Below are 461,373 nucleotides of genomic sequence, written 5' to 3'. Positions count from 1 at the left end.
GGGGCGGGGCAGCAGCCCGTCCACCACACAGCCGACCCCGGCCTCTCACAATGGCCGCAGCTTCTCCAGGGGCTGCCCGTCATCCCGCGTCACGTACGGCTCAAGGGGAGCGACAGGGAGCGGTACCGCAGCGTGCTCATCCGCGCCTATCAAGCCGGAGGCACTGTCCGCGCGATCGGCTCGGTTCTGGGCCGCTCGTATGGCTTCGTGCACCGGATGCTCGAGGAAGGGGACGCGCTGCGCGGGCGTGGGCCGGCGGTGCTCCGAGGGGACTCGGCGGAAACCGAGCTCCGGGCCCGCATCGAGGACGGAACCTACGAGGTCGACGACAAGCTCCCGTCGGTCGCTTGCCTGGGCGAGGAACTCGGTGTCTCCCGTGAGGTGACCGACCGCGCTGTCAACCGGCTGGCGGCCGCTGGGATCCTCCTCCGAGTGCCCAGCCGGGGGATAGTGGTGACGGACCCACGAACGCCGCGCACCGGCACCAGTCTTCGCGTGCGCACGGGACCAGGGAAGTGGGAGACCTGGACGGTCCCGCCCCCAGGCACAACGAACGCCGATCACCTCAGAGCTGTGGTGACGAGCCGCGTAGCGGACGGCGCCTATGCTCCCGGCCGCAGAATCCCGAGACTTGCGCAACTTGCCGATGAGTTCGGCGTCGGCGTCCCCGCGGCCAGCCGCGCCCTCAAACCGCTCGGAGAGCGCGGACTCCTCATCCACGTCCAGGGTCAGCGCGGACTGTTCGTCCACCCCGACGCTCAACGCCGCCTCAGGGCGGCAGCGGGAAGCCCTGCCTACTCCCGGTCCTCCCCGCTCGTGCCCGGTGGCTCGGATGACGTCCGGCCGCCGGGCAGGCAGAGCTCCCGGAGCGGGGCCAGGCGGCGGCACCGGATCCAGTGTGGCGAGGAACAGCTCTGATCTTCGACCGCCAGCACATCCACCGCGGAGCGGAGGAGTCTCGTCCGGCCTACCTCTTCGCACCCGCCGCCGTGCGCACTGCACGCAACGGCTTCTCGTAACCAAGATCGCCGCTTCCCTAGGAGACGCAGTGATTCCGCACGTTGTCCTGACCTGGGTCACTACGGCCCGAGGAGGAGCTGAGAACTCCGTCATCGAACTGGCGGAGCATCTCGCCCAGATGGTGCCCGACGTGGATGTGGTGTGGTGGCGTCTGGGCGGCCCGCCCGCTGGCTACTGCACCGCCGCCCGCGTTCACGAGGTCGCGAACTGGCACGACTACCAGAAGGCGTTCACCCGCGTCTGCCAGGTAAGCGACGGCCAGCCCGTCGTGGTGATCTCGAGCCACCGCACCGCAGCCGCCGACGTGGTGCTCGCCCCGCACGCACGGGTTCTGCCGGTCGTCCGCCACGTCGTCAACGCCGACCAGGTGCTCCGGGTGATCGATCCGGCCGACGGAGCCTTGGTCGAAAGCACGATCGGTGATCTTCCATGGGAGGTGCTGTCTGCCGTGCCCGTCTGGGTGGGCATCTCGCACGCGTCGTCCGCCGCTCTGCGCGCTCACGCGCCCAAGGCGCGATACGTCACCATGATCCACAACGGGGTTTCCATTCCTGCCGTGGTTCCTCTCCGTTCCAGGCCGGCAACCGGTCGGCTGCTGGTCGCTGCAGTCGCCCGCACCGTGCCGTGGAAGCGGACGGACCACCTAGTGCGGGCGGTTGCCGACCCGCGCCTGTCCACCGCGGTGCGCCTGGACGTGTTCGGAGAAGCGGGCTCACAGCAGGCCGCGCTGGACGAACTGGCGCGCCAACTGGATGCACCAGTGCGTTTCCTCGGGTATGCCGACGACCTGCCCCGCCGCCTGGCCGGGTACGACCTTCTGGCCACCGCGTCGGTCCAGGAGGGTTTCGGGCGTGCTGTCATCGACGCCGCCGGCGCCGCGGTCCCCTCTCTGGTGCCCAACGCCGGCGCGAGCCCCGAGCTGGTCTTCGACGGGCTGACCGGCATGGTCTACGACCCGGACGACCCCGGCGACCTCGTGGCAGCCCTCGCCGATGCTCTTTTGGACCGCCCGGCGCTGGCCAGGATGGGCAGCGCCGCCCGCGTGCTGGCCGATGCCTGGTACACCCCGGGCCGCTGCGCCGCCCAGTACCTGACTCTGGTCATGGGCCAACGCCCAGCCTCCCGGACCCTGGAGACCGTCCAGTGAACGACGGCGGGCCCCTCTTAGGTGATGTGCTGCGCCTGGCCGACGATCCGTTCCTGAAGGAACTGGGTGCCGGCGTCCTGGACGATCAGCCCATCGCGTCCATCGGCGACGTGTCCGGCACCGTGTACGACCTGGTGTGCGCCTCGCTCGGCAACCGGCCACGCATGCATCCCGACGCCTACGTGTCCACGCTGGCGAACGTGGCCGACGACGTGGTGATCGGTCCGGGCGTGCGCATCCACGAGTACTCGACCGTGCGCGGGCGAACGGTGATCTCGTCCCACGTGCACATCGGATACGGGTGCGAGATCTCCCGCAGCCTGGTCGGCGAACACAGCATCCTGTCCCACCGGGCGACCGTGGGCTGTTGCGTCATCGGCCGCGGCTGCTACTTCTCCGCCGACCTGCTCACCGCGGCCTGCGTGATGACCAACGACGACATGCTCCGCCCGGACAAGCCCATCAGCTTCGCCCTGCCGGACGGCCGACGGATGAGTACCGGCGAACCGAAATGGTCAGCGGTGATCGGCGACGGCGTCCGCGCCGGTGCACGGGTCACCGTCGGCCCCGGCGCCGTCATCAACGCCCGATCGGTCCTGGCTCCGAGCACCACCGTCGCCACAGTGTGGATCCCCGCCGACAGCCAGGTGTCCGGGCCGCAGTCCGGAAGCCGGATCGCCACTCCTTGGGAAGGACATTCATGAGGTATGAGACCGTACGCAGGCACCTCGTCAGCGTGATCGACGACATGGTCGCCTGGCAGCTGCTCAACCCGGCCGGAGGAGCGGTGTCGGTGCGCATGCCGGACGGGAACATCCTGCTGTCCTGTACCCGGCTGGCGTTCGACCGCTGGAAGGTCAGCCCCCGAGACTTCATCGTCCTGGCCCCCGACGGGGCGATCGTCGAGCAGACCGGCGGCCTGGGCGCATCCGGCACTCCAGTGCACCTCGACCTGTACCGGATGCTGCCCCGCGCCGGAGCCGTCGTGCACACCCACGCCCCCTACAGCCTGGTCTACGCATCCCTGGGCCTGCCCGTGCCGAGCGTGACCAACCGCGCCGACACCTTCGGCGACATCCCCTGCCTCATAGCGGACGACAGCACCGTGAAGTCCGAGTTCCTCGCCAACCCCGTCCCGCTGGACCTGCCGGAGGGCATGGTGAACCGCCCCGACGTCGCCGCCGTCAGCCTTCTGGAGTACCGGCCGCAGCTGGAGAAAGTCATCGCCCCTCGCGCCGACGAACTGACGCGTCACGGCCTGGCCTTCACCCTTTACCGGCACGGTGCGTTCACCGTCGGCCGGCAGCTGGAGGAGAGCGTCGATCTGATGCTGCGCCTGGAGGAGACAGCGCGGACCGCGGTGCTGCAGCCGCAACTGACCGGCGGAGCCGTCTACCTCAACCGGGTGTACCAGCCCGAGAAGCGGGGCGCGGCGGTGCAACCATGACCACACCAGTATCGTCGTATCTCACGGGACGGGATTTGATCTATAGCCTGTAGTGATATTCCTCCCCAAATCGCTCACGAACTGGGACAGGAAACATCGCTGAATGAATAAATTGACCTCGCAGGAGCAGCCCATGGCCGCAGACCGGCACACCTACCGCATCACCGGCGGAGTACCGCTTCACGGCACGGTCGAAGCCTCCGGCGCGAAGAACGCCGTGACCAAGGAACTCGTCGCCACCCTGCTGACTGGCGAACCCTGCGTACTGCACGGCGTGCCCCGCATCCTCGAGGTCGACCTCGTCCTCGGCATGCTCGCCGAGCTGGGCACCGAGGTGTCCTGGCTCGGCGAGCACACCGTGCGCGTCCACACCCCTGAGGTGACCAGCACCTCGTTGTCCTCCATGTACTCCGGCGTCAACCGGATCCCGATCCTCATGATGGGACCCCTGTTGCACCGGCGCGGCGAGACGGTCGTCCCCCTGCCCGGTGGCTGCACCATCGGCAAACGGCCCATCGACTTTCACCTCCAAGGTCTCGCCCAGATGGGCGCCGACATCGTGGACCGGCCCGGCTCCGTCAAAGTCAGTGCCGACCGGCTCACCGGGGCACACGTCCATCTGCCGTTCCCCTCAGTCGGCGCCACCGAGAACCTGCTGCTGGCGGCTGTCCTCGCCAAGGGCACAACCGTCATCTCCAACGCGGCCGTCGAGCCCGAGATCGTAGACCTGGTGCTGATGCTCCAGAAGATGGGCGCCCTGATCACCATCGATACCGACCGCACGCTCACCATCTCCGGTGTCAGCGAACTCCGTGGCGTCGAGCACCACACCGTGGCCGACCGCATCGAGATCGCCTCCTTCGCGGCGGCAGCAGTCGCCACCGACGGCCGCATCGAGGTGCGCGGCGCACGCCAGGATCACCTGATCACCTTCCTCAACGTCCTGCGCCACGTCGGCGGCGAGTTCAAGGAGACCGAGCACGGCCTGGAGTTCTTCCGGGCCCGGCCGCTGACCGCCACCGACGTCGAGACCGGCGTCCACCCGGGCTTCATGACCGACTGGCAGCAGCCGATGACGGTCCTGCTCACCCAGGCGACCGGCACTTCCGTCGTCCACGAGACGATCTACGAAGACCGCTTCGGCTACGCCCAGCAGCTCAGCGACTCCATGGGTGCCGGCATCGAACTGACCACCCGGTGCCTGGGAGCCGCAGCCTGCCGCTGGCACAACCGCGACTTCCAGCACACCGCCAAGATCACCGGCCCGACCCCGCTCAAAGCCGCCGACCTCGTCATCCCCGACCTGCGCGCCGGCTTCGGCTATGTCCTCGCCGCCCTCGTCGCCGAAGGCACCAGCACCATCAGCGGCACCCGCTACCTCGAACGCGGCTACGAGGAACCCGTCGCCAAGCTCGCCGCCGTCGGCGCCCGCATCACCATCCAACCCGCCTGACAAAGCCGGTGCCGCCCGCCCACGGCCGGACGGGCGGCACCACCGGCCGGAAAGGACCCACTCGTGCGAACTGCCTTACCCCTCCTGCCTCCACAGCGGGTATGGGAGCCGGTCATCGACCAGCACGACACCTGGCTCGCGATCAACCCGGATCAGGGATGCCCCAAGGTCTGCGACTACTGCTACCTGCTCGACCGCGGCCAGACTCGCGTCAAACCGGCCCAACTGGCCACCCCCCAGCGAACCATCGACTTGCTCCTGTCCAGCCCCTACTACTACCCGCAAGCCGTCCTCGCCCTCTACACCTGCACCGACGCCCTCGCAACCCCCCGCAACCGCGCCCACCTTGTCGATTTCCTCGGTGAACTGGCCACCAAGGGCGTACACAACCCGGTGTGCCTGATCACGAAGTGCAAGGTCACCCAAGACGTCATCGACGCAATCCTCACGGCCACGGCCGCCAGCATCCCCGTGATCGTCTACCTCAGCTACTCCGGCCTCGGCCCCGACATCGAACGCGGCATCGACCACGATGCCCTCCGCGACAACTTCCCGCGCCTGCGCGAACACGGCATCCCGGTCATCCACTACTGGCGTCCCCTCATCCACGCGAACGCCGCCCCCGAGACGATCACCTACGTCCTGGACTGGGCCGCCCGCTACTCCACCTGCTCCGTAGCCGTCGGACTCAAGGTCAAACGCGGATCCCGGCAACAGATGGCTGACCTGTGGCCCGCGCTGGGCGACAAAACCCTGCCCCTCGAATCGGCCGACGCCGTGTGGCCGCGCGAGACCTGGGACCTCCTGGACGCTCTCCCCGCCCGTTACCCCGGCCACCCCATCTACCAGACGAACTCCTGCGCCCTCGCTCACGTTCTGCAACGCCCGGACAACCACCACGTCCACGCCACGCCCACCTGCACCGCCAACCACTGCCCGGCCAGTCAGCGCGAACGATGCGCCACCGCATCCCCGCCCCCGGTCACCGCGGACGCCATCCGAGACCAGCTCGTGTGGCTCGGCGTGCCCACGGTCCCCGCCCTCGACTGGGACGCGACGACACGCACCCTCACCATTCAGGGAGCCCTCAGCCTCCGTGACCGCAGCAACATCGCCCAACGACTCGGCATCGCCGTCCGAGCCGCACGCGGCAGCAACGAGCGGTACTGGTCCGGTCGGCTCGAAGGCCGACAGCCCCTCATCGTCGACTCGTAACAGCAGCCCCGAACCGGCGACGGAGCAAGGTACAGAGGACGCCGACGACAGAGGGGAGACATACGCCATTCGTTTCAAAACCGACCTGGCGCGCTCCCTGTTCAGCCTCCGGGAAGAGCGCGGCTGGTCGGTGTACGACCTTGAACTACGAACGGGTGTCAGTCGGTCGACGCTCTCACGGATCGAGCGAGCCGTGACCGAGCCAACGGTGACCGTTCTCGTTAAGGTCTGCTTGGCATACGGCTGCCCCGTGTCACATCTGTTGGCTGAAGTCGAGTCTCAGCTGCTCGGCCACAGCAGCGTCTTCGTCACGCCTCCAGGGCAAAGCGCAACCTGACAGCCAGAGTTGTCGGCGATGGCCAATAGGGTGAGTGGCATGAGCACACCCACTGAAGGGCTGACCCTGGGGGCTGTCAGCGACCTGATCGAACGCAAGATCCTCACCGACACCGTCCGTATCAGTAGGGTGGGCGAGCCGGTCTTCAACCCGGACACGGGCCAGTACGAGCCCGGCCCGCCCGTCATCATCTACGAAGGGCACGGCGGGATCTTCCCGAACGGTGATCCGGGGATCGTGCTGCACCTGGAAGGTCAGGCGTACGTCGACGACTCCACGTCGAAGTACAAGCTGATCACGCCCCTGGATGCCCCGGTCGCTTCGCGTGAGGACACGGTGAGCGTCGTCAACGCTGCCGATCCCGCGGCTGTCAGCCGTACGTGGCGCGTCCTCGACGTCGGGCAGACCTCCACCCTGGCCGTGGTCCGCACGACGTTCCTGGACCAGAACACCCAGTCCAGCACTTCGGCCAGCACCTCGTGAGCACGCCGATCGATACCGAGGCGGAACGGGAGAAGCTGGAGTCGACGCTGCTGGTGGACACAGTGCGTATCACTCGCCCAACGGGAACGCCCCAACTCGACCTCTCGACCGGTCTCCTGGGGCCGGTGCCAGCGGAAGTGGTCTACGAGGGACCGGGGGCTGTCCTGTCCGGCCATGGTCAGGTGACCGCGCAGCATGTGCTCGGGCGGGAGTGGCTGGACGACACGGTCAGCTGGTACCGGCTCCTCACGCCGATTTCGGCACCGGTTCCGGTGCGGTACGACCGTGTGGAGGTTGTGACCGCAGCGGGCGGGCACGCGGCGACAGCGAATCGGGTGTGGCAGGTCCTCGATCCGTCGGAGGCGTCCACGGTCGAGATCGTTCGGGTGACCCGCCTCGACGAGATCACCCCTCCGTAGGCGGCTGGCGAGCGGGATTGGCAAGGGATACCCGTAAGATCAGATAGGTGCCAACACATCAGGATTCGAAACCTATCTCTCCTGGAGGTGAGCCCCTCTCGGTGCGCGTCACTGGGCAGGGACATACCGCCGTCGTGGAGATCGGCGGTCACGACATCTCCCGGGACCTCGCTGCGTACTCGCTGGCCCACCGAGCGGGCGACGTACCGCAGATGGTGATCGAACTCTCCCCGAGATCCACTGCGGCCGGGGTGTTCGAGGGCCTCGCGCACCTCGTCATCGGCGACCCGCCGGACCCTGGACCGGCAGCGGCCGCCTTCCTGTCCGCGATCAGTCCCGCCGAACTGGAGAAGGCTGCGCTCGACCGCCACGACTTCATGGACGGCCGCCCCCACGAGCTGACCCGCGCCATGCTAGCTGTGCTGCGGGAATGGGCCCTCGGCCAGTGGGGCGAGCCGGAACCGGAAGGCGGGGAGTGAGCCATTGGCGTCCTCGCTGAATCCGCACCCCAACGCTCACCCGCTCTCGGGCGCCTACTCCAACGCGTTCCAGATCGCCGCGCAACTCGAGGCCAGGGCGGCACGCACTCTGCCCGAGGTAACAGCCATGGTCCAGCACTACGCGATGCTGCTGGAGACCCGGATCAAGGCCAAGGCCAGCGGCCGACCGGGCCCCAACGCGCCCACAGGCGACTACCGGCGCTCGTGGACGCACGAGGTGTCCACCGACGGGTATTCCGTCACAGCGGTCGTCGGCACGAACAAACCCCAGTCGCGACGCCTGGAGTACGGCTTCGTCGGCGCTGACACCTTGGGACGCGTCTACAACCAACCCCCGTACCCGCATGTGGGGCCAGCTGTGGAGGAGATCCGACCGCTGTTCATCGTCGCGCTCGGCGACACCATCGGCGGCGATCCGTGAAGGGCAGCGACGCCAAAGCTGACCTGCAGGTTGGCGTCGCAGGCGGACAGACCACCAACGAAGGGGAGTAGATGCCCGTCTCCGGTCGGCTGGTCTCGCTCGCGGTTCAGACGATGCTGGCTAGTGCGACAACTCGCTCCTGCGGTTATGGGACCGCCCCGACGTCATCAAGTACGCCCACCGGTGCCACGATCCCCTACAGCGTGCTGTACCCGTTGGGTATCACCACCTCTGGTCCGGCTTTCGGTGACGCCGACGCGGACGCACGGGTGCTGTTCCAGGTCACGTGTGTTGCCTCCACGGCGGAGCAGGCGGAGTGGATGGCCGACAAGGTCCGCGCCGCGATTCTCGGCCGCTCGGCCAAGGGCGACTTCGTCAACGCCGTCGTCGTCGCCGGATGCGCGGTGATCGGCAGGGAGTTGGACAAGGAGGAAGGCGTCACGGTCAGCGGTGGCGTATACAGTTACGTGCAGCGGTACGTGCTCACTGTGACCACTCTCGGGTCCTGACGTATCGGCTACCTCACCGCGGAGGCCCTGTCGCGGACGCCCGGCCACATCGGTACGGGCCGAATCCCTCTTTCGCATCATGCGATTCGTAGGGGATGGGCCTCCGGTGCACGCTCTCGGGGCCTGTCCTCGGAGAGCGAGAGTCAGTGGCCATCACGCAGCAGCGGTACATGCGCCGCGGCGTCACGAAGTTCCTCTTCCTCAAGGCCGTCAAGGCGCAGGACAACGTCCCCGTCCGGGCGGAGCTGGGCAGCCCCAACGCCACCGAACTGTCGGCGGCCATCAGCGACATCGAAGGCTGGGCGCTGGAGAACACCGCGATCGACACCCCGGACATGGCGAGCGAGTTCACGTCGAACATCCCCGGCGAGGACAAGGCGGACAACAGCTCGCTGACGTTCTACGAGGACAAGGTCGACGACACGCTGGAGTCGCTTCTGTCCAAGGGCGTCGAGGGGTACGTCGTCATCCTCCGCAAGGGCGACATCGCAGGCAGCAAGTCGATGGACGTCTTCCCCGTGCGGGTCGGCAGCCGTGCGGCTGCCTTCACGGCGAGCGCGGAGCCCGCGAAGTTCAAGGTCAGCTTCGCCATCACCGCCGAGCCCACCCTCGACGCCGCCGTGCCGGCCGCGGCTTGACCGGGCGGGGCTGTCACATGACTTCGAGCACGACACACGAACCGTCCGCGCAGGCTGTGGCGAGGGACCCGCACTGGTCGGCGAAGATGGCCCGGCTGCGGGGCCGGGAGCTGCCCCAGCGTCCGGTGACGTTCGTCGACGACCCGCGGTTGAAGACCGCCGTCAGCGAGGCGTCGCTCGGACTCGCCAAGGCCCGCACCACCGCCTCGGCGGAGTCGATCGAGCAGGGTGTGGCCGAGGAGCAGCGGGAGCAGTGGATCCAGGCGCATCCGATCGTGCTCGCTGCGGCCTCGGCGGTTGAGGCTGCGCAGGGTGCGCTGGAGGAGGGAACGATCCGGCTCACCTTCCGGGCGCTGCCCCGGCCGGTGTGGGCTCAGTTGCTGCGTGAGCATCCGCCGACGGAGGCCCAGGCGGACATGGGGCACGAGTACAACGTCGAGAGTTTTCCTGCGGCTTTGATCGCCGGCTGCTCGGTGGACGGCATGGGCGAGGGCGAGGCTCAGGAGCTCCTGGACAGCTGGAGCGACGCGGACGCCAAGGCGCTGTTCACCGCAGCTCTCCTGCCCAACCAGACCCTCCGGGCCGACCTGGGAAAAGGCTGACGGATGATCCGGGCTTCCGGGCCGAGATGGAGCTGTGCGCGCAGTACGGCATCCCGCACAGCCAGTTCACGGGGGCCGGCGACGGTCGCCGCTGGTCGGCCCTGGACCGGGCGAAGGCTCTGGCGTGGCTGGCGTTCACGCGCGCGGTGTGCGGCGGCTGCGGCACCCGGGCGGCCGAGTGGGACGAGACGCACGGCGGCGACCGGTTCGCCTACATCCCGGAGACGACTCGCTGTCCGGGGTGCGAGCTGATCGAGATGGAGCGGGACTTGGTGCCGGAGGGTCCGGAGGGGCGCGGGGTGAAGATCGGGCTTCGGCCCCGGAAGGACGAGTAGCCGTGACCGGCGCCTACAGCCTGTACGTCAACATGATGGCCAACTTCGGCAACCTGACGAGTGGCCTGCGTACGGGAGCGACCCAGCTCCGTGCGTTCGACGGGCAACTCGCCGGTGTCGACGGCCGACTCAACCAGGTCCAGACTGCCACCCGGCAGCTGGCCCGTGCGCAGGCGGCGGCTTCGGCGCAGATGGTGCGCTCGCATGCCCAGGTCTCGCAGGCTGCCCAGCGTGCCGCCTGGGCTCAGCAGGTAGCTGCCCGTGCGCAGGCGGTCGCCGCTCAGACGGCTGCCCGCGCGCAGGCTGCTGCCGCCGCTCAGGCCGCGGCGGGGGAGCGTGCGGCCCGTGCGCTGACGCTTGCGCAGACGATGGCTGCGCGAGCCGCCGCTGCCACCGGCCAGGGCGCGGCGGCCGCGGCGCGCACGTCGGCCGCGGCTCAGGTCGCTGCGACCCGTGCGGCACAGGACCAGGTGGCGGCTCAGGCCAGGACGACGGCCGTACAGGCGGCAGCCGCCCGTGCGGCCGGTGTTGTGGCGACTTCGGAAGTCCGTGCCCGCAACGCTGTGGCTGGGCGCGACGAGGCCCAGCGCGTCGCCGCCCGCAATGCGGCGGCCTCGGCGCAGAGCACCGCCCGGGCGGAAGCCGTGCTCGCAGCCGCCCGTACCCAGCGCGCAGTCTCCCTCGCGCAGACCGGGCTGATCATCAGCGCCGTCCTCGGCGTCGGCGTGGCAAACGCCATCGACCTGGAAAAGGCGATGGCGAACGTCTTGACGATCAGTCGGCAGATCACTGGTGACACGGTCGGCCAGTTCACCGACCAGATCGTCGAGCTGTCCACCGAGCTGCCGCAGACGGCCGAGCAACTCGCCGAGGGCCTCTACCAGGTCGTCAGTACGGGCTTCGACGGCGCCGAGGCGATGACGATCCTGGAAGTCTCGGCCCGAGGTGCTGCGGCCGGCCTGACCACGTCCGAGACGAGCGCCCGCGCGCTGCTGGGAGTTCTGAAGGCGTACGGCCTCGAGGCAGCGGATGCGACCGACGTCATGGACGTCATGTTCCAGACCGTCAACCTCGGCGTGATCAGCTACGAGGACTTGGCGCAGCAGCTCGGCGACGTGGTGCCGATGGCGGCCGCGGCCGGCGTGGAGTTCGACGATCTTTCTTCGGCGCTGGCCGCGATCACGCTGTCCGGTATCCCCGCCGCCGAGTCTGCGACGGCGCTGAACATGCTGATGACGCGGCTGATGAAGCCGACCCGGGAGCTGAAGGCAGCGATCCGGGAGCTGGGTTACGAGTCGACGGCGTCCGCCGTGGAGCAGGACGGCCTGTACGTGGTGGTCAACAAGCTGAACCAGGCCTCCGGCGGTTCGGCGGAGAACCTGGCGAACCTGTGGCATGACATCCGAGCGACCCGGGCCGCGCTGGCCCTCGCCGCGGCGGACGGCCAGAACTACGCGGACACGTACGCGGGCATCGCGAGCGAAGTCGAGCGGGCCGGGGCCACGCAGCGGGCCTACGACGTCCAGATGGACACCACTGCCGGACAGTGGCAGTTGTTCAGCAACCAGGCCCGCGCGGTCGGCATCGACTTGGGCCGTGCGATGCTGCCGGCGCTGCAGGCGGTCGGCGAAGCCCTGAATGTGTTCGCCGGGGCGGTCAACGAGCTTCCCGGGCCGGTGAAGTCCCTGGCGGCAGGGCTGGGGGTCCTCGTAGCCGCCACGCTGATCGCGAGGGCCGCGTTCACGAAGCTGAGCCTGCAGGTCACCGCGTTCCGCACCAACCTGGCTGCGACCCGGGCCGGCGGCGCGCTGCTGCCCACCGTCCTGTCCGGGGCGGGTCTGGCCGTATCCGGGCTGACCGCGCTGCTCGCTGTCGGGACCCTCGGGTACGCCGCCTACACGGCGTCGAAGCAGGAGGCGAAGGACGCGACGGAAGAGCTCGTCGAGGCGCTGAAGGCGGAGGGCGAGCAGGAGGGGAGCGGGCTGGCGCTGCGCAAGCTCGTCGAGCAGATCACGGGTGGGGACGACCTCGACACGCTGAAGGACGCGGGGGTGGACATCAACGACGCCATCGACGCGATCACCTCCGGCGGCGCGAAGCTGTCCGCGCTGAAGGCGAGGCTCGACCAGGACTCCCTGGAGTACAGCGGGAAGGTGCGGTCCGGAGAGGAGCCGGGCGGCGTGGAGAACATCACCAAGTTCTCCAAGGCGAAGAAGGCCCTCGACGAGCGGCGCAAGATCTGGAACGAGTCGATCAAGGACTACCAGGAGCAGCTGGAGCAAGAGCGCATCATCGGAGCGAAGATCCGGCAGCAGGCCACCACGAACGCGGCGTGGAACCTGGACCAGTTGATACCGCTCGACAAGAACGGCGCCCCCCAGTACACGGAGGAGATGAAGGCCCTGGCCACCGCGGTCGGGGACGCGGTCGACCCTTCGCGGGCATTCAAGGATGCCCAGACCCAGGCCGGCGAGGCGATGCGCAAGGCGGGCAAGGACGCGGCCGACGCGAAGGTGTCGCTTCGCGACTACATGAAGGAACTGCGGACCCAGGCCGAGGCTCAGCGCGACTTCCAGTCGAACCTTTCCGAGCTGGCCATCCAGGGCTACGGCGACCTGACGGGCCACTTTGCGGAACTCGGCGTCGACTCTGCGCCCATGCTCGCCGAGCTCGTGAAGAACCTGAAGGCCGGAAAGACGGAGATCGCCGACGAGATGCAGGCGATCGTCACCGAGGACGCGGCGCGGTCCACCGAGGCGTACAAGCAGGGCCTGGACCTTCTGCCCGCGATCGCCGCCCAGTACGGAGAGAAGATCGCCCGCGAGTGGGCGAAGGCGTCCGAGACGAACGATCCGGCGGCATTCGCGCGGGTCACCTCGAAGATGGCGTTCAGCCAGCTCGGCGAGGCCGCGAAGGCCAGCTCCGCAGACGCGCGGCAGGAGCTGGAACGCGGGATGGAACTGATCGCCGAGGTTGCCCGCCGCAAGGGGGCCGACTCGGCTGCGGCGTTCAAGAACGCCCTCCTCGACGGCCGTGTCGAGGAGGCCATGGGCACTCTGCAGGCGATCTGGGGTGCCGACGCCGACGTCAAGGCGCCCAACCTGGCGGGGGTGGTCGGAGCCTTCCGCACGGTGGGCAAGGACGCGCGAGAGGCATGGGCCGGAATGCTCGACCTGATCACGGTCGTCTCGCGCGAGAAGGGCTCGCAGGCCGCCGCGTCGCTCACGTCTGCGCTGCTCTCCGGAGACATGGCCGCAGTCCAGGCTCAGCTGGACGCCATCGGGGTCTCCGTGCAGAACATCCCCGGCAGCAAGACCGTCACCGTCAACGTGACTGCGAACCAGCCGCCGCCCGTGGTCGTACCGCTCGTGATCAAGCGGCAGGCGACGTCCTGGGACCGGGACGCCGACGGCGTCCCGGACTCGATCCAGGCGCCCAAGGCGCAGGCCGACGGCTCGGTCCTGGAGTTCTACGCCGACGGCGGCGTACGCAAGGAACGGCACGTGGCGCAGATCGCCCCGGCCGGAAGCATGCGGATCTGGGCGGAGAAGGAGACGGGAGGGGAGGCGTACGTACCCCTGGCGGAGTCGAAGCGGCCACGGAGCAAGGCGATCGTCGGCGAGGTCGTCCGGCGCTTCGGCGGACAGGTGGAGTGGTACGCCGGCGGCGGCCTGACCGACTGGTCGTACAACACACCCGAGCTGTTCAGCCTGTCCGGCATCGCGGGCGACTCCAAGGACAAGAAGGACCGCTTCAGCTCGTCCAAGTTCGTCACGAACCTCCACAAGTCCGTGACCGTGGCCCGCCGTTGGCGCAGCGACCTCGACACCGTGGCCCGCCGGGCCGGCCAGGACGTCGCCGACGCTCTCGCCGAGATGGGCGAGGACGGCGTCGACCTGACACGCAAGATGGCCACCGGCAGCTCCCAGTACGTCAAGGCGATGACGAAGGACCTGGAAGCCCTCGCGGCGACCGCCAAGGCGTCCCTGTCCTCGTACACCAGCCAGCTGAAGGCCGCGGTCAAGGATCAGCAGGCGTTCGAGAAGAACATCGCGAAGCTCGCCGCCATGGGCTACACCGACCTCGCCGGGATGCTGGCCGAGCAGGGCGACCAGGACGCCGAGGACCTGGCGGCCCAGGCGGTGAAGTCGCCGAAGAAGGCGAAGAACGCCAACACCGCGGCGAAGTCGTCCGGCGCGACGCTGCCGGACGAGGACCTGGCCGACCTCGTCAAGATCATCGGGGCCATCAAGTCGTCGAAGACGGGCATTCACGCCGTGGCCGAGGCGACCGAGCTGGACGAGGACCACATCATCGACGTCGCCAGCGCAGGCAGAGCCCGCATCAAGGGAGCCCTCGGCAAGAAGGCCGACACCTTCCTGTCCGACCTGGCGAAGGCGAACAAGCACTTGGCGTACGGATACGGCGGTGTTCTCACACCCGGCATCTACGCCACGTCGAACGGGGTCGTGAAGTTCGCCGAACCGGAGACGGGAGGCGAGGCGTTCGTCCCGCTCGGTGCCGACAGGCGCGCGGCGGCCACCGCGGTCCTCGGCGATGTCGCACGGCGGTTCGGCTACCAGCTCACCCCGAACGGGGTCACCGGACCGGTGAGCCTCGTCGACGCCCGGCCGGCGAGTTCCGTCCAGGTGATCGTCGTACGCGAGCAGCCCGCGGCACTCGTCGGCTCCATGCCGGTGACCGTCAACGGCACCGCCGACGCGAACACGGCCGACCGCGTCGGCACGGAGATCATGCGGCGGCTGCGGAATGCACAGCGGGGAGGCCGCATCTGATGGCGACGATCACTCAGGAGTGGCAAGTCGACTTCGCGGGCGTTCTCATGGGCCCCAAGACGCCGTACCCGATCAGCGACATCACCGGGCTAGGCACGCCAGAAGTCCGTGTTCAGGACGTCCAGCTGCCGACGGACGACGGTTCGTTCCCTGGGGTGGACTACTACAGCCCCCGCACGGTGACGATCGAGGCCGGCATCCGCACACCGGGCGACCCGCAGGCCGCCGCCGACGCGCTTGCCGCGCTCGACCAGGCCGCCGCCGACCCCGCCGCCCGCAAGAGCGCGGGAGCCTTGCAGGCCCTGCGGCTGTGGTGGCCGGGCCGCAGCAACCCCAAACGGCTGCACGGCAGGGTCCGCCGGGTGGAGGTCGTGACCCTGGCGCAGGCCGTCTACGGCTGGATCCCGATCACCCTGCAGTTCACCGCGACCTCTCCCGAGTGGCACGACGACGTCGAGCAGCGGACCACGCTGCCCCTCGCCCGCGACGACGACGAGGACGGCTTCACCGCTCCGGTGACCGCGCCGATCACGACGGGTGTCGCCAATCCTCAGGAGCGGCCTGGCTGGGTCACCAACGGCGGTGACCTGCCCGCCTGGCCCTCCTTGACGATCAGGGGCCCCGTCGTGAACCCGCGGATCTGGATCACGGAGACCGGCCGTGTCCTCGACCTCGCGCTGACGCTCGGCGAGAGCGACACCCTCCAGATCGACACCCGGCCCGGGACGCGCTGGGTGCTGCGCAACGGCGGCAACGCCGCGTACGCCCTGTCCGCCGAATCCCGCCTAGACCTGTTCCAGATCCCGCCCAACAAGACCAGCGAACTCCGGTGGACCGGTGCCGACTACACCAACTCCACCCGTCTCACGGTGTCGTGGCGCGACGCCTTCACCGCCCTATAGGAGAGAGCACCCCCGATGGCACTGATCCAGCCGCCCATGCTGACGCACGGCGGCAAACACCCCGCCCGCGCCTTCCGGATGATGGTCCGCGACCTCGCATCCGGGAACCAGGGCGTGACCGAAGGCAACGACCTGAAGGTCAGAGAGTGGGCCACCCCCGGCGCCGGCGTCCGCGTCGGCGACGGCTCGGCCGTCGTGACGGGCGCCGCGTGGGGCCAGGGCTCCTACACCCAGTACAACGTCGGCGACGCCCTCGTGCCGATCGCCCCCACGGGCTCCTCGGCCCGGTCCGACCTCATCTGCCTGCGGGTGGAGGATCCGGAGTACGAGGGCAACCGCGACCCGGCCGCCGACGACATCGGCTACTTCCATGTCGTCTCCGGCGTCTCCGCCACGACGAAGACGGTCCCGTCCGGCATGACGGCGATCCCGCTGGCCAGGCTCGACCTCCCCGCGAACACGGCCACGATCACCAGCGCCATGGTCACGGACCTGCGGCAGATCGCGAACCCACGGCGCGACCGCAAGCTGCACACCGCCTACCCGACCGCGCTGAGCGAGCTGAAGTACCAGGACAACAAATGGCACGCCTGGCCGACCGCCGCGAGCTGGTCGGTGCCCATCCCCGCCTGGGCCGTCTCGGCCAAGATCGTCGTCACCATCGCCGGGCTGCGCATGGCGCGCGCGGACGTGTTCGCCTCCATGCAGACGAAGTTCGGCTCCGACCTCGGCCAGACCACAGTCATCGACGACGACCAGGGCGCGGTCGTCCGCCGCCAGACCGTCGTCGTCGCCGACAACGTCCCCATCAGCGCGGCGCAGCGAGGCACCACCTCGACGCTGTCGCTGCAGACCTACATGTCAAAGGCCGAGACCGGTGACCTGTCGGTCGACGGGTCGACCTCGATCATTGCCGACGTCGAGTTCACGGAGAGCGTTCTGTGAATGAGACACCCTATTAGGGGTCATGGTTGGCGTCCGATCGGATTCAATCCGGAGATCGCGTCGTCCATTTTTGCGTAGAGGGGGAATATGTGAATGAGTCCTGTTATTTGAAACACTTTCAAGTAGTCTTCCCTGTGGGTGACCATGCGGAATTCTATGTCCTTGGAGCGGCTGCGTTTCAGTATTCCTACCAGGATGCCTAGGGCTATGGAGTTCAAGGGTGGTGCCGATGACGCGTCGAGAATCAGCTTCTCTGGCTCGTCTCGCTCGATCAGAATCAAGGCGGTGTCCCTCAGTTTCAGGAATTCGGGATCGACGTCTCCTCTCACATCGAGTATGGTCCAGCCGCCCCTGCGGTGAATGTGGACGCTTCCTGATGGGCCCATCATCGTTCCGTCATCGAGCGTGCGGCTTTGGCCGATGGCTGGAAGCCAATCTCGCGTAGGCGTTTGGGGAGAAAAGGATGTGCCTTGCTGGGGAGGCTCGTCATTCTCCATGTCCGACGCAGTGGGACTTTCTCCGCTTGGGCGGGAGAAGCGGTGCAACGAAAGCAAGTTATATGCTTCTCGTCTGCGCTCTGGATCTCGATGAAATGCGGCCATCAAGAATAGGATCAGATATGTGCAAAGCAGTACCCCGGCTATAGAGCTTGCGAGCCACAAGGGTGTGCTGGGTATGAAGTCCATGGCGTGATCGGTGACCTCCCTGCGTGGTTGCCTTTTACTTCCCGGGTGGCTGTGCTCCAGTCCTTGGGGTAATGGTCTCGAACGTGTTGCCCTCTGGATAGAGGAGGTGGGGCTTTGGTGCTTCTGTGAAGGGAATCGCCGTGTGGGATTGAACTGAGCGTTCTGGCGTGCTTGTTGAGTCTTTCGATGTTTGATTTTCAGTCAGGCGTGGGGGAGAAGTTGGAACAAGCCGGATGGCGTCGCCGTCTTACCGCTACCTCACCACTGACGCGCTCACCGACAAGGTCCTGGCCTGGGATCTGCCGCTGACGGGCGTCGAGTTCGGGCCCGCGCTGTCCGCGACCGGCAGCTTCACCGGGTCCGTCGAACCGAGGCTGGCTCACCTCGTGCGTGCCCAGCTCGACCCGGGCAACACCAAGATCTACGCCGAGCGCGACGGCCGGCTGCTGTGGGGCGGCCTGATCTGGAGAGCCGATCCCCAAGGCCAGCAGCTGACCATCGAGGCCTCAGGCTGGGGCTCATACCCCTACCGCCGCTATGACCTGCACGGCCATCTCAACGCGCGCGGTCCCTATACTTACGCCGACCCGTGCAGGGTGATCCGCGACGTGTGGACGTACTGCCAGGAGCAGCCGGACGGTCGGCTCGGTATCCAGGTCGACGGCACCACATCCAAGGTCACCGTGGGCACTCCCGAGGATCCCTACCGGATCGACTGGTGGGACACCCCCTCGCTCGGTGACGTCATCGCGGACATGACCGCCGTCGAAGGCGGCCCCGAGTGGACCGAGGACGTCTCCTGGCAGAACGGGACCCCGCAGGGCCGCGTCCGCATCGGCTGGCCCCGCCTTGGCCGCCGCCGCACGGACATCCACTTCGAGTCCGGCGTCAACATCATCAAGGCCGTCCCCGTCGAGTACGACGGCGACAACCTCGCCCAGGTCGTCATCGCCCTCGGCGCCGGCGAGGGCCGCAACCGGCGCCGCGCCGTGGACGCCGTGCGCAACGGACGGCTGCGCCTGGAACACCTCCTCGAGGTACCGGAGGAGAAGGCCAACGACCGGCTCGCCGCCCGCGCCCGCAAGGAACGCGTCTCCCGCCAGGTCATCGGCGAGGTCACCGAGATCACCGTCCGCGACCACCCCGCGGCCCGCCTGGGCTCCTGGCAGATCGGCGACGACGTACGGGCCCGGGTCCACGACCAGTGGACCGACTTCGACGCCTGGTGCCGCGTCGTCGGCTGGCAGATTCGGCCGGCCTCCGGCGAAGACCCCGAACAAGCCGTCGTCCAGCTTCAGCGCGCCGACCGCTTCATCTACGGGGGAGGCGCCGCGTGAGCAGCGAGATCGCCCGCCTGGCCGCCCGCGTCGCCGCCCTGGAGCGGCAGCTCGCCCGCACCACCCGCACCGCGCGCATGGCGTACTCGTCGATCGAGGACGGCGCGGTCGAGGTCTACGACCAGGACGGCACCCTGCGCGGCAGCCTCGGCCTCCAGGACGACGGAACCGTCGGCTTCGTCGCCCACAACGGACCGCCGCCCCCCACCCCGACGACACCGGTAGTCGACTCGGCCCTGTCCGGGCTCACCGTCACCTGGCCGGGAACCTGGACGGATGCGGAGACAGCGCCTCTGGACCTGGCCGAGGTCCAGGTCCACGTAGCGGCCACGGCGGACGCCGAGCCGGACACGACCCGGCCCATGGCCGCCTTCACCACGGCGGCAGGCGGCAGCGTCACCATCGCCACCGACACCTACGACACGGTGTGGGTGCGCCTGATCGCCCTCAACACCTCCGGCACGCCCGGACAGCCCTCTGCCCCAGCGCAGGGCCAGGCCCGCAAGGCAGTCCCGGACGACCTGGTCGACGCGATCATCGACGAGACCAAGCTCGCCGGCGGCGCGGTGACCGGCGCGGCACTCGCCCTCGGAGCCGTCCACTCGACCGCCCTCGCCGACGGCGCGGTGCTCGCCGAGAAGCTCGCCGCCAACTCCGTCACGCTGGGTAAGCTCGCCAGCGGTGCGGTGACCCTGAGCGTGCTCGGCGGTGCTCTTGCCGACTCCACCACGCAGCGCCTGGTCGACGCGATGGGCGAGGCCGCGGCCTGGCAGACCACCGACGGGGGAACCGGCGCGACCTGGACTCACCTCACCGGCGTCACGGACGCGCCCACCGGACAGACCGTCGGCGAGGCCCGCGGCTTCATCCGGCTGCGCGGCACAACCCTCGTGCCCTACGAGCCCAGTGTCCTCTACCGGATCAGCGCCCGAGTCCGAGCAACCGCCCAACTCGCCGCAGGAGCTGACTCGATGTACGTCGGCGTGCTCGGGGTCGGCGCGGACCAGACCACCCTCGTCAACCGCACCGGGGTCAACTCCGCCAACAGCCACTACTACGCGGCGACATCCGCGCGCCCGATGCCGACAACGGATGGCTGGGTGACCGTCGTCGGCTACCTGAAAGACCGGGCAGTCTCCGGCACCTCTGGATCGGCCGGCCCCAACAACGACCCTCGGCAGCCCGGGACCATACACGACGCCGTGCGGTACATCACCCCCTATCTGTGGCTCAACTACAGCTCGATGGGCGTCTCCAACTCCCCGGCCGTCATGCAGGTCGACGCCGTCGCCATCGAGGCGCTCAAGACCGGAGTGGTCGACTCCACCAACTTGATCAGCGGCTCCGTCACCGCGGCGGCGCTCGCCGCCGACTCGGTGATAGCCGGGAAGGTCGCCGCCGATGCAATCACCGGTCGCGAGATCGCCGCCAACTCGGTTACGGCATCCGAGATCGCGGCGGGGGCGATCTCGACTGACAAACTCGTCGTCGCCGGCGGGACCAACGCACTCAGCGACCCTAGCTTCGAGGGCGCCTACACCGCGGCGATCGCCAAGAACGAATGGTCCGTCGCTTCCGGGGGAAACGGGAGTGCGAAGTCCCTTCGAGTCGACGCGACCGCCACGACGGCCACCACGCGTTCCCTGGCTCTCACCTCCGTGCCGATCCTCAGCGGCGAACAGCTCTACCTCGCAGTCGACGCCAACGCCTCGGTCGACTGGGCCGGAGGAGCAGTCAGGTTCTACGCCCGGTGGCAGGACGGAACGGGAACGACTGTCGGCTTCGGCGTGGCCCAGGTCGATGCTCCGACCCGCGGCTCCTGGCAGCGGCTGTCCGCGACGGTCACGGCGCCGGCGAACACCACCGCGGCCACCGTCTGGCTGGAGTCGTACGAGTCGACTTCGGGCGCGGTCCTGTGGGACAACGCGGTCGTCCGCCCCGTCGTGCCGGGCGTGCAGATCGCAGACGGAGCGATCACCACGCCCAAACTCCTGGCCGGAGCGGTGACCGCCGACAAGATCCTGGCCCTGGCCGTCACGGCCGAGAAAATCGGTGCGCTCGCCGTCACCACCGACAAGCTCAACGTCTTGTCCGTCACCGCCGACAAGATCGCTGTCAACGCGGTCACGGCCACGAAGATTGCAGCGGGCTCGATCGAGGCCACCCACATCAAGGCCGGCGCGATCACCGCGGACAAGCTCGACGCCGACGCCGTCAACGGAAAGGTCGTCACCGGCGCGACCGTACGCACGGCGGCGACCGGCCGCCGACTCGTCCTGAACCCGTCCTCCGACTCCCAGCCCGCCCTGGAGATGTTCTCGGGCTCCTCGTCAGAGACGGCCCCCGGCCGAGTCCGCGCCTCGGTCATCGACCTGAGCACCTGGGTACAGCCCGAAGTGGTCCTGGAATCACCCCTCGTGGCCAGCTCCAGAGCCGACGTCACCCTCCGCTCCCCCGAGCTGAACGGCAAAGGCCTCGCACGACTGGAACCGTCCGACCAGCTCGACGGCTACGCGCACATCACCGCCCAGAACGGCGGACCCAACGACGACTCCGCCATCACTCTGTACGGCGCGCGCGGCAGCAACGCAGGCGGCGGCTACCACTCCATGATCATCAAGGGTGCCGGCATCACCTGGTACAGCAGCACCCGGCAGATGACCTTCACCGACGGCGTCCTGCGGGCCCCCAACATCGTCACCGGCGTAGTGACCATCACCCCCGTGGCGAACACACCCACATCTGTCACCGTCAGCGGGCTGAACGTCGCAGGCACCGTTCACCGCGCCTTCGTGACCGCCTCCTCGACCGTGCCCGGCACGGTGGTCGAGTGCACCGCCACCAGCGTCACAGCCGCTGGCCTGACCGTATGGATCAACCGCACGACCACCACTGCCACCAGCGTCTGGTACCTCATCGTCGGGAGCTGACCACCATGACCGAGCCCTACCCCACCGAGATCGCGGACTGGCCGTCCGCAACGCTCACTGCCGTGTGCCGCATACCGGGCTGCCGCGCCGAAGGGATCCCCTTCGAAGGCGTGTACTTCGAGAACCGTGAACCGCCCCTCTATCGAGGCCAATGCGGGCAGTGCGGACAACCGGTTACAGAATTCCGGACCAGCGACGACGGGGCTCATCACTGACCAGTCAGAAGGGGAGTTGGGGTGATTCCCGGCTCAGGCCAAGTCCTCCCACGTCCACAGAGAAGCCGCACTCCCATTGGGCTCCCGCCCGAATCGGAACCGGTTCCGGTGGTCACTGAGCTCGATGAACCGAGCGAACAGCCCCATGGCGGAGAGTCGTGCGCCCAGGGTGTCGATCTGCTCCTCTGCTCCGGCCACGTGCAGGCTGTTCAGCAGCGAGGCGACCGCTTTCGGGTTGTCGAGGTTGATGTGGGTGGCGGCCCATGTGGCCAGGGCGGCAGCCTGCCCCGCAGTTCCGGTCTTCCACATGCTGTTGAGCAGCTCGGCCACCGCGCGTGGGTCGTCGAGGGCGGCGTGGGCGGCGTGGTCGGCGGCTCGTGTGGCCAGGGTGGCAGCCTGCTCGTCCGCCTCAATCTTCCACAGGCTGTTCAGTAGCCACCTCACCGCGCGTGGGTCGTCGAGGGCGGCGTGGGTGGCGGCTCGTGTGGCTAGGGTGGCGGCTTGCTCGTCCGCTCCAGCCACGCGTAGGCAGTGCAGCAGCGTGGCCATCGTGTTCGGGTGGTCCGGGTCGTCGACGGCGGCGTGGTCGGCGGCTCGTGTGGCTAGGGTGGCGGCTTGCTTGTCTGCTCCGGCCCTGCGCAGGCTGTCTACTAGCCAGCCCACCGCGTACGGGTCGTCGACGGCGGCGTGGGCGGCGGCTCGTGTGGCCAGGGTGGCGGCTTGCTTGTCTGCTCCGGCCCTGCGCAGGCTGTCCAGTAGCCAGCCCACCGCGCGTGGGTCGTCGAGGGCGGCGTGGGTGGCGGCCCGTGTGGCCAGGGCAGTGGCCTGCTCGCTCGCCCCAGCCCTGCGCAGGCTGCTCAGCAGCGTGGCCACTGCGCGTGGGTTGTTGAGGGCGGTGTGGGTGGCGGCTCGTGTGGCTAGGGTGGCGGCTTGCTCGTCCGCTCCGGCCTTCCACAGGCTGTCCAGCAGCGTGGCCACGGCGTTCGGGTCGCCTAGGGCCGCGTGGGTGGCGGCCCGTGCGTTCAGGGTGGCGGCTTGCTCGTCCGCTCCGGCCTTCCGCAGGCTGTCCAGTAGCGCGGCTACCGTGCTTGGGTTGTTGAGGGAGGTGTGGTCGGCGGCTCGTGTGGCCAGGGTGGCAGCCTGCTCGTCCGCCTCAATCTTCCACAGGCTGTTCAGTAGCCAGCTCACCGTGCGTGGGTCGTCGAGGGCGGCGTGGGTGGCGGCTCGTGTGGCCAGGGCGGCAACCTGTTCGACCGCCCCCGTCTTCCACAGGCTCTCCAGCAACGCGGCCACCGCGTATGGGTCGTCGAGGGCGGCGTGGGTGGCGGCTCGTGTGGCCAGGGCGGCAACCTGCTCGTCCGCCCCGCTCCTGCGCAGGCCGTCGAGTAGCCGGACCACCGCGTTGGGGTCGTCGAGGGCGGCGTGGGTGGCGGCTCGTGTGGCTAGGGTGGCAACCAGCTCGTCCGCCCCGCTCCTGCGCAGGCTACCCAGCAGGTCGGCCACGGCGTCCGAGTCGTCGAGGGCGACGTGCGCAGCGGGGTCGCGGGCCAGCAGGGTGGCCGTCGGCTCGTCTGCGCCTGCTTCTTCCCGCAGGCTGTCGAGTAGCCGGGCCACCGCACCCGGGTCTTCGAGGGCGGCTTGCTCTGCTGCCCGTGCGTCGAGGGCGGCAGCCTGCTCGTCCGCCCTGACCCTCCGCAGGCCGTCGCGTAGCCAGCCCACCGCGTTCGGGTTGTCGAGGGCGACGTGGGTTGCGGCTCGTGTGGCCAGGATGGCGGTCTGCTCGTCTGCTCCAGCCGCACACAGGCTGTTCAGCAGCGTGGCCACCGCGTTTGGGTTGCCGAGGGCGGCGTGGGTGGCGGCTCGTGTGGCCAGGGCGGCAACCTGCTCGTCCGCCCCAGTTTTCCGCAGGGTGTCCAACAGCCCGGCCACCGCGTACGGGTTGTCGAGGGCGACGTGCGCGGAGGCGTGGCGGGCGGGGCAGTGGTCGGTCGGGTGCAGGGCGTGGAGCAGGCCGACGAGGGCGATTGCGGCATGAGGGTTGCCGTGGGTCGTGGCGCGTTTGAGGAGTTGGGCTGCATCTCGGTACAGGCCACGGGAGCGGGCGGCCTCGCCGAGTGCGTAAAGGTCGGCGGGGCGGGCGTGGATAGCGGCCGAGGCCCAGAAGTCGATCGGGGGGATTTGGTCGACGCGGTGGTGGCGACCGTACTGGTCGAGGTAGTCGGCCAGTTGGTACTGCTGCCCCTGGGCGGGCTGGTCGGCGGTAGGGCTGGTGGTGGTAGCCGGGCGGAGGTTGCGCTGGTTTCGGGGAGTGCCGGCCTTGATGGGGCTGAGGATGCCGGGCAAGCCGTTGCACTCCTGGGTGACGTAGGCGAGGGCCTGGGACAGCCAGTCGTCGCTGGCGGCGTTCCATTCGATGTCGGTGACGTAGCCGGGCGCGCTGTCGGCCAGCCAGGCCAGCGGGATGTGGGGGCCAGCGCCAAGGCGGCGGGCATCCATGGCGGCGTGGACCAGCGCCCGGGTGACCCCCTGGGCTGCGCGGTACCGGTCCATGAGCACAGGCACTCCGGCCAGGTACTGCGTGATCTGGGCGTCGTGTGCATGTTCGGCGGCCTCGGCGAGCCGGGGATCGGCGTCGGCGGTGCTGGCGAGTGCGATCAAATCGGTGCGTGTGAACGCGTCCGGAACGTCGATCTTGTGCCCGTCCAGCAGCTTGCGGGCGTGGGCGTGCTTGTCCGGGTCGGAGCGTGTGGTCAGCGTTTGCCAGTGATCAGGCCACAAGGTGGCCAGGACCAGAACCGGACCGCGCGTCGGATCGTGCAGCAGGTTCCGCAAGCCTGCGGCGACCTGTTCCCCGAGCGGATCAGCTCGCAGGTAGTGCTGGGCCTCGTTCAGCCACACCACGGTCTTGGGGGCGATGTCTGGTAGTTCAGCCAGGGCGGCATCGGGATGGGTGGGGCCGATGGGATGCCACAGCCGCCAAGGGGCGGGTAGCTTTCGGGCGGCTTCCCACAATGCGCGGGTCTTTCCCGTGGAGGAGCTCCCGACCAGGACCGCGATGCCGTTCTGCCCAGCTGCCGCCGCGGCTACCACTGCCTCCAGTTGAGTGTCATGGTTGCGCGGAATGTACGCGGGCAGGGCACCGATCCGGTCGCGGGCGGCATCGGTATCCAGGGCCCGGTGGACCTCCAGGTTGGCCAGGACGAGCCGGTCGTCGAACCTGTCGATTGGTTGCCCCGCGCCCGAGGTCATCCAGGCCGTAACCCACAGGTCGCGTACCCGCCCAGCCAGATCCTGCCCGTCCCACGCGGCCCGGCGGGCCAGCACCACAGCGATGGAGACGGTATCGGCCTGGCTGGGCGGCAGCACGGGGTCGCTGATGCAGCGGTGGACGGTGTCCTTGCTCGGCGCCCCTGCTAGACCGTCATCGTTGGCGATGTCATTTGCGATCTCAACCAGGCTCGGGGCCCCCGCAACCAGGTACGCCTCGTACAACAGGTCCTTCAGTTTGCTCAGCGAGCGGGGCCATCCGACCCGCGCTCGCTCCACCGTGCGCGGCCGCTTGACCGGGCCGCCCCCCGCGTCGCGACTCATCGCAGCATCATCCCCCATCCCTGCTTCCGACATGGGCTGAACAGCCCCGATACCGGCACCGGTTGGCGTCATGTCGCAACTGAGAGTCGATCTTCGCGCGGGGCCGAGCGTAGACAACAAGCCGGCCGGCTGCCCACCCCACTGACTACGACCTGTGGAGGTCCCATGTCCCGCACGCGTCTGACACGTCGCGAGCGTCTGGCCCTGGCCTGCGCCACCCTGAGCGGCCTCGTCTCCGGCACCGTTCGCGCTGTCATTGCCCAGCTCCTGGACGCATTCAACCTGTAGCCCTCATCCCGGAGCGTCCCGTGTGAGGTACGGGACGCTCCGGCTCAGGGCCGCAAAATGCCTCGTATGCCTGATCGCTGACCATCGGCTCGACCTGGACGGACCACCGACAACTGCCCCTAGAGCTTCGGCTCGGCCAGGCAAGGTCATCGACGAGGCGGAGAGCGTCGGGTTGCCGGCCACCGGGCCGAACGCAGCCAACTCGGACTGCAGCATGCCGATGTCTGCGAGACGCTCCCCATGCAGCGCAGTCGCCAGGGTCACGTCCAGCAGTTTCGATCACACCTCGGACGCCAGCCGACGCGAAAGCACGACACTAGAATTGGATCACGGCGCGGGGCCGCGATGGAGGACGACGCCGTGACCGAGCCGCAGGGCCAGGACCCCACACCGTGGGAACTGTTGCGGGCAATGCAGCACATGCGTGATGACCTGCGCGCCGACTTTGCCGCTCTCGGCGCGAGGCTCGCCGAGATGGTGACAAAGATCCAGTACGAGGCCGATCGGCGCGCGGATGAACTGAGGATCAAGTCTGTTGAAGACGACATTGTGGCCCTGAGGCTTGAGCGCGACGCTGAGCGTCAAGAGGCCCGCAGTGTAAGGCGATTGGCCGTCACAGCCCTGGTCGCCCCTGTAGTGGTTGGGGTAATTGTCGCAATCGTGACCGGCAGACTCGGACTGTAGGCTCAGAGCAGCAGGCGCGGGGGAGAACTGGGAACGCGCCATGCCTGATCTCTGGCTGCCTGGAGCCGAGCGGCACCCGCTCAGCGACACCGCACCCACCGATACGCAGTACGACCCACGCGTCATCTGGCACATCACCTGGGACAAGAACGCCACGGCCGCCAAGCCGGCTGACCTCGTCCCGTTCGACAAGCTCGTGCAGTACTTCACCGGCGGCGGCTCGGGAGCCGCACCGCATCTGCTCTGGGATCCCTTCACGGGCAGGACCGCCCAGTTCTATCCGGCGAACAGCCGGGCCAAGTCGGTCGTCGACCTCGCAGGCGGCACCCGCACCAACCGCACGGGACGGGTGTGTCTCCAGGTGGAGACGCTGTTCTTCCCCTACTGCCGTGTGAACGGGAAGTCGTACGCGACCGTCCGGGACACCCCGGCCAAGGGCCTCGACAAGATCCTGGCCTGGGCTCGGAGCTGGGGGGTGCCGGACACCTGGCCGATGGGCACCCCGACCTGGAAGGCGAACCGCAGCGAGCACACCTGGGAGACGGAGGGCGGGCACTACGGCCACGGCCAGACGCCCGAGAACCAGCACACCGACCCCGGCCCGATGCCGAAGTGGCCGAGCCCGTCGGCGTTCCCCGGCCGAAGCGCCTTCGGCCCCGGCAAGTCGAACGGGTCGATTCTCCTGCTGGGCCAGCAGCTCGTGCGCAAGGGCTACGGCAAGCACTACCGCGTCGGCCCGTCCCACGACTGGGGTGAGGCGGACCGCCTCAACGTCGCCGCCTTCCAGCGCGCCCAGAAGTGGACGGGTTCCGACGCCGACGGCTACCCCGGCCCGGAGACCTGGCGTCGTCTCTTCGCCTGATCCCCTCAACAGCCCAAGGAGCACATCCCCATGAACCTCTACGCCTCGCTGCTGCGCACGGGAGTACCAGCCGCGGTCGGCTGGCTCGTCGCGGTGGCCCTCCGCCACGGTCTCGATCTTGACGCCACGGCCGTCACGGGAGTCCTGACCCCGGTCGCCACCTTCTCCTACTACGGTGTCTTCCGGTTCGCCGAGGAGCACCTGTCGCCTCGGTTCGGCTGGCTGCTCGGCTATGCCGGCCCGCCGAAGTACGAGAGCACGTCGCTCACGCTGCCGCGCACCTGATCCGCGAGGAGGGACGTCGAGCAGCCCGACAGTCCGGCATGGAAGAAGACCCCCGTCTCACGACGGGGGTCTTCGACCTCTTGGAGACTCCACCCTATCGCCACTCTGACGGGTTCGGACTCTGCTTCCACGTTGGTTACAATCTATATGCGGATGTGCCGTGAGCTGGAGGCGATGGAGTGGCAGAGGACGAGAGGCCGGCGGGAAGGAAGCCGTACCTGGCCGGCGGAGCCGAGTTCGCCGCGCTGTACGGCGTGAAGCGGCTCCAGGTCAGCCAGTGGATCAGCCGGGACCGCACTCTGGACTACCGCTACGCCAAGGTCATCAGCGGGTCGCCGTACTGGCTCCTCCATTTCGTGAAGGGCTTCGGAGAGACGACCCCGCGCCCGAAGCACCTCAATGAGACGGAGCTTGAGCGGCTGAAAAAGGAGCAGGACCCCGGCTACTGGGTGAGGGAGGTTGAGCAACTCCCCCCGCTGGTAGGTCAGGCCGAGTTGGTGGCCCTGTTCCAGCTGACGTCCGGCGCGCTCCTTCGGAAGGCGATGAGTACGGGCCGGCTCCGGCCCGCTGACTACAGCCTGTCCGGATCGCCGATCTGGCTCCTGGAGCCGGTCGTTGCAGATGCACCCGCGCTACAGGCGGGTGCGCGCGAAGTGGACTGGGCGATCGACGAGAAGGTTTTGGCTGCCCTGCGCAAAGGCAGCTACGACGGGCCTGGATCCAGGATCGTTCCGCGAGGCAAGGCGGCGAACAAGGTCGCCGAATAAGACCAGGTCAGAGGGTTGCATGCCTTGATCTAACCCCTAATTGCATATAGAATGGAAGCGCATTCGGGGGGTGCGCTTCATTCGTTCAAGGGGGGATCGTGCAGCGACTCAGGGGGCCGCCGGAGAGTGATCGTCGATGTTGTCGATCGACAATGCCCCTGTCCAGAGATAGATTCCAACACTTCAACGTGTTGGGTCCATCTTTGAGGGGGGAGCCTTGCTGATCGAACAGCCGCCGTTGTTCGGCACCATCCAGCCCGTCCGCCACCCCGCCGATGTCGGCAACCTGACCATCCAGCAGCGATTCGAGGCGTTCCACGCTCTCAACCCCTGGGTTCTCAGGGCGCTGACCCGGATGACCGCCGACTGCGCGGAGAAGGGGTTCGGCCGCATCGGCATCGGGATGCTCTTCGAGCTCCTTCGCTACCAGTACGGCGCGGTGACCCGAGGTGACGAGTTCGCGCTGAACAACGACTACCGCTCCCGGTACGTACGGCTCCTGCTGGCCGAACACCCGGAGTGGACAGCCCTCTTCGAAGTTCGGGCCCTGCGCACGGACTGACCACGACCTCTTGGAGCCAGATCGTGAATGCACCAGCGGGCACCACGATGCCGCCCGCAGTCCAACTCAAAACACGCAAGCCGACGGGGATCGTCCCCTGGCCCCTCCTCCTCATCGAGGGCGAGGAGGGCGCGGGCAAGACCTACTCGGCCGCGCAGTTCTCCAGTAGCGACCGCATCGGCCAGATGTACTGGATCGACCTCGACGAGGGATCGGCCGACGAGTACGCGGCCATCGAGGGCGCCAACTATCTGATCATCGAGCACGACGGCACCTACCGAGACATTCTCGAACAGGTTGAGGCCGTGCACGCCGAGGCCAGGCGCGCGGCGGCAGCCGGAGAGCCTCCGGTCGTCCTGACCATCGACTCGGGATCCGCCCTGTGGCGGATGCTCACCAACTGGACCTACGAACGCGGTCGCCGGACGCGCAAGAACCGCGCCCTGCTCCAGGAGGACCCGGACGCCGCGTTCGACATCGGCCGGAATCTGTGGAATGACGCCACGGAACGGTGGAACAGGATCATCTACCTGCTGCGCACACTGCCCGGCATCGCCATCGTGCTGGCCCGCGGCAAGCAGGTCAGCGCCACGGACGACAACGGCCAGCCGATCCAGAACAAAAGCGAGTGGAAGGTCTCGGCTCAGAAAGACCTCGGCTTCGACTCGTCGTGCTGGGTGCGCATGAAGCGCAACACCGACCCGCAGGTCATCAAGGTCCGATCACTGCGGATGCGCGTCGAGCGGAACAAACCGCTGCCGCTGCGGGACTTCAGCATCGAGGACCTGGTCTTCAACAGGCTGGGCTGCTCTGTCGAGTCCCAACCGCGCATCATGCCCGCGCTCGTCGGCGATCTCGTACAGCCCTGGCTCGCTCGAATCGCCGGCCTGACGGACAAGAAGCTCCTTGAGGCGCTGTGGCGGGCCGTCCCAGATCCGGTGAACCGCCTGAGCCACGACGAGATCCTCACCATCCGGGCCGCTGCCGAGCAGCGCGCCGCCGAACTCGACAGCCCCCGGCGGGAGATGGGGGAGGGCCCACTGTCCGACGCCGACAAGCTCCGTGCCGCCGCCCAGCGCAAGGCCGACGAGCAGGACGCGGACGCCGAGCAGTGACCGCCCACGCTGACCTCTTGGAGAACTCCCCTATGTCCGTAGCCACCGTTGACGGCGTCGCACCATCCATCTGGGATGCCGCACACGACGTGGACGCCCGCCGCCCGCGCTCTCGTCAGACACAGCTCGGCGCATCCGACACCGTGTGCGGCCGACGCGCCGCCTACATCCTGCACGGCATCACACCGACCGATCACCCGGACAAGCGAGCGGCGATCCTCGGGACGTTCATCCATCACGGGCTGCTCGAGTCGGCGCGCACGGAGTACCGATGGTTGGTGGAGCGCAGCGTCCAGGATGACCTGATCCGGGGGCACGTCGACGTCGTACAGCTCGACGCGGCGACCGCCGCTCGCCTGCCCGCTCGTCACAGGCCAGCGATACCCGCCGACGTCCTCACCGTGGAGGACGTGAAGACCAAGTCCACCTATCTGTGGGACCGCGTTCTCCGCTACGGTGCCACGGCCGCCGAACTGCGGCAGGTCCAGCTGTACGCGGGCGCGCTGTTCGAGGTCGGGTTCGAGGACGTTCCCGGCCAGCGGTACCTGTCCCGCCTTGGGCCACTGGACATCGGTCGTATTCGCTTCCGGTTCATCAACCGGGACTCCGGCGCAGAGCACGTCCAGGAGATCGACTTCGACCCGCAGCGCGCGGCGGAGGCCCAGTGGTGGGTGGAACGTGTGCGCGAGACCGGCAACCCCGAGGAGATGCCCCGAGACTTCAACGGCCCTGGTCTGGACGCCATCTGCGACTACTGCCCGTTCCGCTCCCTGTGCTGGCCCGGGACAGCTCCCGGCGTGCCCGAGCAGACGGCGCTCATCCGCAACGACGCCGACCGCGAACAGGCGCTCATCGACTACGTGAACGGACACAAGCTCTTCAGCGAGGGCAAAAGGATCAAGGAGTTCGCACGCAAGAAGCTCGACCGATCCCCGGAGGGGATCTACGGCTCCAACAAGCTGTCCTGGGGCGGGGGCAACGACGAGGAGAAGGACGACGTGGAGGCGATGGTCGACCTGCATGAGGTCGCCGGAATCCCGGTCCCGATGACGCCGGACGTCAACCGCATGGTCAAGAACCTCAAGGACGCAGGACTGGCGATCCCCCGGCGGAAGACCGGTAAGAAGACGCCCGCGGTCATCAACATCGCGCCGGCCTGACCCGACTCCGATGAGTCTCAGCCCCGCCCGGGAGCGACCGGGCGGGGCACCCCGTCCTGCCGCCGTGCCTGTACCGCCCAAGGGGAACCGTGTCCATCCAACTGATGATCGCTGCGGCGTACTTGCCGCCTGACGTGCTCAGCCAGAGCCAGAAACTCGCCCTCATGAAGATCGCGGACAGCGCCGACGACGAGACGCGCCTCGCGCGCCCCGGCCTCACCCGCCTCGCAGCCTGGGTCGGCGTGACCGACAAGCGCGCCATCACCATCGTCACGGAGCTGATAGCCAAAGGGCTTGTCGAACGCGTGGAGACCGGCAAAGCGGGACGCGCGGCGGTCTACCGGGTCTTCCCGCTCGGGGTACCGCCCACGCCGACCACGCCGGAGCTCAAGGAGCGCCTGGAGGCCCGCAAAGCTGCCCCGAAGAACGCCAACAAGGCCCGCCCCGGAGTCACGCGTTCGGCCCCCGCCAAGCCTGCGATGACCTATCAGGACGTCGAAGACCGCGAGGCAGCTCGCCGAGAGAAGGCCGAATCGTCGCAGGTCGAGGCTGGGTTCCACGCGTGGAACCCGGGGGAGGGGCCAGGGTTCCACAAGGGGAACCCGGATGGGGAGGACGGCCGGGTTCCACCGGTGGAACCCGGTGAGTTTCATGGGGGGAACCCACTGGGTTCCAGCGATGGAACCCCTTCCTTTCCTGGTTCTTCCTCTGTCCTTCCTTCCCCCCCTACCCCCACGGCTGACGCCGCAGGGGAGCCCGCGTCCGCTCCACCAGACGGCTCCGCCCCGGAGCGCGGGGAGCCGCCAAGAGGCTGCACGAAGCACCGAGGACGCCCCGCCGCCTCCTGCCGTGGCTGCGGCACCAACCCGCGCGCAGGACGCCGGAGGGAGCAGGGGGAGGCCAAGGAGGAGGAACAGCGGGCGCACGGGCGTTTCTGGGACGACTGGTACGAGGACGCCGCCAGACGCCGACAACGGGTCGAGGAGCACCCGGAAGCGGCCGAAGATGCGCGCAAGGCCGCGCGTGAGGCCGTGCGGGCGCGCAAGAGCAGCAGCCAGCGAAAAACTTAGGCCCCCGAAAGAAAAATTCACCAGGAATATGGACACTCCTGGTAATGCATATAGAATAGAACCATGAAGAGGGGGGAGCCCCTCTCGATCGGAAGGACAGCATGAACTACCTACCCATCCTTCATCGCGGCCATAAAGGCGCGCTCACGCTCGACAGCAGTAGCGCCGCCCGCGAGCAGATCGGCTGCCTCGCAGACCTCTACCGCCAAGACCCCGAGGGTGTCGGTGACATGCTCATCAAGATCGCCGACCTGAAGGACCTGGCCGAGTGTGAGCGCAACCTCGGCGGGCTCGGGCTCGCCGAGCCGGTGCGCGACGAGATCGTCGGCGAACTCCTCGGCGACATCGGCGGCGCGGAAGTCCACCTCGACCACCGCGAGAACCACCAGGCGCTCATGCAGACCCGCGACCTCGCCCACCAGGCGCTGGACATCGCCGAGGTCGCGCATCAGCGCGCCGACGAGCTGGAAGTCCGGACCGCGCTCGCCCGACGGGCGCGAGAGGAGCGACGCAAGGCCCCCCGCCCCGTGTTCGTTACCCGTCTGCGGTGAGCGCGTCCAGGTGCATCAATTTAGATTGAGATAGATCCCAACTCTGTACTGTTGGCTGGCGCACGACCTTTTGGAGAAGGAACTGTGAGCAACGACCTGGCGCCGATGGCCCCGATGCCCGTGCACGACAACACCGACGACATGCTGTGGCGGACCCTGTGGAACGCGTACGAGCCCGTCATCACCGCACTGCGCCGCATCCCGCTCGTCACCGACGTCGAAATCTGCGGCGGGGAGTTCGGCATTCACGCCCAGCTCACTGACGGCTCGCACCTGTGGGTCGGCTCCCACGGCTCCCTGCCCATCGACCCGTCGGAGATGGAGGGCTTCCACGTCCGGCGCGCTCACCACGACAACCCGACCATCGACGAGCTGGTCTACGACTCCAGGGAAGGTGAGGAGCAGGCCGAGCACGGCAACAACGTCGTCCCCCTCATCAAGGCCATCGCGGCCTTCGTCGCCGAGCGACAACTCGCGCCTCGCGTCATCGAGATGGTTTCCGTCCGCCTTCAGGCCGTGACGGCGCAGCGCCAGCCGATGTCCAAGCTGCTCCATGGCCCCTTCGCCGACAACGACGCGGCCATCAAGGAGTACGGCAACGCTGCGCGCTTGCTGGCGGAAGAGGGCTGGACGTGCGTCCACGCACTGGGCGGTACGGACTGGCCGCTCACTGTGTGGGAGCTGAACGACGAGGTCGCCACCGTCTACCTCGCGCCCGTCGGGCAGGTGATCGTCTGATGGCGGGCACCGAAGCGATCCCGTCGAACTCGTCGGAAGGGGAGGGCAAGCGCCGCTGCGCCTGCATCATCGCCCACCCGCAGGACGACGACGAGCGAGCCCAGGTTCGAGTCGCGCTGGACAACGCACTCGCGACCAACGACGCCCACGCTGTGTTCGTCATCTGCATGCAGCTCCTGCCGCCCTGCCCGACTCGCTACGAGGTGGTGGCGCGGTGACCGTGACGTCCGCGTTGCTCGCTCTCGCCCTGGGCGTCGGTGCCGGCCTCGCCGCGCTCGTCGTCGAAGAACTCCGCTGGGAGGCCCGCAGGCGGGTCCTGCGCTGCATGACCTGCGGCGACGTCCACCACCGCCACGCCGCCCACCGCTGATCGCGCTGCCCGGCCCGACTCCGGGCCGGGCAGCCGCAGACCTCTTGGAGAACACCCCGTGGGAAATGACGTCTACATCCAGACCTCTGACGGCAAGAGAGCCGAAGGGGGCGGGAACTACTTCCGGTTCGCCTTCACCGCACTGCCGCGCACCCTCGACGCGATGAAGAACTTCGGGATGCTCGTCGAGCTGCCCGTCCCGTCATACCCGGAGTTGTCCGCCTACGGGCTGGCGGGCGTGGACCTCCGGCCCGGCGCCAAGTACGACGAGAGCACGGCGCACCGCCTCGCCGAATTTCGGACCGCCTACCAGGCTGTCAAGGACGCCTCCGAGACGGTGCCGACCGGCATACCCAGGTACAAGATCGATTCGAACGACGGCTTCCTCGTGACGGTCGCCGAGATCACCGCCGCCCTCGCCACCTATGACGCCCACCCGGGCGTGGCCATCGCAGAGATGCCCGTGGGTGATCCGACGTGGGGGATCTGGATCGCCTTCCTGCGCCACGCGCAGGCTCACGGCGGCCTCCGCACTCACTGATCTCGGCCGTTGCCCGGCCCCGCAATACGGGGCCGGGCGCGCAGGACCTCTTGGAGAACAACTACCCACATGGCCACCTGGATTGACCTTTTGTGTGGTGCTGGCGGCAGCAGCACTGGACTTGTCGAAGCCGGGCACGAGCTGTTGCTCGGCATCAACCACTGGCGGCTCGCGATCGAAACGCACGCCGCCAACCATCCCAACTGTGAGCACGCCGTCATGACGCTCAGCGACGGCTTCCCCATGCGCATGCTGCCCAAGGCCGACGCCCTGTGGGCATCCGTCATCTGCACCGAGATCAGCCCCGCGGGCGGCAAGCCCCGGGAAACCAACCAACTTGATCTCCTCGACCTGCTCGAAGAGGAACGCGACGAGTGGGAGTCCCTGACCAAGGACGCCTTCGAGGCGACCCGGGTAACCGCGTGGTGCGTGGTGCGAGCCGCTGAAGCGAAGCGGTTCAAGGCCATCGTCGTCGAGAACGTCGTCGAATTCGGCCTGGATTGGATTCTGTTCGCGACCTGGCTCCAAGCCATGGAGCTGCTCGGATACCAGTACCAGATCGTGTGCGTCAGCAGCGCCCACGTCGGCGACGAGGTCAACCTGCGCGCCCCGCAGTGGCGTGATCGGATGTACGTGGTCTTCACCCTCAAGACCATGCGCAAGCCCGACCTGGAGCCCAGGCCGCTCGCTCCCTGCGTCGACTGCGGTGAGGACGTGCACGCCGTCCAGTCGTGGACCAAGACCGATGGCCTGCGCATCGGGAAGTACCGGCGCGACTACATCTACCGCTGCCCCAACACCCGTTGCCGCCACGCCATGGTCGAGCCGTACGTTCGCCCGGCCAGCGACATCATCGACTTCAGCGACCTCGGGAAGCGGATTGGCGACCGCAAGAAGCCGCTCGCCGATACCACCATGGACCGAATCCGCGCAGGCCGCCGCAAGTTCCCCTGGCGCCCGTACTCGATCTCGCTAACCCACGGCAAGGACGGCGGGGACAGGGCGTACGCCGTCGAGGACCGGCCGATGCCCGTCCGGACGGTGAAGCAGGGCGATGCGCTTCTGGTGCCGACCGGCGGCTCGTGGAACACCGACGCCGTCCCCGTCGACGTGCCGATGCGTACTCGCACCACCCGCGAGAGCGAAGCCCTGCTGACGATGGACCCGTTCATCATCGAGTACCGCAACCACGCCACCGCCAGCCGCGCGAGCGACCCGCTCAGCGTCGTCACCGCCCAGGGCAACCACCACGGCCTTGTCACCCACGCCGGCACTGTGCCCGACCGAGTGCGGAACACCCTCGTCGTGCCGTACCGCAAGGCCGCGGTGAAGACGGCCGCCGAACCCGTCCACACCCTCTCCACCCGCGACTCGGCCGCTCTGGTGCAAAACGCCCCGGACATCAACGACTGCTACTTCCGGATGCTCAAGCCCCGCGAGCAGCTCGCTGGACAGCGGTTCCCTACGAAGTACGTCGTCTACGGCAACCAGGCCGAGCAGACCGCGCAGGCAGGCAACGCGGTCTCGGTCAACGTCGCCCGGTGGATCGGCCAGCGATTGGAGCCCGTCCTGTGACCGGATCACGAACCCTGATCGGCACCCACGTCACCTCTCACGCCCCGTGCTTCGGCGACGAGGACTTCGCCGTTGCCGACGACAGATGGAAGAACGGCATCGAACTGGTCGCCATCTGCGAACCCGTCCTCTACGTCTGCGGAGGCTGCCCCTATAGGGCCGCCTGCATCCGGCAAGTCGTCCCAGCCAAAAGCCTGTTCACCGGCATCTGCGGCGGTCGGATCTGGCTCAACGGCGTGATCATCCACGAGCTGCCGGACGTCGACCCCGCCGAGCTGCCAGTCCCGGTCATCCGCAAATCGTGCGGCACGGCCGCCGGATCGCGCGCCCACCGCCTGGCCGTAGAGCAGCAGTGCCCCCGGTGCCTTCCCCACTACCGCCCCGGACCGAACCCACTGGACGCGGAGGAGCAGGCCGCGCAGCAGCTTGAACTCCCCGACGCTCCCTGACCAACCGAGAGGAATCGCAGTGAAGCACCTGACCGCCATATGCACCGGCACGCCGGACGGCTACCGGATTCGAGTTCTGGACGAGGACCACGGTGCCTACTTGGTGCACCTCTTCTTCGACTGGGACAGCTTCCGCCCGGCCAGCGCCGGTCACCGGCTGATCGAGCACGGCTACATGATCCGACCCGACGCCCGAACCCCGGACGCGGTGAACGGCTGGAGAGAGGTCCCGGGCCAACCCGGAACCTGGTCTGTGCCGGTCATGCCGACGAACGGGGGCACCCCGGAGGCGCACCCGATGGAGATGCTGCTGGCAGCGACCGGTGAGGCAGTTCGCGCCGCCACTCCGGGGGCCGATCGATGACCAGCTCTGCCACCTACTCGTCCGACGGACTGCGCCACGATGTTGCCGACCCGGCGACATGGAGCGTCCGGATCTGCGCGGGGCGATGCGGCACGTGCATCTTCCGGCCGGGAAACCTGATGCACCTGGAAGAGGGGCGCGTGGCAGAGATGATCGCCAACGCCATCGCCGAGGAGGGGCACATCGTCTGCCACGCCACGCTCGGCACCGAGGCCCCCGCCATCTGCGCGGGCTTCGCCGCGCACCGGAACGGCCGTACCGCTTCCCTTGCCCTGCGCCTGGCCCGAGCCCGCGTCCTTCGTACCGTCTGGGTTCACGTCGACACCAGAAAGGTGGAGTCGTGACCAGCGTGCTCGCCCTGCTCGCCCTGCTCGCATGGGCAGCGGGAATCGTGGTCCTGGCGGACGCCTTCCGGAGGCTGCTCGCCCACGACCCGATCCTGAGACTGGTCTGCCAACTGCGGCCGGGCGCCGTCGCCTTGTACCTCGCGGTGGTCATCGTCGCGTGGCCGGCGGCGGTGGCGGCGAAGGCACTGTCGGATCTCGTCGACCGGGGCCGCAGGTGACCCATATCAAGCCCGGACGGATCTTCGCGGCCTGCGACCCGCGGGACAGCATCCGCATACGGATCGAGCAGTACAAGCCGGGGGACATGCGCGCCCTGGTCGCAGACGCCGCGACTGGCCGGAGGCGCCGCCTCATGCTGATCTCCGCCTTGCACGCGTCGGCCTTCACCAACGCCGGCGTGCCGCGTCGCAGCGGATACGCCCCCGATACAGCAGAGTTGGCAGCGCCCACAGCAGTTCCCCCGGTCGGTGTTCCGGGCGAGGAGGAACCAGACTGGTTCGAGGGGATGCCCGGTCGCCAGTTCAGGGTCGCGCTGCCACCCCGGCTGACGCTCCTGAACGCCAACCAGCGGCTCCACCACCACAAACGCGCGGAGATCACCAGGGTGCTGCGGCGCGCGGCCTGGGCCGCCTCGCGCGCAGTGCCACACCTGGAACGGGTCCACATCATCGGCGTCCTGCACCCCGAGGACAGACAGAGGAGAGACCCCGCCAACTGGTACCCCAGCTTCAAGGCGTGCATCGACGGGCTGGTGGACCAAGGCGTCCTGGACGACGACGACCACACGCGCGTCGTCGGCCCGGACATGCGCATGGGGCACGTGGTCGAGGGAGCGCGGCTCGTCCTCCACGTACGCGACCTCACCTCTGCGGACATGGCTGCTGGCCTGCGGAAATAAAGCCCCCGGTGATCAAGAAAATTCGCCGGAAATCTTTCCTCCCTCCCGAATGCATATAGAATAGAACCAGAAGAACGGGGAGCGACCCCCTTCTTGAACCGTCAGGAGAGACCGTGACAGACCCCTTCAGCCCCGAGGGCATCCGCCATCGCCTGAGCACCGAGCAGATCAGTCCCGCCCAAGCGGACCGGCTGGCCGAGGCAATCGCGGGTTCCCTCCGGCGGACCTGCAAGGAGTGGTTCCCCGGAACCGACTACGACAACTGGCGGCAGATGCTCCCCGAACCGCTGCTCGATGTCGTGATCCAACTCCTCACTTGGGATGGGGACGGTCAGATCGTGGCCGACCACATGCCCACGGCCGCAGCCGCCTGCATCTTCCTGGACCTGCAGAACTCCGCCATCCCCGTCGGCTGAGGGAGGAGGGCTTCTGTGAACCGCGAAGAGCAACTGAACAGTCGCCGTTGGAAGATCAGCTACACCTATCGCTGCACCTGCAACCCCCAGTGCTCCTGGACCAAGCTTCCCGGCCGTCACACGGGAGGGGCGGGGACCTTCCTGAACAACGGCGAGGAAGCCCTCGGTGCGGAGGCTGCCGCCGCGATCGTCGCCGATCAGTACCGACACGTGGACATCGCCGACATCCGCATGTGGCAGGAGAGCGCCGAGGAGCGCGACGCTCGCCTCGCGCTGCACCGCCGCCAGGAGGCAGACGAGAAGCGGGGCGTCCACTGGGCCATGGGCGGAGCCAACTAGCCCAACGATTTCGCCCGGCGGCCGGTGATCATCACATCCCGGCCGCTGGGCGACCCAACGCCAAGGAGGCACATGCAAGCGCAAGACCCCTGCCCGCTCGCGGACCGGCGGGTGTGTGAGGCCACTCGCAACCTCGCTCTCGCCGTACTGAGACGCATGGCCGTGACGGCAGTAGCGATCGAGCCGCGCATCAGGACTCTCGTCGCCACCCGCGACGACCCCGGGTATGCCCTGTGGCGTCTGCACGGCGATGACGGACGGCTCCTTCTCCGGTTCGACCTGCAAAAGCAGTCGGACCCGATCTGGGACAAGCTCACCGCTGATCTGTGCTTCCTCGCTCGGATCGCGGACCTGCGCACGCACCCGCCCGGCTACTACTACGTTCACCCGCTGGCCGACCCGCGTGACGTCGCGGTCCCTCTTCCTGCCAACCCTCGGGGCCTTCCCCCTCGCCGATTGGACTTCTCCAGTGATCGCCACGACACCCGCCCTGCTCGTCTCCCCGAATGGTGAAGTCGAAGAACTGTTGCTCGACTCGCGCCATGCCGACCAACTCCGCTGCATCGGCTTCTACGTCGAAGACCCTCGTGCACACCAACTCGGCCGCCGGGCGGTCGTCCACGCCGGACACGGCACCGAGTCGGTGAACGACGTCGCCCGGCAGGCGTGGATGAGCATCACCGGGGGAAGCCGGCCGCCCCTCCTGCGAGGCCCCGTCGTGATCACCGGTGCGACCAACCACGCCGGCGACCTCACGCCTCTGCCCGAACTCAGCGCCGAGGCAATCCAGCGTGCAGCGGGTCTGCTCTCCGGGGCGACGACCATCGGCTTCAAGGTGAGCGCGGTCCAGCACTGCGGCGGCCGGAACTACCAATGCGACTCTTACGCGATCAATCGGAACAAGAACACCGGCCGGTGGGCCTTCGCCGTCCTCGACGGAATCGGCGACAGGCTCGAAGTCCACCACTTCGCCCAAAGGTTCGCCCCCCTCATTGCCCGGGAGGCAGCCCGGCACGGCAGCCCCGCCCGCGCCCTCGCGGCGGCGCGAGTGCAGGCTCGCAACGAACTGCGGTGGGACTTCGACCCCCGCACCGACCCGAGCGCCGTCGCCGTCGTTGCCGTGGCCGACCATCGGTCGCCCCTCATCCACGTCGCCTGGTGCGGAGACGCGCGGGCCTACCGACTGGCCCCGATCGGCATATCCCAGCCCGTCACCCACGATCACAATTACGCCCAGGACCTGCGCAGCCGAGGGCGCACCCCCGGGCCGTACGACCGGAACTTCATCACCTCCTGCGTGATGAACGGCGACATCGGCGCGGCCACCATCGAGAGAGGTCACACACGCCGACTGCTGTTGTGCACCGACGGCGCGTACGCGCCGCTCGAAGAACGAGGTCAAGACGTCGGCGGCATCCTCGACCTCGCCGACGACGCGAAGGGCGCCGCCGCCCTGGTCGTCGACGACGCGATAGCCGCCAGCGCGGACGAGTTCCCCGACAACGCCACCGCGCTCGTCGTGGACATCGTTCAGGCCTGACCCTCCCCCTTGTCTGTCCGAGAAGTGGCCGCCCCCTACCTGGAATGCATATAGAAAAGAAGCATTCGGGGTGGCTCGCATCCCAACCGGAGGCACCCATGTCCGCCCGCCCCTCGATACCGACGCTCAACACACCCGAACACCACTTCGGCGCCATGTTCCTGATCCTCGTGACCCGCTCGCCGGACGACGAGACGCTGCGCGCTGCCCTGCGCCTCGCCGAAAACGCCGCCGTCGCCGCCTGGGCGCTGCGCCCGGAGGAGCTGATCACCCTCACCGTCGAGCAGTACCGGCAGCTCCTCGACTACACCGCCGCCTCCGAGGTCTTCGACCTGGCCCTGTTTCTAGGCGGCGACAGGAAGCAGATCCGAACCCTCATGGACTACATCGCCGGAGTCATGGCGGAGGTCCACGCGCGCTGCCCCTCCCCGAACCCCCAGCCATGACACGCCAGTTGGCCCCCGCAGTACCCCGAAGGAGAACCGTGACCAGTCCACCCGACCCGCAGTGGTGGGTCAACTACCACGAACCGACCCCCGCCGAGATGACCATCACCGCTGTCGAGCCCCCTCCCAGCGACGACGCCGCCCATGACAAACGGTGCGCCGAACTGGAGGCATCCGGTCAGCTCGCCTATGTCATCGCCGCGCCCGACCAAGACGCCGCCGCAGAGATCGCCGGCCGGATCTGGGCCGAAGGACTCGTCACCAACCCGGCCCGCCATGCCACCGCAGAGGCCTACCTCGCCGCCAACCAACGGCCCAACTAACCCCATTGGAGAATGACATGAACCCCGACATACTGAAGGACCTGTGCGCGAGCGTCGTGAGCCGCTTGAGCCTCCGCCCCACCACGGTCGAGGCCGCCCTACTGGTCATCCTTCACCATTTCAGCGGTGAATCCCACAACCCCGCCGTGGCCTACACCGGACTCACGCCCGATCAGTACGTCCTGCTGTCCCTCTCGACCCCCCGCTTCGAGGCCACCCTCGCGAGCGCCGCCCTCAAGGCCGAGGGCCGAGAAGCCGACGCCCGCCTGAACTGGGAGGCGTTCGTACAGCGGGAGCAGGAAACAGCCAGGCTTGCCCACGAGGCCATACCGAAGACGTCTCTCCTCGCCGACGCCGACGCTATCCACCGCATCGGTCGTCAGCTCGGCCTCTGCGCTGAATGCACGGACCAGCTCATCTCCGGCGTCGTGCTCACCCTGGCTCTTGGATACCCCTACCGCCTCGCTGATCAACGTCACCTCAGCCTCACGGACCTGCTCGCCCAGGTCACCACCGAGGAACTGACCGAGCTGTTGCGGCACGCCGCGCACTCGGCGACGGGTCGCACGGAAGAGGCCGCCGCCACGCTCCGGCGCATGCAGCGCGCAGCGCGCTGACCTTCATCCCGTGGCGGCCCGCGGGCCGCCACGGGCCGCCACGATCGATCTAGGAGACCGCATGAGCCAACTCGACCTGTTCGCCGACGCCGGCGAGCCCGAAGAACAGCCCGCCCCAGCCGTCCCCGCGACACCGCCCCGCAGATTCCTCACCGATCTGCTGCCAGCGCCCCAACCCGTCACGATCGCCACTCAGCCCCGCCCCGCGCTCGCCGCGGTCAAGCGCACGGGCCACTACCGCCCGTCACAGAGGAACCCGCACGCCCACGCCTTCGACCTGGCGGAAGGCGTCAGCTACGCCTGGCATCAGGCGTACGGGGGGAGCAGCATCGAAATCCCCATCGGCACGGTCGCCGCGCTCGCCCTGTGGCCCCTACGCGGTCCGGACGCGTACCTTGCCGCCGACTGGTGGCTCGGCCTCGACGACACCGAGCTGCTGGCCGCTTTCCGCGAGTGCTGGGCCCGCTGGTGGATCATGCGCCCTGACCTCATCGACCGGGCCACGCCCTTGCACAAGTGGGTCGACGACGAGAAGCCCGACGCTCGGCGAGCCGCTGCCGTACGAGCCGTCGTCGAGGCCGCGCTCACCAACGGGCTCCTGCACCTGACCACAAGCGATGACCCCGATCTCCGCTCCACCACCGACGTGATCGGAACCCTGCTTGCCGTCATGCGCTCCGAGGGTGCTCACGATGCACTCGCGGAGATACACACGCCGCCGGATGTCGCCTACCTGATGGCCAGAATGATGCTCGACGACATGCCGCTTGAGCCCGGCGTGAAGTTCGACGAGCCCGCGGGCGGGACCGGCGGCATGTATCGCGCCGCCGCACAGGTCATGCGCGAACGCGGCATCGACCCGCACCAGTTCGGATGGTCGCTGACGGACATCGACCCCCTCGCGGCGGCGGGCGCTGCCGTCAACGCGATCCTCTGGGACCTTGGCCCGCACGTGCTCATCGGGTGCGGAGACACCCTGCACGAGGGCAACGTGCAGGCGAGGGCTGCTCGGGAAGCGCGCGAGTCTCTGGAACGGCGCGATCGGCTTCACTCGCAGGCCGCCTTCCTCGCGGCCATCCAGAAGGTCGAAGCTCTGATACGCGACGTAGCGGCCTGAACTGCGGAAACTCTTCGAAATCTCTCTTAGGAGATCTTGAACCCTCCTTGAATGCATATAGAATAGAACCATCAGGGGAGTCATGGAAGAGCCACCGTTCACCTTCCCGTACTGCCGCAGCCGCGACGTCCGGTGCCAGATACAGGGCTGCGGCGCTTGCGCCTGCGACCACTGCTTCGACTGCGGAGCCTGCCCTACCGAGGCATGCGACCACGACGCCTAACAGGCGACCAGCAACGGCCCCGTCATTCGACGGGGCCAACCGGCGGCCCGCCACGACTTCCACAACACATCACGACTGGAGCGCAGATGACCTACAAGAAGGGCGACCGCATCGCCCTCGTGCACACCACCGACTCGCACACCGAACTCAAACCCGGCGACGAAGGCACCGTCCACCGGTTCGACGCCAGCCTCTCCATCCTCTCCGTGGACTGGGACAGCGGTTCCACCCTTTCGATGCTCCTCGACGACGGCGACGAAGTGCGCCCCGCCTAGCCCCACCGGGCCCGCCCCACAGGGGCGGGCCCGCCGCTTCACCCGCAGACCTCTTGGAGAACCACACATGCTCATCACCGACGCCGCAGTCCGAGAAGCCGCGGCCAACCTCGCCCAAAACCTCGGCGGAGACTGGGCGATCGACGCCGAAGCGCCCGCCGACGGCGCGGCCCACCTCATCTACAGCGACGGACGAGGCATCAGCTTCCGCCCCATCTTCGGCGGAACCACCGTCCAACTCTGGATCACCGGCAACGCCACGCCCGCGTTCCCCGAAGGTGCCACCGTCGCCGAACAAGCCACCTGCGAGGCCCAGTTCGCCCTGCGCCTCCCCGAAGGGCACCGTTACAACAAGTCGACCACCCTCGTCACCGAAACCGACGAAGACCCGGAACTCATCATCCTGCGCACCCTCGAAGACGACCTCCTCCCCGCCTTCGACTACAAACCCCGCTACGTCGGCCACCGGCCGTGGATAGACCTGTTCGACAGCGCACTCTCACAAGTGATGGGTGAAGCCCCGCCGGCCACGGGCACCTCGCTGCGCGACAGTGGCCCGGAAGCACACACGACGCCGCACGACGTCGGTCGGGAAGCCGAGCCCGCCATCGACACCGAAACTGGCCCTGCAGCCGACAGCGACCTGGCGATCGAGCACGATCCAACCCCAGTGCCTGGCAGCGATCAGCAGCCCGAAAGCCCCGCCGTTGACGAGGCCCAGGAGGGAGGCCCGGCACCCGCCGAAGAACTCGAACCCGCAGTCACGCGGCCTCCGAGTGTCGAGCCCGAACCCGACTCAGCTCCGGAGGCGAGTCCCGCCGACGAGAACAGCGGTGAAGCGGACGATCAGCCCACGGACGAGACCAGCCCCAGCACGAAGCGGCGCCCTCGCACTAGGAAGCGCCGGCCGAAGGCCAGCTCCACCTGACCACGTACGACTCGACCAGGGAGCGCGGCCTGCGCCGTGCTCCCTCCGGAGCGCCATGAGTAACGACACCGGAGCCATCGCCCGCCAATGCCACTACACCACCCTCCGAAACGCGGACAGGGAAGTCCTCCGCCGGACCTGGTCCATCGGATTCGCGGACCCCGGTTTCACCACCCAAGTCGGAACCCCCTACAGCCCAGAGCCCACTACATGGCAACATCAGTCGTCACACGTGCGTCCCTGCTGATGTGGGCGTGTCCTCCGTCGGCGGGGACCATGCCGTGTACTACAGCGGCAAGGTCCCCGAGGTTGGAACACCCCCGCGTCGGCGGGGACCACCGGAACAGCAGCTGGAATTCGGCGTCGAGTTTCGGAACACCCCCGCGTCGGCGGGGACCACGCGCAGGATGGCAGTGTCGAGCAGGCCGTCGACGGAACACCCCCGCGTCGGCAGGGACCACGAGTTGAGCAGGTCGAACAGCCGCACCCCGTACGGAACACCCCCGCGTCGGCAGGGACCACGATGTCGAAAGGCAGTTCGCTCCGCCACTCCTCGGAACACCCCCGCGTCGGCAGGGACCACCTGTGCATCGTCGGCGTGCTGCTGCTGATCGGCGGAACACCCCCGCGTCGGCAGGGACCACGCCGCACCGTCGACCGAGCCAGCCGCGCGCCGCGGAACACCCCCGCGTCGGCAGGGACCACGCGGTCGCCGTCGCCGCATCGGACGGACCGGACGGAACACCCCCGCGTCGGCAGGGACCACGACATGATCCTCGCCGGAACAAAAGGCAAGGGCGGAACACCCCCGCGTCGGCAGGGACCACGCAGCGCCGAACGACGCCGCCGTCGGGCTTGTCGGAACACCCCCGCGTCGGCAGGGACCACCTCGGCGCGGTGCCGTACCGCTCCTCGTACGCTGGAACACCCCCGCGTCGGCAGGGACCACGAGTGGCAGCCGGGCAAGGTCGACCCCCGCGGCGGAACACCCCCGCGTCGGCAGGGACCACGCGCAACCCCTGCCGGGCAAGCCATCCACCTGCGGAACACCCCCGCGTCGGCAGGGACCACGGGCTCGGGCGGCATGAGGGCGTCGAGGGCGGCGGAACACCCCCGCGTCGGCAGGGACCACTCCTGGAGCCGGGGCTGGGGCCACGACGGCGACGGAACACCCCCGCGTCGGCAGGGACCACACTTCCTGACCTGGCCTTCAATGGTTGCTTTGCCGTTCCTTTGCGGAAGATTCCCGCACCAGGACGTCCTTCCTCGGCTTCGAAGTGGGGCTGAAGCGATCTCTGCCCGGCGGATGTCAGTGGCCTGTGGTTGGGTCAACCGGTCGTGGGTGCGGTTGATGCAGGGGAGGAGCCTACCGTCATGGCAGCGCCGTTTGAGGGAGTGGATGAGTCGGCCTGGGGGAAGTCGCGGGGGCTCGATCCGTTGCTTCCGCCGTATCCGCTGGTGCGGCATCTTCTGGATGCGGCTGCGATGACGCTGTGCTTGTGGGATCGGTACCTCTCGGAGTCGCAGCGGCGTTGTATTGCCAAGGGGTTGGGCTTCGCGAGGGATCTCGGGCGGGCTCGTGCGGTGACGGCGCTCTGCGCCGGTCTGCATGATCTGGGGAAGCTGTCGGGCTTTCAGATGTGTGATGTTCGTGCCCGTGAGGGTTTGAGTGAGGCTCTGCGTCGGGATCCTGGACGTATCGGGGTGGAGCGGATGCCGCACGAGGTGGCGGGGATGCACGCTGCTGCGTCGGTTCTGGCCGTTCTGGGGTTCCGGGAGGACGGGGGGTCCGTCAACGGGGCGATGCGCCGGGTGGCGGAGATCATCGGTGGACATCACGGGCGGTTCCATGAGGCGGTGGACTTCCACCCGGCCCATATGGACTTGCTGGGTGGGCCGACGTGGGAGAGACAGCGGGAGGCCCACGCCCGTGTCGTGTTCGGTGTGCTGGGCGCGCCGGCGCCGCCGGAGTCGGTGGAGGGCGCGGCGGCGGTGCTGGTGACCGGTGTGGTGATTCTGGCGGACTGGCTGGTGAGCCAGGAGGAGTATCTGCGCCGTCGGCAGCGTCGGCTGGACGGCTCCTTGGCCGTGCACTTCGAGCAGTCGTGCGCGGACGCCGAGGGGCTGCTGCGCGGGGCGGGTCTGCTGCCGGTGGAGTTGGCGCGCAAAGGCTTCGCCGAGGCGTACGGCATCGACGGGGAGCCGAATCCGTTGCAGCGGTCGGTGGCTGAGGAACTCGCCGCCGCTGTCGCGGGGAGGGGGCCGGCGGGCTCGGGCGGGCCGAGCGGGGGGATTCTGCTGGTGACGGCGGCTCCGGGGGACGGCAAGAGCGAGACTGCGCTCGAGGGCGAGCGGGTGCTGGCGGAGCGGTTCGGCACGCGCGGGTTCGCCTTTCTGCTGCCGACGATGGCGACCAGCGACCAGATGTACGCGCGGGTGGCCGGCGTGGTGGCCCGGCAGGCGGGCGACGGGGCCGGGCTGACGCTCACGCACAGCATGGCCTGGCTGAACAGCGCCTACGCCGAAGACGCGGCCGACGTCGGCGGGTTGCGGGTGGTGACGTGCGAGGGGGAGGAGAACGGTGCGGGCGGGGTGGGGCGCAGGGAGGCGGACATGCGGCCGGTGCGCTGGCTGCGGGGTGCGAAACGGCCGCTGCTGGCTCAGTTCGCGGTGGGGACGGTGGATCAGGCGCTGATGGCGGTCCTGCCGGTGCGGCACAACGCGCTGCGGCTGCTGGCGTTGTCCGGGAAGACGTTCATTCTGGACGAGGCGCATGCCTACGACCCGTACATGCAGGTGCTGCTGGGCCGGCTGCTGAACTGGCTGGGCCGGTACGGGGTTCCAGTGGTGCTGCTGTCGGCGACCTTGCCGGCCTCGGTGAGCGACCGGCTGATCAAGGAGTACCTCAGGGGCGCGGGGCACACCAGGTCGCAGCTCAAGGGGCGGACCTTTGCTGCGCCGTATCCGGGCTGGCTGTATGTGGATGCGGCGGACGCGACGACCGCGCAGATCTCCCAGGCACGGCAGGAGGAGCAGGCCGGGGCACGGAGCATGAAGCTCGCGGTGCAGGTGGAGGCGGTGGTGCACGGCGCGGGCGGCGGCGAGCGCGATCGGCTCGCGGTGATCGAGCGGCTGCTTCAGCCGGTGATCGCAGACGAGGGCGGCTGCGCCCTGGTGGTGTGCAACACCGTCGCCGAGGCCCAGGGAACCTACGCGCACCTGCGCAGGCTGCTGCAAGAGCGCCGGGAGGCGGGCGGCGGCGATGAGGTGCAGCTGCTGCACGCGCGGTTCCCCGCCGAGGAGCGCGAGAGGCGGAGCGCGGTCGTCACGGACGGGCTGGGGCGCTCGGGGCCGCGCCCGCAGCGGCGGATCGTGGTGGCCACCCAGGTCGTCGAGCAGTCGCTCGATCTGGACGCGGACGTCGTCATCAGCGACCTGGCCCCGCTGGCGTTGCTCCTGCAGCGGGCGGGCCGGTGCTTCAGGCACGAGACGTGGTGGGCGCAGCACGGCCGGCCGCAGGGCCGACCGCGGCCGGCCTGGGCGACGGGTGCCCGGCTGGTGGTGCTGGATCCGTTGGCCGGCGGCCGGGCGGTTCCGGCGCAGTGGGGGGAGGTCTACGCGCCGTTTCTGCTGTCCGCCACCTCCGACGTCCTGGCCCGACAGGGCGGGCAGCCCATTGAAATCCCGGAGGGGGTGCAGGCTCTGGTCGAGGAGGTGCACGGCGACCGGGCGGACTGCTTTGCGTGGGACGACCCGGCCAAGTCATCCGCCTACACCGCCTACCGGGGCAAGGAACTTGCCGAACGCAGCGTCGGGGAAGTCCTCGTCGTCCCCCGGGCGGGCAGCGTGCCCGGGCTTCATGCCATGCATCACCTGACGGGCGCGGAGGATGAATGGGAGGCCGCGACACGGCTCGGCGCCGACGCCGTTCGCCTGCTGTGCGTCTACGTCCACGCCGACGGCGCCGTCACCCTGGACGAGGACGGCTCCCGTCCCCTGCCGGGAGCCGACGGCGGCACTCTCACGCCTGCCGACGTACGCGCCGTCATGGCACGCACCATCCCCGTCAACGCCGACTGGTTCAAAGGGGAGCTGGACCGCCACAGGGTCCCGGACCAGTGGAGTGAACACCCCCTGCTCGGTGATCTGGTGATGCTGCGCCAGCCGCTGTCCCGCGGACGGGTGCAGCCTGTGGCCGTGGGGGGCAAGAGCCTCTACCTGGACCCGGAGTTGGGCCTGGTTCGATGAGCCGGAGAGTCCGGCGCATCGAACTGGTCACCCCCGCGTCGGCGGGGACACCGTCGAGGAAGCAAGTCTGGCGGACCCCTCTATCGAAACACCCCCGCGTCGGCGAGGAGAAGTCGCAGCCGACTTGTGTTAAGCGGGCGCGGAACCCCGCCGGAGTCGACTGTGAGCGTCGGCGAGTGTTGCCAGGACTACACCACATGCTGTGGCGACGGAGGGGCTCGGCCGAAGGACCAGGATCACGACGATCAGAAGGATGAGCAGCGGGAGTGACCAGGGACGGGACCCAGGCGATAACGGGAGTTGAGACTTGCTCTGTGACAAGGCTGTCTCCTCGGTGCGGCGACGAGAACCGTGCGGACCCCTTCGACGATGCCTGGAGGAGACGCGTGATCACAAGAGGGCCATCAAGCCTGGCTGACTGCTTCTATCTTCCAGCTGGGCGACACCTCCATGTTGCTTTGACGGTTGGGGAGAGAAGTACTCAGGACGATCCTTTTCTGGGCACCACTGTCAGTGCTGGCTGTTTCACTGTGTCCACAGTCTCGGTCCTCATGGTTTGGGGAGTTGAGCTACGCACTACATGAGGTGGGCGAACACAATGGATGGGGGATAGCAAGGATGGCAGGAAACTTCGACTTACGGAATGAACCGTGGATTCCGGTTCGCTTGGCTGACGGCGCGTCCATGCGGGTGGGGCTGCGGGAGTTGTTCCTGCGTGCCCACGAGATCACCGATGTGGAGTTGCCGGTGCCGCCGGCGGCGTCCGGGCTGATGCGCCTGCTCGCGGTGATGACCGCGCGCATCGCCTGTGACGAGGAGGGTGTGCGCCTGGACGACGAGGACACGGCGGAGGAGGTCGCCGAGTGGATCGACCTGCGCAACCGGGTCCTGGCGGCGAGGCGCTTCGATCCCGTGGCCGTGGACGAGTACCTGGACATGAAGGCGCCGGCCGGGTCCTTCGATCTGTTCGATCCGGTGCGGCCCTTCCTGCAGGATCCGCGGCTGGTCGCGGAGTGCGTGGACGCGCAGGGCGGGCCGAACCCGTCGGGTGTGAACAAGCTGGTCTTCGGGCGGCCCACCGGCGTCAACGGGGCCGTGCTGTTCGGGCACTTCACGGACAGCGACCCGGTGAGCGTGCCGGCGGCGGAGGCGGCCTGGCATCTGCTCGCGCAGCTCTACTACGGGCCGGCGGGGCAGTGCACCCCGCGCCGTATCACCGAGGTGCGCACCGGCAGCACGGACGCGGGACCGCTGCGCAAGTCGGTCTCGTATCACGCCTGGGCCCCGGATCTGTTCACCAGCCTGGTCCTTGCCGTCCCCGTGCCGGACGGCGGCCTCGACGCGGAGGCGGCGGACGAGTGCCCGTGGGAGGCGAAAGACCTTCCCGACCCCCTCGCCCCTTCAGCCGAACTCACCTGGCCGGGACGGCTGTTGACTGGGAGGTTCCGGCAGGCGGTCCTGCTGGTGCCCTCCGAGGACCGCACCGCGGTCACCGACGCCTATCTCACGTGGTCCACCCACGAGCCCCGGCACACCGCGCGCGACCCGTACGTCATCCTCGACCGCGACAGGGAGGGCCAGCTGCACCTGCGGGAAGCGGACGGCGGGCGGGCGGTGTGGCGGGACGTGGACGCGCTGCTGCTGAAGGACGCCGGCCGACCCACGCTGAGGCCGCACAGCCTCAACAGCCTTCCACCACAGCTGCGTTCTTGTCTCTCGGTCCGGGCGTACGGCTTCCACCAGGACGGCAAGCAGACCGACACGACCTGGTTCGAGGCCACCACCCCGCCCGTCCTGCAGTGGCAGGAGGAGGCCGACCCGCGCATGGCCCGCCATCTGGCCCGCTGCCACCAGGCGGCCGAGGACGTCGGCGCACGCCTCGACTACGCCGCGCGCCTGGCCTGGAAACTCGCCACCGACACCGGCGCCATCGCCGCGCCCAAGGTCAGACTCGACCGGCGCAAGCCCGGCCCCTGGGCCGAGGCCGCGCTTCGCCGCTACTGGCCCGCTGCCGAGCGGGAGTTCTGGCAGATGGCAGTCCCGCAACGCTGCGACAGCCCGCCGCTGCCGCCGCTGATCCAGACCGCGCTCACGGCGCTCGACGACGCCATCGGCCCCGCAAACAGGGCCGACATCCGCGTCGCCCGCGCCCGCAACCGTGCCCGCGCGGCTGTACGCGCTCTGCTGCGCGCCGCTGCCTGACCACACCCGCTCCGTCTCCGCTTCGAGGAGTCCCCATATGAGTACTGCACCCCTCTCTGCGGCCTCCGCGCCGCCGGCCAAGGAGCCACGGCGGTCGGACGGGTTCGTCGCCTACGTCCTGTCGCTGTGCGAGAACAAGCGGGCCCAGGCGGACCTGCGCACCGGCCTGGGGCGGCCGGTGGACCGCTGCAACTACCTCCACCGTCACCTCGTGCGCTGCCTGCCCGAGCGGATGCACGGCGACTCCCGGCGCGCCCACTACGCGGTGGCCGCCCTGATCGCGGCCCGGCCCCGGTCGGCGCGCCTTGCGGAGGCGGAACGGGCCGAGGGCGTCGAGACCGCGCCGTCGTGGTTCGCGCGGCCGAACCTCGGCGCCAGCCTGGCCGCCGCGGTCAACGCCCAGGTCATCAAGCCCGATTCCGCCGAGGGCGACCTGCACCTGTTCGCCCGGCAGAGCAGCGACGCCCTGCACCTGCGCCTGCCCGCGCTCACCCGGCACCTGCTGGGCGGTGGCATCGCCGTCGACTGGGCGGTGCTGCTGGAAGACCTCGCCCGGTGGGACCGCGAGCGCGACCGGATCGCCACCAGCTGGCTGGAGAGATACTTCCGCACCCTCGGCCCCCAGGACGGCGACGCCCTCGGCGAGGACGACACCACCACTGCGACCTTCGACCTGCACGAGGAGAACATCTGATGTCCCTGTTCCTGGACCTGAGCGCCGTCCAGTCGGTACCGGCCGCCAACCTCAACCGCGACGACCTCGGCTCGCCCAAGACCGTCCGCTACGGCAACGCCTCCCGGGTCCGCGTCTCCAGCCAGTCCTGGAAACGCGTCATCCGCCACGGCGTCGAGGAGGACCTGGGGGAGAAGGCCGCCCGCACCCGGCAGGTGCCCGTCAAGGTCCGCCAGGCGCTCCAGGCACAGGGGTGGCCGGAGGAGCTGGCGGAGTTCGCCGGTGCGCAGGTCGCCGCGAGCGCCGGGAAGAAGGGCATCGGGACGGAGAAGGGCGGCCACACCTCGGTCCTGCTGTTCCTGCCGGAGAGCGGGCTGGAGGAACTCGTCGAGGTCTGCGTCGAGCACCGGGACGCCCTGGAGCAGAACCTGGGCAAGAAGAAGCCGCCGGCGCTGCTGCCGGCCGACCGCATCGAGGAGATCCTCAAGCGGCGCACCGCCTCCATCAGCCTGCTCGGGCGGATGCTGGCCGAACTGCCCGGCGCCAACGTCGACGGCGCGGCCCAGGTCGCCCACGCCTTCACCACGCACGCCGCCGAGCCGCAGCGCGACTACTTCACCGCCGTGGACGACTGGCTCGGCGCAGCCGACACCGGCAGCGGCCACCTTGACACCAGCGAGTTCAGCGCCGGCGTCTTCTACCGCTACGCCACCGTCAACGTCGACGACCTGCTCGCCAACCTCGGCGGCGACCGCAAGGCCGCCCGCACGGTCCTCGGCTCTTTCGCCGAGCACTTCCTGCTCTCCCTGCCGCAGGCGAAGAAGAACAGCACCGCCCCCCACACCGTGCCCGATCTCGCCTACCTCGCCGTGCGCACGCAGCGTCCCCTTTCCCTGGCCGCCGCCTTCGAGACCCCGGTCAAGGACAAGGACGGTCAAGGCGGCTTCGCGCGCGCCTCCCGCGCTGCGCTGGCCGCATACGCCGGCAGCCTCAACCGTCTCACCGGCGACCGGCATCGGCCCTTTCACGGCCACGCCGCCGTCGACGACCCCACCGCGGACCTGGCCGCTCTCGGGACGGCGCACGAGTCGTTCTACGGCCTGATCGACGCGGCACTCGACGCGGCCCTGCCCGCCGGGGGACAGGCGTGAGCGGGCTGGTCCTGCGGCTGGCCGGACCCTTGCAGTCCTGGGGCGAACGCTCGGCGTTCCTCCTGGACCGCGACACCGCCCCTTTCCCCACCCGCTCCGCCATGATCGGCATGTTCGCCGCCGCCGAAGGCGTCCCCCGCCACGACACCGCGGCTCTGGAACGCTACGAAGACCTGGAGTTCACCGTCCGCGTCGACCGGCCCGGGACCCGGCTCGTCGACTACCACACCGCCGGCGGCGGGAAGCCCAGGGACGAGACCGCGGCCACCAGCGGCGGCAGCAACAAAGGCGCCGCCGTCATCACCCACCGCCACTACCTGACCGACGCCGTCTTCGTCGTCGCCGTCACTGGCCCCGACACCACCACCGACCACATCGCCCAGGCGCTGCACCAGCCGCACTGGGCGCCCTACCTGGGCCGCCGCTCCTGCGTCCCCGACGAGCCCCTCCTCCTGCGCACCCGGGCAGACGACCCGGCCGCGGAACTGCTCCACCACGTCCCCCTGAGCCCGGACCCGGCACGGCCGGCACCCCACGACGGCACCGTCCCAATCGCCTTCCTCCGGGAACGCCCACCCCTGTCGGCACAGGACGAGGCCGACGTCGTCACCGTCCAGGACGTGCCCCGCAGCTTCGACCCCCACGGCCGCCGCCACGACCGGCGCCGCCTGCACCGCACCGTCGAACACCTCCCCGCCCGCCTCGCCGCCAGCCCCCACGCCCTCCACGACCGCCTGATCGACTACGCCACGAAGGAGACCGCCGCATGAACGCGCGCGCGGCCCTCGCCCGCATCCGCCTCAACCCCCAGCACCGAGCGGTCCAACGCGACCTGCGCGACGCCGCCGAGATGCACCGCACCCTGATGCGGCTCGTCCCCGACAACCTCGGCACGTCCCCCCGCCAGAGCGCCGCACTGCTCTACCGCCTCGACGAGACCGACACCACCAGCACCCTCCTCGTCCAAGCCGCCACCCTCGACCTCACCCACCTGCCCGACGGCTACGGCCACAGCGACGTCAAAGACCTCACCCCCATGTTCCACGCCCTCAAAAAGAACCTCGCCGTCCGCTACCGCATCACCGTCAACCCGGTCAAAACCCAACGCCTGCCCCTCGACCGCAAAGGCCAACGCGGACAGCGCATCCCCCTCACCGGCGCGGACGCCGACCAGTGGTGGACCCGCCGCGCAGCCGAAGCCGGACTCGCCCTCCACACCCTGCTCCCCACCCCCCTCACCCCCACACGCCACCACACCCAAGGCCACCAGCCCACGCACCACCACCTCGTGCGCTACGACGGCACCGCCGCCGTCACCGACCCCGACGCCCTCGCCCACGCCATCCTGACCGGCATCGGACGCGCCAAGTCCTACGGAGCCGGCCTCCTCAGCCTCGCCCCCGCCGCATGAACACGCCCGACACCGGCGGCCAGGCCCGCAGACGCCTGGCCGCCCCCACCCTCGCCATGCTCCCGCGCATCGCCGACTCCCTGTCCTTCCTGTACCTCGACATGGTCCGCATCGTCCAGGACGACACCGGCGTCTGCGCCCAGATCAAGACCGACGCCCACCGCACCGACACCGTCTACATCCCCACCGCCGCCCTCACCTGCCTCCTCCTGGGCCCCGGCGTCTCCATCACCACCCGCGCCCTGACCACCCTCGCCCGCCACGGCACCAGCGTCGTGTGCACCGGAGCCGGCGCAGTACGCGCCTACGCCGGCATCCTGCCCGACTCCCTCACCACCCACTGGCTCGAACAACAGGTCAACGCCTGGTCCGACCCCCGACGACGACTCGACGTCGCCACCCGCATGTACGAGAAACGCTTCGGGGAAGACACCGTCCCCGAGAACACCGCCCTCGCCCAACTACGCGGTATGGAGGGCCAACGCATGAAAGCCCTCTACAGACTCCTCGCCCAAAAACACGGCATCGGCCGCTTCCGCCGCAACTACCACCCCGACCAGTGGCACCAGCAAGACCCCGTCAACCTCGCCCTCTCCGCCGCCAACACCTGCCTCTACGGCATCGTCCACGCAGCCCTCCTCGCCCTGGGCTGCTCACCCGCCCTCGGCTTCGTCCACACAGGCACCCAGCACGCCTTCGTCTACGACATCGCCGACCTCTACAAAGCCGACACCACCCTCCCCCTCGCCTTCTCCCTCCACCAGTCAGCCCACCCCGAACAAGAAGCCCGCCGCAAATTCCGGGAGGACCTCCGCCTCATCCGGCTCCTGCCCCGCATCGTCCACGACATCCAAACCCTCCTCACCCCAGGCGCCGACAGCGACGACGACTCCAACGAACGCCAAGACGTCCGCCTCGTCCACCTCTGGGACCCCAAGACAGGCGTACTGCCCGCCGGCGTGAACTACGCACCGGGAGGAGGATGAGATGCCGTCCATGCTCGTCATCGCCACCACCGCCGTTCCCGATCACCTCCGCGGCGCTCTGAGCAGATGGACCACCGAAGTCGTCCCCGGCATCTTCGTCGGCACCGTCTCCGCCCGCGTACGCGACCAGCTCTGGGACAACGTCACCGACGTCGTCGGCGACGGGGCCGCCGTACTCATCCACCCCGCCCCCACGGAACAGGGCTACGCCCTGCGCACAGCAGGCACCCGTCGGCGCGTGCCCATGGACTTCGACGGCCTCACCCTCATTCGGATGACTGCGCTTGCCGAGCCGCCAATCACGGCAAAGAGAGGGCAAAGCGCGGACTAAAGTGCAGGTGGCGAAGTGTGGTCCCCGCCGACGCGGGGGTGAACCGTCCCTGGCCCTCACGTACTCGGTGGAGACGGTGTGGTCCCCGCCGACGCGGGGGTGAACCGGTCGGCAGTGCATTCAGCGCGGCCTGCTTCTCGTGGTCCCCGCCGACGCGGGGGTGAACCGTTCCCCGGGGCGTCGACCGCCTACTTCTACCAGTGGTCCCCGCCGACGCGGGGGTGAACCGATCTGGTCGAGGAACGCCTGGAACGAGATGGCGTGGTCCCCGCCGACGCGGGGGTGAACCGCGCGTGCGGGCCCTGCACCGGCAGGAGTACGAGTGGTCCCCGCCGACGCGGGGGTGAACCGTTCGGGGTGTCGAACGCTGAGACCCGGATCGTGTGGTCCCCGCCGACGCGGGGGTGAACCGGGCCAGTTCGTGATCGTGCCCGAGGACATGCTGTGGTCCCCGCCGACGCGGGGGTGAACCGTGATCGTGGTGCGGATCGGCGCCGTGTACCCCGTGGTCCCCGCCGACGCGGGGGTGAACCGGCCGCGGTATGAGCGCCCGTACTCCGGAGCCGGTGGTCCCCGCCGACGCGGGGGTGAACCGGCCTACGCCATCGAGCGCAAGGGCCAGCAGGCGTGGTCCCCGCCGACGCGGGGGTGAACCGGCCGAGGCCCAGGTCGCCAAGACGCTGTGCACGTGTGGTCCCCGCCGACGCGGGGGTGAACCGTAGGCGATGAACTCGATCGAGTCGCCGTACCACCGTGGACCTCGATCCGGCGCCGCTGAGGTGGTCCCCGCCGACGCGGGGGTGAACCGTTGATTTCTTCGGTCCACTCGGAGGGCTTGGCGTGGTCCCCGCCGACGCGGGGGTGAACCGGTGGCCGTCACCACCAGAGGGGCGAAGGCGAAGTGGTCCCCGCCGACGCGGGGGTGAACCGACTCTGGTCTCCCTCGCCGGGTACGCCGAGGGGTGGTCCCCGCCGACGCGGGGGTGAACCGTCCTGCTGGGTCATGTTGTGCTGGGCCTTGGAGTGGTCCCCGCCGACGCGGGGGTGAACCGTGGGTGATCGACTGGGGGTCGATGCCGAGGACGTGGTCCCCGCCGACGCGGGGGTGAACCGTGGGTGATCGACTGGGGGTCGATGCCGAGGACGTGGTCCCCGCCGACGCGGGGGTGAACCGGCGTAGCTCCCCTTCGGCCCGAACCCCCAGGTGTGGTCCCCGCCGACGCGGGGGTGAACCGTCTCGTCTTCGGGCTCTGCGACTGCGCACCGGGTGGTCCCCGCCGACGCGGGGGTGAACCGCCCAGCCGCGTCGCCGCGGCGCTCGCCCTCTCGTGGTCCCCGCCGACGCGGGGGTGAACCGGACTTGATGGCCCCGGCGAACTGCGTGAGCAGGTGGTCCCCGCCGACGCGGGGGTGAACCGACGTCCGACTGCTGCGCCTGCTCAGCATCGAAGTGGTCCCCGCCGACGCGGGGGTGAACCGTCGCCGCAGTAGGCGGCCATCAGCGCCGACACGTGGTCCCCGCCGACGCGGGGGTGAACCGGCGAGGCAGATGTCCGCGCCGAGCCGGACCATGTGGTCCCCGCCGACGCGGGGGTGAACCGACCACGGCCAGGGCTGTGAGCTGCGCATCGCCGTGGTCCCCGCCGACGCGGGGGTGAACCGGCCTTCTCGAGCGACGCGATCGCCACGTCCGGGTGGTCCCCGCCGACGCGGGGGTGAACCGCACTCGGACGGCTGGACAACCCCATCCTCCAAGTGGTCCCCGCCGACGCGGGGGTGAACCGCGTGGTGGGTCTTGCCGACGCCGACGGGCCCGGTGGTCCCCGCCGACGCGGGGGTGAACCGAACGTCGTCATCTCAATCTGCCCGGACCTCAGGTGGTCCCCGCCGACGCGGGGGTGAACCGGTGCCGCTCGGCATGTCAGGCCACCTCCTTCAGTGGTCCCCGCCGACGCGGGGGTGAACCGAAACTCCGATGAACGCCCAGCCTGCGGCGGTGGTGGTCCCCGCCGACGCGGGGGTGAACCGACGCTCCAGGGCATCGGCGGCGACACGGGCGTGTGGTCCCCGCCGACGCGGGGGTGAACCGTCGCCGTTCATCCGCTGCCTGGCCACCGAGGAGTGGTCCCCGCCGACGCGGGGGTGAACCGTGACCGAACTCCAGCCGGACACGGGCGAAGTGGTGGTCCCCGCCGACGCGGGGGTGAACCGCTGCGGTTCTCCATGCCCTTGGTGAAGTCGCTGTGGTCCCCGCCGACGCGGGGGTGAACCGTCCTTGGCTGCTGTCTACCGACACCGTCTGTCGTGGTCCCCGCCGACGCGGGGGTGAACCGAAGCGGAAGAAGACCAAGCCCGGCAAGCCCCGGTGGTCCCCGCCGACGCGGGGGTGAACCGGCGTAGCTCCCCTTCGGCCCGAACCCCCAGGTGTGGTCCCCGCCGACGCGGGGGTGAACCGCCGGGTGACCTGGATCCGTCGGCGGCCAGGTAGTGGTCCCCGCCGACGCGGGGGTGAACCGCCCCGTCTTCGCCACAGCGGCCCGCAGGCCCGGTGGTCCCCGCCGACGCGGGGGTGAACCGTCGTCGTAGCGGATCGCGTTGGTCGACTCGCCGTGGTCCCCGCCGACGCGGGGGTGAACCGACGTGACCACCACCGTGTACGTCACCCGAGGCGTGGTCCCCGCCGACGCGGGGGTGAACCGATGGTGGGGGGTAGTAACTACACCTCGCAGACGTGGTCCCCGCCGACGCGGGGGTGAACCGTCCGCAGGTCAAGGACCCGATCCGGTGCAGGCGTGGTCCCCGCCGACGCGGGGGTGAACCGGTCCGCGTCCTGTCCGGCGACCGCACCCGCCTGTGGTCCCCGCCGACGCGGGGGTGAACCGCAGGGCCAGTGAGGCGGCGGAAGAAACCGGGAGTGGTCCCCGCCGACGCGGGGGTGAACCGGTGCGGGGGATGCTTGCCAACCATGTGGAGATGTGGTCCCCGCCGACGCGGGGGTGAACCGCTCGCTGAACTCGACCTGGACGGCTTGTATAAGTGGTCCCCGCCGACGCGGGGGTGAACCGCCAGCCCGTGACGAAGAGGTGCGAGACAGGCTGTGGTCCCCGCCGACGCGGGGGTGAACCGGTGCGGGGGATGCTTGCCAACCATGTGGAGATGTGGTCCCCGCCGACGCGGGGGTGAACCGCTCGCTGAACTCGACCTGGACGGCTTGTATAAGTGGTCCCCGCCGACGCGGGGGTGAACCGCCAGCCCGTGACGAAGAGGTGCGAGACAGGCTGTGGTCCCCGCCGACGCGGGGGTGAACCGTCGTGGTGGAGGGGCCAGAGTTCGAAGCCGAGGTGGTCCCCGCCGACGCGGGGGTGAACCGCGGGTAGCTTCCACCGTGTGAGCACCGACTTCGTGGTCCCCGCCGACGCGGGGGTGAACCGACGACGTCCTGCCAGACCTCGGCCAGGCCGCCGTGGTCCCCGCCGACGCGGGGGTGAACCGCCCGGGACTTGGCCGCCGACGTCGTCAGCTTCGTGGTCCCCGCCGACGCGGGGGTGAACCGGTCCACCGGACCCTGAAGGCGGAAGGGCTGGCGTGGTCCCCGCCGACGCGGGGGTGAACCGACCTGAGAGGAGGTGACAGCAGATGACCACACGTGGTCCCCGCCGACGCGGGGGTGAACCGGTCCGCGACCTCGTCACCGGCCTGGTCACCACGTGGTCCCCGCCGACGCGGGGGTGAACCGACGATCGAGAACCGCGTCCAGCCCTGGCCCTAGTGGTCCCCGCCGACGCGGGGGTGAACCGTGGAGGCGCAGACCGTACGCGCCGAAGTCGCCATGGTCCCGCCGACGCGGGGGTGAACCGGTCTTCAACCGCGACGGTTGGGTCTGTTAGCTGTGGTCCCCGCCGACGCGGGGGTGAGCCGCTGATCACCGGGGAGTGGCCAGCGCCCCAGCTGTGGTCCCCGCCAACGCGGGGGTGCCTCTGTGCGTTGGAAGGGAAATCCGCTGCGTGTGGGTTCGAATCCCGTCCTTCAGCTGGCGCGATCGTCCTCCGTGCCTTCAGCGCCAGTCTGTCGGGCCTCATTGAGGCCGAGTTGAGGCCGCAAGGACAGGAACAGACTGACAAGGGCTGAGGAGCATCCACATGGGTAACCGCATCTGACCTGCGAAAACGCCAAGGATCAGCATGGATCGACAAGGACCGCCAAGATCCCCAAAGGACTCATAATCCGTCGGCCGTGGGTTCGAGTCCCACCCGCCCCACCTGCGCAGGCTCTGACCTGCGGAAACGTTCATTTTTGGGTGTCGGACCGTCAACTTTGCCTGAACGGACTGAATCCGCTGCTCGTGGGTTTGGAGTCGGGCGTTGCTCGGGGGAGCTCCGCCCCCTGACCTGCGGGTGAGTAGATGATCGAGGGTGTCGCTCGCGGCCTGGGCGACTGCCTTGAGGGCCGATGCCAGGACCCAGGGGCCGTACAGGGGCCGGGACGGCGCGGGCGTTTCCAGGCCGACGGTGTCTCCGGGGCGATTCGTTGTCCGTTTTACCGTTGCGTGGGCATCGGGTGGACATCCTTCGTACGGCCAGTCGAATGCCGGACCAGCGGAGAGGGCGGCGCGGCTGCCGGTACGTCTGGGTTCGCAGAAGAGGAAAGGGCACTGCAGGGTCGTCGGCGGCCTGTTTCCGGAGCCGTCCGCCCGGTGAGGCGGCCGGGGCCGCGCAGGAGGTCTGAACCAGCTGTCGCTGTGAACTGGCCCCCGCCCCGTGGACATGGCCCTCGGCGGTCCATGAGCCGATCATGTCCGTGTGAGGACATCGCAGACGGGTGAGTCAGTTCTGTCGTGGGCCGTGGATCGCGGTCCTTCGCCAACGGTGCGGCCGTCGGCCGTCGCGCGGGCGGCCGTGAAGAGCTCGTCGCGCGGGGCATCCTTGAGCAGTTGACCTGCGCCGCCTCGATCGTCGGCAGGGTCTCGAAGTCGGCGTCGAAGCCGACAATGGCGGGAACGACGTGGGGCCGTCCTTTCGGCGTGACGTTCTGGCCCCCGGGGAGCCACGCTCTCGTTCTCGCTGAACGCGGAGGCCGTCACGACACTTCGGCGAGGCTGTCGAGCACGCGCGAGTCGAAGTACTCCTCGATCCGTGCCACGAGCCCGTCGGAGTCGACCTCCAGCCGCATCATCGCCGGCATTCGGAACCGGCCTCCGGAGTGGAGCACCGCGGTCAGCGTGTACTGCAGGAACGCCTGCGAGCCGACTGTCGTGATGCGTCGGTCCTCGTAGCCCCGGCTCGTCGAGAGGGCACAGAGGTGACCGAGCATCGCAGCCATGGCATGGACGTCCTGCTCGATCTCGTCGAAGTTGTGCCAGGTGAGCGCGTCGGGTGCGAAGCAGCGGCGCACCTCGTCCATGTCGCCCTGCTCGATCGCGGTCAGCAAGGTGTTCACCACGCTGAAGTCCGTGGGGTCCGGTTCTTTGCCCGACATCTTTCCTCGGTTCTCTTGGCCGCGCGGTGCGGCAATGCGTCCTGGACTTGGGTCCAGCTCTTTATGGCTGGGGCTCAGCGCCGGGCCTCGGCCACCCGGCCTTTGCGGGCGCGTTCGGCGCGGTACCTGGCGAACCGCTGGAGTGCGGACGGATTGTCGGTCGAGCTGCGGTCGGCCACCTGCTCGATCTCGGTGCCCTCCAGGATGCGCTTGACCGGGACCTGGAGCTCTTCTTGCCGGTGATGGTGTGCGGGACCGCGCCTTGATCCTTCTCTGCACCATGCCGATGGAGCGAGCGCCTCCGGTATGTCGTCAGACGGCCTTCAGGAGCCGACGGGGCAACAGCGTGAGCCATGAGAACCCCCCCGGCGAAGGGTCTATGGGGCGATCAACTTCGGCTCTTCGCCGAGGGTCCCTTGTCTGGTCAGCTCACGCCGTGCTGATGCATCTTTGCTGCTGCCTCAGTCGGTGAGCTGCATCTGCATCTGCAGTTGCAGCAGTTCCTCGACGTGCCGGATCTCGACGATCCGGCCGTCGACCACACGCGCGAGATCGATGCCGGAGCAGGTCACGTCACGGCCGGTCGCGGGCAGTCCGAACCAAGGACCGGTATGGGTCGCTGTGATCACCCACTGGGAGACGACCCAGCCGTCGTCGGTCTCGGCCTGGTAGACGATCTCGTGGTGAGGGTTGGTGAACCCGTCGCGCATGGCGGCGACCATTGCCTTCATCCCCTCGATCGCCGAGGGAGCCCCTGGGGGCAGGTTGTGGTCGATGAGATCGGGCGAGACCAGGGTATCCAGCGCAGCCATATCTCCCGCGTCGAAGGCGGCGAATACGCGGGTAGGGACATCGCGGGCGGAGGTGGGTTGGCTGTTCATCAGGGGTTTTCCTCTCACTGCGGTGTGCCGGCTTTCGAAGTTGGTCAGGCTGTGGGGTTGGGGTAGAAGGCGTTGATCTCGGCCAGGACGCGGTCGGGTGCTTCGTGGAGGAGGAAGTGTCCGGCGCCGGGGACGTCGGCGGAGGTGGCGTGGGGGGCGGCGTCCTGGAGGGGCGGCAGGACCATGTCGGCGAGGCCGGCCTGGGTGATCATGCGCACCGGGATGGTCAGCGGGGTCTCCTGGAACTTGGTGTTGTCGGCCTCGTCCTGGGTCTCGGTCCGGTAGAGCTCGAAGCCGGCGTGCAGGACCTGGGGGCGGGAGTACAGCCGGACGAACTCGGCCATTTCGTCGGCGGAGATGTTCTCGCCGGCGGTCTTCATCCCCTGGAAGAAGTGGGTGAGGAAGGTCTCGACCCGGCCGGTGACCAGTTCCTCGGCGAGGGGACGCTGCTTGTTGAAGGAGAAGTGCCAGAACATCGACTCGATGGCGGCGAACTTCAGGTTCTTGCCGGTCAGGCCGTAGTCCATGAGGAACAGGCCTGCTATCTGCTCGCGGTACTGGGCGGCCAGCGGGTAGGCGACGCTGACGCCGAAGTCGTGGGCGACGACCTGCACGTTCTCGTGGTGGCCGAGGTGGACGAGCAGTTTGTGGACGTAGGTGGCCAGGACCGCCTTGGTCCTGGAGGACGGGTTCCCGGTCGAGTCGCCCAGGCCCGGCAGGTCGATGGCGATGACGGTGCGGCCGGGCAGCAGCGAGGGCATGACCTGGCGGTACTCGTACCAGCTCTGCGGCCAGCCGTGCAGCAGCACCATGACCTGCGGGCCGTCGCCGCCGATGACGTAGTGCATCTGTACGTCGTCGATGGTGGTGAAGCCGTGCCGGAAGAGCTTGTTGAACTCGGCGTCGTCCTTGGTCGCCGTGTCGTAGCCGGGGCTGAGCGGCTCCTCCGACCCGACGGTCAGGGCGGTCGTGGAAGCTGTGGTGGAAGCGTTCATGATGGTGCGTCCTTTGTGGTGGTGGGTGCCGTCATGCACGGCGATACGGCTGGAGGCCTCCGCTGGTCGAGAACTCTGCGCGGAGCGCGAGCGCCGGGACCTTCAGGGGGAGTGCGGCCGCCCGGGGTGGGCGGTCAGACGGCGATGCCGCCGTCGACGTTCCAGCTGGTTCCGGTGATGAAGTGGGCTTCGGGGCCGGCGAGATAGGCGACGGCGCTGGCGATGTCGGCGGGCTCGGCGAAGTGGTCGAGCGGCATGAGCTGTTTCAGGGATTCCGCGTACGGGCCTGAGTCAGGGGTCATGTCCGTGGTGGTGGGGCCGGGCTGCACGTTGTTGACGGTGATGCCGTGCGGACCGAGTTCGCGGGCCAGGCCGCGGGTGAGACCGGCGACAGCGGCTTTCGTCAGGGCGTAGACGGTTGCGCCGGGGAAGGGGACGCGGTCGACGATGACGCTGCCGATGGTGATGATGCGACCCCCTTGACCGAGGTGGGGAGCGGCGGCCTGGACGGCGCTGAACACGCCCCGGACGTTGACCGCGATGAGCCGGTCGAACTCCTCCAGGGGGAAGTCCTCGATCGGCGCGGCGTGGGAGATGCCGGCGTTGTTGACGAGGATGTCCAATCCGCCGAAATGCTCCGTGGTGCGGCTGACCGCGGCCCGGACGGCTTCGTGGTCCGCGTTGTCCGCCTGTACGGCCAGGGCGCCTGTCGCCTCGGCCATGGCGTCGGCCTGGTTCTCGGCGCTGGCGTAGGTGAAGGCGACCTGGGCGCCGTCGGCGGTCAGACGGCGCACGATCGCGGCGCCGATTCCCCGGGACCCGCCCGTGACCAGGGCGGTTTTGCCTTCGAGGGGCCGTACACCGGACTGGGTGGTTCCGGGGGCGAGCTGGGTGCCCATAAGGGTCTCCGATTCCTTCAACACGTCACTTGCGAACCGAACCGCTCGGTTACTATATGCATGATGACATTAACCTGAGCAAGCGCGGGATTCCTTCCGTGGCGGCGAACTTTTCTCAAGGAGGCTTCGATGCCCAGCACGGGACGGCCCCGGTCCTTCGACACCGACGAGGCGCTGGAGGTGGCGATGCGGGTGTTCTGGGCCGAGGGTTACGAGGGTGCCTCGCTCGCCGCGCTGACCGAGGCCATGGGGATCAACCGGCGCAGCATCTACGCCGCCTTCGGCAACAAGGAAGAGCTGTTCCGCAAGGCCGTCGATCGCTATGTGCAGGGCCCGGGAGCCTTTGTGGCCCCGGCTCTTGAGCTTCCCACCGCCCGGCAGGTGGCCGAGGCGATGCTGCACGGAGCCGTGGACGCCCACACCGCGCCCGGCTGCCCGCGCGGCTGCCTGCTGGTGCAGTCCGCGCTGGCCGCCGGCCCGGAAAGCGAACCGGTCCGCCGCGACCTGGCCGAACGCCGGGAAGCCGGAGTGGCCGCCCTGCGGAAACGGTTCGAACAAGCCCAGGCCGAGGGTGACCTGCCACTCACCGCCGACCCGGAAACCCTCGCCCGCTATGTGAACACCGTCGGGCAGGGCCTCGCCGTGCAGGCCGCCGGCGGCGCCAGCCGAGAAGACATGCACCGCGTCGCCGACCAAGCCCTCAGTACGTGGCCAAGCCCGTGATCGGCAAATTGAAGATCGTTGCTGAGTCCGGCGATGGGACCTACGTACTCGGCTGACCCGATTGACGCGCCGCTACCCAGGTCGATGCGCAGTTCGGTGGGCGGGATCGCCTCGTGACGTCAGGGATGATGCTCCACCCCGGTGGCCTGGGACGGAGCATCGTCGCGTCGGTAAGGGACTCCGCTGCACGAAGGGTTCCAGCCCCTCGGCTGAACAGGGCGGACGCGGCTGCTGCCGTGGCAAGCGTCCAACTTATCGACGCCCAGGGGACATTGAGGGGCCACAAGGACAGGAACAGGCCGACAAGCACTGCACAGGGCGACGCTGATCAGCACGTCTGACCTGCAAGAACGGCGTGAATCGGCAATGATCGGCAAGGGCCGCCAAGATCCTCAATGGACTCATAATCCGTCGGCCGTGGGTTCGAGTCCCACCCGCCCCACCTGCGCAGGCTTCTGACCTGCTGAAACGTTCGTTTTTGGGTGTCGGACCGTCAACTTTGCCTGAACGGACTGAATCCGCTGCTCGTGGGTTTGGAGTCCGGCGGCGCTCGGGGAAGTTTGAACCCCTCTGACCTGCGGTGGAGCAGGTGATCCAGGTTGTCGCTCGCGGTCCGGGCGACTGCCCTGAGGGCCGATGTCAAGCCCCAGGGGCCGTACAGGGGCCGGGGCGGCGGGTGCGCGAGCGAGAGTAGGGCGACGTCGGCTGTTCACCGTGCTGTGGAGACGCTGGCGCCTTCGTGTCGCTCGACCCGTGATGTCTCGTCCAGGAGTGTCGGCGGCCTGCTGGCTGATGGCGCACCTGGTCTTCCGTGGCGGCAGGCGGCTGCTGAGAGCGACCTGGCGGTGGCTGATGGAGCTAGGAAACGGCCCTAAGAGGAAACTGCCCCGATGGATTACTGGCCCCTTTTGCGTGGAGCCCTGCGGCTTGACTGGTCAGGCCGGCGGGGCAGTCACCCGCAGGCGGCACGATCGGCGGCCCGGTGTCGGTGAGCACGTCCAGGAGGACCTGGCGGCGTTCGGTGTACGGCACCCGGCAGCCAAGCTGTTGGGCAATCGGGTCGGTAGTGAGGGACGCAGAGCCCGGGGAGCTTGCGGGCAGCGGTCGGCGACGAGACGTTCCCGTGCCGCACGCCGGGCCCGGCGGGGCTGCGCGGTCAGGTCGGCACCCGCCCGGAGCGGGTCGAAAGCAACAAAGTGGGTCGGCCGCTGTTCGGCCGCATGGACGGTGACCGATGCACTGCGGTGAACGCGCTGCTGAAGACGCTCGTAGGCCAGCCGGTCCCTCCTCCCACGCCACATTGGTGTAGCTCAGCGCCATTCAGTGGAGGTTCAGTCACTGGGGCAGGTGTGGTGCTGTCGCTTGAAGGGGCGATAGATCAGCCTCCTCATTGAGGATGGGCCTCTCGGAGCCGCGGCGGTACTGCGTAACTGCGCGCCGACTGTGTGGGCGCTCACTTCATTCCCCCGGGGTCGGCTCATGTATGGGGACCAGCGAGTGGCTATGCAGACTGGGCCTGTTGGGCAGTCGATCGGTATATGGGACGCGATCCCTTCATGCCCTCCTGGAAGCCATCACCGGGCTGACGTGCCTGCTTGCCTTGGGGGCAGCAGGCGCTGGGCCCGGGTGCCTACAGGGCGAAGACGCGGCGGGCGTTGCCGGAGAGGAACAGCTCGCGTGCTTCCTCGTCGAGTTCCAGCCGGTCCAGGTGTTCCAGCGCCTGGATGGGGGTGATCATCGGATAGTTCGTGCCGAAGAGGACTTTTCGGCGTCCCCGGCCGCGCAGGTAGTCCACGAGTTCGGCCGGGTAGCGGCGGACGGTGTAGGCGCTGGTGTCGATGTGGACATTCTCGTGCTTGTCGGCGACGGCGATCATCTCCGTCGTCCACGGGTAGCCGATGTGCCCGCAGACGATGGTCAGTTCGGGGAAGTCCAGGGCCACCTGGTCGATGTAGGGGATGGGCCGCCCGGTCTCCGAGGGCTTGAGGGGGCCGGTGTGTCCGACTTGGGTGCAGAAGGGGATGCCCAGTTCGACGCAGGCCGCGTACAGCGGGTAGTACAGCCGGTCGGTCGGCGGCAGCTCCCACAGCCAGGGCACCACCCGCAGGGCCACGAACCCAAGCTCCCGAACCGCCCGCCGCAGCTCACGCACCGCCTCCACCGGCCGGGCCAGGTCGGCGCCCGCCACCCCGCGCAGCAGGCCTCCCGACCGGGCGACGAAGGCGGCCACCTCGTCATTGCTGATCAGCGCGCCCTGCGGCCCGTACCAGGCGGCGGACAGGCCGATCTCCACATCGGCCGCCTTCAGCGCGGCCACGGTGACCTCCACCGGCAGTGCGTCCTCCAGGAGCCCGCGCCCTGTCCACCGCCGCAAGGACTCGAACATCTCATGATTGGAGTGGCGCAACGTCGGATGCTGCATCCACGCGTCGATGACCGGCATGGTTCTGGCCCCTTCTCCCGGCCGCTGCGGGAAGCGCCTCCACCACAGCGTCTAAGCGATCGCTTAACCGGACTCTAGCGGGAGTCCGACCGGTGGGCTACCGGTCAGTAAGGATGGGTTGATACCGAGTGGCCGGGCCCTGTGAAGGCTTGGATCTGCCGGACTTTCGTTCCTCATCGCCGGCGTTACGGCGCGCTCACGCACGGCGCAGAGAACGACACCGGCACGCCCATCTGCTGAAGGTGCTGAAGGCCATCGCGCCGGTGAGCATGGATGGGTGCGAGGACCAGCCAGATTCCGGGCAAGAGCCTGTCCAGCGAGCCGAGCAGCGGGTCTACGGCGAGGAGGGCGCCGAGCAGGCGGTAGGCGACGGTGAAGGGCGAGCCGCTCGGCAGGCTTCAGCCCTTTCGAGCGGATGCCGGGCTGGACCGAGCCATGGAAGCGCCCTGCCGCTGCGGTCGTCCGGCGGCAGGGGCGAGGGCTTACGGCGCGGAGGTCAGCCGGTGGCCAAGGGCACCAGGGTGCCGCGGGCGAGGATGTGGCTGGTGATGGAGGCTCCCAGCAGTGCCGGGCTGGCAATGGCCGGGAGTTGGACTTTTTCGGTGTCCAGGGCGTACACGGTGATGAAGTACCGATGGGTCTGCCCGGCGGGTGGGGCCGCGCCGACGTAGCCGGCCACACCCGCGTCGTTCGGGGCCTGGACGGTTCCGGCCGGCAGTCTGGCGCCGCCCGGGACGCCTGCGCCGGTCTTGAGCGTGGTGGTGGAGGCGGGCAGGTTGTAGGCGGCCCAGTGCCAGAAGCCGGAGCCGGTGCCCGCATCCTGGTCATACATGCTCACCACAAAGCTCTTGGTGCCCTTGGGGAAGCCTGTCCAGGACAGCTGCGGAGAGGTGTTCCCCGAGGTCTGCGCCGTGCCGAGCTGCTTGCCGGTGGCCACGTCGGTGCTCTTCAGGCTGAAGGAGGGGACCTTCGGCAGTTTGGCGTACGGGGTGTCGGCCACCGTGCGGGAGACCTTCGGCGTCGCCGCCGGGTAGTGCGGTTGGGGGTGGCCGGGGGCGGCGGACGCGCCCTGGCTCAGGACGGCCACCGTCACCGCGGTGGTGGCCAGTGCCGCGGCGGTCAGGCCCGCCAGGCGTCCGCGGCGGTTGATCCGGTGCTTCACGGGGTGTCCTTCATGTCGGGTGCGGGAAAAGGCCGGGTTCACGCCTCGCCGCCCCAGGGGGTGATGATCGCGCGGGCCAGGGTGTGGCCGAGGAAGGAGAAGTTCAGCACTGCCGGGGTGGACTCGGCGCTGACGCCGAGGTCCTTCAGAGACGGCACGTCCAGGGCGTGCACGGCGATGAAGTACCGGTGCTTGCCGGTGCCGGGCGGGGGCATGGCGCCGGCGTAGAAGTCGAGCCGGGCGTCGTTGGGCACATGGAAGGCGCCCTCGGGCAGCGCCTGACCGCCGGGGGCTCCGGCACCGGTGGGCAGTTCGGTGACACCGGCCGGGATGTCGGCCAGCGCCCAGTGCCAGAAGCCCGACGGGGTCGGGGCGTCCGGGTCGTACACGGTGACGGCGAAGCTGCGGGTGCCGTCGGGGAAGCCGGACCAGGACAACTGGGGGGAGGCGTCGACGGCGCCCGGAATACCGGTCCTGGCGGAGTAGTGGGCGACCGGCAGCGGCTGGCCGTCCTTGACGTCGGTGCTGGTCAGCTCGAAGGACGGGACCTGCGGGAGGCGGTTGTAGGGACTCGTGGTCACGGAAGGCTCCTGGTGCCGGTGGGGTGATCGGGCGGTATGGCTCCGGGTCTCGGTCACCGGAGTGGCGCCCAACCAATGAAACACAGGATATTCGTCGATGCAACTCAGATTCGAAAGTTGTATCAGCTTTCGATGACGCGTTACCCTGCCGTTCATGGCAGCTTCTTCGTCCAAGCAGACCCGCACCGACGGCGTGCACGAGCGGTTGCGCGCGGACATCCTCAGCGGGGAGTTGCGCCCGGGGCAGCGGCTGAAGTTCCCCGATCTGGGCGCCCGCTACGAGGCCAGCGTCGGCGTGATCCGCGAGGCGCTGATCCGCCTCACCGAGCGTGGCCTGGTCCGTTCGGAGCCGCATCACGGATTCCAGGTAACCCCGCTGACCGACGCCGCGCACGCCGAGCTCACCGACGCCCGCACCGAACTGGAGGTCCTGGCGCTGCGCCGGGCCATCGCCGACGGCGACCTCGGCTGGGAGTCCAGGGCGGTCGCCGCCAACCATCGATACGAACAGACCCCGCGCACCGACCCCGCCCGGCCCGACCGCCCCACCGAGGAATGGCTGCACGCCCACGCCGAGTTCCACATCGCCCTCCTCGACGGCTGCGCCAACCGCCGCCTCCTGGAAGTGGCCGCGTCGCTGCGCGAGGAGGCCGAGCTCTATCGGCGCTGGTTGCACCACGATCCGCCCGGTCCGGGCGACCCGTCCCTCCCCGACGAGCACCGCGAACTCCTAGACGCCGCCCTCGCCCGCGACCCCGACCGCGCCGAAGCCGCCCTGCGCCACCTCGCCGGCCGCACCTCCCACCTCCGGCTCCTCGCCGGCATCGATACGGACGCGGACACCGCGTAATACGGGCCGGTTACCGTCTTGTACGGCGGAGGGTCGTGGGGGCTCAGTCGGGAGCGACCTATACCACCGCCCGCGTCGCGCAGGCTCCAGCCCGTCGTTGAATTGTGCGATGAAGCCGCACTGAGTGGTGGGACGAGTCGCCAGCCGCCCCACCCAAGCTGCCGGACGTGGGACATCCCGAGGTGCGCAGGTGGTAAGAGCCGGCGGATCGCGCACGACGGCGGGCAGGTCGTCGGTGACGGGGAAGCCGTCGGCGGCGAGCTGCTTGACAGCGGTGCCGATGCCGGTCGGCATCCGCGTCGGCCTGGACGCGCTGCAGCGGACGCTGTCGCTCGTCCTCGGCTGACCTGTCGACACGCTGCGGCCCAGGTTCATGCACAGTCTGGTGGACAAGTTCGCCTCTTGACGTGAGGAATGATGCTCCACCGCGATACCCGGGATGGAGCAACATCGCGTTGGAATGGGAATCCGCTGCGTGAAGGTTCTATCTCCTTGGCTGAACTGGGCGGACGGGCCTGCTGCTGTGGTAAGCGTCCAACTCATCGACCCCCAGGGGCCATTGAGGGGCTACAAGGACAGGAACAGGCCGACAAGCACTGAACAGGGCTGACACAGATCAGCACGTCTGACCTGCAAGAACGGCATGAATCGGCACTGATCGGCAAGGGCCGCCAAGATCCTCAAAGGACTCATAATCCGTCGGCCGTGGGTTCGAGTCCCACCCGCCCCACCTGTGCAGGCTTCTGACCTGCGGAAACGTTCATTTTGTCCTGTCGGGTCGTCAACTTCGCCTGGACGGACTGAATCCGCTGCTCGTGAGTTCGGAGTCCGGCGGCACTCGGGGGAGCTCTAACTCATCTGACCTGCGGCGGAGTAGGTGATCGAGGTTGGCTCCGGGTGTCCGAGAGGTTGTCTGGAGGCTCGATACCAAGATCCAGGGGCCGTACAGGGGCCGGGAGGGCGTGGCCGTGTCCAGGTTGACGGTGTCTCCGGGCCGATTCGTTGTCCTATTTGCCGGTTGCGCGGCGCGGGCAGGACGACGTCGGCCCGGTCGAGTTGGCCGCTCGTAGAGTTCCGCGGAACACCGGGTTGGATGACTCATGAGGTTCCTGTTTCTCGTGACGCTCGCCGTGCCCGGCGCGAGCTTCGCCGCCGTCGTCACGGGTATCGCGACCGCTTCGTCCGTCCCTGACCGCCGCCGCACCCATGGCCTGCTCCACCTCGCCGGCACCCTGCACTTCGACGGCACAAACGGCACGCTCCTCGCCGCCTGCCCGGCGTTCGGCTTCGCGGGCCTGACAGCTGCGAGTGCGGCGAGCCCCCCGCTGCCGCGCACGGGCCCGCGGGAGGCGGGGCCGGCCGTACCGCACGCGGCTGGAGCAGGGGTGGCCGGCAGACGTTTCCGGAACAGGGCAACCTCCAACGGTACCCAGGTTGTTGACGGCATGGAGGCGGTGGCCCCGCGATCGTGCGGAGTCGTCTGCCCTGTGTCCGAATGCCGAGCGACCGAAGGCTGCGTCCATGCGTTCCCACCGATCTGATGCGTCACCTCGCCGACGCGGGCCGCGCGCGCCGCTGACCGTGGCGGTGATCGCAGCCACGGTGGCCGCCGTGCTGCTGGCCGGCGTCCATTTCCTGGGAGGTCCGTCGACGGCGGAGACGGGCGGGTCGGCCTCTCCGGCGGTGAGCGGGCCGGACGGGTCCGGGACGGGCGAGCCGGGCCTGTCCGGGGAGAGCAAAGCGGTGTACTCGTACCAGAAGGCCGTGCGGGAGAGCGTCTGGGTCGGCACCGGACTCGACTCGGACGGCGACGGGAAGGAGGACCGGGTCGCCGTCGACATCGTGCGTCCGGGCGAACCCGCGGCGAAGGGCCGCAAGATCCCGGTCGTCATGGAGGCCAGCCCCTACTACTCGTGCTGCGGCCGCGGAAACGAGAGCCAGAAGAAGACGTACGACGCCAAGGGCCGTTTGATCCGGATGCCGCTGTTCTACGACAACTACTTCGTGCCCCGAGGCTATGCCTTCGTCGCCGTCGACCTCCCCGGCACCGGCCGCTCCGACGGCTGTACCGACGCTGGTGGACGTATCGACGTGCAGTCCGCCAAGGTCGTCATCGACTGGCTGAACGGACGTGCCCACGCCTACACCACCCGTACCGGATCCCAGCGTGCCGCCGCGTCCTGGACCAATGGCGCCACCGGCATGATCGGCAAGAGCTGGGACGGCTCCGTCGCCAACGGCGTCGCCGCCACCGGTGTACGCGGGCTGAAGACGATCGTCCCGATCAGCTCCATCTCCTCCTGGTACGACGCCTACTTCTCCCAGGGGGTCCAACTGGTCGGCAGCGCCCCGACCCCTAGCACGCTGATCCGCACGGTCGAGACCGACGCCACCGGCGCCCGCTGCGCCGCCGTGAACAAGCCGCTGGGCGACCAGGCGGCCCGGTCCGGTGACTGGTCGCCGATCTGGAGCGAACGGGACTACGTGGCCGCCGCGGACAAGGTCAGGGCGAGTGTCTTCGTCGTGCACGGTCTGCAGGACCTCGCCGTTCGTCCCAAGGAGTTCGGCCGGTGGTGGGACGCCCTCGCCAAGGCCGGGGTGCACCGGAAGATCTGGCTCAGCCAGACCGGGCACGTCGACCCCTTCGACTACCGTCGTGCGCAGTGGGTGGACACGCTGCACCGCTGGTTCGACCACGAACTCCTCGGCTACGACAACGGAATCGACCGCGCGCCGATGGCTGACGTGGAGCGCACCCCCGACCACTGGACCACGGACACCGTCTGGCCACCCAGGGCAGCCGCGTCCGTGACGCTGAGCCCCGGCAGGGGCGCGAAAGAAGGCGTGGGCACCCTCGGCACGTCACCCGGCACGGGGACCGCGACATTCACCGACGACCAGGGCCACAGCGAACTCGACTGGGCCGAGCAGGCCGCCACCTCGACCCCGGACAAGGCCGGCTTCCTCACCCAGCCGCTCGGCAAGGCCCTGCACCTGACGGGTTCACCCGAGCTGACCGTCACCGCCACCCCGACGACGCCCACCGCCAGCCTGTCGGCCGTCCTCGTCGACATCGGACCGGCGACCATCCGGCAGTACGGCTCCGGTGGCCTGGGCATCACCACGCTCGTCGGCCGGACCTGCTGGGGCGCGAGCACCACCGCGGACAGCGCCTGCTACAAGCAGACGGAGGCCGACACCACGCACGTCACCTCCACCGTCTTCAGCCGGGGCTGGGCCGCCCTGGGAACCTGTGCCGACGCCCACAAGGTCGCGGCGCTGGCGCCCGGCAAGCCCTGCACTCTGACTCTCGACCTCGCGGCCACCGACCACGTCGTCCCGGCAGGACACCGACTCGCCCTGATCATCGCGGGGACCGACCGCGGCTTCGCCCAGCGGGCCGCCGACCGGCCGACGATCACCCTCGACCTGGCCCGCACCTCCCTGCGGGCAGCGGCTGTCGGCGGATCCAAGGCCCTCACGGCGGCGCTAGGTTGATGGCGACCGGACAGTTCACTGTGCCCGAGCAGGCAACCGTTCGGCCACGCCGTGTGGTTGACGGGGTACGGGAGGGACGACGAGGGCAGGGGCGCGACGGAGTGAACCAATCGGCGGCGGACGGCGAGCCGGGATTCGAGGACTTCGTCGCCACCCGCGGGGACCGCTTGTACCGGGCCGCATGGCTCCTGACGGGCGAAGCGCACGCGGCGGAGGATCTTTTGCAGACGGTTCTGGCCCGGGTGTGGCCCAAGTGGTCGCGCATTGCGGGGGACAACCCGGAGGCGTACACGCGCCGGGCGCTGGTCAACACCTACGCGACCTGGTGGCGACGGCGCTGGCGGGGCGAGACACCCACGCGGGACCTCCCGGAGGTCTCCCCGGCCCGGGACGTCTTCGCCGACATCGATCTGGAGCAGTCGCTGGCCTCCGTGATCCGTCAACTGCCGCCACGGCAGCGGGCGGTGGTGGTACTGCGCTACTTCGAGGACCTGAGTGTGGAGGAGACCGCCCAGGTGCTGGGCTGCCGTCCCGGCACGGTCAAGAGCCAGGCCGCCAAAGCACTTCGGCTCCTGCGCCACCAGCTCACGCCGTCACATCTCCTGGAAGTCGGTGAACAGCCGTGACGCGTCCGGAAGAAGAGACGGCACAGGGGCCGGAAGAGGAACTGCTGCGTCTGATGCTGGCCCGGGCCACTCCGGCAGGCTCGAATCCCCGGCGGGTCCAGGAGATCCGGCAGCGGGTGACGGCGTACCGGCGCCGTCGTCGTATCTGGCTGGCGGGCGCCACCGCTGCAGTCGTCGTCGCGGCGGTCGGCGTGGTGGTGCAGACCTGGCCCTCCTCCCCGCCTCCGGAGCAAACTGCGGCAGCACCGCCGGCATCCTGGGCGCCGCCCGGGTTCACCGATATCCCGCGGGCCGGTCTGTCCCGGGAGCCGAGTCGGGGGTGGCAGGTCGTCCTGCCGGCGGGCGCCCGTTCAGGGGCCCGTGCCATCGTTTCGTTCAGTCCGGTTTCCCGGTCCCCGTTGACCCCTCTCAGCATGGGCGCGGTGCTGGTGTTCTACGTCCGAAGCGATGACACCGACGCACGCGTGACGGTGCGTCAGGTGTACCCGGTCGACGACTGGTGCGAACGGGCGGGAGGGAACCGGCAACTGGTCGCCGTCCGGCCGCGGGCCGACGACGGGGGAGAGACACGGGGCGGCTACGCCTGCCTGAACGACGCCTCGCGGGCGGTGATCGACCAGGCGAGCGAGATCCTCACCCGGACGTCCGCCACCGCGGTGGGCGCGAGCAGGAACTGAGTGCGGCCAGCAGCGGTGGCAGTGCAGACAACGGCACGGCGGGTGCACGTAGGGAGACGTCGGCTGTCGTCTGTGCTGTGGAGGACTATTGCTGTGGAGAGCGTCCCGGCGATGGCTGAGAGGCAAGGAAACCCCCGAAGAGGAAACAGCCCCGATGGGTACTCGACCCTCTCCTGTGGACATCTGCGGATGACCGGCGCGAGCCGCGTCTCCTGGGGAGACCTGGCTGAGGGTTTAGCCTTCACCGACGCTGAAAAGGATCAGATCCAGAAGGGGGCGCAGCCGATGGTCCTAGCCTCCCGTCTGCACCGTCTGCACCGTCTGCACCGTCTGCACCGTCTGCACCGTCTGCACCGTCTTGCCGAGTTGCGGAAGCGGCAGCACCACACAGGTCCAGGTTGCAGAAGCCATGGGCGTCACCCAGGTTCGCGTCTCGCGCATCGAGAAGGGGCAACTGGAGCGCAGCGAGGGTCGACGCCCTCGCCGCCTACGTCAAGGCGCTCGGCGGCAAGTTGAAGATTGTCGCTGACTTCGGTGATGAGGCCTACGTCCTCGGCTGATCCGATCGACACGCCGCGACCCAGGTCTATGCGCAGTCCCGTGGACAAACTCGCTTCTTGACGTCAGGGATGATGCTCCACCCCGGGACAAGGGGTGGAGCATCATCTCGTCGGTAAGGGAATCCGCTGTGCGAGGGTTCTATCCCCTCGGCTGAACTGGGTGGACGAGGCTGCTGCTGTGGTCGGCGTCCAACTCATCGACCTCCAGGGGCCATTGAGGGGCCACAAGGACAGGAACACATCGACAAACACCACACAGGGCTGACACGGATCAGCGCGTCTGACCTGGGAAAACGTCAAAAATGAACATTGATCGGCAAGGGCCGCCGAGATCCTCAAAGGACTCATAATCCGTCGGCCGTGGGTTCGAGTCCCACCCGCCCCACCTGAGCAGGCCTTTGACCTGCGGAAACGTCCCGGGCGGCCGGACAGAGGGCCCGCGGACGGTGGCCAGCAGACACCACCGAAACCCTGCGTCCCCAACACGTAGCTTCCGTACGGGACCGCTGACCGAGTTCGGCCGCACCTTCGAGGAGCCCGATCGCTCGGTAGAGGGGCTTGAGGGGCTGGTGTGCGTTGGGCGGAAACTGCCCGAACAGAAAACGGCCCGGTATGTCCGATGATTCGTTCGACCGCGGTGCCGGCGTCGCCGAAGGCTCGTGGGATCGCGGCGTTCATGAACAGCCCCGCGAGCATGACCCCCAGCAGCATCCGCCTGGTCCGCGGGTTCTCGGCCGGGACGAGGGTGACCGCCCAGGTGGTGTACGCCCACGCCGCGTAGACGGCGAGGTAGAGCACGAGCGCCGGGGCTGCGCCGGTCCAGGTGGGGTGCACGAGGAGCCGGTGCGAGAGCTGGCCGATCGCGAAGACGTAGACCAGGTCGAAGAACAACTTCAGCGGCGTGACCCCGGCGCGCCGGGTCGCTGGTCAGCTGCACGATGACTCTCCTCGGTGCGGGAGGCGTCCCGACTTTGTCGTGCCTCCTGTGGGGCCGGTGTCCGTGTGAACGGTCAGTCGGCGAGGAAGGCGCTCACCTGACGGGCGAAGTCCTTGGCGTGCTGGAAGAGGAAGGCGTGCCCGGCGTCGCTGTAGGCGACGAGGGTGGCGTCGGGGACGTACTGGACGGCGGTGTAGGACGCCAGGGCGGGGATCATCGCGTCCTTGATGCCGGTGGCGTACAGAACGGGCTGCCGGATGGTTGCCAGGTCCGCGCGCACCTGTTCGAAGGGGATCGACGCGTCCTTCTGGATCGCGGCGATCTGGCCCCTGGCCGCGGCCTCGGACACGTCGGGGCGTCCGGTGGCCAGCCGGGTGGCCACCCTGGCGAGGTGTTCGTACCCGGCGGCGCGGCCGGTGTCCGTCTCGGGGAAGAACAGGAACACCAGGTCGTCCCCGGTGGTCTCGGGCTTGGTCATGGTGGCCCGCACCTTCGGGTCCGGATCGGGAGCGCCGGGCACCGTGCCGCCGGGATTGGCGGCCGCCACGACCAGCTTGCGCACCAGGTCGGGCCGAAGGCGGGCGATGTGCTGGGCGGTGGTGCCGCCCAGAGTCCAGCCGAGCAGGTCCACCTGCGGCAGCCCGAGGGCCTCGATGAACTCGACGGTGCCGTCGGCCATCCCCTCGACCGAGTCGCGCGGGGCGCCGGTGGTGTAGCCGGTGCCGACGTTGTCGAACACGATCACGTCATGGCTGGCGGCGAGGTGGTCCAGGAACTCCGGGTCCCACCAGTCGAGGGTCCCCCGGACCCGGTTCAGCAGGACCAGCGGGACACCGCCCCGCGGGCCGATGCGCCGGTAGGTGAACGTCGCGGACGGACCTTCCACGGTGAGGTCCTCGGCCGCGTCTGCAATGTATGTGCTCATGGCGGGGTTCGCTTTCCTGTCGATGTGTCGTGGAGGTCTTCTGGGAGTCGTCAGGCGGGCAGGTGGTTGAGCTTGCGCAACTGCTGGTCGAACATGCGGGAGGGGACCATGCGGCGCATGGTGCGGACGCGTCCGGTCATGGCGCCGGCGGTGTAGCGCAGCTTGGGCTTGGCGTCGGTGGCCGCCGCGACGATCTCCTTGGCGACGACGGCGGGGTCGTCGCCGCCCTTGACCGCGCCGGCCATGTACTCCTCGAAGGCGAGCCGCCGCTTGGCGTAGACGTCCAGGGGCTGGTCGGGCCGCACGGTGGCCGCCTCGATCGCGGTGTTGGTCCAGGCGGGTTCGACGAGCAAGGACCGTACGCCGTACTCGCGTACCTCGTGGTCGACGGACTCCGAGTAGCCCTCGACGGCGTGCTTGGAGGCGGCGTAGACCGCCATGTAGGGCTGCGGGATGAACCCGACGATGGACGAGATGTTGATGATCCGTCCGCTGCGCTGGGCGCGCATGTGCGGCAGGACGGCGTTCGTCATGCGGATGACGCCGAAGACGTTGATGTCGAAGAGGCCCTGCGCCTGCGCGGCGGAGCTCTCCTCGGCGGCGCCCGCCGAGCCGATACCCGCGTTGTTGACCAGGACGTCGATCCGCCCGAACCGGTCGATCACCTCGCCGACCGCAACGGTCACCGAATCGTCGCTGGTCACGTCCAGGTCGAGGAAGGTCACGCCCTTCACAGGGGTGACGTGCACGGTGTTGCGGCTGGTGCCCACCACGTCGTAGCCCGCCGCGGCCAGCGCGAGCGCGGCTGCCTTTCCGATGCCGGAGGACGCACCCGTGATGAGGGCTACCGGTCGTGTCGTCGTTGCCATTTCGGACTCCTGACTCAGGGGATCGCGTGTGTCTTGCCGTGTAGGGGATCGCTTCCGGCGTCCCCTCAATCGGTTTCACCAATGTATCAGATTTACCTGTAGCGGCAACAGTAGAGCATCAATTAATCGGTTATCCGTAGCGTCAACGTATCCTCTACGGAGGGTCAACGGATGGGCTGACGCTGCCGGGCAGGGGTCGTTCCAAGGTGCCGCCGGCTCCATGAAGCAGACCCGCGGACGGCGGGCTGAGCTGCAACGACGTGTTGGGCCGGGCGGACACGCAGGCCGTCGCCATGACGGCCGGGACGACGCACCGACCCTTTCGCGGCCGGCACGCGCCGCCGGCCGCGGGGGCGCCTCAGTCGCCCATTGGGCCCATGCTTCGATGGCGGCGCAGATGTGAGCGAATGGTCTGGGGTGCGCAGTCGTGACGCGGAGGGCTGTGAGGGCGCCGGGGGGTCTCTGCGTGGCTCTGCCCCGCCGGAGGGGGCTCCGGCGGGGCAGGTGTGTTGATCGGCCGTCACCGTGTGCGGTGTCGGTGACCGTCTCGCGGTGATGGATTGATGGGTTGTCAGTGGTCGAGGAAGGTGTTCACCTCGGCGCCGAACTTGGCGGCGTACTGGAAGAGGAACCCGTGGCCGGCGTTCGGGTAGATGCTGAGCTGGGCGTTGGGGAGGTACTTGGCCAACAGGTGGGAGTTCTTGGGGGGCATCAGGATGTCACTGTCCCCGTCTGCGACCAGCGTGGGCTGGAGAGGGCGTTGAGCCGCACCAGCTTGGACTTGTCCGGGATGCCCCACTCCGACATCGCGGTGAGCTGCGCGTCGCGGGTCTGGAGGCTCGCGGGCGCGTCGTGGTCAGTGGTGCGCTGGCCGAGGCGCTGCAGGAACTCAGTTCCGGCGGCCTGGCTGGATGCGGTGTTCTTGAAGAACAGGAAGAGGAAGTCGGCAGGGCCGGGGTTGTCCGCCAACACGCTCCCCAGCACCTTGGGGTCGGACGCCCTCTGGTCGATCCCGCCCTGCGGGCCGGTGCCGGCCAGGACGACGCGACGGACCTGCCAGGGGCGCCGCAGGGCGACCTCCTGAGCCACCTGGCCGCCGAGGGAGAAGCCGAACACGTCGTAGCGGGGCAGCTTGAGGGCGTCGATGAAGTCGATGGCGTCCAGGCTCATCTGCTGGATGGTGCTGGGTGTGGTGCCGGTTGAGCCGCCGACGCCGACGTTGTCCACGAGGATGACCTCGCGCTTGGCGGCGATGGTGTCGATGAGCTTGGGGTCCCAGTTGTCGAGGGTGCCGCGGTAGTGCTGGAGGAAGATCAGGGGCACGCTGCCGGCGCTGGGGTTGCCGAAGCGCCGGTACTGGTAGGTGACGCCGTTGGCGGCCTTGACGCGCAGGTTGGGGGCGGTGGCGGCGCTCTGGGGGCTCTGCGTCTGTACGACCGCGTGACGGGTGACGCTGGAGCTGTCGCTCACTGCGCTCGCCACACTCGGCGCGGCGCCGGCGACGGCGGCGACGACCGACATGGTGGCCAGCGCGACTGCGGTGCGTCGGGAGACACGGGTGCGTAGCTTCGTTGTGGGCACGCCAATTCCTTGAGTCGGGCTCGGATGTCTCCTCCGGCAGGGGAGACGGGATACCGGTCGTGAGCGACGGTCGCGCAGATGCCCGCTCCGTCGGTGCGGCGCGATCCCTTAACAGTGTCACTAAGGTATCAACTATAGCCAGAGTTGAAACATCAGAGAATCAATTAATGAGATACCCGTAGCGTTCCTGTATCCTCTACAGGGGACCGGGTAGCGAACCAGACAGGAGACAGACATGGGCCGAGCACTGCGGGCAGATGCCGAGCGCAGTGTGCGCGCGATTCTGGAGGCGGCCGAGCAGGTCTTCGCCCAGGACGCCGGCGCCTCCATGGAACAGGTCGCCGAGGCGGCGGGACTGACCAGGATCACCGTTCACCGCCGCTTCGCGAACCGGCAGGCCCTCCTGGAGGCGCTCGCCGTCTCCGCCAAGCAGCAGCTCATCGACGCCATTGAGGAAGCCCGGCCGGACGCCGCTCCCGCACTCGTGGCGCTGCACCGAGTGACGGCGAACGTCCTACGGGTCAAGAACACCTGGCGCTTCACCCTCGGTCACGCCACCGCTCACACACCCGCCGCAGCCGCCCTCTGGGGCGAGATCAACACCCACACCGTCGATCTCATGAACCGGGCGCAGCGCGAGGGGCTACTCGCCCCGGACGCAGACCTGGAGTGGACGCGGCAGGTGTACTACGCCCTCCTCAGCGAAGCCATCAACAGGCCCGGCGCGGAGCAGGACCCTGCCGCGCAGGACCCGGACGCACTGGCCACGCTCGTCATCGACACCCTCCTGCACGGCGCAGGACCACGCGGCTGAGCCGCAACTGCTCGGCAGGCGCCGGAGCCACCGATCGGCTGCCGTCGCCAAACATGTCAGCGCCACTCACGCCTGGTGGCACTGCTCGGCCTTGACGGCCACGCGGACGCAATGTGGGAGCACCTCGGCCCTGCTCCCCGCATCGCAAGGTTTGGGCCCCTGCGTACGGCAGGGCCACCTGCGGCCACGGCCGCTGGAGGTCCGTCCCGAGGCTGGGTGGGAGCTGCTGTGCGATGGAAGGGGAATCCGCTGCGGGCAGGGTCGAAATCCCCCTCCGAGCTGGCGCGATCGCATGTTGGCCCCGTGCCATTTTTGCCGTGCGACGGAGTTGGGGACGCATTGGGGACGCAAGGACAGGAACAGACTGACAAAGGCCAAGGGTTGTCGACACAGGTCACCCCGTCTGACCTGCAAGAACGCCACGGATCGGCTTAGAAATGCAAGGACCGCCAAGATCCCCAAAGGGACTCATAATCCGTCGGCCGTGGGTTCGAGTCCCACCCGCCCCACCTCAGTAGCGCCCTGACCTGCGGAAACGTTCCTCGTGAGGTGTCGGAACGTCAACTTTCGCTCAACGGACTGAATCCGCTGCTCGCGAGTTTGGCGCCGGGTTCGACTGCGTCGACTGGTACCTCTTCTGACCTGCATGGACGCGTGCGGATGTGCGGCCAGTGAGACGGGTTTTGGTCTGCTCTGCTGCGACAGGGCGATGTGTTGAGGCCATCCTGAGGCCGGAGGCACCGGGGAATGCCTCGGATGTGTTCCGCTCCGGCGAGTCGTTTGCGCGTGGCTCAGGGCGTTTCATGTGGCGACCGTCTGCGGCTGCAGCTCTGCGCGGAGTACGCCTGGCTAGGGTCCTAAGGAGCCAAGGAAACGGCCCCAACAGAAAACGGCCCCCGAGGGGCACTCGACCTCCCGTGTGCTGTCCTGAAGACGGACGGGCTGGGCTGGGGCGCCGCCGAGCCTGCCGTCGTGCTCGGCGCGACGCGCGCCGACTCGTCGCTCGATGATCGCGAGGGGGGCGAGGTCGATCCAGGTCAGCTAGGCCGTTTCGTTTGGATCATCTGATCGTTGGTCCGGGTGTGCCGTTGACTGACGCGCAGTGGGCGCGGATCGAGCCGTTGCTCCCGGACCGAACGCCGAGGCGGGGTGGTCGGTGGCGTGACCACCGTGCGGTGATCGACGCGATCGCCTTCAAGTTCCAGACCGGAACCCAATGGGCCCACCTGCCGGAGAAATACGGCAACTGGCGAGGCATCTACAACCGGCTGCGAATGTGGGCAGTCGACGGCACCTGGGAGCGAGTGTTCACCGCGCTGATGGCTCAGGCCGACGCCGACGAAGACCTCAACTGGGTCGTCTCGGTGGACTCCACCATCGTGCGCGCTCACCAGCACGCGGCCGGGGCTCGCAAAAGGGGGCCCCGCTCGGCGAACCGGACGATCACGCCATCGGCCGGTCCCGCGGCGGACTGACCACGAAGATCCACCTGGTGGCCGACGGCCGCTGCCGGCCTCTGGCGTTCGTCCTGACCGCAGGGCAGGCCGGTGACGCGCCTGCCTTCGAGCAGGTCATGGCCCGCCTGCGAGTGCCCCGGCAGCGTGGTCGGCCTCGCACCACCCCCGACGTCGTCCTGGCCGACAAGGCGTACTCCTCCCGTGCCATCCGCAAGCACCTGCGCAAGCGCGGAATTCGTGCGGTCATCCCTGTCCCGGCCGATCAGCAGGCACACCGCCTTCGACGGGGCAGCCGGAGCGGCAGGCCGCCCGCCTTCGACCGCGAGACCTACAAGAACCGCAACACTGTCGAGCGGTGCATCAACCGCCCCAAGCAGTGGCGCGGCATCGCCACTCGCTACGAGAAGACAGCCACCATCTACCTGGCCGGACTCCACATCGCAGGCATCTTTCTTTGGTCCGCACGGTGATCCAAACGAAAGTCCCTAGGTGCGACTGGGCCAGCCGGAAGGCGACGTGGGGAGTGCCTGCGAGGTGACAGTGGACATGTCCGGCAGGCCGTTTTGTCACGCCTCGGCAAACCTAGCAAAAGGAGTGACGACTGTGTCGGGCACCTCTTGCTCCGTGCCGCGTTCGCCGAGCACGCACCTGGTCACCGGGAATGTCTCGAAGCGCGGTGAACTCCAGCCTCTGGCGGGCCGCGGACCGGGTCCGCTCCGCTCGGGGCGTGCGCCGGCGCTACGGGGCGGTGGGACGCGGGGCGGGTGAGGGCGAAGAGGTAGCCGCGTTCGTCGTCGAGACGCAGGGCGTGGGGGGCGGAGGCCAGGACGGCTTCGGAGAGGTGCGGGTGGCGGCCCTGCTCCAGGCGGGTGTAGTCGGTGGTGACACCCGCCAGGGGCGCGACCTCCTCACGGCTTGGGCACCCGGCGCGCCCCGCGCCCGGAGGCAGTCCGGCGGTGTCTGGGGTGAGGAGGGCGCGACGGGAGCGGAGAAAGTCGCCGAGTTCGCCGTTGTGCCCCATTCCTCAGGTATTGGAGGCGCGTGGGACTGTGTGCGGTGCGAGGTTGGCCCAGACGACGCTCAGGTGGCCGGTGCGGTAGAGGGCGGGGCCGTCGTCCCCCGGACCACGAGGTGTGGAGCGACCACCTGTTCCCCGGTACCGGTGTCGCGACCGTCCAGGCGCGCGATGGCCCGGTCCACGGCGAGGTGGGCGAGGCGGGGGATGTCCTGCCCGACGGTGGTGAGGTCGATATGGGCCAGGCGGGCCAGATGGCTGTCGTCGAAGCCGACGACGGAGATGGCGCCGGGGACGGGAACGCCGCTGCGGAGGAAGACATCGAGGACACCGGTCGCGCAGCGGTCGTTGAAGGCGAGGACCGCAGTGGGGCGCGGGTGGGAAGCGGCGAGAACCTGGGCGGCCTCGGCGCCCTCTGCCTCGGTGAGGCCCCCGGGCACGACGCGGATGTGCTCGGTGAGACCGTGGCGGCCCATGGCGGTGCGGTAGCCGCGTCGCCGGTCGGCTGCGCCGGGTGCCTTGCCGCCGTCGATGTGGGCGATGGCGCGGTGGCCCAGCGCCACGAGGTGGTCGACCGCCTGGCGGGCGCCCTTGTCGTCGGCGGTCCGTACGACCTCCAGGCCGGGGACGGATGGCCGCAGGTGGCGGGCCACAGAGACGACCGGCAATTGCCCGGCGAGCTCCGTCAGCCGTGAGGCGGGGGCCTGTGGGCCTAGCAGGATCAGCGCCTCGCAGCGGTCGTCGAGCAGGGTCTCGACGGCACGCTGCTCACCCCGTCCGGCGGTCACGGCGCTCAGCGCGATCTGGTATCCGGCTGGTTCGGCGGTGGCGTAGATGCCCTCCACCAGGTCGGCGTGGAACGGATGCTGGAGGCCGAACTGCACGCCGAGCAGGTGGGAGCGGTGGCTGCGCAGCAGTCTCGCCCGGGCGTCCGGGCGGTAGCCGATCTCCCGCGCGGCCTCCAGGACACGCTCGCGGGTGGCGGCGCTGGCCCCCTTCGCCCCGCGCATCACGATGGAGGCCAGCGCGGTGGACACACCTGCCCGCGTCGCCAGGTCGGCGAGCGTCGGCCGCTTCCCGTCCGGGACTGCCGGGGTCGCAGGCATCCTGTCCTCTCCTGGTCGGTCTCGTCTGCTGGGGACCGATTGTAGAACGTTCCATTTGGGCGTTGCTTCAGGAGGGGGCTCGGCAACGGCACGGTGACGTGAGAGGTACGACCCTGGCGGCGGCCGCTTGAGCTGGAGAAGGCGCCGCCGAGGCGGTGTGCGTGTGCTCGGTGCTACGGCCGCACTGTCACCGGGCTCTCCCTGACGTCACCCACGCTGACCGCACCGCCTGTGGCGATCGAACCGATCGCGGCGAGGGCGATGCCCAGCGCGGCCCGAGCGTCCTCGCCGGTCACCGACGGAGCACGCTTGTCCCGGACGCTGTCAGTGAACTCGGCCAGTTCGGCAACGTAGGCCGCGTGGAAGAGATCCTGGTCGTAGCTGACGCACTCGGCGGCAGCGCCAGCCGCACCGTAGGACGTGAGGTGGCTGCTGCGCAGGTCACCCAGGGTGAGCATGCCGGTCGAGCCCTTGACCTCACCGCGGACGTCATAGCCGTACACCGCCTGGAAGTTGGCCTCCGCCGTGGCGATGGCGCCGTTGTCGAAGCGGATCGTCACCACGGCCGTGTCGAGCAGTCCGTGGTCCTTGAAGTCGGGCCGGATCAGGGCGTCGGCCATGGCGAAGACCTCGACGGGCTCTGAGCCGGGGTTGAGGTAGCGCAGGACGTCGAAGTCGTGGATGAGCGTCTCCAGGAAGATCGTCCATGGCGGGATGCGCGACGGGTCGTGCAGTTTGGGGTCCCGGGTGAGGGAACGCAGCAGCTGCGGGGTACCGATGTCACCGGCGGTGATCTTCTCGTGGGCGGCGCGGAAGCCGACGTCGAAGCGGCGGTTGAAGCCCACCTGGAGCGCCACGCCCGCCTCATGTGCGGCGGTGATGGCGCGGTCGGCTTCGTCGAGGGTGATGGCCATCGGCTTCTCGCAGAAGACCGACTTGCCGGCGCGTGCTGCGGCCTCGATGAGTCCGGCGTGGGTGCGGGCGGGCGTGACGATCACGACCGCCTCGATCTCGGGGTCGTCGAGCAGGTCACCGATCTCCGTGTACATCTTGGGGCAGCCGAGACGATCGGCCAGAGCCTTCGCGGCCCCGGGTGCGGGATCGGCAATGGCGGCCAGCCGTACACCGGGGAGGCGGCGGGCCAGGGTCTCGGCGTGGAAGGAGCCCATGCGTCCGGCGCCGATGAGGCCGACCGCGAGGGACTGGGGGGAGGTCATGGCACATACTCCGTGATCTACGTCGTGGCTTCGGTGGTGGCGGCTGCCGTGGTGCGCGGACGCGAGGGCGGGGCAGATGTCCCGCGGCCGCTCCTGTCAGACGGTGAAGGCGGCCCGGAAGCGTTCCAGAGCGGCCTCGCTGTCGCTGGAGGCCCATGCCTCCATGGCGACGGTGCCGTCGTAGCCGATGTCTGCCAGGGTGCGGGCGATGGCCGGGTAGTTGATCTCTCCCGTGCCGGGTTCGCAGCGGCCCGGCACGTCCGCCACCTGGATCTCACCGATGAGTCCCGCGCCGTGGGCGCGGCGCACCAGCTCGATCAGATTCCCCTCGCCGATCTGGGCGTGGTACAGGTCCAGGTTCATGCGCAGACCGGGTCGGTTCACGGCGGCAACCAGCGTCAGGGTGTCGGCAGCCTTCGCGAAGGGCACCCCGGGGTGATCGACGGCGGTGTTGAGATTCTCCAGGGTGAAGGTGACCCCGGCGTTCTCGCCGAGCTCGGCGATCCGGGTGAGTGTGCGGTGCGCGGCCATCCACATCGCGCCGGTGGGCTCCCCGGGTACCGGCACCACGGGCAGCCCCTGGCCGTCCAGACCGGTTCCGTGGAGGTTCAGGCGAGTGCAGCCCAGGTGCTCGGCCGCCTTGAGTGACTCCTCGGCCGTGCGCAACAGTTCGGCGGCGCCGTCGTCATCGGTGAGGCTGCCGCTCACGTACCCCGTCATCGAGACGATCTCGGCGGACGAGCGGGCGAGGGCATCGAGATCGTGGTTCGTCCAGTCCCAGATCTCGACCTGGAAGCCGGCCTCGTGGATACGCCGCGCCCGCTCCTCGATCGGAAGGTCGCGGAAGACCATCTCCGCACAGACCGCCAGTGCGTACATCGTGGTTCTCCTCATCTCCGGACGATCCGGGAACTAGAACGTTCTATATACTCTGACCAGTACGCCAGTCACCATGAGCCGCTGTCAAGTGTCCGGTGGCCATGAAGCCTGTAACGTTCTAGAAGTCTCGCGCGGAAGCCGTGAGTACCGCATAGAAGCCCGCCACGGCGCGTCAACTGCGCCGGGGGTCTCCATGCGCCGGCCACCGCGCGAGCCGGTGGCTTGGTTACTTGGGGGCTCTGCTCGGCTGCTCGTCGGCAGGGAGCGTCAGCCTCGGGCGTCGGGTGCCGGTCAGGCCACAGGTGGCCAGGTGCTCGCGCGTGCTGACGGCGATGGGCAGCGGTACCTCGGGTGCGCAGGGGTAGAGGTCTTGTTCGACGATGACGAACAACTCGGCGTCGAGGGTGGCGAGTGCGGTGACGATGTCGGCGGGGTTGGGCACGCCGGCGGGCGGGGAGACGCACACCCCGCGCTTGACGGCCTCGCCGAAGGAGAGGTTTTCGGCGGCGACCTGGGCCAGGACGGCGGGGTCCATCTGCTTGATGTGGACGTAGCCGACGCGTTCGCCGAAGCGGCGGATGAGGTCGAGGTTGTCGCCGCCGCCGTAGGCGACGTGGCCGGTGTCCAGGCAGAGGTTGGTGTAGCGGGGGTCGGACTCGTTCAGCAGCCGTTCGATCTCGGGCTGGGTCTGGATGTGGCTGTCGGCGTGCGGATGGATGACGAGGCGTACGTCGTACTCGTCGAGCAGCAGCTTGCCGAGCCGGTCGGCGGCCCTGCCGAAGCCCGCCCACTGTTCGGCGGTCAGCTCGGGCGACTCGGTGAACGCGCCCGTCTTCTCGTCCCGGTACATGGGCGGGATGAAGACGAGGTGGTGGGCGTCGGCGGCGGCGGTCAGGCCGGCGATCTGCCGGACGTGGGCGAGCATGTCGTCCCAGGCGTCGGGGCGGTGCAGCGCACCGAAGACGGTGCCGCCGGAGACCTGCAGGCCGCGGGCGTCGAGTTCGTCCTTGAGGCGCTGCGGGTCGGTGGGGAGGTAGCCGTAGGGGCCGAGCTCCAGCCACTCGTAGCCGGCCTGGGCGAGTTCGTCGAGGAAGCGGGTGTACGGCACCTGGTGCTCGTCCTCGGGGAACCAGACGCCCCACGAGTCGGGGGCCGAGCCCAGGCAGAGGTTGCCCGCAGTGGTGCGGAAGGGAGGTGGCGCCGTTGCCATGGTGTGTCCTTCGGAGAGCGGCACAGAAACTCAGTTGGAGGTGGGGAAGTTGAAGCCCGCGCTGACCTGCTGCTTGGGCTGGGGCCAGCGAGTGGTGACGACCTTGGGGCGGGTGTAGAAGCGGATGCCTTCGGGGCCGTGGATGGGGGAGTCGCCGATGAGGGAGTCCTTCCAGCCGCCGAAGGAGTAGTAGGACATCGGCACGGGCACCGGCACGTTGATGCCGATCATGCCTACCTTGATGTGGCGCTGGAAGCGGCGGGCGGCTTCACCGGAGGCGGTGAACAGGGCGGTGCCGTTGCCGTAGGGGTTGGCGTTGATGACGTTGATCGCCTCGTCCAGGGTCTCGACTCGGAGGATCGCCAGCACCGGGCCGAAGAGTTCCTCCTTGTACGCCGCCATCTCGGTGGTGACGTGGTCCAGGAGGGAGGGGCCGGTGAAGAAGCCCTCGGCGTAGGCGGGGTCGTCGAGCTTGAGACCGCGGCCGTCGACGACGACGGTGGCGCCCTGCGTGGCGGCGACGCCGACCGCGTTCTCGACGCGCTCCTGGGCGGCCTTGGTGACCAGCGGCCCCACCTCGGTGCCGGGCTGGTCACCGGGGCCGACCTTCACCTCGCGGGCCTTGCGCTCCAGCACCTGCACGAGTCCGTCGGCGGCGTCGCCGACGGCGACGGCGACGGAGACGGCCATGCAGCGCTCGCCGGCGGAGCCGTAGGCGCCGGCGGTGATGTGGTTGGCGGCGAATTCGAGGTCGGCGTCGGGCAGGACGACGGCGTGGTTCTTGGCGCCGCCGAGGGCCTGGACGCGCTTGCCGTGCGCGGTGGCCTGTTCGTGCACGTACTTGGCGATCGGAGTCGACCCGACGAAGGAGACGGCCTCGATGCCGGGGTGGGTGAGGATCGCGTCGACCGCGTCCTTGCCACCGTGCACCACGTTGAAGACACCGTCGGGCAGGCCGGCCTTCTTGTACAGCTCGGCGACGAAGTTCGCGGCCGACGGGTCGCGCTCACTCGGCTTCAGGATGAAGGTGTTGCCGGTGGCGATGGCCATGGGGTGCATCCACAGCGGCACCATCGCGGGGAAGTTGAACGGGGTGATGCCGGCGACGACGCCGAGGGGCTGGCGGAAGTTGTGCACATCCACGCCACGCGAGACCTGGTCGGAGAAGGAGCCCTTGAGGATGTCGCCGAGGCCGCAGGCGAACTCGACGACCTCGCGGCCCCGGGTGATCTCGCCGCGGGCGTCGTCGACGGTCTTGCCGTGCTCGGCGGAGATGATCCGGCCCAGCTCCTCCTCGTGCTCGAGGAGCAGCTGGCGGAAGGCGAACATCACCTGCGTGCGCTGGGTGAGCGACGATTCCGACCAGGTCTCGAAGGCGGCAGAGGCAGCCTGGACGGCGGCGTCCACGTCGGCTGCGCCGCCGAGGACGACCCGGGCCTGCTCGGCGCCGGTGGCCGGATTGAAGACCGGCTGGGTGGCGGTGGCGGTGCCCTGGACGGGAGCGCCGTTGATCCAGTGCTGGATGGTGGTCACGGTGCGGGTTTCCTTTGCGGGTACGGGAGTTACAGGTAGTGCCGCTGGGCGCGCTTGTTCGCGGAGTACGTCTCGTGTGCGGTGCGGGTGCTCTCCAGGGCGGAGACTTCGCTGACCGGGACGTCCCACCAGCCGTGGCCGGGCGGGTTGGGGCCGTAGAGATCGGTCTCGACGTGCACGACGGTGGTGCGGGTGGCGGCCTTGGCCTTCTCCATCGCCGAACGGAACTCGCCGACGGTGGTGGCGTGCAGGACGTCGGCGCCGAGCGAGGAGGCGTTGGCGGCCAGGTCGACGGGCAGGACGTCGCCGTCGAGCTGGCCCGAATCGCCGTCCCGATAGCGGTACTTGGTGCCGAACCGCTGTGAGCCCAGCGACTCGGACAGGGCGCCGATGGAGGCGAAGCCGTGGTTCTGGACGAGCACGATGATGACCTTCAGGCCTTCGGAGACCATCGTGACGATCTCCTGAGCCATCATCAGATACGAGCCGTCACCGACCAGGACGACGACCTCACGCGACGGGTCGGCCATCTTGGCGCCGACGCCGGCGGCGACCTCGTAGCCCATGCAGGAGTAGGCGTACTCGACGTGGTAGGCCTTGGGATCGCGGGCCCGCCACAGCTGCTGGAGGTCACCGGGCATGGACCCGGCGGCGTTGATGACCACGGCCCGGTCGTCCAGGACGTCGTTGAGCGCGCCGAGGATCTGGGTCTGCGCAGGGAGCGGGCCGGTGTTGCGCTCGGGGGCGAAGCACTCCTCCTCGATCTCCCGGGTACGGCCGATGAGTTCACGCGTGCGGGCGCGGTAGGAAGCCTCGACCTCCCAGTCGGCGAGCGCCCCTGCCAGTGCCTCAATGCCGAGGCGGGCGTCCGCGACCAGCGGCTCGGCGGAGTGCTTGACGGCGTCCAGGCGGGCGACGTTGAGGTTGACGAAGGTGACGTCGGGGTTGCCGAACACGGTGTGGCTGGCGGTGGTGAAGTCGGAGTACCGGGTGCCGATACCGAGCACCACGTCGGCGTCCCTCGCCAGCTCGTTGGCCGCATACGCTCCCGTGGAGCCGATGCCGCCGACCGCGTACGGGTGGTCCCACGGCACCGCGCCCTTGCCGGCGTGGGTGTCGGCGACCGGGATCCCGGTGGCTTCGGCGAACGCCCGCAGCGCGGTCTCCGCGCCGGAGTAGACGGTGCCGCCACCCGCCACGATCAGCGGCTTGCGGGCATTGCGCAGCAGACGGGCGGCCCGCTCGACGGCGGCCGCTTCCGGCACCGGGCGGCCCACGTGCCACACCCGCCGCCGGAAGAACGACACCGGCCAGTCGTACGCCTCGGCCTGCACGTCCTGCGGCAACGCGAGGGTGACGGCACCTGTCTCGACCGGGTCGGTCAGCACCCGCATGGCCGCAAGGGCGGCCGGGATGAGCTGCTCGGGCCGCGAGATGCGGTCGAAGTACTTGGATACGGCGCGGAAGGCGTCGTTGACGGTGACGTCCCCGCCGCGGGTGTCCTCCAGCTGTTGCAGCACCGGGTCGGCGGCGCGGGTGGCGAACATGTCAGAGGGCAGCAGCAGGACCGGCAGCCGGTTCGTGGTGGCCAGCGCCGCGCCGGTGATCATGTTGGTGGAGCCGGGGCCGGTGGAGGCGGTGCAGGCGAAGGTGGCCAGCCGGTCGCGCATCTTGGCGTAGGCCACTGAGGCGTGGACCATGCCCTGCTCGTTGCGGGCGAGGTAGTAGGGCAGGTCGGCCTCGCCGGTCGTGGCCGCCTGCAGCAGCGCCTGGCCGATGCCGGCCACGTTGCCGTGCCCGAAGATGCCCCACACCCCGGGGATGAGGCGCTGCTCCTGGCCGTCGCGCTCGCTGTACTGGTTCGCCAGGAAACGCACCAGGGCCTGAGCGGTGGTCAGTCTGATCGTGTTCATCAGTGGTTCTCCTCGGCCGCGAACGGCAGCCGGTCATCGATGTCCCGGGCGTCCCAGGTCGAACGCACCCAGCCATGGGCGGGGTCGTCGCAGATCAGCCAGGCACGGTCTGGGCCAGGGCCGGCCATGACGTTGAGGTAGTACAGGTCGTAGCCGGGCGCGGCGATGGACGGCCCGTGCCAGCCGTGCGGGATCAGCACCGCGTCCCCGGAACGCGCCTCGGCCAGCACGTCGATCGGCCGCTCGGCGGTCCCGTACACCCTCCCCCACGCTCGGCTTCGCTCGCGCGGGGGCACCCCCAGGTAGCCGAAGCCGTTCTCGCCGCCGGAGACCTCGAAGTAATAGATCTCCTCCAGCTCCGACTCCTGGCCGGGCCGGGCCTGGTCGTGCTTGTGCGGCGGATACGACGACCAGTTGCCGCCGGGTGTGAGGACCTCGCAGACCAGCAGCTGCTCGGCCTCGAAGGTGCCCGGCAGGCAGTAGTTGTTCACCTGCCTTGAGCAGGCCCCGGCACCGCGCAGCTCCACGGGCACGTTCTCCTTGGACCCGTACCGGGCGGAGAGTGAGCTCCGCCCGGTACGGGCGCTGGGCAGTGCGAACCGGCCGCCGGCCGCACTGCTGATCAGGGCCTCCGACTCGCGGGGGAGGTAGGCGAAGTCGGTGACCGAGGCGAACACGCCTGTCCGACCGGTGAGTTCGAAGACGCTGCCGTCCGTGGTGACGGTGCAGGAGCCCGTCAGCGGCAGGACCAGGAACTCGGAGTCGCCGGTGGACACGGCGTGTGCCTCGCCCGGCTTGAGGGTCAGGATCCTCAGGCCGGAGTATCCCCAGCCCGCCGACTCCGGCGTGACCAGGAGGTCATAGGGGCCATCGGAAGAAGTCCCCGTCGGCAGGTGGTACTTACTCACAGCAGGCTCACCGCCTTGTCCACCGCACCGGCGACGTCACCGTTCGAGGGGTAGAGCAGAGACCGGCCCACGACGAGCCCCTGCGCGGTCGGCTGCTGCAACGCCTTGCCCCATGAGGCGAAGGCCGCGTCCGCGTCCTTGACCTCGCCGCCCAGCAGCAGCGCCGGGAGGGTGGAAGAGGCCAGCACCCGTCCCATGTCCTCCACCACCGGAAGCTTGAGCCAGGTGTAGGCGGTACGCCGGCCGAGCCCCGAGGCGATGGTGACGGACTTGACGACGGCATCGGTGGACAGATCGTTGCGGATCTTCCCGTCCTGCCAGGCGGACAGGAACGGCTCGACCATCGCGATGAGCTGACGGTCATTCAGCTCATCGATCGCTCGGGCACTGTTCTCCAGGACGGCCGGTGTGGCGGGGTCGCCCAGCGCGATGCGGGTGAGCATCTTGCCGCCGTCGAAGCCCATCGCGGCGATCGTGGCGGCGTCGTAGCCGGTGAACCGGTCATCGATCTCGAACACCGACCCGGCCAGGCCCGCCCGGTTCATGGAGCCGAAGACGCTCTTACCGTCCAGCACGCCGAGCAGCAGCAGGTCCTCGAGGATGTCCGCGGTTCCCAGGACACCGGTCACGCCGGGCCGTTCCATCGCGATGCACAGGCGCTCCAGCAGTTCGAACCGGTCCGCCATCGCATTCGGGTCCCCGCCGACGCCGTTGGCGCCGCGGGCAGGGTGGTCGGCGGCGATGATCATCGCCTTGCCGTGCTCGCCGAGCAGGGAGGGAGCCTTCACCCGGCGCGCAGCGGCGGCCGCGACGGCGCCGGGGTCGCCCACCCGGGCGTTCACGATCCGGCTCACATTCTCGGACAGCACGTCGTCACACCTCTTGCTGGGAGTCGTTGGTGGATGTTCCGGCCGCCTCGCCGAGCTTGGCGTCGACCTCGGCCTCGGTCGGCATCGCGTCGGAGCAGGAAAGTCGGCTCGCGACAATGGCGCCGGCGGCGTTGGCGAAGATCACGGTGCGGCGGGTGTCCCAGCCCGACAGCAGGCCGTGGCACAGCGCGCCGCCGAAGGCGTCTCCGGCGCCGAGCCCGTTGACGACCTCCACCGGAACCGGCGGGATCTCGGCGGTAGAACCGTCCCGGTCCATGGCCAGGACTCCCTTGGGGCCCTGCTTGACTATGGCCAGCTCCACTCCGGCGGCCAGTAGCGCCTTCGCCGCCGCATACGGCTCACGCTCGCCGGTGGCCACCTCGCACTCGTCGAGGTTGCCCACAGCAACCGTCGTGTGCCGCAGGGCCTGCGCGTAGAACCCACGCGCCTGGTTCGGGTCGGCCCAAAACATCGGCCGCCAGTCCAGGTCGAAGACCGTCGTCCCCGCCTTGGCCCGGTGAGCGAGGGCGGCCAGCGTGGCCGAGCGGCTCGGCTCCTCGCTGAGCCCGGTACCTGTCACCCAGAGGACCGCCGCGTCCCGTACTGCCCCCAGGTCCAGCTCACCAGCGGTGATGTCCAGGTCGGGGGCCTTTGGGAGCCGGTAGAAGTACAGCGGGAAGTCATCCGGTGGGAAGATCTCGCAGAAGGTCACCGGCGTCGGTGCGATGTCCGACGTACCGACGAACCGGCTGTCGACGCCGTAGCTCTCCAGTGCCTGCCGGACGAAGTCCCCGAACGGGTCCCTGCCCGTCTTTGTGATCACAGCCGAGGAGTGCCCGTACCGGGTCGCGGCCACCGCCACATTGGTCGGGCTACCCCCGAGATACTTGCCGAACGAGGTGACCTCCGCCAGCCCCACGCCGGTCTGAAGTGGATAAACATCCACTCCCACGCGGCCAATGGTCAGCACTTCGAACGGCATAACACTGATTTCCCTTCGCTCCGGAGACTCCGGGGGTGGAGAGGTGGACTTGGCGTCTCAGTTGGTTGCGCCCGTCGGTGGCGGAGACGTGTGGGCGGGGCCGGCCGCCACGGTTATCAGGAGGCGGCTTCCTTGGTGACTGCTACGGGTGCGGTGAGGTCGGCCTCTTCGGGGAGTTCCTCGACGTCGACGCCGCGGACCTGGGACAACTCGTGCTTGAGTGCGGCGAGTTCGGTGCCGCCGGCCATGTGGTTGGTCAGCTCCTCGAGCGTGATCTGGCTGCGCTCGGCGGAGAGTTCCATGGTGCCCAGGCGCAGCACGCTGAAGTGGTCGCCCACCATGTAGGCGTGGTGCGGGTTGTGGGTGATGAAGATGACGCCCAGGCCGCGGTCGCGGGCGGCGGCGATGTACTTCAGCACGACGCCGGACTGCTTGACTCCGAGGGCGGCGGTGGGCTCGTCCAGGATCAGCACGCGGGCGCCGAAGTAGACGGCGCGGGCGATCGCCACGCACTGGCGCTGGCCGCCCGACAGGGTGCCGATGGGCTGCTCCAGGTTGTCCAGGATGATGCCCATGTTGCGCAGCTCTTCGTCCGCGGTCTTCTTCATCTTCTCGATGTCGAGGCGGCGCACGGGCCAGGGGCCCTTGGTCATCTCGGAGCCGAGGAAGAAGTTGCGCCACACCGGCATCAGCGGGACCGTCGCCAGGTCCTGGTAGACGGTGGCGATGCCCTTGTCGAGCGCGTCGCGCGGGGTGGAGAAGCGCACCGGGGTGTTGTCGACGAGGAACTCGCCCTCGGTGTGCTGGTGCAGCCCGGAGATGATCTTGATGAGGGTGGACTTGCCGGCGCCGTTGTCGCCTAGCACGCAGGTGACCTGGCCGGGATGCACCGTCAGGCTCACGCCGTGCAGGGCACGGATGTTGCCGTACGCCTTGCCCGCGTTGCGCAGTTCGACGACCGGGGAGTCCTTCTCGGGGGCCCTGTCCGCGAGGACAGCGCCGTGGGTGCCGGTTTCGTTGGTTGTCATTCGGGTCACCTCCGGGTCGCTGTGCGCTGGACCCACAGATTGATCAGGACGGCGCCGAGGAGCATCACGCCGAGGAAGGCCTTGAACCAGTCGGGGTTCCAGCCGGCGTAGACGATGCCCTGCTGGACCATGCCGAACATGAACGCGCCGAAGACCGGGCCGATTGCGGAACCAGAGCCGCCGGTCAGCAGGCAGCCGCCGATCACCGCGCCGGAGATGTAGATCAGCTCGATGCCGACGCCCTCGCCGGACTGCACGGTGTTGAACGAGAACAGTTGGTGCATGCCGACGAACCAGGCGCCGACGCCGACCAGCATGAACAGCGAGATCTTCGTGAAGGCGACCGGGACGCCGACCGCGCGGGCCGACTCTTTGTTGCCGCCGACCGCGAAGATCCAGTTGCCGTACTTGGTGCGCAGCAGCACCCAGGTGGCGATCGCCGCGAACAGCAGCCACCAGAAGACGGTGATCTTCACCTGGACGCCGCCGATGTCGAAGCTGGAGGCGAAGACCTTCCTGGCCTGGTCGAAGCCGTCCATGTTGCTGATGTCGTCGGTGGCGACGTTGCCGGTGACCAGCTTGGTCACCGCGAGGTTGACCCCTTGCAGGATCAGAAAGCTGCCCAGGGTGACCAGGAAGCTCGGCAGTCCGGTCTTGACGACCATCCAGCCGTTGAAGAAGCCGATCGCCAGCGACACGATCAGGGCGGCGATGACGCCGACCCAGACGTTCATGCTCAGCTGGTAGGCGGTCATGCTCGCGGTCAGCGCCGAGGTGATCACCCCGACGCCGGCCGACAGGTCGAACTCGCCGCCGATCATCAGCAGTGCCACCGGGACGGTCACGATGCCCAGGGTGGAGGACTGGTAGAGGATGTTCGCCATCGAGCTGGCGTCGCGCACCGGCGGCGCCGCGATCAGGAAGAACACGTAGACGGCCACGGCACCGAGGAAGACGCCCACGTCGGGGCGGGCCAACAGCCTTACGATCATGGACCGTTCGGCGGTGCGCCCGTCGGTGTCCTTGGGGCCGGGGGCCGGCGGTGTGGTCACCGCCGGCTCGGCGTGCTGGATCATGCTCGTCACCGGGTTCCCTTTGCGGCGAAGGCGGCGACCTTGTCGACGTTGGACTTGTCGACGAAGGCCGGGCCGGTCAGCACGGGCTGCTCACCGCCGCCGCTGTAGTTGCCGTTGTTCTTGTAGAGCCACAGCGCGTCGACGGCCAGGTAGCCCTGGAGGTAGGGCTGCTGGTCGACGGCGAACTGGATGGAGTTCTCCTGGATGGCCTTGATGAGGTCCTTGTTGAGGTCGAAGGTGGCGACCTTCGCCTTGCTGCCGGCGTCCGAGACCGACTGCGTGGCGGTCAGCGCGATCGGCGCGGCAAGCGTGACCACCTCGTCGATGGACTTGTCTGCCGAGAGCTTGGCGGTGATCGTCGACTTCACCGACGGCATGTCGGTTCCGTTGACGTAGAGGACGTCGGTCTTGCCGGAGAAGGTCTTCTTCACGCCGTCGCAGCGCTGGGTCAGGGCGACGTTGCCCTGTTCCTGGACGACGCAGACGGCGTGCTTGGCGCCGATGTCATTGAGCTTCTTGCCGAACGCCTCGCCCGCCACGGTCTCGTCCTGGCCGAAGTACTCCAGGAGGCCCAGACTCTTCCACTGGCTCAGGCCGGCGTTGAGGCCGGTCACGGGTATGCCGGCCTGCTCCGCCTTGGCCAGGACGGACTTCATGGCGTCCGGCTTGGCCAGCGTGACGGCAATGCCGTCGACCTTCTGGTCGATCGCGTTCTGCACCAGGTTGGCCTGGTTGCCCGCGTTGGGGTCGGCGGAGTAGATAAGCTTGATGTTGTCCTTGGCCGCGGCGGCCTCGGCGCCCTTGCGGACGGTGTCCCAGAAGGTGTCGCCGGGGGCCTGGTGGGTGACCAGCGCGACGGTCATGCGGGGCGTGGTGGCCTTGCCCGCCGACGCGCCGTTCGCGGTCTCCTCGGACTTCTTGCCCCCTGAGCTGCTGGAGCAGCCGGTGGCGAGAAGAGCACCGGTGAGAACGGTGGCGGCCAGTGCGGCGGCTCTGTGGTGTCTGTGCATGTCCCTTGCACCTCGCTGTGCTGATCAGGGTGGGAATGGGGTTCCGGCCTCGGGAGGCCCGCGCCCGGCCGAGTGGCGCGGGCGAGCGGTTGATGAGAACGCCGTGTGCGGCGGAAGGTGTCGTCTGCGGCAGCCAATGGGTGTGTGCGGCTCGGCAGCCTATAGAACGTGCTACTAGTACGTTCTAGATGTCCGTACTATTGGATGCCCCGCTGGCGATGTCAAGAGGTTTGTCAGGACGTATCGACAACATGGACTGCCTGGCTGCCGACGTGATCTCGAGGATGTCGGGCGTTCGCTCCTCTTCCTGCCGCTCGATCCGGCGTCCGGAAAGGACCGCGCTGACGGACGAAGCATCCGTGGTGAACCTGATCAGCCATCTCATCGAGCGCAGAAGCTGTCCCCCACTCTGACCCGGGATGTCGTGGTCCAGCGGGATCACGGGTGCCGATGCCCAACGAGGTCGACCTGCCGGCCGATCTCTCGGCACCACGATGCCTCCGATGACAACGGTGGCGAAGCTTCCACGGACGCCGTCGCCAAGGTGGTTCAGCAGTGTGGTGCCCTCAACGGAGTACGAGGAGGCGCCGTCGAGGGTGACGATGCCGTACTCATAGGTCTGGTCGGCGACTTCCGAGACATCCGAAATCACCCGGTAGCCAGCGGAGTGATTCACGGTCGCGCCGTCCTAGGAGTAGAGCGTCTGGGGTCGCGACAGCTTCTCCACGCGTGCCGGCCGTACCAGGAACGTCACTTCGGCGCAGGCTAACTGCAGCTGGTATCCGGTTATGACGCCCATTGCTCCAGCTCCGACAAGCAGGACGTGGGGGACAGCGGAAAGCGACGCGTCGCAGGGCACAGGTGTTCCTCTTCGTGGGTGAGGGGAAGAAGCCCGGAGGCCAGCTCCGCGTGCGGCGCTGGCCTCCATGGAGGTTGGATTGACTTCAGAGGGTCATACGACGACGGTGCGGATCTGCTCACCCGCCTCCAACGCTCGAATGGCGTCGTTCACCTCGTGCAGTGGTACGCGGCGCGTGACCATCGACGCGAGATAGAGGCGCCCTGTCTCCGCCAACTCCACGATCAGCGGAATGTCCCGCCGGGCCTGCGTACCGCCGTAGAGGCTGCCGCACAGCCGTTTGTCGTCCGAGGCCAGGGAAAACGCGGGCATGGTGATCATTGCGTCGGCGGCCGGCATTCCGACGAGGGCGACCGTCCCGCCGCGGCGGGCGGTGTCCCACGCCTGGGTGATGGTCGTGGGGTTGCCCACCACTTCGAAGGTGTAGTCGGCGCCGCGTCCGCCGGTGAGACGCCGGACTTCGTCGACCAGGTCGGCGCTCGTGGGGTCGATCGTGTCCGTCGCGCCGGAACCGAGCGCGGCCGACCGCTTGTTCTCCAGGGGATCGACAGCGATGATCCGGGCGGCACCGGCGATCCGCGCGCCTTGGATCACCGCCTGACCGACACCGCCGGAGCCGATGACCACGACGCTCGAACCCGGCTTCACCTGAGCCGTGTTGAACACCGCCCCCAGGCCGGTGGTGATGGCGCATCCGATCAGCGCGAGCTGTTCGTCCGGCAGGTCCGTGGTCACGGGGACCACGCTTGCCTCGTGCACGGTCATCGCCTCGGCGAAGGTGCCGAGGCCGACGAAGGCTGGAACCTCCGTGCCGTCGGTCCTTTTGACGCGCGTCGCCGAGGTCATGGCCATGCTGTTGTCGCAGAGGTGGGTCATGTCGCGGACGCAGTACCAGCAGGTGCCGCACACAGCGCCCACGGTGCCGATGCCCCGGTCGCCGACGGCGACGGAGGTCACCTCGGAGCCGATCTCCGCCACCACTTCGGCGCCCTCGTGGCCGAGAAGGGCTTGAACCCGACGCGCCACTACAAGACGGTGCAGTCCGGCGAGCTGGGTTTCGGATTCGCGCTCGCCGTTGCCGGGTCTTCGAAGTCAAGCGGTGCGGAGGTGTCCGCGGGCTCGCCGTGTGGTGACGCAAGGTGTCGGTAGTCGCTGGCTGTCGGCGTTGCGGAAGCCGAACGCGTGGCGGGCGACGAGCTTGATCACGCGGTTGATGCCTTCGCTCTTGGCGTTGCTGTGTCCGGTGTTGATGAACGCCTCGATCTCGGGCCACCAGCGGTCGACGGTGGCGGCGAGGGTGCGGACTTCGGGGATGTCTGCGTCCGCGCACCAGGTGAGGAACTTCCAGCGGGCATGGCCCACTTGGCTGCGGTTCGCGTCGGTGCGGGCCAGGGCGAGGCTTTCCTTGGCGATCCACGCCGTCAGCAGTGTCTGCCCGATCTTCCCTTCGTCCAGCAGCGGGTTCCACATGCGCTCGAACTGCTCGTGGCTGAGGTCCTTGCGGTTGCGGAGCAGGCGGCGTCGGGCTTTCCACTCGGGGTCACTGGCTCGTCCGCGCCGACCGCGGAGCTCGGTGGTGGTGCGGCGCCGGACCAGGGAGAGCATCTTGTTCGCGAGCTGCACCACATGAAAGTGATCGACCACGACGGTGGCCTCGGGCAGGCCGGTGCGGATCGCGGCCCGGTAGGTGGCCGACATGTCGATGGCGACGTATCGGATGGCTTTCCTCCAGGTCAGGGGGGGAGAGCCAGGCCAGTACGTCGGCGACGGTGCGGCCCTCGACCTGCCCGAGCAGTCCGCCGGATCCGAGGTCGTCGACGAACCCGGTGTGCCAGCGGTCCCTGGTCATCTTCCACTTCCCGGTGTCCGGGTCCTGTTCCCAGCGGGGCTTGCCGCGCCTGGTCTCATCGATGCCCAGCACCTCGACCTCGGGCAGCGGAGCCTCGACGGCCTCGCGGGCGGCGGCGCGGAAGGCGTTCATCACGGTCGGCCAGGACAGGTGCAGATCACGGGCCGCCTGGATGACCGTGGAGCCGGCATCCCGCACACGCCGCCCGGACGCGGCCCGCAGCCGCCCGGTGATCCGGGCCCCGGCCGGTATCTGCTCGATCCGCTCGGTGAACGACCGCCGTGGACAGGCCGTCTCACGGCACCACCAGCGCCGCTTGTGCCAGACGAACTCCAGCCCGCCCTCCCCGTAGGGCAGATCACGTGGCCGGGGGGCCGCCCAGCCCTTCACGCAGGAGGCGAAGACCCCGCAGGCCGGGCAGGCCCGGGCCGAGGCATCCGCCGTGGCCAGATGGACCCGGCGCCCACCGCACTGAAGCCGCTCGACCCGCATGACGGACACCCCGTCGAGGTCCAGCAGCAACGTCGTATCGTTGACCAAGCCCGTGGCTCCCAGACGATCATTCTGCCTAGAGAACAGAAATGATCACCCAGGACCACGGGCGTCCTGCGTCCAGGGCCACCAACAGCCCACCCACCACCATGCAGTGACTGTCAGTCAGCGCACACGAAGGGCACGCCGCTCAAGTTCGAAGACCCAGATTAGCGAGAGAATTGAGACGAGGCTGAGAAGGCGATGGAGATCAGCTCAGACCGGCGGACGTGAGCCAGGCCTTGGCGACGTCGCTCATGTCGTCGAGCTTGGCGACCTTGCTGTTCAGCTCCATGAGTCCCTCGGTGGTCAGCGCCGCGGACACGGCGTTGAGGGTGCTGGTGACGGTGGGGGTGACCTTGTCCTTGTTGATGACGGGCAGGATGTTCTCGGCCAGGAAGAGGTTCTTGTCGTCCTTGAGGGTGACGAGCTTGTTCTTGGCGATGGCGGGGTCCGTGCTGGTCAGGTCACCGACCTGCACCTGGTTGTTGGTGATGGCGGCGAGGGTCAGCGGGCCTCCGGCGTCCAGCGAGACGAACTTCTTGAAGGACAACCCGTAGACGCTCTTCAGCCCGACCACGCCGTTGACCCGGGTCTTCCACTCCGGCGGTGCGCCCAGTGCCATCGTGCCGGCCACCGGGGCGAGGTCGGAGATGGTGGTGAGGTCGTGGGCGGTCGCCGTCTTCTGGGTGACGGCCAGCACGTCCTTGTCCTCCGCCGTGGACTGCTTGAGCGCGGAGATGCCAGAGGGCAGCGCCTTGGTCAGCGCGGCGGAGACCTCGGCCGGGCTGCTGGCCTTCGTCTTCGGGTCGAAGTACTGGAGCAGCGCGCCCGTGTACTCCGGGAGGAGATCGATCGAGCCGTCCTTGAGCGCGGGGATGTACGTCTCCCGGCTGCCGATGTTCAGCCGGGTCTTGACCTTGACGCCCTTGGCCTTCAGCGCCTCCGCGTAGATGGTGGCGAGGAGTTGGCTCTCCGTGAAGTTCGCCGACCCGACGGTGATGGTGTCGGCGGCGGACGAGGCGCCGGCCGTGGCGCTGGTGCTCATCGGGTCACCGCCGCTGCCGCACGCGGTGAGGACGAGGGCGCCGGTGGCGGTCAAGGCCGCGAGGCCGAGGAGCTTCTTGCTTCTTGTGGACGCGCTGTTCATGGGACTCTCTTCACTGTGCGGTGGCGGTGGCGGTGGCGGATGCCGGTACTGCGGGAGGGGAAGTGCGGCGGGAGACCCTGCGGGTGAGGCCGGGCGAGACGAGGAGCCTGGCCAGCCCGAGCAGGAGGAGTTCGACGGCCAGGGCGAGCGCGGCGACGAGGATCGCTCCGCCCGCCATCTGCGCGTAGTCGCTCTGGGCGAGGCCGTCGATGAGGAACCGGCCGAGACCGCCGAGCGAGACGTAAGCAGCCACGGTCGCGGTCGCGATGATCTGCAGCGCCGCGGCCCGGATCCCGGACAGGATCAGCGGCAGCGCGCACGGCAGTTGAACGCGCAGCAGGATGTCCCGGCCACGCCAGCCCATGCCGCGCGCGGCGTCGACGGCGGCGGCGTCCACCGCGAAGACACCCGCGTAGGTGTTGGTCAGGATCGGCGGCACCGCGAGCAGGACGAGCACGATCAGGCTCGGAATGGTGAACGCCAGGTCGGAGGCGATGTGCGGGGTGATCAGCAGCACCGCGATCATCAGCACACCCAGCGTCGGCAGGGCACGCAGCGCGTTGGCGAGGCCGCCGACCAGGAAGGCGCCGCGCCCGGTGTGACCGATCAGGAGGCCGACGGGCACGCCGATGACGAGGGCGATGGCCAGCGCCATGCCGGACAGTTCGAGGTGGGCCAGGGTCTGGGCGGGGATGCCGTCGGGACCGCTCCAGTTGACGGGATTGGTGAGCCAGCCGGTGATGCTCGTGCTCATCGGGCGGACCTCCTGGGCTGCCAAGGGGTGAGCGAGTGGCCGGCGAGCAGGATCAGCCCGTCCAGCACCAGCGCGATGACCAGGCTCAGTACGACGCCGGTGACGATCGGGGTGAAGAAGTGCAGCTGGAAGCCCTGCGTGAACAGCGAGCCGAGCTGCGGCACACCGAGCAGCGCAGCCATCGACACGATGCTGACGTTGGAGACCGCCGCGACCCGCAGCCCGGCGGCGATGACCGGTACGGCGATGGGCAGTTCGATCCGTATCAGCCGCTGGTGCGACCGGTAGCCCATGGCGTGGGCGGACTGGATGACGTCGGCGGGTACGGCCGCCAGCCCGTCGGCCACGACCCGCACCAGGAGCGCCGTTGTGTAGACGCTCAGCGCGATGACCACGTTGACCGGGTCGAGGATCCGGGTGCCGAGCAACTTCGGCAGCAGGATGAACAGAGCGAGGGAGGGCACCGTGTAGACCAGCCCGGCCAGCGCCACCAGCATCGGGTAGAGCCGGCGGCTGCGGTGGGCCAGCCGGCCCAGCGGCAGCGCGACCAACAGGCCGATGAGCAGCGGCAGTATGGACAGCCAGAGGTGCCATGCGGTGAGGTCGGCGATCTCTCCGGCGTTGTGGCGGAGCCATTCCGCGGCGGTCACAGGTGGCTCCCGGCGGGGGCCTCGGCGGCGGACCCGGCGGCGGGTTCGACGGACCCAGCGGTGGCCCCCGCGGCGGACTCGACGGCGGACCCAGCGATGGCCCCCGCAGGGGCGGTCACCGACGCGGCCTCTTCGATCGCGCGGGCCACGGCTGTCGGCGACACGGTCCCGGCCAGGTGTCCTTCGGCGTCGACCAGGACACCGCGACCGCTGGGAGAGGACAGTGCCGCGTCCAGCAGTTCGCGGAGGGTGCCGTCCGTACGGGCAGTGGTGGCGCTGAGGTTGAGGTCCTGCTCGGTGACCCGGTCGCCGTCGAGCCGGTCGAGCGCGGCCCAGCCGACCGGCTCACCGCCGGGGGCGGTGACCAGGATCCAGCCGTCCAGCGCCGCCGCCTCGGCCTCGGCGCGCGTCGCGCCGAGCATGACGGCAGGCTCGGCGGCGGGAATCACGCCGTCTCCCGTACCGGCGAAGCCCAGCGCCCGGTAGCCCCGGTCACGGCCGACGAAGCCCGCGACGAAGGCGTCGGCGGGCCGGGCCAGCAGCTCGGCCGGGGCCGCGGCCTGTGCGAGCCGCCCGCCCTCGCGGAGCACCGCGACCTGGTCGCCGAGCTTGAGCGCCTCGTCGATGTCATGGGTGACCAGCACGATCGTCTTGCCGATCTCGCGCTGGAGGCGGAGGAACTCCTCCTGCAACTGGGCGCGTACGACCGGGTCGACGGCGCTGAACGGCTCGTCCATCAGCAGGTAGGGCGGGTCGGCGGCCAGCGCGCGGGCGACACCGACGCGCTGCTGCTGGCCGCCGGACAACTGCCAGGGGTAGCGGTCGGCGAACTGCGGGCCGAGGCCGACCCGTTCCAGCAGTTCCAGGGCCCGGGTCCGGGCCTCGCGGCGGCCGAGCCCGAGGAGCCGGGGCAGCGCCATGACGTTGTCGGCGACGTTCTTGTGCGGGAAGAGGCCGGCGTGCTGGATGACGTAACCGATCTTCCGCCGCAGCTCGGTGGCGTCGGTCCCGGAGACCGGCTGTCCGCCCAGCGTGATGGTGCCGGAGGTGGGCTCGATCAGGCGGTTGACCATGCGCATGGAGGTCGTCTTGCCGCAGCCGGACGGCCCCACCAGAACGGTGATCTTCCCGGTCGGTGCCTCCAGACTGAGCCGGTCGACGGCGACCGTACCGTCCGGATATGCCTTGGTGACGTTGTCGAATCGGATCATGACATTCTCTCCGTTACGGTGCCGTATGTCGGCTGTGCCAGCTGTGCCGGCGGCGGTAGCTGCCCGCCGAGCGAACGCGACAGGTCGTGGGCCTCACCGGCGAGCCGGACCCCGATCCGTACGACCTTGTCGCCGCGCAGCCGGTAGTCGGGGACCACCACGCTCAGGGCGGCGATCACCCTGGACCCGGTGAGCAGTGGTGCCGCGATCGCGGTGACGTCGTTCTCGACGCCGTCCTCCACGACGACGTAACCCCGGGCCGGCGTCTCCCCCGCGAACACCGCCCCGACCGCGCTGGCGCGCCGGGGGATCGTCCGGCCCACCCAACTGGTGTGCCGGACCGAGTGAGTGCCCTCGGTGATCGCGATGTACAGGGCGGTGTCCTCGTGCGAGGGGATGCTCAGGTACACCGACTCCCGGGTCACCGCGACGATCCGTTCCATCGCCTCGCGGCAGTACGGCACCAGGGACTCGTGACTCAGGGCCCGTGCCCCGAACTGCACGATCCGGGTGCCGGGGCGGAACGATCCGTCGGCCTCGCGTCGTACGAAACCGCCGTTCTCCAGCGCGCGCAAGAGGCGCAGCGCGGTGCTGGCCGCCAGCCCGGTCTCCCGGGCGCTCTCCGCCAGGGTGATGGCCCCGTGCTCGCAGACCACGCCGAGCAGAGCCATCGCCCGCTCCGCAGTCCGTGTCGACGTTTCGCCCATGCCCCACCTCCTGAATAGGTGGCAACACTAGGGACGGTTCTTTTCGGATGTATTCAGTACGGTTTCTGTTGAGTGAATCCCGATTGCCACCAGACGGAATACGCGAAACGCATGGTGGCGACTTGCGCGCGAAGAGTCACTACCCAGCAGGGGAAATGCTCCTAGAAGGGCAGGATTGCACTGCCATAGATATGCGCGGAGCCCGAAAGAACATCCTGAGCAGGCCGCTCTGCCACCTGGTGGCAATCGGGTTTCATCGGGCAGAAACCTCGGCGAGTGAGACGCGAAACCGGGCGTCCATAGCGTCCGATTCCATACACACGCACCGCTGGGAAGGAATACCGTGAGTGATTCTCGGGAGCCGGTGGCCATCGGATCCACGCCGCTGTCCATTGACGACATCGTGGCGGTGGCGCGACACGGCGCCCCGGTGCTGCTCACCGAGGAAGCCGCCCTGGCGGTCAAGGGCATGCGCGTCCGGATGCTCGCGGGCCTGGACGCGGACGGACCGCCCGTCTACGGGCTCACCACGGGCGTCGGCGACCTCTACGACGTGTCGGTCGCCCCGGAGCACGTGTCGTCGGCCCAGCTGAAGATGCTCAAGAGCCATGCCTGCGGGGTGGGCGAGCCCTACCCGCCCGAAGTCATGCGCGCCATGATCCTCCTGATCGTGCGGGCGATGGCCCAGGGCCGCAGCGGAGTGGGCCTCGGTCTGGTCGAGACCCTCGTCGCGATGCTCAACCGAGGCGTCACCCCCTGGTCCCCCGGCCGCGGCTCGGTCGGCTATCTGATCGGCACCGCACACATCGGCCTGGTCACGGCCGGTCTCGGCCGGGCGTACTTCGAGGGCGAGCTGCTGCCCGGCGCCGAGGCGATGCGCCGCGCCGGTCTGCCCGTTCTCGAACTGGGCCCCCGCGAGGGTCACGCCCTGGTCAGCGGCACGTACGAGGTGACCGCGATGGCGGCGCTCGCCGTCCACGACGCCCGGCTGCTGACCGCCGCCGCCGACATAGCGGCGGCGATGAGCGTGGAGGCCCTGCGCGGCAACGACCGCGCCTTCGACCCCCGCGTCCAGCAGGTCCGCCCGCACCCCGGCCAGGCGGCCACCGCCGCGAACCTGCGCGCCCTGCTCGACGGCAGTGCGATCGTGGCGGCGCACCGTCACCACCGCCTCCAGGACCCGCTGAGCCTGCGCTGCGCGCCCCAGGTCCACGGCAGCGTGCGCGACGCGCTGGACTACGCCGAGCGCACGGTCACCATCGAGGCCAACTCGGTCACCGACAACCCGCTGTTCTCCGTCGCCGGCGACGAGCTCACCGCCCACACCGGCGGCAACGGCCACGGCGCCCCGGTCGCCATGGCGCTGGACGTCCTCGCCATCGCCGTCACCCACCTGCTCAACATCTCCGAGCGCCGCACCGACCGCCTCACCAACGCCCACTTCAGCGAACTGCCGGCCTTCCTCGCGGCCCCCGGCGGCGAGGACTCCGGCTTCATGATCCCGCAGTACGTCGCCGCCTCGCTGGCCGCCGAGGCCCGCGCACTCGCCCAGCCCGCCTCCGTGCACAACATCCCGACCTCGGCGATGCAGGAGGACCACGTCAGCATGGGCGTCCCCGCCGGCTGGCAGGCCCGGCAGGCGGTCGAGTACGCACAGCAGGGCCTCGGCATCGAGATCCTGGCGGCGGCGCAGGGGCTGGAGCACCACGGCACCCTGCGCCCGGGAGCCGGGACGGGGGCCGCGTACCGAGCGGTCCGGGAGCGGGTGGCCGCCCTGGAGGAGGACCGCGAGATGTACCCCGACCTCGCGGCGGCCCGGGAGCTGGTCGCGGACGGCAGCCTCGTGGCGGCCGTGGAAGCAGCAGTGGGAGGACTGGCCCGATGAAGAGCACGGTGACGAGCGAGAACAACGCAGATCAGGACCGCCCGCTGTCCGGCGTCAAGGTCCTCGACCTCTCCCGGGTCCTGGCCGGTCCGCTCTGCGGGGCGCTGCTCGGTGACCTCGGAGCCGAGGTCACCAAGGTCGAGATGCCCGGCGCCGGCGACGACTCCCGGCACTTCGCCCCGCACATCAACGGCGAGAGCTCGTACTTCATGATGCTCAACCGGGGCAAACGCGGCATCACCCTCAACCTGAAGTCCGATGAGGGCCGCGACCTGCTGCACCGCCTGGTGCGCGACACGGACATCCTGATCGAGAACTACCGGCCCGGCGTCACCGCCCGCCTCGGCATCGACTACGACACCCTGGCCGCCGTCAACCCGCGCCTGGTGTACGTCAGCATCTCCGGCTTCGGCCAGACCGGACCACTCGCCCACCGCCCCGCCTACGACCACATCATCCAGGCCATGGGCGGCATCATGAGCCTCACCGGCTGGCCCGGCACCGGCCCGACCCGCGTCGGCGAGTCCATCGGCGACGTCGTCGCCGGGATGTACGGCTCGTACGGTGCCCTGGCCGCGCTCCGGCAACGCGACGTCACCGGGCACGGGCAGCACGTGGATGTCGCCATGCTCGACTCCGTGCTGTCCCTGCTAGTCGTGTCGCTGTCCCAGTTCACCGCCGACGGCACCGAACCCGAGCGGATCGGCAACCGTCATCCGGTCTCCGCCCCCATGGACAGCTTCCCCGCCCGCGACGGACAGGTCGTCCTCGCGGTCGCCAACGACGCCCTCTTCGCCCGTCTGTGCAAGGAGACCGGCATGCCCGAACTCCTCGACGACCCCCGCTTCGCCACGGACGCCCAGCGCGCCCGCCACCACGCCGAACTCCGGGTACTGATCGAGAACTGGACGCGTGGCCTGACGGTCGACCAGGCCGTGAGCCGGCTGGAGGCGGCGGGCGTACCGGCAGGTCCCATCTGGAGCCTCAAGGAGGCCCTGGACAGCGACCACGCGCGGCAGCGACAGCTGCTGGGCACCGCACGGCACCCGGTGGCCGGCGAGGTCGCCGTGATGCGACAGCCCGTCCGCTTCTCCGGAGCGCAGCCCGCCGCCCCCGCACCCGCGCCGGTCCTCGGGCAGCACACGGACGAGGTGCTGGCCGCCGCGCTCGGGCTGAGCCCCGACGAGATCGCGGGCCTGCGCGCCCGTGGCGCGATCTGAGCCCCTGAATGGAGAGAGAGATGCCGGAGAAGAAACTGCCCACCGTGGCGGTGATCGGCGCCGGGACCATGGGCGCGGGCATCGCCCAGGTCTTCGCCCGAGCGGGCTGCCGGGTCGCCCTGTGGTCCCGCAGCGAAGCCACCCTGGACGCCGCGCGCGCTCTCGTCCCGGACGAGGTCCTCTGCACGCGTTCGCTGCCGGAGGCGCTGGACGGCGCGGACGTGGTGAGCGAGAACGTCGCCGAAGTGGTCGCCCTCAAGCAGGACGTCCTCGCCTCGATCGAGGCCGCGGTGACACCGGACTGCCTGCTCACCACCAACACCTCCAGCGTGCCGATCACCCTGCTGGGCACGGCACTTGACGATCCCGGCCGGTTCCTCGGCATGCACTGGTTCAATCCCGCGCCGGTCATGCCGCTCGTCGAACTCGTCGCCGGCGAGGCCACCACCGCGACGGCGATGGAGCGCGCCGAGTCGCTGACCCGGCGGCTCGGCAAGCTGCCCGTCGTCGTACGGGCGGATGTCCCCGGCTTCGTCGTCAACCGTATCCAGTACGCGGTGCTGCGCGAGGTGCTGCACCTGGTGGAGTCGGGCGTGACCTCCGTGGCGGACGCCGACCTGGCGGTCCGTACGACGCTCGCCCCACGCTGGGCGGCCTGCGGCCCACTGGAGCTGATGGACCTGGCCGGGCTGGACGTGGTCGAGCAGGTGTCGGCGATCCTGATGCCCGAGCTGAGCCGCTCGGCCGAAGTGCCGGAGTCCGTGAGGAAACTGGTGGCCGAAGGCGCTCTGGGCGCCAAGTCGGGACGCGGCTTCTACGAGTGGCCCGGCGAACGGGCCGACCGGGTCAAGGCCCACCGGGACGCCGTCGTCAGGCAGTTGACCCACGATGGCTGACGGCACCGGCACCATTCTGACCCGTACTGAGGACGCGGTCGGCCACGTCCGCCTCCACCGCCCCGAAGCGGCCAACGCGTTGAGCCGCGCCATGATGACGGCTCTGCTGGACGCCGTACGCGCCTGGGACGCCGACCCCGACGTCCGCTGCGTCGTCATCAGCGGCACGGAACGCCTCTTCGCGGCCGGCGCCGACATCGCCGACCTGGCGGAACTCTCGGAGTCCGGCCCGGTCGGCACGTACCTCGATGATTTCAGCGACCTGTGGGAGGCCCTGTACGCCACCCGCATCCCTCTCGTCGCGGCGGTCAACGGCCATGTCCTGGGCGGCGGCTGCGAACTCGCCATGATCTGCGACCTCGTCATCGCCTCGGACACCGCCCGCTTCGGCCAGCCCGAGCTGCGTCTCGGTGCGATCCCCGGTGCGGGCGGCACCCAACGCCTCGTCCGCGCGGTCGGCAAGGCCCTCGCGATGGACATGATCCTCACCGGCCGCACCATCACCGCCCCCGAAGCCCTCGCCGCCGGCCTCGTCAGCCGCGTCGTACCCCCCGACCAGCTCGACCGCACAGCCCACGACACGGCCCGCACCATCGCCGCCCACCCCGCGACCGCGGTCCGACTGGCGAAGGAGGCGGTGCTGACGGCCTTCGAGACGCCCCTCTCTGTCGGCATCCGCACCGAACGCCGCCTGGCCGCCCTCAACTCCTCCACCGACGACCACACCCAAGGCCTGCGGGCCTTCCTCGACAAGCGCCGGAGCAACGAACGATGACTGGAATTTCTGGACCGAGGACCGTGCGCGCTCCCCGCGGGAGCTCGCTCAGCGCGCAGGGCTGGCAGCAGGAGGCGGCGCTGCGGATGCTGCAGAACAACCTGGATCCGGAAGTCGCCGAGCACCCCGACAAGCTCGTCGTCTACGGCGGCACGGGAAAGGCGGCGCGGGACTGGCGGTCGTTCGACGCGATGGTCCGCACCCTGCGGACCCTGAAGCAGGACGAGACGATGCTGGTGCAGTCCGGCCGTCCGGTGGGGGTGATGCAGACCCACGAGTGGGCCCCGCGCGTCCTGATCGCCAACTCCAACCTCGTCGGCGACTGGGCCAACTGGGAGGAGTTCCGCCGTCTGGAGGCCCTCGGCCTGACCATGTACGGCCAGATGACCGCCGGCTCCTGGATCTACATCGGCACCCAGGGCATCCTCCAGGGCACCTACGAGACCTTCGCCGCCGTCGCCGCGAAGAAGTTCGGCGGCACCCTCGCGGGCACGATCACGCTGACGGCCGGCCTCGGCGGCATGGGCGGCGCCCAGCCCCTCGCCGTGACGATGAACGACGGCGTCGCGATCTGCATCGACGTCGACCCGCGCGCCATCGAGCGCCGTATCGAGCACCGCTACCTCGACGTGAAGGCCGACTCCCTGGAGCACGCCCTGCAGCTCGCCGTCGAGGCCCGCGACGCCCGCCGCCCGCTCTCCATCGGCCTGCTGGGCAACGCCGCCGAGCTGCTCCCGCGCATGCTCGCCGAAGGCGCCCCCATCGACATCGTGACCGACCAGACCTCGGCCCACGACCCCCTCGCCTACCTCCCCGTCGGCGTCGACTTCGACGACATGGCAGACGCGGCCGCCAAGGACCCGGCGGGCTTCACCACCCGCGCCCGTGAGTCCATGGCCAGGCACGTCGAGGCGATGGTCGGCTTCATGGACGCCGGCGCCGAGGTCTTCGACTACGGCAACTCGATCCGGGGCGAGGCCCAACTCGCCGGATACGGGCGGGCGTTCGCCTTCCCCGGCTTCGTGCCCGCCTACATCCGGCCGCTGTTCAGCGAGGGCAAGGGGCCCTTCCGCTGGGCCGCCCTGTCCGGTGAGGCCTCCGACATCCACAAGACCGACAAGGCGATCCTGGAGCTCTTCCCGGAGAACGAGTCCCTGCACCGCTGGATCAAGATGGCCGGCGAGCGCGTCCACTTCCAGGGCCTGCCCGCCCGTATCTGCTGGCTCGGCTACGGCGAGCGGGACAAGGCCGGCGAGCGGTTCAACGACATGGTCGCCAGTGGTGAGCTGGCCGCCCCGCTCGCCATCGGCCGCGACCACCTCGACTCGGGCTCCGTCGCCTCCCCGTACCGCGAGACCGAAGCCATGCTCGACGGCTCCGACGCGATCGCCGACTGGCCGCTGCTCAACGCCATGGTCAACGTGGCCTCCGGCGCGTCCTGGGTCTCCATCCACCACGGCGGCGGCGTCGGCATGGGGCGCTCCATCCACGCCGGCCAGGTCTCCGTCGCCGACGGCACCGCACTCGCCGGCGAGAAGCTGCGCCGCGTGCTGACCAACGACCCAGGCATGGGCGTCATCCGCCACGTCGACGCCGGCTACGACATCGCGGAGACGGTCGCCGACGAGCGGGGCGTCCGGGTGCCTATGCGCGAAGGCGTCTGATCCCCGGAACGCGCATCGCTCTCCCAGAACGCGCCGAGGTCACCGCCGCTCACTCCACGAACAGCCCGCGCGCCGCCTCCCCCGCGTCGAACTGCTCCAGCCGGGCCTGCGCGTCCGGCAGGTCGTCGCAGATCGCCTCCAGCAGCACCCGGCCCAGCAGCATCGGCGCGCAGGCGGTGTCGAAGGCGAGCCCGGTGCCGACGGCGGCCGGCAGCAGCAGGTCGGACACCTTGGCGACCGCCGCGAACGCGGAGTCGGCGACCCTGACGACGGTCAGTCCGGCCTCCTTCGCGTACGTCATCGTGTTCACGACCTCGCGGGGATGCCAGGGCAGCGCGAAGCACAGCAGCGTGGAGGCGCCCGCGCGGACGGCCGCGTCGGGGCCAGTCTTGCGGGCATGCAGGGTGAGTGGGCCGAGGACTTGGTCGGGCCGGATGTGTGGGAGACCTGCCGGGAGTTGATCCCGGTGGGGAGTGTGTTCGCGTTCCTGGCCGAGCACCGTGAGGTGCTGTTCCCGCCGGGGATGTTCGCGGACATGTATCCGTCGGCGAACGGGCGGCCGAGTCTGCCGCCGCAGGTGCTGGCCGCGACGGTGGTGCTGCAGAGCCTGCAGAACCTGCAGGGTCTGTCGGACTTCGAGACGGTCCAGGAACTGCGGTGTGACCTGCGGTGGAAGGCCGCTTGCGGGCTCGGGCTGTACGACACTGCGTTCGACCCGTCGCTGCTGACGTACTTCCGGCGCCGACTTCGCCACTCGGCCGATCCGACGCGGATCTTCACCAAGGTGAAGGAGGTCGTGGCCGCGACCGGTGTGCTCAAGGGCAGGCAGCGGCGCGCTTTGGACTCCACGGTGCTCGATGACGCGGTGGCCATCCAGGACACCGTCACCCAGATCGTCTCCGCGATCCGCCGGGTGATCCGCGAGGTCCCCGGCGCTCAGGAGACGGCCGCGGAGCACTGCCGGGCGCACGACTACACCGACCCGGGCAAACCGAAGATCGCCTGGGACGACGAGGCCGCCCGCGCCGCTCTGGTCGATGCGCTGGTCACCGACGCCCTCAGCCTGCTCGGGCACCTGCCAGAACGGAATCTGGGCGAGAAGGCGGCGAACGCGGTCGGCCCGCTTGCCCTGGTCGCCGGGCAGGACGTCGAGCCGGCAGAGGACTCCGACGGGCGCGACGGCCGCTGGCGCATCGCCCGGCGCACGGTGGCGGACCGGACCGTGTCCACCGTCGATGCCGATGCGCGCCACATCCACAAGAACCGCACCCGTCACCAGGACGGCTTCAAAGGGCATGCGTCGTTCGAGCCGGAGACCGGGCTGTTCACGGCCGTCGCCCTGACCGGCGGCTACGGCCCCGACAACCACGAGGCCGCCGTCGCCGCCGCTCTTCTGGCCGACGAAGACCAGGACGCGGAGTTAACCGTGCTCGGCGATTCCGCCTACGGAACCGGCGACCTGCGCGCACAGCTACAGGCCGACAGCCACACCCTGGTCATCAAGCCGCCACCGCCACCTGCCCTGCCGGAGACACCGCCAACCTCGGCCAGATCAAAGCGGACGGCGCCCGAACCGCCCAGTTCAAGCGCGTCTGCACCGGCTGCCCCCTGCGGGAACGCTGCACCACCTCCCGGACCGGACGCACCCTCAACGTCCACCCCCAGTACGAACTGCCGGCCGCCGCCCGGGCCCAGGCCGCCACCGACACCCTCTGGCAGGACGAGTACCGCCGATGGCGGCCACCCGTCGAACGCGCCATCGCCTGGCTCGTCGCCAAGGGCAACCGCCGGGTCCCCTACCGCGGCGTCATCGCCAACAACATCTGGCTCCACCACCGCGCCGCCGCCCTCAACCTCCGCCGACTGATCAACCTCGGACTCACCCGGACCAACACCAGCTGGCACCTCACCCCAGCCACCACATAGCGAAAAGGGCCGCCCGGCCCACGACCGGACAGCCCCACAACAAGATTTTCAGCAGTCTTCTAGCGTGGTACCTGGCTGGGCAGGCCCAATTTTGGGGGTGCATGACGCGTGCGGTGGGAGATCCGGGCGGTCGTGGAGAACGGCACTGCCGAAGTGGTCGACTTCTACCGATGGCTGCGGTCCGATGAGGGTCGGCCCGAGGCGCTGACTTTGGAATCACGAGCTCAGGCCGATGCCGACGGGCTGATGGGCCCGCTGGAGGTCGTCAGCCTCGCGCTTACTCACGCCGAGGCGGTGGCCAACCTCGTGATGCTCTACGCGAACTGGCGGCTTACGCCCGGCCCCCGGCCGACCGCCGCCTTCACTTTCCGGCGAGCTGCGGACGGCCTGTCCGTGACCGTTGACGGCGCCTCCGACGAGGATGTACGCCGACTGATGGCCGTGCTCTCCACCCCCTTACCCTCACCTCCTACTGTCCCGGCCCCGCCGTCGGCTCCGTTGCCGTGAAGTTGGCCGATCCCGAGAAGTCGTGCGCCGTACTGATTGGCGCCTCGGCGTACGGCGACCCCGGGCTGAATGAGCTCCCGGCCGTGACGAACAACGTCACTCGGCTCGGCGAATTATTGATGGACCACGACGTCTGGGGGCTGCCCGAGGAACGCTGCATCCGTGTGCCGGAGCCAAAGACGCTCGTGGAGTTGTTGGATCCGATCCACGAAGCCGCCCGAGCGGCGACGGACACCCTGTTCGTGTACTTCGCGGGACACGGACTCATCCACCCCACCGATATCAACACGTTGCTGCTCGCGCTGCCGACCACGAACCCGCCCCGCCCGTACACCGCTGTGGACTTCGCCCAAGTGCGGGCCGTGGTGCGGTCCTCTGCGCCTGACGTCAACCGACTGGTTGTGCTGGACTGCTGCTATGCCGGTCGTGCGTTTGACGGAGGCATGAACGGCTCCAGTGACGAAGTCATACTGGCTCAACAGGCTCGGATCGGCGGGCGTACCTGCTCACCGCATGCTCCGCCACCAGGCAAGCTCTAGCGCCGCCCGACGAGAGGTACACAGCTTTCACCGGCGAACTGATCCGCCTGCTGGAGCAAGGCCTGCCCGGCGCCAACCCTCTCATCGAGGTCATCGAGGTCATCGAGGTCATCGAGGTCATCGAGGCGTACGAGCACCTGTGCCGGGAATTGCGCGCGCAAAACAGGCCATTGCCACAGCAGCGGCTGGAAAACTCGGAGCGGAGCCTTGCCCCGGCCCGCAACCGGTATCGGCAGCTGGCGTCGTCGCCTCAGGCCTCCGAGCTACTGTGCGAGCAACCGCTAGCGGGCCGACCTCCCAGGCCGACCGAACCGGAGATCCCCACTGGGTTGAACGTCCCTACCGAGTGGGAGGAACTGCTCTGCAACAGGCCGCGGGACGTCATCGATGCCATTGCGCGCATGGAAAGCGAGGCCAGGTCGGAAGAAGCCCAAGAACTGCTGCTCTTTCTCAGCAGGTGGCGGCCCATACAGGAGGCCGCGATGCTGGTTGTCCTGCTGAATCGCAGAGACGGGCTGTCGCACCTCTCGCCGCTGCGGCGCATGCTCCACCGTCAGCCATACCTCTCGGACATGACCCGAGTGGTGGTGCAACGCGGTCCGGCCGCGGTCGTGGAGTACGTGAAGGCTCTAAGCGTAGTCAACGAGGATCGCGGAGAGGCTGTCCGAGCGTGCCGGATGACGGCGGTCGACCTCGACGTTGACGACGTGGCACAAACTGTGAAGGCCCTGAGGGCAGCGGAGTTCGGCACCGAGGCCGACAACGTCATCAGGGTCGCCGGTAAAGATCCGCAGGCTATCGGGCGCATCGTCCCGCTGGCCGGCGCGCTGTGGTCGGCCGGAATGGACGCTGACGCCGACCGTCTGCTGGAGATGGTGACGGGGAATTCCCCTGAACAGGCCCTGGAGTTGGCCGGAGAGATGCTGGCTCTCGGGCGCCACATGAAGGCTTTCGAGCTGTATCTGAAGGCGGCGGCGGTGATCGCACATCGGCCGGCCAGCGAGTCCGTGCGCATCCTGTCGGCGATGGACGAGGCCGGTCACGGCGACTTAGCGGAGCCCTCTTGCGAGCTCTCGTCGCGGCCGCTCTCGCGCCGACAAACATTTTCAGGCTCTGTGAGGAACTGTCAGCCGCGGGCATGGCGGACCGGGTGCTGATCGTCCTCGGCGAAGCGGCCGCACAGCAGTCCGTGGACGGCATCGTCGACCTGGCGGAGAGTCTGTGGACCGACGGCCGTGCAGAGTCCGCAATCCATCTGCTCGGTGCGGCAGCACAGGTACAACCCGTAGGGACGGCGACGCATCGGTTCTTTGACCTGCTGATGGAGTTCGGGCGGCCGACTGACGCAGTGCATCTACTCACCGGGCTGGTTGACCGGTCGGTGCCCGATGCCACGCTGCTGCTGGAGTCTCTGTGGCGATCGGAGCGGCACGACGACGTCGACCGGATGCGGACGGCCCTCGATCGTCGGCAGTGGCACCGCAACCAGATATACCGTGTTCTGCTGACCTCATCCGGTACGGACGAGGGACTCAAAGCCCGGATGGCGCGTATGCCGGAGCGGGACCTCGTCGCATTCCTGAGGGATCTGCAGACTTACCAGGACGCGAGTGGCCTGGTGTTGCTGCTGAAAATCGTCGCTGACGGCAACCCGGACGTCTGCGCCCGGCTCATCCTGCGACGTGCCCGGGCCGGGCTCGGCACCGAAGCGGTGGTCCTGGCCTGCGTGGCTCCCAACCTCGACGAAACGCGCCCACTAGCCGACAGACAAGGCAGCTGGGGCCCGGGAGCCGACGAGGTGCACAAGTTGCTGACCAGGCAGTGGCCGGACATGGAACTGCATGCCTACGTCCTGGCCGTCCTGTGCGCCGCCGGCCAGGAGGAGGCGGTACTGGAGTCGCTGGTCGGCTTCACTTGGGGACGCCGTGTCTCTCAAATCGTCTCGTTCACGAAGGCACTGGACCGACAGGGCCTCACCTCCTGCGCCCAGGCTGTGATCCGGGAGGTCGACACAAGGGAATGTTTCAAGCACCTTGTCCGACGCCTGTCCCAGGCCGACCTGCGTTCTTACGCGGTCCTCGCGCTCAATACCCACCCGGGCCTCGGCCCCGCGCCGCGGCGCTATCCCTCACAGGGGCAGGCAAAACACTACTGGTTGCCCGAAGCGGGCCGCCCGTCGATAACCGAACCGGACCCTGACTGCTGAATCCGTGGGCTTGCGAGCCCGTCGCGGACGACCCCGGCCCTGGTTTCCGGGCCGACGTCCCCCACACGCAAGGGCACCGATCCGACGTTAGATTTACACTCCCATATCCGGGGTGGAGCCTCTGGGCGTTGGAAAGGGACTCCGCTGAGCGCGGGTTCAAAGCTCGTCCTTGAGCTGGAGCGATCGCCCTCTATCTCTGCAGTGCGATCCTGCCGGGTCTCATCGAGGCCGAGTTGAGGCCACAAGGACTGGAACAGACCGACAAGGGCTGACGAGCCCCAACATGGATTACCGCATCTGACCTGCGAAAACGTCAGGGATGAGCGTTGATCGGCAAGGACCGCCAAGATCCTCAAAGGACTCATAATCCGTCGGCCGTGGGTTCGAGTCCCACCCGCCCCACCTGTGCAGGGTTCTGACCTGCGGAAACGTTTATTTTTGGGTGTCGGAGCGTCAACTCTGCCTGGACGGACTGGATCCGCTGCTCGTGCGTTTGGGGCTCGGCCGAGGTCGGGGGATCTCGATCCCCTCTGACCTGCGGCGGAGTAGGCGTTCGAGGTTGTCGATCGCCGTCCGGGCGACTGCCATGAGGTCCGATGTCAAGACCCAGGGGCCGTACAGGGGCCGGGACGGCGCGGCCGTGTCCAGGCCGATGGTTTCTCCGGGCCGACTCGTTGTCCCATCTGTGGGTTGCGCGACACGGGCTGCTGTCCCCAGCGCGGCAGTCGAGTACCGGGCCGACAGCGGAGGCAGTGCAGATACCGGCACGCCGGGTGTGGGGGCGCGGGTAGGGCGGCATCGGCTGTTCATCGTGCTGTGGAGACGGTTTGACTGTGCGCACCGCAATGAGTGGAATCAGCATCGCCAGGGCCTGTGGGGACGGCCGGGGGCCGCGGCCCGCCTGGGCCGCCCCCCGACCGTCCCCACACGGCTATCAGGGCACTTCCCCGTTTTCGTCCTGGCTCACTATGCGCTGGTCACGGGTGGTTGCTGCCCCATGGCATCGGCGTGGCGGGTGGGGCGGTCGTGGGCTCTCCGTCCGCGTCGCACGCTTCCGGATCCGACGGCGGGAGCAGCCTGTACATGCCGATCCGGTCGGTTCTGAACCGCACATCCTCGCTCCCGGTGGAGGCCGAGCGGCCGATCTCCTCGGGCAGTTCGGCCTCGGACAGACGCGCACCCGCGTACGCCGCCATGAGGACGCCGGTACAGGCGCCGCGTTCCCCGGCGGAAAGGCCGGGAGGGAAGCCGATGCCCCGGTCCTCGGTTCCGTCGGTGGCCAGCTGGTAGCGCAGCGCGGACGTCATGTCCGTCCCCGATGCCGTGGCGGTGAGCTCCCAGAACTCGACCTGCACGGTGACCGGTTCGCACAGCGGCCCGCCGTCGTCCGTGTCGCTCGGACGGATCACGACGGCCGCGGCCTCATCGCCCGCGCTCCCGTCAGCCGCGCTCCCGTCGGCCGTGGCCGCAGAGAACGACACGCTGGGGCGCAGCCACCGCGCCTCGTCCCTCGCCGACCAGCCGCTGTTCTCGCGGCAGCCGCCGGCCTCCGCGCTGTCGGCCGTTCCCGAACAGCCGGCCGTCAGCAGGGCGAGCGACGCTGCCAACGAGATCAACGACCCGTGTGCGACGTGGGTTGTGGACATGGTCTCCCTCGATCGGAGCGGGCGAGGCGTGGTGGCACCTCGCGGATTGTGCGGGGAGCAGTCTTCGCGGACCGTGCCGGCAACCGGGGGCCCGGGAACCTCATGTGTCCGACCTGTGACCAACAGAAGCCGCCGGTGTCCGGCGGCTTCCGAGCCGTCCGTCTCGTGGCAGGGACCTGGATGGGCTGGGCGAGAGACTGATTGCCAGGCATTCGACATGATTTCGGCGATTCGTTGCCGAATTCTCCAAACCGTTGAGCATTTGTCGTTCGCTCTTCACGCTTTCCCTGTCAAGTGCCCCGAGGTACGGCCTCGGGACTTCACCGCTTCAGAAGCGAGTCGAGCATGGTGAGTGTCCGTTCGTCCTTGGCGCAGTTGCCCCCCTACGTCCCTGGCCGCAAGCTGCCCGGTGCGGTCGTGCTGGCCAGCAACGAATCCCCTTACGGGCTGCTGCCCGGGGTTGCCGGAACGCTCTCGGAGCTGGCCGCAGGCGTGTCGCGGTACCCCGACATGAGCGCCACCTCACTCGTCCAGGTCCTGGCCGCGCACCACGGTGTCGAGCTGGAGCGGATCGCGGTGGGCGCCGGCTCCTCCGAGGTCTGCGGACAGCTGCTGCACTCGGTCGTCGGCCCCGGCGACGAGGTCGTCTTCGGCTGGCGGTCCTTCGAGGCGTACCCCATCCTCACGGCGGTCGCCGGCGGTACGGCGGTGCGGGTTCCGTTGCGGGACCACGCGCTGGACCTCGACGCCATGGCCACGGCGATCACCGGCCGGACCCGGCTGGTCTTCGTCTGCAACCCCAACAACCCCACCTCCACCGCGGTCGGCGAGCGCGCGCTCAGTGACTTCGCGGACCGGGTTCCGGACGACGTGCTGATCGTCGTCGACGAGGCCTACCGGGAGTACGCCGATCCGGCCCTGGTCCCCGACGCCCTCGCCCTGCTCGGCGACCGGCCGAACGTGGTGGTGCTGCGGACCTTCTCCAAGGCGTACGGCCTGGCGGGACTGCGCGTCGGCTACTGCGTGGCGCCGCCGGAGCTCACCGCCCATGTACGCAAGACCCAAGTGCCGTTCAGCGTCAGCGCGCTTGCCCAGGAGGCCGCCGTCGTCGCCCTCGGGGAGCGCGCGGAGGCAGCCCGCCGTGCGGCACTCACAGTCGCCGAACGGGAGCGCGTCACCCTGCGGTTGCGCGCGCTCGGCTTCGAAGTGCCGGACTCCCAGGCCAACTTCGTCTGGCTGCCGCTCGGAGACGACAGCGCGGACTTCGCCGTGCACTGCCTCGACGGGAAGGTCGTCGTCCGTCCGTTCCTCGGTGAAGGAGTCCGGGTGACCATCGGTCTGCCGGAGGAGAACGACGCCCTGCTCGCGCTGGCCGCTGCCTGGAGAGGCTGAAGGCCATGCGTCCCAGTCCCTATGAGCGGCATCGTGAGCTGCTACAGGAGGCCGTACGGGCCCTCGCGGCCGGTGAATGCCGTCGGCCCTTCACGGAGGCGACCGGGCAGGATGCCGCCGACGCGGGCATGAGATCGACGCGAACGGCGGGGAAGGTCTTCGGCTCCCTGCTGGGACGGCCTTTCGACCTCGACCAGCCCGGAGAACTCGGCCAGGTGGCCACCGAGTCCTCCCCGTACGGCACAGGCACGTACGGCATGGGCATCGGCTACCCGCGCTGCGACCCCGCGGCGCTGGTGGCGGCGGCCGGGCGGGCGGCGGCCGGATGGCGTGCCGCCGGGCCGTACCAACGTGCCGGGCTGGCCGTGGAGATACTGCGCCGGCTGAACACGCGCAGTCATGAGCTGGCCCTTGCGGTGCACCACACCACCGGCCAGCCGCCGGAGGCGGCGTTCCGGGCCGCCGGGCCGCGCGCCCAGGACCGCGCGCTGGAGGCTGTGGCCCATGCCTTCGCCGAGTCGGCGCGCGTCCCTGCGGACCTGAGTTGGGAGAGCCCCCGACGCAGGGGGCAACCGCCGGCGATGCGGGGCACCTGCACCCTGGTGCCCCGGGGAGTGTCGCTGCTCATCGGCTGCCCCGACTATCCGCTCTGGAACGGCTATCCGGGCCTGTTCGCCAGCCTGGTGACCGGAAATCCCGTGATCGTGGCCCCGCATCCGCGCTCCGTGCTGCCCCTGGCGATCACTGTTCGCGTCGCACGGCAGGTGCTGGCGGAGGCCGGGCACGCCCCGGACATCGTGACCCTGGCGGTGGCGGAACCGGAGGAACGGCTGCACCGGCGGCTGGCCACGGACCCGGCGGTGCGCATTGTCGACTTCACAGGCTCGGCGCGGTTCGCCGACTGGCTGGAGCAACACGCCCGCCAGGCCACCGTGTTCGCCAACCGGACCGGCCTGAACACCGTGATCGTCGACTCCACCGAGAACTACCGGGATCTGGTGCGAGGCCTCGCCCGTTCCCTGTGCCTGTGCAGCGGCACGTTCCGCACCACGCCGCAGAACATCCTGGTGCCGACGACGGGCATCGTGACCGACGAGGGGCACAGGAGCCTCAGGGATTTCGGCGCCGACATCCGCGAGGCCGTGGACCGGCTGCTCGGGCATCCGGCACGTGTGACGAGGCTGCTGGGCGCGATCACCGGCAACGAGGTGCGGGCCGCACTGGCGCAGGCCGCCCAGTACGGTGCGGTGCTGTCCGCGTCCCGGCCCCTGTACCACCCGGACCATCCCGGCGCCGATCTGCGCAGCCCGCTGCTCGTCCGGCTGGGAGCGCGGGACGAGCGGATCTACGCCAGGGAGTGGCCGGGTCCGGTCTCGTTCCTGGTGGGCACCGACTCGACCTCGCACAGCCTGGCGCTGTTCCGCTCCACCGTGGGACGCCACGGAGCACCGTACGCCGCGGTGCACTCGACCGACCCGCTGGTACTGGCGGTCGCCGAGTCGGCGGCGCTGGACGCCGGAGTGCATCTGGTGCAGAACCTCGCGGACGACTTTCCCGCCGATCCCTCCTCGGCCGGCGCGGACCTGCCCGCCGCGGGTGCCCACTTCGTCACGGGACGGTTCCGGGTGGTGCGGTCCCGGCGGCACGCCGCGCCGGCGGCCCCGGCTCCGGCTGCGGGGCCGACCCCGGTCCCGATCCGGGTGGCGGTCTCTGCGCCGGTCCTGATGGCGGAGCCGGCTCGCGTTCCGGTGCCGGACGTCGGCTCCGCCACCGAACTGCACGTCTGAGCGGCCCGGTGACTGTGCCCGTGCTGCGTCCCCGAGCCCGGGGCAGGCCGAGCCGAGTTCCGGGCCTGGGCCGAGCCGCGTCCCGGCTCCGGGCCCGACGGTCACGCCGTCCAGTCGGCTCCGCGGCCCCGCACCTCGTCGAAGACCAGCCAGGTGCGGGTCGAGCGCACCCCCGGCACCGCCTGGATGCTCTCCAGCACGACCCGGCGCAGCGCCAGGTTGTCCGGTGCACGGACCAGCACCAGGACGTCGAAGTCGCCCGTGACGAGGGCGACATGCTCGACGTACGGCATGTCGCGCAGCTCGCGCGAGATGTCACGCCAGGCGTTCTGCTCGATGGTCAGCGTCACGTAGGCGCTCGTGCCGAGTCCCGCCCGCTGTGGATTGAGCTGCGCGGTGAAGCCGGTGATGACCTCCTCGGCCACCAGTCGGCCGATGCGTGTGTACGCGTTGGCGCGTGAGATGTGCACGTCCTCCGCGAGCGCCCGGACCGAGACCCGGCCGTCCCTGAGCAGCCGGGCCAGGATCTGCCGGTCGATGTCGTCGAGCGGAACGGCAGTTCGTCCGGGCACCGACCCCGCCGGTGAGGTTTCCTCGGACACATTGCCCTCCTGGTGTGGCTCGGTTCGGCAGTTCATCGCCAGTTCGGCCGAAGTATTGAACACATATTCCGTTATGGCGACCATTCTCCTGTCAAGTGTCCAGAGAAAGCGAGTGCCCTCCATGTCCGTGAAGAGCCTCCGACAGACGGTCCAGGGCCTCCTGCCGTCCCTCACGCCGGTGCGGTTCGTGGCCGAGGACGGCACTCCGGTGGCCAAGGTGCCGGCCGGATACACCGAGCCCCCGGTCGAGACCCTCCGCGACGCCTACCGGCGGATGGTCCTGGGTCGCCGCTTCGACACCCAGGCGACCGCGCTCACCAAGCAGGGGCGGCTCGCGGTCTACCCGTCCAGCCGGGGCCAGGAGGCATGTCAGGTCGGTGCCGTGCTCGCGCTGCGCCCCGACGACTGGCTCTTCCCGACCTACCGGGACTCCATGGCCCTGGTCGCCCGTGGCATCGACCCCCTCGAGGTGCTGACGCTGCTGCGCGGCGACTGGCACTGCGGCTACGACCCGGCCGCCACCCGCGTCGCCCCCCAGTGCACCCCGCTGGCCACCCAGGTGCTGCACGCCACCGGCATGGCGGAGTCGTTGCGCCGGAAGGGCGGGGACGGCGTGGCGATGGCTCTCGTCGGGGACGGCGCCACCAGCGAGGGCGACTTCCACGAGGCGCTGAACTTCGCTGCCGTCTTCCGTGCGCCGGTCGTCTTCTTCGTCCAGAACAACAAGTACGCGATCTCCGTGCCGCTGGCCCGGCAGACCGCGGCGCCCGCCCTCGCGTACAAGGGAATCGGCCACGGTGTGCGCTGCGAGCAGGTCGACGGCAACGACCTGGTCGCCGTGCTGGCGGTGCTGACCGCGGCCGTCGAACATGCCCGCGCCGGGCACGGCCCCTTCCTGGTCGAGGCGCACACCTATCGCATGGACGCGCACACCAACGCCGACGACGCCACCCGCTACCGGGACGACGAGGAGGTCGAGCGGTGGAGCGCAGCCGACCCGCTCAGCCGGCTGGAGGCACTCCTGCGGGCCCGTGGCGCGCTCACCGACGAGGACGTCGCGGCGGTGCGGGAGGAGGCGGAGGCACTGGCCGCCGAACTGCGCGCCGGCATGAACGCGGAAACCGTCCCGGACCCACTGGAGCTCTTCGACCACGTCTACGCCGAGCCGACGCCGCAACTACGCGAACAGCGCGCCTTGTTGGCCGCCGAGCTGGCCGAGCTCGCCGAAGCCGACGAACCCACCACGTTTCAGACTCAGGAGGACTGACGGCCATGGCCAAGGTCACGATGGCGCAGGCGCTGAACACCGCTCTTCGCGACGCACTGCGCGAGGACGAGCGCGTACTCGTCTTCGGAGAGGACGTCGGCCCCCTCGGCGGTGTCTTCCGGATCACCGACGGACTGACACGCGACTTCGGCGAGCAGCGGTGCTTCGACACCCCGCTGGCCGAGGCCGGCATCGTCGGACTGGCCGTCGGCATGGCGATGGGCGGCTTCCGGCCCGTGGTGGAAATGCAGTTCGACGCCTTCGCGTACCCCGCCTTCGAGCAGATCGCCTCGCACGTCGCCAAGCTGCGCAACCGCACCCGGGGACGCCTCACGCTGCCGATGGTGATCCGCATCCCGTACGCGGGCGGCATCGGCGGAGTCGAGCACCACTGCGACTCCAGCGAGGCGTACTACGCGCACACGCCGGGACTGAAGGTCGTCACCCCGGCGACGGCCGAGGACGCGTACTGGCTGCTGCGCGACGCCGTGGCCGACCCCGACCCGGTCGTCTTCCTGGAGCCGAAGAAGCTGTACTGGTCGAGGGAGGACACCGACCTGGAACGGCGCGCCGCGCTGCCCTTCGGACGGGCGGCGATCCGGCGGGAGGGCCGTGACGCCACGGTCGTCGCGTACGGGCCGTCGGTTCCGGTGGCCCTGGCCGCCGCGGCAGCCGCCGCGGCCGAGGGCATCGAACTCGAGGTCGTGGACCTGCGGACCCTGGTGCCCTACGACGACGAGACGGTCACGGCATCGGTACGCCGGACCGGGCGCTGCCTGGTCGTCCAGGAGGCCCAGGGCTTCGCGGGCGTCGGGGCGGAGATCGCCGCACGCGTGCAGGAGCGCTGCTTCCACTCACTGGCCGCACCTGTCCTGAGGGTCGCCGGCTTCGACATCCCTTATCCGCCGCCGAAGTTGGAGCACGCGCACCTGCCCGGCGTCGACCGGATCCTCGACGCCGTCGACCGCCTCCAGCTCACCGACGAGCCGGACACCCGGCACCTGCTGAAGGGAGCGGTCGCATGACCACCGCACCGCTCCAGGAGCAGCTGTTCCGGCTGCCCGACCTCGGCGAAGGACTGGCCGAGGCCGAGATCGTCGAGTGGAAGGTCGCGGTCGGCGACACGGTGACGATCGACCAGATCGTCGTCGAGGTCGAGACCGCCAAGGCAGCGGTCGAGGTACCGGTCCCGTACGCGGGCACAGTGCTGCGACTGCACACGGAGGCGGGCACGGCGCTGGCGGTGGGGGAACCGCTGATCACGGTGGGCGCGGACCCCTCCGGCGGTGTCGGCGCCTCCGAGGGGTCGGGTGGCGGCCCCCGTCCCGAGGCGCCGGGGGCCGGTACGGCCGATGGCACCTCCGGTACGGCGCCGGGCGGGTCGGTTTCGGCCGAGGCGGCCGCGGAGCGTTACCGGGAGGAGGAACAGGCCGGTTCCGGCAACGTCCTGATCGGCTACGGCACCGGCCACGGCCCGGCGCTTTCGCGCCGCCGCCGTCGGCGTGCCGCCGTGGTGGTCCCGGGCGAGGCGTCCGGTGCCGCGAGCGTCTCGAGCGCCGGTGCCGCGGCTGCTGACGTCGAGGCCCTGACCGGCGTCGGAACACCGGCGCGCGACGGCCACCCCGCCCCGGCCGCGGCAGGATCGCCGCACCCACCCCGGGTGATCTCCCCCCTGGTACGGAGGGTGGCCCGGGACCACGGTGTCGACCTCGCCGGCCTGGCGCCGTCCGGTCCCGCCGGCGTCGTTCTGAGACGGGACGTGGAACAGGCCATCCTCCGGGCCGCCACGCAGGCGCCGACGGAACCCGTCCCCGCACCGAACACCCCGGTGCGGCAGGCATCGGCGCCCGCCCCGGAGGCACGAAGGGCCCCCGACGGTGCCGAGCGCATACCGCTGCGCGGAGTACGGGGTGCCATCGCGAACAAACTCTCCCGCAGCCGCACCGAGATCCCCGACGCCACCACCTGGGTCGACGTGGACGCGACCGGGCTGCTCCAGGCCAAGAAGGCGCTGGAGGCCGCCGAACCAGGCCGCCGCATAGGGCTGTTGGCCCTGCTGGCCCGTATATGCGTCTCCGGCCTCTGTCGCTACCCGGAACTGAACTCCACGGTGGACACCGAGCGGCGGGAGATCGTCCGCGTCAGTGAGGTGCACCTGGGTTTCGCCGCCCAGACCGAACGCGGCCTGGTCGTCCCCGTCGTCCGTGACGCCCACCGCCTGACGACCGTACAACTGGCCGCCGAACTCGCCCGGTTGACCGAGCTCGCCCGCAACGGGAGTCTGCCTCCCGACCGTCTGACCGGCGGAACCTTCACCCTCAACAACTACGGCGTGTTCGGCGTGGACGGCTCCACGCCCATCATCAACCACCCGGAGGCCGCCCTGCTCGGCGCGGGCCGCATCGTCGACAAACCCTGGGTGGTGGACGGCACGCTGGCCGTCCGCAAGGTCATGCAGCTCTCCCTCAGCTTCGACCACCGGGTCTGCGACGGGGGAGTGGCCGGAGGCTTCCTTCGTTTCGTGGCCGACTGCGTGGAGCGTCCGGCGATCCTGCTCGCCGACGTCTGATCCGGCCCCCCATTTCCCTTGTCTCCGCCTGGGTGCCCCGCACCCATCGACCTACCGAACGTTCGGCCAGGAGCCCCTCGTGTCCACTGACCCACACCCCGACTTCTTCGTACGCCATACGGATCTGCTTCACCAGGCCGTGGAGCGTGCCGCCGCCCGCGACTACTGGTCGCCATACCCGGAAAGGCCCAGCACCTCCGCGTACGGAGCCGGGGCACCCGAGGTGGGCGAGGCGGCCTTGCGCGGCCTCCTCGGCCAGCCCTTCCCCCTCGAAGGGCACCCCACGACCGGCACCGTGCCCGCCGCCGAGATCTCCCCCTACGGCTTCCCCCTCGGCATCAGCTACCCCTGCCTGGTGCCCGAGGTCGCCGTCGCGACGGCCAGGTCCGCCGCCGTGGCGTGGCGCGCCGCGAGCCCGGACACCCGGGCCGGCGTCGCGGCGGAGATCCTGGCCCGGCTGAACGCGGCGAGCTTCGAGATCGCGCACGCCGTGCAGCACACCACCGGCCAGCCCTTCGGCATGGCCTTTCAGGCAGGCGGTCCGCACGCCCAGGACCGCGGCCTCGAAGCGGTCGCGTACGCCTGGCAGGAGCAGCGGCGCCATCCGGCCACCGCCCGCTGGAGCAAGCCGCAGCGCAGAGGCGGCCCACTCGTCATGGACAAGACCTTCACCCCCGTCGGACGCGGGGTGGCGGTGCTGATCGCCTGCAACACCTTCCCCACCTGGAACGGCTATCCAGGGCTCTTCGCAAGCCTGGTCACCGGCAACCCCGTGATCGTCAAACCGCACCGGCGGGCCGTACTGCCGCTGGCGATCACCGTGCGCATCGCCCGCGAGGTCCTGGCGGAGGCAGGCTTCGACCCGGACGTGGTGCTGCTCGCCGCCGAGCGCGACGACGAGCGAACCGCGCCCGCACTCGCCACCCATCCCGACGTACGCATCGTCGACTTCACCGGCTCCAGCGAGTTCGGCGACTGGCTGGAGGTCAACGCCCGCCAGGCCGTCGTACACACGGAGAAGTCCGGGCTCAACACCGTCGTCGTCGACTCCACGGACGACTACGCGGGACTCCTGCGCAACCTCGCCTTCTCGCTCTCCCTCTACAGCGGCCAGATGTGCACCACGCCGCAGAACATCCTCGTACCCCGCGACGGCTTCCCGACCGACCAAGGGCCGCGTACGGCAGACGAGTTCGCCGCCGCCCTGGGTGCCGCCCTGGACAAGCTGCTCGGCGATCCCGGCCGCGCCGCGGCCACCCTCGGCGCGATCGTGAACGCCGGGGTACTGGGACGTCTGGAGGAGGCGGCGGCCCTGGGACGTACCGCCCACACCTCCCGCGAACTGGCCCACCCCGACCACCCGGACGCGGTCGTCCGCACACCGCTGGTGGCCCGGCTCGACGCCGAGGCGGACGAGAAGACGTACACCAGTGAGTGGTTCGGGCCGGTCTCCTTCGTCATCGGCACCGACTCCACCGCGCACAGCCTGCGGCTGCTGCACGACACCGTGCGGCGGCACGGCGCCCTGACCGCCTCCGTGTACTCGACCGACGACACCGTGCTGGACGTGGCGCGGGCCACGGCCCTGGAGGCGGGTGTCCACCTGTCCGAGAACCTGACCGGCGGCGTCTTCGTCAACCAGTCCGCCGCCTTCAGTGACTTCCACGGCACCGCGGCCAACCCTGCCGCCAACGCCGCCCTCACCGACCCGGCCTTCGTCACCGGCCGCTTCTCGGTCGTCCAGTCCCGCCGCCATGCGCCCGCTCCCGCCGAGGAGAACGCCGATGCCTGACGAGGTCTATCTGATAGACGGGGCCCGCACCCCGCAGGGCGGTTACGGCGGCGCACTGGCGTCCGTGCGCCCCGACGACCTGGCCGCCCTCGTCGTCGGCGAGGCGGTACGGCGCTCCGGGGTCCCGGCCGACGCCGTGGACGAGGTGATCCTCGGCGCCGCCAACCAGGCCGGTGAGGACAACCGGGACGTGGCCCGGATGGCCGTGCTGCTCGCCGGACTGCCGCACACCGTGCCCGGATACACCGTCAACCGGCTGTGCGCCTCCGGGCTGACGGCCGTCGCCTCGGCCGCCCAGGCGATACGGGCGGGGGAAGCCGACCTGGTCGTGACGGGCGGAGTGGAGTCGATGACCCGCGCCCCCTGGGTGATGGCCAAACCCGGCACGCCCTGGGCCCGGCCCGCCGAGGTCCACGACACCTCCATCGGCTGGCGCTTCACCAACCCCCGCTTCCCCGCCACGACCACCCTGTCGATGGGCGAGACGGCGGAGGAGGTCGCCGCCCTGGACGGCATCACCCGCCTGGACGCGGACGCCTTCGCGCTGCGCAGCCACCGGCGGGCGATCGCCGCCCAGCAGGCGGGCCGCTTCGAGAAGGAGATCGTCCCGGTGCCGGTCAAGGACGGCGAGGTGACCCAGGACGAGGGGCCCCGGCCGTCCACCTCGCTGGAGAAGCTGGGCGGACTGCGCGCCGTCTTCCGCGCCGACGGAATCGTCACCGCGGGCAACTCCTCGCCGCTGTCCGACGGGGCCGCAGCCCTGCTGGTGGCGAGCGGGGCGGCGGTCGAACGGTACGGGCTCACTCCCCGGGCCCGTGTCGTCACCGCCGTCTCGGCCGGGGTCGAGCCCCACCTGATGGGGCTCGGGCCCGTGCCGGCCACCGCCAAGGCACTGGACCGGGCCGGCTGGACGGCCGGCGACCTGGACGCGGTCGAGCTGAACGAGGCCTTCGCCGTCCAGGCGCTGGCGGTCGTCCGCCGGTTGAAACTCGACGAGGACCGCGTCAACGCCGACGGCGGCGCCATCGCCCTCGGCCACCCGCTGGGCTGCTCCGGCGCCCGCATCCTGCTCACCCTGCTCGGACGCATGGAACGCGAGGACGCCCGCCGGGGCCTGGCGACTCTCTGCGTCGGGGTCGGGCAGGGCGTGGCGATGCTCGTGGAGCGGCCATGAGCACGTCCACGAGTACGTCGTACGACACCTTGCTGGTCGAGGAGCGCGCGGACCGGGTCGTCGTCACCCTGCACCGCCCCGAGGCCCGCAACGCCATCAGCGGCCGCATGATCGCCGAACTGCACCGGGTCTGCGAGGACTTGGAGCGCGATCCCAGGCTGTTGCTGCTCACCGGGCACGGCGGGGTCTTCGCCGGCGGCGCCGACATCGCCGAACTTCTCGGGCGCGGTCGGGACGAGGCCCTCCAGGGCATCAACAGCCGCCTGTTCGATCGGGTGCGCAGGCTGCCCATGCCCACCGTGGCCGCCGTGGACGGCTGGGCGCTCGGCGGCGGCGCCGAACTGGCGTACGCCTGCGACATCCGTATCGCCGGACCGGACGCCGTCTTCGGCAACCCCGAACCGGGCCTGGGCATCCTTGCCGCCGCCGGGGCCTGCTGGCGGCTGGGGGAGCTGCTCGGCGAGTCGGTGGCCAAGCAGGTCCTGCTCGCCGGACGGAACCTCGACGCGACGGCCGCGCTCGCCTGCGGGCTGGTCATGGACGTCGTACCGGCCGACCGGCTGACAGCCCAAGCGCACGCCCTGCTGGACCGCATGGCCCGCTCCTCCGCACTCGCCCTGCGCCTGACCAAGCTCGTCACGAACGCTCCCGGTGCCCATCCGGTGGCCGACGACCTCGCCCAGGCCGTGCTGTTCGAGGGCCGCGACAAGGAGGAGCGCATGACGCGCTTCCTGGCGAAGAACGAGAAGAACGAGAAGAACGAGATGCACGAGAAGAACGGAGCCCGGGCATGACCTCGGCATCAGCACCACCCGCCGTCGTGGGGGTGATCGGCGGCGGCCGGATGGGCGCCGGTATCGCCCAGTCCTTCGCGGCCGCCGGGTCGTCCGTGGTCGTCGTGGAGCACGACGGCGCGGCCGCGGCCGTCGCCCTGGACCGGATCACCGCGGGGCTGCGGCGGGCCGCCGAGCGCGGGGGGCTCGGCGGACCTGTGGCCGGTGACGTACCGGACCGGGTCACCATCGTGACCTCGATCGCCGGACTGCCCCACGACGCCGATCTGGTCGTCGAGGCGGTACCGGAGGACGCCGCGCTCAAGGCCCGCCTGCTCGCCGCCGCCGAACAGGCCGTGGGGGAGCGGTGCGTGCTGGCCACCAACACCAGCTCCCTGCCGGTCACCGAACTCGCGGCGGCCCTGAAGCGGCCCGGACGCTTCCTGGGCATGCACTTCTTCAACCCCGTGCCCGTCTCCGCGCTGATCGAGCTGGTCCTCGCTCCCGACACCACCGGGCAGACCCTCACAGCGGCGGTCGGCTGGACGCACGCCCTCGGCAAACAGGAGGTCGTGGTCCAGGACTCCCCGGGATTCGCCAGCAGCCGCCTCGGCCTCGCCCTCGGTCTGGAGGCGATCCGCATGGTCGAGGAGGGGGCCGCCGACCCGGAGGCCATCGACACGGCCATGCGCCTGGGCTACCGGCACCCGATGGGGCCGCTGCGCCTCACCGACGTCGTGGGTCTCGACGTACGGCTGGCCATCGCCGAACACCTGCACGCGACGCTCGGGGAGCGGTTCGCGCCGCCCGGGCTGCTGCGGGCGAAGGTCGCCCGAGGCGAGCTGGGCCGCAAGGCCGGTCAGGGGTTCTACTCGTGGCACTGACCGACGGGACGGCCACCGAGACCCAGGCGGGCGGGTACTCCGCCCCGTACGGGGTGGCGTACGACGTCACCGACGCCGTGGCCGTCATCGAACTGCGCGGACCCGCGAGCGGCAACACCCTCGACGCGCACATGCGCAGCGCACTCCTCATGGCGGCACGGCGCCTGACCACGGACACCGCACGCGGCGTGCGAGCGGCCCTGATCACCGCCCGCGGCAAGCACTTCTGCGTCGGCCAGGACCTCAGGGAACACGCCCGGCTGCTGCGGACCGAGCCCGCCGCGGCCTTCGCGAACATTCCCAACGAGTACAACCCGCTGGTCAAGGAGTTGCACGCGCTGCCGGTCCCGCTCGTCGTGGCCGTCGAGGGAGCCTGCGTCGGGGCCGGACTCGGCATCGCCCTCTGTGCCGACGTGCGGGTTGCCGGTGAAGGTGCTCGCTTCGGGACCGCCTTCACCGGCATCGGGCTGGCCTCCGACTCCGGGGTCGCCCGCGCCCTCGCCCGCCAGCTGGGCCCCTCGCGGACCGCAGGACTCATGCTGCTCAACGACCAGTTCTCTGCGCGGGACGCCTCGCACTGGGGCCTGGTCCACCGTGTCGTACCGGACGGCTCGGCCACAGCCCAAGGGCTGGCCCTCGCCCGCTCCCTGGCCGACGGACCCACCGCCGCCCACCGGGAGACCAAGGCACTGCTGCGGGCCGCTGCAACCACGCCCCTGCCGGCGGCGCTGGAGCGCGAGGTTGTGATCCAGCGGCGGCTCGGCGCCACCGACGACCACCACGAGGCCGTCGCGGCCTTCCTCGAACGCCGCAGCCCCGCCTTCCGAGGCCACTGACCCACCCACACACCGAATACGAAGGGACACGGACACCATGAACACACCCGCCGCCACCGGCGCACCCCCGCAGCCCCGGAGCCTCGAGTCGGCCTTCGAGGACACCATTGCCCGCGACCAGCGCGTCGAGCCCCGGGACTGGATGCCGGACGGCTACCGCAAGACGCTCATCCGGCAGATCGCCCAGCACGCGCACTCGGAGATCATCGGTATGCAGCCGGAGGGCGAGTGGATCACGCGTGCGCCGTCGCTGCGCCGCAAGGCGATCCTCTTCGCGAAGGTGCAGGACGAGGCCGGGCATGGCCTGTATCTGTACTCGGCCGCCGAGACGCTCGGCGCCGACCGCGTGGACCTCACCGAGTGGCTCATCGAGGGTCGGCAGAAGTACTCGTCGATCTTCAACTACCCGACCCGCACCTTCGCCGACGTCGGCGTGATCGGCTGGTTCGTCGACGGCGCCGCGATCTGCAACCAGGTGCCCCTGTGCCGGAGTTCGTACGGGCCGTACGGACGCGCCATGGTCCGCGTCTGCAAGGAGGAGTCCTTCCACCAGCGGCAGGGATACGAACTGCTGCTGACGATGATGCGCGGTACGGAGGAACAGCGAGCCATGGTCCAGGACGCCGTCGACCGCTGGTGGTGGCCATCGCTGATGATGTTCGGCCCTCCCGACGACAACTCGCCCAACTCGGCCCGGTCCATGGCCTGGAGGATCAAGCGGCACACCAACGACGAACTGCGGCAGCGGTTCGTCGACATGACCGTCCCGCAGGCCGAGAAGCTCGGCGTGACCCTGCCCGACCCCGAGTTGCGCTGGAACGAGGAGCGAGGGCACCACGACTTCGGCACCCCCGACTGGGACGAGTTGAAGCGGGTGATCTCCGGTGACGGACCGTGCAACGCCGAACGGATCGCGCGACGCCGGGCCGCGCACGAGGAGGGCGCCTGGGTGCGCGAGGCGGCCACCGCCCACGCGGCCAAGCAGGCAGCACGCGCGAGTGAAGGGGCGGCGGCATGAGCGGGACGACCAGGCGCGACTGGCCCCTGTACGAGGTGTTCGTCCGCGGCAAGCGCGGCCTCAACCACGTACACGTGGGCTCGCTGCGCGCGGCCGACGACCGGATGGCCCTCACCCATGCCCGGGACCTGTACACCCGGCGCAACGAGGGCGTCAGTATCTGGGCCGTGCGCTCGGACACCATCGCCGCCTCCACCCCCAGCGAGAAGGACCCCTTCTTCGCGCCCAGCGCCGACAAGGTCTACCGCCACCCCACCTTCTACGACATCCCCGACGACGTCCCCCACATCTAGGACCCAGGAGCAGGCAATGAGCGAGGACGACCTGTTCGTCGACCACGACAACGCGCGGTGGGCGTTCGGCACCGGCTTCACCGACCCACTGCACGGCGCGGACCAGGCGGTACCGGACGGCGTCGACGCCGGGGACGTGGCGGCCTGCTGCCTGGCGCTGGGCGACGACGCCCTGGTGTCCGCCCAGCGGCTGGCCGAGTGGTGCACCCGCGCCCCGGAACTGGAGGAGGAACTGGCGCTCGCCAACATCGGCCTGGACCTGCTCGGCCAGGCCCGTCTGCTGTACGCCAGGACCGGCCGGGCCGACGGCACGGGCCGCGGCGAGGACGCGTACGCCTACTTCCGCGACCCGGCCGACTTCCGCAACGTACGGCTCGCCGAACTGCCGGGCGGCGACTTCGCGTTCACCATCGCCCGGCTGCTGGTCACGTCCACCTGGCGACTCGCCCAGTTCGAGGCGCTGACCGGGGCGCCGGACCCGGTGCTGGCCGCCATCGCCGCGAAGAGCATGAAGGAACTGGCCTACCACCGCCACTACGCCGCCGAATGGACCGTACGGCTCGGTGACGGGACCGCCGAGTCCCGGTGCCGCATGGAAACGGCCCTGCACGGGATCGCGCCCTGGCTGGGCGAACTGCTGGCCGACCGCACCGCGGTACACCTCGGCGCCGACCCCGCCACCGTCACCGACCGAACCCTGCTCCTGCTCGCCGATGTGCTCGTGAAGGCCGGGCTGAACCCGTCCGAGGCCCTGCCGCTCGGGCCCGTGTCCGTCTCCTCCGTCCCCGGCGCCGGACGGGGCGGGGACCACACGAGGCATCTGGCGCCGCTCCTCGCCGAACTGCAGAGCGTCGCCCGCGCACACCCGGAAGCGGCATGGTGACGGTTCCGGATCCCGTCGAGCGCCGCAGGGAAGCGGAGGAACAGGCCCGGCACATCGCCGCCCAGGTCCCCGACCCCGAACTGCCCATGCTGACCGTCGCGGATCTCGGCGTGCTCCGCGGCATCGAGGTGGAGCAGGACGGAACGGTCGTCGCGCGACTCACCCCCACCTACGCGGGCTGCCCCGCGATGGCGGAGATGCGCGCCGAGGTCGCCACCCGGCTGCGCGCGGCCGGCTTTCGCGCCGTCCGCGTGGTCACGGTGCTCGACCCGCCGTGGACCACCGAATGGATCACCGCCGAAGGCCGCCGCAAGCTGGCGGAACACGGCGTCGCGCCACCCGGTGCACGCCGGAACCCGAACTCCGCGCCGGGGCCGACCTGGCTGACCCTGACCCCCGCCCCGGCCGTCGTGCCCTGTCCCCGCTGCGCCTCGACCGACACCGAGGAGATATCGCGATTCGCCGCCACCGCCTGCACGGCACTCAGACGCTGCCGCGCCTGCCTGGACCCCTTCCCACACGTCAAGGACATCTGATGCCCCATCCCCGTACGCCGGTCGCGGCACGAGCCCGCCGCCGTCCGGCCTTCCACGCCCTGCGCGTCGCCGCCGTCGAGCCGCTGTGCCCCGACGCCGCCGCCCTCACCTTCGACATCCCCAACCGTCTGGCCGCGGAGTTCGCCTTCCTCCCCGGCCAGTGCCTCACCCTGCGCCGCGAGATAGACGGGCGCGACGAGCGCCGCTCGTACTCCATCTGCGCACCGGCCGGGACACCGCCCCGCATCGGCGTCCGCGTCGTACCGGGCGGGCTGTTCTCTTCGTGGCTCGTCCATGGCGTACGCCCCGGAGACACCCTGGAAGTCATGGGCCCGGCCGGCGCCTTCACCCCTGACCTCACCGATGCCGGACACTCTGGTCGCCCCGGCCACCATGTGCTCGTCGCCGCCGGATCCGGCATCACGCCGATGCTGTCCATCGCCGCGTCGGTCCTCGGCGCGGACGGCGCCTCCCGCGTCACCCTCCTGTACGGCAACCGGCGCACCGGCACCGTGATGTTCGCGGACGAACTCGCCGACCTGAAGGACGAGTACCCGGCCCGCTTCCAGCTCGCCCACGTCCTGTCCCGCGAGCCGCGCGAAGCGGAACTGCTCTCCGGCCGCCTCGACTCCGGACGGCTCACCGCGCTGCTCGACGCCCTCGTCGACATCCAGGACGTCGGACACTGGTGGCTGTGCGGCCCGCACGGCATGGTCCGCGACGCCCGCGCGATCCTCTTCGGCCTCGGCGTCCCGGCCGACCGCGTCCACCAGGAACTGTTCCACGCAGACGATGAGCCACCCTCGCCGCCCGCCCGGACAACGACCGATCGGGACGACGCCCTGGCCGACGTCCCGACGAGCGAGGTCACCGTGGTCCTCGACGGCCGGGCCACCACGTACTCCGCCCCGCATCACCGCAGCGTCCTCGACGGCGCCCAACAGGCCCGTCCCGACCTGCCGTTCGCATGCAAGGGCGGCGTCTGCGGCACCTGCCGTGCCCTCGTCACCCACGGCCGGGCCGACATGCGCCGCAACTACGCCCTGGAACCCGCCGAGGTCTCCGCAGGCTACGTCCTCACCTGCCAGACCTTCGCTGCCTCCGACACGCTCACCGTCGACTTCGACAGCTGAGGGACGACGCCGAACGGGCCGCTGACTGTGATCCCCCGTCATGGAGAGACAAAGCTGGGGGAAGTTGGTCGGCACGCTGGTCGCCGCCCGGGACCGGGGGTGGAGCATCGTCGCGTTGGTAGGAGAATCCGCTGTGCGAAGGTTCCATGCCCTCGGCTGAACAGGGCGGACGCGGCACCTGCTGTGGTAAGCGTCCAACCCATCGGCTTCCAGGGGCCATTGAGGGGCCACAAGGATAGGAACAGACCGACAAGCACTACACAGGGCTGACCCAGATCAGCGCGTCTGACCTGCAAGAACGGCGTGAATCGGCACTGATCGGCAAGGGCCGCCAAGATCCCCAAAGGACTCATAATCCGTCGGCCGTGGGTTCGAGTCCCACCCGCCCCACACCACGCAGTGGTCACGAAGAATCGTTCTGACCAGCATGTTTGTCGTCCGGGGCGAGTGTATGAGGGTCCTGGCGGCCCTGTTGTGATCATGATTTCATGGTCGTCTGGACAGATTCTGGACGCCGATTCCGGTCAAGTCGGTTATGGCGCTTACGGGATAGTTCGTGTCGGCGTCGAGCAGGCCCCCGCCGGCTCGTCTCGTAGCGGGAATAAGCCCAAGGGAACGCCCCGACAATCGGCGCGCTGCCCCCGGGGGGGTCTGTTTGTGGTCTATGGCCTGTGCTCAATGTTGGTGATGTATCCTAGGTGCATACATCGTGGATGTTGGAGGTGTCTGATGTCCGTCACGCAGATTGATCTCGACGACGAGGCGCTGGCCGAGGCCATGCGGCTCATGGGTGTCACGACGAAGAAGGAGACCGTCAATGCGGCCCTTCGGGACTACGTGGCGCGGATCAAGCGGCTTGAGGCTGCGGAGAAGCTGGCCGCGCGGGGTGCGCGTGGTGAGTTCGAGCAGGCCTCGGCGGCGCATGACGCGGAGAAGCGTGCGCGACGCGAGGTCTTCGAGTGATCACGTATCTGGTGGACACCTCGGCTCTGTGGCACCTGTTTCGCACCCCAGGTGCGTTGCGTCCCTGGGAGGGACACATTGCCGCCGGGGTGTTCCACCTCTGCGAGCCGACACGGGCCGAATTTCTCTACTCGGCAACCAGCCCGTCCCATCGGGATGAGCTCGCAGAGGAACTGGACGCGCTCTGCTTGCTCTCTCCGGTTCCGAAGAACGCCTGGCGTTGGGTCGACACCGCCCAGTACAAACTGACCCAGCGGGGCCAGCACCGCGCGGCTGGAGCGATCGACCTGTTGGTGTGTGCGACAGCTGTGCACCATGGGCACACTGTCCTCCACGTGGACAATGACTTCGCGACGGTGGCCGGAGTTCTCAAGGAAGTCCAGCAGCGAGACGCACGAGTCTGATCTTCTGGAGCCAGTTCACGCTGTCGGTCTGTAGGCCTCTCGATGATCGACGCCCCAAGTCATTGCCCCAGAGCTGTGAACCTGGTCGGTCCACCGTACTGCTTCGGCAAGTGTGGGGGCGAGGGCGGACAGGAGCTCGACGGCCTCGGTGATGTACCGGTAGACCGTGGTGGCGCCGATCCCGAATCCGGCGGCGCGCTGGGCGTAGGGCTGGCCGTTGCGGAGGTGGGCGAGGGGGAGCAGGGCCTGTCGGCCCGCGTTCAGGCGCCGCCATCGGGTTCCGAGAGCGCGGCGGTGTTCCCTCAGGCGGGCAGCGAGGAAGCGCAGGGCAGAGCTGGACACGTCGACGCCTTCATCACCGAACTTCCCCAGATGCCGGAACTCGCCGACATCGTCGGCACCGGCTTCGCCATCGACCGCGGACCCTTCTTCGACCGGCTCCGCGACTACCTGGACGCCGAAGCGCAGACCGGCACACTCGACTTCCGTTCGGCCGACGGACAGACACAGCAGACCTCCGCAGTGGCCGAACAGTTCCTCGGCATGATCTGCGGCCAGCTCCTGTGGCCTCAACTCGTACGGACCGACTTCGTCCCGCCCGACCCCACCGACACCACGATCGTGGACGAAGCCGTCGCCCTCATGCTCACCCGCTATCGCACCGGATCCTGAACCCCGGACCGCCATTCACGCTGCCAGGACCCCGATACGTCGCCCTGCCGGTACTTCTGACGGCGCGAGGGCGCGGAACGAGGGCCGTCCGGCAGTGGGGGCATCGCCGCGATACCGCCTCGGGTGGGCGATCGGCGAGAGGCTTGACGCCCGTCCGTGCGACCGCGCGGACTCTACTGCCTGAGGTCGATCATGCGGACCGGCTGCCCCGTCGTGCGAGCAATGGTTTCGAAGTCGCGGTCGAAGTGGAGCAGGGTGAGGCCTGCTTCTTCCGCGGCGGCGGCCACCAGGAGATCGACGGGGCCCGCACTGCGGTGTTCCCCTTTGGTGGCCAGTTGTTCCTGGACGATGCGGGAGCGGCGGTAGATGCCGTCAGGCATGGGGCGCCACACGTAGTGGGCGTCGAGCGCAGCCTTCAGTCGCGCGCGGTCCGCGGCTGAGCGGGCGGAGTAGAGGACCTCGAGTTCCGTGATGTCGCAGATCGCGACGAGGCCGGCGCCGATCCTGTCGTCCCAATCAGTTGTGGTCTGGCGGAGCAGGACGCGGGCGAGGGCGGAGGTGTCGATGAGGTAGTCGGCGACGGTCACGGCCGGTACTGGTTCTTGTTCAGGAGAATGTCGATGTCCAGGGCTCCGTCGGTCACCAGTTGCCGGGCGTCTTCGAGTGCGCGCAGGCGCCGGTAGCGGGCGGTGACCTCGCGCAGGGCGGTGTTGATGGTGTCGCGCTTGGTGGTGGTGCCGAGTTCCTTGGCGGCTTCTTCCAGTGCCTCGTCGTCGAGGTCGATCACGGTGCGGCTCAAGATGGCCTCCTCATGCACACTGCGGCGTATATCGATATACATGATCGATTGTATATTGATGGGCTCGCGCACCCCTGGGTGGTCTGTTTCTCAGATCTGTGGCCTTGCAGCGAGCGCGTCAGAAGAGGGGTGTGCGCCAGGGACTTTCCGGTGGGCTCCTTTCAGCGTTCGAACTTCCAGGTGAGGCGGGAGGTCGTCACTTTCGGCATGGTGATCCGGATGTCGACGGCGGTGCCGTCAGTGTGCTTGCCGCGACGGGTGAGAACGGTTCCGGCGACCGCCTTTAAGCCAGTCGGACAGGTTGAGCGAGGGGGTCGAGGTGGTGCCGGAGACCAGGGTGCGTGCCCAGCCCGCCCAGGCCGAGCACCGTGGCCGCGCCGCAGGCGACGCCGACGAGGAACTTGTTGTCCGGCATGACGTACTCCTGGACGTGTGCCTTCAGGGGCCCCGGATCAGTGTCGTGGATCCGGCTCGCCGCCTTGCTTGCGGTGTCGTCCGCCGATCTGCAGGTCGCGTACGGCACAGGCTTCAGCCTGTGACCACTGCCATAGAGGCTCTGCCTCAGCACCCGGGGAGAGCCTCCGCGCGGTTGGAAGGGGAGTCCGCTGCGGGCGGGTTGGAGATCCCCTCCCGAGCTGGGGCGCTGGGCTTGGCTCCCAGCCGGACCAGTCCATCCGGGACGCGTTCGGGACGCAGGTTGGACACAAGGATCGGAAAAGACTGACAAGGGTCGTGGTCGGCGACGGCACGGTCGTACTCGGGTCCGAAGCGGTGCTTCAGGCCGCGCCCTCCGCCGGCCGGATGCGTCCGCGTCCGACGATGCAGAGGATGGCCGCCGCGATGACGATCACGGCGATGAGCACGATGGTGAGCATGGCGGCCTTCTCCGGCTCTCGGCTCGTAGGCTGTTCGGCCTCATTGCCGTTCCCGTCACTTCCTGTGTGCTGATTCGGCGTTGGCCTGCCGAATGGCGTCCACGCGGCATGGGCGCCATCCGGGGCGTCTGCGGTCAGGGCCTGAAAGCGTCCTTGGCCTTGTCGCCCGACTGCTTCAGGTTTCCGGAGACCCGGTCGGTCCTGCCTTCGCGCTGCAGTCGCCTGTTACGGGTGGTCCGGCCGACGCGTTCGGTGATCCGGCCTTTGAACGCCTGGGCCTTGTGCTTGATCGTCTGTCCGACGCTCATGACTGTCCTCTGTTCGCTTGCTGGATGGGCTCCCGTGTGATTGCCGCACAGGCCGCCGTTCCCGCGGGTGGGAAGCACCTTGGGAGAGTGCGGGGTGTGGATCACCCGCGGCTGCGGCCGTACCGGCGGCTGCCACCGCTACGCCTGCCACCGCCGCGTCCGCGCATGGCGAAGCCGACGATCCAGACGACCAGCAGTACGGCGGCGACCCACCAGAGTGCCTGCATGGTGAAGCCGATGCCGAACACCACCAGGATCAGCAGAAAGAGAAGAATCCACAGGATCATTGCGTGCCTCCGGGTCGCGGAAAGTTCCTGAGTTCCGCGGGGTCCGGGCGAAGCGGGAAGGTGGAATGCGCCGACCGGGTGATCCGGAGTGGCATAGCCCTACACCGTGCTGTCAGTCAACGCCCGGCGACTTCCCTTGTCAACGTGGTGTCGACACGGACGAGCTCTGCGAGCTGGGCAGGGGCTGCTGGGGCGAACGGAACCTCGGCGGGAACCTCGACGAGAGCTTCGGCCGGTTCGGCCGGCGGCCTCGGCAGGATGCGGTCCTCCCACCAGGACAGGCCCATGACGGTGGCGAGGAGGACGAAGGGGAGTGCTGCCGGGACGATGAGTACGTACATGTGTGCCACCTGCGGTGGATGCCGTGCGACGCGGCGGGCGGCGGATCGTGCCCGTCTGGGGCGCATCAGGGCCGCGCCGGGACGGCGGGTGCGGGGAGCGGCCGTTGGGGGCGGGGTGGGTTCCGGCGCTGATGCGCGAGGTGCGCCCTCAAGGGAGCGCGAGAGGTGATCGACGCTGCCGGGGGCTGGGGCCGTACCGTGCACGCTAGCCCTCGCCGCAGTCCCTGAACAGACGGCAAGTGGCCATCCTGTCCTGGCGGAGGGCGCGGAGGGCGCGGAGGACGCGGAGGTTGCTGACGTGAGCGGCTTTCCGCAACCTCTGCGCAGGGCTACGCTGTTCGAACAGGCCCCAGCCCCCGGCGTGATGTCCTGCTCCGCTCAGGGGAGGCCCGCCGTGTTCGTCCTGCTTCTCATCGTCGCCGTGATCTTGTTCGGTTTCGGGTTCCTCAACCCCATCTGGTGGACGGCCGCGATCGTGGCCGTGGCCGTGGTGGACGGGTCCGATCCGGAGGACCGCAGGGAGCGGCAGGACCGCTGGGAACGTCTCTACAGCCGTCGGCGCCGGGCGCGTTGGAGGCGCGAGGACCGGCGGGTCCGCGAACGCCGTGGGTGACCGATGAAGTCGCCTGACATCCAGAGGTTCCGGGACGGCTTCGGCCACGCCGGACGTGCCGAGATCGTGGAGAGGCAGATGCCGTGCATCGCACAGCCATGCTTCCGGAGGACTGGTGGGATCTGACGGCCGAGGTCCTGGCAGAGGACCCGGCGGGTCAGGACGTCGTGGCGCTGCGCGCCCGGGTCGACCAGCTGCGGCGGGCGCTCGCCGGCCGCGCGGTCGTCGATCAGGCATGCGGCATGGTGATGGTTCTGGCCCCCTGCCGCCGGGGGCCGGCCGGCAGCCTGCTGGTGGACATCTCGCGGCAGTGCGACACCGGACTGCCTGATGTGGCAGCGGCCCTGGTCGCCGCCTGGGAGGGCGAGCCGCTCCCGTGGCGGATGCGGCGGGCGCTGCGGCGTGCCCTGCGGCGGCTCTACGCGGAGAACCGGGGATGCGACTCACCGCCTGCGGGTGAGCCGTCCGGAAGAGGAAGGCCATGATTCACGCGGCCGAGGTCCGGGAGTGGCGCGACCGCGACGTCGTCGCTACCCAGTCGCACAAGACCGGTGTGCTCGAAGCGGTCTGTGTGGACACCACCACTGATGAGCCGGCCATGGCCACGGTGCGGATCGGGCTGCCCACCCGTCACCGTCTGGTCGGCAACCGGCGCGCCGCTGGCCGACGATGGAAAGGATGGCTGCGCTGTGAGGTACGCACCATGCACCACGTGACCACGGCCCTTGAAGAACACCCTCGGTTGAGTGCTGTGTCTGAGGCGGGGGACGCGGCCCTGGCGGTCGAGGTCCTCGAACTGCGGGCCAGGAAAGAGCAGTTGGAGCAGGCGCTGGCGAGCCGTGCGGTGATCGACCAGGCGCGCGGCATGGTGATGGTCCTGGCGCCGTGTACCAGTGAGCGGGCCTGGGAGGTGCTGGTGCACGTGTCGCAGCACGGCAACGTCAAGCTCCGGGATGTGGCCGCGGCCCTGGTCGCCACGACGCGGGCTCAGGAACTTCCCGAGGCGATACAGCGCGAGTGGCGTCGCGCGCTGCGGCGTCTTCACGCGCTGGAGCGGCGGTGACGGCTCACGCGTTCACGGCTGTGCGGTGTGTTCCGTGATTCGGCGGCCGGGCGGGGATGGCGGCGGAGCAGGGAGATCGAACTGGGGCCGAGGTCGCTGGGCTTCGCGGCGCTCGGATTCCTCACGCTGGTTCCCCTGCTGATCGTCGTCTCCGCGGCCGATCCGGAGCACGGGCAGGGGTTCGCGCAGTGGCTGGGGGACGGGCTCGGTGTGTCGAGGGCCGCCAGGGACAAGGTCGGGCAGCTGTTCGCGCGGCCCGGCCAGGTGCTGCAGACCACGACCGCCTTCGGCCTTGCCGCCCTCGCCGTCTTCGGGCTGACCTTCGGGGCGGCGGTGCAGACCGGCTACGAGAAGATCTGGGACCTGCCTCCGGCCCGCTGGTACGCCAGATGGCGGCAGGTGCTGTGGCTCGCCGGGCTCGTCGGGTCCCTCTACCTGACCGCCACCACCACGCTGTGGAGGCATTCTCCGGCCGGCACGCTGGCCGCGACGCTGAGCGCCGTCCTGTTTTTCTGGTGGTCGCAACGGATGCTGCTCGGCGGGCGAATCGCCTGGAGCGCCCTGCTGCCGGGCGCGTTGGTGACGGCGCTGGGGCTGCTCGGTCTTCGGGTCTTCTCCCGTCTCGTCTTCTCACCGCTGATCGCATCCAGCGCCGTCACCTACGGTCCCTTCGGAACCGTCCTGGTCGTCCAGTCCTGGCTGGTCGGTGTGGGCGTCGTCGTCTTCGGCGGTGCGCTGGCGGGCCGCCTGCTGCACGAGGAACTCCCTCGCGTGGCACAGGCCCTGAAACAGCGGGTCGGGCAACGACGACCCCGGTGCCGGGACAACCTCGCCGGTGACGCCCCGGACGACGACCGGTGACCCGGCCGGTACCGCTCGGCCGTCGCTCGCCGAGTGCGCGCATCAAGCCCCCGGCCCGGGGCACTCGGGGGCGGTGGGCGCGTATCGCGCGCCCACACCATGGGGAGGACATCGTGACGTCGTCCAACACGCAAGGGCGCGGCCGGGCCGTGAAGTCCGCGGCCCGTGCCACCCAGAACGAGACGCTGACCGCCGCGGGGCGGGCGGGATTTGTCGCACGGGGCGTGGTGTACGTCCTCATCGGCGCCCTTGCCCTTCGGATCGCCCTCAGCAGAGGCGGCGGCGAGTCGGCTGACCGGCAGGGCGCGCTGGCCCAGGTCGCGGAGCAGCCGTTCGGGAAGATGATGCTGTGGGCGATGGTGGTCGGCTTCGCCTCCATGGCCTTGTGGCGAGGTTCCCGTGCCGTGCTCACCAGGGGGCCTCGACGGAAGGCGGGTTCGCGGGCCCTCGACGGCGGGCGGGCGGTCTTCTACGCCTTCGTCTGCTGGACCACGGCGGTGTACGCCGCCGGAGGCGGCCAGGGCTCCAGCGGCAACGCCCAGTCGCAGGACGGGACGGCATCGGTGCTCAAACTGTCGTACGGCCAGGTACTGGTGGGAGCCGCGGGCTGTCTCCTGATCGGCATCGGCGGGGTGCTCGCCGTCCGGGCGGCACTGCGGCGCTTCCTGAAGCAGCTGGACACCGCCACCATGAACCACCGTACGAAGCAGGTCGTCACCGCTCTCGGCGTGGGCGGAGGCATGGCGCGTGGCGTCGTGTTCGCCGCGGCCGGGATCTTCATCCTGGTGGCAGCCGTCCGCTTCGACCCGGACGAGGCCAAGGGCGTGGACGCCACGCTCCGCAGCTTCACGCAGACACCGGCCGGACCGTGGCTCCTGGTCGCCGTCGCGATCGGGCTGATCCTCTTCGGCGTCTTCTCCTTCGCCTCGGCCCGCTGGCGCCGACTGTAAAACGGTGGCCCAAGCCGGATCTGTCGGCTCCTCCTCCCGCAGGCTCGCCCTTGAGCCGGGCCGTCACCACGCGCTGGTCAACACCACAGAGGCGAACCGTCCCTCCCCTGGCACCGACCGCAATGTGGGCATATGGAACGGCGGTCCGCGATCTACCGCCATGCGTCAGTGGGCCGGGCGTCGACGGCGCGAGCGCGATACCGAGCGCACGAGCAGGTACACCACGGCGGCGATGAGGAGCAGCACGCCGATGGAGAGCAGATACAGCATGCCGTCGACGACAGCGCCGATGACGATCAGCGCGACGGCGCAGCCGAGAAGAACCAGGAAGAAGGCCATGGTGCTACGCCTCCCGGGGTTGTGGCGGATGGACGTATCAGAGGTCGTCCGCCCAGTGGCGCCGGTGCCCTCCGGTCTCGCCTCTACCTCAACTTCAGGGTAGCCGCAACGCCTGGCGGTGGCCTGCCGGGCAGAACGGCTCTACCGTGGCGGGAGGAAGCAGATCCCAGGAGCACGCCATGATCATCCTCGGACTCGTCATTCTCGTCGCCGCGGCTCTGCTCGGGCTGAGCCTGATTCTGACCGGTACACGCCGTACCCCTCGCCGCAGACGCCCTGCGCATCGCCGGGTCGAACCGTCTCCGCGCGGGTCTGCCGCAGCCGAACAGGCACGCGGTGGCCCGATCGACGAACGCGACACCGACCGCGCGCAGACGGCGCAGACGGAGAAGGACGAAGCGGACCCCGCCGGACCGGCCGACCACCTCCGCCGCAAGGACCACTGGTTCCGCCACCGGGCCGCTCACTGACGATCCCGGTCGGCGCCTGGCAACCTGTCGCGGCCCACAGACGGCTCTGGCGCAGCGGTCATGATCGGTTGGCTCCGGCACGGACCTCGGTGACCTGCCGGGCGCGGTGACGGTGGCACGCGGAGAGCGGGTGTTGCTCATGGAATGGCTGAGAAGGCTGCCTGTGATCGGGAAGCTGATGCGTACGCACGCCTGGCGGGCGTTCGAACGGCTGGATGCCGTCCACTGGGCCCGGCTCGCCGCGGCCATCACCTTCACCAGTTTCGTCGCGCTCTTTCCGCTGATCACCGTGGGCGCGGCGATCGGTGCCAAGCTGCTGAGCGACGATCAGCTGGGGAAACTCCAGGACAAGATCGCCGACCAGGCCCCGGGCCTCTCCGACCTGCTGGACCTGGACAGTCTCGTCACGCATGCCGGATCCGTCGGGCTGATCGCGGGCGCGCTGCTGCTCGTGATCGGCGTCAACTGGGTCAGCGCCCTGCGCGGCAGCCTGCGCGCGGTGTGGGAGAAGGAGCAGGACCCGGGCAATCCGTTCCTGCTCAAGTGCAAGGACTCCGTGGTGCTGGTCGGCCTCGGTACGGTCGGGCTGGTCGCGATCGGCAGTTCGGTCTTCGCCAACAGTGCCGTCGGCTGGGCCGCCGACAAGGCCGGAATCGAGGGCGGGGCGGGACGGGCCCTGCTGTTCTTCGCCGGCCTGGCCATCGCCCTGGTCGTCGACTTCCTGCTGCTGGTCTACCTGCTCACCCGGCTGCCGCGGGTGCATCCCGGCCGACGTGCGGTCGTGGTCGCCGGGCTGATCGGTGCGGTGGGCTTCGAACTGCTCAAGTGGTTGCTGACCGGCTACCTGCAGGGCGTTGCGGCGAAGAGCATGTACGGAGCCTTCGCGGTGCCGGTCGCCGTCGTGCTGTGGATCAATCTCATGGCCAGGCTGCTGCTGTACTGCGCCGCGTGGACAGCGACAGCAGCGGGGACGCCGGTGCGGTCCGGCGAGCCGGCCGAGGGCGAGGGCCCGGAGCCCGCGATCAGCCCGGCAGCCGACGGCGCACCACAGCGGGCGTCAGCCGGCAGCCGCGCATCAGCAGCTCCGCGCCTCCAGAAGCACGGCCCGTGATCCGAGCGTGGTTCTTCGTGCTCGGGCAGCTGCGTGCGGTCACCGCCTCGGCGACGGTGTCAGGCCGCCAGGCCGGGGAGGGGTTCGGAGTCGTCGATGAAGGCGCGGGCCACATCGGACAGGCGGCGGTTGTGGGCGCGGGCGTAGCCGCGCAGGGCGGTGAAGGCCCGTTCCATGTCGATGTTCTGGCGTTCGGCGAGTTTCCCCTTGGCCTGTTCGATCAGGACGCGGCTGTTCAGCGCGTTCTGCAGCTGTTCGTTGAGGACGGTGCTGCGTTGGGTGGAGCGTTGCTGCAGGAGGCTGATGGTGGCGACGTCGGCCAGGGCCTGGGCGACGAGGGTGCCGGCCGGGTCGAAGGGGCCGGGGGTGGTGTGGAAGAGGTTGAGGGCGCCGATGGTCTCGTCCCGCAGGCGCATGGGCAGTGCCTGGACGGCCCCGAAGCCGCTGCGGTGGGCCGCCGTGACGAAGCGCGGCCAGCGGTCGGCCTCCCGGGTCAGGTCGGGGACGATCATGGGTGTGCCTGCGCTGAAGCACTCCAGGCAGGGGCCCTCGTCGTTCTGGAGCTGGAAGAGCTCCAGCAGGCGCGCCTGTTCGTCGGAGGCGGCCATCACGCGCAGTTTGCCGTCCCGGTCGGCGAGGAGCACCCCGGCGGCGCTCGCGTCGAGCATGCTCACACAGCGGTCGGTGAGCAGGCGCAGGAAGTCGATCAGGTCGAAGTCGGCGACCAGGTTGTCGGCCAGCTCGACGAAGGTCTTGGCCAGGAGCTGCTGATTCATCATGCACACCCTCGATTGAGACTGGTCCCGCCGAGAGGGGGCGGGAAGTGCAGCACGTTCGTCGGCCGGAGCCGATGGGTCAGTTGCCGTCGTCGGTCCGTTTCGGTTCGCTGTCCGGGAAGAAGCGGAGCCGGTGGGCCACCACGTCGGCGGCCACGTCGGCGAGCCGGTGCCCTTGCACATAGGCGTGGGCGCGGAGCCGGACGAATGCTTCGTCGATACCGACGCCGAGCTGGACGGTGAGGATGCCGGTGGCCTGGTCGATCTCCGCCCGGTATCCGCCCAGGTCCTCGAAACCACGGTCCGCCAATGCTCTGTCGACCGGCGCGCCCGTCTCCTCGATCCGTGTGTCGAGCAGGAGCAGCGTCGCGAGATCTGCGAACGCCAGCGCGTCGGCCAGCTCCTCGGCGTCCAGCGCCGTCGGAACGTCGGCGTACAGGTCCAGGACTCCCGGACTGATCGCCCCTATCTGCAAAGGAAGCGCGAACACCGCACGTGCCCCGGCCTCCAGCGCAGCATCGGCGAACACGGACCAGCGGTCCTGCAGTGCGCCGGTGAGCAGATCTGGCGCCAGCACGGCCGAACCGTGGGTGAAAGCGTCCACGCACGGCCCCTCCCCCAGGGTGAGCTGGAGCTCCTCCAACTGCTCGCTGATGTCGTCGGTGCTGCACAGCGGATGGCTCGCGGCGGTCTTGGACATCGCTGACACCCCGGCTCCGCCGACCGGCAGTGCGGCCACCGCAGCGGTGCACACATCGAGCACACCGACCCGGGCGCCGCGTCGGGCCGCCTGCTCGGCGACCAGCACCTGGATGCGGGCCGATCGGCTGTCCGACCTCATCCGGGCCACCGCGTCCAGGCATCGTGGGCCAGGCCCTCCAGCCGCGCCGTGGTTCGTTCCCCGAGAGGGAACACCAGCGCACGGAACATGGTCGGGCCCGCCGGCCGCCACACCTCTCCCACGTCCAGCCATCCCCATGAGCGGAGCGACGCGAGGGCCGGGTGATCGTCCGGATCCACCAAGGTGGCGCCGAGCGACGCCTGGTGGTCGCTCAGCAGCCGCTCCTGCAAACGGCGGGCCACGTCCTGGTCCTGTTCGTGTGGCTGGACCAGGACGCTGGTGATCGCGAAGACGCCGCCGGACGCGCTGAGCTGCTCGATGCTCTGCGGCAGTGCTCCGTCGAACCCGAGCCACCAGAAGCCGTCACTGGCCACCGGGAACCCGAAGGCGCACCCCACCAGGTGGTCCGTCTCCGCGATCACCATGGCGAACCCCGGCCGCCGGATGTCGCCCGCAAGACAGTTCAGGAAGTCCAGGCGGCTGCGGCTGCGGTACGCCTCAGCGGCGGACGCCTCGCGGGAGTCGACGTACAGATCCGCAAGCTCCCCGCCCAGGCCCTGCGCCAGCCAGCGGTTCACGCGGCGCAACCGCACCGCGTCCATGAAGGACGACTCGCCTGCAAGGGGCTTGTGCGGCTGCCCCTGCCGCGGCTGGGCCTTCACCGCGCATCGCCCGAGAGGGCAGGCACCCGCGGAACACTCCGGTGCGGCAGGGCTTGGACTGTCGGGGCCAGGACGTCCCCGAGAGACGGTGGCAGATGCCCGAGCGGCAGGCCGACAAGCAGGAACCCGCAGCCGGTGAGATCGAGTATCCGCTCCAGTGACGGTGGCGGGTTGTACAGCCGTAGGATCCCGCCGGCGTCCGTGGTCCGCTGCGCGGCGTAGAGGAAGGCGTTGAGGCCGCTGCAGTCGCAGAAGGTCACAGGGGTGAGGTCGATCTCGACGATGCGGATGCCGTCGCTCAGGCATCGCGCCAGCGCCGCACGCAGCAGCAGTGCCGATTCCAGGTCGATCTCGCCGGCCAGGGTGATCAGTGCCCGTTTCCGTCGGTCATGACGGTAGACGGCGAGCTGTGGGAGGGGCATGACGCCTCGGTTCCAAAGACCATCCGGCAGCGAGATGAGAACGCCGGGCGGCCCGGCTCCTCTTGGTGCGCTGCCGGCAGGGGCGTACGTTCACGGAGGCGGAGCGACGGCCGGTCCAAGGGCCCGTGCAACAGGGCAGAGGACCCGTCCGGTTCTCTCCAGGGATGCGCCGGGTGACGGACGAGAGGTCCACTCCCCGCAGCCATCTGTGTCGCGAAACGACAAGCCGCCGGGGTCTGGGACGCCTGTACAGCAGCATAGTCCTGGCCGAGTGCGACAGACGGTCCGAAGCCGCCCTATCTCAGGATGTGGACGGTGTCGAACTGTGGCGGCGCGCTCGCATCCGGTGCCCTGCACGGTACTTGGGCCCATGACGGGAAGGCCGCGGCTCGCCTCGGACTGGGGGCCGGATCTCCTGCAAGGGCTGATGCAGGATGTTTCTGGCTGCAGCGGGCCGCCGGGCCACAGGACGGGACGATCTCCGTGCTCGGCCACGGGGCCCGGGCGGTCTCCGGGACCGGTCTGCCGTCACTGCAGTGCGTGGACCGCTGCTGAGAACAGCGGGGGCATGCGGGATGCTGCGGGGACGATGAAGCGGGTGGTGCCGGGACGGCGGCTCGCGGCCAGCAGGGCCCCGGTCAGCAGTCGGTGGCGGCGGGTCAGCCGGGCCCAGGTGCGCTCGTACGCGTCCGGCCGCCCGGCGGCCAGGCAGCGCACTGCGGCCCCGGCCGTCGCCAGCGCGAGGGCGATGCCCTCGCCGGTGAGGGCGTCCAGGTAGCCGGCGGCGTCGCCGACGAGCAGGACCCGGCCGGCGGTTCTGCGCCGCACCCGCTGCCGCAGTGGTCCGGCGCCGCGTACCTCCGTCGCGGCCGGGCCGCGCAGCGACGCGGTGAGAGCCGGGAAGGCGGCCAGGTGTTCGTCGTATCCGCGACGGCTGCGGCTGAGGATCGCGACGCCCACCAGGTCGTCGCCGACCGGTGTCACATAGGCTTCGCCGTGCCGGGACCAGTGGACCTCTACGAAGTCCGTCCACGGTTCGACTCGGTAGTGCCGGCGCAGTCCGTAGCGGCCGTGGGGGCGGTTCGGCAGTTCCAGCCCCAGGCTGCGGCGTACCGGGGAGTGCAGGCCGTCGGCGGCGATCAGCCAACGGGCTGTGGTTCCGGCGGCGGTGACCGTGTCCGCGTTCTGGCGCACCTCGCCGACCTTGCCCGGCAGCATGCGCACGCCGAGGTCGAGAGCGCGCTGGTGCAGTGCGGAGTGCAGCGTCGTACGGCGGATTCCCAGCCCGTTGTGGGCACGGAAGGACGCTTCGGCGCGGGCGGCGCCGTCGACGTAGCGGATGCCGCGCAGTTCGCGGCCACTGGCCTCGACGCCCAGTGCTCTTAGTGCGGCGACACCGCCAGGCATGACGCCCTCTCCGCAAGCCTTGTCCACGGGCGAGGTACGGGGTTCGACGACGACGGCTTCCAGGCCGGCGAGCGCGGCGTGGATGGCGGCGGCCAGTCCGGCGGGTCCGCCGCCGGCTACCAGGACGTCGATCACGCCGGAGCGAACGTGGTCGGCGTGGCGGCGGCCAGGGCCTGGTTCTCGCAGCGAATGCGGACGGTGAGCAGGACGGCGTTGAACACCGTGAACACGGCCGCGGTGACCCAGGCGGCGTGCACCATGGGCAGGGCCACGCCCTCGGCGACGACGGCCACGTAGTTCGGGTGCCGCAGCCACCGCCAGCGGTAGGGTCCGCCGGTCACCAGCGGCAGGCCGGGTACGACGATCACCCGGGTGTTCCACCGGGGTCCCAGGGTGTGGATGCACCACCACCGCAGCGCCTGGGCGCCCGCGAGCACGACCAGCATGGGCCAGGCCAGGGCGGGTACGAAGGGCCGGTCGGTCAGCCAGACCTCGGCAGGGCAGGCGATCAGCAGGCCGGTGTGGAGGGCGACCATGGCCGGGTAGTGGCCCTGCCCGGTCACGGTGGCGCCGCGGGCGGTGCTCCACCGCTCGTTGCGGCGGGCGACGACGAGTTCGGCGACGCGCTCGGCGGCGACGGCGGCCACCAGCAGTACGTACCAGATCATGTGACCCTATGTCCTTCGTGTCCTTCGTGTCCTTCGTGTCTTCGAGGGCCTGAACTACCAGCGCAGCAGGACGAGTTCGCAGGCGAAGCCGGGCCCCATGGCCAGCAGCACACCCGGCGTGCCCGGCGGTGGGCGGCGTTGGGCCAGGGTGTCGCGCAGTACGTGGAGCACCGATGACGAGGACAGGTTGCCGACGTCGGCCAGGTGACGCCAGGTCACATCGAGTGCGTCGTCGGGGAGGTCGAGGGCCTCGGTGACCGCTTGAAGGACCTTGGGGCCGCCCGGGTGGCACACCCAGGCGGTCACGTCCTTCGGCTTGATCCCGTGGTCGCCGAGGAACCCCTCGACGTCATCGGCGAGGTAACGACGCACGACATCGGGTACCTGCGGGTCGAGGACGACCTGGAAGCCGGTGTCCTTGATGTCCCAGCCCATGACGCGCCCGGTGTCCGGGTAGAGGTGGCTGCGGGTGTCCACGATCGTCGGGCCGGATGTCTCGTCCGGGCGGCCCGGGCGGTCCGCGCCGCAGGCGACGACCGCGGCGGCACCGTCGCCGAACAGTCCGGTGGCGACCAGGTTGGCCAGGGAGGCGTCGTTGCGCTGGAAGGTGAGCGAGCACAGTTCGACCGACAGCAGCACCGCCGCCTGGTCGGGCCGGCCCAGCAGGTAGTCGTGCACACGGGCCAGGCCGGCGGCGCCGCCGGCACAGCCCAGGCCGAACAGGGGCAGCCGTTTGACGTCCGGCCGCAGACCGAGGCGGCCGACCAGCCGCGCGTCGATCGAGGGGGTGGCGATGCCGGTGACGGAGGTGAAGATCAGCAGGTCCACGTCGGCGGCGGTCAGGCCGGCCGTGTGCAGAGCACCGCGGACGGCCTTGGCGCCCAGGTCGGTGGCGGCGGCGATGAAGACGTCGTTGGCGGCGCCGAATCCGTCCAGTTCCCCGTACCGTTCGAGCGGCAGCGTCATGTGGCGCGAGCGGACCTTCGCGCTGCGGTGCAGCCGGTCCAGGACCCGGCGGTCGGCACCCTCCGGCAGGCAGGTGCGGGCCACCATGTCGGTGATCTCTGACTGGGTCCGACGGTGCGGTGCGAGGGCACCGTGAACGGCGGCGATCCGCGTCATATGGTTCCCGTCCGGTTACCAACTCGGGTGAGTTGCTCTGCACGTGTTCCCCGGTCCGGGGCTTCGACACCATGAATCGCTCGTCCGGCCGTGCGCCCTGGGGGCGCGTGCTCCAGCCGGGTGGGGCCGGGGCCGCCTACGATCGGCCGGGTGGGCACTCCCGAGCAGTCGACGACCGGCGGCCCCGAGGCGAGTTGGGCCGTCCGGGTGGGTGGCCTGGCAGGGTCGTGCCACCCCGGGCCTGTCGTGGCGGTCACCGCCCTGATGGCCGCTCTCGCCGTCACCGCAGGCCAGAGTGGAGCGCGTTGCGTCCTGACCGCCGCCGCCGTGCTGACCGGTCAGCTGTCCGTCGGCTGGTGCAACGACGCGTTCGACGCGCCCCGGGACATCGCCGCCGGCCGCCATGGCAAACCCGTCGTCGACGGCACGGTCGGCGTGACGGAGGTGTGGGTGGCCGCGTACGCCGCGCTGGCGCTGTGCGTGCCGCTCTCGCTCGCCTGTGGCCTGTGGGCGGGCGCCGTTCACCTGGCCGGAGTGGCGGCAGCGTGGGCGTACGACCTGCGGCTCAAGGCGACGGCATGGTCCTGGGCGCCGTACGCGGTGGGCTTCGCCAGCCTCCCGGCGTTCGTGGCGCTGGGCCTGCCGGGGCAACCGTGGCCGGCCTGGTGGATCGTCACCGCCGGGGCGCTGCTGGGGGTCGGCGCCCATCTGGGCGATGTGCTGCCGGACATCCGAGGGGATCTGGCGACGGGCGTACGGGGATGGCCGCACCGGCTGGGCCCGGACGGCGCACGGCTGCTGCTGCCGGTGCCGTTGGTGGCCGCGTCCGCCGTTCTGGTGCTGGGGCCCGCCGGTCCACCCGGCAGGTGGGGATGGGCAGTGCTCGTGGTGACCGTCCTGGTCGTGGTGGCGGGGACGGTGCTGGGACGCCGATGGGAGCGGTTGGCGTTCGCGGCGGCGGTCGCGGTGGCGGTGGTGGACGTGGCGTTGCTGCTGCTGCGCGGCACCGGGATCGCCTGACCGCGCCGCCGATGAAGCTGCCGTTTACCCCGATGCTTTGGAGGTCGGTCGCGGGTGGTCAGACGATCAGGCCGTTGAGGGGTTCGGTGCCGTCGACGAAGGTGCGGGCGAGGTCGGACAGGCGATCACCTCAAGGACCCGCAGACCGTCTCCTGGGGAGATCTGGCCGAGGATTTCGCCTTCACCGATGCCGAAAAGGACCAGATCCAGAAGGGGGCGCAGGCGATGGTCCTGGCTTCCCGTGTGCACCGCCTCGCCGCGTTGCGGAAGCGGCAGCACACCACACAGGTCCAGGTTGCCGAAGCCATGGGCGTCACCCAGGCCCGCGTCTCACGCATCGAGAAGGGTCAGTTGGAGCGCAGCGAGGTCGACACCCTCGCTGCCTACGTCAAGGCGCTCGGCGGCAAGCTGAAGATCGTCGCTGACTTCGGCGATGAGAGCTACGTCCTCGGCTGATCCGATCGACGCGCCGCTGCCCAGGTCGATGCGCAGTCCGGTGGGCGGGATCGCCTCGTGATGTCAGGGATGATGCTCCACCCCGGTGCCTGGGGTGGAGCATCATCGCGTCGGTAAGGCACTCCGCTGTGCGCGGGTTCGATTCCCGTCCCAGTTCGAGCGGATCTGACCTGCATGTAAGTGCCCTGTCAGGCGGCCGGGAGCCGTCACGCGCGGTGGGTGCGTGCGGCTGCAGGCGAGCGGGTGCCGGCGGGCTGATACCGAGGCTCAGGCGTCAGGGGCCACGTGGACGCGTCGCCCTTCGACGAAGGTCTCCAGGACGTGGGTGGCGGCGATGTCCCCGGGCGGGCCCGCGAACGGGTCACGGTCGAGGACGACGAGATCGGCCGACTTGCCGACGGTGATGCTGCCGGTGGTGCCGTCGAGGCGGTTCACATAGGCGCTGCCCGCCGTGTATGCGGCGATGGCGGCCCCCAGGTCGAGGCGCTGCTCCAGGAGGAAGGCCGGGGTGCCCTCGGGTGCGTCGGGGGCGATCCGATTGACGGCGACATGGATGGCCTGGAGCGGATCGGGGCTGCTGACCGGCCAGTCGCTGCCCGCGGCCAGCGTCGCGCCCGCGCGCAGCAGATCGCCGAAGGGATACTGCCGTGCGCCGCGTTCGGCGCCGAGGAAGGGCAGGGTCAGTTCGTCCATCTGCGGTTCGTGGGCGGCCCACAGCATCTGCAGGTTGGCGCTCGCGCCCAGGGCGCGGAAACGGGGTACGTCGGGTGGCTGCACGACCTGGAGATGTGCGAGGTGGTGCCGCGTGTCACGGTGGCCGTTGGCCGTGCGGGCGGACTCCACGGCATCGAGCGCCTCGCGCACCGCGCGGTCGCCGAGCGCGTGGAAGTGGACCTGGAAGCCGAGCGCGTCGAGTTCGGTGACGTACTTCCTCAGCTCTCCCGGCTCGACGAAGCTGATGCCGCTGTTGTCCGAGGCGCAGCCGCAGCCGGTCAGATACGGGCCGAGCATGGCGGCGGTGTGGTTCTCGGTGATGCCGTCCTGCATGATCTTCACGGTGGTGGCGTGGAACCGGCCTCCGCTCAGCTCCTCGCGGCGGGCGGCGAGTTCCGGGATTTGTTCGGCGCCGCGCTCGCGGTCCCACCACAGGGCGCCGACGACGCGGGCGGTGAGCAGGCCCCGGTCCAGGGCCGCCAGGTAGGCGGGCGCCGGGTCGGTCAGGTTGGCGTAGGTACCGACGATGGCGTCCTGCCAGGCGGTGACGCCGTGGGAGTGCAGTACGGCCTGGGCGCGCAGCAGGGCGGTGAGCTGTTCCTCCGGTGTGGGGTCCGGCACCAGTCTGCCCACGAGGTGGACCGCGCCCTCCTGGAGCATCCCGGTGGGCTTTCCCTCGGCGTCGCGCTCGATTCGGCCGTCGGCGGGGTCGGGGGTGCGGGAGTCGATGCCCGCACGTTCCAGTGCCCGGCTGTTGACCCAGGCGCCGTGGTGGTCGCGGTTGGGCAGGAAGACGGGACGGTCCGGGACGATCGCGTCGAGGGCGGCGGCGGTGGGGGAGCCGCCTGGGAACGCCTCCAGGGACCAGCCCCCACCGGTGATCCACTCGATGTCCGGGTGTTCGTCCGCGTACGCCTTGATCCTGCGCAGGTAATCGGCCGGGTCCACGGTGCCGCCGAGATGGCACAGGCCGAGCTCGATGCCCGCGCCCTGCGGATGGACATGGGCGTCCTGGAAGCCCGGCAGCAGCAGCTTCCCGGCGAGGCCGACGACCTCGGTGCGCGGCCCGATCAGCTCATGTACCTCGTCGTGGCCGACGGCGGCGATCCGTCCGCCGCGCACGGCCACGGCCGTGGCTCGGCTGCGGGCGGGATCGACGGTGTGCACGGGGCCGCCCGTGAAGACGAGATCGGCCGGTCCCGTGACCCGGTGATACGACATAGGGGTGAACTCCATGGAGTGTTGGGGGGGTGTTGATCAGACCGCCGTGCGGTCCATCGGGAGGGCGAGGGTCTCGGCGTCGGTGCCGTTCCCCGTCGTGAAGTACGGCGAGTGCCGGACGTACTTGGCGACGGCCGCCATGCCGAGGCCGACGAGCACGATCACGGCGGGCAGCGAGAACATGAACCAGCCGTTGTCCGGGCTCAGTTCGAAGTGATCGCTCATGGTCAGGTACGAGTATCCGAGGTAGCCGCCCAGGCCCAGCAGGACCAGGCCGGACACGGTGGGCACACCGACGGCCAGCAACGCCTCGCGCGCTCCCTCGCGACGCGCGGAACGGAAACGCACGGCGCAGGCGAGCGCGGTGAGGCCGTAGTAGAGGGCGACGACCAGGCCGATGGCGTTGACGGCGGCCAGCAGCATGTCACTCAGCTTGGGAATCGCGACGGCGAGCAGTGCGATCACGGCGGCGACGGACATCACGACGACCGTGCCGGCGGCAGGCGTGCAGTAGCGCGGGTGGATCCGGGTCCACAGCTCTCCCATGGTGCGGTCGCGGCCCATGGCGAACAGTCCGCGTGCCGTGGGAATCAGGGTGGCCTGCACGGAGGCGACCGCGGAGAACATCAACGCGACCAAGGGCAGGGTGGCCCAGGGTTCTGCAGCGAGTTTCTCCCCGAGGTACGGGAGGGCCTGGGGGCCGTTCTGGACGAGTTCGGGCAAGCTCATCTCCCGCTGGAAGGCGACCGAGGCGAAGAGGAAGAGGCCGAGCATGGCGAAGAGGGCGATCAGACCTCCCCGGGCCGCGTCGCCAGGGCTCTTGGTCTCCTCGTTGACGCTGAAGGCCGCGTCCCAGCCCCAGAAGAAGAAGACCGCGAGGACCATGCCCTGGGCGAAGGCGGTGCCGCTGGAGATCTCGAAGGGGTTGAACCAGGAGAGGGACACGGCGTGGTGGCCGGTGACCAGGGCCCAGCCGCAGAAGCCCAGCAGAACCGTGTACTCGAACACCAGTAGGGCGAACTGGAATCGGGTGGCGGACCGCATCCCGGTGACGGCCAGGGCGGTGAGGGCGAGCAGGATCACCAGCCCGACCGCCGTGCTGACACCGGTGGACGCCGGATCGAGGGCGATGCCGGCGAGGGTGTGCAGGCCGGCTCTGTTGGCGAAGATCAGGACGACCGAGCCCATGATCGCGCTGGTGTAGGCGCAGAAGATGACCGAGGCGACCAAGGTGACCCATCCGGTCAGGAAGCCGGGCCAGGGGCCGAGGGACTTGCCGACCCAGACGTAACCGTTGCCGCAGTTCGGTTCCGAGCGGTTGAGACGGGCGTAGGCGGTGGCGATGCCGAGCACCGGCAGGAACGCCAGGAGCAGGAGCGCCGGCGCCTGAAGGCCCACGGTGGTCGCGATCGTGCCCATGCCGATGGCGATGCTCGTGGTGGCCGCGGTGCTGGATGCGGCGATGGCGACGCCGTCGACGACGCCGAGGGAACGTCGCAGGGCGGGGTGGGGCCCGGCGGACGGGTCCGGCGGGGAGGACGGGGGCGGGGCGGACGACATGAAGGGCTCCTCGGGGGAGGGATGGCGAGAAGAGCCGCGCGGGAATGCGATGGAACAACCTGCGTCCGCATTGCGTCAATCCTGTTGACGTAAGGCGGCTGAGGGCCGTTCACTGAGGGCGCGCAGTACCGGACCGGCGGTAGTCGGTAGGCGTAGGACGAGAGGAGCCCGGTCATGGCCACCCGTGTCCCGCAGGAGCGCAGACGCCGACGGCCCACCCGCTCCGGGGGCCTGCTGTCGGAGGACCTGATCGTGGAGACCGCCCTGCGGCTGATCGGCGAGCACGGTCCCGACGCGCTGAGTGTGCGACGGCTCGGCGCGGCACTCGGCTGCGACCCGACCGCTCTGTACCGCTACTTCCACGGCACCGACGACCTGGTGCTCGCCATCGCCGACCAGATCATCGGCGACACGATGGCGGGGTTCGTCCCCGGGGACGACTGGGTGGCGTCACTGCGCGAGATGGCCCTGCGGGTCCGCGCCGGATACCTCGCCCATCCCCGGGCGGCCGCCATGGCCGCGCACCGGGTGACCCGGCGCAAGCATGAAATCCAGGCCGTGGAGACAGGTGTCGGACTGCTGCTGTCCGCGGGCTTCGAGCCGGCCCAGGCCGCACGGCTCTATCTGGCCTTCATCGACACCGTTCTCAGCCACGCGGCCACGGAGGCGGCGTTCCGGGCGCTCCCGCGGCAGCAGCGCGAGGCCGATCAAGGGGCATGGAGGAACGTCTACCAGGACTTGGACCCGGTGGCGTACCCGGCGCTCACCGCGGCACGCCGTGAGCTGCCCGGGATGGCGGACAACTCCTTCGAGGAGGCGGTGGACCTGCTGCTGGAGGCGTTGGCTGCCCGCGCCCCGGCGAGGCGGGGTTCAGGCCGCTGAGGTCGGGACGCCGCCCTGTGCCGTAGGTGGACGACTCGTCGTGTAGAACAAGGGAAAGGCGCTCTCACCCGTTGAAGTCGGTCCGGTTGCGCCGCAGTTCCTCGGCGGCCTCGTTCTGTTCGCGTTCGTCGGCGCCTTCGTCGACCGCGGTGGAGAAACCAGGCGTGTGAGGGCGAAGTGGTGGTACGCCTCCGGGCCGAAGACGGCGTAGGCGGCCGCCGCCTCGCCGGGAGCGTACGGCTCGGTCCGCTTCGCCGGGTCCGGATCGGCGTGACGCGCCCGCGCCTGACGGACCGCCTGATCGCCGCGCTCCGTCAGCACGGGCAGCCGTAGCGCGGCGCGCTTGTCGTCCGGCATGGTGAGTCCCCGGGCGACCACGACCACTCCGCGCGCCGAAGCGACGGCGGAGGAGGTCGCGGCGGACAGGCGGCCATGGCACATACGTACATGGAATACGTACTCCTACCGACGTGCCCCTGACACCTGTGCCGTTTCCTTGCGTTCATGACGACACCGGGCGTGAAAGCGCAGATGCCGAAGAACGTCAGGCTGGCGACGGTGGGGGTATGGGTCCAGGCCGTGCTGAACCTGGCGGCCGGCGCCCTGTTGCTGGCCGTGGTGAACGACGCGGCGGACCACGGTCAGGACGAGGGGGCCGGGCTGCTGCGGTTCGTGGCGGTGTTGTCGCTGCTGATCGCGGGGGCGCTCCTGCTGTGCGGCGTTTTCGCGGGCCAGCGGTCCAACGGGATACGTGTCACAGTCATCGTCATCGAGGCGCTGAGCCTGCTGAGCGGTGTGCTGGGCCTGCTCCAGGGCGGCGTCTCGGTTCTCCCGGGCATCGCCCTCGCCCTGGTCGTGCTGCGGGGCTTCAGTTCCGCGGAAGCCAGGAACTGGTTCGACCAGTGAGGTACGTATCGCAGCGCACACCCGGGCCGAGACGTTCCGCCGTGCAGGTCGTCGCGGCCCTCGCCGTGGCCGTTCTGTTCACCGGGGGTGTTCGAGCGCCCAGGGCGCCTCCCTTTCCAGGCCCACCGCCGACCCGGCCGATGTACCCGCACCGGGCTCCCAGCCGACGGACCTCTACCCGACGCCCGACCACAGCTTCGACACCAGCGATATTCTCCGGCCCTGCCACAAGGACAGTCCGGCCGGACCGCCCGACCTCGTCTTGGGGGAATCACATGCGTATACACACTGCGGCCACCGTCCTTTCCGGCGCCGTCGTACTCTCGGCGTTCGTTCTTCCGGGCGCCGCCCAGGCAGCGGAGCACCCTGGGGCGGCGACGGATCTCAAGGCCTTCGCCTCGGAGAGCGTCCAGCCGCGGGACGCGCTGGGCGGCACCACCTTCAAGGACGGGGTCGTCAACAACGGCAAGGACATCGTTCTCGGCGTAACGGGCAAGAAGGCCGTTCCCGTCACGTTCACCGCCTTCGACGAGGAAGGCGTGGCCATCACCCAGGCCTTCCTGTGGCAGGGCACCGACAGTTCGAGCACGGACACCATCACCGGCGGCCTGGAGTCGGACGCATACCCCACCTGCACGGAGACGCCGGTCCAGGGCGGCTACAGCTACAGCTGCAAGACGGTCTTCACCATCGACCCGGCGGTCGCCTTCAAGGACGGCAACGGCACCGCGGGGACCTGGAAACTCTTCCTGGGCGCCTACGACCTCTACGCGAACGCCAGTTACGACGACGACGTCGCCAGGACCAAGATCAAGCGTGCCGCCAAGCTGACCGCCAACGCCTCCCCGGAGCCGGTGAGGAAGGGCAGGACCATCACGGTCACCGGCAAGCTGAGTCGCGCCAACTGGACGACGGGCAAGTACGCGGGATACGGGACCCAGCCGGTGCAGTTGCAGTTCCGCAAGAGGGGCAGCAGCACCTACACCACCCTCAAGACGGTCAAGACCAGCAGCACCGGCGCCTTGAGCACCACCACCAAGGCCGGCTCCGACGGCTACTACCGCTTCGTCTTCGCCGGCGCCACCACGACCGGCTCCGCGACGGCGCCCGGCGACTTCGTCGACGTCAGGTAGGCAGCTTCCCGGCCGAGACCGCGGTGGCCGGTTCGCAGAGGCTCACTGATCACCGCCGAGGGCCCCTGGACCACGCTCAGGCTGCTCCGTGCGGGCGTCCCCGAAACGGCTCCCGGTGCGGCGGCGGGCCATCAGCGTGGCCAGGGCGGTACGCGAGGAGACCCCGGTCTTGCGGAAGGTGCGGGAGACATGGGTCTCGACGGTACGCCGGCTGACGTAGAGCCGGTCCGCGATGGCCTGACTGGTGAGCCCCTGCGCCACCAGTTCGGCGATCTCCAGCTCCCGGGCGGTCAGGGTGGCCAGCCGCTCGGTGAGTTCGGCGCGGTCCGGGGAACCGTACGGAGCCTCGGAGTCGCCACCGGGCGGACGGGTGGCGTCGGCGAGGCCGACCAGCATTCCGCTGCCGCCCGCCTCGGCGAGCCGGCGCCCCCTGAGCCAGGCGTGCGTGCCGCCCCGGCTGCGGCCCGCCAGCGCTTCCAGCGGGGCGCCGAGCAGCAGGGAGTAGGCCTCCCAGAAGACCGCGCCGCAGCGGGCGCTCTCCGCCGCGGCCTCCGCGAACAGGTCCGCCGCCGCTGCCGTGTCCCCCTGCGCCAGCGGCAGATGGGCGGCGCTGCGCAGTGCGGACGCCCGCAGCATCGGCAGCCCCAGTTGTTCCGCCTCCTTGCGCGCCCGCTCGGCCCAGCTCCGGGCCTCCTCGGACCTGCCCGTCACCAGTGCGGCCGTGACCAGGATCTCCAGGTAGAGCGGCCGCATCGAGGGCTGGATCCGCTGCAGCTCGGGACCGCCCGCCTGGAGCATCGCGTCCCGGGCGCGGACCGGATCGCCGGCCATGAGCGCGGCCCAGCCGAAGATGCACCAGGCCGTGGAGGCCCACCAGTCGACCCCGGTGCCGGCCGCGGCCACCGCCTCCTCGGCGACGGCGAGAGGGCGTGGGTCGCCCGGCGGGCAGGCGGCGACGAGTGCCGCGGCCTTGCTCGCCAGGACGAACGCGAGCAACTGGTCGCTGCCGATCCCGCGGGCGATGTCCTCGGCCTGGTCGGCGAGTTCCAGCGCCGAGGAGATCCGGCAGGTCTGGACCCGGACATGGGACAGGCACAGCAGCAGATGGGGCACGACATAGAGCTGGCCGCTGCGGCGGGCGATGTCGAGGCCGCGCTCTGCGTGCCGCTCCGCGTCCGGGTAGTGCTCCAGGAAGGCCTCCGCCCAGCCGAGCCGGGCCAGTGGTTCGCACAGCGCGGTGAGGTCGTTGTCGGGCAGGGAGTCGACCAGGGCGGCGGCCTGCCGGGCGAGTCCGTGCGCCGCGCTCATGTTGCCCTCGTACGCCTCTCCCAGGGCGGCGACGGCGAGGACGCCCGCCTCCCCGACCTCGTCCCCCGTGGACCGGGCCGCCGCGAGCGCCGCCTCGACCTCGGTGCGCACCTGGGTGTACGAGGTGTCGCTGTCCTGGGGCGCGGCCGAGCCGAGCTCCAGGCCGAGCCGGACGACGTCGGCCGGTGCGGGGCCGCGGGCCAGCTCGCGGCGCAACAGCGCGACGGCCTCGGTGCAGCGCCCCAGATGACGCTCCACCAGCGCGCACAGGACGACCGCGCGCACTCTGAGGCCTTGGTCCTCGCCGGTGGTCGGGCCACCGGATGTCCGCCGCGGGGTGGCGATCAGCTCATGGAGCAGGTCGCGGCTCTCGCGCAGGCCACCGCACGCGGCCAGGGCGCGGGCCCGCCGCAAAACCAACTCACGCCGCCGGGCGGCGTGTTCGGGAGTGTGCGGAAGGTGGCGGAGTGCCACATCGAGCCAGTGGGCGCAGCTCGCCGGGGCCGTTCGGGCGGTTCGTGCGGCGGCCTCGTCGAGCACGGCCACCGCTGCCGGGTCCCAGGCCGTCAGCGACTGTTCCACATGGTGGGCCTGCTCGGCGGCGGAGGCGCCTGCGCGGGCCAGTTCCTGCGCGGCGAGCCGGTGGATCTCGACGCGCCTCAAGAAGGGCGTGCTTTCGTGGACGAGGGTTCGCACGACCGGATGGCGCAGGGTCAGCAGGCCCTGTGGGGCGGAGCGCAGCAGGTCGCGGCGGGTGAGAGCGTGGACGTCGACGGTGAACGCGGTGCCGGAGCGGCCGGTCACCCGGCTCACCATCGCCGGGGTGGCGTGCTCGCCCAGTACCGCCACGGCCTCGACGATGCCGCGCCGGGAGGGGGCGAGCACGGTCAGTTCGTCCAGCAGCAGGGTGCCGAGCCCGGGCGGCGCCGAGGACTCGGGCGTCGTACCTCCGCGGTGGGCCTGAAGGAGGGTCAGGAAGTAGAACGGGTTGCCCTCGCTCGCGGCGTACAGCGCGGCGGTCTCGGCGGGCGGCAGGCCGAGGCCGGCCAGTTCGGCGCAGTCGTGTGCGCTCAGTGGTCTCAGGCCGAGTCTGACGACCGTGCCGGCGTCGAGTCCTCGGGTGAGCCTGGCGGCGAGGGACTCGGGACTCTGGCGGTCACGGCGTGTCACGGCCAGGACGACGGGGGCGTGCACGGGATGGCGTACGAGATGGTCCAGCAGCTCCAGTGACGCCGGGTCCGCCCAGTGCAGGTCGTCGAGGGCCAGCAGCAGCCCGGACGGGGCGGCGAGCCGGGCGAGCAGGACGGCCGTGGACCGGTGCAGTCCGAAACGGTCGACCGCGCCGCTCCGCTGAAGGAGGGGCGCCACCGCGTCGGTCTCCTGGAAGTCGTCCAGGGTGTGCGGGTCGAGGTGGGCGAGCGCGTCGGTGAACACCTGGAACGGCACCTGCCGCTCGTACTCCGTTGCTCTGCCGCGCAGTACCGTCATTCCGCGTCGGTGCGCCCGTGCGCAGACCTCGCCCAGCAGCCGACTCTTGCCTATGCCGGCCTCACCGGTGATGTCGACGAGCCGGGAACGGCCGCTGTCACGGAACCCCTCGTCCCTCGCCGTGCCGCGCGCGTCGCCTGTCGCACGGTCGAGCAGCGCGTCGAGCCGGGCCAGTTCGACGGAGCGGCCCAGCAACGGAGTCCCGTTCCCGCCGTCCCCAACTACCCTGTCGGCTCCCACAGTTGCTCTCCTGTCTTTACATTCCCCTCACATGTCATTCTCTCCCGGTGATCGTCGTAAGCAGGCCGCTTTGTCGTGACTGGCACTGTCCTGGCCGTGCGGGCGCCCGTTGGGATGGGCGTGCTTCCGTCGGAGGGTGGAACGCGCAGAGTCCGCTGCCGCCGCTACTGAAAGGTCCTCGATGACGATGCCGCGCGCACGCTCGTTCGTGCAGGTCGACGTGTTCTTCACGAGCCCCTATTCCGGCAATCCGGTCGCCGTCCTTCTGGACGGGACGGACCTGGGCGATGAGGAGATGCAGAGCCTGGCGCGTTGGACGAATCTGTCCGAGACCACGTTCGTGCTGCCCCCCACCGTCCCGGAGGCGGACTACCGGCTGCGGATCTTCACTCCGCAGGGTGAGCTGCCGTTCGCCGGGCATCCCACCCTCGGTTCCGCGCACGCCTGGCTGGACGGTGGCGGCATGCCGCAGTACGGCGACCGCGTCGTGCAGGAGTGCGCCGCCGGCCTGGTCACCGTGCGCCGGGGCGAGGGGACTCTGTCCTTTGCCGCCCCTCCTCGTGTGCGCGAAGGCGCGCTCGACGACGACTGTCTGAACCAGATCGTGGCCGCGTTCGGCATCACGCGCGACCGAGTCCTCGCCCACCAGTGGGTCGACAACGGGCCCGGCTGGGCTGTGGTCCGGTTGTCCACGGCCGAGGAGGTCCTCGCCCTCGAACCCGACCTCTCCCTCATCCCGGACGCGATGGTCGGCGCGATCGGGGCCTACCCCCAAGGGTCCCCGTACCACTGGGAGATGCGCACCTTCGCCCCCGGCGTCGGCGTGCCCGAGGACCCCGCGTGCGGCAGCATGAACGCCGCCGTCGGGCAGTGGCTCACCGCCACCGGCGGCGCACCCTCCACCTACCGGGTCTCCCAGGGCGCGCGGCTGGGCCGGGCCGCACGTATCGAGATCACCGCCGATACGGACGGGACCGTCTGGGTCAGCGGCGCCGCCGCCGTCCGCATCCGCGGCACCATCACTCTCTGACCGCTCCTGACCGCACTCTCGAACGCGACCACGTCCGCGCGGGTGTGCCGCATCAGCCGCACACCGGCGAACACCCGCAGGCTGCGTCCGACCGCGGCGGGATCGATCAGCGCCCGGCGGTCGCCACAACATGATCGTGAACAATCGAACGAGCGTACGGAGGAGTTCGACCGCGGTAGTCGACTCTCTCGTCGCTGACGGTGCCGGGTGGATTCCGGGTCGGGTCAGCGGGCGCCCAGCAGGCTGGCGAGCAGTTGGAGACGCTCGGCGTCGGGGCTGCCCTCGACAGCGGTGTAGACGATCAGCATCGGGCCGGGAGTGCCCGGCAGCGGGTAGGCGTCCCAGTCCAGGTTCAGCTCCCCGGCCATGGGGTGGTTGACGCGCATCCGGCCGCGCGTCGTCTCCCCCACGTCGTGGCGGGCCCACAGCGTCGCGAACTCGTCGCAGCGGACCGCGAGTTCGCCGACCAGCTCCACGGCGCGCGGATGCCCCGGATCGGCGGCGACCTGGGCGCGCAGCATCGCGGTCAGCTCGGCGACGGTGGCGGACCGCTCCGGGCAGGTCTGGTCGGCCTCCGGATGCAGCAGGAGCGACAGCAGGTTCCGCTCCGTCACCGGGAGCCGGGTGAACTCGCCCAGCAGCGCGCCGGCCAGCGGGCTCCAGGCCAGTACGTCCAGGTAGCGGCCCACGACCAGCGCGGGCGAGGGCATCGTGCGCAGCAACCGCTGTGTGGTGTCCGGTACTTGCTCGGGTTCGTACCGGCGCGGGGCGCGAACCGGTGTGCGCGCGGCGGCGGCGAGGCTGTGCAGGTGCCGGCACTCCTCGGTGGAGAAGTTCAGGGCGCGGGCGAGGGCGTCCAGGACCTGTTCGGAAGGTCGCACGTCGCGTCCCTGCTCCATGCGCTGGTAGTAGTCCGAACTCACCCCCGCCAGCAGGGCCAGTTCCTCACGCCGCAGCCCGGCGACACGCCGCCTCGGGCCGGGTTCGAGGCCGACGTCCTCCGGCCGCAGCCGGGTCCGGCGGGTCCGCAGGAACTCGGCGAGTTCGCGTCGGGGATCGTCGCTCATGGCGAGGGAGTCGTCGGTCACGGCGCCAGTATGGCGCGGGCGCCGCTGGGGAGGGTGGGTCTGCCGGTCCCAGGAAAAGGCGAACGACCGTGATGCCGCGAGCAGGGACCAGTATCGGTTCCACACCAGCAGGCCACGGAAGGAACAGCGACATGAAGGCCGCTCAGATCACGAGCTTCGGTACACCGGACGTCCTGCGGATCAACGATGTCGACCGCCCCGCTCCCGGTGTCGGCGAGGTCCTGGTGTCGGTCGAGGCGTCCAGCGTGAACGGACACGACGTGATCGTCCGCGCCGGGGAGGTGAAGATGGTGTCGGGGCGCCGCTTCCCGATCGGTGCGGGGCTGGACTTCTCGGGCGTCGTCGCCGCGACCGGTGCCGATGTCGAGGGTTACCGGGCCGGGGACCGGGTGTGGGGCATGGTGCATCCCCGTCAGCGGCACGCCACCGCGGGGGCGGCCGAGTACGTCGTGGTCCCCGCGGACCGGATCGCGCCCGCCCCGGCGGGCCTCTCGCCGGTCGAGGCGGCCTCCCTGGTCGTGACGGGCGCGACGGCGCTCATCGCGCTGCGCGACAGCGTGCACATCGCGGGCGGGGAACGGGTCCTCGTGCGGGGCGCGGCCGGTGGAGTCGGCACAGCCGCCGTGCAACTGGCACACGCGATGGGCGGCCACGTCACCGCGCTGGCCCGCGACCGCCACGCCCGACTGCTCACCGACCTCGGTGCCGACGAAGTCCTCGACTACGGCTCCACCACCTCCGACCAGATCGGACCGTTCGACGTCATCGTCGACACCGTCGGCTCGGAACTGCACTGCTACCGAAGCCGGTTGGCCAAGGGCGGCCGGATGGTCACCGTCGGCCTGTCGGCTGGCGCCTTGGCCGCGATCGCCGCGTCCAGCGTGTACGGAGCCCGCCGGATCCGCACCTTCAGCGCCAACCCGGACAGCGCGGTGCTGCGCGATGTGGCCGACCATGTCACTTCGGGTGCGCTGCGCCCGGTGGTCGACAGCGTGTACCCGCTGGCGGACATCGCCGCAGCGCACGAGGCGTTCGAGCGCGGCGGCGTCATGGGCAAGCACGTGGTCGCGGTGTCCGCGTAGCGCCGTCGTTCTCCGCGCGCGTTCTCCGCCCGCGGGGCACTCAGGCCGCGCTCAGCCCTGGGCCTCGATCTCGGCGTCGGCGACGGCGATGGCGATGCCGAGTGCCGTGGCGATGTTGCCCGCTGCCGTCATGACGCGGGCGGTGCCCACGATGGGCGCGATGGCGACCAGGACGTCCTGCAGCTGCTCGGCGGTCAGGCCGGTCTTCAGGGCGGGGTCGATATGCGCCGCGTAGGAGATGGGCGGGGCGTCCGAGGCGGCGAGCGCCGCGATACGCGTGAGTATGAGCATGTCCGGGGGGAGCCCGCACCGCTCGAGCGAGTCGACCGTCATCGCGGCGAGGGTGTCCAGGACAGGGGTTTCCGATGCAGTGGACATGTCGCATGCCCTTCTGGTGAGTTCTGAGCCCGAGGGGGGTGTGAGGCGGAAGTTCCGCGCATGTGGGGTTTCCCTTCAACCGTAGAGCCCATCCGGGCCTCGCGCACGGGGGGCTCTCGTGGGCCGCGTCGGCAGATTCCGCCGGGTTCGGCGCCGGCGGCGCGGGTTCCGGCTCCCCGCCCGGCCATGAAGATGTCCGATCCCGTCCGCGGCCGCAGAATTGGCGTTGTGCCCTGTTTGTTCCGGATCGGAGGCGCCCATGAAGGACCTCAAGTTTGAGCAGAAGAGCTCGCTGTCACGCATGGAGGCGGCTGACCAGCTCACGGCACTCGCGGCTGCGCTGAGGAAAGGCGGGGACGCCGAACTGGAACTCGGTTCCGGGACCCTGAGCCTGCGGATCCCCGACGACCTTCGCGGTGAGATGGAGGTCGAGGTCGGCAACGGGGAGATCGAGCTGGAGATCGAGTTCAAGTGGCCGACCGCACCGACCCGGACAGCGCCCGCCGGGCCCGGTCGGAGCGGCACGGGCGCCGGCAGGGGCAGAAGCGCGAAGCGGTCCGCCACAAAGGCCCCCTGAGTCGTGCGACCGGCAAAGCGACACACGCGAGGCTTGCCACGCGGCCCGTAGCGCTTTCCAGCTGCTGGAAAGCGTCAAGCCCCTTCGTGTGAAGGGGCCTTCGTCGGCGGGGGACGCGGGCGGGTGCTCAGTCGCAGGAGCCGGTGAAGACGTCCACTTGGTCGCTGTTGCTGCTCGCCACCACGAGGTCCTGGGTGCCGTCGGCGGTGAGGTCGGCGGCTGCCGCTTCGTAGGCCCCGTCGGCCGCGAGTTCGGTCAGTTCGGTCATGCTGCCGCTCGACGTGCCCTGGAAGACGGTGACGGAGTTCCCCTTGAGGGAGGAGACGAGTACGTCCGTCACGTCGTCGCCGTCGACGTCCGCGGCGGAGACGGCCACCGGCAGGGCGGACGTGGTGGAGGAGACGGAGTCGTCGAACGTGCCGTCGCCGTTGCCCGTGAAGACCTCCAGGGTGTTGGAGCCGTTGCTGATGGTGGCCAGGTCGGTCGTGCCGTCGCCGTCGAAGTCGCCGTGGGCGATGGAGTACAGGCGGGCGACGCTGGCGTACTCCGTGACGTCGCCGAAGGTGCCGTCGCCGTTGCCGAGCACCACGCTGACGCCTCCGCCGGTGGCGACGCTGGCGGTGGCGATGTCCAGGTCGCCGTCGCCGTCGAAGTCGGTGAGGACCAGGCCGTGCGGCCGGGTCACGGTCACCGCCTCGACGTCGACCGTGAACGCCCCGTCGCCGTCGCCCAGTAACAGGCTGACGCCGCCGCCCTGTTCCTCGGCCACCGCCAGATCCAGGTCGCCGTCGCCGTCGAGGTCGCCGGGGACGAGGGAGCGGGCGCCCGCGCCGACGGTGTACTGGACGGAGGCGGCGAAGGCGCCGTCGCCGTTGCCGAGCAGGACGCTGACGGTGCCGCCGTTGAAGTCGGCGGTGGCGATGTCCGGGCTGTCGTCGCCGTCGAAGTCGGCGATGACGGACTGGTACGGGCCGTTGCCCACCGCGTAGTCGGTCGCCGTGGCGAAGGTGCCGTCGCCGTTGCCCAGCAGCACGGACAGCGAGTCGGCGTCGAGGTCGGCCGCGACGACGTCGGCGTTCCCGTCGCCGTCGAGGTCGCCGGTCACCACGTGCCGGGGGTTGTCGCCGACCGCGGCGGAGGTGTCCGACTGTGTGAAGACGAGGCCGGAGGAGCAGGCGGCGGCCGTTGTCGTGAGCGGTCCGGTCGCCGACGCCAGGGCGGCGACGCTCGCGCCCAGGGCGAGGGCGCCGACGGTGCCGAGGGTCAGGATGCGACGGGTCCTGCGCTTCTTGTGGTTGCTCATGATGGGGACGGATGTCCTTTCGCGGGTGGTGAGGGCCGGAGAGCCCTCGCCGTCATGACTGCTTTGGCATGACTGCTGTGGCATGACGGCTTCGTCATGGGTTTTGTTGTGTACATGTAAATCTAGGGGGCTCTGCTGTGATTCACGTGTTATGAGACCGTGGGTTCGCCCAGCACCCGACCCGCCCAGCGCCCGACCCGCACGGCCCGCCGACCCGCACGGCCCACCGTCACGCCACGGTCAGCGTGATCGCGCCGGTGTGGGTCTGCCCCGGGGTGAGGGCCGTCGTTTCCCCGTCCACCGTCATCGCCGCCGTGCCCCCGGCCGGGGCCGTCACCGCACAGTCCGCGTCCAGGGCCAGAACGCTGAGATACGACGTGCCGGTCACCGTCCATGTGGAACCGCCGGTCAGGGTGACGAGGACCCCGTTGTTGACGACGGGCCGGACGGTGTTGGCGACATGACCCAGCTCCGTGTACTGCGCGGAGCCGATGGAGTCGACGGCGTGCCGGGAGACGGAGGCGGACAGGACGCCCTCGACGCTCGACCGGTCGAAGGTCAGCGCCATGTTCTGCCCGCTGCGGCGCGCGTTGTAGAAGTCGCCCTGCACGGAGATGGAGGTGAAGGCCGCCGTGGTGTCCGCGCTGTGCACCGCTGTCACGTCGAAGCCGTCGTCGCGCACCGGGTCGCCGACGGGCTCGGTGTACACGCCGTTGACGGAGCCGGGGTTGTCGGTCTCCATCACCTGCAGGACGACCCCGTTGCCGGGGGTGATCCGGGCTCCCTGGGAGCCGTCGACCGTGATGGTGGCCCGGACGGCCTTGTCGAGGAAGGCCGTGTGCGCGGTGTCGAGCACCGTGGAGCCGTCGATGCGCAGGGTTCCGGCCCCGTGCCACAGCACGCCGAACCCCCGGGAGGCGATGCTGGTGCCGCGCACCGGCAGGGCGGCCAGTTCGGCGTCCGAGAGGCCCAGGCCCAGCTCGGCGTCGAGGGCGGCGACGGCCTCCTCGGTGCTGTCGCCGTAGTGCACCGTGGCGTTGGAGGCGCCGATGATCGTCGCGTATGTGCCCGCGTCGATCTCGCAGCCCAGGATGCGCTCCACGACGTTGCCGTCGGCGAAGGTGCCGTATCCCTCGTCGCCCAGGTTGGCGATGCGGCAGTTGACGACGGTGGCCCGCGAGTCGGACGTCGAGTCCACGGAGAAGGCGCCCCATGTCTCGGACTCGATCGACGAGGAGAGGTAGGTGGCCGTCGTGTTCGCGCCCAGCAGGTTGGTGGCCCGGACGTTGCCGGAGATGCCCAGCCGCCACGGCACGACCAGCATGTTCGCGCCGCCCGCGGGGACGTAGTCGGCGGGCAGGACCCCGTTCAGGCAGCGGATGCGGGAGTTCTTGACCACGAGGGAGCAGCCGTCCTCGGCGACGACGGCGCTGCGCACCACCCCCTGGTTCGCGATGGTCACCCCGTCCAGGAGCAGGGTCGTGCCCGGGCCGGTCGCGACCACGGCGGCGCCGTCCCCGACGAAGTCGCAGCGCCCGTTGCCGGTGAAGGCGATCCTCGACCGCCGCAGGGTGTACGCGCCGCCGTCCGCCACGTACACCCCGTCGAACGCCTCCCCGGTCGAGACGATCCCGACCGACTGGGCGCCGGAGTCCGTCACCCGGCCCCCGGTCACCGCAGACAGCACGGACCTGGCCGCCACGACCCCCGACGCGCCGACGTAGAGCGCCTGCCGGATCGGGAAGGTCACGTTCGCGAACGTCGCCGTGTGCTGCTCGGCCACGGTGAGCACGATGTCGCCCTGGTACGCGCCGGGCGCGATCGTCGTGCCGGTGGCCAGCGTCGCCGTGAGCACCGAGCCGGTCTCCACGCCGTCGACGGTCATCGTCAGGCTGTATCCGTCCGGTACGGCGAGCGTGCCGCCCTCGGCGAGCGAGAGCGAGGTCAGCCGGGTCGTCGCGCTCAGCACGTAGGTCTCGCCGGCGCCCACCGCGAGGGCGCCGGCGCTCGACGCCGCCCGGGCGGGTGCGGCGGGTAAGGCGAGGGCCGCGGCCCCGCCGACGAGGAGGGCCCGGACACGGGCCCTCATGGTCACACCATGGCTGTTGGCCTCTTCGTTTCCTTCTTTTTCTTCTTCTTCGGTCGGCTTCATGGACGCCTTCATAGTGTCGACACTATGGCGGAATCAAGGGCCTGAAAAGGTCTGCGTCATGATTTCGACCTTGACTGTCGACAGTATGAGGGTCGGCTGTAGGCTCAGTCGAGCTGGGTGTACACATGGATGGACCGGCTTTCCCGTGTGCTGCAGGCCGTCTTCACCTGCGGCCGACCCGAATACCACCCCCGTGTGACGGGCTTCCCCCCGAGGGCGTGAGCCTGCGGGGAATTCTTCTCGACAGCCTGGAGGGCTGAAGAAATGCTGTATCTGTTCATGGGAATCCTCGGCATGTACGCCGGTGTCCGGGCGCTCGGACTCCGCCGCCGGCAGCTGAGCGCGGCCGCCGCGCCCTCGCCGCAGCTGATCCTGCGCCCGGCGGTCCTCGCCGTTCTGGCCGGGATCGCCATCGTGGGCGGGGCGTTCCTGCTGGCGGGCGGAGTGGTCGTGCTGGTTCAGGGGTGAGCGGCGCGGGAGCCGGAGGCCGGGCTCGTGGCGGTCAACGTCCGCGCTCTGCACCGCCGTTGACCTGGATGATCTGGCCCGTGACCTGGCCGGCCCCCGCAGACGCCAGCCAGTGGACCGTCTCGGCGACGTCCTGCGGGGTGCCCGCCCGGCCGGTGGACGTCTGGCCGACGAGCGTGCGCTCGCGCTCCGCGGAGAGGTTTCCCCGGAAGAACTCCGTCTCGGCGATGTAGCCGGGGGCGACCACGTTGACGGTGACGCCCTGCCCGCCGAGCGCGGCCGCCAGATCGTAGGCGTACGGGTGCAGCGCGGCCTTGGCCCCGGCGTAGGAGCCGGAGCCCGAGCCACGGTAGGCGGCGATCGAGCTGAGCAGGACGATCCGTCCGCCGGGTGCGGTGAACAGGTCCCGCAGCGCCTCGGTGAGCAGCACCGTCGTCAGCACGTTGGACCGGAAGTTGGCGTCCCAGTGCGCCGCGGCCCGGGCGGCGGGACTGCCGTGTGCGGGCGAGGGGCCGAGCGCCGCGTTGCCGCCCGCGCTGTGCACCAGGACGTCGACCCGGCCGTACCGCTCGCCCAGGACGGCCCGGACTCTGTCGGCCTCGGCGGCCTCGGAGAGATCCGCGGCCAACGCCACCACCTTGGCGGGGGCGCCGGCGGCGGTGATCTCCGCCGCCGTACGGTCCAGTACGTCGGCCCGGCGGCCGACGACGACGACCTCCTCTCCGTCATGGGCGAACCTCTCGGCGACGGCCCGGCCTATGCCGGTACCGCCGCCACTGACCACGACCACGCGTGCCATACGACTCTCTTCTCCTAGGTGAAAGGGGGTGTTGTCGAATCCGCTAGCGTTCGAAGTCCCTCGCTGTGTCGTCCCAGCGGACGTTGCGCAGGCCGTGGTCGGCATCCTCGCCCGACGGGATGTCAGGAGTCGCCTGGAACCAGATGACGGTCAGCGCGGAGTGGTGCAGGACCGTGTCCAGGTCCGGATCGACCGGGTAGGAGGTGAACGACCCCACGCACGTCACGGCCGGCAGCAGTTCGACGGGGCCGAAGCCGCCGGCGGGAACGTCCGGCAACTCCCGGACCGGCGGGACCAGATGCACCGGACGGGAGGCGTGGTCCTTCTCGACGCTCCTCAACAGGCGCTCCACCTGGAGGTCGTTCCAGCGCCGGAAGGGATACCCCTCCAGCATCCCGCCGTGGGTCGAGGACAGTTGCACGGCCATGAGCTCGATCGACCGGCCGGAAGCGAGAACTATGTGCGCCAGTGCCATGGCGCCCAACCTAGACGACGGGACCTTCGGGCCGGGAGCGAGTTGTCTGTCGGCGGAGGCTCCGGCGTGCGGGGCGGTGCGGTCGGTGCTTCCTCGCGCCCGTGATCGTCACCCGGACGGCGGAGTCACCGGCGCCGGCCCCGCGCGACGCTGGCGGTGTCCGATGGTCGCCGTCTGGCGTGGAGGTATCGCCGTGACCACTGCATCCGCCGCTTCCGGGCCGGTCGGGCCGATCGAGGTCGGCCCGGGGGACGCGCGCTACGAGGCGCTGCGCCGGGGCTTCAACCAGCGCTGGATCGCCAGTCCCGACTACATCGTGGTGGCCTCCAGCACCGCCGACGTGGTCGCCGCCCTCGGCGCCTTCCTCACCCGCGCCGACGCCGGTTCGTCGTCGAGCCGTGTCTCCGTCCGTTCCGGCGGGCACTGCTACGAGGACTTCGTCTGCGCCGACGACGTGGCCGTCATCATCGACGTCAGCACCATGAACGGCGTCTACTACGACCCGGCGATGGACGCGTACTGCGTCGAGGCGGGCGCGACGAACTGGCACACCGTCACCCAGCTCTACCACCGCTCCGGCCTCGCCGTCCCCGGCGGCTCCTGCTACTCCGTCGGCGCGGGCGGCCACATCTCCGGCGGCGGCTTCGGCCTGCTCTCCCGGCTGCACGGCCTCACGGTCGACTATCTCCACGCCGTCGAGGTGGTCACCGTACGCGACCTGACGCACGCCGAGGTCACCGTGGCCCGCAAGGACTCGCCGGAGCCCGCGCTGCGCGACCTGTGGTGGGCGCACACCGGCGGCGGGGGCGGCAACTTCGGCGTGGTCACCCGGTACTGGTTCCGCGGCCTTCCCCAGCCGCCCGCCCAGGTGCTGACCAGGGCGCTGTCCTGGGAGTGGGGGATCTTCAAGGACGATCCGGGCAAGTTCAAGGACCTGGTGCGCCGCTACGGCGAGTTCTTCGAGGGCGAGCGCACGGGCGAAGGGCCGGAGCTGCTCCGCGAGTTCGACTTCCGCGACCTGTTCACCCTGCTCAAACTGACCAACCACACCGCGGGCAAGGTCGGTCTCGTCCTCCAGCTCGACGGCACCCGCGAGGACTCGATCGACCGCCTCAACCGCTTCCTGGACTGGCTCGCCCCCGAGGACGCCTACCCCCAGACGCCGTTCGACGTGCAGATGGGCGAGCACCAGGCGCTCTACGAGCACTACATCCCCACCCGGCTGCCCTGGCTCACCGCGACCCAGAACCTCAACGGCTCCGGGCCGAGCCGGTGCGGCAAGTACAAGTCCGCGTACCACACGGCGAACTTCACCGAGGACCAGCTCGACACGATCTTCGTCCGCCTCACCGACGAGGCGTACACGAACGATCAGGCCCTGCTCCAGGTGGATTCCTACGGCGGCCGGATCAACGACGTCGATCCGGCCGACACGGCGGTCCCACAGCGCTCGTCCGTGCTGAAGCTCCAGTACCAGTCGTACTGGACCTGGGGCGAGGACGCCAACCGCGACGGCGTGTACGACTACCAGGACGCCCTGGCCGACCCGGACATCGCCGAACCCCACCTGAACTGGATCCGCGGCTTCTACGAGGAGATGTACGGGGCCACCGGCGGCGTCCCCGTCGTTCCGGCCCCGGACCAGCCCGAGGAGCTCAACACCGACGGCTGCTACGTCAACTACCCGGACGTCGACCTCGGCGACCCCGACCTCAACACCTCGGGCCAGCCCTGGCATCACCTCTACTACGGGGCGAACTACCCGCGACTCCAGCACGCCAAGGCGTACTGGGACCCGCGGAACGTCTTCCGCCACGCACAGTCGATCCGCCTCCCGGGAACGGAACAGCCACGGAACAGCCAGGGAGCAGCCACGGACCAGCTAGGCAACAGCCGCCGCTCAGAGCCGTAGCAGCACCGCCGTGTCGACGCGGGGCAGGGAGACGGTGAGTTCGCCGGCGGCGGCGTTCCAGGTCGCGGAGGCGTCGGCGTCGACGGGGTAGAGCACCGTGGGGCGGATGTCCGTACCGCGCAGGTGGGGGATCGGGAGCGTGCGGGCGCCGCCCCCGTCGTATGCGCCGGCTCCCTCCCGCCGCCACACGGTGAGGAGCGTGCCGGCCGGACCGCGTAGGCCGTGGGCGAGCCAGGCGTCCTCCCAGGAGGGGAGGCCGAGCGGCCAGAACGGGAGGCCGTCGGCGATCTCCTGGCGGATGCTCCGGTAGACGGAGACGCCCGAGCGGACGAGTTCCAGCTCGGCCTCGCTCATGCGGTCGAGGAAACCGGACAGGTGGATACGGCCCAGCAGCGCGCCGGTGAGGGTGAAGGCGATCGCGTCGGGGCTGAAGCCGGGCTGGGGGTAGGCCCACACGGCGGCCTGTTCGGGGGCCGCGGCGGTGGCGGCCGCGGCGGCGATGGGCGGGTAGCGCAGGGGGTCCTGCTGGTCGCTGGTGGACTGCAGCTGCGCCACCGCCAACTGCGCGTAGTCCATGCGCAGTCCGCCCGAGGAGCAGTTCTCCAGGACGAGGTCGGGGTACCGGTCGAGGAGGGAGGCCATCCAGTCGAGGTGGGCACGATGGTGGCCGAGCAGGCCCGCGCCGGCGCTTTCGGCGCCGTTCTCCGTGCCGGGGCCGACGTTGACGTTGTAGTCGAGCTTCAGATAGCCCACGCCCCAGTCGCCGACGATCCGGTCCACGACCTGGTCGAGGTGGGCGCGGGCGGCCGGGTGGCGCAGGTCCAGGTGGTGGCGGCCGTGTTCGGTGACCCGTACTCCGCCCCGCCGGAAGAACGCCTCGGGCGGCAGCGTGCGGGCCAGCGGGCTGCGGACGCCGACCACTTCGGGCTCCAGCCACAGTCCCGGGGTCATCCCCTGCTTCCTGACCGCGTCCAGTACCTGCTGGATGCCGCCGGGGAAGCGCCGGTCGGAGGCGTCCCAGGCGCCGACGGCGTCCCACCAGCCCTGGGCGTCGTCGTCGTACCAGCCGGCGTCGATGACGAAGACCTCGGCGCCCGCCGATCCGGCCGCTTCGACGAGCGGCAGGAGCTTGTCGGTCGTGGGGTCGCCCATCAGGGTGTTCATGTAGTCGTTGTAGATCACCGGGAGGGCGGTGTGGTCCGGGTGGGCGCGGCGGATCCGGCGGCGGTAGGCGGTGAGTTCGCCGAACGCGGCGTCCAGCCCGCCGGTCTCGGCCCGTACGAGGACCGCCGGGACGGAGGTGAACTCCTCGCCCGGGGCCAGGGTCCGACGCCACTGGTGGTGGGCGTCGTCGGGGCCGAACAGCGCGAGGTAGGCGGCGCCCTCCCGCTCGCCGGTCTCGAAGCGCCAGCCCGCGCTGGACTCGATCTGCCACAGCCAGGCGCGACCGGTCCGGTCGGTGAGCGCGGCGATCGGCAGATGGCGGCCGGTGGACCAGCTGCCCTGCGAGTACCGCTCGAAGCAGCCGCGCCCCTCATGGCCGTGCGCGGCCCGGCTCAGCGGGACGATCCGGTCGCGGAACGCGGCCTGCCGCCAACGGCATTCGGCGAGCCAGTCGTTGTCCGCCCAGTGGACGGTCAGGTCGTCCAGACCGCCCGAGGCGTCCAGGACGCCGCCGAGGGCCAGGCTCGACACGCTCTCCAGCTGAAGCGTTTCACTTCCTTCGTTGACCAGGCGCACCTGTGAGCGGAGAAAGCCGGCGCCGGGGCGGGACCACAGGGTGATCTCGGCGACGAGGCCGGTCACCGGGTCCGCCAGCCGGATCGTCGTGCGCTGCCGGCCGCCTTCCTGCCCGTCCCCCTTCTGCCCGGTCTGCCCGGCCCTCTCCTGTCCGGCTCTCTCCTGCCCGTCCCCTTCCTGGACGGTCTCCTGGTCGCGGTAGACCAGGCGGGCGCCGATGGCGGTGTCGATGAAACGTTCCCCCGACCAGGTGCGGCCATGGCCGGTGGCCGTGACCTCGACGAGGGGGAGCAGCGAGTCCCAGTCCTGGCCCGGCGCCCCGAGCCTGACCGACCCGGCGGAATCCGCGATGGCGTGCAGTCCGAGGGACTCATGGGACCAGAGAAGAGAGCTCTCGGCTGCTTCGACAGCAGTAGTCAACGCGGTTTCCCTTCTGGGTGGGCGATCTTTCGTGCGCTGCGGACCGACGGCGGGCCGGCCGACGGCGGGCCGGCCGGCGAAGGACCGGCCCGGCACCGAGTCAGTCCTTCGCCCGACTCCGGGCCGGTACTTCGCCGACAGCGATCCAGTACGTCGCCGAGCAGCGCATATGCGGCTCTTGATGTGATCGCCAGGTAAATCCCCGGTTTCGATCTCTTGACGGCCAGCGTTGTGACCGCTCACAATCCTCGCATGTCTGTGACCGGTCACACAAGCTCCGGCGGCCACCAGGGACCTGAACAGGAACCGCAGAAGGCAGCCAGCATCCGCGATGTCGCCCAGGCGGCGGGCGTCTCCTACCAGACCGTTTCGAGGGTCATCAACGGCCACCCGAACGTCCGTGAGGAGACGCGCGAGCGCGTCGAGGCGGCCATCAAGACGCTGGGATTCAGGCGCAACGCCACCGCGTTCGCCCTGGCCAGCGGTGTGACCCGGTCCATCACGGTGCTCACGTCGAACACCACCCTCTTCGGCTATGCGGCCACCCTGCAAGGTCTGGAGGAAGCGGCCCGCGCCGCGGGCTACGCACTGGGCGTCAGAGTGCTGACGCCCGAGGACGACCTGGACCGCACGATCTCCGAGGCCGCCGCCACCGGCGGCGGACTGATGGTCATCGGCTTCGACCGGCTCGGCGCCTCGGCCCTGAGCCGGGTCCCGGCGAACGTGCCGTGCGCCGCGGTCGTGGAAGCGCCGCCGCAGGGCCGGACGCCTCCCCGTCCGGCCGTATGGGCCGACGACCGCGAGGCGGCCCGTGCCGCCACCGCGTATCTGCTGCAGCTCGGACACGACACCGTCCACTACATCGCGATCCCGACGTCGGCGGACACCCGCAGCACGGAGGGGCCGCGTGCCCAGGGCTGGCGCCAGGCCCTGGAAGCGGCCGGCATCACCCCGCCCGAGCCCCACGGCAAGGGCTGGGACGCACAGGCCGGTTACGACGCGGGACGCAAACTCGCCGACGACCCGAACGCCACGGCGATCCTGTGCGGCAACGACGACCTGGCGCTGGGCGTCCTGCGCGCCCTGCATCACGCCGGGCGGTCGGTGCCCGCGGACGTCAGCGTCGTCGGCTTCGACGACGCCCCGCACTCGGGCTTCGTCACACCGGCTCTCACCACGGTCCGCATGGACTTCCAGGGACTGGGCCGCGACGCCTTCGCGTTGCTGCGCGGCCAACTCGAGAGCGACTACGAGCCGCCCGCGCCGACCTTCGTCGGCACCGACCTCATCGTCCGTGAGAGCTCGCACGAGCTCTCACGTCCCAGCGCACGCGAAAGCCAGGGGGGCACGGGCTCATGACCCCGCCGGCGCGATTACGCCCCCGGTTCCCCTCAGCGATCACCCATCTCCACAGCATGGCTCCACCTACTCTCCTTCACCGCCAAGGACATCGCCATGAACAGAGTCGTTCCCGCCCTTGCCGCCGTGTGCGTCCTCGGGCTCGCCGCCACCGCCTGTAGCGACGCCAGCGGCGGCAGCACCGGCGCCGCGCCCACCTCTTCGGTCGACGCCACCGCCAGCCTCAAGGGCGTCAAGCTGACCATGTGGGTCGCCCAGAACAGCGTCGGCGAGCCCAAGCAGGCCATCGAGGCCTTCGAGAAGGCCACCGGAGCGACCGTCACCACCGAGGTCATACCCGACCCCTACGAGTCGAACGTCCCGACCAAGCTCGCCTCGGGCGTCAAGCCCGACCTGATGTTCTGGCAGCCCACCGGCAGCACCCTGCCCTTCATCCAGCCCGCGACGAACCTCCTGCAACTGGACAACGAGGACTGGGTGTCCAAGCTCGGCAAGACCGAGCAGAGCCTCGGCCAGGTCGACGGGCACCGCTACGCGGCGATCGTCACCAGCCCGGCTGTCCTCGGCGTCTACTACAACAAGGACGCCTTCGCCAAGGCCGGCATCACCACCATGCCCGCCAGCTACGACGAACTCCTCGCCGACGGCGCGAAGATCAAGGCGAAGGTCCCGGGCGTGGCCCCGTTCTTCGAGGTCGGCGGGGACAAGTGGCCCCTGCAGTGGCAGGTCCAGGCGCAGCTGACCGACCTGCCGCAGTCCTTCTGGGACGACCTCAACAAGAACAAGGAGAGCTGGACGAACAAGGTGATCGTGGACGCGATCACCAAGTACAAGACCAAGCTCCTGGACGCGGGTCTGGCCCAGAAGAACTACAAGACCGCCACCTTCGTGGACCAGGGCAAGGCCCTGATGGACGGCACCGCCGCGATGGCCCTGAACGTCACCTCGCTCCAGTCCGAGATCCAGGCCACCTCCGACACCGCGGAGATGGACAAGAAGCTGGGCTGGTTCCCCATCGCCAACAGCTCCGCGTCGGCCGAGTACTCTCCCGACCAGACCAACGGCGTCGTCGCCTTCAAGTCGGGCGACACCAAGCGGGAGAACGCCGCCCGCCAGTTCATGTCCTTCTGGCTCGGCCCGAACTACGCGAACTACATCAAGGCCAACAAGGTCGTCTCCGTCGAGCCGTCCGTCGCCAACCCCGCCGGTCTGCCGCAGACCGCGATCGCCCAGTCCAAGGCCCTCGCCACCGCGACCGGCGTCTTCCAGGTCAAGGCGCTGACCGCCCCCGACATGCACCTGGCCCTGGCCGACATGATCTACGGCAAGAAGACGCCCAAGCAGGTGGCGCAGGCCGCCGAGGACCAGTTCACCCAGGTCCTCAAGGCACGCGGCGTCGCCGGCTTCTGACCGACGCCCGCCTTCGCCAGCCCCGCCCCGGGTCCTTCTCGAAAGACGCGCCCGGGGCCACCTTCCCGGAGGTAAGAACGTGGCGGACACAGCCACCATCGGCGTCACCGACGCCACCGGCGCGAAGGAAGCGGACGGCCCCCAGCAGCCCGTCCGGCGCGCACGGTCTCGTAGCAAGCACAACCAGCCGTGGTGGTTCGCCCTGCCCGCGCTCGCCGTGTTCGGCCTGTTCTTCCTGCTGCCGAACCTGCTCAGCTTCGTCTACCCGTTCACGAACTGGTCGGCCTTCCACCCGGACATCAGGTTCGCCGGCCTGTCGAACTTCCGGAGCATCCTGCACGACGGCTCCATGGTCCGCGACATCCGCATCACCCTGGAGTACGCGGTCCTCGTCGCCCTCTTCCAGAACGGCTTCGGACTCGGTCTGGCGCTGCTGCTGGAGCGCGACACCCGGTTCAACCGCTTCTTCCGCGCGGTCTTCTTCCTCCCCGTGCTGATCTCCGCGCTCGCCGTCGGCTACATCTTCCGGGCGCTGCTCGCGCAGGACGGGGCGCTCAACGACGTGCTGTCCTCGCTGGCCGGGCACCCCGTGGACACGCCCTGGCTGGGGTCGACGACCTGGACGCTGGTCGTGGTGACGCTCATCCACGGCTGGAAGTGGATGGGGCTGGCCATGCTCATCTACCTCGCCGGTCTGAAGAGCATGCCCGGCGACGTCCTGGAGGCCGCCCGCATCGACGGCGCGGGCGCCTGGCGCACCTTCTGGTCGATCCGCTTCCCGCTGCTGGCGCCCGCGGTGACCTTCAACGTCACCACCGCCCTGATCGGCTCCATGAACACCTTCGACATCGTCCAGGCGACCACCGCGGGCGGGCCGGGCAGCGAGACGGAGGTCTTCAACATCTACATGTTCCGCGTCTTCGGCCAGGGGCTCTACGCCCAGGCGTCGGCGATGAGCCTGGTGCTCTTCCTGATCGTCGTCGTCCTCGCCGTGCCCGTGATCGTCGGCCTGCGCCGCAGGGAGGACAACCAGTGACAGCCCTCGTGACGGCCCGAGTCCCCGTGTCCGGGGGCGCCGCGCGCGGCCGCCTGCGCCCCGGGCGGATCGTCCGCCCCCTCGCCGTCCTGCTCATCGCCGCGCTCACCATCGGCGTGCCGCTCTGGCTGGTCGCGGTGACCTCGCTGAAGCCCCAGGCCGAGGCGATCAAACCCAACCTGGCCCTGCCGCACCACGTCCAGGCCGCCGACAACTACCAGCAGACCTTCGACCAGGGGAAGATCGTCCAGGGCTTCGTCAACAGCCTGCTGGTCGTCGTCCCCTCCGTCCTCGTCGTCCTGTTCCTCGGCGCCGGCGCGGCCTGGGTGTTCGCCCGCCGCAAGGGGCGGCTGGTCGGAGTCATGTACGCGCTGAGCATCAGCGGTCTGCTGCTGCCGCCCGCGGTGATCACCATCGTCATGGAGCTGCGCCAGCTCGGCCTGGCCGGCACCCAACTCGGCATGATCGCCGTCTACTCGGGGATGTACCTGTCCACGTCGATCTTCTTCATGACGGGGTTCATCCGTAACCTGCCCGAGGAACTGGAAGAAGCCGCGCGGATGGACGGCGCCGGCCCCCTGCGGGTCTTCCTGCAGATCATCCTGCCGCTGCTGCGCCCGGTCATCGCCACCGCGACGATCATGGTGATGCTGTTCGCCTGGAGCGACGTCTTCTACGCCTTCTTCGTGCTCGGCGGCGGCGACAAGGCCACCCTGCCGCTCAACCTCTATCAGATCGCCAACGCCCAGCTGTACCTGAACAACTGGCATCTGATCTTCGCCTACATCGTGATGATGAGCCTGCCGATGGTGCTCGTCTTCGTCGTCGCCCAGCGCCGCATCGTCTCCGGCATCACGAGCGGCGCCGTCAAGTAGCGGCCACCCCTCCCGTACGCCGGCCCCTCCCCGTAGGCCGCCTCTCCGCGCACGCCACCCCTCCCCGTACGCCACCCCTCCCCGTACGCCACCCCTCCCCGTACGCCACCCCTCCCCGTACGCCACCCCTCCCCGTACCCCCCCCCCCGCAGCACACCCCCCGGCAGTACCCCACGAGCCTCCCGCAACGGTGCGGGAGGAGGAGGACCCATGCCTCGAACACCTCGTAGATCCGGCCCTGTCCGCAGCCTCATCGGCGCGGGCGTGATCACGGCCACCCTCGTGGCCACCGCGCTGACCGTGCCCGTCGCGCAGGCCGCCACCCCGCAGCTGACCGTCGACCTCGGCCAGACCACCGGCGCGGTCATGCACGGAGCCAACGGCGCCCTGTACGGCCTCAGCGACGACGGAGTGCCCGGCGACAGCCTGGTCACGCCCCTGCACATGACGAGCATCGCCACCAAGGCGCCCGACGGCACCCAGCACCCCAACGGCGACGCGCTGGTCGTCCAGCCCGCCTTCGCCCGCGGTGGCGGCGGCGACAACCTGATCTACATGCAGGACATCTACGCCCAGTGGCCGTACGAGAACCTCGGGCTGACGGACTACCTGTCCAAGGTCGACACCATGGTCCGCAAGGTCGCCGTCAGGTCCGACGCGAGTACGTTCGTGTGGGTGCCGTTCAACGAGCCGGACGGCAACTGGTACACCGGCCTGGGCAGTTCCACCACCGCCACCTACAACAGCGCGCTCGCCGCCTTCGAGAGCGACTGGACGACCGTCTACAACAAGATCCGGTCGATCATCCCCAACGCCCGGATCGCCGGCCCCAACGAGACCCACTACGACGCCCGCCTCATGGGCGACTTCTACCCGTGGGCCAAGGCCAACAACGTCCTGCCGGACATGACCACCTGGCACGAGCTGGACCCCAGCTCCCTGTCCAACTTCGAGGGCAACCTCGCCGCCTACCGCACCATCGAGACCAACGCCGGCATCAGCCCCCGCCCGGTCAACATCAACGAGTACGGCGACCGCCGCGACCTCTCCGTCCCGGGCCAGATGGTCCAGTGGATGTCCATGTTCGAACGGAACAAGGTCTACGCCGACCAGGCGTACTGGGACATCGCGGGCAACCTGGACGGCAACGTCAGCCAGACCAACATCCCCAACGGCGACTGGTGGCTGCTGCGCTGGTACGCGGGCCTCACCGGCCAGACCGTCAAGACGACCCCGCCGCAGGCCAACGTCATCGACACCCTCCAGGGCATCGCGTCCCTCGACACCGGCCGCAAGCAGGCCCAGGTACTCCTCGGCGGCGGCACCTCAGGCTCGGCCAACACCGTCGTCCAGCACATCCCCGCGTCGTTCGGCAGCACCGTCAACGTCTCCGTGGAGCGCACCGCCTGGAGCGGCTACGAAGGAGCGGGCCCCGCGCCGACCGTCCTGGCCCGCAGCACCTACACCGTCGCCTCCGACGGCAGCATCACCGTGCCGCTGACCAACCTCGACCCGATGGCCGCCTACCGCATCGTCGTCAACCCGGCGGGCACCGGCACGCCCACCGCGGCGAGCGTGCCCTGGCAGGCGTCGTACGAGGCCGAGAGCGCGACCATCACCAGCGGCACCGTCTACACCCAGGGCTCCGTCTCCAACGCCTACGGCTATGCCACCTCGGGCACCAAGGACGTCGGCAGCCTGAACCAGACGGGCAGCAAGGTCGCCTTCAGCGTCAGCGTCCCGACCACCGGCACGTACAACCTCAACGTCTTCTACGGCAACCAGTCCGGCGCCCCGGCGACCCAGACCCTCACCGTCGACGGCGGCTCGTCCCAGACGGTCACCTACACCCCGACCCTGAACTGGACCTACCGCTCCACCGCCGGAGCCTCGGTCTCCCTGACCGCGGGCGCCCACACGATCACCCTGGCCAAGGGCGCCAACGAGGTCACCCTCGACAAGATCGACCTCACCGCGGCCTCCACCGCCGAGACCTCCTACCCGGCCACGTACGCCGACATCACCGGATCGCCCGCCTACAGCTACACCGCGTCCGGCACGACCGGCGCCGGCGCCCTGGCCCTGACCTCGGGCTCCTCGGCCGCCTTCGACGTCTACGCGCCGACCGACGGCTACTACACCGTCCACACCGACTACTCCTCCAACGGCTCCGGCACCCTCACCCTGGACGGCGCCACCGCCGTCACGCTGGCCTCCACGAGCGGCACGCTCACCGACAAGAGCTCACGCCTGTACCTGTCGGCGGGCAACAACCGCATCACGGCCGCCACTTCGGGCTCCACCACGCTGACGCTGCGCGACCTGCGCGTAGCCGCGAGCGGTGACACCACGGGCGTCACCTCCTACGAGGCCGAGAACGGCACCCGCGCCGGAACCGCCGTCGTCACCTCGGACACCTGGGCCTCCGGCGGCAGTTACGTCGGCTACGTCGGCAACGGCTCCGCCAACACCCTCACCCTCCAGGTGAGCGCGGCCAGCGCCGGGCGGTACGTCATGAACGTCCGCTACGCCAACAACCAGGTCTCCGGCTCCGGGAACTACAACACCAACGTCGTCTCCCGGGCGGCCCAGATCGCCGTCAACGGCACCGCGCAGACCGTCATGTTCCGCAACAACTACAGCTGGTCGAGCTACTGGGACCTCCCCGTCCCGGTCACCCTCACCGCCGGCGCCAACACGATCACCTTCGCCAACGCCAGCGCCTACACACCCAACATCGACCGGGTGACCGTGGCGCCACTGGTCGGCTGACCACCGACTCCCCAGGGGCCCGGCCCTCGCGCCGGGCCCCTCCCCTCCATTCACCACTTCGAACGGCAATCGAAATACCGAACATCGAACAGAAGGGCGGCCCGGTGGTGAACGCCGAGCACAGCGCACACACCCCTCCCGACACCTACGTCGTCGGGGTCGACTACGGGACCTTGTCCGGGCGGGCCGTGGTGGTCCGTGTCGCCGACGGCGCCGAACTGGCCGCCGCCGAGCACCCGTACACGCACGCGGTCCTCGACCGGCAGCTGCCCGACGGTACGCCGCTGCCGCCCGACTGGGCGTTGCAGGTGCCCGCGGACTACATCGACGTCCTGCGCATCGCCGTACCCGAGGCGCTGGCCCGCTCCGGTGTGCGGCCGGAGCAGGTGGTGGGCGTCGGCACGGACTTCACCGCGTGCACCGTCCTGCCGGTCCTCGCCGACGGCACGCCCCTGTGTGAACTCCCCGATCTCGCGTCCCGTCCGCATGCTTACGTCAAGCTCTGGCGTCACCACGCCGCGCAGGCCCAGGCCGACCGCATCACCGCCCTGGCCGAGGCGCGCAAGGAGCCGTGGCTGCGGCGGTACGGGGGGAAGATCTCCTCGGAGTGGGAGTTCGCCAAGGCGTTGCAGCTGCTCGAAGAAGATCCCGAGCTCTACGGGCTGACCGACCGCTGGGTGGAGGCGGCGGACTGGATCGTGTGGCGGCTGTGCGGGACCTACGTCCGCAACGCCTGCACCGCCGGTTACAAGGGCCAGCTCCAGGACGGCGTCTATCCCTCCTCCGGCTATCTCGCCGCGCTCGACCCCGGCTTCGCCGGCTTCGTGGCCGACAAGCTGGAGCAGCCGATCGGTCAGCTCGGGGATCTGGCGGGCGGGTTGACGGCGGAGGCGGCGGCGTGGACGGGGCTGCCGGAGGGCATCGCCGTCTGCGTCGGCAACGTGGACGCGCATGTGACGGCGCCCGCGGCCACCGCGGTGGAGCCGGGGCGGATGGTCGCCATCATGGGCACCTCGACCTGTCATGTGATGAGCAGCGACCGGTGGGCCGAGGTGCCGGGGATGTGCGGGGTCGTCGACGGCGGGATCCTGCCGGGGCTGTGGGGTTACGAGGCCGGGCAGAGCGGTGTCGGGGACGTCTTCGGCTGGTTCGTGCGCACCGGGTTCCCCGCGTCGTACGCCGAGCAGGCCGCCGCGCTCGGCCGCGACCCGCACGAGCACCTCACCGCCCTCGCGGCCGAACAGCGGGTGGGGGAGCACGGGCTGGTGGCGCTGGACTGGCAGAGCGGCAACCGTTCCGTGCTCGTCGACCACGACCTCAGCGGTGTGGTGGTGGGGCTGACGCTGTCGACCCGGCCGGAGGACGTCTACCGCGCTCTGCTGGAGGCGACCGCCTTCGGCACGCGGACGATCATCGAGGCGTTCGAGGCGTCGGGCGTGCCGGTGGGCGAGCTGATCGTCGCGGGCGGGCTGACGAAGAACGCGCTGCTGATGCAGATCTACGCCGACGTCATCCGTCGTCCCCTCGGCGTCATCGACTCGGCGCAGGGTCCCGCGCTGGGCGCGGCGATGCACGCGGCGGTCGCGGCCGGGGCGTATGCGGACATCCGGGCCGCAGCGCAGGCGATGGGCAAGGCCCGCCCGGCCGTCTATCAGCCGGACCCCGGGCGGGCCGCCGCCTACGACCGCCTCTACGCCGAATACCGGCTGCTGCACGACTACTTCGGCCGCGGGGCCAACGAGGTCATGCACCGGCTGCGCGCCCTGCGCACGGAAGCCTCCGCCTGAGCGGCGCCCGCCCGGCAGTCGACTCCCTCGAAAGGACAACCCTCATGGACACCAACGCCACGCCCTACCCGGAGCAGGAGATCTGGTTTCTCACCGGAAGCCAGGGCCTGTACGGCGACGACATCCTGCACCAGGTCGCCGAACAGTCCCGCAGCATCTCCGAGATCCTCGGCGGCCCCGGGAAGATCCCGGTCAAGATCGTGTGGAAGCCGGTCCTCACCGACGCCGACTCGATCCGGCGGCTGTGCCGGGAGGCGAGCTCCTCCGACGCCTGCGTGGGCGTGGTCGTGTGGATGCACACCTTCTCCCCGGCCAAGATGTGGATCGCCGGGCTCAGCGCGCTGGACCGGCCGTTGCTGCATCTGCACACCCAGTACAACCTGTCGCTGCCCTGGCCGAGCATCGACATGGACTTCATGAACCTCAACCAGGCCGCCCACGGCGACCGCGAGTTCGCCCACGTCGAGGCCCGCCTCGGCATCGACCGCAAGATCGTCGCCGGTCACGCCACCGACCCGAGGGTCGTCCGACGCGTCGCGGCCTGGGCGCGGGCCGCCGTCGGCCGGCACGCCTCGCGCACCCTGCGCCTGGCCCGCTTCGGCGACAACATGCGCGACGTCGCCGTCACCGAAGGCGACAAAGTCGAAGCCCAAATCCGCTTCGGCTACTCCGTGAACACCTACGCCGTCAACGACCTCGTGGCCGTCGTGGACGAGGTCGAGGACAAGGAGGCCGCCCGACTCGCCGCCGAATACGTCGAGTCGTACAACGTGGTCCCCGCGCTGCGGCCAGGCGGCATCCGCCACGACTCCCTCCTGTACGCGGCCCGCCAGGAGATCGGCCTGCGGACCTTCCTCACCGAGGGCGGCTTCACCGCCTTCACCACCAACTTCGAGGACCTCGGCGGCCTGCGCCAGCTCCCCGGCCTCGCCGTCCAGCGCCTGATGGCCGACGGCTACGGCTTCGGCGGCGAGGGCGACTGGAAGACCTCCGCCCTCCTGCGCACGATGAAGGTCATGGGCGCCGGACTCCCCGGCGGCACCTCCTTCATGGAGGACTACACCTACCACCTCGGCCCCGACTCCCCGCGCGTCCTGGGCGCCCACATGCTGGAGGTCTGCCCCACCCTCGCCGCCGACCGCCCCGCCTGCGAGATCCACCCCCTGTCCATCGGCGGCCGCGAGGACCCCGTCCGCCTGGTCTTCAACGCCGCCCCCGGCCCCGCCCTGGTCGTCGGCCTGTCCGACCTCGGCGACCGCTTCCGCCTCACCGCCAACACCGTCGACGTCGTGCCCCCCAGCGAACCCCTGCACCGGCTGCCGGTGGCCCGGGCGGTGTGGAAGCCGCGCCCCTCACTCGCCGAATCCGCCGAGAGCTGGCTGCTGGCCGGCGCCCCCCACCACACCGTCCTCAGCTCCGCCGTCGACACCGAGACCCTGACCGACTACGCCGCCATGACCGGCGTCGAGCTGCTCACCATCGACGAGACCACCCACACCGGGCAGTTCTCCAAGGAAATCCGCTGGAACGCCGCCTACCACCGCCTCGCCCAGGCCCTGTGACACCCGTGATCCCCACACAAGGAGAACACAGATGACCGCGCGAGTCCGGGACGGCCTGCGGCAAGAGGTACTCGACGCCAACCTGACCATCCCCCAGGTCGGACTGGCGACCCTGACCTGGGGCAACGTGAGCGGCGTCGACCGCGAGGCCGGGGTCTTCGTCATCAAGCCCTCCGGCGTCCCCTACGAGGACCTCACCCTCGACCACCTGGTGACCGTCCGCCTGTCCGACGGCAAGGTCGTCGACGGCCGTCTGCGCCCCTCCACGGACACCGAGACCCACCGCTGCCTCTACCTGGCGTTCCCCTCCGTCGGCGGCGTCACCCACACCCACTCCACCCACGCCGTCGCCTTCGCCCAGGCCCGCCGCGACATACCCGTCCTGGGCACCACCCACGCCGACACCTTCAACGGACCCGTCCCCTGCACCCCCGACCTCACCGCCGCCCAGTGCGCGACCGACTACGAGTACAACACCGGCCGCGTCATCGTCGACCTCCTGGAGAACGACGAGCGGCGGGCGGCCGAGGTCCCGGCCGCCCTCGTCGCCAACCACGGCCCGTTCACCTGGGGCCCCACCGCCCGCAAGTCCCTCGAACACGCCATCATCTGCGAAGCGGTCGCCGACATCGCGATCCACACCCTGGCCCTGTCCCCGACCGCCCCGCCACCCCCACACCTGCTGGCCCGCCACTACACCCGCAAACACGGCCCCGACGCCTACTACGGCAACCCGGAACCAGCCGTACACAAGTGAATGTTCGACATCCAACGACGCCCTGGCGGCGGCCGGCGAGAGGTCCGACGCCTCCCGCCGACACCGCCAAGGCGTTGGCCGAGGCCGTGCGCACCGGCAAGTCCGTGGAGATCGCCTCGTTACGCGCGGTCGGCCTGACTCTTTCCGGCGGAGGCTCGGCCCCGCTGGGGATTCACGCTCGAGGTGATCGACTCTCCGGAGCGCACCGAAAAGCAGCTCACCGAAAAGCAGTCCTTCGGTGTCTACGTGCAGTGGCCAGAGCTGACCGCACGGGGAGTGTAAATCTAACGGCGGATCCGACGATCATGGGAGAGACGTCAAGTGACTGACACCGCCGTGGAGTTGGAGACCGTGGAGCCTGTCGAGAGTGCCCAGTCGGGACTGCCTGCGCCCGTGTCCGACGAGCAGCTGGTCGCGATGCTGGTGGAGCGGGCCCGGTCGGAGGGGCTGCAGCTGACCGGGCAGGGCGGGCTGCTGCAGCAGCTGACCAAGCGGGTCTTGGAGTCTGCCCTGGAAGGTGAGATCACCGATCACCTCGGCTACGAGAAGCACGAAGCTGCTGGCCGGGGCAGCGGCAACTCCCGCAACGGAGGCCGGGCCAAGACCGTGCTGACCGACGTCGGGCCAGTCGAGGTCAAGGTGCCGCGTGACACCTCGGGCACGTTCGAGCCGCAGATCGTCAAGAAGCGGCAGCGACGCCTGACCGGCGTCGACGAGATGGTGTTGTCGCTGTCGGCGAAGGGGCTCACGCACGGCGAGATCTCGGCTCATCTGGCCGAGGTTTACGGCGCCGAGGTGTCCAAGCAGACCATCTCCACCATCACCGACAAGGTCATGGAAGGCATGGCCGAATGGCAGAACCGTCCCCTCGACCGCGTCTATCCGGTCCTGTTCGTGGACGCCGTCAACGTCAAGATCAGGGACGGGCAGGTCGCGAACCGCCCCATCTACGTGGTGATGGCGGTGACCGTGGACGGCACTCGCGACATCCTCGGCATCTGGGCCGGCGACGGCGGCGAGGGCGCGAAGTACTGGCTGCACGTGTTCACCGAGCTGAAGAACCGCGGCCTGGACGACGTGCTCATGCTGGTCTGCGACGGGCTCAAGGGCCTTCCCGAAGCCGTGGAGGCCATCTGGCCTCGCACGATTGTCCAGACGTGTGTGGTTCACCTGCTGCGGAATTCGTTCCGTTACGCCGCCCGGCAGGACTGGGACAAGGTCGCCAAGGCCCTCAAGCCCGTCTACACCGCACCCAGCGAGGATGCGGCGACGGAGCGGTTCCTCGAGTTCCAGGAGGCGTGGGGCCAGAAGTATCCGGCGATCGTGAAACTGTGGGAGAACGCCTGGGCCGAGTTCGTGCCCTTCCTCTCCTTCGATGTCGAGATACGCAAGGTCATCTGCAGCACGAACGCGATCGAGAGCGTCAACGCCCGCATCCGCAAGGCCGTCCGCGCCCGCGGACACTTCCCCAACGAGGCCGCCGCCCTCAAGTGCATCTACATGGCGCTGATGAGCCTGGACCCCACGGGCAAGGGCCGCAAGCGGTGGACCATGCGCTGGAAGGCACCCCTGAACGCGTTCCAGATCGCCTTCGAGGGCCGCCTCACGCCGAGCAACAACTGACCACTCAACAACCAAGATCAGCCGTTAAATTGACACACCCACCGCACGCGAAGCCCCGTCGGAACCGGCGGGGCTTGTGCATGGGACGGCGGCGGTGGGGGACGGCGACGGCGCTAGGGCGCGTATCGAGTCGCGATCAAGCGGTTCGCGTGAGGTCCTTGATCCAGATCATGGAGGCGCGGAGATGAAGGCCGGCGAGGTAGCTCTCGGGGGTCTTGTCGTAGCGGGTGGCGATACCCCGCCAGGCTTTCAGCTTGTTGATCAGGCGCTCGACGGTGTTCCTCTCCTTGTAGAGGTCGGCATCGTGATTCGGCGCTCGCCACGCACAGGCGGCCGGTCGATCGACGTGTAGGTGGGATCAGTTGTGCGTGGTGGCCGGTGGGCCGGCGATGGCGGTGAGCCGGAGCTTGGTCTCGTCCTCACTGCCGGGCACGGCGGTCATGATGACGATCTTGAGCTCGGAGTCGCCGTCGGCCAGGACGTCGCAGTCCACCGTGACCGGGCCCACCGACGGGTGGTCGATCGTCTTGTGGTCCTCGCGGTGCGCGGCCACCTCTCCGGTCGCCCATAGCTCGGCGAACCTCCTGTTGCCCGCGTTCAGATCGCGGATCAGCGCGGCCAAGCGGCTGTCCTGGGGGAAGCGGCCGGTGGCGCGGCGCAGGTCGGAGACGACGGCGGCGTCGGTGGTGTCGCGGTCCGCCTCGGTCACTGGCCACAGCGCGAGGTGGGCGGGGCCGGCGTCCACCGGGAACCTGTCGCGGGCGAAGTTGCGCAGCCGCGGTGGCGAGGCGGAGGGGTCGCCCAGCAGGGCGGCCCACCCGCGGTTCCACCACACCAGTTGCCAGTCCGCCGCGAACACGGCCACCGCCACGTCCCCGAGGCGGGCGAGCACCCGTTGCACGCCGGGCGGGAGATGGTCAGAGATCGTACCGTCCGCCGGTGGTGCGAGCTGGGCAAGCCGGTGCAGGTGGTCCCGCTCGGCGGTGGACAGCTGCAGGGCTCGCGCCAGGGACGCCACCACCGACGCTGAGGGTGTCGTGGCCCGCCCCTGTTCGAGGCGCACGATGTAGTCGACCGATACCCCGGCCAGGTCAGCCAGTTCTTCGCGTCGCAGCCCGGCCGCCCGGCGCCCGCGGGCCACCGGCAGCCCGGCGGCCGATGGGGGCAGCCGGTCCCGCCACGTGCGGATCATCGCGCCCAGTCCGGTTCCGGGTGTCGTCGACATGATCTCCATCCTCCTGCATCCCCGGTCGTGCGTGTGGGCGCAAGCGTGGTACTGGTCTTCCTACCGTCGAAGCGTCCCTGGTCCTCCTCCCTCGTCGGGATCAGAGTCGAACGCATGACGATCACCTTCATCACCGGAGCCAACAAGGGTCTCGGCCGCGAGACCGCCCGCCGCCTGATCGAGTGTGGCCACACCGTGCTCGTCGGAGCACGCAACCGCGAACAGGGCGAGGAGGCCGCCGCTGCGCTCGGTGCACGCTACGTCCCCATCGACGTGACTGACGACGCATCCGTGGCCGCCGCGGCCGCGGACGTCGCCGAACACGAGGGCGTGATCGACGTCCTGATCAACAACGCTGGTGTGCACGGTCCCGTCGGCGATCCCAGCGACCTCACCGCCGCCGAGGCCCGCACCGTCCTCGACGTCAACGTCATCGGCGTCATCCGCACCACCACCGCGTTCTTGCCGCTACTGCGCCGCTCGGACGACCCTGTGATCGTCAACGTCAGCAGCGGCATGGGCTCCCTCGCCCTCACCCACGACCACGGCCGGCCCGAGTCGCACGTCGTCGCGCCGCTGTACACCTCCTCGAAGGCGGCGCTGACGATGCTGACCACGCAGTACGCCAAGGGGCTCAAGGGCATCCGCGTCAACGCTGCCGACCCCGGCTACACCGCGACCGACCTCAACGGTCACAGCGGCCCCCAAACCGTCACCGAGGGCACGGACGCGATCGTCGCTCTCGCCACCGAGGAGCCCGGCGCCGGCAGCGGACGCTTCGTCTCCCGCCATGGCGAGATCGCCTGGTCCTGACACCGGCCGCGCCGGATCAGCCATTTCAGGCGACGAGGACATCGGGAAGTCGTTGCTGTATTCGGGGTGCTTGAGGGCGCAGCTCGCATCGTGATCGGTCTGCGGTTCGCCCTCCCGGCGGGGCCCGGACCGGTAGATCTTCTTGCATGACACGGGCGCAACTGACGGACGAGGAGTGGAAGTTCATCGGGCCGTACCTGCCTATCGGCAGGTACGGCCCGTATCCCGAGCGGCTTCGGCAGCAGTTCGAGGGCGTGATCTGGCGGTTCAAAACGGGCGGGCAATGGCGGGAGATGCCCGCGGAGTTCGGGGCCTGGCCCACTGTCCATAACCGCTTCCGGCAGTGGCGGGACGCCGGTGTCTTCGAGGCCCTGCTGGAGGGCCTGATCGCACAGGCCGCTGAGCGAGGCGAGGTGGACTTGTCCCTGGTCAGCGTGGACTCCACCACCGCCCGCGCCCACCACGACGCCGCCGGGATGCACCTTGATTACGACGTCCTCAACGCCCTGGAGAAGGCCGCCGCCGAGAAGGAGAAGGCACGACAAAAAGGGGCGTGTTGGAAGGACAAGCCGGGCAGGCCGCCGACAACGACCCCGCGCGGGAGGAGCGGCGCCGCATCCGGCGCCGACGCAGACTCCGGCTGAAGGTCGCCCTGCTCGGGCGCTCGCGCGGCGGGCAGATCAGCAAGATCCACCTTGCCGCCGACCGGAAGTGCCGCCCGCTCGCGCTCGTCCTGACCGCGGGGCAGGCCGCCGACAGCCCGCAGTTCATCCCCGTGCTGGCCAAGGTCCGGGTCCGCGGGCCGGTCGGCCGTCCCCGCACTCGGCCCGGCGCGGTCGCCGGAGACAAGGCGTACTCGTCCCGAGGAAACCGCGCCTACCTGCGCAAACGCCAGATCAAGGCGGTCATCCCGGAGAAGAAGGACCAGGCCGCGAACCGGAAGAAGAAAGGCAGCAGGGGCGGCCGACCCGTCGGGCACGATGCCGACCTCTACAAGGAGAGGAACACCGTCGAGCGCCTGATCAACAAGCTGAAAGCCTGGCGGGGTATCGCCACCTACGACAAGACCCCCGAGAGCTACCTCGCCGGCCTTCATCTCCGCGCCTCCATGATCTGGATCAAGGACCTCACGCGAACCGCTTGATCGCGACTCGATACGCGCCCTAGTTCAGGGTCGCGTAGACGATCAGGTTGTTCACCGGGTGGCCCTGGGCGTCGAAGTCGCCGTCGCAGGTGATCAGACGCAGGGCGCGGTCGCCGGTGGGGCCGTAGACCTTGGCGGTGGGGAACGCGGTCTTGCTGACGCTCTCCTTGCCCGTGACGGTGAAGTGCGCCGCTTCTCCCTGGTCGTCGGTGACGGTGATCTCCGCGCCCTTGACGATCTTCCTGAGGTCGTGGAAGACGGCCTTGCCGAGGTGGGTGTCGTTGTGGCCGATGATCACGGCGGCGCCCACGTCACCGGGCACGGCGCCGCCGGTGTACCAGCCTGCGGTCATGCCCTTCTCGGCCGGCGGGACCTCGACGGTGCCGTCGGCGTTGAGACCGAGTTCCATCAGGGAACTGGTGATCCCGATCGAGGGGATGGCGACTTCGGCCGGGGGCGCGGACTGCTCGGCCGCCGGAGCACCGGGCGAGGGGGCGCCGGCGGCGGCGGAGGAGCTCGGGGAGCTCACGGAGTTCGGTGAGTTCGGTGAGTTCGCGGAGGCGTGCGCGGCCGTGTCGGGGGCGGACGAACAGCCGGCGAGCACGGTGAGCACTATGAGGACCGCCGGCACGACGAGGCCGAGACGGGCGAGACGGGCCGGGCGGGGGAGGCGGGCAGGGGGCAAGGCGGACTCCAGAGCAGGGCGGGGCGAACGCACGAGCGGCACCGCCCCGCGAAGGGCGGCGCCACTGTGTGCCGGTGCTGGGTCGGACGGTGTGCCGGACGCCGGGTCAGGCGTTGTGTCGCCCGGCGGCGCGGCGGCGCAGCACGAAGGTGCCGGCGCCCGCGAGCAGCACGGCGCCGGCGGCCGAACCGGCCAGCGCGGCGGTGCTGTCGCCGGAGTCCGAGGCCGGGGCCTCGCCCGCGGCGACGCCGCCGCGCGGGAGATCCTTGCCGGCCTTGGCGGCCTCGGCCTTCTTGGCTTCCTGCGCCCGTGCTTCCTTGGCGTCCGCGATCTTCTTTTCGGCTGCGGTCAGGTCCTCGCCCGTCGAGGCCGACGGGGTCGGGTCGGCGGCGAAGGCCGCGCTGACCGGGGCGAGCAGCGCGCCGGCCGCGACGGCGGTCAGCACGGCGAGACGCAGGGTGTGATGGCGGGACATGTATGGCTCCAGTTCCAGCCCGGCCTTGGTGGTACCTGGGGGCCGAGCCGCACCAGGTTCCGGGCATGGCTCCACACTGGCGACCGCTTGTGAAGAAGCTGTCAGAACCTCATGGTGATCGCATCAGGGTCGATCGGGGATCTCTCCGGCTCCTTGGATCTCCTCGACCTCCTCGACCTCCTCGACCTCCTCGACCTCCTCGACCTCCTCGACCTCCTCGACCTCCTCGACCTCCTCGGTCTCCTTGGCTCCCGGCAGCCGCAGGCTGAAGACCGACCCCTGCCCCTCGGTGCTCACCACGCTCGCCGTGCCGCCATGGGCCTCGGCGAGCTTGAGGACGATGGCCAGGCCGAGGCCGCTGCCGCCGGTGCTCCGGTTGCGGGACTTCTCGGCCCGCCAGAAGCGGTCGAAGACGTGCGGGACGTCGTCGGCCGGGATGCCGCTGCCGGTGTCGGCCACCTCCATGACCACCTCGTTCCCGGCACCGGGAGCGGTACCGGTATCGGTATCGGCACCTGATTCCGTGACGTACGAGCGCAGGGTCACGCTGCCGCCGGGCGGTGTGTGGCGTACGGCGTTGGAGAGCAGGTTGCTCACGGCCTGACGCAGCCGTACGGGGTCGGCGTCGAGGAGAGGCCGGGGAGGGGCGCCGGGCGGTGTCGCGGCGACCGTCAGGGTGACGCCGGCGGTCTCGGCCAGCCCCTGGTGCGCCGCGGCGACCTGGCCGAGCAGCTCGTCGACGCGTACCGGCTCCAGGTGCAGACGCAGCGCGCCCACGTCGGCGGCCCCCAGGTCCTGCAGATCGTTGACGATGTGCTGAAGCTGCACCGCCTCCTCGTGCAGCGAGGCGACGAACGCCGGGTCCGGCTCGGCCAGTCCGTCCTGGGCCGCCTCCAGCCAGCCGCGGATGTTGCTCAGCGGGGTGCGCAGTTCGTGGGCGACGTCGCTGACCATCACCTTGCGCTGCTCCTCCAGCCGGGCCCGGTGCGCGGCCATGTCGTTGAAGGCCGCCGCCAGCCGTCCGATCTCGTTGTCCGGGCCGACCGGCACGGGCGCCGAGTCCAGGCCGTCCCGCATCCGCTGGGCGGCGCCGGTGAGCGCGTGCAACGGGCGTACGAGCCGGGCTCCGGCGAGCATCGACGCGCCGACGGTGAGGGCGAGGACGAGGGCCGTGACCCCGGCGATGCGTGCGGTGTTGGCCGGTGAGAGGTCGAAGCCGGGCACGCTGCCGGCGTCCGGGCTGTCGATGAACAGCAGCGCGGGCGCGGCGACGTAGGACGTGAGCTGCTCACGGCGGGCGCTGCCGACACAGGCGGCTATGGCCCGGTCGTACTTGCTGCTGCGCGCCGCGGCCGGTGCTTCGTCGGCCGCCCCGGCCTTGCGGGCGGCATCGGCCTTCAGCTTCTCGGCGAGTCTGGCTCGATCGCTGTCCGCCATGCCGTCAGTGCCGTCCGAGTAGTCGCCCGAGTAGTCGCCCGCGTGCCCCCGGTCCCAGGACAGATCCAGGTTCAGTTTCACGCCCGTGCGGCCCTGTCGCTTCAGGCAGGCGTCGGCGAGCTGGTTGAGCGCGGTGAGGGCTTTCTGCTCGGTCGGGGTGGGGCTGGCGGGGAAGGCCGCCAGACACTTCCCTTCCAGGGAACGGTCGGTCTCGTCGCTCACGAACTGGACGCGGGGCCGCCCGCTCGGGCTCTCGACGACGTCCGCGGCGATGCCCACCCTGCTCAGACACGCCACGCTCCCGGAGGTGGCCTTCCGCAGAGCCGTACGCTCCTTCGCGGGCAGCAGGAACGGCCCCACCGCGCGTGGATCGACACGGTCCGCGCCCGCGGCGGCGGCATCGGGCACCAGCACGGTGTCGACGGACAGCGGGTCGACGACCGCCGAGGCCTGCGGCGGCAGAGCGGCGCCGGCGGTGTCGGCGGTGCCGGCGGAGTCGAAGAGCGGCTGACGGTCCTGGGCGGTCAGCGCGATCCGGCGCTGGGACTCCCGGGCCAGCTTGCGTACGGTGGCGTCGACGCCCTCCCAGCCGGGATGGGTGGCCGCGTAACCCAGCAGGGTGTTGTAGATCTTGGCGTCGGCGCTGAGGTTCTGCCCCTGCTCCTGGCGGATCGCGCCGGAGGTCGTCTGCACGGCGAGCCAGGCGGTGGCGGCGACCGAGCACGAGGCCACCAGTGCCGACACGGTCAGCAGCCGGCCGAGCAGACTCCGGCGGAGCGGCAGCCGAGCCCGCCCGTCACGACGAGGCACGGTGCACGCCCCTCTTCTCCGTCTTCCCCTTCGCCTTCGCGGGATCCGTCAGCTTGTAGCCGACGCCGAAGACGGTGAGCAGCCGGGTCGGGCGTCGGGGGGCGGGCTCGATCTTCTTGCGCAGGTTACTGACGTGTACGTCGACGGTGCGGTCGCTGACGTACTTGTCGAAGCCGTGCAGCTCCTCCAGGAGCCGCTGCCGGGTGAAGACCCGGTCGGGCGCCGCCGCCATCGCGGCGAGGATACGGAACTCACCGGGCGTGCACACGACGGGCGTTCCCCCGACCGACACCTCGTGCCGTACCGGATCGACGGTGAGCGCACCCACCGACAGCGTCTCGTCCGAGACGGCGGCGGCCGTGGCATCAGTGCCTCCGGGAGCACCGGAGGCACCGGGAGCGGCTGAACCCCGGCTGCGACGCAGCAGCGTACGCACCCGCGCCACCAGCTCCCGAGGGCTGAACGGCTTGGTCATGTAGTCGTCCGCGCCGAGATCGAGGCCGAGCAGCAGATCGTCCTCGGTACTGCGGGCCGTCAGCATCAGCACCGGCAGCCCCCGGGACTCGGCGCGCAGGATCCGCACCACGTCGAGGCCGTCGGCCCGAGGCATCATCACGTCGAGAACGAGCAGATCGGGCTCCCGATGCCGCACCTCCTCCAGAGCCGTACGGCCGTCCCCGACGACCACGACCGTATGCCCCTCGTGCTCCAGATAACGGCGCACCAGCTCGGCCTGCTTCGCGTCGTCTTCGGCGACCATGATGTTTGCGCACACGCCGGTGATCGTAGCGAGCGCGGAGCCCGGGACGACGGTAAGTCGCTTTTCCCGGAAGGGAGTTACCGACTCCTAAAGCCCTGTCAGACCTGCTCCAGGGCCCGATGGGGCCCGCTGGGAAGCTCCGCCTCGATCGTGTCGCCGGGGCGCACCGTGCCGCCTTCCCTCACGATGCTCATGACTCCGGCCTTGCGCACGATGTTCCCGGCCTCGTCCCGGCCGACGACCTCCTTCAGGAGCCCGGCCTGGAAGTCGTCGATCTGCCGGCACGGATTCCGCAGTCCGGTCACCTCCACGACCGCCTCGTCACCGATCCGCAGCAGGGTGCCGACGGGCAGACCGAGCAGGTCGATCCCACGGGTGGTGATGTTCTCGCCCAGATCGCCGGCCGTCACCGCGAACCCCTCCTCGCCGACCTCGGCGAAGAGCTCCTCATGGATGAGATGAACCTGCCGCAGATTCGGCTGGGTCGCATCCCGCGCAACCCGCGAACGATGCTTGACCGTCACACCGGCGTGCACATCCCCCTCCACCCCGAGCCCGACGAGCAACGTGACGCTGTCCCGGTTCGGCTTGGTGAACGAGTACACGCCGTTACTGCTGACCGCCGTCACAATCCCGCTCATACTTCGGAACCCCCTTCGCAGCGACAATGATCAGCTCCGACCCTAACTCCCGGAGTCCGGGACGCGGCAGCCGCTTCTGCCTCAAAGAAAATTGCGCTCGGTGGCGCCGTGCGCTTCCGGCGGAGGGCAGTCGGGGTGGGGACCGGACAGCGCGGCGGAGTCGCAGACGTCGAGGATGACCAGACGGGGCGGGAAGCGCGTACGGGCGATCTGCACGCACAACTCCGCATAGTCGATGCACAGACCGCACAGACCGCCGCCGTCCTGGGGCAGGTGAACGCCGCCGATCGCGGACCAGTTCACACCGTCCTGTCTGTGACGGAACGCAGCCCTGAGCGCGCAGTCCAAAGCATCCTGCATCGCCAGGTATCCGCGGGCGGAGCGGATGCATGCGCCGAGGTTGGCGAGATGGGCGATGTCGTCGACCGTCAGTTCGTGGGCGTGGGGGACCCTATTGGGGAGAGGCTCATCCGGCATCAGAAGCAGGTTCTCCGGCGGGCGTGCCCTCGGAGGGCGGGGCGAGGGCGTCGGCGAGATCATGCAACGCGGCGGCGTGGCCCGGGCGGTGGCGTGCGAGGGCACGAAGGCGATTCGCGCCGGCGCCACGCTGGATTTCGGAGCCTTGCTCGGCGGCCTGGGCGATGAGTTCGGCGGGAGCCGGAGTGGAGGACTGGTTCTCGTCGGCCGACTGGGAGAACAACTGGTGTACGGCGAACAGGTAGGGCGTGACGAACGGCGTGTGGGTGAGGACGGGAGCGGCGAGCAGGAGCGGGTACACAGCCTCCGGCTGGCCTTGCTCGACAAAGCCCATCGCTGTGTCGACCGCCGTTGTGGGGTCGGTCACCGCGTCGTAGACGTCCGGGATCTCAAGCCGTTCGGTGAGTTCGAGGATGCCTAGGTGCTGGGACGACGCCACGTCCTCGGGGTTCGAGGTGAGCAACGCCCGGATGAGTGGATCGCTGGTGAGACCCGGGTGGTCGCGCAGGAACTGAAGGTCTTCGGGCCACGTGGGAGTGGCAAGCCACCGGCTCACCAGGTCGTAGGCGGTGTGCACTCTGCGGCGCTCGTCCAGGACTTGCTCAAGTCCGCGCTCTGAGGCCTCCTGCACGAGATCTGAGAGCCGGCTGAGCGCCGTCGTTTCGGGATACAAGGCCCGTACGACGTCCAGGGCGGCCTGTTCCTCTGGAGTGGCGAGAAGGGCGTACGTCTGCTGTAGGAAACTCTCCTGGTCGGGCCAGGATTGAGCGGACAACCAGCGGTTGAAGCGTTCGACGGACTGGTCTGGAAGTATCCCGACCGCCCAGGCGGGCAGGCCCGCTGCCGCTTGTTCCATGGCAGCGCTGGTTGTGGGGCTCTGGCGCACCATGTCGATGAATGCCCGAACCGCGCGGCGGGAGCGTCCGGCCCATGTGGGATCTGTCGTCCCGTCCGCGAATTGGGCGGCGGACATGAGATCTGCGACCGCTCCGGCGAGGTCGTCGTGCGTGAAGCGCCAGCGTGCGCGGGAGATGAGCAGTTCGGCTTGGGGACCGGGGGCGAATCCGGAGATCACCTCGTCAGATGTCAGAAGGCCACTTTGCTGCCCCCTGGAACTGCTCTGCCGGTTGGAGAGGTTGTTGAGGGACATGGCGAGGTCGGGGAGGTGGGCGGGGCCGTTGGGTCCTTGGGCGAGGGCGCGGTGAACGGTGACGGCTTCGGTGATGGAGGCGAGTGCCGCCTGCTGGTCCCCGGTGTCGTCCTGTCGGTTGGAGAGGTTGTTGAGGGAGTTGGCGAGGTCGGGGAGGTAGGCGGGGCCGTTGGGTCCCTGGGTGAGGGTGCGGCGAATGCTGACGGCTTCGGTGGCGGAGGCGAGTGCCGCCTGCTGGTCCCCGGTGCTGCTCTGTCGGTTGGAGAGGTTGTTGAGGGACATGGCGAGGTTGGGGAGGTGGGCGGGGCCGTTGGGTCCTTGGGTGAGGGTGCGGTAGTGGGCGACGGCCTCGGTGATGGAGGCGAGCGCGTTCTGCCAATCATCTGTGTCGTTTTGGCAGTTGGAGAGGTTGTTGAGGGAGCCGGCGAGGTTGGGGAGGTAGGCGGGGCCGTTGGGTCCTTGGGTGAGGGCGCGGTAGTGGGCGACGGCCTCGGTGATGGAGGCGAGCGCGTTCTGCCAATCGCCGGTGTTTCCCTGGCAGTTGGAGAGGTTGTTGAGGGACATGGCGAGGTCGGGGAGGTGGGCGGGGCCGTTGGGTCCTTGGGTGAGGGTGCGGTAGTGGGCGACGGCCTCGGTGATGGAGGCGAGCGCGTTCTGCCAATCATCTGTGTCGTTTTGGCAGTTGGAGAGGTTGTTGAGGGAGCTGGCGAGGTCGGGGAGGTAGGCGGGGCCGTTGGGTCCTTGGGTGAGGGCGCGGCGAATGCTGACGGCTTCGGTGGCGGAGGCGAGTGCCGCCTGCTGGTCCCCGGTGTTTGACTGGCAGTTGGAGAGGTTGTTGAGGGACATGGCGAGGTCGGGGAGGTAGGCGGGGCCGTTGGGTCCCTGGGTGAGGGTGCGGTAGTGGGCGACGGCCTCGGTGATGGAGGCGAGTGCCGCCTGCTGGTCTCCAGTATCGCCCTGCTGGTTGGAGAGGTTGTTCAGGGAGCTGGCGAGGTTGGGGAGGTAGGCGGGGCCGTTGGGTCCTTGGGCGAGGGTGCGGTAGTGGGCGACGGCCTCGGTGATGGAGGCGAGCGCGTTCTGCCAATCGCCGGTGCTGCTCTGCCGGTTGGAGAGGTTGTTGAGGGACATGGCGAGGTCGGGGAGGTAGGCGGGGCCGTTGGGTCCCTGGGTGAGGGTGCGGTAGTGGGCGACGGCCTCGATGGCGGACGCGAGTGCCGCCTGCTGGTCCCCGGTGTCGTCCTGCCGGTTGGAGAGGTTGTTGAGGGAGCCGGCGAGGTCGGGGAGGTAGGCGGGGCCGTTGGGTCCCTGGGCGAGGGTGCGGTAGCGGGCGACGGCCTCGGTGATGGAGGCGAGCGCGTTCTGCCAATCGCCGGTGCTCGCCTGGCAGTTGGAGAGGTTGTTGAGGGAGTTGGCGAGGTCGGGGAGGTAGGCGGGGCCGTTGGGTCCTTGGGTGAGGGTGCGGCGAATGCTGACGGCTTCGGTGGCGGAGGCGAGTGCGGCCTGTTGGTCCCCGGTCTCGCTCTGGCATCCGCAGAGGTTGTTGAGGGAGCCGGCGAGGTTGGGGAGGTGGGCGGGGCCGTTGGGTCCTTGGGTGAGGGTGCGGCGAATGCTGACGGCTTCGGTGGCGGAGGCGAGTGCGGCCTGTTGGTCCCCGGTCTCGCTCTGGCAGTTGGAGAGGTTGTTGAGGGACATGGCGAGGTCGGAGAGGTGGGCGGGGCCGTTGGGTCCCTGGGCGAGGGTGCGGTAGTGGGCGACGGCCTCGGTGATGGAGGCGAGCGCGTTCTGCCAATCGCCGGTGTTTGACTGGCAGTTGGAGAGGTTGTTGAGGGAGTTGGCGAGGTCGGGGAGGTAGGCGGGGCCGTTGGGTCCTTGGGTGAGGGTGCGGCGAATGCTGACGGCTTCGGTGGCGGAGGCGAGTGCGGCCTGTTGGTCCCCGGTCTCGCTCTGGCATCCGCAGAGGTTGTTGAGGGAGCCGGCGAGGTTGGGGAGGTGGGCGGGTCCGTTGGGTCCTTGGGTGAGGGTGCGGTAGTGGGCGACGGCCTCGGTGGCGAAGGCGAGTGCGGCCTGCTGGTCCCCGGTGTTGCTCAGGCAGTTGGAGAGGTTGTTGAGGGTAGTTGCGAGGTTGGGGAGGTGGGCGGGTCCGTTGGGTCCGTGGGCGAGGGCGCGGTAGTGGGTGACGGCTTCGGTGATTGATTCGAGTGCGGCCAGTTGGTCCCCGGTGTCGCTCTGCCGGATGGACAGGTTGTTGTACCAGCCGGCGAGTGTCGCCCGCGCTTCCTCATCGGATTCCGCAGTCTCGTCCGGCCGGGAACGCTCGGTCGCGATCAAGGCCAGGCCCCGCAGATTGCTGTGCCCCATCGGCAAGGTGACGGCAAGTGCGGCAAACGGCAGCGACGTGCTCTCGTCGGCGGCGAACCGCTCGAGCGCACCGACGAACGGACCTCCCTGGGCAGCCGCCACCGAGAGCGCCGCCGACCACAGTTCGGGCACTGCTTCGAGAGCCCTGCGGGCCATGGCGGCCGCCTCTGTGGGGCCGGTCACCGTGGAGAGCCGTGACACGCCCACGCAGGCGTTCAGTTGCTCGTCGGGATCTGCGGTTTCAAGGCACCTGCTCAGTAGGGGATGGTCCGTGTGAAACACGGTGGAAGCGAGGTGGCTCCCGATCGGGTCGGGCCGGACGGCGACGGTTCCGTCTTCGGGAGTCGTGGGCAGCAGATCCTCTAGCAGGGCGGTGACTTCGTCACGCCGCCTCGCGTCAGCGGCGAGTTCGGCAACGGCGTTGAGGACGGCGTTGAGGCGGTTCTCGCGTGGGGAGAGCAGGCTGACGCATGCACCGGCTTCGCGGAGCATCTGCAGGGTCCGCTTGGACGGTGGACCGATGTGTGATTTGTACGTGCGCACCCAGTACTTGAGTTCGTGTTTCAGGATCTCCTCGTAGAGGGCCGACTCGGAGGCGGGCGCGGTGCTGTCGCCGTTCTCCTCGTGTGCCCGGGCGGCGAGCCAGGCGAGCATGACCAGGTCGAGGGTGGTCCAGCGCCCGGAGTTCGGATCGGGCGGTGGGCTGCTGCTCATGGCCGTGGCGTCCGCAGTGCCGAAGGAGCGCAGCGCGTAGCGGTAGACGCCTGCCTGGCGATGGTGGCGGGGCGGCAGCGGCACCGGCCGGACGAGGGGCTTGAGACCGCCGTCGTCCTTGATCGCGTTGGCGACGTCCTCCCACCAGCCGCTGATGGAGCGGGCGGTCAGGAGCAGACAGGTGGGCGCCTCGCGGTCGTGCAGGGTGCGCAGCAGGTTGATGATGTCGGCTGACTTGTGGTCGTCGGCGTAGTCCACGACGACGAGCAGCGGGGAGGCGACCCGTCCCAGCCAGGCGCAGTCGTGCAGGTCCGGTTCACGTACCAGGAAGCCTGTGAACCAGGCTGTGCCGCTGAGGCGGCGGGCGAGTTCGGCGGCCAGACGGGTCTTTCCGGCGCCGCCGACTCCGTGCAGCAGCGCGATGCGGGTGCGGGGTCCTTGCGGGTCGGGGGCCTGGAACAGGTCCTGGAGGAAGTCGAGTTCGTCGCGGGGGTGGAAGCGGATGGTCTCGTGGCGCGCCCACAGCAGCTTCAGCGGCCCGCTGTCGGCGCTGTCGGCGCTGTCGTCGACGGGCAGGTAGGGCGGCGTGAGCACCTTGGTGCGGGGCTGGTCCGGCAGCGGAAGCGGTTCGCACTGCTCGTAGCCCAGGCCCACGTCGAGCGTGACGGCCAGGCGGTCCTCGGCGGCGGCCTGCCGCACCAGTTCGGCGCCGTACGCGACAGCCTCGGCCCAGGACTGCGGTCGGCGCCGCCGGGGGTCCGCGGCGTCGGATCGTGAGGCGGCACCGGTCACGTCGACGGCGAGGAACGCTCCGGGGGCGTCCTCGGCGTCGGCGAGCTGGTCGAGGAAGTCCGGGGGCAGGGTCTGCCAGCCGGCGTCGGTCTCGCGGGCGGGGTAGTCGCGGTGGGCGCGATTCGACCAGTTGCCGTCCAGCCATACGGAGACCAGGGCGTGGGCGGGACCGCCGCCGCTGCCGCCGGTGACCAGGAGCAGGGGGTGCAGTCCGGCGTCGAGGCACGCTCCGGCGAAGGTGACGGCGAGGTCGAGGCATGTGCCGTGGCGGGGCGAGGTCAGCACCTCGTACGGCGGCCGGACGGTCTGCCGCCCGGGGTCGCTGCTGGTCGGCTCGTCCGCGTAGACGATGTCCCGGTCGGCGAACGCCTCGTACAAGGCCTGAGCGCGGTCGATCGGCGGGGTGTCGCCGGGCGCCGGAAGTGCGGTGCCGAGAAGGTCGGCCGGTGTCCCGGGGGTGCTCTCGCCGTGGCGTTTGCGCTGGACGTACTCGATCAGGGCTTTCGGGTCGTTGCTCGGCCAGCGTCGCCACGCTGTGTTCACCCGCTCACCTGCCCGTCGCTCGGGACCTTGAGGTCGTCGACGTCCCCGCTGTCCCCACCGTCCCCGTTGTTCTCGATGTCTTCGACACGGACCACGCCCAGGACTTCCTGGGCGTGGAGTCGGCTGACGGTCGGCACCTGGGCGGCGGCCACTTCCACGGCGTACGTGCCAGGAGGCAGGGGTGGAAGGTCGGCCCGCCATCGGCCCTCGTCCACCCTCGGGCAGGGCTGCCACGGCGCGCCGCCGCCCTGTCCTCCGGCGAGGGGACGGGCCCGGATCTGTACGCGCGTACGCTCATCAGCGCCTACGCCGCACAGGGTCACGCTGACGGCGACCGGCCGGCCGGCCGGAACCGTCTCGTCCAGGTCGAGCCCGAGCCATGGCCGTTCGGGCTGGTCGCCGCGTACGGCGGCGAGTGAGTCGCCCGCGTATTCGGCCAGGACGTCGATCGCCACGGACGCGGATCCCAGGGCCATGTGCCGTTCCGTCACCGCCCTGCGGGCACGTACGTCTTCCTGCTCGATCGGGATCGCCGAGATGGCGGGGACCGTGCCGTCGCCGTGCCAGTCCATGTTCGGCAGCCAGGAGGCCGCGTGTTTCGTCACCGTGATGCCGGCCGACGACAGCGTCGCCTGCTGCAGCGTGCCGTGTCCGCGGCCGAACACGGCCGTCACCTCGGGGCAGTCCCTCCCCCCGTACAGCTCGTTCCAGGCCGACTCGATGTCCTCGTGGACGCTCCGCGCTTCCTTCGCCATCGCCGCGAACTGCGAAGTGACGGCCCCCGCGGCTCCCACCGCGAGTTCGTGCGGGGCCAGCGCCCCCGCACCGCTTTCGCCTCCTACCGCGGCATAGCGCGGGAGGAGTTCGTACGCCGACGGCCACTGCCGCAGCACATCGGTGAGCTTGGCCAGCCGTTTCGGGCCCACCGCCAGCCCGTTCACCAGGACGTCGAGGGCCTTCGGCGCGCCGCGATGCGGGGTGCCGAGCGTGATCAGGGCCGCGCAGTCGGCCGCGCCGCCGAGAGGGCCCAGCCAGTAGCGGGCCACCAGACCGCCCATGGAGTGCGCCACCACGATCACGCGCCTGTGCCGGGCCCCGGTGTGCTCGCCGCCCAGCCGAGCGCTGATCGCGTCATGGAGTCTGCGGGCGGCATGCTGCACGCTGTGCCGGAAGTCGTACGGGAAGAGCAGCACGTCCGCGCGCGTGTCCGGCGTGCCCCCGGACCGTGCGACATCGACCCGTACGTCGTCGAACCGGCTGCGGAGCTTGCGCACCAGGCCGTCGTACCCGGGCACGACCACGGGTCCGACGAGCGTGATGTCCGGCATCAACCCGACCGGAACCAGATTCGGATGAGCATCCAGGCCGAGTCGGTGCGGGCGCGTCGCCGCGGCGGCGAACCGCCTTCGGCGCTCGTCCCAGCGGGCGGCCCCCTCGGTTGTCCGCAGGACGCTCCCGCCGATTCCCGGCACGACGACGATGAGATGCCTGAGCTGAGCCACTGCTGTCCCCCGTACGGAATCGCCGCTCGGGCAGCACCGAGCTGACGGTTGATCAGGGAGACGACGGTAGCGCTCCCTCGCGCTGGTTCGGTGGTGAATGCCCCGATTGGCATGCCGGCAGGCGCGTCCGCGAGTCGGCCCGACCGGGACGAGCACGCGCTGCCCGCGCAGCTGAACTGGTGTGGAGAGGACGGAGCGGAGTCGGCCATCAGCTTCCAGTCCAACATGTCCGACTTCCACGGCTGTCACCGCGCCGCCGACGGTACGGCGTACGAGTACCGGGGTCGCCTCAACGGCAGCTGGGTGTTTCCGGAGGGCATCGGGGGCGCCTCCACCTCTGCCTCCCCCTCTGTTTCCGCCTCCTCATCCACCTCTGTCTCCGCCTCCGCCTCCGTGTCAGGACCGCACCGGTTCCGCACCGAGGAGGGGTGGGGCGGTGGCTGGCACTCCGCCCACGAGCTGCGGCTGCCGTGCTCCAGGCCGTGCCCGGCGACGTCGAGGTGGTCGACATGGGTCCTCGACGCATCCCATGACGGCCCCATCGGCTATCGCGGTACGCCGGTCCCCGCCCCCACGGGCTCCGCCCCCTCGGCGTCCAGCCTGGCCGCGGACCTGGACGCGGCCGTCCAGAGCCTGACCGACACCGCCCAGACCCTGGCCGGGCTGGCGGCGCGCCTGCGCAACGGCTGACGCACTCGCCGGGGGCATCCCCCCGACTCCCTCCGGCTCCCCCCGACTCCCTCCGGCTCCCCCGGCCTTCTCCCACTCCCGCTAGCCGATGCCGGAGTTCCAGTCCAGTTGGCGGATGAGTTCGTCGTCGCCGGGGCGGGAAGCGGGCGCACCTCCGGTGGGCCTCCCTCCGGCGGGCCTCCCTTCCGCGGGTCTGCCCCCGGAGGCCTGCGCGGGCGGTGGGGCGCTCACCCCTCGCGAGAGGTTGCCGCTGACCGTGGTGTTGTGTTCGACGCGCGGGCGGCGGAGCGTCTCGTAGAGAGGGAGCGCGGACTCGACGTCCGGCGAGTCCCGCAGGCACTTCGCGAGGATCACGGCGTCCTCGAGGGCCATGGAAGCGCCCTGCCCGGTCGCGGGGGAGGCCGCGTGGGCCGCGTCGCCGATGAGGAGCGTCCGGCCGGAGAGACCGGAGTCTCCGGAGCGTCCGGAGCGCCAAGGGGTGCCGTTGGGCATTTCGGTGGCGTTGGTGACCAGGACGGGGGCGGTGGTGGCCGCGACGATGTCCGCGGCGGGGGTGGGGTCCTTGCGCAGCAACGGGACGAGCAGGTCGCGCCACTGGGTGGGCGTGGCCTCGGAGATCTCGGCGGCGGTCAGCGGGGCGTCGGCGGCGACGCGGGCGAACCAGAACGTCTCCCCGTCGGGCGACGTCGTATGACCGAAGGCGGCCGTGCTGCCGCGCACCATCGTGATGCACGCGGCCTCGCCGTCCGTCGGCGCGGTGCCGGGGTCGGGTGCGGTGCCGGTGCAGCCGTAGAAGACGCGCTGGCCCGCGTAACCGGGACGGGCGGTGGGGGCGGTCGTCCGGCGGACGGTGGAGTTCAGGCCGTCGGCGCCGATCAGCAGGTCGCCCGTCGCCGTGCTGCCGTCGGTGAAGTGCGCGGTGACGCCCTCGGGGCCGTCCTGGACGGAGGCGAGCCGGGTGCCGTGGACGATCTCGACGCCCCGGCGCGCGGCCTCCGCCTGCAGGGCCGCGTTGAGCTCGCCGCGGCGCAGGCACCGGTACCGCAGCCGGGGGTCGTCGGCCTCGCCGAGCGGGACGCGCGCCACCTCCGCGCCCGTGTGGTCGACCACGCGCATCGAGGTGAGCGGGAACCCGATCGCGGTGACCGCGGGGGTGGCGTCGATCTGCGCGAGGGCCCGCAGGCCGTTGCTCGCGAGGGTGAGGAACGCGCCGATGTCCTCGGCGGAGTCGGGATGCGCCTCGTACACGGTGACGTCCCGGCCCGCCTTGCTCAGCGCCAGAGCCGCAGCCGTGCCGGCGATGCCGCCGCCGATGACCAGTAAGCGCGCCATACCCACCCCGCTCGTCCCTGTACGACGTCCCCATGGTCGTACGTGCAAGGGGGGAACGCCCGGACGGCGGCCCGGAGTTCCTGCCGAGCCGCCCCGTTCACACGTTCACCCGTTCGAGCGACCGAGCGCCCCCAGTACGGCCTCGAGCTGCCGGAGCGGTTCCGCGCCGACGATGCGCAGGACGACCGTGTCCGCGCCGGACGCGGCCAGCGCGGCGACGGCGTCCACGGCCTGCGCGGGGGTGCCGGAGACCGTGAACACCTCCTCCTGCGGGCGGCCGAGCCACGCGCCGTGGCCCTCGGTGTGCGGGTGCAGGGTCAGGGCCACCTGGTCCGGGTCGTCGCCCACGCAGGCGAAGGACAGCACCGTCAGGGTGTGGTCGGGACCGGCGCCGCCCTTCGCGGTCAGCTCCCGGGTGACCTCCAGATCACGCGGGCCGTGGCCCTCGGCGATCAGGGTCCCGTCCGCGACCCGGCCGGACAGTTCCAGCGAACGCGGGCGGACCACGCCCGCGACCACCGGCGGCGGTTCGGCCGGCGGATGCACCAACTGGACGCCGTCCAGCCGCACTTCACGACCGTCCAGCTCGACCCGTTCCCCGCGCAGCAGGGCCCGCACGGAGGTGATCGTCTCCTCCAGCAGGGCGAGCGGGGAGCGGGGCGCGACGCCGACCGAGGCCATCCACTCCCGCACCCCGTGCCCGATCCCGGCCACGAGCCGGCCCGGGAACACCCGGGCCAGCGTGGCCAGTTCCATCGCCAGCAGCGCCGGACTGCGCAGCGGAGCCGGTGTGATCCCGATGCCCACCCGCAGCCGCTCCGTCGCGCCCAGCGCCACGGCCGCCGCCGACACCCCGCCGTTCCAGCCGAGGTCCTCGACCACCCACAGGTCGTCCACGCCGAGCGCCTCGGCCGCCCGCGCGAAACCCGGCAACTCCTCCGGGGCCCAGTCGCGGTCGTACATCACACCGATTCGAACGTTCGCCGGGCTCGTCATGCGTCGGAACCTGTCTCCTGTGGCCTGTCGCCTGTGGGTGGAGGAAGGGGATCAGCCCTTGACCGGCTTGCCGCGGCCCCAGGCCCAGGCGAGGCGGTCGGCGCCGGACTGGTTGGTGGTGGCCAGCCAGGGGCGGGACGGCGGGCCGATCAGGGTCTGCAGCGAGTACGTGTCGTCGGTGCGCAGGCCCGGCCAGTACACGGAGCCCATCTTCAGCTCGCGGAAGGTGTCGGTGACGGCCTGGACGTAGTTGATGTAGTTGTTGTCCGGGGTCTTCACGTTGTAGTTCAGGCCGTCCGTCATCGGGGCGCCGAACTCGTCCGCCACGGTCCGGTTCGCACAGTCGCCGATGCGCACCTTGAGGTCGGCCACCCACTCGTCGTAGGTGGCGTACGACTTCCAGAACCCGTAGTGGTGCAGGGAGAGGTAGGTGCCCTTCAGGCGCGGGTCGGAGCAGACCGAGGTGACGTGGTCGTTGTAGCCGGCGCCGCTGACGAAGACCCGGTTGCGCGGGACCGACTTGTAGGTGTTCAGCCACTTCGCCGCGATGTCGGCCCACTCGGTCTCGGTGTACCCGTGCGGCTCGTTCATCGGCTCGAAGTAGACGCGCTTGTCGTTCTTGTACGCCTTGACGACGGTGTCCCACATCGGCCAGTAGGTGGCCTGGTCGTCGATGAAGCCGTCCTTCTGCGCGCCCGTCCCCTCCCAGTAGGAGACGATGACCTTGAAGCCCTGGTCGGACGCCGCGTCGATGACTCCGCGGTACGACTTCCAGTACGCGCCGTTCACCGTGTACGGGTTGATGGGCAGCCGCACGGTGTTGGCGCCGAGGTTCGCGCGGAAGGCCGCGATGATCCGGCTGGCCTTGGCGTAGGTCTGCTTGTAGGAGTCCGAGGTCGACAGTCCGGACAACTGCAGGAGATCGTCGGCGAAGTTGTCGCGCGGGTCGGCCCAGTTCACGCCCTTGAACTGGGTCGTGTCCTTGGCCAGTCCGGCGTCGGACGCGGAGCCCGCGGAAGCGGAGGCGGGGCTCCCGGCGAGGGTCGTACCGGTGACCGCGGCGAGGGCGAGCGCGACGAAGGCGGCGCGCAGGCGGGGGGCGGAGGAGGCTCTGGCGGGGGTCTTGCGCATGGACGTGCCCTTTCAGGAGAGGCGGCTCGCGGCGACCACCACGCGATGTTTGCGTAAACATCGAGGGCCGGAGGTGGCTGATGTTTGCGTAAACATGGCGGCGCCGGAATCGTGGCACCCGGCTGGGTGATCGTCAAGGTTTCCGGCGCGTAACGTCTGTTGGATCGTGTGGCCGATGTGGCCGATGCGGCCGATGCCGCTGGTGTCGCCTGCGTACGGCGGGTCGGCCGTCCGGGAGGGCGGCCGGGGCGTCGGCCGCGACCTCGACGCGGGTGACGTCCGGGCGGCGGGAGGCGGCGGCCAGGGCGCGGCGCAGCGCGGTGAGGAGGCGGCCGGCGGTCCGGTCGGGGACACGGTGGTCGACCGGGCCGGCGAACCGGGTGGACGGCTGGAAACGGGGTCGGGGAGGCGCGGGAGGCCGGTACGGGTCCAGGTACCTGGACCTGTACCGGTACCTGGACCTGGATCGGACGCGAAGAGCCCCAGAAGGACGAAGGGCGAAGGACGAACGACGAAGGCTGAAGGCCGAAGGCTGGAGGCCGTGGGACCTACGCGCCCAGTGGGCTCAGGGTCAGCGGCTCGATACGGCCCTCCAGCATCGCGCCCAGGCCCTGCGCGGCGCAGATGTCGGGCTGTTCGGCGATGTGCACCGGCATGCCGGTGGCGTTGCGCAGCATCTGGTCGAAGCCGGGCAGCAGGGCGGAGCCGCCGACCATCATGATCCCGCGGTCGGCGAGGTCGGCGACCAGGTCCGGCGGGCAGTCCCGCAGCACCCGGCCGATGCCGTCGAGCACGGCCGTCAACGGGGTCTCGATGGCGTCCCGTACGGCCGCGGTGTCGACCTGGACGGAACGGGCGAGGCCGGTGGCGACGTCCCGTCCGTGGATCTCCGTGGACGCCGGGCCGTGCGGGGTGAGGCCGTTGCCGGAGAGGGCCAGCTGCAGCGGTCGTACGGACTGGCTCGGGAGCATCAACTCGTGTTCGTGGCGCAGGTGTTGGACGATCGCGTGGTCGACGGCCTCGCCGCCCACCGGGATGCGTTCGGCGGTCACGATGGAGCCGAGGGAGAGGACGGCGACCTGGGTCGCGGCCGCCCCGCACACCATGATCATGGTGGCCTCGGGGCGCTCGACGGGCAGACCGCAGCCGACGGCGGCGGCGATCAGGGTGTCGACGAGCTCCACGCGGCTGGCGCCGAGCCCGACCAGGGTCTCGATCGCGGCCCGCTGGGCGAGCGGGTCGGCGTCGTGCGGGGTGCAGGCGGCGGCGCGCAGGAACGGTTTGCGGCGCAGTTGTCGGCGGATCTTGTCGCCGAGCAGATGGCGCAGCATGCGCTGGGCCATCTCGATGTCGACGACCGTGCCGCCGGAGACCGGGCGCACGACGCGGATGTAGTGCGGGGTGCGGCCCGTCATCTTCTCGGCGAACTCGCCGACCGCGATCAGCGCGCCGGTGCGGGTGTTCACGGCGGCGGCGGACGGCTGGTCGACGACGAGCCCGGCCCCCTTGACGTACACCCGCGTTCGCGCCGCTCCCAGGTCGACGGCGAAGTGGCAGCGGCGCAGCTGCTCCAGACTGGCGGTCATGGCAGGTCCTCCCGAGAGCGCAGACCGTGGGGGCCGCCGGGCGGCGGGCCTCTCGTGGGTGGGCCGCCGGGCGGTCGGCCTCCTTCGCATCGTGCGGGGGCGGGGCGGGGGCCGCCCTCTGGAGGGGGCCGGGTGGGGCGCGACCGAATGGGGGGGTTTGTACTATTAATGCCGATTGGGGCTCACATGAACAACGGGGGAGGGCCGGACTCGGGGCGGGGTTCTCAGAGCGTCCGTGCGGCTTCCAGCACGGGGGCGAGGGTGGCGACCGTGACCTCGCAGCCCGCCTCGCGCAGGCCCTGTTCGACCGTGGGATTGCGGGCGAGGCCGATGAAGCGCAGGCCGACCTGCTGGGCGGCGGTGAGCTCGGCGAGCGTGGAGCCGATCAGGACGCTGGTGAGGGCGGGCGTGCCGTGCGGACGCAGGGCGCGCAGCAGACAGTCGGGGTGCGGCATGAGTCTGCTGAGGTCGTTGCTGCGGCAGTGGACGCGGGTGAGGGGCAGGTGGTGGGACTCCAGATAGCGGTGGACGGCCTGCGCGCTGACGTCCGTGGCCACCCCGACCCGGCGGCCGCCGTCGTGCAGGGTGCGCACGAGCATGAGGGAGTGATGCGTCGTGGGCGCGTCCGGTACGGCCCTCAGCTCCAGTTTGTCGAGACGGTCCCGCAGGAGGGGGCCGACGGGGTCGTGGGCGAAGGCGCGCAGAACGTCCAGCGGATGCACGAACAGCGCGCGTGACCTCCCGCTGCCGAGGGGCCGGCCCGCCAGCGCGTCCTCGGGGCGGCGGTGCTCGGCGACCAGGGAGAGCAGGTCGAGGGCGGCCTCACGGGCGGTGTTCGCCGTGAACAGGCGGGCCAGCGGGCCGTCGAAGCCGAACAGCACGGTCTCGGCGTCGGTGAGCAGGTCCGCCAGCGGGCGACCGGAGGGGGCGGGCCGGCGTACCTCGGGCGGCGGGGCGTAGTCCGGCGCCAGCGTCACCGCGCAGGTCACGGCCAGCCCCGGCACCGGCCACCGGCCGAGCTGGGAGTTGACCTCCCGCTGTGCGCCCACCGCCCGGCGCACGGCGTGCCGCCGGGTGATCCCGGCCCCCGTGGCCAGCGCATGGGCCAGCAGCCGCTCGGCCACCTGCCCGGCCTGCCCGACCTCCGCGCGGACGAAGGCCACCGGGTCCTTGACCCGCCAGGTCAGCTCCACGGCGGCGGTGAAGGCGCCCTTGCCGGAGCTCGGCAGGGACGCCTGGCGGACGGCGTGGTGCGGGGTGAGGTCGACCTCGTAGTACGTCGCCGGGCGCGGCGGACGTCCGCCGTAGGGGACGGCGGGGTCGAGGAGGGTGAGGGGGGCGTCGGGGCGGGTGTGCACGACGGCGGTGCGGCCGGGAGCCGGTATCCCGAGCTGATGGAGATCCCTGGTGAGGAAGGGGCCCCGGACCAGGTCGCGTTCGGCCTCGTCCTCGGGGCGGGGCGCGGGCAGCGGGCAGTACCAGGCGAGCGGCGGGGCGTCGGGGGCGTCGCCGAACAGCGGGCGGAACCGGTGCGGGCCCGCGGCGGCGGAGCTCTCGGCGAAGGCGTCGTAGAGGCCGGGCGGGACGGTGAGCAGCACCTGGGCGGCCGCCTCCACCCCGGCGAGGCGGGGTACGGCGGACTCCGGGCGTGCGGCGGACTCCGGGCGTGCGGCGGGCTCCTGGCGTACGGCGGATTCCGTGCCGTCCCGGAACGTCACCCGCAGCGGCGGCGCCTCCGCCAACTCGGAGAGCGGGCCCGGGAGCCAGCGCAGGGCGGCGGCCAGGACGGGGAGGAGGTAGGCGTCGGGGTGGACCTGGACGACGTAGCCGTTCGTGCGGACCCGGATCTCGTACTGCTGGGGCGTCAGGTCGCCGCGGGAGAGCAGTTCGTGGACGGCGTATTCGAGGGTGATGCGGGTCTCGGGGCGCCGGGCGAGGTCGGCGTCGGTCTCGAAGAGGAGGGTGGGGTGGGCGGGGCGGGGCGTCGGCCGCGGTCCGTCGGGCGGCGGGCTCTGCTGCCCGATCAGCGGACGCAGCGTGTCCCCGCCCAGCCGCTCCACCGTCTCCTCGCTCACCGTCGCGAACGCCGGGCCCGCGCCGTTGCCGTCGGCGTGGCCGGCCTCCGCGCGGAACTCGCCGGCGGTGAAGCCCGCGCGGGCGTCGATCAATCCGCCGAGCTGGTCGAGGAGTTCGCGGGTGCGGCCGCGGGTCGTGCGGGGCAGGGTGCGCAGGAGGAGGTCGCGGACGCCGGGGCGGAAGTCGTAGGAGCCGGGCGGGCCCGGGACGGCGGTGAGCATGCCGCTGAGGATCACCTCGGCCAGGTGCTGCGGGCGCGGATCGCGGTCCACGGCGCGTTGGACGAGGCGCATCACCGGAACGGAGGGGACGGCGAGGGCCAGATGGCCGGCGAGCCGGAAGGCCTCCGGGGAGGCGGTGGCGCGGAAGCGCAGGACGAGGTCCTGGGCGGGGAGGGAGGAGGGTTCGGGGGTCGGTTCGGCGGGGTGCGGGGCGATGGGAACCGGGGTGAGCCAGGCGGCCGCGCCCGGGGTGCGGCCGCCGCCGGGGCCCGCCACCAGCGTGGCCCAGTGGGCGAGCCAGGGCGCGCCCGGTTCCAGGACGGGCAGGGGTACGGCCGCGTCGGGTCGGGGTGCGGCCTCGGGGTCGTACGGGGTGAAGGCGAGGGTGGAGAGCGGGGCCGCCGTCGTCGGGGCGGACAGCAGACCCGGCTCGGCCGGGAGGGCCGTGGTGGGCCAGAGGCGTTCCGGGAGCGGTTGGACCACGGCCACCGGCATCCGGGACGCCCACCGTCGCAGCGTGCCGAACCAGCGCTCGCCCGCCGCGCCGGGCCGCCACTGCGGGCCCATGCAGTCGCTGACGACCAGCGTGACGGTACGACCGTCCGTGGCCTCGGGGAGGTGCAGGGCGCCGCCGTCGGGGGTGGCCGGGTGCAGGGTGACCGTGCGGAAGACGCCCGACTGGGCCAGCACGGTGTGCAGTTCGCGGACGAGGGGCCGCCAGACCGGCATCGTCGGGCCCGTGTCGTGGACCAGGTTCAGGCGCAGCCAGCGGTCGCGTGCGGGACGCAGGACGGGCAGCCAGACGTCCGGGTGCGCGCCGAGCCGGGCGATGCGGTCGGCTGTCGCCCGCTCGTCGAGGAGCCGGGCGCGCGCCGACGGCACCGTGCGCTTCAGCGGGCGCAGGGCGCGCTGGAGGGCGAGGGGGTGGGGCAGCATCGGGGGCGCGGGGGCGAGGAGGGGGGTGCGGGCGGCTCCGCCGGGGCTGCCCGGGACGGTGGGGCCGCCGGTCTCTTCCGGGAGGCCGGGCGGGGCGGGGAGGTGCAGGGGGATGCGGTCGGCGGGGGACCGGGGCGCGGGCGGGGGCGGGGAGGACGGCGGGGGCGGGGCGGTGGCCGACTGGGCGGGCGGGCCGGTCGGGGGCGCGGCCGGGGCAGGGGGCGCCGGCCTCGTCGCACCCTCCGCCGGATCGCTCAACTGGCCTGCCAGCCACAGCAGTTCCGCCAGTTCGCGCGGGGTCGGCGCGGTGTCCGCGGCGGCGGTGAGGAGTGCGGTCAGCCGGTCGAGGGCGGAGGCGCCACCGGGCGGGGGCTCGGTCGTGGCGGGGGTCGGGTCGGAGGCGGGGGGCTCCATCGTGGCCGGGGTCCCGTCCGTGGCCGGTGACTCGATCGTGGCGGGGGTCCCGCCCATAGCCGGGGTCTCGTCCGTGGTCGGAGTTTCGTCCGTGGCGGCCGGGGTTTCGTCAGAAGCCATCGCCGTCCGCCGTCGTGCTCAGGTACGGCATCAGCTGTTCCGCGAGGGCGTCGCGGGACTCCGCGTCCAGGCCGGCGACTCCGGTGAGGTAGAGGGCGTTCAGGAGCTGGTCGGTGGCGAGTTCGCCGTCGGCGGCGCGGGTCAGGAAGCGGTTGATGAGGTGTTCCGCCTCGCCGGGCGGGGTGTCGAGGTGGGCGCGGACGATCTCGGTGAGCTGGGCGCGGTCGGGGCGGCGCAGCTTCAGGCGGACGCAGCGGCGCAGGAAGGCGGGCGGGAACTCGCGCTCGCCGTTGCTGGTCAGGACGACGAAGGGGAAGGCGCGGCAGCGGACCCGGCCGCGGGTGACGGCGACCGGGACGTCCGTGCCGTCGGCCAGCACCTCGGCGGTGTCCTGGACGCCCCGGTCGCGCTCGGCCGAGTGGCGGGCGGAGCGCAGGAGTTCGGGGATCTCGTACTGGCCCTCCTCCAGGACGTTCAGCAGGTCGTTGGGCAGGTCGAGGTCGCTCTTGTCGATCTCGTCGACCAGGAGGGCGCGGGGGTGTGCGTAGGGGAGCAGGGCCGTGCCGAGGGGGCCGAGACGCAGATGGTCCTCGACCCCGCCGGCCCGGCGGACGTCGTCCCCCGTCCGTGCCGCCTGCCGGGCCGCGTACAGGCGGGACAGCGGGTCGTACTGGTAGAGGCCGTCGGCCAGGGTGGTGCGGCTGGTGATGTTCCAGCGCAGCACCGGTCCCAGCCCCAGCTCCCGGGCCACCGCGTACGCCAGGGACGACTTGCCGGTGCCGGGCGGGCCGGTGACCAGCAGCGGGCGGCGCAGCACGAGGGCCGCGTTGACGAGTTGGACGCTCTCCGGGGTGGCGACGTAGGTGCGGGCGCGGTGGACGCGGTCGGGGGAGACGGCCGCCTCGTCGTCGGCGTCCCGGGGCGGGGACACCACGGGCTCGCCGTCGAACGCCCGCCAGGGCGGCGGCGCGGGCAGCCGCTCGATGCCGTCGTGCGGCTCGCTGTTCCCGGTGTAGACGGACCAGTGGGGCATGGTTCTCCGAAACTCGGCGTGGGGGCGGCGGGCCGGGTCAGGCCACGGGTGAGCGGACGTGGGCGGACGGGTCGCCGTGCGGGTCGGCGAAGACGCGCGGGTCGTCCCACACCAGCTGGATGTCGCGCGCCCAGTGACCGTCCTCCGCGTCGGCCTCCTCGCGCAACGCCAGGATCCGGCGCGGGAGTTCGGCGGGCGGTACGGCGGACACGCAGGCGTCGAGCTCGTCCAGGAACGTCTTGCCCGCGCAGCCGTCCCCGCCGGCGCAGGGTCCTGCGGGACCGTCCGCGCAGCCGCCGCGGGACCAGACGACCACCGGGGCGGGCGCGGTGAGCGAGGCGTCGAAGTGGGGGCGGGTGCGGGGCGCGGCCGGGGCGGTGGCGAAGCCCGCGAGACAGGCGTCGGGCTTGCGCAGCCGCATCCGCAGCCGCGGCGGCTCCTCGGGCGCGCCGCACTCGATGCGGTGCACGCGCACGCCCGGCAGCGTGTCGAGCCGGTTCCAGGCGCGGGTCAGCTGGTGCCGGGCGCCCGCTCTGCGCCGGGCCTGGTCGGTGACGACCAGCGGGTAGACGCAGCCCAGCGGGGTGTCGTCGTCGGGGGCGCTCGCCCAGCGGTCGACGGGCAGGTCGATCCAGTCGCGGGGCAGCGCGAACGCGATCAACTCGTCGCAGCCGGGCGTCAGATACCGGAAGGCGGCCTCGATCCGGTCCTGTACGTAGGCCCGCACCCGGGCCTGCGGGACGGTGTCGGAGCCGACCGGATGCCGGCGTCCCCCGCTGTACGCGGACACCTCGACCAGGACCTGTCCGTCGCCCGCGCCGCTGTGCTGGAGGTCGACGAGGATGGGCGACCAGTCGGGCGCGACGGCGGGCTCCCGCTCGGCGGCCGGCTCGTGCTCTGCGGGGGCCCTCAGCAACTCCTCCAGCAGACTCTCCAGCCGGTCGGCGAACCGGGCCACGGTCGCGGCCGCGTCCGCCCCGTCGATCTCGCACAGCACGAACAGGGCGGCCGACCACAGCGAGTCGAACCCCTCCTGTGGCGCCGACGGGTCCAACGGCCCGGCCGCGGCCGCGTACAGCCGTACGGGATCGCAGTCCAGGCCCGCGCGGACGGCCCGCTCGACGAGGGCGCGCAGCCGGGCGCGGTCGGCGGTGCGGTGGTCCGAGGTGGGCACCAGGCCCTCCAGGTCGGGCCAGTAGCGGGACATGACCTCGGTGGGCATCATCCGCCCGTTGTGCACGCCCTGGGCTCCGGCGGCCGCGGTGACCATGCCGACCACCTCGCCGGTGTCGACGAGGGTGACCGCCGCGCCGCTGAACCCGGGGGCGAGCGGCTGCCCGCCAGGCTGCCAGGCCTCCAGCTGGATCCACTCGTTGTTGAGCAACTGGGCCGAGGTGACCCGGAATTCGGCGAGGGTGCCCTCGTCGAAGCCGACCGGGAAGCCGTAGACGACGAGCTTGCGCGGCCGGTCGGCGCGGTCGCCGTGCGCCGCGTCCACGGGAGCGAGCGCGGCCGGGGCGACCGGCGCGTCGTGCGCCAACTCCAGTACGGCCAGGTCGCCGAGGTCGGTGACACGGCCGCCCCAGCCGCCGTCGGCGACCACCCGGGCCGGTACGGCGGGGGAGCCGGGGCGCTCGGTGAAGGTCACCGTCAGGGCGTCCGGCGCGCTTGCGCGCACGACATGGGCGCAGGTCAGCACCTTGCGCGGGGTGATGAGGAAGCCCGCCCCGGCGACCTGGCCGACGCTCTCGATCCGGGCGTGCCATGCGGCGCTGTTCGAGGCGTTGTGCGTGGCTCTGCTCGCGGGGCTCTTCATGAGGCGGCGGGCCCCGGCCCTCCCGCGGGCGACGGGGACCAGGTCAGTTTCACCACCAGATGGCCCTCCGCGGTGCCCTTGGCGATGATCGCGCCGGTCTCCGCCGAGAGCTTCACCCCGAACTCGATCTCCACCGCGTCGGGCCGTAACGAGCCGTCCCTGAACACCCGCAGTGCGGACTCGGCGGCCGCGCGCACCCCCTCCAGGGCGCCCTCGAAGGTACGGGCCGCCTGGACCGTACCGTCGCCGCGGGCCACCAGCCGCGACCCGGGCCGCCCTTCCGTGACCGCCTCGACGGAGACCACGGCCCCGTCGTCGGTCTTGAACTCCACCAGTCCGTCCACGGCGCCCCCGTAACCCCTTCCGTCGGTTCTGCGGCTCTGTGCACCCCCATTGTTACGGACGGTACTCGCGGTTGTCCTGTTCCTCCCCCCGTTTTCACGGCGTCCGCCGGTCCTCTGTCCGGATCACCCCCAGTTCGGCCAAGTCCTGTGGCCGGATACGGAGTCGGTTCGCGGTCTCCTCCGTCTCCTGCGGCGGGCGTTTGAGGATCGCGGCGGCCAGCTCCGGCGCGATGACGGAGAAGTAGCTGTCCGGCGTGGCCCAGGTGCGGCCGGGGGCGGCCAGCGCGAGCGCCCCGCCGGAGCCGCCCTCGCCGATCACCAGCGTGGTGAGCGGGGTGCGGGCGGTGGCGACCGCGCCGAACAGCTCGGCGATCGCCGCGCCCACGCCCTGCCGTTCCGCCTCGGCGTCGTTGGCCGCGCCCGGGGTGTCCACCAGGGTCAGCACCGGGATCCCGAGCCGGTCCGCGAGCCTGATCAGCCGGGTCGCGGTGCGGTATCCGGCGGGCCGGGTCGCCGCCCCGGTCTGGGCGGCGTACGCGACCGTACGGCCCCGGTGCTCGCCGAAGCCGCACAGCATCCCGTCGGGATCGGCGCCGCCGCACCGGTCGCCGGAGATCGCTACCCGGTGGGTGAAGTAGGCGTCCAAGTAGCGTGCCGCACGCGGCCGTCGAGGCGACCTGGCCCGCTGGACGGCGTCCCATCCGGAGGCGGGGAGGTCGGTGGCCCCGAGGGGTTCGGGCACCGGGGCGGGCTCGACGGCTGGTTCGACGGCTGGTTCGACGGCTGGTTCGGCGGCGGGTTTGCCGGCGGGCCGGCTTGTGGGCTCGCCCGACGGGCGGGCGAGCAGCCGCAGCCACCGCCCCAGCGTCTCCTTCAGCTCCTGCGGCCGGACGACCGCGTCCGCCGACCCCGCCGCGACCTGCGCCTCAGCCGTGTACGCGGCCGGGTCGGCGTCCGGCGGCCGGACCCGTGAGCCCGCGAAGCCGACCTGCGCGTCGGGCAGGGCGAGGACCACGTCGGCGCCCGCGCCCAGGGTGGCCCAGCCGCCGCCCGTCGTCGGGTCCCGCAGGACGGCGATCTGCGCCAGCCCGGCCTCCCGGGTGAGCGCCGACTGCCGTGCGACGCGCTGGAGTTGGGTGAGGGCGAGCATACCCTCCTGCATCCGGCTGCCGCCGGTGGCGACCAACGGGACGACCGGGAGCCGGTGTTCCCGGGCGTAGCTGTACGCAGCCTCCAGTCGGTCGCCGGTGCGCACGCCCAGTGAGCCGCCGAGGAAGCCGAACTCGAAGGCGATCAGCACGACGCGGACGCCTTCGATGCTCGCGGTGCCGCAGACGACGGACTCGGTCTCGTCGGTGCGCTCGGCGGCGCGGGCGCGCGAGGCGTCGTAGCCGGGCCAGCCGAGGGGACCGTCGGGCGGGAAGTCGCCTTCAGGTACGGGAAGTTCACTGAAGGAGACGAAGCAGCCGAAGGAGTCGGAGACGAGGTCGATGATCTCCCGCGCGCCGACGCGTGTCGTCGTCATGAAGGCAGCGCCCGCTTCATGATCTTCCCCATGTCGTTGCGGGGCAGCGCGTCGAGATAGCGCACCACCCGGGGCCGCTTGTGCGGAGCGAGCCGCCGGGCGACATGGTCGGCCAACTCGGCGCTGTCCGGCGGTGACTGGGGATCGTCCGCGACCACCCACGCGACGATCCGCTCGCCGAGATCGGGATCGGGCTCCCCGGTGACGGCGGCCTCGCGCACCCCCGGATGCTCCAGCAGCGCGTTCTCGATCTCACCGGCCCCGATCTTGTAACCGCCGCTCTTGATCAGGTCGGTGGCCATCCGCCCCACGATCCGGACGTACCCGTCGGGATCGCGTACGGCCACGTCCCCGGTGCGGAACCAGCCGTCGGCGGTGAAGGCGGCGGCGGTCGCCTCGGGCCGGTTGAGGTACTCGGTGAACAGGTTCGGCCCGCGCACCTGGATCTCCCCGACCGTCTCCCCGTCGCAGGCCTCGACGGCCGACCCGTCCTCCTCCACCAGCCGCAGCTCCACACCGGGCAGCGGCAGGCCGACCGTCCCCGCCCGGGCCTCGCCGTCGGCGCGCACGGAGGTGTTCATCAGCGTCTCCGTCATGCCGTACCGCTCGATCACCCGCCGCCCGGTCGCCGCCGCGATCCGCTCGTGGTCGTGCACGGGCAGCGCGGCGGAGCCGGAGACCAGCAGCCGAGCCCCGGCGAGCGCCTTGGCCAGCTCCGGGTCGGCGGGCAGCGCCTCGGCGAGGCGGTGGTACATCGTCGGCACCCCGAACAGCATGGTCGCGCCGTCGTTCAGCTCCCGCGCGACGCCCTCGGCGCTGAACCGTCCGAGGTGGCGCACGGCCCCGCCCCGCCGCAGCGGCCCGAGGACCCCCAGCACCAGACCGTGCACATGGAACAGCGGCAGACCGTGCACCAGCACGTCGTCGCCGGTCCACCGCCAGGCGTCGGCGAGCGCGTCCAGGGTCGTGGCGATCGCCCGCCGGGGGATGACCGCGCCCTTGGGCGGCCCGGTGGTCCCGGAGGTGTACACGACGAGGGCGGGTTCCCCGTCGTCCCCGGGCTCACCGGCGAGCGCCGGTCCGACCCCGTGCACGTCGACGTCGATCCGCTCGAACCCCCGCAGCGCGGCGGGCAGTTCGTCCCCCGGAGCCGCCAGCACCGCCCCCGGCCCGCTGTCGCCCAGAATGTGCCCGAGCTCCTTCTCCCCGGACTTCGGATTGAGCGGCACGGCGGCGACCCCGGCGAGCAGCGTCCCCACCACCCCGACCGCCGTCTCCAACGACGGCGTCGCCCATACGGCGACCCTCCCCACCCCCCGCACCCGCGCCCCGACAGCCCCGGCCGCCGCCGCGAGCTCCGCATATGTCAGGGACCGCTCACCGAACCGCAGGGCGAGGCGGTCGGACGGATCCTGCGTCAGGGCCGGGAAGAGTGAGGTCACGCGGGCGCTCCTTGGCTGTCTCGAATGCCGTCAGGCGACGACAGGAACGTTCCTACCGTTCCTAGGGACTGAGCGGGAGTGATTCCTGTTGCCAGGTCTCATGCTCGGCCGAACGCCCCGGACGGTGTTGGGCGTTCTGGTTGCCCGCGTTCGCTCCGCGTCCGGGCGGCACGGATCGTGTCCGTGGTCCGGGGATGCGGGGGCGGGTTCCCTCGCGCCCAGGGACGCCTGGTCCGGCCTGGACGGTCCGATGCCCCTGCTCGTCTCTCCGGTGAGCAGGGGGGCGGTGCCGTCCTCCCCCAGTGCCTTAAGGGCCTGGGAGGTACCCCCAGCCGGATCGGGTGTCCCTGGGCGCGCCTTCCGATCGCCACGGCGGCAGCGTCGTGGCGAGTGGTCTTGCGAGTCGTGCTGGTGAGGGGTTTCTGCCAGTGCTGGGCGCCCCACCGGCTGGTGTAGGCCGGGTCGACGGCGATGACCGCGATGCCTGTCTGGTCGGCCATCGAAGACAGCCGGGCGCGGAGTTTGCCGGTGGGCATGCCGGAGATGAGCTGGCGGAAGCGTTTGCGGCGGCCGTGTTTCTCGCGGGTCTTCTCCGCGGTGAAGTCCAGGTCCTCCACGGCGATCGCCTTCACGCCGCAGGTGCGGGCCCAGTGCAGGAGGCGGGTGAGGGCGTGGCGGACCTGGGCGTCGCGGTGTTCGGCGGTGCCGGTCAGGTCGTAGAAGAAGCGGCGCGGGCTGCCGGCCGGGTTGCCGTGGATGTCGAGGCGCCGGGCGGCGAGGTGATCGGCGTTCATGTCGACGCCGATCACACCGTGCGCGAGCGCCGCCTCGATGGGCAGGGTGGGAGTGGGCGGTATCTGCCAGGACGCGGTCAGATGCCAGCGGCCCCGGCCCGTGTCCAGTTGGATGCGGTAGGCGGTCGCCCGGTTGGCCGCGACCCTGTCGGCCCACTCGGCGCCCCGGTGCGCGAACGCGACCCGGCAGGCCAGGACGTACCGCCCGTGCGGGGCATTCGCCAGATGAGCCAGCGGGGCGGGCAGCTTGATACTCACCTCACCCTCGGGACTGACACGGATCGTCTCGTTGCCGTAGCGCTTGCCGGACTCCCCGTCCGCCTGGCAGAACCAGCGCTCCGCCTCCCAGCGCCCGCGCCACGCGGACTCGGTCAGCCCGGCCGCCTCCAGGTGATGGCGGGTGCGGGCCAGCCGTCTGCCGCCCCGCACGACGTGCACGACTCCGGCCTCACAGTCGGCCCGCGCGGCAGCCAGCCGGTCCTGCAGCACCCGCAGCCGCCGGGACTTCGCATGCCGTTCCCGCTGGGACCGGTAACCCCCGGGTGCCCTCTTCGTCCCCTTCTGCCCGACCGGCAGAGACAGCCGGCCCTCGATGGTGCGGATGCCGGCTTCCAGGTTCTGGATGTGCGCCGACTGGCCACGGCGGGCCAGCGCCCACTGGTCGTGCGTGGCCTTGGTGATACTGCCCGCCCACCGCGACGACGAGAGCGGCGTCAGCTCCCGCTTACGCACCGCCCACGCCTCACCGGAGTGTTCCAGGCCGTCCCGGCAGCGCGCCCTGAGGTCCCTCGAGGCCAGCGAACCCAGATGCGCGCCCACCAGCCGCAGCACCTTCTCATCGTCCGGCGTCAGCTGCTTGAGACGGGTCCGGACAGCCACACCACCCGGGCCGGACGCGACGAACGACGGCGCGATGCTCCTCAGCTCGCCCACCCCGTCACCCCCGCCCGGCCTCACCTGAAGATCTCGTCGCCATGGCAAACGAGCGTCGCCCATGAAGGTCACGCATTCGATGAAAGAACGTCAGTTCCCCACCGAGAACCAATCCCACCGCCGAGGCACGCGACACGACACTCAACACGCACGCTCACCCCCACTCACCAGAGCGCCCTTCAACGCACTCCAGCGGCAGCAGCTCCAAACCCCCTCTCAGGCCGCCGTCTCCACCACGTCCGCCACGACGCAGGTGACGTTGTCCGGGCCGCCGGCGTCATTCGCGGCGGTGACCAGGGAGCGGGCGGCTTCGTCGGGGGCCGGGGCGGCGGTGAGGAGGGTGCGGATGCCGGCGTCCGGGACCACGGCCGGGAGGCCGTCGGAGCACAGGAGGTAGCGGTCGCCGGGGCGGGCCTCCTGCAGCCGCAGGTCGGGGGCGGCGGGAGCGCCGCCGGACAGGGCCTTGAGGAGCAGGGCGGGCTGGGGGTGCGCGGCGGCCTCCTCCGGGGTCAGCCGGCCCTCGTCGAGCAGCGACTGGACGACCGTGTGGTCGTGGGTGATGCGGAACAGGCCGCCCTCGCGCAGCAGGTACGCCCGCGAGTCCCCGATATGGACCAGCGCGAGCTGCGAGCCCGTCCACAGCAGCGCGGTCAGCGTGGTGCCGACCTCGTCCGTGCCGTCGGCCACGTCCCGCACGGCGTCCGTCGCACCCCGTACCGCGTCCTCCAGCAGGTTGAGCACGCTCCCGGCCGGGGGTTCCTCGGCGTCGAGGAACTTCAGCGCCTCGACGGCGGCGCTGCTCGCGGGCCCGCCGGCCGGCCCGAACCCGTCGGCGACGGCCAGCAGCCGCGCCCCGGCGTACGCCGTGTCCTGGTTGGCGGGGCGGACGAGCCCGCGGTCGGAGTGGGCGGCGTAACGGAGTTCCAGCATGGCGGTGTCCTTTCGGGACAGGTCCGTTTCGGTGTTCGTGCCTGTGTGCGCGACTGTGTGTGTGCCTGGTCGTGTGCCTGTGTTCGCGGTCGAGAGGTGGTGCACGAGGAACGCGGCGAGATCCCGTCGTGCGGCCGTCTCCGCCTCCACCCGGGCCCAGTAGGCGCGGATCTCGCGGGCGGCGGCCGTGGGGTCGTCGAGGGCGCGGATCTCGCGGATCCGGGCCAGCGGCATCCCCAGTCGCCGCAGCCACGCCACCAGCCGGGCCTGCTCCAGCTGCTCGACGGCGTAGTAGCGGTATCCGGTGTCCGGGTCGACCCGGGCGGGTCGCAGCAGTTCCAGCTCGTCGTAGAGGCGCAGCGCCTTCGGCGACAGCCGGCAGGCCCGCGCGAAGGCCCCGATGGTCAGCATCCGCATGCCGTAGATGCTGCGGCTTCCCCGAAGGGGAAGGTCAAGCGCGGTGTCCGGGTCCCGGGGCGGCGGTTAGCCTGCTGGGTAGGAAAGACGCACAGATGTGCGATGGACGTACGAGAATGGAGTCCCGTAGTGGCCCGCATCGCACTTGCCACCTACGACCCCCGGCCGGAGCCCGGCAAGGACGACGATCTTCCCGTGCTGCTGCGGGCACTGGCGGCGGCCGGGGCCGAGGCGGACGGGGTGTTCTGGGACGACGTCGAGGTCGACTGGGCCTCCTACGACCTCGTCGTCATCCGCTCCACCTGGGACTACAGCTGGCGCGCGGAGGAGTTCACGGCCTGGGCGCAGAAGACCGGCGCGGTCACCCGGCTGGCCAACCCGGCCGCCGTCGTGCGCTGGAACGCCGACAAGCGGTACCTGGGCGAGCTGGCGGCGGCCGGGGTGCCGACCGTGCCGACGAGCTACCTCGCGCCCGGCGAGCCGGCCGGCCTCCCCGACGGCCACGAGTACGTCGTCAAGCCCACCTCCGGGGCCGGCGCGCGCTACGCCGCCCGCTACACGCCCGACCAGCACGACACGGCCGTACGGCATCTCGCGCGGATGCACGCGGAGGGGCTGACCGCGATGGTGCAGCCGTATGTGCGCGGCATCGACACCGCCGGTGAGCGGGCCCTGCAGTTCTTCGGCGGACGCCTGCTGCACGCCAGCCGCAAGCGCGCCGTGCTGGCTCCCGGCACGGCTTTCGACGCGGAGAAGGTCGCGCATCCCGGTCTGGAGCCCTGGACCCCGACCCCGGCCGAACTCGCCGTGGCCGAGCGCGCCCTGGCCGCCGTACCGGACGCGCCCGAGCTGCTGTACGCGCGGGTCGACCTGGTGGACGGGGACGACGGTCAGCCGCGGGTGATGGAACTGGAACTGGTCGAGCCGAACCTGTTCCTGTTCCTGCACCCGGGGTCGGTGCCGGCGGTGGTGGAGGCGATTCTCGCGGCGGCGGCCTCCCCCAGGGCCTGACCGCCGTCCGCTACGGCCTGACCGCCGTCCGCTACGGCCTGACCGCCGTCCGCTACGGCCTGACCGCCGTCGCCCAGGGTCTGATCTCCGTCCGCTGCAGCAGTCCCCAGGTGAACTCGGCGACGACCTCCCGCCGGGTCCCCCGTTCGTCCGGGGCCGTGAAGGTCAGGCCCCAGCGGGTGGGGGCCGTGCCTTCCAGGGGGCGGGCCGGGGCGAAGGCCTGGGCGGCCTCGTCGACCGTGCAGGACCAGGGGGTGAGGTCGGCCAGGGTGGTCAGGGGCGGCGGCGGGGTTCCGGGGGCGCGGACCAGCCATTCGTTCCAGACGGAGGCGTTCGGGGCGAGGAGCACCTCGAAGCGGAGGTCGGGCCACAGCGGCAGGGGCCAGAGCCAGGCCTCGCAGTCGAGGTCGCCGATGCGGCGGGGCGTCCTGGACTCCGGTTCGCCCAGGACGGAGCGGTAGCGGGCGGCGGCCCCCCGCCCGTGGGGGGAGTGGACCATGGCCTGCCAGCGCTTGTTGGACTCCCTCATGTCGGCGAGGGACAGGCCCAGTTCATGGCGGGCGTCCTCCACCAGGTCGGGGTTGTGGTCGGCCATGCGGCGCAGCAGCACGGACTGGAAGTCCACAGGCGTGAAGGAGCCGGCGAGGCGTTTCGGGGTCGGCATGCGTCCCATCGTCTCGCACCCGCGCATTTCACGACCATTGCCCGCCGCAGTGCCTTATGCATAGCCTGTGTTCGTCATGCCGATCGCCTGTTGAAATATCGAACACGGGCACCTGAGACGACTAAAGGGAGGGGGCCGGTCGTGGGACGACTCGTACCTGCCGTGACCCGAGCTCTCGACATTCTCGAGCTCTTCCTCGACGGGGACGGTTCGCTCTCCGCCCCCGACATAGTGCGCAGGCTCCAGCTGCCGCGTACCACCGTGCACGAGCTGGTGACCACGCTCGCCGCCCGGTCCTACATCGTCCCGGTGCCCGGACAGCCCGGACGCTACCGCCTCGGGGTACGGCCGTACCAGCTCGGCAGCCGATACGCCGAGCAGCTCGACCTCGCCGCCGAGGGCCAGCAGGTCGCCCGGACCGTCGCCGAGACCTGCGACGAGACGGTCCATGTGGCGATCCTGGAGGGCACGGACGTCATCTACATCGCCAAGGTCGACTCCACGCACGCGGTGCGCATGGTCTCCGCCGCCGGTCGCCGGCTCCCCGCCCACTGCACCTCCGTGGGCAAGATGCTGCTCGCCTCCCTCTCCCCGGCGGAGCTCAGCGCCCGGATCCCCGACGACGCCGACCTCGTGCGCATGACCCCGAACAGCATCACCGAGCCGGACGCGCTGCGCGAGGCCCTCGTGGAGATCCGGGAGCGGGGCGTCGCGGTCGAGAACCGCGAGTCCAACCCGGACGTCAGCTGCGTGGCGGCCCCGGTGCGCGACCGCACCGGGCAGGTCGTCGCCGCCCTCTCCATCTCCGTGCCCATGATCCGCTGGAGCGACGAGCGGCGCGTCGAGCTGGAGCAGCTCGCGGCCAAGGGCGCTGCCGAGCTGTCCGAGCTGCTGGGCTACCGGAGCGTGGCATGACGACGACCAGCACGGCGTACGAGGTGGCGGTGCGCGCCGAGGCGACCCTCGGCGAGGGGCCGACCTGGGACGCGGCGACCGGCCGGCTGCTCTGGCTCGACATCCTGGGCGCGCGCCTGCACGGCTACGACCCGTCGAGCGGCCGTCGTACGGTCCGGGTGACCGACCAGCATGTGGGCGCGGCCAAGCCCCGCGTCGGCGGCGGCCTGGTCCTCAACCTCCGTGACGGGGTGGGCCTGTTGGACCCCGACGACGGTTTCCGCTGGCTGCGCCACGAGCCCGTGCCGGGCCGCCGTGCCAACGACGCCGCCGTGGCCCCCGACGGCTCCCTGTGGGCCGGCACCATGCGCTACGACGAGGCCCCGGGCGGCGGCACCCTGTCCCGGCTCACCGGGGACGGCTCGGCCGAGGTGATACTCGACGACGTCGCGGTCAGCAACGGCACGGGCTGGAGCCCGGACCACTCGCTGATGTACTACATCGACTCCCCGACCCGTCGGGTGGACGTCTTCGACTACGACGCGCAGGGCCGGGTCTCGGGCCGCCGTCCCCTCGTCGAGATCGAGGACGGCGCCGGTTTCCCCGACGGCCTCACCGTCGACGCCGACGGCTGCGTGTGGGTGGCCCTGTGGGACGGGGGAGCGGTACGGCGCTACACGCCCGCGGGGGAGCTGGACCGGGTGATCTCCCTGCCGACGCCCCGCGTGACGGCCTGCGCCTTCGGCGGCCCCGACCTCACCGACCTCTACGTCACCACCGCCCGAGTCGGCCTGACCGCCCCCCACCCGGTGGCGGGCTCCCTCCTGGTGGTCCCGAACGCGGGCAAGGGCCTGCCCCAACCCGCGTTCAAGGGCTGAACGACTTCGGGCTGTCGATTCCGGGCTGTCGATTCCGGGCTGAGGAGCCCGCCGACCGGAACCGCCCCGCCAACTGGTTTGTGCCGCCAACCAATCTGCCCCGCCACCGGGTCGCCCCGCTGGCGGGGCTGTTCTGCCTGACCCGGCGGCTGGGCGGTTTCGTCGCCGGGGGCGTCCCCGGGCGTGGGCGTCTCGGCGGCCGGGGCGTCCCTCGACCGGACTACCCCGCCGCCCCGTGTCGTCCCTCGACCGGGTGGGGCTTCGCCCCGAGCCGTCCCCCGACCGGGTGCTGCCCAGCGGTCCGGTCGCCCGCTACTGCAACCCTGCCCGCTTGAGTTCCTCGACGGTCAGCGGTGGTGCGGTGAGCGGGGGTTTGAGGGGGCCCGCCGCCGCTGCCAGGAGGACGGACGGGGTCAGCAGGACCTCCGCTCCCCGTTCCAGGGAGGTCACGTCCGTCACGCGGCGGGCGATACGGCCGTTGCCGGTGGCGGTGAGCATGAGGCGGCCGACGTACGCGGAGACGAGGCGGTCGCGGAGCGTGGGGCCGTTCTCCGTCGCGCCCGGGTAGAAGACGTCCTGGCCGACCGCGAGGTCCCAGGCCGCGCCGACCGGCCGGGCCACCGCCTTCTGGAGCCGACGGGACAGCCCGGGCACGCCCCAGCCGTGCCGTCGTACGACGTCCCGCAGGGACAGGGCGCTCTGGGCGGCGACGGCGAGGCCGTGGCCGTAAAGCGGGTTGAAGGCGGCGAGGGCGTCGCCGAGGACGGTGAAGTTCTCGGGCCAGGCCGGCATCCGCTCGTAGAAGTGGCGGCGGTTGAGGGTGGTCCGGGTGTACGCCACGTCGGACAACGGCTCGGCCCGTTCGAGGAGTTCGCCGATGATCGGGTGGCGCAGCTCCTCGCGGGCGAAGCGGACGAAGTCGTCCTCGGCGGCGGAGGGCTCGCCGCCGCGGCTGCCGTTGAGGGTGACGATCCAGCGGCCGTCCTCGATGGGCAGCAGAAAGCCCGCCCGGCCCGGCCGGCCGTCCCGGGGGTCGGGCTGGACGTTGACGATCGGGTAGCCGGAGCGCGCCTGTTCGGGGGCGAGGTAGAGCCGACTCGCGTACGCCAGACCGGAGTCGACCTCGCGCCGCTCCACCGCAGGCAGCCCCAGCTCCGTCAGCCACCGGGACGCCCCGGAGCCCCGCCCCGTCGCGTCGACGACCAGCCCCGCCTCGACGACCCGGACACCGTCGTCGCCGACGCCGGACCCAGGGGCGTCCGTCGTGTGCCTACGGCTGCTGCGGACCCGTACGCCCGTCACCGCCCCCGCGTTCCCCTCCAGCCCCAACACCTCGACCCCGTCGAGCAGTTCGACCCGCTCGTCCGCGAGGACCTGCGCGCGGATCGTCGCGTCCAGCAGGTCCCGTCCGGCCAGGATCACGTGGTGGGACTCGGGCCAGCGGCGGAACCAGCCGCGGGAGCCCATGACGACCATGTCCGTGGTGACCGGCAGTCGGCGCGCCCCGACGTCCCGGAGCGCGTCGGCGACGCCCGGCAGCAGCTCCGTCACCGCCCGCACCCCGCCCGACCACAGCATGTGGGCGTGGCGCGCCTGCGGCAGGCCCTTGCGGGGCGCGGGGCCGTCGGGCAGTACGTCCCGCTCGACGACGACGACCCGGTCGGCGAGGCCGGACAGGGCCCGGGCCGCGAGCATGCCGGTGTGGGATCCCCCCAGGACTACGGCGGTTCTGGCGGGGGTGGGGTCTTCACTCATGCGCGGAGATGCTCTCTGCCGGGGCGGTCGCGCGGGCGCGGACCGCCTGGATGTCGTCGGGACGGCGAAGGACTTCGGACACGGCCTGGATCTCCCGCAGAAGGTAGGTGGTGTCCGGGCCGGACGGGGAGGCGGCGCGCTCGGAGTGCGAGGCTCCGTCCGCAGACCCTTCCCCGGCCCCTTCCGGCGGTCGTTTCCCGGTGGCGGCGACCCCGCCGACGGCTTGGGCGGCTTGGGCGGCCTGGGCGGTCTGGGCGGTCTTCACGGCCTCGGCCGCCGCGACCGCGTCCAGCAGCGTCACCGCCGCCGCGAGAGCCTGCGCCCGGCCGCGCTCGAAACCGAGGACGACGGCCGCGTCGTAGGACCGGGTGCGCAGGTCGTCGTCGAGGTGGCGGGCCAGTTGCAGAAGCGCGTCCCGGATGAACGTCTCGCGGCGGATCAGCCGCAGCTCCGGGGTGGCGCGCAGGCCGAACGGCTCGCGCCCGCCGGTGACGGTCCGCATCAGCCGGGACAGGGGCTTCAGACCGCGGTGCCGACAGCGGACGCGCCAGCGCTCCTGGAGGTACTGGCCGGCGTGCGGGACGATGAACCCGATCGCCACCAGGGTGGCGGCGATGCAGGCGGCCGACGGGGCGATGTTCGTGTTGAGCCAGTCCAGGTCGTGCCCGGTCCAACGGGCGGCCACGGCCGTGAGCTTGGCCGCGCTGAACACCAGGTTCGTGACATAGCCGGCCCCCAGGAACCTCAGCCCCCAGCGCAGCCAGGCGTCCAGGCCGTCGGTGCGGCTCCAGTTCCAGATGAGCCGGGCCGTCACCGAGCAGGCCACCGTGTGCGCGAGCAGGTAGAGCAGGATCTCCTCGCGCATGTACGGCGTGTTGGCGTAGTAGGTGTCCAGGTTGCGGATCTGTTCCACGGGCACGTCGGCGAGCGCGAACAGCACCCACAGCGCGACGACCACGCCCGCGTACACCGAGACGACCCACCGGGTCGCACGCCGGGTCTGCGCCGAACGCTCGCTGCGGCCGTTGCGCCAGGCGATGATCAGCAGCAGCCAGGACGCGGAGAGCGCGGTGAGCAGGGAGTACACCCAGGGAGCCGCGATGTTCGGGACGCCGGTGACCCGGTTGGTCCAGGCGATGGTCTTCGGGGCGGCGAAGACGAACACCGCGCAGGCGAACAGCAGCAGACCGCCGACGGCGCGCAGCAGCGGGTCCCGCCACAGCTTGAGGATGCTGGGCAGTTTGATCGCCAGGGCGGCGGCCAGCACCACGGTGGGGAGCCAGAAGGAGATGTACAGCCCGTGGGTCACCGCGCCGTGCCTCTGCGTCCGCGATAGCCGAGGGTGCGCTGCACCGGGGACGTCTCCGCGGAGGGCGCGGGCGCGGGGCCGGGCAGGTAGCGCCGGAAGGCGGCCGCGAGCCGGTGCCCGAAGTCGTCGGCCTCGGCCTCGTCGCTCTCCCGGGATCCGTTGCGGGCGGCGACGGTCAGCGCGATGTCGTCCCAACCGGGCTGTGCGGCGAGGACGCCCGCGGCAGCCGTGCCGACGCCGTGGTGGTGGTGCCGGTGCCCGGCGTGCAGATGCCACAACTCGTGGCCGAGGATGACCAGTTGCTGGACGGCCTCGGCCCGCTCCTCGACGATGACCAGGTCGAAGTCCTGGAACTCCACCCACAGTCCCGTCACGTCGAACTCGTCGGGGAACCGCTCGAACCGCAGCTCGACGGGGCGTCCGCCGCGCCGTGCGGCCATCTCCTCGCAGAGCGCGCGGCACACGTCCCGGACGCCGGCGGGGGGCCGGGGTCTGGCCCGCAGGGCGGCGGAGAGGTCGCCGGTCAGGTCGCGCATGGCCGGCCCGGTCCTCGAGCGCCGCAGCGCCGAGGCGATCCGGGCCGCACTCGCGCGCGCGCCCGCGATGTCCATCAGCTCCGTCCCCCTTCTCACCGCCCTACGGCAGCCGTTCGAGCCTACGCGGCTGGTTGTGTTCGCGTCACGTGAAGTCCTTGACGCGCAAAGCGCATCGAATTTAGCGTCCCGTTCGAAGCTACGAGCAGGATCCGGAATATCGAACACCGAGCCATGAATGTCGAACGTCGAAAGGCGCACATGCGAACCGCCCGCTTCACCCTCGACCCCGCCTTCACCGTCGGCCAGGTCAACCCCCGCCTTTTCGGCTCCTTCGTCGAACACCTCGGCCGCTGCGTCTACACCGGCGTCCACGAGCCCGGCCACCCCGCCGCGGACGCCGAAGGCCTCCGCACGGACGTCCTGGACCTGATCCGGGAACTGGGCGTGACCACGATCCGCTACCCCGGCGGCAACTTCGTCTCGGGCTACAAGTGGGAGGACTCGGTGGGCCCCGCCGAGGACCGCCCCCGCCGCCTCGACCTGGCCTGGCGCTCCACGGAGACGAACCGGTTCGGTCTCTCCGAGTACATCTCGTTCCTCAAGGAGGTCGGCCCGCAGGCCGAGCCGATGATGGCCGTGAACCTGGGCACGCGAGGCGTGGCGGAGGCCCTGGAGCTCCAGGAGTACGCCAACCACCCCGCCGGCACCGCGCTGTCGGACCTGCGGGTCGCGCACGGCGACAAGGACCCCTTCGGCATCCGGCTGTGGTGCCTGGGCAACGAGATGGACGGCCCCTGGCAGACCGGCCACAAGACCGCCGAGGAGTACGGCAGGCTCGCAGCCGAGACGGCCCGCGCGATGCGCCAGATCGACCAGGACGTCGAACTCGTCGCCTGCGGCAGCTCCAGCCAGTCGATGCCGACCTTCGCCGACTGGGAGGCGAAGGTCCTGACCGAGACCTACGACCTGGTCGACTACATCTCGCTGCACGCCTACTACCAGCCCCACGACGGCGACCTCGACTCCTTCCTGGCCTCGGCCGTCGACATGGAGTCATTCATCGAGAACGTCGTCGCCACCTGCGACCACATCGGCGCGAAGCTCAAGTCGAAGAAGAAGATCGACCTCTCCTTCGACGAGTGGAACGTCTGGTACACCACCCACTGGGAGGAGCAGACCCGCACCGCCGACCCGAGCGACTGGCCGGAGGCCCCCCGGCTCCTGGAGGACAACTACAGCGTCCTGGACGCCGTCGTCTTCGGCTCCCTCCTCATCGCCCTGCTCCGGCACGCCGACCGGGTGACGGTGGCCTGTCTGGCCCAGCTGGTCAACGTCATCGCGCCGATCCTCACCGAGCCGGGCGGCCCGGCCTGGCGGCAGACGACCTTCTTCCCGTTCGCCCAGGCCTCCCGGTACGGCCGGGGCGAGGTCCTCGACGTACGGGTGGACTCACCTACGTACGAGACGCGGAAGTACGGCGAGGCGGATCTGCTGCACGCCACGGCGGTGCGCGGCGCGGACGGCTCGGTCACGGTCTTCGCGGTCAACCGCAGCCGTACGGACTCCCTGCCCCTCGAAGTCGGGCTGAACGGGCTGGACCTGACGTCGGTCGTGGAGCACAGCGTGCTCGCCGACGCCGACCCGGACGCCCGCAACACCCTCGCCGAGCCCGAGCGGGTCGCCCCGCACACGGCGTCCGGCACGGCGCTCACGGACGACGGCACGCTGACGGCGACCCTGGAGCCGCTGTCCTGGAACGTGATCCGCCTGGCATAGACCCCACAATGGGCGCATGAGGATCTCGGCGCGCGCGGACTACGCGGTACGGGCGGTACTGGAACTCGCCGTACGGCAGGGCGGCGACCCCGTGAAGGCGGAGGCGATCGCCGCCGCGCAGGACATCCCGCACAAGTTCCTGGAAGGGATCCTCGGCGATCTGCGGCGCGCCGGGGTCGTCGACAGCCGGCGCGGCGGAGGCGGCGGCTACCGGCTCGCCCGGGACCCGGCGGCGATCACGGTCGCGGACGTGATCAGGGCGGTGGACGGCCCGATCGTCTCCGTACGCGGCGAACGCCCGACCGGTCTGACGTACACGGGCTCCGCGCAGCCGCTGCTGCCGCTGTGGATCGCGTTGCGGGCGAACGTGCGGCGGATCCTGGAGGGCGTCACGATCGCCGACATCGCGGCGGACGCCCTCCCCGAGCCGGTGCAGTCGCTGGCGGCGGAACCGGCGGCCTGGGAGAACCCGTAGAACCCGTAGAACCCGTAAGGCTTGCGATGTAGATCACATATCGGGAGTGGATGTCACACTCCGGGTGCCTGGAGCGCTCTCAGTTCGGAACACGTCCGCAACGGGGAGGCCCCACCTTGCCAGACTCTGTGACACAGACCTTCAACGCCCACCGTGAGCTGCTGTTCTCCATCGTCTACAACATGCTCGGCAGCATCGCCGACACCGAGGACGTGGTGCAGGAGACCTGGTTGTCGTGGACGGCCAGAAGCCGGAGGCCGGAAGACCAGGCGTCGAGCGTCGAGCCGATCGAGAACCCGCGCGCCTATCTCGTGCGGATCGCGGTCAACCGGGCTCTCGCCCATCAGGCCGCCATCAGCCGCCGCCGGGAGACCTACGTCGGGCCGTGGCTTCCTGAACCGCTGGTCTCCGACGTCGCCGATACGGCGGTGCGCGCCGAGTCGGTGTCGATGGCGCTGCTGGTGGTCCTGGAGACCCTGACCCCGCTGGAGCGCGGGGTGTTCGTCCTGCACGAGGTGTTCGGCTACGCGCACACCGAGATCGCGGAGATCCTCGGCCGCAGCCCCGCGGCGATCCGCCAGCTCGCCCACCGGGCCCGCGAGCACGTCCAGGCCCGACGCCCCCGCTACGAGCCCGCCCCGCACGTCCGGCAGCAGGTGACGGAACGTTTCCTGGCCGCCGCGCTCGGCGGCGACCTGGACGCCCTCCTGGAGATCCTGGCTCCGGACGTGACCCTGTGGAGCGACGGCGGAGGCAAGAGCCAGGCGGCGGGCCTGCGTCCGGTCCACGGCCGGGACAAGGTCGCCCGTCTGTTCGCCGCGCTCGCCCCCCGCTCCGGCAAGGGCCTCGACGTCGTCTACCGCAGGGTCAACGGCGACCCGTCGGCGCTGCTGTTCGCCGGCGGCACCCCCTACGCCGTCATGGTCCTCGACCTCACCCCGGACGGCGATCAGGTGTGCGGGATCTACACCGTCGCCAACCCCGACAAGCTCGCTCACGTCAACTGAGGACCGAGGCAATCCACATGGTGCGGAAAATAGCGTCCCTGCCCGGTGGCAGGGTGGCGAAGTGGGTCGTCCTCGCCCTCTGGGCGGCCCTGTTGGTCCCGGCCCTCATGCTGGCCGGGAAGCTCGGCGACGTGGAGCAGAACGACAACTCGGCCTGGCTGCCCGGCAACGCGGAGTCGACGAGCATCGTGGATCGGGCCGAGAAGTTCCAGCTCGCGGACACCCTGCCCGCGATCGTGATCTACGACCGGCCCGAGGGCGTCACCCCGGCCGACCTGACCAGGGCGCGGGCCGACGCGGAGGCCTTCCAGGGCATCGAGAACGTCGTGGGCCAGCCGCAGGGCCCGGTGAAGGCGCAGGACGGCAAGGCCGTCCAGACCGTGGTCCAGGTCCACAAGGACCAGAAGGGCTGGGAGGGGATCGGCAAGGTCGTCGACGCGATCAACGAGGTCGGCGAACGGAACGCCGAGGCCGGTCTGGGCTTCCATGTCACCGGACCGGCCGGTTACGCGTCGGACTCCATCAAGGCCTTCAGCGGAGGCGGCGGCCTGACGACGATCACCGCGTCGGTGGTGGTCCTCATCCTGCTGCTCACCTACCGCAGCCCGGTGCTTCCCCTGCTGCCGCTGCTGACCGCGGGCGGAGCCCTGGTCACCTCAGAGGCGGTGATCTACCTGCTGGCGAAGAACGCCGGCCTCGTCGTCAACAAGCAGACCAGCTTCATCCTGACGGTGCTGGTGTTCGGGGCCGCCACCGACTACGCGCTGCTGCTCACCTCGCGGTACCGGGAGGAGCTGCGCCGGCACGAGGACCGGCACGAGGCGATGGCGGAGGCTCTGCACCGCTCCGGCCCCGCGATCGTCGCCAGCGCCGCGACCGTCGCGGTCAGCCTGCTGCTGCTGATGCTGGCCACCCTCAACTCCACCCAGGGCCTCGGACCGGCCTGCGCCGTCGGCATCCTCGTCGGCCTGCTCGCCATGGTCACCCTGATGCCGGCCCTGCTGGTCGTCTGCGGCCGCTGGATCTTCTGGCCGGTGGCACCGTCGTACGGAACGGCCGAGAAGTCCGAGACCGAGGCCGAGACCGAGGGCGGAGTGTGGGCCCGGGTCGGCAGGGCCGTCTCCGCGCGGCCGCGGATCGTGTGGATCGGCACCGCGCTCGTCCTGGGCGTCATGGCGGTCGGGGCGTTCGGGCTCAAGGCCGACGGGCTCGCGAACAGGGACCAGTTCACGGGCACGCCGCCGATGGCCGTCGGCGAGGAGATCCAGTCCCGGCACTTCCCGGCCGGGTCGGGCGACCCCGTCTACGTCGTGGCGAAGGCGGCCTCGGCGGACCGGGTGAGGGCCGCGCTGTCCGGGGTGCCGGGAGTCGCAGACGTCTCGACGCCGATGGTCAAGGACGGGGAGGCCGTGATGCTCGGGGAGCTGAAGGACGACCCGAGCAGTACGGCCGCGATGCGCACCGTCGAGCGGGCCAGAACCGCGGTCCACGCGATCGAGGGCGCGGACGCCCAGGTCGGCGGCAGCACGGCGATCGTCGTCGACACGCAGAAGGCGGCCGCCCGCGACTCCAGGGTGATCATCCCGATCGTGCTGGTCACGGTGTTCCTCATCCTCGCGCTGCTGCTGCGGGCGGTCGTCGCGCCGCTGCTGCTCATGGCGACGGTCGTCCTGTCGTTCGGAGCGGCCCTCGGGGTGAGCGCTCTGATCTTCGACCATGTGTTCCACTTCGCCGGGGCGGAGGCCTCCTTCCCGCTCCTGACGTTCGTGTTCCTGGTCGCGCTGGGCATCGACTACAACATCTTCCTGGTCACCCGGGTGCGCGAGGAGGCGCTGCTGCACGGCACCCGGCGCGGCGCGCTGAGCGGCCTGTCCGCCACCGGAGGGGTGATCACCTCGGCGGGCCTCGTCCTGGCCGGCACCTTCGCGGCGATGGCCTCGCTGCCGCTGGTGTTCGCGGCGGAGCTCGGGTTCGCGGTGGCGTTCGGCGTACTGCTGGACACCATGGTCGTCCGGTCGGTGCTGGTCACGGCCCTGACCCTGGACGTGGGCCGCTGGATGTGGTGGCCGGGCGCGCTGTTCCGGCGACACGAGGACGGCACTGACGGCCCTGACAGCCCTGACGGCCCTCGGCCGCCGTCTGTGAGCGGCCCTCATCACACGTTCAGGGGGATCTCAGCTTGAGGGCCTAGCATCGCCTCCCGTTCATCCCTATCTAACCGGTGGGGAAGGCAGGAAACGGAACGGGAGTCCCATGCGCACGCTGATACTGCTCGCCCTCGCGGGCCTCGGAGCCCAGCTCGTGGACGGCAGCCTCGGCATGGCCTACGGGGTGACCTCGACGACCCTGCTGCTGGCCATGGGCACCAACCCGGCCGTCGCCTCGGCGACGGTGCATCTGGCCGAGATCGGCACGACGCTGATGTCGGGGGCCTCGCACTGGCGCTTCGGGAACGTCGACTGGAAGGTCGTGGCGAGGATCGGCGTCCCGGGCGCGGTGGGCTCCTTCCTGGGCGCGACGGTCCTCTCCCGGCTGTCGACCGAGGTCGCTGAGCCGGTGATGTCCCTGATCCTGCTGGGTCTGGGCCTGTACGTGATGTCCCGGTTCACCTTCCGGGGCCTGCCCAAGGACCGCCTCGGCCAGCCGCTCCGCCGCCGCTTCCTCACCCCGCTCGGCCTGGTCGCCGGCTTCCTGGACGCGACCGGCGGGGGCGGCTGGGGCCCGGTCGGCACTCCGGCGCTGCTGGCCAGCGGCCGGCTGGAGCCCCGTAAGGTGATCGGCTCGATCGACACGAGCGAGTTCCTGGTGGCGGTCGCCGCGAGCCTCGGCTTCCTCTTCTCGCTCGGGTCCCAGGGCCTGACCTGGACCTGGGTCCTCGCCTTCCTGCTCGGCGGTCTGGTCGCGGCCCCTGTCGCCGCCTGGCTGGTCCGCCTCCTCCCGCCGCGCGTGCTGGGCTCGGCGGTCGGCGGCGTCATCATCGTGACCAACGTCCGTACGCTCCTGAAGAGCGACTGGATCGCTGCGTCGGGGACCGTGAGCACGGTCGTCTACGTCGTGCTGTACGCGGTGTGGGCCGCCGCCCTGGCGTACTCGGTCCGGGCGCACCTGAAAGAGAAGGATTCCGCGACCGAGTCCGCCGAGGAGCGGCAGCCCGTCACCGCCTGAACAGCGGGGGTGGGATCAGGCGCTGTTGACGCCCACGGTCAGCGTCGCCTTGTAGCCGTCGGACACGCTGGAGCCGAGGGCGGTGAGGGTGAGCAGGCCGGAGGAGGCCCCTCCGTCGTCGTAGATGGAGTCGTCGGCGAGGGCCGTCTCCTTGGTGGTGTTGTCCGAGTACGGCGAGCTCGCCTGGACCTCCTCGTTGATGTCGGCGTCGAAGAAGAGCTGGCCGGTGTGGATGACCTCGCCGCCGGTGTACGAGTCGTCGGTGAGCGTCACCTCCGTGTGCACTCGCATATGGACGTGCACGGCGCGCGAGACGTAGTGGCCGGGCCAGATCGAGGTGATGCTGCACTGGCCGTTGGTGTCGGTCATCTGACCGCCGCGCAAAAACGTGCCGTTGTCGTCCTCGGTGTGGCCGTTGCCGCCCACGAATCCGGAGTACTCGCCGAGCGAGTCGCAGTGCCAGATCTCGACGAGGGCGTCGGCGAGCGGCTCGCAGTCGTTGGCCTGGTCGACGACGGTGAAGGTGTACTGGACCTCCACGCCCTCCTTGTCCTCCCGGATGTCCTCCCGGACGAGCGCACCGTCGAGGGAGTACGGGCCTTCGGTGACCTCGGCGTTCAGGGTGCAGACGCCGCTCGCGGTGGAGGCGGAGGAGCCGGCCTCGGCCTCCACGGCGGAGGTCGAGGACTCGCTGCTCGGGGTGTCCGCCGAGGCGAACCCCGCGACGGCGAGCCCGCCGACGGCCGCGACGGCGGTGCCGCCTATCAGCACCCGGCGGCGCTGGATGCTCTTGTCCCGCCGGTGTTTGCCCGGCTCCTGGTTGTCGTCGGAGTTGATGGTCTCGTTGTGCTCTGTGTTTCCCGTCATGTGCAAGAAGTTAGGAGCGCACCTGAGGAAATCCTTAATGTGCGGCTGTGAAGGACCTGGGGATCTGACGCCCAACTCCGCCGGAATGAACGGGAGTTCGGGCATAGCGGTGTGAACGGGCCGGGGTGAATGGCCGGAGTTCGGCCTGTCCTCGCCCCAGGGCTCTCCCTACGATTCCCTCGCCGCGGTGCTTCACAGGAAATTCATAGGTTCTCCACGCTTCAACGAAGAGGAGAGACCCCCCATGGCAAGTGGACTGCTCCTGGGCGGCGCGGTAGCCGCCCTCGTCACCGCGGCGGTGCCCGCGCACAACCCGTCGGGCGGGTTCGTCGACCCGCCCCCGGACAAGATCGTCATCGACGTCGCCACGGTGAACGGCTCCGGCTGCCGCCCCGGCACGGCGGCCGTCGCCGTCTCCGAGGACAACACCGCGTTCACGGTGACCTACAGCGAGTACCTCGCCCAGGTCGGCGGCAACTCCGACCCGACCGCCTTCCGCAAGAACTGTCAGCTCAGCCTGATCGTGCATGTCCCGTCGGGCTTCACGTACGCCATCGCGCAGGCGGACTACCGCGGCTTCGCCGCGCTCCAGTCCGGCTCGAACGCCGTGCAGCGGGCCTCGTACTACTTCCAGGGCTCGTCGCAGACGGTGTTCAAGAACCACGCCTTCAACGGCGCGCTCAACGACAACTGGCAGGCCACCGACACCACCGACTGGGCCAACCTGGTCTACGCGCCCTGCGGAGTCCAGCGCAACTTCAACATCAACACCGAGCTCCGCGTCAACGCCGGCACCTCCTCGCCGAGCAAGGTCAGCTTCATGACGATGGACTCGACCGACGGCGACATCAACACCGTCTACCACATGGCCTGGAAGGAGTGCCCGGGCAAGTAGGACGATCGACCGCCCGTGGTCCTACGGGGCCGCGGGCTGGTCCTCGTGGACGCGGTCGCCGCCCGCGGGGAGGCGGTGGACCGGGAGTCGCCGGGCAGGACCGTCCACGCCGAGGTCGACGTACCCCGCTGGCTCGCCCTCGCGAAGACGGCGTAGGCCCGGACGGACGACTGGACGCCGCCGCGGCTGCGGTGACGTCCAGTCGGACGGGAGTGACGGGAGTGACGGGGGGGGGGTTGGCGGGGTTGGCGGGGTTGACGGGGTCAGATCGTCAGCTCTGCTCCACCCCCAAGGTCAGCGTCCCGGCGTACCCGGCGGAGGTCGAGCTGCCCAGCGCCGTCAGGGTCAGCAGACCGCTCGCGGCTCCTCCGTCGTCGTAGATGGAGTCCTGGGCGAGGGTGGTGCGGGTGACCGTGTTGGTCGAGTACGGGGAGACCTTGGCGACCGCGGTCGTGATGGTCTCGTTGAAGAAGAGCTGGCCGGTGTGCAGTTCCTGGCCGCCGGTGAAGGAGCCGTTCGACGTCAGGGTGACGTTGGTGTGCACCTTGATGTGGATGTGGATGCAGCGGCCCCGGTACCAGCCGGGGTACACCGTGGTGATCGCGGCGACGCCGCTGGAGTTGGTGAGGACCCCGCCGCGCAGGAACGTGCCGCTGTCCGCCTCGCTGTGGCCGTTGCTGCCGACGAATCCGGAGTACTCGCCGAGGGCGTCGGCGTGCCAGATCTCGACCAGTGCGTTGCTGAGCGGCACGCAGGTGTCGTCGTCGACGACCGTGAGGGTGAGCTTGAGCGGGATGCCGGCCTTGCCCTCGGTGACGTCGGCGCGGACGTACTGCCCGTCCAGGTAGTAGGGGCCCTCGGTCATCTCCTTGGTGAGGGTGCAGACGGCCGCCGCGGCGACGGGAGCGGTGTCCGTCTGCGCGGCCGGCCCGGCCTTCCCGGTCGTGGCGACAGCGGCTCCGACGGCGAGGGTCGCGGCCGTGGCTCCGGTGGCGACCAGCACCGTGCGGCGCGCGACGGGGGTGGATGTGGGGGCGGGGGTGGGGGTTCCCGAAGTGTCTGTCATGAACACGGCACCGTAGGAACACTTTCTGTCGACACCCTGTCAGTCAGGTAAAGTGACACTTCGTCAAGTTCCTTGTCGGACAAGGTAAAACAGCAGGTCAGGCAAGGTGTCGTCGGTCGCTTTGCCCAACACTTCTGTTGACAGCTTTGCCTACAGTCGTGTCGGAGAGTCAGTGGCGGGGCGGAGGAGGAACGTCCGTGGAGTTGTCGCCGGAGGCGAAGGCGTTCGAGGAGTCGGCTCGGAGAGGCGGTGATCCGCGGGAAGTCGCGGTCGGCGTCTGTGTGGGGCTGGGGATCCCGCGGGGGGAGGCCGAGAGGCGGGTGCGGGAGCTTGAGTCGGTGTTCGCGGAGCTCGGGCCGGAGGAGGGCGAGCTCGCGTTCCTGCTCGATCTCGGGGATCTGTTCGTGGTGGACCGGCGGCTCGATGCCGACGAGGTGGTCATTCGGGACCTGCTGGTCCGGGCGGGCGAGGCCATGGGGGACGGCGTGCCCAGCGGCGTCGCCAAGGGTTTGTCGCGGTGGTTCCGTACGGGGGAGCTGGACCGGGCCTTCCTGCTGCTCGCCGACGAGCGGCGGCGGGTCAGGCCCGAGGGCGACCCCTCTGCCTACTGGGCCGCGCTGGTCGCCGCCGGTGAGCTGCTGCTGCCGGGCGGCGACCATCAGGGGGTCGGGGAGGCGCTGGCGTACTGCCGGCGGATGGCCGCGCAGTACCCCGCACCCGCACGTCCCGCCCCGCCTCTGCCTCACGTCACGGAGTACTGCTAGCCGACCTGTCCCATCCCCGCCGCGTTCGGCCAGCTCTGTGCGTTGGGCCAGCCGGAGGTGGCCGCGGGGGAGAGGCCGTTGGTGCCGCGGACCTGGGCGGCGGTGAGGCCGCCGCGGGCCGGGACGCCGGGCGGGGTCTGGGCGGGGGGCGCGGACGCCGGGCCCATGGCGGGGGCCATCGCGGCGGGGGCCATCGCGGCCGCGGCGGCGGGGTCCATCTGCGGGGCCATCGGAGCCATCTGCGGGACCATCTGGGGGGCCATCTGCGGAGCCATCGCGGCGGCCGGGGCCATCGGGGGCACCGCCATCGGGACCGGCGCCGGGGCCGGTGCCGGCGCGGGCACAGGCTGGGGGAAGACCTGTGCGGCGGCCGGCATCGGCATCCCGACGCCGTCGGACGGGGTCGCCTGCGCCATGGCGGGCGCGGGCATGGGCATGCCGACGGCCTGAGCGGCGAGGCCCGGCATGCCCGCCCCGTTGGTGGCACCGACCAGCCGGTCCACCGCCGCCGTGCCCGAGCTGTAGTTGGTCCCAGCGCTCAGCTCGGGTACGGCGGCTCCCCTCCTGGTCCCGTAGAGCACCTGTTCCAGGCCGGACACCAGGCGACGCACGTCGACCTGGGGGCGCACCACGAGCCGCAGGAAGCGGCTGGAGGAGCCGATCTTGTTGCCGCACTCGCGGACCAGGATCCGGTGCTCGGTGAGCATCCGGTCGCGGACCACGGTGCCCTCCGCGCCCACGGGAAGGCGGACGAAGAGGAAGTTGCCCTGGGAGGGGTAGACGGTCAGGCCGGGCAGCGCGGAGAGCTGGCTGGCCATGTCGAGCCGGTCCCGGCGCACCTGCATCAGGCTCTGCGCGTACTCGAGGCCGTGCTCCTTGAGCATGAACACCACGTACTCGGCGAAGGCGTTGAGGTTCCACTTGGGCAGCATCGAGCGGACCTTGCCGGCCAGGGAGGGGTTGGCGACCATGTAGCCGAACCGGATGCCGTGCAGACCGAAGTTCTTGCCGAGGCTGCGCAGCACGATGACGTTCGGCCGGATCATCGCCTCCTGCACGACGCTGGGCTCCTGCTCGGCGTCGGCGAACTCCAGGAACGACTCGTCGATGACGATCAGATCCAGGTCGGCCATCGCGTCCATGAACTGCACGAGCGCGCGCTTGTGCAGGAAGCCGCCGTCGGGGTTGTTCGGGTTGCAGATCACCGCGACCCGGGTGCCCCGGGTGCGGATGAAGTCGGCGTACTGCCCGAGGTCCAGGGCGAATCCGTTGGACTCCTGGAGCGGGAACATGTCGACCCGCTTGCCGGTCTCCATCGGCTGGTCGGTCCAGCGGCCGAAGGTGGGGACGGGCACGGCGAGCGACTCGCGGACCAGCAAGTGGTCGATCCAGGTGATCAGTTCGGTCGAGCCGTTGCCCATGGCCACGGCCTGCGCCGGGAGTTGGAGCAGATTGCACAGCTCGGCCGTGATGGTGTCGGCGCTGCTCGGGTAGTACGTGATGATGTCCCGCAGCCGCGCGGCCATGGTGTCCATCATGGCGGGGGTGGGGAAGTAGGGGTTGCAGGGGATGCAGAAGTCGACCGGACCGACCCCTTCGCCGCCCTCGCGCGTCAGCGCCGCCATCGAGGGGCTGTGCGCCGCGGTGTTGCGGAACAGCGAGGCGACGTTGTCGGCCATGGAACCTCCGTATGGGGCGGGTCCGGCGGGGACGACCGGGCCCGTCGTCTTTGGGTGGCCCGCGCGGGGGAGCACGGGCCGCCCCTACATACGGATGCCTGCGGGGCTCTGTTCAACCGATGTGAAAGAGGTGTGAGTACGGGAACCCCGGGCCCGTACTCACCGTCTTGCTGAGAACGACTCAACGCGTGAACGGCGAGTGGGCCGCGCGCCGAACCGGTGGACTACGCGCCGAACCGGTGGACTACGCGTCGAACGAGTGGATCGTCGTCGTCCGGTACGTCTGTCCCGGCCGCAGCACGGTCGAGGGGAAGGACGGCTGGTTCGGCGAGTCCGGGAAGTGCTGCGTCTCCAGGCAGAGGGCGTCGCCCTGGCGATAGGCGCGGCCCCCGGTGCCGACGAGGGTGCCGTCCAGGAAGTTGCCGGAGTAGAACTGCAGGCCGGGCTCGGTGGTGGAGATCCCGAGGGTGCGGCCCGAGGCCGGGTCCCGGAGCGTGGCCACCTGGACCGGTTGTGCCGTCACGCCCTTGTCGAGCACCCAGTTGTGGTCGAGGCCCTGGGCGTACCGGAGTTGCCGGTCGGCGGCCCGGATGTCCCGGCCGATCCGCTTGGTCTCGCGGAAGTCGAAGGGGGTGCCGGCGACCGAGGCCTGCTCGCCGGTGGGAATCAGCCCGGCGTCGACCGGCGTGTAGCGGGAGGCGGCGATGGACAGCTCGTGGTCCAGGGCCGAGCCGCTGCCCTCGCCGGCGAGGTTCCAGTACACGTGGCTCGTGAGGTTGACCACCGTGGTCCTGTCGGTGACGGCCTCGTAGTCGATCCGCCAGTCGCCGTCCCGGGTGAGGGTGTACGTCACCTTCACGTCGAGCGTGCCCGGGTGGCCCATCTCCCCGTCGGGGCTGGTGCGGGACAGGCGCAGGCCGACGTCCGGGCCCGTCGCGAACGGCTCGACGTCCCACACCCGCCGGTCGAAGCCCTGGGCGCCGCCGTGCAGGCTGTTCACGCCGTCGTTGACGTCGACCTGGTGGGCCGTTGCGTCGAGGGTGAACCGGCCCTGGTCGATCCGGTTGCCGTAGCGGCCGATCAGCGCGCCGAAGTAGGGGGACCCGGCGACGTAGTCCTCGATGGTGTCGAAACCGAGCGAGACGTTCGCGTACCGGCCGTCGCGGTCCGGGATCTCCAGGGACTGAACGATCCCGCCGTAGGAGAGGACCTTCAGGCGTGTCCCGCCGTTCTCCAGCGCCCAGCTGTGGATCTCCGTGCCGTCGGCGAGCTTGCCGAAGAGCGTCTTCACCGGCTTTCTGCCTCCTTCATGGGAAGGGCCCCGCCTTGCGGCGGGGCCCGATCCGGAACTGTGAAACCTACGAACCGGACTTGCGCTTGTTCCACACGTCGAACCCGACCGCGGCCAGCAGGGCCAGGCCCTTGATGACCTGCTGCCAGTCGGTGCCGACGCTGAGGAGGTTCATGCCGTTGTTCAGCACGCCGAGGACGAGACCACCGATGATCGCGCCGAGGACGGTGCCGACACCGCCGCTCATGGACGCGCCGCCGATGAACGACGAGGCGATCGCCTCGAGCTCGAAGCTCAGGCCCGCCTTCGGAGAGGCCGCGTTCAGACGGGCGGCGACCACCAGACCCGCCAGGGCCGCGAGCACGCCCATGTTGAGGAAGACGAGGAAGGTGACCTTCTTGTCCTTGACGCCGGACAGCTTCGCCGCCGGCAGGTTGCCGCCGATCGCGTAGATGTGCCGGCCGAAGACGGCGTTGCGCATGACGTAGCCGTAGCCGACCACCAGCAGGCCGAGGATGATCAGGATGATCGGCGCGCCCTTGTAGCTGGCGAGCAGCATGGTGACGGTGAGGATCGCGGCGACGATCGCGACGAGCTTGAGCAGGAAGAGGTTCCTCGGCACCACGTCGAGGGCGAACTCCTGCTGCCGCTTGCGGTCGCGGACCTCCTGGAGGACCACGAAGGCCAGCAGGACGAAGCCCAGCAGCAGCGTGAGGTTGTGGTAGTTGGTGGTCGGGCCGACCTCCGGCAGGAAGCCGTTGCCCATCTTCTGCAGGCCGTCCGGGAACGGGCCGAGGGTCTGGCCCTTCAGGAAGATCTCCGTCATGCCGCGGAAGAGCAGCATGCCCGCGAGGGTGACGATGAAAGACGGTATGCCGAGGTAGGCGATCAGGAAGCCCTGCAACGAGCCGGCGAGCGCGCCCACGATCAGGCACAGCACGAGCGCGACGGGCCACGCCACGTCGTGTTGCACCGTGAGGACGGCCGCGAAGGCGCCCGTGAACGCCGTCAGGGAGCCGACCGACAGGTCGATGTGGCCCGCGATGATCACCAGCATCATGCCGATCGCGAGGATCAGGATGTAGCTGTTCTGCAGGACCAGGTTGGAGACGTTGCGCGGCAGCAGCAGGTCGCCGCCGGTCCACACCTGGAACAGGATCACGAGCAGACCGAGAGCGATCAGCATGCCGTACTGGCGCATGTTGCGGCGCAGGCCGTCCAGCACCAGCTGCAGCAGCCCGCCGCCGGCAGCCGATCCACCGCTCTTGCCGGGCGGCGCGGCAGCCGGGGTCTTGGTCACTTCGGTGCTCATCGCGATACCTCTTTGTCCTTCGTCATCTGACGCATCAGCACTTCCTGGGTGGCTTCGACGCGCGAGAACTCGCCCGTGAGCCGCCCGGCGGCCATGGTGTAGATGCGGTCGCACATGCCGAGCAGTTCGGGCAGCTCGGAGGAGATGAAGACGACCGCCTTGCCCTGGGCGGCCAGTTGGTCGATGACCGTGTAGATCTCGAACTTCGCGCCGACGTCGATGCCGCGCGTGGGCTCGTCCAGGATCAGCACGTCCGGACCCGCGAAGATCCACTTGCTGAGGACGACCTTCTGCTGGTTGCCGCCGGAGAGCTTGCCCACCGGCTCGAAGACCGTGGGCGCCTTGATGTTCATCGACTTGCGGAAGCCCTCGGAGACCTGCCGCTCCTCCTGCTCGTCGACCACGCCCCGCTTGGAGACCTTGTTCAGGGCGGTCAGCGAGATGTTGCGGTTGATCGTGTCGATGAGGTTGAGGCCGTAGTGCTTGCGGTCCTCGGTGACGTACGCGATCCCGTGGGCGATCGCCTCCGCGACCGTCTTCGTACGGATCTCGGTGCCGTCCTTGAGGACCGTGCCGCCCGCGTACCGGCCGTAGGCGCGCCCGAAGACGCTCATCGCGAGCTCGGTGCGGCCCGCGCCCATGAGGCCGGCGATGCCGACGATCTCCCCGCGGCGCACCTGGATCGACACGTCGTCGACCACCTTGCGCTGCTGGTCGATCGGGTGGTGCACGGTCCAGTCCCGGATCTCCAGGGCCGGGGCCGCGCCCTTCTCCGTCTCGTGCGGGGTGCGCTCGGGGAAGCGGTGGTCGAGGTCGCGACCGACCATGCCGCTGATGATCCGGTCCTCGGTCGTCTCCGCGGACTTCACGTCGAGCGTCTCGATGGAGTGCCCGTCGCGGATGATCGTCACCGAGTCCGCCACCTTGCGGATCTCGTTGAGCTTGTGGGAGATGATGATCGAGGTGATGCCCTGCTTCTTCAACTCCAGGATGAGGTTGAGCAGTTTGCCGCTGTCCTCGTCGTTCAGCGCCGCCGTCGGCTCGTCCAGGATGAGCAGCTTCACCTTCTTGGACAGCGCCTTGGCGATCTCCACGAGCTGCTGCTTGCCCACGCCGATGTCGGCGACGCGGGTCTCCGGGTGGTCCTCGAGACCGACCCGGCGCAGCAGTTGCGTGGCGTGCCGCAGGGTCTCCCGCCAGTCGATGAACCCGCCCTTGGCGTGCTCGTTGCCGAGGAAGATGTTCTCCGCCAGCGAGAGGTACGGCGACAGCGCCAGCTCCTGGTGGATGATCACGATGCCGTGCTGTTCGCTCGCACGGATGTCCTTGAAGGAGACGACCTCACCCTCGAAGAGGATGTCGCCCCCGTAGGTTCCGTGCGGATGGACGCCGGAGAGCACCTTCATCAAGGTGGACTTGCCGGCGCCGTTCTCGCCGCAGATTGCGTGGACCTCGCCCTGGCGGACGGTCAGTGACACGTCCGACAGTGCTTTGACGCCGGGAAAGGTCTTGACGATCGAGCGCATTTCCAGGACGGGTCCCGCCATGGTCGTGCCTTCCAATCCGTAAGGTTCGACGCTTACTTGAGCTGGTCCGCCGTGTAGTAGCCGCCCTCGACGAGCTCCTTCTCGTAGTTGCTCTTGTCGACGCTGACCGGCTGGAGCAGGTAGGCGGGGACGACCTTGGTGCCGTTGTCGTACGACTTGGTGTCGTTGATCTCGGGCTTCTTGCCGTTGAGGGAGGCGTCGACCATGTCCGTGGCGACCTGGGCGAGCTTGCGCAGGTCCTTGTAGACGGTCATCGACTGCTCACCGGCGATGATCGACTTCACGGAGGCCAGCTCGGCGTCCTGACCGCTGATGACCGGCAGGGGCTTGCTGGCGGAGCCGTAGCCGTCCGACTTCAGCGCGGCGATGATGCCGATGGAGATGCCGTCGTAGGGCGAGAGCACCGCGTCGACCTTGCCGGACTTGTACGACGAGGTGAGGATGTCCTCCATGCGCTTCTGGGCGGTCGCGCCGTCCCAGCGCAGGGTGGTGACCTGGGTGAGCCCGGTCTGGCCGGACTTGACCACCAGCTTCTTGCTGTCGATGTACGGCTGGAGCACGCTCATCGCGCCGTTGAAGAAGTACTTGGTGTTGTTGTCGTCGTTGGAGCCGGCGAACAGCTCGATGTTGAACGGGCCCTTGCCGGACGCCAGGCCCAGCTTGTCGACGAGGTAGCCGGCCTGCAGCTCGCCGACCTTGGTGTTGTCGAAGGACGCGTAGTAGTCGACGTTCTTCGTGCCGAGGATCAGACGGTCGTAGGAGATGACCGGGATCTTCGCGTCGGCGGCCTGCTGGAGGACGTTGTTCAGGGACTTGTTGTCGATCGCGGCGACGATCAGCGCCTTGACGCCCTGCGTGATCAGGTTCTCGATCTGCGAGACCTGCTGGTCGGGGTCGTCCTCGCCGAAGACCAGCTTGGTCTTGTAGCCCTTGGCCTTGAGGTCCTTCTCGACGTTGGCGCCGTCGGTGATCCAGCGCTCGGAGGACTTGGTCGGCATCGCGATGCCGATCGTCCCGCCCTTGGCGCTGCCGGACTCGTCCGCCTTGCTGCCGCCTTCGCCGGACTGGCCGCAGGCGGAGAGGGTCAGGGCGAGGGAGGCGGCTCCGGCTATGGCGGCGAGGGCGGCTCTGCGGTTGCGCATGGTCATCATCCTTGATGTGTGTGCAGGGATCGGGCTCGCGGTGCGAACGGCGCTTCCGGCGGTGACGCCGGGAAGAGGTGAAGAACGTAAGGAACAGGTGTGTGGGATTCTGCGCGCCTGTGTCGTCTTCTGTGAAGCGGGGTTTCCGGAACGTTATGACTGAATGTCGAACCGGTTCAGTTCGCCGGGCAGTCGCGTGCCGAGAGGCGCCATGTCGCCGTCTGCGCCGTGGCGTGCGAGCAGGTCGAGGGCGAGCCGTCCGCGCCGCACCCGTTCCCGGGCCGTGGACAGCGTGAGGTCGCGCATGTGGTGGCCGTAGGGGTAGATCCCCGGGGCCTTGGACAGGCCGAACTTCAGATAGAGCGGTGCGCCGCGCCGGACCAGCTCGGCGACCTCGTACATCCGGATGTAGCCGCCGAGATCGTCGGGAGCCTCGATGTACATGTCCATGGGAGCGCCCGACACCCGCCGGATCTCGGTGAGGTGATCCAGCGTCAGATCGCTGGGCACGTTGACCGAGTCGGCGCCCAGCCGCTCGTACACCGCGTACGCGGCCGGGTTGACGGGGCCGATGAGTGCTGACACCTTGAGGGTCGTGTCGGCCGGGATGAGGCCGGTCTGGCGGGCCCGGTGCAGCGTCCACAGCACGCCCTCGTCGGCGACGAGCAGGCACTTGACGCCCAGTTCCGTGGCCCGGACGGCGTCTTCGACGCATCCGGCGACGGCGTCGTGCCCGCGGGCCCTCAGGCCCCCGCCGCGCGAGTCGGTCCGGGTGGAGCCGCCGATGTCCCAGGTGCCGCGCGGACCGGTGAACAGGCAGAGCTCGATGTCACGCTCGGCGGTCGCGTCGACCATCTCGGTGATCTCGGCGTCGGTCAGCATCCACACGCCGCTGCCCTGGCTGATCCGGTGGATCGGCACGTCGAGCCGCGAGGCTTCCTTCAGGATGACGGCCAGCGCTTCGGGGCCCTCGCACGAAGGGACCTCGGTGCGCCAGCGGCCACCGCCCGGGAAGGAGTGGGCGGAGGCGTCGGCGGGGTCGAGGGCGGGCGCGCCCAGGCCGAGCGCGGTGAGCGCCTGCTCACCGGGTCGACGGGCTGCCGTGGCGGAAGCGTCGGTCGTCACAAGCTGTCCTTCGTGTTCGGTATTTCGGACGAGGTTCGCGGCTCAGGGCATACGAGACTTGGGTGTACGCCGGTACGGGGACCGTCAGGTCGCCCCCGTACCGGCGTACGGCTAGGGGGTCGCGCCGGGCCGGAGCAGTACCTTGCCCACCTTCGGATCGCCGGATCCCACCAGCTCGATGGCCTCGGGGAACTCGGCGAGCGGCAGCTCGTGGGTGACCAGCGGCAGCGGATCCAGCAGACCGGCCCCGAACACCCGCACCGTGTGCGACCAGGCGTCCGGCGGCGCGCCGAAGACGGTGTGCACCTCCAGCTGCCGTACGACCAGGTCCGTCGGGTCGAGGCCGTCGGCGCCCGGCGCCGGGATCCCCGTCAGCACCAGGCGTCCGCCCCGCCTCAGCAGGGCGGCGGCCGTGCGGGCGGCGGACGCGGACCCGGCGGTCTCGATCACGACGTCGAAGTCGTCGGGGAGCGGCTGGTTCCGGGTGCGGAAGTCGGTGGCGCCGAACTGCCGGGAAAGCTGTTCCCGGTCGCCGCGCGTCCCGACCACCAGCAGCTCGGCGGGCGAGCCCGCCTTCAGGAACTGCACGGCGAACATGCCCAGCGTGCCGGTGCCGACCACGGCGACCCGCTCGCCCGGCAGTGCGTTCGCCTTGATCGCGGCGGCCGCGATGCAGGCGGCGGGCTCCAGGAGGGCGGCGGCGGTGAGGTCGGCGTCGTCCGGGAGGGGATGCAGCAGCCGGGCCGGGAGGGTGAGGGTCGCGGCCATCGCCCCGGGCTGGGTGAAGCCGGTCTCCTCGTAACCGTCCGTGCACAGCGTCGTCTCGCCCGTGTGGCAGCGGTCGCACACCTGGCAGTTGCGGAAGCCCTCGCCGACGACCTTGCGGCCGACCAGCGACGAGGGGACCCCGGCGCCGACCGTCTCGACCGTCCCGGACCACTCGTGGCCGGGGGTGAGGGGGTAGCGGACGTAGCCCTCGGGCCGGTTGCCCTGGTACACCTCGCGGTCGCTGCCGCAGATGCCGACGGCGTGGACGCGCACCAGCGCCTCGCCGGCCTCGGGCGGCCGCGGCTCGTGCGGGACGAGCCGGTGCTCGCCGGGCGCGTCGATGACGACGGCGGTGCTCGCCGCGCCCACCGCGCTGACCGGACTCACTTCTCGGCGCCCTTCGGCTTGCGCTGCTCCCAGCCCTCGGCCCACAGGTCGAAGCGGGCCTGCTGCTGGGGGAACTCGGCGGCCGCCTCGACGTCCAGCTCGACGCCGAGACCGGGCGCGTCGGAGAGGTGGAAGTAGCCGTCGATCACCTCGGGCGCGCCCTTGACGACCTTCTTGATCTCCGCGTCGGCGAAGTCGTTGAAGTGCTCGAGGATCTTGAAGTTGGGCGAGGTGAAGCCGACCTGGAGGGAGGCGGCGGTCAGGACCGGCCCGCCGACGTTGTGCGGGGCGACGAGCACGTAGTGCGCCTCGGCGGTCGCGGCGAGCTTCCTGGTCTCCCAGATGCCGCCGATATGGCCGACGTCCGGCTGGATGATGTCCACGGCCTGGCTCTCGAAGAGCTCGCGGAACTCGATGCGGTCGTGGATGCGCTCACCGGTGGCGACCGGGATGTCGACCTTGGCGGCGACCTTCTCCAGCGCCTTCAGGTTCTCCGGCGGGCAGGGCTCCTCCAGCCACGCGGGCTTGAACGGCGCGAGCTCCTTGGCCAGCCGGATGGCGGTGGCCGGGGAGAAGCGGCCGTGCATCTCCAGCATCAGCTCGGCGTCGGGCCCGATGGCGTCGCGCACGGCCTCGATGAGGGAGACGGCGTAGAGGGTCTGGTCGTGGTCCAGCTCGAAGTGCCCGGTGCCGAAGGGGTCGATCTTCAGCGCCTTGTACCCGCGCTCGATGACCCCCTGGGCGGCCTTGTGGTACGCCTCGGGCGTCCGCTCGGTGGTGTACCAGCCGTTGGCGTACGCCTTGACCTTGTCGGTCACCTTGCCGCCGAGCAGCTGCCAGACGGGCACCCCGAGGGCCTTGCCCTTGATGTCCCAGCAGGCCATCTCGACGACGGCGATGCCGGACATCACGATCTCGCCGGCCCGCCCGTAGTCGCCGTACTTCATGCGGCGGGTCAGGTCCTCGACAGCGAACGGGTCGGAGCCGAGAATATGGTTGGCCTCGGCCTCCTTCAGGTAGCCGATCAGCGCGTCGGTGTGGCCCAGCATGCGGGTCTCGCCGACACCCGTGATGCCCTCGTCGGTGTGCACAAGGACGTAGGTCAGGTTGCGCCACGGCGTCCCGACCACGTGTGTGCTGATTCCGGTGATGCGCACGGAAGCTACCCTTCAGCTGTTCGAGATTTCGTCACACGTTCGAAATGCTGGGCAGACAGTAAGGACGGCGTGAGGGGAGTGTCAATGGGTCGAACAGGTAACGGTTTCGACAGTTTCGAGACTCCTTTCGGAAATCAGATGCGGTGGTGTGTGCCAGGTCACTCGGCCGGCCGCACCGGTATGGCCGGTTTCCCACACAACTTTCACGGGCGGGCCCGTGAACACGCCCCTTTCGGAACCTAGTCTTCCCGCGTCATGGACTACTGCCACCCGTGCCGACGGCACCTCAACGGCGCCCTCGCCTGCCCTGGGTGCGGCGCCCCTGTCGAACAAGCGTTTGGCCACCCGCGCGACCCGTACGAGCCGGAGCCGTACGGCGCTTCCGGCGCATCCGGCGTTCCCGCCCATCACGGCGAACGCGACGAACACGATGAACACGACGGACATAACGAACGCGATGAACGCGACGAACACCGTGAAACACGGCGTGATGAGCGTGATGAGCGCGGTGAGCGCGGTGAGCCGCGGGGGCGCGCCGCGCGCCGTCGCGAGCAGGGCCGGGGCGGCACACGGCGTCCCGTGGGCGCAGCCGGCGCGTCGGACGCGAGTCGTCGCGATCGCAAGGCCACGGTCCACCGGCGGCGCCGCAGGCGCACGCTGCTGATCGCCGCCGGCTTCGTCCTGGCGGCGGGCGGTCTGAGCCTGGCCGAACTCGGTGTGGACGCACCGGGGTTCCCCTTCGCCCGGAACCCGGCGGTGGCCGGGGGCGAGTCGTCCGAGGCCGACGCCTCGACGGCGGAGCCGAGCGCGTCAGCCCGGCCCCTGGACGACAGGGAGGGCGAGACCTCGGCCTCCCCCAGCGGCTCCGCATCCGCATCCGCATCCCCGTCGGCATCGGCGTCGGCGTCCTCGGGCGACGAGGGCGACGCCACACGGTCCCCGGACGCGGAGGCCCAGTCGGCCACCCTTCCCGGCTCCCCCGGGGCGGCCACCGGCTCGACGGCCTCGTCGGGTTCCGGCTCCACCCCGACCGCCGACCCGACGTCGGACGCGTCCCCGCAGCCGTCTCCGTCGGAGACGTGCACGCGTTTTCTGTGGTGGTGCTCGTAGGTCTCCGGCCGGCGGACGGCTTTGTGGTCTCGCGGAAATCCCTTGGCGTGAGGCCGAGTCGGGCGCGTTCCGGGCGCCCTGGCCGTCGCCGCTCCGAGGCGCCCTCGGGGTCCCGGGACCCGGGCCGGACACGGCGCCGTGGCAGGCCGAGTTCCCAACTCCCGCCGCGGGGCGCGTTACTCAACCGTGACGACCTTCCGGTGCAGCCCTCTTGACCGCCGTGAATTGTTAGCGCTCACAATGACCTCCGCATTCACCAGTCAGTGGGCAGCGCCGACACGGGAGGTATGAGCCGTCATGCACGCAGTGCCCCAACTCGACCTCCAGGCCAGTTCCGTTGGGCTCTCAGGGGCCCTGGCGTGAAACCGTCGGCGGGGCATCGCCCGCCCACCACACAGGCCTTATCGGCAGACGGGCGCCAAGGAGGTGCGGCCGTGACACCTACCCGGCTTCGGCCGCCCACCATGGCGGACGTGGCGCGCCTGGCCGGCGTGTCCCACCAGACCGTGTCCCGTGTGCTGGGGGACCACCCCAACGTGCGGGACGAGACCCGGACCAGGGTGCTGCGCGCGATCGAGGAGATGGGCTACCGTCGCAACTCCTCCGCACGGGCCCTGGCGACCAGGCGGACCCGGACGTTGGGTGTGGTCGCCTCCGACACCACCCTCTTCGGACCGGCCAGTACGCTGTTCGCGCTGGAGGAGGCGGCACGGGCCGAGGGGTATCTCGTCTCGACGGTCAGTCTGCGCAGACTGACCGTCGAGGAACTGTCCGAGGCCCTGGACCACCTCAGCGAGGGCGGGGTGGAAGGAGTGGTCGCCATCGCCCCGCAACGGTCGGCGGTGGACGCTCTGGCCGAACTGCGTTACCCGTTCCCGGTGGTGGTCGTGGGCGGCGGGCCGGGCGGGGACATCCCCCACGTCGGCGTGGACCAGTCCCTGGGAGCGCGGCTGGCCACCGGTCATCTGCTGGCCGCCGGCCACCGCACGGTCTGGCACCTCGCCGGGCCCGAGGACTGGCAGGAGGCCGCCGAGAGGGCCGCCGGCTGGCGGGCGGTCCTCGAAGCGGCGGATGTCGAGCCGCCCGTGCTGCTGCGCGGGGACTGGAGTCCGCTGTCGGGCTACCGTGCGGGCCAGGAACTGGCCGGCTGGGTGGGCCGGGGGCTGACCGCCGTGTTCGTCGCCAACGACCAGATGGCACTGGGGGTGTTGCGGGCCCTGCGTGAGGCGGGGATCCGAACCCCCCAGGACGTCGCGGTGGTCGGCTTCGACGACATCCCGGAGTCGGAGTTCTTCGCTCCTCCTCTCACCACCGTCCGGCAGGACTTCTCGACGGTGGGGAAACGAGCCATCGCGCTGCTCCTGGAGCTGATCGAGGGCCGACCACCCGCCACCCCACCCCGGATCGCGATCGAGCCCCAACTCGTCGTCCGCGCCAGTACCTTCCCGTACGCCGCTCAACCGGAGGGCGTACCTCTCTGACGGACCGTCCGGCCGTTCTCTTCCACCCGTGCGGTCGGAGTCTCGAACGATGATCGACAGGCTGGACGCAGTGCGGCCGGTCCCCTTGAGTACCCGCAGGTCCGACCCCGGGCCGGCTCTTCAAAGGAGAAGAACATGCTCAACAGACGGAACTTCCTGACCGCAGCGGTCGGCGTGGCGGCCGCGGGCGGCCTGGCGGCCTGTGCCAAGAAGGACGACAGCTCCTCCGGCTCCTCCTCCTCGGGCGGCAGCAAGGCGATCACGCTCGGCTTCTCCCAGGTCGGTTCGGAGAGCGGCTGGCGCAGCGCCAACACCACCTCGGTGAAGGACGCGGCGAAGGAGGCGGGGTACACCCTCAAGTTCTCCGACGCCCAGCAGAAGCAGGAGAACCAGATCTCCGCGATCCGCAGCTACATCGCGCAGAAGGTGGACGTCATCGCCTTCTCGCCGGTCGTCGTCACCGGCTGGGACGCGGTGCTCAAGGAGGCCAAGACCGCGAAGATCCCGGTGGTCCTCACCGACCGCTCGGTGGAGACCTCCGACGACTCCCTGTACGTCACGCTGGTCGGTTCCGACTTCACCGACGAGGGCCGCCGCGCCGGCAAGATCCTGGAGAAGGTCCTGGAGAAGGCCGGCCACAAGGGCGCGGTGAAGATCGCCCAGCTGGAGGGCACCACCGGCGCCGCCCCCGCCATCGAGCGCGCCAAGGGCTTCAAGGAGGTCATGGACGCCGACCACGCGGACGACTGGAAGATCGTCGTCAGCCAGACCGGTGACTTCACCCGCGCCGGCGGCAAGCAGGTCATGGCGGCCTTCCTGCAGTCCAACCCGGACATCAACGTGCTCTTCGCGCACAACGACGACATGGCCATCGGCGCCATCCAGTCCATCGAGGCGGCGGGCAAGAAGCCCGGCACGGACATCCTGATCGTCTCGATCGACGGCGTGAAGGACGGCTTCGTGGCCATGTCCGAGGGCAAGATCAACGCCATCGTCGAGTGCAACCCGCTGCTCGGCCCGCAGCTGATGGACGTCGTGAAGAAGGTCAAGGACGGCGAGACGGTCGAGCGCTGGATCAAGACCAAGGAGGGCGACTTCCTGCAGGACCAGGCCAAGGCCGCGCTCCCCAGCCGCAAGTACTGACCGACCGCACCCACCGGCAGGGAGCCCCCGTCCGACCGAGCGCCATCGGTCCCCGGGGCTCCCTGCGGGCCTGAATTCCATGAGGAGCACTGCCATGGCAGAGCCGCGGCCCGTCCTGGAAATGACGGGCATAGTCAAAGAGTTTCCGGGGGTACGGGCTCTGTCGGACGTCGACTTCCGGCTCTTCCCCGGCGAGATCCACGCCCTGATGGGCGAGAACGGCGCGGGCAAGTCCACCCTCATCAAGGTGCTGACCGGGGTCTACTCCCTGGACGGCGGCACGATCACGCTGGACGGCGCGTCCGTGCGGTTCGGCAGCCCGCTGCAGGCCCAGCAGGCCGGCATCAACACCGTCTACCAGGAGGTCAACCTCTGCCCGAACCTGTCGGTGGCGGAGAACATCTTCATCGGGCGCGAACCGACCCGCCTGGGCCGCATCCAGTGGAAGCGGCTGCGCCAGGAGGCGGCGGAGCTGGTGGACCGGCTCGGCCTCGACATCGACGTCACCGCCCCGCTGTCCTCGTACCCGCTGGCCGTGCAGCAACTGGTCGCGATCGTACGGTCGGTGGGCACCGGCGACGGCGCGGGACCGGGCACCAAGGTGCTGATCCTCGACGAGCCGACCTCCAGCCTCGACCGGGACGAGGTCCTCGAACTGTTCGCCCTGATGCGCCGGCTGAAGGACGAGGGCGTCGCGATCCTGTTCGTCTCGCACTTCCTCGACCAGATCTACGAGGTCTGCGACCGGATGACCGTACTGCGCAACGGCGCCCTCGTCGGTGAGCACCTGGTCAGCGACCTCGACCAGGTCGGGCTCGTCCAGCTGATGCTGGGCAAGGCCATGGGCCAGCTGGAGGAGCTGCACGACCAGCATCTGCACTCCGACATCGGCGAGACCCTGCTCCAGGCGGACGGCCTCGGCAGGACCGGCGGCATCGCCCCGTTCGACCTGGAGATCAGGAAGGGCGAGGTGATCGGGCTCGCCGGCCTGCTCGGATCGGGCCGGACCGAACTCGCCCGGCTGCTCTTCGGCGCCGACCAGCCCGACAGCGGCAAGGTGACCATCGGCGGCAGTCAGGTCTCGATGAGCGCCCCGAACGACGCGATCGGCGCCGGGGTCGCGTTCTGCTCCGAGAACCGCAAGAGCGAGGGCCTGGTGCCCGATCTGACGGTGCGGGAGAACATCATCCTGGCCCTGCAGGCCTCGCGCGGCTGGATCCGGCCCATCCCGGCCGCCCAACGCGACGAACTCGTCGCCAAGTACATCAAGGCGCTGGACATCCGCCCCGCCAACCCCGAGGCCAGGGTCGGCCAGCTCAGCGGCGGCAACCAGCAGAAGGTGCTGCTGGCCCGCTGGCTGATCACCCAGCCGAAGCTGCTGATCCTGGACGAGCCCACGCGCGGCATCGACATCGGCGCGAAGGCGGAGATCCAGAAGCTCGTGGTCTCGCTCTCCGAGGACGGCATGTCCGTCCTGTACATCGCGGCCGAACTGGAGGAGGTTCTCCGGCTCAGTCACACCATCGGAGTGCTGCGCGACCGCCGGCTGGTGGCGCAGATCGCCAACGGGCCGGAGATCACCACGAGCCGGATCCTGGAGACCATCGCGAGCGGAGAGCACCAGTGACCACCTCCTCGACCACCTCGTCCCGGTGGCGGGGGCTGACCCGCCACCACCTGTTCTGGCCGGTGGCGGTCCTCGTCCTCCTGCTGCTCGTCAACGTTCCCTTCACCCCCGACTTCTTCTCCGTCCGGATGGCGGACGGCCATCTCTACGGCAGCCTCGTCTCGATCGTGCTGTTCGGATCGCCCCTCATCCTGGTGGCGGTCGGCATGACCCTGGTCATCGCCACCGGCGGCATCGACCTCTCCGTCGGCGCGGTGGTCGCCATCACCGGGGCCCTGACCTGCTCCTACATCAGCGACCAGGCCGACCAGGGCGCCCTGTCCGGAGTGCTGCTCGCCATGGGCCTGGGCCTGCTCGCCGCGGTCGTCTGCGGCCTGTGGAACGGCTTCCTGGTCGCCAGGATGGGCATCCAGCCGATCATCGCCACGCTGATCATCATGGTCGCCGGACGTGGGGTCGCCCAGCTGATCACCGACGGCCAGATCATCACCGTCAACAGCGAGCCGTACAAGCTGATCGGCGGCGGCTACTGGCTGACTCTGCCCTTCTCCATCTTCGTGGTGGCCGTGGTCGTGGCCGTCACGGTGGTGCTGACCCGCCGTACGGCGCTCGGGCTGCTGGTCGAGTCGGTCGGCGGCAACGCCGAGGCCAGCCGCCTGGTGGGCATCAGGTCCCGGCGCATCAAGATCATGGTCTACGTGTTCTGCGCGCTGTGCGCCGGTATCGCGGGCCTGATGATCAGCTCCAACACCTCGGCCGCGGACGGCAACAACGCGGGCCTGTGGATCGAGCTCGACGCGATCCTCGCCGTGGTGATCGGCGGCACCTCGCTCCTGGGCGGCCGGTTCTCCGTCGGCGGCACGGTGGTCGGCGCCCTCGTCATCCAGACCCTGACCACCACGATCTACACCATCGGCGTGCCGACCCAGACCAACCTGGTCTTCAAGGCCGCCGTCGTCATCGTCGTCTGCCTGCTGCAGTCCCCGAAGTTCCGCGCCAAGGTCTTCGGCGCGGCGTTCGGCGCCCGGTTCGGGGCGAAGGGCGGCGCCAAGCCGGCCGCGGCAGCGGCGGACACCGCCGCGGCGACCGAGGCCGCTCCCAAGATGGAGGTGTCGTGATGAGCGCGACCACCCAGACCCCCACGACCCCGGACACCCGTACCCCGTCCAGGGCCGCGCGGCTGCTCGGCGACCGGCGCCTGCCCGTCATGGCGACGGCCCTGCTCTTCCTCCTGATGTACGTCGGGGCCCTGGGCCGCTACCAGTACTACGGGTTCGCCGAACCGCAGGTCTTCCTGAACCTGTTCATCGACAACGGCTATCTGCTGGTCGCCGCCGTCGGCGTCACCTTCGTCATCCTGTCCGGCGGCATCGACCTGTCCGTCGGCTCGATGATCGGCTTCACGACGATGTTCACGGCCTGGCTGGTGGAGCGCCAGGGACTGCCGATCGTGGTCGTGATCCCCATGGCGCTGGCCGTGGGCGCCTTCGGCGGCTTCCTGATGGGCTACGTGATCCACAACTTCGAGATCCAGCCCTTCATCGTGACCCTCGCCGGCCTCTTCCTCTTCCGCGGCCTGTGTCTGGTGATCAGCAAGGAGTCGATCTCCATCGGCGACTCCACGGTGAGCACCATGGCCCAGGCGCAGGTGTCGCTGGGGATGGGATTCCTGTCGATCGGCGCGGTCGTCGCGCTGGTCGTCCTCGCCGTCGCGTTCTACGTCCTGCACTACACCCGCTTCGGGCGCCGGGTGTACGCCATCGGCGGCAACGAGCAGTCGGCCATGCTGATGGGTCTCCCGCAGGGCGGCACGAAGATCGCCGTGTACACGGTGAGCGGCTTCTGCTCGGCGCTCGCCGGCCTCCTCTTCACCCTGTACATCCAGTCCGGTGACCCGCTGCACGCGACCGGCATGGAACTCGACGCCATCGCCGCGGTCGTCATCGGCGGCACGCTGCTGACGGGTGGCTCCGGCTATGTGCTGGGAACCCTGTTCGGGGTGCTGGTACTGGGCCTGATCAAGAGCGTCATCCAGTTCGAGGGCACGCTCAGCTCCTGGTGGACGAAGATCGCCACCGGTGTGCTGCTGTGCGCGTTCATCCTGATCCAGCGCTTCATGACGACCCGTAAGAAGACCTGAGCCGAAGCGGGATGTCCCCGGCCCGGAGTGACCCGGAGCGGTCCGCTCCGGGTCAGGACGCCTCGGGGCAGCGGCGGTCCGTCTTGAAGGTCGTCCAGACCGTCTTGCCGACGACGTGTTCGGTGATGCCCATGTCGTCGGCGAGGGTCTGGGTGAGGTGGAGGCCTCGGCCTGAACAGGCGTCGAGGGGGAGGGGGGCGGGAGGGACGTGGTGGTCGCCGCTGTCGCGGACGCCCAGGCGCAGGACCTCGCCGTCGAGTTCGAGGCTCACGCAGTACTCCCGGCCGGGCGGGACCCCGTGCAACAGGGCGTTGGTCGCGAGTTCCGACGCGCACAGGGTCATGTCGTCCAGCCGGTCGGTGCACCCCCAGTCCGTCAGAACCTGTCGGACGAAGGCGCGGGCCTCCCGCACCGAGGCGCGTGAGCGGGGAAAACGACGTTGCCGTGACGAGGACACGGTGGGCCACCTCCGCGGTTCTGGGGCGTCCAGCAGTGATTCCAGCAGTGATCCACAGTACTGCTCTTCGCGAAAAGCAGTGAGGTGGTTCTGGAGGTTCGAGGCGGGTTCGAGGCGGGTTTCGAGGCGTGTTCGACGTACGGGCCAGGTAGTTCCAGGGGCGCTGAAGGGACTCGCGCGCCGTCGCCTACCGTGGAGGGCGGCACGGGCGAAGAAACGATCGGCCGTTGGGGAGGACCTCGTGGGTGCGAGCAGCTGGGTCAGCGCGTCGTTGCCGTATCTGACGCCGCGGGAGCAAGGGCGGGGCGACGCCTGGGCGGAGGAAGCCGCAGCCCAAGGGCGGCGCGGGACGCAGCGCATCGTGCACGCCGGCGAGACGCCGGCCCCCGCCGAGGTGGCGGAGCTGCTCGGGATCGCGGACGGCGAGCCCGTCGTCGTACGGCGGCGGCTGATCCTCCTCGACGACCTGCCGAACGAACTCACCGACACCTACTACCCCACCGCCATCGCCCGCGGCACCCCCCTCGCCCGCACCGCGAAGATCCCCGGCGGAGCCGTCACCTTCCTCGCCGAACTCGGGCATGTCGGCGCGCTCGTACGGGAGGACGTGACCGCCGGGGTGCCGGACGAGGAGGAGCGGAAAGCCCTGCGGACCGCCCCCGGCGAGCCGGTTCTGCGGCTCACCCGGCTGACCCTGGACCGCGCGGAGCGGCCGATCCAGGTCGACCGTATGGTGATGCCTGCCCTACGGCAGAGACTGCGCTACCAGATCAGGATCGGATGACCGTGCCCAAGGCAGAACCGGAAGCCGCCGACCGCCGCTCGCTTCACGAGAGGATCGCGGCCGATCTGCGCGACGACATCATGAGCGGCGAAGCGGCTCCCGGCACCCCTCTGCCGTCCACCGCACAGCTGAAGGAACGCTTCGACGCGGCGGCCGCCACGGTGCAGAAGGCCGTGCAACTCCTCAAGGACGAAGGTCTGGTGGTCAGCCGCGCGGGCGCCGCAGTCACGGTCCGCGAGCACCGTCAGCGCACCGTCGCCCCCGCCGCCCTCATGACGCCCGGCGGCCCCGGAGAGCCCTGCCGCTGGCTCACCGAGGCGGCCAAGCACGGCACGCACGCCCGCAGCGAGATCCTCGACGTCACGGAGTGCCGCCCGCCCGCCGACGTCCGGGCCGCCCTCGGCCTCCCCGGCGACGGCGCCGCCCTGCTCCGCTGCCAGATCCTGCTGATCGACGACGAGCCCGCCGAACTCGCCCAGTCCTACTACCCGTTGGACATCGCCCGCGGCACGCCCCTGACGGACCGCCGCCGCATCAAGGGCGGAACTCCCGCCCTGCTCACCGCACTCGGCCATCCACCGCGCCGCAGCGCCGACCGGGTCTCCGCCCGCGTCCCCACCCAGGAGCAGTACCGGGCCCTCCGCCTCAGGAGCAGCATGCCGGTCCTGCGCACCCTCCGCGTCGTCCACGACGCACGCAACCGTCCGGTCGAGGTCACCGTCATGGTGAAGGCGGGGCATCTCTACGAGTTGCAGTACGAGTTCACGGCGACAGCGACCGGGGCAGCGGACGAATCGGTGAACGAAGCAGAGGACCAAGCAGAGAACCAAGCAGAGAACGAAGCGGTGAACGAAGCAGTGAACGAGCAAGCAGAAGGCGGGGGACCGGCGTGATCGTGGTCGTTCTGGCAGGGGTCCTGGCGCTGGCCGTCGGAGGGTGCGTCTGCATCTGGTGGGCGTCGACGCGCGGCGGCCCGCGCTGGGTGCGGGTGATCGCCCTCGGGACGATGGCGGCGGGCGAACTGGTGCGCGGCGCGAGCCGCGGGGCCGGCAGGAACCGCAGTTCCGGCAGTAACCAGAACTCCGGCTCGGACGACTGACCTCAGCCCTTCCCGCCCCGGCCCTCCGCCTCCGCGGCCGCCTCGGCCCGCAGCATCCGCTGCAGCAGCCCCCGCAGCACCACCCGCTCCTCGTCCGACAGCCCGGCGAGCGGCGCGCGCGCGAACCGCAGCGACTCCCGCAGGCTACGGGCCACCCGGCGCCCCTCCTCGGTGGCCGCCGCGAGCTTCACGCGGCGGTCGGCGGGGTCCGGGCGGCGCTCGACCAGGCCCCGCGCCTCCAGCCGGTCCACGATGCCCGTGACGTTCGACGGCTCGCACTTCAGCTTCTGCGCCAGCTTGCGCATCGGCAGCGGCTCCAGGGACAGCAGGCTGAGCAGGCGCGCCTGCGCCCCGGTCAGCGTGTGATCGGCCGCCGCGTCCTCGTAGTCCTCGTAGAACCGCGCCACGACGTCGCCGATCAGCTCGACGACCTCCATGGTCAGCGGGTCGGGACGGCTCTTCTGCGGCGCGGGGAGGGGGGCGGGGACCGGCACGGACAAGGGCGTGGACATGGACTCCAGCGTACCCCTTTACTTGACATCCTGAAATATTAAGGCGCATGGTTGTTTCAGGTAGTGAAGCTTCTGGACGTGAAAGGCAAGGCACCCCCCATGACTGACTCCGCCCTCCCCACCACCAGCCGCGAATGGCGTCTGCTCAGCCGCCCCGTCGGCTGGCCGAAGTCCGAGGACTTCGAACTGGCCGAGGCGGAGATCCGGCAGCCCGGCCCCGGTGAGGTGCTGGTCCGCAACGCGTACGTCTCCGTCGACCCGTACATGCGCGGCCGCATGAGCGCCGCCAAGTCCTACGTCGCCCCCTTCGAGCTGGGCAAGGTCATGCAGGGCGGGGCCGTCGGCGAGGTCGTCGCCTCCGACGCCGAGGGCATCGCGGCCGGCGACCACGTCCTGCACTTCGGCGGCTGGCGCGAGTACGCCACCGTCGACGCCAAGCAGGCCGTCAAGGTCGACCCCGAGGCCGCGCCCCTGTCGACGTACCTCGGCGTCCTCGGCATGACCGGCCTCACCGCCTACGCCGGCCTGCTGCGCACCGCCGCCTTCAAGGAGGGCGACTCCGTCTTCGTGTCCGGCGCGGCCGGCGCCGTCGGCAGCCAGGTCGGGCAGATCGCCAAGCTCAAGGGCGCCTCCCGGGTCATCGGCTCGGCCGGCTCCGACGACAAGGTCAAGCTCCTCGTCGAGGAGTACGGCTTCGACGCGGCCTTCAACTACAAGAACGGCCCCGTCGCCGAGCAGCTGCGCGAGGCCGCCCCGGACGGCGTCGACGTCTACTTCGACAACGTCGGCGGCGACCACCTCGAGGCGGCCATCGGCTCCCTCAACCTCCACGGCCGGATCGCGATCTGCGGCATGATCTCGGTCTACAACAACACCGAGGCCGCCCCCGGCCCGAAGAACCTCGCCCGCCTCATCGCGACCCGCGGCCGCATCGAGGGCCTCCTGGTCGGCGACCACTACGACCTCCAGGCGCAGTTCGTGCAGGAGGTCGGCGCCTGGGTCCGCTCCGGCGAGCTGAAGTACCGCGAGACGGTCGTCGAAGGCATCGAGAACAACCTGGAGGCGTTCCTCGGGGTCCTGCGCGGCGACAACACCGGCAAGATGATCGTCAAGCTCTGACCCGGCACGCTCTGACCCGCACGCTCTGACCCGGCACGCCCTGACCTGGCGGCTCTGACGGTCGCTCGTGTACGCCGATGGCCGCACCCCTGGACGTGGGGTGCGGCCATCGCCGTGTGTGCCGCCGGTCAGACGGCCAGCGCCGCCCGGTGCACGGCCGCCGCCAGCCGGTTGTTCTCCGGCGCCGATCCGCCGGGGAAGACGAACCGGCGTCGCGTGTAGCCGTAGGCGAGCCCGCTGCGCGGGTCCGCGAACGCCTGGCTGCCCGCCGCCCCGCTGTGTCCGAACGCCCCGACGCCCAGGAACGGATGCCAGCTGTCCGCGGTCGCCTGGAACCCCAGCCCGTACGACTTGTGGGCGCGCGCCACCAGGTCGTACCCGGCGGAGTGGAACTGCCCGAACTCCGCCGCCGTGTCCTCCTTCAGCAGCGGCGCCTTCCCGTCGACCTCGCTGATCGCCGCCGCGTACAGCCCGGCCAGCCCGCGCGCGGACGCCACCCCGCCCACCGAGGCGGGGCCCTTGGCGCGGATCAGGGGGTCGTTCGGCAGGAGTTCGAGGTCGGTGGGCTCGGCCGCGTGCCGGTTGAAGGCGATCGCGGCGAGGGTGTGCGGCCCGCTCGGCAGGGAGTCCAGCAGAGCCTGCTGCTTGGCGTTCGGCTCCATCGGCAGCGCGGTGTGGAAGCGCGGCTCGTGCACCGCCGGCAGCCCCAGGAAGAAGTCCAGCCCGTACGGGGCGCGCACCCGCTCCTCGTACACATCCTGGAGCGTACGGCCGGTCGCCCGCCGTACGACCTCGCCGGTGAGCGCGCCGATGACCAGCGCGTGGTAGCCGAAGGCGGTGCCCGGACGCCAGAACGGCCGCTGGTCGGCGAGGCGTTCGGCGATCTGCCGGTCGTCGGCCAGCTCCTGCCGGGAGAACCCGGTGTCCGTGCCGACCACCCCGGCCCGGTGCGCGAGCAGCTCGCGCAGGGTCAGCGCGCCCTTGCCCTCGGCGGCGAACTCCGGCCAGTAGTAGGTGACTTTGCGGTCCAGCTCCAGAGTGCCCTCCTGGACCAGGAGAGCGACCACCAGATGCGCCGCGCCCTTGGTCGACGAGAACACGCCGTAGAGGGAGTCGGCGGCCACGCCGTCCCCGGCCCACAGGTCGACGACCGGCCTGCCGTGCACATACGCGCACAACTGGCCCTCGTAGTCGGGCTGTTCCCCCGCCACGAACGCGGCGAACTCCTCCCGCACCGCTTCGAAACCGTCGGCGACGGTGCCGTGGATCTCCTTCGTCATCCGAGTCATCCGCTCTCCTCAACCAGCCCACTGCTGCTTGCCTGTGCCATGGTGATCAACGCCTGTGCGACCTGGGGGAACTCCCCCTTCGGATGGTCCCGGAAGAGGGGTTCCGTGCCGAACAGGACAGCGTGCGGCCCGCTCACGACCGAGGGCCGACCGGCCGCGGCGGACGGCCCGCCCGAGCCGTCGGCCAGCGCCCGCCAGTGGCCGGAGACGAGCGGACTCCCGGCGGCGTACGCCTGCTCGACGCGCACCCCGGGGCCGAGATCGGTGAACCAGACCGGCGCGTAGACGAAGGAGTGGTCCGGGGCCCCGGCTGTCACCGGTCCGCCCCAATTCACCACCCGCACCACGCCGTTGGCGTCTCCGTTGCCCTCTACGGCCGTCACGTCCAGCAGCCCCGCGCCGACCCCGACCGCGGCCCCGTCGGCGCCCCGCCCGACCAGGCCGTGACCGGCGAGGAAGGCGTCGAGGGCACTGCGGGCGGAAGCGGTCAGGGCGGCCCGGTCGAGCCCGGCCGACACGAACAGCACGTCCGCCGTCGACCAGTCGAAGCCCGCGTTGAGGACGGCCGTGGAGACCGGGGCGACGTCGAAGCCCATCTCCCGCAGCGCGAACAGTTCACCGGCCGTCACCGCGGCGGCGACCCGGACCGGGCGCAGGGGAGCGACACCGGTGCCGGTGAGGTGTGTTGCCGAGGCCGCCGTGAAGGAGACGTCGTACGTCCGCGCGACCGCGACGGCCTTGGCCCGCGCCGACGCGGGCACGACGACACTCCCGTCGCCCTCCGCTGACCGCCGTACCGAAACCCCCTGCTTCAGCAGCGAGTTGAGGGCGGCCACCGCGTTCGGGTCGTCGAGGCGCAGGCGCAGGTCGCCGCGCGGGGCGACCGAGGCCACCGGCGCGGCCGCGGAGACCGGGCGCAGCGACAGCCCCGACAGACCGCCGCCCGGCACGGCCACGACCTCGGCTCCCCACAGCCGTCCCAGACTCCAGCCCGAGATGTCGTACATCACCGACACCTTGTCGCTGATGTCCCGCCCGTCGGCCAGCAGCACGTTCGCCAGACCCCGCTTGGGCTGACGCATGTCGACGACGTACGTGCCCCGGGGGTACGACCGTCCGCCGAGCCGGAAGGCGCGGGCGGCGCGGGTGACGCGGACGTCGTTGGCGAGGAGGTGGTCGACGAGGCGGGCGGTGGACGTCGTACCCGCCGGGAGGACGTAGGCGCGTGGGAAGGCGGTCGTGTAGACGTCCTCCGGGCCGATGCCCGGCACCCCCGGGACGCTCTGCGCCGACACCGGCACCTGGGCCGCGCCGACCGAGCCGCGCCGGAACACCTCGATCTGGTCGGCGACCAGGGAGGCGCGGTGGGCGCCGACGAAGTCGAGCGTGGCGCGCAGGGCGGCCCCGGCGACGGCCGTGTTGATCGCGGAGCGACGGCGCAGCTCCTCGACCGGGAGGGTGGTGTAGGCCGCGTTGTTGACCGTCAGCGGGATCTCCACGGTGTGCGCGGCGACCGTGCCGTGGAAGGCCGCGTACTGCGGGGTGAAGATCGGCGGCCAGTCGTCCCAGCCCTCGTCCTGGTCCCGGAAGGGGATCTGGGCGGGCTGCACGCCGTCCTTCGCGGGCGTGTAGCCCAGGCCGTTGACGGCCGCCTCCATGCCGAGGGCGTTGGCGTAGGTGTTCTTCAGGAAGAGGTCGTACTCGTAGTTCTCGCCGTGCGGGGGAGTGGTGGGCTCGATGAGGGTGCCGTTGACGTAGCCGTGCAGGTCCAGCATCACGGCAGGCTGCTTGTCGATCTCGATCTGCCGCATCGCCCGCGTCTCGGGCTGAGAGGCGGTGACGAAGTCCCGGTTCAGGTCGAAACCGTCGGCGTTCGCGCGGGTGCCGGCGATCCGGCCGTCCGGGTTGGCGGTGACGTTGAAGTACAGGCGACTGTGGGCGAGCAGGTCGCGGGTCCTGGCGTCGCCGGCGGTGGCGAGCTGCTCGATGAGCTTCAGGGACGCGTCCGTGCCCTCCCACTCGTTGCCGTGGATGTTGTTGTTGACGAAGACGGGCGTCTTGTAGTCCGCCTTGATCGTCCGGTCCTTGGCGGCCGCGGCGGGCGCGTTCTCGATGAGCTCGCGCATCCGTTCCTGGGCGCGGGCCTGACGGGCCGTCTCCGGAGCGGTGACGGTGACCAGAAAGAGCCGGCGCCCGCCCGCCGACGTCCCGGCGACCTCCACGCTCACCCGGTCGCCGAGCGCCTGGAGCGCGTTGAGCTTCGGGGCGATCGCGTGGTACGGGGTGAGGCCGAGCTTGAGGGACTTGTCGGCGGGGTTCTCGGGGTCGGGGGCGAGGCTCTGGCGCCGGGGATAGCCGCGGGTGTCGGTCCGCGCTGCCGCCGGGGCGATCAGCGCCCGACGCGCCGCGCTCTCGGGGGACTTGGCGGCACCGGTGTCGAGGGCCGAGCCCTCCCGGGTGTCCGCCCGGGTGACGGGCTTGGGGTCGGCGCCGGCGGTGTGGGGGGTGAGCAGGAGTGAGCCCGTCGCGGTGAGGGCGACGGCGGTGATCAGAACAGGTCTGGCAGGGGTGGTGGTCGTGTTGCGCACGCGTACCTCCTCTGGACTTGCCGAGATCGTTGCTTCCGGAGATCGGTACGGCGAGGTGTACCTGTTCGACTCAACTGCAACAAGAGGGTGTTGGTGTCACCGATACCCCGGATGGCCTAGGACCTCCCCTGGAGGGCCTGTCAGCGGCCTGTCAGCAGGGCGTCAGCGGGGGGACCGAACCCGACCGATAGAGTTCGGCCATGCGCGATCTTGGGGTGGGGTTCACGTATCTCCTGAAGGGCCAGCGATGGGTGGCCCGGCACGGCAAGCAGTACGGATTCGGGCTCCTGCCCGGCCTGATCACGCTCGTCCTCTACGCGGCGGCGCTGATCTCGCTCGCGGTGTGGGGCACGGACTTCGTCGGCTGGGCGACCCCCTTCGCCGACGACTGGTCCAGCCCCTGGCTCGGCCTCTTCCGCGGCCTCCTCACCGTCGTGCTGTTCGCCCTCGGCCTCCTCCTCTCCGTCCTGACCTTCACCGCGGTCACCCTCCTGGTCGGCCAGCCGTTCTACGAGAGCCTCTCCGAGAAGGTCGACCGGGACGTCTCGCCCGACGGCGCCGCCCCCGAGTCGGGCCTCCCGCTCTGGCGCGAACTGTGGGTCTCCGCCCGCGACAGCCTCCGCATCCTGGCCAGGGCGCTGGTCTGGGCCGTGCTGCTGTTCGCCCTCGGGTTCGTGCCGGTGCTCGGGCAGACGGCGATCCCGGTGATCGGCTTCGTCGTCACCGGCTTCTTCCTCACCGAGGAGCTCACCGCCGTCGCCCTCCAGCGCCGGGACGTCGACCTGCGCGCCCGCCTCGCCCTGCTCCGCTCCCGCAAGACCCTGGTCTGGGGCTTCGGCACCCCCCTGGGCCTGGCCTTCCTGGTGCCCTTCGTCGCGGTGTTCCTGATGCCGGGCGCGGTCGCGGGCGCGACCCTGATGGCCCGTGACCTGCTGGGCGAGGAGACCCGGGAGGCCGGCGAGGACGGGGAGGACGGCGACCCCGTCGACGCGCCGGAAGGCGAGACCGCGACCTCCTGACGCAGGCCCGAGCCCGAGGCCTGAGCCGCGAAGCCCGAGGCCCGAGGCCCGAGGCCCGGACAGGTCCTACGCGCCGGCCGCCACGCTCAGGATCGCCCGCACCTGCCCGATGATGTCCAGCCGGTTGCGGACGAACTCGGGGTCCGTCACCGTCCCCGTCGCCGGGTCGGTGTTGCCGGTCCCGAACTGCAGCACCGGCGTGTGCACATGCCCGCCCGGCAGACTGTCGTGCAGGCCGAACCGGTCGCGCAGCAGGGTCGCGCGGTAGGCGATCTCGTTGGACAGGTAGTTCCCGCCGCCCCCGGCCCGCGCCGTAGACCCGGAGGTGGGCCCGTCCGGCCGTACGACGGAGTCCGCGGCGCCCGCCGGGATCTCGGTCACGCTCGTGTTGTCGTACACCGGGAACCGTCCGGTGTCCGCGGCCACGATCGCGGCGTACGGCAGGGTCGTGGTCGTCCACTGCGGCTGCGAGGCGGGGTCGGTCACCGGGACGGTCTCCGTCCGGCCGATGTTGTCGTTGTCGGGGAAACCGCCCCGCCAGGCCCCGTTGGTGCGCTCCACGTCGAAGCGGCCGACCCGGCCCTGACTGACGGTCGTGAACAGGTCCACCTTCGGCAGATACGCCCGCAGCGTGCGCTCCACCGTCTGGTCCGTGAAGTCCTGCCAGCGCACCGGGAACACGGCCGTCTCCACCCGCGCCGGACCGTCCGCCGTCTCGATCACCGTGCCGTCGAGAGCGAGCGCGCTCGCGCCGGAGGGGTTGGAGATGCGGATGTCCCGGTCCAGGGTGAACGGGTCGAAACCGGTCACCAGGACGCGCTTGAGCCCCTTGGCGGCCTGCGGGTAGCCGATGTCGGTCTGGCCGCGCGAGGTGCGCTCCAGGGCGTCGAGCAGCGCGGCCCTCCGGCCGTCGGTGAGCCCGAACTCCGGTTCCCAGGTGCGGACTTCGCGGGTCATGCCGAGGCGCGCCCAGTACAGCGGCCGGTCGTCGTCCCGGCTCAGATCGCCGCCGGCCGGCCCCCGCCCCTGCGCCCGGTCCACCGCCCGCCGCCACAGGGCCGCACCCTCCCGGACGACGAGTCGGCGGGCCTGCGCGTAGGAGTGCGCGCAGGCGAGCGCGCGTGCCAACTCCGGTGCCACGGAGTCGAATCCGGAACGTTCGAGGATCTCCCGCGGTACGGCCTGCTCCAGCCGCTGTTCCTCGACGGTGGGGGCGGGCGCCGCCTCGGCCTCGGCCGCGCCGGCGGTCGAGGGGGCGGTGAGGCCGGCCAACAGGGCCAGCCCGAGGGCACCGACGCGAACTCGTACGCGAACTCGTATGGAATGCACGGGGGTTGAGGTCCTTCCGTCGCTGTGGGGAGCGTGCTGCGGGACGCCGGAAGTATCCCGTGACAGGAGTGGTCTACGCCACCGTGCCGGGCACGTCGGCCGCCGCCTCCCGCAGCGCGGCCACGAACCCCTCCACCGCCGCCGTGCGCGACCGCCCCCGAGCCGTCGCCGCGTACACCGCCCGCGCCGCAGCGCCCGCCTCCCGCACGGGCAGCAGCACCACGTCCTGCCGTACGCAGGCGGCGGCGAGCGCCGGGACCAGCGCGACGCCCAGCCCGGCCGCCACGTACCCCTGCTTGGCGGTCCACTCGGCGACGACATGCGCCACCCGCGGCCGGAAGCCCTCGCGCAGCGCCGCGTCGAGCAGGGTGCCCTCGGGGTGCGGGCCGCCGGAGATCCAGTCGGCGTCGGCGAATCGCCCCAGTCGTACCGGCCCGGCGTGCCCGGCCAGGGGATGGGCGGCCGGGACGGCGACGTACAGCGACTCGTCGAGGAGGTGGTGCAGGGCGTACGGCTCCAGCGGGGCGCGGCTCGTCGTCGAGACCACCGCCACGTCCAGGTGGCCGTCCGCGAGCCGGTCCAGCAGGCCGGGGGTCAGCCCCTGCTCCCAGGTGACCCGGACGCCGGGGTGCCGGTCCCGGAACCCGGCCAGGGCGCGCGGCACCAGCGCCGCGTCCGCCGTGGGGAACGCCCCGAACCGCAGCCGCCCGCCCAACCCCTCCCGCAGTGCGGCCAGTTCGCGCCGCGCTCCGCCCAACGCCTCGACGACGGACTCGGCGTAGGGCGCCAACACCCGCCCGGCCTCGGTCGGCCGCACCCCTCGCGGCAGCCGGTCGAACAGCGGCCCGCCGCCCAACGCCCCCTCCAGCGAGGAGACTTGCCGGGACACGGCGGACTGGGTCCAGCCCAGCGAGCGTGCGGCGCCCGTGAACGAGCCGTGCGGCATGCTGCCGCGAGCTTGACGGGGCCACCTGGTACCGCGGGCTTGGCGAGCCCCCGGCATCGAAGAGCCCCCGGGGGCTCGCCCCCGGACCCCATGTCGGCCTGAACGGCCTCGTCCTCAATCGCCGGACGGGCTGTGGTCGGCCATGCCGATGTCATCAACATCCGCACGTACCTCACGGACATCACCCGGCTCGCCGAATACGGGGCCGTACGCGGGGAGTTCCTCACCGGGACCCCGCCGACCAGCATGACCTTCGAGGTGTCCGGGCTGTTCCGGCCCGAGGCGCTGATCGAGGTCGAGGTGGTGGCGGTCAGTCCTCGCCCAGCAGTGTGAGGAAGTCCCGGAACGCCTCCGCCATGTCCACCGACTCCGGGTCCAGGAGCCACTGGTACTGGAGGCCGTCCAGCACGGCGACGAGGAGGGGGGCCGTGCGTTCGGGGGTGAGGCCGCTGGGGAGGCGGTCGCCGTACTTGGCGCGCAGCACCGCGGCCATGCTCTCGCGCACCTTGCGGTAGCGGTCGGTGAAGTAGCCGCGCGCCGGATGTCCCTCGGTGACGCTCTCGCCGAGCAGCGCCGAGAACGTCTGGATGATGCCGGGTCGCATGGCGTTGTACTCGACGAGCGAGACCAGCAGGTCGATCCGCCACTGGGGCTGCGGCCTGGAGTCCCACTGGTCCCGCTCCTGAAGCACCGCCACCAGCAGCGCCTCCTTGGTCGGGAAGTGGTGCAGCAGCCCCTGCTGGGTCAGCCCCACCCGTTCGGCCACCGCCGCCAGGCTCGCGCCCCGGTAGCCGCGCTCGGCGATCACCTCCAGGGCGGCCCGGACGATCTCGGTCCGCCGCTCCTGACTCCTGGTTCTGGGGCTCATGCCGTCACGGTACGTCATCCGGTCATGAAAAGTAACGTCAAGATAACGAAACCTACCGTTCTACAGGTAAACCGTGGACGATAGGGGACACGATGGGGGAACTGCACGCGCACTCAACGAGGAGGCATCCCGTGGCGGGAACGGAAGCGGACGTGGAGGCGGGCGTCGAAGTGGTCGTCGAGACGGGCGTCGAGACGGGCGTCGAGGCGGTCGTGGAGGCGGCGCTCCGCAAGCTCGACCTGGACGCCAAGACCCGGCTCCTGGCCGGCCAGGACATGTGGTCCCTGCCCGCCCTGCCGGAGATCGGCCTGAAGTCCCTCGTCATGTCCGACGGCCCGATCGGCGTCCGCGGCGTGCGCTGGACCGGCGGCGACCCGTCCATCGCGCTGCCCTCCCCGACCGCCCTCGCCGCCGCCTGGGACCCCGGCCTCGCCCACCGCGCCGGCACGCTCCTCGCCCAGGAGGCCCGCCGCAAGGGCGTCCACGTCCTCCTCGCCCCGACGGTCAACCTCCACCGCTCCCCGCTCGGGGGCCGCCACTTCGAGGCCTACAGCGAGGACCCCTACCTGACCGGCCGTATCGGCACCGGTTATGTGACGGGCGTCCAGGAGGGCGGCGTCGGCACCACCGTCAAGCACTTCGTCGCCAACGACGCCGAGACCGAGCGCTTCACCGTGAACAACGTGGTCGGCGCCCGCGCCCTGCGCGAGCTGTACCTGGCCCCCTTCGAGGCGATCGTCGAGAACGCCCGCCCCTGGGGCGTCATGACCGCCTACAACACGGTCAACGGCACGTCGATGACCGAGCACCGCGACCTCGTCAACGAGGTCCTGCGCGGAGAATGGGGCTTCGACGGCTACAACGTCTCCGACTGGATGGCCGCCCGCGACACCGTCGCCGCCATGGAGGGCGGCCTCGACGTCGCCATGCCCGGCCCCCGCACCGTCTACGGCGAGGCCCTCGCCCAGGCCGTGCGGGACGGCAGGGCCGAGGAGTCCACGGTCGACCAGGCCGTCCGCAACGTACTGCGGCTCGCCGCCCGCGTCGGCATCCTCGAGGGTGCGCAGCCGGCCGTCACCGACCTCCCCGAGACCGTCGACGGCGCCGAACTCGCCCGCGAGATCGCCCGCCGCTCCTTCGTCCTCGCCCGCAACGAGGACCGGGCCCTGCCCCTGCGCCCCGAGGCCACGGTCGCGCTGATCGGCGCCGCCGCCCGCGACGCCCGCGTCCTGGGCGGCGGCTCCGCCGTCGTCTTCCCGGCCCGGATCGTCTCCCCGCTCGACGGCCTCACCGCCGCCCTCCCCGAGGGCAGCCTCAGCTACGCCGTCGGCGCCGACCCGAACACCGAACTCGCCGTCGCCGACAAGGGGTTCGAGCTGCGCGCCCTCTGCCGTGACGAGACGGGCGCCCTCATCGGGACCGGGGCCGCTCCCACCGGCGAGATCAACTGGATGGGCTCGGACCTCCCCGAGGGCGTCACCCACGACACGCTCCGCACCGTGGAGCTGGCCGGGACCTTCACCCCGCGCGACAGCGGCCCGCACGTCTTCGGCATCAAGGGCGCCGGCGCCTTCGCCCTCACCGTGGACGGCACCACGTACTTCGACGACGTCCAGCGCCCCGCCGACGACGGCGACCCCTTCGAGGCCTTCTTCGGGGTCCCGCAGCCCCGGGCCGAGGTCGAACTCGTCGAGGGCCGGCCGGTCGAGGTCTCCCTCGCCTTCGTCGTCGCCCTCCCCGAGGGCGTCCCCTTCAAGGCCGTCGTCTTCGCCCTCACCCACCAGGAACCGCGGCGCGACCCCGACGAACTGATCGCGGAGGCCGTGACGGCGGCCCGGGCCGCCGACACCGCCGTCGTCGTGGTCGCCACCACCGAGCGCGTCGAGTCCGAGGGCTTCGACCGCAAGAACCTGCGCCTGCCCGGCCGCCAGGACGACCTCGTCCACGCCGTCGCCGCCGCCAACCCGAACACCGTCGTGGTCGTCAACGCCGGCTCCCCGGTCGAGATGCCCTGGCGGGACGAGGTCGCCGCGGTCCTGCTCAGCTGGTTCCCCGGCCAGGAGGGCGGCGCCGCTCTCGCCGACGTCCTCACCGGCGCGCACGAGCCCGGCGGCCGCCTGCCCACCACCTGGGGCTCCCTCGCCGACGCCCCGGTCACCCAGGTCGTCCCTGTCGACGGCGAACTCCCTTACACCGAGGGCGTCTTCATCGGCTACCGCGCCTGGGAGCGGGCGGGCCGCACCCCGACGTACCCCTTCGGCCACGGCCTCGGCTACACCGACTGGGCCTACGAGTCCGTCGAGGTGGCGGGTACGACGGCGGGTACGACGGTGAAGGTGCGCGTCCGCAACACCGGCGAGCGGGCCGGACGCGAGGTCGTGCAGATCTACCTCGCGCCGGTCGGACGGGACGGCGACCGCCCCGCCCGCTGGCTGGCCGGCTTCGCCGGCGTCGAGGCCGGGCCGGGGGAGAGCGCCGAAGTCGTCGTCGAGATCCCGCGCCGTGCCTTCGAGGTGTGGGACGAGGCCGCGGACCGGTGGTTCTTTGTGAAGGGTTCGTACGAAATCCAGGTGGGTAGGTCGATCGCAGACCGCAGGATCACCGCGACGATTAACGTCTGAACCGGCGCCTGTCGCGCCCCACGAACAGCCCCGGTCCGGGACCTGACCCCTGGACCGGGGCTATTTACCGTCGGTCTACCGCCGACTCCGGCGAATCGGAATCACCGGCGCACCCCGAAGCCGTACACCGTCTCCGACCGGTACACCCCGCCCGGCCGCAGCTCGGTGCTCGGGAACTCCGGGCGGTTCGGGGAGTCGGGGAAGTGCTGGGTCTCCAGCGCCACGCCCTCCCCGGGCGAGAAGGGCTCGCCCAGGTGGTCGGCCGTGTACAGCTGGAGCCCCGGCTCGGTCGTCGCCACCGTCAGCACCCGCCCGGACGCCGGGTCGTGCAACTCGGCCACCTCGGCCGGCGCGTCCGTGACGCCCTTGTCGAGCACGAAGTTGTGGTCGTAGTCCGAGCCGACCTTGCGCGCCGTACGGAAGTCGAAGCGGGTGTCCGCCACCTCCGCGAGGTCGCCGGTCGGGATCAGGTCCGCGTCGACCGGCGTGTACCGGGAGGCGGCCAGCCGCAGCTCATGGCCGCCCGCACTGCCGGCGCCGGGGCCGCCGAGGTTGAAGTAGCTGTGGTTGGTCAGGTTCACCACCGTCGGCGCGTCCGTGACCGCCTCGTACACGAACCGCAGGGCGCCCGACGCGTCGAGCGTGTACGTCGCCGTGACCTCCAGACGGCCCGGGAAGCCCTCCTCTCCGTGCGGGCTGACCCGGCTCAGCCGCAGCCCGTGCGCCACCGGCTCGACCTCCCACACCCGCTTGTCGAAGCCGCGCTCGCCGCCGTGCAGGGAGTTCGGGTCGTTGTTCGGCGCCAGCGCGTACGTCAGCCCGTCCAGCGGGAAGCGGGCGTGCGCGATGCGGTTGGCGTACCGCCCGACGAGAGCGCCGAGATAGGGCTCCGGATGCGCGAGATAGCCGGCCAGGTCCGCGAACCCCAACACCACGTTCGCGGCGAACCCGTCCCGGTCCGGGACCTCGACGGACTGCACGATCCCGCCGTACGACAGGACCCGCACCCGGGTGCCCGCCCGCTCCAGGGTCCAGCGGTGCACCGGGGTGCCGTCGGAAAGTGTTCCGAAGTGTTCGCTCATGGGCGAAACCCTAAGTCACCGGCCCCGGCCGCCCCCGTCACGCGCCCTTCGCCACGACCTTGCGGTACGCGATCTCCGCGAGCCGCGCCTGTCCGTCCGTACTCGGATGGAACCAGTCCCAGTGGCTCAACTGATCGGTCCCGAACCGGTAGTCGTACACCGCGCCGTCGTCGAACCGGCACCGCACGTCCTTGGCACAGACCTCCTCCAGCACCGTGTTGTAGTCCTCCACCCGCTTCTGCACCGTCTCGCGCCGCAGGGTCGCCGCCGAGTCCAGCGCGTCCGCGTCGCCCAGCATCGACGGGCAGATGCCCAGCTTCCACACCTGCTTGCCCAGCACGTTGGTCCGCCCCTGCGACCACAGCCGCTTCAGGTTCGGCACGCTCGCCACGTACACCTGCGACTTCGGCAGCGCCCGGCGCAGGGTGCTCAGCGCGGCCTCGAACTCCGTACGGAAGTCGGCCACCGGCGTCATCTCCTCCGCCGACGCCCGGCACGCGTCGTTCGCCCCCGCCATCACCGTCACCAGCTGCGGTTTCTCCGCCGCGGCCCGGGTCATCTGGTCCGCCAGATCCGCCATCCGCGCCCCGGTCGCCGCGAAGTTCCAACTGTGCGCGGCCGCCTTCGCCGAGCCCAGCAGCCGCACGGCCAGACTGTTCACCTGGCTGTTGCTGCCGGTCGCCCAGGACACCTCCGGGCAGTCCTGCAGGACCGTACAGGCGTCGAAGCCGCGGGTGATGGAGTCGCCGACGGCCGCGACCGAGGACGGGCTGGAGTCCCACAGCGGGGTCGGCGAGGGCGACGGCTTCGCCGCTCTCGCCCCGGTGGACGACGACCCCGTCGCGTCGCCGCCCAGCGAGTCGCAGCCGGTCAGGCCCAGCACGGCCGCCGTCGTGACGGCGAGCGCCGCCCGCGTGCGCCGGTTTCGCATCCGCATCCCCTGGTGATCCCCTCGCTCTGCGTACAACGGCCCCACCCATGACAACGCACGGGAGTTCCCGAGCCGCGGCAGGAAGCAACCGACAAGAGGGAACGCTTCACACCCGTGCAGGCGTCCTGCCGGGTGAATGGCGGACGTTCACGGCACCGGGACCGACGGTACGTCACACTCCTTGCGCCGCCGCACGGTAGCCTCGCCATCAACGCGGCTGCCTGCACCGCAGCCATGCCAGCCTGCAAGACTGTCCCGCTCTGCCCGGAGGTCCCGGTGACGACACGTGGAGTTCTGTACGTGCACTCCGCGCCGCGCGCGATGTGCCCGCACGTCGAGTGGGCCGTCGCCGGGGTGCTCGGCACGCGCGTCAACCTCGACTGGATCCGGCAGCCCGCCGCGCCCGGCACCTGGCGCTCGGAGTTCTCCTGGAGAGGCGAGGTCGGCACCGCCTCCAAACTCGCCTCCGCACTGCGCGGCTGGCACCTGCTGCGCTTCGAGGTCACCGCCGAGCCCTGCGCCACCGCCGAGGGCGAGCGCTACAGCTGCACCCCCGACCTCGGCATCTTCCACGCCGTCACCGGCATCCACGGCGACATCCTCATCCCCGAGGACCGGCTGCGCGCGGCCCTGCTGCGCAGCCAGCGCGGGGAGACCGACCTGGAGGGCGAGCTGTCCAAGCTCCTCGGCAAGCCCTGGGACGACGAGTTGGAGCCGTTCAGATACGCGGGCGAGGGAGCTCCGGTGCGCTGGCTGCACCAGGTGGTCTGAAGCCGGGACAGGTGGCCGGACCAGGTGTCCGGAGCAGGTGTCCGGACAGGTGAAAGGCCCCCACCTCCAGAAGGTGGGGGCCTTTCACCTGCGTACAGGTGCTGCTGAGACCGTTTCTCAGACGCTGCGGAACGCCAGCACCACGTTGTGCCCGCCGAAGCCGAACGAGTCGTTCAGCGCGGCGATACGGCCCTCCACGGGCAGCTTGCGGGCCTCGCCGCGGACGATGTCCGCGTTCGCCTCGGCCTCGGGGTCGAGGTTGTCGAGGTTGATGGTCGGCGGGGCGATCCGGTGGTACAGCGCGAGGACCGTCGCGACGGACTCGACGCCGCCGGCGCCGCCCAGCAGGTGACCGGTCATCGACTTGGTCGCGGAGACCGCGAAGTGGTCCGCGTCGTCGCCGAAGACCTTGCGCAGCGCCTTCAGTTCGGCCACGTCGCCGGCCGGGGTGGAGGTGGCGTGCGCGTTGACGTGCACGATCTCCGCCGGGTTCAGGTCGGTGTTGTCGAGCAGATTCTGCAGGGCGTGCGAGATGCCGCGGCCCTCGGGCTCCGGCTGCACGATGTCGTGGCTGTCGGCGGAGATGCCCTGGCCGACCGCCTCCGCGTAGACGCGGGCCCCGCGCGCGGCCGCGTGCTCGGCGGACTCCAGGACGATCACACCGGCGCCCTCGCCCATGACGAAGCCGTCGCGGCCCACGTCGTAGGGGCGCGAGGCGGCCTGCGGGTTCTCGTTGTTCTTGGACATCGCCATCATGTTGCCGAACGCGGCGATGGGCAGCGGGTGGATCGCCGCCTCCGTGCCGCCGGCGACGACGACGTCGGCGCGGCCGGTACGGATCATCTCGATGGCGTAGCCGATGGCCTCCGCGCCCGACGCGCACGCCGAGACCGGCGTGTGCACGCCCGCGCGGGCGCCCACGAGCAGACCCACGTTGGCGGACGGGCTGTTGGGCATCAGCATGGGCACGGTGTGCGGGGAGACGCGGCGGACGCCCTTCTCCTTGAGCACGTCGTACTGGTCGAGCAGGGTCGTCACGCCGCCGATGCCGGAGGCGATGACCGTGCCGAGCCGGTCGGGCTCGACGCCCCCGTCACTGCCCTCCTCGCCGGCCTTGCCGACGAAGCCGGCGTCCTTCCAGGCTTCCTTGGCCGCGATCAGCGCGAACTGCGCCGAACGGTCCAGCTTGCGGGCCTGCGGCCGCGGGATGACCTCGGTGGGCTCCACGGCGACCGGGGCCGCGATACGGACGGCCTGATCGGCCGCCCACTCCTGCTCCAGGGCCTTGACACCGGACTTGCCGGCGATCAGACCTTCCCAGGTAGAGGCTGCGTCGCCACCCAGCGGTGTGGTTGCGCCGATACCGGTGACGACCACGGTGCGATTGGTCGGGCTCACGGATTCATTCTCCAACGGTACGAGGATTCAGCGGCGCCACCGCCGGGTGGCGGGGCAGTTCAGCCCAGGGGGCGGTGGATCAGCCCTGGTTCTTCAGGATGTAGTCGGTCGCGTCGCCGACCGTCTTGAGGTTCTTGACGTCCTCGTCCGGGATCTTGACGTCGAAGCGCTCTTCGGCGGCGACGACGACCTCGACCATGGACAGCGAGTCGACGTCCAGGTCGTCGGTGAAGGACTTGTCCAGCTGGACGTCCTCAACCGGGATGCCGGCGATCTCGTTCACGATGTCGGCGAGACCGGCGACGATCTCTTCCTGAGTGGCGGCCATTTTGGGCGCTCCTTCGTAGTTTTCCAGAGGGTGTGGCAGTGGGTGTTTCCCGTCCCGGACCGGCTGGTCCGGCACGGAGTGCCTAGGGGAGGGTAACGACAGTGGCGGCGTAGACGAGACCCGCCCCGAATCCGATGACGAGCGCGGTGTCGCCGCTCTTCGCCTCGCCGGTCGCCAGGAGCCGCTCCATGGCGAGCGGGATCGAGGCGGCCGAGGTGTTGCCGGTGGTGCGCACGTCACGGGCGACCGTGACGGACTCCGGCAGCTTGAGAGTCTTCACCATCGAGTCGATGATCCGCTCGTTGGCCTGGTGCGGGATGAAGACGTCGAGTTCGTCGGCGGTGATGCCGGCGGCGTCCAGCGCCTCCTTGGCGACCTTCGCCATCTCGAACACGGCCCAGCGGAACACCGCCTGGCCTTCCTGCGTGATCGCGGGGAACTTCGCGACCTCGCCGTCGCGGTAGTCCGTCCACGGCACGGTCTGCTTGATCGTGTCCGACTTGTCGCCCTCCGAGCCCCACACGGTCGGGCCGATGTGCGGCTCGTCGGACGGGCCGACCACGACCGCGCCCGCGCCGTCGCCGAACAGGAAGGCCGTCGCGCGGTCCTCCAGGTCGGTCAGGTCGGACAGCCGCTCGACGCCGATCACGAGAACGTACTCCGCGGAGCCCTCGACGACCATGCCCTTGGCGAGGGTCAGGCCGTAGCCGAAGCCCGCGCAGCCGGCCGAGATGTCGAAGGCGGCGGCCTTGTCCGTGCCGAGCTTGTCGGCGATCTCGGTGGCCACGGCCGGAGTCTGCTTGAAGTGCGAGACGGTCGACACGACCACCGCGCCGATCTGCTCGGCGGTGATCCCGGCGTCGGCGATGGCCTTGCCGGAGGCCTCGACCGACATGGCGGCGACGGTCTCCTCGCCGTTCGCCCAGTGCCGGGTCTCGATGCCGGAGCGCGAGCGGATCCACTCGTCGGAGGAGTCGATCGTCTCCAGGATGACCTCGTTGGGCACGATCCGGGTGGGGCGGTAGCCGCCGACGCCGAGGATGCGCGCGTACGGGGCGCCCTTGCTGGGCTTGATCTTCGCCATCAGGGCTCCTTAGGCAGCGCTGTGCTCGGCGATGAGCTCGCGAGCCGCATCGAGGTCGGCGGGGGTCTTCAGGGCCAGCGTCCGCACGCCGGGCAGGGCGCGCTTGGCGAGGCCGACCAGGGTGCCGCCGGGGCAGACCTCGATGATCGCGGTCGCGCCGAGCTCCTTGAAGGTCTCCATGCACAGATCCCAGCGGACCGGGTTGGCGACCTGACCGACCAGCCTCTCCAGCACCTCGGCGCCGGTGGCGACGGCCCGCCCGTCCTTGTTGGAGACGTAACGGACCTTCGGGTCGGCCGGCGTGAGCCCCTTGGCGGCGGCCGCCAGCGTCTCGACCGCGGGAGCCATGTGAACCGTGTGGAAGGCGCCGGCGACCTTCAGCGCGATGACCTTGCGGACGCCCTCGGGCTTGTCCTCGGCCAGCGCGGCGAGCTGCTCCAGCGTGCCCGCGGCGACGATCTGGCCGGCGCCGTTGATGTTCGCCGGGGTCAGGCCCAGCTTCTCCAGATGCGCGACGGACACCTCGGGGTCGCCGCCGAGCAGCGCCGACATGCCGGTCTCGGTGACCGCGGCGGCCTCGGCCATGGCCAGACCCCGGGTGCGTACGAGGGACAGCGCGGCGGTGTCGTCGAGCACGCCCGCGAAGACGGCCGCGGTGATCTCGCCGACGCTGTGCCCGGCGACGGCTCCCGGCACGAAGTCCGTGACAGCGTCACCGAGCGCCGCGGCGGAGACCAGTCCGGCGGCGACGAGCAGCGGCTGGGCGATCGCGGTGTCACGGATCTCGTCCGCGTCGGCGTTCGTGCCGTAGTGCACCAGGTCGAGGTCGATGGCCGCCGAGAGGGCGCGCAGACGGTCCTCGACACCGGGGAGGTCGAGCCAGGGGGTCAGGAAGCCGGGCGTCTGGGCGCCCTGGCCGGGAGCGACGAGTACGAGCACTCTCACACTCTCTCTTGGGGACGGCCTCAGCCGCCCGTGGGGACAGGGACGAAGAACAGCAGGGGGTTTTGTGGAGCCCCGACAAAAGCCTAGGTCTGAGGATCTCCATCGACCAGACGCCCCAGGATCAGCGCGATCCGCAGCGTGAACGCGGAGCGTACATCCGACGGCGACCAACCGGTGACGTCAGTCACACGTCGAAGCCGGTAGCGCACGGTGTTCGGATGGACGAAGAGCATCCGGGCGGCCCCTTCGAGACTGGACGCCTGTTCGAGATAGACGGCGAGTGTCTCCAGGAGTGCTGACCCGGCCTCCTCGAGCGGTCTGTAGATCTCCTCCACCAATTGCTCGCGCGCACCGGGATCACCGGCGATCGCGCGCTCCGGAAGCAGATCGTCCGACAGCACCGGCCGCGGCGCGTCCTGCCACGCCGAACACGCCTTGAGTCCGGCCGCGGCGGCCTGCGCGGACCGGGTCGCGGCCAGCAGGTCGGGCACCACGGGCCCGGCCACGACCGGCCCGGCGGCGAACGGCCCGATCAGCGACTTCGCCACGGCGAGCGGATTGTCGCTGCCGCCGGCGATGACCACGAGCCGGGTGCCGAGCACCCCGGTCAGCACCTGCAGCTTGGCGTGCCGGGCGGCCCGCCGGATCGCCTCCACCGTCAGTTCGGAGTCCCCGTCCGGGGCGGTCCCCAGGACCACGCACACATGCTCGGGCGAGTTCCATCCGAGGGCCGCCGCCCTGCTGACGGCCCCCTCGTCGGCCTCGCCGCTCAGCACGGCGTTGACGACCAGCGACTCCAGCCGGGCGTCCCAGGCGCCGCGTGCCTCGGCGGCCTGGGCGTAGACCTGCGCGGTGGCGAAGGCGATCTCGCGGGCGTAGACGAGCAGCGCCTCGCGCAGCACGTTCTCGTCGCCGGGGGCCGCGACCTCGTCGATCGCGGACTCCATCACCTCGATCGTCGTCCGCACCATCTCCACGGTCTGGCGGAGCGTGATGGCCCGGGTCAGCTCGCGCGGCGCGGTCCCGAAGACATCGGTGGAGATGGCCTGCGGCGCGTCCGGATGCCGGAACCACTCCGTGAAGGCGGCGATGCCGGCCTGGGCGACCAGCCCGATCCAGGAACGGTTCTCCGGGGGCATCGCCCGGTACCAGGGCAGTGCCTCGTCCATGCGCGCGATGGCCTGGACGGCGAGACTTCCGGAGGACTTCTCCAGCCGCTTCAGCGTCGCGGGGTGCGGATGCGCGACGCGCGGGGCGGGTTCGGGGTGAGTGGCTTCGGGTTCGGGCACGGGGACAAGACTGCCTTATCGGGACGCGCGCGTGCGTCGCCGGGTCGCGGGCGAGAGCGTCGGCCGGTGGGTTGGGTCGGGGTGGGGGTCGGGGTGGAGGTCGAGGTGGGCTCGGGGCGAGGACATCACCTGGCCCACGTCGGCCGACGAAGACCGACGGCAGCTCTACGACAGGTCTACGGTGTTCCCCGTGATGGACGTACGGCGCGCCGGGGCGCGCTACCGCGGTGGGGACCCGGCGGCCGGGATCGACACCCGGCACGCCTTCTCCTTCGGCCCCCACTACGACCCCGACAACCTCCGCTTCGGCGCGCTGATCGCCTGCAACGAGGAGCGGCTCGCCCCCGGCGCCGGCTTCGACGAGCATCCGCACAGCCACACCGAGATCGTGACCTGGGTGATCGAGGGAGAACTGACCCACCGCGACTCGGCCGGCCACGAGACCCGGGTCCGCCCCGGAGACGTGCAACGCCTCAGCGCGGCGGCCGGCGTACGCCACGTGGAACGCAACGACGCCGACACCCCCCTGGCCTTCGTCCAGATGTGGCTGGCCCCTCTGACCCCCGGCGGCGACCCCGCCTACGAGATCGTCCGCGGCATCGCCGACTCCACCCCGTACGCCGTCCCACAGGCGGACGCGATGCTCCACGTGCGCCGTCTGGCCGCGGGGGAGCGGACAGCGGTCCCGGACGCACCCCAGGTGTACGTCCATGTGGTGCGCGGCGAAGTCCGGCTGGAGGGCGAGGAGCCGGGGGCCGGGCTGGGGCCGGGAGACGCGGCGCGCATCGTGGACGCGAAGGACATGGAGGCGGTGGGGAGGACGGAGACGGAGCTGCTTCTGTGGACCTTCAGCCCGCCCGACGGCCCCGCACCTCGGAGAGCACCGCGTCGGTGAACGCCGGCCAGGCCTCCACCGCCCAAGCCCCGAACGCCCGGTCGGTCAGTGCGACACCGGCGGCCCCCGCATCCGGATCGACCCACAGGAACGTACCGGACTGCCCGAAGTGCCCGAACGTGCGCGGGGAGGACGAAGAGCCGGTCCAGTGCGGCGACTTGGAGTCGCGGATCTCGAACCCGAGCCCCCAGTCGTTGGGGTTCTGATGCCCGTACCCCGGCAGAACGCCCTTCGTCCCCGGATACTGCACGCTCATCGCCGCAGCCACCGTCCGAGGATCCAGCAGCCGGGGCGCCTGCACCTCCGCGGCGAACCGCAGCAGATCCTCGACCGTCGAGACGCCGTCCTTCGCCGGGGACCCCTCCAGCGAGGTGGCCGTCATTCCCAACGGCTCCAGCACCGCCTGCCGCAGATACTCCGCGAACGGGATGTCGGCCGCCTTGGCGATATGGTCCCCGAGCTGCTCGAACCCGGCGTTGGAGTACAGCCGCCGCTCGCCGGGCGGGGCCGTGACCCGGTGCTCGTCGAAGGCGAGGCCGGAGGTGTGGGCGAGGAGATGGCGGACCGTCGCCCCGGGCGGCCCGGCCGGCTCGTCCAGCTCGATCGCCCCTTCCTCGTAGGCGACGAGGGCGGCGTACGCGGCGAGCGGCTTGGTGACCGAGGCCAGCGGGAAACGCTGCCCGACAGGGCCGTGGGTCCCCAGGACCGTGCCGTCGGCCCGTACGACCCCCGCCGAGGCGGAGGGAACCGGCCAGTTCTCGATCAGCGCGAGGCTCGTGAGCGACATGCCGTCGAGCCTATGCCGCTCACAGCAGCAGCTCCATCAAGGGGTCCGGCCTGGGCTTGAAGCCGAGGGCGGCGTACAGCGGCGCGGCGTCGGCGGACGCGGTGAGGTGGATCTGGCGGGCGCCCTGCGCCCGGAACCACTCCAGGAGCGCGTCCATGCACGCGCGCGCGTACCCCCGCCGGCGCGCGTCCGGGTCGGTGGCGACGCTGAAGACGTAGCCGATGGTCCCGCGCGGATTGCCGGCCCGCCCGATCCGGTACTCGAGCGTCCCGACCGCGAGCGCGGCCAGCGCGCCCGGCCGCTCGGGACGCTCCACGACGAACGCCCCGAAGCCGCCCCCGTCCGCCTCGGCGAGCCGCGCCCGCAGCACGGGCAGCGACTCGGCGTGCCAGTCCGGCGCCCCCGGCGCCTCTGTCGCCCCCGTCACCCCTGTCGCCCCGTCAGGAAACACCGAGTCGATCATCACTTGACGCAGCCGCAGCACTTCCGCGGCGTCCTCGGGCAGGGCACGGCGTACGAGACTCATGCCCCGCACGCTAACCAGTGCGATCAAGCCGCGCCCCTGGTTTTCTTACCGTTTCCGCTTGCTTGGAGCGCACTCCAAGGCCATAGCGTGGAGGCCATGACGGTGTTGCAGACCACGCCCGTGACCCCCGTGACCCACCTGACCATCGAGCAAGCCCCGGACCCCGCAGAAGTCTGCTCCGCGCCACCGCCGCGGCATCCCCGCCCCGACGGGCGGGACAGCTACACGATCAGCGAGGTCGTCGCGTTCACGGGCCTGACGGCCCACACCCTGCGCTGGTACGAGCGGATCGGGCTGATGTCCCACATCGACCGCTCGCACACCGGCCAGCGCCGTTACAGCAACCGCGATCTGGACTGGCTCGACCTCGTCGGCAAGCTGCGGCTGACCGGCATGCCGGTCGCCGACATGGTGCGGTACGCGGAGCTGGTGCGTGCGGGCGACAGCACGTACGGCGAGCGCTGCGAACTGCTCGAGGCGACCCGGCAGGACGTGAAGTCCCGGATCGCCGAACTCCAGGACACGCTCGCCGTGCTCGACCGCAAGATCGTGTTCTACGCCGACGCCACCCGCGCCCAGGCATACGAAGTGGAGAGGACCCCGACCCGATGACCGACCACCCCACCCTCCCGACCCTCCCGACGGCACGTCTCGGCGCCGGCGGCCCCGAGGTGGGCGTCCAGGGCCTCGGCTGCATGGGCATGAGCTTCGCCTACGGCCCCTCGGACGCGAAGGAGTCCCGGGCCACCCTGGAGCGCGCCCTGGAACTGGGCGTCACCCTCTACGACACGGCCGACGCGTACGGCGCCGGCGAGAACGAGCGCTTCCTCGCCCCGTTCTTCGCGGCGCACCGCGACGAGCTCGTCATCGCCACCAAGTTCGCTCTGGCGATCCCGCCGGACGATCCGACCCGCCGGATCATCCGCAACGACGAGCCCTACATCCGCCAGGCCGTCGAGGCGAGCCTGAAGCGCCTCGACGTCGACGTCATCGACCTCTACTACATGCACCGGCGCGATCCGAACGTGCCGATCGAGGACACCGTCGGCGTGCTGGCCGACCTGGTCCGCGAGGGCAAGGTCAAGCAGCTGGGGCTGAGCGAGGTCACGGCAACGGAACTGCGCGCCGCCCACGCGGTCCACCCGATCGCCGCCGTGCAGTCGGAGTGGTCGCTGTTCAGCCGGGACATCGAGGCGCAGGTCGTCCCGGCGGTCCGCGAGCTCGGCGTGACCCTGGTCCCCTACTCCCCGCTCGGCCGGGGCTTCCTCACCGGCTCCTTCGCCAACGCCGACCAGGACCTCACCGCCGACGACTACCGCCGCACGCAGCCCCGCTTCACCGGCGAGAACGCGGCGGCGAACCTCGCCCTGCTGGAGCCGATCCGCACGGTCGCCGAGGCCCACGGCGCGAGCACGGCCCAGATCGCGCTGGCCTGGGTCCAGCAGCAGACCCGGGTCCACGGTCTGCCGGTGATCCCGATCCCGGGCACCCGCAAGCCGACCCGGGTGGAAGAGAACGCCCGGGCCGCGACCATCGAACTGACGGAGTCGGAGCTGGCCCTGCTGGAGCCGATAGCGCAGAAGGTGGCGGGCGACAGGTACGCGGACATGACGTTCACGTCCGCCGGGCGCGAGTAGAGGTCTTCAGGGGCGCGGGGAACGGCGCGGCCAGCCCCACGGATCCGCACCCGAAAGAGGACCTCAGAGCTCCGACAGCAACTCCGCCTTCTTCACGGAGAACTCCTCGTCGGTGACCAACCCGGCCTGGTGCAGCTCTCCAAGGTGCCGGATCCGTTCGGCCACCTCGGAAGGATCACGACGCGGGCTCGCGGCGGCAACCGCTGCCGCGGGCCCACGCGACCGCACCGCCGCCAGGACCGCCGCCGCGAACGGCAGCGACTCGTGCACGGGCCCGTACCCCAGCCCGAACACCACCGTCGCCGGATCCTGGTCGGCCTGCGCCGGCTGTTCCGCCGTATCGCCGCCGTCCCGGCGAAGCAACCGCAGATGCCCCTCGAACAGCTCCGGCGAGCGCCACTCCACCCCGCTCAGCTCGGCCACCGGAAAACTCTGGTCGCCCGCTTTCCACTTCGCCGAGGACGCGCCCGTCCAGAACCACCTGAACCGCACCGTCCGGCCGTCGAAGCTCGCCTTCGCGTCGTACGCCTTGAACTGCAGCGGCGTCTCGGGAGCCGGTACCAGAAACCGTTCCGCGGGACCGGACGCCGTCAGTCGCGCCCGCAGCTCCTCGGCGTAGTACTCCGCGAGGACCTCCCGCTCGGCCGGCAGCACCAGCCGGTAGGGGTCGCAGCCGTCCTTCAGCTGTCCCGCGGCCGCCTCCATCAGCGGATCGGCCCCCGGTCGCGGCTCGGCGCGCAGGACGACCGTCCCGCGCTTGCCCGGCGTGAGCGTCACCCCGGACAGCGCAGTGAGCGGAATCCTCCGTTCACCCAGCGCCGACAGCAGCTTGGGGGTGCGCATCCCCCGCTCGTAGCGGATGAGGACGGAATCGGACTCGAACTCCCAGGCGGCATGAAATCCGGCCAGTACGTCACCCATGCGGCTCATCGTATGCGGGACACGCATCTTCGTCCCCTCCCTGCGCGAGCCGCAATTCCTGCGTCTCTACGCGCGTCCGGCCATCGTAGTGTCGGACAAACCCGCCCGGCAGGCGTCATCGTCGTGGGCGCACTCCACCGACCGGTACGCGCCAGTACCGATGTCCGCGAAGTTGCGCAGGCTGTCCGTGCCTGGTTCGAAGTAGCCTCCATGGCCCTGGGCGTCCCGCGCCGACAGCACGCGCGCGCCGAACGACCGCGCCATCGGGTCCTCGCCGTGCCCGAGGCCGCCGACCTCCAGGTGCGGCACGTCCTGCACCCAGTCGTCGGCGTCCCGCATCGCCCACACCCGGGCGTCGGTGTCCAGCTGAGCCGCCTTCTCCACCCGCATGCCGGGGCTGCCGGCCACCGCTATGTCGGCCACCCGGGCGGGCAGCGCGTGCGCCGCGACCCCGCACACCACGGAGCCGTAGCTGTGGCAGAACAGGGAGACCGGCGCGCCGCCGGGCAGGGCGTGCAGCAGGGCGTTCAGCCGTACGGCGCCGCTCTCGGCGCGCATCGCGGTGGCCGAGTCGATGCCGAGACCGTCGGGAGAGGTGTAGTCGGCCCAGGCGATCACGGCCGTACGCGTGGCCGGGCTCGCCTTCCGCTCGGCCGAGTACAGGGCCTGCGCCATGCCGACGGGCGCCGAGTAGCGGCGGTTGGTGCGCTGGAAGGTGAGCAGGTCGGTGTCGACGCCGGGGACGACGACGGAGATCCGCTCGGCGGAGTCGAGGTCGCCGAAGACCTCGGCGGCGCGGCCGGAGCCGTCGGGATCGAAGGCGAGGATCTGCCGGTCGGCGTCGCTCAGCGTCTCGAAGCGCTGCATGCGCCGGCCCGCCAGCTGCTGCCCGGAGGGCGTGAGCCGGTCGTCGTGCGTGCGGGTGCGCTCGATCCGGACCTGCCGGAGCAGGGCGACCCGGTTGGCGCGGTAGCGCAGCTCGACGGGCGCGCCGTTCATGTTGCCCACCGCGAGCGGGTAGTCGTGCACGAGCGTGGTGCGCTGCGCGGCGTTCAGCCGGTCGAAGAAGCGGGTCAGACGGTCCGGCGTCGCCGTGTCGAGGTCCGGCAGCGCGTGCCCGTCGAGCCGCCCGTGCTCCCACGCCGTGCGCGAGGCCTCGACGGCGGTGCCCTCCCGGTGGTGGCGCACCGCGGTCCAGCCGGTGGTCGCCAGCATCACGAACACCACGGCCAGGGCGGCCAGCGCGCGCCAGACGTTGAGCTGCGGAGAGGTGTCGAAGGAAGTCACTGGGAGGACACACTAGGAGAACGGGAGGGTCTCGGGTGACCCGAGTGGCGGGGATCACGTTTCGCTCGACGTGTTGATGGTCATAGGTACCTTTCAGGCCGTACGCCAGTTCCCCAGCAGCGCGGGCCCCACCTGATCCAGGTACCGGGACGTCAGCGCGTGGGCGTCCGCCGGGCTCATGTCCCCGCCCAGCGTCCAGTGCCGTTCGGTCACCCGCATCACCCCTCCGAACACGGCGACCACCAGCCGCGGCCGTGGGTCGGCGTCCACGTCGAGACCCTCCCGCGCGGCGATCACCCGCGCCAGCTCCTCCTCGATCTCCGCCTGGCGTCGCAGATGCGCGGCGAGCAGCACCGGCGTCGCCTCGATCACCCGGATCATGCCCAGATACGACTCCAGGGGCACGACGGCCTCGACGGTCTCGGTGATCGTCTGCCAGCCCTCCAGCACCGCTTGGCGCAGCGCCGCCAGCGGGGCCTCGTGCGGCGGCCGCTCGCGCACCGCGTCGACGACCCGCCCCACCGTCATCTCCACCAGGGCCAGCGCGACCTCGTCCTTGCCGGCGAAGTAGCGGAAGAAGGTGCGCTGTGAGACGTCCACGGCCGTGGTGATCGCGTCGACGGTGGTGCGCTCGTATCCCTGCGAGATGAACAGCTCCACCGCGGCCCGCACCAGCGCGTCCCGGGTGCGCTGTTTCTTGCGTTCGCGGAGTGATTCCATGGAGTGTCAGTTACTGACTTGTGAACCTGTTTGTCAAATGTCAGTCGCTGTCACTAGCCTCGGCGCATGACTAGTCAGACCACCATCGACGCGACGGGGCCGGGGGACAAGGCGGACAAGGCGCAGGCGTCCCCGTCGGAGGGGCCGCCGGCCAAGGGGCTGCGCGGCCACCCGTGGTTCACCCTCATCACCGTCGCCGTCGGGGTCATGATGGTGGCCCTCGACGGGACCATCGTGGCCATCGCCAACCCGGCCATCGCCAGCGACCTGGGCGCGACCTTCGCCCAGGTCCAGTGGATCACCAACGCCTACTTCCTCGCCCTCGCGGTCTCCCTGATCACCGCCGGCAAGCTCGGCGACCGCTTCGGCCACCGCCAGACCTTCCTGATAGGCGTCGTCGGCTTCGCCGCCGCCTCCGGCGCGATCGGCCTGTCCGACAGCATCGCGCTGGTCGTCACCTTCCGCGTCTTCCAGGGTCTTTTCGGCGCCCTGCTGATGCCGGCCGCGCTCGGTCTGCTGCGCGCCACCTTCCCGGCCGAGAAGCTCAACATGGCCATCGGCATCTGGGGCATGGTCATCGGCGCCTCCACCGCGGGCGGCCCGATCCTCGGCGGCGTCCTCGTCGAGCACGTCAGCTGGCAGTCGGTGTTCTTCATCAACGTGCCGGTCGGTCTCCTCGCCCTCGTGCTGGGCGTGCTGATCCTGCTCGACCACCGCGCGGAGAACGCCCCGCGCTCCTTCGACGTCCTCGGCATCGCCTTCCTCTCGGGGGCGATGTTCTGTCTGGTCTGGGCCCTGATCAAGGCCCCGACCTGGGGCTGGGGCGACGGCAAGACCTGGGCGTTCGTCGTCGGCTCCGTCGTCCTCTTCGCGCTGTTCGCCTTCTGGGAGACGAAGGTCAAGGAGCCGCTGATCCCGCTGGCGCTGTTCCGCTCGGTCCCGCTGTCCGCGGGCGTCGTGCTGATGGTCCTGATGGCCATCGCCTTCATGGGCGGCCTGTTCTTCGTGACGTTCTACCTGCAGAACGTGCACGGGATGAGCCCGATCGACGCGGGCCTGCACCTGCTCCCGCTCACCGGCATGATGATCGTCGGCTCCCCGTTGGCGGGCGCGGCGATCACCAAGCTCGGCCCGCGCATCCCGCTGGCCGGCGGCATGGCGGCCACCGCGATCGCCATGTACGGCATGTCCACGCTGGAGACGGACACCGGCGGCGGTCTGATGTCCCTCTGGTTCGGCCTGCTGGGCTTCGGCCTCGCCCCGGTCATGGTCGGCGCCACCGAGGTCATCGTCGGCAACGCCCCGTTGGAGCTCTCCGGCGTGGCCGGCGGTCTCCAGCAGGCGGCCATGCAGATCGGCGGCAGCCTCGGCACGGCCGTCCTGGGCGCGGTGATGGCCTCCAAGGTCGACAGCGACCTGGCCGGCAACTGGACGGCCGCGGGCCTGCCCGAGCTCACCCCGAGCCAGCTGGACCAGGCCTCCGAGGCGGTCCAGGTCGGGGTGGCCCCGGTGGCGAAGGGCACCCCGGAGGAGATCGCCGTGAAGATCACGGACGTCGCCCACGACACCTTCATCTCCGGCATGAGCCTGGCGTCCCTGGTCGCGGCCGGCGTCGCGGTGGTCGCGGTCTTCGTCGCCCTGCTCACCAAGCGCGGCGCGAACGCGGAGGCAGGCGCGGGGGTCGGCCACATCTGAGGCCCTGCGGCCCTGCGTTCCCGCGGCTCTGCCGTCCTGCCACACCTGTCGGGGAAATCTGACGGGATTTCAATAAAGTTCCCCTATCAGGGTGACAACGCTAAAGGTCCCTCGCCTCCGGCACGCGCCACAGGTCACAGTTAGTCAAGCCCTCCGGATGGCAGGGCAATCAGGCCCGTGGCGCGCTGCCGGAGGGGGACAGCGCGCCACGGGCCTGGCTGTTACGGCCTGAGGGATCTCTCCCTCAGCTCCGCGACCTCCACCCGCAGCGCCCGGACCTCCTCGGTCAGCGCCAGGATCGCCTCCGTCTGCGCCCGCTCCTCCACGTCGTCCTTCTCGAACCGCTCGATGAACCACGCGGCGATGTTCGCGGTGACCACACCCAGCAGCGCGATCCCGGACAGCATCAGCCCGACGGCGATGATCCGCCCCAGACCGGTGGTCGGCGCATGGTCGCCGTAGCCCACGGTCGTCATCGTCGTGAAGGACCACCACACCGCGTCACCCAGCGTGCGGATGTTCCCGTTCGGCGACTCGCGCTCCACCGACAGCACGGCCAGCGACCCGAACATCAGCAGCCCGACGACCGCCCCCGCGACATACGTCGTCACCCGGATCTGCGAAGCCATCCGCGCCCGCCGCCCCACCAGCAGCAGCGTCGAGACCAGCCGCAGCAGCCGCAGCGGCTGGAGCATCGGCAGCACCACCGCGCACAGGTCCAGCCAGTGCGTGCGGACGAACTCCCGGCGCCGGGGCGTCAGCGCCAGCCGCACCACGTAGTCGCCGGCGAAGGTCGCCCACACCGCCCACTCGACCGCGGTGCACGCGGTGGTCAGCGAGTGCCCGGCCGAGGTGTCCACGATCGGCACGGCGTAGGCCACGGCGAACAGCACGGCGAGGGCCAGCAGCGGCCGTTGAGTCCACAACTCCCACCGGGCCTGCGCCGAATGTTCTTGCATACACGCATCGTAAAGAATGCGTAAGGGCGGTGGAGTCACCAGCTCCACCGCCCTCACGCGTGCTACGGGCCGAGCCCTACGCGCTGCTGCGTCCTACGCGTCGCCGCCCGCGGCCCCCGGGTCCGCGGCCGACACGTCGAGCAGCTGGTACCGGTCGATCGCCTGCTTCAGCACCGACCGGTCGACCTTCCCCTCCCGCGCCAGCTCGGTCAGCACGCCCACGACCACCGACTGGGCGTCGATGTGGAAGAACCGCCGGGCCGCGCCCCGGGTGTCGGCGAAGCCGAAGCCGTCCGCGCCCAGCGACTGGTAGGTGCCCGGCACCCAGCGCGCGATCTGGTCCGGCACCGACCGCATCCAGTCGGACACGGCCACGAACGGCCCCTGGGCCCCGCTCAGCTTCCGCGTCACATACGGCACCCGCTGCTCCTCCTCCGGGTGCAGCAGGTTGTGCCGCTCGACCTCGACGGCCTCGCGCCGCAGCTCGTTCCAGGAGGTCGCCGACCAGACGTCGGCCTTGACGTCCCAGTCCTCGGCGAGGATCCTCTGCGCCTCGACGGCCCACGGGACGGCCACGCCCGACGCGAGGATCTGCGCCGGGATGGTCCCCGCGGTTCCCGCGCTGAAGCGGTGGACGCCCTTGAGGATGCCCTCCACGTCGACGTCGGCGGGCTCGGCCGGGTGCTGGATCGGCTCGTTGTAGACGGTGAGGTAGTAGAAGACGTTCTCGCCGTGCGGGTGCTCGGCGGAGCTGCCGTACATCCGCCGCAGGCCGTCCTGCACGATGTGCGCGATCTCGAAGCCGTACGCCGGGTCGTAGGCGACGCAGCCCGGGTTCGTCGAGGCGAGCAGCTGGGAGTGGCCGTCCGCGTGCTGCAGACCCTCACCGGTCAGGGTCGTACGGCCGGCGGTCGCACCGAGCACGAAACCGCGCGCCAGCTGGTCGGACATCTGCCAGAACTGGTCGCCGGTGCGCTGGAAACCGAACATCGAGTAGAAGACGTAGACCGGGATGAGCGGCTGGCCGTGCGTGGCGTACGCCGAGCCGGCCGCGATCAGGGACGCCGTGCAGCCCGCCTCCGAGATGCCGTCGTGCAGCATCTGGCCGGTCGGCGACTCCTTGTAGGCGAGCAGCAGCTCGCGGTCCACCGACTCGTACTGCTGGCCCAGCGGGTTGTAGATCTTCGCGCTCGGGAAGAAGGAGTCCATGCCGAACGTGCGGTACTCGTCCGGCGCGATCAGTACGAAGCGCCTGCCGAGTTCCTTGTCCCGCATGAGGTCTTTCAGGAGCCGCACAAAGGCCATGGTCGTGGCGATCGACTGCTGGCCCGAGCCCTTCTTCACACTCGCGTACGTCTTGTCGTCCGGCAGTGCGAGCGGCTGGGAGCGCACGACGCGGGTCGGGACGTACCCGCCCAGCGACCTGCGCCGGTCGTGCATGTACTGGATCTCCTCCGAGTTCCGACCCGGGTGGTAGTACGGCGGCAGGCCGGACTCCAGCTCCTTGTCCGAGATCGGCAGGTGGAGGCGGTCGCGGAAACCCTTGAGGTCGGCGACCGTCAGCTTCTTCATCTGGTGCGTGGCGTTGCGGCCCTCGAAGTTGGGGCCCAGCGTCCAGCCCTTGACGGTCTTGGCGAGGATCACCGTCGGCTGGCCCTTGTGCTCCACGGCCGCCTTGAACGCCGCGTAGATCTTCTTGTGGTCGTGACCGCCGCGGCCCAGGTGCAGGATCTGGTCGTCGGTCATGCCCTCGACCATCGCGCGCAGCCGGTGGTCGTCGCCGAAGAAGTGCTCGCGGATGTACGCGCCGGACTCGGTGGCGTACGTCTGGTACTGCCCGTCCGGGGTCGTGTTCATCCGGTTGACCAGGGTGCCGTCGCGGTCCTGGGCGAGCAGCGGGTCCCAGGAGCGGTCCCAGATCAGCTTGATCACGTTCCAGCCGGCGCCCCGGAAGACCGACTCCAGCTCCTGGATGACCTTGCCGTTGCCGCGCACCGGGCCGTCGAGGCGCTGGAGGTTGCAGTTGACGACGAAGGTCAGGTTGTCCAGGCCCTCGCGGGCGGCGATGGTCAGCTGGCCCAGCGACTCCGGCTCGTCCATCTCGCCGTCGCCGAGGAACGCCCACACCCGCGACTTCTCGGTGTCGGCGATCCCGCGCGCGTGCATGTAGCGGTTCATCCGCGCCTGGTAGATCGCGCCGATCGGGCCCAGGCCCATCGACACGGTCGGGAACTCCCAGAAGTCCGGCATCAGCCGCGGGTGGGGGTACGAGGACAGCCCGTGCGGCGCCCTCGACCTCTCCTGCCGGAAGGCGTCCAGGTTCTGCTCGTCCAGCCGGTCGAGCAGGAACGCGCGCGCGTAGATGCCCGGGGACGCGTGGCCCTGGAAGAAGATCTGGTCGCCGCCGTCGCCCTCGTCCTTGCCGCGGAAGAAGTGGTTGAAGCCGACGTCGTAGAGGGACGCGGAGGAGGCGAAGGTGGCGATGTGGCCGCCGACCCCGATGCCCGGACGCTGGGCGCGCGAGACCATCACGGCCGCGTTCCAGCGGGTCGCGTTGAGGACCTTGCGCTCGATCTCCTCGTTGCCCGGGAAGAACGGCTCGGCCCTGGTGGGGATGGTGTTGACGTAGTCCGTGCTGCGCATCTCCGGCACGGCCACGCGCTTCTCGCGGGCCCGCTCGATCAGCCGGAGCATCAGATAGCGGGCTCGCTCCCGGCCGCGCTCGTCGATCGCGGCGTCGAGGGAGTCGAGCCACTCCTGGGTTTCCTCGGGATCGAAGTCAGGAACCTGACTCGGAAGGCCGCCAATGATGATCGGGTTGCGATCGGATCCGGAAGCCACGCTGTTCCTTACCTGTCAGAGGGCTGTTTTCACGCTGGTTCTCCAGTACCTGCACCGTCCCCCATCGTGTACCTCGGGGCCGCAAACGTCATCTCTACCCAGAGGTAACCGGCATCTGTTCGGATCTCGTATTCTTGGATGGTTCTCAAATGCGCAAACCGGGCAGATTGGTGTGGTGTGCATCACCTTCGGTCCGGAACTCCTGCCTGGAGTTGCGTCGACACGGCCAGGATCGTCACCGTTTCGGCGGTCCGAACCGCCGGGTACTTGCGCGATCCGTCCCGCCCGTGTGGACTACGGCCAACGCTGCGCGCACGCGCGTGGCTGAGTTATTCCCGAAACAAGATCAGGAGGCAACCCGTGAGCGCGACCGCGGACCACGCGGAGGAGCGGACGAGCCCTGCCGTCAGGCTGGGGTTCCAGCCCGAGCAGGTGGTCCAGGAGATCGGCTACGACGACGACGTCGATCAGGAGCTCCGCGAGTCCATCGAGGAAGTCATCGGCAGCGACCTGGTGGACGAGGACTACGACGACGTTGCCGACGCCGTGGTGCTCTGGTTCCGCGACGAGGACGGCGACCTGACGGATGCGCTGGTGGACGCCACCACGTACATCGAAGAAGGCGGTTCGATCCTCCTCCTGACGCCGAAGACCGGCCGTACGGGGTACGTGGAGCCGAGCGACATCTCCGAAGCCTCGACGACTGCGGGTCTGTCGGCCAGCAAGAGCGTCAGTGTGGGCAAGGACTGGAGCGGCAGCCGGCTGGTGACGCCCAAGGCCGCCAAGTCCAAGAAGTGACCTCGTCCACGTCCAGGAAGTGACCTCGTCGAGGTGATCCCGGCTTATGACACGGACGGGCCGACCGACTCCGGTCGGCCCGTCCGTGATCTCTGCCGTGATCTCCTCGGTGCTGTCCCCGGGCCCGCTGCGTAGGGTGGTTCTCACCCAGACAGCCCCACCGAAGGGACACCCAGACGATGGCGATCCAGGTCGGCGACAAGGCCCCCGACTTCGAGCTCAAGGACAACCACGGCCGAGCCGTGAAGCTCTCCGACTTCCGGGGCAGCAAGAACGTCGTCCTGCTCTTCTACCCCTTCGCCTTCACCGGCGTGTGCACCGGCGAGCTGTGCGAGGTGCGCGACAACCTGCCGAAGTTCGCCGACCGCGACACCCAGGTGCTCGCCGTCTCCAACGACTCCATCCACACCCTGCGCGTCTTCGCCGAGCAGGAGGGCCTGGAATACCCGCTGCTCAGCGACTTCTGGCCGCACGGCGAGGTCTCCCGTGCCTACGGCGTCTTCGCCGAGGACAAGGGCTGCGCGGTGCGCGGCACCTTCGTCGTCGACAAGGAGGGCCTCGTGCGCTGGACGGTCGTCAACGCGCTGCCCGACGCCCGCGACCTCGGCGCGTACGTCAAGGCCCTCGACACTCTCTGATCGGCCGCGCGTCGGCCCGGATTCGCCGACACCTGTGATTCTTCGGCTCCAGGGCCTGCGGGGCGCGGGAACCCGTTACTAGGATCGAGTCGTTGATCCGATATCCAACGCACGACGGGGCTTCCCGCCCCTGGACACCAATGGAGGACTCGTGGGAGTCAGCCTCAGCAAGGGCGGCAACGTATCACTGACCAAGGAGGCCCCTGGCCTGACCGCGGTCATCGTCGGTCTGGGGTGGGACGTCCGCACCACGACCGGCACCGACTTCGACCTGGACGCCAGCGCGCTGCTGCTGAACAACGCAGGCAAGGTCGGCAGCGACGCCAACTTCGTCTTCTTCAACAACCTCAAGAGCCCCGACGGCTCGGTCGAGCACACCGGTGACAACACCACCGGTGAGGGCGAGGGCGACGACGAGGCGATCAAGGTGAATCTCGCGACGGTCCCGGCCGACGTCGAGAAGATCGTCTTCCCGGTGTCGATCTACGACGCCGAGAACCGGCAGCAGTCCTTCGGCCAGGTCCGCAACGCGTTCATCCGCGTGGTGAACCAGGCCGGCGGCGCCGAAATCGCCCGGTACGACCTGAGCGAGGACGCGTCCACCGAGACCGCGATGGTCTTCGGCGAGCTCTACCGGCACGGCGCGGAGTGGAAGTTCCGCGCCATCGGCCAGGGGTACGCGTCGGGTCTGCGCGGCATCGCGCAGGACTTCGGCGTGAACGTCTGAGCGGATCCCAGCTCACATCGTCCGGCGTCGCACCGTTTACGGGCGGCGCCGGACGCGCAGGACAACCGAAGAAGCACCATCCCAGGGGAGGACCAGCATGGGCGTCACGCTCGCCAAGGGAGGCAACGTCTCCCTGTCCAAGGCCGCGCCGAACCTCACACAGGTGATGATCGGACTCGGCTGGGACGCGCGCTCCACCACCGGAGCCCCCTTCGACCTCGACGCCAGCGCCCTGTTGTGCGCCGGCGGGCGGGTCCTCGGGGACGAGTGGTTCGTCTTCTACAACCAGCTCAAGAGCCCCGACGGCTCCGTGGAGCACACCGGCGACAACCTCACCGGCGAGGGCGAGGGCGACGACGAGTCGCTGCTGGTCGACCTCACCAAGGTGCCGCCCCAGTGCGACAAGATCGTCTTCCCCGTCTCGATCCATATGGCCGACGAACGCGGCCAGACCTTCGGGCAGGTGAGCAACGCGTTCATCCGCGTCGCCAACCAGGCCGACGGCCAGGAACTCGCCCGCTACGACCTGAGCGAGGACGCCGGCACGGAGACGGCGATGATCTTCGGGGAGCTCTACCGCTACCAGGGCGAATGGAAGTTCAGAGCGGTAGGACAGGGGTACGCGTCGGGGCTGCGAGGCATCGCTCTAGACTTCGGAGTCAACGTTTCGTAAAGCCGAGTACGGCGCGGGGGAGACCCGTACATACAGGATTGGGTAGCCAGTGCTTCTGAAAACCTTCGGCTGGTCGTTCGCGGTCACCGCGCTCGGCCTGGTCGCTGCGGTCTTCTACGGGGGGTGGGAGGCCTTCGGCATCGTGGCGATCCTCTCCATCCTCGAGATCTCGCTGTCGTTCGACAACGCGGTGGTCAACGCCGGAATCCTGAAGAAGATGAGTGCCTTCTGGCAGAAGATCTTCCTCACCGTCGGTGTCCTCATCGCCGTCTTCGGCATGCGCCTGGTCTTCCCCGTGGTGATCGTCGCCATCAGCGCCAAGATCGGCCCGATCGACGCGGTCGATCTCGCCCTCAACGACAAGGACCAGTACCAGCAGCTGGTCACCGACGCCCACCCGTCGATCGCCGCCTTCGGCGGCATGTTCCTGCTGATGATCTTCCTGGACTTCATCTTCGAGGACCGGGACATCCAGTGGCTGCGCTGGATCGAGCGTCCGCTCGCCAAGCTCGGCAAGGTCGACATGCTGTCGGTCTGCATCGCCCTGATCGTCCTGCTGATCACGTCCTTCACCTTCGCCACCCACGCCCACCAGCACGGCGGCGCACACGCCGACAAGGCGCAGACCGTGCTGATCTCCGGCATCGCCGGACTGATCACGTACATGGTCGTCGGCGGTCTCTCCGGCTACTTCGAGGACAAGCTCGAGGAAGAGGAGGAACGCGAGCACGAGGAGGAGGAAGAGGCCGTGCGCAGCGGAAAGCAGCGCTCGCCGGTCGTCCTGGCCGGTCAGGCCGCCTTCTTCATGTTCCTCTACCTCGAGGTCCTCGACGCGTCGTTCTCCTTCGACGGCGTGATCGGCGCGTTCGCCATCACCAACGACATCGTGCTGATGGCGCTGGGCCTGGGCATCGGCGCGATGTACGTCCGGTCGCTGACCGTGTACCTGGTCCGCCAGGGCACCCTCGACGACTACGTATACCTGGAGCACGGCGCGCACTACGCCATCGGCGCCCTGGCCGTGCTTTTGATGATCACCATCCAGTACCAGATCAACGAGGTCATCACCGGCCTCGTCGGCGTCGTCCTGATCGGCTGGTCCTTCTGGTCCTCCGTGCGCCGCAACCGTGCCCTGGCAGCGGCAGAGGGAAAAGCCGAGGGCTCGGACGAGAAGACTGAGGTCTCGTCCGGGGTGTGATCACCTTCCGAGTGAGGAACGCTCTGTGCGGGGCGGCCGTCGAGGAGATGTCCTCCACGGCCGCCCCGCCGGTCTTACTGGCGACGTGCGTGGATGTGGGGGGCGGGACATGGGCTTCTTCGACGGGCTGCTGGGCAGCCGTGCGGCCGATTTCGACTCGGGCAGCGCGGCGAGCAACGCGATCGAACTGACCAAACGGCACCATCAGGTCTCCCTCACCAAACAGGGCGCGGCCACCGGCAACCTGCGCGTCAACCTGACCTGGCGGATGCGGACCTCCGACTTCGGCGGAGTCCAGCGCGAGAGCCTGCTGCGGCACCCCTTCAAGGCGCTGCGCCCCCCGGAGGTCATCGGCCACAGCCAGAGCATGGTCAACGTCGACCTCGACCTCGGCTGCCTCTACGAGCTGGCCGACGGCACCAAGGGCGTCGTCCAGCCCCTGGGCGGGCTGCTCGGCGACGTGAACGCACCGCCGTACGTGAAGCTCAGCGGGGACGACCGGTTCGGGTCGGCGTCCGGGGAGACGATGTACGTCAACCTCGACCACCGGGACGAGATCAAGCGGCTGCTGGTCTTCGTGTACATCTACGACCAGACGCCGGCGTTCGACCGGACCCACGCGATGGTGACGCTGTACCCGAGCAACGGGCCCCGGATCGAGATAGGCCTCGACGAGCGGCATCCACAGGCCAGGTCCTGCGCGGTGGTGATGATCGAGAACTTGAAGAGCGAGCTGATCGTGCGCCGCGAGGTGCGGTTCGTGTACGGGTTCCAGGCGGAGCTGGACCGGCTGTACGGGTGGGGCCTGCAGTGGGGCCGGGGCTACAAGACCAAGGTCGAGAAGTGACCTCTGCCGGGGTGGGCCGGTCCGCCTACCGCCCGATGAACTGAGGCCCCTGCGGCGGCAGCCGGAAGGACGGGTCCGGGTAGCCGTAGCCGTGGGTCGGCAGGTTCGCGGGATAGCCGTAGGCCGGCTGCTGCTGGGGGACCGCCGAGGCGGGCTGCTCCGGCGGCAGGGGCTGCGAGAGGCTCGGGGTCGGCGGGGCCGGGGTGTGCGGAGCCGGGGTCGGTTCCAAGGAGGCTTCCTCCGACTCGTCGACGGAGATGCCGAAGTCGGTCGCCAGACCCTTGAGACCGTTGGAGTAGCCCTCGCCCAGCGCGCGGAACTTCCAGCCCTCGCCCCTGCGGTACAGCTCGCCGCAGATCAGGGCCGTCTCCTCGCCGGTCTCCGGACGGATGTCGAAGGTGGCCAGGGGCTCGCCCTCGACCGTGGCGTCGTACAGCAGAATGCTGAGGGAACGTACGCGATCGAAGGTGAGGCCGTCCGCCGAAGCGACCAGGAGAATCTGGCTGACGCCGGGCTCGACACCGGTCAGATCTGTCTGGATCGTATCGGTGAGGCCTTCGGCGACACGTTTCTTGCCCAGTCGCCAGACCTTCCCGGAAGGGTGCCGGGGCTGGTTGTAGAAGACGAAGTCCTCGTCGGAGCGCACACGACCGTCGGGGCCGAGGAGCAGCGCGGAGGCGTCGACGTCCGGGATCCCCTGTCCGGGCGTCCAGCGCAGCACGGCGCGCACCGTGGTGGCCTTCAGCGGGACGTTCGACCCCTTCAGCATCGCGTGCGTCATGCGGTCATCCTGCCCTCTAGGTTCTGCTCACGACAACGCGGGGTACTCGGGAGCCTTCACAGCCGTGTGTCGGACTGTGTTCGTCCGAGTTACCTGAAATTCATGACCGGTGGGAACCCCTGACATGGGTCTCTACGTACTATTACCGGCCACCTCTTGCCGAATCCACAGGCTCACCTTGCATCACGGGGGAGATTTATGCGTCATTTCGGGCACCTCGCCCCGGAGGTGCGGCAGCGCCTCTTCCACCGGGAGCCGTGCGTCTTCGACACGGACTCTCCGGCCAGGCTGCTCTCCGCGGCCCTGGGCGCCACGCTCTACAGCCCGGCCACGCGGCCCCGGCTGGCCGACGACATCGTCAAGCAGACCGGGCGCGGCGTGGTCTCGATGGTGCTGTGCCTGGAGGACTCCATCGGCGACGAGGACGTCGCCGCGGGCGAGGAGAACCTCGTCCGGCAGTTCGCCGACCTCGCGGGCCGCGTGGGCACCGAGCTGCCGCTGCTCTTCATCCGGGTGCGCACGCCCGAGCAGATCCCGGACCTGGTCGAGCGGCTCGGGGGCAACGCGCGGCTGTTGAGCGGGTTCGTGTTCCCGAAGTTCACCGAGGAGCGCGGCATCCCCTTCCTGGAGGCCCTGGCGGCCGCCGAGAGCGCCAGCGGACGCCGGCTGTTCGGCATGCCGGTGCTGGAGACGCCCGAGCTGATGTACCGGGAGTCGCGGGTGGACGCCCTGGAGGGCATCGCCCGCGCCGTCGACAAGTACCGCGGCCGCGTCCTCGCGCTGCGCCTCGGCGTCACCGACTTCTGCTCCTCCTACGGCCTGCGCCGGGCGCCCGACATGACGGCGTACGACGTCCAGATCGTCGCCTCCGTGATCGCCGACGTGGTGAACATGCTGGGCCGGGCCGACGGCACCGGATTCACGGTGACCGGGCCGGTGTGGGAGTACTTCCGGGTGCCCGAGCGCATGTTCAAGCCGATGCTGCGGCACAGCCCCTTCCTGGAGGGACAGGCCGTCGAGCTGCGCGAGCGGCTGATCGAGCACGCCATGGACGGGCTGCTGCGCGAGATCTCCCTCGACCAGGCCAACGGTCTGCTGGGCAAGACCTGCATCCACCCCTCGCACGTCCCGGCGGTGCACGCGCTGTCCGTCGTCAGTCACGAGGAGTACAGCGACGCGGCGGACATCCTGCGGCCGGAGCGCGGCGGCGGGGGAGTCCTCAGGTCGCAGTACACGAACAAGATGAACGAGGTGAAGCCGCACCGCGCCTGGGCCGAGCGGACCATGCTGCGCGCGGAGGTCTTCGGCGTCGCGCACGAGGACGTCAGCTTCGTCGACCTGCTCGCCGCCGGCATACCCGGCTGAATCACCCACCTCACCACCAAGGGACGCATGAACAAGGCTTTGAACAACGGGGACGCCGGCGACACCGGGGACACCAGAGCCGCCGGGGACGGCGGAGTCTGGTCCGGGACCTGGGTCGCCGAGCGGCTCGGGCTGGAGCTCGTGGGCGGCGACGGGCTTCGGGGCCTGCTGGGGCTGGCCCTGCGCCGCAACCCCAAGCGGGCCCATCTGCTGGTCTCCAACGTGCTGGGCAAGCACGTCCCGCAGTCCCCGTCCGTCGTCTACGGCCATGGGTTCGCCCTCGGCCGCCGGGTGCGCGAGCTGCTCGGCGCGAAGGAGGCGGCCGAGGCCCTCGTCCTGGGCTACGCGGAGACCGCCACCGGCCTCGGCCACTCCGTCGCCGACGGCGTCGGCTCCGCCCCCTACCTCCACTCCACCCGCCGCCCGGTGCCCGGAGTGGCGCGGGCGGGCGGCTTCGAGGAGGCCCACTCGCACGCCACGTCCCACCTCCTGCTCCCGGAGGACCCGGCGCTGCTGGTCGGGGACGGCCCGCTGATCCTGGTCGACGACGAGTTCTCCACCGGCAACACCGTCCTGAACACCATCCGCGACCTCCACGAGCGCTACCCGCGCGGGCGGTACGTGGTCGTCGCCCTCGTCGACATGCGCTCACCGGCCGACGCGGGCCGCCTGTCCGACTTCGCCCGCGAGATCGGCGCCCGAGTAGACCTGATAGCCGCAGCCTCCGGCACCGTACGCCTGCCGGAGGGCGTGCTGGAGAAGGGCCAGGAGCTGGTGGCCCGCCACGAGTCCGAGGGCGCCGCGGTGGGTGGTCGGTCGTCTGCGGCTTCGGCGCGACCAGCCCCCGCCGACCCGCACCCGGCCGACGACCGCACTCAGCTCCGGCGCGTCGACCTGCACTGGCCCCGAAACCTGCCGGACGGCGGCAGACACGGCTTCACTCCCCAGCACCGAATACGGCTGGAGAACGCCCTGCCCGCGATGGCGGCGAGGCTTGCCGAGGCGCTGCCCCAGGGTGCACGCCGCGTGCTCGTGCTCGGCTTCGAGGAGCTGATGTACGCCCCCCTGCGGCTGGCCCGGGAGCTGGAGCAGGTGACGGACGCCGAGGTCCGCTACTCCACCACCACCCGCTCACCCGTCCTGGCCGTCGACGACCCCGGCTACGCGATCCGCAGCCGAATCGTTTTCCCCGCGCACGACGCCCCGGCCGACGGCCCCGGCGAGCGCTATGCCTATAACGTCGCCGGAGGCGGCTTCGACGCCGTCCTCGCCGTCGTGGACTCCGCGGCCGACACCGACGAGCTGCACGCGCCCGGCGGCCTGCTGGACCGCCTCGCCGCGCACACCCCGCACGTCGTCCTCGCGGTCGTCCCGTCGTACGTCCCCGAGCCGCTGTACGTCGCCGATCTCCCTGGAGAAAGAACCGCCATGCTGCCCGAGCCCCTTCGCGGACCCGCCTTCTCCTCGTACGCGCCGGAGGAGGTCGGCTGGCTGCTCCAGGACCTCTCGGACGTCACCCTGGAGGCGCCGACCGAGGAGCGCGAGGAGGCGATCCAGAGCGGCGGCGCGCACTACGCGGAGTCGCTGCCGGTGGAGTACCAGCCGAGCGAGCAGTACCAGGAGCTCTTCCACGCGGCCCTCGAGGTCTCCGCGGCCCGCCTCGCGCAGGCCGTCGGCGTGGTCACGGAGACCGTCATCGCCGAGCGGTCGCCCCGGCCGGTGCTGGTCTCCCTGGCCCGCGCGGGCACCCCGATCGGCGTGCTGATGCGCCGCTGGGCGCAGTTCCGGCACGGTCTGGACCTGCCGCACTACGCGGTGTCGATCGTGCGCGGCCGCGGCATCGACGCCAACGCGCTGCGCTGGCTGGCCGAGCACCACGACCCGCGGGACGTGGTCTTCGTGGACGGTTGGACCGGCAAGGGCGCCATCACCCGTGAGCTGGCCGTGGCGATCGAGGAGTTCGAGGCCGCGGGCGGCGCGGTCGGCTTCGACGCGGAGATCGCGGTGCTGGCCGACCCGGGCTCGTGCGTACGGACGTACGGCACACGGGAGGACTTCCTGATCCCGTCGGCCTGCCTCAACTCGACCGTGTCGGGGCTGATCTCGCGGACCGTCCTGCGTGCCGATCTGGTCGGGCCGGACGACTTCCACGGTGCCAAGTTCTACCGCGAGCTGGCCGGCGCGGACGCCTCGGTCGCGTTCCTGGACGCCGTGGCCGCCCGCTTCCCGGAGGTCGAGGACGCGGTGGACGGCGCGCTGAAGGAGCTGCTCGCCAGCGACCGCACCCCGACCTGGGAGGGCTGGGCGGCGGTGGAGCGCATCAGCGAGGAGTACGGCATCCACGACGTGAACCTGGTCAAGCCGGGCGTCGGGGAGACCACCCGGGTGCTGCTGCGCCGCGTGCCCTGGAAGATCCTCGCGCGGGCCGGGGCGGGCGCCGACCTGGACCATGTGCGGCTGCTGGCCGGGCAGCGCGGGGTGCCCGTCGAGGAGGTGGACGACCTGCCGTACACCTGTGTGGGGCTGATCCACCCGCAGTTCACGCGCGGCGCGACCGGTGCCGACGGCAAGGCGGTGGCGGTCTGATGCCGGTGCTGGTGGCGAGCGACCTCGACCGTACGCTCATCTACTCGGCGGCCGCCCTGGCGCTGACCATGCCGGACGCGCGGGCGCCGCGGCTGCTGTGCGTGGAGGTGCACGAGCGCGGCCCGCTGTCCTTCATGACGGAGACGGCGGCCGGACTGCTCGCCGACCTCGGCGACGCGGCCGTGTTCGTGCCCACGACCACCCGGACGCGCAAGCAGTACCTGCGCATCAATCTGCCCGGCCCGGCCCCGACGTACGCGATCTGTGCGAACGGCGGCCATCTGCTGGTCGACGGGGTGACCGACGAGGACTGGCACGCGAGCGTGCTGGCGCGGCTGGCGCAGGAGTGCGCTCCGCTGGCGGAGGTGCAGGACCACCTGGCGAGCTCGGCCGACCCGCTCTGGCTGCGCAAGCAGCGGATCGCCGAGGACCTGTTCGCCTATCTCGTCGTGGAGCGCGAGCTGCTGCCCGAGGAGTGGGTGAAGGAGTTCGCGGCCTGGGCGGAGAACCGCGGCTGGACGGTGTCGCTGCAGGGCCGCAAGCTCTACGCCGTGCCGAAGCCGCTGACCAAGAGCGCGGCCGTGCGCGAGGTGGTCCGGCGCACCGGCGCCGAGCTGACGCTGGCCGCCGGCGACTCCCTGCTCGACGCCGATCTGCTGCTGGCGGCGGACCGGGGCTGGCGCCCCGGCCACGGCGAGCTGGCGGACGCGGCCTGGACGGCCCCGGAGATCACCGCGCTGCCCGAGCGGGGCGTGCTGGCCGGGGAGCGCATCCTGCGCGAGTTCCTGAAGGGCGTCCGCGGACGGTAGCCCTCAAAGCCCTCCATGCCCTCAAAGGGCCTCAGAGGCCTGGTGCCCTCAGGAGCAGCAGCCTCCGCCGCAGCAACCGCCGCCTCCGCCCCCGCCGCCCGACCGGGGTGCGGGGGCGGACTTCGTGCCGCCCACCGCTACCGTTGAGAGAAGCTTCACGGTGTCGGCATGGCCGGACGGGCAGTCGGCGGGGTCGGCGGACTGCGCCATCGGACGGCTCAGTTCGAAGGTGTCGCCGCAGGTCCGGCAGCGGTATTCGTAGCGAGGCATGCCCCCAGGCTAAGCCCCTATGCTCGGACGCTGTGTCAGCAGTTTCATCTCTGTTCACTTCTGTCGATTTCTTATGTGGAGAATTTGCGAAGAGCGCTGGTAATTTGAGAGCGCCGCGTTGAACTCCGAGGTCGGAAGGGTTCAAAGTTTGCGGCCGCGTCAACGGCAACCATGTCAGGCCCTCATCAGTCTGTACGTCTGCCTGCGAGCAATACGGAGTGCGGAGGGAGACGCGTCGTGACCCAGGCGGGGCAGGGGGAGGAGCCCCAAAAGCCGGACGAGACCATGCAGTTGAAGCTCCCCGCCTCTTTCAAGGCGGACGAGACCATGCAACTGCGGGTGTCGGACATACCGAATCTGCCGGACATGTCAGCGGATACGTTGAAAGAGGGCGGCGGAGAGGCGTCGCGTTCGTCGAAAAACCGGCGAAAAGCACCCCGCCCTTCCGTGTTCGCCCGAATTTCCGCAGTTCTGGGTCCTCGGCTCGCTCCGCTCATCGCCGTACTCGCTCCGTACGTGGCTCGTGTCACGCGCTACGCCCGGAAGGTGCGCCCGCAGTACCCGCGCCCCGGCCGGGACGGCTGGCGGCGCTGGATACCCTCCTGGCGGCAGACCCTGGGAGGCGTCCTGGCGTCCATAGGACTCAGCGGCCTGCTCCTGGTCGTCGCCTACGCGGCCACCGACGTCCCCGAGAACCTCAACTCGTACGCCACCCAGCAGGACAACGTGTTCTTCTGGTCCGACGGCACCCCGATGGCCCGCACCGGCTGGGTGCAGCGGCAGGCGATGCCGCTGAAGGACATCCCCGAGGACGTCCGCTGGGCGGTCCTCGCGGCCGAGAACGCGAGCTTCTACAGCGACCCCGGCATCTCCTTCAAGGGCCTCAGCCGCGCCCTGGTCCGCACCATCGGCCAGGGCGACACCCAGGGCGGCTCCACCATCACCCAGCAGTACGTCAAGAACGTCTACCTGAACCAGAACCAGACGGTCAGCCGCAAGTTCACCGAGGCGATGATCTCCCTCAAGCTCGACAACCAGATGAGCAAGGACGACATCCTCGAGGGCTACCTCAACACCAGCTGGTTCGGCCGCGGCACCTACGGCATCCAGCGCGCCGCCCAGGCCTACTACGGCAAGGACGTCAGCCAGCTCAACGCCAGCGAGGCCGCGTTCCTCGCCTCCCTCCTCAAGGGCGCCGGCCTGTACGACCCGACCCTGTCCAAGGCCAACCGCGCCCGCGCCGTGGAGCGCTGGTCCTGGACCCTCGACCGGATGGTCGACATCGGCAAGCTGTCGAAGACCGAGCGCGCCAAGTACAAGAAGTTCCCCGAGCCGCTCAAGACCAACCCGCTCTACGACACCGGTGAGCAGAGCGACTACCTGGTGGAGCTGGCCACCCAGTACGCCAAGAAGGCCGGGAACATCTCCGACAAGGACTTCGACCTCGGCGGCTACCAGATCTACACGACCTTCGACAAGACCCGCGAGAACCAGCTCACCGCGGCCGTCACCAAGGCCCGTAAGCAGGCCCTGAAGGACGATCCGAAGAAGGCGAAGGCCGCCCACTACGGCGCCGCCTCGGTGGCCTCCGACGGCCGGATCCTCGCCATCTACGGCGGCCCCGACCACCGTACGCAGGGCTACAACGAGTCCAACGCCACCACCGTGCCCGCCGGTTCGGCCTTCCTGCCGTTCGTGTACGCGGCCGGGCTGGAGAACGGCATCCACAAGACCCGCGACGGGGACACCACCGACGTCACCGCGCAGTCGCTCTACGACGGCGACGACAAGGTGCCGGTGACCACCCCCGAGGGCCCCTACTGGGACCGCAGCGGCAAGAAGGTCTTCGCCGAGAACGACGGCGGCAGATCGTACGGGCAGATCTCCCTGCACCGGGCGCTCCAGCTGTCGGTGAACACGCCGTTCATGCAGCTCGGCATGGACGTCGGCCTGGACAAGGTGCGCGAGACCGCCGAGGACTCCGGCTTCCTGTCCTCCAGCATCGGTGCCCAGGTGCCCGCGCTGTCGATGGGCAGCTCCACGCCCAGCGCGATCCGGATGGCGAGCGGCTACTCCACCTTCGCCGCGGCGGGCAAGCACACCGAGCCGTACTCGGTGCGCAAGATCACCAAGAACGGCTCCAAGGTGGTCCTGGACACCCCGACCGCCCGGCGCGCCTTCGGCGCCGACGTGGCCTCCGAGGTCTCCTCCGCGCTCGCCGACTCCTTCAGCGCCGCCCACCCCTCCGACGTCCCGCAGGCCGCCGTCCAGGCCGGCCGGGCACCGGTCGAGGGCAAGGCGGGCACCACCCAGAAAGACACCGCCTCCTGGTACGTCGGCACCGCCAAGGCCGTCTCCACGGCGATCGTCGTCTACCGCATCGACCTCACCAAGAGCCTGGAACCCCTGCCGCTGGAGGGCATCGCCGGCACCACCGACGACAGCGTCCCGTACGGCATCTGGTCAGGAGCCATGAGCCCGCTCGGCTGACCACCGAACGGGCCCCGACCCCAACCCCCCGGAGAATGAGCCGCACATGAAGTCACCGTCGGGCCGCCGCCGCAGGGCGCCGGCCCCGCACCGCCCCGCCGCCGCGCACCCGGGGTTCCTCACCCTGGCCGCGCTCCTCGTCGTCGCCTCCCTGATGGGCGGCTACGTGGTGCTCAGCCGCACGGACAACACCCAGCCGACCGCTTCCTCGGGGGACAGCAAGAAGGCGTCGGGGCAGGCCACCAAGGAGCCGGAGTGGGACGGCAAGACGCACGTCCTGGGGGACGGCTCCACCTCGTACACCGGGCCGCAGACGGAGCAGCTGAAGGCGGTGCCGCTCAAGCCGGGTGAGAAGCCGCCGCAGTTCGTGGTGTTCTCCTGGGACGGCGCCCTCCAGGGCGACGACGAGCTCTTCTCCCACTACCGGGACATGGCCGTCAAGTACAACGCCCACATGACCTTCTTCCTCACGGGCATCTACCTGCTGCCCAAGAGCAAGCGGGACCTGTACAGCCCGCCGATGCACTCCGTGGGCAGCTCGGCGATCAGCTTCCCCACCGACGAGCACATCCGCACCACGCTCGAACAGCTCCGCCTGGCCTACGAACAGGGCAACGAGATAGGCACCCACTTCAACGGCCACTTCTGCGAGGCCAAGGGCGGCGGCTACTGGAGCGTCGACCAGTGGAAGAGCGAGATCGACCAGTTCTACAAGTTCGTCGAGAACTGGAAGACCAACACCGGCTACAAGGACATCGACCCGCTGCCCTTCGACTTCAAGAAGGAGGTCGTCGGCGGCCGGGCGCCCTGCCTGGAGGGCCAGGCGAACCTGCTGAAGGCCGCCAAGAGCTACGGCTGGCGCTACGACGCCTCCTCCAAGGGCGACTTCCAGATCTGGCCGGAGAAGAAGAACGGACTCTGGGACTTCCCCCTGCAACTGCTGCCCTACGACGGCGGCAGCTACCAGGGCCTGTCCATGGACTTCAACTTCCTGGCCAACCAGTCCGACGGCCAGGCCGAGGGCGACCCGGCCAAGTACGCCGAGTGGCAGCAGGAGACCACCGACTCCTACATGGCGGGCTTCAACCGCGTCTACTACGGCAGCCGTGCCCCGCTGTTCATCGGCAACCACTTCGAGGAGTGGAACGGCGGCATCTACATGAAGGCCATCGACGACGTCATCAAGAACGTCTGCACCAAGAAGGACGTCAAGTGCGTGTCCTTCAAGGAGCTTGCCGACTGGATGGACGTCCAGACGCCCGAGACGCTGGCGAACCTGCGCACCCTGGACCCGGCTCAGTCGCCGGACTGGTCGACGGTCGTCAAGTAGCCGAACCGGGGGCCGTGAAGGCCCCCGACCCGGGGGTCTCGAAGTAACCAAACCTCAACCGCAACCCCCTTCACAACGCCCACACATGCCATGCAAAGATGCCCTCCTCGGCATCCCTCCGCCGGGGCAAGAGGGGAAACATCAGTGAAGTCAAGGAAATTGAGCGGGACACGCCGCCGCGCCACGATACTCGGGGCGGCCGCCACCTCGGTCGTCGCCGGAGTGGCGCTACTGCCCAACTGGTCCGCAGGTGCGGCGGTCGTCGACGACCCCACCGTGGACGCCAAGACGAAGGCCACGTTCCAGCGGCTGGCCGACGCGGTCTTCACCGACCGTACGGACGCCCTGGTCGTCGGCAAGCAGGGCGACCGTGAGAAGCCGCTGACCAACGGCTTCTCCGGCGACGTCCGACTGTCCTCGGGCGCCGCCCGCACCGAGGACGCCACGCTGTCCGCGCTGGACAAGCGCAAGGACCAGCTGGCCAAGGCCGGCGAGAAGTACAGCAAGGCCGCCACCGCCGTCACCCTGAACGCCACGCGCGTGACTGGCCGTACGGCCAAGGCCGCGGTCACCGAGACCACGACCCTGACCTACGCCCAGGCCCGCGGCGGCGCGCCGAAGACCACCGGCTTCCAGGCCCAGCACGAGCTGACCTTCAAGGCCGACCGCCAGGGCAACTGGCAGCTGACGGACATCCGCGACACCGACCAGGGCGGTCTCGCGGTGAACACGCTCTCCAAGCCGACGTCCGTCAAGGCGACCACCGCGGACGACACCATGCCGAACGCGGCGCGCGCGGCGATCACCCGCAACCCGGTCGCCGTCCCCAAGACGGGCACCGCCTTCGACTACAAGGCGATGGCGACCTACGCGGAGAAGTACTGGAACGTCTACAACAAGGACTACCCGGACTTCAACGGTCACGCCGACGGCGGCGACTGCACCAACTTCGTCAGCCAGTCCCTGAAGGCCGGCGGCTGGAAGCACGTCCCGGGCTACGTGTACGACTACACCAAGTGGTTCGGCAACGCCGACATCCAGTCCGACTCGTTCGTCGGCGTCAACGAGTGGTCCTGGTTCGCCCAGAACTCCAAGCGGACCACCGCTCTCGCCAACGTCTACCAGCTCGAGGTCGGCGACGTCCTCCAGATGGACTTCGACCGCGACGGGTCCAAGGACCACACGATGATCGTCACGTACAAGAGCGGCGGAGTGCCGTACGTGACCTACCACTCCAACAACACCCTGCGCAGGTCGGTGGCGAGCCTCGTCGCGTCGTACCCGAACGCGTACTACTACGCCTACCGCACCTGATCCGGGCCTACCCACCTGATCAGGGCCTGGCGCACCTGATCCGGTGATCCGGCCGGTCCGTCATCCCTCGGGGTGGCGGGCCCGCCAGTAGGGGTTGTCGTGCGGCAGGGCCGATCCGACCCTGCCGTACATCCCGAAGACCATCAGCAGGATCCCGACCACAAAGCTCAGCATGCAGTTCTGGATCTTGAACGCCAGGAAGTTGTAGTCGGTGTCCAGCAGCGCCATGTTCAGGAACCCGCTGCCGATGAACAGCACGCCCAGGCTCAGGTTCAGCGTGGACGCGAAGTTCCCGCCGATCACCATGCCCACGAGCAGCAGCAGCCCGACGCCGATCGACAGCCAGCTGAGCGCGCCGTTGGTGTTCAGGCTCCAGACGGTGTCCCCGCCGGTGTCGAAGAAGCCGATCTTGTCGATGACGCCGAAGATCCCGAAGACCAGCAGCCCCAGGCCCATCAGGCCGGCGCCGATCCGGTAGACCAGGTTCAGCCGGTGATCGACGGGCAGGTGCTCGTTGAACCTGATCCGTCGCCTCGATCCGGAGTGCACTGCGTGTGTCGCCATCTCCGCCTCCCTGAGGATGCTAGACGTGCCGGCGGAGGCCTTTCCTGCTCTGCACTCCTCAATATCCGCCCGTAGCGCGTCCGGGGCAACGGCTGCCGGAGCCGACGGCTCCGCCGGGACTCAGTGCGCGGCCCCGCGCTCCTCACGGATCCGCGACACGACCCCTGCCACCGCCTGCCGGACGCCCTCCGTCTCGGTCAGGAAGTGCCAGTAGTCGGGGTGGCGGCCCTCCAGCGTGGCGATCGCCCGCTCCAGCCGCGCCACGGCCTCGTCCAGCGGGCGCGCGTCCCGTGGATCGGGCGTGCTGCGCCCCGCCATCGCCAGCCGCTGCGCGTCCCGGATCGCGAACCGGGTCCGCTCGATCTCCGCCTGCGGGTCCTTCTGCACGGCGTTCAGCCGGGCCAGCCGGTCACCCGCGGCCGAGACCGCCTCGTCCGTGGTGTTCAGCAGCGCCCGCACCGTCGACAGCAGCGCGGTGGCGTCCGGCCACCGCTGCGCCTCCCGCGCGGCCTGCGCCTCCTTCAACTTCGCCTCGGCCTGCCGGACGTTCTCCACGGCCAGTTCGGGAACGTGCTGGAGGTCCTGCCAGCAGGCCACCGTGAACCGCCGCCGCAGCTCGCTCAGCACCGGCTCCACCTGCCCGGACCGGGTGGTGAGCGCCTGGGCGCGCGTGCGCAGCGACACGAGCCGGTGGTCGATCTCGGCGGCCCGCTCCGGCAGCCGCTCCGCCTCCGCCCGGACCGCCTCCGCCTCCCGCGACACCCGCTCCGCGCGCTCCAGGGTCCCGGGCACGCCGTGCTGCCCCGCGCCCTGGTTGAGCTTGGTCAGCTCGGGCGCGAGCGCCGCCAGCCGCGCCGCGAGGTCGTCCGCCTTCAGCCCGCTCTCCCGCACGGCGTCCAGCGCGTTCGACGCGGCCAGCAGCGCCTGCCGGGCCCGCTCCACGGCGGGCGCGAGCCGGGCCAGCTGCGTCTCGGCCTTGCCGAGCAGCGGACCCAGCCCGTCGGCGAACCGGTCCAGCTCCTTCTTCACCTTGCCCAGCTCGTCCTTGGCCCGGGTCAGCGCGGTGCGCGCCTGGGCGGCCGCGGAGGCCTCCAGGTCGTCCCGGTCGAGGTCGTGCGCGTCGACGGCGTCGATGTACTGGCGGCTGACCTCGTCGATGCGTCGGCCGATGGCCTCGAAGTCGGAGACCGTGCGCCGGGCGGCCGGCGAGTCGTCCACGGCCACGATCGTCTCGATCGAGATCCGCAGATCGCGCTGGGCGGTGTCCAGCTCGTAGAACGCGGCCGCGGCGGCGTCCTTCGCGGCCTGCGCCTCCGCCCGCTGGCCCTCCGCCCGGCCGCCGAACCAGCGCCGGGTGCCGCCGCCGGCGAATGCGACGGGCAGCGCGAGGGCGACGACCAGGGGCAGCGCGACGAGGGTGAGGGCGTCGCGCAGCGCCGACGGCGAGTACGACTGCGCTGGTGCCGCCTGCGCCGGTGTCGCCGTCACATCCCTCTCCCGTGCTGTGATCCGCCCCTGCGGGTTCATTCTCCCACCCGTTAATGACGAACACACGAGCTGGTTAGTTCGCGTTCCGGACGGTGACTTCGGCTTCGGCGATCTTCCGCGCGCAATGGGTTTGCGGGGCACCGGTACGGGCAATGTAGGCTGTCGACTCGTCCTGGGTGCGTAGCTCAGGGGTAGAGCGCCTGCCTTACAAGCAGGATGTCGGCGGTTCGAAACCGTCCGCGCCCACCAGGAGTGCGAAGGGCCCCCGGAGAGTTCCGGGGGCCCTTCGCGTGTGCCGTACGGGCGACCCCTAGGATGTGGCCTGTGAACGGACTGTGGCGGCGGGCGGTGTGCGTGCTGGGGCTCCTCGTGGGGCTGCTGGCGATGCACGGGCTCGCGCCCGGGGGCCTGCACACGGCCCACGCCGACACCCCGACCACGGCGGTCGCCCGGACCGCAGAGGTCGCCCGGACCACCGCGGTCGCCGCCGAGGCGCACGACGGCTGCTCCGGCGAGGGGCACTGCGGCGGCGGACACGCCCAGCACGCCGACACCACCTGCGCGTCGGCCGCGCTCGGCGCCGGCCCGGCACTGCCCGGTCTGGTCGCCGACCCGGTTCCCGTGCCCGTACCCGACGCCGTCGTGAGCTCGCAGGCGGCCGCGGGTCCCGACGGCGCTCGTGCGCCACCGTCCCTGGCGGAACTCCAACTCCTGCGGATCTAGAGACCGCTGCGCGCGCCGCGCCCTGCCCCTCCCGGGCGGACGTGGTGCGCCGACGCGTCCGAGTTCTCTTTCCTCCACAGGAGTTCACGCATGACCAGCACCACCCCACGCACCCGCACCCTGTCGCGCCGTGTCGCCCTGGCGGCGGCGACGGCGACTGCCGCGCTCGTTCTCGCCGCGTGCGGCGGAGGCGGCGACGACGACGGCGCCACGTCCGGATCCTCGGCCTCCGCGACGGCTTCGGCCGGGGCGCACAACGCCCAGGACGTCACCTTCGCGCAGGGCATGATCCCGCACCACCGGCAGGCTCTGGAGATGGCGGAACTCGCCGCCGACCGCGCCTCGTCCAGCGAGGTCAAGGACCTCGCCGCCCGCATCGAGAAGGCCCAGGACCCGGAGATCGAGACGATGACCGGCTGGCTGAAGGCCTGGGGCGAGGACGTCCCCGAGGCCGGTGAGTCGATGGACGAGTCGATGCCCGGGATGGACCACTCCGGCTCGTCCGGCATGGCCGGGATGATGGACGACGCCGACATGACGAAGCTGGAGAAGTCGTCCGGCACGGCCTTCGACACCGCGTTCCTGACCATGATGGTCGAGCACCACGAGGGGGCCGTCGAGATGGCCGGCGCCGAGAAGGACAAGGGCCGTTACGGACCCGCCGCGGCGATGGCCGACGACATCGTCACGGGGCAGACCGCGGAGATCGCGGAGATGAACCAGCTCCTCGGCAAGAAGGGCTAGCCGCGCTGGAGGACAAGAAGGGCTAACCGTGCCGGAAGAGCCGGGCAGGCCCTAGTCGTCCTCGCCGGGTGGGGTCTCGTGCGCGTGCTTGAGGCGCGTGCGGGCCTCCACCCGGTCCGCGGCCGAGACCTCCGACCAGAAGCGGTGGCAGGTCACGAAGACCGCGAGTTCGTGCTCCCGCCGCCGGAGCTTCTCCACCTCGGCCTGCTCGTCGGCCGTCCAGCCGGGGGACGCGGGGCGCTCCACCTTGCGCCAGCCCCCGTCGTCGCTGAAGCCGTCCACGGGCTCCACCGACCAGGGGAGCCGCTTCAGCAGGGCCGACAGCTCGGCCCGGACCTGATGCAGCTCCTCCTGACCGGCGCGCAGGTCGCTGGGAAAGTCATAGGTCTTAGCCACACGGCAATGGTACGCCTGTTCGATTTTGTGAGGCGAGCTCCTTTGGGGTGTTCGTGTGAACATGCGTTCGATTTACGGCGTCGTGCCGGCGGAGGGGCCTGCCTCCCGCCAGGACGGCGCGGGGCGGGACGGCGCGGGGCGGGGCGGCGCGGGGCGGGGCGGTCGATCCGTCGGTCTCTGACGCGGGGTCAAGGGAAGGCCCGGCGGGGGTACGACCGGGCGAGGGCGATTGATGCTCCTATTGCTGTCAAGCGGTCTGGACCCATTCGCGGTAGGCGTGGGCGAGGTCGTCGTCCCGGCTGAGGCCTCGTTCAAGTCTGGAGATGGTGGTGGGCCAGACACCGAAGTGCTGGGCGACGGCGGTGAGGGTGATGTTCTTGGCTTGCCGTAGGGGTCGCAGGTCGGCGATGCCGGGGACGGTGACGGTGGTGGTGAGACAGCGGAACATCTCCCGGGCGATGGCTCGTTTCAGGAGCCGGATGATCTCCCTCTTCGTCCGGCCGGCGGCGGTCTGCCGTGCCGCGTATGCGCGGGTTCTGGAGTCGCTGGACATGCGGACGAGGGCGATGCGGTAGAGAGCTGCGTTGGCATCCCGGTCTCCGCCCCGGGACAGGCGGTGCCGGTTCGTTCTGCCGCTGGAGGCGGGGACCGGGGCGACGCCGCACAGGGCGGCGAAGGATGCCTCGCTGCGCATGCGTTCGGGATTGCCTCCGGCGGTGACCAGCAGCTGGGCCGCGGTGTCGGGGCCGACGCCGTAGGCGGCTCGCAGGCCGGGTTGTGCGCGCTGGCCTCGCTGTCCAGGGCCTGGGTCAGGGCTCCGTGCTCGGCGGTCAGCTCCTTGACGCGTCGGGCGAGGCTCTTCAGCGCGGTGAGGACCGCTGTGTGCACCGCGTCTCCGGCCGGCCGCAGCCGGGCCAGGGCATCAGTGCGGTCTGTCCCTTTGAGCTGCCCGTATTGGGTGCGGATGGCTTCAGGTGCGGTGAAGAGAAGGTGGGTGGTCTGGTTCAGGGCGGCGGTGCGGGCCTTGACGGCGGAGCGGGCGGCGTTGTGCAGGGCGCGTGTGCCGGCGACGGTGTCGTCCTTGGGGGCGCTGGAGGCCCGGCCGGACAGGGCGGCGCGGGCGGCGGCGTAGGCGTCGATGGGGTCGGACTTGCCGATGCGGCGGCGTTCGGCCCGGTCGGGCCGGTTGACCTCGATGACCGGGTGCCCGTGTGAGCGGGCGGCGCGGGTGAAGCCGGCGCCGTAGGAGGAGGTGCCTTCCACGCCGATCGCTCTCACGTGACCGTGGGCGTTCAGGAAGGCCAGGGCCGCGGCGTATCCGGCGGCGGCGGTGGCGAACTCGGCGTCCGCGAGGTGGCCGCCGTTGTCGCTGATCACCGCGACGTGGATGGTGTCGGCATGGGAGTCGACCCCGCCGAACACGTCCTGGTCCGCGGTGTCCTCCACAACCTCTGATGTCATGCTGATGATGCCTTCCCAACCGGAGGTGGGCACCGGCCGGGTGGCGCAGACAGGACATTGAAGGGGCTTCTGGACCAAGCTCCTATCAGGTCATGTTCCGCCCGGCCGGAGCCATGAGAACAGGTCCCGGCGGCCGGACAGAACAACCGGAAGACAACCCAGCAGGGCGTCAGTCAGACCCCGAGCCACGGCCACCGGGACCTGAGTATCAGCATCAATGTCAGACCCTCGCCGTACGGTGGGGTGCATGGACGTCACGGAGGCGGAGAAGGCGGAGCAGGTGCGGTTGACGCCCTGGTCGGAGGGCGACTTCTGGCTGCTGCGGCGCACCAACAGTCCGGAGATGACCGAGCACCTCGGCGGGCCGGAGACCGAGGAACGGCTCGCCGACCGGCACCGCCGGTATGTCGAGCCGTCGACCGGGTGCATGTACCGGGTCACGCTGGCCGACAGCGACGAGACCGTGGGCTCGATCGGCTACTGGGAGCGCGAGTGGCGGGGCGGCCCGGTCTGGGAGACGGGCTGGGGGATCCTGCCCGAGTTCCAGGGCAGAGGCCTCGCCGCGCAGGCGGCCCGCGCGCTCGTCGACGTCGTCCGGCGGGCGTCCGGCGCCGGCGGTCACCCGGCCCTGCACGCGTTCCCCGGCGTGGACCACGCCGCGTCCAACGGCGTGTGCCGCAAGGCCGGGTTCACCCTGCTCGGACAGGTCGACTTCGAGTACCCGAAGGGGAACCGGATCAGATCCAACGACTGGTACGTCGAGCTGAGCGGCTGAGCGGCTGAGCGGCCCGGCGGGGGAGCGGCCGAGAGGGAGACTGTTGAAGGGAGGCTGGTGACATGTGCCGGAGTATCAAGACGCTGCGTCCGCCCGCGTTGCCCGAGGAGGCGACGGAGGCGGAGATCAGGGCCGCCGCTCTGCAGTACGTACGGAAGGTGTCCGGCTTCCGGGCGCCGGCCGCGCACAACCGGGAGGTGTTCGACCAGGCGGTCGAGGTGATCGCCCTGGCCACGGCCGAGTTGCTGGGCGGCCTGGAGGTGCGCGGGGCGTCCGGTCGGGCGTAAGGCCGGGTCGGGTGCGGGGCCCGGTCGGGCAGGGCCGTGGTTCGCGGGGAGGGTTGTCGGCGTACGGTCAGGCCGGCTGTCTGCGCATCAGGAACGCCGCTCCCGCCCCCGCGCCGAACAGCGCCAGGACCGACACCCCCGTGGCCAGCCAGGTGGTGCCCAGCCAGTGGGCGCCGAAGTAGCCGAGAGCGACGCTGTAGGCCGCCCAGGAGAGGCCGGCCAGGGCGGACCAGGGGAGGAAGTCACGGGCGCGGCGGTGGGCGGCGCCGGCGATGAGGGAGACGACGGAGCGGCCGGCGGGCGCGAAGCGGGCCAGCACGACCAGCGCGCCGCCGCCCTGGGCGAGGGCGTCGCCGAGACGTTCCTGCGCGGTCGTCAGCCGCCGGGAGCGGGAGATCGCCCGGTCCAGGCGCGCACCGCCGCGCCAGGCCAGCCGGTAGGCCACCAGGTCGCCCACCACCGAGGCGGTCGTCGCGGAGAGGATCAGGACCAGGATGTCCGGCACCTCGTGCGGGACTTGCCCGGTCGCCGCGCCCGAACCCGCCGCGGCCGCCGTCGCCGCCGTGATGACGAGCACTCCGCTGGGCAGCACCGGCAGGAACACATCAAGGAGGACGGACAGGGCCACCACCGCGTAGATCCACGGGCTGCCGAGCAACGCCCCCACACTCTCGAACACCGCTTGACTCCCCGTGTCTCCCCCGTGACGGCCGACCGTGCCGCCTGTGTCGCGGGGGAGCGGCAGGTGCGGCCAATGACAGCCATACAGCGTACGCCGAGGGTGTGACAGGAGTTTCACGGGGGGCTTATGTGTGTGTCACAGATGCGGTGGAGCGGGGCGGGCGGAGCTGAGGGGCGGGCGCGAGACGCCCCGCCGCATGCACGGCAGGGCGTCTCGCGTTCTTCGGCCGGTCGGTCAGCCGGTCAGTCGGTCAGCCGGAGGAGCGGGGTCGGTCAGGCGGCGACCGTGGCCGCCTGCGCGGCCGGCTCCCGCTCTCCGGTCGTACGGGTCGTGCGCTTGGCGAACAGCCGGTCCAGGCCGAGGGCGCCGGAACCGGTGAACACCAGCAGCAGGAAGGCCCAGCAGAACATCGCGGAGGCCTCGCCGCCGTTCTCCATCGGCCACAGGGCGTTGGACTGGTGCACCTCGAAGTAGGCGTACGCCATCGAGCCCGAGGCGATGAACGCGGCGGCGCGCGTGCCGAGGCCGAACAGCACGAGGGTGCCGCCGACCAGTTGGATCACGGCCGCGTACCAGCCGGGCCAGGCGCCGGCGTCGACGGTGCCGCCGTTCGTGCCGACTGCTCCGCCGAGGACTCCGAAGAGCGAGGCGGCGCCGTGGCAGGCGAAGAGCAGGCCGACGACGATACGGAAGAGGCCGATCACGTACGGCTGTGCGGTGTTGAGGCGAGCGGACATGGTGGGGGGTGCTCCTTCGGTGTCGGTCGGGCCGGTCCGGCTGATGGGGAATGGACCGGTCGTGGGGGCGGCGGTACCGAATGAGCGACCTACGTTAGGGGGACCTAATCGATGCTTGCAAGTTCAACATTTGGCCACTGCTCTGCTTCCGTCTGCGGCCCCGTTTTCGGCGTCGCCGCACGTAGAGCGGCCCTTGCGAGCGCGTCCGCGTCCGAAAGCGTGACCGAATCCACGCCTGGACGAGCCCCCGCCGCCGTCACCCAGTGCACGCCCTCCGTGGGCACCCCGAAGGCGAACCTCCGCGCGTGCGACCGGCCTTGACGGTCGATCAGACGGTAAGGCCGCGGTGTTACGTCCAGCCCTCCGGTCACGTAACCGTCGATCGTGTGGGGGCGGCACTGCCCGGTCTTCAGCAGCCGGGCGAGAAGACCGTCGGCGGTGCGGCGCAGATCCGGTTCCGGAAGGCGGGCCTCGACGAGGGTCGTCACCCGCACGCCCGAGCCGGGCACGTCCGGGGATCGGGCCAGCCAGGCCCCGTCCTCCTCCCGCACCTCCAGGCGCGGCCCGAGGACCTCCACGACCCCGGCCTCCACCAGCGCGGCCAGCTCCTCGATGCGCCGCCGGGGCGGGCCGATGGACAGAAAGGCGTTGAGCGGGGTGTACCAGCGGTCCAGGTGGTCCCGGCGGGAGGCGCCGGCCAGCCCGCCGTGGTCGACGATCAGCCGCAGCTCGTTGCGCAGGTCGCGCAGTACGTCCAGGGCCGCCTTCAGGGGGCCGTCCACATTGCCCCGGGCGGCCTCCTCGGCGTCCGCCCGCAGATGTGCCAGCAGCCACTCCCGCCACTGTCCGGGGTGCGCGAACCGCCGTTCCGTATACGGCCGGGAGATCCGGTCCCAGCTCCAGCGGTCGGTCTCGCGGACGCCGAACTCGTCGAGCAGCACGGCCTCCTGAGGGTCGCGGTGGGGAACGGCGAGAAAGCGCTCTGCGAAGCCCGGCCGCCGCACGAGGGCCGTGTAGTAGACCGTTTCCACCTCCTTCGCCACCGACGGCCATATCTCTGCCAGGAAGTCGGGCGCCTCGCCGGAGTCCGCGCGCTTGCGGAAGCCCGCGATCGCCTCCGGGGTCAGGACGAGCGGGGTGTGACGGCCGTACGGGCCCTTCGCGTTGTCGCCGCGCGCCTGGTATGGGATGCCGCGCCGGGAGCCGGCGTACAGGCGCGGCTCGTGGCCGGAGGGCATGTAGCGCACGCTTTGACCGACGCGGACGAAGCGGCCGCCGCGGCCGGTGGTCAGCAGGGCCATGTGGTCGAAGAAGTTCAGGCCCAGGCCGCGCAGCAGCACCGGTTCGCCGGGGGCGAGGGGGGAGAGGTCGACGTCGGCCGGGTTGGCGGGCGGGACATGGCGCAGGCCGTGGCGCTCGGCGTAGGCGGCGAGGCGCCGCTGGGCCGGGTCGGCGACCACCGGCAGGTGCCCCTGCGCGAGGACGACGGCGGACAGGCCGGGCAGGACGCGGCCGTCGTCCAGGGTCAGCGTCTGGCGGCCGTCGGCGCCGTCGGTCGCCTCGCCGGCCGAGGTGCCGGCCGAGGTGCCGGCCGAGGTGCCGGCTGGGGTGCCAGGTGAGGCTCCGGCGTCGTCGAGGCGGACCGCGCGGGCCGGGTGCGTCTCGACGCGCACCGAGGGCGGGGCCTGGCGCACGGTCCGCGCGAACACCCACTCCAGGTACCGGCCGTACTGCGCACGGGTCGGGTACTCGTCCGGGCCCAGTTCGCCGGCCGCCCACTCGTACAGGCTCGGGCCCGGCCGGACGGGGCCCGCGCAGTCCACGCTGTCGTCGGTGAACAGGGTCACCTGCGAGGCCACGGTGTTCATCAGCAGCTGCGGCGACTGCCCGGTGCGCCAGACCCGGCCCGGTCCCGGCGGGGCGGGATCGACGACGTGGACCGTCAGCCGCGCCCCGGGCGGGAGGAGCTCGGGCGCGGAGGCGCAGAGGCGTTCCAGGACGCTGGTGCCGCGCGGTCCGGCGCCGACCAGGGCGACGGCGACGGAGGGCGCCGGGTCCGCTGCCGACGCTGCTCGCGCATTCACTGAGGACAAGGGGGTGACTCCCGGGCGTATGGGGCGCAATGGAGCAGACCGCCCACTGGAAGCGGACGGTCCGGCTCATCATGCCTTCCCGGAACTCCTGCGAGCACGGGGGATCCCCGGCCGCCACGGAACCGCCACGGATGCCAACGCGGGCCCCAGCGGCCCCGGTTGTCCCGTATCAGGGCGTCAAGTCGGACTCCTCCACGGTGGCCAGCGTCCCGTTCCCCCGTGCCTGCTCCAGTCGCAGCCGGGCCGAACGCCCGCGCAGGGACAGGGTCATGAGCTGATTGCCGAACCAGGGCCCGCCGGTCCTGCGCCAGTCCACGGGCGGCCTCTCACAGCGGCCGTGCCGGGCGAACCGCCGGCCGAGGGCGCGGGCCGCCGCGCTCCAGCCGAAGCGGAAGCCCACCCGTATCGACAGGGGGATGGAGTTGTGGACGGGCGAGCAGGTGAGTTGCAGCACGCGCGCGGCGGGGGCGTCCCCGGGCCACCTGGCCTCGGCCACATACGCGTGGTGCACGTCCCCGGACAGGACCAGCACGCTCGCCGGCGCGTCCGACCCCGTGCCCACCTCGGCGATCAGCTCGGTCAGCGCGTCGAACGACGCCGGGAAGGCCGCCCAGTGCTCCAGGTCCGCCCGCCGTCGCAGGTCCTCCCCGAACCGCGCCCAGCGCGCGCCTCGTTCGCCCCGGCACAGCGCCGCGTTCCACCGCTCGGCGTCGTGCACCAGATGCGGCAGCAGCCAGGGCAGGGAGGTGCCGATCAGGAGGTGGTCGTAGGAGTCGCGGCCGCGCAGGGCCTGGTCGCGCAGCCATCGCTCCTCGCCCGGGTCGAGCATCGCGCGCCCGCCCTCGTCGAGGACCCGCGCGGCCCGGCTGTCGACCATCAGCAGCCGTACGCGGCCGAAGTCGCGCCGGTAACTCCAGCGCACGGACGCGGGGTCGGCGTCGGCCCGGCAGGCGAAGGCGCGCAGCACGTCGGTGGCGTCGGGGGTCGCGCGTACGGCGGCGTAGAGCGGGTCGGCGGCGAGTTCGGCGGGGGAGAGGTTGCCCAGGTGCTGGTGGACCCAGTACGACATCAGACCGCTCAGCAGCCGCTCGTTCCACCAGGGAGTGGCCCGCATGTCGGCGAGCCAGGCGGCGGAGGTGTTCCAGTCGTCGATCACGTCATGATCGTCGAAGATCATGCAGCTGGGCACGGTGGACAGCAGCCAGCGGACCTCGGGGTCGAGCCAGGACTCGTAGTAGAGCCAGGTGTACTCCTCGTAGTCCGCGACCTCGGCGCCGGGTGCATCGGCGAGGCCGCGACGGGCGGCGATCCGCTCCCGGGTCGCGTCGGACACCTCGTCGGCGTACACCTGGTCGCCCAACAGCACCAGCACGTCGGGCCGTTCGCCGTCCGGGTCGGCGGCGAGGCGCGCGGCCAGACTGTCCAGGGCGTCGGGGCCGACGGGATCGTGTGCGTCGGCCGGGGGAGCGGCCCAACGGCAGGAGCCGAAGGCCACGCGGACCTCGCGGGCGTCGGCGCGGTCGTTGCCGCGGGCGTCGGCGCGGTGACCGGCGCCCTCGTCGTTTCCCTCGACGGGGGTGCGGATGACCGAAGGCGGGAAACGGGAGTCGGGCAGCGGCCACACGCGGGTGCCGTCGAGGAACACCTCGTAGGCGGTCGCCGTGCCCGCGGTCAGGCCGGTCACCGGGATCAGGGCGTAGTGATGGCCCGCCACCTGGAAGGTGCGGGTCGTGCCGTGGGCGCCGTCCGCGCAGCGCACCTCGGCGGCGCACGGACGGCTCGCCTCGACCCAGACGGTCGCGCACGAGCCGTCGGCGTATCTCAGCAGTGGTCCCAGTCGCAGTCCGGCCACGTGATCGCCCTCCTCCGTCGCCCCGTACGGTACGGAACGACGGAGGTCTGCGGGGAGATCCCGGAGGCTGCGATTCGATCAGCAGCTGGCGAGGTAGCTCGTCAGCGCGCTCTTCTCGGCGGAGTCGACCGAGAGGTCGTAGTAGTACTTCACCTGGACCCAGGCGCGGACGTAGGTGCAGCGGTACGAGGTGAGCGACGGCATCCACTCGGCCGGGTCCTGGTCGCTCTTCGACTGGTTCACGTTGTCCGTGACGGCGATGAGCTGCGGGCGGGTGATGTCGTTGGCGAAGGCCTGGCGCTGGGCGGTGGTCCAGGCGTCGGCACCGGAGTCCCAGGCCTCGGCGAGCGGGACCAGGTGGTCGATGTCGAGGTCGGAGGCGGCGGTCCAGGTGGCGCCGTCGTACGGGGAGTACCAGCTGCCGCTGGTGGCGGTGCAGGCGGAGTTGGTGACGACGTTCGTACCGTCCCGCTTGAGGATGTACTCACGGGTGTTGCAGGTGCCGCTGATGGTGATCCAGGTGGGGAAGAGATCGCGGTCGTAGCCGGTGCGGTCCTCGGTCGCGACGGTGAGCGAGGCGAGGTAGGTGCGGGCGGTGGCCGCGCTGACCGGGGTGGGGAGGGCGGCGGAGGCGGTCGGGGAGGTGAAAAGCCCGACCGAGGCTATGAGACCGGTGAGGGCGGCTAGTATGCTCAGCCGTCCACGCGCGTAGAACTTCGACATGCGAACTCCCTTGGGGGGCGGGGATGTTGGAGCGCGAGCGTTGGAATGCTCGCGGGCGCGCATTGCGGGGAGGTGTGCGCCCGGTAAGAAGTTAGTGACGTGCACATGACACAACAAGGTGTGCGACGGGACTTTCGGCCCCGGGCGGGCTCTGGACGGTCCCTGGGCGGGCTCTGGGCGGGCTCTGGGCGGGCCTCGGGGCCGGTGCCGGTGCCGGGCGGTGGCGTACCGGCGGTCCCCGGGCGGCGGTGCGGGCGTCGCGTACTATGGACGGCGCAGAAGGGGAGTAGCTCTTCGCCGGACCGTCGACATACTGCTCAGCTCGTCTGAGCCGGCGCCCGGAGGCGGACCCTTGGTGGATCCGCCAGCGAGACCTTCGGCAAGCAGTGCACATCCGTGCCGTACGGGCACGGGTGACGTGTGCGCTGCCGTGCCGAGGCGTCTGTTCTGAAGGGTCGGGACTCTCGGTGGGGCGGCCCCCGACCGATTGAGGAACCTTGATCAGCATCACCGTGACGGCGCTCGTCTTCGGCGTCGTCTTCCTGGCCGAGCTGCCGGACAAGACCGCGCTCGCCGGACTCGTCCTCGGCACCCGCTACCGCGCCTCCTACGTCTTCGCCGGTGTCGCCGCCGCCTTCGCGCTGCATGTCGCGCTCGCCGTCGCCGCGGGCAGCGTGCTGACGCTGTTGCCGCAACAGATCGTGCACGCGCTGACGGGCGTGCTGTTCCTGGGCGGCGCGGCGGTGCTGCTGATGAAGAAGGGCGAGGACGAGGAGGAGATCCGCAAGCCGGAGAACCAGTCCTTCTGGAAGGTCGCCGGCGCGGGCTTCATGCTGATCCTCGTCGCCGAGTTCGGCGATCTCACGCAGATCATGACCGCGAACCTCGCCGCCCGCTACGACGATCCGCTCTCCGTCGGCCTCGGCGCGGTGCTGGCGCTGTGGGCGGTGGCCGGACTGGGCATCGTGGGCGGAAAGGCGCTGATGAAGCGGGTGCCGCTGCAGCTGATCACGCAGATCGCGGCCGTGCTGATGCTGGGGCTGGGGACGTGGAGCCTGTGGGAGGCGCTGACCGCCTGAGGCGGCTGCCCGGCCGGCCGGCGAGCTGAACGGTGGGCCGCCGAGCTGAACGGTGGGTGAACGCTTTCCGGAAGGGGTGGCGGGGGCCCCGGATTGTTTTGTACCGTAGAGAAACAAAGTGGCTCCCGCTCGTTTTCCCTGACCGGCGGGCGGGGCCGCCTTGTTTCTCTAGTGCTGGGAGTCGCCGATGCCGGCCGCCGCGTCCACCGTCCTGACCGCCCGTGCCCTTCTGCTCGACATGGACGGCACCCTCGTGAACTCCGACGCCGTCGTCGAGCGGGTCTGGCGGCGCTGGGCCGATCGGCACGGACTGGACGGGGACGAGGTCATGAAGGTCGTCCACGGACGTCAGGGCTACGCCTCGATGGCCGTGCTGCTGCCCGACCGGCCGATGGAGGCCAACCTCGCGGACAACGCGCGCATGCTGGCGGAGGAGACCGCCGACCTGGACGGGGTCGTGCCGGTGCCCGGCGCGCCGGAGTTCCTCGCCTCGCTGCGTGCGCAGGGGGTGCCGCACGCGCTGGTGACCTCGGCGGACGTCGCGCTGTCGACGGCGCGGCTGGCCGCGGCGGGGCTGGCGCTGCCGGACGTGCGGATCACCGCGGAGTCGGTGGGCGCGAGCAAGCCGGACCCCGAGGGCTTTCTCAAGGGCGCGGCCGAACTGGGCGTCGCGCCGGCGGAGTGCGTGGTCTTCGAGGACTCCGGCGCGGGCATCTCGGCGGGACGCTCCGCCGGGATGCGCGTGGTCGGCGTCGGCCCCCGAGCCACCGTGCACCGACCGGACGCGGGGGCGCGGGATCTGCGGGGAGTACGGGTGGAGCGGGGCGAGGTAGGGCTGGTTCGGGTGCACGTGGGGTGAGGCGAGGGCGATGGACATGCCCGCCGCCCCCGCGCCTACGGCTCCTACGGCTCCTTCGTCTCCGACTCCAGGCTCGTGCGGGTTGCCGCCCCGTACACGCCGAGGTCGTCGGCGGTGATGCCGCGGGACCACTGGTAGTTGCGCAGGGCGTCCTCGACCGCGCTGCTGAAGGCGCCGTCGGTGTCGCCGTTGTAGAGGTACAACTGGCGTAGGCGGAGCTGGAGTTCGGTCACCTCGGCGCCCTTGTCGCCGCGTCGCAGGACCACGGTGGCGGCGGTGTCCTGGCTGTCGTCGGCCCCGTTCTCGGGGGCCAGGGAGCCCGTCGTGCGGGCGGTCGGCTCGGCCGGGGTCTCGTCGGGCGACACGGAGGCCGACGGGGAGGCGCTCGCCGTCGACTCCTCGGACGGCGACGGGTTCGTGCTCTCCGACGGGGACGGCGACGCGTCGGACGCCGACGGGGACGCGGAACGGCTCGCCGTCGGAGACGGGGACGCCTCGCTGGTCGAGGCGTCGGGCACGGCGGCCCGTACGTCCTCGGGGGCGGCGCCGTCGCGCGTGGGCGTCTCGTAGGAGAACAGTCCGCTGGCGAACCCGGCCGCCGCCACCACGGCCACCGCGGCCGCGCTCGCCGCGATCAGCAGGGTGCGACGGCGTCGGCTGCGGGGCCTCTCGTCGTCGTCGACGTCCCCGTGGGCTTTCCCGTGGGTGTCGGTGCCGGTGCCGGGGGCGTGGCCGTCCGGCGGCTCGAAGAGGTTCAGGTCGGGGGTGCTGGGCTCGGCGCCGGACCCGGCGTCCGGCGGGATCCTCCGCAGGGGCATGGTCGCGTCGGCCGCCGGCACCGTCCGCAGGGGCATCGTCATGTCGGCGGCTCCGGACTCCCCGCCCCAGGCGGTCCCGCCTCCCTGGGCGGACCCCCCATCCCGGGTGGACTCCCCGCCCCAGGCGGTCCCGCCTCCCTGAGGGGATCCCCCGCCCCGGCTGGGTTCGGCGGCCCCGCCGGACTCCTTGGCGTCGCCCAGCTCCACGTACGGCCGTATGCGCAGGGGATCGAAGTCCTCCGCCGCGGCCGCCTCCGCCGTGCGGGTGTCGCGCAGGGCGTCGGAGGCGCGCTGGGCGCAGGCGCACGACGGGGTGTTGTCCGGCGCTCGCAGCGCGCCGCACTCGGGGCACGGCAGCCCGGCCGGCCCCGGTCGCCGTTGTGGCCCCGTCGGATCGCTCACGTGTTCGTCCCTCCCCATGAGAACTCCAGAGATTATGCAGATCCTCCACACGGTCGGCTCCCGGCCACCCCCGGAATGCCGGCTTCCGCCAGGACTCAAGAGGACTCGAGAGGCCATAACGGGTCACACCGACCACGATGGGATGTGGCACGAGAGCCCCAGGAGGCATCCATGGCCTTGGACGCGCACAGCAGGACGGCGGATCCGCGTGAGGAACACGTGTCCGGAAACGTCCTCGTCTCGATCGGCGCCCTGCTGCTCGGCATGCTGCTCGCCGCTCTCGACCAGACGATCGTGTCGACCGCCCTGCCCACGATCGTCAGCGACCTCGGTGGTATGGAGCATCTGTCGTGGGTGGTCACGGCGTACCTGCTGGCGTCCACCGCCGCGACCCCGCTGTGGGGCAAACTGGGCGACCAGTACGGGCGCAAGAAACTCTTCCAGACCGCGATCGTGCTGTTTCTGATCGGCTCGGCGCTGTGCGGAATGGCGCAAAACATGCCGCAGTTGATCGCCTTCCGGGCCGTCCAGGGGCTGGGCGGCGGCGGGTTGATGGTGTTGTCGATGGCGATCGTCGGCGACCTCGTCCCGCCCCGCGAACGCGGCCGCTACCAGGGGCTGTTCGGCGCGGTCTTCGGCGCCACCAGCGTCCTCGGGCCCCTCCTCGGCGGCCTGTTCACCGAGCACCTGAGCTGGCGCTGGGTGTTCTACGTCAACCTGCCCGTCGGCGTCGTCGCGCTCGCCGTCATCGCGACCGTGCTGCACATCCCGCGCCGGTCGACCCCGCACGTCATCGACTACCTCGGCACCCTCCTCATCGCCTCCGTCGCCACCTGTCTGGTCCTGGTGGCGTCCCTCGGCGGCACCACCTGGGACTGGGGCTCGCCGCAGATCGCGCTGCTGGCGGTGCTGGGCGTCGTCCTGGCCGTCGCGTTCGTGGCCGTCGAGCGACGGGCGGCCGAACCCGTCCTCCCGCTCAAGCTGTTCGGCATCCGCACCTTCACCCTCTCGGCCGTCATCAGCTTCATCGTCGGCTTCGCCATGTTCGGCGCGATGACCTATCTGCCGACCTTCCTCCAGGTCGTCCAGGGCGTCTCGCCGACCATGTCCGGCGTGCACATGCTGCCGATGGTGTTCGGCCTGCTGCTGTCCTCGACCGTCTCGGGGCAGATCGTCAGCCGCACCGGCCGCTGGAAGGTGTTCCCGGTCGCCGGCACCGGCGTGACCGCTCTCGGCCTGCTGCTGCTCCACCGGCTCGACGAGCACAGCTCCACCGGCGAGATGAGCGCCTACTTCCTCGTCTTCGGCCTGGGCCTCGGCCTGGTCATGCAGGTCCTGGTCCTCATCGTGCAGAACGCGGTCTCCTACGAGGACCTCGGCGTCGCCACCTCCGGCGCGACCTTCTTCCGCTCCATCGGCGCGTCCTTCGGCGTCGCCATCTTCGGCACGGTCTTCGCCGGCCGCCTCGGCGACAAGCTCGCCGACGCCCTCCGGGGCGTCCAACTGCCCTCCGGCGTCTCGGTGGACGGCCTGGAGTCCGACCCGCGCGGCATCGCCGACCTGCCGTCCGACCTGCGCCCGCCGGTCCTGAACGCCTACGCGTCCGCCATCACCGACGTCTTCCTGTACGCCGCCCCCGTCGCCCTCCTCGGCTTCGTGCTGGCCTGGTTCCTGAAGGAGGACAGGCTGCGCGGCTCGGTCACCGCGCCCGACGTGACGGAGACCCTCGCCAGCAACCCGGTGGAGCGTTCGTCGTACGACGAGGTGTGCCGGGCGCTGTCCGTCCTCGGCACCCGCGAGGGCCGCCGCGAGATCTACCGCACGATCACCGCCCGGGCCGGCTACGACCTGCTCCCGGCGGCGAGCTGGCTGCTGCTGCGGATGAAGAGGTACGGCGGCGTCGAGCCGGGGGTGCTCGCGGAGCGCACCACCGTCCCGCTGTCCGTGATCATGGGCGCCGCCCGTCAGGTCGAGGAGCGCCGGCTCGCGGTGCGCGACGGGCTCGACATGACGCTGACCCCCGAGGGCCGCGAGGCCGCCGAACGGCTCGCCGACGCCCGCGAGGACTCGCTGGCCGAACTGCTCGGCGACTGGTGGGGACCGGACCGGCCCACCGACCTGGTCCAGCTGGTCAAGGAGCTCAGCGACGAACTGTGCGGCTCGGACCGCGAACAGCCGCACAACGGCCGCCCGATCGGCGACCATACGCCGGACGGCCGTATGCCGGACCGCGGCCGTATGCCGGACCGCCACGCGACGGACGGCCACGCGACGGACAGCCGTACGACGGACGGCCGGTGACCGGGACCGAGGCTCAGCCCGGCCGCTGAGCGAGAGGCTTACGCCGGCCCGGTCCCGTCCAGCTCCTTGCCGAACCAGTGCTCGGCGTACGGGTCGTCGTTGTACGGCCCGGTCTCCGTGTAGCCCAGCCGCGGGTACAGGGCGCGGGCCTCCACCAGGTCGCCCCGGGTGTCGAGGACCATCCGCGCGGCGCCGAGGGCACGCGCGGCGTCCTCGGCGGCCCGTACGAGGAGCGGGGCGCCGCCCTTGCCGCGCAGCCCCCGCTGCACGAACACCCGGGTGAGCTCGGCGGTCGTGGCGTCGAGCAGCCGTACGCCCGCGGTGCCGGCCGGCTCACCGTCGTACCGTCCGACGAACAACCGGCCGGTGGGCGGGGCGAGTTCGGCGCCGGTGCGGGCGGCGATCTCGCGCTCCAGCTCGGCGGGGTCGGTGCGGCGACCCTCGTGCAGGAGGTAGTAGCGGTCGCTGACCTCGGTGTAGTACGCCCGCCAGAGCGCGGCGGCGACGGGGGAGTCGTAGGGCTCCGCGGCGATGGTCCATCCCATGGCCATGCCGGGTGTCAGGCCAGCAGTCGTGCCGGGCGTCGTGCCATTCGTCATGCCGGTCATTCTCGGGAGTCGGACCACTGGGCGCGCAACCGGATATGCGTGACCTCCGGCGAGTCCAGCACCTGGGTCTTGCGCCACTCGATGTGCTCGTCCCCCACGTGGTCGAACAGCCTGCGTCCGCCGCAGGCCAGCACCGGGACGACGTGCAGCAGCAGTTCGTCCAGCCATCCGGCCCGGATGAACTGCTGCACCAGGTCGGCCCCGCCGGCCAGCGAGACGTCCCTGTCGCCGGCCGCCTCCCGGGCCAGCTCCAGCGCCCGCTGCGGGCCCTCGGTGACGAAGTGGAAGGTGGTGCCGCCCTCCTTCACGAGGGACGCGCGCGGATGGTGCGTGACGACGTACACCGGCGTGTGGAAGGGCGGGTCGTCGCCCCACGGCAGCTCCCCGGTGACGTACATCCCGTGCCCCATGACCACGGCCCCCGGCCGCTGCGCCCACTCGGCGATCAGATCGTCGTCGGGACCGGTCGCCCCGCCCGCCATCCCCTGCATCCGACGGAACGTCCGCAGCCCGTACACCCACGCGTGCAGCCGCTCCCCGCCGACGCCCAGCGGATGCTCGCGCCCGGAGTCCGGGCCGGCGACGTACCCGTCCAGCGACATGGCCAGCCTTGCGATGACGTCACCCATGACGACCTCCTCCGTCGATACGGCCTGCTCTCACCTTTGCGTCGATCGGGCGGGCGCCGAATCGACACGCCGGGCGGGGGCACGCCGTTTGAGACCCCGCTTCGGGGCAAGACGGACGGAGAACCGGCCCGCACGGAGAGCCGGTCGGGCCGAGAACCCGGAAGGCACTCATGTCCACAGGCGTGATCATCGCTCTGATCGTGATCGTGGTGGCCGTCGCCCTCGTCGCGGCCATCCTGACCCTGCGAGCCCGCGGCGGGTCCGCGGGCGGCGGCCTGAAGCGGCGCTTCGGGCCCGAGTACGACCGTGCCGTGGCCCGGCACGACGGGGACGCCAAGGCCGCGGAACGCGAGCTCGCCGAGCGCGTGGAGCGGCACGGATCGCTGCGTGAGCGGGAGATCGAGCCCGCGCAGCGGGAACAGTTCGAGGCGCGCTGGACGGCCGCCCAGGAACGCTTCGTCGACTCGCCGCCGGCGGCGCTGGCCGAGGCGGACCGGCTGCTCGGGGAACTGGCCGCGGCACGCGGCTTCCCGGACGGCGCGCAGTACGAGGAGCAGTTCGCCGCGCTGTCCGTGCACCACGCGGACCAGGTGGACGGCTACCGGCGCGTGCACAGCGTCGCCCACACGCGGATGAGCGGGACGCAGGACGCACCGGGCACGCAGAACGCACCGGGCACGCAGAACGCGCAAGGCACGCAGAACGCACAGGGTGCGCAGAACGCACAGGGTGCGCAGAACGCACAGGGTGCACAGGGCGGCGTCGGTCGGCCCGGCACCGAGGAGATGCGCGAGGCCATGGTCGAGGCCCGGGCCCTGTTCGAGGTCCTGGTGGGCCGCTCGGCCCGAGACCGCGACCGGAGCTCCGACAAGTCGGCCGGCGGCAACCCGTCGGCGACCACCAGGCGTCACGCGAAGGGGAGTTGAGCGATATGACGGACGCGACGACAGGCCCGGGCGCCGAGGGCGCCCCGCGCGACGGGAAGCCGAACGGCCGTGCGGCGGTCCCGCCGACCCGCCCGGATCACGCCCCGGCGAAGGTCGATCCGGAGACATCCGATGCGGAGACGGCCGATCCGAGGACCGCACCGCGCAGCGAGACGGCACCGCGCAGCGAGACGACGCCGGGTGGCCTAGCGACGACCGGCCGTGACGCCCGGCGGGGCGCCGGCGTTTCGGGCGAGTCCATGCGCGGCCGCGACAGCGCCCCGGTCCCGCCGGTCCCGCCGGTTCCGCTGGGCGAGCGAGGCCCCGCCACGCCTGCCACGCCTGCCACACCCGCGACCACGTCGGCGCCGAACACGTCCGCGAGGCCCGGCACCGGCACAGGTCTCAGCACCGACACCGCCCCCGCCACCCCTGCCAAGCACCTGTCACCGCTGTTCCCGCACGACGAGAGCGACAAGTTCTCCGTACGGATGCAGCACGCGGTCGCCGGGTTCATCGACGGCCCGTCCGCCTCCGTGGAGGAGGCCGACCACCTGCTGGAGGAGATCGCCTCCCGCTTCACGGAAGCGGTGGCCCAGCGTCGCCGTACGCTCCGCGGGTCCTTGCGGTCCCGGGACGGCCGGGACGGCCGGGACGGCGGGGACGGCAGGTCGGCCACGAGCGCCGACGCCGACACCGAGCAACTGAGGCTGGCCCTGCGGGACTACCGCGAACTGTCCGAGCGGCTTCTGCACTTCTGATGCGCTGCTGACGCGCCTCTGATGCGCCGCTGACCGGTCGGGCCGACACTCCGACCGGTCAGCCGGACCAGTCCGCCGCCTACCCCGCTCCGCCGCCTACTCGGCCGCCGTCCGGTGCTCCCGCCACTGCCGTACGACGTCCTCGACGTCGTACGGCTTCATGCCCAGCGGGGGGCCGGGCGGCGGCTTGAACATCATGTCGCGGAGCTTGACGTTGACGTCCGTGATGATCTTCCGGACGATCCGTTCCGAAGGGGCCGCGTAGGCCGCCGCGAGGGCGTCCTCCGCCTCCTTGCGCAGGGCGAGCGCCGGCGGCAGCACCGAGAGACCCTCGCGGGCCATCTTCTGCCTGATCCACCAGAGTTCGTCGTACGACGTGTCGACGCCCGGCGGCAACGGCTTGCCCGCGCCCGGCAGATGATCGAACTCCCCGCGCCGTTCCGCGTCACGGATCTGCTTGTCGACCCAGGACTCGAACGGCACACCCGGTGGCTTTCGCTCGGTCATGCGTCCATTGTGCCGGACGCGGCGGGCCCGGGCGATTTATCATGCGGCGGCTGTACAAGGACACTTAAGCCGCTGACAGATACGTCAAAGACACCTCAAGGGGAGCGCACGTGCTCGAACTCACCATGGCCACCGTCTCCGGGACGGAAGAGGGTGCCACGGCCGGCATGCTCATGGCCGACGCGCCGAGTGACCCGGGCGCCGTGCTGCGGGTGGGACGGGACAAGTCCGTGTGCCGCCTGGCGACGCCCGACGACTGGCTGTTCGTCTCCCGGGTGCACCTGGAGTTCCTGTGCGGCCCCGAGGGCACCTGGCAGGTCTCCTGGCTGCAGGGCTCGCAGGCCGAACCGTCCTCCGAGGTGCGGCTGGTCTCCGGGCAGTACGCGCAGCCGCTCGCCTACGGCGGCACCGTGCCGTTGCCCCGCGGCGGCTCCGGCGAGATCATCGTCCTCGACCGCACCGGGCCGCGCAGCGTCAACGTGGGCTTCTACCACGAGGGGTGAGCCCTGGGTGAGGGCTACGCCAGGACGCGGGCCAGCGCGAAACCGTCGTAGCCCTTGGCGCCGACCGTCTGGATCGCCGTGCCGCTCAGTCTGGGGTGCGAGCCGATGAGCTCGATCGCGGCCCTGCTGCCCAGCACGTCCGCGTCGGCGTTGTCCCCGTCGGCGATCCGGCCGCCCCGCACGACGTTGTCGACGACGATCAGGCTGCCGGTGGACGTGAGGCGCAGGGCCCAGTCCAGGTAGTGGGCGTTGTTGGCCTTGTCGGCGTCGATGAAGACCAGGTCGAACGGGGGCGGGTTCTCGTCGGCGAGCCGCGGCAGCGACTCCAGGGCCAGGCCGACCCGCACCTCCACCTGCTTGTCGAAGCCGGCGCGGGCGATGTTGCGGGTGGCGATCTCCGCGTGCCGTGGGTCGTACTCCAGCGTGATCAACCTGCCGTCGGCGGGCAGGGCGCGGGCCAGCCAGATCGTGCTGTAGCCGCCGAGCGTGCCGATCTCCAGGATGGAGCGGGCTCCCTGGATCTGGGCGAGCAGCTGGAGCAGCTTGCCCTGGGCCGCCGTCACGCTGATGGGTGGGAGCCCGGCGGCCTCGCTCTCGTGCAGCGCGGCCGCGGTCTCCTCGTCGTCCGGGGCGAGGTGGGCCGTGAAGTAGGCGTCGACGGCGTCCCAGACCTGCGACTCGCTCATTGCGCTCTGCCTCTCTTGTGCCTGCGTATCTGTGTGCCTGCGTGTGCCTGCGTGTGCCTGCGTGTGTGTCTGTGCCTGGGTATCTGTGTACCCGACGCGACTAGTTAGAACCGCTAAGTAGTCGTCCAACGGAGGGGGCTACGCGCGGGTTCCCGTCCGCATGCTTCACGGGTTTCCCACCCCGGGAATTCACCCGTTCGGCTCAGGGTGCGCCGATGGGTAGGCGGAGCGGGCCGGGCGTGCGGGGTACGCAGGGGGCGTAGCGGGGGGTGTCGAGGGCTCAGGGGGCGGCGCGGACGGCATCGGGGGCACGGGAGGCGTACGGAACACGGACGACGCCCGAGGCGGAACGGCCCGCCGCCGCCGAGAGGACGAAGAGGGCGTGGAGAGGGGAGGGGCGAGGAAGGGGTGTGAGGGCGAAGAGGGCGAAGAGGGCGACGAGGGTGGAGGAGGCGGAGGAGGCGGAGGGGACGAAGGTGGCGAGGGGGGCATGGGGGGTGGTGGGGGCGTGAAAGGCCTAGGGGAGGCGGGAGGCGTGGACGGCTTGGGGGGCGTTATCGGCGTTATCGGCGTAGGGGGCGTAGGGGGCGTAGGCGGGATGGCCGGTACGCGCTGGGCGCGCGGGGCGCGCGGCACAGCCGAGGCGGCGCGTAAGCCGGCCCTGCCGAACCAGCCGCTCACCCCGGAAGCGGCGAAGGCGCGAGGCCTTCCGGGCGCGCCGGTCCCACCGGACGAGTGAGGGCCATCCGGCTCCGGCACACCGGACGAGCCGATCCCACCGATCCCACCGGGCACTCCGACCCCACCAGGCACCCCGCCCCCGCCGAGTACCTCACCCCCCTGATACCCCGACGCATGCCGAGGTCCCGACGGTCCCGTTCTCCGTGTCCGGCCCCTTCGTACTCCGAGCACGATCGCCCCCGTGCCCAGTGCGGCGACTGCGATGACGACCGTCAGGAGCCATGCCGGGATTCCGGCCAGGGTGAGGAGTCGGTTCTCGTAGATCACCTGCTGGAAGGGGGTGTCGTTCGCCGCCCGGCGCAGTTCGTGGTCCCCGGAGATCGCCGAGGGGAGCGGGAACTCCTGGGCGACGGCCGTCAGGTACGGCGTGCCCGTGGCCAGCTCCTTCAGCGGGCCCGTCGTCGTGCCGAGCCGGCCCGCGAAGGTGACCCGGGGGCGTTCGCCGCCGATCGCGGACGCCGGTTCCATGCGGTGCGCGGCCAGGACGTAGAGGCCCAGCGACTGCGGGGTGCTCGCCAGCCGGGACAGCCGCATCGGGTAGACGAGGTCGTCGGAGGCGAAGCTGAGGCGGAGGGGTTCGAGTTCGCCGCTCAGGGGCGTGCCGGCGGTCTCGGGGGCGAGCCGTACGGCCACGTACTCCCAGTTCCGGTCGACGTAGGGCTGGAGGCCGCCCTCCAGTCGGGGCGGGAAGACGAAGTCGTTCGCGCGCAGCCAGTCGTCGAGCGCGCCCGGGTCGGTGGCCGTCAGCCGGGCCACGTCGAACGGGCCGAGCCGCTCGCGCCCGACCACGCCCACGCCGGCCCCGGCGCCGGTTCCCCGCGGGGGCGGCGGACCTCCCGCGCCGTCGCCGGCGGTCAGCGGCCAGTCGCCGTCCTGCGGCCAGAAGTGGTAGCGGGTGCGCTGCACGGGGGCCGTGGCCTCGGCCAGCTGGTCGAAGAGCTCCGGGTCGTCGAGCGTCACGGTCGCCCGACGCGGCACGGGCATGATCCAGGCGGCCCGCTCGGCGTCCCCGCTGACCGTCAGCCGCATCACGATCTGCTCCTGCGTGCCGTCCCAGCGCACGACGGAGACCTCCCGGCCGACCGTGAGCTGCCGCTCGTCGCCCGGGACCAGCGCGCCGCAGGCGCAGGCGTAGGCGGGCGCGACGAGCGAACCGAGCTGGACGGCCAGCAGCGCCAGGACGACGGCCCCGACCCGGAACCGGGCCCGGGACTGCGATCGGGCCGCAGTGACCACCCGCACACCCGCCCCTGCGTCCGTCCCCGCCCCCTCCCGCCGCATCAGGCGTCTCAGACGTCCCCTCAGGAAACCGATCGTGCCGACCAAGCCGACCATGCGCCGTAGCCCTCCGTCGCTCGTCCGTCACCGCTCGCCGCGATCCTCGCCGTGCCCGACGGTACGGCTGAAGCGCCTGTTCCGTTCGTGTGAAGCACCAGTTCAGGACGTGCTGTGACCTACATCGCGCCCCGCGGAGGCAACCTCGCCCCCGGCGCACTATCGTCTTCCGGACAAAAGGAGAGTCGACGTCAGGTGAAGCGGGGGTTGCCTGCGTCTCTCTTCGGGGGTGGTGCGAGCCTCATAGGGTTCGTTCAGCGAACACCTGCGCAGCAGACGCGTGGGACGAACGGGGCGGGAGGCCGACGAGGCGTGGCGAATGCGGAGCACAGCGGGCGAACGGCGGAGGCCTTCGGGCCGGCGGCGGCCGGTACGGCGAGGGCGCGGCTGCGCGCGGCACGCCTCGGTCTCTGGCTGGTCGCGGCGGTCCTCGCCGTCCGCCAGGTGGCCGTCGTCCTTCGCACCCCGCGCGGAGAACGGCTGACGGACCTGGAGACCTGGGTCGGACCGGACGGCGTGCTGCACGTCAACGGTTCGCTCTACGACTCCACCCGCTTCACGGGCACCCCCTTCGGCGGGCTCGTCCTCAAACCCCTGACCCGGGCCGCGGAACAGGCCCTCGGCTGGGGCTGGACCTTCGGCACCCTGCTGCTGGTCGCCGTCCTGGGCCTGGTCGTCGCGCGCGCCCTGCCCCAGCCCGTGAGCAGACGTACGGCCCTGCTCGCCGCGCCCGTCGCGATCAGCCTGCTCATGCTGTCGCTGCCGGTCCGCAACACCCTCTGGCTCGGCCAGACCAGCATCATCCCGGTGCTGCTCGTGCTCCTCGGCTGCTTCGCCGTACGGGACTGGCGGGCGGCCGGCGTTCTGATCGGCCTGGCCGCCGCCCTGCAGCCCACGGTGCTGCTCTTCGCGGCCCTCCTGTGGTTCACCGGCCGCCGCCGGGCGGCGGCGGCCACCGGCGCGACGTTCGCCGCGGGCACCGCGCTCGCCTGGGCGGCGATGCCGCACGACTCGTACATCTACTGGGTGCACCACATGGCGGGCGTGGGCCTCGGCGGCAAGGCGGACGCCCTCGCCAACCAGTCGCTGCACGGCGCGCTGCTGCGTCTCGGCCTCTCCGGCCCGCTGGAGATCGGCCTGTTCCTGACCCTCGGGGCGGCCGTCGCCGTCCTCGGCGTCCGCCGGGCCGTGCGCTACGCCCGCGACGGCCAGCTGCTCCTCGCGGTCGCCCTGACCGGCTGCGCGGCGATCGCCGTCTCCCCGACGACCTGGCAGCACCAGCTGCTCTGGGTCCTGCTGGCGGTCGTCGGCCGGGTCGGCAAGCGCGCCTCGGACCGCAACGTCTGGCCGGTAGCCGTCGTCCTGGTGATGACCCTCCCGGCGAAGATGATGCTGCCGAACATGGCGGCCCTCTACCCGCTGCGCGACAACGCCGTGCTGCTGGCCGCCATCGCCGCCGCGACGGTCGTACCGTTCCTGCCGCGCACCTCGCCGCACTACCGCGCGCCGATCCCCACGCAGTACGCGCAGCCGGTGCCGACGCGCTGGAAGCACGTACCGCTGCTGCCGTTCCTCAAGCGCGTCCTCACCCGACCGAACCTGCTCCTGGAACTCCTCCTCATCCGGGTCACCTACGCCGCCTACCAGCAGGTCAGGCTCGCGGCGACCGGCGGCACGAACTCCGGCGGCCGGGCGCGGGCGGAGGCCCACGGCCGACAGATCCTCGACATCGAACGCTTCCTGCACATCGACATCGAGCACTGGGCCAACCACGCGGTCGTCAAGGTCGAGTGGCTGCGCGACTTCTTCGACTTCTACTACGAGTCGTTCCACTTCGTGGTCCCGCTGTCGGTGCTGGCGATCCTCTACTGGCGCCGCCCGGTCGACTACCGCTGGGCCCGCTCGACCCTGGGCTTCGCGACCCTGCTGGCCCTGGTCGGCTTCTGGCTCTACCCGCTGGCCCCGCCGCGCCTGCTCCCCGGCCTCGGCGTCATCGACACGGTCCACGGCGTCCAGGACTTCTCCAAGCCGGACTACGGCACCCTGACCGCCCTGACCAACCAGTACGCGGCGATGCCGTCCCTCCACTTCGGCTGGTCCCTGTGGTGCGGGCTGGTCATCGCGATCGTCGCGCCGAAGTGGTGGATGAAGGCCCTGGGCCTCCTCCACCCCCTCTTCACGGTCTCCGCGATCGTGGCCACCGGCAACCACTGGGTGCTGGACGCGGCCGGCGGCGCGGCGGTCGTGGCGGGCGGCTTCGGCCTCGCGTACCTGCTGATGGGCCCGAGGGCACGCCTGACGACGGAGACGGACCCGGCTGCGGAGGCCGAACAGACGCCGACTCCCTCCACTCCCTCGGAACCGCCCTACTCCCTCGGAACCGCCAACCGCTCCTGAAGCCGCGCATGCCGGAACTGGTACACGGGCCCCGTCGCCCGCAGCAGATTGCGGCGACGGGCGTCCTCCAGGAAGTGCATCATGCGTACGGGGGTGCCCTCCTCGGCATGGAGTTGTACGGCGGTGAGGGCGGTGGCGACGGCGAGGTTGCCGGCGAGTCCGGCGGCGGCGCCGGTCCACAGGAACGCGGTGACCGCGAACATCGCGCCCACCAGCGGGTACTGCGTCCAGGCCAGGATGGGACCGATGTACAGCGCGAGGGCGCAGCCGGTCAGCAGCCCCAGGAACAGGCGCAGCCCGATGTGGTGCCGCCACACGTCACGCGGTCCCACGGACCGGCTGTCCACGACCGCGGGACTGCTGTGCCGCTCGCGCACGCTGTCGTACCTGCGCCCCGAGCCGACGGAGAGGACGGGGGCCCCGGTGACGATCTGGTACCCGCGGCCCGTCACCAGCACCTCGCTGAAGCCGAGGGGCAGCGTCACGACGTACCAGAACCACAACGGCGGGGCGTCGTCGGTCAACAGGGGGATGCTCAAGACCAGCGGGATGCACAAGCACAGCATGGTGCCCACGAACAGCCATTGCGTGATGCCGGCCCAGATCGTCCCGCGGGTGAAGATGTCGCGGCGGCCTGCGCTCGACAGCGGCTGCGGGACGCTGAGGGCTGCGTGCCGGCGGGCGATGTCGGAACCGCCCCAGATTGCTGCGAAGCAGCTGAGCACGGCTGTCTGGCGCGTCGGATACAGGCTCCAGGCCAGCAGCACACCGGGCGTCCCGCACACCACCGTGGCGACGAGCCACACGCCGATGATCCGAGGCCCGGGACCCGTCCAGCCGGGGATGTGCCACCAGCGCAGGTCGCGGGAGCCGTCCTGGGTGAGGCGCGCGGCGATGAAGCGGAGGGTGCGTTCGGCCGTCTCGGGGGAGTAGCGGGGGCGAGGCAGTCCCGGGCGCGGGCTGTACGCGGCGGCGACCGCGTGGTCGAGGAGGTGGTTCTCGACGGCGGTCGGGGTGGGAAAGCGGGCGGCGTCGAGGAGTTCGTCCACGGGACCGTCGTCGGCGTAGACGTCGCGGAGCAGGGCGACGGCGAGCGGGTTGGCGAGGGCGGCGGCGAGAACGCTGCCGGGTCGGTCGGGTCGGTCGGGTTGGACGGGTTCATCGGGTTGGTCGAGGAGCCGTCCGGTCAGGGCCCGCCAGGCGGGGGAGGGGTCGGCGGGCAGCCGGTTCAGCAGATACGCGGCGGTGTCGGCGGGCCGTACGGCCTGGATCTCCAGGGCGAGGGCGCCGCCGAGCCGGGCCTTCTTCGCGGTGAGCACGGCCTCCCTGGCCCGCGAGACGAGCACCAGCCGGAAGGGTGCCGTCTCCAACGCGCTGACCATGGCCCCGCGCAGCCGGCCGGTGACCTCGTCGAGCCCGTCGAGGAACAGCGAGACCCGCCCCGCCTCCAGCAACCGCCGCGCCCGCTCCCGCCCGCCCCGCCCGTGGAACAGCGTGTACTCCCGCGTGAGCCGCCCCGCCGCCCAGTCCACGGCGCTCTCCGCACCGGGATCCCACCCCTCCAGGGAGAGAAGGACCGGCACCGGAACACGCACCCGGTCCTCCGCACCGATGCGCGCCCGATGGGCGAGCGCGTCGAGCAGAAGGAGTACGGCGGCTGCGGTCTTCCCCGCCGCCGGGGGACCGATGAGCAGCAGCCGCCCCGAGGCCAACCCGCCGTATACGGCGTGCAGTTCACCGAGCCCGCCGCCGTCGCGCAGCTGCTCGCGGGTGACCTGCGAAACCCCCGGCACCGCGACGAACCGCGCCCGCGCCCCCTCCGCAGTGGCCCCGCCGATCCGCCCGGCCGCCTTTCGCTCGCTCACCCGCCACCGCACCGGCAACGGCGCCGGCTCCAACAGCCGCCGCAGCCCGGCCTCTTCCTGCCACTGCGCCCCGACGACCCGCGCGAGCTCGTCGGCGACGACGTCGAGAGGAGCCTGCGGGGTGATGCGGTGAGTGTGGTGGGTGTGGTGGCTGTGGTGATGGACGTCGAGGGTGTTGTGATCACCGACCTGGAAGGCGGCGGGCCCGTGAAACACGTTCCCGGACACGTCACCGGAGTCGGGCCCTCTGCCGCCGGGGTCTGTCATCCGCCGGACCCGAAGTGGTTCTCCTGACGGTTGTGGTTGCCGGTCTGGACGGCGGTGGGGCCGTGGAAGGCGTTACCGGTGAGGGCGCCACCGGATGCCCCGTCCTCACTGCCGAACTCCCGGGTGAGCTGGGTGAGTTGAGTGAGGAGCCGCTCCTGCTCCGTGCTGCTGAGCGACCCGAGCAGCGAGGCGAACTCCCCCTGCCACAACACCGCGTGCACCGCCCGCACCCGCTCCCGCTCACCTTCGCCGGTGGCGGCGAGCACGGCGGCGGTACGGTCGAGCAGCTCGAGCGTCTCGCTCTCCCGCGCGGAGTCCCCCTGCCCGACGAGCCGCGCACACCGGGTCCGGAACCACGCCCAGCTGTCCGACCCGGCCGCCTGGACGACGGCCATCCCCCCACCGGCCGCCACTGCGGTCAACGCCTCCGTGAGCATGTCCCGTTCCCCTCCCCTTGTCCCCTGATCCCGTTGCCCCTGATCCCGGCGGCCGAACCGCCCAGCTGCCAGCAGGGCGGGACAAAACGCATGGTACAGAGGGGAGTTGGAGGGGTGGATGAAAATCCGTGACGAGTGGGGACCGAGAACCCGGCGGACTCGACCCTCGCGGTCAGGCCCGCCGCGTTCTCGCGGTCTCTTTTCCGGGCTACAGCCGCTGAATGATCGTCCCGGTCGCCAGGGCTCCGCCCGCGCACATCGTGATCAGCGCGAACTCCTTGTCCGTGCGCTCCAGTTCGTGAAGGGCCGTCGTGATCAGGCGGGCGCCCGTCGCTCCTACCGGGTGGCCGAGGGCGATGGCGCCGCCGTTGACGTTGACCTTGGACAGGTCCGTCTCGAAGACCTTCGCCCAGGACAGCACCACGGACGCGAAGGCCTCGTTGATCTCGATCAGGTCGACGTCCTTCAACGACATGCCCGCCTTGCCCAGCACCGCCCGTGTGGCGTCGATCGGGCCGTCCAGGTGGTAGTGCGGGTTCGCGCCGACCAGGGCCTGGGCGACGATCCTCGCCCTCGGCTTCAGCTTCAGCGCCCGCGCCATCCGCTTCGACGCCCACATGATCGCCGCCGCGCCGTCGCTGATCTGGGACGAGTTGCCGGCCGTGTGGATCGCCGTCGGCATGACCGGCTTCAGTCGTGCCAGCGCCTCCGCCGACGTGTCCCGTAGGCCCTCGTCCTTGTCGACCAGGCGCCACATGCCCTGGCCCGACGCCTGTTCCTCCTCGGTCGTGGGGACCTGGACCGCGAAGGTCTCCTTCTTGAAGCGTTCCTCCGACCAGGCCGCCTCCGCCCGGGATTGGGACAGCAGGCCGAGGGCGTCCACGTCCTCCCTCGTCAGGCCTCGGTTGCGGGCTATGCGTTCCGCTGCCTCGAACTGGTTCGGCAGGTCTACGTTCCACTCCTCCGGGAACGGTTTTCCGGGGCCGTGCTTCGAGCCCGAGCCCAGGGGGACGCGGGACATCGCCTCGACGCCGCAGCTGATGCCGACGTCGATGACGCCCGCCGCGATCATGTTCGCCGTCATGTGCGACGCCTGCTGCGAGGAGCCGCACTGGCAGTCGACCGTCGTCGCGGCCGTCTCGTAGGGGAGGCCCATCGTCAGCCAGGCTGTGCGGGCCGGGTTCATCGACTGTTCGCCGGCATGGGTCACCGTGCCGCCGACGATTTGCTCGACCGCGTCGGCGGGGATGCCGGTGCGGCCCAGGAGTTCGCGGTAGGTCTCGCCCAGGAGGTAGGCGGGGTGCAGATTGGCCAGCGCGCCGCCGCGCTTGCCGATGGGGGTGCGGACTGCTTCCACGATCACGGGTTCGGCGGCCATGGGTGCGGATCCTCTCGGAACTAGTACGTGTTCTAGTTCTTCTGGATGCAGTCTGCTTACGTGATGTGCGTCACCGCAAGGGTCTTGCAGCCTCGAGGCTCCTCAACTACCTTCACCGCAATCTGTTTCTGATGAACCGTCAGAAAAGCTGCCATCTGGCTGGAGCCGCCGATGCCCTGTCCAGCGCTTCCCGACGGGTTCGACTTCACCGACCCCGACCTGCTGCAACACCATGTGCCCCTACCCGAGTTCGCCGAGCTGCGCGCCGCCGAACCGGTCCGCTGGATCCCCCAGTCGGGCAATGTCGCCGGCTTCCAGGACGAGGGCTACTGGGCGGTGACCCGGCACGCCGACGTCCGGTACGTCTCCACCCACCCCGAGATCTTCTCCTCCACCCTCAACACCGCCATCATCCGCTTCAACGAGCACATCGAGCGTGACTCGATCGACGCTCAGCGGCTGATTCTGCTGAACATGGATCCGCCCGAGCACACCCGGGTGCGGCAGATCGTGCAGCGCGGGTTCACGCCTCGGTCCATACGGGCGCTGGAGGAGCGGCTGCGGGCGCGTGCCGCCGCCATCGTCGCCGCCGCCCGCGAGCACTCCGGACCCTTCGACTTCGTCACGTCCGTCGCCTGCGAACTGCCCCTGCAGGCCATCGCCGAGCTCATCGGCATCCCCCAGGACGACCGGACCAAGATCTTCGAGTGGTCCAACAAGATGATCGCCTACGACGACCCCGAGTACGCCATCACCGAGGAGGTCGGACAGCAGTCCGCCGCCGAGCTCATCTCGTACGCCATGAACATGGCCGCCGAGCGGAAGCGCTGCCCGGCCCACGACATCGTCTCGACGCTCGTGGCCGCCGAGGACGAGGGGAATCTCAACTCCGACGAGTTCGGGTTCTTCGTGCTGATGCTGTCCGTCGCGGGGAACGAGACCACCCGCAACGCCATCACCCACGGCATGCACGCCTTCCTCACCCATCCCGAGCAGTGGGAGCTGTACAAGAGGGAGCGGCCCTCGACCGCCGCCGAGGAGATCGTGCGATGGGCCACCCCCGTCGTCGCCTTCCAGCGGACCGCCACCCAGGACACCGAGCTCGGCGGGAAGCTGATCAAGAAGGGGGACCGGGTCGGGATCTTCTACGCCTCCGCCAACCACGACCCCGAGGTGTTCGACCGCGCCGACGACTTCGACGTGACGCGCGATCCCAACCCCCACCTCGGGTTCGGCGGCGGCGGGCCCCACTTCTGCCTGGGCAAGTCGCTGGCCGTGCTGGAGATCAACCTCATCTTCAACGCCGTCGCCGACGCCATGCCGGGGCTCCGGCTCGTCGGGGATCCCCGGCGGCTGCGGTCCGCCTGGATCAACGGGGTGAAGGAGTTGCAGGTCAGCACGGAGTGACGGGGAGTGGCGGGAAGCGACGTCCGGTGTCGGGAACCCCCGAGATGTGGACTGCGTCACCCGTGGGCCGTGGGCCGTGGGCCGTGGGCCGTGGGCCGTGGTCGCCGGGGCGACCCTGCTGTCCCGGCGTCGTGGGGATCGGGCCGCCGACGGCACGGGCTCCGGTGCTTGCTCCGGTGCGGGCTCCGGTGCGGGTTCCGGAGACGCTTCGCTGGCCGGCTGGCCTGGCGGCCGGGGCTCTCTCAGTCCCGCCCGGACGCCGTCGCCGCCAGGACTCCCGACACCGCGGCCGCGATCAGCAGCGGGAGCGCGATGCCGTGGTGGATCACCAGCCCGGCGCCCAGGGCCGCGCCCAGGAACATCGCGACCACGGCCGCTGTACGGCGTGCTGAGCGGCTGCCCGTTCCCTCGCCCATGGAGGAGTCGGAGGCCAGGCCGGTCAGGGTCATGGTCACGACGGTGGTCGTGGTGAGGCCGGGCACGCTCAGTTTGCGGACGGCCGCGTTGCGCAGGCCCATCGCGAAGGCGGTGACGGCGATCACGGAGTACACCGTGGCGGGAGAGTCGTCCGGGGCGGCGAAGGCCACGGCGGACGAGACGGCCAGCAGGAGCGCCTCGACGGCCAGGGTCCGCCGCGCCCACCTGCGCCGCGAGCCGCCGCCCAGTCGGCGACTGAGGCGACCGCCCGTCGCCGCGCCCGCCAGGAAGCAGATCAGCGAGGTCGCGGCGTGCCGGACGGAGAAGCCGGCGGCGCCTGCGGCGGCGAAGCCGAGGACGACGACGTTGCCGGTCATGTTCGCGGTGAAGACATGGCCGAGGCCGAGGTAGCTGACCGCGTCGATCAGGCCGCTCACCACGGTCAGGCCCAGGAGCACGGGGACCAGGGGGACACCGCGCGTCTCGGCGCCCTCGGGGTCCTGGGCGGCGGGCTCGGTGGTCATCGGCTCAGTGCATCACGCGGAGCCGGGGAAACGGCGAAGGCGGCGGCCCCGGGGTGGGGGCCGCCGCCTTCGTGCACCGCGCGGTGGGTGGTGCTGCTGGTCAGTACCAGTTGTTGGCCTGCCAGAAGTTCCAGGCGCCGACCGGGCTGCCGTAGCGGGAGTTCATGTAGTCCAGACCCCACTTGATCTGGGTGGCGGCGTTGGTCTTCCAGTCGGAGCCCGCGGAGGCCATCTTGGAGCCCGGGAGGGCCTGGACGAGGCCGTAGGCGCCGGAGGAGGCGTTGGTGGCGTCGACGTCCCAGCCGCTCTCGTGCTTCACGATGTTGGCGAAGGCGTTGTACTGCGCGGCGTCCGGGATCATCTTGTGCGCGATCGCCTGGGCCTGGGAGGCGCTGGCCACGGTGGTGGCCGCGTGGGCGGGCGCCGCGGTCATGGCCATGCCGGCGGTGGCGGCGGCCACGGCGACGGCGGTGAGGGCCTTCTTCGGGGAAGCGATGCGGCGGATGACGGAGACGGACACGGAGAACCTTTTTCTTCGGGGACAGTGACGTCGCTGCATGCCGGAGTCACGCGGTGCGTGGCCGCACCGCGTGGTTGCGGTGGGTGGCTGCATGCGTCGGCGCCGAGGCCTGTGGGGCTCGTCGGCGCCGTGCGACGTCAACCAGAGAAGCAGGATCGGGAGCCGTCCGCAAAGACCCCTTTTGCTAGTTGTGGTCGTATTCGGGGTGAAGGTCGGTCGTGTGAGCTGGCTCTCAATGTGCAGGTCAGAGGGGCCAAAGTCATGTACATGGCGTCCGAAATGCACCACTAGGGTGGTTAGTAGGTGATGTGAGTCATGTGGGGTGGTTCACCGTTCAAGCGCGGTTCGGTGACAGCGGGCTCACGACGCCTCACGGGCCGGGCGCGTCATATGTGACCGGCGCCTCGCCGGGGGAGTCGATCCGCTCGCCGACGCTCCGGTCGGTCCGGTCGATCCGCTCGCCCGCGGTCTAGAGGAGAGGCGCCGGGCTGCTGGAGGAGAGGTGCAGGGTGCGTCGGGCGAGGAGCCAGGAGCCGTCGGGGGTGCGGTGCAGGACGTCCTCGTAGTGGCCGATCCCTACGGGGGGTCCCGGCGTGGGGCGGTCGTGGTCGACGTGGAACGTGGTGAAGTACGAGGTCGCCGTCGCCGTGTCCGGGGAGGTCACCTCGACGTGGACGTCGGACATCAGGCGGCGGGCGCGGCGGTCGGCGGCGCGGGAGCCGAAGTGGGCGCGCAGGGCGTCGCGGCCCGTGACCAGCCGGTCGCGCTCCGGCCAGGCCCAGGTGCCGTCCTCGGTGAACAGCTCGGCCACGGAGGCGGGCTGTTCGCCGAGGTCCAGGCGGCGGACGAGGCCGAGGAGCAGGCGCTGGCAGGCTCGTTCGGCGAGGAGTTGCTCGATCGGGTCCATGGGCTTCACCAGGGGGGCCGGGGTGCCGGGCGGGTGCTTCAGCACCGTAGAGCCGCGCTGTGAACTACGCGGATCCCTCCTGTGAACGGGACCGCTCATGCCGGACCTTCACATGGCCTGCCCGCCCCTTGTCGGCCCAGCGGCCTCACACCGCCACGTACGTCACCGGGTCGCTTCCCGTCACCGCCTCCGCCCGGCCCAGTTTCACCAGGCGGCGCAGGTGGGCCTCCGCCTCCGAGACGGCGATGTTCCGCGAGCCGTAGGGGATCTGGTCCCAGGGGCGGTTCCACTCCATGTGGGTGGCGAGCTGCCAGGGGGTGAGGGGAGTGGCGAGGAGCGTGAGGAGGCCGGTGAGGCGGTCCTCGTGGTGGTCGAGCAGTTCCCGTACCCGGGCGGGGGCGTCGGTGAAGGCGTACTGGTGGGCCGGGAGGATCTCGGCGGGGGCGAGGCGGCCGACGCGTTCGAGGGAGTCGAGGTAGTCGCCGAGCGGATCGGTGACGGTGGCGTCGTCGGGGTCCTCGTACAGGCCGATGTGCGGGGTGATCTCCGGGAGCAGGTGGTCGCCGGAGAACAGGCGTCCGTGGCCCGGGAGCCGGGCCGGGTGCTCCTCCTCCAGGTGCAGGCAGACGTGGCCTGGGGTGTGGCCCGGCGTCCAGATCGCGCGCAGACGGCGGCCGGGCAGCGCGAGGAGTTCGCCGGGGACGATCTCGCGGTCGGGCAGGGCGGGAGCGAGGCCGGGGAGGGGGCGGCGGCGGGCCGGAGGCGTGCGCAGCGGAGCGATGTGCTCCTCGGGGGCGCCGGCGGTCGTGAGCTTGTCCGCCATGTACGTGTACCAGCGCTCGGGGCGGGTCTCGCGGGCCCGCCGCACGATCGCCGCGTCCGCCGCGTGCATCGCCACCCACGCCCCGGAGGCCTCCCGCACCTGGCCGGAGAGGCCGTGGTGGTCGGGGTGGTGGTGGGTGACGACGACCCCGTGCAGCTCGGCGACCGAGGTGCCGCAGGCCGTCAGTCCGGCGGCCAGGGCGTCCCAGGAGGCGGGGTCGTCCCAGCCGGTGTCGATCAGCACCGGTCCACGGTCGGTGTCGACGACGTACACGAGGGTGTGGCCGAGCGGGTTGTCCGGGATGGGGACCCGTAGGGAGCGGACGCCACCGCCGTGGTCGTGCACCGGAGCCAGGGGATCGTCGTCGTCTCGGCTGCTCATCATCTGCCCTCCGTCGCACGGCCATTGCCCACTATAACTAGAACTGGTATCAGTTCCTGATACACCGTCAGAAACTCGGAAGCTGCTCAGAAACCCAGCAGCGACGTCGTAGACGAAGGCAGTGGCCATGGCCGAGCTCGTGGAACACGGACAGCTGTTCATCGGCGGGGAACTGACCGACCCGCTGGGCAAGGGCGTCATCGAGGTGATCTCGCCGCACACCGAGGAGGTCATCGGGCGGGTGCCGCACGCGTCGACGGCCGACGTCGACCGGGCGGTGGCCGTGGCGCGGCGGGCCTTCGACGAGGGGCCCTGGCCCCGGCTCCCGCTCGACGAGCGGATCGCCGTCGTCACCCGCATCAAGGACGGGATCGCCGCCCGGCACGAGGAGATCGCCCGCGTCATCTCCTCCGAGAACGGCTCCCCGTACTCCTGGAGCGTCCTCGCGCAGGCCCTCGGCGCGATGATGGTCTGGGACGCGGCGATCACGGTCGCCCGGAACTTCACCTACGAGGAGCGGCGCGACGGGGTTCTGGGGCGCATCCTCGTCCGGCGTGAGCCGGTGGGCGTGGTCGCGGCCGTGGTCCCCTGGAACGTCCCGCAGTTCGTCGCCGCCGCCAAGCTCGCGCCCGCGCTGCTCACCGGCTGCACGGTGGTGCTCAAGCCGTCGCCCGAGTCCCCGCTGGACGCCTACCTCCTCGCCGAGATCGCGCGGGACGCCGGTCTGCCCGAGGGCGTTCTGTCGATCCTTCCGGCGGACCGCGAGGTGAGCGAGTACCTGGTCGGACACCCCGGCGTCGACAAGGTCTCCTTCACGGGGTCGGTCGCGGCCGGCAAACGGGTCATGGAGGTGGCGGCCAGGAACCTGACCCGGGTGACCCTGGAGCTCGGCGGCAAGTCGGCGGCCGTCGTCCTGCCCGACGCGGACATCACGACGTCCGTCCCCGGCATCGTCTCGGCGGCCTGGATGAACAACGGGCAGGCCTGCGTCGCCCAGACCCGCATCCTGCTGCCGCGCTCCCGCTACGACGAGTTCGCGGACGCCTTCGCCGCGGCGGCGAGCGCCCTGGTCGTCGGCGACCCGCTGGACCCGGCGACCCAGGTCGGCCCGCTGGTCGCCAGGCGGCAGCAGCAGCGCAACCTCGACTACATCCGCATCGGCCAGGAGGAGGGCGCGAAGGTCCTCACGGGCGGCGGCCGTCCACCGGGTCTGGACCGGGGCTGGTACGTCGAGCCGACCCTCTTCGGCGACGTCGACAACTCCATGCGGATAGCCCGGGAGGAGATCTTCGGCCCGGTGATCTGCCTGCTTCCCTACGGCGACGAGTCCGAGGCGCTGAAGATCGCCAACGACTCCGACTACGGCCTCAGCGGCAGCGTGTGGACGGCGGACGTGGCGCACGGCATCGAGGTCGCCCGTCAGGTCCGTACCGGCACCTACTCCGTCAACACCTTCAGCCTCGACATGCTCGGCCCGTTCGGCGGCTACAAGAACTCAGGTCTGGGGCGGGAGTTCGGCCCGGAGGGCTTCGGCGAGTACCTCGAGCACAAGATGATCCACCTCCCGGCCGGCTGGGAGGGCTGAGGGGATGGGGGTGCATCCCGTGCGAACGGAGCCGAGCCTGGGCGCGGGCGACCGCTGGCACGTCGAGGTCGACCGCTCCCTGTGCATCGGCTCCGCCCAGTGCCTCCACCACGCCCCGGACGGCTTCCGGCTCGACTCCGCCCGGCAGTCCCACCCGGTCGACCCCGACACGGACGCGAACGAACGGGTCCTGGAGGCGGCGGAGAGCTGCCCGGTGGAGGCGATCGTGATCACGCTGATGGGGAGTGGGGAGCCGGTGTTCCCGCCGGAGGAATGAGGATCTCCTCCCCTTGAGCCTTGGACCTTGGACCTTGGACCTTGGACCTTGGACCTTGGACACCTTGGACCTCGGGCCTCGGGCCTCGGGGTGAGTGCGCGCCCTCGGCGTCGTAGTGCTCAGTCGTGCGTGTCCGCGTCCGGGTCCGTCACGTCGATCAGGCGGCAGACCGTCTCGATGTCGATGCGGACCTGGGCGATGGACGCGCGGCCCGACAGCCAGGTGATGAGGGCCGAGTGCCAGGTGTGCTCGATGACCCGGACCGCGGAGAGCTGCTCGGGCGTCGGGTGCTCCAGGCCCATCGCGTCAAGGATGATCGCCGTCGTCTGACGGGAGACCTGGTCGACCTCGGGGGAGACGCTGCGGTCGGCGAAGGTCAGGGCACGGACCATCGCGTCGGCCAGGTGCGGCTCGCGCTGGAGGGCGCGGAAGGCGCGCATCAGCGTCTCCGCGACCCGGTCCGCCGCCTTCTCGCCCGCCGGGGGCTTCTTGCGCACCGTGCCGTGCATGTGCTCCAGCTGGTCCTGCATCGTGGCGACCAACAGATGCACCTTGGAAGGGAAGTAGCGGTAGAGCGTGCCGAGGGCGACCTGCGAGGACTCGGCCACCTCCCGCATCTGCACCGCGTCGAAACCGCCCCGGCTGGCCAGCTGCGCGCTCGCGTGCAGGATGCGGCGGCGGCGCGCCTGCTGCCGCTCCGTGAGGGGCGAGGGCTGCGCCTTGTTCGCCTTGGCTTCCGCAGGCATGGGTCCCGTTCCGTTCCGTTCCGTGACAGTCGGTGAGGGTCGGTGATCACACAGCATGGCAGGGCGGTCGCCGTGGCGTGAATCACCTGATCCACTTCTTCCGGCGCCCCTACCTGCCGGTAGATTCAGAGCCTCCCGAACGATCAAGTCTGAAACTTGTTCTAGATTAGCGTCCCGTCGTAGTCTCGCGGGACAGTGCAGGCAGAAGGGGGCCCGGAGTGACCGCGGAGGCCAGTCAGGCGGGGCCCCGGCATGACCTCGCCGCCGACGGCAGGCGACCGCTCGACATCGGGCTCCTCACCTATAAGGGGAACCCGTTCTGCGGCGGCCAGGGCGTCTACGTACGGCATCTCTCGCGTGAGCTCGTCCGCCTCGGGCACCGTGTCGAGGTCATCGGCTCCCAGCCCTATCCCGTCCTGGACGAGGGGTACGAGGACCGTCTGTCGCTCACCGAGCTCCCCAGCCTCGACCTGTACCGCCAGCCGGACCCCTTTCGCACCCCGAAGCGCGACGAGTACCGCGACTGGGTCGACGCGCTGGAAGTGGCGACCATGTGGACCGGCGGGTTCCCCGAACCGCTGACCTTCTCGCTGCGCGCCCGCCGCCATCTGCGCGCCCGGCGCGGCGAGTTCGACGTCGTGCACGACAACCAGACCCTGGGATACGGGTTGTTGGGGGACGTCGGCGCTCCGCTGGTCACCACCATCCACCATCCCATCACCGTCGACCGGCAGTTGGAGCTGGACGCCGCCGAGGGCTTCAAGCGCCGTGCGTCCGTGCGCCGTTGGTACGGGTTCACCCGGATGCAGAAGCGCGTCGCCCGCCGGCTGCCGTCCGTGCTCACCGTCTCCGGCACCTCCCGCCAGGAGATCGCCGACCACCTCGGCGTCCGCGACGACCGCATCCACGTCGTCCACATCGGCGCCGACACCGACCTGTTCTCGCCGAGTCCCGCGGTGCCCGTGACGCCGGGCCGGATCGTGACGACGTCCAGCGCGGACGTTCCGCTCAAGGGCCTGGTCTTCCTCGTCGAGGCGCTGGCGAAGGTGCGCACCGAGCACCCGCACGCCCACCTCGTCGTCGTCGGCAAGCGCCCGCAGGAGGGGCCCGTCGCCCAGGCGATCGAGCGGTACGGCCTCGAAGGCGTCGTCGAGTTCGTCAAGGGCATCTCCGACGCCGAACTCGTCGACCTGGTGCGCTCGGCGGAGGTCGCCTGCGTGCCGTCCCTGTACGAGGGGTTCTCCCTGCCGGCGGCGGAGGCCATGGCGACCGGGACGCCGCTCGTCGCCACCACCGGAGGGGCGATCCCCGAGGTCGCCGGGCGCGACGGGGAGACCTGCCTCGCGGTGCCGCCGGGGGACTCCGGCGCGCTCGCCGCGGGCCTCGCCCGGCTGCTGGGCGACCCCGAGCTGCGGGCCCGGCTCGGCGCGGCCGGCCGGACGCGGGTGCTGGAGCGGTTCACCTGGGCGCGGGCCGCCGAGGGCACCGTGGAGCGCTACCGCGAGGCGATAGCCGTGGCCGGCGGCGACCGAGAGCCCCAGCGGGCCCGCCGGCCCCGAACGGCGACCTCGTCGGCGACCACGGGGGCCAAGGCGACCTCGGCGTCCACGACACCAACGGCGTCCACGGCGGCCACGGCGACCTCGGTCCCGGCCCCTGCGTCCGCAGCGCCCCCTGTGTCCGCGCCCCAGACCGTTGACGTCGTAACCGAAGCATCTGAAGCATCCGATCGCGAAAGCAGGGCCACGTGCTGACCGTCGACTTCTCCCGGTTCCCGCTCGCCCCGGGCGACCGAGTCCTGGACCTCGGCTGCGGGGCGGGCCGGCATGCCTTCGAGTGTTACCGGCGTGGCGCGCAGGTCGTGGCGCTGGATCAGAACGCCGAGGAAATTCGAGAGGTCGCCAAGTGGTTCGCGGCGATGAAGGAGGCCGGCGAGGCCCCCGAGGGCGCCACCGCGACCGCCATGGAGGGCGACGCCCTCGCGCTGCCCTTCCCCGACGAGTCCTTCGACGTCGTCATCATCTCCGAGGTGATGGAGCACATCCCGGACGACAAGGGCGTCCTCGCCGAGATGGTGCGCGTGCTCAAGCCCGGCGGCCGCATCGCGATCACCGTCCCGCGCTACGGCCCCGAGAAGGTCTGCTGGACCCTCTCCGACGCCTACCACGAGGTCGAGGGCGGCCACATCCGCATCTACAAGGCGGACGAACTGCTCACGAAGATCCGCGAGGCGGGCCTGAAGCCGTACGGCACCCATCACGCCCACGCGCTGCACTCGCCGTACTGGTGGCTGAAGTGCGCGTTCGGCGTCGACAACGACAAGGCGCTGCCGGTGCGGGCGTACCACAAGCTGCTGGTCTGGGACATCATGAAGAAACCGCTGGCGACACGGGTCGCCGAGCAGGCGCTGAACCCGCTCATCGGCAAGAGCTTCGTGGCGTACGCGACCAAGCCGCACCTGCCGCGAGTGGACGCCAAGTGACCACTCCCCGGACAGAACACCTCGTCCTGCCCGGGGTCCTCACCGCCGAGCAGGCCGCCGAGACCGTCGCCGGCATCCTCGCCGTGCAGCGGGAGGACGGCGCGATCCCCTGGTTCCGCGGGCACCACCTGGACCCCTGGGACCACACCGAGGCCGCGATGGCCCTGGACGCGGCCGGCGAGCACGAGGCCGCCGACCGGGCCTACACCTGGCTCGCCCGGCACCAGAACGAGGACGGCTCCTGGTACGCCGCCTACGCCGACGGGGCCTTCGACGACGTCACCGACCGGGCCCGCGAGACGAACTTCGTCGCCTACATCGCCGTAGGCGTCTGGCATCACTACCTGTCCACCGGCGACGACACGTTCCTGGACCGCATGTGGCCGGCCGTCTACGCGGCCGTCGAGTGCGTGCTGCGGCTGCAGCAGCCGGGCGGACAGATCGGCTGGCGGCGCGAGGACGACGGCACGCCGACCGCCGAGGCGCTGCTGACCGGCTCCTCCTCGATCCACCAGGCGCTGCGGTGCGCGCTGGCCATCGCCGAGCAGCGCGAAGAGCCCCAGCCGGACTGGGAGTTGGCGGCGGGCGCGCTGCGGCACGCCATACGGCGCCACCCGGAGCGGTTCCTCGACAAGGACCGCTACTCGATGGACTGGTACTACCCGGTGCTGGGCGGGGCGTTGACCGGCGCGGAGGCCAAGGCCCGGATCGAGGCGGACTGGGAGCGGTTCGTGGTGCCGGGGCTCGGCGTGCGCTGCGTCGCGCCCAACCCGTGGGTGACCGGCGGAGAGTCGGCCGAACTGGCCCTCGCCCTCTGGGCGATGGGCGAGTCCGACCGGGCGCTGGAGATCCTCCAGGCGATCCAGCATCTGCGGGACGCCGAGTCGGGTCTGTACTGGACCGGCTACGTCTTCGAGGACGAGGCCATCTGGCCACGGGAGTTGACCACCTGGACGGCCGGATCCCTGGTCCTGGCCGTCGCCGCGCTGGGCGGCCACGAGGCCACCTGCGCGGTGTTCGGCGGCGAGCAGCTGCCGCTGGGACTCGAGGCCGACTGCTGCTCCTGAGGCGGGGGCCAGGTCCTGTCCGGCCGATCACGTCGCAGGAGGGGGACAGGACCTCTAGGCGTTGAGCTCCGCCAGGACCCGTAGCGTGTACGGGTCCGGGGCCAGGGCGAGCAGGTCCGTCACCGGGCCCTTGCGCCAGGGCTCCAGGCGCTCGGCGATGCGTTCGCGCGGGCCGACGAGGGAGATCTCGTCGGCGAAGGCGTCCGGCACGGCGAGCACGGCCTCCTCCCGGCGGCCGGCGAGGAACAGCTCCTGGATCCGCCGGGCCTCCTCCTCGTAGCCCATGCGGGCCATCAGGTCGGCGTGGAAGTTGCGGGTGGCGTGGCCCATGCCGCCGATGTAGAAGCCGAGCATGGTCTTGACCCCGAGCAGCCCCTCGGCGACGTCGTCGCAGACCCTGACCCGCGCCATGGGCGCGACCCGGAAACCCTCGGGAAGCCGTTCCACCGCCGGTCCGTACGCGTCCGGCCGGCTCGGCGACCAGTACAACGGCAGCCAGCCGTCGGCGATCTCGACGGTCTGCGCGACGTTCTTCGGCCCCTCCGCGCCCAGCAGCACCGGCAGATCGGGTCGCAGGGGGTGGGTGATGGACTTCAGCGGCCGCCCCAACCCTGTCGCGTCCGCACCGCGATAAGGGTGGGCGTGGAACCGCCCGTCCGCCTCCACCGGCCCCTCCCGCCGCAGTACCTGCCGTACGACGTCGACGTACTCCCGGGTCGCGGTCAGCGGCGACTTCGGGAACGGGCGGCCGTACCAGCCCTCGACGACCTGCGGACCCGACAGACCGAGCCCGAGCGTCAGCCGGCCGCCGGAGAGGTGGTCCAGGGTCAGGGCGTGCATCGCGGTGGTGGTGGGGGAGCGGGCCGCCATCTGCGCGACCGCCGTGCCCAGCCCGATCGTCGACGTCCGCGCGGCGATCCAGGTGAGCGGGGTGAACGCGTCCGACCCCCAGGACTCCGCCGTCCACACGGAGTCGTACCCGAGCCGCTCCGCCTCCCGCGCCAGCTCCACATGACCGGCGGAGGGGCCGCGCCCCCAGTAGCCGAGCGCGAGACCGAGCCGCATGCCTGCCTCCTGACGGTCTGTCAGATTAGGAGAGGTGCCGACTGTACGACAACGGCCCCCCGCCCGGAAGGGCGAGGGGCCGTGCGGCAGGCGATGACCTGTACGAGGCTCAGCCGCGCTGGATGCCGGAGGCGTCCCGCAGCACGCCGCGGCGGCCGTCCTGGGTCTGCGCGACCAGACCCTGGGCGCCCTGCTCGACCGCGAGGTACCAGGTGCCCGGCGCCAGCTCCGCGATCGGCGTCGGCGTACCGTCCTCCGCGAACAGCGGACGCGGCACCGGAACGGCGAACCAGAACGGCGAGAAGTCCGGCGCCGGCGGCTGCGCGGGCCCCGGCTGCGCACCGAACGCGGACTGCGGCCCCGGCTGCCCCGGACCCGGCTGCCCACCGAAGGACGGCGGCTGCTGCGCGCCCGGGTAGCCGTAACCGGCGGGCGGCTGCGCACCGTAGGGCTGCGGCGCCTGCGGCTTCGGGGCCGGGATGAGACCGGCCTGGAGCGCGGGGACCAGGGGGGTGGCGACGGCGGCGCCGGCCAGGATCAGCGTGGCGACGAGGGCGAGGATCAGGCCCGTGCCGGCGTCGGGGCCGTTCGAGCTCTCGCCGACGTTGTCGTAGCCGCCGGCCGGGTCGAAGACGTTGCCGAGTGTGCTCCACGCGGCGAAGACCGTGAAGGCCACGCCGAACTGTCGCAGGTCCAGCCCGGCGATCTTGCGCTCCTGCGGCAGCGCCCGGCTGACGACGACGAGTGCGGCGCCGATGATCCCCGCGAGAACGACACTGAGCAGGACCGGCCCGCTGCCCCAGAGGCTCGGGAGGTCGTAGCTGTCGGGAATCCCGTCGATCGAGTAGAGATCCAGGAACGACGCGATGAACAGCAATACCGCTGCTCCGATCACCACGCCGTCGCCTCGAGTGAGGGAGCGGATATTCACTTCAGGTCCTTCGTCAGTCGTCTCGTCATCGGTACACGCGTACAGATATCGGTAGAGGCGTCGCTGTCACCATGTCGCCGTCAGGCCCCTGTGTGAAGCGCGGGGGCGGCCCCTCATCGTAGGGACGACACTATCGTCCGCACGATCGGACTGTCCGCCGGGATCAGCGCACTGATCACTACCCGCGCAGGAAACTCACGATTCCCTCAGAGATTCCTTGCGCCGCCTCCTGCCGCCAGGCGCTGCTGGTCAGTAGCGCCGCGTCCTTGGTATCGCGCATGTTGCCGCACTCGATGAACACCTTGGGAACCGTTGACAGATTGAGACCGCCCAGGTCCTCACGCGTGACGAGACCGGTGCCGTCGCCGAGGTAGTTGGAGGGCGAACTGTCCGTCGAGCGGGCGAAGTCGTCTGCGATCAGCTTTCCGAGGCTGCGGGACGGGGCGACGATGGGGCGGGTGTCGGCGGCGCCCTCGTGCACCGCGCCCGGCAGGATCACATGGAAGCCGCGGTTGCCGGCCGCCGAGCCGTCGGCGTGGATCGAGACGACCGCGTCGGCGTGCGCCGCGTTACCGATCCGGGCCCGTTCGTCCACGCAGGGGCCGTAGGGACGGTCGCCGTCCTGCGTCAGTTTCACCGTGGCGCCCTGCTGTTGCAGCAGGGTGCGCAGCCGGTGGGCCACGTCCAGCGTGAACTTCGCCTCGCTGTAACCGGAGTTGGTGGACGTCCCCGTGGTGTCGCACTCCTTCCAGTTGGTGCCGATGTCCACCTTGCGGTCGATGTCGGCGGTGTGCTGGAAGTTGGTGGGGTTGTGGCCCGGGTCGATGACGACGACCTTGCCCTCGAGAGAGCCGAGGGAGCCGGAAGCGGAGGACGGCGAGGGGGTGGCGCCGGCGCCGATGCCGGTGTTCTGCTTTCCGTCGCCGTTCGCGCCGTCGGAGCCGTTCGTGCCGTTCGTGCCGTCCGTGGGGGAGCGCAGGGTGCTCGACGACGCCCCCGCTGCCGCCGAGCGGTCCGGGCCGTCGCCTCCCGTGCCGCCCAGCGCCTCGTACGCCAGCCACCCGAGCAGCGCCCCGGGCACGAGCACGGCGAGGGCGACCGTCAGCGGGCGGCGCAGCGGGGAGCGGCGGGGCTGCCGGGAATCGAAGGGATCGAAGGGATCGAACGGATCGGGGTTCGGACCTACGTACGACACGCCTGCCACCCTAACGGGCACCCCGGGGAGCGCTCAGGCGCGGCGGCCGGACGGGAGGGCGGTGTGCGGTCCCTCCGCGCCCCGTCCGGCTTCGGCATCTCCTCGTCCCCATCCCGTCTGTCCCGTCTGTCCCGCCTGTCCCGTCTAGCCCGTCACCTCCACCGACTTGAAGTCCTTGCCCGCCGGGGCCAGGCACACGAACCAGTTGGACGTGGAGCCCTCGACGGTGCGGATCACCAGTTCGTCGGTGGCGACCTCGCTGTTGGAGGGGGCCTTGCGGACCACGCTCGTCGTGCCGTCCTTCCAGGTGCAGGTGACCTCCTGGGCCGTCTTGGCGACATGGCCGATGACCAGACGGCTGGGGCCGTCGGTGCCGGGGACCAGAGGGAGGGCGGCGGACTCGAGGTCCCTGCCCGCCATCTTCTCGTCCTTCGGGAAGGTGTTCAGCGTCACCGGGTCGCTCGCGGCGGTGGTCCCGAAGCCCCGGTGGACGAAGAACGAGGTCTTGCCGACCAGACCGGCGGGCTCGTCGACGTCCGCGGGCCGCTCGCCGTACTCGCCCATGGACTGCAGTTCGGCCGCCGCCTCCACCTCGTCGGTCGGCGCCGTCCACACGTCGATGTAGACCCTCCACTCCTTCCCCTGCTCCGTCCCGGTCGCGAGCGTGGTGCGGTGGGGCGCGAAGACGTCGGGGGTCGTGCTCGGCGTCAGCCGTGTCGCCGGCGGCGCCCCCCGCTCCCCGCCGCCCGGCAGTCCGGCCACGGCCAGCGCCCCCGTCGAGCCGGCGACCACCACGACCGTGGCCGCAGCCACCGCCCAGCGGCGGGCCTTGCGGCGACGGCCGCCGCGGATCAGCGACTGGGTGGGGGCTATGCCGATCTCCACCTCGTCCGCGGCGTCGGCCAGCAGGAAGGCGATGTCGTGGTGGGTCATGCTGTCGTCCGTCTCCCGGTTCGCGCTCATCACTTCCGCCCTCCGTGCGTCGCCATGTCGGCCAGTCCCGGTATGGCGCGGAGTTTCGCGATCCCCTTGGCCGCGTTGCTCTTCACCGCGCCGACCGAGCAGCCCATCGCCTCGGCCGTCTGCGTCTCGGTCAGGTCCTCCCAGTACCGCAGGACCACCGCCTCCCGCTGCCGCGCCGGCAGCTTGGCCAGCGCCTTCAGCAGGGTGTGCCGGTCGTCGGCCTGGGCGATCAGGTCGCCGGCGTCGGCGATCTCATGGCCCAGGCCCCGGTCGTCGTCCCTCGGGGCGAGGAACTCGCGCAGCTTCCTGCGATACCTGCGGGCATGCGCGTTGATCATCACGCGCCGTACATACGCCTCCGGCTCGTCGGCCGAGGCGACCCTGCGCCAGGCCACATAGACCTGTTCCAGCGTCGACTGGACCAGGTCCTCCGCGGCATGCTGCTCCCCCGTGAGGAGAAATGCCGTGCGCATCAGCCGTGGCCAGCGGCCGACGACGAAAGCCTGGAACTCCGCGTCCCCGGCCTGCTTCCGATCCCCCATGGGCACCTCCTAGATGTTCAAAGGAGGCCATGAGGGGTCAGGATCGTTGCCTCGACTCGACGACATTTTTCGCGGCGACCCCGCCCGCTTCCCCTCCTGCCGTCCGGCCGCCCTCTCGCACGGCCCTGCCACCCACCTCTGCGGCCCCGCCGCCCTCCCCTTCTGCCGTCCCACGGCCCACCTCCGTGGCCCCGCCGCTCCTCGGCAGCCAGACCAGCATCAGCACCGCCCCGGCCAGCAGCACCCCCGCCCCCGTGCGGAACGCCAGCGCGTACCCCTCAGTCAGCGCCTCCGGCGTCCCGTGCCCCGGTATCCCGTGCCCCGGCGTCCCGTGTGCCTCCGTACGCGCCGCCGCGATCGTCGACAGCACGGCCAGGCCCAGTGAGCCGCCCATCGTGCGGGAGGTGTTGACCAGCCCGGACACCAGACCGGCCTCGCCGGGGGCCGCCCCCGACGTGGCGAGCAGGGCGAGCGGGGTCGCCGCCAGGCCGGAGCCCAGCATCGTCAGGACGCCCGGCAGCAGGATCCCGGTGACGTACGCGCTGTGTGCGCCCAGCGTCGACTGCCAGCCGCTTCCGGCCGCCGCGACCAGCGTGCCCAGCGCCGCCACGGTGCGCGCGCCGACCGTACGGATGAGGAGGGGCGCGAGTTTCGAGCCGAGGACGATCGCCAGGGAGCTGGGCATCAGGGCGAGACCGGCCTCCAGCGGGGTGTAGCCGAGGACGTTCTGCGCGTACAGCGTCATGAAGAACCACTGGGAGAACAGCGCCGAGCCGCACAGGAACGTCGCCGCGTTCGCCGAGGCCACCGCCCGCAGTCGCAGCAGCCCGAGCGGCATCAGCGGGGCCGCCGTCCGCGCCTCGACGGCGAGGAACAGCCCGACCAGGGCGAGCCCGGCGGCCAGCGGCACGAGGGTCGCCGACGCCGTCCACCCCTCGGCCTCCGTCCGCGAGATGCCGTACGCCAGTGTGGCCAGGCCGGAGGTGATCAGCAGGGCGCCCGGCAGGTCCAGGCGCCGGCCGTCCCCGGCGCGGCTCTCGGGCAGCAGGCGCAGGGCGAGGGCCAGGACCAGCGCGCCGACCGGCACGTTGATCAGCAGTACCCAGCGCCACGACGACAGGTCCACGAGCGCCCCGCCGACGAGCCCGCCCGCGGCCCCGCCGCCCGCGCCGACCGCCGTCCACGTGGCGATCGCCCGGGCCCGCGCCGCGCCCTCCGGGACGGCCGAGGCGACGATCGTCAGCGTGGACGGAGCGAGGACGGCCGCGCCCAGCCCCTGTACGGCCCGTGCCGCCAGCAGCTGCCAGCCCTCCTGGGCCAGCCCGCCGGCCAGCGAGGCCAGCGTGAACAGGGCGAGCCCGGTCAGGAACATCCGCTTGCGTCCGCAGAGGTCGCCGGCCCGTCCGCCGAGCAGCATGAACCCGGCGAAGGCCATGGCGTACGCGTTCACCACCCACTGCAGTCCCGAAGAACTCATACCGAGGTCCGTCCGCAGGGACGGCAGCGCCACGTTCACGACGGACACGTCGAGCACGACGAGGAACTGCCCGGCGCACGCGAGCGCCACGAGCAGCCAGGCAGGGGGTGCGGTGCGGGGACGGGGGGCGCGGTGGGCGGTGCGGCGGGCAGGGCGGTGGGCGGTGCGGCGGGTGGTGCCTGCGGCTTCTGGCATGGGTGTCATGGTCGCAACAGGCGGACGCTCTCGGCATCGGGATTTCGGCCTAGGGCTCCGGCCCTCCCCGAGCCTCCGCCCCCACTCCCACCTCGGCCTCCCCGCCTCCCCTCGCACCCCGTACGTCAAGAGACGATAAAGAAATCGTTAGTACGCCGAAGCACCGGAATAGTTGCTCATGCATACGGGTTCATGCTCCACGTATCCCGAACTACCGGCCCGGAGGCCCCACCCCATGACGCACACGACCACCGACCGGCCCACCCGCCCAGCGAGCGGAGCCGTCGTCCCCGTGCTCGCCTTCGCGGGCATCGTGGTCGCGGTGATGCAGACCCTGCTCGTCCCGGTCATCAAGGACCTGCCGCAGCTGCTGGGCACCGCGCCCAGCAACGCCACCTGGGTCCTGACCTCCACCCTGCTGTCGGGCGCCGTGGCCACCCCGATCATGGGCCGCCTCGGCGACCTGTACGGCAAGCGGCGGATGCTCATCCTCAGCCTGGCCGTGATGGTCGTCGGCGCCCTGGTGAGCGCGCTCACCAGCGACCTGATCACGATGATCGTCGGCCGTACGCTCCAGGGCTTCGCCATGGGCGCGATACCGCTCGGCATCGGCCTGATGCGGGACATGCTGCCGCGCGAGAAGCTCGGCTCGGCGATGGCCCTGATGAGCTCCTCGATCGGCGTCGGCGGCGGCCTCGCCCTGCCCGCCGCCGCCCTGGTCGCCCAGCACGCCGACTGGCACGCCCTCTTCTACGGCGCCGCAGGCCTCGGCGCCCTCGCCATCGCCCTCACCCTCCTCGTCGTACCCGAGTCCCCGGCCCGCGCCGAGGGCACCTTCGACGTCCTGGGCGCGATCGGCCTCTCCGCGGGCCTCGTCCTCTTCCTCCTCCCCATCACCAAGGGCAGCGACTGGGGCTGGACCTCCGCCACCACCCTCGGCCTGTTCGCCGCCTCCGCCGTCGTCCTCGTCCTGTGGGGCGTGATGGAGCTGCGCGTCAAGGCCCCGCTGGTGGACCTGCGCACCACGGCCCGCCCCGCCGTCCTCTTCACCAACCTCGCCTCGATCATGGTCGGCGTCTCCTTCTACGTCGTCTCCCTCGTTCTGCCGCAGCTGCTCCAGCTCCCGAAGGCCACCGGCTACGGCCTCGGCCAGTCGATGGTCGTCGCCGGTCTGCTCGTCGCCCCGCTCGGCCTGACGATGATGGTCACCGCGCCCGTCTACGCCCGCCTCTCCGCGAAGTACGGCCCCAAGGTCACCCTGATCCTCGGCCTGCTGATCATCGCGATCGGCTACGGCGCCGGCCTCGGCCTGATGAGCGCCGCCTGGCAGAGCCTGGTCATCGCGGTCGTCCTCGGCGCGGGCATCGGCCTCGCCTACTCCTCGCTGCCCGCGCTGATCGTCGGCGCGGTCCCGGCCTCCGAGACCGGCGCGGCCAACGGCCTCAACACCCTGATGCGCTCCATCGGTACGTCGGTCTCCAGCGCCGTCATCGGCATGGTGCTGGCGAACACCGCGAACAACGTCGGCGGCGTCGCCGTCCCGACCATGCACGGCTTCCGCGTCTCCTTCCTGATCGCGACCGCCGCGGTCGCCGTCGGTCTGGTCCTCGCCCTCTTCCTGCCCCGCCAGCCCCGCCCGGCGACGGCTTCGCAGCTGCGCGCCAGCAGCGAGGAGGACGCCAACCTGGAGCGCGCCGAGCAGGCACTCCGTGGGTTCCGCGGTCGGGTGCTGGACGCCGACGGCGTTCCGGTCGCCCGCGCCAAGGTCACCCTGATCGACCGCCGCGGCCGACAGGCCGGCGCGACCCTGTCCGACGAGGACGGCGGCTATGCCCTCGCCGTGCCGGCGCAGGGTGCGTATGTCGTGGCCGCCAAGGCCGCCGGCCACGGCCCTCTCGCCTCGTCCGCTACCCACGCGGGTGACGAGACGGCCGTGGACCTGGACCTGTCGCTGCCGAGCGAGACGGTCAGCGCGTAGCGCTCCGCTGGGGGCCGGTGCGGTGGGCTGCGGGTGCTTCGTGGCCGGTCGCACCGTTCCCCGCGCCCCAAAAAAGGGGCGCTGCCGTACCCCCTGTCGATCGATCGGCGGGGGGTACGGCAGCATAGGCCGCCCACGCCTCCGTACGACTGGAAGGACCCTGATGTCCGGGACCCCCCTGCCCGCGGCGCCCAAGCCCGAGATCCTGGCCGCGTTCGAGGCGGCGAAGGGGTTCATGCCCGTCGACGAGGGACTCGCCCTGTATGCGGCGGCCGTCGAGGCGGGGCGGCTGGGGCTGCCGTTGCTCGAGGTCGGCACGTACTGCGGGCGCTCCACGATCCTGCTCGCCGACGCGGCCCGCGAGGCCGGGGTCGCCGCGCTCACGCTCGACCATCACCGCGGCAGCGAGGAGCAGCAGCCGGGCTGGGAGTACCACGACCCGGAGACCGTCGACCCCGAGATCGGCCTGATGGAGACGCTGCCCGTCTTCCGCCGCACCCTGCACCGGGCGGGGCTGGAGGAGCACGTGGTCGCGCTGGTCGGCCGTTCGCCGCAGATCGCCGCGTTCTGGAACTCGCCGCTCGGCCTCGTCTTCGTCGACGGCGGTCACACCGACGAGCACGCCACCGCCGACTACGAGGGCTGGGCCCCGCATGTGGCGCCCGGCGGGCTCCTCGTCGTCCACGACGTCTTCCCGGACCCGGTCGACGAGTTCACCGGCCAGGCCCCCTACCGCGTCTACCTGCGCGCCCTGGAGTCGGGGGCCTTCACCGAGGTCTCGGACACCGGCTCGCTGCGGGTGCTGCGGCGCACGGGCGCGGGCGTCTAGGCCGCCGTACCCCTGCGGCGACGGCGGGCGTGGAGGAGCACGCCGGCCACGACCGCGAGGACCGTCGCCGACACCAGCGACTCGGGCCGCAGGACCCGCCGGTACCACGGGGCCGGTGAGGCCTCCAGAGGGATCGAGGCGATGTCGTTGCCGGGGGTGCGGTCGTACGGGTTGTAGGTGCGGATGGCGCCCTTCGCGCCCGGGACCTGACGGTCGATGCGGATGTGGAAGTCGATGGCGGTCGTCCCGCCCTCGTGGCGGACCTCGTAGAACCGGTCGTTGCCGATCTCGCAGACGAACGCCCCGCCCGGCCGCTTCGGCCGGGCGCAGGCCCACTTCCCGCCGTCTCCCTCGAAGGTGTACGGGACGGAGGTCACCGTGGTGCCCTCCGGCGGGACCACCTCGAAGCGGCCCGTGTCCTCGTCGCCGAGCACCCGGCCGGGGCCGAGGTCGTCCACCCCGAGCCGTACCTTCACCGTGTCGCCGACCCGGCCCCGCACGGTCGCGGTGACCGGACGGTAGTCGACCTGCACGGTGGTGGTCACGCCGACCCTGCCGTGGCTGTCGCCGAACGGCTGCTTCGCCGTGCGGATCAGGGTGAGCGGAGCGCCCGTGCCGCGCACGGTGTGGTCGGCGGGCTTCTGCGGAGGCGACGACCAGGTGTAGATCACCTCACCGGTCAGCCTCTCGGGCGCGTCGACCTTGTAGACCAGCGGGGCACTGGTGCGGTACGCGGCGCCCGCCGCGGCCTTCGTGGGGAACGTGCACCAGGCGGAGGTGGGCGCGGGCCCCGCGTAGAGACAGTTGCTGTGCAGGGCGGTCAGCGTCATGCCGTCCGACACGTTGACCTGGAGGGCGACGCCCTCCTTCGTGGGGAAACGGGTGTTGTTCGCCAGCCGTGGGGTCACCTTCGCGGCCTTACCCGGCGCCAGCCCGCTCACGGCCTTCTCGTCCCCGGGCGCGGACAGCGTCGGACCGCCGACGGTCATCCGGGTGACGCCGGTGATGGCGGGCGCGTTGTCGGCGGTGGCGGTGTACGTCACCGACCCGCTGTCGCCCGGCTCGACGCCGTCCACCCCGAGGAGGGTGAGAGGCGTGTAGCTCTCGCCGTCGCCGTTCTGCAGATCGCCGTACACACAGGTGTAGATCGGGCCCTCGGCCTTGCACGCGCGGTTGTCGCCGAGCCGGGCGACGCCCGCCAGCCCCGACGCGTCCACGACGACCCTGACGTTGCGAGCCGGTTCGGCGCCCTTGCTCCGCTCGACGTACACGGGCACGACGAAGTCGTCGTTCGAGGCCCTGGCCCCCTCGTCGGCGTTGTACATGACGTAGGTCTTCGCGGTCTCGAACCGCATCACGACCTGGTCGGAGCCGTCGGCCGCCGCGGGGGCCGACGCCGACCCGAACACGGCCGCGAACACGGCGGCGAACACTGCCGGGAGGGCGGCGGCGCGTGTGAAGCGACGCCGGAGGGTCGATATCGGTAAACGCATCCCGGCACTATGCCACCGCTGGTCCAGTCCTCTACAGCCAGCCCTGCTGCCGTGCCTCCCGCATCGCCTCCATCCGGTTGCGGGTGCCCGTCTTGCCGATCGCGGAGGAGAGGTAGTTGCGGACCGTGGACTCGGACAGGTGGAGCTTCGCCGCGATGTCGGCGACCGTCGCGCCGTCCACGGACGCCTTCAGCACGTCGCACTCGCGGGCCGTGAGCGGATTCGGCCCGGCGCCCAGCGCGGCCGCGGCGAGCGCCGGGTCGATGACCGTCTCCCCGGTCAGCACCCGGCGGATCGCCTGCGCCAACTCCTCCACCGGACCGTCCTTCACCAGGAAACCGGCGGCCCCGGCCTCCATGGCCCGGCGCAGATAGCCGGGCCGGCCGAACGTCGTCAGGATCAGCACCCGGCAGTCCGGCGCCTCCGTGCGCAGGACGGCGGCGGCGTCCAGGCCGCTCATGCCGGGCAGTTCGATGTCGAGGAGGGCGACGTCCGGACGGTGGATCAGGGCCGCGTCGACGATCGCGTCCCCGGCGCCCACCTGCGCCACGACCTCGATGTCGGGCTCCAGTCCCAGCAGCAGGGCCAGCGCCCCGCGCATCATGCCCTGGTCCTCCGCGAGCAGGACCCTGATGGACTTGGCGGGGCGGTGGTCGCGGGGCATCTCGTTCACCGGCCCAGGGTAGGTCCGGTGGGCGTCCCCGTCCCTCACCGCGCGTCCGCCGTGAGTTCCGCCGTGAGTTCCACGGGGAGCTGCGCCGTGACCGTGAAGCCGCCGCGCGGTCCCGGGCCCGCTGTCAGGGAGCCGCCGGCCGCCGCGAGGCGCTCGCGCAGGCCGGTGAGACCCGTGCCGCCGCCTTCCGGGCAGCAGTCGTCGGCACTCCTGTCTGTCTCCGTGCCCGTCCCGTCGTCCGTGACCGTCAGCCGGACCCGTTCCGGCGCGCCCGACACGGTGATCTCGCAGCGGGTGGCGGCGCTGTGCCGGACGACGTTGGTGACCGCCTCGCGCACCACCCAGCCCAGCAGGGCGGCGGTCTGCGGGTCCGGCGGCGGCCCCGACCGGCTCACCGACGGCTCGACGCCCGCCGCCGTCAGCGCCGAGCGGGCCCGGTCCAGTTCGGTGGCCAGACTGCCCTCGCGGTAACCGGTGACCGCCTCGCGGATCTCGGTCAGGGCTTGCCGGCCCACCGCCTCGATGTCCGTGACCTGGGCGAGGGCCGCGTCCATGTCGCGCGGGGCCAGCCGCCGGGCCGCCTCCGACTTCACCACGATCACCGAGAGGGTGTGACCGAGCAGGTCGTGCAGATCGCGGGAGAAACGCAGCCGCTCCTCCTCCACCGCCCGCCGGGCCAGCTCCTCACGGGCGGCGCGCAGCTCTCGTACCGCCTCGGAGAGGGAGAGGATCGCGGCGGTCACCATCGTCGAGATCCAGGTGGCGTAGCCGATGGTCAGACCGTCCCAGCCGTCGCGGAGGCAGGCGACCGCGCCCGCCAGGACGGCCACGGCCGTGCCGAGGGTACGCAGTTGGCGGCCGCGCAGCACCGCGCCCGTGGCGAGGCCGAACAGCGGCAGGAAGAGGAGCCAGTTGCCGCCGTAGCCGAGCGCGAGACCGCAGGTCACCACGGCCATCAGCATCAGCGCCACCCGTGTGGAGGTCGCCTCGCGGGCCTGCCGTACGAAGGCGCGGAACGCGATGTAGACGTACAGCGAGTTGAACGTCAGCAGGCCCAGGCCGCCGATCCACGGGTTCGGCGTCTCGCCCTGGAAGAGGTTGGAGAACGCGCCCATCCCCATCAGCAGCCACGGCAACAGGGTGAAACCGGTGGCAGGCGGGCCCGGGTCCTCGGGCGGCCGCCCGGCCTTCCGGGCCGCCCTGTACTCGGCCTTGGCGCGCTCCTTGTCCGCCTTCCAGCACCGCTGGTGCTCCCGCCATCGCTCCAGCCGCTGCCCGAGTGATCTCGTGCTCGTCGTGGTCTTTGTGGTCTTCGTCCTCGTCATGGTCCCGTCCCCCGTCCACGGATGTGTGTCCGTCTCCGACGCTACGTTTCCGGGTGGGCCCGCGGCAGTGCCGTACGTACGGACTCGGGCGGGACAAATGTCACCGGTGGCCGCCTCGACTGTTCCGACCGGCCGTCGCCACCGTTTCTGACATACCGTCAGGGGGCGGCCGTCAGGTGTCTTCACAAGTATCGGGCCCTGGGCTATACAGGGGGTCGCCGCGCTGGAACGCGTTCTAGAACGGGCGGGTTCCGCGGCCCCGTGACGACCTCGGTGCGGCCGACGGTGCGGACGGCCGTACCGGGGTCTTACCAAGGTCCTGCCAGGGTCCTACCGGGGTCCGAGCGGTGTGTGAGGCCGCACCCCCGGAGTCCACCGCCGATCAGGAGCCCCATGCCCATCGACGCAGCCAAGGCCCTCGCCGCCGAACCCCGGACCGGCGAGATCACCTGGGACCGCAGGGACGTCCAGCTGTACCACCTGGGCGTCGGCGCCGGCGTCCCCGCCACCGACCCCGACGAACTCCGCTACACGCTGGAGTCCCGGCTGCACGTCCTGCCGAGCTTCGCGACCGTCGCGGGATCCGGCTCGCCCGGCGTGATCAGCGGACTGTCCATGCCCGGCGTCGAGGTCGACCTCGCCCGCGTCCTGCACGGCGGACAGCGCCTGGAGATCCACCGCCCCCTCCCCGTCCAGGGCGCCGCGACCGCCACCGGCAGGATCGCCGCCGTCTACGACAAGGGCAAGGCCGCCGTCCTCGTCATGCGCACCGAGGTCGCCGACGCGGACGGACCGCTGTGGACCAACGACGCCCAGATCTTCGTACGAGGGGAAGGCGGCTGGGGCGGCGACCGGGGACCGTCCGCCCGTCTCGCCCCTCCGGCCGGAGAGCCCGACAAGGTGCTGGAGCGGCCGATCCGCGAGGACCAGGCCCTCCTCTACCGTCTCTCCGGCGACTACAACCCGCTGCACGCCGACCCCGAGTTCGCGAAGCTCGCCGGGTTCGACCGGCCCATCCTGCACGGACTGTGCACCTACGGGATCACGCTCAAGGCGGTCGTCGACACCCTGCTCGACGGGGACGTGACCCGGGTGCGGTCCTACACCGCCCGCTTCGCCGGGGTCGTCTTCCCCGGCGAGACCCTGCGCATCCGTCTGTGGCGGGGGGAGGGCGAGGTGCGGGTGGCCGTCAGCGCCCTCGAACGGGACGACGCGCCCGTCCTCGCCGACACGATCGTCGAACACTCCTGAACCTGGACGACCTGCTGAACCCGGACGACCTGCTGAACCCGGACGACCTGCTGAACCCCGATGACTTGACTGAACTTGGACGACCTGACTGAACCCTGGACGCCTTGAGGGGAGCCGCACCATGCGCGCAGCCGTACTGCACGAGATCGGCCAGGACAAGCTGGAGATCCTCGACGACGTCGAGGCGGTGGGCTTCGGCCCCGGCAGGGTCAGGATCCGGGTACGGGCCACCGGGCTGTGCCACTCGGACCTGTCCGCGATGGCCGGGGTGCTGCCGCAGCCCGCGCCGTTCGTGCCCGGCCACGAGGGCGCCGGCGAGGTCCTGGAGGTGGGGGAGGGCGTCACCCGGGTCAAGCCCGGCGACCGGGTCGTCGTCTGCTGGCTGCCGGCCTGCGGCGCGTGTCCCGCCTGCAAGCGGGGCCAGACCGAGCTGTGCCTGGCCGGGTTCATGAACGCGGGCACGCCCAACTTCCGCCGCCCCGGCGGGGACCTGTTCGGCTTCGCCGGCACCGGGACCTTCGCCGAGGAGGTCGTGGTCGACGCGGGCTGCGCCGTCCCGATCCCCGACGACGTGCCCTTCGACATCGCCGCGCTGATCGGCTGCGGGGTGACGACGGGCCTGGGCGCCGCCCTCAACACCGCGGACGTGGAGGCCGGTTCGTCGGTGGCCGTCATCGGCTGCGGCGGCGTCGGCATCTCCGCGATCCAGGGCGCGCGGCTCAAGGGCGCCGCCGAGATCGTCGCCGTCGACCCGGTCGCCTCCCGCCGCGAGGCCGCACTCAAGTTCGGTGCCACGCAAGCCATTTCGCCGGACGAGCTGCCCGGCGCGAAGCAACAGGTCACCGGCGGCGAGGGGTTCGACTACGTCTTCGAGGTCGTCGGCCGCTCCGCCACCGCCCGCACCGCCTACGACAACACCCGGCGCGGCGGCACCCTCGTCGTCGTCGGCGCGGGCGCCATGGACGACTACCTCCAACTCAACATGTTCGAGCTGTTCTTCGACGAGAAGCGCATCCTGCCCTCGATGTACGGCGGCGGGGACGTCCTGCGCTCCTACGAGCGGACCATCGCCCTGTGGCGGGCCGGCCGGATCGACCTCACCGGGCTGATCACGCACCGCGTCCCGCTCGCCGAGATCAACGAGGCGCTGGACCAGATGCGCACGGGGGCCGCTCTGCGTACGTGCATCGAGATCTGAGGGACGGGGACTTGAGGATGGCACTGCCACTGGAGGGGCTGTCGGCGATCGTCACCGGCGCCGGGCGCGGGCTGGGCCGGGCCGAGGCGCTGGAGCTGGCCCGGCTGGGCGCGGCCGTCGTCGTCAACGACTACGGGCAGCCGGGGCGGGACGGGTCGGGCGAGGCGTCGGCGGGCCCCGCCGAGGAGGTCGCGCGGGAGATCCGGGCGGCCGGGGGGACCGCGCTCGCGCACACCGGGGACGTCGCCGACTTCGGGCAGGCGCGGGAGCTGGTCGAGGCGGCGGTGGCCGCGTTCGGCAAACTGGACATCGTGGTCAACAACGCGGGCATCCTGCGCGACCGCATGGTCTTCTCCATGACCGAGGGCGAGTGGGACGCCGTCATCCGGGTCCACCTCAAAGGGCACTTCAACACCACCCGGTTCGCCGCCGCCCACTGGCGCGAGCGGTCCAAGGCGGCGGGCGGCCCGGTGTACGGGCGGATCGTGAACACCTCCTCGGAGGCGTTCGTGGCGGGCTCGGCCGGACAGCCCAACTACGCGGCGGCGAAAGGGGGGATCGTCGGACTGACGACGTCCTGCGCCCTCGCGCTCGGCAAGTACGGCGTGACGGCCAACGCCATCTGTCCGCGCGCCCGCACCAGGATGACCGAGGACGTCTTCGCCGGGTTCGAGCAGCCCGTCGACGGGCTCGACCCGCTGGCCCCCGAGCATGTCGCCCCGCTGGTCGGCTACCTGGCCTCGCCGGCCGCCGCCCGGATCAACGGACAGCTGCTCGTCGTGCACGGCGGCATGGTCGCCGTCGTCGAACGACCGCGCGTCCAGGCGAAGTTCGACAGCAAGCAGGACGCCTTCACCTACGACGAGCTCGACGCCGTACTCGGGCCGCACTACGCGCAGCGGCCTGCACAGGAGACGTTCGCGGCAGCAGAGGTGCTGGGGCTGCGGCGGGGTGGGGGAGCGTGAAGAAGCCGACGGGTTGCAGAAGGCCCAAGGGCTGGAGAAGTTGAAGAAAGCCGAAGGGGCTCCGGTCGTCCATAGACGGCCGGAGCCCCTTCGGCGTACTGTCAGGCAGCTGCTTCCGCCTTGTCCTCGGCCGGCTTGCGGTGCCGTCCGAGAGGGGCCGAGTCGCCGTCCTGGGACGAGACCGGACCCCGGTGCCGGCCGTGACCGGCGGCCTCCTGGGAGGCGGCGGACAGCGGCTGCATGGTGCTTGCGTCGCTCATCGGAAGAATTCACCCCGTCAACATGATCTTTCTTACAGCCGAGCGATTTTATCCAGCACACCGCGGGGCGAATCCAGGCGGCCACGCCAACCGCAGCTAGTTCGTTACAAGTCGGCCCAGGGGCGCCTGTTGCAGGGGGACCGGGCGGGTGACCGGGGCGGCGGCCGAGGGCTCGGGGGAGGGGGCGGGCTCCGGTTCCGCGGACGGGTCCGGGGCGGCGCCCTCGACGGTCCCGGACGCCTCCGGCACGGTCAGGCGAGCCACCCCGCACGGCTCCGACCGCGTCGCGTACGGCAGCCGTAGCACGCCCTCCGGCGTCCACAGCCCGCTTCCCCTCAACCACCCCTCGGGAGCCGCCAGTTGGTGGAGTTGACGCTCCGCCGGGCGCCAAGCCCCCACCCAGCTGCCGAACGGTCCGTCGATGCGCAGCGCCACCGCGCAGCCCTCCGGCAGCAGCACCTGACCCGGCTGGATCGCGAACGGGGTCACCGTGCGGCCGGGCAGCCGCAGACACTCCGGGAAGCGGACCGGCAGCGTGCTGCCCAGGACGCCCCAGCCCAACCGTGCCTCGCCCGGTGAGGGGGCGTCCGAGCGGATGAGGAGCAGTCCGCTGTCCGGGTCGGCGAGCAGCAGACGGTCGTCGCTCTCGGCGGCGATCTGCAACAGCGGGGAGACCTCGCCGCCCCGCTCCAGGTCCACCACGATCGCCTTGGTCCGGCCGCCGATCTCCCGGTCCAGCGCGAGCATGCGGCCCGTGCGGTCCAGCCAGACGCCGCCGGAGCAGCGGCCCGGGAGCTCGGCGAGGTGCTCGGGGCCGAAGGAGCCGCCGGCCACCAGCCATACGGTCGTCGTGTACGGGCCGACGGCGAGGGCGTATGCCCGTTCACCGCAGGGCGCCGGCGGCAGCAGGCTCAGCCGGGTGCCCTCGTCCGGGCACTCCACCGCGCCCAGCGGCAGCTCGCCCGTGTCAGGTCCCGTGGGGTACAGCAGGGAGAAGGCGTGCCGCCGCTGCACCAGGCGCCGGATGAGCACCCGGCCGTCGGCCATCGGCTGCACCTCCGTGCCGGGTTCCTCGGGCTGGTTGCCGGGCAACGGCACGGCGTACGGCTCGGGGCCGTCCAGGGTCCAGCGCTCGGGGAACCAGGCGGGGGCGTCGGCGGGGGCGTCGGGGTCGGGGTTCGAGTCCGGGTCCGGGGCCGGAGTGGAGTCGCCGGCGCGGGCGAGGCGTGCGGCGTAGGCGCCGTCCGCCGTGATCACGCAGTCCGCGTGGGGCGAACGGGAGTCCGTCGCTTCGTCCGCTTCATCCGCTTCGTCTGCGGTGGGTTCGATCGCACAGGCCGTCATGGTTCGGGCACCTCCGGCGACGAAGCTAGTTTTCGTACGCGCGGACGTGGGACCGCCGAGCGGCGTCTTCCCTCATAAGAGTGGTGCAGAAGCGATTCGCCTGAGGGGGGTGGATGCGCTGTGCCTTGCCCACCCGCCCGCCCGTCCGACGGCCCGGTGGACAGGGGGAGGAGAAGGGAGGGAGGTAGGAGGCGGGTCTCCCCCGGAAGGCCGGAAAAGTCGGAGACGACCATGGCGGTGCAGGCCCGTAGAACAGGCAGGTAGCCTTTTGGCGTGCCCCGTCTGTTTGAAGTCATCGCCGCGCTGGAGAATCTGTGGCCCGCTGAGCGGGCCGAGTCCTGGGACGCGGTCGGCACCGTCGTGGGCGAACCCGAGCAGGAGGTCTCCCGGGTGCTGTTCGCCGTGGACCCCGTTCAGGAGATCGTCGAGGAGGCGGTGAAGCTCGGCGCCGGGCTGCTCGTCACCCACCATCCGCTCTATCTGCGCGGTACGACGACCGTCGCGGCCTCCACCTTCAAGGGCCGGGTCGTGCACACCCTCATCAAGAACGACATCGCGCTCCACGTCGCCCACACCAACGCCGACACCGCCGACCCGGGGGTCAGCGACGCCCTCGCCGGCGCCCTCGACCTGCGCGTCGTACGGCCCCTCGTGCCCGACCCGAGCGACCCCGAGGGGCGGCGCGGCCTCGGGCGGGTCTGCGAGCTGGACCATCCGCTCACCGTTCGCGACCTCGCCGCCCGCGCCGCCGAGCGGCTGCCCGCGACCGCGCAGGGCATCCGGGTGGCGGGCGACCCGGAGGCGCTCGTGCGGACGGTCGCCGTCAGCGGCGGGTCCGGCGACAGCCTCTTCGACCATGTTCGCGCGGCCGGCGTGGACGCCTTCCTCACCGCGGACCTGCGCCACCACCCCGCCTCCGAGGCCCGCGCCCACAACGCCCACAACGCCCACAACGCCCACGGCGCCGACGGCGCCCACCGACCTCTCGCGCTGCTCGACGCCGCGCACTGGGCCACGGAATGGCCCTGGTGCGAGCTGGCGGCCGCCCAGCTCGACGAGATCTCCGACCGCAACGGATGGGGCCTTCGGGTCCACGTCTCGAAGACGGTCACCGACCCCTGGACCGCCCACGCGGCGTCCGCCACCGCATCCGACCCTTTGGGAGCCCCCAACTGAACGCCGAGCCCGCCGACCAGATCCGACTTCTCGACGTCCAGGCCCTCGACGTCCGCCTGCAGCAGCTCGCGCACAAGCGGAGGTCCCTGCCCGAGCACGCCGAGATCGAGTCGCTCACCAAGGACCTCACCCAGCTGCGCGACCTCCTGGTGGCCGCGCAGACCGAGGAGAGCGACACCGCCCGCGAGCAGACCAAGGCCGAGCAGGACGTGGACCAGGTGCGTCAGCGCGCCGCCCGCGACCAGCAGCGGCTCGACTCCGGCGCCGTCACCTCCCCGAAGGACCTGGAGAACCTCCAGAAGGAGATCGTCTCCCTCGCCAAGCGTCAGGGTGACCTCGAGGACGTCGTCCTGGAGATCATGGAGCGCCGCGAGGCCGCGCAGGAGCGGGCCGCCGAACTGACCGAGCGCGTCGGCTCCTTCCAGGGGAAGATCGACGACGCGACCGCCCGCCGGGAGGCATCCTTCGAGGAGATCGACGGCGAGGCCGCCTCCGTCACCAAGGAGCGCGAGGTCATCGCCGGCTCCGTCCCCGCCGACCTGCTCAAGCTCTACGACAAGCTGCGCGAGCAGCAGGGCGGCATCGGCGCGGCCAAGCTGTACCAGCGGACCTGCCAGGGTTGCCGCCAGGAACTGGCGATCACCGACATCAACGAGATCCGCAAGGCGGCGCGCGACACGGTCGTCCGCTGCGAGAACTGCCGCCGCATCCTGGTGCGTACGGCCGAGTCGGGTCTGTAAGGAGACAAGGGGAGCGTGCGAGCCGTGCGGGAGTTCATCGTCGAGGCCGACGGCGGTTCCCGGGGCAACCCGGGGCCCGCGGGCTACGGCAGCGTGGTGATCGACGCGACGACGGGGGAGACCCTCGCCGAGCGGGCCGAGTACATCGGCGTCGCCACGAACAACGTGGCCGAGTACCGGGGCCTGGTGGCCGGTCTGCGCGCCGCCCGTGAACTCGATCCGTCGGCGCGGGTGCGCGTCCGCATGGACTCCAAGCTCGTCGTCGAGCAGATGTCGGGCCGCTGGAAGATCAAGCACCCCGACATGAAGCCGCTGGCCGCGGAGGCCGCCCGCATCCTTCCGTCCGGGCAGGTCGCCTACGAGTGGATCCCCCGCGAGCAGAACAAGCACGCCGACCGCCTGGCCAACGAGGCGATGGACGCGGGCAAGCGGGGGGAGCAGTGGGACGCCGGGGCGTCGACGGCAGCGCTGAAGGCGACGCCGAGGGAGCTCGCGGCGGCATCCGTCCCGGAGCCGTCGGGCCCGCCCGGCGACGCCACCGCGGGCGCGGCGAAGGCCCGCGAAGCGCTGGCCAAGTCCCGCCCGACGGCGGAGACCACGCAGCCCTCGCCCGCTTCCGCTTCCGCCGGGAAGACGGACGCCGACCTCCGCGCCGCCTCCGGCGTCGCAGCCGCCTCCACCGGTAGGTCCCGCACGTCCGGTACGTCTGCCGCCCCCTCCGTCGGCTGGGCGGCCGCCCCCGATCTGGGCGCCCCCGCCACCTTCGTCCTGCTCCGGCACGGCGAGACCCCCCTCACCCCGGAGAAGCGGTTCTCCGGCAGCGGCGGCAGCGACCCCTCCCTCTCCGACGTCGGCAGGGAGCAGGCCGAGCGGGCCGCCGCGTCCCTCGCCCGGCGCGGGACGATCCAGCACATCGTCGCCTCCCCGCTCGCCCGCACCCGGCAGACCGCCAACGCCGTCGCGGCTCGCCTCGGTCTGGAGGTCACGCTCGACGAGGGGCTGCGGGAGACCGACTTCGGAGCCTGGGAGGGGCTGACCTTCGGCGAGGTGCGGGAGCGTTTCCCGGAGGACCTGAACACCTGGCTGGCCGATCCGGAGGCCGAACCCACCGGCGGCGGCGAGAGCTTCGCGGCGACCGCCGACCGGATCGCGGTCGCCCGCGACAGGCTGGTGGCTGCGTACGCGGGCCGCACGGTCCTGCTCGTCACGCACGTGACCCCGATCAAGACCTTCGTACGGCTCGCCCTGGGCGCCCCGCCCGAGTCCCTGTTCCGGATGGAACTGTCGGCGGCCTCGCTCTCGGCGGTGGCCTACTACGCGGACGGCAACGCCAGCGTCCGCCTCCTCAACGACACGTCCCACCTACGTCCCTGAGCCCGCCATGCTCCTGAGCCCGCCACGGCCTCTGAGCCCGCCACGCCTCTGAGCCCGCTACGTCCCTGAGCCCGCCACGTTCCTGAGCCCGGCCGCGGTTCGCGCCAGTTCCTCGATGCGCCCCCAGTCCCGGGCCGCCACCGCCTCCGCCGGGATCATCCAACTCCCGCCCACGCAGCCGACGTTGGGCAGTGCCAGATAGTCCGCCGCGTTGTCCGGGCCGATCCCGCCGGTCGGGCAGAAGCGGGCCTGGGGGAGAGGGCCGGCCAGGGACTCGAGATACGCCGTCCCGCCGGCCGCCTGCGCCGGGAAGAACTTCATCTCCCGCACCCCCCGCTCCAACAGCGCCACGACCTCCGACGTGGTCGACACCCCGGGCAGGAACGGCATCCCGGACGCCCACATCGCCGACAGCAGGGTGTCCGTCCAGCCGGGGCTCACCAGAAACCGCGCGCCGGCCGCCGCGCACGCGGTCACCTGCTCCGGCGTGATCACGGTCCCGGCCCCGACCACCGCCTCCGGCACCGCCCCGGAGATCTCCCGGATCGCGTCGAGCGCGACGGGCGTGCGCAGCGTCACCTCGATCGCGGCCAGCCCGCCCGCCACCAGCGCCCGCGCCAACGGCACGGCGTCGGCGACGTCCCGGACGACCACCACGGGCACGACGGGGGCCAGATCCAGGACCGAGACAGCCGAGGAGGGGGGCAGCGGTGAGGTCATGCGCCTCATCCTGCCCCCGGGATGCAACCCACGCAAAGGTCATTGCATATGCTGCAACGACCCTGCTGCGGCCCTGCCCCGGCCCTGCCCCGACCCGACTTGTCTCCGGTCAGTGGACCTCGTCCACCAGCACGTCCAGCGTCCAGGCAGCCCCCGCCCGCGCAGGCGCCTGCTCCTCGACCACGTACCCGAGGTCCCGCAGCACCGTCACCAGCTCCGCCGGCCCCTCAGGGGCGATCCCCGACGTCAGCAGACTCCGTACGATCCGCCCCTTGGTCGCCTTGTTGAAGTGACTGACGACCTTGCGGGTCGGCGCGTGCAGCACCCGTACGCTCGCCGTCCGCGCGGCCACCTCGCCCTTGGGCTTCCACGCGGCCGCGTACGCCGCCGACCGCAGGTCCAGCACCAGCCCGTCCCCGGCCGCCTCGGGCAGCACGGACGCCATCGGCGTCCGCCAGTACGCGCCCAGCGCGCCGAGCCCCGGCAGCTTCACGCCCATCGAGCAGCGGTACGACGGGATCCGGTCCGTCACCCGGACGGCGCCCCACAACCCGGAGAACACCAGCAGCGAACGCGCGGCGCGCCTCCTCGCGGCCGCGTCCAGCGAGGCCAGGTCCAGGGCGTCGTACAGCACGCCCGTGTAGATCTCCCCGGCTGGCCGCGCCCCGGCCGTCCTGAGCTCCGTGTTCTTGGCGATCTCGCCCCGCAGCCCCTCGCTCAGCCCCAGCACCTCCCGCGCCTTCTCCTCGTCGCCGGAGCACAGCTCGACCAGCTCGTCGAGGACGCTCGCGCGCGCGGCGCCGAGCCCCGGCAGGGACAGCGACTCCGGCTTCAGCGGGGCGCCACGGCCGGACGACGCCTTGCCCTCCGAGGGCGGCAGCAGGACGAGCACGGAAGATCTCCTTCTGTTCGGGCGTGAGATTGAGCAGGTGCGTGAATGAACATGAGCGTGAGCCCGAAGTCGAGCTCTGCGAAAGCGTACGGCGTGCCGCCTCGCCGCCCCCGCTCTACGCTCGCCGTATGCCCCGCCGCCACATCCGCGTGACCGGCGCCCCCGAAGCCCCCCTCCGGGCCGCCCTCACCGCCCTGCGCACCGCACTCGGCGTGCCCGGGGACTTCCCGCCCAAGGTCCTCGCCGAGGCGGAAGGCGTGGCGCGAGCCCCCGCCCTGCCCGCCTACGACGCCACCGACCTCCCCTTCCTGACCCTCGACCCGCCCGCCTCCACCGACCTCGACCAGGCGCTGCACCTGTCCCGGCAGGGCGCCGGCTACCGCGTCCGGTACGCCATCGCCGACGTCGCCGCCTTCGTCGTACCGGACGGGCCGCTGGACGCCGAGGCGCATCGCAGGGTGACCACGCTCTACCTGCCCGACGGGAAGGCGCCGCTGCACCCGGCCGTGCTGAGCGAGGGGGCCGCCAGCCTCCTGCCCGGCCAGGTCCGCCCCGCCGCCCTGTGGACCCTCGACCTCGACGCGGACGGCCGGGTCAGTGCCGTAGACGTCCGCCGGGCCCTCGTGCGCAGCCGCGCCAAGCTCGACTACGCGGGCGTGCAGCGGCAGCTCGACGCAGGGACCGCCGAGGAGCCGCTGCGGCTGCTGGCCGTCGTCGGGCGGCTGCGCGAGGGCCTGGAGGTGGAACGCGGCGGCATCTCGTTGAACGTGCCCGAGCAGGAGATCGTCGAGCGGGACCACGCCTACGAGCTGACGTACCGCGTCCCGCTCCCCGCCGAGGGCTGGAACGCCCAGCTCTCCCTGCTCACCGGGATGGCCGCGGCCGACCTGATGCTGGCCTCGGGCACGGGCGTCCTGCGCACCCTGCCCGCCGCCCCCGACGGCGCAGTCGGCCGGCTGCGCCGCACCGCGCACGCCCTGCGCATCGACTGGCCGCACCATGTGTCGTATGCGCAGCTGATCCGTTCGCTCGACCCGCACGAACTTCGCCACGCGGCCTTCCTCCAGGAGTGCACGACCCTGCTGCGCGGCGCGGGCTACACCGTCTTCCGGGACGGGAAGCTCCCCGCCCTCACCACGCACGCCGCGGTAGCCGCCCCCTACACGCACTGCACGGCTCCCCTCCGTCGGCTCGCCGACCGCTACGCCACCGAGCTGTGCCTGGCCGCCGCGGCGGGCGACGCCCCGCCCGCCTGGGTGCTCGCCGCGCTGGACGCCCTGCCGCACGAGATGGCCGAGGGCGGGCGGCGGGCGAACGCCGTCGAGCGGGCCTGCGTCGACATCGTCGAGGCCGCGCTGCTCAGGGACCGGGTCGGGGAGGTGTTCGACGGCTGCGTCGTCGACGTCGACGAGCACCGCCCGACCGTCGGGACCGTCCAACTGGAGTCCCCGGCGGTCGTCGGCCGCATCGACGGCGACCGACTCCCCCTGGGCGAACGCCTGCGCGTCCGTCTCACCCGGGCCGACCCGGCGGGGTCGGCAGGGTCGGCAGGACCGGCGGTGCGCTTCACACCGGCGTGAGGGCGTCCGTGATCGCCTGCCTCGGCGTCAGGCCGCCCGCCCTGCGGCATGGAACCGTGGCCTGAAGGCGTTGCAGCCCGTGCAGCAGGTGCAGCTATGCAGCAGCCGTTGCGGCCGAAGGCAGTGCGGGCACACAAGGGGGTGGCGGCGAGTGAGCCGTGAACAGGTGCGTGGACCGGCGCGTGGACCGGCGCGTGAGCAGGCGTTGTGGACCAGGGCCCGGATGGGCCGCTGCGGTCCGCCGCTCGACCTCCTCACCGCCCGCTTCGACCGGCATGTCTACGCGCCGCACGCGCACGAGGAGTTCACCGTCGGGGTCTGTGTGGGCGGCTCCGAGATCATCGACTACCGGGGCGGCCGCATCCGCACCGGTCCGGGCTCCATCGTCGTCCTGGCCCCCGGCGAGACCCACACCGGCGGCCCCGGCACCCCCACCGAGGGGTACGCCTACCGCGCGTTGTACGCGGCGCCCGCCCTGCTGACCGACGGCACACTCGGCGCCGCCTGCGGCATCCCCCACTTCCGCGAACCCCTCCTGGACGACCCCGAGCTGGCCGCCGCGCTGCGCCGCGCCCACACCGACCTCGCCGCCTGCCCCGACCCCCTGGAGGCCGAGTCCCGCCTCCCCTGGCTGCTCACGGCCCTCACCCAGCGCCACTCCACGTCCCGGCCGACCTCCGACGTCGCCCTCCCCGACGCGCACCGCCTCACCCGAGCGGTCCGCGACCGGCTCGCCGACGAACTCCTCGCCCCGCCCTCCCTGGCCGACCTGGCCGCCGACTTCGGTCTGTCCCGCTACCAACTCCTGCGCGCCTTCCGTACGTCGACCGGCATGCCGCCCTACGCCTGGCTCGCGCAGTACCGGGTGGCACGGGCCCGCGGCCTGCTGGAGTCCGGGCTGCGCCCGGCTCAGGCGGCGGCCCTGGTGGGCTTCGCGGACCAGGCCCACCTCACCCGCTGGTTCCGGCGGGTGCTGGGCGTGACCCCGGCCGCGTACCGCAACAGCGTTCAAGACGCCTGACCCGGGCCGCGCCGAGACTGCCCGTATGACTGCACGCGGCTGGTTCCTGTTCTCCCTGATGGGAGTGGTGTGGGGCGTCCCCTACCTGATGATCAAGGTGGCGGTGGAGGACCTCTCCCCGTCCGTGGTCGTGTTCACGCGCTGCGCGCTCGGCGCGGCCCTCCTGCTCCCCTTCGCGCTACGACAGCCCGGGCTGACCCGGTCCGTACGGGCGCACTGGAAGCCCATGCTGGCCTTCGCGGTCATCGAGATCATCGTCCCCTGGTTCACGCTCACCGACGCCGAACGCCACCTCTCCAGCTCCACGGCGGGCCTCCTCATCGCCGGCGTGCCGATCGTCGGAGTGGCCCTGGCCCGCTTCTTCGGCGACACAGAGACCCTCGGCGTACGGCGGATCGTCGGCCTCGCGCTGGGGCTGACCGGCGTCGGAGTCCTGACGGTTCCGCATCTGACGGGCGGCGACGCCCGCTCCCTGGCCGAGGTCCTGCTGACGGTGATCGGGTACGCGACGGCCCCCCTGATAGCCGCCCGCCACCTCAAGGACGTCCCCTCCCTCCACCTCACGGCCCCCTGCCTCGCCCTGGCGGCCCTGGTCTACGCCCCCGCGGCGGCGGCGACCCGGCCGGCCGAGATGCCCTCCGCCTCCGTCCTGGCCTCCCTGGCCGGCCTGGGCGTCGTCTGCACGGCCGTCGCCTTCGTCGCCTTCCTCGAACTGATCAAGGAGGCGGGCCCCACCCGGGCCACGGTCATCACGTACGTCAACCCGGCGGTCGCGGTGGCGGCGGGCGCGCTGTTCCTGCACGAGCCCCTGACCGCCGGGGTGGTCGTCGCCTTCACCCTGATCCTGGCGGGCTCGGTGCTGGCCACGGCGTCCTCGTCGTCCTCGTCGACCTCGGGACCGCGGAGGGGCGCTCGCCCGGTACCATGGTCGACACGGCAGACGAGCCGGGCGGACGGCCGCGTGGAGTCCCTTAGGGGGCTTCCCGAGGAACGTCCGGGCTCCACAGGGCAGGGTGATGGCTAACGGCCACCCGGGGTGACCCGCGGGACAGTGCCACAGAAAACAGACCGCCCGGCGCTCAGGCGTCGGGTAAGGGTGAAACGGTGGTGTAAGAGACCACCAGTGCCCAGGGCGACCTGGGCAGCTAGGTAAACCCCACCCGGAGCAAGGTCAAAAGGAGCCGCCGTGAAAAGCGGCTCTGCGCGGACGTTCGAGGGCTGCCCGCCCGAGTCCGCGGGTAGACCGCACGAGGCCGGCGGCAACGCCGGCCCTAGATGGATGGCCGTCTCCCCGGCCGCCGCGAGGCGGACGGGCGACAGAACCCGGCGTACAGCCCGACTCGTCTGCCCCTCAGGGCTTCTGACCAATAGAAACGCAGGTCAGAGGCTTTTTTCATGTATGGGCGGGTCTCGCTGGACCCTGGTCCGCACCGGTTCAAACGGGACCGTGCGACTACGTACGTAGCCACGAAGGTAGCCATGCCTCGTGGCGTCGGGGATCTTTCTGGATTGCGGATGAAGCTCGTTACCGGGACTATCGCGGGGCCTGAGGCTTCCGGTGCCTGCCGGTTCCGGGACCGAGCTTCGGCGCCGCTCCCGAGGCTGGGGCGACCTTGTTATCGGGGTACAGGATGCGCTGTGCCTCGGCGAGGTTCACCGCGAAGCCGTAGAACTCCCAGATGTGCCCGTTCCATCGCTCGATCACGCGGGGTGCGTCAGGATTCAGATGCGCCCCCTGCAGGCCTTTGCCAGGGACGAGAGGGGCCGCGCGGAGCTGTCCCCTCTTCATGTCACGGCGCTTGACCCATTCGGAGAGCGGTTCGTCGTCCATCGTGCTTCCTACGGGCTGGGGGGCGGCTCCCTCGGAGGGTAGCGGTTCAGGCGAGCCGGTGTTCCAAGCGCAGCGAAGGGCAGTCGTCGATCCAGTACACGTGGGACTGGTCGGTGACGCGGAGTCGCACCGCATCGATGTCCGGAGCCCCGGCGTCCTGCCAGGCGACAAGGGAGCGTTCGATGTCGTCCCACAGAGCCACGGGGCCGCCCTGGCGGACGGTCCAGCTCTCGCCGTCGGAGATGAACTCGACGAACGACTCCCGCTCCGGATCGAACAGGTACCGCAAGGGCGAGCCGTCGCTGCGGGCGGCGCGGACGAACTGCGCACCGGGTGCGGCGAGCTGCGCGAGGAACGCGGGCATCCACTCCTCCAGGACGAGGGGAGACACCAGCGCGGGCCGCTTACTGTCCGCGTAGGCGGTGCGGGCAGAGAGGTCGCCGGCCAAGGGCGTCACTGTCTGGGACCGCGCCTGCATGAAGGAGGAGCGTGCGATGATCGCGCCCTCGGCGGTGCCGTTATCGCCAACGGTGACCTTTGCGAGACCAGTTCCCCAGGGCCAGGAGCCGACCGTGCTGAGGACGATGCCACCGGGCTTCGTCTGCCGGACCCATGTGTACGGGATGCGACGCACCGCGCAGGTGGCGATGACCCGGTCGTATGGTGCCCGGTGCGGATGGCCGAGAAGCCCGTCGCCCGTCACCGTCCACGTCGAGTGGCCGACGGATTCCAGGGCGGCATCGGCGCGTGCCGCCACCTGCGGGTCGACCTCGACCGTGGTGACGTTGTCCTCGCCGAGGTAGTGGCACATCAGGGCTGTGGAATAGCCGGTGCCCGTGCCGATCTCCAGGACGCGGTGTCCCGCCGTGAGGTCCAGGGCCTCGATCATGCGGATGACGGTGGTCGGGTCGGTCGAGGACGACGTGGGCACGCCCACGACGGGTTCGCCGGCCCGGTCGGCGGTGAGGTTGCCGTTGAGCTGGGTGGTGAGGGTGTCGACGCTGTACGCGATCTTCAGCCACTCGTCCGGGGCGGTGCCGAGGGCGGTGACGGGCCGCCAGGTCCGCCCCTCGTCGAGGAAGACTCCAGGATGGAGGAACCGCTCGCGGGGGATGGTCTCGACGGCCCCGCGCAGCCAGGGGGACTTCAGGACGCCCTTGTTCGCGAGCACGGCCGCCATGCGGCGCCGCTCGGATGCCGGGTCGGTCATCGGCGGTCTCCTTGCATGAGTAGGTCGGCGAAGGCGGCGGACATCGGGAGGCCGGTCTCCTTCTCCAGCCATCCCCACTGCCCGTTGGGGTTCAGCTCCAGCCACCAGTAGACCCCCGCCCGGTCCACCGCGAGGTCGAAGCTCCCCGATACCAGTTCCAGGCGGTCCAGGTAGACGTGCAGTGCCTTGTCCACGCTGTCGGGGAGGTGTTCGACGGTGTACGTCAGGACGCTGTAGTCCTTGCGCCAGTCCAGCAGTTCGGAGTCGATGCGTACGGCGAAGGTGTGCCGGCCCACGATCAGGACGCGGAGGTCGGCGACCTTGTCCACGCGGGCCTGGAACAGGTGCGGGGCGATGCGAACGCTGTCGTCGATCTCGTCGGCGGTGACGGGGGCGGCCCAACCGGTCACCGGCACGCCGTCGCGCGTGTACGGGGTCCACCGCAGCGTCTTGAAGATCGCGTCTCCTTGAGCGCGAATGAACTCGCGTGCCTCGGCGGGGTCGTTGGTGACGAGGGTGGGCGGGACGGTGAAGCCGAGTCGCTGGGCGAGGGTGAGCTGAGCGGGTTTGTAGTCGGCCGCGGCGATGCGTAACGCGTGGTTGACCCAGAGCGGGTCGCCCAAGGCGTAGAGCGTGCCCCCGAGCCCGTAGCGGACCTGCGCCGCCGCGAAACGGGAGTCGTCCGGGGACAGGTGGGGGAACGACGGCCACTCCGGGCGGCGCCAGTACACCGATCGGACGCGGGCCAGGTCGGCGGTTCTCGACGGGGTGCGCACCTGCCCGACCACAGGGGCCGGGCAGGTGCCGAACCGAGCCGAGACCGTGAGGCCCTCGCCGATGTCGGCGAGGTTGAACCGGACCACCGGCACATCGCGCCAGTTGAGCTCGGTGATCACCATGTCGGCGGTGATGTCGTCCGCCTCGGTGGCCACCAGAACCGGCCTCTCCTCGGTCCTGGTCATCAGTCCTGGCTGCTGTCCTGATCGTGACCCTGATCGTTCTTGGAGTCCGAGTTCGTCGTCGTGGAGGTCTCGGTTCCGGAGCTGGTGCCGTGCTTGCCCATCTCGACCACCTGGCCGGTGCGGTCACGGAACACCCCGAGCTGCGTGGTGGGGTCGATGGCGACCGTGGCGTGGGGCCGGCGGATGGTCGTCGGGTAGGGCGCGAGTCGGCCCACACCCCACGGCCGCGTGGGGGCGGGGAGTGCGACGGAGGCGGTCATGGGACTCCTTGGGTTGAAGGTGGAGTGGTGCAGGAAGCCGCTCACCCAGACGCGGGACGTCCCCGCAGGCAAGGGCCTGATTAGGGGTGAGCGGGGCTTGAACGTCTGCCCCTACGGGGGGGCAGAGCTGGCTGTTCTCCTCCTGGCCCTCCCTGAGCTGGGAGTGGGGGAGAGATCCGGCACTGCTCTCCGCCCGCGCCTGCACGGTGCGGACGGCGATCCGTGGACACCGCCTCAGGCCCGACCGGGTTCACGTCTCCGTCTCCTGCCGCGTCTCGCTGCGGCGCATGAACTTCTCCCAGCCGCTGGCCGCCCGTACCCGCAGAGCCCGGCTCGGCGACCCGGTTGGGGCTCCGGCAGCGTGTACGTACGGCCGTTGGCGCCAGGGTTCCTGCGGGGCAGTTCGGAGGTTGTCACGCGGTCGCTCCTCTCTGACGGGGCAGCAGCTGGACGCAGCCTGGACGGGACGGGGCGCGCGGCCCGCTGCCTCAGGGGAGCCGCCCGGAGGGTCCTTCAACCTCCGAGCGGCGTGTGACCAGTGAACGACGATCCGTTACCGTCTCCCAGAGCGGACCCCGCGCATTGCCCAGGCGTTTTCCGGGCGTCGGGTGTTGCCAGTGAGGAAGGTGCTCTTCGTGAGGGGAGTCCAATGGCTTTAAGGCGCAGGCGCTTTGCCGAGCGGCGGGTGGCAAAGGGTTACTCTCAGGAGGAATTCGCAGAAGCGCTTACGGTGGCCGCGTCCACCGTGGTCCGTTGGGAAAGTGGCCGTGCCACCCCACAACCGCACCAACGGCCCAAGATCGCCAGCCTGTTAGGAGCCACCCTCTCCGAGCTGGAAGAGCTTCTCTTCGAAGAACAGCCGGCCGAAACCGCCGTGCTTCCTGACACCCCACCCCTCCTCCACGGTGATGATGACGATATGAAGCGCCGCGATGTCCTGGGCCTGCTCGCCGTCACGGGCGCGCTGGTCACCCTGCCCGGTTCGGACGAGGCCCCCCGAGGACACACGGTGGCCGCGCTCCTGGAGACAGGTGAGGAGCTGCACCGCAGCCTGTGGCAGGTCTTCACCCTCTCGGACTCCAAGCCGACCGTCTTCCCGGCGGTCCGCAAGCAGCTCGACGTCCTGACGAAGGGCCTGGCCGAGGCGCGTACCGCAGCGGACCGGGCCCGGCTGTGCACGATGACGGCCGACCTCTACCAGCTCGTCGGCGAACTCTTCTTCGACGCCAACCGGTACACCGACGCCGCCCAGTGCTACACGCTGGCTGCCAACGCCGCCCATGCTGGTGGTGACCACGACCTCTGGGCCTGTGCCATGACCCGCCACGCCTACGTCGAGCTGTACGCGCGCCGCGCGCCCGCTGCCCAGCCCCTGCTGGCGGTGGCCTCCCGGATCGCCCGGCGGGGCGACAGCGCACTGTCCACCCGCCACTGGGTCGCCGCCGTCCAGGCCCAGGTGTGCGCGGCCATGGGCGACATCGACGGCTGCGCCCGGGCCCTCGACGAAGCCGAGAAGGTGCACTCCCTCGACGGCCACTCCCACAACGGCGGCTGGCTCCGCTTCGACGGTTCCCGCCTCCCCGAGGAACGAGGGGCCTGCTACCTCCAGCTCGGCCGTCCCGACCTCGCGGAAGACGCCCTCACCGCAGCCCTCGCCCAACCGCTGTCCCTGCGCCGTCGCGCCGCCGTACTGAGCGACCTTGCCGTCCTCGGGGCCCACCGGGGTGACGTCGATCAGGTCGTGCAGTACGCGGAGGCAGTGCTTGGCCTGGCCGACCGGTCGAACTCGGGATTCGTCGGCAAGAAGCTGGACGGACTTCGAGGGCGTCTTGCCCCGCTCATGTCCGATGGTCGAGTCTCGGATGTGGATCACCGAATCGCGGCGCTTTCGCGCACCGCATGACGAGAGGGACACGTGCATGAGTGACGGTCGGATCTTCCGCGAGGCGTGGATCGCCGGTGTGAACAAGCACTACCCCGGTGAGCCGAAGCCCGGCTACGTCACTCCGTGGGGCGAGACGCCCGAGTGGGAGCGCGAGGCTGCCGCTGCCGTATACGGACAGGTGCGCGACTTCATCAGGATCAGCGAAGGGCACGCCACACGGCTCACCCGCGAGCAGAAGGGCCGCTTCGTCGCGATCTGCTGGACCGCCCAGATGTTCAAGCATTTCGAGGACCCGAAGCCCGGATACGTCGCCGACTGGGCCGACCTGCCGACCTGGCAGCAGGAGACTGACTCGGACATCTTCGAGCGCATCGAGCAGACCGTCTGAACCCTGAGAACGGCGAAGCCCCCGTCCGGGCCGCTCCGGGGCGGGGGCGTTCTCCTCACGCAGCCATCAAGGTAGCCACAGAAGCGCCCTCCCTGCGCGTTTGCGCAGGTCATAGCGTTGCGGTAGCTCTCCCCGGCGTACAGCCCGACTCGTCTGCCGGCGAGGTTCCGACTCGGGCTTGACCAGGCATGTCTGCCGTCCGCTACGCGGCGACAGTGCTGGAGCAGTCCTCAACCGGCGGCCGTGACCAGTACTGTCGCAGCCGACGTCAGTCCGTGTAGTGGTACCGAGCCTTGAGGATCTTGACCTGTTTGTCGTCGGCTCGGTAGACGAGGCGGTGTTCGTCGTCGATGCGTCGCGACCAGTAGCCGGACAGGTCTCCCTTGAGCGGTTCGGGCTTGCCGATGCCGTTGAACGGGTCGCGCTGGATTTCGCCGATGAGGCGAACGACGCGGCGCACCATCTTGCGGTCGGTCTCCAGCCAGTGCTGGAAGTCGTCCCAGTCGGCCGGGTCGAAGTTGACTTCCCTCACTCCTCACCGGCCAGTTCCTGGAGCTCCTCCAGGGTCTTCGTGATCCCTGTCTGGCCAGCACGGTCGCGGGCGACGGCTTCCATGAGGCGGCGAGCGTTGGCCGGGGAGCGTAGGAGGTAGACGGTCTCCTGCCAGGCGTCGTAGTCCTCTGCGGACATGAGTATGGCGTCGCCGTTCTTGGAGTGGATGCGTACGGGCGCGTGGTCGTCGTTGACCTTCTTGATCAGGGGGAAAAGGTCCCTGCGCGCCTCGCTTGCGGTGAGGGCCATGACGCACATCCTCTCCCAGACTGGTACTTAATACCGTACCGAACTGGTACGGAAATCCGTACCGGTCTGGTTGCGCTCAACTCCGACAGGCTGTTGTCGCCGAGGAAGCTCTTCACCGAGGCGTCCTCGTTGCGCTGAGGGTCCATGCCCGACCAGCTCAGGTCGTATCCCGCGTCGTGGCCGGGTTGGGCCGGGAATGCCCGCTGGGCACGGCCGTTGCCCTCGCGGAACGGGTGGAGGACGTTCATGTCGCCGTGCGGCTCGGCCAGTCGGATGACGAATTCCTGCCGGGGGAGATCCCGCAGGTGAGCGGAGGAGGTGCGACGTCCGAAGACCTCTCCGGCGTAGGGCGTTCGGCGAGCATGGCGAGGCGCGCCCGGGTGATGTCGGCCTCCGCTGCCGCGAGCCGCTGGTGGTCGGTGATGCCGAGCTTGTTGCGCAGCACGCCGTTGGGCATGGCGTACGGATCGTTCACCCTGTCCGACGCTCCGAAGTCTGTCGGTGGCGGATCGCGCGGGCGACCAGGGTGTCCGCGTCGAGGTCGCCCTTTACGTACGCCTCGGTGTCGCGGTCGGAGGCCTCGGAGGCGCGGAGCCCCTCGGCCTCGACGGAGCCGGTGGCCGAGGCGACGGCCGCACGTCGTGCCGCTCGGCCGCTCAGTGCTTCGAAGGCCTCGACGGACAGCAGGACGCCCTGGGGCTTGCCGTGGGCGCCGATCAGGACCGGGTCGGCATCTGAGCCGGACTCGGACAGGTCGGTAGTACGGATTCCGATGGATGCGTGGTGTGGCGGAGGTAGTGGCTGCGTGACCGTGACGCTCGACGAGGGGAGCCGGGGCCGGCACGGATGTCGTGTGCCGGCCCCGGACTCCCGCCCGGTCAGGAGTCAGGAGCGTGGTCGGGCCGTGGTGACCTTCATCGAGACCGGTACCGGCGGAACCGTGTACGGCGTGTCGTGGACGAGGGCGAGTGCGGCCGTGTAATGGCCGGGGCGCCGGGTCTCGGGCAGGGTCGCGTCGAGGGTGAGCCGCAGGGTGACGGCCGAGTGCGGCGGGACGGTGAGCGTGGTGGTCTCCTCGTCGAGCCAGGTGATGTCGTCGGCCTCCGTTTGGCTGTAGCCGGGCAGGAGTTCGGTGGTGGTGACGGCGTTGGCGTCGCCCCAGCCGGTGCTGCCGCCGATCTTGTACAGGCCGGCCGCCGCGGCGCCGCGGTAGGTGGGGGTGGTGTTGTCCGGGAGCCGCTGCCAGGCGTCGGCGCCCGGGTCGTAGGACCAGGTGGCCGCGGTGATGTCCGCCGTGGCCTGGGTGGCGACGGAGCCGCCGGTGAGCAGCAGTCGGCCGCCCGCGGTGGTATAGGCCGCGCCCCATACGCCGGTGGGCAGCGAGGCGACCGGTGACCAGGTGTCGTCGGCCGGGTCGTAGGAGTAGACGTCGTCGACGACGCCCGTGCCGGGGGAGTTGCCGCCGGCGCACACGACGTGACCGTCCAGTCCGCCGCAGGCGAGATAGGCGATCGGCAGCGGGTACGGCGCCAGGCTCCGCCAGCTGTCGGTCGCCGGGTCGTAGGCCTGGACGGCCGTGACCCCGCAACTGGCGGCGCAGCCGCCGACCATGTACAGCCGGCCGCCGAGGACGGCGCTGCCGGCCAGGGAGTACGCCTCGGGAGCGGCGGCGCCGCTGGACCAGGTGTCGGTCGCCGGGTCGTAGACGGCCACCGAGGTGACGGCCTGGCCGGCTTCGTTCTTGCCGCCGGCTACGTACCACTTGCCGTCGACGAAGCCGTGGACGGGACCGCGCCGTGCTTCTGGGGCGTCGGCGCGCCGGACCCAGGCGGCGGAGGTGTCGTTCGCCGTCGTGTCGTAGGACCACAGGCCCTTGTCGACGGTGTCGTCACCCTCCATTCCGAAACCCGTGTACACCGTTCCCCGGTAGGCGTCGGCCGCGTTGTCGATGACTCCGTAGGCGATGTCGGGAGCGGGCTGCCACTCCCCTGCCTGCGGCGGGGTCGCGGTCGCGTCGGCGGACTCCTGGATCCGGACGGTGGCCGGGGCGCCGCCGGTGTTGCGGACGGTGACCTTGGCGCGGGCCGTGGTGTCCTGCCGTACCGAGGCGGAGACGGCCGACGGGGTGGCGGTGATCCGGCCGGCCGGGAGGGCGAGATCCGTGGTCCGGACGTCGTCGCGTGCGACGCTCGCGGTCACGGTGCGGTCCGCGTACAGGGACTTGACCGCCGTCAGCTTCACGGTGCCGGTGCGGCCGTGGTCGCCGGTCGGCGCGAACAGCCAGTACAGGCCGTCCGCGGTGGCCGGGTCGGTGGGCGTCGGGACGGACACGGCGGGCGAGGTGCCCGTGGCAACGGCGGTGACCTCGGCGCCGTTGACCGGTTCCTCGGTGTTGGCGTCCCGGGTGTGGCCGACGACCAGTCCGCCCGGGACCTTGTCGTAGGTGCGGTCGCCGACGAAGACGTCGTCCACCGCCCACCACCAGCCGTAGCTGCCGGTGAAGTGGAAACGCAGTCGGACCGTGGAGCGGCCCGTGTAGTCGGGCAGGGGGATCTCGACGTGGGCCGGGCCGTCCACCGAGTCCGTGGTGTGCCGCCAGACGGTGGTCCAGGTGGCGCCGTGGTCGGTGCTGACGTCGACGGTCGCGCTCTGCCCGTCGTAGCCGCGGTAGGCGGTGTCGAACGCGACCCGGGGGGCGGTGCGGTCGGTGAAGTCGTAGTCGGGGCTGATGAGTTGGCTGTCCTGGGAGACGCCGCCGCCGTAGTGGTCGCTGTCCACGACGGCGAACGCGCCCTTGCCGCCGGTGGTGTTGCCGCGCGCCCCGGGGTCGTCGAACGTCCAGCCGCCGGTGGACGAGTCGGCGTCGGCCACCCGCCAGCCGTCCGGTGCGGCTGTGGTCCCGGTGAACGGCTCGGTCGGGCCCGAGCGGTGCACCTCGTAGCCGGGGGCCAGGGCCGCTTCCTCGTCCACGGGTACGGCGACGTCGGCCTGCACCGCACGCCCCGCGACCCTCGCTTGCCGGGTCGTCGCCCGGTATCCGGGGTAGGCCGTGGCGATGTGCAGCGTGTAGGTGTGACCGGTCGGCAGGGACACCGAGTACCGGCCGGTGGCGGGATCGGTCCACACCGGGTCCAGAGGCGTGCCGTCCACCGTGATCGCCGCGTAGAGCGGCCAGCCGTGCCCCGATCCGTCGGTGACGGTTCCGGAGACGGTCCGGCTGGGCACCGCAGTGACGGTGAGGTCGCGGGCGAGGTCGGTGCCGTCGTCGACGCGGACTTCGCCGGGTGTGGCGGTGGCGTAGCCGTAGGCGTCGACCGTCAGGTCGTACGTTCCCGTGGGCAGCGTCAGGGCGTAGCGGCCGTGGGCGTCGGTGCTGGTGCGGTGGTCGTCGCCGGCGGAGACGGCGGCGCCGGGCACCGGTCGGCCGGTGCGGGCGTCGGTGACCGTGCCGGTGATCCGGCCGTGCGGGCCCATGCGGAAGGCGGTGAGTCCGTTCGGCGTGCCGAGCCCGGTGGGGCCGTCGTACCCGGTGGTCGCGGTGCACAGGTAGGCGGGATCGCAGGCGCCGTTGGAGCCGTCCGTGACGTCGTTGAGCGCTTCGTCGGCCGCGGAGTAGGGGTAGGCGTTGGGCTCGGTGTCCTGGGCGGCACGACCGGCGGCGGCGTAGACGCCCGCGACGAGGGGCGCCGAGGCGCTGGTGCCGCCGTAGACGCCCCAGCCCGCAGAGCCGTAGCTGTCGTACACGGCCACACCGGTGTCCGGGTCCGCCACGGCCGACACGTCGGCCACGGTGCGGTGGTCGCAGCCCGGGTCGTGCTGGAACGCGGGCTTGGGCAGGTAGCGGGAGCAGCCCGATCCGGTGCCGTAGCCGTCGTGCGACCACACCGACTCCGACCAGCCGCGTGCCGCGCCGGCGTCCCGGCGCAGACTGGTGCCGCCGACCGCGGTGACGTGGGGTGAGGCGGCCGGGAAGGACACGCCGGCGTCGTCGTCGCCGGACGAGGCGACGATCGCCACCCCCGGGTGGTCGTAGTAGGCGTCCCAGGCGGTCTCGGCCGGGTCCTCGTCGAAGAGGTCGTACCGGGTGCCGTAGGAGTTGGAGACGACGTCGGCGCCCAGGGTGACGGCCTGCCGCACAGCTGCGCCGAGGCTCTCGATGGTGGCGTCGTCCGCCTCCACCAGCAACAGACGGGCGTTCGGGGCGGAGGCCGACACCATGTCGAGGTCGAGCGCGGCCTCGCCGGCCCAGCCTGCCTCGGGCTCCGGATAGTCGGCGCCGCCGCGCTGGTCGACCTTGGTGAAGCAGCCGTCCGCGCTCGTGCAGGCCGGAAGGCCGAACTGGGCGCGGTAGACGGCCAGGTCCGCTTCCGCGGCGGGGGCGTCCTGGGCGACGACCACGGCGACGGTCAGGCCCTCCCCGCCGTCGTCGGGCAACGCGTAGGCGGCCCGCAGGTCGGCCGGGCCGAAGCCGGGGGGCGCCTGCGCGGCCACGGCGCCGGACCGTTTCGCGGACGAGCCGGTGCGCCGGATGGCGAAGCAGGTCGCCTCTCCGGGCGAGGGCGTGCCGCACAGCGACTCGGTGCCGTCGGCCTTCGGCGAGGAGGCAGAGACGGAGGAGACCGAAGCGGGGAGCGCTGTTCGATCGCCGGCGGAGGCGTCCGCCGCACCCGCCGTGGCCACGATCGCGGCGCTCAGGGCGACCGCCGCGATCCGGTTCCCGAGGCGCGGGCCGCTCGGGCCGGGACGTCTGAGGGGTGGTATGTGCACCGACATTCTTCTCTCTTTCACGAGCACCCCTGTGCGAGATCGTCGGCCAGGGGTACGTCGGAGGGGTGGACGCGGACGGGCGCCGCCCGGCGGTCGTGCGGGGACCGCCGGGCGGCTTCGGTCACGCCGGGGTCATCCGGCGATTCCCGCGGCCCGTACGACGGTCTGCGTCACGGTGTTGCCGCGACTGTCACCGGCCTGGACGCGCAGCGTGAGGTACTGCGCCGAGGCGGGCGCGTGCAGACGCAGGCTCACCTTGCCGTTGCCCCGGCCGCTGAGACGTGCCGTCGTCCAGGTGGCGCCGTCGTCGTAGGACAGCTCGACCTTGCGGGTGTTGAGCGCCGCGTTGGAGCCGCCCCGCAGGTGCAGTGGAGTGACGAGCAGGGAGGCGTCGGCGGCAGCCTTGCCGTCGTCGGACGTCGGCAGGGTGTAGTCCACCTGGACGAGCGGGAGTCGCTCGCTGTCGTCGGCGTTCCTGGGCGCCGCTGAGGTGAACGTCCACTCGGTGCGTGTGGCGGTCGAGTAGGGGAAGGCGGCCGTGGCGGTACGGGTCGCCGTGTGCACCAGACGGTAGGCGCCCTTCTTCGCCGGCACGGTCGCGCTCACCCCGGCGCCGCCCTCGCCGACCAGGGTGTCGCCCCGGTACAACGAGGTCTCCTGGGTGGTGTCGGAGCTGCCGAAGGCGGCGTAGTTGGCGTGGCCGCCGCCGGAGTCGCCCCAGGACGGGATGACGACGTTCACCTCGTCGCCGGTGCGCACGGGCAGTTGGACGCTGTCGTTGATGCGGGGGCGCACCACGGGTCCGAACCACTCCACGTCCGTGGTCCTGCCCGCCGGATAGGCGACGGATCCTGACGCGCTGTAGGACAGGGACTGAAGCTCGCCCTCCTCGGTCCACGAGAACGTGCTGTCGGTGCTGACGTAGTCGGTGCGGTGCGCACCGGCCGTGCTCAGCCGGTTGACGCCGACCTGGTACCCGGTCCAGGGGTGGACGTCGTAGCGGTTCTCGTACACCTCACGGCCGGTGGGGTTGTGGAAGGTGGTCTCGACCCGGGCCAGTTGACCGGTCGTGGGCGCGTAGACGGGGTCGGCGGGGATGCGGCCCTTCCAGGTGCGGACCAGGTCGTACAGGTAGTCCGTGTCGGGGCGGGAGACGGCCCGCAGCGGCACACTGCCGGTCGTGCTCGCGTCCACGCGCGCCATGAGCTTGTCGCCCTCCGTGCGGGACAGGCCCACCACCTCGATGGAGGACTTGATGACGGGCTCGCGCAGTCGTCCGTCGAGGTCGTTGACGAACAGCAGCAGCTTCACGCCCGCGGCCTGCGCGGCCCTGATCTGGTCGTCCGCCGTGTCCTCGTCGTCGGAGTCCCAGCGCACCACGGCGGCCTTGCCGGCGGCGTCGATGCCTTTGTAGTCCTCCGCGAGACCGTCGCCCGGGTGGATCACGTCGAGGCTGTAGTCGTCCTCGGGCAGCTTCGCCGAGCCGGGCATGATCCACAGGTCGTCGAACTCCTGCCCACCGGCGGTCACCGACAACAGCGGCTCCTGGTTGCGCCAGCGGGCGGTGACGTACTGCTCGCCGTCACTGGGCGCGCTCGTGGGCGCCGTCCAGACGCTGTCGTAGCCGTCGTCGATCAGCGAGTTGTCGGCGACCGAGGAGCCGTCCTCGAACTCGCGGTAGTAGTCCAGGCGCCGGGAGAAGTTCTCGGTCTTCCTCGGCGTGACGGTCCTGACCTCCTTGAGCTTCGTGCCGTCCAGCACGAGGTCGGTGGCGCCGGTCACCTTCACCTGGGGGATGACCATGCGGGCGTATCCGGCCGAGGCGGCGCCGTGCGTGCCCTCCACCCGGAAGTCGGCGTAGACGGTGTAGAGGCCCGGCGGCAGCAGTTCGTCGGACCGGCCCTCGCCGTAGAGGTAGGTGCCCGCGTACTCGTCGCCCTTGCGGTAGAAGGTGAGGACGCCGTACGTGGCCTCCCCGGAGCGGCCGGTGACCTCGGTGCGGACGTGGAACAGCTGCTGGCGGGTGCTGACGCCGAGCAGGGTGCGGGTCAGCGCGGCGCCCTCGGCGGACGCCGTCAGCCGTCCGGTCCAGCGCTGGAGGTCGCCCGCCTTGTCCAGGTCGGTGGTGACCGTGGCGGTCGCGGTGCCGTGCGCGGGGACCTCGACGCGGCCGGGGGAGACGGTGAAGACGCCGTCGGGAACGCCCGGGGCGTCCACGGCGAGGTCCACGGTGACGGCCTGGTCGCCGGTGTTGGTCCAGGTCGCGGTGGAGCGGACCGGACCCTTCACCGTGCCCGTGCCCGTGCCCGTGCCCGTGCCCGTGCCCGTGCCCGTGCCCGTGCCCGTGCCCGTGCCCGTGCCCGTGCCGGGCGAGTGGATGCCGGCGTCGATCTTGCCGGTGGCGGTGAGCGTCGCCTTGGCCGCCGCGGCGGCGTCAACCCGGCCGTTGCCGCCGTCGTCCGCGCTGATGTCGGGAGTGGGCTTGACGGTGCTGACCAGGGCGTCCTTGATGCGGCTGCCGGTCCAGTCCGGGTGCGCGGCGGCGACCAGCGCGGCCACACCGGCCACGTGCGGGGTCGCCATGGAGGTGCCGCTGTGGCTGATGTAGTAGCCGGAGCCGTCACTGGCGTACTGCGACCTGGCGGCCAGGATGCCGACGCCGGGCGCGGTGATCTCGGGCTTGAGGGCGTCGTCGCCGTAGCGGGGGCCACGGCTGGAGAAGTCGGCGATGGCGTCGGAGGAGTCGACCGCGCCGACGGTGAGGGCCGCGTCGGCGGTGCCGGGCGACCGGACCGTCTGGGCGCCGGGACCGTCGTTGCCGGCGGCGATGGTGAACAGGGCGCCGGTCTCGGCGCTCAGCTCGTTCACGGCCCGGGCTAGCACGGTCTCGCCGTCGGCGTTCTCGCTGCTGCCCAGGCTCATGCTGATGACCCGGGCGTGGACGTCGCGGGCGGCCCACTCCATGCCGGCCAGGATCCAGGAGTCGTAGCCGTAGCCCTCGTTGGAGAGGACCTTGCCGACGTGCAGGTCGACGCCGGGTGCGACGCCCTTCTCCTTGCCGTCGGAGGCGGCGCCGCTGCCGGCGATGGTGGAGGCGACGTGCGTGCCGTGGCCGTGGCGGTCGGTGACGTCCTGGCCGGGGACGAAGCTCTCGCTGTCCTCGACCGCGTCCTTCAGGTCGGGGTGGCCCGGGTCGTAGCCGGTGTCGAGGACGGCCACGTCGACGCCGTCCCCGGTGTTGCCGCCCGCCCAGACCTCGGGGGCGCCGATCTGGGCGACCGAGTCGCTGAGGGCGGCCTCGGCCTTGCCGTCGAGCCAGACCTTGGCGACGCCCCCGTGGAAGACCGCGTCGGCGTCGGTGTCGGGCGCCTTCGCGGAGTCGGAGTCGGAGTCGGACCCGGTGCCGGTGCCGGTGAGCGCGCTCCACAGGGCGTCGGTGTCCTCGCGGTCCGCGGCGAAGGCCACCCCGTTGACGCTGGTGAGGGGACGTACGTCCGTGACGTCGCCCGGCATGGCGACGGCGCGCCCGCGCAATGCGGAGGCGGACGCCTCCTTGCCGCCGTAAGTGACGATGAGGGGCAGGTGTTCGAGCGCCGCGTCGTCGTAGCCGTCGGCCACGAGAGCGGAGACGTTGAAGAGCTGGTCGTCCAGGGCGCCGGACGCCAGGTAGGCGCGGGCGGAGTCGGGATAGACGTAGGTGTCGCCGCCCACGGTCAGCACGCGGGCGCCGGCGGGCTCACCGTCGGGCCCCTGAACGGTGAGCGTGCCGGGGGCGTCGCCCGTGCCGGGGGAGACGGTGACCTTGTCGCCGGTGACCAGGGTGACGACGGATGCGGCAACGTTGTCAGCAGCGCGGGCGGCGCCGGCCGGGCTGTCGGACGGCGAGGTGTCGGACGGCGAGGTGTCTGCGGAGGAGGCCACCTGCGGGGTCGCCGCGATGACCAGGAGGGCGGCCGCTGCCACGAGCAGGCGGCGCCTTCTTCCGGACGGGTGGTGTGTCAAAGGATTCCCTCGACTTGAATGACGTACCGGCGGATGAATGCGCAGGGCCAGCCGCGTCGTCGGGACTGGTGGGAGCGTGCCCACCTTGACGGTGTCACGTCATATGCGACAAGATCCGGCCGTCGCGGATTCGCGCAATTGCCCACATGCGCTTGCGTCCCGCCAGCGGCGGCGCGGAGATTCGGCAGAGATACGTTCAACACCGATGCGCACTACAGCAGGAGTGTCAGGCTGCATGGATGTGACGTCGGACGACCCCTGGGCAGGAACCGGGCTGGACGCGCTCGGCAGCCGAGTCCTGGAGTACCTGGTGGGCCACGCCTCCGCCTCTTCCCGCACCGTGGCGGACGCGGTCGGCGCGCCGCTCGAAGACGTCGAGACGGCACTGCGGTCTCTGGAGGACGCACTCCTGGTCATCCCCATCGCCGGGCGGCCCCCGCGGTGGAAGGCCGGCCCGCCACGTTCGTCCCTGGGCTCCCTGCTGGCCCGCAGACGCGCCGAACTGGCCCAGGCCGAGCTGTACATGGAGCAGCTTCACGAGATCTACGACTTGGCGGCCCGCCCGCAGGCTCCGCACCTGGTGGAGGTCCTGGACGACAACGAGGAGGTCGCCGCACGCTATGCGCATCTCCTCAAGGGCAGCACCCACGAAGTACTGCACCTGGCCAAGCCGCCCTATGTGACCGGGCCCGCAAGTGCCTCCGGCCATGGGGACGCCGCACAGCCGGAGTTCCGCGAGGGATTACGGCTGCGGTCGGTCTACGACACCGAGGGCTTCACGGACGCGGTGTCACTGGAGACGGCGCTGCGGGGCAGCGCCGGAGGCGGCGAGTTCCGGCTCAGCTCCCGACTTCCCGTCAAACTGGTCCTGTTCGACCGGACCGCCGCACTCCTGCCCCTGTACGACGACCGCCCCTCGGCAGGATCCCTCGAGGTCCGCTCGCCTGCCCTCATCGGCGCACTCGCCGCGCTGTTCGAGGCCATCTGGGAGCACGCGGTGCCGGTGTCACTGGAGAGTCGGCAGGACTGGCCGGCCCCCCGCCAGGCCCGGGAGACGACGCGGATCGACGAACGAACCCAGGCGATCCTCGACCTCATGGCGACCGGGATGAAGGACGACGCCATCGCCCGGGTACTCGACATCAGCCGCCGCACCGTGCAGAAGCACGTGAGCGAGGCCGGCAGCGCACTGGGCGCCAGAACACGCTTCCAGATCGCCCTTCGCGCGGCCGAACGAGGCTGGCTGCCGCTGGAAGCACCGCACTCGAACGAGTAAGGGCCTCCCTGAATCAGTTTGCTGCTGTTCTCGCATTGCTGCTGTTCTCGCGCTGCTGCTGTTCTCGCGCTGATGTGGTTCTCACGTTGATGTGGTCTTCAAAGGGAAACGGAAAACACCCGGTGAAGCGGAGTCCGGAATTGCGAGAGAGCGATTTCATTCTGCTGTCCACTCGTCTGGTCCGGCAAGGGCGAACCCTGCGGCATATGTGATCCTGCGCAAGTGAGAAGCCGGTCTGCGGGCCCGCCCAGATCCGGGGTTGACAGGCCGTCAATCGGCATCGGCTAATTGAGCGCCCGCACTTCACGTGTATTCGCTTTCCGCCGGCCCGTGTCGAGGGCCCAGTCATGATTGGCGACTTGTGTCGATATCCACTCGTGCGAGAGGCGCGTTCCCTGCCTTTCGCATATTCCATCGCGGCGCGGCGATTCTCGGTGTCGCGACCATGGCGCTACTGGGCGTCCAGCCCCTCGCGCACGCCGCGCCGCCCACGTTCGCTCAGGCCATCACCAGTACGGCCCGGGACGCAGCCGACGCCGAGCCCGACCTGGCGCCCGTCTGCGGTGCCCCGGCGAAGGGGCACGCGGCGTGCTACGCCATGCGCGCGACGGACCAGCCGGCCACGATGCGGCTGAGCCTGGCCGAGGTTCCCGCGGGGCTGGGTCCGCAGGACATCCAGAGCGCCTACAACCTGCCCGCCGACGGCGGCTCCGGCCAGACCATCGCCATCGTCGACGCCTACGACAACCCCAACGCCGAGGCGGACCTGGCCGTCTACCGCAGCCAGTACGGCCTGCCGCCCTGCACCACCGCCAACGGCTGCTTCAAGAAGGTGGACCAGCGCGGCGGCACCGACTACCCGCGCTCCAGCGACGCATGGGCCGGGGAGATCGCCCTCGACCTGGACATGGTCTCCGCGGCGGCCCCGGAAGCCGACATCCTGCTGGTGGAGACCGACAACGACGATCTGAGCAACCTCGCCGCCGGTGTGGACGAGGCCGTGGCCCTCGGCGCCAAGTACGTCTCCAACTCCTATGGCAGGACCGGTGACTACCCGACCGATCTGGCCACCTACGGGTCCTCCTACGACCACCCCGGAGTCGCCGTGGTCGCGGCGAGCGGCGACAACAAGTACGGCGTCTCCTTCCCCGCGACCCTCCCCTCCGTGACCGCGGTCGGCGGCACCACCTTGACGGCCGACCCGGCCGGCGCCCGCGGCTGGTCGGAGACCGTCTGGGCCAGGGACTCCTACGGCCCGGGCTCCGGGTGCGCGTCCCAGCAGACGAAGCCGGACTTCCAGCAGGACCCCGGCTGCACGGGACGAAGCGTCGCCGACGTCTCAGCCGTCGCTGACAACGTTGCCGTCTACCTGACCTACGGCTCACAGGGCAAGGGCTGGCAACGCTTCGGCGGCACCAGCGTCGCGACACCGCTGATCGCCTCCGTCTACGCGCTGGCCGGGCCCCCGCGCCCCGGCACCTCCCCCAACTCCTATCCCTACGCGGCGAACGGCGTCGGTCTCAACGACATCACCACGGGGTCGAACGGAACCTGCTCCGTCGCGTACCTGTGCAACGCCGGCGCCGGCTACGACGGTCCGACCGGCCTGGGCACCCCGGCCGGCCTGGCCGCCTTCCGCAGCGGACCGCACGGCACCCTCTCCGGGACGGTCAGGGACGCGGTCACCGGCAAGCCGGTCGCCCACGCGACCGTCGGGTCCGGGCTGGACATCGCCACGACCGACACGCAGGGGGCGTACACGATCGACCTCCCCGCGGGCACGGTCAAGGAGCTGACGGTGAAGGCCTTCGGCTACACGACGACCACGCCGGTCACCCTCGACATCGCGGACGGCCAGACCCTCACCCGCGACTTCGGACTCTCCCCCATCCCCCGCGAGCGCGTCCACGGCACCGTCAAAGACGGGTCGGGACACGGCTGGCCGCTCTACGCACGACTCACCGTGAACGGGTCCCCCGAAGCCCCGGTCTGGACCGACCCGGTCACCGGCGCATACGACATGGCCCTGCCGAAGGGGAGCGACTACACGCTGAACGTCACCGCCGCCCTGCCGGGCTACGAACCCCTGGCACGGAAGGTGACGGTGCGCGGCAGGTCCGTCACCGCGCATGTCGCTCTGACCGCCGATCCCGACGCGGCCACCGCCGTCGGCTACCGGCCCGAACTCGCCGACCACGCCGAAACGTTCGACTCCACCGCGACCGCGCCCCAGGGCTGGAGCGTGGTGAACGCGGCCGGTACCGACAACGGATGGGAGTTCGACGACCCGACCCAACGCGGCAACTCCACCGGCGGCGAGGGCGCCTTCGCCGTCGTCGAGAGCGACAACGGGCCGATCGGACCGCATCAGGACAGTCAGCTCATCAGTCCTGAGTACGACCTGTCCGCCGCGCAGTCGGCGGAACTCACCTTCAGGACCGCGTACCTGTACAACCCCAACCAGCAGCACATGACCGTGGACGCCAGCACGGACGACGGCGCCACCTGGGAGAACGTCTGGACCGGGCCGCGGATCAGCGACTCCGCGCAGCGCCTGACCGCGCACGTCCCGCTCCGGCGGTTCGCAGGGCACGAAGCCGTGCGGCTGCGCTTCCATTTCATCGCCGACTGGGGCTACTTCTGGGCACTCGACGACGTGAACGTCCAGACCCGCGTCCTCGTGCCCGCGCCGGGCGGCCTGACCGTCGGCACGGTACGAGACGCCCGAAGCGGCGCCGGCGTGGTCGGTGCCACGGTCGGCGACACCGCGGACCCGGACGAGGCCGCCCTCACCACGGCCACGCCGGAGGACCCGGCCGTCGGGGACGGCTTCTACACCTTGTTCTCGGCGAACCCGGGCCCGCACACCCTCCGGGTCACGGCGTCCGGTTACGCAGAGCTGACCCGGACGACGACGGTTCGCCGCGATCGGGTCAGCCGCAGGAACCTCACTCTCAGGCCGGAGGCCTGACCACGGCACCGACGACCCGGCACGTCCACGCCCGCGGCTAGGGTCCTGCCTCGGAAGGATCCTGCCAGGGCATGAACGCCGCGACCGGACCGCCGCGACCGGACCGCCGCCTCGTAGGCGGCGGTCCGGTCGCATCAGACGGCGATGCCGCAGAGCCCGGTCACTGCGGTCAGTGCGTCAGCGCGCCCACCTCCAGTCGCCGCCCGAGGTCCTCGAGGAGGGTGGAGCAGTCCTCGGGGGTGTCGGACTGGCCGAAGACGTAGAAGTCGGGGCGGACCAGGACCGCGTGGGCGCCGGCGTTCGCCAGGTAGGGCAGGTAGACGCCGTCCACGTCGGCGACCACGACGGTGGCGTCGGACGCGTCGCCGGTCGTACCGGAGGCGTCTCCCGCCGTACCGGAGACGCCGGAGTCCGCCGGGACCACCGTCACGACTCGCACGTCCAGGCTTTCCAGGGTGCCCAACGCCTCCGGGGTGAGGTGTGGGCGGGGGTCCTCGGTGGTGAGGAGGGTGAAACCGGTGCCGAGCGTCTCGTCGAAAAGGGTGGTGCGGCCGTTTCGGCGTACTCGGGCCTGGGGGGTCAGGCTGCCGGTCAGGCGGTGGGAGCGGGGCGAGCCGGCGGGGGTGCGCAGCAGGCCGTCGCGCAGGGGGTGCACCGGGGCCTGCGGCGCGCCCCGGCCCACCCCGCGCTCCCGGGCGGCCAGCATCGCCATGTCCCGGTCCGCCGCGGCGACGGGGTCGAGTTGGCAGATGACCTTGCCGAGGTCCACCGACATCCGCACCGCGTGCCGGACATGGGCGGCACGCTCCGTGACGTAGGTGTCGAGCAGGGTTTCGTCCGCTCGGCCGCGCAGTACCAGGTCGAGCTTCCAGGAGAGGTTCGCCGCGTCCCGGATGCCCGAGCACATGCCCTGTCCGGCGAACGGCGGCATGACGTGCGCGGCGTCGCCGGCGATCAGCATCCGCCCGGAGCGCCAGCGCTCCGCCCACCGGGACCGGAAGGTGTAGACGGCGTGCCGCAGCAGGGTCGCGTTCTGCGGGGTGACGTCGAAGAGCTCCAGCAACCGCCAGGCGCTTTCCGGGGTGTTGAGCTGCTCCAGCGACTCGCCGTCGAGCCGCATGAACTCCCAGCGCCGGTGTCCCGGCCCCGCCGACGCCTCCGTGCGCGGCCGGGCCGGATCACAGATCTGCAGGTTGTTCGGGTCGAAGGCGCGTTCCTCGTGCAGGACGACGTCGCAGATCAGCCAGTCGTGGGCGAAGTCCAGATCGTGCAGCGCGCCGCCGACGCGCTCCCGGACGAAACTGTTCGCCCCGTCGCAGCCGACGAGCATCCGCGCCGACAGTACGCGCCGCCCGCCGTCCGGGCCGACGCAGGTCAGCTCGACGTGGTCGCCGAGGTCGGCCGCGTCGACCGCCTCGTGCCCGCGCAGCACCCGCAGCGTGGGCAGCTGTGCGCCGCGCGCGGTCAGCGCGCTCTCCAGCGCGGGCTGGTACATCGACGTCGAGTCGGGCCAGTGGCACCAGCCCCGCTGCGCCCCCTGGATGTCGAGCAGGACCTTGCCGTCCCCGTTCTGCCAGACGTACCGGCCGGAGGGCTCGGTCTCGGTCGCGATGTACTGCGTCAGCCCGATCGAGGCCAGCACGCGGGCGGCCTCGCTGTCGAACGCCACCGCCCGCGACATCGTGTACGGCTCGGGCCACCGGTCGACCACTGTGACCGCCCAGCCCTGCCGGGCCAGCATGATCGCCAACGTCTGGCCCACCGGCCCGTCGCCGACGACCAGCACGTCCGCGTCCCACCTCTGGGCGCCAGTGCCGACAGCACCAGTCTCAGTGTTCATGTCCATGCCCCTCAGGCGTCCTGGCGCAGCACATGCCGTACGACGGACTCGTATTCGTCGGTCTTCGCCAGCACCCGCGCCTGGTCCTTGCCGTCCTCGGCCCGCAGGTAGCGTCGGCCTACGAGGAGCAGCTGGCCGGTGTCGTAGACGCGGCCGTAGATCAGCGTGCCGGCCCGGATCATCTCGCCGGCCCAGTGCCAGTACGGGTCGTCGTTCTCGCCGCTGGCGATGGCCTTCCACTCGGACAGCGCGCGCTCCTGGAGGGTGAAGCGGTAGACCGCCTGCCAGTCGCCGTCGGCGGGCCGCCGCTGGAGCACGAGGTGGTCGCCGTCGCCGACGACCCGGTAGTCGAAGCCGTTCTGGCGCTGCACCTGCGCCGAGACCCGCACCGGCTCGGTGAACGACGGTCCGGCGAAGCCCACGTCGACGAGCCACTCCTCGCCGTCCAGGCGGACCAGGCTCAGCATGTGCTCCAGGTCGGGCCCGAACTGGTCGCCCGCGCCGCGCACGCCGGAGGAGACGACCGTGACGTCGTAGCCGAGTTCCGTGAGCAACGCGCGGAACAGACCGCTGAGTTCGTGGCAGATGCCGCCGCGGCCCTCGGTGATCAGCGCCTGGAAGAAGACGTCCGCTCCCGCGTCGACGTCGTCCCAGATCGCCAACCCCTTCGCCGCGTTGCGGGAGTTGTCGAACGGCACCGTCATCATGTGCCTCTTGTGCAGCTCGCGGAGGTTGTCGGCGGTGGGGGCGAGGGTTCCGGTGTAGCCGAGATGCTTGAGATACGTGTCTACGTCGAACATGGGTCGGTCGGTCCTTTCGGAGAGGTGAACCGTGGTGGTCCGGGGGGCAGCGGGGCCGGGGTCAGGGGGCTGTGGGGGTGAACACCAGTTCCTCCAGGCGGTCCGCGAGCATCGCGGGGGTGGGGTGGTCGAAGAGCAGCATCGGGTTCGCGTCGATGCCGCAGATCTGGTTGATCCGGTTGCGCACCTCGACCGCGGTGAGGGAGCTGAAGCCGAGGTCGAAGAAACCGGTGTCCTCGTCGAACTCGTCGGTGTTCTCGTGGCTCAGCGCGGCCGCGGCCAACTCGATGACAAGGGCGATCAGTTCCTTGCGGCGCTCCTCGGCGGGGCGTTCGGCCAGCCGTTCCACCAGCGACCGTTCGGCTTCCGCCTGTTCCGCGAGGGGCTGCGGCTCCTGTTCCTCGACGGCCTGAATGGTCTCGGCGGTGTTGTTCTGCGGCACGACGGTCCTCTCCAGCCAGTAACGCTTGCGTTCGAAGGGGTAGGTGGGCAGGGGCACGTGGCGGGGGTGCGGAGGCACGGCGAGGGAGCGGCCGCGGACATGGAGCGCGGCCAGCGCCCCGCGCACCGACAGCGGCTCGTCCGCGTCGCGGCGCACCGAGGGCACCGCCTCGACGGCGCCGGCGACGTTCTCGTGGACCATCGCGGTGAGCGTGTCGCCGGGTCCGACCTCGAGGAAGGTGCGCACGCCTTCGGCGTCGAGGGTCCGCAGGGTGTCCCGGAAGCGGACGGTGGCCCGCACCTGCCGTACCCAGTACTCGGCGGTCACCAGGTCGTCGCCCTCGGCGAGCCGGCCGGTGACGTTGGAGACCACGGGGATCCGCGGCGCGGCGTACGTCAGTCCGCGCGCCGCCCGCGCGAACTCCTCCCGCATGGGGTCCATCAGCGGGGAGTGGAACGCGTGCGAGACCTGGAGGCGTTTGGTGCGGCGGCCGGCGGCGCGCAGTCCGTCGGCGATCTCCAGGACCTTCTCCCGGGCGCCGGAAAGCACCAGCGACGAGGGGCCGTTGACGGCGGCGACGCTCACCTCGTGCTCGTGCCCGGACAGCAGCGTGGCGATCTCCTCCTCGTCGGCGCGCACCGCGACCATCGCCCCGGGGGCCGCCAGGGCCTGCATGAGCCTGGCCCGGGCAGCGACCAGAGCGGCGGCGTCGCCCAGCGAGAGCACCCCGGCGACGTGCGCGGCGGCGATCTCGCCGACCGAGTGCCCGGCCACCAGGTCGGGTTCGACGCCCCAGGAGGCCAACAGCCGGAACAGCGCCACCTCGAAGGCGAAGAGAGCCGGCTGGGTGAACTCGGTACGTTCCAGCAGCCTCGCCCGAGCCGAGCCGGGTTCCGCGAAGACGACCTCGCGCAGGGGGCGCGCCAGCCGGGGGTCCAGCTCCGCGCACACCACGTCGAACACCTCGGCGAACTCCGGGTGCCGGGCGTGCAGTTCACGGCCCATGCCGACGCGCTGACTGCCCTGGCCCGAGAAGAGGAAGGCCAGTTGCCCGTCGGCGACCCGGCCGGTCACGACCAGCGGCGACGACTCGCCCGCCGCCAACCTGCGGGCCCCGTCGAGCAGTTCGTCCCGATCGGCGCCGATCAGCACCGCGCGGTGCTCCATCGCCGTCCTGGTGGTCGCCAGCGCCCGGCCGAGCGCCGCCGCGTCCAGCTCCGGGTGCGCCTCGGCGTGCGCGGCCAGCCGGTCCGCCTGCGCGGCCAGGGCCGTCGGCGTACGGGCGGACAGCACCCAGGGGACGACGTGCCCACCGACAGCGGCGGGGGAGGGGCTGGTGGCGGTGGTGGGCTGCGGGGCCTGCGGGGCCTGCTCCACGATGACGTGGGCGTTCGTGCCGCTCACTCCGAACGCCGAGACCCCGGCCCGGCGGGGCCCCGCCGTCGTAGGCCAGGGGCGGGCCTCGCGCAGCAGCCGTACCGTGCCCGCCGACCAGTCCACGTGCGGGGTGGGCTCGTCGACGTGGAGGGTCTGCGGCAGTACGCCGTGGTGCAGGGCCAGGACCGCCTTGATGACGCCCGCGACCCCGGCGGCGGCCTGGGCGTGGCCGATGTTGGACTTGAGCGAGCCCAGCCACAGCGGCCGGTCGGCGTCCCGGCCTCGGCCGTAGGCGTTGAGCACGGCCTGCGCCTCGATCGGGTCGCCGAGCCGGGTGCCGGTGCCGTGGCCCTCGACGAGGTCGACGTCGGCCGGGGACAGCCGGGCGGCGGCGAGCGCCTGGCGGATGACCCGCTCCTGGGAGGGGCCGTTGGGGGCGGTCAGGCCGTTGGACGCGCCGTCGGAGTTCACCGCGCTGCCGCGGACCGTGGCCAGCACCGGATGGTTGTTGCGCCGGGCGTCGGAGAGCCTCTCCAGCAGGAGCAACGACATGCCCTCGGACCAGCCGGTGCCGTCCGCGCCGGCCGCGAACGCCTTGCACCGCCCGTCGGGGGACAGCCCGCGCTGCCGCGAGAACTCCACGAACGTGCTCGGCGTGGCCATCACCGCCACCCCGCCCGCCAGCGCCAGGTCGCACTCGCCCGACCGCAGCGACTGGGCGGCCAGGTGCAGCGCCACCAGGGAGGAGGAGCAGGCCGTGTCGACGGTCACCGACGGGCCCTCCAGGCCCAGGTGGTAGGAGACCCGGCCGGAGACGAGGCTGCCCGCCACGCCCGCGCCCTGGAAGCCCTCCACCTCCTGCGGCACCTGCGCGAGCCCGGTGCCGTAGTCGTGGTACATGACGCCCGCGAACACCCCGGTGCGGCTGCCGCGCAGCCCGGCCGCGTCGACCCCGGCGCGTTCCAGCACCTCCCACGCCGCCTCCAGGAACAGCCGCTGCTGCGGGTCCATCGCCAGGGCCTCGCGGGGCGAGATGCCGAAGAAACGGGCGTCGAACTCGCCCGCGTCGTGCAGGAAACCGCCCTCACGGGTGTAGCTCCTGCCGCGGGCGTCCGGGTCGGGGTCGTAGAGCGCCTCGACGTCCCAGCCCCGGTCCTCGGGGAAACCGGTCACGGCGTCCCGGCCCTCCGCCAGGAGCGTCCACAGGTCCTCGGGGGAGCGGACCCCGCCGGGCAGCCGGCAGGCCATGCCCACGATGGCGATCGGCTCGCGTGCGCTGTCGGCCGCGGCCTCGATCTCCTTCCTCAGCCGCTCGTTCTCGAGCAGGGAAGCGCGCAGGGCCTCGACGACGGCGCTGTCATGCGTGTCCATTGTCTTCTCCGTCCTTTCTGTCATCTCCGCCTTCTCCGGCATCTCTCGTCGTCCCTCAACGGCCGTTGTCGTCTAGGGCCTTGGCGATGAGGCTCGCCACGCTCATCGAGGCGATCTCGCTCTCGGACCCGGGCTCGGATCCGGAGTCGGGCTCGGGATCCTCCGCCTCCGTGCCGTCGGCCAGGTGCAGCAGGGGCGTCAGGACGCCGAGGGCGCGCAGCTGTCGTAGGGACACGGACGCCAGGGTGCGGCGCAGTCGTCGTTCGCGGTCGGTGTCGATCACCTCGTCCTCCAGGTCTGCGGTCGGCGGGGGCGCGGCGGGCGTCGTCGGCTCCGTGGGCTCGGGGAAGAGCCGGTCGTGCAGTTCGCGGGCCGCCGCCGCGGCGGTCGGGTGGTCGAAGACGAGGGTGGCGGGGAGCCGGACCCCGGTCGCGGCGGCGATCCGGTTGCGCAGGTCGACCGCCGAGAGCGAGTCGAAGCCCAGCTCCTTGAACGGCCGGTCGGGATCGATCACTTCGGGGCTCTCGTGTCCCAGCGCCTGCGCGGCCAGCGTGCGGACCAGACCGCCGACGCGGCGCAGCCGCTGGGCGCCGGGCAGCCGTTCCAGGTCCCGGACGAGAGAGCCGGCGGGCGCCTGCTCCGCCTCCGCCCGACGCCGGCCGGGGGGCGCCAGGCCCCGCAGCACCGCGGGCACGTTCTCCGCCCGCCGCAGCGCGGCGAGATCGAACGCGGCCGGTACGAGGGTGACGAGGGGGGAGCCGGAGCGGGCGTCGTGAGCGTCTTGGGCGTCGTCGGTCGTCGCGGCCAGCGCCCGGTCGAACAGGGCGAGCGCCTGGTCCGCGGGCAGCGGCAGCACATAGCGTCCGCGCGCCTCCCGGCCGCCGTCGCGCAGCCCCCGGGTCATCTCGCTCGCGTGGTCCCACAGCCCCCAGGCCAGCGAGGTCGCGGGCAGGCCCGTGGCGCGGCGGTGGGCGGCGAGGCCGTCCAGGAAGGCGTTGGCGGCCGCGTAGTTGGCCTGCCCGGCGCTGCCGAGGGTGCCGGCCGCGGAGGAGAACAGCACGAACGCGGCGAGGCCGGTGTCCCGGGTCAGCTCGTGCAGATGCCAGGCGCCGTCGGCCTTCGGCGCGAACACGGTGTCCAGCCGCCGCGGGTCCAGCGCCGTGACCACGCCGTCGTCGAGCACACCGGCGGTGTGGATCACCGCGGTCAGCGGATGCTCCCCGGGGACCGCCGCCAACAACTCCGCCACGGCGCCGCGATCGGCTACGTCGCATGCGGCTACCGTCAACTCGGCTCCGAGCGCGGTGAGTTCGGCGCGCAGTTCGGACGCGCCCGCGGCCGCCGCGCCTTGACGACTCGTCAGCAGCAGGTGTCGTACGCCGTGTCGCACCACCAGATGCCGGGCCAGCAGCGCGCCCAGCGCGCCCGTGCCGCCGGTGATCAGGACGGTGCCCTCGGGAGTGAACGGCCCACTGTCGGGGGCGGGTTCGGCGAGGACGGGTTGGGCGAGGACGGGTTCGGTGGGGGCGAGTTCGGTGAGGCGGACCCGCGTCAGCCGTGGCACGAGCGCCGTGCCGGCCCGCAGGGACACCTGCGGCTCGCCGCTCGCGACCGCGGCCGACAGCAGACGACGGGAGTCCGCGTCGACGTCCACCAGCACGAACTCACCGGGATGCTCCGCCTGCGCGGCCCGCACGAGCCCCCATACCGCGCTCGCCGCAGGATCCGTCTCGGCCCCCCGCGTCAGCACCACCAGCGGCCCGCCGCCCGGTTCGCGCAACTTCGCCTGTACGGCGTCCAGGGCCGCGGCGCTCAGTGCCCGGGTCCGCTGCGGCGGGGCGGCGTCGCTCTCGTCGGTGAGGCCGGTCGTGGGGGTGAGGTCGAGTACCCGGTCGGGCTCGGGAGCCGGGCCCTCGGGCAGGGCGAGGGGCGTCCAGTCCAGGCGGAACAGCGGATCGCCGGCCGGGGCGGCGGACGCGAGCCGTTCCGTGTGGACGGGCCGGGTCGCCAGGGAGCCGATCGTCGCCACGGGCGCGCCCGTGCCGTCGGCGAGGTCCACGCGCAGCGCGCCGGTGTCGGTGAGCCGCAGCCGCACCCGCAGGGCGGTCGCGCCGGTGGCGTGGACGGCGACCGACCGCCAGGCGAAGGGGAGTTCCGGCTTCTGCCCGTCCCGCGCGGGATGCAACGCCGCCGCCTGAAGCGCCGCGTCCAGCAGCGCCGGGTGCAGTACGAAGCCGTCGGCGGGTGCGCCGGGGAGCGTGGGGAGCGCGGAGACGTCTGTCGGCTGGGGGAGCTCCGCCTCGGCGAACACCTCGTCGCCGCGTGTCCATGCGGCCCGCAACCCGCGGAACAGCGGGCCTAGTTCGAGACCGTTGTCCTCCTGCCGCTCGTAGAAGCCGTCCAGCGCGACGGGATCGGCGCCGACGGGGGGCCAGACGCGCAGCTCCTCGGCGGGCGGCCGGGCGGTGGACAGGAACCCGGTGGCGTGCAGGGTCCACTCGGTGTCCGGTCCCACTCCGTCCGGGCGGGAGTGGATCGTCAGGCGGCGCAGTCCCCCGGCGTCGGCCCCGGGCTCCGGCCCGGAGCCGGCCCTGGCATCCGCCCCGGAGCCGACGCCGGTCTCGGTCGCGCCCACGGCGACCCGGAGTTGGACCCCGCCGTGCTCGGGCAGGACCAGCGGCGCCTCGATCACCAGCTCGTCGACGACGACGCCGGCGGCGACCTCGTCACCGGCCCGGACCGCCAGGTCCACCAGGGCCGTGCCGGAGAGCAGCACCGTTCCGCCGACGGCGTGGTCGGCGAGCCACGGCTGGTCCTTCACCGAGATCCGCTGCGCGAACACCACGCCCCCGGACCCCGGCAGCGCGATCGACGCCCCGAGCAGCGGATGCCCGGTCGAGCCGACCCCGAGCACGTCGAGGCCGGCCGTGCGCACCGGCTCCACCCAGAAGCGCCGGTGCTCGAAGGGGTAAGGGGGGAGCGGCGGGAGCGGCGGGAGCGGTTCGAGGGCGCCGGTCGCCGGGAGTACGGCCGCCCAGTCGACGGCGTGGCCCCGGGTGTGCAGCCGGGCGACCGCCCCGAGCAGCGACCGCGTCTCGGGCCGCCGCCGGGCGAGCGCGGGCACCGCGTCCAGCGAGCCCCCGGCGTCCACCGCGTCGGCGGTCTCCCGTACGAGGGCGGTCAGGGTGTCGCCGTAGCCGATCTCCAGGACCGTGGTCACGCCCTCGGCCTGGAGTGTGCGTACGGCGGTGGCGAACCGGACGGCGGCGCGGGCGTGCCGTACCCAGTAGGCGGGCGTGGCGAGTTCGGCCGGGTCGGCCAGGGCGCCGGTGACGTCGGAGACCAGCGGCACCGTGGGCGCGTGGTAGGCGAGTCGTGCCGCGGTACGGCCGAACTCCTCGAGCATCGCGTCGATGTGGGGCGAGTGGAAGGCATGGCTGACGACGAGCCGTTTGGTGCGCCGGCCCTGCGCGCGCAGCCGTTCGGCGAGGGCGAGCACCGTCTCCTCGTCGCCGGAGAGCACGACCGACTCGGGGCCGTTCACGGCGGCGATCGAGACCTCGGACTCATGCCCCGCCAGCAGCGGCAGCACCGCCTCCTCCGGCGCCGCGACGGCCACCATCGCGCCCGTGGCGGGCAGCGCCTGCATCAACCGGCCCCGGGCGGCGACCAGCAGGGCCGCGTCCGGCAGCGAGAACACCCCCGCGACGTGCGCCGCGGCGATCTCCCCGATCGAGTGCCCGACCAGCAGGTCCGGCCGTACGCCCCATGTGCCGAGGACCCGGGCGAGCGCGACCTCCAGGGCGAACAGCGCGGGCTGGGTGTAGGCGGTGGCGTCGAGCGACTCCGCGGCCGGGGTGCCCGGTTCGGCGAACACGACGTCCCGCAGCGGGGTGTTCGCATGCGGATCCCGGTGGGGGGCGAGATGCCGGTCCAGTTCCGCGCAGATCTCGTCGAAGGCCGCCGCGAACGCGGGGAGTTCCCGGTACAACTCGCGTCCCATGCCCAGCCGTTGGCTGCCCTGCCCGGCGAACGCGAAGGCGAGTCGGCCTGTCGTCGCCCGTCCCGTCGTCATGTCGGCGGTCTGCCTTGCGTCGGCCAACGCCGCGAGCTCCGACAGGAGTTCGGAGCGGTCGGCACCGAGGACGACGGCGCGGTGGTCGAGAGCGGAGCGCCGCAGCAGCGATCCGGCGACGTCCGCCACGGCCGTGTCGGGGTTGCCGGTGACGTGGTCGTGGAGCCGACGGGCCGTCGTCGACAGGGCGGTCGGGGTCTTCGCGGACAGCACCCAGGGCACGAGTGCGGTCGACGGCGGTTCCTGCCGGGGGGACGCCGACTCCGTTTCTGTGAACGTCTCTTCGATGACCACGTGGGCGTTGGTGCCCGTCGCGCCGAAGGCGGAGACGGCGGCTCGGCGGGGGCGGCCGGGGTCGTTCCAGGGGCGGGGTTCGGTGAGGAGTCGGACGGTGCCGGCGGACCAGTCGACGTGGGGGGTGGGTGCGTCGACGTGGAGGGTCTGGGGCATGGTCCGGTGGCGTAGGGCGAGGACGGTCTTGATGACGCCGGCCAGTCCTGCGGCGGCCTGGGTGTGGCCGATGTTGGACTTGAGGGAGCCGAGCCAGAGCGGTCGTTCGGGGTCCCGGCCCTTGCCGTAGGTGTTGATGACCGCCTGGGCCTCGATCGGGTCGCCGAGCCTGGTGCCCGTGCCGTGGGCCTCGACGAGGTCGACGTCCTGGACGTCGAGCCCGGCGTTGGCGAGGGCCTGGCGGATGACGCGCTGCTGGGAGGGGCCGTTGGGTGCGGTGAGGCCGTTGGACGCGCCGTCCTGGTTGACGGCCGTGCCACGGACGGTGGCGAGGACGGTGTGGCCGTTGCGGCGGGCGTCGGACAGCCGCTCGACGAGGATGACGGTGACGCCCTCGGACCAGCCCGTACCGTCCGCCGCCGCCGCGAAGGCCTTGCTGCGGCCGTCGGGGGACAGCCCCCGCTGCCGCGCGAAGTGCACCATCGCGTCCGGCGTGCCCATCACGGCCGCACCGCCGGCCAGCGCCAGATCGCACTCGCCGGAGCGCAGCGACTGCACCGCCAGATGCAGCGCCACCAACGACGAGGAACAGGCGGTCTCCACGGTGACCGCGGGCCCTTCGAGACCCAGGGTGTACGACACCCGGCCGGACGCCGCGCTGCCCGAGTCGCCGATGCTCAGCAGCCCCTCGAGGTCGCGGGGCGCCTCCCGCAGCGACGGGGCGTAGTCGTGGTACATGACCCCGGTGAACACCCCGGTCCGGCTGCCGTGCAGGGCCGTCGGGTCGATGCCCGCCCGCTCGACGGCCTCCCAGGACAGCTCCAGCAGATGCCGTTGCTGCGGGTTGAGGGACAGCGCCTCGCGGGGCGAGATGCCGAAGAAGTCGGCGTCGAATCCGCCGGCGTCCGCCAGGAAACCGCCTTCACGGGTGTAACTGGTGCCGTGGTGGTCGGGGTCGGGGTCGTAGAGACCGTCGACGTCCCAGCCCCGGTCCTCGGGGAGACCGGTCACGGCGTCGCGGCCCTCCGTCAGGAGCGTCCACAGGTCCTCGGGGGAGGCGACGCCGCCGGGCAGCCGGCAGGCCATCCCCACGATGGCGATCGGCTCCTGCCGCCGGGCCTCGGCCTCCTCCAACCGGGTGCGGGCCTGCCTGAGTTCGACAAGGGTCCGCTTCAGATAGTCACGAAGCTTCTCATCAGTGGCCACGAAAGGGTCCTTTGCGCGGGATCGGAGGGGTGTGGTCGGGGCGTGGTCGGAGGCCTGATCCGAGGGGTGGTCGAAGGGGCGGTCCGAGGCGGGTCCGAGAGCGGGATCCGAGGCGGGATCGCGGCTCAGGACAGGTCCAGTTCGGCCTCGGCCAACCGGAGGATGTCGTCGTCGCTCGCCAGCTCCAGGTGGTCCGCGCTCGCGCCGGCGGGGTTCGAGGCGTCCGCAGCGGACGTGCGGTCGGGGGACTGCCACTCGGTCGCGAGCCTGCGCAGTCCGGCCGCCATCCGCGCGCGGTCCGCAGGATCCGCCAGCCGCTCGCCCAACGCGTCCATGAGCGTGCGCAGTTCGCCGAGCGCCAGGTCGGCGGCGGGCTCCGCGGCGTCGTCGGCCAGGCCGAGCTCGGTCAACAGGTGCTCGGCGAGCGCGGTGGGGCTCGGGTGGTCGAACACCAGGGTCGCCGGGAGCCGCAGCCCGACGCCGGCGGCGATGCGGTTGCGCAGGTCGACTGCCGCGAGGGAGTCGAAGCCGAGGTCCTTGAAGGCCTGCCGCGCACCGATCGTGCCGGTCCCGGCGTGGCCCAGCGTCGCCGCGGTGTGCGCGAGGACCGCGTCGAGCAGCCCCGCCAGCCGCTCCCGCGGAGCGAGCGGCCGCAACCGGTCGACCAGGGAGTCCTCTCGCGCCGAGGCGTCGACGCGCTCGCCCTGCCGGGCCGTCGGCCGCAGCGCCGACCGCGACGCCGTCCGCGCCTGCGGCGCCAGGGCCCGCAGTACGGCCGGCGGGTTCACGGCCTGCCGCAGCGCGGCGGGGTTGAGCTTGACGGGGACGAGAACGGCGGGGGCGACGGGGATGCCGGTGGAGGTGGCGGTCGAGACGCCGGTGAGCGTCGTGTCAGCGAGCCCGGAGCTGCGGAAAGCGGTGTCGAAAAGGGTGAGGCCCTCCTCGTCGCTCATCGCGAGGACGTCCTGCTTGAGATGTCCCTGCGCCCCGGCCAGCAGTGCGCCGGTCATCTCGCTCGCCTGCTCCCACAGCCCCCAGGCCAACGACAGCGCGGGCAGCCCGCGTTCCCTGCGGTACTCGGCGAGGCCGTCCAGGAAGCCGTTGCCGGCCGCGTAGTTGCCCTGCCCCGCGTTGCCGAGCGTGCCCGACGCCGAGGAGAACAGGACGAACGCCGCCAGATCCAGCCGCTCGGTCAGCCGGTGCAGATGCCACGCCCCGTCGACCTTGGGCGCGAACACCCGGTCGACGCGCGAGGGATCCAGCGAGGTGAACACACCGTCGTCCAGAACGGCCGCGGAGTGGATCACCGCCGTCAGGGGGTGCGCCGTCGGCACGCCCGCGATCAGCCGCCCGGCCTGGACCGGGTCGCCGATGTCGCACGCGACCACCGTGACCGCCGCCCCCAACGCCGTGAGCTCCTCGACCAGGTCCCGCGCGCCCGGCGCGTCCGCACCCCGTCGACTCGTCAGCAGCAGCCGGCGCACGCCGTGCCGGGTGACCAGCCGACGCGCGACCAGAGCACCCAGGGTGCCGGTGCCGCCGGTGACGAGGACGGTGCCGTCGGGGTCGAGGGCACGTGCCGGGGCGTAGCCCGGCCCGTCGTTCGACCTGTCGTTCGACCCGTTGTCCGGTGTACCGGTCGGCTCGTGCCGGATCAGGCGCGGTACGGTCACTGCCCCGTCGTGCACGGCCAGTTGGGGCTCGCCGGTCGCGATCGCGGCGGGCAGCAGCCGACGGGACTCCGGCGCGTCGTCGACGTCGACCAGGACGACCTGCCCGGGGTTCTCCGACTGCGCCACCCGGACCAGCCCCCACACCGCGGCCATCGCCGGATCACGCCGTGCCGCCCGGGTCAGCACCACCAGCGGCTCGTCGGGCACCCCGTCCGCCAGATGCCGCTGCACCCCGTCCAGCGCCCGCGCGACCAGCACCCGCGCACGGTCGGGCATGGCGGAATCGGCGACGACGTCTTCCGCGGCCGGCGTGGCCAGGTCCAGCACCGCACCGAGTACGGGTGGTGCGGTTGCGGTTGCGGTTGCCGTTGTGGCCGTGGGTGTCTCCAGCGGCTGCCATGCCGTGCGCAGCAGCATGTCGCCGGTCGCGTCCCGGCCGGGCAGCCGGTCCAGGTCGGCCGGACGCATCGTCAGCGCGCCGATCGTGGCCACCGGGGCTCCCGTGGGGTCGGCCAGGTCGACGGTGATGTCGTCCGTGCCGGACGGCCGGACGCGCACCCGCAGGGCGGTGGCTCCCGTCGCGTGCACCGCCACCCCGCTCCAGGCGAACGGCAGCCTCGCCGGCGCGTCCGGCCCCGAGCGGCCGGGCAGGAACGCGGCCGCGTGCAGTGCGGCGTCGAGCAGGGCCGGGTGCAGCAGGAAGTCCGACACGCCCTCGGCGTCTTCGGGCAGCGCCACCTCGGCGAAGACCTCGTCGTCCCCGGCCCAGACCCGGCGCAGCCCCCGGAACAGCGGGCCGAACTCGAAACCGGCGGCGCGCTGGACGTCGTAGAAGCCCTCGACCGGCACCGCCCGGGCCGTCGACGGCGGCCAGACGGCGGGGACGTCGGCGGGCGTCGGCCGTACTCCGCCGAGGAAGCCGGTCACGTGCCGGGACCACGGCGTGCCGTCGAGCGCGTCCTGGGCACGGGAGTGCACCGCGACGGACCGCAGGCCCGCTCCGTCCCGCGCCCCCACGGTCACCCGCAACTGCACGGCTCCCGAGGCGGGCAGCGCCAGCGGCGACTCGACCACCAGCTCCGACACCGCGGACTCGCCCGACTCGTCGCCGGCCCGCACCACCAGTTCGAGGAGCGCGGCGCCGGGGACCAGGACGGTACCCGAGACGGAGTGGTCCGCGAGCCAGGGATGCGTGTTGAGCGAGACGCGGTTGGTGAAGACCGCCCCGTCCGACTCGGGCAACTCCACGACCGCGCCCAGCAACGGATGCCCGCTCCGGCCGAGACCGACCGCACCGATGTCCGTCGACGCTGATCCCTCACCGCTGCCCGGCTTCAGCCAGTAGCGCTGGTGTTGGAAGGGGTAGGTGGGGAGGGGGGTGTGGGTGGTGGTGTGGGTGGTGGGGAGGTGCCAGTGGGGGGTGTGGTGGGTGGTGGTGTGGAGGCGGGCCAGGGCTTGGAGGAAGGTGGTGTGTTCGGGTTGGTTGCGGCGGAGGGTGGGGAGTGCGGTGGCGGTGGCGGTGGTGTGGGTGGGGGTGTTGGTGAGGGTGTCTTCGATGGCGGTGGTGAGGACGGGGTGGGTGCTGATTTCGAGGTAGGTGTGGTGGTTGGTGTTGGCGAGGGTGGTGATGCCTTGGTGGAAGTGGACGGGTTGGCGGAGGTTTCGGTACCAGTAGTGGGTGTTGAGGGTTGGTTGGGTGATCCAGTTCTGGTCGGTGGTGGAGTACATGGGGGTGGTGGGGGTGTGGGGTGTGATGTCGTGGAGGAGGTGGGTGAGTTCGTCGTGGATGGTTTCGACGTGGGGGGTGTGGGAGGCGTAGTCGACGGGGATCTTGCGGGCTCGTATGCCTGTTTCGGTGAGTTTGTGGTGGAGGTGGTCGATGGCTTGGGGGTCGCCTGCGGTGACGGTTGAGGTGGGTCCGTTGAGGGTGGCGATGTGGAGTCGGCCGTTGTAGGGGGTGAGGTGGTGGGCGACCTGTTCGGCTGGCAGGGGGATGGAGAGCATGGCGCCGTGTCCGGCGAGGTGGCGGGCGATGGCTTGGCTGCGGAGGGCTACGACGCGTGCGGCGTCGTGGAGGGTGAGTGCTCCGGCGATGTGGGCTGCGGCGATTTCGCCTTGGGAGTGGCCGATGACGGCGTGGGGGGTGATGCCGTGGTGTTGCCAGAGTCGGGCGAGGGCGGTCATGAGGGCGAAGGAGGCGGGTTGGACGACGTCGACGCGGTCGAGGGTGGGTGCGCCGGGTGTCTGGCGCAGGACGTCGGTGAGTTTCCAGTCGCAGTAGGGTGCGAGGGCTTCTTCGCAGGCGGCGATGGCTTGGGCGAAGACGGGGCTGGTGTCGAGGAGGCCTGCGCCCATGCCGGCCCATTGGGTGCCCTGGCCGGGGAAGACGAAGACGAGTTTCCCGTCGCTCTGGCCGGTTCCGGTTCCGGTTCCCGTTCCGGTTCCGTTTCCGGTGATTACTGCGCGGTCGGGGGTGCCGTCGGCGAGGGCGGAGAGTCCGCGCTGCAGTTCTTCCCGGTCGGCGCCGACGATCACTGCGCGGTGTTCGAGTCGGGCTCGCCGCAGCAGTGATCCGGCGATGTCGGTCACGGTGGCGTGGGGGTTGTGGGTGATGTGGTGGTGGAGTCGGCGGGCCATGTCCGCCAGGGCGGTCGGGGTCTTCGCGGACAGGATCCAGGGCACGACCGCGGGCGACGCCTCTTCAGAGACGTCCGGAGAAGCGGGTTCGAGAGCTTCGACGGCTTCGACGGCTTCGTCAGCTTCGACGGCTCCGAGAGCATCCGGCGCTTCCGGCGCTTCCTCGAGGATGACGTGCGCGTTCGTCCCGCTGACGCCGAAGGCGGAGACGGCGGCTCGGCGGGGGCGGCCGGGGTCGTTCCAGGGGCGGGGTTCGGTGAGGAGTCGGACGGTGCCGGCGGACCAGTCGACGTGGGGGGTGGGTGCGTCGACGTGGAGGGTCTGGGGCATGGTCCGGTGGCGTAGGGCGAGGACGGTCTTGATCACCCCGGCCATGCCCGCGGCGGCCTGGGTGTGGCCGACGTTGGACTTGAGGGACCCGAGCCAGAGCGGGTGTTCGGGGTCCCGGCCGTTGCCGTAGGTGTTGATGAGGGCCTGGGCCTCGATCGGGTCGCCCAGCACCGTGCCCGTGCCGTGGGCCTCGACGAGGTCGACGTCCTGGACGTCGAGCCCGGCGTTGGCGAGGGCCTGGCGGATGACGCGCTGCTGGGAGGGGCCGTTGGGTGCGGTGAGGCCGTTGGACGCGCCGTCCTGGTTGATCGCCGTACTGCGGACCGTGGCCAGCACGGTGTGGCCGTTGCGGCGGGCGTCGGACAGTCGCTCGACGAGGATGACGGCGACGCCCTCGGACCAGCCGGTTCCGTCGGCGGCCGCCGCGAAGGCCTTGTTACGGCCGTCGGCCGCGAGTCCGCGCTGCCTGGAGAACTCCACGAAGGTCGACGGCCGGGCCATCACGGCCACGCCCCCGGCGACGGCCAGGTCGCACTCGCCCGAGCGCAGCGACTGCGCGGCCAGATGCAGGGCGACCAGAGAGGACGAGCAGGCGGTGTCCACCGTTACCGCCGGCCCCTCGAAGCCGTAGGTGAAGGACACCCGGCCGGACAGCACGCTCGGCAGGTTGTTGTGGGACGTATAGCCGTCCACGCCTTCGCCGATGAGGTCCGCGCCGATGGTGTACCCGGTGTGGAAGCCGCCGGCGAAGACGCCGGTCCGCGAACCGTGCAGGGTCGTCACGTCGATGCCCGCCCGCTCGAAGACCTCCCACGAGGTCTCCAGGAACACCCGGTGCTGCGGGTCCATGCCCAGCGCCTCGCGCGGCGAGATCCGGAAGAACCCCGGATCGAAGTCGGCCGCGCCGTCGAGGAATCCGCCCCTGCGGGTGTACGTCTTGCCCGGCAGTCCCGGCTCGGGGTCGTAGATGCCGTCGACGTCCCAGCCCCGGTCGGCCGGGAAGTCGGACAGCGCCTCGCCGCCGGAGTCGAGCAGCTGCCACAGGTCCTCGGGGGAGGCGATGCCGCCGGGCAGCCGTACGGCCATGCCGACGATCGCGATGGGATCGTCGCCCACGGATGCGGTGCTGGTCCCGGTGGTGGAGGCGGTCACGGCGGCCGTCGGGGCGTCCTCGTCCCGGGTCGGGCCGCCGGTCAGCTCGTCCAGCAGGAACCGGGCCACCGCCCGCGGCGTCGGACGGTCGAAGAGGAGCGTGGTCGGCAGTCGCAGACCGAACTCCTTGACCAGGGTGTTGCGCAGCTGCACCGCCGTCATCGAGTCGAAGCCCTGGCCGGTGAACGGAGCGTCCGCGTCCACCGCCGACGGGTCCGGGTGTCCGAGCACGGCCGCCGCGTGGGCGCGCACACTGCTCAGTACGGCGGACTCCCGGTCGGCCTCGGGCAGTGCGGCGATCCGGCCGGCCAGAACGGTCCCGGTCCCGGCTCCGGACCCGTTGCCCGAGCCCGTCGTGCCCTCCGCGCCGACCTCGGGTTCGCGCAACGCCGCCTGGACTTCGGAGAGTTCGCTCAGCAGCGGGCTGGGGCGCGCGGCGGTGAAGCCCGGCGCGAACCGCGCCCAGTCGATGTCCGCCACCGACACCGCGGTCTCGTCCCGCTCGACCGCGGCGAACAGTGCGCGGACCGCCGTCTCCGGGTCCATCGCCGTGACGCCGAGCCGCGCCAGCCGCTCCGCGGCCCCGTCGACCGCGCCGAGGCCCGCCCCGGCCCAGGAACCCCAGGCGACGGAGGTCGCCGTCAGCCCGCGCCGACGCCGGTCCCGGGCCAGCGCGTCCAGGTAGGCGTTTGCCGCGGCGTACGCGCCCTGCCCACCGCCGCCCCACACGCCCGCGTTCGACGAGACGAGGACGAAGGCGTCGAGCGGACGGTCGCCGAGCACCGCGTCCAGCGTTCGCGCGCCGACGACCTTCCCCGCCAGGATGCGGGCGAACTCCTCCGGCGGCGTCTCGGCGATGAGGCTCTGCTGCCCCAGCCCCGCCGCGTGCACGACGGCGGTCAGCGGCCGGTCGTCCGGCACCGCCGCGATCAGCGCGGCCAGTGTGGTCGAAGCGACTGAGACGGCCGGTGCGCCTGAGGCGTCCGACGCCTCCGACGCCTCCGACGCCTCCGACGCCTCCGGGTCGGCCAGGTCGCAGGCGGCCACGGTCACCGATGCGCCGAGCCGTTCGAGCTCGGCGACCAGCTCCGTCGTACCCGCCCCGGCGGCTCCCCGGCGGCTGACCAGCAGCAGATGCTCGGCACCCGCGCCCGCCAGCCGGCGGGCGATCTGCCCGCCGACGCCTCCGGTGCCGCCCGTCACCAGGATGGTGCCGCGCGGGTTCCACGTCCGCCGGGCCGGGCCCTCGCCCAGAGGCGCCCGCACCAGCCGCCGGGCGAACACCCCGGAGCCGCGGATCGCGAGCTGGTCCTCGTCGCCCTGGCCGTGCAACGCCCCGACCAGCTGCCGTAGCGCACGCTCGTCAGGCTCCGCCGGCAGGTCCACCAGACCGCCCCACAGGCGAGGCTGCTCCAAGGCCGCCACCAGCCCGAAACCCCAGGTGAGCGCCTGGACAGGGGTTACTTCCGGCCCGTCGGGACCGTCCGTGCCGCCCGTCGTCACCGCCCACAGCGGAGCGGTGACCTCGGCTTCGGCCAACGCCGGCACGAGCGCCGCCAGCAGCGCGAGCCCGGTCGGCACGGCCGGAAAGACGGCATGCGGCCGCTCGTCCAGCGAGAGGAACGACAGCACAGCCCCGTACTCGGCCCCCGCCGCCCTCTCCGCTGCCAACCGGTCGGCCAGAACGCCCCGTTCGGCGTCCCCGTCCCCGATCTCCCATACGACGCACTTCGTGCCGTGGGCCTCGAGCGCGCCCAGCGCCCTGGTCACCCTGCCGTCGTCGGCGAAGCCCTCCGGGACCACGACCAGCCAAGTCCCGGACACCCGGCTCGGGTTGACGATGCCCAGCCGCCGCCAGACGACCCGGTACCGCCACGCGTCCACCGCGGCACGCTGCCGACTGCGCCGCCGCCAACTCGCCAGCGCGGGCAGCGCGGAGGCTACGGCCTCCCGGTCCCGACCCTCGGCCGCGTCCAGCGTCGCCGAGAGGACGGACAGGTCTTCCTCCTCGACCGCCTTCCAGAACAACGCCTCCTGCGGATCGGCCGCCGCTGCCGTCTGCTGCTGCGGCGCGGGCGTCGGCCAGTAGCGCTGGTGTTGGAAGGGGTAGGTGGGGAGGGGGGTGTGGGTGGTGGTGGGGGTGGTGTGGGTGGTGGGGAGGTGCCAGTGGGGGGTGTGGTGGGTGGTGGTGTGGAGGCGGGCCAGGGCTTGGAGGAAGGTGGTGTGTTCGGGTTGGTTGCGGCGGAGGGTGGGGAGTGCGGTGGCGGTGGCGGTGGCGGTGGCGGTGGCGGTGGTGTGGGTGGGGGTGTTGGTGAGGGTGTCTTCGATGGCGGTGGTGAGGACGGGGTGGGTGCTGATTTCGAGGTAGGTGTGGTGGTTGGTGTTGGCGAGGGTGGTGATGCCTTGGTGGAAGTGGACGGGTTGGCGGAGGTTTCGGTACCAGTAGTGGGTGTTGAGGGTTGGTTGGGTGATCCAGTTCTGGTCGGTGGTGGAGTACATGGGGGTGGTGGGGGTGTGGGGTGTGATGTCGTGGAGGAGGTGGGTGAGTTCGTCGTGGATGGTTTCGACGTGGGGGGTGTGGGAGGCGTAGTCGACGGGGATCTTGCGGGCTCGTATGCCTGTTTCGGTGAGTTTGTGGTGGAGGTGGTCGATGGCTTGGGGGTCGCCTGCGGTGACGGTTGAGGTGGGTCCGTTGAGGGTGGCGATGTGGAGTCGGCCGTTGTAGGGGGTGAGGTGGTGGGCGACCTGTTCGGCTGGCAGGGGGATGGAGAGCATGGCGCCGTGTCCGGCGAGGTGGCGGGCGATGGCTTGGCTGCGGAGGGCTACGACGCGTGCGGCGTCGTGGAGGGTGAGTGCTCCGGCGATGTGGGCTGCGGCGATTTCGCCTTGGGAGTGGCCGATGACGGCGTGGGGGGTGATGCCGTGGTGTTGCCAGAGTCGGGCGAGGGCGGTCATGAGGGCGAAGGAGGCGGGTTGGACGACGTCGACGCGGTCGAGGGTGGGTGCGCCGGGTGTCTGGCGCAGGACGTCGGTGAGTTTCCAGTCGCAGTAGGGTGCGAGGGCTTCTTCGCAGGCGGCGATGGCTTGGGCGAAGACGGGGCTGGTGTCGAGGAGGCCTGCGCCCATGCCGGCCCATTGGGTGCCCTGGCCGGGGAAGACGAAGACGAGTTTCCCGTCGGTCTGGTTGTTGCCGGTTCCGGTTCCGTTGCCGTTGCCGTTGCCGGTGATTACTGCGCGGTCGGGGGTGCCGTCGGCGAGGGCGGAGAGTCCGCGCTGCAGTTCTTCCCGGTCGGCGCCGACGATCACTGCGCGGTGTTCGAGTCGGGCTCGCCGCAGCAGTGATCCGGCGATGTCGGTCACGGTGGCGTGGGGGTTGTGGGTGACGTGGTGGTGGAGTCGGCGGGCCATGTCCGCCAGGGCGGTCGGGGTCTTCGCGGACAGGATCCAGGGCACGACCGCGGGCGACACCTTTTCGGAGACGTCCGGAGAAGCGGGTTCGAGAACTTCGAGAACTTCGACGGCTTCGTCAGCTTCGACGGCTCCGAGAGCATCCGGCGCTTCCGGCGCTTCCTCGAGGATGACGTGCGCGTTCGTCCCGCTGACGCCGAAGGCCGAGACGCCGATGCGTCGGGGACGGTCGGCGCGGGGCCACGGCACGGACTCCGTGAGGAGTTCGACGCGGCCGGCGGACCAGTCGACGTGCGGGGTGGGCGCGTCGACGTGGAGGGTGCGGGGGAGGGCGCCGTGCTGCAGGGCGAGGACGGACTTGATGACTCCGGCGACTCCGGCGGCGGCCTGGGTGTGGCCGATGTTGGACTTGAGGGAGCCGAGCCACAACGGTCGTTCGGCGTCCCGGCCCTTGCCGTAGGTGTTGATGAGGGCCTGGGCCTCGATCGGGTCGCCCAGCACCGTGCCCGTCCCGTGCGCCTCGACGGCGTCGACGTCGGCGGGGGCGAGCCCGGCGTTGGCGAGGGCCTGGCGGATGACGCGCTGCTGGGAGGGGCCGTTGGGTGCGGTGAGGCCGTTGGACGCGCCGTCCTGGTTGACGGCCGTGCCACGGACCGTGGCCAGCACGGTGTGGCCGTTGCGACGGGCGTCGGACAGTCGCTCGACCAGCACCACCGCGACGCCCTCGGACCACCCCGTACCGTCCGCCGCGGCCGCGAACGGCTTGGGACGCCCGTCCGGAGCCAGCCCGCGCTGTCGGGAGAACTCCACGAACGACGACGGCTGGGCCATGATCGCGACGCCTCCGGCGACGGCCAGGTCGCACTCGCCGGAGCGCAGCGACTGCGCGGCCAGATGCAGGGCGACCAGAGAGGACGAGCAGGCGGTGTCGACCGTTACCGCCGGGCCCTCGAAGCCGAACGTGTACGCCACCCGGCCGGAGACGACGCTGGCGGCCGTCCCCGTGCTGCGGTACCCCTCGGTGTCCTCGGTCGCCTGGGCGAGGCCCAGGTTGTAGTCCTGGTTCATCGCGCCCGCGAACACGCCGGCCCGGCTGCCGTGCAGGCTCGTCACATCGATGCCCGCGTGCTCGAAGACCTCCCAGGCGGTCTCCAGGAACACCCGCTGCTGTGGGTCCATCGCCAGTGCCTCACGGGGCGAGACGCCGAAGAAGCCCGCGTCGAACCCGCCCGCGTCGTGCAGGAAGCCGCCGTCGCGGACGTAGGTGCGGCCGGCCTGCTCGGGGTCGGGGTCGTAGAGGCCGTCCACGTCCCAGCCGCGGTCGGCGGGGAACGCGGTGATGCCGTCCAGGCCCTGGTCGACGAGGGTCCACAGGTCCTCGGGGGAGGCGATGCCGCCGGGCAGCCGTACGGCCATGCCGACGATCGCGATGGGGTCGTCGTCCGCCGATGCGTTTGCGGCTGCTGTTGTGGCGGCGGTTTCGGCGGTCGTCGGGGCGTCGTCGTCCCGGGTCGGGCCGCCGGTCAGCTCGTCCAGCAGGAACCCGGCCACCGCCCGTGGCGTCGGATGATCGAAGACGAGCGTCGCGGGGAGCCGTAAACCCGTGCTCTCCATCAGCTTGTTGCGCAGCTGAACGGCCTGCACGGACGTGAACCCCAGTTCCTTGAAGGCCCGTTCGGGCAGGACGACCCCGGCCGACGCCTCGCCCGAGACGTCCGCGGCCGCCGTGCTCACGGCGTCCAGCAGCCTGCGCAGCCGGTCCGACTCGGGCAACGCGGCGATCTCCGCACGCAGTTCACCGGCCCGACCGGCGTCCGCCGAGACCGTGGGAGCGTCGATGAGCCCGCGCAGCAGGGCCGGCACGGAATCCCCGTACAGGGTCAGTGCGTCGAGCCGCAGGGCGAGGGCCGACGGCTCGCCCGACATCAGCGCGGCGTCGGCCATGGCCGGCAGATCCCGCCGGGACAACGTGCCCACGCCGGCGGGCAGCGGCCGTACGGAAGGGGTGGGCGTGTCGTCCTCGGACCACGGGCCGACCGACAGCGACAGCGCGGGCAGCCCGCGATCCCGGCGGCGCAGCGCCAAGGCGTCGCAGAACGCGGCGAACGCGGCGTCCTCGGGATCGCCGACGGCGCCGAGCGCACCCGATGCCGCCGACAGCAGGACGTACGTCGCCGGGTGGCCGTCGGCCGGGAGCTCGTCGAGGAGCTCCTCCAGCGCGAGGGCGCTCGCGGCGGCGGACGCGAAGGGACCGGACGCGGCGTGCACGACCGTGGAGACGGCGCGCCGAGTCCCGCCGAGCGCCGCACGCAGCGCCGAACCGTCACCGGCGGGGCAGGAGGTCACGGCGACCACGGCTCCCGACTCCCTTGCGAACGCGGCGAGTTCGGCGACCGCCGGGTCCTCCTCGCCCCGCTCGCCGATCAGCAGCAGACGACGCGCACGATGCCCCGCGACCAGATGCCGGGCGACGGCCGCACCCACCGCGGTGTCCGCGCCTACGACGACCACCGTGCCCGTGGAACGCGCCGTCACCCCCGACTCGGCCCCCGCGCCGACCGCCAGCCGCTCCAGGGCGGGGGCCAGAAGACTCCCCGACCGCACGGCCAACTGCCCGGCCCCTGAAGCCAGTACGGCGGCCAACACGGAGGCGGGCAGCACGGCCCCGCCCTCCTCGACACCGTCCGTACCCGTACCCGTACCCGTACCCGTACCTGTACCCGCATCCGTGCCCGCGTCCATGAGCGTGTCCGCGTCCGCGTCCATGTCCATGTCCACGTGCGTCAGCCGGTCGCCCCACTCCGGCTCGCCCTGGAGGCCGCGCAGCAGACCGGCGACGGCCGCCTGCGCCGGGTCGGGTCGCTCGTCGGGCCGTACGGCGACGCCTCCGCGGGTGACGACCACCAGGCGTGCCGAGCCGGGGCGTTCGCCGTCGGCGGCCCATGCCCGGACCCGGGCGGTCACGTCCGCGACCAGTTCTCCCGCATCGGTCCGTGTTCCCGGCGCCGGCAGGACGGTGACGTCGGCGGCGGCGGGCGGCAGGGTTTCATCGGCCAGGCCAGGGGCCGGCACCGACGGCAGAGGCGTCCACTCGGTGCGGAAGAGACTTTCGTAATAGCCGCTTCCCGCCGCCCGCAGCCGGGCCGGCTCGTCGAGGAGGACGTGACGGGTCACCTTGCCCGACCGCGTCCGCGGGATGCGGGTCACCTCGTACAGCTCCTCGGGGACCTTGAAGTAGGCCAGCCGCTCCCGGCACGCGGCGAACAGCGCGTCGGTGTCGAAGCCGTCCGGGCCCGGCACGAGGAAGGCGACCGGCACCTCGCCCAGGACGTCGTGCGGCTTGCCTGCCACCGCGACGTCCGCCACGCCCGGCACCGAGCGCAGCACGTCCTCGATCTCGGCCGGGTGGATGTTCTCGCCGCCCCGGATGATCAGGTCCTTGATCCGGCCGGAAACGGTGAAGTAGCCGGCTTCGTCGCGGCGGGCCAGGTCACCGGTGCGGTACCAGCCGCCGCGCAGCGCCTGCGCGGTCTCCTGCGGGCGGTTGTGGTAGCCGACCATCACGTTGGGGCCGCTGACCCACACCTCGCCCTCGGCGCCGACAGGCACGTCCCGTCCGGTCTCCGGGTCGACGAGCCGTACGTTCAGCCCGGGCACCGGCAGTCCGCAGGAGCCCTCGACGCGCACGCCGTTCGGCCAGTTGACGGTGATGGAGCCGGAGGTCTCGGTGGAGCCGTAGGCGTCCAGCAGCGGCACGCCGAAGGTCTCCTCGAACGACCGGTGCAGCGCCGCCGACGTCACCGCGCCGCCGACCAGCCCGATCCGCAGGTCGGGTGCGGTGACCCCCTGCTGCTGCGCGGCCTGGACCAGCTGGTGGTAGAGGGTGGGCACGCCGGCGAGGAACGTCGGCGACTCCTGGCGCAACGCGGCGAGGACCTCGTCGGCGGAGTACCCGTCGACGATCCGCGCCGAGGCCCCGACCGCGGTCACCGCCAGCACGCACGCGATGTGCGACAGGCTGTGGAACAGCGGCAGCGGCCACAGCACCCGGTCGTCCGGGGTCAGGTCCAGGGCGGGCGCGTAGCAGGCGGCGACCGACCACAGGCAGTTGCGCTGGGTGGACAGCACGCCCTTCGGCCTGCCGGTGGTCCCGGAGGTGTAGAGCATCCACGCGACGTCGTCCAGGTCCAGGCTGTCGCGGGCGGCCGTCGGGGGCTCGGCGGCGGCCAGGGCCTCGAAGGAGACCGCCCCGGCCGGCATCCGCTCACCGCCGGTGACGACGAGCCGCGGGTGGTCGGCCCCGTCGAGCACCCGGGCCACCTGCCCGGCGTGGGCGGGGTCGGTGACGACGACCCGGGCGCCGCTGTCGGAGAGGAAGTAGGCGAGTTCGGCGTCGGAGGAGTGCGGGTTGAGCGGTACGCCGATCGCGTCGGCCCGGGTGACGGACAGATAGCTCTCGACCGTCTCGACCCGGTTGCCCAGGTAGATCGCGACCCGGTCGCCGGGGTGCACGCTCAGCGCGGCGAGGTGTCCGGCGACGCGGCGGGTCCGCAGTTCCAGTTCGGCGTAGGTGACTTGACGCTGGGCATCGGCGAAGGCAGTCTTCCCGCCGAAGCGTTCCGCGTGTTCGGTGAGAATCTCGGGCAACGGCCTGATGAGTTCCGTGCGCAGCATCCGTTATCACTCCTAGAAAAGGCGATCCGCGTGTGAAGGCGCCACAGAAAATTCTTGCGTGAATTCGGGTGTTCGGATCCCCTATGGAATCCCCTATGACATCCCTGAGTTCGCGTCCGCAGGGGCCGCCGGATTTTCCGGCCAGCCGAAGAACGCGCGGTATTCGGTTACCTGGTTTTCCAGCATGTGGATGCCGTGGTGCACCGGGCGGCCGAGCGCGGCCGCCCGGCGCAGCAACGCCGTTTCATGGGGTTTCATGACGACGTCGGCGACCAGGGCGTCGGGCCGCACGGCCGCCGGATCGAACGGCAGCGGATCCTCGGGCCGCATCCCGAGCGGGCTGGCGTTCACGACGATGTCGGCGCGCGCGAGATCGCCGGGCCCGGCGGCGTACGCCCCCGCCGAACCGTGGGTGGAGGCGCCCGGCCGCTGGGTGGGGGCGCCCGGCCGCGCGAGCCGCGCCAGCAGCCCCGCCAGCCGTGCCTCGTCCGGATCGCGCACCGCGACCCGGGCCGCGCCCGCGGCCAGCAGGGCCGCCGCGACCGCGCCGCCCGCCCCGCCCGCGCCGGCCACGAAGACGTGCGCGCCCCGCACGGACCGCCCGGCGGCCCGCAGACCGCGTACGAAGCCGAGCCCGTCGAAGTTCTCCGCGAGCAGCCGGCCGTCCGGCTCCCGCCGCACCGCGTTCGCGGTCCCGGTGACCGCGGCGGCCGGCCCGAGCTCGTCCGCCACCGCGCACACGGCCGCCTTGTGCGGGACCGTCACCAGCAGCCCGTCCACGTTCCCGACCCGCATCAGCCCTCGTACGACGTCGGCGAGGTCGCCCCGCCCGACTTGCACGGGGACCACCACGGCGTCGACCCCGAGCCCGGCCAGCAACGGGTTCAGCAGCTCCGGCGCCCGCACCTGCGTCACCGGATCCCCCAGCACCGCGTACAGCCGCGTCGCCCCCGACACCCGTACGCCGGTCATCGCCGGCCCCCGCGGGTCAGGGCCGCTTCCGTCAGGGCCGCATCCGTCCTGACCGAATCTGGCCTGACCGAATCCGTCCTGACCGCGTGCGGCCGGCCCCCGCATGGGTGCATTCTTGTAACAGAGGCGATGGGGATGTGACCATAGAGGTCCCCCGAAGGAGGCTGGACATGCCGCAGACGAAGTCCCGGGACGCGGAGATCGAGGTCGAGGCCTGCCCCGTGCGGGAGGTGCTCGACCGGGTGGCCGGGAAGTGGAGCATCCTGATCATCGTGGCCGCCGCCCGCGGCCCGGTGCGCTTCACCGAGCTGGAGCGTTCGATCGAGGGCATCAGCCGTCGGATGCTCACCCTGACCCTGCGCAACCTCGAACGGGACGGCCTGCTGAAGCGCACCGTGTTCGCGACGGTGCCCCCTCGGGTCGACTACGAACTCACGGACATCGCACGGGAGTTGCATCGGTCGCTCCTCTCACTGACGGACTGGGCGGAACGCCATCGCGCGACCATCTCGGCCGCCCGGGTCGCCTATGACGCGGAGCGCCTGACCGCGGACGCCTGAGGCCGCCTCGACCGCCGGTGCGGCGAGATGGTCCCCAGGTCGGCGGGGAGATCCCGGCGCCGCTTCACGTCCAGCTTTCGGTAGACCCTGGTCAGATGCTGCTCCACGGTGCTGGAGGTGACGTAGAGCTTCGCCGCGATCTCGCGGTTGGTGTAGCCGAGCACCGCGAGGTGGGCGACCCGCCGCTCCGACTCGGTGAGCCGGCGCGCGTCCTGCGTCCGGGGCACGGTCGCGCGGCCCGGCTCCTGCACCGCGAGCAACTCCTCGGCCAGCGTCGACGCCCCGCAGGACACGGCCAGATGACGGGCCCGGCGCAGCGTGGTGCGGGCTCGCGAGCCGTCGCCGAGCGCCGAGTAGGCGCGGCCGAGATCGGCCAACACCCGTGCCTGCTCGTACTGGTCGCCGTTCTCCTCGAACAACTCGACAGCTTCCAGCAGCAGTTGGGGCCGACGCTCGGGCGCGCTCACCGCGGCCAGCATGCGCAGCGACCGGCCCCGGCCGCCGCCGTCGGCCGCGTCGGAACGGGTCAGCTGGTCGCGGACCAGCCGACGGGCCCGGTCCTCGTTGCCGAGCCGCAGCCACGCCTCGGCGGCGCCGGTGCGCCACGGGACCTGCGCTGCGGCCTCAAGCCCCAGCGACTGCACGAGGTCCCCGCAGGCCAGGAAGTCGGACAGACCGGCGTACGCGCGCCCGGCGGCCAGGTGGTGCAGGCCGCGGGCGTGCAGGTAGTACAGGCCGTGGCGGCCGGTGAACATGGCCTCCGGCGGCGCGAACGCCAGATACCGGCCGGCCTCGTCGAAGTCGCCGGACCGCACCGCCGCTGTGATCAGCGTGCCGAGCGGGAACCCCACGGCCACGCCCCACGCGTGGGACGGCAGCACCGTCAGCGCCTCCCGCGCACCGCGCAGCGCGCCGGCCAGATCGCCCCGCCGCAGCAGAGCCTCCGCACGCAGCGCCTCCAGCAGCGCGTGCCACACCGGCGCCCGTTCCCGGCCCCGGTCCGGTTCCCGGTCCCCGTATGCGGCGAGTACGGCGCAGCGCTCGAGTACGACGTCGGGGAGGCCGGCGTCGAGCAGCGCGAGCAGGGCCAGCGCGGCGCTCTCCTCGGCCCAGGGCCCGTCGCCGTGCGGGCGCAGGTTGCGCAGGGACTGCTCGATCCAGTCCGTCCGCTCGCCGGTGCGTCCGCTCACGAACAGCTCGGACAGCGCCCCGGCCGTCGCCAGCCAGGGATCCCCGCCGGACAGCACCCGCGGACCGGGACCGATGCCGACACCGATGCCGACGCCGACACCGGTACTGAGGCCGGTACGGAGGCCGGTACTGATACCGGTGCTGACGCCGCTGCCGTGCCCGGACGCCGTCGGACGGCCGGGCGTCGTCGCCCACCCCGCCGCCGGGGCTGCTCCGTGCCGGGCCAGCCGCGGGTAGGTGAACCTCAGCCAGGCGTCCAGGGCACGGCTCTCCGCCAGGAGCGCGGGATCGGCGGCGGCCGCCTCCCGCAGCCGGGCGAGCACGGCCTCGGCGTCGTCCTGGCGGCCGTGCCAGAGCAGCCGCCGGACCAGACCGGGCAGCCGGTCCGGGGTCAGCCGGCCGGCGCGCGTCGCGGCGACCAGCGCGGGCAGTCGGCGCAGCGCGGCGGACGGGTTGAGCCGCCACTCCGCTTCGGTGAGCTGGTCCAGCAGGGCGGCGCGGCCGGCCGGCTCCGGGCAGGCCTCGTGGGCCAGTTCGAAGTAGCGGGCCGCGCGTTCGCCGTGCCCGGCGAGGAGTTCGTGCTCCGCGGCCTCCGTCAGTACCGGTACCGCCCACGGTTCCACGCGCTGCCCGGACTCGGCGAGCCGACGGGCGACCGCCGGGGCGCTCTCGCCCACGGCGTGCAGCAGCTGGGCCGCGCGCCGGTTCAGCGCCGCGCGCTCGGCTCCGGTGACGGTGCCCGCCACGGCCGCCGCAGCGACCGGATGGGCGAACCGGCCTTCGTGCAGCACGCCCGCCGCGGTCAGCACGGCCAGGGCGCGCTCGACCGCCTCGGCGCCAGGCTCCCGCTCGAGTCCGGCGAGGGCGGCCACCCGGTCCGGTGCGCCGTACTCGCCGAGCACCGCCAGCGCCCGCGCGATCCCCAGCATCGCCGGGTCCCAGCGCCGCAGCAGACCCACCACGGCGGCCCCGTACCCCTGCTCGGTGACCCGGTACGGGCCGCTGCCACCACTGCTGTCGCCGCCACCGCCACCGCCGTCGCCGCTGCCGCGCCGCCAGTCCTCGACGAGGGCCTCCAGCAGCATCGGGCTGCCTCCGCTGAGCCGATGGAACTCCTCTGCGAGCCACGCCCGCCCCGGCTGACCCACGACCCGGGCCCGTCCCGGAACGTCCGCCGATCCGTCTACCGATCCGTTCACCGATCCGTCCGGCCGTCCGTCGGCCAGTCCTTCGATCAGCCCGTCCACCAGCCCGTCCACCAGCCCGTTTACCGGTCCGTCGCCGCCGAGCCGCTCGGCCACCAGCCGGGCGGTGCCCGCCGCGGACAGCGGCGACACGTCGAGCCGTTGCACCCGCGGGTCGGCCAGGAGTTCGGCGGCGAGGGGCGACGCCGAGCGGTTGTCGTCCCGCCGGGAGGTCGCCACCAGCAGGACCCGGGCCGCGCCGAGCCGACGGACGAGATAGAGCAGCCCCTGCACGGAGGCGGGATCGGCGTGGTGCAGATCGTCGACGGCGATGACCAGCGGGGTGTGCGCCGCCGTCTTCAGGATCCACCGGCAGAACTCGTGATGGTCGGGCGCAGCGGCCTCGGCCAGTGCGCCGGGCACCGGCAGGCTGTGCACCAGCTGGCTCAGCATGCCGCCCGCCAGCTCGCTCTCCAACGGCGAGCAGGTCGCCCGCAGTACGAGCAGCCCGGCCTCCTCGGCCCGTGCCGCGGCCTCGGCCAACAACGCCGTCCGGCCGCCGGCCGCCACTCCCTCCAGGAGCAGCACCTGGCCCCGTCCGGCCAGGGAATCACCGATCAGCGACCGGATCAGCGCCTCGTGATGGTCTCGCTCGATCAAACGCATAACACTCTCCACAGCGGTACGGGGCCGTGGACACCGGCCCGCCAGAGGTTCGACGACTGTCAAACTAAGAAGCGGCGGACAGCTGTTTCAACGGGCGCTGAGCGGCGAGTGGACCGGCGATTACCGGCCGGTTGGCCTGTGCGCCGAACGGCCCGAGACAGTGGGCGCGAGCGGACGTCGACCGAAGGCGCAGCGGAGAGAGACACAGAGAGACACGAGGTACCACGAGGTAAGACGGGGTAACGCGGGGAAACGCGGAGAGACGGAGGGAAGGCGAGGAGAAGGCGGCGGCCCGGCCCGTACGGCGGTCAGGCGGGCGACTTCGCCTCGTGCCGCCGGTGCAGCGGGCGTAGCCACTGAGGGCGGCCCACGGGCGAGAACTCCTGGGCCACGCGGTAGTAGTACTCGGCCGCGCCCACCGCCCCCCGCTCGCGGGCCAGTTGCCCCGCCTCCAGGAGCAGCGCGCCGACCCGGCCGGAGACGTCGCCGTCGGGCCGCCGGGCCGCCGCAGCGTGGTGCACCGCCCTGCGGCAGTGGTGCAGCACCAGCGCGGGCGACCGGTCCGGCTGCGCGGCCAGCCAACGGGCCGCCCGCAGATGCTTGTCGGCCCGTACGGTGTGCGGCAGCCGGGCGTAGGCGACCTCGGCGACCAGGTCGTGGACGAACTGGTACTCCACCGCGCCCAGGTCGGGGCAGCGACGGCACCGCCTGAGGAACCCGCGGCGCTCCAGGCCCGCCAGTGTCTCCGACGTGTCGCCCGACGCCTGGCCCAGCGCGGCCAGTTCGAGGTCGAGGAAGCTGCCGTCGAACAGGGAGGCGTCGTAGAGCAGGGTCTTCTCCGCCTCGGGGAGGGTGTCGATACGGGCCGAGACGACGGAGTGCACGGCCGGCGGCACGGGGATCCGCCCGCCGGGGTGGGGTCCGTCGGCGAGGGAGCCGTTGGCGAGGGAGCCGGCGTACTCAATGGCGAACAGCGGGTTTCCGCCCGACCGCTCCGCCAACGTCGCGCGCAGCTCCGCCGTCGCGCCGCCGTCCCCGGGTGCGGGCAGCAGACCGTCGAGCAGGACGTCGATCGCCGGGCGCGGCAACGGTTCGAGGGTGAGGGTGGTGGCGCCCGGCCGGCCGGCGGCCCAGTAGGCGGTGCGGTCGGCGAGTTCCGGCCGGGCCGTGACCACCACGAGCAGAGGCAGTTCGCCCACCGCCTCCACCAGCCCTCCGACGAAGGCCGACACCGCGTCGTCGACCCGCTCGAGGTCCTCCAGGACGACCACCAGGGGCTCACGGGCGGCGAGTTCCTCGACGAGCCTGCGCCAGGCGAGGAACACCGAGTCGTCCTCGGCGGACGGCAGCGCATGGCACGCCGAGCCCCCTGGGCGGGCGATCAACCTCCGCAGCCCGTCGGTCAGTTGAGCGGCGATCCGCCCCGGTCCGACCAGCGCGCTCACCGCGTCCCGCAGCCCGTGGTCCCGGCCGAGCTCCGAGTCGCCGTCCGCGACACCGACGTACGAACGGACCACCTCGGCCAGGCAGACGTACGGTTCCTCCGGCCTGAGGGCGGTGTTGGCGCCGATCAGGCAGCGGGGGCCGTCGGTCTCGGCCAGGGTGCGTCGCAGCTCCCGCACGAGCCGGCTCTTGCCGATGCCCGCCTCGCCGAGCACGGTCACCAGATGGGGTCGCCCACTGCGCCGTACCTCCTGGGCCCACCAGGCGAGTTGGTGCAGTTCCCGGTCGCGGTCCACGAACGGCGGCTCGGGCCGCGCGGTCGGCGCGGTCGGCGCGGGCACGGTGACGTCGTGGCCGCCGGACGGCGCGGCGGCCGTCTCGAAGCCGAACTGCTCCGCGCACAGCCCGCGCGTCGCGTCGCACACCCGGACCGCGCCCGGCGCCGCGGCGAACAGCAGATCCAGGCCCGTCTGGAACAACCGCCCCGTGACGTCGAAGGGTTCGCCGCCCGCCGCAACCAGCGCCTCCCCGGTGGCGACCGCGACCCGCAGCCGGAAGCCGGCCCCGGTGTGTCCGGCCAGCTCCACCGCCGTGCGGACCGCGCGCAGCGCGTCGTCCTCCCGGACCCGGTCGGCCCCGAACACACACAGGCTGAGCGGCCCCAGCTCCCCGAGACCGCTCCCGCCGGCCCGGCGAGCACGATCCCGTACGACGGCACGGGCCTCGTCGAGCAGCTGCTCGACCGCCTCCGGAGCGGTGATGCCGGCCGGCGTCTCGACGCGCACGAAGACGGCCGTAACCCGTTTCTGCTCGTCGCCGCCCACGCCCCGGCCCATGCCCCCGTCTCCGCCCCCGATCCCGGGCTCGGACGGTTCCGTGCGCACCGCGGTGGCCGGGGGCGACGGGGAAGGCTCCGTAGCTCCGGTCGGTCGGCGGCGGCTGCCGAGTGCCGACGGCGACGCCGCCGTAGAAGCCCGTGCGGAGGCGGCGGGTACGGCGGGTTCGACGGAGGCGGAGGCCGATGCGGAGGCAGAGGCAGAGCCAGAGGCGGCGGCGGAGGTGGAGGAAGGGGCGGCGGCCGGTGTCCGTCGGGTCGTCGGCTCGCGGGTCGGTGCGGAGGTCGCGTGGATCGCGGCCCCGCCCGACGGCCACAGCGCCGGATCGTGGTCGAGGATCGCCCGTTCCAGCTCCCGCAGTTCGGGCCCGGGATCCAGGCCCAGCTCCTCCACCAGCGCGGCGCGGGTACGCCGGTACACGCCGAGCGCCTCGGCCTGGCGCCCCGAGCGGTACAGCGCCAACATCAGCTGCCGGCACAGACGTTCGCGCAGCGGCTCGGCGCTGACGACGGCCTCCAGTTCGCCGAGGATGCCGACGTGGCGGCCGGCCGCGAGCGCCGCCTCCATCCGGTCCTCCAACACCGTGAACCGGTCGTTCTGCAGCGCGGTGAGCTCGGGCCAGTCGTAGCCGCCCTCGGCCAGGTCGGCCAGCGCCGGGCCGTTCCACAGGGCGAGCGCCCGGCGGAGCTGATGGTCGGCCTCGTCCCAACGGCCGAGGGCGAGGGCCGTCTGCCCACGCCGGGACAGCTCCCGGAACTCGCACAGGTCGACGGCGGCCGGATCGGCCCGCAGGACATAGCCGGGAGCATGGGTGAGGAGCGTCTCCGAGCCGCGAGGCCCGCCGGATCGCCCATCGGCCCGCCCATCGGACCGCCCCTCGCCGGATCCGTCGGCCAGCGCCCGCCGCAGACCGGACACGGCGTTCTGCAGGATCTTGCGTGCGGTGGGCGGCGCCTCCTCGCCCCACAGGGCCTGCAGCAGCTGACCGGTGGAGACCACGTCGTTGGTGTGGAGCAGGAGATAGCCGAGCGTCGCCCGACGGCTTATTCCGCCCAGCGGGATCGGGATGTCGTCCCGCAACACGTGCAGAGGGCCGAGCAGACGAAACCTCATCAGACACCGAACCTCACGTCGGCGGGCTCTCCCGGTGGAAATCCGGTTCACGGCGACTGTAGCTCGCATCAGTTTTTTCCTCAACGACCCGAGAATTCGACGTTCCACGAAAGGAGAGTTCGGTGCTTTTCGGCTTCAGAATTTGTAAAGCGCTGACATTCCTCTGAGGTATATCCAGCGCCGGGCGGTGTTGAGTTCGCACCGGGCGAAGCGGAATGCGGTTTCCCGATTTTCCGCTCCGCCCGAGGCCCAGCGCTCAGCGCAACGCGGTCCCCAGCGCTCAGCGCAACGCGGTCCCCGCCGCGGCCGGCAGACAGAACTCGGCCAGCTCCGCCGGCTTGCGCGCCGCGAAGTCGGGGTCCGCCGCCAGCAGGGCCCCCTCGTCCGTCTCGCCCCACAGCGCGGCGATGGCCGGCACCCCCGCACCACGGGCCGCCGCCAGGTCCGTCACGGCGTCGCCGACCATGACCGCCTCCTGCGGGCCGACGTCCAGCAGCCGCAGGGCGCGCAGCACGATGTCCGGCGCCGGCTTGGCGCGGGGGACCTCGTCGGAGCCGATGACATGGTCGAACAGGCCGATGACCCCGAGGCGTTCCAGCAGGTGGCGCGCCCGCCAGCCGGCCTTGCCCGTCGCCACCGCGGTCCCGATCCCCTGGTCCCGCAGCTGGCGCAGCAGCTCCTCCACCCCGGGGAAGAGCGTGACCTGGTCGGCCAGCCGGGTGCTCTCCCGGACGAAGGGCTCCTCCATCTCCAGGGGCAGGCCCATGATCCGCATGATGTCCGGGAAGTAGCGGCCCAGATGACGGTTGTACTCGGCGAACGGCGGCTCGCCCGCGCCGACCGCCTCGCGGTAGGCGTAGGTGAAGGCCTGCCGCATCACGCCGAAGCTGTCGACCAGGACACCGTCGAGATCGAAGACCACGGCGCGCAGCGGAGAAGCCGGCAGCGGAGAAGCCGGCAGCGGAGAAGTCGGCAACGGGGAGGTCGGCAGCGGCGAGGTCGGCAGTGGAGCGGCCGGCCGTCGGGCGGGCGCGGCGGAGGCGTAGAGGCGCTCGATGGAGTCGACGGTCCGGCGCGCCTCGCGGATCGCCGCGCCGCGGGCGGCCGGGTCCGACCAGCGCGTCGCGAGATCGTCGAGCAGCCGGTCGTACTCGGCGCCCACCGGCTCCTCGGCGACCGGCACCGCCTGCACCTCGCCTCGCCGGGTCAGCGTCAGGACCGGACCGCCCCGCCGGTCGGGGCTGAACCCGAAGGTGCAGGTCAGGGCCAGGGTTCCGGTGCTGCCCTCGACGACCACGGTGGTGACGTCGCTCGGCTGGTGCGAGGCCCAGCCCGCGGTGAGGGACACCGACACGCCCTCCTCGGTCACGAGGAACCCGCGGGCCGTGTCCTCTACGTCGCCGAAGGTCCCGGCGGTCCCGTCCCGGCGCCAACCGGCCCGTAGGCCGGGGTCGTTGATGAAGTCGTCGGACAGCGAGCCGACGACGTGCCGGAACCGCCCGGGCGGCAGCAGCGGCGCCACCACGTCCAGCAGATGCCAGCCCAGGTCGACCAGCGCCCCGCCGCCGGAGAGCCGACGGCTGGTGAACCAGCCCGCCCCGTCCGGGATGCCCCGCGCGCGAACCCAGCCGGCCGACACATGCCGTACGTCGCCCACGTCGTCCGCCAGTTCGAGCAGCGTGCGCACGTCGGCGCGGAACCGGGCCGCGCTGCCGGCCAGGAGCACCGCGCCGCCCGCCGCCTCGGCGGCGGCCAACCGGTCGGCCTCGGCCGACGTCAGACAGACCGGCTTCTCGACGAAGGCCGGGACGCCGGCCCGCAGGACGGTCTCCGCCACGGAGGCGTGCAGATGGTTCGGCACCGCGACGACGGCCAGGTCGACCGCGCCGGCGGGCAGCTCCGCGACCGAGGCGTACGTCGGCGGCGCGCCCTCGCTCGTGTCCCCGCCCGTACCCCGGCGCACATCCCCGTTCACGCCGGCGCTCGCTGCTGCGCGCGCCCCCGGATCGGGGTCGACGACGGCCGCGACGGTGAACGCCGGGTGCGCGGTGAGCCGGGGCAGCCAGATGGAGCGCGCCGCCCAGCCCGCGCCGATGACCGCCACCCGCACGGGTGAGGTGCGTCGGCCGGTCACAGCGCGCCCACGGCGTCGGAGACGATCTCGGCGATCTGGTGCATCTGCTGCTCGGTGCCGAGCAGGGTGCGGTGGTGCAGCCAGACGGTGTCGGTGTACACGGCCTCCGTCACCGGGCAGCGGGCGGCCAGCTCGGCCACCGACAGCTGCGGTGCGCCGGTCTCCCAGAAGCCCGGGCAGCGGTAGATCGCCCGGAACGCGGCGAACGCCGGGACGCCCCGCTCGATCAGCGCGTCGACCAGCCGGTTGCGGCGCTCCTCGGTGATGCCCGGGATCCGGAACATCATCATGTAGTGCGGATTGCGGTCGGCCCGCTCGTCGCGGCTCTGCGCCACGACGCCGTCGATGCCGTTCAACAGCCCGGTCAGCAGCGGGGCCCGCTGCTCGCGGGTGTCGATCTGGCCGTCGAGCCGGGCGAGCTGGGCCCTGAGCACGGCGGCGGTGAACTCGTTCATCCGGAAGTTGGAGCCGGAGGTCTGGTGGAAGTAGCCGCGGTCCGTCGGCGGGCGGCCGCAGCTGTGCCGCAGGAACGCCTCCTCGTACTGGCCCTGTTCGGTGAAGGTCACCGCGCCGCCCTCGCCGGCCGTCATCAGCTTGCCGTTCTGGAAGCTGAACGCGGCGACCGAGCCGAACTCGCCCACCCTGCGGCCCCGCCAGCGCGCGCCGTGCGCGTGCGCCGCGTCCTGCACGATCGGGACGCCGCTGTCGGCGGACAGCTTCTCCAGCGCGTCCATGTCGGAGACCTGCCCCGCCATGTGCACGGGCATGATCGCGGCGGTCTTCCGGCCGATCGCCCGCTCGGCGGCGGCGGGGTCGATGCACAGGGTGCCCGGGTCGATGTCCACGGGCACCGCGACCGCGCCGAGGCGCTGCGCGGCCTGGGAGGAGGAGATGAACGTGAAGGCCGGCACGATCACCTCGGAGCCCGGGCCGACGCCGAGCACCTGGAGGGCGAGCTCCAGGGCGTGGGTGCCGTTGGTCACCGCCAGGGCGTGTTCCGCGCCGTGATACTCCGCGAACTCGCGTTCGAACGCGGAGACCTCGCCGCCGCCCATGCGCCACCACTGGCCTTGCTCCAGGGCGCGGCCGAGGGCGAGGCGCTCGGCATCGTCGAACTGTGGCCACTCCGGGAATTCCGGAACCTCTCGGGAAACGTTCACAGTCCCTGTCCTTCTGCTCGCTTCAGGTTGCTTGAGACGTTGCTTGAGACGTTGCTTGAGGTGGTGCTTGAGATGCGTTCGATGTGCAGAAAACTAGCCCGGAAATTCGGTGCGGACGCACCCCTAAGACCCCCCTGAATTCGGGCTGCTATACCCGTGTCTCCGAGGTGGGGGCGCTGGTGGGCGCTTTTCGGGAATACAGTCGGAACGCATCGGAAGCGTCGATCGAAAAGGGTGATGTCATGAGCCGGCTGCTACTGGTCAACGGTCCGAATCTCGGCATTCTCGGCCGCCGCCAGCCCGAGATCTACGGGACCGACACCCTGGCGGACATCGAGAAGGCCGTCGCCGAGGAGATCGCCGACCGGGGCTGGACGCTGACCAGCGTCCAGGACGACTCGGAGGGCGCGCTCGTCCGCGCGGTCAACGACAGCCCCGACACCGTGGGGGCCATCGTCAACCCCGGCGCCCTGATGATGGCCGGCTGGAGCCTGCGGGACTCCCTGGCCGCCTATCCCCACCCCTGGATCGAGGTCCACATCTCCAACATCCACGCCCGCGAGCACTTCCGCCACGAGTCCGTCCTCGCCCCGCTGGCCCGAGGCGTGATCGTGGGCCTGGGCACCCAGGGCTACCGCTTGGCGGCGCGTGCTCTGCTGGATCTGACGTCTGTCTGACGACCGCCTGGCGGCCGTCTGATCGCAGGAAGCCGACGGGCTCCGGGAGGGCGACGACTCCCGGAGCCCCGTTTCTGTTTCCGTACCGGCCTGTGTCCCTGCCTCCGTTCCTGCCTCCGTCCCTGCCTCCGTCCCTGCCTCCGTCCCTGCCTCTGTCCCCGCCTCTGTTTCAGTCGTGGGGCATGGCGGCCAGGCAGGCCCGCACCGCCGACTCGGGCACGTCGTCTGCCAACTCCGCGCCGACGGGCCCGTCGAGGACGAAGGCGAGATGGCCCGAGGGGCTCGTCGCGGCCTTCTTGTCCCGGCCCATCAGGGTGATCAACCGGTCGGGGTCGACGTTCGCGGGCAGCCGCCACGGCAGCCCGTAGTGCCGTACGACCGCGAGGTGTTCGTCGACACGGGCCTGGTCGATACGGCCGAGAGCGCCCGCGAGCCGACCGGCGAACACCGTGCCCACGGCCACCGCCTCACCGTGCCGCAGGCCGAAACCGGTCTCCGTCTCCAGCGCGTGGCCCAACGTGTGCCCGTAGTTCAGCAGGTGCCGCAGACCCGCGTCCCGCTCGTCGGCCGACACGATCTGCGCCTTGCGCCGCACACTCGCGGTGATCTGCTCGGCGGTGCTCAGCCCCCGCAGGTCACCGGCGCCGATGAAGTGACAGCGCGCGATCTCGCCGTAGCCGTTGCGCCACTCGCGCTCGGGCAGCGTGCGCAGATAGTCCGTGTCGCACAGCACCGCCTTCGGCTGCCAGTACGCGCCGACCAGGTTCTTGCCCTCGGGCAGGTTGACGGCGGTCTTGCCGCCGGTGCTCGCGTCCACCTGGGCGAGCAGCGAGGTCGGCAGATGGATCACGGAGACGCCCCGGTGGTAGAGGGCGGCCGCCAGTCCGACCGTGTCCGTGGTCGTGCCGCCGCCGCAGGAGATCACGACGTCCTCGCGACCGAGCCCGGCCTCGGCGAACTCCCGACACAACGCGCTCACCGTCGCGAGCGTCTTGTTCTCCTCGCCGTCCCGCGCCTCGATCACCCGGTACGGCACCCCGGGATCGGGCACCAGCTCGGCGGGCCGCGCCGAGACGATCACCGCCCGGCTCGCCCCCACCCCCGCGACGACCTCCGCCAACCGCTCCCGAACCCCGGCCCCGACCCACACGTCGTACGACCGCACCCCCAACTCCACGCGGACCACGCCTATTTCGCCGACACTCGGCAACGCGTGCCGCACTCCCGCGTTCATCCCCGCTCCCCGGCAGTCGCGGCCGGGACCCGGGACGGGCGTCGGACGAGTTCGCCGCGGACGGCGAGGGCCGCGGCGGCGCTCACCCCGGCCGGGATGCCGAGGCGGTCGTGGGCCGAGGCGGACTGGGCGAAGAGCAGATAGTGCTCGGGCAGGCCGCAGCCCGGCCGTTGCCGCCGGACGGCCTGGCGGGTGCCGTGCAGATACGCCTCCAACGCCTCCCCGAAGGCGTCCTCGAACGGCGTCGGCGCCTCCGTCGGTTCCTCGGGCACGTCCGCCTCCCTCAACTCCGCCTCGACCGCCAGCTCCACCCGTCGCCCCGCGGTCAGTCGGGCCGACCAGCGTTCCCAGCACTGGAACAGGAACCCCGCCCGCCCGGCCGGCGCCGTCAGCCGGGCGAGGCCGCGCAGATGGGCGACCGCGAGGCCGTACGCCTCCTGGGGAGCGGGCGGTGTGCCGTCCGGCCGTACCGTCAGGGCGAACTCGCTGGCCACCGAGGCCAGTTCGTCGTGCACATCGCGCTCGCTCTCGTGCGGATGGCCGACCGGCCGCTCCACGAGCCGCTCGGCGGACAGCCGCCAGCCGGACTCCGGTGCGCCGCGCAGCAGTTGCGCCGCCTCGCGCCGGGTCCCGGGACGGGCGTCGATCCACAGGTCGACGGACCGGCCCGCCGGATCGTCGTCGGCGCGGGAGAAGAAGAAGCACGCGCCCGGATCCTTCGCCCGGACAAGCCGTGCCGCGCGCGGCACCACGGCGGGCAGACCCGGGGGCGCGTCGGCGCCGCCGTACAGGGACACGAACAACCATTGCCGAGCCATAGCGGTATCCACCTCGACCGTCAGATTGAGGTCACTTGATGACCGATTCCGTCGTCGACAGTAATAATCCGTGACGGCGGCGCGCAATTGACGATCCATGGGAGTGAAGAGGTCGGTGAAACTGAGGGAGTTGTTAGGGGTACGCATAGGGGATCATCCCGGAGTTCTAATGGCTGCGTGTATTCGACTCTTTCCTCATCGTCCCTCTCCCCGCCCGCCCTGGAATGGTCCGAACGGATCTCCGCGGCCCTGAGCCGGCCCGCGGCCCAGCAGCCGCCCTGGCCCGACCCCGGACAGGTGCGGTCGGTGTCGGCGTTCCTGGCCACCCTGCCCCCGCTCGTCACCCCCGAGGAGATCCGGGCCCTGCGCCGGCAGACCGCGCGCGTCGCCCGGGGCGAGGCCTTCCTCCTCCAGGGCGGGGACTGCGCGGAGACCTTCGACGCGCCCCGCGAGCACCTCGTGGGCACCGCCGCCACCCTGCTCAGGATGGCGGCGGTGCTGGCCGAGGCCACCGGGACGCCGGTCGTCCCGGTCGGCCGGCTCGCCGGCCAGTACGCCAAGCCGCGCTCCGACGCCGTCGACGGACTCGGACTGCCGGTCTACCGCGGCGACATCGTCAACGCACCCGCACCGGACCCGCACCAGCGCATCCCCGACCCGGTCCGCATGATCCAGGCCCACCGCACCGCGCGGGCCGCCCTCGACCTGCTGCGCACCGGCCGCTTCACCGGCGTCCACACCAGCCACGAGGCGCTCCTGCTCGACTACGAACGCCCCCAGTTGACGGTGGACCCGACCGACGGACTGCTGTACGGCGGCTCCGCGCACCTCCTCTGGATCGGTGAACGGACCCGCCGACTCGACGGCGCCCACGTCGCGTTCGCCGAACTGATCGCCAACCCGGTGGCGGTGAAGCTCGGTCCGGGCGCCACCCCGGCAGAGGCCGCCGAGTACGCCGAACGGCTCGACCCGCACGGCGAACCCGGCCGGCTCACCCTGATCAGCCGTATGGGCAGCGCCCGGGTACGGGAGGTGCTGCCCGCGCTCGTCGAACGGGTCGCCGCCACCGGACGCCAGGTCGTCTGGCAGTGCGACCCGATGCACGGCAACACCCGGGTGTCCGCGCTGGGTTACAAGACCCGGCACTTCGACGACGTCGTCGACGAGCTCGAGGGCTTCTTCGAGGTCCACCGGGCGCTCGGCACCCACCCCGGCGGAGTCCACCTGGAGTTCACCGGCGACCGGGTGACCGAATGTCTCGGCGGCCCGGGCGAGGTCACCGAATCCGACCTCGGCGGACGCTACGAGTCCACCTGCGACCCCCGGCTCAACGTCGACCAGGCGTTGGAACTGGCGCACCGGATCGCGGAACTCTCGGCAAAGGGAACATCCCTGTTCCGGTAAGAGGAACACCGGTGTTCCCGTAAAAGGAACATCCCTGTTCCCGTGTCACAAGAAAGTGCCTTCTTCCGTGCCCGCCCAAGGGCACGCATCATGGTTCCTGTAACAAACAATGCCCTATTGGAGGCGAACCGGAAATGGGCCAGCCCGCCCCCCGCACAAACAGTTCACCCTGGCTGACCATCGCGGTGCTGTGCATCGGCCAGATGATGATCGTCCTCGACCAGAACATCGTGAACGTGGCGCTGCCGGCCGTCCAGCGTGGCATCGGTTTCTCCGAGGAGAACCTCGTCTGGGTGGTGAACGCCTACGTCATCCCGTTCGGCGGTCTGCTGCTGCTCGCGGGACGCCTCGGCGACCTGATCGGCCGCAGGACCGTCTTCCTCACCGGGATCGCGCTGTTCGCCGCCGCCTCGCTGCTCTGCGGCTTCGCGACCAACGAAGCGTCGCTCATCGCGTTCCGCTTCGTGCAGGGCGTCGGCGGCGCCATCGCGTCCGCCTGCATCCTCGGCATGGTCGCGACCATGTTCTCCGAGCCGCGCAAGCAGGCCCAGGCCATCGGCGCCTACAGTTTCGCCTCGGCGGGCGGCGGCGCGGTCGGTCCGCTGCTCGGCGGCGTGCTCACCGAGTACCTGAACTGGAACTGGATCTTCTTCATCAACGCCCCCATCGGCGCCGTCCTCGTCCTGGTCGGCCTGCGCTCGATCCCGAAGGAGCGCGGTCAGGGCCTGGGCAAGGGCACCGACTTCCTCGGCGCCCTGCTGGTCACCGCCGGCATGATGCTCCTCGTCTACACCATCGTCGACGCCGAGCAGGTCGGCTGGGGCTCGGTCCAGACGCTCGCCCTAGGCCCGCTGGCCGTGCTGCTGATCGTCGGGTTCGTGGTCCGGCAGGCCGTGGTGGCCCAGCCGCTGCTGCCGCTCGGACTGTTCCGCTCCCGCAGCCTGACCGCGGCGAACATCGTGCAGTTCATGATGATCGCGGGCATGTTCGGCCTGCTGTTCTTCGGCACGCTCTACGTCCAGCGGGTGCTCGGCTACAGCCCGCTGGAGGCCGGCCTCGGCTTCGTGCCCATCGCGGTCGTCATCGCGACCGTCTCCCTCGGGTTCTCGGCCCGGCTCATCACCCGCTTCGGCCAGCGGCCCATGCTGTTCTCCGGGATGGTGCTGATCGTCGCGTCCTTCGTCATGCTCTCCTTCGCCCGCGTCGACGGCACCTACGCCGTGGACTTCCTGCCCGCGAGCCTCGTCATGGGCCTCGGCTTCGGACTGGCCGCGCCGGCCATGATGGGGCTGGGCATGGGCGCCGTGTCGCCGCAGGAGGCGGGCATCGCGTCCGGGCTGTTCAACACCACGCAGCAGATCGGCGGCGCGATCGGACTCACCGTGCTCAGCGCGTTCGTCACGGCGCGCACGGACTCCCTCACCCAGGCCGGCGAGAGCGAGGCGGCCGCCCTGCTCGGCGGCTACCGCCTGGCCTTCCTGCTGGCCGCCGGGTTCGTCCTGGCCGCCCTGGTCATCGGCGCGGCGATGCTGCGCACGAGCCCCCGGCCCAGCGAACACGAGGAGCCCGGCCTGACAGCGGTCGCACCGGACCCCAAGGACGTCCCGGTCCTCTGACCGACCCACCCTGCACAGAGCTCTTGGCGGTACGGGATCCCCGTACCGCCAAGAGCTTCCGTGCACGTTCTCCTCCCTATGCGCCCGCCGCCCCGTCCCCGCGCAAACGGCGCAGCGCCTGCGCGACCGTCGTCGACACGGCCTCCTTCTGGCCCTCCAGATAGAAGTGGCCGCCGGAGAAGGTGTGCACCTCGAAGGCGCCGGCGGTGTGCCCGTGCCAGGCGTGCGCCTCCTCGCGGGTGGTGTGCGGGTCGGCGTCCCCGACGAGCACCACGACCGGCGCGCCGATCCGGGCGTCGGCGTCGGCCCGGTAGCTCGCGACGGCGCGGTAGTCGCTGCGCAGCGCGGGCAGCACCATGCCGAGCAGTTCGGGATCGGCGAGGATCCGGGAGTCCGTGCCGCCCAGGGACCGGATGTCCGCCACGATGCTCGCGTCGTCGCGCGGCACGTCGGCCTCCGTCCGGACCCGGCCCGGCGCGCGCCGCCCGGAGGCGAACAGCGCCACGGGGCCGCTGCCGCCGTGCCGTTCCATCAGCCGGGCCACCTCGAAGGCCACCAGGGCGCCCATGCTGTGCCCGAACAGCGCCACCGGCCGGCCCGCGCCGCCGAGTCCGGCCTCGACCAGCGCCTCGTGCGACTGCCGGGCGAGCTCGTGGACGTCGTCGACGGGGGGCGCCTGATGGCGTTCCTGCCGCCCCGGATACTGCACGACCGTCACGTCGACGGAAGGGGCCAGAGCCGCGGACAGGGGTGCGTAGTACGGCGCGGAGCCGCCCGCGTGCGGGAAGCAGACGAGACCGACCTGTGCGTCGGGGGCGGGGTGGTAACGGCGTATCCACTGCTGGGAAACAGGAGAAGAGGCAGGAGCAGGATTCGGAAAAGGCATGTGTCGTCCTTCCGGAGGCCGGTCGTATCACCGTCAAGATGGCCGACGGAAAGGAGGCGGACAACCCCTAACCGCCCCCCGAATTTCTCCTTTCCGAAGGCGTTTTATGAGAATCTCGGAAATTCCGCGGCGACAGGAGACGTTGAAGAGTTCACTGGGAAACAGACGGAAACGGAAGGGGAAGACCATCAGTTACCCCGGATCTCCCGAATACCTGGGCATCGACATCGGCGGGACCAAGGTCGCCCTGCGCCTTCAGAACCACAGGGGCGAGAACACGGCCGAGGAGACGTTCCGCTGGCCCGCGGCCCGCGATCCCGCCGCCGACCTGGACCTGCTCGCCGACCGCATCCGGTCCCTGCTCGCGCGCCGGCCGGCCGGACTCGCCGGCGTCGGCATCGCCCTGCCCGCGCTCTGCAACCCCGCCGGCCGGGTGCTCACCTGGCCGGGGCGGCCCAGCTGGGCGGGGCTCGACCTGACGGCCGCGCTGCACCGCATGCTGCCCGACGTCCCCCTGGTCCACGCCGACGACGGCGACCTCGCCGCCCTCGCGGAGGCCCGCGCCGCGGACCGCGCGAACGTGCTGTACCTGGGCGTGGGCACCGGCGTCGGAGGAGGAGTGGTGCACGAGGGGCGGCTGTGGCCGGGCCCGGGGCGCGGCTCCTGCGAGATCGGCCATCTCGTCGTCGACCTGTCCGGGCCCCGGTGCGACTGCGGACGCATCGGCTGTGTGCAGGGCGTCGCCTCGGGACCGGCCACCCTGCGCCGGGCCGCCGCACTGCGCGGCCGCCCGGTCGACTTCGCCGAACTGACCGCCGCGGTGCGCGCCGGGGAGCCGTGGGCGACGTCGGCGGTCGACGTCGGCGCCGGGGCTCTGGCGGCCGCCGCCGTCGGCGTCGCCGAGCTGGCCCGTCCCGAACTGATCGTGGTGGGCGGTGGATTCGGCATCGGGGTGCCGGGCTTCGTGGAGTCCGTCGCCGCGCGGGTCCGCGAACTCGCCCGCCCCGGCGTCCCGCCCGTCCCCGTGACCCCCGCCGAACTCGGCGGACTGTCCTCGCTGTACGGCGCACTGCATCTCGCCCGAGACGCCTTCGGGCCGACACAGGCCCCCGCGCACGTCCCGCTGGAGGTCGCCCGGTTGCCCTAGCGCGGCGCACGGAAGAAGGTCCCGTGGTCCGGAAGTCCGGGCCGCGGGACCTTCGTTCGGCGGGACGCCTCAGGCGTAGGGCCGCCTCAGGCGTACGGCTCACTCGGCGATGGCCGTCCGGGTGGTCCAGTGGAAGACCGCCAGTTCCTCGCCGTCGATCACCTTGAACTCCCCGTGGTGGACGAAGTGTTCGTACCCCGCCTCGAAGCGGTGCTTGATCTTCTCCGTCAGGGAGGGGGTGTGACGGACGCGTTCCTCGGCCGGTAGGGCGGACGGGCCGCCGACCAGCAGGGCCTTGACGTTCTGCACGGTGAAAACCTCCGGTGTGCGAGACAGCGGGACTGACGCCATGACGCCATGGTCACGCGGAGGGCAGGGGGCGAGAAACCCCTATTCACCCCTTTACTTCATATGCCTGAACGCCGGAGGGCGATGCCTTGCCCGTCCGTCGCCGGGGCCGTCAACCGAACCGCAGCGGAAGCTCGTTCGGACCCGTGATGCCGATGGCCGGTCGCCAGGTGATCGGCGCGGCGACCGACGGCGGACCGAGGTGCTCGGCGAGCGCGGGCAGCGCCTCGCTCAGCTCCATCCGGGCCAGCGGCGCGCCCAGGCAGTAGTGCGGCCCGCCGCCGAACTGCAGGACCGGGCTCTGCCGGGCGACCGTGACGTCGAAGGTCTCGCCGCCCGGGTACGCCAGCGGATCACGGTGCACGGCCTGTACGCCGATCATGAACATGGTGCCCGCGTCGAACGTCTCCCCACGGAACTCGAACGTGTCGCCGGCGTAGCGGTAGACCGCGTTCGACGAGGGGGACCAGCGCATCACCTCCTCGACGGCCTGCGCCGCGAGCTCGGGGGAGCGGCCCAGCAGCGTCCACTGGTCGGGGTGCTCGGAGAAGGTCACCATGGCGTTGGCCAGTTGCAGCCGGGTCGTGTCGTGGGCCGCGAACACCATGGTGACGATGAGGTTGAGCAGTTCGTCCCAGCTGACCGTGGCGTCCGCCCGCTGCGCGGCGACCAGCGCGGAGATGAGGTCGTCGCCCGGGTCGACGGCCTTGTCGGTCATCAGGGCCTCGACGTACCCGTACAGGCCCGTCACCGCGGCCTCGACGCGTGCGGGGATGTCGCCGCCGAGGGCCAGGCTGAAGACGAGGCCGATGTCCGAGCTCCAGGTGCGGAAGACGGGGAAGTCCTCGGCGGGCACGCCGAGCAGCTCGGTCATCACCACCAGCGGCAGGGCGTCGGCGAACTCGGTGAAGAAGTCGCACTCCTGACGGCCGGCCAGCTCCGCGGCGAGGCGGCGCGCGGTGGCCCGGATGAGCGGTCGCAGCCCCTCCACCATGCGCGGGGTGAACGCCTTGTTGACCAGCCCGCGCATCCGGCGGTGGTCGGCGCCGTCGTGGTTGACCAGGGCCGGGACGAACCAGTCGTAGACGGGGCCGTCGACGATGCCGTTCTGTTCCATGAAGCCCTTGCCGTTGTGCGTCAGCCGGGCGTCGCGCACGAGCTCCTGCGCCTCGGCGTAGCGCAGGACGAGCACCCCGAGGGGGGTGCGGGCGTACCAGTTGGCCTCCCGGGCCCGGGCCACCTCGGGGGTGTCGAACCGGAATGCGGGATCGAGAACGTCGAGAAACGGAATTTCCTGGGAACCGGTTACGGCATCCGTCACGGCATCCGTGGGCGCGGTCATGTCTCATTCCTCTCGTCGGCAGGGCGTGTTCGGCAGGGCGCGCTTGAAAAGGGGTGCTCGGCAAGGCGGGCTCGGCAAGGCGTGCTCGGCAGGCGGTACGGGGAGGCGGGAGGGCCGGAGCTGCCCTCCCGCCGGTCTCGGGGTGCGCTCAGTGCGGGACCGGGCAGCCGTCCGGACCGCAGGCGTGGCCGTCCGCGGCGCCGGCGACGACCTGCACGGGCGAGCGGTTCTCCCACGCCCTGGCCAGGGCCCGGGAGAACACCTCGGCGGGCTGCGCCCCGGACACGCCGAACTTCCGGTCGAGCACGAAGAACGGCACGCCCGTCGCGCCGACCGCCGTGGCCTCGCGCACGTCGGCGCGCACGTCCTCGGCGTACGCCGACGGGTCGGCCAGCACGGCCCGGGTCGCGTCGGCGTCCAGCCCGGCCCGCACGGAGAGTTCGACGAGGCGCTCGTCATCGTCGTAGACGGAGCGCTCCTCGGCGAAGTTCGCGCGGTAGAGCAGGGCGAGGAGTTCGTGTCCGCGGCCCTGTTCCCCGGCGAAGTGCAGCAGACGGTGCATGTCGAAGGTGTAGCCGTGGTCGCGGCCCATGACGTAGGGCAGGCCCTCGGCCGCCGACTGCCGCTCCAGGTTCTCCTCGTTGGCCAGCGCCTGGGTACGGCTCCAGCCCTTGCCCTTCATGAGGACGTCGAGGATGGGCTCGGCGTCGCCCTTGGTGCGGCCGGGGTCCAACTGGAAGGACCGGTGCACCACTTCGACCTCGTCGCGATGCGGAAACGCGGCGAGAGCCTTGTCGAAACGGGCCTGTCCGACGTAGCACCAGGGGCAGCTGATGTCCGTCCAGATCTCTACACGCACAGGGATGTTCTCCTTTCGGGGGCGGGGGAGGCCGGGGCACGCCCGGTCAGTGCTGTGCGGCGGGGGGCGTGTCCACGCGTGCGCCGAAGGTCTCCGCGGCCGCGCGGACCGTACGGGCTCCGGGGTCGGTGATCCGTACGAAGGCGGCGCGGCGGTCGCGCAGATCGGCCTTCCGGCTCACCAGACCGCCCCGTTCGAGGCGGTCGAGCAGTCGGCTGACCGACGAGGGGGAGAGGGCTATCGCCTCTGCCAGGTCCTTCGCGCGCAGTCGGGTGCCGGCCCGGTCGAGTTCGCTGAGGGCCAGGAACTCGGACAACGTGATGCCGTGGCCGCGCAACAGCGCGCGGTCCAGCCTCTGCGTCACCCGCCACATCTCGACGATCCGCTCCCGCCACCGGGCCGACTCGCTCATGGACGCTGCTCCTCGGAATCGGAATCGGACGGGGGATCGGAAGGGGAATGACATGTGGTCGGGAACGGGGCCGGCGCCCTGTCGCGTCGGATCAGCCGAGGACGCGTTCGCTCTCCGGCTCGGACCGGGTCTCGGGGGCGGACGCGGCGGAGGTGACCGCCGGCTGCTTCTTGATGGCCAGGGCGAGCAGGCCGCCGAGGACCAGCAGACCGGCGCCGATCAGGCCGGCCAGGCGCAGGCCCTCGACGATGTCCGCCGGGTCGGCGTCGGCGTAGGAGCCGCTGAAGGTGGAGTTGGCGATCGCGACCAGGACGGCGAGTCCCACCGCGCCGCCCACCTGCTGGGCCGTGGAGGCCATGGCGCTGGCCACGCCCTGCTCCTCCGCGTCGACGCCGGAGCCCGCGGTGGCGAACACCGACACGAAGACCAGTCCGCCGCCCACGCCCCAGACGAACGAACCCGGCAGCAGCGCCCAGAAGGACCCTCCGGTGGTCATGACCACGACGGTCAGACCGATGCCGATGCCGTTCACGACCATGCCGAGGCACAGCGTGATGCGGGGGCCGAAGCGCTCCATGAGCTTCGGCGCCAGCTGCCCGGAGCCGATGATGGAGAACAGCGTCAGCGGCAGGAACGCCAGACCCGCCTGGATCGGCGAGTAGCCGAGGACGGGCTGCACATACGTCGTGAACACGTAGTAGGCGCCTGCGAGAGCGGTCTGGAAGACCAGCAGCACGGCCATGGCCACGACCAGCGGGCGGTTGCGCAGCAGCCGCAGCGGCATCAGCGGGTTGCGGGTCTTCGCCTCGGTGACGAAGAAGGCGATCAGCAGGACCACGCCCAGAGCCAGCGCGGAGGCCGGGAGCGTGGCCTCCCAGCCGTGGTCGGGACCGGTGACCAGGCCGGTCACGATCGCGGAGACGCCGACGGTGGCCAGCAGCGCGGCCGGCACGTCGAAGCCGCCGGAGGTGTTCGCGGGGCCGTCGGGGCGCACCGCCCTCGGGGCCGGGATCAGGATGACCAGGGCGAGCGGGATGTTGATGAAGAACACCCAGCGCCACGAGGCCAGGTCGGTCAGCACGCCGCCGAGCAGTGCCCCGGCCGCGAGCCCCAGCGAACCGGCCGCGCCCCACACGGCGAACGCCTTGGTGCGCTGCTGCCCCTCGAAGGAGGTCGCGATCAGGGCCAGCACGGCCGGGAAGAGCAGCGCGCCGCCCATGCCCTGCACCAGCCGCGCCCCGATCAGCACGGCCTGGCCGGTGGCGAGTCCGCCGACCAGGGAGGAGGCGGCGTAGAAGACCAGGCCGGTGATGAACAGCCGGCGGGCCCCGAGCCGGTCGACCGCGCGCCCTCCGAACAGCAGCAGACCGCCGAAGGAGACGGCGTACGCCGAGACGACCCACTGGAGGGACTGGGCGGAGAAGCCCAGCGCCTCGCCGATGTCGGGCAGCGCGACGTACACGATGTTGTAGTCGACGGAGATGATGACCTGGGAAAAGGCCAGTAGAAACATTACGAGTCCGGCGTTCTTGGCCGGTGTTGCAGTGGTCACGAGACCCTCCTCCAGGGCTGACGGTCCGTCAGCTTTCCAATGGTGTGCGCCGGAGTCCAACTGGGCCGGAGTGGGCTCCCCTTCCATCTGTCCGTGTGACCTGAGTCACATGCGGGCGGGGGTGGGGGTCGCCGACGCACTCCCGGCGCGGGCCCGGCGCGAGCGGGACCACCTCCGGGTGACCGGACGCTCGACGCAGGCGTACAGCGCCCAGGCCAGCAGGGTCGACACGGCGAACTGCGCGGCCAGCAGACCGATCGTCGCGGGGGTGGAGAAGAGCCGGTCGCCGAGCAGCTCGCGGGTGTACTCCAGGATCGTGAAGTGCACCAGATAGAAGGCGAAGGAGATGTCGCCGAACCAGACCAGGAAACGGTTGCGGAACAGGCTGGACGTGCCCTGGCTGTCCGCCATGGCCCCCGCCGCGATGACCATCACGGCCGGCAGCAGACAGGCGACCCGGATGCCCCACAGCATCGGCACGTTCAGCGCCACGACGTACGACACCGCGAGCAGCGCCCCCGAGCCCGCCAGGCCGAGGTTGCGCCAGCGCCCCAGCATCACCGCCCGCGCCACCAGCATGCCCAGCACGAAGTCCAGCAGCCGGGCGGGCGGGAAGATGTACGCGAACCAGAAGTAGTTGGCCGAGTGCGCGGGCTCGTTGGGCACCACGGCCGTGCCGACCGGTATGACCGCGTAGGTGAGCAGCGGCACCGCGCAGATCGCCAGGACGACCCCGCCGATCCAGTACTTGAGCCGGGCCGCCGGGATGCGCCGCAGCACCGGATACATCGCCGGGAACGCGAGATAGAAGAACGCCTCGGTGGACAGCGACCAACCCACGTTGTTCACCGAGAAGTTGGTGGGCACGTCCGGCACCCACGACTGGAGCATGAAGAAACTCAGGAAGTCCTGCGTCAGGGTGGTGTGGGAGCCGTCGGCGCCCTCGACCAGCACCCGGGCCAGGATCCACCCGACGATGTACGGCGGCACGATCTTGACGTAGCGCCGGCGCCACCAGGTCGTCGGCGAGGGGTTCCCGCGGTGCGACCAGACCAGGATGAAGCCGCTGAGCGCGAACCAGAACGGCATGGTCAGACCGCCGACCTGCGCGACGGCCCGGTAGAAGCCCTCGGCCGTCGAGTCGTCGGCGAGCAGCCGGATGCTGGGGAACAGCAGCGACGCGTGGAAGAGGAACACGGCCAGGGCCACCGGCGCGCGCAGCCCGGTGAGGGTGGGCAGCCGGGACGCCAGGACAGGCGATTTCACGGCCCCGGCTGCCCCGCCGGCCCCGCCGGAGGGCGGTGCGCCGCCGGTCGTACCGCCCGGGTCGGACGTACTGTGCGGGCCGGTCGCCGTGGGGGACACGGCGGTCGGCGGACCGGGCACGGCCCGGCCGGTGAACTGTTCGGTGCTCATGGACTGTCACTCCTTGAGAGGGTCGCCGGGTGCGGGCCGGCCGGGGTCAGAGGTCGAGCACGAGGCGCTGCGAGCGGCAGCGCGAGACGCAGACGAGCACGGTGTCGCCGGCCGCCCGCTCGGCGTCGCTGAGGACCATGTCCCGGTGGTCCAACTCGCCTTCGAGCACCGGGACCTCGCAGGTCCCGCAGACGCCGTCGCGGCAGGACGCGTCGACCAGGACGCCCACGTTCTCCAGGGCGTCGACGATCGCCTCGTCCGGGCCCACCGTGACGGTGACGCCGGAGCGGACGCACTCCACCTCGAAGGCCCGCTCCTCGCCCGCGCCCTCGCCGTCGGCGCCGTTGCCGTCGGCCGGGGCGGCGGCGAAGTGCTCGACGCGCAGCCGGTCCAGGAGGCCGAGCGCCGCGCATCCGGCCCGCACGGCCGAGGTCAGCCGCTCCGGGCCGCAGCAGTAGACCAACGCGTCGGCCGGGACCCGGGTCAGCACCCGGTCGAGGTCCAGCCGCCCGTGCTCGTCCTTCGGATGGAGCGTCACCGTGCGGTCCGCGGCCGCGAGTTGGCCGAGTTCTTCGCCGAAGGCCATCGAGGCACGGCTGCGGCCCGCGTACCAGAACTCCCAGGGCCGCCCGCGCTCCCCGGCCTCACGGGCCTGGGTGAGCAGCGGGGTGACGCCGATGCCGCCCGCGACGAAGACGTAGGCCCCGGCGTCGGCCAGCTCGAAGTGGTTGCGCGGTCCGCGCACGGTGACGCTCGCGCCGGGCCGCAGCGCGCGGTGCACATACGCCGAACCGCCGCGCGAGGCAGGGTCGTTGAGCACCGCCACCCGGTAGCGGGCGGGGTCGGCCGGGTCGCCGCACAGGCTGTACTGGCGTACCAGCCCGTCGAGGTGCAGGTCGATGTGCGCCCCGGGGGTCCAGGCCGGCAACGGCTTGCCCTGCGGATGCACCAGGTCGACGGAGAGGACGTCCGTCGCCTCCCAGGTCATCCGGTGCACCAGCAGGTCGAACGGCTCCTGAGAGGCCCCGCTCATGACGTGACCGAGCCGCCGAACCGGATGTCGTTGGAGAAGACCACGTCGTGGCTCTTCACGTCGATCGTGACCCGGTCGCCGTCCGCGATCCGGAAACCGTCGTGGAAGCTCGCCCGGTCGGCGCCGAGCAGCACGTAGTTCACCAGCCCGGGCCGGCGCACCGCGGGGAACGAGAACAGATGGTCGGCCATGTCGCGGACCTTGAAGTACAGGGAGTCCTCGCCGCAGTCGAAGCCGCCCTCCCAGGCGGTGGCGCCGTCCCGCTCGACGGTGACCCGGCCGGTCACGGTCGTCGGCGGCTCCCCGAGGAAGAGCCACGGTGTGAGAGCGGTGTCGCAGAGCTTGCAGTACGGGTTCCAGCCCGGGTTCTCGAGATGCAGGCCGATGTCGCACAGGTCGTTGCCGAAGGTGTAGCCGGCGTAGTGCGGGGCGCCCTCCTCGTCGTTGACGTAGACGAGCGCCACCTCGGGCTCCTCGATCAGCGCGACCGGCTTCGACGGGACGACGAGGGTCTCGCCGGGCAGCCGGAGCCAGTTGCCCAGGCCCTTGAAGAACCAGTTCGGCGGGACGAACTCCTCGCCCTCCTGGGGCTCGGTCTCGAACTTCGACCGGTGCGTCCGCATGAAGCCGCTCACCAGCGAGTCTCCGGTGGCGGTGGGGAGCAGCGGCGGGAGGAGGCGCAGCTCGGGGTCGTCGGCCGCGACCGTGACGCTCTCGGCGCCGGCGACGACGGTCGCGACGATCTGCTCCGGGTCGCCGCCCGCGGCGAACTCCGTGCGCAGCCGGTCCTCCGCGACCTTGTACAGGGTCACGCTGTCGCCGGCGGCCGGCTTGCCGAAGCCGACGTGCCGCTCGCCCCGGTACTCGCTCTCGAACAGGATGGACATGATGACAGCCCTCCTAAGGGCAGTTGAGGAGAAGTTGACGATGTGTCAGATGCGGGTGGCGGCCCGCCCGCCGGTCAGATCGGCCAGCGCCTCCGCGATGCGGTCCAAAGACGCCCGGATCCAAGGGAGTTCACGGGGATCGTCGGCGGCCAGGGCCGCGTGTCGCTGCTCGTCCGTGTCGCCGTAGAGCCTGCTGGTGGCGGCCCGTAGCCGCAGGGAGCCGGTGGGCTCGCCGAAGGCGCTCCCGGGCAGCAGTCCGACTCCGTGCCGGGTCAGGAGCAGGTCGGCGAGTTCGGCGCCCGTGCGCACCCCGTGGGCCTGGGCCAACCGCGCCCGCAGCGGCTCGAAGTCGGGGTAGACGTAGCAGGTCGCCCGGACCGGAGCGACCAGGGCGCCGGCCGCGGCGAACCGTGCGGCCACCGCGCGGGCCACCACGCCGTGCAGCCGGCGGCAGGCCGCGATGTGCTCGACCACCTCCGGCGGCTCGTCGAAGGCGTACGCCGCCGCCTCCTGCACCGGCGCCGCGGCGCTGGACCAGATCTGGCTGGCGATGCCGGTGAGCCGTTCGCCGAGGGCGCGGCCCGACTCGCCGTCGGGGAGCCGGGCGACGCCGAGCCGCCAGCCGCCCAGCGCCAGGTTCTTGGTGAGCCCGGTGGTGACCACGGTGCGCTCGGGGGCGTGCAGTGCGGGGGACTCGGCCCGGACCCGAGGGTCCAGGACGAGGTCGCAGTAGATCTCGTCGGACACGACGACCAGCCCGAGCTCGCGCGCCGCCGCGCCCAGCCGTCGTACCGTGTCGGGCTCCGCCACCGCGCCGGTCGGGTTGTCCGGCAGGGTGACCACGACCGTGCGGGGGTCCTGGCCGGCGGCCCGGGCGGCGGCGACCGCCTCGCGCAGCAGGTCCGGATCCGGGACGCCGCCCTGGCCGGGCGGCACCGGAACGGGGATCGGCCGGGAGCCGACGAGCCTGGCCTGAGCCGCGTAGCTGACCCAGCTCGGCGCGGGGACGACGACGTCGCCGCCGACGGCCAGCAGCAGCCCGAACAGCAGGGGTTTGCTGCCCGGGCCGCACACCACCTGGCCCGGCTCGGTGTCCAGCCCGCGCCGCCGCCAGTACCCGGCGACGGCCGTCCTCAGCCGGGCGCTGCCGGCCACCGGGCCGTAGGAGTTGAGGCCCGCGGCGGCGGCCAGCCGTTCCCGCAGCACCGGCAGCACGGGCAGCCCGATCTCGCCGCTCGTCATCGGGATGACCTGCTCCCCGGCCTGCCGCCGCCGGGCGATCGCCTCGTCGGCGGCGAGCGTGGCCGACATCGTCACCGAGGCGGACTGAGACATGACGGACTCCCCTGACTGGTTACGTGGTTACGTGGTGGCTTGTGGCTTGTGGCTTGTGCGTTGTGGCTTGTGACCTGGCGACCAGTCACCTGGTGACCGGTGACCGGTGACCGGTGACCTGGTGCTCGGCGCCTGTTGCTCGGCGTTCGGGAAGGAGGGTGCGGGCCGGGCCGAGGCGCCCGTCCCGGCCCGCACCCACCGCGTCAGCCCTCCGCCGCGGCCGATCGCCTCACGCGTCGCCGAACCGCTGCCGCAGTTCCGCCTTGCGGACCTTGCCCGTCAGGGTCTTGGGCAGGGCGGGGACCCACACCAGGCGGTCGGGGAGGAACCGTTCGTCCAGGTCGGCGGCGCGCAGATGCGCGCGCAGCTCCTCCAGGGACGGCGTCTGCGTGCCGGTGGGCACGACCACCGCGAGGATCGGGTCGGAGACCTGCCCGGACGCCCCGACCAGCGCGGCCTCGGACACCAGCGGATGCCGGCAGATGATCGACTCCAGCTCGGCCATGGGCACGACCATGCCGTCCCGCATCACGGCGTCCTTGGCCCGGCACAGCACCCGGATGCCGCCCCGGCCGTCGTCCCGCGCCACGTCACCCGTGTCGAACCAGCCGTCGTCGATCATCTGCTCCGCGAACACTCCGTCGCGCTTGTAGTACGTCAGCGCCTGCGACGCCCCCCGTACCCGCAGCCGCCCCACCGGAGCCCGCTCGGTCGGGTTGAGGCACTTGTCGATCCGGATCTCCATGGCGTCGATCGGCCGACCGTTGCTGTACGCGGCCCAGTCCTGGTTGTAGTCGAGCCGGGTGATGGTCACCGGACCGTTCTCCGACATCCCCCACAGCGAGTAGGTGCGCGCCCCCAGCGTCTCGCGGAGCTCGTCCACCAGCGGCTGGAGCACCGGCGCCGAGCCGGTCACCACGTGCCGCAGCGTGCTGACGTCCCGCGGATCGCGCCGCTGGGACTCGGAGATGTCGGTGAGCGTCGGCGGCGGCCCGTAGACCAGCGTGCCGCCGTACCGTTCCACCAGGTCCAGCAGTGCTTCGTTCCTGCGCACGTCCTGGAAGGCGATGGTGCCGCCCAGCATGACGCTGGCGAGGATGCCCTGCGCGAAGCCCGAGTAGTGCACCAGCGGGGTGGTGACCACGGCGACCAGACTGTGGTCGAGCAGGAACGTGTCGGCGTAGCCGCGGATCGCCGCGTGGACCGTGTTCTGGCTGTGCAGCACGCCCTTGGACTCGCCCGTGGTGCCCGAGGTGAACAGCACCACGAACGGTTCGTCGGGCCGCAGTTCGAGACCGGCCAGCGCCTCGTCGTCGTGTACGTCCTCCCAGGCGCCGGCCACGAAGTGGTCATGGAAGTCCAGCGCCCCCTCGGGGGCGTGCCCGTCGACCACCACGACATGCTCCAGCGTGGGCAGTTCGGCCCGCAGCCCGGTGACGATCTTGGCCAGCGGGGTGCCCTCCCACTCCGGCACGGTCACGCACACCCGCGCCTCGGTCAGCCCCAGCCGGTGGCGCAGCTCGTCCTCCGGGCAGATCGGCGAGATGGGGCAGACCACCGCGCCCACCCGGATGCACGCGTAGATCAGCGGCACCATCTCCCACCGGTTGGGCAGCTGCACGGCCACGAAGTCGCCGCGGCGCACACCCAGTTCGACCAGCCCCGCGGCGAACCGGTCGGTGACCCGGGCCAGTTCGGAGTAGTCCAGGGTGTCGGTGCGGGCCTGGGCGAGCCGTCGGCCGGCCACCGCGGTCTTGTGCGGGCGCAGCCGGGCCTGCCGGCGCAGATCGTCGAGGAACGTCTCGTCACGCCACCAGCCGCGCTGCCGGTACATCGCCTCCCGGGTCGGCCGGTCGTGCGGCAGCGGACTGGTGATCGCGACGGTCTCCAGGGTCGCGGGGCTGGTGGCGAAGGTGGTGGAGGGCACCGTCGCAGAAGGTGTGGAAAGGGTTGCTGAAACGGTCGTCGGAGCGGTCATCGGTGCTCCTTTCGGCGTGCCGATATGAGGGCCGGCAGCGGGTCCTCGTGGGGGGTGGCGGCGGCGATCTCCAGCAGGTCCAGGGTGTTGCGCCGCACGCGGTCGCCCACCCAGTCGAAGACCCAGTTCTTGCGCTGGTCGCCCGGCAGTTCGAACGGCACGACCCGGGCCAGCGCCAGCCCGGCGGCCGCGGCGCCGCCGACGTTGGCGACGACGTCCGGCACCAGCACCGCGCCGCCCACGGCCAGCTTCAGCTTCGCCTCCGGGCTGACGGTGATGTTGCCGCCCTCCACCACGAGGCGGGCGCGCAGCCGGTGCACGTTGTCGGAGTTGACGGCGTTGTGGTTGGCCGCGAGCACCAGCACGTCGGCGTCGACGTCCAGCCAGGCCTCAGGCTCGTCCGAGACCGTGACCTCCTGCGGCAGCCGGGACCGGTCGATCCGGCCGAAGCCGTCCGTGAGCGCGAGCAGGTCGTCGACCGGCAGCCGGTCCGCGCTGATCGTGCCCTGGACGTCGGCGACCGCGACGATCCGGTGCCCGCGCCGCTCCATGAACCGCGCCACGGCCCGGCCGACGCTGCCGAAGCCCTGGACGACGACCCGGCGCGGACCGCCCCCGCGGTGCAGCCGCTCCAGCGCGGCGACCGCGGCGACGCCGACCCCGTGCCCGGTGCAGTCCACCAGCGGCTCGTAGTACGTGCGCCAGTCGTACGGCATGTCGACGGCGCGGTTCTTGCGGCGCGGGTCGTAGCCCGCCTCGGCGAAGAACACCGCCCGGTCGGCCGGGGTGACGCCCAGGTCGCAGCCCAGGTGGATGCCGCCGTGCAGCAGCGGGGCGACGGTACGGCCGAAGGTGCGCAGGGTGTTCTCGCGGTCGGAGCCGTCGGAGAGGATGCCCGCCTTGGCGCCGCCGATCGGCAGGCCGACCAGGGTGAGCTTGTCCGTCATGCCGCTGGCCAGGGCGCGTACCTCGGCCTCGGTGACGTCGGAGGTCATCCGGGTGCCGCCCATGGCGAGCGAGTCGACCAGGGAGTCGACCACGACCCAGCCCTTCAGCGGGCCCCCGCTGCCGTTCAGGGAGACCGTGAAGGCGGGCTCCTGGCCGCCTTCGCGCGCCGACCCCTCGTTCAGAACGCTCATTTCATGAACCTCGCGATCGATCCGGTGATGAAGTGATCCGAAAAGGGCTGTTCAGCGGTACAGATCGGCGAATCCACGCAGGATCTCCTTGCCGTCCTGACGGAATTCGAGATGGGCCTGCGCACCGTGGATACGGCCGTCCGTCGAGCGCAGGAATTCGACGGGCGCGTGCTGGGACCGCCCGATCGCGCGGAAACCGTCCGGTGCGGCCTGCAGATAGAGCGTGTGCCGCTGAAACACCGTGACGGTCGGTTTCACATGGGCGAAGACCGGTTCCTCGGTGTCGACGCCCACCTCGAACCCGCCGACGCGCTGCGGTCCTTCGGCGAGTTCCGCGCCGTTCGCCACGGCGATGATCTGCATGCCGCCGCAGATCCCGAAGACGGGCACGTCGGCGGTCATGACGAGGTCGATCAGCGGCCGGTAGTAGTCGCTGTCGTAGGCGCGGACCTTCGTCCCGCTCAGCACGATCGCCTGGTAGCGCCCGTTCGTCCGGCTCGGCACCGAGGCGGCGTCGACGGCGTCGGTCTCGGAGCCCAGTTCCTCGAACCGCTTGCGCAGCTGTTTCAGCGACAGCGTTCCGTTGTTCACCACCAGAACCCGGGAAGTCGCCACGAGTTCCGCTCCTCTCGATAGGGATCCGGATAGATGTGGACGTCCGGATCGATGTGGACGTCCGGACCGGTCTGGACGTACGGACCGATGTGGACGCACGGACCGATGTGGACGTCCCGATCCGGGCTCAGGTCCGGGCGATGACCGTGCCGGTGCGTCCGGCCAGCAGGTCCGTCACCGGCGCGCTGCCGATGACGACCCGTTCGACGCCGCCGTCCAGCGCCTCGCCGGCCGCCCGCAGTTTCTTGCGCATGCCGCCGGTGGCCTTGCGGTCGCGGAACGCGGCGGCCGCCTCGGCGTCGATCCGCGCCACCGGCTCCCCGTCGATCAGCAGATGCGTCACGTCGGTGACGAGCACCAGGTCGGCGGCGCCCGCCGCGGCCGCGACGGCGGCGGCCGCCCGGTCGGCGTCGGTGTTGACCTCCTGGCCCGCGGAGTTGCGGGCCAGCGGGGTGACGAGCACCGCCTCGCCGGGCTTCAGCCCGGCGAGCGGCTCCGCGTCGACCCGGGTGATGGGGCCGACGAGGTTGTCCAGCTCGACCAGCTCCTTGCCCCGCCACCACCACCGCTCGCCCGCGCCCGCGCCGACCAGCCCGTCGCTGCCGAGCAGCCGCCGGGCGGTCAGCCCGAGCGACTCCAGCCGCCCCACGACCTGCTTGCCGAGGTCCGCGCTGACGGTCTTGATGTCCTCGATGACCTCGGGCGTCGTCCACCGGCTCTGGTTGCCGTAACGGTCGCGCAGGATCGCCGACGGGTCGGTGTAGCGGGCGTCGAGCTGTTTGAGCGGCTTGGACCAGCCGTGCACCAGCACGAGCGGACGACCGCGGCCGTGTGCGGCCAGGTCCTCCCACCAGCCGTCCGTGAGGTCCGCCAGACAGCTCCCGCCGAGCTTGACCACGGTGGGCGCCACGCCGGCCCTCGCGTTACTGCCGTTACTGCCGTTACTGCCGTTACTGCGGATACCGCCGTTGCCTCGGCCGCTCGCGCTCATGCCGGCATCACGGGCTGCATCGTCAGCCCCGTCTCCTCGGGCAGCGAGAACCGCAGGTTGAGCGCCTGCACGGCCTGCCCGGCCGCGCCCTTGACCATGTTGTCCAGCGCCGACAGGACGACGATCCGCCCGTCGTCGGGGTCGTGCAGCACGGTCACGTCGCAGTAGTTCGACCCCAGCACCGCCTGCGGGTCCGGCACCGGGATCAGCGTCTCGTCGTGCCGTCGCACCCGCACGAACCGGCGCCCCTTGTAGAAACGCAGATACGTCCGCTGCAACGTACGGGCGTCCACCTCGCCGTCGGTGAACACATAGCAACTGGCGAGCAGCCCCCGTACATGCGACACCCCGTACGCCGACATGGTCAGCGAACCGATCCGGCCCGGCTTGCCGCGCTGGAAGAAGTCGCCCACCTCGGCCGCGTGCCGATGCCCCAGGGGGGCGTACGGTGCGATGGCGCCGTTGCGCAGCGGGTGCAGGTCGGCGGTGCGCAGCTGCAGTCCGCCGCCGCTGGAACCGCTCTTGCCGTCCACCACCACGGTCCTCAGCTCCAGGCCGAGCTCCAGGACCAGCGGGGCCAGTCCCAGCGTGATGGCGGTGGCGTAGCAGCCCGGCAGCGAGATCAGCGAGGCGTCGGGAAGCTGGTCGCCGATCAGCTCCGGCACCCCGTAGACGAAACGATCCGCCAGCTCGGCCCGCCGCCGTACCTTCGGATACCAGCGGTCGTGCAGATCGGCGGAACGGATACGGAACGCACCGCTCAGATCGATCACGCACGGCACCCGGTCGGCCAGCCGCTGCGCCAGCTCGGCGGAGACCCCGGCAGGCGTCGCGAGGAACACCGCGTCGCAGCGGCCGGCGAGGTCGTCGCCGATCTCGTCGCCGACCGGCTCCACCGTCAGCCCGAGGTCGAGCCGCAGGCCCGGGTGGAGCTGCGCCGGCCGTTTCCCGGCACTGGACGAGCCGCCCAGATAGGTGAGTTCGAGCTCGGGATGCTGGGTGATCAGCCGGATCAGCTCACCGCCGGCGAGGCCGGAGGCGCCGATGACGCCGACGCGGATCATCCGATGACCTCCAGCACATGGCGGCTCACGGCCGACGGGATGTCCACCCCGGTCGCCGAGGCCACGCCCCGGAAGGCCGGCGCGTGGTTGACCTCGTTGACGACATAGCCGGACGGCGTCTCGAACAGGTCGACGCCGTAGATGCCGGCGCCGAGGACGTCCACCACGCTGTCCACGATCTTCAGCAGCTCGGGCTCCTGCTCGACCGGTTGCGTACGGTTTCCGAGCGCCGCGTTGTTGCGCCAGTCGGCGCCGCCGCTGACGAACCGCGCCGCGGCCACCAACTCCCGCCCCACGACCAGGCAGCGGACCGATCCGCCCTCGAGGTACGGCTCCAGGAGGCAGGCCTGCTCGAAGGCGTGCCCGAGGTCCTCGACGTAGTCGTACACGGACTGCGCGGTGTCGGAGTGCCGCAGCAGCGTCACCCGCTTGCCCATGCCGCCGAAGACGGGCTTGAGCACCAGCGGCAGGTCGAGCTGCTCCAGCGCCCTGACGAAGTCCCGGCGCGAGAGCACCAGCCGGAAGTCGGGCACCGGCACGCCCGCGGCCCGCAGCTCGGTGCGCAGGGCCAGCTTGTTCTCACACGCGTGGATCGCGTAGGCCGAGTTCAGCGTGGGGATCCGCGAGGCCTCCGCGAGGCTCGCCAGCAGTCCGCCGCGGGTGTAGCTGCGGCTGCGCACGAGCACCGCGTCGTAGTCGCTGAGGGACTCGGCGTGCGGATCCCCCAGGCACAGGGACTCGTCGTTGACCCACTCGACGTGCAGATCGAACGCGCCGGCGGTCTCCATCAGCCGGCGTTCCTCCCAGCCGACGCGATCCGCGACGATGGCTACTTTGCCGCCCATGACAGGTCGTTCCTCCCTGCGCCCAAGGCGCTCACTGGCCCCAGTCACGGAGCTGGACCTCGACCATCTGCAGCGAGAGCAGCCCGCTGCTGACGTCCTCGACGCGCAGCGTGAGCATGCACTCGGGGCAGGCGAGGGTCTCTCCCTTGACCATCGGGGGCGTCGTCAGATCGGTCTCGCACTCGGGGCAGGCACCGGTGAGGGTGGTGGACATATGTCGTCTCCAGAACGGTTGGCGGGCCGTGCGGCCCGGGTTCGGCGTGCCGTCGGCGGGCTCAGCGGGCCCGGAAGTCCACGGCGGGCTCAGAGGGCCCGGAACTCCACGGCGGACTTGCGGACGGCGTCCGCGTCGAGCAAGGGGTTTCCGCGCTGTTCCTGACGGGACGTCAGCCATACGGTGAAGGCGTCGACGTCGAGATCGGCGGCCTCGTCGGCCAGCGCCCAGGTGACCAGGGCCGGGGTCAGTCGGGACCGCACCCGCAACTCCCTGGAGTTGCCCATGAGTTCGGCGGGCAGCGTCTCGTAGGCCTCGGGGTGGGAGAGCTGACCGGGCAGCTCGTAGGCGAAGGCGTGCGGGGTGGTGGGGCCGGACTGGAAGGCCTCGCCCAGCCCCGCCCCGGCCAGCGCCGCCCGGGACAGCTCGGTGAGATGGGTGAGGTCGAAACGGGTGTCGCCGTACACGACCCGCAGCGAGGTGAGCAGTTCGGCGAGCGGCGCGTTCCCGCCCCGTTCGCCGATCCCGCCCACCGTGGCGGAGATCCACTCGGCGCCGGCCCGGACCGCGGCCAGCGAGTTGGCCACGGCCATGCCCAGCATGTTGTGCGAGTGGATCTCGATCTCGGCGCCGTCGATCGCGGTGAGATCGGCGATCTTCTCCTCCATCTGCCAGGGGGAGAGGTACGCGACCGTCTCGGCCAGCCGGAACCGGTCGGCCCCGGCCTCGAATCCGGCGGCGACATACGGCACCAGGCGCTCCCTGGGCGTACGGGCGCCGTCCTCGCCGCTGAAGGTGACGTGGAACCCGCGGTCCTTCGCCGCCTGGATCGCCGCCCGGGCCACCGAGTGCAGATACTTCGCGCTGGGCGTGCCCAGCTTCAGCGCGGCGTGCTCCTCGGACGTCGGGATCGAGAACATCACATGGGTCACGCCCAGCCGCAGCGCCTCGTCCAGCGCCCGGGTCGCCTGCGGGCGGTCCCGCACCACGACGAGGGACATGCTGCGGTCGGGCCCGATGGACTCGTGGGTCGCGAGGATGAGGTCCTCGTCCTTCGAGGACGGGCCGGAGATCATCCCGACCTCGACCAGGTCCACGCCGGTCCGCACCAGCAGATCGGCGATGACCGCCGCGTCCTTGGGGCCGAACTCCACGCCCGCCATGTGCGCGGAATCCCGCAGCGTTGCGTCGGATATGTGGGGAAGCCTCTCCGAGAGGCCGCCGTCCTGCCGTGATACCGCCATCGCATTCACTCCTTGGAAATTCGCCGAGAAGCAGAAAATCGGGGAGAAGCTGAAGTTCTGGGAGTTCTGGGAGTTCGGTGAGCTCGGGCTTACTGGCTTACGTGCTTGCTTGCCGGCCGTTGCCGAACATCCTTCCGAAAGCAGGCATTCCTCGTCAAGGACCTTCACGTCAGGGGTATGTCAGGCATCGTCAAGGTGAAGTGAGAGAAGGAAAGGCGCACGAGAAGCAGGTCAGAATCCCGGTAATTCATCGCGGAATTACTGGCGTTCGACGGTCGGCCGGGATTAGCGTCGGACCCGGTTCGACCCGACCGATGGGCGATCCCGCACACCGATAGGCGATCCCGTACAGCAGATTGGTGATCCCGACATGGCCCTTTCCCGGACACCCAGGCTCGGTGTCGTCGTCCCCCCGGAGAACCCCACCGCCGAGCCCGAGTTCAACCGCCTCGTCGGCGACCGGATGAACGTCTTCGCCGCGCGCTTCCCGGTCACTCCGGACCTGGGCCTGCGCGACATGCTGGAGACCTACAACACCGTGCTGCCCGAGACCCTGGCCGGCTTCGGCGCGATGCGGCTCGACGCCGCGGTGGTGGCCTGCAGCGCCTCGCACTACCTGCTCTCGCCCGACGGCGACCGCAGGTTCTGCGCCGAGCTCACCGAGCGGGCCGGCTGTCCGGTGCTCTCCTCCACCCAGGCCATCCTCGCCGCGTGCGAGGCGCTCGGGCTCACCCGGCTGACCCTGGTCTCGCCCTACGAGTCCTGGCTGACCGACACCTCGCGCGCCTTCTGGGAGGAGGCCGGCCTCACGGTCGTACGCACCGTGCAGGTCCCGGCCGGAGAGCGCGCGGGGGAGATCGCCGGGGGGCGCCCGGGAGAGCAAGCGCAGGAGCGCTTCAATCCGTACGAGGTGACCACCGAGGCCATCCTGGAGCGGGTGCGCGGGCAGGTCCCCGCCGACGACTGCGCGCTGCTGTTCACCGGCACGGGGATGTACACGCTCGCCGCGCTGGACGAACTCGCCCAGGAGACCGGCCGGGTGCTGCTGACCTCGAACCTGGCCTGCGCCTGGTGGGCGCTGCACACCGTGGGGGCCCGACCGGGCGAGGGGGGCCACCCCCTGCTGCGGCGGCTGGCCCACCGGATGAACACGGCGGGGGCGAGGGCGGCGTGAGCGGAGGAGTCGTGAGCGGAGGAGTCGTGAGCGCGGAGGTCTCGGACATGCCGACGCTCCGTCTGCCGGACGTCCTGCTCGCGCAGGACACGCCCGTCCGGCTCACGGCGGATGACGTGACCCGCCTGGTCGAGGACTGGTTCGCGGCGCTGGATCGGCGCGGGCCGGTCGAGGACCTGCTGCCGTTCCTGGTCCCGCGGGGGCTCGTCCTGCATGTCCCGGAGGGCGTCGTCCGGGAGCACGAGGGCTTTCGCGGCTGGCACGCCGACACGCTCCGCCGGTTCACCGCGAGCGCCCATACGCTCACCTCGGTCGACGTCCGCCTCAACGACGGCCCCAGCGCCGAGGTCAGACTGACCGTCGCCTGGGAGGGCGCCGCACACCGCCTCGCCCTGGGCCGACGCCGGCGGCTGGCGCACGAGGCCCACCAGACCTGGACCGTCGCCCGGCAGGACGGCGCCCCGCGCATCCGCACCCTGGCGGTGACGGGCCTGACCGCGATGGTCGAGGCCCTGCCCCTGCCCTTGCCCCTGTAACTCCCAAGACCTGCCGTCCCGTTCCCCCCCCTTCCGGGACGGCATCCCCGGCACGGCCGCGGCGCCTGGGCGGACGCCGCGGCCGTGCCCTTTGCGTTGCACGGGAACGGGGGCGGGCGCGAGCAACGCAAAGGGGACGGGCACGGGGTCGGCCGTCGGCGCGAGCCGGGGCGCGGGGGTGGTACGAGGCGACGTACAGGGAAGCTGTCCGCCAAGCGGCGACGCCTCCGAAGCCGTCTCGCCCCCGAACCCGCCTCGCCCTCGCCCCGAACCCACCCCGCCCCGCCCCGCCCTCGCCCCTCAGGACACCAGCTCGTCTTCCCCGCGACCCTGGGTGCGGGTGCCGTCGGCGACTCCTCGCAGCACGACGTGCCAGATGTCGGACAGCTGGGACTCTGCGCTCTCGCTCGGGTCGCGCGCGCCGCTCGTGGCGCAGCGGATCTGGGCCTCCGCGCCGGTGAGCAGATGCACCACGAGCGCCTGCACCGCCTTCGGGTCGATGCCCTGGCGCAGATCGTGCCCGGTCGCGCTCTCGAGCAGCCGTTCGACGGTGGGCAGCCAGGTCGCCGGCCAGTCGGCCGACGTGCTGCGGCGCTCGCGCGTGAGCCGTGCCGCCGCCCGTACGATCGCCTCCTTCTCCAGCAGCCGCGCGAGCTCGAGCGTCACCCCGACCAGGACCCGCAGGGGTCGGTCGGGGTCGACGGCCACCCGGTCCAGCGCGTCCCGGGTGATGGTTCCGCCGCGCACCTGGACCGCGTCGGCCAGATCGTCCTTCGTCGGGAAGTGGAAGGTCAGCGCGCCCATGGAGATGCCTGCCGCCTTGCTGATCCGGGAGAGCGTGGTCGTCCCGTATCCGTCGCGATCGAAGAACTCGGCGGCCGCCTGCATCAGGGTCTCGCGCGTACGTGCGGCCCGCTCCTGCTTCACCATGGTCCGTCTCCAGAACTCCACCGACCGGGGGTTGTCGAACGGTTCGACGAGGGCCGGCCGTGCCCGACGGGGACAGGCCGGAGTGCACCGTCCCTTGTCCGCCCGTCCAACTCGTCGACAGCCGGTGTTCCTTCCCGTTCCACCATTGTGTCCGTCATTGTGTCCGCATCGCGGACCGTGTGACGGACCACGTCTGTTGCGGCAGCGAATTCTCGCCACGTGGTGCCAGACGTCTCGCCCGTAGCGGAAATTGATCGCACGTGTGTGCGTGAGCACGTATGTCCTTCTACCGCTCGGACGCTCAAGTAACCCGATCTCCCGTGCTGATTAGCTTCTGCACAACATCAATGCTGCCTGAGTGCGCACTGCTTCGCCGTGTCCCCGAGGTCGTGTCCCCGAGTCCGCGCCCCGGGATCGCGCCTCCGGGTCGCGTCCTGGTGAGGCCCCGGCGGTGCTCGGCGACTCGTCTCAGGTCACCGACCGACTTGGCAAAGGTGCGGACAACTATCACAATAACAAAGAGAACGTTCGTTATGGTTTTGGGGTCGTCGCACTGCGTCCGTCACACCGAGCACGGGGGTGCGTCTTGCCAGGGAAGGAACGCAGCATGACGGAGCACCACATGACTCCGGATCTCCAACCGACGCCGTCCGTCGGGCTGTTGCCGTCCGCCGGACTGTTATCGTCCGCCGGGCCGTTGCCGCCCGCCGGGCCGTTGCCGTCCGCCGGACCCATGCCGTCCGTCGAGCCGTTGGCCGCCTTCGCGGAGGCGCTCTTCGCGCATCTGTCGCGCGCCGACCAACGCCGTTGGGCCCGCCTCTACCTCCAGGGCCTGCTCGTCGCCCCGGGCCGCAAGTCGGTCCGGCACCTCGCCGCCGCCGTCTGCGCCTCGCCCACCGCACCGCAGTCGCTGCACCAGTTCCTCAACGCCAGCCCCTGGGACTGGGCTCCGGCCCGGCGGGAGCTGCTCGGCTGGACGGAGCGCCGTACCGCCGTGCGGGCCCTGACGATCGGCACGGCCATCCTGCCCAAGCGCGGCGAGCACAGCTGCGGAGTGCACCGCCGCTTCGTTCCGGAGGCCGGCCGTACCGTGAACTGCCAGGTGGGCCTGGGCCTGTTCGTGTCGTCGGAGGACGGCGACGTCCCCGTCGACTGGCGTCTGCTGCTGCCCCGCCAGTGGGACGAGGACGAGCGGCTGCGCGAACGCGCCCGGATCCCGTCGGAGGTGCGTCACCAGCCCCTGTGGTCCCAAGCCCTGTCCCTGATCGAGGCCGCGGCGCCGCGCGGGTCCCGCCTTCCGGTCGTCGCCGAGCTGGGCGACTCCCCGGACGCCGGTCCCCTCGCGATCGTCCTGGGCCGGCGCGGACACGACTTCGTGGTCGCCGCGCCCCCGAGCCTGCGGGTGCTCCCGGCCGACGCGGACGCCGGGTCGTCGGGGGCCGCAGGCCGGGCTTCTCTGGCGTCCCACGGCGCGATGTCCGCGCTGGCGTTGCTGCACCGGCGCGGCGGCCGCGTACCGCTGCCGGTCCGCGCGACGGGCCCGTCCAGGGCGGCCCGGTCGGCGCTGGCCCGGCTTCCGGGCACGCGCCATGTCTTCCGGCTCTTCACCGAGGTGCA

Annotated in this window: 398 protein-coding genes, 1 tRNA gene, 1 other RNA gene, 17 pseudogenes and 2 CRISPR repeat arrays (2 of these 419 running past the window's edge); of the genes and pseudogenes, 210 read left to right on the top strand and 207 right to left on the bottom strand. The window is 71.0% G+C overall.

Annotated elements, in window-relative coordinates:
• From OG562_RS13245 to OG562_RS13160, 18 genes are all read left to right on the top strand, one after another.
• Window positions 1-918: the 3' portion of a GntR family transcriptional regulator gene (locus OG562_RS13245; RefSeq protein WP_323187508.1), read on the top strand. 63 nt of this gene lie to the left of the window's left edge; only the last 918 of its 981 coding nucleotides appear in the window; the start codon falls outside the window, past its left edge; it ends in the stop codon at window positions 916-918.
• Window positions 919-1,138: 220 nt separating this feature from the next.
• On the top strand, window positions 1,139-2,167 hold the full coding sequence (locus OG562_RS13240; protein ID WP_266396939.1) for a glycosyltransferase family 4 protein: 1,029 nt from the start codon (window positions 1,139-1,141) through the stop codon (window positions 2,165-2,167).
• Window positions 2,164-2,871, top strand: coding sequence for a hypothetical protein (locus OG562_RS13235; protein WP_266396937.1), 708 nt, complete (start codon window positions 2,164-2,166; stop codon window positions 2,869-2,871). The genes OG562_RS13240 and OG562_RS13235 overlap by 4 nt, the downstream gene beginning before the upstream one ends.
• Window positions 2,868-3,614 (top strand): class II aldolase/adducin family protein, encoded by a 747-nt coding sequence (locus OG562_RS13230; protein WP_266396935.1) that lies wholly within the window; start codon window positions 2,868-2,870, stop codon window positions 3,612-3,614. The genes OG562_RS13235 and OG562_RS13230 overlap by 4 nt, the downstream gene beginning before the upstream one ends.
• A gap of 133 nt (window positions 3,615-3,747) precedes the next feature.
• A complete protein-coding gene (gene murA, locus OG562_RS13225; RefSeq protein WP_266396933.1) occupies window positions 3,748-5,067 on the top strand; it encodes a UDP-N-acetylglucosamine 1-carboxyvinyltransferase in 1,320 nt (439 codons plus the stop codon).
• Between the two features lie 63 nt (window positions 5,068-5,130).
• The gene (locus tag OG562_RS13220) at window positions 5,131-6,282 is read left to right on the top strand and encodes a hypothetical protein (RefSeq protein ID WP_266396930.1); all 1,152 of its coding nucleotides are present in this window, start codon (window positions 5,131-5,133) and stop codon (window positions 6,280-6,282) included.
• Window positions 6,164-6,619 (top strand): helix-turn-helix domain-containing protein, encoded by a 456-nt coding sequence (locus OG562_RS13215; RefSeq protein ID WP_266396928.1) that lies wholly within the window; start codon window positions 6,164-6,166, stop codon window positions 6,617-6,619. The genes OG562_RS13220 and OG562_RS13215 overlap by 119 nt, the downstream gene beginning before the upstream one ends.
• 39 nt (window positions 6,620-6,658) lie before the next feature.
• The gene (locus tag OG562_RS13210; protein WP_266396926.1) at window positions 6,659-7,102 is read left to right on the top strand and encodes a DUF6093 family protein; all 444 of its coding nucleotides are present in this window, start codon (window positions 6,659-6,661) and stop codon (window positions 7,100-7,102) included.
• Entirely contained in the window at window positions 7,099-7,521 is a 423-nt protein-coding gene (locus OG562_RS13205; protein WP_266396924.1) for a DUF6093 family protein, read from the top strand. Before OG562_RS13210 ends, OG562_RS13205 begins: the two co-directional genes overlap by 4 nt.
• Window positions 7,522-7,622: 101 nt before the next feature.
• Window positions 7,623-8,000 (top strand): hypothetical protein, encoded by a 378-nt coding sequence (locus tag OG562_RS13200; RefSeq protein WP_266396922.1) that lies wholly within the window; start codon window positions 7,623-7,625, stop codon window positions 7,998-8,000.
• A 4-nt stretch (window positions 8,001-8,004) separates the two neighbouring features.
• Complete coding sequence (locus OG562_RS13195) at window positions 8,005-8,442, top strand: HK97 gp10 family phage protein (RefSeq protein ID WP_266396921.1); 438 nt, start codon at window positions 8,005-8,007, stop codon at window positions 8,440-8,442.
• Between the two features lie 71 nt (window positions 8,443-8,513).
• Window positions 8,514-8,951, top strand: a complete 438-nt coding sequence (locus tag OG562_RS13190) for a hypothetical protein (protein ID WP_266396919.1) — start codon at window positions 8,514-8,516, stop codon at window positions 8,949-8,951.
• A gap of 146 nt (window positions 8,952-9,097) precedes the next feature.
• The gene (locus tag OG562_RS13185; RefSeq protein WP_266396917.1) at window positions 9,098-9,589 is read left to right on the top strand and encodes a hypothetical protein; all 492 of its coding nucleotides are present in this window, start codon (window positions 9,098-9,100) and stop codon (window positions 9,587-9,589) included.
• Between the two features lie 17 nt (window positions 9,590-9,606).
• Window positions 9,607-10,191: a hypothetical protein gene (locus OG562_RS13180; protein ID WP_266396915.1), complete on the top strand. Its 585-nt coding sequence runs from the start codon at window positions 9,607-9,609 to the stop codon at window positions 10,189-10,191.
• A 26-nt stretch (window positions 10,192-10,217) separates the two neighbouring features.
• Window positions 10,218-10,526, top strand: a complete 309-nt coding sequence (locus OG562_RS13175) for a hypothetical protein (protein ID WP_266396913.1) — start codon at window positions 10,218-10,220, stop codon at window positions 10,524-10,526.
• A 2-nt stretch (window positions 10,527-10,528) separates the two neighbouring features.
• A complete protein-coding gene (locus OG562_RS13170; protein ID WP_266396911.1) occupies window positions 10,529-15,322 on the top strand; it encodes a phage tail tape measure protein in 4,794 nt (1,597 codons plus the stop codon).
• Window positions 15,322-16,224 carry a hypothetical protein gene (locus OG562_RS13165; RefSeq protein WP_266396909.1) on the top strand — a complete coding sequence of 301 codons (903 nt, stop codon included), beginning with the start codon at window positions 15,322-15,324 and terminating at the stop codon, window positions 16,222-16,224. Before OG562_RS13170 ends, OG562_RS13165 begins: the two co-directional genes overlap by 1 nt.
• A gap of 15 nt (window positions 16,225-16,239) precedes the next feature.
• Window positions 16,240-17,169: a hypothetical protein gene (locus tag OG562_RS13160; RefSeq protein WP_266396906.1), complete on the top strand. Its 930-nt coding sequence runs from the start codon at window positions 16,240-16,242 to the stop codon at window positions 17,167-17,169.
• Between the two features lie 20 nt (window positions 17,170-17,189).
• Here OG562_RS13160 and OG562_RS13155 read toward each other — a convergent pair whose 3' ends face one another.
• Window positions 17,190-17,666 carry an STAS domain-containing protein gene (locus OG562_RS13155; RefSeq protein ID WP_266396903.1) on the bottom strand — a complete coding sequence of 159 codons (477 nt, stop codon included), beginning with the start codon at window positions 17,664-17,666 and terminating at the stop codon, window positions 17,190-17,192.
• Between the two features lie 422 nt (window positions 17,667-18,088).
• Here OG562_RS13155 and OG562_RS13150 point away from each other — a divergent pair, with 422 nt between their 5' ends.
• A complete protein-coding gene (locus OG562_RS13150; RefSeq protein ID WP_266396900.1) occupies window positions 18,089-19,192 on the top strand; it encodes a hypothetical protein in 1,104 nt (367 codons plus the stop codon).
• Window positions 19,189-22,122, top strand: a complete 2,934-nt coding sequence (locus tag OG562_RS13145) for a hypothetical protein (RefSeq protein ID WP_266396897.1) — start codon at window positions 19,189-19,191, stop codon at window positions 22,120-22,122. The genes OG562_RS13150 and OG562_RS13145 overlap by 4 nt, the downstream gene beginning before the upstream one ends.
• Window positions 22,123-22,370: 248 nt before the next feature.
• On the opposite strand, the gene OG562_RS13140 is transcribed toward OG562_RS13145, so the two are convergent.
• The gene (locus OG562_RS13140) at window positions 22,371-25,928 is read right to left on the bottom strand and encodes a hypothetical protein (protein ID WP_266396895.1); all 3,558 of its coding nucleotides are present in this window, start codon (window positions 25,926-25,928) and stop codon (window positions 22,371-22,373) included.
• A gap of 165 nt (window positions 25,929-26,093) precedes the next feature.
• Here OG562_RS13140 and OG562_RS13135 point away from each other — a divergent pair, with 165 nt between their 5' ends.
• The 38 genes from OG562_RS13135 to cas2e all read left to right on the top strand — a co-directional run bounded on the left by OG562_RS13135 (window position 26,094) and on the right by cas2e (window position 55,780).
• Window positions 26,094-26,216 (top strand): hypothetical protein, encoded by a 123-nt coding sequence (locus OG562_RS13135; RefSeq protein WP_266396893.1) that lies wholly within the window; start codon window positions 26,094-26,096, stop codon window positions 26,214-26,216.
• Window positions 26,217-26,576: 360 nt separating this feature from the next.
• A complete protein-coding gene (locus OG562_RS13130) occupies window positions 26,577-26,900 on the top strand; it encodes a hypothetical protein (RefSeq protein ID WP_266396890.1) in 324 nt (107 codons plus the stop codon).
• A gap of 40 nt (window positions 26,901-26,940) precedes the next feature.
• On the top strand, window positions 26,941-27,762 hold the full coding sequence (locus OG562_RS13125) for a peptidoglycan-binding protein (protein ID WP_266396888.1): 822 nt from the start codon (window positions 26,941-26,943) through the stop codon (window positions 27,760-27,762).
• Window positions 27,763-27,792: 30 nt separating this feature from the next.
• Entirely contained in the window at window positions 27,793-28,047 is a 255-nt protein-coding gene (locus tag OG562_RS13120; RefSeq protein WP_266396886.1) for a hypothetical protein, read from the top strand.
• Window positions 28,048-28,226: 179 nt separating this feature from the next.
• Window positions 28,227-28,814, top strand: coding sequence for a hypothetical protein (locus OG562_RS13115; RefSeq protein WP_266396884.1), 588 nt, complete (start codon window positions 28,227-28,229; stop codon window positions 28,812-28,814).
• Window positions 28,815-29,031: 217 nt separating this feature from the next.
• Window positions 29,032-29,376, top strand: a complete 345-nt coding sequence (locus OG562_RS13110) for a hypothetical protein (RefSeq protein ID WP_266396883.1) — start codon at window positions 29,032-29,034, stop codon at window positions 29,374-29,376.
• Window positions 29,377-29,399: 23 nt separating this feature from the next.
• Window positions 29,400-30,491: an AAA family ATPase gene (locus OG562_RS13105; RefSeq protein WP_266396882.1), complete on the top strand. Its 1,092-nt coding sequence runs from the start codon at window positions 29,400-29,402 to the stop codon at window positions 30,489-30,491.
• A 32-nt stretch (window positions 30,492-30,523) separates the two neighbouring features.
• The gene (locus OG562_RS13100) at window positions 30,524-31,651 is read left to right on the top strand and encodes a PD-(D/E)XK nuclease family protein (protein ID WP_266396880.1); all 1,128 of its coding nucleotides are present in this window, start codon (window positions 30,524-30,526) and stop codon (window positions 31,649-31,651) included.
• A gap of 89 nt (window positions 31,652-31,740) precedes the next feature.
• Window positions 31,741-32,721 (top strand): helix-turn-helix domain-containing protein, encoded by a 981-nt coding sequence (locus OG562_RS13095; protein WP_266396879.1) that lies wholly within the window; start codon window positions 31,741-31,743, stop codon window positions 32,719-32,721.
• A 101-nt stretch (window positions 32,722-32,822) separates the two neighbouring features.
• Window positions 32,823-33,272: a hypothetical protein gene (locus OG562_RS13090; RefSeq protein WP_266396877.1), complete on the top strand. Its 450-nt coding sequence runs from the start codon at window positions 32,823-32,825 to the stop codon at window positions 33,270-33,272.
• Window positions 33,273-33,356: 84 nt separating this feature from the next.
• Complete coding sequence (locus tag OG562_RS13085; RefSeq protein WP_266396874.1) at window positions 33,357-34,010, top strand: hypothetical protein; 654 nt, start codon at window positions 33,357-33,359, stop codon at window positions 34,008-34,010.
• Window positions 34,010-34,228, top strand: a complete 219-nt coding sequence (locus tag OG562_RS13080; RefSeq protein WP_266396872.1) for a hypothetical protein — start codon at window positions 34,010-34,012, stop codon at window positions 34,226-34,228. The genes OG562_RS13085 and OG562_RS13080 overlap by 1 nt, the downstream gene beginning before the upstream one ends.
• Window positions 34,225-34,380: a hypothetical protein gene (locus OG562_RS13075; protein WP_266396870.1), complete on the top strand. Its 156-nt coding sequence runs from the start codon at window positions 34,225-34,227 to the stop codon at window positions 34,378-34,380. Before OG562_RS13080 ends, OG562_RS13075 begins: the two co-directional genes overlap by 4 nt.
• Window positions 34,381-34,438: 58 nt before the next feature.
• Window positions 34,439-34,921, top strand: coding sequence for a hypothetical protein (locus OG562_RS13070; protein ID WP_266396869.1), 483 nt, complete (start codon window positions 34,439-34,441; stop codon window positions 34,919-34,921).
• 69 nt (window positions 34,922-34,990) lie between these two features.
• On the top strand, window positions 34,991-36,496 hold the full coding sequence (locus OG562_RS13065) for a DNA cytosine methyltransferase (RefSeq protein ID WP_266396866.1): 1,506 nt from the start codon (window positions 34,991-34,993) through the stop codon (window positions 36,494-36,496).
• Window positions 36,493-36,945 carry a hypothetical protein gene (locus OG562_RS13060; RefSeq protein WP_266396863.1) on the top strand — a complete coding sequence of 151 codons (453 nt, stop codon included), beginning with the start codon at window positions 36,493-36,495 and terminating at the stop codon, window positions 36,943-36,945. Before OG562_RS13065 ends, OG562_RS13060 begins: the two co-directional genes overlap by 4 nt.
• A gap of 19 nt (window positions 36,946-36,964) precedes the next feature.
• Window positions 36,965-37,309 carry a hypothetical protein gene (locus tag OG562_RS13055; RefSeq protein ID WP_266396860.1) on the top strand — a complete coding sequence of 115 codons (345 nt, stop codon included), beginning with the start codon at window positions 36,965-36,967 and terminating at the stop codon, window positions 37,307-37,309.
• A gap of 140 nt (window positions 37,310-37,449) precedes the next feature.
• Entirely contained in the window at window positions 37,450-37,653 is a 204-nt protein-coding gene (locus tag OG562_RS13050) for a hypothetical protein (protein ID WP_266396858.1), read from the top strand.
• Window positions 37,650-37,874 carry a hypothetical protein gene (locus OG562_RS13045; RefSeq protein ID WP_266396857.1) on the top strand — a complete coding sequence of 75 codons (225 nt, stop codon included), beginning with the start codon at window positions 37,650-37,652 and terminating at the stop codon, window positions 37,872-37,874. Before OG562_RS13050 ends, OG562_RS13045 begins: the two co-directional genes overlap by 4 nt.
• Entirely contained in the window at window positions 37,871-38,554 is a 684-nt protein-coding gene (locus OG562_RS13040) for a hypothetical protein (protein ID WP_266396855.1), read from the top strand. The genes OG562_RS13045 and OG562_RS13040 overlap by 4 nt, the downstream gene beginning before the upstream one ends.
• 113 nt (window positions 38,555-38,667) lie before the next feature.
• A complete protein-coding gene (locus tag OG562_RS13035; RefSeq protein ID WP_266396852.1) occupies window positions 38,668-38,970 on the top strand; it encodes a hypothetical protein in 303 nt (100 codons plus the stop codon).
• A 15-nt stretch (window positions 38,971-38,985) separates the two neighbouring features.
• Window positions 38,986-39,309, top strand: a complete 324-nt coding sequence (locus OG562_RS13030) for a hypothetical protein (RefSeq protein WP_266396850.1) — start codon at window positions 38,986-38,988, stop codon at window positions 39,307-39,309.
• Between the two features lie 156 nt (window positions 39,310-39,465).
• On the top strand, window positions 39,466-39,822 hold the full coding sequence (locus OG562_RS13025) for a hypothetical protein (protein ID WP_266396848.1): 357 nt from the start codon (window positions 39,466-39,468) through the stop codon (window positions 39,820-39,822).
• Complete coding sequence (locus OG562_RS13020) at window positions 39,779-40,849, top strand: PP2C family serine/threonine-protein phosphatase (RefSeq protein WP_266396846.1); 1,071 nt, start codon at window positions 39,779-39,781, stop codon at window positions 40,847-40,849. The genes OG562_RS13025 and OG562_RS13020 overlap by 44 nt, the downstream gene beginning before the upstream one ends.
• Window positions 40,850-40,947: 98 nt before the next feature.
• Complete coding sequence (locus tag OG562_RS13015) at window positions 40,948-41,295, top strand: hypothetical protein (protein WP_266396843.1); 348 nt, start codon at window positions 40,948-40,950, stop codon at window positions 41,293-41,295.
• Between the two features lie 38 nt (window positions 41,296-41,333).
• Window positions 41,334-41,618: a hypothetical protein gene (locus tag OG562_RS13010; protein WP_266396841.1), complete on the top strand. Its 285-nt coding sequence runs from the start codon at window positions 41,334-41,336 to the stop codon at window positions 41,616-41,618.
• A 17-nt stretch (window positions 41,619-41,635) separates the two neighbouring features.
• Entirely contained in the window at window positions 41,636-42,235 is a 600-nt protein-coding gene (locus tag OG562_RS13005) for a hypothetical protein (RefSeq protein WP_266396838.1), read from the top strand.
• Window positions 42,236-42,296: 61 nt separating this feature from the next.
• On the top strand, window positions 42,297-43,352 hold the full coding sequence (locus OG562_RS13000; protein ID WP_266396835.1) for a hypothetical protein: 1,056 nt from the start codon (window positions 42,297-42,299) through the stop codon (window positions 43,350-43,352).
• Window positions 43,353-43,661: 309 nt separating this feature from the next.
• Entirely contained in the window at window positions 43,662-43,850 is a 189-nt protein-coding gene (locus OG562_RS12995) for a DUF4314 domain-containing protein (protein ID WP_266396833.1), read from the top strand.
• Window positions 43,851-43,917: 67 nt separating this feature from the next.
• Window positions 43,918-44,778, top strand: a complete 861-nt coding sequence (locus OG562_RS12990; RefSeq protein ID WP_266396831.1) for a hypothetical protein — start codon at window positions 43,918-43,920, stop codon at window positions 44,776-44,778.
• A 310-nt stretch (window positions 44,779-45,088) separates the two neighbouring features.
• Window positions 45,089-45,971: a CRISPR direct-repeat array (repeat unit 29 nt; unit sequence CGGAACACCCCCGCGTCGGCAGGGACCAC).
• Window positions 45,972-46,152: 181 nt separating this feature from the next.
• Complete coding sequence (gene cas3, locus OG562_RS12985; RefSeq protein WP_266409248.1) at window positions 46,153-49,026, top strand: CRISPR-associated helicase Cas3'; 2,874 nt, start codon at window positions 46,153-46,155, stop codon at window positions 49,024-49,026.
• Between the two features lie 618 nt (window positions 49,027-49,644).
• Window positions 49,645-51,228: a type I-E CRISPR-associated protein Cse1/CasA gene (gene casA / locus OG562_RS12980; protein WP_266396828.1), complete on the top strand. Its 1,584-nt coding sequence runs from the start codon at window positions 49,645-49,647 to the stop codon at window positions 51,226-51,228.
• Window positions 51,229-51,265: 37 nt separating this feature from the next.
• The gene (gene casB / locus OG562_RS12975; RefSeq protein WP_266396825.1) at window positions 51,266-51,922 is read left to right on the top strand and encodes a type I-E CRISPR-associated protein Cse2/CasB; all 657 of its coding nucleotides are present in this window, start codon (window positions 51,266-51,268) and stop codon (window positions 51,920-51,922) included.
• Window positions 51,922-53,052 carry a type I-E CRISPR-associated protein Cas7/Cse4/CasC gene (cas7e, locus tag OG562_RS12970; protein ID WP_266396822.1) on the top strand — a complete coding sequence of 377 codons (1,131 nt, stop codon included), beginning with the start codon at window positions 51,922-51,924 and terminating at the stop codon, window positions 53,050-53,052. The genes casB and cas7e overlap by 1 nt, the downstream gene beginning before the upstream one ends.
• Window positions 53,049-53,822: a type I-E CRISPR-associated protein Cas5/CasD gene (gene cas5e / locus OG562_RS12965; RefSeq protein ID WP_266396819.1), complete on the top strand. Its 774-nt coding sequence runs from the start codon at window positions 53,049-53,051 to the stop codon at window positions 53,820-53,822. The genes cas7e and cas5e overlap by 4 nt, the downstream gene beginning before the upstream one ends.
• Complete coding sequence (gene cas6e / locus OG562_RS12960) at window positions 53,819-54,463, top strand: type I-E CRISPR-associated protein Cas6/Cse3/CasE (protein ID WP_266396816.1); 645 nt, start codon at window positions 53,819-53,821, stop codon at window positions 54,461-54,463. Before cas5e ends, cas6e begins: the two co-directional genes overlap by 4 nt.
• A gap of 56 nt (window positions 54,464-54,519) precedes the next feature.
• Window positions 54,520-55,449, top strand: coding sequence for a type I-E CRISPR-associated endonuclease Cas1e (cas1e, locus tag OG562_RS12955; RefSeq protein WP_266409247.1), 930 nt, complete (start codon window positions 54,520-54,522; stop codon window positions 55,447-55,449).
• Between the two features lies 1 nt (window position 55,450).
• On the top strand, window positions 55,451-55,780 hold the full coding sequence (gene cas2e / locus OG562_RS12950; RefSeq protein ID WP_266396814.1) for a type I-E CRISPR-associated endoribonuclease Cas2e: 330 nt from the start codon (window positions 55,451-55,453) through the stop codon (window positions 55,778-55,780).
• A 17-nt stretch (window positions 55,781-55,797) separates the two neighbouring features.
• Window positions 55,798-59,759: a CRISPR direct-repeat array (repeat unit 29 nt; unit sequence GTGGTCCCCGCCGACGCGGGGGTGAACCG).
• 882 nt (window positions 59,760-60,641) lie between these two features.
• Here the strand turns inward: cas2e and OG562_RS12945 are convergent.
• From OG562_RS12945 to OG562_RS12925, 5 genes and pseudogenes are all read right to left on the bottom strand, one after another.
• Window positions 60,642-60,760 (bottom strand): annotated as a pseudogene (locus tag OG562_RS12945) (DNA-binding response regulator); the annotation flags it as partial.
• Window positions 60,761-60,856: 96 nt separating this feature from the next.
• Window positions 60,857-61,255, bottom strand: coding sequence for a nuclear transport factor 2 family protein (locus OG562_RS12940; RefSeq protein ID WP_266396812.1), 399 nt, complete (start codon window positions 61,253-61,255; stop codon window positions 60,857-60,859).
• A gap of 461 nt (window positions 61,256-61,716) precedes the next feature.
• Window positions 61,717-62,136 (bottom strand): ester cyclase, encoded by a 420-nt coding sequence (locus OG562_RS12935; RefSeq protein ID WP_266396809.1) that lies wholly within the window; start codon window positions 62,134-62,136, stop codon window positions 61,717-61,719.
• A gap of 44 nt (window positions 62,137-62,180) precedes the next feature.
• Complete coding sequence (locus OG562_RS12930) at window positions 62,181-63,131, bottom strand: alpha/beta fold hydrolase (RefSeq protein WP_266396807.1); 951 nt, start codon at window positions 63,129-63,131, stop codon at window positions 62,181-62,183.
• A gap of 134 nt (window positions 63,132-63,265) precedes the next feature.
• On the bottom strand, window positions 63,266-64,030 hold the full coding sequence (locus tag OG562_RS12925) for a 3-oxoacyl-ACP reductase family protein (protein WP_266396804.1): 765 nt from the start codon (window positions 64,028-64,030) through the stop codon (window positions 63,266-63,268).
• 129 nt (window positions 64,031-64,159) lie between these two features.
• On the opposite strand from OG562_RS12925, the gene OG562_RS12920 reads away from it, so the two are divergent.
• Window positions 64,160-64,753, top strand: coding sequence for a TetR/AcrR family transcriptional regulator (locus tag OG562_RS12920; RefSeq protein WP_266396802.1), 594 nt, complete (start codon window positions 64,160-64,162; stop codon window positions 64,751-64,753).
• 1,630 nt (window positions 64,754-66,383) lie between these two features.
• On the opposite strand, the gene OG562_RS12915 is transcribed toward OG562_RS12920, so the two are convergent.
• From OG562_RS12915 to OG562_RS12905, 3 genes are all read right to left on the bottom strand, one after another.
• Window positions 66,384-67,196, bottom strand: coding sequence for an amidohydrolase family protein (locus OG562_RS12915; RefSeq protein ID WP_266396800.1), 813 nt, complete (start codon window positions 67,194-67,196; stop codon window positions 66,384-66,386).
• A 496-nt stretch (window positions 67,197-67,692) separates the two neighbouring features.
• Window positions 67,693-68,358, bottom strand: a complete 666-nt coding sequence (locus tag OG562_RS12910; RefSeq protein WP_266396797.1) for a YbhB/YbcL family Raf kinase inhibitor-like protein — start codon at window positions 68,356-68,358, stop codon at window positions 67,693-67,695.
• 38 nt (window positions 68,359-68,396) lie between these two features.
• Entirely contained in the window at window positions 68,397-68,939 is a 543-nt protein-coding gene (locus OG562_RS12905) for a YbhB/YbcL family Raf kinase inhibitor-like protein (RefSeq protein ID WP_266396794.1), read from the bottom strand.
• Between the two features lie 154 nt (window positions 68,940-69,093).
• Here OG562_RS12905 and OG562_RS12900 point away from each other — a divergent pair, with 154 nt between their 5' ends.
• The 7 genes from OG562_RS12900 (at window position 69,094) to OG562_RS12870 (ending at window position 75,119) form a co-directional block, all read left to right on the top strand.
• Window positions 69,094-69,789 (top strand): GntR family transcriptional regulator, encoded by a 696-nt coding sequence (locus OG562_RS12900; protein WP_266396791.1) that lies wholly within the window; start codon window positions 69,094-69,096, stop codon window positions 69,787-69,789.
• A 190-nt stretch (window positions 69,790-69,979) separates the two neighbouring features.
• Window positions 69,980-70,135: a hypothetical protein gene (locus tag OG562_RS12895; RefSeq protein WP_266396788.1), complete on the top strand. Its 156-nt coding sequence runs from the start codon at window positions 69,980-69,982 to the stop codon at window positions 70,133-70,135.
• Between the two features lie 754 nt (window positions 70,136-70,889).
• Complete coding sequence (locus OG562_RS12890; protein ID WP_266409872.1) at window positions 70,890-71,330, top strand: hypothetical protein; 441 nt, start codon at window positions 70,890-70,892, stop codon at window positions 71,328-71,330.
• A complete protein-coding gene (locus tag OG562_RS12885; protein WP_266396786.1) occupies window positions 71,311-73,287 on the top strand; it encodes a Xaa-Pro dipeptidyl-peptidase in 1,977 nt (658 codons plus the stop codon). Before OG562_RS12890 ends, OG562_RS12885 begins: the two co-directional genes overlap by 20 nt.
• Before the next feature lie 101 nt (window positions 73,288-73,388).
• Window positions 73,389-73,913 carry a SigE family RNA polymerase sigma factor gene (locus tag OG562_RS12880; RefSeq protein WP_266396784.1) on the top strand — a complete coding sequence of 175 codons (525 nt, stop codon included), beginning with the start codon at window positions 73,389-73,391 and terminating at the stop codon, window positions 73,911-73,913.
• Complete coding sequence (locus OG562_RS12875) at window positions 73,910-74,590, top strand: hypothetical protein (protein ID WP_266396782.1); 681 nt, start codon at window positions 73,910-73,912, stop codon at window positions 74,588-74,590. Before OG562_RS12880 ends, OG562_RS12875 begins: the two co-directional genes overlap by 4 nt.
• Window positions 74,591-74,999: 409 nt before the next feature.
• Window positions 75,000-75,119 carry a hypothetical protein gene (locus OG562_RS12870; RefSeq protein WP_266396780.1) on the top strand — a complete coding sequence of 40 codons (120 nt, stop codon included), beginning with the start codon at window positions 75,000-75,002 and terminating at the stop codon, window positions 75,117-75,119.
• A gap of 133 nt (window positions 75,120-75,252) precedes the next feature.
• On the opposite strand, the gene OG562_RS12865 is transcribed toward OG562_RS12870, so the two are convergent.
• The 5 genes from OG562_RS12865 to OG562_RS12845 form a co-directional block, all read right to left on the bottom strand.
• Window positions 75,253-76,041 (bottom strand): low temperature requirement protein A, encoded by a 789-nt coding sequence (locus tag OG562_RS12865; RefSeq protein ID WP_266396778.1) that lies wholly within the window; start codon window positions 76,039-76,041, stop codon window positions 75,253-75,255.
• A gap of 119 nt (window positions 76,042-76,160) precedes the next feature.
• Complete coding sequence (locus OG562_RS12860) at window positions 76,161-77,012, bottom strand: alpha/beta fold hydrolase (protein ID WP_266396776.1); 852 nt, start codon at window positions 77,010-77,012, stop codon at window positions 76,161-76,163.
• Window positions 77,013-77,062: 50 nt separating this feature from the next.
• The gene (locus OG562_RS12855) at window positions 77,063-77,881 is read right to left on the bottom strand and encodes an oxidoreductase (RefSeq protein ID WP_266396774.1); all 819 of its coding nucleotides are present in this window, start codon (window positions 77,879-77,881) and stop codon (window positions 77,063-77,065) included.
• Between the two features lie 571 nt (window positions 77,882-78,452).
• Window positions 78,453-78,593: an alpha/beta fold hydrolase gene (locus OG562_RS12850; protein WP_266396773.1), complete on the bottom strand. Its 141-nt coding sequence runs from the start codon at window positions 78,591-78,593 to the stop codon at window positions 78,453-78,455.
• Entirely contained in the window at window positions 78,593-79,462 is an 870-nt protein-coding gene (locus OG562_RS12845; RefSeq protein ID WP_266396772.1) for an alpha/beta fold hydrolase, read from the bottom strand. The genes OG562_RS12850 and OG562_RS12845 overlap by 1 nt, the downstream gene beginning before the upstream one ends.
• A gap of 235 nt (window positions 79,463-79,697) precedes the next feature.
• On the opposite strand from OG562_RS12845, the gene OG562_RS12840 reads away from it, so the two are divergent.
• Together OG562_RS12840 and OG562_RS12835 are read left to right on the top strand one after the other, a co-directional pair.
• Window positions 79,698-80,276: a TetR/AcrR family transcriptional regulator gene (locus OG562_RS12840; protein WP_266396770.1), complete on the top strand. Its 579-nt coding sequence runs from the start codon at window positions 79,698-79,700 to the stop codon at window positions 80,274-80,276.
• Between the two features lie 1,067 nt (window positions 80,277-81,343).
• Window positions 81,344-82,203 (top strand): annotated as a pseudogene (locus OG562_RS12835) (IS5 family transposase).
• 182 nt (window positions 82,204-82,385) lie between these two features.
• Here OG562_RS12835 and OG562_RS12830 read toward each other — a convergent pair.
• From OG562_RS12830 to OG562_RS12725, 23 genes and pseudogenes are all read right to left on the bottom strand, one after another.
• Window positions 82,386-82,754 carry a helix-turn-helix transcriptional regulator gene (locus OG562_RS12830; protein ID WP_266396769.1) on the bottom strand — a complete coding sequence of 123 codons (369 nt, stop codon included), beginning with the start codon at window positions 82,752-82,754 and terminating at the stop codon, window positions 82,386-82,388.
• A 59-nt stretch (window positions 82,755-82,813) separates the two neighbouring features.
• Window positions 82,814-83,854: a LacI family DNA-binding transcriptional regulator gene (locus OG562_RS12825; RefSeq protein WP_266396767.1), complete on the bottom strand. Its 1,041-nt coding sequence runs from the start codon at window positions 83,852-83,854 to the stop codon at window positions 82,814-82,816.
• 173 nt (window positions 83,855-84,027) lie between these two features.
• Window positions 84,028-85,071: a Gfo/Idh/MocA family oxidoreductase gene (locus OG562_RS12820; protein ID WP_266396764.1), complete on the bottom strand. Its 1,044-nt coding sequence runs from the start codon at window positions 85,069-85,071 to the stop codon at window positions 84,028-84,030.
• Between the two features lie 96 nt (window positions 85,072-85,167).
• Complete coding sequence (locus OG562_RS12815) at window positions 85,168-85,950, bottom strand: TIM barrel protein (protein ID WP_266396763.1); 783 nt, start codon at window positions 85,948-85,950, stop codon at window positions 85,168-85,170.
• A 226-nt stretch (window positions 85,951-86,176) separates the two neighbouring features.
• Window positions 86,177-87,160 carry a TIM barrel protein gene (locus tag OG562_RS12810; RefSeq protein WP_266396761.1) on the bottom strand — a complete coding sequence of 328 codons (984 nt, stop codon included), beginning with the start codon at window positions 87,158-87,160 and terminating at the stop codon, window positions 86,177-86,179.
• 30 nt (window positions 87,161-87,190) lie between these two features.
• Entirely contained in the window at window positions 87,191-88,693 is a 1,503-nt protein-coding gene (locus OG562_RS12805) for a CoA-acylating methylmalonate-semialdehyde dehydrogenase (RefSeq protein WP_266396760.1), read from the bottom strand.
• A 29-nt stretch (window positions 88,694-88,722) separates the two neighbouring features.
• Window positions 88,723-90,606, bottom strand: a complete 1,884-nt coding sequence (iolD, locus tag OG562_RS12800; RefSeq protein WP_266396758.1) for a 3D-(3,5/4)-trihydroxycyclohexane-1,2-dione acylhydrolase (decyclizing) — start codon at window positions 90,604-90,606, stop codon at window positions 88,723-88,725.
• Window positions 90,606-91,514, bottom strand: a complete 909-nt coding sequence (iolB, locus tag OG562_RS12795; RefSeq protein WP_266396756.1) for a 5-deoxy-glucuronate isomerase — start codon at window positions 91,512-91,514, stop codon at window positions 90,606-90,608. Before iolB ends, iolD begins: the two co-directional genes overlap by 1 nt.
• Window positions 91,511-92,383, bottom strand: coding sequence for an aldolase (locus OG562_RS12790; protein ID WP_266396754.1), 873 nt, complete (start codon window positions 92,381-92,383; stop codon window positions 91,511-91,513). Before OG562_RS12790 ends, iolB begins: the two co-directional genes overlap by 4 nt.
• A gap of 4 nt (window positions 92,384-92,387) precedes the next feature.
• Complete coding sequence (gene iolC / locus OG562_RS12785; protein WP_232028882.1) at window positions 92,388-93,365, bottom strand: 5-dehydro-2-deoxygluconokinase; 978 nt, start codon at window positions 93,363-93,365, stop codon at window positions 92,388-92,390.
• Between the two features lie 116 nt (window positions 93,366-93,481).
• Window positions 93,482-94,393: an ATP-binding cassette domain-containing protein gene (locus OG562_RS12780; RefSeq protein WP_266396750.1), complete on the bottom strand. Its 912-nt coding sequence runs from the start codon at window positions 94,391-94,393 to the stop codon at window positions 93,482-93,484.
• A 5-nt stretch (window positions 94,394-94,398) separates the two neighbouring features.
• Window positions 94,399-95,469, bottom strand: coding sequence for an ABC transporter permease (locus tag OG562_RS12775; protein WP_266409246.1), 1,071 nt, complete (start codon window positions 95,467-95,469; stop codon window positions 94,399-94,401).
• Window positions 95,470-95,474: 5 nt separating this feature from the next.
• The gene (locus OG562_RS12770; protein ID WP_266396749.1) at window positions 95,475-96,479 is read right to left on the bottom strand and encodes a substrate-binding domain-containing protein; all 1,005 of its coding nucleotides are present in this window, start codon (window positions 96,477-96,479) and stop codon (window positions 95,475-95,477) included.
• Window positions 96,480-96,663: 184 nt separating this feature from the next.
• On the bottom strand, window positions 96,664-97,155 hold the full coding sequence (locus OG562_RS12765; RefSeq protein WP_266396748.1) for a hypothetical protein: 492 nt from the start codon (window positions 97,153-97,155) through the stop codon (window positions 96,664-96,666).
• A 12-nt stretch (window positions 97,156-97,167) separates the two neighbouring features.
• The gene (locus tag OG562_RS46235; RefSeq protein WP_353962837.1) at window positions 97,168-97,407 is read right to left on the bottom strand and encodes a 2-dehydropantoate 2-reductase N-terminal domain-containing protein; all 240 of its coding nucleotides are present in this window, start codon (window positions 97,405-97,407) and stop codon (window positions 97,168-97,170) included.
• Between the two features lie 24 nt (window positions 97,408-97,431).
• Window positions 97,432-98,364 carry a zinc-binding dehydrogenase gene (locus OG562_RS12760; RefSeq protein WP_266396746.1) on the bottom strand — a complete coding sequence of 311 codons (933 nt, stop codon included), beginning with the start codon at window positions 98,362-98,364 and terminating at the stop codon, window positions 97,432-97,434.
• Window positions 98,365-98,430: 66 nt separating this feature from the next.
• The gene (locus OG562_RS12755; RefSeq protein ID WP_266396744.1) at window positions 98,431-99,036 is read right to left on the bottom strand and encodes a transposase; all 606 of its coding nucleotides are present in this window, start codon (window positions 99,034-99,036) and stop codon (window positions 98,431-98,433) included.
• Window positions 99,037-99,313: 277 nt separating this feature from the next.
• Window positions 99,314-99,679: pseudogene (locus OG562_RS12750) on the bottom strand (transposase family protein); the annotation flags it as partial.
• A gap of 250 nt (window positions 99,680-99,929) precedes the next feature.
• Window positions 99,930-100,868, bottom strand: coding sequence for an ABC transporter substrate-binding protein (locus tag OG562_RS12745; RefSeq protein ID WP_055634690.1), 939 nt, complete (start codon window positions 100,866-100,868; stop codon window positions 99,930-99,932).
• 10 nt (window positions 100,869-100,878) lie between these two features.
• The gene (locus tag OG562_RS12740; RefSeq protein WP_266396742.1) at window positions 100,879-101,622 is read right to left on the bottom strand and encodes an ABC transporter permease; all 744 of its coding nucleotides are present in this window, start codon (window positions 101,620-101,622) and stop codon (window positions 100,879-100,881) included.
• Window positions 101,619-102,272: an ABC transporter permease gene (locus tag OG562_RS12735; RefSeq protein WP_266396739.1), complete on the bottom strand. Its 654-nt coding sequence runs from the start codon at window positions 102,270-102,272 to the stop codon at window positions 101,619-101,621. Before OG562_RS12735 ends, OG562_RS12740 begins: the two co-directional genes overlap by 4 nt.
• Window positions 102,269-103,483 carry an ABC transporter ATP-binding protein gene (locus tag OG562_RS12730; RefSeq protein ID WP_266396736.1) on the bottom strand — a complete coding sequence of 405 codons (1,215 nt, stop codon included), beginning with the start codon at window positions 103,481-103,483 and terminating at the stop codon, window positions 102,269-102,271. The genes OG562_RS12735 and OG562_RS12730 overlap by 4 nt, the downstream gene beginning before the upstream one ends.
• Window positions 103,480-104,190, bottom strand: a complete 711-nt coding sequence (locus OG562_RS12725; RefSeq protein ID WP_266396734.1) for an IclR family transcriptional regulator — start codon at window positions 104,188-104,190, stop codon at window positions 103,480-103,482. The genes OG562_RS12730 and OG562_RS12725 overlap by 4 nt, the downstream gene beginning before the upstream one ends.
• A gap of 343 nt (window positions 104,191-104,533) precedes the next feature.
• On the opposite strand from OG562_RS12725, the gene hutH reads away from it, so the two are divergent.
• The 5 genes from hutH to hutU are packed head-to-tail and all read left to right on the top strand — an operon-like array spanning window position 104,534 to window position 110,630.
• Entirely contained in the window at window positions 104,534-106,075 is a 1,542-nt protein-coding gene (gene hutH / locus OG562_RS12720) for a histidine ammonia-lyase (RefSeq protein ID WP_266396732.1), read from the top strand.
• On the top strand, window positions 106,072-107,295 hold the full coding sequence (locus OG562_RS12715; RefSeq protein WP_266396731.1) for a CaiB/BaiF CoA-transferase family protein: 1,224 nt from the start codon (window positions 106,072-106,074) through the stop codon (window positions 107,293-107,295). Before hutH ends, OG562_RS12715 begins: the two co-directional genes overlap by 4 nt.
• Window positions 107,296-107,315: 20 nt before the next feature.
• Window positions 107,316-108,191, top strand: coding sequence for a 3-hydroxyacyl-CoA dehydrogenase family protein (locus OG562_RS12710; protein WP_266396729.1), 876 nt, complete (start codon window positions 107,316-107,318; stop codon window positions 108,189-108,191).
• On the top strand, window positions 108,184-108,966 hold the full coding sequence (locus OG562_RS12705) for an enoyl-CoA hydratase-related protein (protein ID WP_055634697.1): 783 nt from the start codon (window positions 108,184-108,186) through the stop codon (window positions 108,964-108,966). The genes OG562_RS12710 and OG562_RS12705 overlap by 8 nt, the downstream gene beginning before the upstream one ends.
• 5 nt (window positions 108,967-108,971) lie before the next feature.
• Entirely contained in the window at window positions 108,972-110,630 is a 1,659-nt protein-coding gene (gene hutU / locus OG562_RS12700) for a urocanate hydratase (RefSeq protein ID WP_266409245.1), read from the top strand.
• 49 nt (window positions 110,631-110,679) lie between these two features.
• Here hutU and OG562_RS12695 read toward each other — a convergent pair.
• A pseudogene (locus OG562_RS12695) lies at window positions 110,680-111,009 on the bottom strand (MurR/RpiR family transcriptional regulator); the annotation flags it as partial.
• Window positions 111,010-111,027: 18 nt separating this feature from the next.
• Here OG562_RS12695 and OG562_RS12690 point away from each other — a divergent pair.
• From OG562_RS12690 to OG562_RS12670, 5 genes and pseudogenes are all read left to right on the top strand, one after another.
• Window positions 111,028-112,556, top strand: a pseudogene (locus tag OG562_RS12690) (IS1182 family transposase).
• Window positions 112,557-112,664: 108 nt separating this feature from the next.
• Entirely contained in the window at window positions 112,665-113,063 is a 399-nt protein-coding gene (locus OG562_RS12685; protein WP_266396724.1) for a hypothetical protein, read from the top strand.
• On the top strand, window positions 113,060-113,602 hold the full coding sequence (locus OG562_RS12680; protein WP_266396721.1) for a caspase family protein: 543 nt from the start codon (window positions 113,060-113,062) through the stop codon (window positions 113,600-113,602). The genes OG562_RS12685 and OG562_RS12680 overlap by 4 nt, the downstream gene beginning before the upstream one ends.
• Before the next feature lie 401 nt (window positions 113,603-114,003).
• Window positions 114,004-114,759, top strand: coding sequence for a hypothetical protein (locus OG562_RS12675; protein ID WP_266396719.1), 756 nt, complete (start codon window positions 114,004-114,006; stop codon window positions 114,757-114,759).
• Window positions 114,753-115,808 (top strand): hypothetical protein, encoded by a 1,056-nt coding sequence (locus OG562_RS12670; protein WP_266396718.1) that lies wholly within the window; start codon window positions 114,753-114,755, stop codon window positions 115,806-115,808. The genes OG562_RS12675 and OG562_RS12670 overlap by 7 nt, the downstream gene beginning before the upstream one ends.
• A gap of 977 nt (window positions 115,809-116,785) precedes the next feature.
• Here the strand turns inward: OG562_RS12670 and OG562_RS12665 are convergent.
• Window positions 116,786-117,454: a hypothetical protein gene (locus OG562_RS12665; RefSeq protein ID WP_266396716.1), complete on the bottom strand. Its 669-nt coding sequence runs from the start codon at window positions 117,452-117,454 to the stop codon at window positions 116,786-116,788.
• A gap of 345 nt (window positions 117,455-117,799) precedes the next feature.
• On the opposite strand from OG562_RS12665, the gene hisC reads away from it, so the two are divergent.
• Together hisC and OG562_RS12655 are read left to right on the top strand one after the other, a co-directional pair.
• Complete coding sequence (hisC, locus tag OG562_RS12660) at window positions 117,800-118,846, top strand: histidinol-phosphate transaminase (protein WP_266396713.1); 1,047 nt, start codon at window positions 117,800-117,802, stop codon at window positions 118,844-118,846.
• Between the two features lie 5 nt (window positions 118,847-118,851).
• Complete coding sequence (locus OG562_RS12655; RefSeq protein WP_266396711.1) at window positions 118,852-120,633, top strand: aldehyde dehydrogenase family protein; 1,782 nt, start codon at window positions 118,852-118,854, stop codon at window positions 120,631-120,633.
• A 101-nt stretch (window positions 120,634-120,734) separates the two neighbouring features.
• Here the strand turns inward: OG562_RS12655 and OG562_RS12650 are convergent, their stop codons facing one another.
• Window positions 120,735-121,235: an Lrp/AsnC family transcriptional regulator gene (locus tag OG562_RS12650; protein ID WP_266396710.1), complete on the bottom strand. Its 501-nt coding sequence runs from the start codon at window positions 121,233-121,235 to the stop codon at window positions 120,735-120,737.
• Window positions 121,236-121,356: 121 nt separating this feature from the next.
• On the opposite strand from OG562_RS12650, the gene pdhA reads away from it, so the two are divergent.
• The 15 genes from pdhA to OG562_RS12575 all read left to right on the top strand — a co-directional run bounded on the left by pdhA (window position 121,357) and on the right by OG562_RS12575 (window position 135,760).
• Window positions 121,357-122,502 (top strand): pyruvate dehydrogenase (acetyl-transferring) E1 component subunit alpha, encoded by a 1,146-nt coding sequence (pdhA, locus tag OG562_RS12645; protein WP_266396709.1) that lies wholly within the window; start codon window positions 121,357-121,359, stop codon window positions 122,500-122,502.
• 5 nt (window positions 122,503-122,507) lie between these two features.
• The gene (locus OG562_RS12640) at window positions 122,508-123,527 is read left to right on the top strand and encodes an alpha-ketoacid dehydrogenase subunit beta (protein WP_266396707.1); all 1,020 of its coding nucleotides are present in this window, start codon (window positions 122,508-122,510) and stop codon (window positions 123,525-123,527) included.
• Window positions 123,524-125,071: a dihydrolipoamide acetyltransferase family protein gene (locus OG562_RS12635; protein ID WP_266396706.1), complete on the top strand. Its 1,548-nt coding sequence runs from the start codon at window positions 123,524-123,526 to the stop codon at window positions 125,069-125,071. The genes OG562_RS12640 and OG562_RS12635 overlap by 4 nt, the downstream gene beginning before the upstream one ends.
• Before the next feature lie 79 nt (window positions 125,072-125,150).
• Window positions 125,151-126,863, top strand: coding sequence for a phenylacetic acid degradation protein PaaN (paaN, locus tag OG562_RS12630; RefSeq protein ID WP_266396703.1), 1,713 nt, complete (start codon window positions 125,151-125,153; stop codon window positions 126,861-126,863).
• The gene (locus OG562_RS12625) at window positions 126,856-128,037 is read left to right on the top strand and encodes a thiolase family protein (RefSeq protein WP_266396701.1); all 1,182 of its coding nucleotides are present in this window, start codon (window positions 126,856-126,858) and stop codon (window positions 128,035-128,037) included. The genes paaN and OG562_RS12625 overlap by 8 nt, the downstream gene beginning before the upstream one ends.
• A complete protein-coding gene (locus OG562_RS12620; protein ID WP_266396699.1) occupies window positions 128,034-128,831 on the top strand; it encodes an enoyl-CoA hydratase/isomerase family protein in 798 nt (265 codons plus the stop codon). The genes OG562_RS12625 and OG562_RS12620 overlap by 4 nt, the downstream gene beginning before the upstream one ends.
• A complete protein-coding gene (locus OG562_RS12615) occupies window positions 128,828-129,694 on the top strand; it encodes a 3-hydroxyacyl-CoA dehydrogenase family protein (RefSeq protein ID WP_266396697.1) in 867 nt (288 codons plus the stop codon). The genes OG562_RS12620 and OG562_RS12615 overlap by 4 nt, the downstream gene beginning before the upstream one ends.
• Entirely contained in the window at window positions 129,685-130,530 is an 846-nt protein-coding gene (locus OG562_RS12610) for an enoyl-CoA hydratase/isomerase family protein (RefSeq protein WP_266396695.1), read from the top strand. Before OG562_RS12615 ends, OG562_RS12610 begins: the two co-directional genes overlap by 10 nt.
• Before the next feature lie 37 nt (window positions 130,531-130,567).
• Window positions 130,568-131,548: a 1,2-phenylacetyl-CoA epoxidase subunit PaaA gene (gene paaA / locus OG562_RS12605; protein WP_266396694.1), complete on the top strand. Its 981-nt coding sequence runs from the start codon at window positions 130,568-130,570 to the stop codon at window positions 131,546-131,548.
• The gene (paaB, locus tag OG562_RS12600) at window positions 131,545-131,841 is read left to right on the top strand and encodes a 1,2-phenylacetyl-CoA epoxidase subunit PaaB (RefSeq protein ID WP_266396692.1); all 297 of its coding nucleotides are present in this window, start codon (window positions 131,545-131,547) and stop codon (window positions 131,839-131,841) included. The genes paaA and paaB overlap by 4 nt, the downstream gene beginning before the upstream one ends.
• A gap of 16 nt (window positions 131,842-131,857) precedes the next feature.
• Window positions 131,858-132,724, top strand: a complete 867-nt coding sequence (paaC, locus tag OG562_RS12595; protein WP_266396691.1) for a 1,2-phenylacetyl-CoA epoxidase subunit PaaC — start codon at window positions 131,858-131,860, stop codon at window positions 132,722-132,724.
• The gene (gene paaD / locus OG562_RS12590) at window positions 132,718-133,260 is read left to right on the top strand and encodes a 1,2-phenylacetyl-CoA epoxidase subunit PaaD (RefSeq protein ID WP_266396689.1); all 543 of its coding nucleotides are present in this window, start codon (window positions 132,718-132,720) and stop codon (window positions 133,258-133,260) included. Before paaC ends, paaD begins: the two co-directional genes overlap by 7 nt.
• On the top strand, window positions 133,260-134,393 hold the full coding sequence (gene paaE, locus OG562_RS12585) for a 1,2-phenylacetyl-CoA epoxidase subunit PaaE (RefSeq protein ID WP_266396688.1): 1,134 nt from the start codon (window positions 133,260-133,262) through the stop codon (window positions 134,391-134,393). The genes paaD and paaE overlap by 1 nt, the downstream gene beginning before the upstream one ends.
• Window positions 134,394-135,122: 729 nt before the next feature.
• Window positions 135,123-135,356 (top strand): type II toxin-antitoxin system VapB family antitoxin, encoded by a 234-nt coding sequence (locus OG562_RS12580; protein ID WP_266396687.1) that lies wholly within the window; start codon window positions 135,123-135,125, stop codon window positions 135,354-135,356.
• Window positions 135,353-135,760, top strand: a complete 408-nt coding sequence (locus OG562_RS12575; RefSeq protein WP_266396684.1) for a PIN domain nuclease — start codon at window positions 135,353-135,355, stop codon at window positions 135,758-135,760. The genes OG562_RS12580 and OG562_RS12575 overlap by 4 nt, the downstream gene beginning before the upstream one ends.
• A 93-nt stretch (window positions 135,761-135,853) precedes the next feature.
• Here the strand turns inward: OG562_RS12575 and OG562_RS12570 are convergent.
• Window positions 135,854-136,087 (bottom strand): annotated as a pseudogene (locus OG562_RS12570) (transposase family protein); the annotation flags it as partial.
• On the opposite strand from OG562_RS12570, the gene OG562_RS12565 reads away from it, so the two are divergent.
• Window positions 135,986-136,432 carry a TetR/AcrR family transcriptional regulator C-terminal domain-containing protein gene (locus tag OG562_RS12565; RefSeq protein WP_266396681.1) on the top strand — a complete coding sequence of 149 codons (447 nt, stop codon included), beginning with the start codon at window positions 135,986-135,988 and terminating at the stop codon, window positions 136,430-136,432. The pseudogene OG562_RS12570 and the gene OG562_RS12565 overlap by 102 nt on opposite strands.
• Before the next feature lie 173 nt (window positions 136,433-136,605).
• Here OG562_RS12565 and OG562_RS12560 read toward each other — a convergent pair whose 3' ends face one another.
• From OG562_RS12560 to OG562_RS12535, 6 genes are all read right to left on the bottom strand, one after another.
• Window positions 136,606-137,019: a PIN domain nuclease gene (locus OG562_RS12560; protein ID WP_266396680.1), complete on the bottom strand. Its 414-nt coding sequence runs from the start codon at window positions 137,017-137,019 to the stop codon at window positions 136,606-136,608.
• Complete coding sequence (locus tag OG562_RS12555) at window positions 137,016-137,231, bottom strand: type II toxin-antitoxin system VapB family antitoxin (protein ID WP_031047790.1); 216 nt, start codon at window positions 137,229-137,231, stop codon at window positions 137,016-137,018. The genes OG562_RS12560 and OG562_RS12555 overlap by 4 nt, the downstream gene beginning before the upstream one ends.
• Before the next feature lie 283 nt (window positions 137,232-137,514).
• The gene (locus tag OG562_RS12550) at window positions 137,515-137,646 is read right to left on the bottom strand and encodes a hypothetical protein (protein WP_266396678.1); all 132 of its coding nucleotides are present in this window, start codon (window positions 137,644-137,646) and stop codon (window positions 137,515-137,517) included.
• Between the two features lie 594 nt (window positions 137,647-138,240).
• Window positions 138,241-138,414 (bottom strand): CsbD family protein, encoded by a 174-nt coding sequence (locus OG562_RS12545; protein WP_266396675.1) that lies wholly within the window; start codon window positions 138,412-138,414, stop codon window positions 138,241-138,243.
• 101 nt (window positions 138,415-138,515) lie between these two features.
• A complete protein-coding gene (locus tag OG562_RS12540) occupies window positions 138,516-138,701 on the bottom strand; it encodes a hydrophobic protein (protein WP_266396674.1) in 186 nt (61 codons plus the stop codon).
• Window positions 138,702-138,817: 116 nt separating this feature from the next.
• A complete protein-coding gene (locus tag OG562_RS12535) occupies window positions 138,818-139,042 on the bottom strand; it encodes a hypothetical protein (protein WP_266396673.1) in 225 nt (74 codons plus the stop codon).
• 394 nt (window positions 139,043-139,436) lie between these two features.
• Between OG562_RS12535 and OG562_RS12530 the strand changes: the two genes are divergently transcribed.
• From OG562_RS12530 to OG562_RS12505, 6 genes and pseudogenes are all read left to right on the top strand, one after another.
• Complete coding sequence (locus OG562_RS12530) at window positions 139,437-139,655, top strand: hypothetical protein (RefSeq protein ID WP_266396672.1); 219 nt, start codon at window positions 139,437-139,439, stop codon at window positions 139,653-139,655.
• Window positions 139,656-139,738: 83 nt separating this feature from the next.
• Window positions 139,739-140,140: an ANTAR domain-containing protein gene (locus OG562_RS12525; protein WP_266396671.1), complete on the top strand. Its 402-nt coding sequence runs from the start codon at window positions 139,739-139,741 to the stop codon at window positions 140,138-140,140.
• Window positions 140,137-140,298 (top strand): annotated as a pseudogene (locus OG562_RS12520) (PRC-barrel domain containing protein); the annotation flags it as partial. The gene OG562_RS12525 and the pseudogene OG562_RS12520, both read left to right, overlap by 4 nt.
• Window positions 140,275-140,718: an ANTAR domain-containing protein gene (locus OG562_RS12515; RefSeq protein ID WP_266409243.1), complete on the top strand. Its 444-nt coding sequence runs from the start codon at window positions 140,275-140,277 to the stop codon at window positions 140,716-140,718. The pseudogene OG562_RS12520 and the gene OG562_RS12515, both read left to right, overlap by 24 nt.
• Before the next feature lie 27 nt (window positions 140,719-140,745).
• Window positions 140,746-141,579, top strand: a complete 834-nt coding sequence (locus tag OG562_RS12510) for a YhjD/YihY/BrkB family envelope integrity protein (protein WP_266396669.1) — start codon at window positions 140,746-140,748, stop codon at window positions 141,577-141,579.
• A gap of 113 nt (window positions 141,580-141,692) precedes the next feature.
• Complete coding sequence (locus tag OG562_RS12505; RefSeq protein ID WP_266396666.1) at window positions 141,693-142,529, top strand: DUF1206 domain-containing protein; 837 nt, start codon at window positions 141,693-141,695, stop codon at window positions 142,527-142,529.
• 165 nt (window positions 142,530-142,694) lie between these two features.
• On the opposite strand, the gene OG562_RS12500 is transcribed toward OG562_RS12505, so the two are convergent.
• Window positions 142,695-142,868, bottom strand: coding sequence for a hypothetical protein (locus tag OG562_RS12500; protein ID WP_266396663.1), 174 nt, complete (start codon window positions 142,866-142,868; stop codon window positions 142,695-142,697).
• A gap of 179 nt (window positions 142,869-143,047) precedes the next feature.
• Here OG562_RS12500 and OG562_RS12495 point away from each other — a divergent pair, with 179 nt between their 5' ends.
• Together OG562_RS12495 and OG562_RS12490 are read left to right on the top strand one after the other, a co-directional pair.
• Window positions 143,048-143,338 (top strand): hypothetical protein, encoded by a 291-nt coding sequence (locus tag OG562_RS12495; RefSeq protein ID WP_266396660.1) that lies wholly within the window; start codon window positions 143,048-143,050, stop codon window positions 143,336-143,338.
• 139 nt (window positions 143,339-143,477) lie between these two features.
• Window positions 143,478-144,449, top strand: a complete 972-nt coding sequence (locus OG562_RS12490) for a YihY/virulence factor BrkB family protein (RefSeq protein WP_266396658.1) — start codon at window positions 143,478-143,480, stop codon at window positions 144,447-144,449.
• 59 nt (window positions 144,450-144,508) lie between these two features.
• Here the strand turns inward: OG562_RS12490 and OG562_RS12485 are convergent, their stop codons facing one another.
• The 7 genes from OG562_RS12485 to OG562_RS12455 all read right to left on the bottom strand — a co-directional run bounded on the left by OG562_RS12485 (window position 144,509) and on the right by OG562_RS12455 (window position 150,347).
• Complete coding sequence (locus tag OG562_RS12485; protein WP_266396657.1) at window positions 144,509-145,225, bottom strand: GAF and ANTAR domain-containing protein; 717 nt, start codon at window positions 145,223-145,225, stop codon at window positions 144,509-144,511.
• 79 nt (window positions 145,226-145,304) lie between these two features.
• On the bottom strand, window positions 145,305-146,066 hold the full coding sequence (locus OG562_RS12480; RefSeq protein WP_266396656.1) for an ANTAR domain-containing protein: 762 nt from the start codon (window positions 146,064-146,066) through the stop codon (window positions 145,305-145,307).
• A complete protein-coding gene (locus OG562_RS12475) occupies window positions 146,063-146,728 on the bottom strand; it encodes a hypothetical protein (RefSeq protein WP_266396655.1) in 666 nt (221 codons plus the stop codon). Before OG562_RS12475 ends, OG562_RS12480 begins: the two co-directional genes overlap by 4 nt.
• Window positions 146,725-147,150, bottom strand: a complete 426-nt coding sequence (locus OG562_RS12470) for an STAS domain-containing protein (protein WP_266396653.1) — start codon at window positions 147,148-147,150, stop codon at window positions 146,725-146,727. The genes OG562_RS12475 and OG562_RS12470 overlap by 4 nt, the downstream gene beginning before the upstream one ends.
• A gap of 528 nt (window positions 147,151-147,678) precedes the next feature.
• Window positions 147,679-148,692 (bottom strand): NAD(P)/FAD-dependent oxidoreductase, encoded by a 1,014-nt coding sequence (locus OG562_RS12465; protein ID WP_266396652.1) that lies wholly within the window; start codon window positions 148,690-148,692, stop codon window positions 147,679-147,681.
• Window positions 148,689-149,225, bottom strand: coding sequence for an isoprenylcysteine carboxyl methyltransferase family protein (locus OG562_RS12460; RefSeq protein WP_266396649.1), 537 nt, complete (start codon window positions 149,223-149,225; stop codon window positions 148,689-148,691). Before OG562_RS12460 ends, OG562_RS12465 begins: the two co-directional genes overlap by 4 nt.
• A 54-nt stretch (window positions 149,226-149,279) precedes the next feature.
• Window positions 149,280-150,347 (bottom strand): type III polyketide synthase, encoded by a 1,068-nt coding sequence (locus tag OG562_RS12455; RefSeq protein WP_266396646.1) that lies wholly within the window; start codon window positions 150,345-150,347, stop codon window positions 149,280-149,282.
• A 150-nt stretch (window positions 150,348-150,497) separates the two neighbouring features.
• Between OG562_RS12455 and OG562_RS12450 the strand changes: the two genes are divergently transcribed.
• Together OG562_RS12450 and OG562_RS12445 are read left to right on the top strand one after the other, a co-directional pair.
• Window positions 150,498-151,367, top strand: coding sequence for a UbiA family prenyltransferase (locus OG562_RS12450; protein ID WP_266396644.1), 870 nt, complete (start codon window positions 150,498-150,500; stop codon window positions 151,365-151,367).
• A 162-nt stretch (window positions 151,368-151,529) separates the two neighbouring features.
• Window positions 151,530-151,823, top strand: coding sequence for an XRE family transcriptional regulator (locus OG562_RS12445; protein WP_266409240.1), 294 nt, complete (start codon window positions 151,530-151,532; stop codon window positions 151,821-151,823).
• 267 nt (window positions 151,824-152,090) lie between these two features.
• Here OG562_RS12445 and OG562_RS12440 read toward each other — a convergent pair whose 3' ends face one another.
• Together OG562_RS12440 and OG562_RS12435 are read right to left on the bottom strand one after the other, a co-directional pair.
• Window positions 152,091-153,758: an amidohydrolase gene (locus tag OG562_RS12440; protein ID WP_266396643.1), complete on the bottom strand. Its 1,668-nt coding sequence runs from the start codon at window positions 153,756-153,758 to the stop codon at window positions 152,091-152,093.
• Window positions 153,759-153,794: 36 nt separating this feature from the next.
• Window positions 153,795-155,318 carry an APC family permease gene (locus OG562_RS12435; RefSeq protein WP_266396642.1) on the bottom strand — a complete coding sequence of 508 codons (1,524 nt, stop codon included), beginning with the start codon at window positions 155,316-155,318 and terminating at the stop codon, window positions 153,795-153,797.
• Between the two features lie 174 nt (window positions 155,319-155,492).
• Between OG562_RS12435 and OG562_RS12430 the strand changes: the two genes are divergently transcribed.
• Window positions 155,493-156,200, top strand: a complete 708-nt coding sequence (locus OG562_RS12430) for a TetR/AcrR family transcriptional regulator (RefSeq protein WP_266396640.1) — start codon at window positions 155,493-155,495, stop codon at window positions 156,198-156,200.
• Here OG562_RS12430 and OG562_RS12425 read toward each other — a convergent pair.
• Window positions 156,189-156,641: a hypothetical protein gene (locus tag OG562_RS12425; RefSeq protein ID WP_266396637.1), complete on the bottom strand. Its 453-nt coding sequence runs from the start codon at window positions 156,639-156,641 to the stop codon at window positions 156,189-156,191. The genes OG562_RS12430 and OG562_RS12425 overlap by 12 nt on opposite strands.
• A 63-nt stretch (window positions 156,642-156,704) precedes the next feature.
• Between OG562_RS12425 and OG562_RS12420 the strand changes: the two genes are divergently transcribed.
• On the top strand, window positions 156,705-157,106 hold the full coding sequence (locus OG562_RS12420; protein ID WP_266396635.1) for a hypothetical protein: 402 nt from the start codon (window positions 156,705-156,707) through the stop codon (window positions 157,104-157,106).
• A 275-nt stretch (window positions 157,107-157,381) separates the two neighbouring features.
• Window positions 157,382-158,239: a hypothetical protein gene (locus tag OG562_RS12415; protein ID WP_266396633.1), complete on the top strand. Its 858-nt coding sequence runs from the start codon at window positions 157,382-157,384 to the stop codon at window positions 158,237-158,239.
• 42 nt (window positions 158,240-158,281) lie between these two features.
• Here the strand turns inward: OG562_RS12415 and OG562_RS12410 are convergent, their stop codons facing one another.
• Complete coding sequence (locus OG562_RS12410; RefSeq protein ID WP_266409238.1) at window positions 158,282-161,230, bottom strand: LuxR family transcriptional regulator; 2,949 nt, start codon at window positions 161,228-161,230, stop codon at window positions 158,282-158,284.
• Window positions 161,231-161,462: 232 nt separating this feature from the next.
• On the opposite strand from OG562_RS12410, the gene OG562_RS12405 reads away from it, so the two are divergent.
• Window positions 161,463-162,305 carry a PhzF family phenazine biosynthesis protein gene (locus tag OG562_RS12405; RefSeq protein ID WP_266396631.1) on the top strand — a complete coding sequence of 281 codons (843 nt, stop codon included), beginning with the start codon at window positions 161,463-161,465 and terminating at the stop codon, window positions 162,303-162,305.
• Window positions 162,306-162,529: 224 nt separating this feature from the next.
• On the opposite strand, the gene OG562_RS12400 is transcribed toward OG562_RS12405, so the two are convergent.
• Entirely contained in the window at window positions 162,530-163,393 is an 864-nt protein-coding gene (locus OG562_RS12400) for a helix-turn-helix transcriptional regulator (protein WP_266396630.1), read from the bottom strand.
• A 131-nt stretch (window positions 163,394-163,524) separates the two neighbouring features.
• Between OG562_RS12400 and OG562_RS12395 the strand changes: the two genes are divergently transcribed.
• Entirely contained in the window at window positions 163,525-164,475 is a 951-nt protein-coding gene (locus tag OG562_RS12395) for an NADP-dependent oxidoreductase (RefSeq protein WP_266396629.1), read from the top strand.
• Between the two features lie 51 nt (window positions 164,476-164,526).
• Here the strand turns inward: OG562_RS12395 and OG562_RS12390 are convergent, their stop codons facing one another.
• Entirely contained in the window at window positions 164,527-164,853 is a 327-nt protein-coding gene (locus OG562_RS12390; protein WP_266396626.1) for a carboxymuconolactone decarboxylase family protein, read from the bottom strand.
• A 259-nt stretch (window positions 164,854-165,112) separates the two neighbouring features.
• On the opposite strand from OG562_RS12390, the gene OG562_RS12385 reads away from it, so the two are divergent.
• A complete protein-coding gene (locus OG562_RS12385) occupies window positions 165,113-165,430 on the top strand; it encodes an amphi-Trp domain-containing protein (RefSeq protein ID WP_266396623.1) in 318 nt (105 codons plus the stop codon).
• Between the two features lie 127 nt (window positions 165,431-165,557).
• On the opposite strand, the gene OG562_RS12380 is transcribed toward OG562_RS12385, so the two are convergent.
• Complete coding sequence (locus OG562_RS12380; protein WP_266396619.1) at window positions 165,558-166,733, bottom strand: VCBS repeat-containing protein; 1,176 nt, start codon at window positions 166,731-166,733, stop codon at window positions 165,558-165,560.
• A gap of 229 nt (window positions 166,734-166,962) precedes the next feature.
• On the bottom strand, window positions 166,963-168,822 hold the full coding sequence (locus OG562_RS12375; protein WP_266396617.1) for a hypothetical protein: 1,860 nt from the start codon (window positions 168,820-168,822) through the stop codon (window positions 166,963-166,965).
• A 327-nt stretch (window positions 168,823-169,149) separates the two neighbouring features.
• On the opposite strand from OG562_RS12375, the gene OG562_RS12370 reads away from it, so the two are divergent.
• On the top strand, window positions 169,150-169,353 hold the full coding sequence (locus OG562_RS12370) for a hypothetical protein (RefSeq protein WP_266396615.1): 204 nt from the start codon (window positions 169,150-169,152) through the stop codon (window positions 169,351-169,353).
• A gap of 34 nt (window positions 169,354-169,387) precedes the next feature.
• Here the strand turns inward: OG562_RS12370 and OG562_RS12365 are convergent, their stop codons facing one another.
• Together OG562_RS12365 and OG562_RS12360 are read right to left on the bottom strand one after the other, a co-directional pair.
• Window positions 169,388-170,152, bottom strand: a complete 765-nt coding sequence (locus tag OG562_RS12365; protein WP_266396613.1) for an SDR family NAD(P)-dependent oxidoreductase — start codon at window positions 170,150-170,152, stop codon at window positions 169,388-169,390.
• A gap of 43 nt (window positions 170,153-170,195) precedes the next feature.
• The gene (locus tag OG562_RS12360) at window positions 170,196-170,627 is read right to left on the bottom strand and encodes a hypothetical protein (RefSeq protein WP_266396610.1); all 432 of its coding nucleotides are present in this window, start codon (window positions 170,625-170,627) and stop codon (window positions 170,196-170,198) included.
• A gap of 193 nt (window positions 170,628-170,820) precedes the next feature.
• Here OG562_RS12360 and OG562_RS12355 point away from each other — a divergent pair, with 193 nt between their 5' ends.
• Window positions 170,821-172,539, top strand: coding sequence for an FAD-dependent oxidoreductase (locus tag OG562_RS12355; RefSeq protein WP_266396607.1), 1,719 nt, complete (start codon window positions 170,821-170,823; stop codon window positions 172,537-172,539).
• Here the strand turns inward: OG562_RS12355 and OG562_RS12350 are convergent.
• Entirely contained in the window at window positions 172,528-174,699 is a 2,172-nt protein-coding gene (locus OG562_RS12350) for a glycoside hydrolase family 36 protein (protein WP_266396605.1), read from the bottom strand. The two genes, OG562_RS12355 and OG562_RS12350, sit on opposite strands and share 12 nt — an antisense overlap.
• 252 nt (window positions 174,700-174,951) lie before the next feature.
• Here OG562_RS12350 and OG562_RS12345 point away from each other — a divergent pair, with 252 nt between their 5' ends.
• The 9 genes from OG562_RS12345 to OG562_RS12305 all read left to right on the top strand — a co-directional run bounded on the left by OG562_RS12345 (window position 174,952) and on the right by OG562_RS12305 (window position 187,880).
• The gene (locus tag OG562_RS12345) at window positions 174,952-176,058 is read left to right on the top strand and encodes a LacI family DNA-binding transcriptional regulator (RefSeq protein WP_266396602.1); all 1,107 of its coding nucleotides are present in this window, start codon (window positions 174,952-174,954) and stop codon (window positions 176,056-176,058) included.
• Window positions 176,059-176,154: 96 nt separating this feature from the next.
• Complete coding sequence (locus OG562_RS12340) at window positions 176,155-177,468, top strand: ABC transporter substrate-binding protein (RefSeq protein ID WP_266396599.1); 1,314 nt, start codon at window positions 176,155-176,157, stop codon at window positions 177,466-177,468.
• 79 nt (window positions 177,469-177,547) lie between these two features.
• Window positions 177,548-178,504: a carbohydrate ABC transporter permease gene (locus OG562_RS12335; protein ID WP_266396597.1), complete on the top strand. Its 957-nt coding sequence runs from the start codon at window positions 177,548-177,550 to the stop codon at window positions 178,502-178,504.
• Window positions 178,505-178,557: 53 nt separating this feature from the next.
• Window positions 178,558-179,379 (top strand): carbohydrate ABC transporter permease, encoded by an 822-nt coding sequence (locus OG562_RS12330; RefSeq protein ID WP_266409235.1) that lies wholly within the window; start codon window positions 178,558-178,560, stop codon window positions 179,377-179,379.
• Window positions 179,380-179,589: 210 nt separating this feature from the next.
• Entirely contained in the window at window positions 179,590-182,151 is a 2,562-nt protein-coding gene (locus OG562_RS12325) for a CBM35 domain-containing protein (protein WP_266396594.1), read from the top strand.
• Window positions 182,152-182,255: 104 nt separating this feature from the next.
• A complete protein-coding gene (gene araB, locus OG562_RS12320) occupies window positions 182,256-183,938 on the top strand; it encodes a ribulokinase (protein ID WP_266396592.1) in 1,683 nt (560 codons plus the stop codon).
• 44 nt (window positions 183,939-183,982) lie between these two features.
• Window positions 183,983-185,500 carry an L-arabinose isomerase gene (gene araA / locus OG562_RS12315; RefSeq protein ID WP_266396590.1) on the top strand — a complete coding sequence of 506 codons (1,518 nt, stop codon included), beginning with the start codon at window positions 183,983-183,985 and terminating at the stop codon, window positions 185,498-185,500.
• Window positions 185,501-185,531: 31 nt separating this feature from the next.
• The gene (gene araD / locus OG562_RS12310; RefSeq protein ID WP_266396588.1) at window positions 185,532-186,257 is read left to right on the top strand and encodes an L-ribulose-5-phosphate 4-epimerase AraD; all 726 of its coding nucleotides are present in this window, start codon (window positions 185,532-185,534) and stop codon (window positions 186,255-186,257) included.
• A gap of 417 nt (window positions 186,258-186,674) precedes the next feature.
• Window positions 186,675-187,880, top strand: coding sequence for an IS256 family transposase (locus OG562_RS12305; protein ID WP_266409232.1), 1,206 nt, complete (start codon window positions 186,675-186,677; stop codon window positions 187,878-187,880).
• A gap of 136 nt (window positions 187,881-188,016) precedes the next feature.
• Here OG562_RS12305 and OG562_RS12300 read toward each other — a convergent pair.
• Window positions 188,017-188,190, bottom strand: a pseudogene (locus OG562_RS12300) (IS5/IS1182 family transposase); the annotation flags it as partial.
• 48 nt (window positions 188,191-188,238) lie between these two features.
• The gene (locus OG562_RS12295) at window positions 188,239-189,114 is read right to left on the bottom strand and encodes a helix-turn-helix transcriptional regulator (protein WP_266396586.1); all 876 of its coding nucleotides are present in this window, start codon (window positions 189,112-189,114) and stop codon (window positions 188,239-188,241) included.
• Between the two features lie 105 nt (window positions 189,115-189,219).
• Here OG562_RS12295 and OG562_RS12290 point away from each other — a divergent pair, with 105 nt between their 5' ends.
• Both OG562_RS12290 and OG562_RS12285 read left to right on the top strand, forming a co-directional pair.
• Window positions 189,220-189,918, top strand: coding sequence for an SDR family NAD(P)-dependent oxidoreductase (locus OG562_RS12290; RefSeq protein ID WP_266396584.1), 699 nt, complete (start codon window positions 189,220-189,222; stop codon window positions 189,916-189,918).
• A 146-nt stretch (window positions 189,919-190,064) separates the two neighbouring features.
• Window positions 190,065-191,062, top strand: a pseudogene (locus tag OG562_RS12285) (IS5 family transposase).
• A 19-nt stretch (window positions 191,063-191,081) separates the two neighbouring features.
• Here the strand turns inward: OG562_RS12285 and OG562_RS12280 are convergent.
• The 8 genes from OG562_RS12280 to OG562_RS12245 form a co-directional block, all read right to left on the bottom strand.
• Window positions 191,082-191,747: a class F sortase gene (locus OG562_RS12280; protein WP_266396583.1), complete on the bottom strand. Its 666-nt coding sequence runs from the start codon at window positions 191,745-191,747 to the stop codon at window positions 191,082-191,084.
• A gap of 106 nt (window positions 191,748-191,853) precedes the next feature.
• Window positions 191,854-192,222, bottom strand: a complete 369-nt coding sequence (locus OG562_RS12275) for a hypothetical protein (RefSeq protein ID WP_266396580.1) — start codon at window positions 192,220-192,222, stop codon at window positions 191,854-191,856.
• Between the two features lie 123 nt (window positions 192,223-192,345).
• A complete protein-coding gene (locus OG562_RS12270) occupies window positions 192,346-194,469 on the bottom strand; it encodes a cell wall metabolism sensor histidine kinase WalK (protein ID WP_266396577.1) in 2,124 nt (707 codons plus the stop codon).
• Window positions 194,456-195,244, bottom strand: a complete 789-nt coding sequence (locus OG562_RS12265) for a response regulator transcription factor (protein WP_266396574.1) — start codon at window positions 195,242-195,244, stop codon at window positions 194,456-194,458. Before OG562_RS12265 ends, OG562_RS12270 begins: the two co-directional genes overlap by 14 nt.
• A gap of 83 nt (window positions 195,245-195,327) precedes the next feature.
• Window positions 195,328-195,870 carry an MOSC domain-containing protein gene (locus OG562_RS12260; protein ID WP_266396571.1) on the bottom strand — a complete coding sequence of 181 codons (543 nt, stop codon included), beginning with the start codon at window positions 195,868-195,870 and terminating at the stop codon, window positions 195,328-195,330.
• A gap of 81 nt (window positions 195,871-195,951) precedes the next feature.
• Window positions 195,952-196,347 (bottom strand): hypothetical protein, encoded by a 396-nt coding sequence (locus tag OG562_RS12255; RefSeq protein WP_266396570.1) that lies wholly within the window; start codon window positions 196,345-196,347, stop codon window positions 195,952-195,954.
• A complete protein-coding gene (locus OG562_RS12250; protein ID WP_266396567.1) occupies window positions 196,337-201,904 on the bottom strand; it encodes a tetratricopeptide repeat protein in 5,568 nt (1,855 codons plus the stop codon). The genes OG562_RS12255 and OG562_RS12250 overlap by 11 nt, the downstream gene beginning before the upstream one ends.
• A complete protein-coding gene (locus tag OG562_RS12245; RefSeq protein WP_266396564.1) occupies window positions 201,901-203,406 on the bottom strand; it encodes a triacylglycerol lipase in 1,506 nt (501 codons plus the stop codon). The genes OG562_RS12250 and OG562_RS12245 overlap by 4 nt, the downstream gene beginning before the upstream one ends.
• Window positions 203,407-203,517: 111 nt before the next feature.
• Here OG562_RS12245 and OG562_RS12240 point away from each other — a divergent pair, with 111 nt between their 5' ends.
• Window positions 203,518-204,096: a hypothetical protein gene (locus OG562_RS12240; RefSeq protein ID WP_266396561.1), complete on the top strand. Its 579-nt coding sequence runs from the start codon at window positions 203,518-203,520 to the stop codon at window positions 204,094-204,096.
• Between the two features lie 81 nt (window positions 204,097-204,177).
• On the opposite strand, the gene OG562_RS12235 is transcribed toward OG562_RS12240, so the two are convergent.
• The 13 genes and pseudogenes from OG562_RS12235 to OG562_RS12175 all read right to left on the bottom strand — a co-directional run bounded on the left by OG562_RS12235 (window position 204,178) and on the right by OG562_RS12175 (window position 222,142).
• Window positions 204,178-205,434, bottom strand: coding sequence for an NAD(P)/FAD-dependent oxidoreductase (locus tag OG562_RS12235; RefSeq protein WP_266396558.1), 1,257 nt, complete (start codon window positions 205,432-205,434; stop codon window positions 204,178-204,180).
• Between the two features lie 99 nt (window positions 205,435-205,533).
• Entirely contained in the window at window positions 205,534-206,424 is an 891-nt protein-coding gene (locus OG562_RS12230) for an LLM class flavin-dependent oxidoreductase (protein ID WP_266396557.1), read from the bottom strand.
• Between the two features lie 51 nt (window positions 206,425-206,475).
• Entirely contained in the window at window positions 206,476-207,555 is a 1,080-nt protein-coding gene (locus tag OG562_RS12225; protein WP_266396555.1) for a glycoside hydrolase family 5 protein, read from the bottom strand.
• 133 nt (window positions 207,556-207,688) lie between these two features.
• Window positions 207,689-207,949: pseudogene (locus OG562_RS12220) on the bottom strand (hypothetical protein); the annotation flags it as partial.
• A 154-nt stretch (window positions 207,950-208,103) separates the two neighbouring features.
• The gene (locus OG562_RS12215) at window positions 208,104-209,141 is read right to left on the bottom strand and encodes a rod shape-determining protein (protein WP_266396553.1); all 1,038 of its coding nucleotides are present in this window, start codon (window positions 209,139-209,141) and stop codon (window positions 208,104-208,106) included.
• Window positions 209,142-209,365: 224 nt separating this feature from the next.
• Window positions 209,366-212,908, bottom strand: coding sequence for an SAV_2336 N-terminal domain-related protein (locus tag OG562_RS12210; protein WP_266396550.1), 3,543 nt, complete (start codon window positions 212,906-212,908; stop codon window positions 209,366-209,368).
• Entirely contained in the window at window positions 212,898-213,941 is a 1,044-nt protein-coding gene (locus OG562_RS12205) for a MoxR family ATPase (protein WP_266396547.1), read from the bottom strand. The genes OG562_RS12210 and OG562_RS12205 overlap by 11 nt, the downstream gene beginning before the upstream one ends.
• A 37-nt stretch (window positions 213,942-213,978) precedes the next feature.
• A complete protein-coding gene (locus OG562_RS12200) occupies window positions 213,979-215,757 on the bottom strand; it encodes a trypsin-like peptidase domain-containing protein (RefSeq protein ID WP_266396546.1) in 1,779 nt (592 codons plus the stop codon).
• The gene (locus OG562_RS12195) at window positions 215,754-216,101 is read right to left on the bottom strand and encodes a CU044_2847 family protein (RefSeq protein WP_266396544.1); all 348 of its coding nucleotides are present in this window, start codon (window positions 216,099-216,101) and stop codon (window positions 215,754-215,756) included. Before OG562_RS12195 ends, OG562_RS12200 begins: the two co-directional genes overlap by 4 nt.
• Before the next feature lie 94 nt (window positions 216,102-216,195).
• Window positions 216,196-217,626: a carboxyl transferase domain-containing protein gene (locus OG562_RS12190; RefSeq protein ID WP_266396543.1), complete on the bottom strand. Its 1,431-nt coding sequence runs from the start codon at window positions 217,624-217,626 to the stop codon at window positions 216,196-216,198.
• Window positions 217,623-219,068, bottom strand: a complete 1,446-nt coding sequence (locus tag OG562_RS12185; RefSeq protein WP_266396542.1) for an acyl-CoA synthetase — start codon at window positions 219,066-219,068, stop codon at window positions 217,623-217,625. The genes OG562_RS12190 and OG562_RS12185 overlap by 4 nt, the downstream gene beginning before the upstream one ends.
• Before the next feature lie 98 nt (window positions 219,069-219,166).
• On the bottom strand, window positions 219,167-220,795 hold the full coding sequence (locus tag OG562_RS12180; RefSeq protein WP_323187507.1) for an IS200/IS605 family accessory protein TnpB-related protein: 1,629 nt from the start codon (window positions 220,793-220,795) through the stop codon (window positions 219,167-219,169).
• 216 nt (window positions 220,796-221,011) lie between these two features.
• Complete coding sequence (locus OG562_RS12175; protein WP_266396541.1) at window positions 221,012-222,142, bottom strand: MerR family transcriptional regulator; 1,131 nt, start codon at window positions 222,140-222,142, stop codon at window positions 221,012-221,014.
• Window positions 222,143-222,271: 129 nt separating this feature from the next.
• Between OG562_RS12175 and OG562_RS12170 the strand changes: the two genes are divergently transcribed.
• Entirely contained in the window at window positions 222,272-223,153 is an 882-nt protein-coding gene (locus tag OG562_RS12170; protein ID WP_266396540.1) for a RimK family alpha-L-glutamate ligase, read from the top strand.
• 52 nt (window positions 223,154-223,205) lie between these two features.
• On the opposite strand, the gene OG562_RS12165 is transcribed toward OG562_RS12170, so the two are convergent.
• Window positions 223,206-223,826 (bottom strand): hypothetical protein, encoded by a 621-nt coding sequence (locus OG562_RS12165; protein ID WP_266396538.1) that lies wholly within the window; start codon window positions 223,824-223,826, stop codon window positions 223,206-223,208.
• 132 nt (window positions 223,827-223,958) lie between these two features.
• Here OG562_RS12165 and OG562_RS12160 point away from each other — a divergent pair, with 132 nt between their 5' ends.
• Both OG562_RS12160 and OG562_RS12155 read left to right on the top strand, forming a co-directional pair.
• Complete coding sequence (locus tag OG562_RS12160; protein WP_266396535.1) at window positions 223,959-224,732, top strand: IclR family transcriptional regulator; 774 nt, start codon at window positions 223,959-223,961, stop codon at window positions 224,730-224,732.
• The gene (locus tag OG562_RS12155; RefSeq protein WP_266396533.1) at window positions 224,729-225,589 is read left to right on the top strand and encodes an SMP-30/gluconolactonase/LRE family protein; all 861 of its coding nucleotides are present in this window, start codon (window positions 224,729-224,731) and stop codon (window positions 225,587-225,589) included. Before OG562_RS12160 ends, OG562_RS12155 begins: the two co-directional genes overlap by 4 nt.
• Before the next feature lie 312 nt (window positions 225,590-225,901).
• Here the strand turns inward: OG562_RS12155 and OG562_RS12150 are convergent, their stop codons facing one another.
• Genes OG562_RS12150 through OG562_RS12140 form a run of 3 tightly spaced genes read right to left on the bottom strand, consistent with a single transcriptional unit; the run spans window position 225,902 to window position 229,264 of the window.
• On the bottom strand, window positions 225,902-227,344 hold the full coding sequence (locus OG562_RS12150) for an NAD(P)/FAD-dependent oxidoreductase (protein WP_266396532.1): 1,443 nt from the start codon (window positions 227,342-227,344) through the stop codon (window positions 225,902-225,904).
• Window positions 227,337-228,653 carry an MAB_1171c family putative transporter gene (locus OG562_RS12145; protein WP_266396529.1) on the bottom strand — a complete coding sequence of 439 codons (1,317 nt, stop codon included), beginning with the start codon at window positions 228,651-228,653 and terminating at the stop codon, window positions 227,337-227,339. Before OG562_RS12145 ends, OG562_RS12150 begins: the two co-directional genes overlap by 8 nt.
• A complete protein-coding gene (locus OG562_RS12140; protein WP_266409230.1) occupies window positions 228,650-229,264 on the bottom strand; it encodes a toxin-antitoxin system, toxin component family protein in 615 nt (204 codons plus the stop codon). Before OG562_RS12140 ends, OG562_RS12145 begins: the two co-directional genes overlap by 4 nt.
• Window positions 229,265-229,447: 183 nt before the next feature.
• Between OG562_RS12140 and OG562_RS12135 the strand changes: the two genes are divergently transcribed.
• From OG562_RS12135 to OG562_RS12115, 5 genes are all read left to right on the top strand, one after another.
• Window positions 229,448-230,965 (top strand): alpha-N-arabinofuranosidase, encoded by a 1,518-nt coding sequence (locus tag OG562_RS12135; protein WP_266396526.1) that lies wholly within the window; start codon window positions 229,448-229,450, stop codon window positions 230,963-230,965.
• A 16-nt stretch (window positions 230,966-230,981) separates the two neighbouring features.
• Window positions 230,982-231,440, top strand: coding sequence for an Rrf2 family transcriptional regulator (locus OG562_RS12130; protein ID WP_266396523.1), 459 nt, complete (start codon window positions 230,982-230,984; stop codon window positions 231,438-231,440).
• Between the two features lie 116 nt (window positions 231,441-231,556).
• Window positions 231,557-232,447, top strand: a complete 891-nt coding sequence (gene sigJ, locus OG562_RS12125) for an RNA polymerase sigma factor SigJ (protein WP_266396522.1) — start codon at window positions 231,557-231,559, stop codon at window positions 232,445-232,447.
• A 17-nt stretch (window positions 232,448-232,464) separates the two neighbouring features.
• Window positions 232,465-234,630 carry an MMPL family transporter gene (locus tag OG562_RS12120; RefSeq protein WP_266396519.1) on the top strand — a complete coding sequence of 722 codons (2,166 nt, stop codon included), beginning with the start codon at window positions 232,465-232,467 and terminating at the stop codon, window positions 234,628-234,630.
• Between the two features lie 70 nt (window positions 234,631-234,700).
• Entirely contained in the window at window positions 234,701-235,612 is a 912-nt protein-coding gene (locus tag OG562_RS12115; RefSeq protein ID WP_266396517.1) for a sulfite exporter TauE/SafE family protein, read from the top strand.
• A gap of 15 nt (window positions 235,613-235,627) precedes the next feature.
• Here OG562_RS12115 and OG562_RS12110 read toward each other — a convergent pair whose 3' ends face one another.
• On the bottom strand, window positions 235,628-236,479 hold the full coding sequence (locus OG562_RS12110) for an intradiol ring-cleavage dioxygenase (RefSeq protein WP_266396516.1): 852 nt from the start codon (window positions 236,477-236,479) through the stop codon (window positions 235,628-235,630).
• A gap of 244 nt (window positions 236,480-236,723) precedes the next feature.
• On the opposite strand from OG562_RS12110, the gene OG562_RS12105 reads away from it, so the two are divergent.
• Window positions 236,724-237,374: a DUF4360 domain-containing protein gene (locus tag OG562_RS12105; protein ID WP_266396515.1), complete on the top strand. Its 651-nt coding sequence runs from the start codon at window positions 236,724-236,726 to the stop codon at window positions 237,372-237,374.
• A gap of 15 nt (window positions 237,375-237,389) precedes the next feature.
• A complete protein-coding gene (locus tag OG562_RS12100) occupies window positions 237,390-237,530 on the top strand; it encodes a hypothetical protein (protein WP_323187505.1) in 141 nt (46 codons plus the stop codon).
• Window positions 237,531-237,645: 115 nt separating this feature from the next.
• Here OG562_RS12100 and OG562_RS12095 read toward each other — a convergent pair whose 3' ends face one another.
• Complete coding sequence (locus tag OG562_RS12095) at window positions 237,646-238,440, bottom strand: intradiol ring-cleavage dioxygenase (protein ID WP_266396512.1); 795 nt, start codon at window positions 238,438-238,440, stop codon at window positions 237,646-237,648.
• A gap of 197 nt (window positions 238,441-238,637) precedes the next feature.
• On the opposite strand from OG562_RS12095, the gene OG562_RS12090 reads away from it, so the two are divergent.
• Window positions 238,638-239,204: a hypothetical protein gene (locus tag OG562_RS12090; protein WP_266396510.1), complete on the top strand. Its 567-nt coding sequence runs from the start codon at window positions 238,638-238,640 to the stop codon at window positions 239,202-239,204.
• Here OG562_RS12090 and OG562_RS12085 read toward each other — a convergent pair.
• The 8 genes and pseudogenes from OG562_RS12085 to OG562_RS12050 form a co-directional block, all read right to left on the bottom strand.
• Window positions 239,201-240,883, bottom strand: coding sequence for a histidinol-phosphate transaminase (locus tag OG562_RS12085; RefSeq protein WP_266396507.1), 1,683 nt, complete (start codon window positions 240,881-240,883; stop codon window positions 239,201-239,203). The two genes, OG562_RS12090 and OG562_RS12085, sit on opposite strands and share 4 nt — an antisense overlap.
• Window positions 240,884-241,127: 244 nt before the next feature.
• A pseudogene (locus tag OG562_RS12080) lies at window positions 241,128-242,189 on the bottom strand (aldose epimerase family protein); the annotation flags it as partial.
• 52 nt (window positions 242,190-242,241) lie between these two features.
• Window positions 242,242-243,486, bottom strand: coding sequence for a multiple monosaccharide ABC transporter permease (mmsB, locus tag OG562_RS12075; protein WP_266396505.1), 1,245 nt, complete (start codon window positions 243,484-243,486; stop codon window positions 242,242-242,244).
• Window positions 243,483-245,033 (bottom strand): multiple monosaccharide ABC transporter ATP-binding protein, encoded by a 1,551-nt coding sequence (gene mmsA / locus OG562_RS12070; protein ID WP_266396504.1) that lies wholly within the window; start codon window positions 245,031-245,033, stop codon window positions 243,483-243,485. Before mmsA ends, mmsB begins: the two co-directional genes overlap by 4 nt.
• Before the next feature lie 32 nt (window positions 245,034-245,065).
• Entirely contained in the window at window positions 245,066-246,175 is a 1,110-nt protein-coding gene (chvE, locus tag OG562_RS12065; protein ID WP_266396503.1) for a multiple monosaccharide ABC transporter substrate-binding protein, read from the bottom strand.
• A gap of 153 nt (window positions 246,176-246,328) precedes the next feature.
• Window positions 246,329-247,300, bottom strand: coding sequence for a hypothetical protein (locus tag OG562_RS12060; protein ID WP_266396502.1), 972 nt, complete (start codon window positions 247,298-247,300; stop codon window positions 246,329-246,331).
• Between the two features lie 111 nt (window positions 247,301-247,411).
• Window positions 247,412-248,455, bottom strand: coding sequence for a zinc-binding dehydrogenase (locus tag OG562_RS12055; protein WP_266396501.1), 1,044 nt, complete (start codon window positions 248,453-248,455; stop codon window positions 247,412-247,414).
• A complete protein-coding gene (locus OG562_RS12050; RefSeq protein WP_266396500.1) occupies window positions 248,452-249,612 on the bottom strand; it encodes a mandelate racemase/muconate lactonizing enzyme family protein in 1,161 nt (386 codons plus the stop codon). Before OG562_RS12050 ends, OG562_RS12055 begins: the two co-directional genes overlap by 4 nt.
• Before the next feature lie 579 nt (window positions 249,613-250,191).
• Between OG562_RS12050 and OG562_RS12045 the strand changes: the two genes are divergently transcribed.
• The 6 genes from OG562_RS12045 to yjfF all read left to right on the top strand — a co-directional run bounded on the left by OG562_RS12045 (window position 250,192) and on the right by yjfF (window position 257,113).
• Complete coding sequence (locus OG562_RS12045) at window positions 250,192-250,722, top strand: hypothetical protein (RefSeq protein WP_266396499.1); 531 nt, start codon at window positions 250,192-250,194, stop codon at window positions 250,720-250,722.
• A 434-nt stretch (window positions 250,723-251,156) separates the two neighbouring features.
• Entirely contained in the window at window positions 251,157-252,203 is a 1,047-nt protein-coding gene (locus tag OG562_RS12040) for a LacI family DNA-binding transcriptional regulator (protein ID WP_266396498.1), read from the top strand.
• 135 nt (window positions 252,204-252,338) lie between these two features.
• Window positions 252,339-253,346: an ABC transporter substrate-binding protein gene (locus tag OG562_RS12035; RefSeq protein WP_266396496.1), complete on the top strand. Its 1,008-nt coding sequence runs from the start codon at window positions 252,339-252,341 to the stop codon at window positions 253,344-253,346.
• Between the two features lie 94 nt (window positions 253,347-253,440).
• On the top strand, window positions 253,441-254,973 hold the full coding sequence (locus tag OG562_RS12030) for a sugar ABC transporter ATP-binding protein (protein WP_266396494.1): 1,533 nt from the start codon (window positions 253,441-253,443) through the stop codon (window positions 254,971-254,973).
• The gene (locus OG562_RS12025; protein WP_266396492.1) at window positions 254,970-256,091 is read left to right on the top strand and encodes an ABC transporter permease; all 1,122 of its coding nucleotides are present in this window, start codon (window positions 254,970-254,972) and stop codon (window positions 256,089-256,091) included. Before OG562_RS12030 ends, OG562_RS12025 begins: the two co-directional genes overlap by 4 nt.
• A complete protein-coding gene (gene yjfF / locus OG562_RS12020) occupies window positions 256,091-257,113 on the top strand; it encodes a galactofuranose ABC transporter, permease protein YjfF (RefSeq protein ID WP_266396491.1) in 1,023 nt (340 codons plus the stop codon). The genes OG562_RS12025 and yjfF overlap by 1 nt, the downstream gene beginning before the upstream one ends.
• 52 nt (window positions 257,114-257,165) lie before the next feature.
• Here the strand turns inward: yjfF and OG562_RS12015 are convergent, their stop codons facing one another.
• On the bottom strand, window positions 257,166-257,570 hold the full coding sequence (locus OG562_RS12015) for an ATP-binding protein (RefSeq protein ID WP_266396490.1): 405 nt from the start codon (window positions 257,568-257,570) through the stop codon (window positions 257,166-257,168).
• A 241-nt stretch (window positions 257,571-257,811) separates the two neighbouring features.
• Here OG562_RS12015 and OG562_RS12010 point away from each other — a divergent pair, with 241 nt between their 5' ends.
• Genes OG562_RS12010 through OG562_RS12000 form a run of 3 tightly spaced genes read left to right on the top strand, consistent with a single transcriptional unit; the run spans window position 257,812 to window position 259,453 of the window.
• On the top strand, window positions 257,812-258,354 hold the full coding sequence (locus OG562_RS12010) for a GntR family transcriptional regulator (protein ID WP_266396488.1): 543 nt from the start codon (window positions 257,812-257,814) through the stop codon (window positions 258,352-258,354).
• Window positions 258,351-259,247 (top strand): GntR family transcriptional regulator, encoded by an 897-nt coding sequence (locus tag OG562_RS12005; RefSeq protein ID WP_266396486.1) that lies wholly within the window; start codon window positions 258,351-258,353, stop codon window positions 259,245-259,247. The genes OG562_RS12010 and OG562_RS12005 overlap by 4 nt, the downstream gene beginning before the upstream one ends.
• Window positions 259,244-259,453 (top strand): hypothetical protein, encoded by a 210-nt coding sequence (locus OG562_RS12000; RefSeq protein WP_266396484.1) that lies wholly within the window; start codon window positions 259,244-259,246, stop codon window positions 259,451-259,453. The genes OG562_RS12005 and OG562_RS12000 overlap by 4 nt, the downstream gene beginning before the upstream one ends.
• Before the next feature lie 2 nt (window positions 259,454-259,455).
• On the opposite strand, the gene OG562_RS11995 is transcribed toward OG562_RS12000, so the two are convergent.
• Window positions 259,456-259,965 carry a MarR family winged helix-turn-helix transcriptional regulator gene (locus OG562_RS11995; RefSeq protein WP_266396482.1) on the bottom strand — a complete coding sequence of 170 codons (510 nt, stop codon included), beginning with the start codon at window positions 259,963-259,965 and terminating at the stop codon, window positions 259,456-259,458.
• Between the two features lie 99 nt (window positions 259,966-260,064).
• Between OG562_RS11995 and OG562_RS11990 the strand changes: the two genes are divergently transcribed.
• Window positions 260,065-261,084 (top strand): NADP-dependent oxidoreductase, encoded by a 1,020-nt coding sequence (locus tag OG562_RS11990; protein ID WP_266396481.1) that lies wholly within the window; start codon window positions 260,065-260,067, stop codon window positions 261,082-261,084.
• Between the two features lie 128 nt (window positions 261,085-261,212).
• On the opposite strand, the gene OG562_RS11985 is transcribed toward OG562_RS11990, so the two are convergent.
• Together OG562_RS11985 and OG562_RS11980 are read right to left on the bottom strand one after the other, a co-directional pair.
• Entirely contained in the window at window positions 261,213-262,364 is a 1,152-nt protein-coding gene (locus OG562_RS11985) for a serine hydrolase domain-containing protein (RefSeq protein ID WP_266409227.1), read from the bottom strand.
• Window positions 262,365-262,369: 5 nt separating this feature from the next.
• Entirely contained in the window at window positions 262,370-264,961 is a 2,592-nt protein-coding gene (locus OG562_RS11980) for a M14 family zinc carboxypeptidase (protein ID WP_266396480.1), read from the bottom strand.
• Window positions 264,962-265,161: 200 nt separating this feature from the next.
• Between OG562_RS11980 and OG562_RS11975 the strand changes: the two genes are divergently transcribed.
• A complete protein-coding gene (locus OG562_RS11975; protein ID WP_266396479.1) occupies window positions 265,162-265,980 on the top strand; it encodes an EI24 domain-containing protein in 819 nt (272 codons plus the stop codon).
• 66 nt (window positions 265,981-266,046) lie between these two features.
• Here OG562_RS11975 and OG562_RS11970 read toward each other — a convergent pair whose 3' ends face one another.
• Together OG562_RS11970 and OG562_RS11965 are read right to left on the bottom strand one after the other, a co-directional pair.
• Window positions 266,047-267,300 carry a pyroglutamyl peptidase gene (locus tag OG562_RS11970; protein WP_266409225.1) on the bottom strand — a complete coding sequence of 418 codons (1,254 nt, stop codon included), beginning with the start codon at window positions 267,298-267,300 and terminating at the stop codon, window positions 266,047-266,049.
• An 82-nt stretch (window positions 267,301-267,382) separates the two neighbouring features.
• Window positions 267,383-268,255: a LysR family transcriptional regulator gene (locus OG562_RS11965; RefSeq protein ID WP_266396478.1), complete on the bottom strand. Its 873-nt coding sequence runs from the start codon at window positions 268,253-268,255 to the stop codon at window positions 267,383-267,385.
• A 144-nt stretch (window positions 268,256-268,399) separates the two neighbouring features.
• Here OG562_RS11965 and OG562_RS11960 point away from each other — a divergent pair.
• A pseudogene (locus tag OG562_RS11960) lies at window positions 268,400-268,588 on the top strand (Rid family hydrolase); the annotation flags it as partial.
• Here OG562_RS11960 and OG562_RS11955 read toward each other — a convergent pair.
• Window positions 268,566-269,141 (bottom strand): TetR/AcrR family transcriptional regulator, encoded by a 576-nt coding sequence (locus OG562_RS11955; protein WP_266396477.1) that lies wholly within the window; start codon window positions 269,139-269,141, stop codon window positions 268,566-268,568. The pseudogene OG562_RS11960 and the gene OG562_RS11955 overlap by 23 nt on opposite strands.
• Before the next feature lie 152 nt (window positions 269,142-269,293).
• Here OG562_RS11955 and OG562_RS11950 point away from each other — a divergent pair, with 152 nt between their 5' ends.
• Window positions 269,294-271,744: a beta-glucosidase gene (locus OG562_RS11950; protein ID WP_266409222.1), complete on the top strand. Its 2,451-nt coding sequence runs from the start codon at window positions 269,294-269,296 to the stop codon at window positions 271,742-271,744.
• Window positions 271,745-271,845: 101 nt separating this feature from the next.
• Here OG562_RS11950 and OG562_RS11945 read toward each other — a convergent pair whose 3' ends face one another.
• Both OG562_RS11945 and OG562_RS11940 read right to left on the bottom strand, forming a co-directional pair.
• Window positions 271,846-272,826, bottom strand: a complete 981-nt coding sequence (locus tag OG562_RS11945) for an aldose epimerase family protein (protein ID WP_266396475.1) — start codon at window positions 272,824-272,826, stop codon at window positions 271,846-271,848.
• A 37-nt stretch (window positions 272,827-272,863) separates the two neighbouring features.
• Entirely contained in the window at window positions 272,864-273,763 is a 900-nt protein-coding gene (locus tag OG562_RS11940) for an SGNH/GDSL hydrolase family protein (protein ID WP_266396474.1), read from the bottom strand.
• Between the two features lie 270 nt (window positions 273,764-274,033).
• Here OG562_RS11940 and OG562_RS11935 point away from each other — a divergent pair, with 270 nt between their 5' ends.
• On the top strand, window positions 274,034-274,528 hold the full coding sequence (locus OG562_RS11935; protein ID WP_266396473.1) for a DUF3145 domain-containing protein: 495 nt from the start codon (window positions 274,034-274,036) through the stop codon (window positions 274,526-274,528).
• Window positions 274,529-274,645: 117 nt separating this feature from the next.
• On the opposite strand, the gene OG562_RS11930 is transcribed toward OG562_RS11935, so the two are convergent.
• The 5 genes from OG562_RS11930 to OG562_RS11910 all read right to left on the bottom strand — a co-directional run bounded on the left by OG562_RS11930 (window position 274,646) and on the right by OG562_RS11910 (window position 279,572).
• On the bottom strand, window positions 274,646-275,926 hold the full coding sequence (locus tag OG562_RS11930) for a beta-ketoacyl synthase (protein WP_266396471.1): 1,281 nt from the start codon (window positions 275,924-275,926) through the stop codon (window positions 274,646-274,648).
• A 79-nt stretch (window positions 275,927-276,005) separates the two neighbouring features.
• A complete protein-coding gene (locus OG562_RS11925) occupies window positions 276,006-276,254 on the bottom strand; it encodes an acyl carrier protein (RefSeq protein WP_019067091.1) in 249 nt (82 codons plus the stop codon).
• 82 nt (window positions 276,255-276,336) lie between these two features.
• Entirely contained in the window at window positions 276,337-277,338 is a 1,002-nt protein-coding gene (locus OG562_RS11920) for a ketoacyl-ACP synthase III (RefSeq protein ID WP_266396469.1), read from the bottom strand.
• Window positions 277,339-277,347: 9 nt separating this feature from the next.
• Window positions 277,348-278,277 (bottom strand): ACP S-malonyltransferase, encoded by a 930-nt coding sequence (locus OG562_RS11915; RefSeq protein WP_266409219.1) that lies wholly within the window; start codon window positions 278,275-278,277, stop codon window positions 277,348-277,350.
• 89 nt (window positions 278,278-278,366) lie between these two features.
• Entirely contained in the window at window positions 278,367-279,572 is a 1,206-nt protein-coding gene (locus tag OG562_RS11910; RefSeq protein ID WP_266396468.1) for a CdaR family transcriptional regulator, read from the bottom strand.
• Window positions 279,573-279,765: 193 nt separating this feature from the next.
• Here OG562_RS11910 and OG562_RS11905 point away from each other — a divergent pair, with 193 nt between their 5' ends.
• Window positions 279,766-280,467 carry a pirin family protein gene (locus tag OG562_RS11905; protein WP_266409216.1) on the top strand — a complete coding sequence of 234 codons (702 nt, stop codon included), beginning with the start codon at window positions 279,766-279,768 and terminating at the stop codon, window positions 280,465-280,467.
• Here OG562_RS11905 and OG562_RS11900 read toward each other — a convergent pair.
• Window positions 280,421-281,254: a serine hydrolase gene (locus OG562_RS11900; RefSeq protein ID WP_266396466.1), complete on the bottom strand. Its 834-nt coding sequence runs from the start codon at window positions 281,252-281,254 to the stop codon at window positions 280,421-280,423. The genes OG562_RS11905 and OG562_RS11900 overlap by 47 nt on opposite strands.
• Before the next feature lie 19 nt (window positions 281,255-281,273).
• Complete coding sequence (locus OG562_RS11895) at window positions 281,274-281,780, bottom strand: GNAT family N-acetyltransferase (protein ID WP_266396464.1); 507 nt, start codon at window positions 281,778-281,780, stop codon at window positions 281,274-281,276.
• 96 nt (window positions 281,781-281,876) lie between these two features.
• Between OG562_RS11895 and OG562_RS11890 the strand changes: the two genes are divergently transcribed.
• Window positions 281,877-282,392, top strand: a complete 516-nt coding sequence (locus OG562_RS11890) for a MerR family transcriptional regulator (protein ID WP_266396463.1) — start codon at window positions 281,877-281,879, stop codon at window positions 282,390-282,392.
• Window positions 282,389-283,417: an aldo/keto reductase gene (locus OG562_RS11885; RefSeq protein ID WP_266396461.1), complete on the top strand. Its 1,029-nt coding sequence runs from the start codon at window positions 282,389-282,391 to the stop codon at window positions 283,415-283,417. The genes OG562_RS11890 and OG562_RS11885 overlap by 4 nt, the downstream gene beginning before the upstream one ends.
• Window positions 283,418-283,480: 63 nt before the next feature.
• Here OG562_RS11885 and OG562_RS11880 read toward each other — a convergent pair whose 3' ends face one another.
• From OG562_RS11880 to OG562_RS11870, 3 genes are all read right to left on the bottom strand, one after another.
• Window positions 283,481-284,347, bottom strand: coding sequence for a DUF4429 domain-containing protein (locus OG562_RS11880; protein WP_266409214.1), 867 nt, complete (start codon window positions 284,345-284,347; stop codon window positions 283,481-283,483).
• Window positions 284,348-284,404: 57 nt separating this feature from the next.
• Window positions 284,405-285,625, bottom strand: a complete 1,221-nt coding sequence (locus OG562_RS11875; RefSeq protein ID WP_266396459.1) for an alpha/beta hydrolase — start codon at window positions 285,623-285,625, stop codon at window positions 284,405-284,407.
• 93 nt (window positions 285,626-285,718) lie between these two features.
• On the bottom strand, window positions 285,719-286,345 hold the full coding sequence (locus OG562_RS11870; RefSeq protein WP_266396458.1) for a TetR/AcrR family transcriptional regulator: 627 nt from the start codon (window positions 286,343-286,345) through the stop codon (window positions 285,719-285,721).
• A gap of 66 nt (window positions 286,346-286,411) precedes the next feature.
• Between OG562_RS11870 and OG562_RS11865 the strand changes: the two genes are divergently transcribed.
• The gene (locus OG562_RS11865) at window positions 286,412-288,040 is read left to right on the top strand and encodes an MFS transporter (RefSeq protein WP_266396456.1); all 1,629 of its coding nucleotides are present in this window, start codon (window positions 286,412-286,414) and stop codon (window positions 288,038-288,040) included.
• Between the two features lie 221 nt (window positions 288,041-288,261).
• On the opposite strand, the gene OG562_RS11860 is transcribed toward OG562_RS11865, so the two are convergent.
• Both OG562_RS11860 and aceE read right to left on the bottom strand, forming a co-directional pair.
• On the bottom strand, window positions 288,262-288,999 hold the full coding sequence (locus OG562_RS11860) for a potassium channel family protein (protein ID WP_266396455.1): 738 nt from the start codon (window positions 288,997-288,999) through the stop codon (window positions 288,262-288,264).
• A gap of 93 nt (window positions 289,000-289,092) precedes the next feature.
• The gene (aceE, locus tag OG562_RS11855) at window positions 289,093-291,840 is read right to left on the bottom strand and encodes a pyruvate dehydrogenase (acetyl-transferring), homodimeric type (protein WP_266396453.1); all 2,748 of its coding nucleotides are present in this window, start codon (window positions 291,838-291,840) and stop codon (window positions 289,093-289,095) included.
• Between the two features lie 360 nt (window positions 291,841-292,200).
• Between aceE and OG562_RS11850 the strand changes: the two genes are divergently transcribed.
• From OG562_RS11850 to OG562_RS11825, 6 genes are all read left to right on the top strand, one after another.
• Window positions 292,201-292,638, top strand: a complete 438-nt coding sequence (locus tag OG562_RS11850; RefSeq protein WP_266396452.1) for a DUF3052 domain-containing protein — start codon at window positions 292,201-292,203, stop codon at window positions 292,636-292,638.
• Between the two features lie 179 nt (window positions 292,639-292,817).
• A complete protein-coding gene (locus tag OG562_RS11845; protein WP_266396450.1) occupies window positions 292,818-293,276 on the top strand; it encodes a peroxiredoxin in 459 nt (152 codons plus the stop codon).
• Between the two features lie 151 nt (window positions 293,277-293,427).
• Window positions 293,428-294,003, top strand: coding sequence for a calcium homeostasis/redox stress adaptation protein (locus OG562_RS11840; protein WP_055632983.1), 576 nt, complete (start codon window positions 293,428-293,430; stop codon window positions 294,001-294,003).
• A 97-nt stretch (window positions 294,004-294,100) separates the two neighbouring features.
• Complete coding sequence (locus tag OG562_RS11835; RefSeq protein WP_266396447.1) at window positions 294,101-294,676, top strand: TerD family protein; 576 nt, start codon at window positions 294,101-294,103, stop codon at window positions 294,674-294,676.
• 49 nt (window positions 294,677-294,725) lie between these two features.
• Window positions 294,726-295,874: a DUF475 domain-containing protein gene (locus OG562_RS11830; protein WP_266396446.1), complete on the top strand. Its 1,149-nt coding sequence runs from the start codon at window positions 294,726-294,728 to the stop codon at window positions 295,872-295,874.
• A 109-nt stretch (window positions 295,875-295,983) separates the two neighbouring features.
• The gene (locus OG562_RS11825; RefSeq protein WP_266396444.1) at window positions 295,984-296,721 is read left to right on the top strand and encodes a Tellurium resistance; all 738 of its coding nucleotides are present in this window, start codon (window positions 295,984-295,986) and stop codon (window positions 296,719-296,721) included.
• A 25-nt stretch (window positions 296,722-296,746) separates the two neighbouring features.
• Here the strand turns inward: OG562_RS11825 and OG562_RS11820 are convergent, their stop codons facing one another.
• Complete coding sequence (locus tag OG562_RS11820) at window positions 296,747-297,502, bottom strand: TerD family protein (RefSeq protein ID WP_266396443.1); 756 nt, start codon at window positions 297,500-297,502, stop codon at window positions 296,747-296,749.
• A gap of 198 nt (window positions 297,503-297,700) precedes the next feature.
• Here OG562_RS11820 and OG562_RS11815 point away from each other — a divergent pair, with 198 nt between their 5' ends.
• The 3 genes from OG562_RS11815 to OG562_RS11805 are packed head-to-tail and all read left to right on the top strand — an operon-like array spanning window position 297,701 to window position 302,262.
• Window positions 297,701-298,867 (top strand): HpcH/HpaI aldolase/citrate lyase family protein, encoded by a 1,167-nt coding sequence (locus OG562_RS11815; protein ID WP_266396442.1) that lies wholly within the window; start codon window positions 297,701-297,703, stop codon window positions 298,865-298,867.
• Between the two features lie 27 nt (window positions 298,868-298,894).
• On the top strand, window positions 298,895-301,453 hold the full coding sequence (locus tag OG562_RS11810; RefSeq protein WP_266396440.1) for a phosphoribosyltransferase: 2,559 nt from the start codon (window positions 298,895-298,897) through the stop codon (window positions 301,451-301,453).
• Window positions 301,453-302,262 (top strand): HAD family hydrolase, encoded by an 810-nt coding sequence (locus OG562_RS11805; RefSeq protein ID WP_266396439.1) that lies wholly within the window; start codon window positions 301,453-301,455, stop codon window positions 302,260-302,262. Before OG562_RS11810 ends, OG562_RS11805 begins: the two co-directional genes overlap by 1 nt.
• A gap of 48 nt (window positions 302,263-302,310) precedes the next feature.
• Here the strand turns inward: OG562_RS11805 and OG562_RS11800 are convergent, their stop codons facing one another.
• Window positions 302,311-302,532 carry a zinc ribbon domain-containing protein gene (locus OG562_RS11800; RefSeq protein WP_266396437.1) on the bottom strand — a complete coding sequence of 74 codons (222 nt, stop codon included), beginning with the start codon at window positions 302,530-302,532 and terminating at the stop codon, window positions 302,311-302,313.
• Window positions 302,533-302,817: 285 nt separating this feature from the next.
• Between OG562_RS11800 and OG562_RS11795 the strand changes: the two genes are divergently transcribed.
• The 3 genes from OG562_RS11795 (at window position 302,818) to OG562_RS11785 (ending at window position 307,666) form a co-directional block, all read left to right on the top strand.
• Window positions 302,818-305,022, top strand: coding sequence for a transglycosylase domain-containing protein (locus tag OG562_RS11795; RefSeq protein ID WP_266409212.1), 2,205 nt, complete (start codon window positions 302,818-302,820; stop codon window positions 305,020-305,022).
• A 46-nt stretch (window positions 305,023-305,068) separates the two neighbouring features.
• Window positions 305,069-306,352, top strand: a complete 1,284-nt coding sequence (locus OG562_RS11790; protein ID WP_266396435.1) for a hypothetical protein — start codon at window positions 305,069-305,071, stop codon at window positions 306,350-306,352.
• A gap of 144 nt (window positions 306,353-306,496) precedes the next feature.
• Entirely contained in the window at window positions 306,497-307,666 is a 1,170-nt protein-coding gene (locus OG562_RS11785) for an amidase domain-containing protein (protein ID WP_266396433.1), read from the top strand.
• Window positions 307,667-307,726: 60 nt separating this feature from the next.
• Here OG562_RS11785 and OG562_RS11780 read toward each other — a convergent pair whose 3' ends face one another.
• Window positions 307,727-308,230 carry a DUF4383 domain-containing protein gene (locus OG562_RS11780; protein ID WP_266396431.1) on the bottom strand — a complete coding sequence of 168 codons (504 nt, stop codon included), beginning with the start codon at window positions 308,228-308,230 and terminating at the stop codon, window positions 307,727-307,729.
• Between the two features lie 120 nt (window positions 308,231-308,350).
• Window positions 308,351-309,718: a hypothetical protein gene (locus tag OG562_RS11775; RefSeq protein WP_266396430.1), complete on the bottom strand. Its 1,368-nt coding sequence runs from the start codon at window positions 309,716-309,718 to the stop codon at window positions 308,351-308,353.
• Window positions 309,719-309,892: 174 nt separating this feature from the next.
• On the opposite strand from OG562_RS11775, the gene OG562_RS11770 reads away from it, so the two are divergent.
• The 3 genes from OG562_RS11770 (at window position 309,893) to OG562_RS11760 (ending at window position 311,185) form a co-directional block, all read left to right on the top strand.
• Window positions 309,893-309,967 (top strand) — tRNA-Val (locus OG562_RS11770).
• 75 nt (window positions 309,968-310,042) lie between these two features.
• Window positions 310,043-310,441, top strand: coding sequence for a DUF6153 family protein (locus OG562_RS11765; protein WP_323187503.1), 399 nt, complete (start codon window positions 310,043-310,045; stop codon window positions 310,439-310,441).
• A 90-nt stretch (window positions 310,442-310,531) separates the two neighbouring features.
• On the top strand, window positions 310,532-311,185 hold the full coding sequence (locus tag OG562_RS11760) for a DUF305 domain-containing protein (protein ID WP_266396428.1): 654 nt from the start codon (window positions 310,532-310,534) through the stop codon (window positions 311,183-311,185).
• Between the two features lie 51 nt (window positions 311,186-311,236).
• Here OG562_RS11760 and OG562_RS11755 read toward each other — a convergent pair whose 3' ends face one another.
• The 4 genes and pseudogenes from OG562_RS11755 to OG562_RS11740 all read right to left on the bottom strand — a co-directional run.
• Window positions 311,237-311,581: a hypothetical protein gene (locus OG562_RS11755; RefSeq protein WP_266396427.1), complete on the bottom strand. Its 345-nt coding sequence runs from the start codon at window positions 311,579-311,581 to the stop codon at window positions 311,237-311,239.
• A gap of 247 nt (window positions 311,582-311,828) precedes the next feature.
• Window positions 311,829-312,029 (bottom strand): helix-turn-helix domain-containing protein, encoded by a 201-nt coding sequence (locus OG562_RS11750; RefSeq protein WP_266396426.1) that lies wholly within the window; start codon window positions 312,027-312,029, stop codon window positions 311,829-311,831.
• A gap of 135 nt (window positions 312,030-312,164) precedes the next feature.
• A pseudogene (locus OG562_RS11745) lies at window positions 312,165-312,305 on the bottom strand (transposase); the annotation flags it as partial.
• Window positions 312,306-312,625: 320 nt separating this feature from the next.
• Window positions 312,626-313,042: pseudogene (locus OG562_RS11740) on the bottom strand (transposase); the annotation flags it as partial.
• A 247-nt stretch (window positions 313,043-313,289) separates the two neighbouring features.
• On the opposite strand from OG562_RS11740, the gene OG562_RS11735 reads away from it, so the two are divergent.
• Window positions 313,290-313,817, top strand: coding sequence for a GNAT family N-acetyltransferase (locus tag OG562_RS11735; RefSeq protein WP_266396425.1), 528 nt, complete (start codon window positions 313,290-313,292; stop codon window positions 313,815-313,817).
• 62 nt (window positions 313,818-313,879) lie between these two features.
• The gene (locus tag OG562_RS11730) at window positions 313,880-314,104 is read left to right on the top strand and encodes a DUF2277 domain-containing protein (RefSeq protein WP_266396424.1); all 225 of its coding nucleotides are present in this window, start codon (window positions 313,880-313,882) and stop codon (window positions 314,102-314,104) included.
• Between the two features lie 67 nt (window positions 314,105-314,171).
• Here the strand turns inward: OG562_RS11730 and OG562_RS11725 are convergent, their stop codons facing one another.
• The 5 genes from OG562_RS11725 to OG562_RS11705 all read right to left on the bottom strand — a co-directional run bounded on the left by OG562_RS11725 (window position 314,172) and on the right by OG562_RS11705 (window position 320,191).
• The gene (locus OG562_RS11725; RefSeq protein ID WP_266396422.1) at window positions 314,172-314,783 is read right to left on the bottom strand and encodes a DedA family protein; all 612 of its coding nucleotides are present in this window, start codon (window positions 314,781-314,783) and stop codon (window positions 314,172-314,174) included.
• 275 nt (window positions 314,784-315,058) lie between these two features.
• A complete protein-coding gene (locus OG562_RS11720; RefSeq protein WP_266396421.1) occupies window positions 315,059-315,523 on the bottom strand; it encodes a DoxX family protein in 465 nt (154 codons plus the stop codon).
• A gap of 104 nt (window positions 315,524-315,627) precedes the next feature.
• A complete protein-coding gene (locus OG562_RS11715) occupies window positions 315,628-317,607 on the bottom strand; it encodes an FAD/NAD(P)-binding protein (protein WP_266409206.1) in 1,980 nt (659 codons plus the stop codon).
• A 178-nt stretch (window positions 317,608-317,785) separates the two neighbouring features.
• Window positions 317,786-319,468, bottom strand: coding sequence for an alkaline phosphatase D family protein (locus OG562_RS11710; protein WP_266396419.1), 1,683 nt, complete (start codon window positions 319,466-319,468; stop codon window positions 317,786-317,788).
• Between the two features lie 78 nt (window positions 319,469-319,546).
• Complete coding sequence (locus OG562_RS11705; protein ID WP_266396417.1) at window positions 319,547-320,191, bottom strand: HNH endonuclease family protein; 645 nt, start codon at window positions 320,189-320,191, stop codon at window positions 319,547-319,549.
• 497 nt (window positions 320,192-320,688) lie between these two features.
• Between OG562_RS11705 and OG562_RS11700 the strand changes: the two genes are divergently transcribed.
• Both OG562_RS11700 and OG562_RS11695 read left to right on the top strand, forming a co-directional pair.
• Window positions 320,689-321,270 (top strand): TMEM165/GDT1 family protein, encoded by a 582-nt coding sequence (locus tag OG562_RS11700; RefSeq protein WP_266396415.1) that lies wholly within the window; start codon window positions 320,689-320,691, stop codon window positions 321,268-321,270.
• A gap of 187 nt (window positions 321,271-321,457) precedes the next feature.
• Window positions 321,458-322,129: an HAD-IA family hydrolase gene (locus tag OG562_RS11695; protein WP_266396414.1), complete on the top strand. Its 672-nt coding sequence runs from the start codon at window positions 321,458-321,460 to the stop codon at window positions 322,127-322,129.
• A gap of 44 nt (window positions 322,130-322,173) precedes the next feature.
• Here the strand turns inward: OG562_RS11695 and OG562_RS11690 are convergent, their stop codons facing one another.
• Window positions 322,174-323,349 carry a peptidoglycan-binding protein gene (locus tag OG562_RS11690; RefSeq protein ID WP_266396413.1) on the bottom strand — a complete coding sequence of 392 codons (1,176 nt, stop codon included), beginning with the start codon at window positions 323,347-323,349 and terminating at the stop codon, window positions 322,174-322,176.
• A 171-nt stretch (window positions 323,350-323,520) separates the two neighbouring features.
• On the opposite strand from OG562_RS11690, the gene OG562_RS11685 reads away from it, so the two are divergent.
• The gene (locus OG562_RS11685; protein ID WP_266396412.1) at window positions 323,521-325,650 is read left to right on the top strand and encodes an MFS transporter; all 2,130 of its coding nucleotides are present in this window, start codon (window positions 323,521-323,523) and stop codon (window positions 325,648-325,650) included.
• Between the two features lie 38 nt (window positions 325,651-325,688).
• On the opposite strand, the gene OG562_RS11680 is transcribed toward OG562_RS11685, so the two are convergent.
• Window positions 325,689-326,195, bottom strand: a complete 507-nt coding sequence (locus OG562_RS11680; RefSeq protein ID WP_266409204.1) for a GNAT family N-acetyltransferase — start codon at window positions 326,193-326,195, stop codon at window positions 325,689-325,691.
• 59 nt (window positions 326,196-326,254) lie between these two features.
• Entirely contained in the window at window positions 326,255-326,887 is a 633-nt protein-coding gene (locus OG562_RS11675) for a dihydrofolate reductase family protein (RefSeq protein WP_266396411.1), read from the bottom strand.
• A gap of 170 nt (window positions 326,888-327,057) precedes the next feature.
• On the opposite strand from OG562_RS11675, the gene OG562_RS11670 reads away from it, so the two are divergent.
• Both OG562_RS11670 and OG562_RS11665 read left to right on the top strand, forming a co-directional pair.
• A complete protein-coding gene (locus tag OG562_RS11670) occupies window positions 327,058-327,813 on the top strand; it encodes a hypothetical protein (protein WP_266396409.1) in 756 nt (251 codons plus the stop codon).
• Window positions 327,814-327,818: 5 nt separating this feature from the next.
• Window positions 327,819-328,574, top strand: coding sequence for a hypothetical protein (locus OG562_RS11665; RefSeq protein ID WP_266396407.1), 756 nt, complete (start codon window positions 327,819-327,821; stop codon window positions 328,572-328,574).
• Window positions 328,575-328,670: 96 nt separating this feature from the next.
• Here the strand turns inward: OG562_RS11665 and OG562_RS11660 are convergent, their stop codons facing one another.
• On the bottom strand, window positions 328,671-329,081 hold the full coding sequence (locus OG562_RS11660) for a DUF1992 domain-containing protein (protein WP_266396406.1): 411 nt from the start codon (window positions 329,079-329,081) through the stop codon (window positions 328,671-328,673).
• Between the two features lie 110 nt (window positions 329,082-329,191).
• Here OG562_RS11660 and OG562_RS11655 point away from each other — a divergent pair, with 110 nt between their 5' ends.
• Entirely contained in the window at window positions 329,192-329,584 is a 393-nt protein-coding gene (locus tag OG562_RS11655; protein ID WP_266396405.1) for a hypothetical protein, read from the top strand.
• Window positions 329,585-329,598: 14 nt separating this feature from the next.
• Here OG562_RS11655 and OG562_RS11650 read toward each other — a convergent pair whose 3' ends face one another.
• Window positions 329,599-330,270 carry an O-methyltransferase gene (locus tag OG562_RS11650; protein WP_266396404.1) on the bottom strand — a complete coding sequence of 224 codons (672 nt, stop codon included), beginning with the start codon at window positions 330,268-330,270 and terminating at the stop codon, window positions 329,599-329,601.
• A 189-nt stretch (window positions 330,271-330,459) separates the two neighbouring features.
• Complete coding sequence (locus OG562_RS45995; protein ID WP_323187502.1) at window positions 330,460-332,346, bottom strand: DUF2330 domain-containing protein; 1,887 nt, start codon at window positions 332,344-332,346, stop codon at window positions 330,460-330,462.
• 312 nt (window positions 332,347-332,658) lie between these two features.
• On the opposite strand from OG562_RS45995, the gene OG562_RS11640 reads away from it, so the two are divergent.
• Window positions 332,659-334,743 carry a bifunctional glycosyltransferase 87/phosphatase PAP2 family protein gene (locus OG562_RS11640; protein WP_266396403.1) on the top strand — a complete coding sequence of 695 codons (2,085 nt, stop codon included), beginning with the start codon at window positions 332,659-332,661 and terminating at the stop codon, window positions 334,741-334,743.
• On the opposite strand, the gene OG562_RS11635 is transcribed toward OG562_RS11640, so the two are convergent.
• The 3 genes from OG562_RS11635 to OG562_RS11625 form a co-directional block, all read right to left on the bottom strand.
• Window positions 334,713-336,836, bottom strand: coding sequence for a hypothetical protein (locus tag OG562_RS11635; protein ID WP_266396402.1), 2,124 nt, complete (start codon window positions 336,834-336,836; stop codon window positions 334,713-334,715). The two genes, OG562_RS11640 and OG562_RS11635, sit on opposite strands and share 31 nt — an antisense overlap.
• A 35-nt stretch (window positions 336,837-336,871) precedes the next feature.
• On the bottom strand, window positions 336,872-337,312 hold the full coding sequence (locus tag OG562_RS11630) for a hypothetical protein (protein ID WP_266396400.1): 441 nt from the start codon (window positions 337,310-337,312) through the stop codon (window positions 336,872-336,874).
• 208 nt (window positions 337,313-337,520) lie between these two features.
• Complete coding sequence (locus OG562_RS11625) at window positions 337,521-338,690, bottom strand: steroid 3-ketoacyl-CoA thiolase (RefSeq protein WP_266396398.1); 1,170 nt, start codon at window positions 338,688-338,690, stop codon at window positions 337,521-337,523.
• 171 nt (window positions 338,691-338,861) lie between these two features.
• Here OG562_RS11625 and OG562_RS11620 point away from each other — a divergent pair, with 171 nt between their 5' ends.
• Window positions 338,862-340,097 (top strand): cytochrome P450, encoded by a 1,236-nt coding sequence (locus tag OG562_RS11620; RefSeq protein ID WP_266396396.1) that lies wholly within the window; start codon window positions 338,862-338,864, stop codon window positions 340,095-340,097.
• Window positions 340,098-340,339: 242 nt separating this feature from the next.
• Here the strand turns inward: OG562_RS11620 and OG562_RS11615 are convergent, their stop codons facing one another.
• From OG562_RS11615 to OG562_RS11600, 4 genes are all read right to left on the bottom strand, one after another.
• Window positions 340,340-341,038, bottom strand: coding sequence for a YoaK family protein (locus OG562_RS11615; protein ID WP_266396395.1), 699 nt, complete (start codon window positions 341,036-341,038; stop codon window positions 340,340-340,342).
• Window positions 341,039-341,138: 100 nt separating this feature from the next.
• Entirely contained in the window at window positions 341,139-341,558 is a 420-nt protein-coding gene (locus OG562_RS11610; protein WP_266396393.1) for a transglycosylase SLT domain-containing protein, read from the bottom strand.
• A 469-nt stretch (window positions 341,559-342,027) separates the two neighbouring features.
• Window positions 342,028-342,465, bottom strand: coding sequence for a nuclear transport factor 2 family protein (locus tag OG562_RS11605; RefSeq protein ID WP_266396391.1), 438 nt, complete (start codon window positions 342,463-342,465; stop codon window positions 342,028-342,030).
• A 145-nt stretch (window positions 342,466-342,610) separates the two neighbouring features.
• Window positions 342,611-343,642, bottom strand: coding sequence for an MBL fold metallo-hydrolase (locus tag OG562_RS11600; protein WP_266409202.1), 1,032 nt, complete (start codon window positions 343,640-343,642; stop codon window positions 342,611-342,613).
• A gap of 154 nt (window positions 343,643-343,796) precedes the next feature.
• Here OG562_RS11600 and OG562_RS11595 point away from each other — a divergent pair, with 154 nt between their 5' ends.
• Entirely contained in the window at window positions 343,797-345,254 is a 1,458-nt protein-coding gene (locus tag OG562_RS11595) for an aldehyde dehydrogenase (protein WP_266396389.1), read from the top strand.
• Between the two features lie 4 nt (window positions 345,255-345,258).
• Complete coding sequence (locus tag OG562_RS11590; RefSeq protein WP_266396387.1) at window positions 345,259-345,531, top strand: ferredoxin; 273 nt, start codon at window positions 345,259-345,261, stop codon at window positions 345,529-345,531.
• Window positions 345,532-345,650: 119 nt separating this feature from the next.
• On the opposite strand, the gene OG562_RS11585 is transcribed toward OG562_RS11590, so the two are convergent.
• A complete protein-coding gene (locus OG562_RS11585; RefSeq protein ID WP_266396386.1) occupies window positions 345,651-346,277 on the bottom strand; it encodes a TetR family transcriptional regulator in 627 nt (208 codons plus the stop codon).
• Between the two features lie 218 nt (window positions 346,278-346,495).
• Between OG562_RS11585 and OG562_RS11580 the strand changes: the two genes are divergently transcribed.
• From OG562_RS11580 to OG562_RS11570, 3 genes are read left to right on the top strand one after another with little or no spacing between them, the layout of a single operon-like run.
• Entirely contained in the window at window positions 346,496-348,031 is a 1,536-nt protein-coding gene (locus tag OG562_RS11580; RefSeq protein WP_266396385.1) for a glycosyltransferase family 4 protein, read from the top strand.
• Window positions 348,025-348,759 (top strand): class I SAM-dependent methyltransferase, encoded by a 735-nt coding sequence (locus OG562_RS11575; protein ID WP_266396383.1) that lies wholly within the window; start codon window positions 348,025-348,027, stop codon window positions 348,757-348,759. The genes OG562_RS11580 and OG562_RS11575 overlap by 7 nt, the downstream gene beginning before the upstream one ends.
• A complete protein-coding gene (locus OG562_RS11570; RefSeq protein WP_266396382.1) occupies window positions 348,756-349,826 on the top strand; it encodes a prenyltransferase/squalene oxidase repeat-containing protein in 1,071 nt (356 codons plus the stop codon). The genes OG562_RS11575 and OG562_RS11570 overlap by 4 nt, the downstream gene beginning before the upstream one ends.
• Window positions 349,827-349,880: 54 nt before the next feature.
• On the opposite strand, the gene OG562_RS11565 is transcribed toward OG562_RS11570, so the two are convergent.
• The 6 genes from OG562_RS11565 to OG562_RS11540 form a co-directional block, all read right to left on the bottom strand.
• The gene (locus OG562_RS11565; protein WP_266396380.1) at window positions 349,881-350,891 is read right to left on the bottom strand and encodes an LLM class F420-dependent oxidoreductase; all 1,011 of its coding nucleotides are present in this window, start codon (window positions 350,889-350,891) and stop codon (window positions 349,881-349,883) included.
• 109 nt (window positions 350,892-351,000) lie between these two features.
• Window positions 351,001-351,822, bottom strand: coding sequence for a DUF5336 domain-containing protein (locus OG562_RS11560; protein ID WP_266396378.1), 822 nt, complete (start codon window positions 351,820-351,822; stop codon window positions 351,001-351,003).
• Window positions 351,823-352,000: 178 nt separating this feature from the next.
• Entirely contained in the window at window positions 352,001-353,017 is a 1,017-nt protein-coding gene (locus OG562_RS11555) for an N-acetylmuramoyl-L-alanine amidase (RefSeq protein WP_266396377.1), read from the bottom strand.
• A 144-nt stretch (window positions 353,018-353,161) separates the two neighbouring features.
• Window positions 353,162-353,980, bottom strand: coding sequence for a hypothetical protein (locus tag OG562_RS11550; RefSeq protein WP_266396375.1), 819 nt, complete (start codon window positions 353,978-353,980; stop codon window positions 353,162-353,164).
• On the bottom strand, window positions 353,980-354,522 hold the full coding sequence (locus OG562_RS11545; protein WP_266396374.1) for a SigE family RNA polymerase sigma factor: 543 nt from the start codon (window positions 354,520-354,522) through the stop codon (window positions 353,980-353,982). Before OG562_RS11545 ends, OG562_RS11550 begins: the two co-directional genes overlap by 1 nt.
• Window positions 354,523-354,559: 37 nt before the next feature.
• Window positions 354,560-356,203, bottom strand: coding sequence for an MFS transporter (locus OG562_RS11540; protein ID WP_266396373.1), 1,644 nt, complete (start codon window positions 356,201-356,203; stop codon window positions 354,560-354,562).
• 226 nt (window positions 356,204-356,429) lie between these two features.
• On the opposite strand from OG562_RS11540, the gene OG562_RS11535 reads away from it, so the two are divergent.
• Complete coding sequence (locus tag OG562_RS11535) at window positions 356,430-358,172, top strand: MFS transporter (RefSeq protein ID WP_266396371.1); 1,743 nt, start codon at window positions 356,430-356,432, stop codon at window positions 358,170-358,172.
• Window positions 358,173-358,350: 178 nt separating this feature from the next.
• Complete coding sequence (locus tag OG562_RS11530) at window positions 358,351-359,001, top strand: class I SAM-dependent methyltransferase (RefSeq protein WP_266409199.1); 651 nt, start codon at window positions 358,351-358,353, stop codon at window positions 358,999-359,001.
• On the opposite strand, the gene OG562_RS11525 is transcribed toward OG562_RS11530, so the two are convergent.
• Genes OG562_RS11525 through OG562_RS11515 form a run of 3 tightly spaced genes read right to left on the bottom strand, consistent with a single transcriptional unit; the run spans window position 358,998 to window position 362,492 of the window.
• On the bottom strand, window positions 358,998-360,494 hold the full coding sequence (locus OG562_RS11525; RefSeq protein ID WP_266396369.1) for a hypothetical protein: 1,497 nt from the start codon (window positions 360,492-360,494) through the stop codon (window positions 358,998-359,000). The two genes, OG562_RS11530 and OG562_RS11525, sit on opposite strands and share 4 nt — an antisense overlap.
• 31 nt (window positions 360,495-360,525) lie before the next feature.
• Window positions 360,526-361,158, bottom strand: coding sequence for a response regulator transcription factor (locus OG562_RS11520; RefSeq protein WP_266409197.1), 633 nt, complete (start codon window positions 361,156-361,158; stop codon window positions 360,526-360,528).
• 44 nt (window positions 361,159-361,202) lie between these two features.
• Entirely contained in the window at window positions 361,203-362,492 is a 1,290-nt protein-coding gene (locus OG562_RS11515) for a sensor histidine kinase (protein WP_266396367.1), read from the bottom strand.
• A gap of 393 nt (window positions 362,493-362,885) precedes the next feature.
• Between OG562_RS11515 and OG562_RS11510 the strand changes: the two genes are divergently transcribed.
• The 3 genes from OG562_RS11510 to OG562_RS11500 all read left to right on the top strand — a co-directional run bounded on the left by OG562_RS11510 (window position 362,886) and on the right by OG562_RS11500 (window position 365,906).
• Window positions 362,886-363,743 (top strand): MaoC/PaaZ C-terminal domain-containing protein, encoded by an 858-nt coding sequence (locus OG562_RS11510; protein ID WP_266396365.1) that lies wholly within the window; start codon window positions 362,886-362,888, stop codon window positions 363,741-363,743.
• 121 nt (window positions 363,744-363,864) lie between these two features.
• Complete coding sequence (locus OG562_RS11505; protein ID WP_266396364.1) at window positions 363,865-364,941, top strand: Zn-dependent alcohol dehydrogenase; 1,077 nt, start codon at window positions 363,865-363,867, stop codon at window positions 364,939-364,941.
• A gap of 17 nt (window positions 364,942-364,958) precedes the next feature.
• Complete coding sequence (locus OG562_RS11500; protein WP_266396363.1) at window positions 364,959-365,906, top strand: 3-oxoacyl-ACP reductase; 948 nt, start codon at window positions 364,959-364,961, stop codon at window positions 365,904-365,906.
• A gap of 101 nt (window positions 365,907-366,007) precedes the next feature.
• On the opposite strand, the gene OG562_RS11495 is transcribed toward OG562_RS11500, so the two are convergent.
• Both OG562_RS11495 and OG562_RS11490 read right to left on the bottom strand, forming a co-directional pair.
• Entirely contained in the window at window positions 366,008-366,166 is a 159-nt protein-coding gene (locus OG562_RS11495) for a hypothetical protein (RefSeq protein ID WP_266396361.1), read from the bottom strand.
• A gap of 96 nt (window positions 366,167-366,262) precedes the next feature.
• Window positions 366,263-367,510 carry a hypothetical protein gene (locus OG562_RS11490; RefSeq protein WP_266396359.1) on the bottom strand — a complete coding sequence of 416 codons (1,248 nt, stop codon included), beginning with the start codon at window positions 367,508-367,510 and terminating at the stop codon, window positions 366,263-366,265.
• Window positions 367,511-367,783: 273 nt separating this feature from the next.
• On the opposite strand from OG562_RS11490, the gene OG562_RS11485 reads away from it, so the two are divergent.
• The 3 genes from OG562_RS11485 to OG562_RS11475 are packed head-to-tail and all read left to right on the top strand — an operon-like array spanning window position 367,784 to window position 370,800.
• The gene (locus OG562_RS11485; protein WP_266396358.1) at window positions 367,784-368,686 is read left to right on the top strand and encodes a Nif3-like dinuclear metal center hexameric protein; all 903 of its coding nucleotides are present in this window, start codon (window positions 367,784-367,786) and stop codon (window positions 368,684-368,686) included.
• On the top strand, window positions 368,683-369,426 hold the full coding sequence (locus OG562_RS11480) for a zinc ribbon domain-containing protein (protein ID WP_266409194.1): 744 nt from the start codon (window positions 368,683-368,685) through the stop codon (window positions 369,424-369,426). The genes OG562_RS11485 and OG562_RS11480 overlap by 4 nt, the downstream gene beginning before the upstream one ends.
• A 24-nt stretch (window positions 369,427-369,450) precedes the next feature.
• Window positions 369,451-370,800 (top strand): bifunctional RNase H/acid phosphatase, encoded by a 1,350-nt coding sequence (locus OG562_RS11475; RefSeq protein ID WP_266409193.1) that lies wholly within the window; start codon window positions 369,451-369,453, stop codon window positions 370,798-370,800.
• A 57-nt stretch (window positions 370,801-370,857) separates the two neighbouring features.
• On the opposite strand, the gene eda is transcribed toward OG562_RS11475, so the two are convergent.
• Both eda and yaaA read right to left on the bottom strand, forming a co-directional pair.
• The gene (gene eda, locus OG562_RS11470; protein ID WP_266396357.1) at window positions 370,858-371,520 is read right to left on the bottom strand and encodes a bifunctional 4-hydroxy-2-oxoglutarate aldolase/2-dehydro-3-deoxy-phosphogluconate aldolase; all 663 of its coding nucleotides are present in this window, start codon (window positions 371,518-371,520) and stop codon (window positions 370,858-370,860) included.
• 109 nt (window positions 371,521-371,629) lie between these two features.
• Window positions 371,630-372,412, bottom strand: coding sequence for a peroxide stress protein YaaA (gene yaaA / locus OG562_RS11465; protein ID WP_266396355.1), 783 nt, complete (start codon window positions 372,410-372,412; stop codon window positions 371,630-371,632).
• Window positions 372,413-372,540: 128 nt separating this feature from the next.
• Between yaaA and OG562_RS11460 the strand changes: the two genes are divergently transcribed.
• The 4 genes and pseudogenes from OG562_RS11460 to rnpB all read left to right on the top strand — a co-directional run bounded on the left by OG562_RS11460 (window position 372,541) and on the right by rnpB (window position 376,360).
• Entirely contained in the window at window positions 372,541-373,992 is a 1,452-nt protein-coding gene (locus tag OG562_RS11460; RefSeq protein WP_266396353.1) for an RNB domain-containing ribonuclease, read from the top strand.
• A gap of 223 nt (window positions 373,993-374,215) precedes the next feature.
• A complete protein-coding gene (locus OG562_RS11455) occupies window positions 374,216-375,013 on the top strand; it encodes an AraC family transcriptional regulator (protein WP_266409192.1) in 798 nt (265 codons plus the stop codon).
• 25 nt (window positions 375,014-375,038) lie between these two features.
• A pseudogene (locus OG562_RS46230) lies at window positions 375,039-375,818 on the top strand (DMT family transporter); the annotation flags it as partial.
• A 136-nt stretch (window positions 375,819-375,954) separates the two neighbouring features.
• Window positions 375,955-376,360: RNase P RNA component class A (rnpB, locus tag OG562_RS11440), an RNA gene on the top strand.
• 187 nt (window positions 376,361-376,547) lie between these two features.
• Here the strand turns inward: rnpB and OG562_RS11435 are convergent.
• The 4 genes from OG562_RS11435 to tgmA are packed head-to-tail and all read right to left on the bottom strand — an operon-like array spanning window position 376,548 to window position 379,276.
• On the bottom strand, window positions 376,548-376,844 hold the full coding sequence (locus OG562_RS11435; protein ID WP_266396348.1) for a DUF6087 family protein: 297 nt from the start codon (window positions 376,842-376,844) through the stop codon (window positions 376,548-376,550).
• Between the two features lie 46 nt (window positions 376,845-376,890).
• On the bottom strand, window positions 376,891-378,054 hold the full coding sequence (gene tgmC, locus OG562_RS11430; protein WP_266396347.1) for an ATP-grasp peptide maturase system methyltransferase: 1,164 nt from the start codon (window positions 378,052-378,054) through the stop codon (window positions 376,891-376,893).
• Window positions 378,051-379,016, bottom strand: coding sequence for an ATP-grasp ribosomal peptide maturase (gene tgmB / locus OG562_RS11425; protein ID WP_266396345.1), 966 nt, complete (start codon window positions 379,014-379,016; stop codon window positions 378,051-378,053). The genes tgmC and tgmB overlap by 4 nt, the downstream gene beginning before the upstream one ends.
• Window positions 379,016-379,276, bottom strand: coding sequence for a putative ATP-grasp-modified RiPP (gene tgmA / locus OG562_RS11420; protein WP_266396343.1), 261 nt, complete (start codon window positions 379,274-379,276; stop codon window positions 379,016-379,018). Before tgmA ends, tgmB begins: the two co-directional genes overlap by 1 nt.
• A 649-nt stretch (window positions 379,277-379,925) precedes the next feature.
• On the opposite strand from tgmA, the pseudogene OG562_RS11415 reads away from it, so the two are divergent.
• From OG562_RS11415 to OG562_RS11405, 3 genes and pseudogenes are all read left to right on the top strand, one after another.
• A pseudogene (locus OG562_RS11415) lies at window positions 379,926-380,060 on the top strand (multiprotein-bridging factor 1 family protein); the annotation flags it as partial.
• A 135-nt stretch (window positions 380,061-380,195) separates the two neighbouring features.
• The gene (locus OG562_RS11410; protein ID WP_266409190.1) at window positions 380,196-381,179 is read left to right on the top strand and encodes a hypothetical protein; all 984 of its coding nucleotides are present in this window, start codon (window positions 380,196-380,198) and stop codon (window positions 381,177-381,179) included.
• 16 nt (window positions 381,180-381,195) lie between these two features.
• Window positions 381,196-381,549, top strand: coding sequence for a hypothetical protein (locus OG562_RS11405; RefSeq protein WP_266396342.1), 354 nt, complete (start codon window positions 381,196-381,198; stop codon window positions 381,547-381,549).
• Window positions 381,550-381,817: 268 nt separating this feature from the next.
• On the opposite strand, the gene OG562_RS11400 is transcribed toward OG562_RS11405, so the two are convergent.
• The 7 genes from OG562_RS11400 to OG562_RS11370 form a co-directional block, all read right to left on the bottom strand.
• Complete coding sequence (locus tag OG562_RS11400; RefSeq protein WP_266396341.1) at window positions 381,818-382,081, bottom strand: Txe/YoeB family addiction module toxin; 264 nt, start codon at window positions 382,079-382,081, stop codon at window positions 381,818-381,820.
• Window positions 382,078-382,350, bottom strand: a complete 273-nt coding sequence (locus tag OG562_RS11395) for a type II toxin-antitoxin system Phd/YefM family antitoxin (RefSeq protein WP_266396339.1) — start codon at window positions 382,348-382,350, stop codon at window positions 382,078-382,080. The genes OG562_RS11400 and OG562_RS11395 overlap by 4 nt, the downstream gene beginning before the upstream one ends.
• Complete coding sequence (locus OG562_RS11390; protein WP_323187650.1) at window positions 382,305-382,655, bottom strand: Fic family protein; 351 nt, start codon at window positions 382,653-382,655, stop codon at window positions 382,305-382,307. The genes OG562_RS11395 and OG562_RS11390 overlap by 46 nt, the downstream gene beginning before the upstream one ends.
• Complete coding sequence (locus OG562_RS11385) at window positions 382,595-382,825, bottom strand: hypothetical protein (RefSeq protein WP_266396338.1); 231 nt, start codon at window positions 382,823-382,825, stop codon at window positions 382,595-382,597. Before OG562_RS11385 ends, OG562_RS11390 begins: the two co-directional genes overlap by 61 nt.
• Window positions 382,822-383,010, bottom strand: a complete 189-nt coding sequence (locus OG562_RS11380) for a hypothetical protein (protein WP_266409188.1) — start codon at window positions 383,008-383,010, stop codon at window positions 382,822-382,824. Before OG562_RS11380 ends, OG562_RS11385 begins: the two co-directional genes overlap by 4 nt.
• A gap of 225 nt (window positions 383,011-383,235) precedes the next feature.
• Window positions 383,236-387,117, bottom strand: coding sequence for a carboxypeptidase regulatory-like domain-containing protein (locus OG562_RS11375; protein ID WP_266396337.1), 3,882 nt, complete (start codon window positions 387,115-387,117; stop codon window positions 383,236-383,238).
• A 132-nt stretch (window positions 387,118-387,249) separates the two neighbouring features.
• Window positions 387,250-391,080 carry a S8 family serine peptidase gene (locus OG562_RS11370; protein ID WP_266396335.1) on the bottom strand — a complete coding sequence of 1,277 codons (3,831 nt, stop codon included), beginning with the start codon at window positions 391,078-391,080 and terminating at the stop codon, window positions 387,250-387,252.
• Window positions 391,081-391,354: 274 nt separating this feature from the next.
• Between OG562_RS11370 and OG562_RS11365 the strand changes: the two genes are divergently transcribed.
• The gene (locus OG562_RS11365; RefSeq protein ID WP_266396333.1) at window positions 391,355-392,395 is read left to right on the top strand and encodes a LuxR C-terminal-related transcriptional regulator; all 1,041 of its coding nucleotides are present in this window, start codon (window positions 391,355-391,357) and stop codon (window positions 392,393-392,395) included.
• A gap of 445 nt (window positions 392,396-392,840) precedes the next feature.
• Window positions 392,841-395,366, top strand: coding sequence for a carboxypeptidase regulatory-like domain-containing protein (locus OG562_RS11360; RefSeq protein WP_266396331.1), 2,526 nt, complete (start codon window positions 392,841-392,843; stop codon window positions 395,364-395,366).
• Window positions 395,367-395,535: 169 nt separating this feature from the next.
• Here OG562_RS11360 and OG562_RS11355 read toward each other — a convergent pair whose 3' ends face one another.
• The 6 genes and pseudogenes from OG562_RS11355 to OG562_RS11330 form a co-directional block, all read right to left on the bottom strand.
• A complete protein-coding gene (locus tag OG562_RS11355; RefSeq protein ID WP_266396329.1) occupies window positions 395,536-397,206 on the bottom strand; it encodes a bifunctional 3-(3-hydroxy-phenyl)propionate/3-hydroxycinnamic acid hydroxylase in 1,671 nt (556 codons plus the stop codon).
• Between the two features lie 11 nt (window positions 397,207-397,217).
• Window positions 397,218-398,006 carry an arylamine N-acetyltransferase gene (locus tag OG562_RS11350; protein WP_266396328.1) on the bottom strand — a complete coding sequence of 263 codons (789 nt, stop codon included), beginning with the start codon at window positions 398,004-398,006 and terminating at the stop codon, window positions 397,218-397,220.
• 61 nt (window positions 398,007-398,067) lie between these two features.
• Window positions 398,068-401,175, bottom strand: a pseudogene (locus OG562_RS11345) (beta-ketoacyl synthase N-terminal-like domain-containing protein); the annotation flags it as partial.
• 76 nt (window positions 401,176-401,251) lie between these two features.
• On the bottom strand, window positions 401,252-406,927 hold the full coding sequence (locus tag OG562_RS11340) for a type I polyketide synthase (RefSeq protein ID WP_266396326.1): 5,676 nt from the start codon (window positions 406,925-406,927) through the stop codon (window positions 401,252-401,254).
• Between the two features lie 125 nt (window positions 406,928-407,052).
• A complete protein-coding gene (locus tag OG562_RS11335) occupies window positions 407,053-420,801 on the bottom strand; it encodes a type I polyketide synthase (RefSeq protein WP_266396325.1) in 13,749 nt (4,582 codons plus the stop codon).
• 93 nt (window positions 420,802-420,894) lie between these two features.
• A complete protein-coding gene (locus OG562_RS11330; RefSeq protein WP_266396324.1) occupies window positions 420,895-421,773 on the bottom strand; it encodes a shikimate dehydrogenase in 879 nt (292 codons plus the stop codon).
• A gap of 170 nt (window positions 421,774-421,943) precedes the next feature.
• On the opposite strand from OG562_RS11330, the gene OG562_RS11325 reads away from it, so the two are divergent.
• Window positions 421,944-422,333: a helix-turn-helix domain-containing protein gene (locus tag OG562_RS11325; protein ID WP_266396323.1), complete on the top strand. Its 390-nt coding sequence runs from the start codon at window positions 421,944-421,946 to the stop codon at window positions 422,331-422,333.
• Here OG562_RS11325 and OG562_RS11320 read toward each other — a convergent pair.
• The 4 genes from OG562_RS11320 to OG562_RS11300 all read right to left on the bottom strand — a co-directional run bounded on the left by OG562_RS11320 (window position 422,300) and on the right by OG562_RS11300 (window position 432,060).
• Window positions 422,300-425,374 (bottom strand): LuxR family transcriptional regulator, encoded by a 3,075-nt coding sequence (locus tag OG562_RS11320; RefSeq protein ID WP_266396322.1) that lies wholly within the window; start codon window positions 425,372-425,374, stop codon window positions 422,300-422,302. The two genes, OG562_RS11325 and OG562_RS11320, sit on opposite strands and share 34 nt — an antisense overlap.
• A gap of 308 nt (window positions 425,375-425,682) precedes the next feature.
• Window positions 425,683-428,766 carry a BTAD domain-containing putative transcriptional regulator gene (locus OG562_RS11315; RefSeq protein ID WP_266396321.1) on the bottom strand — a complete coding sequence of 1,028 codons (3,084 nt, stop codon included), beginning with the start codon at window positions 428,764-428,766 and terminating at the stop codon, window positions 425,683-425,685.
• A gap of 280 nt (window positions 428,767-429,046) precedes the next feature.
• A complete protein-coding gene (locus OG562_RS45990) occupies window positions 429,047-430,900 on the bottom strand; it encodes an HAD-IA family hydrolase (RefSeq protein WP_323187501.1) in 1,854 nt (617 codons plus the stop codon).
• Window positions 430,897-432,060 carry a DegT/DnrJ/EryC1/StrS family aminotransferase gene (locus OG562_RS11300; protein ID WP_266396320.1) on the bottom strand — a complete coding sequence of 388 codons (1,164 nt, stop codon included), beginning with the start codon at window positions 432,058-432,060 and terminating at the stop codon, window positions 430,897-430,899. The genes OG562_RS45990 and OG562_RS11300 overlap by 4 nt, the downstream gene beginning before the upstream one ends.
• A 242-nt stretch (window positions 432,061-432,302) precedes the next feature.
• Here OG562_RS11300 and OG562_RS11295 point away from each other — a divergent pair, with 242 nt between their 5' ends.
• Entirely contained in the window at window positions 432,303-432,737 is a 435-nt protein-coding gene (locus OG562_RS11295; RefSeq protein WP_266396319.1) for a type II 3-dehydroquinate dehydratase, read from the top strand.
• 169 nt (window positions 432,738-432,906) lie between these two features.
• Here the strand turns inward: OG562_RS11295 and OG562_RS11290 are convergent, their stop codons facing one another.
• Window positions 432,907-433,971, bottom strand: coding sequence for a 3-dehydroquinate synthase (locus tag OG562_RS11290; protein WP_266396318.1), 1,065 nt, complete (start codon window positions 433,969-433,971; stop codon window positions 432,907-432,909).
• Window positions 433,968-434,789 (bottom strand): hypothetical protein, encoded by an 822-nt coding sequence (locus OG562_RS11285; RefSeq protein ID WP_266396317.1) that lies wholly within the window; start codon window positions 434,787-434,789, stop codon window positions 433,968-433,970. Before OG562_RS11285 ends, OG562_RS11290 begins: the two co-directional genes overlap by 4 nt.
• Before the next feature lie 219 nt (window positions 434,790-435,008).
• Between OG562_RS11285 and OG562_RS11280 the strand changes: the two genes are divergently transcribed.
• Window positions 435,009-436,193 (top strand): 3-deoxy-7-phosphoheptulonate synthase, encoded by a 1,185-nt coding sequence (locus OG562_RS11280; RefSeq protein WP_266409184.1) that lies wholly within the window; start codon window positions 435,009-435,011, stop codon window positions 436,191-436,193.
• A 134-nt stretch (window positions 436,194-436,327) separates the two neighbouring features.
• On the top strand, window positions 436,328-437,809 hold the full coding sequence (locus OG562_RS11275; RefSeq protein WP_266396316.1) for an MFS transporter: 1,482 nt from the start codon (window positions 436,328-436,330) through the stop codon (window positions 437,807-437,809).
• A 76-nt stretch (window positions 437,810-437,885) separates the two neighbouring features.
• On the opposite strand, the gene OG562_RS11270 is transcribed toward OG562_RS11275, so the two are convergent.
• A complete protein-coding gene (locus tag OG562_RS11270) occupies window positions 437,886-438,695 on the bottom strand; it encodes a thioesterase II family protein (protein WP_266396315.1) in 810 nt (269 codons plus the stop codon).
• A 142-nt stretch (window positions 438,696-438,837) separates the two neighbouring features.
• Here OG562_RS11270 and OG562_RS11265 point away from each other — a divergent pair, with 142 nt between their 5' ends.
• Entirely contained in the window at window positions 438,838-439,842 is a 1,005-nt protein-coding gene (locus OG562_RS11265) for an ROK family protein (RefSeq protein WP_266396314.1), read from the top strand.
• A gap of 99 nt (window positions 439,843-439,941) precedes the next feature.
• On the opposite strand, the gene OG562_RS11260 is transcribed toward OG562_RS11265, so the two are convergent.
• From OG562_RS11260 to OG562_RS11180, 17 genes are all read right to left on the bottom strand, one after another.
• Complete coding sequence (locus OG562_RS11260; protein WP_266396313.1) at window positions 439,942-440,151, bottom strand: DUF5988 family protein; 210 nt, start codon at window positions 440,149-440,151, stop codon at window positions 439,942-439,944.
• 151 nt (window positions 440,152-440,302) lie between these two features.
• Entirely contained in the window at window positions 440,303-441,532 is a 1,230-nt protein-coding gene (locus OG562_RS11255; RefSeq protein WP_266396312.1) for a cytochrome P450, read from the bottom strand.
• Between the two features lie 148 nt (window positions 441,533-441,680).
• The gene (locus tag OG562_RS11250; protein ID WP_266396311.1) at window positions 441,681-442,391 is read right to left on the bottom strand and encodes a DsbA family protein; all 711 of its coding nucleotides are present in this window, start codon (window positions 442,389-442,391) and stop codon (window positions 441,681-441,683) included.
• Window positions 442,392-442,437: 46 nt separating this feature from the next.
• Entirely contained in the window at window positions 442,438-442,803 is a 366-nt protein-coding gene (locus tag OG562_RS11245; protein WP_266396310.1) for a MarR family winged helix-turn-helix transcriptional regulator, read from the bottom strand.
• A gap of 91 nt (window positions 442,804-442,894) precedes the next feature.
• Entirely contained in the window at window positions 442,895-444,316 is a 1,422-nt protein-coding gene (locus OG562_RS11240; protein WP_266396309.1) for an MFS transporter, read from the bottom strand.
• A 144-nt stretch (window positions 444,317-444,460) separates the two neighbouring features.
• Window positions 444,461-445,771: an acyltransferase gene (locus OG562_RS11235; RefSeq protein WP_266396308.1), complete on the bottom strand. Its 1,311-nt coding sequence runs from the start codon at window positions 445,769-445,771 to the stop codon at window positions 444,461-444,463.
• 46 nt (window positions 445,772-445,817) lie between these two features.
• A complete protein-coding gene (locus OG562_RS11230; RefSeq protein WP_266396307.1) occupies window positions 445,818-446,804 on the bottom strand; it encodes a PDR/VanB family oxidoreductase in 987 nt (328 codons plus the stop codon).
• On the bottom strand, window positions 446,801-447,691 hold the full coding sequence (locus tag OG562_RS11225) for a fumarylacetoacetate (FAA) hydrolase (protein WP_266396306.1): 891 nt from the start codon (window positions 447,689-447,691) through the stop codon (window positions 446,801-446,803). Before OG562_RS11225 ends, OG562_RS11230 begins: the two co-directional genes overlap by 4 nt.
• Before the next feature lie 45 nt (window positions 447,692-447,736).
• Window positions 447,737-449,026: a pyridoxal phosphate-dependent aminotransferase gene (locus tag OG562_RS11220; protein WP_266396305.1), complete on the bottom strand. Its 1,290-nt coding sequence runs from the start codon at window positions 449,024-449,026 to the stop codon at window positions 447,737-447,739.
• Window positions 449,027-449,255: 229 nt separating this feature from the next.
• A complete protein-coding gene (locus OG562_RS11215; RefSeq protein WP_323187500.1) occupies window positions 449,256-450,953 on the bottom strand; it encodes an AMP-binding protein in 1,698 nt (565 codons plus the stop codon).
• A 47-nt stretch (window positions 450,954-451,000) separates the two neighbouring features.
• The gene (locus OG562_RS11210; RefSeq protein WP_266396304.1) at window positions 451,001-452,143 is read right to left on the bottom strand and encodes a Glu/Leu/Phe/Val dehydrogenase dimerization domain-containing protein; all 1,143 of its coding nucleotides are present in this window, start codon (window positions 452,141-452,143) and stop codon (window positions 451,001-451,003) included.
• A 51-nt stretch (window positions 452,144-452,194) separates the two neighbouring features.
• Window positions 452,195-452,758, bottom strand: coding sequence for a gamma-glutamyl-gamma-aminobutyrate hydrolase family protein (locus tag OG562_RS11205; RefSeq protein ID WP_266396303.1), 564 nt, complete (start codon window positions 452,756-452,758; stop codon window positions 452,195-452,197).
• A 127-nt stretch (window positions 452,759-452,885) separates the two neighbouring features.
• Window positions 452,886-453,668: an acetylglutamate kinase gene (locus OG562_RS11200; protein ID WP_266396292.1), complete on the bottom strand. Its 783-nt coding sequence runs from the start codon at window positions 453,666-453,668 to the stop codon at window positions 452,886-452,888.
• A 77-nt stretch (window positions 453,669-453,745) separates the two neighbouring features.
• A complete protein-coding gene (argC, locus tag OG562_RS11195) occupies window positions 453,746-454,813 on the bottom strand; it encodes an N-acetyl-gamma-glutamyl-phosphate reductase (RefSeq protein WP_266396291.1) in 1,068 nt (355 codons plus the stop codon).
• Window positions 454,810-455,658: a RimK family alpha-L-glutamate ligase gene (locus OG562_RS11190; RefSeq protein ID WP_266396289.1), complete on the bottom strand. Its 849-nt coding sequence runs from the start codon at window positions 455,656-455,658 to the stop codon at window positions 454,810-454,812. The genes argC and OG562_RS11190 overlap by 4 nt, the downstream gene beginning before the upstream one ends.
• 31 nt (window positions 455,659-455,689) lie before the next feature.
• Window positions 455,690-455,872 carry a lysine biosynthesis protein LysW gene (locus tag OG562_RS11185; protein WP_266396287.1) on the bottom strand — a complete coding sequence of 61 codons (183 nt, stop codon included), beginning with the start codon at window positions 455,870-455,872 and terminating at the stop codon, window positions 455,690-455,692.
• Window positions 455,873-455,961: 89 nt separating this feature from the next.
• The gene (locus tag OG562_RS11180; protein WP_266396285.1) at window positions 455,962-457,116 is read right to left on the bottom strand and encodes an isopropylmalate synthase; all 1,155 of its coding nucleotides are present in this window, start codon (window positions 457,114-457,116) and stop codon (window positions 455,962-455,964) included.
• Window positions 457,117-457,486: 370 nt separating this feature from the next.
• Between OG562_RS11180 and OG562_RS11175 the strand changes: the two genes are divergently transcribed.
• Both OG562_RS11175 and OG562_RS11170 read left to right on the top strand, forming a co-directional pair.
• Window positions 457,487-458,290, top strand: coding sequence for an arylmalonate decarboxylase (locus OG562_RS11175; RefSeq protein ID WP_266396284.1), 804 nt, complete (start codon window positions 457,487-457,489; stop codon window positions 458,288-458,290).
• A gap of 11 nt (window positions 458,291-458,301) precedes the next feature.
• Window positions 458,302-458,826: a nuclear transport factor 2 family protein gene (locus OG562_RS11170; protein ID WP_266396283.1), complete on the top strand. Its 525-nt coding sequence runs from the start codon at window positions 458,302-458,304 to the stop codon at window positions 458,824-458,826.
• Between the two features lie 300 nt (window positions 458,827-459,126).
• On the opposite strand, the gene OG562_RS11165 is transcribed toward OG562_RS11170, so the two are convergent.
• A complete protein-coding gene (locus OG562_RS11165) occupies window positions 459,127-459,756 on the bottom strand; it encodes a TetR/AcrR family transcriptional regulator (protein WP_266396282.1) in 630 nt (209 codons plus the stop codon).
• Window positions 459,757-460,489: 733 nt separating this feature from the next.
• Here OG562_RS11165 and OG562_RS11160 point away from each other — a divergent pair.
• Window positions 460,490-461,373, top strand: partial view of a transposase gene (locus OG562_RS11160; protein ID WP_266396281.1) — the 5' portion only. Its footprint extends 307 nt past the window's final position; only the first 884 of its 1,191 coding nucleotides appear in the window; it begins with the start codon at window positions 460,490-460,492; its stop codon lies beyond the right edge, outside the window.

The organism is Streptomyces sp. NBC_01275 (assembly GCF_026340655.1).
Classification (GTDB): Bacteria; Actinomycetota; Actinomycetes; order Streptomycetales; family Streptomycetaceae; genus Streptomyces.
This window is presented reverse-complemented; position numbering and strand designations above follow the sequence as displayed.

What these genes read in the sequence shown, in the direction of transcription:
- OG562_RS13240 (WP_266396939.1), top strand. Translation starts at nt 1,139, where the DNA reads ATGGTGCCCGACGTGGATGTGGTGTGGTGGCGTCTGGGCGGCCCGCCC.
- OG562_RS13230 (WP_266396935.1), top strand. Translation starts at nt 2,868, where the DNA reads ATGAGGTATGAGACCGTACGCAGGCACCTCGTCAGCGTGATCGACGAC.
- murA (WP_266396933.1), top strand. Translation starts at nt 3,748, where the DNA reads ATGGCCGCAGACCGGCACACCTACCGCATCACCGGCGGAGTACCGCTT.
- OG562_RS13210 (WP_266396926.1), top strand. Translation starts at nt 6,659, where the DNA reads ATGAGCACACCCACTGAAGGGCTGACCCTGGGGGCTGTCAGCGACCTG.
- OG562_RS13190 (WP_266396919.1), top strand. Translation starts at nt 8,514, where the DNA reads ATGCCCGTCTCCGGTCGGCTGGTCTCGCTCGCGGTTCAGACGATGCTG.
- OG562_RS13180 (WP_266396915.1), top strand. Translation starts at nt 9,607, where the DNA reads ATGACTTCGAGCACGACACACGAACCGTCCGCGCAGGCTGTGGCGAGG.
- OG562_RS13175 (WP_266396913.1), top strand. Translation starts at nt 10,218, where the DNA reads ATGGAGCTGTGCGCGCAGTACGGCATCCCGCACAGCCAGTTCACGGGG.
- OG562_RS13165 (WP_266396909.1), top strand. Translation starts at nt 15,322, where the DNA reads ATGGCGACGATCACTCAGGAGTGGCAAGTCGACTTCGCGGGCGTTCTC.
- OG562_RS13160 (WP_266396906.1), top strand. Translation starts at nt 16,240, where the DNA reads ATGGCACTGATCCAGCCGCCCATGCTGACGCACGGCGGCAAACACCCC.
- OG562_RS13155 (WP_266396903.1), bottom strand. Translation starts at nt 17,666, where the DNA reads ATGGAGAATGACGAGCCTCCCCAGCAAGGCACATCCTTTTCTCCCCAA.
- OG562_RS13150 (WP_266396900.1), top strand. Translation starts at nt 18,089, where the DNA reads ATGGCGTCGCCGTCTTACCGCTACCTCACCACTGACGCGCTCACCGAC.
- OG562_RS13140 (WP_266396895.1), bottom strand. Translation starts at nt 25,928, where the DNA reads ATGAGTCGCGACGCGGGGGGCGGCCCGGTCAAGCGGCCGCGCACGGTG.
- OG562_RS13135 (WP_266396893.1), top strand. Translation starts at nt 26,094, where the DNA reads ATGTCCCGCACGCGTCTGACACGTCGCGAGCGTCTGGCCCTGGCCTGC.
- OG562_RS13125 (WP_266396888.1), top strand. Translation starts at nt 26,941, where the DNA reads ATGCCTGATCTCTGGCTGCCTGGAGCCGAGCGGCACCCGCTCAGCGAC.
- OG562_RS13120 (WP_266396886.1), top strand. Translation starts at nt 27,793, where the DNA reads ATGAACCTCTACGCCTCGCTGCTGCGCACGGGAGTACCAGCCGCGGTC.
- OG562_RS13100 (WP_266396880.1), top strand. Translation starts at nt 30,524, where the DNA reads ATGTCCGTAGCCACCGTTGACGGCGTCGCACCATCCATCTGGGATGCC.
- OG562_RS13090 (WP_266396877.1), top strand. Translation starts at nt 32,823, where the DNA reads ATGAACTACCTACCCATCCTTCATCGCGGCCATAAAGGCGCGCTCACG.
- OG562_RS13080 (WP_266396872.1), top strand. Translation starts at nt 34,010, where the DNA reads ATGGCGGGCACCGAAGCGATCCCGTCGAACTCGTCGGAAGGGGAGGGC.
- OG562_RS13065 (WP_266396866.1), top strand. Translation starts at nt 34,991, where the DNA reads ATGGCCACCTGGATTGACCTTTTGTGTGGTGCTGGCGGCAGCAGCACT.
- OG562_RS13025 (WP_266396848.1), top strand. Translation starts at nt 39,466, where the DNA reads ATGGCCGTGACGGCAGTAGCGATCGAGCCGCGCATCAGGACTCTCGTC.
- OG562_RS13015 (WP_266396843.1), top strand. Translation starts at nt 40,948, where the DNA reads ATGTCCGCCCGCCCCTCGATACCGACGCTCAACACACCCGAACACCAC.
- OG562_RS13005 (WP_266396838.1), top strand. Translation starts at nt 41,636, where the DNA reads ATGAACCCCGACATACTGAAGGACCTGTGCGCGAGCGTCGTGAGCCGC.
- OG562_RS13000 (WP_266396835.1), top strand. Translation starts at nt 42,297, where the DNA reads ATGAGCCAACTCGACCTGTTCGCCGACGCCGGCGAGCCCGAAGAACAG.
- OG562_RS12995 (WP_266396833.1), top strand. Translation starts at nt 43,662, where the DNA reads ATGACCTACAAGAAGGGCGACCGCATCGCCCTCGTGCACACCACCGAC.
- OG562_RS12990 (WP_266396831.1), top strand. Translation starts at nt 43,918, where the DNA reads ATGCTCATCACCGACGCCGCAGTCCGAGAAGCCGCGGCCAACCTCGCC.
- cas3 (WP_266409248.1), top strand. Translation starts at nt 46,153, where the DNA reads ATGGCAGCGCCGTTTGAGGGAGTGGATGAGTCGGCCTGGGGGAAGTCG.
- casA (WP_266396828.1), top strand. Translation starts at nt 49,645, where the DNA reads ATGGCAGGAAACTTCGACTTACGGAATGAACCGTGGATTCCGGTTCGC.
- casB (WP_266396825.1), top strand. Translation starts at nt 51,266, where the DNA reads ATGAGTACTGCACCCCTCTCTGCGGCCTCCGCGCCGCCGGCCAAGGAG.
- cas7e (WP_266396822.1), top strand. Translation starts at nt 51,922, where the DNA reads ATGTCCCTGTTCCTGGACCTGAGCGCCGTCCAGTCGGTACCGGCCGCC.
- cas6e (WP_266396816.1), top strand. Translation starts at nt 53,819, where the DNA reads ATGAACGCGCGCGCGGCCCTCGCCCGCATCCGCCTCAACCCCCAGCAC.
- cas1e (WP_266409247.1), top strand. Translation starts at nt 54,520, where the DNA reads ATGCTCCCGCGCATCGCCGACTCCCTGTCCTTCCTGTACCTCGACATG.
- cas2e (WP_266396814.1), top strand. Translation starts at nt 55,451, where the DNA reads ATGCCGTCCATGCTCGTCATCGCCACCACCGCCGTTCCCGATCACCTC.
- OG562_RS12940 (WP_266396812.1), bottom strand. Translation starts at nt 61,255, where the DNA reads ATGTCGGGCAAAGAACCGGACCCCACGGACTTCAGCGTGGTGAACACC.
- OG562_RS12935 (WP_266396809.1), bottom strand. Translation starts at nt 62,136, where the DNA reads ATGAACAGCCAACCCACCTCCGCCCGCGATGTCCCTACCCGCGTATTC.
- OG562_RS12930 (WP_266396807.1), bottom strand. Translation starts at nt 63,131, where the DNA reads ATGAACGCTTCCACCACAGCTTCCACGACCGCCCTGACCGTCGGGTCG.
- OG562_RS12925 (WP_266396804.1), bottom strand. Translation starts at nt 64,030, where the DNA reads ATGGGCACCCAGCTCGCCCCCGGAACCACCCAGTCCGGTGTACGGCCC.
- OG562_RS12920 (WP_266396802.1), top strand. Translation starts at nt 64,160, where the DNA reads ATGCCCAGCACGGGACGGCCCCGGTCCTTCGACACCGACGAGGCGCTG.
- OG562_RS12915 (WP_266396800.1), bottom strand. Translation starts at nt 67,196, where the DNA reads ATGCCGGTCATCGACGCGTGGATGCAGCATCCGACGTTGCGCCACTCC.
- OG562_RS12900 (WP_266396791.1), top strand. Translation starts at nt 69,094, where the DNA reads ATGGCAGCTTCTTCGTCCAAGCAGACCCGCACCGACGGCGTGCACGAG.
- OG562_RS12890 (WP_266409872.1), top strand. Translation starts at nt 70,890, where the DNA reads ATGAGGTTCCTGTTTCTCGTGACGCTCGCCGTGCCCGGCGCGAGCTTC.
- OG562_RS12885 (WP_266396786.1), top strand. Translation starts at nt 71,311, where the DNA reads ATGCGTTCCCACCGATCTGATGCGTCACCTCGCCGACGCGGGCCGCGC.
- OG562_RS12870 (WP_266396780.1), top strand. Translation starts at nt 75,000, where the DNA reads ATGGGCGTCACCCAGGTTCGCGTCTCGCGCATCGAGAAGGGGCAACTG.
- OG562_RS12860 (WP_266396776.1), bottom strand. Translation starts at nt 77,012, where the DNA reads ATGAGCACATACATTGCAGACGCGGCCGAGGACCTCACCGTGGAAGGT.
- OG562_RS12855 (WP_266396774.1), bottom strand. Translation starts at nt 77,881, where the DNA reads ATGGCAACGACGACACGACCGGTAGCCCTCATCACGGGTGCGTCCTCC.
- OG562_RS12850 (WP_266396773.1), bottom strand. Translation starts at nt 78,593, where the DNA reads ATGCCCCCCAAGAACTCCCACCTGTTGGCCAAGTACCTCCCCAACGCC.
- OG562_RS12840 (WP_266396770.1), top strand. Translation starts at nt 79,698, where the DNA reads ATGGGCCGAGCACTGCGGGCAGATGCCGAGCGCAGTGTGCGCGCGATT.
- OG562_RS12830 (WP_266396769.1), bottom strand. Translation starts at nt 82,754, where the DNA reads ATGGGGCACAACGGCGAACTCGGCGACTTTCTCCGCTCCCGTCGCGCC.
- OG562_RS12825 (WP_266396767.1), bottom strand. Translation starts at nt 83,854, where the DNA reads ATGCCTGCGACCCCGGCAGTCCCGGACGGGAAGCGGCCGACGCTCGCC.
- OG562_RS12820 (WP_266396764.1), bottom strand. Translation starts at nt 85,071, where the DNA reads ATGACCTCCCCCCAGTCCCTCGCGGTCGGCCTCATCGGCGCCGGACGC.
- OG562_RS12815 (WP_266396763.1), bottom strand. Translation starts at nt 85,950, where the DNA reads ATGTACGCACTGGCGGTCTGTGCGGAGATGGTCTTCCGCGACCTTCCG.
- OG562_RS12810 (WP_266396761.1), bottom strand. Translation starts at nt 87,160, where the DNA reads ATGGCAACGGCGCCACCTCCCTTCCGCACCACTGCGGGCAACCTCTGC.
- iolD (WP_266396758.1), bottom strand. Translation starts at nt 90,606, where the DNA reads ATGAACACGATCAGACTGACCACCGCTCAGGCCCTGGTGCGTTTCCTG.
- iolC (WP_232028882.1), bottom strand. Translation starts at nt 93,365, where the DNA reads ATGCCGTTCGAAGTGCTGACCATTGGCCGCGTGGGAGTGGATGTTTAT.
- OG562_RS12780 (WP_266396750.1), bottom strand. Translation starts at nt 94,393, where the DNA reads ATGACAACCAACGAAACCGGCACCCACGGCGCTGTCCTCGCGGACAGG.
- OG562_RS12775 (WP_266409246.1), bottom strand. Translation starts at nt 95,469, where the DNA reads ATGATCCAGCACGCCGAGCCGGCGGTGACCACACCGCCGGCCCCCGGC.
- OG562_RS12770 (WP_266396749.1), bottom strand. Translation starts at nt 96,479, where the DNA reads ATGCACAGACACCACAGAGCCGCCGCACTGGCCGCCACCGTTCTCACC.
- OG562_RS46235 (WP_353962837.1), bottom strand. Translation starts at nt 97,407, where the DNA reads ATGGAGGCCAGCGCCGCACGCGGAGCTGGCCTCCGGGCTTCTTCCCCT.
- OG562_RS12755 (WP_266396744.1), bottom strand. Translation starts at nt 99,036, where the DNA reads ATGTCGGCCACCTACCGGGCCGCGATCCGCACCGGCCTGCCCGAGGCC.
- OG562_RS12745 (WP_055634690.1), bottom strand. Translation starts at nt 100,868, where the DNA reads ATGAACAGCGCGTCCACAAGAAGCAAGAAGCTCCTCGGCCTCGCGGCC.
- OG562_RS12740 (WP_266396742.1), bottom strand. Translation starts at nt 101,622, where the DNA reads ATGAGCACGAGCATCACCGGCTGGCTCACCAATCCCGTCAACTGGAGC.
- OG562_RS12730 (WP_266396736.1), bottom strand. Translation starts at nt 103,483, where the DNA reads ATGATCCGATTCGACAACGTCACCAAGGCATATCCGGACGGTACGGTC.
- OG562_RS12725 (WP_266396734.1), bottom strand. Translation starts at nt 104,190, where the DNA reads ATGGGCGAAACGTCGACACGGACTGCGGAGCGGGCGATGGCTCTGCTC.
- OG562_RS12715 (WP_266396731.1), top strand. Translation starts at nt 106,072, where the DNA reads ATGAAGAGCACGGTGACGAGCGAGAACAACGCAGATCAGGACCGCCCG.
- OG562_RS12710 (WP_266396729.1), top strand. Translation starts at nt 107,316, where the DNA reads ATGCCGGAGAAGAAACTGCCCACCGTGGCGGTGATCGGCGCCGGGACC.
- OG562_RS12705 (WP_055634697.1), top strand. Translation starts at nt 108,184, where the DNA reads ATGGCTGACGGCACCGGCACCATTCTGACCCGTACTGAGGACGCGGTC.
- OG562_RS12675 (WP_266396719.1), top strand. Translation starts at nt 114,004, where the DNA reads ATGGAAAGCGAGGCCAGGTCGGAAGAAGCCCAAGAACTGCTGCTCTTT.
- OG562_RS12665 (WP_266396716.1), bottom strand. Translation starts at nt 117,454, where the DNA reads ATGTCCACAACCCACGTCGCACACGGGTCGTTGATCTCGTTGGCAGCG.
- hisC (WP_266396713.1), top strand. Translation starts at nt 117,800, where the DNA reads ATGGTGAGTGTCCGTTCGTCCTTGGCGCAGTTGCCCCCCTACGTCCCT.
- OG562_RS12655 (WP_266396711.1), top strand. Translation starts at nt 118,852, where the DNA reads ATGCGTCCCAGTCCCTATGAGCGGCATCGTGAGCTGCTACAGGAGGCC.
- pdhA (WP_266396709.1), top strand. Translation starts at nt 121,357, where the DNA reads ATGTCCGTGAAGAGCCTCCGACAGACGGTCCAGGGCCTCCTGCCGTCC.
- OG562_RS12640 (WP_266396707.1), top strand. Translation starts at nt 122,508, where the DNA reads ATGGCCAAGGTCACGATGGCGCAGGCGCTGAACACCGCTCTTCGCGAC.
- OG562_RS12635 (WP_266396706.1), top strand. Translation starts at nt 123,524, where the DNA reads ATGACCACCGCACCGCTCCAGGAGCAGCTGTTCCGGCTGCCCGACCTC.
- OG562_RS12625 (WP_266396701.1), top strand. Translation starts at nt 126,856, where the DNA reads ATGCCTGACGAGGTCTATCTGATAGACGGGGCCCGCACCCCGCAGGGC.
- OG562_RS12620 (WP_266396699.1), top strand. Translation starts at nt 128,034, where the DNA reads ATGAGCACGTCCACGAGTACGTCGTACGACACCTTGCTGGTCGAGGAG.
- OG562_RS12615 (WP_266396697.1), top strand. Translation starts at nt 128,828, where the DNA reads ATGACCTCGGCATCAGCACCACCCGCCGTCGTGGGGGTGATCGGCGGC.
- paaA (WP_266396694.1), top strand. Translation starts at nt 130,568, where the DNA reads ATGAACACACCCGCCGCCACCGGCGCACCCCCGCAGCCCCGGAGCCTC.
- paaB (WP_266396692.1), top strand. Translation starts at nt 131,545, where the DNA reads ATGAGCGGGACGACCAGGCGCGACTGGCCCCTGTACGAGGTGTTCGTC.
- paaC (WP_266396691.1), top strand. Translation starts at nt 131,858, where the DNA reads ATGAGCGAGGACGACCTGTTCGTCGACCACGACAACGCGCGGTGGGCG.
- paaD (WP_266396689.1), top strand. Translation starts at nt 132,718, where the DNA reads ATGGTGACGGTTCCGGATCCCGTCGAGCGCCGCAGGGAAGCGGAGGAA.
- paaE (WP_266396688.1), top strand. Translation starts at nt 133,260, where the DNA reads ATGCCCCATCCCCGTACGCCGGTCGCGGCACGAGCCCGCCGCCGTCCG.
- OG562_RS12580 (WP_266396687.1), top strand. Translation starts at nt 135,123, where the DNA reads ATGTCCGTCACGCAGATTGATCTCGACGACGAGGCGCTGGCCGAGGCC.
- OG562_RS12550 (WP_266396678.1), bottom strand. Translation starts at nt 137,646, where the DNA reads ATGCCGGACAACAAGTTCCTCGTCGGCGTCGCCTGCGGCGCGGCCACG.
- OG562_RS12545 (WP_266396675.1), bottom strand. Translation starts at nt 138,414, where the DNA reads ATGAGCGTCGGACAGACGATCAAGCACAAGGCCCAGGCGTTCAAAGGC.
- OG562_RS12540 (WP_266396674.1), bottom strand. Translation starts at nt 138,701, where the DNA reads ATGATCCTGTGGATTCTTCTCTTTCTGCTGATCCTGGTGGTGTTCGGC.
- OG562_RS12535 (WP_266396673.1), bottom strand. Translation starts at nt 139,042, where the DNA reads ATGTACGTACTCATCGTCCCGGCAGCACTCCCCTTCGTCCTCCTCGCC.
- OG562_RS12500 (WP_266396663.1), bottom strand. Translation starts at nt 142,868, where the DNA reads ATGGCCTTCTTCCTGGTTCTTCTCGGCTGCGCCGTCGCGCTGATCGTC.
- OG562_RS12495 (WP_266396660.1), top strand. Translation starts at nt 143,048, where the DNA reads ATGATCATCCTCGGACTCGTCATTCTCGTCGCCGCGGCTCTGCTCGGG.
- OG562_RS12490 (WP_266396658.1), top strand. Translation starts at nt 143,478, where the DNA reads ATGGAATGGCTGAGAAGGCTGCCTGTGATCGGGAAGCTGATGCGTACG.
- OG562_RS12485 (WP_266396657.1), bottom strand. Translation starts at nt 145,225, where the DNA reads ATGAATCAGCAGCTCCTGGCCAAGACCTTCGTCGAGCTGGCCGACAAC.
- OG562_RS12480 (WP_266396656.1), bottom strand. Translation starts at nt 146,066, where the DNA reads ATGAGGTCGGACAGCCGATCGGCCCGCATCCAGGTGCTGGTCGCCGAG.
- OG562_RS12470 (WP_266396653.1), bottom strand. Translation starts at nt 147,150, where the DNA reads ATGCCCCTCCCACAGCTCGCCGTCTACCGTCATGACCGACGGAAACGG.
- OG562_RS12460 (WP_266396649.1), bottom strand. Translation starts at nt 149,225, where the DNA reads ATGATCTGGTACGTACTGCTGGTGGCCGCCGTCGCCGCCGAGCGCGTC.
- OG562_RS12455 (WP_266396646.1), bottom strand. Translation starts at nt 150,347, where the DNA reads ATGACGCGGATCGCCGCCGTTCACGGTGCCCTCGCACCGCACCGTCGG.
- OG562_RS12440 (WP_266396643.1), bottom strand. Translation starts at nt 153,758, where the DNA reads ATGTCGTATCACCGGGTCACGGGACCGGCCGATCTCGTCTTCACGGGC.
- OG562_RS12435 (WP_266396642.1), bottom strand. Translation starts at nt 155,318, where the DNA reads ATGTCGTCCGCCCCGCCCCCGTCCTCCCCGCCGGACCCGTCCGCCGGG.
- OG562_RS12430 (WP_266396640.1), top strand. Translation starts at nt 155,493, where the DNA reads ATGGCCACCCGTGTCCCGCAGGAGCGCAGACGCCGACGGCCCACCCGC.
- OG562_RS12425 (WP_266396637.1), bottom strand. Translation starts at nt 156,641, where the DNA reads ATGTGCCATGGCCGCCTGTCCGCCGCGACCTCCTCCGCCGTCGCTTCG.
- OG562_RS12420 (WP_266396635.1), top strand. Translation starts at nt 156,705, where the DNA reads ATGACGACACCGGGCGTGAAAGCGCAGATGCCGAAGAACGTCAGGCTG.
- OG562_RS12415 (WP_266396633.1), top strand. Translation starts at nt 157,382, where the DNA reads ATGCGTATACACACTGCGGCCACCGTCCTTTCCGGCGCCGTCGTACTC.
- OG562_RS12405 (WP_266396631.1), top strand. Translation starts at nt 161,463, where the DNA reads ATGCCGCGCGCACGCTCGTTCGTGCAGGTCGACGTGTTCTTCACGAGC.
- OG562_RS12395 (WP_266396629.1), top strand. Translation starts at nt 163,525, where the DNA reads ATGAAGGCCGCTCAGATCACGAGCTTCGGTACACCGGACGTCCTGCGG.
- OG562_RS12390 (WP_266396626.1), bottom strand. Translation starts at nt 164,853, where the DNA reads ATGTCCACTGCATCGGAAACCCCTGTCCTGGACACCCTCGCCGCGATG.
- OG562_RS12385 (WP_266396623.1), top strand. Translation starts at nt 165,113, where the DNA reads ATGAAGGACCTCAAGTTTGAGCAGAAGAGCTCGCTGTCACGCATGGAG.
- OG562_RS12380 (WP_266396619.1), bottom strand. Translation starts at nt 166,733, where the DNA reads ATGAGCAACCACAAGAAGCGCAGGACCCGTCGCATCCTGACCCTCGGC.
- OG562_RS12375 (WP_266396617.1), bottom strand. Translation starts at nt 168,822, where the DNA reads ATGAGGGCCCGTGTCCGGGCCCTCCTCGTCGGCGGGGCCGCGGCCCTC.
- OG562_RS12370 (WP_266396615.1), top strand. Translation starts at nt 169,150, where the DNA reads ATGCTGTATCTGTTCATGGGAATCCTCGGCATGTACGCCGGTGTCCGG.
- OG562_RS12365 (WP_266396613.1), bottom strand. Translation starts at nt 170,152, where the DNA reads ATGGCACGCGTGGTCGTGGTCAGTGGCGGCGGTACCGGCATAGGCCGG.
- OG562_RS12360 (WP_266396610.1), bottom strand. Translation starts at nt 170,627, where the DNA reads ATGGCACTGGCGCACATAGTTCTCGCTTCCGGCCGGTCGATCGAGCTC.
- OG562_RS12345 (WP_266396602.1), top strand. Translation starts at nt 174,952, where the DNA reads ATGTCTGTGACCGGTCACACAAGCTCCGGCGGCCACCAGGGACCTGAA.
- OG562_RS12340 (WP_266396599.1), top strand. Translation starts at nt 176,155, where the DNA reads ATGAACAGAGTCGTTCCCGCCCTTGCCGCCGTGTGCGTCCTCGGGCTC.
- OG562_RS12325 (WP_266396594.1), top strand. Translation starts at nt 179,590, where the DNA reads ATGCCTCGAACACCTCGTAGATCCGGCCCTGTCCGCAGCCTCATCGGC.
- araA (WP_266396590.1), top strand. Translation starts at nt 183,983, where the DNA reads ATGGACACCAACGCCACGCCCTACCCGGAGCAGGAGATCTGGTTTCTC.
- araD (WP_266396588.1), top strand. Translation starts at nt 185,532, where the DNA reads ATGACCGCGCGAGTCCGGGACGGCCTGCGGCAAGAGGTACTCGACGCC.
- OG562_RS12305 (WP_266409232.1), top strand. Translation starts at nt 186,675, where the DNA reads ATGCTGGTGGAGCGGGCCCGGTCGGAGGGGCTGCAGCTGACCGGGCAG.
- OG562_RS12295 (WP_266396586.1), bottom strand. Translation starts at nt 189,114, where the DNA reads ATGGAGATCATGTCGACGACACCCGGAACCGGACTGGGCGCGATGATC.
- OG562_RS12290 (WP_266396584.1), top strand. Translation starts at nt 189,220, where the DNA reads ATGACGATCACCTTCATCACCGGAGCCAACAAGGGTCTCGGCCGCGAG.
- OG562_RS12275 (WP_266396580.1), bottom strand. Translation starts at nt 192,222, where the DNA reads ATGTCCCGCCATCACACCCTGCGTCTCGCCGTGCTGACCGCCGTCGCG.
- OG562_RS12260 (WP_266396571.1), bottom strand. Translation starts at nt 195,870, where the DNA reads ATGAGCGGGATTGTGACGGCGGTCAGCAGTAACGGCGTGTACTCGTTC.
- OG562_RS12255 (WP_266396570.1), bottom strand. Translation starts at nt 196,347, where the DNA reads ATGCCGGATGAGCCTCTCCCCAATAGGGTCCCCCACGCCCACGAACTG.
- OG562_RS12240 (WP_266396561.1), top strand. Translation starts at nt 203,518, where the DNA reads ATGCCGGCAGGCGCGTCCGCGAGTCGGCCCGACCGGGACGAGCACGCG.
- OG562_RS12230 (WP_266396557.1), bottom strand. Translation starts at nt 206,424, where the DNA reads ATGACGAGCCCGGCGAACGTTCGAATCGGTGTGATGTACGACCGCGAC.
- OG562_RS12225 (WP_266396555.1), bottom strand. Translation starts at nt 207,555, where the DNA reads ATGCGCAAGACCCCCGCCAGAGCCTCCTCCGCCCCCCGCCTGCGCGCC.
- OG562_RS12215 (WP_266396553.1), bottom strand. Translation starts at nt 209,141, where the DNA reads ATGACCGCCAGTCTGGAGCAGCTGCGCCGCTGCCACTTCGCCGTCGAC.
- OG562_RS12210 (WP_266396550.1), bottom strand. Translation starts at nt 212,908, where the DNA reads ATGGCTTCTGACGAAACCCCGGCCGCCACGGACGAAACTCCGACCACG.
- OG562_RS12205 (WP_266396547.1), bottom strand. Translation starts at nt 213,941, where the DNA reads ATGCCCCACTGGTCCGTCTACACCGGGAACAGCGAGCCGCACGACGGC.
- OG562_RS12200 (WP_266396546.1), bottom strand. Translation starts at nt 215,757, where the DNA reads ATGAAGAGCCCCGCGAGCAGAGCCACGCACAACGCCTCGAACAGCGCC.
- OG562_RS12190 (WP_266396543.1), bottom strand. Translation starts at nt 217,626, where the DNA reads ATGACGACGACACGCGTCGGCGCGCGGGAGATCATCGACCTCGTCTCC.
- OG562_RS12175 (WP_266396541.1), bottom strand. Translation starts at nt 222,142, where the DNA reads ATGCGGATGCTGACCATCGGGGCCTTCGCGCGGGCCTGCCGGCTGTCG.
- OG562_RS12165 (WP_266396538.1), bottom strand. Translation starts at nt 223,826, where the DNA reads ATGGGACGCATGCCGACCCCGAAACGCCTCGCCGGCTCCTTCACGCCT.
- OG562_RS12155 (WP_266396533.1), top strand. Translation starts at nt 224,729, where the DNA reads ATGACGACGACCAGCACGGCGTACGAGGTGGCGGTGCGCGCCGAGGCG.
- OG562_RS12150 (WP_266396532.1), bottom strand. Translation starts at nt 227,344, where the DNA reads ATGAGTGAAGACCCCACCCCCGCCAGAACCGCCGTAGTCCTGGGGGGA.
- OG562_RS12140 (WP_266409230.1), bottom strand. Translation starts at nt 229,264, where the DNA reads ATGGACATCGCGGGCGCGCGCGCGAGTGCGGCCCGGATCGCCTCGGCG.
- OG562_RS12135 (WP_266396526.1), top strand. Translation starts at nt 229,448, where the DNA reads ATGCGAACCGCCCGCTTCACCCTCGACCCCGCCTTCACCGTCGGCCAG.
- OG562_RS12130 (WP_266396523.1), top strand. Translation starts at nt 230,982, where the DNA reads ATGAGGATCTCGGCGCGCGCGGACTACGCGGTACGGGCGGTACTGGAA.
- OG562_RS12120 (WP_266396519.1), top strand. Translation starts at nt 232,465, where the DNA reads ATGGTGCGGAAAATAGCGTCCCTGCCCGGTGGCAGGGTGGCGAAGTGG.
- OG562_RS12115 (WP_266396517.1), top strand. Translation starts at nt 234,701, where the DNA reads ATGCGCACGCTGATACTGCTCGCCCTCGCGGGCCTCGGAGCCCAGCTC.
- OG562_RS12110 (WP_266396516.1), bottom strand. Translation starts at nt 236,479, where the DNA reads ATGACGGGAAACACAGAGCACAACGAGACCATCAACTCCGACGACAAC.
- OG562_RS12105 (WP_266396515.1), top strand. Translation starts at nt 236,724, where the DNA reads ATGGCAAGTGGACTGCTCCTGGGCGGCGCGGTAGCCGCCCTCGTCACC.
- OG562_RS12095 (WP_266396512.1), bottom strand. Translation starts at nt 238,440, where the DNA reads ATGACAGACACTTCGGGAACCCCCACCCCCGCCCCCACATCCACCCCC.
- OG562_RS12085 (WP_266396507.1), bottom strand. Translation starts at nt 240,883, where the DNA reads ATGGCCGACAACGTCGCCTCGCTGTTCCGCAACACCGCGGCGCACAGC.
- mmsB (WP_266396505.1), bottom strand. Translation starts at nt 243,486, where the DNA reads ATGAGCACCGAAGTGACCAAGACCCCGGCTGCCGCGCCGCCCGGCAAG.
- mmsA (WP_266396504.1), bottom strand. Translation starts at nt 245,033, where the DNA reads ATGGCGGGACCCGTCCTGGAAATGCGCTCGATCGTCAAGACCTTTCCC.
- chvE (WP_266396503.1), bottom strand. Translation starts at nt 246,175, where the DNA reads ATGCGCAACCGCAGAGCCGCCCTCGCCGCCATAGCCGGAGCCGCCTCC.
- OG562_RS12035 (WP_266396496.1), top strand. Translation starts at nt 252,339, where the DNA reads ATGCTCAACAGACGGAACTTCCTGACCGCAGCGGTCGGCGTGGCGGCC.
- OG562_RS12030 (WP_266396494.1), top strand. Translation starts at nt 253,441, where the DNA reads ATGGCAGAGCCGCGGCCCGTCCTGGAAATGACGGGCATAGTCAAAGAG.
- yjfF (WP_266396491.1), top strand. Translation starts at nt 256,091, where the DNA reads ATGAGCGCGACCACCCAGACCCCCACGACCCCGGACACCCGTACCCCG.
- OG562_RS12005 (WP_266396486.1), top strand. Translation starts at nt 258,351, where the DNA reads ATGACCGTGCCCAAGGCAGAACCGGAAGCCGCCGACCGCCGCTCGCTT.
- OG562_RS11995 (WP_266396482.1), bottom strand. Translation starts at nt 259,965, where the DNA reads ATGTCCACGCCCTTGTCCGTGCCGGTCCCCGCCCCCCTCCCCGCGCCG.
- OG562_RS11990 (WP_266396481.1), top strand. Translation starts at nt 260,065, where the DNA reads ATGACTGACTCCGCCCTCCCCACCACCAGCCGCGAATGGCGTCTGCTC.
- OG562_RS11985 (WP_266409227.1), bottom strand. Translation starts at nt 262,364, where the DNA reads ATGACGAAGGAGATCCACGGCACCGTCGCCGACGGTTTCGAAGCGGTG.
- OG562_RS11975 (WP_266396479.1), top strand. Translation starts at nt 265,162, where the DNA reads ATGCGCGATCTTGGGGTGGGGTTCACGTATCTCCTGAAGGGCCAGCGA.
- OG562_RS11965 (WP_266396478.1), bottom strand. Translation starts at nt 268,255, where the DNA reads ATGCCGCACGGCTCGTTCACGGGCGCCGCACGCTCGCTGGGCTGGACC.
- OG562_RS11955 (WP_266396477.1), bottom strand. Translation starts at nt 269,141, where the DNA reads ATGACGTACCGTGACGGCATGAGCCCCAGAACCAGGAGTCAGGAGCGG.
- OG562_RS11945 (WP_266396475.1), bottom strand. Translation starts at nt 272,826, where the DNA reads ATGAGCGAACACTTCGGAACACTTTCCGACGGCACCCCGGTGCACCGC.
- OG562_RS11940 (WP_266396474.1), bottom strand. Translation starts at nt 273,763, where the DNA reads ATGCGGATGCGAAACCGGCGCACGCGGGCGGCGCTCGCCGTCACGACG.
- OG562_RS11925 (WP_019067091.1), bottom strand. Translation starts at nt 276,254, where the DNA reads ATGGCCGCCACTCAGGAAGAGATCGTCGCCGGTCTCGCCGACATCGTG.
- OG562_RS11920 (WP_266396469.1), bottom strand. Translation starts at nt 277,338, where the DNA reads ATGGCGAAGATCAAGCCCAGCAAGGGCGCCCCGTACGCGCGCATCCTC.
- OG562_RS11905 (WP_266409216.1), top strand. Translation starts at nt 279,766, where the DNA reads ATGGACGTACGGCGCGCCGGGGCGCGCTACCGCGGTGGGGACCCGGCG.
- OG562_RS11900 (WP_266396466.1), bottom strand. Translation starts at nt 281,254, where the DNA reads ATGTCGCTCACGAGCCTCGCGCTGATCGAGAACTGGCCGGTTCCCTCC.
- OG562_RS11895 (WP_266396464.1), bottom strand. Translation starts at nt 281,780, where the DNA reads ATGAGTCTCGTACGCCGTGCCCTGCCCGAGGACGCCGCGGAAGTGCTG.
- OG562_RS11890 (WP_266396463.1), top strand. Translation starts at nt 281,877, where the DNA reads ATGACGGTGTTGCAGACCACGCCCGTGACCCCCGTGACCCACCTGACC.
- OG562_RS11885 (WP_266396461.1), top strand. Translation starts at nt 282,389, where the DNA reads ATGACCGACCACCCCACCCTCCCGACCCTCCCGACGGCACGTCTCGGC.
- OG562_RS11880 (WP_266409214.1), bottom strand. Translation starts at nt 284,347, where the DNA reads ATGAGCCGCATGGGTGACGTACTGGCCGGATTTCATGCCGCCTGGGAG.
- OG562_RS11870 (WP_266396458.1), bottom strand. Translation starts at nt 286,345, where the DNA reads ATGGAATCACTCCGCGAACGCAAGAAACAGCGCACCCGGGACGCGCTG.
- OG562_RS11865 (WP_266396456.1), top strand. Translation starts at nt 286,412, where the DNA reads ATGACTAGTCAGACCACCATCGACGCGACGGGGCCGGGGGACAAGGCG.
- OG562_RS11860 (WP_266396455.1), bottom strand. Translation starts at nt 288,999, where the DNA reads ATGCAAGAACATTCGGCGCAGGCCCGGTGGGAGTTGTGGACTCAACGG.
- OG562_RS11845 (WP_266396450.1), top strand. Translation starts at nt 292,818, where the DNA reads ATGGCGATCCAGGTCGGCGACAAGGCCCCCGACTTCGAGCTCAAGGAC.
- OG562_RS11835 (WP_266396447.1), top strand. Translation starts at nt 294,101, where the DNA reads ATGGGCGTCACGCTCGCCAAGGGAGGCAACGTCTCCCTGTCCAAGGCC.
- OG562_RS11825 (WP_266396444.1), top strand. Translation starts at nt 295,984, where the DNA reads ATGGGCTTCTTCGACGGGCTGCTGGGCAGCCGTGCGGCCGATTTCGAC.
- OG562_RS11820 (WP_266396443.1), bottom strand. Translation starts at nt 297,502, where the DNA reads ATGACGCACGCGATGCTGAAGGGGTCGAACGTCCCGCTGAAGGCCACC.
- OG562_RS11815 (WP_266396442.1), top strand. Translation starts at nt 297,701, where the DNA reads ATGCGTCATTTCGGGCACCTCGCCCCGGAGGTGCGGCAGCGCCTCTTC.
- OG562_RS11810 (WP_266396440.1), top strand. Translation starts at nt 298,895, where the DNA reads ATGAACAAGGCTTTGAACAACGGGGACGCCGGCGACACCGGGGACACC.
- OG562_RS11805 (WP_266396439.1), top strand. Translation starts at nt 301,453, where the DNA reads ATGCCGGTGCTGGTGGCGAGCGACCTCGACCGTACGCTCATCTACTCG.
- OG562_RS11800 (WP_266396437.1), bottom strand. Translation starts at nt 302,532, where the DNA reads ATGCCTCGCTACGAATACCGCTGCCGGACCTGCGGCGACACCTTCGAA.
- OG562_RS11795 (WP_266409212.1), top strand. Translation starts at nt 302,818, where the DNA reads ATGCAGTTGAAGCTCCCCGCCTCTTTCAAGGCGGACGAGACCATGCAA.
- OG562_RS11790 (WP_266396435.1), top strand. Translation starts at nt 305,069, where the DNA reads ATGAAGTCACCGTCGGGCCGCCGCCGCAGGGCGCCGGCCCCGCACCGC.
- OG562_RS11780 (WP_266396431.1), bottom strand. Translation starts at nt 308,230, where the DNA reads ATGGCGACACACGCAGTGCACTCCGGATCGAGGCGACGGATCAGGTTC.
- OG562_RS11760 (WP_266396428.1), top strand. Translation starts at nt 310,532, where the DNA reads ATGACCAGCACCACCCCACGCACCCGCACCCTGTCGCGCCGTGTCGCC.
- OG562_RS11750 (WP_266396426.1), bottom strand. Translation starts at nt 312,029, where the DNA reads ATGTTCCGCTGTCTCACCACCACCGTCACCGTCCCCGGCATCGCCGAC.
- OG562_RS11735 (WP_266396425.1), top strand. Translation starts at nt 313,290, where the DNA reads ATGGACGTCACGGAGGCGGAGAAGGCGGAGCAGGTGCGGTTGACGCCC.
- OG562_RS11730 (WP_266396424.1), top strand. Translation starts at nt 313,880, where the DNA reads ATGTGCCGGAGTATCAAGACGCTGCGTCCGCCCGCGTTGCCCGAGGAG.
- OG562_RS11720 (WP_266396421.1), bottom strand. Translation starts at nt 315,523, where the DNA reads ATGTCCGCTCGCCTCAACACCGCACAGCCGTACGTGATCGGCCTCTTC.
- OG562_RS11705 (WP_266396417.1), bottom strand. Translation starts at nt 320,191, where the DNA reads ATGTCGAAGTTCTACGCGCGTGGACGGCTGAGCATACTAGCCGCCCTC.
- OG562_RS11695 (WP_266396414.1), top strand. Translation starts at nt 321,458, where the DNA reads ATGCCGGCCGCCGCGTCCACCGTCCTGACCGCCCGTGCCCTTCTGCTC.
- OG562_RS11685 (WP_266396412.1), top strand. Translation starts at nt 323,521, where the DNA reads ATGGCCTTGGACGCGCACAGCAGGACGGCGGATCCGCGTGAGGAACAC.
- OG562_RS11680 (WP_266409204.1), bottom strand. Translation starts at nt 326,195, where the DNA reads ATGGGATGGACCATCGCCGCGGAGCCCTACGACTCCCCCGTCGCCGCC.
- OG562_RS11675 (WP_266396411.1), bottom strand. Translation starts at nt 326,887, where the DNA reads ATGGGTGACGTCATCGCAAGGCTGGCCATGTCGCTGGACGGGTACGTC.
- OG562_RS11670 (WP_266396409.1), top strand. Translation starts at nt 327,058, where the DNA reads ATGTCCACAGGCGTGATCATCGCTCTGATCGTGATCGTGGTGGCCGTC.
- OG562_RS11665 (WP_266396407.1), top strand. Translation starts at nt 327,819, where the DNA reads ATGACGGACGCGACGACAGGCCCGGGCGCCGAGGGCGCCCCGCGCGAC.
- OG562_RS11660 (WP_266396406.1), bottom strand. Translation starts at nt 329,081, where the DNA reads ATGACCGAGCGAAAGCCACCGGGTGTGCCGTTCGAGTCCTGGGTCGAC.
- OG562_RS11650 (WP_266396404.1), bottom strand. Translation starts at nt 330,270, where the DNA reads ATGAGCGAGTCGCAGGTCTGGGACGCCGTCGACGCCTACTTCACGGCC.
- OG562_RS45995 (WP_323187502.1), bottom strand. Translation starts at nt 332,346, where the DNA reads ATGGTCGGCTTGGTCGGCACGATCGGTTTCCTGAGGGGACGTCTGAGA.
- OG562_RS11630 (WP_266396400.1), bottom strand. Translation starts at nt 337,312, where the DNA reads ATGCTCACGGAGGCGTTGACCGCAGTGGCGGCCGGTGGGGGGATGGCC.
- OG562_RS11625 (WP_266396398.1), bottom strand. Translation starts at nt 338,690, where the DNA reads ATGGCCGCCGAACCCGTGATCGTGGAAGCAGTCCGCACCCCCATCGGC.
- OG562_RS11620 (WP_266396396.1), top strand. Translation starts at nt 338,862, where the DNA reads ATGCCCTGTCCAGCGCTTCCCGACGGGTTCGACTTCACCGACCCCGAC.
- OG562_RS11615 (WP_266396395.1), bottom strand. Translation starts at nt 341,038, where the DNA reads ATGACCACCGAGCCCGCCGCCCAGGACCCCGAGGGCGCCGAGACGCGC.
- OG562_RS11605 (WP_266396391.1), bottom strand. Translation starts at nt 342,465, where the DNA reads ATGGACCCGATCGAGCAACTCCTCGCCGAACGAGCCTGCCAGCGCCTG.
- OG562_RS11595 (WP_266396389.1), top strand. Translation starts at nt 343,797, where the DNA reads ATGGCCGAGCTCGTGGAACACGGACAGCTGTTCATCGGCGGGGAACTG.
- OG562_RS11590 (WP_266396387.1), top strand. Translation starts at nt 345,259, where the DNA reads ATGGGGGTGCATCCCGTGCGAACGGAGCCGAGCCTGGGCGCGGGCGAC.
- OG562_RS11585 (WP_266396386.1), bottom strand. Translation starts at nt 346,277, where the DNA reads ATGCCTGCGGAAGCCAAGGCGAACAAGGCGCAGCCCTCGCCCCTCACG.
- OG562_RS11565 (WP_266396380.1), bottom strand. Translation starts at nt 350,891, where the DNA reads ATGCGGCTCGGTCTCGCGCTCGGCTACTGGGGGCGCGGCCCCTCCGCC.
- OG562_RS11550 (WP_266396375.1), bottom strand. Translation starts at nt 353,980, where the DNA reads ATGAGCGCGAACCGGGAGACGGACGACAGCATGACCCACCACGACATC.
- OG562_RS11545 (WP_266396374.1), bottom strand. Translation starts at nt 354,522, where the DNA reads ATGGGGGATCGGAAGCAGGCCGGGGACGCGGAGTTCCAGGCTTTCGTC.
- OG562_RS11540 (WP_266396373.1), bottom strand. Translation starts at nt 356,203, where the DNA reads ATGACACCCATGCCAGAAGCCGCAGGCACCACCCGCCGCACCGCCCAC.
- OG562_RS11535 (WP_266396371.1), top strand. Translation starts at nt 356,430, where the DNA reads ATGACGCACACGACCACCGACCGGCCCACCCGCCCAGCGAGCGGAGCC.
- OG562_RS11525 (WP_266396369.1), bottom strand. Translation starts at nt 360,494, where the DNA reads ATGCGTTTACCGATATCGACCCTCCGGCGTCGCTTCACACGCGCCGCC.
- OG562_RS11520 (WP_266409197.1), bottom strand. Translation starts at nt 361,158, where the DNA reads ATGCCCCGCGACCACCGCCCCGCCAAGTCCATCAGGGTCCTGCTCGCG.
- OG562_RS11515 (WP_266396367.1), bottom strand. Translation starts at nt 362,492, where the DNA reads ATGACGAGGACGAAGACCACAAAGACCACGACGAGCACGAGATCACTC.
- OG562_RS11510 (WP_266396365.1), top strand. Translation starts at nt 362,886, where the DNA reads ATGCCCATCGACGCAGCCAAGGCCCTCGCCGCCGAACCCCGGACCGGC.
- OG562_RS11505 (WP_266396364.1), top strand. Translation starts at nt 363,865, where the DNA reads ATGCGCGCAGCCGTACTGCACGAGATCGGCCAGGACAAGCTGGAGATC.
- OG562_RS11500 (WP_266396363.1), top strand. Translation starts at nt 364,959, where the DNA reads ATGGCACTGCCACTGGAGGGGCTGTCGGCGATCGTCACCGGCGCCGGG.
- OG562_RS11495 (WP_266396361.1), bottom strand. Translation starts at nt 366,166, where the DNA reads ATGAGCGACGCAAGCACCATGCAGCCGCTGTCCGCCGCCTCCCAGGAG.
- OG562_RS11490 (WP_266396359.1), bottom strand. Translation starts at nt 367,510, where the DNA reads ATGACGGCCTGTGCGATCGAACCCACCGCAGACGAAGCGGATGAAGCG.
- eda (WP_266396357.1), bottom strand. Translation starts at nt 371,520, where the DNA reads ATGACCTCACCGCTGCCCCCCTCCTCGGCTGTCTCGGTCCTGGATCTG.
- OG562_RS11460 (WP_266396353.1), top strand. Translation starts at nt 372,541, where the DNA reads ATGCCCCGCCGCCACATCCGCGTGACCGGCGCCCCCGAAGCCCCCCTC.
- OG562_RS11455 (WP_266409192.1), top strand. Translation starts at nt 374,216, where the DNA reads ATGGGCCGCTGCGGTCCGCCGCTCGACCTCCTCACCGCCCGCTTCGAC.
- OG562_RS11435 (WP_266396348.1), bottom strand. Translation starts at nt 376,844, where the DNA reads ATGGACGACGAACCGCTCTCCGAATGGGTCAAGCGCCGTGACATGAAG.
- tgmC (WP_266396347.1), bottom strand. Translation starts at nt 378,054, where the DNA reads ATGACCGACCCGGCATCCGAGCGGCGCCGCATGGCGGCCGTGCTCGCG.
- tgmB (WP_266396345.1), bottom strand. Translation starts at nt 379,016, where the DNA reads ATGACCAGGACCGAGGAGAGGCCGGTTCTGGTGGCCACCGAGGCGGAC.
- tgmA (WP_266396343.1), bottom strand. Translation starts at nt 379,276, where the DNA reads ATGACCGCCTCCGTCGCACTCCCCGCCCCCACGCGGCCGTGGGGTGTG.
- OG562_RS11410 (WP_266409190.1), top strand. Translation starts at nt 380,196, where the DNA reads ATGAAGCGCCGCGATGTCCTGGGCCTGCTCGCCGTCACGGGCGCGCTG.
- OG562_RS11405 (WP_266396342.1), top strand. Translation starts at nt 381,196, where the DNA reads ATGAGTGACGGTCGGATCTTCCGCGAGGCGTGGATCGCCGGTGTGAAC.
- OG562_RS11395 (WP_266396339.1), bottom strand. Translation starts at nt 382,350, where the DNA reads ATGGCCCTCACCGCAAGCGAGGCGCGCAGGGACCTTTTCCCCCTGATC.
- OG562_RS11365 (WP_266396333.1), top strand. Translation starts at nt 391,355, where the DNA reads ATGGATGTGACGTCGGACGACCCCTGGGCAGGAACCGGGCTGGACGCG.
- OG562_RS11360 (WP_266396331.1), top strand. Translation starts at nt 392,841, where the DNA reads ATGGCGCTACTGGGCGTCCAGCCCCTCGCGCACGCCGCGCCGCCCACG.
- OG562_RS11355 (WP_266396329.1), bottom strand. Translation starts at nt 397,206, where the DNA reads ATGAACACTGAGACTGGTGCTGTCGGCACTGGCGCCCAGAGGTGGGAC.
- OG562_RS11350 (WP_266396328.1), bottom strand. Translation starts at nt 398,006, where the DNA reads ATGTTCGACGTAGACACGTATCTCAAGCATCTCGGCTACACCGGAACC.
- OG562_RS11335 (WP_266396325.1), bottom strand. Translation starts at nt 420,801, where the DNA reads ATGCTGCGCACGGAACTCATCAGGCCGTTGCCCGAGATTCTCACCGAA.
- OG562_RS11330 (WP_266396324.1), bottom strand. Translation starts at nt 421,773, where the DNA reads ATGACCGGCGTACGGGTGTCGGGGGCGACGCGGCTGTACGCGGTGCTG.
- OG562_RS11325 (WP_266396323.1), top strand. Translation starts at nt 421,944, where the DNA reads ATGCCGCAGACGAAGTCCCGGGACGCGGAGATCGAGGTCGAGGCCTGC.
- OG562_RS11320 (WP_266396322.1), bottom strand. Translation starts at nt 425,374, where the DNA reads ATGCGTTTGATCGAGCGAGACCATCACGAGGCGCTGATCCGGTCGCTG.
- OG562_RS11315 (WP_266396321.1), bottom strand. Translation starts at nt 428,766, where the DNA reads ATGAGGTTTCGTCTGCTCGGCCCTCTGCACGTGTTGCGGGACGACATC.
- OG562_RS11295 (WP_266396319.1), top strand. Translation starts at nt 432,303, where the DNA reads ATGAGCCGGCTGCTACTGGTCAACGGTCCGAATCTCGGCATTCTCGGC.
- OG562_RS11290 (WP_266396318.1), bottom strand. Translation starts at nt 433,971, where the DNA reads ATGAACGCGGGAGTGCGGCACGCGTTGCCGAGTGTCGGCGAAATAGGC.
- OG562_RS11285 (WP_266396317.1), bottom strand. Translation starts at nt 434,789, where the DNA reads ATGGCTCGGCAATGGTTGTTCGTGTCCCTGTACGGCGGCGCCGACGCG.
- OG562_RS11275 (WP_266396316.1), top strand. Translation starts at nt 436,328, where the DNA reads ATGGGCCAGCCCGCCCCCCGCACAAACAGTTCACCCTGGCTGACCATC.
- OG562_RS11270 (WP_266396315.1), bottom strand. Translation starts at nt 438,695, where the DNA reads ATGCCTTTTCCGAATCCTGCTCCTGCCTCTTCTCCTGTTTCCCAGCAG.
- OG562_RS11255 (WP_266396312.1), bottom strand. Translation starts at nt 441,532, where the DNA reads ATGACCGCGCCCACGGATGCCGTGACGGATGCCGTAACCGGTTCCCAG.
- OG562_RS11245 (WP_266396310.1), bottom strand. Translation starts at nt 442,803, where the DNA reads ATGAGCGAGTCGGCCCGGTGGCGGGAGCGGATCGTCGAGATGTGGCGG.
- OG562_RS11240 (WP_266396309.1), bottom strand. Translation starts at nt 444,316, where the DNA reads ATGTTTCTACTGGCCTTTTCCCAGGTCATCATCTCCGTCGACTACAAC.
- OG562_RS11235 (WP_266396308.1), bottom strand. Translation starts at nt 445,771, where the DNA reads ATGAGCACCGAACAGTTCACCGGCCGGGCCGTGCCCGGTCCGCCGACC.
- OG562_RS11230 (WP_266396307.1), bottom strand. Translation starts at nt 446,804, where the DNA reads ATGAGCGGGGCCTCTCAGGAGCCGTTCGACCTGCTGGTGCACCGGATG.
- OG562_RS11225 (WP_266396306.1), bottom strand. Translation starts at nt 447,691, where the DNA reads ATGTCCATCCTGTTCGAGAGCGAGTACCGGGGCGAGCGGCACGTCGGC.
- OG562_RS11220 (WP_266396305.1), bottom strand. Translation starts at nt 449,026, where the DNA reads ATGTCTCAGTCCGCCTCGGTGACGATGTCGGCCACGCTCGCCGCCGAC.
- OG562_RS11210 (WP_266396304.1), bottom strand. Translation starts at nt 452,143, where the DNA reads ATGAGCGTTCTGAACGAGGGGTCGGCGCGCGAAGGCGGCCAGGAGCCC.
- argC (WP_266396291.1), bottom strand. Translation starts at nt 454,813, where the DNA reads ATGATCCGCGTCGGCGTCATCGGCGCCTCCGGCCTCGCCGGCGGTGAG.
- OG562_RS11190 (WP_266396289.1), bottom strand. Translation starts at nt 455,658, where the DNA reads ATGGGCGGCAAAGTAGCCATCGTCGCGGATCGCGTCGGCTGGGAGGAA.
- OG562_RS11185 (WP_266396287.1), bottom strand. Translation starts at nt 455,872, where the DNA reads ATGTCCACCACCCTCACCGGTGCCTGCCCCGAGTGCGAGACCGATCTG.
- OG562_RS11180 (WP_266396285.1), bottom strand. Translation starts at nt 457,116, where the DNA reads ATGGCGGTATCACGGCAGGACGGCGGCCTCTCGGAGAGGCTTCCCCAC.
- OG562_RS11175 (WP_266396284.1), top strand. Translation starts at nt 457,487, where the DNA reads ATGGCCCTTTCCCGGACACCCAGGCTCGGTGTCGTCGTCCCCCCGGAG.
- OG562_RS11165 (WP_266396282.1), bottom strand. Translation starts at nt 459,756, where the DNA reads ATGGTGAAGCAGGAGCGGGCCGCACGTACGCGCGAGACCCTGATGCAG.